The sequence below is a fragment of the Streptomyces sp. NPDC002868 genome, assembly GCF_055563295.1.
In genome coordinates this window covers 717,667-1,172,084 of the sequence record NZ_JBVHDR010000001.1, presented here as the reverse complement: position 1 = coordinate 1,172,084, position 454,418 = coordinate 717,667, and the positions used below count along the sequence as shown (strand labels likewise).

Annotated in this window: 393 protein-coding genes, 3 tRNA genes, 13 pseudogenes and 1 riboswitch (2 of these 410 only partly in view); of the genes and pseudogenes, 185 read left to right on the top strand and 224 right to left on the bottom strand. The window is 69.9% G+C overall.

From position 1 onward, the window contains the following. Positions 1-575 carry the 3' portion of a hydrogenase expression/formation protein HypE gene (gene hypE / locus ACZ3H8_RS05415; protein WP_467397637.1) on the top strand. Its footprint begins 493 nt before the window's first position, so only the last 575 of its 1,068 coding nucleotides appear in the window; its start codon lies beyond the left edge, outside the window; the stop codon is at positions 573-575. A 330-nt stretch (positions 576-905) separates the two neighbouring features. Here the strand turns inward: hypE and ACZ3H8_RS05410 are convergent, their stop codons facing one another. Then, a complete protein-coding gene (locus ACZ3H8_RS05410; protein ID WP_467397634.1) occupies positions 906-2,690 on the bottom strand; it encodes a sigma-54-dependent Fis family transcriptional regulator in 1,785 nt (594 codons plus the stop codon). Positions 2,691-2,869: 179 nt separating this feature from the next. On the opposite strand from ACZ3H8_RS05410, the gene ACZ3H8_RS05405 reads away from it, so the two are divergent. The 6 genes from ACZ3H8_RS05405 (at position 2,870) to ACZ3H8_RS05380 (ending at position 9,478) form a co-directional block, all read left to right on the top strand. Then, positions 2,870-3,895, top strand: coding sequence for an NAD(P)-dependent alcohol dehydrogenase (locus tag ACZ3H8_RS05405; RefSeq protein ID WP_467397632.1), 1,026 nt, complete (start codon positions 2,870-2,872; stop codon positions 3,893-3,895). Positions 3,896-3,912: 17 nt separating this feature from the next. After that, entirely contained in the window at positions 3,913-5,511 is a 1,599-nt protein-coding gene (locus ACZ3H8_RS05400) for an extracellular solute-binding protein (protein WP_467397629.1), read from the top strand. Between the two features lie 80 nt (positions 5,512-5,591). Continuing rightward, positions 5,592-6,470, top strand: coding sequence for a carbohydrate ABC transporter permease (locus ACZ3H8_RS05395; RefSeq protein WP_307659691.1), 879 nt, complete (start codon positions 5,592-5,594; stop codon positions 6,468-6,470). After that, positions 6,467-7,312 (top strand): carbohydrate ABC transporter permease, encoded by an 846-nt coding sequence (locus ACZ3H8_RS05390; RefSeq protein WP_467397626.1) that lies wholly within the window; start codon positions 6,467-6,469, stop codon positions 7,310-7,312. Before ACZ3H8_RS05395 ends, ACZ3H8_RS05390 begins: the two co-directional genes overlap by 4 nt. 2 nt (positions 7,313-7,314) lie before the next feature. Further along, a complete protein-coding gene (locus ACZ3H8_RS05385; protein ID WP_467397623.1) occupies positions 7,315-8,397 on the top strand; it encodes an ABC transporter ATP-binding protein in 1,083 nt (360 codons plus the stop codon). A 1-nt stretch (position 8,398) separates the two neighbouring features. Then, a complete protein-coding gene (locus tag ACZ3H8_RS05380; RefSeq protein ID WP_467397621.1) occupies positions 8,399-9,478 on the top strand; it encodes an ABC transporter ATP-binding protein in 1,080 nt (359 codons plus the stop codon). Positions 9,479-9,765: 287 nt separating this feature from the next. On the opposite strand, the gene ACZ3H8_RS05375 is transcribed toward ACZ3H8_RS05380, so the two are convergent. After that, positions 9,766-11,181: an amidohydrolase family protein gene (locus tag ACZ3H8_RS05375; protein WP_467397618.1), complete on the bottom strand. Its 1,416-nt coding sequence runs from the start codon at positions 11,179-11,181 to the stop codon at positions 9,766-9,768. Positions 11,182-11,322: 141 nt separating this feature from the next. Here ACZ3H8_RS05375 and ACZ3H8_RS05370 point away from each other — a divergent pair. After that, positions 11,323-11,523 (top strand): annotated as a pseudogene (locus ACZ3H8_RS05370) (alpha/beta hydrolase); the annotation flags it as partial. A 300-nt stretch (positions 11,524-11,823) separates the two neighbouring features. On the opposite strand, the gene ACZ3H8_RS05365 reads toward ACZ3H8_RS05370, so the two are convergent. Then, complete coding sequence (locus ACZ3H8_RS05365; protein WP_467397615.1) at positions 11,824-12,552, bottom strand: Atu4866 domain-containing protein; 729 nt, start codon at positions 12,550-12,552, stop codon at positions 11,824-11,826. 433 nt (positions 12,553-12,985) lie between these two features. On the opposite strand from ACZ3H8_RS05365, the gene ACZ3H8_RS05360 reads away from it, so the two are divergent. Further along, entirely contained in the window at positions 12,986-13,270 is a 285-nt protein-coding gene (locus ACZ3H8_RS05360) for an Atu4866 domain-containing protein (protein ID WP_467397613.1), read from the top strand. 283 nt (positions 13,271-13,553) lie between these two features. Here the strand turns inward: ACZ3H8_RS05360 and ACZ3H8_RS05355 are convergent, their stop codons facing one another. From ACZ3H8_RS05355 to ACZ3H8_RS05345, 3 genes are read right to left on the bottom strand one after another with little or no spacing between them, the layout of a single operon-like run. Next, entirely contained in the window at positions 13,554-14,426 is an 873-nt protein-coding gene (locus tag ACZ3H8_RS05355) for a helix-turn-helix transcriptional regulator (protein ID WP_467397611.1), read from the bottom strand. Positions 14,427-14,459: 33 nt separating this feature from the next. After that, complete coding sequence (locus ACZ3H8_RS05350; RefSeq protein ID WP_467397608.1) at positions 14,460-14,747, bottom strand: MmyB family transcriptional regulator; 288 nt, start codon at positions 14,745-14,747, stop codon at positions 14,460-14,462. Beyond that, positions 14,748-15,623: a helix-turn-helix transcriptional regulator gene (locus ACZ3H8_RS05345; protein WP_467397606.1), complete on the bottom strand. Its 876-nt coding sequence runs from the start codon at positions 15,621-15,623 to the stop codon at positions 14,748-14,750. A 679-nt stretch (positions 15,624-16,302) separates the two neighbouring features. On the opposite strand from ACZ3H8_RS05345, the gene ACZ3H8_RS05340 reads away from it, so the two are divergent. After that, a complete protein-coding gene (locus ACZ3H8_RS05340) occupies positions 16,303-16,956 on the top strand; it encodes a hypothetical protein (protein ID WP_467397603.1) in 654 nt (217 codons plus the stop codon). A 243-nt stretch (positions 16,957-17,199) separates the two neighbouring features. Here ACZ3H8_RS05340 and ACZ3H8_RS05335 read toward each other — a convergent pair whose 3' ends face one another. Next, a complete protein-coding gene (locus ACZ3H8_RS05335; RefSeq protein ID WP_467397601.1) occupies positions 17,200-17,784 on the bottom strand; it encodes a hypothetical protein in 585 nt (194 codons plus the stop codon). A gap of 398 nt (positions 17,785-18,182) precedes the next feature. On the opposite strand from ACZ3H8_RS05335, the gene ACZ3H8_RS05330 reads away from it, so the two are divergent. The 7 genes from ACZ3H8_RS05330 (at position 18,183) to ACZ3H8_RS05300 (ending at position 24,631) form a co-directional block, all read left to right on the top strand. Beyond that, on the top strand, positions 18,183-19,097 hold the full coding sequence (locus ACZ3H8_RS05330; RefSeq protein ID WP_467397598.1) for a sulfotransferase family protein: 915 nt from the start codon (positions 18,183-18,185) through the stop codon (positions 19,095-19,097). Positions 19,098-19,207: 110 nt separating this feature from the next. Next, on the top strand, positions 19,208-20,284 hold the full coding sequence (locus ACZ3H8_RS05325; protein WP_467397596.1) for a DegT/DnrJ/EryC1/StrS family aminotransferase: 1,077 nt from the start codon (positions 19,208-19,210) through the stop codon (positions 20,282-20,284). Continuing rightward, complete coding sequence (locus ACZ3H8_RS05320) at positions 20,281-21,246, top strand: hypothetical protein (protein WP_467397594.1); 966 nt, start codon at positions 20,281-20,283, stop codon at positions 21,244-21,246. Before ACZ3H8_RS05325 ends, ACZ3H8_RS05320 begins: the two co-directional genes overlap by 4 nt. Further along, positions 21,243-22,295: an ATP-binding protein gene (locus tag ACZ3H8_RS05315; RefSeq protein ID WP_467397591.1), complete on the top strand. Its 1,053-nt coding sequence runs from the start codon at positions 21,243-21,245 to the stop codon at positions 22,293-22,295. Before ACZ3H8_RS05320 ends, ACZ3H8_RS05315 begins: the two co-directional genes overlap by 4 nt. After that, positions 22,292-23,107 carry an NAD-dependent epimerase/dehydratase family protein gene (locus ACZ3H8_RS05310; protein WP_467397589.1) on the top strand — a complete coding sequence of 272 codons (816 nt, stop codon included), beginning with the start codon at positions 22,292-22,294 and terminating at the stop codon, positions 23,105-23,107. The genes ACZ3H8_RS05315 and ACZ3H8_RS05310 overlap by 4 nt, the downstream gene beginning before the upstream one ends. Positions 23,108-23,222: 115 nt before the next feature. Continuing rightward, on the top strand, positions 23,223-23,933 hold the full coding sequence (locus ACZ3H8_RS05305; RefSeq protein WP_467397587.1) for a hypothetical protein: 711 nt from the start codon (positions 23,223-23,225) through the stop codon (positions 23,931-23,933). Further along, complete coding sequence (locus ACZ3H8_RS05300; RefSeq protein ID WP_467397584.1) at positions 23,930-24,631, top strand: phytanoyl-CoA dioxygenase family protein; 702 nt, start codon at positions 23,930-23,932, stop codon at positions 24,629-24,631. The genes ACZ3H8_RS05305 and ACZ3H8_RS05300 overlap by 4 nt, the downstream gene beginning before the upstream one ends. 80 nt (positions 24,632-24,711) lie before the next feature. On the opposite strand, the gene ACZ3H8_RS05295 is transcribed toward ACZ3H8_RS05300, so the two are convergent. The 3 genes from ACZ3H8_RS05295 to ACZ3H8_RS05285 form a co-directional block, all read right to left on the bottom strand. Further along, entirely contained in the window at positions 24,712-25,527 is an 816-nt protein-coding gene (locus tag ACZ3H8_RS05295; protein WP_467397582.1) for a maleylpyruvate isomerase family mycothiol-dependent enzyme, read from the bottom strand. Positions 25,528-25,580: 53 nt separating this feature from the next. Continuing rightward, positions 25,581-26,450: a hypothetical protein gene (locus ACZ3H8_RS05290; protein ID WP_467397580.1), complete on the bottom strand. Its 870-nt coding sequence runs from the start codon at positions 26,448-26,450 to the stop codon at positions 25,581-25,583. Between the two features lie 84 nt (positions 26,451-26,534). Further along, positions 26,535-27,155 carry a TetR/AcrR family transcriptional regulator gene (locus ACZ3H8_RS05285; RefSeq protein WP_467397577.1) on the bottom strand — a complete coding sequence of 207 codons (621 nt, stop codon included), beginning with the start codon at positions 27,153-27,155 and terminating at the stop codon, positions 26,535-26,537. 529 nt (positions 27,156-27,684) lie between these two features. Between ACZ3H8_RS05285 and ACZ3H8_RS05280 the strand changes: the two genes are divergently transcribed. Then, the gene (locus ACZ3H8_RS05280) at positions 27,685-28,803 is read left to right on the top strand and encodes a PP2C family protein-serine/threonine phosphatase (RefSeq protein WP_467397575.1); all 1,119 of its coding nucleotides are present in this window, start codon (positions 27,685-27,687) and stop codon (positions 28,801-28,803) included. 147 nt (positions 28,804-28,950) lie between these two features. On the opposite strand, the gene ACZ3H8_RS05275 is transcribed toward ACZ3H8_RS05280, so the two are convergent. Continuing rightward, entirely contained in the window at positions 28,951-32,328 is a 3,378-nt protein-coding gene (locus tag ACZ3H8_RS05275; RefSeq protein WP_467397573.1) for a pyruvate carboxylase, read from the bottom strand. Between the two features lie 505 nt (positions 32,329-32,833). Further along, positions 32,834-33,244, bottom strand: a complete 411-nt coding sequence (locus ACZ3H8_RS05270) for a Fur family transcriptional regulator (RefSeq protein ID WP_467397570.1) — start codon at positions 33,242-33,244, stop codon at positions 32,834-32,836. 195 nt (positions 33,245-33,439) lie between these two features. Here ACZ3H8_RS05270 and ACZ3H8_RS05265 point away from each other — a divergent pair. Further along, positions 33,440-33,708, top strand: a pseudogene (locus tag ACZ3H8_RS05265) (hypothetical protein). A 54-nt stretch (positions 33,709-33,762) separates the two neighbouring features. Then, positions 33,763-35,994: a catalase/peroxidase HPI gene (katG, locus tag ACZ3H8_RS05260; RefSeq protein WP_467397567.1), complete on the top strand. Its 2,232-nt coding sequence runs from the start codon at positions 33,763-33,765 to the stop codon at positions 35,992-35,994. Between the two features lie 137 nt (positions 35,995-36,131). Here the strand turns inward: katG and ACZ3H8_RS05255 are convergent, their stop codons facing one another. Next, a complete protein-coding gene (locus ACZ3H8_RS05255) occupies positions 36,132-36,305 on the bottom strand; it encodes a hypothetical protein (RefSeq protein WP_467397563.1) in 174 nt (57 codons plus the stop codon). A 187-nt stretch (positions 36,306-36,492) separates the two neighbouring features. Next, positions 36,493-37,458 carry a pirin family protein gene (locus ACZ3H8_RS05250; protein ID WP_467397561.1) on the bottom strand — a complete coding sequence of 322 codons (966 nt, stop codon included), beginning with the start codon at positions 37,456-37,458 and terminating at the stop codon, positions 36,493-36,495. 131 nt (positions 37,459-37,589) lie between these two features. Here ACZ3H8_RS05250 and ACZ3H8_RS05245 point away from each other — a divergent pair. Beyond that, positions 37,590-37,922, top strand: a pseudogene (locus ACZ3H8_RS05245) (tetratricopeptide repeat protein); the annotation flags it as partial. Positions 37,923-38,001: 79 nt separating this feature from the next. On the opposite strand, the gene ACZ3H8_RS05240 reads toward ACZ3H8_RS05245, so the two are convergent. Then, a complete protein-coding gene (locus ACZ3H8_RS05240; RefSeq protein WP_467397558.1) occupies positions 38,002-38,352 on the bottom strand; it encodes an AEC family transporter in 351 nt (116 codons plus the stop codon). A 78-nt stretch (positions 38,353-38,430) separates the two neighbouring features. On the opposite strand from ACZ3H8_RS05240, the gene ACZ3H8_RS05235 reads away from it, so the two are divergent. The 3 genes from ACZ3H8_RS05235 (at position 38,431) to ACZ3H8_RS05225 (ending at position 41,930) form a co-directional block, all read left to right on the top strand. Next, positions 38,431-39,702: a Tm-1-like ATP-binding domain-containing protein gene (locus ACZ3H8_RS05235; RefSeq protein WP_467397556.1), complete on the top strand. Its 1,272-nt coding sequence runs from the start codon at positions 38,431-38,433 to the stop codon at positions 39,700-39,702. A 167-nt stretch (positions 39,703-39,869) separates the two neighbouring features. After that, complete coding sequence (locus ACZ3H8_RS05230) at positions 39,870-41,009, top strand: baeRF2 domain-containing protein (protein ID WP_467397552.1); 1,140 nt, start codon at positions 39,870-39,872, stop codon at positions 41,007-41,009. Positions 41,010-41,129: 120 nt separating this feature from the next. Next, positions 41,130-41,930 (top strand): VOC family protein, encoded by an 801-nt coding sequence (locus ACZ3H8_RS05225; protein WP_467397549.1) that lies wholly within the window; start codon positions 41,130-41,132, stop codon positions 41,928-41,930. A gap of 57 nt (positions 41,931-41,987) precedes the next feature. On the opposite strand, the gene ACZ3H8_RS05220 is transcribed toward ACZ3H8_RS05225, so the two are convergent. Further along, the gene (locus tag ACZ3H8_RS05220) at positions 41,988-43,418 is read right to left on the bottom strand and encodes a dihydrolipoyl dehydrogenase family protein (RefSeq protein ID WP_467397547.1); all 1,431 of its coding nucleotides are present in this window, start codon (positions 43,416-43,418) and stop codon (positions 41,988-41,990) included. Between the two features lie 118 nt (positions 43,419-43,536). Between ACZ3H8_RS05220 and trxA the strand changes: the two genes are divergently transcribed. Continuing rightward, on the top strand, positions 43,537-43,929 hold the full coding sequence (gene trxA, locus ACZ3H8_RS05215) for a thioredoxin (RefSeq protein WP_356230838.1): 393 nt from the start codon (positions 43,537-43,539) through the stop codon (positions 43,927-43,929). A 63-nt stretch (positions 43,930-43,992) separates the two neighbouring features. On the opposite strand, the gene ACZ3H8_RS05210 is transcribed toward trxA, so the two are convergent. The 3 genes from ACZ3H8_RS05210 to ACZ3H8_RS05200 all read right to left on the bottom strand — a co-directional run bounded on the left by ACZ3H8_RS05210 (position 43,993) and on the right by ACZ3H8_RS05200 (position 46,682). Then, entirely contained in the window at positions 43,993-45,177 is a 1,185-nt protein-coding gene (locus ACZ3H8_RS05210; protein WP_467397543.1) for a thiolase family protein, read from the bottom strand. A gap of 153 nt (positions 45,178-45,330) precedes the next feature. Beyond that, a complete protein-coding gene (locus ACZ3H8_RS05205) occupies positions 45,331-45,600 on the bottom strand; it encodes a hypothetical protein (RefSeq protein WP_467397540.1) in 270 nt (89 codons plus the stop codon). A gap of 59 nt (positions 45,601-45,659) precedes the next feature. Further along, the gene (locus ACZ3H8_RS05200; protein WP_467397537.1) at positions 45,660-46,682 is read right to left on the bottom strand and encodes a LacI family DNA-binding transcriptional regulator; all 1,023 of its coding nucleotides are present in this window, start codon (positions 46,680-46,682) and stop codon (positions 45,660-45,662) included. A gap of 87 nt (positions 46,683-46,769) precedes the next feature. On the opposite strand from ACZ3H8_RS05200, the gene ACZ3H8_RS05195 reads away from it, so the two are divergent. Further along, positions 46,770-47,249 (top strand): type II toxin-antitoxin system PemK/MazF family toxin, encoded by a 480-nt coding sequence (locus ACZ3H8_RS05195; protein WP_467397534.1) that lies wholly within the window; start codon positions 46,770-46,772, stop codon positions 47,247-47,249. Here the strand turns inward: ACZ3H8_RS05195 and ACZ3H8_RS05190 are convergent. Further along, positions 47,234-48,085: a TIGR02452 family protein gene (locus ACZ3H8_RS05190; RefSeq protein ID WP_467397532.1), complete on the bottom strand. Its 852-nt coding sequence runs from the start codon at positions 48,083-48,085 to the stop codon at positions 47,234-47,236. The genes ACZ3H8_RS05195 and ACZ3H8_RS05190 overlap by 16 nt on opposite strands. Before the next feature lie 137 nt (positions 48,086-48,222). On the opposite strand from ACZ3H8_RS05190, the gene egtA reads away from it, so the two are divergent. Genes egtA through egtD form a run of 4 tightly spaced genes read left to right on the top strand, consistent with a single transcriptional unit; the run spans position 48,223 to position 52,565 of the window. Continuing rightward, positions 48,223-49,497, top strand: coding sequence for an ergothioneine biosynthesis glutamate--cysteine ligase EgtA (gene egtA / locus ACZ3H8_RS05185; RefSeq protein ID WP_467397530.1), 1,275 nt, complete (start codon positions 48,223-48,225; stop codon positions 49,495-49,497). Beyond that, positions 49,494-50,804, top strand: coding sequence for an ergothioneine biosynthesis protein EgtB (gene egtB, locus ACZ3H8_RS05180; protein WP_467397527.1), 1,311 nt, complete (start codon positions 49,494-49,496; stop codon positions 50,802-50,804). The genes egtA and egtB overlap by 4 nt, the downstream gene beginning before the upstream one ends. Positions 50,805-50,850: 46 nt before the next feature. Beyond that, positions 50,851-51,606 carry an ergothioneine biosynthesis protein EgtC gene (gene egtC, locus ACZ3H8_RS05175; protein WP_467397525.1) on the top strand — a complete coding sequence of 252 codons (756 nt, stop codon included), beginning with the start codon at positions 50,851-50,853 and terminating at the stop codon, positions 51,604-51,606. Then, positions 51,603-52,565, top strand: coding sequence for an L-histidine N(alpha)-methyltransferase (gene egtD, locus ACZ3H8_RS05170; protein WP_467397522.1), 963 nt, complete (start codon positions 51,603-51,605; stop codon positions 52,563-52,565). The genes egtC and egtD overlap by 4 nt, the downstream gene beginning before the upstream one ends. Here the strand turns inward: egtD and ACZ3H8_RS05165 are convergent. The 4 genes from ACZ3H8_RS05165 to ACZ3H8_RS05150 form a co-directional block, all read right to left on the bottom strand. After that, complete coding sequence (locus ACZ3H8_RS05165) at positions 52,460-53,329, bottom strand: lysophospholipid acyltransferase family protein (RefSeq protein ID WP_467397520.1); 870 nt, start codon at positions 53,327-53,329, stop codon at positions 52,460-52,462. The two genes, egtD and ACZ3H8_RS05165, sit on opposite strands and share 106 nt — an antisense overlap. Continuing rightward, a complete protein-coding gene (locus ACZ3H8_RS05160) occupies positions 53,326-54,159 on the bottom strand; it encodes a GNAT family N-acetyltransferase (RefSeq protein WP_467397517.1) in 834 nt (277 codons plus the stop codon). The genes ACZ3H8_RS05165 and ACZ3H8_RS05160 overlap by 4 nt, the downstream gene beginning before the upstream one ends. Positions 54,160-54,339: 180 nt before the next feature. After that, the gene (locus tag ACZ3H8_RS05155) at positions 54,340-55,608 is read right to left on the bottom strand and encodes an extracellular solute-binding protein (protein WP_467397973.1); all 1,269 of its coding nucleotides are present in this window, start codon (positions 55,606-55,608) and stop codon (positions 54,340-54,342) included. Positions 55,609-55,708: 100 nt separating this feature from the next. Next, positions 55,709-56,218 carry an extracellular solute-binding protein gene (locus ACZ3H8_RS05150; protein WP_467397515.1) on the bottom strand — a complete coding sequence of 170 codons (510 nt, stop codon included), beginning with the start codon at positions 56,216-56,218 and terminating at the stop codon, positions 55,709-55,711. Positions 56,219-56,419: 201 nt separating this feature from the next. On the opposite strand from ACZ3H8_RS05150, the gene ACZ3H8_RS05145 reads away from it, so the two are divergent. Next, a complete protein-coding gene (locus ACZ3H8_RS05145) occupies positions 56,420-57,247 on the top strand; it encodes a GntR family transcriptional regulator (RefSeq protein ID WP_467397513.1) in 828 nt (275 codons plus the stop codon). A 37-nt stretch (positions 57,248-57,284) separates the two neighbouring features. Then, positions 57,285-57,560 (top strand): hypothetical protein, encoded by a 276-nt coding sequence (locus tag ACZ3H8_RS05140; RefSeq protein WP_467397511.1) that lies wholly within the window; start codon positions 57,285-57,287, stop codon positions 57,558-57,560. Here ACZ3H8_RS05140 and ACZ3H8_RS05135 read toward each other — a convergent pair. Next, complete coding sequence (locus tag ACZ3H8_RS05135; RefSeq protein WP_467397508.1) at positions 57,557-58,147, bottom strand: LysR family transcriptional regulator; 591 nt, start codon at positions 58,145-58,147, stop codon at positions 57,557-57,559. The two genes, ACZ3H8_RS05140 and ACZ3H8_RS05135, sit on opposite strands and share 4 nt — an antisense overlap. A 261-nt stretch (positions 58,148-58,408) precedes the next feature. Here ACZ3H8_RS05135 and hemC point away from each other — a divergent pair, with 261 nt between their 5' ends. Next, positions 58,409-59,344 (top strand): hydroxymethylbilane synthase, encoded by a 936-nt coding sequence (gene hemC / locus ACZ3H8_RS05130; protein ID WP_467397506.1) that lies wholly within the window; start codon positions 58,409-58,411, stop codon positions 59,342-59,344. 26 nt (positions 59,345-59,370) lie between these two features. Here hemC and clpX read toward each other — a convergent pair whose 3' ends face one another. Further along, positions 59,371-60,669: an ATP-dependent Clp protease ATP-binding subunit ClpX gene (gene clpX, locus ACZ3H8_RS05125; RefSeq protein ID WP_467397503.1), complete on the bottom strand. Its 1,299-nt coding sequence runs from the start codon at positions 60,667-60,669 to the stop codon at positions 59,371-59,373. A gap of 119 nt (positions 60,670-60,788) precedes the next feature. Between clpX and ACZ3H8_RS05120 the strand changes: the two genes are divergently transcribed. Genes ACZ3H8_RS05120 through ACZ3H8_RS05110 form a run of 3 tightly spaced genes read left to right on the top strand, consistent with a single transcriptional unit; the run spans position 60,789 to position 63,007 of the window. Beyond that, complete coding sequence (locus ACZ3H8_RS05120; RefSeq protein ID WP_467397501.1) at positions 60,789-62,000, top strand: TetR/AcrR family transcriptional regulator; 1,212 nt, start codon at positions 60,789-60,791, stop codon at positions 61,998-62,000. Next, positions 61,978-62,766: a GntR family transcriptional regulator gene (locus ACZ3H8_RS05115; protein WP_467397499.1), complete on the top strand. Its 789-nt coding sequence runs from the start codon at positions 61,978-61,980 to the stop codon at positions 62,764-62,766. Before ACZ3H8_RS05120 ends, ACZ3H8_RS05115 begins: the two co-directional genes overlap by 23 nt. 25 nt (positions 62,767-62,791) lie before the next feature. Beyond that, on the top strand, positions 62,792-63,007 hold the full coding sequence (locus ACZ3H8_RS05110) for a dodecin (RefSeq protein ID WP_307659746.1): 216 nt from the start codon (positions 62,792-62,794) through the stop codon (positions 63,005-63,007). Between the two features lie 30 nt (positions 63,008-63,037). On the opposite strand, the gene ACZ3H8_RS05105 is transcribed toward ACZ3H8_RS05110, so the two are convergent. Continuing rightward, positions 63,038-63,529: a phosphatase domain-containing protein gene (locus ACZ3H8_RS05105; RefSeq protein WP_467397496.1), complete on the bottom strand. Its 492-nt coding sequence runs from the start codon at positions 63,527-63,529 to the stop codon at positions 63,038-63,040. 59 nt (positions 63,530-63,588) lie between these two features. Between ACZ3H8_RS05105 and ACZ3H8_RS05100 the strand changes: the two genes are divergently transcribed. After that, positions 63,589-64,608 (top strand): LLM class flavin-dependent oxidoreductase, encoded by a 1,020-nt coding sequence (locus ACZ3H8_RS05100; RefSeq protein WP_467397494.1) that lies wholly within the window; start codon positions 63,589-63,591, stop codon positions 64,606-64,608. Between the two features lie 11 nt (positions 64,609-64,619). Next, positions 64,620-66,967: pseudogene (locus ACZ3H8_RS05095) on the top strand (ATP-binding cassette domain-containing protein). Here the strand turns inward: ACZ3H8_RS05095 and melC2 are convergent. The 5 genes from melC2 to ACZ3H8_RS05070 all read right to left on the bottom strand — a co-directional run bounded on the left by melC2 (position 66,964) and on the right by ACZ3H8_RS05070 (position 71,968). Then, positions 66,964-67,791: a tyrosinase MelC2 gene (gene melC2, locus ACZ3H8_RS05090; protein WP_467397491.1), complete on the bottom strand. Its 828-nt coding sequence runs from the start codon at positions 67,789-67,791 to the stop codon at positions 66,964-66,966. The pseudogene ACZ3H8_RS05095 and the gene melC2 overlap by 4 nt on opposite strands. A gap of 15 nt (positions 67,792-67,806) precedes the next feature. Then, entirely contained in the window at positions 67,807-68,196 is a 390-nt protein-coding gene (gene melC1 / locus ACZ3H8_RS05085; protein WP_467397489.1) for an apotyrosinase chaperone MelC1, read from the bottom strand. 301 nt (positions 68,197-68,497) lie between these two features. Next, positions 68,498-69,244, bottom strand: a complete 747-nt coding sequence (locus tag ACZ3H8_RS05080; RefSeq protein WP_467397486.1) for a succinate dehydrogenase/fumarate reductase iron-sulfur subunit — start codon at positions 69,242-69,244, stop codon at positions 68,498-68,500. Next, entirely contained in the window at positions 69,241-71,262 is a 2,022-nt protein-coding gene (locus tag ACZ3H8_RS05075) for a fumarate reductase/succinate dehydrogenase flavoprotein subunit (RefSeq protein WP_467397484.1), read from the bottom strand. Before ACZ3H8_RS05075 ends, ACZ3H8_RS05080 begins: the two co-directional genes overlap by 4 nt. A 1-nt stretch (position 71,263) precedes the next feature. Further along, positions 71,264-71,968: a succinate dehydrogenase gene (locus ACZ3H8_RS05070; protein ID WP_467397481.1), complete on the bottom strand. Its 705-nt coding sequence runs from the start codon at positions 71,966-71,968 to the stop codon at positions 71,264-71,266. 84 nt (positions 71,969-72,052) lie between these two features. On the opposite strand from ACZ3H8_RS05070, the gene ACZ3H8_RS05065 reads away from it, so the two are divergent. Next, on the top strand, positions 72,053-72,943 hold the full coding sequence (locus ACZ3H8_RS05065; protein WP_467397478.1) for a LysR family transcriptional regulator: 891 nt from the start codon (positions 72,053-72,055) through the stop codon (positions 72,941-72,943). Positions 72,944-73,028: 85 nt separating this feature from the next. On the opposite strand, the gene ACZ3H8_RS05060 is transcribed toward ACZ3H8_RS05065, so the two are convergent. The 4 genes from ACZ3H8_RS05060 to pip all read right to left on the bottom strand — a co-directional run bounded on the left by ACZ3H8_RS05060 (position 73,029) and on the right by pip (position 78,386). Beyond that, positions 73,029-75,194 carry a putative bifunctional diguanylate cyclase/phosphodiesterase gene (locus tag ACZ3H8_RS05060; protein ID WP_467397476.1) on the bottom strand — a complete coding sequence of 722 codons (2,166 nt, stop codon included), beginning with the start codon at positions 75,192-75,194 and terminating at the stop codon, positions 73,029-73,031. Beyond that, positions 75,194-76,006, bottom strand: a complete 813-nt coding sequence (locus ACZ3H8_RS05055; RefSeq protein WP_467397971.1) for an SAM-dependent methyltransferase — start codon at positions 76,004-76,006, stop codon at positions 75,194-75,196. Before ACZ3H8_RS05055 ends, ACZ3H8_RS05060 begins: the two co-directional genes overlap by 1 nt. 211 nt (positions 76,007-76,217) lie before the next feature. Continuing rightward, positions 76,218-77,216 (bottom strand): SCO0930 family lipoprotein, encoded by a 999-nt coding sequence (locus ACZ3H8_RS05050; protein WP_467397474.1) that lies wholly within the window; start codon positions 77,214-77,216, stop codon positions 76,218-76,220. Positions 77,217-77,420: 204 nt separating this feature from the next. After that, a complete protein-coding gene (pip, locus tag ACZ3H8_RS05045) occupies positions 77,421-78,386 on the bottom strand; it encodes a prolyl aminopeptidase (RefSeq protein ID WP_467397472.1) in 966 nt (321 codons plus the stop codon). Positions 78,387-78,658: 272 nt separating this feature from the next. Between pip and ACZ3H8_RS05040 the strand changes: the two genes are divergently transcribed. Then, a complete protein-coding gene (locus ACZ3H8_RS05040; protein ID WP_467397469.1) occupies positions 78,659-79,183 on the top strand; it encodes a hypothetical protein in 525 nt (174 codons plus the stop codon). Positions 79,184-79,286: 103 nt separating this feature from the next. Here ACZ3H8_RS05040 and ACZ3H8_RS05035 read toward each other — a convergent pair whose 3' ends face one another. Further along, positions 79,287-79,712, bottom strand: coding sequence for a hypothetical protein (locus ACZ3H8_RS05035; RefSeq protein ID WP_467397968.1), 426 nt, complete (start codon positions 79,710-79,712; stop codon positions 79,287-79,289). Positions 79,713-80,826: 1,114 nt separating this feature from the next. Here ACZ3H8_RS05035 and ACZ3H8_RS05030 point away from each other — a divergent pair. Continuing rightward, the gene (locus ACZ3H8_RS05030; RefSeq protein WP_307659762.1) at positions 80,827-81,480 is read left to right on the top strand and encodes a class F sortase; all 654 of its coding nucleotides are present in this window, start codon (positions 80,827-80,829) and stop codon (positions 81,478-81,480) included. Between the two features lie 53 nt (positions 81,481-81,533). On the opposite strand, the gene ACZ3H8_RS05025 is transcribed toward ACZ3H8_RS05030, so the two are convergent. Together ACZ3H8_RS05025 and lysX are read right to left on the bottom strand one after the other, a co-directional pair. Beyond that, positions 81,534-82,373 carry a polysaccharide deacetylase family protein gene (locus ACZ3H8_RS05025; protein ID WP_467397467.1) on the bottom strand — a complete coding sequence of 280 codons (840 nt, stop codon included), beginning with the start codon at positions 82,371-82,373 and terminating at the stop codon, positions 81,534-81,536. A 96-nt stretch (positions 82,374-82,469) separates the two neighbouring features. Then, positions 82,470-85,775, bottom strand: coding sequence for a bifunctional lysylphosphatidylglycerol synthetase/lysine--tRNA ligase LysX (gene lysX, locus ACZ3H8_RS05020; protein WP_467397464.1), 3,306 nt, complete (start codon positions 85,773-85,775; stop codon positions 82,470-82,472). Positions 85,776-85,836: 61 nt separating this feature from the next. Here lysX and ACZ3H8_RS05015 point away from each other — a divergent pair, with 61 nt between their 5' ends. The 3 genes from ACZ3H8_RS05015 to ACZ3H8_RS05005 all read left to right on the top strand — a co-directional run bounded on the left by ACZ3H8_RS05015 (position 85,837) and on the right by ACZ3H8_RS05005 (position 87,862). Then, on the top strand, positions 85,837-86,307 hold the full coding sequence (locus ACZ3H8_RS05015; protein ID WP_467397462.1) for a universal stress protein: 471 nt from the start codon (positions 85,837-85,839) through the stop codon (positions 86,305-86,307). A gap of 226 nt (positions 86,308-86,533) precedes the next feature. After that, positions 86,534-87,091, top strand: coding sequence for a sigma-70 family RNA polymerase sigma factor (locus ACZ3H8_RS05010; protein ID WP_398982729.1), 558 nt, complete (start codon positions 86,534-86,536; stop codon positions 87,089-87,091). A gap of 210 nt (positions 87,092-87,301) precedes the next feature. Next, entirely contained in the window at positions 87,302-87,862 is a 561-nt protein-coding gene (locus ACZ3H8_RS05005) for a sigma-70 family RNA polymerase sigma factor (RefSeq protein ID WP_467397459.1), read from the top strand. A 6-nt stretch (positions 87,863-87,868) separates the two neighbouring features. On the opposite strand, the gene ACZ3H8_RS05000 is transcribed toward ACZ3H8_RS05005, so the two are convergent. Then, complete coding sequence (locus ACZ3H8_RS05000; protein ID WP_467397457.1) at positions 87,869-90,715, bottom strand: ATP-binding protein; 2,847 nt, start codon at positions 90,713-90,715, stop codon at positions 87,869-87,871. Between the two features lie 308 nt (positions 90,716-91,023). Between ACZ3H8_RS05000 and ACZ3H8_RS04995 the strand changes: the two genes are divergently transcribed. Next, a complete protein-coding gene (locus ACZ3H8_RS04995) occupies positions 91,024-91,551 on the top strand; it encodes a hypothetical protein (protein ID WP_467397454.1) in 528 nt (175 codons plus the stop codon). Positions 91,552-91,623: 72 nt separating this feature from the next. Here the strand turns inward: ACZ3H8_RS04995 and ACZ3H8_RS04990 are convergent, their stop codons facing one another. From ACZ3H8_RS04990 to ACZ3H8_RS04960, 7 genes are all read right to left on the bottom strand, one after another. Then, the gene (locus ACZ3H8_RS04990; protein ID WP_467397453.1) at positions 91,624-91,851 is read right to left on the bottom strand and encodes a hypothetical protein; all 228 of its coding nucleotides are present in this window, start codon (positions 91,849-91,851) and stop codon (positions 91,624-91,626) included. An 84-nt stretch (positions 91,852-91,935) separates the two neighbouring features. Beyond that, complete coding sequence (locus ACZ3H8_RS04985) at positions 91,936-93,156, bottom strand: sensor histidine kinase (RefSeq protein WP_467397451.1); 1,221 nt, start codon at positions 93,154-93,156, stop codon at positions 91,936-91,938. Further along, complete coding sequence (locus ACZ3H8_RS04980; protein ID WP_467397448.1) at positions 93,153-94,886, bottom strand: sodium/solute symporter; 1,734 nt, start codon at positions 94,884-94,886, stop codon at positions 93,153-93,155. The genes ACZ3H8_RS04985 and ACZ3H8_RS04980 overlap by 4 nt, the downstream gene beginning before the upstream one ends. Positions 94,887-94,890: 4 nt before the next feature. Continuing rightward, a complete protein-coding gene (locus tag ACZ3H8_RS04975; RefSeq protein WP_398982717.1) occupies positions 94,891-95,271 on the bottom strand; it encodes a hypothetical protein in 381 nt (126 codons plus the stop codon). Between the two features lie 116 nt (positions 95,272-95,387). Next, complete coding sequence (locus ACZ3H8_RS04970; RefSeq protein ID WP_467397445.1) at positions 95,388-95,660, bottom strand: hypothetical protein; 273 nt, start codon at positions 95,658-95,660, stop codon at positions 95,388-95,390. A gap of 177 nt (positions 95,661-95,837) precedes the next feature. Continuing rightward, the gene (locus ACZ3H8_RS04965) at positions 95,838-96,665 is read right to left on the bottom strand and encodes a LytR/AlgR family response regulator transcription factor (RefSeq protein ID WP_467397442.1); all 828 of its coding nucleotides are present in this window, start codon (positions 96,663-96,665) and stop codon (positions 95,838-95,840) included. A 33-nt stretch (positions 96,666-96,698) separates the two neighbouring features. After that, entirely contained in the window at positions 96,699-96,956 is a 258-nt protein-coding gene (locus ACZ3H8_RS04960) for a zf-HC2 domain-containing protein (RefSeq protein ID WP_467397440.1), read from the bottom strand. Between the two features lie 227 nt (positions 96,957-97,183). Here ACZ3H8_RS04960 and ACZ3H8_RS04955 point away from each other — a divergent pair, with 227 nt between their 5' ends. Beyond that, on the top strand, positions 97,184-97,858 hold the full coding sequence (locus ACZ3H8_RS04955; RefSeq protein WP_467397437.1) for a hypothetical protein: 675 nt from the start codon (positions 97,184-97,186) through the stop codon (positions 97,856-97,858). A gap of 13 nt (positions 97,859-97,871) precedes the next feature. On the opposite strand, the gene ACZ3H8_RS04950 is transcribed toward ACZ3H8_RS04955, so the two are convergent. From ACZ3H8_RS04950 to ACZ3H8_RS04920, 7 genes are all read right to left on the bottom strand, one after another. Beyond that, entirely contained in the window at positions 97,872-98,732 is an 861-nt protein-coding gene (locus ACZ3H8_RS04950) for an Fpg/Nei family DNA glycosylase (RefSeq protein ID WP_467397435.1), read from the bottom strand. 37 nt (positions 98,733-98,769) lie between these two features. Further along, complete coding sequence (locus tag ACZ3H8_RS04945; RefSeq protein WP_467397432.1) at positions 98,770-99,633, bottom strand: amidohydrolase family protein; 864 nt, start codon at positions 99,631-99,633, stop codon at positions 98,770-98,772. Between the two features lie 4 nt (positions 99,634-99,637). Further along, positions 99,638-99,949 (bottom strand): L-rhamnose mutarotase, encoded by a 312-nt coding sequence (locus tag ACZ3H8_RS04940; protein ID WP_467397430.1) that lies wholly within the window; start codon positions 99,947-99,949, stop codon positions 99,638-99,640. Further along, positions 99,949-100,941 (bottom strand): aldo/keto reductase, encoded by a 993-nt coding sequence (locus tag ACZ3H8_RS04935; RefSeq protein WP_467397426.1) that lies wholly within the window; start codon positions 100,939-100,941, stop codon positions 99,949-99,951. The genes ACZ3H8_RS04940 and ACZ3H8_RS04935 overlap by 1 nt, the downstream gene beginning before the upstream one ends. 119 nt (positions 100,942-101,060) lie before the next feature. Then, positions 101,061-102,428: a wax ester/triacylglycerol synthase family O-acyltransferase gene (locus ACZ3H8_RS04930; protein WP_467397424.1), complete on the bottom strand. Its 1,368-nt coding sequence runs from the start codon at positions 102,426-102,428 to the stop codon at positions 101,061-101,063. A 127-nt stretch (positions 102,429-102,555) separates the two neighbouring features. Beyond that, positions 102,556-104,628, bottom strand: coding sequence for a SpoIIE family protein phosphatase (locus tag ACZ3H8_RS04925; protein WP_467397421.1), 2,073 nt, complete (start codon positions 104,626-104,628; stop codon positions 102,556-102,558). Positions 104,629-104,681: 53 nt separating this feature from the next. Beyond that, the gene (locus tag ACZ3H8_RS04920) at positions 104,682-105,734 is read right to left on the bottom strand and encodes a DUF6777 domain-containing protein (protein ID WP_467397419.1); all 1,053 of its coding nucleotides are present in this window, start codon (positions 105,732-105,734) and stop codon (positions 104,682-104,684) included. A gap of 143 nt (positions 105,735-105,877) precedes the next feature. Here ACZ3H8_RS04920 and ACZ3H8_RS04915 point away from each other — a divergent pair, with 143 nt between their 5' ends. Genes ACZ3H8_RS04915 through ACZ3H8_RS04905 form a run of 3 tightly spaced genes read left to right on the top strand, consistent with a single transcriptional unit; the run spans position 105,878 to position 108,625 of the window. After that, on the top strand, positions 105,878-106,696 hold the full coding sequence (locus tag ACZ3H8_RS04915; protein WP_467397967.1) for a YndJ family protein: 819 nt from the start codon (positions 105,878-105,880) through the stop codon (positions 106,694-106,696). Then, positions 106,693-107,241 (top strand): DUF1990 family protein, encoded by a 549-nt coding sequence (locus tag ACZ3H8_RS04910; protein WP_467397416.1) that lies wholly within the window; start codon positions 106,693-106,695, stop codon positions 107,239-107,241. Before ACZ3H8_RS04915 ends, ACZ3H8_RS04910 begins: the two co-directional genes overlap by 4 nt. Then, positions 107,219-108,625, top strand: a complete 1,407-nt coding sequence (locus ACZ3H8_RS04905) for a lipase maturation factor family protein (RefSeq protein WP_467397414.1) — start codon at positions 107,219-107,221, stop codon at positions 108,623-108,625. The genes ACZ3H8_RS04910 and ACZ3H8_RS04905 overlap by 23 nt, the downstream gene beginning before the upstream one ends. Here ACZ3H8_RS04905 and ACZ3H8_RS04900 read toward each other — a convergent pair. After that, complete coding sequence (locus ACZ3H8_RS04900; protein ID WP_467397411.1) at positions 108,603-110,960, bottom strand: alpha-L-fucosidase; 2,358 nt, start codon at positions 110,958-110,960, stop codon at positions 108,603-108,605. The genes ACZ3H8_RS04905 and ACZ3H8_RS04900 overlap by 23 nt on opposite strands. 183 nt (positions 110,961-111,143) lie before the next feature. After that, positions 111,144-111,317, bottom strand: coding sequence for a hypothetical protein (locus ACZ3H8_RS04895; RefSeq protein WP_307659785.1), 174 nt, complete (start codon positions 111,315-111,317; stop codon positions 111,144-111,146). 261 nt (positions 111,318-111,578) lie between these two features. Here ACZ3H8_RS04895 and ACZ3H8_RS04890 point away from each other — a divergent pair, with 261 nt between their 5' ends. Further along, positions 111,579-112,415 carry an SDR family oxidoreductase gene (locus ACZ3H8_RS04890; protein WP_467397408.1) on the top strand — a complete coding sequence of 279 codons (837 nt, stop codon included), beginning with the start codon at positions 111,579-111,581 and terminating at the stop codon, positions 112,413-112,415. Here the strand turns inward: ACZ3H8_RS04890 and ACZ3H8_RS04885 are convergent. The 3 genes from ACZ3H8_RS04885 to ACZ3H8_RS04875 form a co-directional block, all read right to left on the bottom strand. After that, a complete protein-coding gene (locus ACZ3H8_RS04885) occupies positions 112,387-113,850 on the bottom strand; it encodes an SDR family NAD(P)-dependent oxidoreductase (RefSeq protein ID WP_467397405.1) in 1,464 nt (487 codons plus the stop codon). The two genes, ACZ3H8_RS04890 and ACZ3H8_RS04885, sit on opposite strands and share 29 nt — an antisense overlap. A gap of 157 nt (positions 113,851-114,007) precedes the next feature. Beyond that, positions 114,008-114,736, bottom strand: coding sequence for an SRPBCC family protein (locus tag ACZ3H8_RS04880; protein WP_467397403.1), 729 nt, complete (start codon positions 114,734-114,736; stop codon positions 114,008-114,010). 68 nt (positions 114,737-114,804) lie between these two features. Further along, positions 114,805-115,413 carry an ArsR/SmtB family transcription factor gene (locus ACZ3H8_RS04875; RefSeq protein WP_467397400.1) on the bottom strand — a complete coding sequence of 203 codons (609 nt, stop codon included), beginning with the start codon at positions 115,411-115,413 and terminating at the stop codon, positions 114,805-114,807. A gap of 423 nt (positions 115,414-115,836) precedes the next feature. Between ACZ3H8_RS04875 and ACZ3H8_RS04870 the strand changes: the two genes are divergently transcribed. The 8 genes from ACZ3H8_RS04870 (at position 115,837) to ACZ3H8_RS04835 (ending at position 125,196) form a co-directional block, all read left to right on the top strand. Continuing rightward, entirely contained in the window at positions 115,837-117,978 is a 2,142-nt protein-coding gene (locus ACZ3H8_RS04870) for a hypothetical protein (RefSeq protein WP_467397398.1), read from the top strand. A 118-nt stretch (positions 117,979-118,096) separates the two neighbouring features. After that, the gene (gene pelF, locus ACZ3H8_RS04865; protein WP_467397395.1) at positions 118,097-119,584 is read left to right on the top strand and encodes a GT4 family glycosyltransferase PelF; all 1,488 of its coding nucleotides are present in this window, start codon (positions 118,097-118,099) and stop codon (positions 119,582-119,584) included. 47 nt (positions 119,585-119,631) lie between these two features. Next, positions 119,632-120,942, top strand: a complete 1,311-nt coding sequence (locus ACZ3H8_RS04860) for a hypothetical protein (RefSeq protein WP_467397393.1) — start codon at positions 119,632-119,634, stop codon at positions 120,940-120,942. 97 nt (positions 120,943-121,039) lie between these two features. Further along, positions 121,040-122,041, top strand: a complete 1,002-nt coding sequence (locus tag ACZ3H8_RS04855; protein WP_467397390.1) for an SDR family NAD(P)-dependent oxidoreductase — start codon at positions 121,040-121,042, stop codon at positions 122,039-122,041. 27 nt (positions 122,042-122,068) lie between these two features. Beyond that, a complete protein-coding gene (locus tag ACZ3H8_RS04850) occupies positions 122,069-122,782 on the top strand; it encodes a nucleotidyltransferase family protein (RefSeq protein ID WP_467397388.1) in 714 nt (237 codons plus the stop codon). Positions 122,783-122,788: 6 nt separating this feature from the next. Then, a complete protein-coding gene (locus ACZ3H8_RS04845) occupies positions 122,789-123,688 on the top strand; it encodes an NAD-dependent epimerase/dehydratase family protein (RefSeq protein ID WP_467397385.1) in 900 nt (299 codons plus the stop codon). A gap of 54 nt (positions 123,689-123,742) precedes the next feature. After that, positions 123,743-124,402, top strand: a complete 660-nt coding sequence (locus ACZ3H8_RS04840; RefSeq protein WP_467397383.1) for a spherulation-specific family 4 protein — start codon at positions 123,743-123,745, stop codon at positions 124,400-124,402. After that, on the top strand, positions 124,399-125,196 hold the full coding sequence (locus ACZ3H8_RS04835; protein WP_467397380.1) for an endo alpha-1,4 polygalactosaminidase: 798 nt from the start codon (positions 124,399-124,401) through the stop codon (positions 125,194-125,196). The genes ACZ3H8_RS04840 and ACZ3H8_RS04835 overlap by 4 nt, the downstream gene beginning before the upstream one ends. A 15-nt stretch (positions 125,197-125,211) precedes the next feature. On the opposite strand, the gene ACZ3H8_RS04830 is transcribed toward ACZ3H8_RS04835, so the two are convergent. Both ACZ3H8_RS04830 and ACZ3H8_RS04825 read right to left on the bottom strand, forming a co-directional pair. Continuing rightward, on the bottom strand, positions 125,212-125,628 hold the full coding sequence (locus ACZ3H8_RS04830; RefSeq protein WP_467397378.1) for an ATP-binding protein: 417 nt from the start codon (positions 125,626-125,628) through the stop codon (positions 125,212-125,214). 195 nt (positions 125,629-125,823) lie between these two features. Further along, positions 125,824-128,523 (bottom strand): PA14 domain-containing protein, encoded by a 2,700-nt coding sequence (locus ACZ3H8_RS04825; RefSeq protein WP_467397374.1) that lies wholly within the window; start codon positions 128,521-128,523, stop codon positions 125,824-125,826. Positions 128,524-128,624: 101 nt separating this feature from the next. On the opposite strand from ACZ3H8_RS04825, the gene ACZ3H8_RS04820 reads away from it, so the two are divergent. Further along, the gene (locus tag ACZ3H8_RS04820) at positions 128,625-129,650 is read left to right on the top strand and encodes a LacI family DNA-binding transcriptional regulator (RefSeq protein WP_467397372.1); all 1,026 of its coding nucleotides are present in this window, start codon (positions 128,625-128,627) and stop codon (positions 129,648-129,650) included. 109 nt (positions 129,651-129,759) lie between these two features. On the opposite strand, the gene glgC is transcribed toward ACZ3H8_RS04820, so the two are convergent. The 3 genes from glgC to ACZ3H8_RS04805 are packed head-to-tail and all read right to left on the bottom strand — an operon-like array spanning position 129,760 to position 132,952. Then, on the bottom strand, positions 129,760-130,977 hold the full coding sequence (gene glgC, locus ACZ3H8_RS04815) for a glucose-1-phosphate adenylyltransferase (RefSeq protein WP_467397369.1): 1,218 nt from the start codon (positions 130,975-130,977) through the stop codon (positions 129,760-129,762). Positions 130,978-131,013: 36 nt separating this feature from the next. Next, positions 131,014-132,177 carry a glycogen synthase gene (glgA, locus tag ACZ3H8_RS04810; RefSeq protein ID WP_467397367.1) on the bottom strand — a complete coding sequence of 388 codons (1,164 nt, stop codon included), beginning with the start codon at positions 132,175-132,177 and terminating at the stop codon, positions 131,014-131,016. Between the two features lie 49 nt (positions 132,178-132,226). Further along, positions 132,227-132,952 (bottom strand): (2Fe-2S)-binding protein, encoded by a 726-nt coding sequence (locus ACZ3H8_RS04805; protein ID WP_467397364.1) that lies wholly within the window; start codon positions 132,950-132,952, stop codon positions 132,227-132,229. A gap of 161 nt (positions 132,953-133,113) precedes the next feature. On the opposite strand from ACZ3H8_RS04805, the gene ACZ3H8_RS04800 reads away from it, so the two are divergent. Continuing rightward, positions 133,114-134,163: a DMT family transporter gene (locus ACZ3H8_RS04800; RefSeq protein WP_467397362.1), complete on the top strand. Its 1,050-nt coding sequence runs from the start codon at positions 133,114-133,116 to the stop codon at positions 134,161-134,163. Here ACZ3H8_RS04800 and ACZ3H8_RS04795 read toward each other — a convergent pair. Both ACZ3H8_RS04795 and ACZ3H8_RS04790 read right to left on the bottom strand, forming a co-directional pair. Continuing rightward, positions 134,065-135,303, bottom strand: a complete 1,239-nt coding sequence (locus tag ACZ3H8_RS04795) for a transglycosylase family protein (RefSeq protein WP_467397360.1) — start codon at positions 135,301-135,303, stop codon at positions 134,065-134,067. The two genes, ACZ3H8_RS04800 and ACZ3H8_RS04795, sit on opposite strands and share 99 nt — an antisense overlap. Before the next feature lie 76 nt (positions 135,304-135,379). Then, positions 135,380-136,666, bottom strand: a complete 1,287-nt coding sequence (locus ACZ3H8_RS04790) for an ROK family transcriptional regulator (protein WP_467397357.1) — start codon at positions 136,664-136,666, stop codon at positions 135,380-135,382. A 142-nt stretch (positions 136,667-136,808) separates the two neighbouring features. Between ACZ3H8_RS04790 and ACZ3H8_RS04785 the strand changes: the two genes are divergently transcribed. From ACZ3H8_RS04785 to ACZ3H8_RS04765, 5 genes are all read left to right on the top strand, one after another. Next, positions 136,809-138,119 (top strand): extracellular solute-binding protein, encoded by a 1,311-nt coding sequence (locus ACZ3H8_RS04785; RefSeq protein WP_467397355.1) that lies wholly within the window; start codon positions 136,809-136,811, stop codon positions 138,117-138,119. Positions 138,120-138,129: 10 nt separating this feature from the next. After that, positions 138,130-139,134: a carbohydrate ABC transporter permease gene (locus tag ACZ3H8_RS04780; protein WP_467397352.1), complete on the top strand. Its 1,005-nt coding sequence runs from the start codon at positions 138,130-138,132 to the stop codon at positions 139,132-139,134. Then, on the top strand, positions 139,127-139,990 hold the full coding sequence (locus ACZ3H8_RS04775) for a carbohydrate ABC transporter permease (RefSeq protein WP_398982643.1): 864 nt from the start codon (positions 139,127-139,129) through the stop codon (positions 139,988-139,990). Before ACZ3H8_RS04780 ends, ACZ3H8_RS04775 begins: the two co-directional genes overlap by 8 nt. Before the next feature lie 29 nt (positions 139,991-140,019). After that, the gene (locus tag ACZ3H8_RS04770; protein WP_467397350.1) at positions 140,020-141,375 is read left to right on the top strand and encodes a GH1 family beta-glucosidase; all 1,356 of its coding nucleotides are present in this window, start codon (positions 140,020-140,022) and stop codon (positions 141,373-141,375) included. Between the two features lie 526 nt (positions 141,376-141,901). Then, positions 141,902-142,366: a peptidoglycan-binding domain-containing protein gene (locus ACZ3H8_RS04765; protein WP_467397347.1), complete on the top strand. Its 465-nt coding sequence runs from the start codon at positions 141,902-141,904 to the stop codon at positions 142,364-142,366. Between the two features lie 300 nt (positions 142,367-142,666). On the opposite strand, the gene ACZ3H8_RS04760 is transcribed toward ACZ3H8_RS04765, so the two are convergent. Further along, complete coding sequence (locus ACZ3H8_RS04760; RefSeq protein WP_467397345.1) at positions 142,667-143,677, bottom strand: GlxA family transcriptional regulator; 1,011 nt, start codon at positions 143,675-143,677, stop codon at positions 142,667-142,669. A gap of 74 nt (positions 143,678-143,751) precedes the next feature. Here ACZ3H8_RS04760 and ACZ3H8_RS04755 point away from each other — a divergent pair, with 74 nt between their 5' ends. Then, the gene (locus tag ACZ3H8_RS04755) at positions 143,752-144,336 is read left to right on the top strand and encodes a cysteine hydrolase family protein (protein ID WP_467397342.1); all 585 of its coding nucleotides are present in this window, start codon (positions 143,752-143,754) and stop codon (positions 144,334-144,336) included. Between the two features lie 84 nt (positions 144,337-144,420). Here ACZ3H8_RS04755 and ACZ3H8_RS04750 read toward each other — a convergent pair whose 3' ends face one another. The 6 genes from ACZ3H8_RS04750 to ACZ3H8_RS04725 all read right to left on the bottom strand — a co-directional run bounded on the left by ACZ3H8_RS04750 (position 144,421) and on the right by ACZ3H8_RS04725 (position 150,439). Further along, entirely contained in the window at positions 144,421-145,311 is an 891-nt protein-coding gene (locus ACZ3H8_RS04750) for a PfkB family carbohydrate kinase (RefSeq protein WP_467397965.1), read from the bottom strand. 17 nt (positions 145,312-145,328) lie between these two features. Further along, complete coding sequence (locus ACZ3H8_RS04745) at positions 145,329-146,321, bottom strand: zinc-dependent alcohol dehydrogenase family protein (RefSeq protein ID WP_467397340.1); 993 nt, start codon at positions 146,319-146,321, stop codon at positions 145,329-145,331. Further along, positions 146,318-147,226 carry a carbohydrate ABC transporter permease gene (locus ACZ3H8_RS04740; RefSeq protein WP_467397337.1) on the bottom strand — a complete coding sequence of 303 codons (909 nt, stop codon included), beginning with the start codon at positions 147,224-147,226 and terminating at the stop codon, positions 146,318-146,320. The genes ACZ3H8_RS04745 and ACZ3H8_RS04740 overlap by 4 nt, the downstream gene beginning before the upstream one ends. Then, positions 147,223-148,197: a carbohydrate ABC transporter permease gene (locus ACZ3H8_RS04735; protein WP_467397335.1), complete on the bottom strand. Its 975-nt coding sequence runs from the start codon at positions 148,195-148,197 to the stop codon at positions 147,223-147,225. Before ACZ3H8_RS04735 ends, ACZ3H8_RS04740 begins: the two co-directional genes overlap by 4 nt. Then, complete coding sequence (locus tag ACZ3H8_RS04730; protein WP_467397332.1) at positions 148,194-149,552, bottom strand: ABC transporter substrate-binding protein; 1,359 nt, start codon at positions 149,550-149,552, stop codon at positions 148,194-148,196. Before ACZ3H8_RS04730 ends, ACZ3H8_RS04735 begins: the two co-directional genes overlap by 4 nt. Positions 149,553-149,677: 125 nt before the next feature. Beyond that, a complete protein-coding gene (locus ACZ3H8_RS04725) occupies positions 149,678-150,439 on the bottom strand; it encodes a DeoR/GlpR family DNA-binding transcription regulator (RefSeq protein ID WP_398982621.1) in 762 nt (253 codons plus the stop codon). Between the two features lie 436 nt (positions 150,440-150,875). Between ACZ3H8_RS04725 and gndA the strand changes: the two genes are divergently transcribed. Then, entirely contained in the window at positions 150,876-152,318 is a 1,443-nt protein-coding gene (gene gndA, locus ACZ3H8_RS04720) for an NADP-dependent phosphogluconate dehydrogenase (RefSeq protein ID WP_467397329.1), read from the top strand. Positions 152,319-152,615: 297 nt separating this feature from the next. Here the strand turns inward: gndA and ACZ3H8_RS04715 are convergent, their stop codons facing one another. The 3 genes and pseudogenes from ACZ3H8_RS04715 to ACZ3H8_RS04705 form a co-directional block, all read right to left on the bottom strand. Beyond that, positions 152,616-153,248 carry an aspartate/glutamate racemase family protein gene (locus tag ACZ3H8_RS04715; RefSeq protein ID WP_467397326.1) on the bottom strand — a complete coding sequence of 211 codons (633 nt, stop codon included), beginning with the start codon at positions 153,246-153,248 and terminating at the stop codon, positions 152,616-152,618. Between the two features lie 45 nt (positions 153,249-153,293). Beyond that, positions 153,294-153,638, bottom strand: a complete 345-nt coding sequence (locus tag ACZ3H8_RS04710; RefSeq protein WP_467397324.1) for a GNAT family N-acetyltransferase — start codon at positions 153,636-153,638, stop codon at positions 153,294-153,296. An 88-nt stretch (positions 153,639-153,726) separates the two neighbouring features. Continuing rightward, a pseudogene (locus ACZ3H8_RS04705) lies at positions 153,727-153,864 on the bottom strand (RpiR family transcriptional regulator); the annotation flags it as partial. Positions 153,865-154,074: 210 nt separating this feature from the next. On the opposite strand from ACZ3H8_RS04705, the gene ACZ3H8_RS04700 reads away from it, so the two are divergent. The 5 genes and pseudogenes from ACZ3H8_RS04700 (at position 154,075) to ACZ3H8_RS04680 (ending at position 163,487) form a co-directional block, all read left to right on the top strand. After that, on the top strand, positions 154,075-154,497 hold the full coding sequence (locus ACZ3H8_RS04700) for a DUF350 domain-containing protein (protein ID WP_467397321.1): 423 nt from the start codon (positions 154,075-154,077) through the stop codon (positions 154,495-154,497). Positions 154,498-154,595: 98 nt separating this feature from the next. Further along, the gene (locus ACZ3H8_RS04695) at positions 154,596-155,555 is read left to right on the top strand and encodes an alpha/beta hydrolase (RefSeq protein WP_467397319.1); all 960 of its coding nucleotides are present in this window, start codon (positions 154,596-154,598) and stop codon (positions 155,553-155,555) included. After that, the gene (locus tag ACZ3H8_RS04690) at positions 155,552-157,621 is read left to right on the top strand and encodes a vWA-MoxR associated conflict system protein (RefSeq protein ID WP_467397316.1); all 2,070 of its coding nucleotides are present in this window, start codon (positions 155,552-155,554) and stop codon (positions 157,619-157,621) included. Before ACZ3H8_RS04695 ends, ACZ3H8_RS04690 begins: the two co-directional genes overlap by 4 nt. Further along, a pseudogene (locus tag ACZ3H8_RS04685) lies at positions 157,618-158,554 on the top strand (AAA family ATPase). Before ACZ3H8_RS04690 ends, ACZ3H8_RS04685 begins: the two are co-directional and overlap by 4 nt. Beyond that, complete coding sequence (locus tag ACZ3H8_RS04680; RefSeq protein ID WP_467397314.1) at positions 158,547-163,487, top strand: NaeI family type II restriction endonuclease; 4,941 nt, start codon at positions 158,547-158,549, stop codon at positions 163,485-163,487. The pseudogene ACZ3H8_RS04685 and the gene ACZ3H8_RS04680 overlap by 8 nt, the downstream one beginning before the upstream one ends. 17 nt (positions 163,488-163,504) lie before the next feature. Here ACZ3H8_RS04680 and ACZ3H8_RS04675 read toward each other — a convergent pair whose 3' ends face one another. Further along, positions 163,505-164,971 (bottom strand): AlkA N-terminal domain-containing protein, encoded by a 1,467-nt coding sequence (locus tag ACZ3H8_RS04675; RefSeq protein ID WP_467397312.1) that lies wholly within the window; start codon positions 164,969-164,971, stop codon positions 163,505-163,507. 256 nt (positions 164,972-165,227) lie between these two features. Here ACZ3H8_RS04675 and ACZ3H8_RS04670 point away from each other — a divergent pair, with 256 nt between their 5' ends. Both ACZ3H8_RS04670 and ACZ3H8_RS04665 read left to right on the top strand, forming a co-directional pair. Further along, positions 165,228-165,977, top strand: coding sequence for an SDR family NAD(P)-dependent oxidoreductase (locus ACZ3H8_RS04670; RefSeq protein WP_467397310.1), 750 nt, complete (start codon positions 165,228-165,230; stop codon positions 165,975-165,977). Positions 165,978-166,078: 101 nt separating this feature from the next. Continuing rightward, positions 166,079-166,525 (top strand): SRPBCC family protein, encoded by a 447-nt coding sequence (locus ACZ3H8_RS04665; RefSeq protein ID WP_467397308.1) that lies wholly within the window; start codon positions 166,079-166,081, stop codon positions 166,523-166,525. Between the two features lie 171 nt (positions 166,526-166,696). On the opposite strand, the gene ACZ3H8_RS04660 is transcribed toward ACZ3H8_RS04665, so the two are convergent. Further along, positions 166,697-167,479 carry a VOC family protein gene (locus ACZ3H8_RS04660; RefSeq protein WP_467397305.1) on the bottom strand — a complete coding sequence of 261 codons (783 nt, stop codon included), beginning with the start codon at positions 167,477-167,479 and terminating at the stop codon, positions 166,697-166,699. A gap of 530 nt (positions 167,480-168,009) precedes the next feature. Between ACZ3H8_RS04660 and ACZ3H8_RS04655 the strand changes: the two genes are divergently transcribed. From ACZ3H8_RS04655 to ACZ3H8_RS04630, 6 genes are all read left to right on the top strand, one after another. Beyond that, positions 168,010-169,806, top strand: coding sequence for a S8 family peptidase (locus tag ACZ3H8_RS04655; RefSeq protein WP_467397303.1), 1,797 nt, complete (start codon positions 168,010-168,012; stop codon positions 169,804-169,806). A gap of 193 nt (positions 169,807-169,999) precedes the next feature. Further along, positions 170,000-172,933 (top strand): helix-turn-helix transcriptional regulator, encoded by a 2,934-nt coding sequence (locus ACZ3H8_RS04650; RefSeq protein WP_467397300.1) that lies wholly within the window; start codon positions 170,000-170,002, stop codon positions 172,931-172,933. A 63-nt stretch (positions 172,934-172,996) separates the two neighbouring features. Next, entirely contained in the window at positions 172,997-173,767 is a 771-nt protein-coding gene (locus ACZ3H8_RS04645) for a DUF427 domain-containing protein (RefSeq protein ID WP_467397298.1), read from the top strand. A 399-nt stretch (positions 173,768-174,166) separates the two neighbouring features. Beyond that, positions 174,167-174,574: a YciI family protein gene (locus tag ACZ3H8_RS04640; protein WP_467397296.1), complete on the top strand. Its 408-nt coding sequence runs from the start codon at positions 174,167-174,169 to the stop codon at positions 174,572-174,574. An 8-nt stretch (positions 174,575-174,582) separates the two neighbouring features. Continuing rightward, positions 174,583-175,758: an RNA polymerase sigma factor gene (locus tag ACZ3H8_RS04635; protein ID WP_467397962.1), complete on the top strand. Its 1,176-nt coding sequence runs from the start codon at positions 174,583-174,585 to the stop codon at positions 175,756-175,758. Between the two features lie 137 nt (positions 175,759-175,895). Beyond that, positions 175,896-176,087, top strand: a complete 192-nt coding sequence (locus tag ACZ3H8_RS04630; protein WP_467397293.1) for a tyrosine-type recombinase/integrase — start codon at positions 175,896-175,898, stop codon at positions 176,085-176,087. 118 nt (positions 176,088-176,205) lie between these two features. Here ACZ3H8_RS04630 and ACZ3H8_RS04625 read toward each other — a convergent pair. From ACZ3H8_RS04625 to ACZ3H8_RS04610, 4 genes are all read right to left on the bottom strand, one after another. Continuing rightward, a tRNA-Pro gene (locus tag ACZ3H8_RS04625) sits at positions 176,206-176,279 on the bottom strand. Positions 176,280-176,422: 143 nt separating this feature from the next. Next, positions 176,423-177,325 (bottom strand): alpha/beta hydrolase, encoded by a 903-nt coding sequence (locus tag ACZ3H8_RS04620; RefSeq protein WP_467397291.1) that lies wholly within the window; start codon positions 177,323-177,325, stop codon positions 176,423-176,425. Next, positions 177,307-177,843 (bottom strand): thioesterase family protein, encoded by a 537-nt coding sequence (locus ACZ3H8_RS04615; RefSeq protein ID WP_467397289.1) that lies wholly within the window; start codon positions 177,841-177,843, stop codon positions 177,307-177,309. Before ACZ3H8_RS04615 ends, ACZ3H8_RS04620 begins: the two co-directional genes overlap by 19 nt. 367 nt (positions 177,844-178,210) lie before the next feature. Then, positions 178,211-178,735: a winged helix-turn-helix transcriptional regulator gene (locus tag ACZ3H8_RS04610; RefSeq protein WP_467397286.1), complete on the bottom strand. Its 525-nt coding sequence runs from the start codon at positions 178,733-178,735 to the stop codon at positions 178,211-178,213. Positions 178,736-178,906: 171 nt separating this feature from the next. On the opposite strand from ACZ3H8_RS04610, the gene ACZ3H8_RS04605 reads away from it, so the two are divergent. Both ACZ3H8_RS04605 and ACZ3H8_RS04600 read left to right on the top strand, forming a co-directional pair. After that, positions 178,907-180,325 (top strand): MFS transporter, encoded by a 1,419-nt coding sequence (locus tag ACZ3H8_RS04605; RefSeq protein WP_467397283.1) that lies wholly within the window; start codon positions 178,907-178,909, stop codon positions 180,323-180,325. 59 nt (positions 180,326-180,384) lie between these two features. Further along, positions 180,385-180,873 (top strand): DUF309 domain-containing protein, encoded by a 489-nt coding sequence (locus ACZ3H8_RS04600; RefSeq protein ID WP_467397281.1) that lies wholly within the window; start codon positions 180,385-180,387, stop codon positions 180,871-180,873. Here the strand turns inward: ACZ3H8_RS04600 and ACZ3H8_RS04595 are convergent. Genes ACZ3H8_RS04595 through ACZ3H8_RS04585 form a run of 3 tightly spaced genes read right to left on the bottom strand, consistent with a single transcriptional unit; the run spans position 180,862 to position 183,625 of the window. Next, positions 180,862-181,503: a LutC/YkgG family protein gene (locus tag ACZ3H8_RS04595; protein ID WP_467397278.1), complete on the bottom strand. Its 642-nt coding sequence runs from the start codon at positions 181,501-181,503 to the stop codon at positions 180,862-180,864. The genes ACZ3H8_RS04600 and ACZ3H8_RS04595 overlap by 12 nt on opposite strands. Beyond that, on the bottom strand, positions 181,500-182,918 hold the full coding sequence (locus tag ACZ3H8_RS04590; RefSeq protein WP_467397276.1) for a LutB/LldF family L-lactate oxidation iron-sulfur protein: 1,419 nt from the start codon (positions 182,916-182,918) through the stop codon (positions 181,500-181,502). The genes ACZ3H8_RS04595 and ACZ3H8_RS04590 overlap by 4 nt, the downstream gene beginning before the upstream one ends. Continuing rightward, a complete protein-coding gene (locus tag ACZ3H8_RS04585) occupies positions 182,915-183,625 on the bottom strand; it encodes a (Fe-S)-binding protein (protein ID WP_467397273.1) in 711 nt (236 codons plus the stop codon). The genes ACZ3H8_RS04590 and ACZ3H8_RS04585 overlap by 4 nt, the downstream gene beginning before the upstream one ends. A gap of 72 nt (positions 183,626-183,697) precedes the next feature. Here ACZ3H8_RS04585 and cobF point away from each other — a divergent pair, with 72 nt between their 5' ends. Beyond that, entirely contained in the window at positions 183,698-184,453 is a 756-nt protein-coding gene (gene cobF / locus ACZ3H8_RS04580; RefSeq protein WP_467397271.1) for a precorrin-6A synthase (deacetylating), read from the top strand. A 165-nt stretch (positions 184,454-184,618) separates the two neighbouring features. On the opposite strand, the gene ACZ3H8_RS04575 is transcribed toward cobF, so the two are convergent. Then, positions 184,619-185,842, bottom strand: a complete 1,224-nt coding sequence (locus ACZ3H8_RS04575; protein WP_467397268.1) for a cytochrome P450 — start codon at positions 185,840-185,842, stop codon at positions 184,619-184,621. Between the two features lie 100 nt (positions 185,843-185,942). Next, positions 185,943-186,698, bottom strand: coding sequence for a sulfite exporter TauE/SafE family protein (locus ACZ3H8_RS04570; protein ID WP_467397266.1), 756 nt, complete (start codon positions 186,696-186,698; stop codon positions 185,943-185,945). A 95-nt stretch (positions 186,699-186,793) separates the two neighbouring features. Here ACZ3H8_RS04570 and ACZ3H8_RS04565 point away from each other — a divergent pair, with 95 nt between their 5' ends. Further along, positions 186,794-187,612, top strand: coding sequence for a rhomboid family intramembrane serine protease (locus ACZ3H8_RS04565; RefSeq protein ID WP_467397263.1), 819 nt, complete (start codon positions 186,794-186,796; stop codon positions 187,610-187,612). A gap of 109 nt (positions 187,613-187,721) precedes the next feature. Here ACZ3H8_RS04565 and ACZ3H8_RS04560 read toward each other — a convergent pair. Continuing rightward, a tRNA-Pro gene (locus ACZ3H8_RS04560) sits at positions 187,722-187,795 on the bottom strand. Positions 187,796-188,086: 291 nt separating this feature from the next. On the opposite strand from ACZ3H8_RS04560, the pseudogene ACZ3H8_RS04555 reads away from it, so the two are divergent. Beyond that, positions 188,087-188,296 (top strand): annotated as a pseudogene (locus tag ACZ3H8_RS04555) (transketolase); the annotation flags it as partial. A 52-nt stretch (positions 188,297-188,348) separates the two neighbouring features. Here the strand turns inward: ACZ3H8_RS04555 and ACZ3H8_RS04550 are convergent. Further along, a complete protein-coding gene (locus ACZ3H8_RS04550) occupies positions 188,349-188,714 on the bottom strand; it encodes an MmcQ/YjbR family DNA-binding protein (protein ID WP_398982535.1) in 366 nt (121 codons plus the stop codon). Positions 188,715-188,891: 177 nt separating this feature from the next. Here ACZ3H8_RS04550 and ACZ3H8_RS04545 point away from each other — a divergent pair, with 177 nt between their 5' ends. Then, positions 188,892-192,383, top strand: a complete 3,492-nt coding sequence (locus ACZ3H8_RS04545; RefSeq protein WP_467397259.1) for a ThuA domain-containing protein — start codon at positions 188,892-188,894, stop codon at positions 192,381-192,383. A gap of 12 nt (positions 192,384-192,395) precedes the next feature. Further along, positions 192,396-193,253 (top strand): sugar phosphate isomerase/epimerase family protein, encoded by an 858-nt coding sequence (locus tag ACZ3H8_RS04540; RefSeq protein ID WP_467397257.1) that lies wholly within the window; start codon positions 192,396-192,398, stop codon positions 193,251-193,253. 238 nt (positions 193,254-193,491) lie between these two features. Here the strand turns inward: ACZ3H8_RS04540 and ACZ3H8_RS04535 are convergent, their stop codons facing one another. From ACZ3H8_RS04535 to ACZ3H8_RS04525, 3 genes are all read right to left on the bottom strand, one after another. After that, positions 193,492-194,331: an ABC transporter ATP-binding protein gene (locus tag ACZ3H8_RS04535; RefSeq protein WP_467397254.1), complete on the bottom strand. Its 840-nt coding sequence runs from the start codon at positions 194,329-194,331 to the stop codon at positions 193,492-193,494. Beyond that, positions 194,328-195,347, bottom strand: coding sequence for an ABC transporter substrate-binding protein (locus ACZ3H8_RS04530; protein WP_467397252.1), 1,020 nt, complete (start codon positions 195,345-195,347; stop codon positions 194,328-194,330). Before ACZ3H8_RS04530 ends, ACZ3H8_RS04535 begins: the two co-directional genes overlap by 4 nt. A 75-nt stretch (positions 195,348-195,422) precedes the next feature. Next, complete coding sequence (locus tag ACZ3H8_RS04525; protein WP_467397249.1) at positions 195,423-196,286, bottom strand: ABC transporter permease; 864 nt, start codon at positions 196,284-196,286, stop codon at positions 195,423-195,425. 144 nt (positions 196,287-196,430) lie between these two features. Here ACZ3H8_RS04525 and ACZ3H8_RS04520 point away from each other — a divergent pair, with 144 nt between their 5' ends. Then, a complete protein-coding gene (locus tag ACZ3H8_RS04520; RefSeq protein WP_467397960.1) occupies positions 196,431-197,468 on the top strand; it encodes a LacI family DNA-binding transcriptional regulator in 1,038 nt (345 codons plus the stop codon). Continuing rightward, on the top strand, positions 197,468-198,607 hold the full coding sequence (locus ACZ3H8_RS04515) for a mandelate racemase/muconate lactonizing enzyme family protein (RefSeq protein ID WP_467397247.1): 1,140 nt from the start codon (positions 197,468-197,470) through the stop codon (positions 198,605-198,607). The genes ACZ3H8_RS04520 and ACZ3H8_RS04515 overlap by 1 nt, the downstream gene beginning before the upstream one ends. A gap of 336 nt (positions 198,608-198,943) precedes the next feature. Here ACZ3H8_RS04515 and ACZ3H8_RS04510 read toward each other — a convergent pair whose 3' ends face one another. Next, positions 198,944-199,135: a hypothetical protein gene (locus ACZ3H8_RS04510; protein ID WP_467397985.1), complete on the bottom strand. Its 192-nt coding sequence runs from the start codon at positions 199,133-199,135 to the stop codon at positions 198,944-198,946. Between ACZ3H8_RS04510 and ACZ3H8_RS04505 the strand changes: the two genes are divergently transcribed. Next, the gene (locus ACZ3H8_RS04505) at positions 199,103-200,299 is read left to right on the top strand and encodes an acyl-CoA dehydrogenase family protein (protein WP_398982521.1); all 1,197 of its coding nucleotides are present in this window, start codon (positions 199,103-199,105) and stop codon (positions 200,297-200,299) included. The two genes, ACZ3H8_RS04510 and ACZ3H8_RS04505, sit on opposite strands and share 33 nt — an antisense overlap. Before the next feature lie 73 nt (positions 200,300-200,372). Here ACZ3H8_RS04505 and ACZ3H8_RS04500 read toward each other — a convergent pair whose 3' ends face one another. The 7 genes from ACZ3H8_RS04500 to ACZ3H8_RS04470 form a co-directional block, all read right to left on the bottom strand. Beyond that, positions 200,373-200,948, bottom strand: coding sequence for a GAF domain-containing protein (locus ACZ3H8_RS04500; protein ID WP_467397244.1), 576 nt, complete (start codon positions 200,946-200,948; stop codon positions 200,373-200,375). Then, positions 200,945-201,559, bottom strand: coding sequence for a GTP-binding protein (locus tag ACZ3H8_RS04495; protein ID WP_467397241.1), 615 nt, complete (start codon positions 201,557-201,559; stop codon positions 200,945-200,947). The genes ACZ3H8_RS04500 and ACZ3H8_RS04495 overlap by 4 nt, the downstream gene beginning before the upstream one ends. Further along, a complete protein-coding gene (locus ACZ3H8_RS04490; protein WP_307659921.1) occupies positions 201,537-201,908 on the bottom strand; it encodes a DUF742 domain-containing protein in 372 nt (123 codons plus the stop codon). The genes ACZ3H8_RS04495 and ACZ3H8_RS04490 overlap by 23 nt, the downstream gene beginning before the upstream one ends. 2 nt (positions 201,909-201,910) lie before the next feature. Beyond that, positions 201,911-202,345 (bottom strand): roadblock/LC7 domain-containing protein, encoded by a 435-nt coding sequence (locus ACZ3H8_RS04485; RefSeq protein WP_398982514.1) that lies wholly within the window; start codon positions 202,343-202,345, stop codon positions 201,911-201,913. A gap of 7 nt (positions 202,346-202,352) precedes the next feature. Continuing rightward, positions 202,353-204,089, bottom strand: a complete 1,737-nt coding sequence (locus tag ACZ3H8_RS04480) for a sensor histidine kinase (protein WP_467397237.1) — start codon at positions 204,087-204,089, stop codon at positions 202,353-202,355. A gap of 403 nt (positions 204,090-204,492) precedes the next feature. After that, entirely contained in the window at positions 204,493-205,677 is a 1,185-nt protein-coding gene (locus ACZ3H8_RS04475; RefSeq protein WP_467397234.1) for an MBL fold metallo-hydrolase, read from the bottom strand. Positions 205,678-205,819: 142 nt separating this feature from the next. After that, positions 205,820-206,281 carry a PPOX class F420-dependent oxidoreductase gene (locus ACZ3H8_RS04470; RefSeq protein ID WP_467397232.1) on the bottom strand — a complete coding sequence of 154 codons (462 nt, stop codon included), beginning with the start codon at positions 206,279-206,281 and terminating at the stop codon, positions 205,820-205,822. A gap of 138 nt (positions 206,282-206,419) precedes the next feature. Here ACZ3H8_RS04470 and ACZ3H8_RS04465 point away from each other — a divergent pair, with 138 nt between their 5' ends. The 5 genes from ACZ3H8_RS04465 (at position 206,420) to ACZ3H8_RS04445 (ending at position 211,984) form a co-directional block, all read left to right on the top strand. Next, positions 206,420-206,989, top strand: a complete 570-nt coding sequence (locus tag ACZ3H8_RS04465) for a carboxymuconolactone decarboxylase family protein (protein ID WP_467397229.1) — start codon at positions 206,420-206,422, stop codon at positions 206,987-206,989. Positions 206,990-207,305: 316 nt separating this feature from the next. Further along, positions 207,306-209,093, top strand: coding sequence for a thiamine pyrophosphate-dependent enzyme (locus ACZ3H8_RS04460; RefSeq protein WP_467397226.1), 1,788 nt, complete (start codon positions 207,306-207,308; stop codon positions 209,091-209,093). Then, positions 209,090-210,268: a glutamate dehydrogenase gene (locus ACZ3H8_RS04455; protein ID WP_467397223.1), complete on the top strand. Its 1,179-nt coding sequence runs from the start codon at positions 209,090-209,092 to the stop codon at positions 210,266-210,268. Before ACZ3H8_RS04460 ends, ACZ3H8_RS04455 begins: the two co-directional genes overlap by 4 nt. A 111-nt stretch (positions 210,269-210,379) precedes the next feature. Beyond that, positions 210,380-211,000, top strand: a complete 621-nt coding sequence (locus ACZ3H8_RS04450; RefSeq protein ID WP_467397222.1) for a TetR/AcrR family transcriptional regulator — start codon at positions 210,380-210,382, stop codon at positions 210,998-211,000. Between the two features lie 105 nt (positions 211,001-211,105). After that, the gene (locus ACZ3H8_RS04445) at positions 211,106-211,984 is read left to right on the top strand and encodes a carbohydrate kinase family protein (RefSeq protein WP_467397957.1); all 879 of its coding nucleotides are present in this window, start codon (positions 211,106-211,108) and stop codon (positions 211,982-211,984) included. On the opposite strand, the pseudogene ACZ3H8_RS04440 reads toward ACZ3H8_RS04445, so the two are convergent. The 4 genes and pseudogenes from ACZ3H8_RS04440 to ACZ3H8_RS04425 all read right to left on the bottom strand — a co-directional run. Beyond that, positions 211,975-212,108: pseudogene (locus ACZ3H8_RS04440) on the bottom strand (DUF6745 domain-containing protein); the annotation flags it as partial. The gene ACZ3H8_RS04445 and the pseudogene ACZ3H8_RS04440 sit on opposite strands and share 10 nt — an antisense overlap. A gap of 45 nt (positions 212,109-212,153) precedes the next feature. Next, positions 212,154-212,945, bottom strand: coding sequence for an SGNH/GDSL hydrolase family protein (locus ACZ3H8_RS04435; protein WP_467397220.1), 792 nt, complete (start codon positions 212,943-212,945; stop codon positions 212,154-212,156). A 160-nt stretch (positions 212,946-213,105) separates the two neighbouring features. Further along, positions 213,106-214,068: a M23 family metallopeptidase gene (locus tag ACZ3H8_RS04430; protein WP_467397218.1), complete on the bottom strand. Its 963-nt coding sequence runs from the start codon at positions 214,066-214,068 to the stop codon at positions 213,106-213,108. Positions 214,069-214,070: 2 nt separating this feature from the next. Next, positions 214,071-214,225, bottom strand: a riboswitch (cyclic di-AMP (ydaO/yuaA leader). Positions 214,226-214,746: 521 nt separating this feature from the next. Further along, complete coding sequence (locus ACZ3H8_RS04425; RefSeq protein WP_467397216.1) at positions 214,747-216,852, bottom strand: alpha-galactosidase; 2,106 nt, start codon at positions 216,850-216,852, stop codon at positions 214,747-214,749. Between the two features lie 181 nt (positions 216,853-217,033). On the opposite strand from ACZ3H8_RS04425, the gene ACZ3H8_RS04420 reads away from it, so the two are divergent. After that, positions 217,034-217,846 (top strand): tyrosine-protein phosphatase, encoded by an 813-nt coding sequence (locus ACZ3H8_RS04420; RefSeq protein WP_467397213.1) that lies wholly within the window; start codon positions 217,034-217,036, stop codon positions 217,844-217,846. A 21-nt stretch (positions 217,847-217,867) separates the two neighbouring features. Here ACZ3H8_RS04420 and ACZ3H8_RS04415 read toward each other — a convergent pair whose 3' ends face one another. The 19 genes from ACZ3H8_RS04415 to ACZ3H8_RS04325 form a co-directional block, all read right to left on the bottom strand. Beyond that, positions 217,868-217,999 (bottom strand): DUF6126 family protein, encoded by a 132-nt coding sequence (locus ACZ3H8_RS04415; RefSeq protein ID WP_307659941.1) that lies wholly within the window; start codon positions 217,997-217,999, stop codon positions 217,868-217,870. Positions 218,000-218,018: 19 nt separating this feature from the next. Continuing rightward, positions 218,019-218,609, bottom strand: a complete 591-nt coding sequence (locus ACZ3H8_RS04410; RefSeq protein ID WP_467397210.1) for an XRE family transcriptional regulator — start codon at positions 218,607-218,609, stop codon at positions 218,019-218,021. Between the two features lie 67 nt (positions 218,610-218,676). Next, the gene (locus tag ACZ3H8_RS04405) at positions 218,677-220,089 is read right to left on the bottom strand and encodes an aspartate aminotransferase family protein (protein WP_467397208.1); all 1,413 of its coding nucleotides are present in this window, start codon (positions 220,087-220,089) and stop codon (positions 218,677-218,679) included. Continuing rightward, positions 220,086-221,972 (bottom strand): 1-deoxy-D-xylulose-5-phosphate synthase, encoded by a 1,887-nt coding sequence (gene dxs, locus ACZ3H8_RS04400; protein ID WP_467397205.1) that lies wholly within the window; start codon positions 221,970-221,972, stop codon positions 220,086-220,088. The genes ACZ3H8_RS04405 and dxs overlap by 4 nt, the downstream gene beginning before the upstream one ends. A gap of 24 nt (positions 221,973-221,996) precedes the next feature. Continuing rightward, positions 221,997-223,163 carry a flavodoxin-dependent (E)-4-hydroxy-3-methylbut-2-enyl-diphosphate synthase gene (gene ispG, locus ACZ3H8_RS04395; protein ID WP_467397202.1) on the bottom strand — a complete coding sequence of 389 codons (1,167 nt, stop codon included), beginning with the start codon at positions 223,161-223,163 and terminating at the stop codon, positions 221,997-221,999. A gap of 4 nt (positions 223,164-223,167) precedes the next feature. Then, positions 223,168-224,190, bottom strand: a complete 1,023-nt coding sequence (hpnH, locus tag ACZ3H8_RS04390; RefSeq protein WP_398982469.1) for an adenosyl-hopene transferase HpnH — start codon at positions 224,188-224,190, stop codon at positions 223,168-223,170. Between the two features lie 5 nt (positions 224,191-224,195). Then, on the bottom strand, positions 224,196-224,855 hold the full coding sequence (locus ACZ3H8_RS04385; RefSeq protein ID WP_467397199.1) for a phosphorylase family protein: 660 nt from the start codon (positions 224,853-224,855) through the stop codon (positions 224,196-224,198). Beyond that, on the bottom strand, positions 224,855-226,867 hold the full coding sequence (shc, locus tag ACZ3H8_RS04380) for a squalene--hopene cyclase (protein ID WP_467397196.1): 2,013 nt from the start codon (positions 226,865-226,867) through the stop codon (positions 224,855-224,857). Before shc ends, ACZ3H8_RS04385 begins: the two co-directional genes overlap by 1 nt. 141 nt (positions 226,868-227,008) lie before the next feature. Next, positions 227,009-228,076: a polyprenyl synthetase family protein gene (locus ACZ3H8_RS04375; RefSeq protein ID WP_467397955.1), complete on the bottom strand. Its 1,068-nt coding sequence runs from the start codon at positions 228,074-228,076 to the stop codon at positions 227,009-227,011. 38 nt (positions 228,077-228,114) lie between these two features. Next, positions 228,115-229,500: a hydroxysqualene dehydroxylase HpnE gene (gene hpnE, locus ACZ3H8_RS04370; RefSeq protein ID WP_467397194.1), complete on the bottom strand. Its 1,386-nt coding sequence runs from the start codon at positions 229,498-229,500 to the stop codon at positions 228,115-228,117. An 82-nt stretch (positions 229,501-229,582) separates the two neighbouring features. Further along, positions 229,583-230,521 carry a presqualene diphosphate synthase HpnD gene (hpnD, locus tag ACZ3H8_RS04365; RefSeq protein WP_467397191.1) on the bottom strand — a complete coding sequence of 313 codons (939 nt, stop codon included), beginning with the start codon at positions 230,519-230,521 and terminating at the stop codon, positions 229,583-229,585. Between the two features lie 8 nt (positions 230,522-230,529). Next, complete coding sequence (hpnC, locus tag ACZ3H8_RS04360; RefSeq protein ID WP_467397189.1) at positions 230,530-231,447, bottom strand: squalene synthase HpnC; 918 nt, start codon at positions 231,445-231,447, stop codon at positions 230,530-230,532. Positions 231,448-231,871: 424 nt separating this feature from the next. Next, the gene (locus ACZ3H8_RS04355; RefSeq protein ID WP_467397187.1) at positions 231,872-232,678 is read right to left on the bottom strand and encodes an ABC transporter ATP-binding protein; all 807 of its coding nucleotides are present in this window, start codon (positions 232,676-232,678) and stop codon (positions 231,872-231,874) included. Beyond that, a complete protein-coding gene (locus ACZ3H8_RS04350; protein WP_307659953.1) occupies positions 232,671-233,600 on the bottom strand; it encodes an ABC transporter permease in 930 nt (309 codons plus the stop codon). Before ACZ3H8_RS04350 ends, ACZ3H8_RS04355 begins: the two co-directional genes overlap by 8 nt. A gap of 96 nt (positions 233,601-233,696) precedes the next feature. Continuing rightward, entirely contained in the window at positions 233,697-234,551 is an 855-nt protein-coding gene (locus ACZ3H8_RS04345) for a glycosyltransferase family 2 protein (RefSeq protein WP_467397952.1), read from the bottom strand. A 35-nt stretch (positions 234,552-234,586) separates the two neighbouring features. Next, positions 234,587-235,369 (bottom strand): CDP-alcohol phosphatidyltransferase family protein, encoded by a 783-nt coding sequence (locus tag ACZ3H8_RS04340; protein WP_467397183.1) that lies wholly within the window; start codon positions 235,367-235,369, stop codon positions 234,587-234,589. Beyond that, on the bottom strand, positions 235,347-236,408 hold the full coding sequence (locus ACZ3H8_RS04335; RefSeq protein ID WP_467397179.1) for an iron-containing alcohol dehydrogenase family protein: 1,062 nt from the start codon (positions 236,406-236,408) through the stop codon (positions 235,347-235,349). The genes ACZ3H8_RS04340 and ACZ3H8_RS04335 overlap by 23 nt, the downstream gene beginning before the upstream one ends. Beyond that, on the bottom strand, positions 236,396-237,133 hold the full coding sequence (locus ACZ3H8_RS04330) for a phosphocholine cytidylyltransferase family protein (protein ID WP_467397177.1): 738 nt from the start codon (positions 237,131-237,133) through the stop codon (positions 236,396-236,398). The genes ACZ3H8_RS04335 and ACZ3H8_RS04330 overlap by 13 nt, the downstream gene beginning before the upstream one ends. Continuing rightward, the gene (locus ACZ3H8_RS04325) at positions 237,130-239,082 is read right to left on the bottom strand and encodes a DUF5941 domain-containing protein (RefSeq protein WP_467397950.1); all 1,953 of its coding nucleotides are present in this window, start codon (positions 239,080-239,082) and stop codon (positions 237,130-237,132) included. The genes ACZ3H8_RS04330 and ACZ3H8_RS04325 overlap by 4 nt, the downstream gene beginning before the upstream one ends. Positions 239,083-239,307: 225 nt before the next feature. On the opposite strand from ACZ3H8_RS04325, the gene galE reads away from it, so the two are divergent. The 4 genes from galE (at position 239,308) to idi (ending at position 243,555) form a co-directional block, all read left to right on the top strand. Further along, a complete protein-coding gene (gene galE, locus ACZ3H8_RS04320; protein ID WP_467397175.1) occupies positions 239,308-240,291 on the top strand; it encodes a UDP-glucose 4-epimerase GalE in 984 nt (327 codons plus the stop codon). Between the two features lie 142 nt (positions 240,292-240,433). Then, positions 240,434-241,375 (top strand): cation diffusion facilitator family transporter, encoded by a 942-nt coding sequence (locus ACZ3H8_RS04315; RefSeq protein ID WP_467397172.1) that lies wholly within the window; start codon positions 240,434-240,436, stop codon positions 241,373-241,375. Between the two features lie 194 nt (positions 241,376-241,569). Then, positions 241,570-242,817, top strand: coding sequence for a GNAT family N-acetyltransferase (locus ACZ3H8_RS04310; protein WP_467397170.1), 1,248 nt, complete (start codon positions 241,570-241,572; stop codon positions 242,815-242,817). 144 nt (positions 242,818-242,961) lie between these two features. Beyond that, positions 242,962-243,555 (top strand): isopentenyl-diphosphate Delta-isomerase, encoded by a 594-nt coding sequence (gene idi / locus ACZ3H8_RS04305; RefSeq protein ID WP_307659961.1) that lies wholly within the window; start codon positions 242,962-242,964, stop codon positions 243,553-243,555. Positions 243,556-243,592: 37 nt separating this feature from the next. Here idi and ACZ3H8_RS04300 read toward each other — a convergent pair whose 3' ends face one another. Further along, positions 243,593-244,063: an ATP-binding protein gene (locus ACZ3H8_RS04300; protein ID WP_467397166.1), complete on the bottom strand. Its 471-nt coding sequence runs from the start codon at positions 244,061-244,063 to the stop codon at positions 243,593-243,595. 236 nt (positions 244,064-244,299) lie between these two features. Between ACZ3H8_RS04300 and ACZ3H8_RS04295 the strand changes: the two genes are divergently transcribed. Further along, on the top strand, positions 244,300-245,061 hold the full coding sequence (locus ACZ3H8_RS04295; protein ID WP_467397164.1) for an enoyl-CoA hydratase/isomerase family protein: 762 nt from the start codon (positions 244,300-244,302) through the stop codon (positions 245,059-245,061). Here the strand turns inward: ACZ3H8_RS04295 and ACZ3H8_RS04290 are convergent. Beyond that, positions 245,045-245,686 (bottom strand): DJ-1/PfpI family protein, encoded by a 642-nt coding sequence (locus tag ACZ3H8_RS04290; RefSeq protein WP_467397161.1) that lies wholly within the window; start codon positions 245,684-245,686, stop codon positions 245,045-245,047. The two genes, ACZ3H8_RS04295 and ACZ3H8_RS04290, sit on opposite strands and share 17 nt — an antisense overlap. 10 nt (positions 245,687-245,696) lie before the next feature. After that, positions 245,697-246,692 carry a GlxA family transcriptional regulator gene (locus tag ACZ3H8_RS04285; RefSeq protein ID WP_467397159.1) on the bottom strand — a complete coding sequence of 332 codons (996 nt, stop codon included), beginning with the start codon at positions 246,690-246,692 and terminating at the stop codon, positions 245,697-245,699. A 115-nt stretch (positions 246,693-246,807) separates the two neighbouring features. Here ACZ3H8_RS04285 and ACZ3H8_RS04280 point away from each other — a divergent pair, with 115 nt between their 5' ends. The 3 genes from ACZ3H8_RS04280 (at position 246,808) to ACZ3H8_RS04270 (ending at position 250,355) form a co-directional block, all read left to right on the top strand. Continuing rightward, a complete protein-coding gene (locus ACZ3H8_RS04280; RefSeq protein ID WP_467397157.1) occupies positions 246,808-247,671 on the top strand; it encodes an SCO6745 family protein in 864 nt (287 codons plus the stop codon). Positions 247,672-247,732: 61 nt separating this feature from the next. Then, positions 247,733-247,867: an LPFR motif small protein gene (locus tag ACZ3H8_RS04275; RefSeq protein WP_398982433.1), complete on the top strand. Its 135-nt coding sequence runs from the start codon at positions 247,733-247,735 to the stop codon at positions 247,865-247,867. Between the two features lie 91 nt (positions 247,868-247,958). Next, positions 247,959-250,355 carry a Tex family protein gene (locus ACZ3H8_RS04270; RefSeq protein WP_467397153.1) on the top strand — a complete coding sequence of 799 codons (2,397 nt, stop codon included), beginning with the start codon at positions 247,959-247,961 and terminating at the stop codon, positions 250,353-250,355. A gap of 99 nt (positions 250,356-250,454) precedes the next feature. Here the strand turns inward: ACZ3H8_RS04270 and ACZ3H8_RS04265 are convergent, their stop codons facing one another. Further along, positions 250,455-252,092: an ABC-F family ATP-binding cassette domain-containing protein gene (locus ACZ3H8_RS04265; RefSeq protein ID WP_467397150.1), complete on the bottom strand. Its 1,638-nt coding sequence runs from the start codon at positions 252,090-252,092 to the stop codon at positions 250,455-250,457. Between the two features lie 554 nt (positions 252,093-252,646). Beyond that, entirely contained in the window at positions 252,647-253,690 is a 1,044-nt protein-coding gene (locus ACZ3H8_RS04260) for an oxidoreductase (protein ID WP_467397148.1), read from the bottom strand. Positions 253,691-253,766: 76 nt separating this feature from the next. Here ACZ3H8_RS04260 and ACZ3H8_RS04255 point away from each other — a divergent pair, with 76 nt between their 5' ends. Continuing rightward, on the top strand, positions 253,767-254,720 hold the full coding sequence (locus ACZ3H8_RS04255; protein WP_467397145.1) for an FAD-dependent oxidoreductase: 954 nt from the start codon (positions 253,767-253,769) through the stop codon (positions 254,718-254,720). Positions 254,721-254,795: 75 nt separating this feature from the next. Here ACZ3H8_RS04255 and ACZ3H8_RS04250 read toward each other — a convergent pair whose 3' ends face one another. The 4 genes from ACZ3H8_RS04250 to ACZ3H8_RS04235 all read right to left on the bottom strand — a co-directional run bounded on the left by ACZ3H8_RS04250 (position 254,796) and on the right by ACZ3H8_RS04235 (position 260,246). Beyond that, positions 254,796-255,074, bottom strand: coding sequence for a hypothetical protein (locus ACZ3H8_RS04250; RefSeq protein WP_467397143.1), 279 nt, complete (start codon positions 255,072-255,074; stop codon positions 254,796-254,798). Positions 255,075-255,183: 109 nt separating this feature from the next. Next, a complete protein-coding gene (locus ACZ3H8_RS04245; protein ID WP_467397140.1) occupies positions 255,184-256,911 on the bottom strand; it encodes a BCCT family transporter in 1,728 nt (575 codons plus the stop codon). Positions 256,912-256,992: 81 nt separating this feature from the next. Continuing rightward, on the bottom strand, positions 256,993-258,273 hold the full coding sequence (locus ACZ3H8_RS04240) for a M14 family metallopeptidase (RefSeq protein ID WP_467397139.1): 1,281 nt from the start codon (positions 258,271-258,273) through the stop codon (positions 256,993-256,995). Then, complete coding sequence (locus ACZ3H8_RS04235) at positions 258,270-260,246, bottom strand: Xaa-Pro dipeptidyl-peptidase (RefSeq protein ID WP_467397136.1); 1,977 nt, start codon at positions 260,244-260,246, stop codon at positions 258,270-258,272. The genes ACZ3H8_RS04240 and ACZ3H8_RS04235 overlap by 4 nt, the downstream gene beginning before the upstream one ends. A gap of 181 nt (positions 260,247-260,427) precedes the next feature. Here ACZ3H8_RS04235 and ACZ3H8_RS04230 point away from each other — a divergent pair, with 181 nt between their 5' ends. Beyond that, positions 260,428-260,637, top strand: coding sequence for a hypothetical protein (locus ACZ3H8_RS04230; protein ID WP_467397134.1), 210 nt, complete (start codon positions 260,428-260,430; stop codon positions 260,635-260,637). Positions 260,638-260,696: 59 nt separating this feature from the next. Here the strand turns inward: ACZ3H8_RS04230 and ACZ3H8_RS04225 are convergent, their stop codons facing one another. Next, a complete protein-coding gene (locus ACZ3H8_RS04225) occupies positions 260,697-261,920 on the bottom strand; it encodes a sporulation protein (RefSeq protein WP_467397132.1) in 1,224 nt (407 codons plus the stop codon). 30 nt (positions 261,921-261,950) lie between these two features. Between ACZ3H8_RS04225 and ACZ3H8_RS04220 the strand changes: the two genes are divergently transcribed. The 3 genes from ACZ3H8_RS04220 (at position 261,951) to ACZ3H8_RS04210 (ending at position 265,174) form a co-directional block, all read left to right on the top strand. After that, complete coding sequence (locus tag ACZ3H8_RS04220) at positions 261,951-262,184, top strand: hypothetical protein (RefSeq protein WP_467397129.1); 234 nt, start codon at positions 261,951-261,953, stop codon at positions 262,182-262,184. A 204-nt stretch (positions 262,185-262,388) separates the two neighbouring features. Then, positions 262,389-263,888: a M1 family metallopeptidase gene (locus ACZ3H8_RS04215; protein WP_467397127.1), complete on the top strand. Its 1,500-nt coding sequence runs from the start codon at positions 262,389-262,391 to the stop codon at positions 263,886-263,888. Positions 263,889-264,133: 245 nt separating this feature from the next. Then, entirely contained in the window at positions 264,134-265,174 is a 1,041-nt protein-coding gene (locus ACZ3H8_RS04210; RefSeq protein WP_467397124.1) for a LacI family DNA-binding transcriptional regulator, read from the top strand. Positions 265,175-265,218: 44 nt separating this feature from the next. On the opposite strand, the gene ACZ3H8_RS04205 is transcribed toward ACZ3H8_RS04210, so the two are convergent. Beyond that, a complete protein-coding gene (locus tag ACZ3H8_RS04205; protein ID WP_467397122.1) occupies positions 265,219-268,002 on the bottom strand; it encodes a glycosyl hydrolase in 2,784 nt (927 codons plus the stop codon). Positions 268,003-268,246: 244 nt separating this feature from the next. Here ACZ3H8_RS04205 and ACZ3H8_RS04200 point away from each other — a divergent pair, with 244 nt between their 5' ends. From ACZ3H8_RS04200 to ACZ3H8_RS04185, 4 genes are all read left to right on the top strand, one after another. After that, positions 268,247-269,551 (top strand): ABC transporter substrate-binding protein, encoded by a 1,305-nt coding sequence (locus ACZ3H8_RS04200; RefSeq protein WP_467397119.1) that lies wholly within the window; start codon positions 268,247-268,249, stop codon positions 269,549-269,551. A 108-nt stretch (positions 269,552-269,659) separates the two neighbouring features. Next, a complete protein-coding gene (locus ACZ3H8_RS04195) occupies positions 269,660-270,616 on the top strand; it encodes a carbohydrate ABC transporter permease (RefSeq protein WP_467397117.1) in 957 nt (318 codons plus the stop codon). Beyond that, positions 270,613-271,518 carry a carbohydrate ABC transporter permease gene (locus tag ACZ3H8_RS04190; RefSeq protein WP_467397115.1) on the top strand — a complete coding sequence of 302 codons (906 nt, stop codon included), beginning with the start codon at positions 270,613-270,615 and terminating at the stop codon, positions 271,516-271,518. Before ACZ3H8_RS04195 ends, ACZ3H8_RS04190 begins: the two co-directional genes overlap by 4 nt. Positions 271,519-271,564: 46 nt before the next feature. Beyond that, on the top strand, positions 271,565-272,965 hold the full coding sequence (locus ACZ3H8_RS04185) for a GH1 family beta-glucosidase (RefSeq protein ID WP_467397112.1): 1,401 nt from the start codon (positions 271,565-271,567) through the stop codon (positions 272,963-272,965). Here the strand turns inward: ACZ3H8_RS04185 and ACZ3H8_RS04180 are convergent. Then, a complete protein-coding gene (locus ACZ3H8_RS04180) occupies positions 272,937-273,812 on the bottom strand; it encodes an oxygenase MpaB family protein (RefSeq protein ID WP_467397110.1) in 876 nt (291 codons plus the stop codon). The two genes, ACZ3H8_RS04185 and ACZ3H8_RS04180, sit on opposite strands and share 29 nt — an antisense overlap. A 199-nt stretch (positions 273,813-274,011) precedes the next feature. On the opposite strand from ACZ3H8_RS04180, the gene sph reads away from it, so the two are divergent. The 4 genes from sph (at position 274,012) to ACZ3H8_RS04160 (ending at position 278,105) form a co-directional block, all read left to right on the top strand. Further along, a complete protein-coding gene (sph, locus tag ACZ3H8_RS04175; RefSeq protein WP_467397108.1) occupies positions 274,012-275,001 on the top strand; it encodes a sphingomyelin phosphodiesterase in 990 nt (329 codons plus the stop codon). A 78-nt stretch (positions 275,002-275,079) separates the two neighbouring features. After that, positions 275,080-276,000 (top strand): cation diffusion facilitator family transporter, encoded by a 921-nt coding sequence (locus ACZ3H8_RS04170; protein ID WP_467397105.1) that lies wholly within the window; start codon positions 275,080-275,082, stop codon positions 275,998-276,000. Positions 276,001-276,161: 161 nt separating this feature from the next. Further along, the gene (locus ACZ3H8_RS04165; protein ID WP_467397103.1) at positions 276,162-277,223 is read left to right on the top strand and encodes a S1 family peptidase; all 1,062 of its coding nucleotides are present in this window, start codon (positions 276,162-276,164) and stop codon (positions 277,221-277,223) included. Between the two features lie 153 nt (positions 277,224-277,376). After that, entirely contained in the window at positions 277,377-278,105 is a 729-nt protein-coding gene (locus ACZ3H8_RS04160) for a MerR family transcriptional regulator (protein WP_467397101.1), read from the top strand. A 93-nt stretch (positions 278,106-278,198) separates the two neighbouring features. On the opposite strand, the gene ACZ3H8_RS04155 is transcribed toward ACZ3H8_RS04160, so the two are convergent. The 4 genes from ACZ3H8_RS04155 to ACZ3H8_RS04140 all read right to left on the bottom strand — a co-directional run bounded on the left by ACZ3H8_RS04155 (position 278,199) and on the right by ACZ3H8_RS04140 (position 283,996). Continuing rightward, positions 278,199-280,376, bottom strand: a complete 2,178-nt coding sequence (locus ACZ3H8_RS04155) for a 3-hydroxyacyl-CoA dehydrogenase NAD-binding domain-containing protein (RefSeq protein ID WP_467397098.1) — start codon at positions 280,374-280,376, stop codon at positions 278,199-278,201. A 101-nt stretch (positions 280,377-280,477) separates the two neighbouring features. Then, positions 280,478-281,692 (bottom strand): acetyl-CoA C-acetyltransferase, encoded by a 1,215-nt coding sequence (locus tag ACZ3H8_RS04150; protein WP_467397096.1) that lies wholly within the window; start codon positions 281,690-281,692, stop codon positions 280,478-280,480. Positions 281,693-281,714: 22 nt separating this feature from the next. Further along, entirely contained in the window at positions 281,715-282,857 is a 1,143-nt protein-coding gene (locus ACZ3H8_RS04145) for an acyl-CoA dehydrogenase family protein (protein WP_467397093.1), read from the bottom strand. Continuing rightward, positions 282,854-283,996: a CaiB/BaiF CoA transferase family protein gene (locus ACZ3H8_RS04140; protein ID WP_467397091.1), complete on the bottom strand. Its 1,143-nt coding sequence runs from the start codon at positions 283,994-283,996 to the stop codon at positions 282,854-282,856. Before ACZ3H8_RS04140 ends, ACZ3H8_RS04145 begins: the two co-directional genes overlap by 4 nt. A gap of 278 nt (positions 283,997-284,274) precedes the next feature. Between ACZ3H8_RS04140 and ACZ3H8_RS04135 the strand changes: the two genes are divergently transcribed. After that, entirely contained in the window at positions 284,275-285,474 is a 1,200-nt protein-coding gene (locus ACZ3H8_RS04135) for a saccharopine dehydrogenase family protein (RefSeq protein WP_467397088.1), read from the top strand. Positions 285,475-285,510: 36 nt separating this feature from the next. On the opposite strand, the gene mmpA is transcribed toward ACZ3H8_RS04135, so the two are convergent. Beyond that, entirely contained in the window at positions 285,511-285,651 is a 141-nt protein-coding gene (gene mmpA, locus ACZ3H8_RS04130; RefSeq protein ID WP_467397086.1) for a morphogenic membrane protein MmpA, read from the bottom strand. Between the two features lie 98 nt (positions 285,652-285,749). Continuing rightward, on the bottom strand, positions 285,750-286,442 hold the full coding sequence (locus ACZ3H8_RS04125) for an endonuclease V (protein WP_467397084.1): 693 nt from the start codon (positions 286,440-286,442) through the stop codon (positions 285,750-285,752). 56 nt (positions 286,443-286,498) lie between these two features. Between ACZ3H8_RS04125 and ACZ3H8_RS04120 the strand changes: the two genes are divergently transcribed. Beyond that, positions 286,499-286,798: a YciI family protein gene (locus ACZ3H8_RS04120; RefSeq protein WP_389189952.1), complete on the top strand. Its 300-nt coding sequence runs from the start codon at positions 286,499-286,501 to the stop codon at positions 286,796-286,798. A 3-nt stretch (positions 286,799-286,801) separates the two neighbouring features. On the opposite strand, the gene ACZ3H8_RS04115 is transcribed toward ACZ3H8_RS04120, so the two are convergent. Beyond that, positions 286,802-287,899 carry a WD40/YVTN/BNR-like repeat-containing protein gene (locus tag ACZ3H8_RS04115; RefSeq protein ID WP_467397080.1) on the bottom strand — a complete coding sequence of 366 codons (1,098 nt, stop codon included), beginning with the start codon at positions 287,897-287,899 and terminating at the stop codon, positions 286,802-286,804. Positions 287,900-287,973: 74 nt separating this feature from the next. On the opposite strand from ACZ3H8_RS04115, the gene ACZ3H8_RS04110 reads away from it, so the two are divergent. The 5 genes from ACZ3H8_RS04110 to ACZ3H8_RS04090 all read left to right on the top strand — a co-directional run bounded on the left by ACZ3H8_RS04110 (position 287,974) and on the right by ACZ3H8_RS04090 (position 292,804). Then, positions 287,974-288,378 (top strand): (4Fe-4S)-binding protein, encoded by a 405-nt coding sequence (locus ACZ3H8_RS04110; protein WP_467397078.1) that lies wholly within the window; start codon positions 287,974-287,976, stop codon positions 288,376-288,378. 98 nt (positions 288,379-288,476) lie between these two features. Beyond that, the gene (gene ssgD, locus ACZ3H8_RS04105) at positions 288,477-288,893 is read left to right on the top strand and encodes a spore wall synthesis regulator SsgD (RefSeq protein WP_467397075.1); all 417 of its coding nucleotides are present in this window, start codon (positions 288,477-288,479) and stop codon (positions 288,891-288,893) included. Positions 288,894-289,205: 312 nt separating this feature from the next. Then, the gene (locus ACZ3H8_RS04100; RefSeq protein ID WP_467397073.1) at positions 289,206-290,849 is read left to right on the top strand and encodes an ABC-F family ATP-binding cassette domain-containing protein; all 1,644 of its coding nucleotides are present in this window, start codon (positions 289,206-289,208) and stop codon (positions 290,847-290,849) included. Positions 290,850-290,937: 88 nt separating this feature from the next. Next, complete coding sequence (gene ddaH, locus ACZ3H8_RS04095) at positions 290,938-291,714, top strand: dimethylargininase (RefSeq protein WP_467397071.1); 777 nt, start codon at positions 290,938-290,940, stop codon at positions 291,712-291,714. Between the two features lie 115 nt (positions 291,715-291,829). Continuing rightward, positions 291,830-292,804 carry an acyl-ACP desaturase gene (locus ACZ3H8_RS04090; protein WP_467397068.1) on the top strand — a complete coding sequence of 325 codons (975 nt, stop codon included), beginning with the start codon at positions 291,830-291,832 and terminating at the stop codon, positions 292,802-292,804. Between the two features lie 30 nt (positions 292,805-292,834). On the opposite strand, the gene ACZ3H8_RS04085 is transcribed toward ACZ3H8_RS04090, so the two are convergent. Further along, a complete protein-coding gene (locus tag ACZ3H8_RS04085; RefSeq protein WP_467397066.1) occupies positions 292,835-296,227 on the bottom strand; it encodes a hypothetical protein in 3,393 nt (1,130 codons plus the stop codon). 37 nt (positions 296,228-296,264) lie between these two features. Next, positions 296,265-296,609, bottom strand: coding sequence for a DoxX family protein (locus tag ACZ3H8_RS04080; RefSeq protein WP_467397063.1), 345 nt, complete (start codon positions 296,607-296,609; stop codon positions 296,265-296,267). Positions 296,610-296,774: 165 nt separating this feature from the next. On the opposite strand from ACZ3H8_RS04080, the gene ACZ3H8_RS04075 reads away from it, so the two are divergent. Further along, complete coding sequence (locus ACZ3H8_RS04075; protein ID WP_467397060.1) at positions 296,775-297,389, top strand: TetR/AcrR family transcriptional regulator; 615 nt, start codon at positions 296,775-296,777, stop codon at positions 297,387-297,389. A gap of 321 nt (positions 297,390-297,710) precedes the next feature. Here the strand turns inward: ACZ3H8_RS04075 and ACZ3H8_RS04070 are convergent, their stop codons facing one another. Next, positions 297,711-297,956 (bottom strand): WhiB family transcriptional regulator, encoded by a 246-nt coding sequence (locus tag ACZ3H8_RS04070; protein WP_467397058.1) that lies wholly within the window; start codon positions 297,954-297,956, stop codon positions 297,711-297,713. Positions 297,957-298,049: 93 nt separating this feature from the next. Further along, entirely contained in the window at positions 298,050-298,844 is a 795-nt protein-coding gene (locus ACZ3H8_RS04065; RefSeq protein ID WP_467397056.1) for a VOC family protein, read from the bottom strand. A 218-nt stretch (positions 298,845-299,062) separates the two neighbouring features. Between ACZ3H8_RS04065 and ACZ3H8_RS04060 the strand changes: the two genes are divergently transcribed. After that, positions 299,063-299,833 (top strand): 4'-phosphopantetheinyl transferase family protein, encoded by a 771-nt coding sequence (locus tag ACZ3H8_RS04060; protein ID WP_467397054.1) that lies wholly within the window; start codon positions 299,063-299,065, stop codon positions 299,831-299,833. 34 nt (positions 299,834-299,867) lie between these two features. Here ACZ3H8_RS04060 and ACZ3H8_RS04055 read toward each other — a convergent pair whose 3' ends face one another. The 5 genes from ACZ3H8_RS04055 to ACZ3H8_RS04035 form a co-directional block, all read right to left on the bottom strand. Continuing rightward, positions 299,868-302,132: an ATP-binding cassette domain-containing protein gene (locus ACZ3H8_RS04055; RefSeq protein WP_467397051.1), complete on the bottom strand. Its 2,265-nt coding sequence runs from the start codon at positions 302,130-302,132 to the stop codon at positions 299,868-299,870. Positions 302,133-302,246: 114 nt separating this feature from the next. Further along, positions 302,247-303,569 (bottom strand): crotonyl-CoA carboxylase/reductase, encoded by a 1,323-nt coding sequence (ccrA, locus tag ACZ3H8_RS04050; RefSeq protein ID WP_467397049.1) that lies wholly within the window; start codon positions 303,567-303,569, stop codon positions 302,247-302,249. A 58-nt stretch (positions 303,570-303,627) separates the two neighbouring features. Continuing rightward, positions 303,628-303,963, bottom strand: a complete 336-nt coding sequence (locus tag ACZ3H8_RS04045) for an antibiotic biosynthesis monooxygenase family protein (RefSeq protein ID WP_467397046.1) — start codon at positions 303,961-303,963, stop codon at positions 303,628-303,630. A 32-nt stretch (positions 303,964-303,995) separates the two neighbouring features. Then, a complete protein-coding gene (locus tag ACZ3H8_RS04040; protein ID WP_467397044.1) occupies positions 303,996-305,486 on the bottom strand; it encodes an NDP-hexose 2,3-dehydratase family protein in 1,491 nt (496 codons plus the stop codon). A gap of 203 nt (positions 305,487-305,689) precedes the next feature. After that, complete coding sequence (locus ACZ3H8_RS04035; protein WP_467397042.1) at positions 305,690-306,514, bottom strand: NmrA family NAD(P)-binding protein; 825 nt, start codon at positions 306,512-306,514, stop codon at positions 305,690-305,692. A gap of 81 nt (positions 306,515-306,595) precedes the next feature. On the opposite strand from ACZ3H8_RS04035, the gene ACZ3H8_RS04030 reads away from it, so the two are divergent. Beyond that, positions 306,596-307,570: a helix-turn-helix transcriptional regulator gene (locus tag ACZ3H8_RS04030; protein ID WP_467397039.1), complete on the top strand. Its 975-nt coding sequence runs from the start codon at positions 306,596-306,598 to the stop codon at positions 307,568-307,570. Positions 307,571-307,587: 17 nt separating this feature from the next. On the opposite strand, the gene ACZ3H8_RS04025 is transcribed toward ACZ3H8_RS04030, so the two are convergent. Together ACZ3H8_RS04025 and ACZ3H8_RS04020 are read right to left on the bottom strand one after the other, a co-directional pair. Then, positions 307,588-308,238: an FMN-dependent NADH-azoreductase gene (locus tag ACZ3H8_RS04025; RefSeq protein ID WP_467397037.1), complete on the bottom strand. Its 651-nt coding sequence runs from the start codon at positions 308,236-308,238 to the stop codon at positions 307,588-307,590. Between the two features lie 112 nt (positions 308,239-308,350). Further along, on the bottom strand, positions 308,351-309,064 hold the full coding sequence (locus ACZ3H8_RS04020) for a class I SAM-dependent DNA methyltransferase (protein WP_467397034.1): 714 nt from the start codon (positions 309,062-309,064) through the stop codon (positions 308,351-308,353). A 172-nt stretch (positions 309,065-309,236) separates the two neighbouring features. On the opposite strand from ACZ3H8_RS04020, the gene ACZ3H8_RS04015 reads away from it, so the two are divergent. Together ACZ3H8_RS04015 and ACZ3H8_RS04010 are read left to right on the top strand one after the other, a co-directional pair. Then, the gene (locus ACZ3H8_RS04015; protein ID WP_467397032.1) at positions 309,237-310,202 is read left to right on the top strand and encodes an NAD-dependent epimerase/dehydratase family protein; all 966 of its coding nucleotides are present in this window, start codon (positions 309,237-309,239) and stop codon (positions 310,200-310,202) included. Then, positions 310,199-311,317 carry a DegT/DnrJ/EryC1/StrS family aminotransferase gene (locus ACZ3H8_RS04010; protein ID WP_467397029.1) on the top strand — a complete coding sequence of 373 codons (1,119 nt, stop codon included), beginning with the start codon at positions 310,199-310,201 and terminating at the stop codon, positions 311,315-311,317. Before ACZ3H8_RS04015 ends, ACZ3H8_RS04010 begins: the two co-directional genes overlap by 4 nt. Before the next feature lie 58 nt (positions 311,318-311,375). Here ACZ3H8_RS04010 and ACZ3H8_RS04005 read toward each other — a convergent pair whose 3' ends face one another. Both ACZ3H8_RS04005 and ACZ3H8_RS04000 read right to left on the bottom strand, forming a co-directional pair. After that, the gene (locus ACZ3H8_RS04005) at positions 311,376-312,518 is read right to left on the bottom strand and encodes a glycosyltransferase (RefSeq protein ID WP_467397027.1); all 1,143 of its coding nucleotides are present in this window, start codon (positions 312,516-312,518) and stop codon (positions 311,376-311,378) included. A gap of 64 nt (positions 312,519-312,582) precedes the next feature. Further along, positions 312,583-312,864, bottom strand: coding sequence for a hypothetical protein (locus ACZ3H8_RS04000; RefSeq protein ID WP_467397024.1), 282 nt, complete (start codon positions 312,862-312,864; stop codon positions 312,583-312,585). A 571-nt stretch (positions 312,865-313,435) separates the two neighbouring features. Between ACZ3H8_RS04000 and ACZ3H8_RS03995 the strand changes: the two genes are divergently transcribed. Further along, the gene (locus tag ACZ3H8_RS03995) at positions 313,436-313,936 is read left to right on the top strand and encodes a hypothetical protein (RefSeq protein WP_467397022.1); all 501 of its coding nucleotides are present in this window, start codon (positions 313,436-313,438) and stop codon (positions 313,934-313,936) included. A gap of 18 nt (positions 313,937-313,954) precedes the next feature. Here the strand turns inward: ACZ3H8_RS03995 and ACZ3H8_RS03990 are convergent, their stop codons facing one another. From ACZ3H8_RS03990 to ACZ3H8_RS03970, 5 genes are all read right to left on the bottom strand, one after another. Further along, positions 313,955-314,377, bottom strand: coding sequence for a nuclear transport factor 2 family protein (locus ACZ3H8_RS03990; protein WP_467397020.1), 423 nt, complete (start codon positions 314,375-314,377; stop codon positions 313,955-313,957). Then, the gene (locus ACZ3H8_RS03985) at positions 314,365-315,204 is read right to left on the bottom strand and encodes an AfsR/SARP family transcriptional regulator (protein WP_467397017.1); all 840 of its coding nucleotides are present in this window, start codon (positions 315,202-315,204) and stop codon (positions 314,365-314,367) included. Before ACZ3H8_RS03985 ends, ACZ3H8_RS03990 begins: the two co-directional genes overlap by 13 nt. A gap of 502 nt (positions 315,205-315,706) precedes the next feature. Next, positions 315,707-316,486: an SDR family NAD(P)-dependent oxidoreductase gene (locus tag ACZ3H8_RS03980; protein ID WP_467397015.1), complete on the bottom strand. Its 780-nt coding sequence runs from the start codon at positions 316,484-316,486 to the stop codon at positions 315,707-315,709. A 45-nt stretch (positions 316,487-316,531) separates the two neighbouring features. Next, on the bottom strand, positions 316,532-317,476 hold the full coding sequence (locus ACZ3H8_RS03975; RefSeq protein ID WP_467397013.1) for an MBL fold metallo-hydrolase: 945 nt from the start codon (positions 317,474-317,476) through the stop codon (positions 316,532-316,534). Then, a complete protein-coding gene (locus ACZ3H8_RS03970) occupies positions 317,476-317,943 on the bottom strand; it encodes an SRPBCC family protein (protein WP_467397010.1) in 468 nt (155 codons plus the stop codon). Before ACZ3H8_RS03970 ends, ACZ3H8_RS03975 begins: the two co-directional genes overlap by 1 nt. 236 nt (positions 317,944-318,179) lie before the next feature. On the opposite strand from ACZ3H8_RS03970, the gene ACZ3H8_RS03965 reads away from it, so the two are divergent. Both ACZ3H8_RS03965 and ACZ3H8_RS03960 read left to right on the top strand, forming a co-directional pair. Further along, positions 318,180-319,448: a beta-ketoacyl-[acyl-carrier-protein] synthase family protein gene (locus ACZ3H8_RS03965; protein ID WP_467397008.1), complete on the top strand. Its 1,269-nt coding sequence runs from the start codon at positions 318,180-318,182 to the stop codon at positions 319,446-319,448. Next, positions 319,445-320,662 carry a beta-ketoacyl synthase N-terminal-like domain-containing protein gene (locus ACZ3H8_RS03960; RefSeq protein WP_467397005.1) on the top strand — a complete coding sequence of 406 codons (1,218 nt, stop codon included), beginning with the start codon at positions 319,445-319,447 and terminating at the stop codon, positions 320,660-320,662. The genes ACZ3H8_RS03965 and ACZ3H8_RS03960 overlap by 4 nt, the downstream gene beginning before the upstream one ends. Before the next feature lie 88 nt (positions 320,663-320,750). Here the strand turns inward: ACZ3H8_RS03960 and ACZ3H8_RS03955 are convergent, their stop codons facing one another. From ACZ3H8_RS03955 to ACZ3H8_RS03930, 6 genes and pseudogenes are all read right to left on the bottom strand, one after another. Next, positions 320,751-321,941, bottom strand: a complete 1,191-nt coding sequence (locus tag ACZ3H8_RS03955) for an acyl-CoA dehydrogenase family protein (RefSeq protein WP_467397002.1) — start codon at positions 321,939-321,941, stop codon at positions 320,751-320,753. Beyond that, positions 321,938-322,195, bottom strand: coding sequence for an acyl carrier protein (locus ACZ3H8_RS03950; RefSeq protein WP_398982306.1), 258 nt, complete (start codon positions 322,193-322,195; stop codon positions 321,938-321,940). Before ACZ3H8_RS03950 ends, ACZ3H8_RS03955 begins: the two co-directional genes overlap by 4 nt. A gap of 30 nt (positions 322,196-322,225) precedes the next feature. Beyond that, the gene (locus ACZ3H8_RS03945) at positions 322,226-323,161 is read right to left on the bottom strand and encodes an aromatase/cyclase (RefSeq protein ID WP_467397000.1); all 936 of its coding nucleotides are present in this window, start codon (positions 323,159-323,161) and stop codon (positions 322,226-322,228) included. Between the two features lie 88 nt (positions 323,162-323,249). Further along, a pseudogene (locus tag ACZ3H8_RS03940) lies at positions 323,250-329,405 on the bottom strand (type I polyketide synthase); the annotation flags it as partial. Positions 329,406-329,527: 122 nt separating this feature from the next. Further along, positions 329,528-332,443, bottom strand: coding sequence for a type I polyketide synthase (locus ACZ3H8_RS03935; RefSeq protein ID WP_467396997.1), 2,916 nt, complete (start codon positions 332,441-332,443; stop codon positions 329,528-329,530). Next, positions 332,440-333,498: an acyltransferase domain-containing protein gene (locus tag ACZ3H8_RS03930; RefSeq protein ID WP_467396995.1), complete on the bottom strand. Its 1,059-nt coding sequence runs from the start codon at positions 333,496-333,498 to the stop codon at positions 332,440-332,442. The genes ACZ3H8_RS03935 and ACZ3H8_RS03930 overlap by 4 nt, the downstream gene beginning before the upstream one ends. A 197-nt stretch (positions 333,499-333,695) precedes the next feature. Here ACZ3H8_RS03930 and ACZ3H8_RS03925 point away from each other — a divergent pair, with 197 nt between their 5' ends. The 4 genes from ACZ3H8_RS03925 (at position 333,696) to ACZ3H8_RS03910 (ending at position 339,584) form a co-directional block, all read left to right on the top strand. Next, on the top strand, positions 333,696-334,736 hold the full coding sequence (locus ACZ3H8_RS03925) for a ketoacyl-ACP synthase III family protein (protein ID WP_467396992.1): 1,041 nt from the start codon (positions 333,696-333,698) through the stop codon (positions 334,734-334,736). Between the two features lie 114 nt (positions 334,737-334,850). Then, on the top strand, positions 334,851-336,320 hold the full coding sequence (locus ACZ3H8_RS03920) for an alpha/beta fold hydrolase (protein ID WP_467396990.1): 1,470 nt from the start codon (positions 334,851-334,853) through the stop codon (positions 336,318-336,320). 22 nt (positions 336,321-336,342) lie between these two features. Then, positions 336,343-338,853, top strand: a complete 2,511-nt coding sequence (locus ACZ3H8_RS03915; protein WP_467396988.1) for a cytochrome P450 — start codon at positions 336,343-336,345, stop codon at positions 338,851-338,853. Further along, positions 338,853-339,584 carry a class I SAM-dependent methyltransferase gene (locus ACZ3H8_RS03910; protein WP_467396985.1) on the top strand — a complete coding sequence of 244 codons (732 nt, stop codon included), beginning with the start codon at positions 338,853-338,855 and terminating at the stop codon, positions 339,582-339,584. The genes ACZ3H8_RS03915 and ACZ3H8_RS03910 overlap by 1 nt, the downstream gene beginning before the upstream one ends. Before the next feature lie 86 nt (positions 339,585-339,670). Here the strand turns inward: ACZ3H8_RS03910 and ACZ3H8_RS03905 are convergent, their stop codons facing one another. The 3 genes from ACZ3H8_RS03905 to ACZ3H8_RS03895 form a co-directional block, all read right to left on the bottom strand. Further along, positions 339,671-340,648 (bottom strand): NAD-dependent epimerase/dehydratase family protein, encoded by a 978-nt coding sequence (locus ACZ3H8_RS03905; RefSeq protein ID WP_467396983.1) that lies wholly within the window; start codon positions 340,646-340,648, stop codon positions 339,671-339,673. A gap of 61 nt (positions 340,649-340,709) precedes the next feature. Further along, positions 340,710-341,861 carry a nucleotide disphospho-sugar-binding domain-containing protein gene (locus ACZ3H8_RS03900; protein ID WP_467396980.1) on the bottom strand — a complete coding sequence of 384 codons (1,152 nt, stop codon included), beginning with the start codon at positions 341,859-341,861 and terminating at the stop codon, positions 340,710-340,712. Between the two features lie 74 nt (positions 341,862-341,935). Next, positions 341,936-342,553, bottom strand: coding sequence for a dTDP-4-dehydrorhamnose 3,5-epimerase family protein (locus tag ACZ3H8_RS03895; RefSeq protein WP_467396978.1), 618 nt, complete (start codon positions 342,551-342,553; stop codon positions 341,936-341,938). Between the two features lie 280 nt (positions 342,554-342,833). On the opposite strand from ACZ3H8_RS03895, the gene ACZ3H8_RS03890 reads away from it, so the two are divergent. Beyond that, positions 342,834-343,931, top strand: coding sequence for a winged helix DNA-binding domain-containing protein (locus ACZ3H8_RS03890; RefSeq protein ID WP_467396975.1), 1,098 nt, complete (start codon positions 342,834-342,836; stop codon positions 343,929-343,931). A 115-nt stretch (positions 343,932-344,046) separates the two neighbouring features. On the opposite strand, the gene rfbA is transcribed toward ACZ3H8_RS03890, so the two are convergent. After that, complete coding sequence (rfbA, locus tag ACZ3H8_RS03885; protein ID WP_398982279.1) at positions 344,047-344,925, bottom strand: glucose-1-phosphate thymidylyltransferase RfbA; 879 nt, start codon at positions 344,923-344,925, stop codon at positions 344,047-344,049. Positions 344,926-345,090: 165 nt separating this feature from the next. Here rfbA and ACZ3H8_RS03880 point away from each other — a divergent pair, with 165 nt between their 5' ends. The 3 genes from ACZ3H8_RS03880 to ACZ3H8_RS03870 all read left to right on the top strand — a co-directional run bounded on the left by ACZ3H8_RS03880 (position 345,091) and on the right by ACZ3H8_RS03870 (position 348,717). After that, a complete protein-coding gene (locus ACZ3H8_RS03880) occupies positions 345,091-346,308 on the top strand; it encodes a methyltransferase domain-containing protein (protein ID WP_467396972.1) in 1,218 nt (405 codons plus the stop codon). Positions 346,309-346,407: 99 nt separating this feature from the next. Further along, positions 346,408-347,391, top strand: coding sequence for a dTDP-glucose 4,6-dehydratase (gene rfbB / locus ACZ3H8_RS03875; protein ID WP_467396969.1), 984 nt, complete (start codon positions 346,408-346,410; stop codon positions 347,389-347,391). A gap of 144 nt (positions 347,392-347,535) precedes the next feature. Beyond that, positions 347,536-348,717, top strand: coding sequence for an acyltransferase family protein (locus ACZ3H8_RS03870; protein ID WP_467396967.1), 1,182 nt, complete (start codon positions 347,536-347,538; stop codon positions 348,715-348,717). 64 nt (positions 348,718-348,781) lie between these two features. On the opposite strand, the gene ACZ3H8_RS03865 is transcribed toward ACZ3H8_RS03870, so the two are convergent. Further along, complete coding sequence (locus tag ACZ3H8_RS03865; RefSeq protein ID WP_467396964.1) at positions 348,782-349,777, bottom strand: multicopper oxidase domain-containing protein; 996 nt, start codon at positions 349,775-349,777, stop codon at positions 348,782-348,784. 197 nt (positions 349,778-349,974) lie between these two features. On the opposite strand from ACZ3H8_RS03865, the gene ACZ3H8_RS03860 reads away from it, so the two are divergent. Continuing rightward, positions 349,975-352,458, top strand: a complete 2,484-nt coding sequence (locus ACZ3H8_RS03860) for a ThuA domain-containing protein (protein WP_467396962.1) — start codon at positions 349,975-349,977, stop codon at positions 352,456-352,458. Positions 352,459-352,514: 56 nt separating this feature from the next. After that, positions 352,515-354,659: an OmpL47-type beta-barrel domain-containing protein gene (locus ACZ3H8_RS03855; protein WP_467397948.1), complete on the top strand. Its 2,145-nt coding sequence runs from the start codon at positions 352,515-352,517 to the stop codon at positions 354,657-354,659. Between the two features lie 66 nt (positions 354,660-354,725). On the opposite strand, the gene ligD is transcribed toward ACZ3H8_RS03855, so the two are convergent. After that, positions 354,726-355,739, bottom strand: a complete 1,014-nt coding sequence (gene ligD / locus ACZ3H8_RS03850; protein WP_467396960.1) for a non-homologous end-joining DNA ligase — start codon at positions 355,737-355,739, stop codon at positions 354,726-354,728. A 55-nt stretch (positions 355,740-355,794) separates the two neighbouring features. On the opposite strand from ligD, the gene ACZ3H8_RS03845 reads away from it, so the two are divergent. Both ACZ3H8_RS03845 and ACZ3H8_RS03840 read left to right on the top strand, forming a co-directional pair. Continuing rightward, positions 355,795-356,856, top strand: coding sequence for an ATP-dependent DNA ligase (locus tag ACZ3H8_RS03845; protein WP_467396957.1), 1,062 nt, complete (start codon positions 355,795-355,797; stop codon positions 356,854-356,856). 419 nt (positions 356,857-357,275) lie between these two features. Further along, complete coding sequence (locus tag ACZ3H8_RS03840) at positions 357,276-357,533, top strand: hypothetical protein (protein WP_467396955.1); 258 nt, start codon at positions 357,276-357,278, stop codon at positions 357,531-357,533. Between the two features lie 6 nt (positions 357,534-357,539). Here the strand turns inward: ACZ3H8_RS03840 and ACZ3H8_RS03835 are convergent, their stop codons facing one another. Next, complete coding sequence (locus tag ACZ3H8_RS03835; protein WP_467396953.1) at positions 357,540-358,493, bottom strand: GlxA family transcriptional regulator; 954 nt, start codon at positions 358,491-358,493, stop codon at positions 357,540-357,542. 201 nt (positions 358,494-358,694) lie between these two features. On the opposite strand from ACZ3H8_RS03835, the gene ACZ3H8_RS03830 reads away from it, so the two are divergent. Next, a complete protein-coding gene (locus ACZ3H8_RS03830) occupies positions 358,695-358,868 on the top strand; it encodes a hypothetical protein (protein WP_467396950.1) in 174 nt (57 codons plus the stop codon). Then, positions 358,865-359,311: a hypothetical protein gene (locus ACZ3H8_RS03825; protein ID WP_467396948.1), complete on the top strand. Its 447-nt coding sequence runs from the start codon at positions 358,865-358,867 to the stop codon at positions 359,309-359,311. Before ACZ3H8_RS03830 ends, ACZ3H8_RS03825 begins: the two co-directional genes overlap by 4 nt. 56 nt (positions 359,312-359,367) lie before the next feature. Here the strand turns inward: ACZ3H8_RS03825 and ACZ3H8_RS03820 are convergent, their stop codons facing one another. After that, the gene (locus ACZ3H8_RS03820; protein WP_467396945.1) at positions 359,368-359,802 is read right to left on the bottom strand and encodes a YchJ family protein; all 435 of its coding nucleotides are present in this window, start codon (positions 359,800-359,802) and stop codon (positions 359,368-359,370) included. Between the two features lie 113 nt (positions 359,803-359,915). On the opposite strand from ACZ3H8_RS03820, the gene ACZ3H8_RS03815 reads away from it, so the two are divergent. Further along, on the top strand, positions 359,916-361,721 hold the full coding sequence (locus tag ACZ3H8_RS03815; protein ID WP_467396943.1) for a hydroxysqualene dehydroxylase: 1,806 nt from the start codon (positions 359,916-359,918) through the stop codon (positions 361,719-361,721). A 106-nt stretch (positions 361,722-361,827) separates the two neighbouring features. Here the strand turns inward: ACZ3H8_RS03815 and ACZ3H8_RS03810 are convergent, their stop codons facing one another. The 9 genes from ACZ3H8_RS03810 to ACZ3H8_RS03770 all read right to left on the bottom strand — a co-directional run bounded on the left by ACZ3H8_RS03810 (position 361,828) and on the right by ACZ3H8_RS03770 (position 373,944). Further along, on the bottom strand, positions 361,828-363,645 hold the full coding sequence (locus ACZ3H8_RS03810; RefSeq protein WP_467396941.1) for an alpha-L-fucosidase: 1,818 nt from the start codon (positions 363,643-363,645) through the stop codon (positions 361,828-361,830). Next, on the bottom strand, positions 363,642-365,084 hold the full coding sequence (locus ACZ3H8_RS03805; protein ID WP_467396938.1) for a glycoside hydrolase family 28 protein: 1,443 nt from the start codon (positions 365,082-365,084) through the stop codon (positions 363,642-363,644). The genes ACZ3H8_RS03810 and ACZ3H8_RS03805 overlap by 4 nt, the downstream gene beginning before the upstream one ends. 12 nt (positions 365,085-365,096) lie before the next feature. Then, entirely contained in the window at positions 365,097-366,908 is a 1,812-nt protein-coding gene (locus tag ACZ3H8_RS03800) for a hypothetical protein (protein ID WP_467396936.1), read from the bottom strand. A gap of 2 nt (positions 366,909-366,910) precedes the next feature. After that, on the bottom strand, positions 366,911-368,383 hold the full coding sequence (locus ACZ3H8_RS03795) for a glycoside hydrolase family 28 protein (protein ID WP_467396933.1): 1,473 nt from the start codon (positions 368,381-368,383) through the stop codon (positions 366,911-366,913). Positions 368,384-368,430: 47 nt separating this feature from the next. After that, positions 368,431-369,324, bottom strand: coding sequence for an ABC transporter permease (locus tag ACZ3H8_RS03790; RefSeq protein WP_467396931.1), 894 nt, complete (start codon positions 369,322-369,324; stop codon positions 368,431-368,433). Continuing rightward, entirely contained in the window at positions 369,324-370,244 is a 921-nt protein-coding gene (locus ACZ3H8_RS03785) for an ABC transporter permease (RefSeq protein ID WP_467396929.1), read from the bottom strand. Before ACZ3H8_RS03785 ends, ACZ3H8_RS03790 begins: the two co-directional genes overlap by 1 nt. 289 nt (positions 370,245-370,533) lie before the next feature. Beyond that, positions 370,534-371,652, bottom strand: coding sequence for an ABC transporter ATP-binding protein (locus ACZ3H8_RS03780; RefSeq protein ID WP_467396926.1), 1,119 nt, complete (start codon positions 371,650-371,652; stop codon positions 370,534-370,536). Then, on the bottom strand, positions 371,652-372,863 hold the full coding sequence (locus tag ACZ3H8_RS03775; RefSeq protein ID WP_467396924.1) for an ABC transporter substrate-binding protein: 1,212 nt from the start codon (positions 372,861-372,863) through the stop codon (positions 371,652-371,654). Before ACZ3H8_RS03775 ends, ACZ3H8_RS03780 begins: the two co-directional genes overlap by 1 nt. 79 nt (positions 372,864-372,942) lie before the next feature. After that, positions 372,943-373,944: a LacI family DNA-binding transcriptional regulator gene (locus ACZ3H8_RS03770; protein ID WP_467396921.1), complete on the bottom strand. Its 1,002-nt coding sequence runs from the start codon at positions 373,942-373,944 to the stop codon at positions 372,943-372,945. A 204-nt stretch (positions 373,945-374,148) separates the two neighbouring features. Between ACZ3H8_RS03770 and ACZ3H8_RS03765 the strand changes: the two genes are divergently transcribed. The 7 genes from ACZ3H8_RS03765 to ACZ3H8_RS03735 all read left to right on the top strand — a co-directional run bounded on the left by ACZ3H8_RS03765 (position 374,149) and on the right by ACZ3H8_RS03735 (position 381,134). Beyond that, positions 374,149-375,204 carry an NAD-dependent epimerase/dehydratase family protein gene (locus tag ACZ3H8_RS03765; protein WP_467396919.1) on the top strand — a complete coding sequence of 352 codons (1,056 nt, stop codon included), beginning with the start codon at positions 374,149-374,151 and terminating at the stop codon, positions 375,202-375,204. Next, a complete protein-coding gene (locus tag ACZ3H8_RS03760; protein WP_467396916.1) occupies positions 375,201-375,881 on the top strand; it encodes a glycosyltransferase family 2 protein in 681 nt (226 codons plus the stop codon). The genes ACZ3H8_RS03765 and ACZ3H8_RS03760 overlap by 4 nt, the downstream gene beginning before the upstream one ends. Beyond that, positions 375,878-376,570, top strand: coding sequence for a TIGR04282 family arsenosugar biosynthesis glycosyltransferase (locus ACZ3H8_RS03755; RefSeq protein WP_467396914.1), 693 nt, complete (start codon positions 375,878-375,880; stop codon positions 376,568-376,570). Before ACZ3H8_RS03760 ends, ACZ3H8_RS03755 begins: the two co-directional genes overlap by 4 nt. Next, a complete protein-coding gene (locus tag ACZ3H8_RS03750; protein ID WP_467396911.1) occupies positions 376,567-377,214 on the top strand; it encodes a methyltransferase domain-containing protein in 648 nt (215 codons plus the stop codon). Before ACZ3H8_RS03755 ends, ACZ3H8_RS03750 begins: the two co-directional genes overlap by 4 nt. 364 nt (positions 377,215-377,578) lie before the next feature. Next, the gene (locus ACZ3H8_RS03745) at positions 377,579-379,774 is read left to right on the top strand and encodes a carbon starvation CstA family protein (protein WP_467396909.1); all 2,196 of its coding nucleotides are present in this window, start codon (positions 377,579-377,581) and stop codon (positions 379,772-379,774) included. A 14-nt stretch (positions 379,775-379,788) separates the two neighbouring features. Then, complete coding sequence (locus ACZ3H8_RS03740) at positions 379,789-379,995, top strand: YbdD/YjiX family protein (protein ID WP_467396906.1); 207 nt, start codon at positions 379,789-379,791, stop codon at positions 379,993-379,995. A gap of 299 nt (positions 379,996-380,294) precedes the next feature. Beyond that, positions 380,295-381,134: an alpha/beta fold hydrolase gene (locus tag ACZ3H8_RS03735; protein WP_467396904.1), complete on the top strand. Its 840-nt coding sequence runs from the start codon at positions 380,295-380,297 to the stop codon at positions 381,132-381,134. A 243-nt stretch (positions 381,135-381,377) separates the two neighbouring features. On the opposite strand, the gene ACZ3H8_RS03730 is transcribed toward ACZ3H8_RS03735, so the two are convergent. From ACZ3H8_RS03730 to ACZ3H8_RS03720, 3 genes are all read right to left on the bottom strand, one after another. Then, positions 381,378-382,412: an FG-GAP repeat domain-containing protein gene (locus ACZ3H8_RS03730; protein ID WP_467396902.1), complete on the bottom strand. Its 1,035-nt coding sequence runs from the start codon at positions 382,410-382,412 to the stop codon at positions 381,378-381,380. A 67-nt stretch (positions 382,413-382,479) separates the two neighbouring features. Then, positions 382,480-382,869, bottom strand: coding sequence for a hypothetical protein (locus ACZ3H8_RS03725; RefSeq protein ID WP_467396900.1), 390 nt, complete (start codon positions 382,867-382,869; stop codon positions 382,480-382,482). Beyond that, positions 382,869-384,008, bottom strand: a complete 1,140-nt coding sequence (locus ACZ3H8_RS03720) for a molybdopterin-dependent oxidoreductase (RefSeq protein ID WP_467397945.1) — start codon at positions 384,006-384,008, stop codon at positions 382,869-382,871. Before ACZ3H8_RS03720 ends, ACZ3H8_RS03725 begins: the two co-directional genes overlap by 1 nt. 186 nt (positions 384,009-384,194) lie before the next feature. On the opposite strand from ACZ3H8_RS03720, the gene ACZ3H8_RS03715 reads away from it, so the two are divergent. Next, on the top strand, positions 384,195-385,601 hold the full coding sequence (locus ACZ3H8_RS03715) for a glycosyltransferase family 87 protein (protein ID WP_467396897.1): 1,407 nt from the start codon (positions 384,195-384,197) through the stop codon (positions 385,599-385,601). On the opposite strand, the gene ACZ3H8_RS03710 is transcribed toward ACZ3H8_RS03715, so the two are convergent. Both ACZ3H8_RS03710 and ACZ3H8_RS03705 read right to left on the bottom strand, forming a co-directional pair. Continuing rightward, complete coding sequence (locus tag ACZ3H8_RS03710; protein WP_467396895.1) at positions 385,573-386,523, bottom strand: LamG-like jellyroll fold domain-containing protein; 951 nt, start codon at positions 386,521-386,523, stop codon at positions 385,573-385,575. The two genes, ACZ3H8_RS03715 and ACZ3H8_RS03710, sit on opposite strands and share 29 nt — an antisense overlap. After that, complete coding sequence (locus ACZ3H8_RS03705; protein WP_467396892.1) at positions 386,513-387,913, bottom strand: PQQ-dependent sugar dehydrogenase; 1,401 nt, start codon at positions 387,911-387,913, stop codon at positions 386,513-386,515. The genes ACZ3H8_RS03710 and ACZ3H8_RS03705 overlap by 11 nt, the downstream gene beginning before the upstream one ends. 355 nt (positions 387,914-388,268) lie before the next feature. On the opposite strand from ACZ3H8_RS03705, the gene ACZ3H8_RS03700 reads away from it, so the two are divergent. After that, positions 388,269-390,152, top strand: coding sequence for a M64 family metallopeptidase (locus tag ACZ3H8_RS03700; protein WP_467396890.1), 1,884 nt, complete (start codon positions 388,269-388,271; stop codon positions 390,150-390,152). Between the two features lie 10 nt (positions 390,153-390,162). On the opposite strand, the gene ACZ3H8_RS03695 is transcribed toward ACZ3H8_RS03700, so the two are convergent. Beyond that, positions 390,163-391,164 carry a GlxA family transcriptional regulator gene (locus ACZ3H8_RS03695; protein WP_467396887.1) on the bottom strand — a complete coding sequence of 334 codons (1,002 nt, stop codon included), beginning with the start codon at positions 391,162-391,164 and terminating at the stop codon, positions 390,163-390,165. 53 nt (positions 391,165-391,217) lie between these two features. Between ACZ3H8_RS03695 and ACZ3H8_RS03690 the strand changes: the two genes are divergently transcribed. Beyond that, positions 391,218-391,613: a cupin domain-containing protein gene (locus tag ACZ3H8_RS03690; RefSeq protein WP_467396885.1), complete on the top strand. Its 396-nt coding sequence runs from the start codon at positions 391,218-391,220 to the stop codon at positions 391,611-391,613. Between the two features lie 131 nt (positions 391,614-391,744). On the opposite strand, the gene ACZ3H8_RS03685 is transcribed toward ACZ3H8_RS03690, so the two are convergent. Continuing rightward, a complete protein-coding gene (locus ACZ3H8_RS03685; RefSeq protein WP_307660047.1) occupies positions 391,745-391,981 on the bottom strand; it encodes a DUF397 domain-containing protein in 237 nt (78 codons plus the stop codon). After that, a complete protein-coding gene (locus ACZ3H8_RS03680; RefSeq protein WP_467396882.1) occupies positions 391,982-392,842 on the bottom strand; it encodes a helix-turn-helix domain-containing protein in 861 nt (286 codons plus the stop codon). Positions 392,843-392,966: 124 nt separating this feature from the next. Here ACZ3H8_RS03680 and ACZ3H8_RS03675 point away from each other — a divergent pair, with 124 nt between their 5' ends. The 3 genes from ACZ3H8_RS03675 (at position 392,967) to ACZ3H8_RS03665 (ending at position 394,377) form a co-directional block, all read left to right on the top strand. Further along, on the top strand, positions 392,967-393,560 hold the full coding sequence (locus tag ACZ3H8_RS03675; RefSeq protein WP_467396880.1) for an ATP-binding protein: 594 nt from the start codon (positions 392,967-392,969) through the stop codon (positions 393,558-393,560). Between the two features lie 62 nt (positions 393,561-393,622). Next, on the top strand, positions 393,623-393,982 hold the full coding sequence (locus tag ACZ3H8_RS03670; protein ID WP_467397943.1) for a hypothetical protein: 360 nt from the start codon (positions 393,623-393,625) through the stop codon (positions 393,980-393,982). A 101-nt stretch (positions 393,983-394,083) separates the two neighbouring features. Beyond that, on the top strand, positions 394,084-394,377 hold the full coding sequence (locus ACZ3H8_RS03665) for a hypothetical protein (RefSeq protein WP_307660050.1): 294 nt from the start codon (positions 394,084-394,086) through the stop codon (positions 394,375-394,377). A 160-nt stretch (positions 394,378-394,537) separates the two neighbouring features. On the opposite strand, the gene ACZ3H8_RS03660 is transcribed toward ACZ3H8_RS03665, so the two are convergent. From ACZ3H8_RS03660 to ACZ3H8_RS03640, 5 genes are all read right to left on the bottom strand, one after another. Continuing rightward, on the bottom strand, positions 394,538-395,521 hold the full coding sequence (locus ACZ3H8_RS03660) for a carbohydrate kinase family protein (RefSeq protein WP_467396877.1): 984 nt from the start codon (positions 395,519-395,521) through the stop codon (positions 394,538-394,540). A gap of 67 nt (positions 395,522-395,588) precedes the next feature. Further along, positions 395,589-396,815, bottom strand: coding sequence for a methionine adenosyltransferase (gene metK / locus ACZ3H8_RS03655; protein ID WP_467396875.1), 1,227 nt, complete (start codon positions 396,813-396,815; stop codon positions 395,589-395,591). Positions 396,816-397,026: 211 nt separating this feature from the next. Next, the gene (locus ACZ3H8_RS03650) at positions 397,027-397,227 is read right to left on the bottom strand and encodes a hypothetical protein (protein WP_467396871.1); all 201 of its coding nucleotides are present in this window, start codon (positions 397,225-397,227) and stop codon (positions 397,027-397,029) included. A 142-nt stretch (positions 397,228-397,369) separates the two neighbouring features. Then, entirely contained in the window at positions 397,370-398,845 is a 1,476-nt protein-coding gene (locus ACZ3H8_RS03645; protein WP_467396869.1) for a M20/M25/M40 family metallo-hydrolase, read from the bottom strand. A 90-nt stretch (positions 398,846-398,935) separates the two neighbouring features. After that, complete coding sequence (locus ACZ3H8_RS03640; RefSeq protein ID WP_467396867.1) at positions 398,936-399,955, bottom strand: helix-turn-helix domain-containing protein; 1,020 nt, start codon at positions 399,953-399,955, stop codon at positions 398,936-398,938. A gap of 309 nt (positions 399,956-400,264) precedes the next feature. Between ACZ3H8_RS03640 and ACZ3H8_RS03635 the strand changes: the two genes are divergently transcribed. The 5 genes from ACZ3H8_RS03635 to ACZ3H8_RS03615 all read left to right on the top strand — a co-directional run bounded on the left by ACZ3H8_RS03635 (position 400,265) and on the right by ACZ3H8_RS03615 (position 405,409). Further along, a complete protein-coding gene (locus ACZ3H8_RS03635; protein WP_467396864.1) occupies positions 400,265-400,897 on the top strand; it encodes a helix-turn-helix domain-containing protein in 633 nt (210 codons plus the stop codon). Positions 400,898-400,998: 101 nt separating this feature from the next. Further along, positions 400,999-401,529 (top strand): toxin-antitoxin system, toxin component, encoded by a 531-nt coding sequence (locus tag ACZ3H8_RS03630; RefSeq protein ID WP_398983285.1) that lies wholly within the window; start codon positions 400,999-401,001, stop codon positions 401,527-401,529. A 3-nt stretch (positions 401,530-401,532) separates the two neighbouring features. Beyond that, positions 401,533-402,720 carry an MAB_1171c family putative transporter gene (locus tag ACZ3H8_RS03625; RefSeq protein ID WP_467396862.1) on the top strand — a complete coding sequence of 396 codons (1,188 nt, stop codon included), beginning with the start codon at positions 401,533-401,535 and terminating at the stop codon, positions 402,718-402,720. Then, positions 402,717-404,162: an FAD-dependent oxidoreductase gene (locus tag ACZ3H8_RS03620; protein WP_467396859.1), complete on the top strand. Its 1,446-nt coding sequence runs from the start codon at positions 402,717-402,719 to the stop codon at positions 404,160-404,162. Before ACZ3H8_RS03625 ends, ACZ3H8_RS03620 begins: the two co-directional genes overlap by 4 nt. Next, entirely contained in the window at positions 404,159-405,409 is a 1,251-nt protein-coding gene (locus ACZ3H8_RS03615; RefSeq protein ID WP_467396857.1) for an ROK family protein, read from the top strand. The genes ACZ3H8_RS03620 and ACZ3H8_RS03615 overlap by 4 nt, the downstream gene beginning before the upstream one ends. A gap of 190 nt (positions 405,410-405,599) precedes the next feature. Here ACZ3H8_RS03615 and xylA read toward each other — a convergent pair whose 3' ends face one another. After that, positions 405,600-406,769: a xylose isomerase gene (xylA, locus tag ACZ3H8_RS03610; RefSeq protein ID WP_467396855.1), complete on the bottom strand. Its 1,170-nt coding sequence runs from the start codon at positions 406,767-406,769 to the stop codon at positions 405,600-405,602. Between the two features lie 161 nt (positions 406,770-406,930). Between xylA and xylB the strand changes: the two genes are divergently transcribed. Then, positions 406,931-408,406, top strand: a complete 1,476-nt coding sequence (gene xylB, locus ACZ3H8_RS03605; protein WP_467396852.1) for a xylulokinase — start codon at positions 406,931-406,933, stop codon at positions 408,404-408,406. A gap of 25 nt (positions 408,407-408,431) precedes the next feature. Here the strand turns inward: xylB and ACZ3H8_RS03600 are convergent, their stop codons facing one another. The 5 genes from ACZ3H8_RS03600 to ACZ3H8_RS03580 form a co-directional block, all read right to left on the bottom strand. Next, the gene (locus ACZ3H8_RS03600; protein ID WP_467396850.1) at positions 408,432-409,487 is read right to left on the bottom strand and encodes a YeiH family protein; all 1,056 of its coding nucleotides are present in this window, start codon (positions 409,485-409,487) and stop codon (positions 408,432-408,434) included. After that, positions 409,487-410,074, bottom strand: coding sequence for a cysteine dioxygenase family protein (locus ACZ3H8_RS03595; RefSeq protein ID WP_467396848.1), 588 nt, complete (start codon positions 410,072-410,074; stop codon positions 409,487-409,489). The genes ACZ3H8_RS03600 and ACZ3H8_RS03595 overlap by 1 nt, the downstream gene beginning before the upstream one ends. Before the next feature lie 90 nt (positions 410,075-410,164). Beyond that, positions 410,165-411,070, bottom strand: coding sequence for a LysR family transcriptional regulator (locus tag ACZ3H8_RS03590; protein ID WP_467396846.1), 906 nt, complete (start codon positions 411,068-411,070; stop codon positions 410,165-410,167). A gap of 69 nt (positions 411,071-411,139) precedes the next feature. Continuing rightward, entirely contained in the window at positions 411,140-411,952 is an 813-nt protein-coding gene (locus tag ACZ3H8_RS03585) for an SAM-dependent methyltransferase (protein WP_467396844.1), read from the bottom strand. 232 nt (positions 411,953-412,184) lie between these two features. Next, positions 412,185-412,799, bottom strand: a complete 615-nt coding sequence (locus tag ACZ3H8_RS03580; protein ID WP_467396842.1) for a TetR/AcrR family transcriptional regulator — start codon at positions 412,797-412,799, stop codon at positions 412,185-412,187. A 41-nt stretch (positions 412,800-412,840) separates the two neighbouring features. Between ACZ3H8_RS03580 and ACZ3H8_RS03575 the strand changes: the two are divergent. Then, a pseudogene (locus tag ACZ3H8_RS03575) lies at positions 412,841-413,545 on the top strand (alpha/beta fold hydrolase); the annotation flags it as partial. Between the two features lie 129 nt (positions 413,546-413,674). Here the strand turns inward: ACZ3H8_RS03575 and ACZ3H8_RS03570 are convergent. Together ACZ3H8_RS03570 and ACZ3H8_RS03565 are read right to left on the bottom strand one after the other, a co-directional pair. Then, complete coding sequence (locus tag ACZ3H8_RS03570) at positions 413,675-414,100, bottom strand: ATP-binding protein (RefSeq protein ID WP_467397939.1); 426 nt, start codon at positions 414,098-414,100, stop codon at positions 413,675-413,677. Between the two features lie 293 nt (positions 414,101-414,393). After that, positions 414,394-415,540: pseudogene (locus ACZ3H8_RS03565) on the bottom strand (transcriptional regulator). Here ACZ3H8_RS03565 and ACZ3H8_RS03560 point away from each other — a divergent pair. The 6 genes from ACZ3H8_RS03560 (at position 415,466) to ACZ3H8_RS03535 (ending at position 419,163) form a co-directional block, all read left to right on the top strand. Then, a complete protein-coding gene (locus ACZ3H8_RS03560; RefSeq protein WP_467397983.1) occupies positions 415,466-415,642 on the top strand; it encodes a hypothetical protein in 177 nt (58 codons plus the stop codon). The pseudogene ACZ3H8_RS03565 and the gene ACZ3H8_RS03560 sit on opposite strands and share 75 nt — an antisense overlap. A gap of 223 nt (positions 415,643-415,865) precedes the next feature. Next, positions 415,866-416,306 carry a glycine-rich domain-containing protein gene (locus tag ACZ3H8_RS03555; RefSeq protein WP_467396840.1) on the top strand — a complete coding sequence of 147 codons (441 nt, stop codon included), beginning with the start codon at positions 415,866-415,868 and terminating at the stop codon, positions 416,304-416,306. A 153-nt stretch (positions 416,307-416,459) separates the two neighbouring features. Then, the gene (locus ACZ3H8_RS03550; protein ID WP_467396838.1) at positions 416,460-417,134 is read left to right on the top strand and encodes a class I SAM-dependent methyltransferase; all 675 of its coding nucleotides are present in this window, start codon (positions 416,460-416,462) and stop codon (positions 417,132-417,134) included. Positions 417,135-417,277: 143 nt separating this feature from the next. Beyond that, positions 417,278-418,135: a helix-turn-helix domain-containing protein gene (locus ACZ3H8_RS03545; protein WP_467396836.1), complete on the top strand. Its 858-nt coding sequence runs from the start codon at positions 417,278-417,280 to the stop codon at positions 418,133-418,135. After that, positions 418,132-418,338: a DUF397 domain-containing protein gene (locus tag ACZ3H8_RS03540; RefSeq protein ID WP_467396834.1), complete on the top strand. Its 207-nt coding sequence runs from the start codon at positions 418,132-418,134 to the stop codon at positions 418,336-418,338. The genes ACZ3H8_RS03545 and ACZ3H8_RS03540 overlap by 4 nt, the downstream gene beginning before the upstream one ends. Before the next feature lie 9 nt (positions 418,339-418,347). Continuing rightward, a complete protein-coding gene (locus ACZ3H8_RS03535; protein ID WP_467396832.1) occupies positions 418,348-419,163 on the top strand; it encodes an N-formylglutamate amidohydrolase in 816 nt (271 codons plus the stop codon). 1 nt (position 419,164) lies between these two features. On the opposite strand, the gene ACZ3H8_RS03530 is transcribed toward ACZ3H8_RS03535, so the two are convergent. Beyond that, the gene (locus ACZ3H8_RS03530) at positions 419,165-421,033 is read right to left on the bottom strand and encodes a cellulase family glycosylhydrolase (RefSeq protein WP_467397937.1); all 1,869 of its coding nucleotides are present in this window, start codon (positions 421,031-421,033) and stop codon (positions 419,165-419,167) included. A gap of 644 nt (positions 421,034-421,677) precedes the next feature. On the opposite strand from ACZ3H8_RS03530, the gene ACZ3H8_RS03525 reads away from it, so the two are divergent. The 4 genes from ACZ3H8_RS03525 (at position 421,678) to ACZ3H8_RS03510 (ending at position 428,170) form a co-directional block, all read left to right on the top strand. After that, on the top strand, positions 421,678-421,914 hold the full coding sequence (locus tag ACZ3H8_RS03525) for a type A2 lantipeptide (RefSeq protein WP_398982165.1): 237 nt from the start codon (positions 421,678-421,680) through the stop codon (positions 421,912-421,914). 196 nt (positions 421,915-422,110) lie between these two features. After that, positions 422,111-422,917 (top strand): hypothetical protein, encoded by an 807-nt coding sequence (locus tag ACZ3H8_RS03520; protein ID WP_467396830.1) that lies wholly within the window; start codon positions 422,111-422,113, stop codon positions 422,915-422,917. Further along, positions 422,914-425,208 (top strand): NHLP family bacteriocin export ABC transporter peptidase/permease/ATPase subunit, encoded by a 2,295-nt coding sequence (locus ACZ3H8_RS03515; RefSeq protein WP_467396828.1) that lies wholly within the window; start codon positions 422,914-422,916, stop codon positions 425,206-425,208. The genes ACZ3H8_RS03520 and ACZ3H8_RS03515 overlap by 4 nt, the downstream gene beginning before the upstream one ends. 1 nt (position 425,209) lies before the next feature. Next, positions 425,210-428,170 (top strand): NHLP bacteriocin export ABC transporter permease/ATPase subunit, encoded by a 2,961-nt coding sequence (locus ACZ3H8_RS03510; protein ID WP_467396826.1) that lies wholly within the window; start codon positions 425,210-425,212, stop codon positions 428,168-428,170. Between the two features lie 25 nt (positions 428,171-428,195). Here ACZ3H8_RS03510 and ribA read toward each other — a convergent pair whose 3' ends face one another. After that, positions 428,196-428,849, bottom strand: a complete 654-nt coding sequence (gene ribA, locus ACZ3H8_RS03505) for a GTP cyclohydrolase II (RefSeq protein ID WP_467396824.1) — start codon at positions 428,847-428,849, stop codon at positions 428,196-428,198. 127 nt (positions 428,850-428,976) lie between these two features. On the opposite strand from ribA, the gene ACZ3H8_RS03500 reads away from it, so the two are divergent. Continuing rightward, positions 428,977-429,723 (top strand): creatininase family protein, encoded by a 747-nt coding sequence (locus ACZ3H8_RS03500; protein WP_467397934.1) that lies wholly within the window; start codon positions 428,977-428,979, stop codon positions 429,721-429,723. Further along, positions 429,720-430,367, top strand: a pseudogene (locus tag ACZ3H8_RS03495) (RibD family protein); the annotation flags it as partial. The gene ACZ3H8_RS03500 and the pseudogene ACZ3H8_RS03495, both read left to right, overlap by 4 nt. Here the strand turns inward: ACZ3H8_RS03495 and ACZ3H8_RS03490 are convergent. From ACZ3H8_RS03490 to ACZ3H8_RS03470, 5 genes are all read right to left on the bottom strand, one after another. Continuing rightward, on the bottom strand, positions 430,356-431,471 hold the full coding sequence (locus ACZ3H8_RS03490; protein WP_467396822.1) for a lysylphosphatidylglycerol synthase transmembrane domain-containing protein: 1,116 nt from the start codon (positions 431,469-431,471) through the stop codon (positions 430,356-430,358). The pseudogene ACZ3H8_RS03495 and the gene ACZ3H8_RS03490 overlap by 12 nt on opposite strands. After that, complete coding sequence (locus tag ACZ3H8_RS03485; RefSeq protein WP_467396820.1) at positions 431,468-432,304, bottom strand: class I SAM-dependent methyltransferase; 837 nt, start codon at positions 432,302-432,304, stop codon at positions 431,468-431,470. The genes ACZ3H8_RS03490 and ACZ3H8_RS03485 overlap by 4 nt, the downstream gene beginning before the upstream one ends. Beyond that, a complete protein-coding gene (locus ACZ3H8_RS03480) occupies positions 432,301-433,371 on the bottom strand; it encodes a glycosyltransferase family 4 protein (protein WP_467397932.1) in 1,071 nt (356 codons plus the stop codon). Before ACZ3H8_RS03480 ends, ACZ3H8_RS03485 begins: the two co-directional genes overlap by 4 nt. 53 nt (positions 433,372-433,424) lie before the next feature. After that, a complete protein-coding gene (locus tag ACZ3H8_RS03475; protein WP_467396818.1) occupies positions 433,425-433,823 on the bottom strand; it encodes a 6-pyruvoyl trahydropterin synthase family protein in 399 nt (132 codons plus the stop codon). A gap of 76 nt (positions 433,824-433,899) precedes the next feature. Beyond that, complete coding sequence (locus ACZ3H8_RS03470) at positions 433,900-434,892, bottom strand: zinc-dependent alcohol dehydrogenase (RefSeq protein WP_467396816.1); 993 nt, start codon at positions 434,890-434,892, stop codon at positions 433,900-433,902. A gap of 141 nt (positions 434,893-435,033) precedes the next feature. Between ACZ3H8_RS03470 and ACZ3H8_RS03465 the strand changes: the two genes are divergently transcribed. The 4 genes from ACZ3H8_RS03465 (at position 435,034) to ACZ3H8_RS03450 (ending at position 439,472) form a co-directional block, all read left to right on the top strand. After that, positions 435,034-435,765: a CDP-alcohol phosphatidyltransferase family protein gene (locus ACZ3H8_RS03465; RefSeq protein WP_398982149.1), complete on the top strand. Its 732-nt coding sequence runs from the start codon at positions 435,034-435,036 to the stop codon at positions 435,763-435,765. A gap of 80 nt (positions 435,766-435,845) precedes the next feature. Next, positions 435,846-437,711 carry an AMP-dependent synthetase/ligase gene (locus tag ACZ3H8_RS03460; RefSeq protein ID WP_467396813.1) on the top strand — a complete coding sequence of 622 codons (1,866 nt, stop codon included), beginning with the start codon at positions 435,846-435,848 and terminating at the stop codon, positions 437,709-437,711. 554 nt (positions 437,712-438,265) lie between these two features. Further along, positions 438,266-439,222, top strand: coding sequence for a trypsin-like serine peptidase (locus ACZ3H8_RS03455; RefSeq protein ID WP_467396811.1), 957 nt, complete (start codon positions 438,266-438,268; stop codon positions 439,220-439,222). Positions 439,223-439,244: 22 nt separating this feature from the next. Next, positions 439,245-439,472, top strand: a complete 228-nt coding sequence (locus tag ACZ3H8_RS03450; protein WP_356220609.1) for a hypothetical protein — start codon at positions 439,245-439,247, stop codon at positions 439,470-439,472. Between the two features lie 241 nt (positions 439,473-439,713). Here the strand turns inward: ACZ3H8_RS03450 and ACZ3H8_RS03445 are convergent, their stop codons facing one another. Both ACZ3H8_RS03445 and ACZ3H8_RS03440 read right to left on the bottom strand, forming a co-directional pair. After that, positions 439,714-440,709: a zinc-binding alcohol dehydrogenase family protein gene (locus ACZ3H8_RS03445; RefSeq protein ID WP_467397929.1), complete on the bottom strand. Its 996-nt coding sequence runs from the start codon at positions 440,707-440,709 to the stop codon at positions 439,714-439,716. Between the two features lie 512 nt (positions 440,710-441,221). After that, positions 441,222-441,306, bottom strand: a tRNA-Leu gene (locus tag ACZ3H8_RS03440). 188 nt (positions 441,307-441,494) lie between these two features. On the opposite strand from ACZ3H8_RS03440, the gene ACZ3H8_RS03435 reads away from it, so the two are divergent. Then, positions 441,495-442,805, top strand: a complete 1,311-nt coding sequence (locus ACZ3H8_RS03435) for a DUF2254 domain-containing protein (RefSeq protein ID WP_467396809.1) — start codon at positions 441,495-441,497, stop codon at positions 442,803-442,805. Between the two features lie 6 nt (positions 442,806-442,811). Here the strand turns inward: ACZ3H8_RS03435 and ACZ3H8_RS03430 are convergent, their stop codons facing one another. The 3 genes and pseudogenes from ACZ3H8_RS03430 to ACZ3H8_RS03420 all read right to left on the bottom strand — a co-directional run. Beyond that, the gene (locus tag ACZ3H8_RS03430) at positions 442,812-444,365 is read right to left on the bottom strand and encodes an aldehyde dehydrogenase family protein (RefSeq protein ID WP_467396807.1); all 1,554 of its coding nucleotides are present in this window, start codon (positions 444,363-444,365) and stop codon (positions 442,812-442,814) included. 219 nt (positions 444,366-444,584) lie between these two features. After that, positions 444,585-445,475, bottom strand: a complete 891-nt coding sequence (sucD, locus tag ACZ3H8_RS03425) for a succinate--CoA ligase subunit alpha (protein WP_467396805.1) — start codon at positions 445,473-445,475, stop codon at positions 444,585-444,587. Positions 445,476-445,489: 14 nt separating this feature from the next. After that, positions 445,490-446,086: pseudogene (locus ACZ3H8_RS03420) on the bottom strand (ADP-forming succinate--CoA ligase subunit beta); the annotation flags it as partial. A gap of 64 nt (positions 446,087-446,150) precedes the next feature. On the opposite strand from ACZ3H8_RS03420, the gene ACZ3H8_RS03415 reads away from it, so the two are divergent. Continuing rightward, positions 446,151-446,426, top strand: a complete 276-nt coding sequence (locus ACZ3H8_RS03415) for a hypothetical protein (RefSeq protein ID WP_467396803.1) — start codon at positions 446,151-446,153, stop codon at positions 446,424-446,426. Between the two features lie 40 nt (positions 446,427-446,466). Here ACZ3H8_RS03415 and ACZ3H8_RS03410 read toward each other — a convergent pair whose 3' ends face one another. The 8 genes from ACZ3H8_RS03410 to ACZ3H8_RS03375 form a co-directional block, all read right to left on the bottom strand. Beyond that, positions 446,467-447,129, bottom strand: coding sequence for an HAD family acid phosphatase (locus ACZ3H8_RS03410; RefSeq protein WP_467396801.1), 663 nt, complete (start codon positions 447,127-447,129; stop codon positions 446,467-446,469). A 143-nt stretch (positions 447,130-447,272) separates the two neighbouring features. Beyond that, complete coding sequence (locus ACZ3H8_RS03405) at positions 447,273-448,316, bottom strand: sugar phosphate isomerase/epimerase family protein (RefSeq protein WP_467396799.1); 1,044 nt, start codon at positions 448,314-448,316, stop codon at positions 447,273-447,275. Positions 448,317-448,349: 33 nt separating this feature from the next. Beyond that, entirely contained in the window at positions 448,350-449,750 is a 1,401-nt protein-coding gene (locus ACZ3H8_RS03400) for a nucleotide pyrophosphatase/phosphodiesterase family protein (RefSeq protein ID WP_467396797.1), read from the bottom strand. After that, positions 449,747-450,964 carry a metabolite traffic protein EboE gene (eboE, locus tag ACZ3H8_RS03395; protein ID WP_467396795.1) on the bottom strand — a complete coding sequence of 406 codons (1,218 nt, stop codon included), beginning with the start codon at positions 450,962-450,964 and terminating at the stop codon, positions 449,747-449,749. The genes ACZ3H8_RS03400 and eboE overlap by 4 nt, the downstream gene beginning before the upstream one ends. A 12-nt stretch (positions 450,965-450,976) precedes the next feature. After that, positions 450,977-451,825, bottom strand: coding sequence for a TatD family hydrolase (locus tag ACZ3H8_RS03390; RefSeq protein ID WP_467396793.1), 849 nt, complete (start codon positions 451,823-451,825; stop codon positions 450,977-450,979). Then, positions 451,825-452,451 carry an EboA domain-containing protein gene (locus ACZ3H8_RS03385; protein WP_467396791.1) on the bottom strand — a complete coding sequence of 209 codons (627 nt, stop codon included), beginning with the start codon at positions 452,449-452,451 and terminating at the stop codon, positions 451,825-451,827. The genes ACZ3H8_RS03390 and ACZ3H8_RS03385 overlap by 1 nt, the downstream gene beginning before the upstream one ends. Further along, positions 452,445-453,317, bottom strand: coding sequence for a sugar phosphate isomerase/epimerase family protein (locus ACZ3H8_RS03380; protein ID WP_467396789.1), 873 nt, complete (start codon positions 453,315-453,317; stop codon positions 452,445-452,447). The genes ACZ3H8_RS03385 and ACZ3H8_RS03380 overlap by 7 nt, the downstream gene beginning before the upstream one ends. Next, positions 453,314-454,418: the 3' portion of an SCO3242 family prenyltransferase gene (locus tag ACZ3H8_RS03375; protein ID WP_467396787.1), read on the bottom strand. The gene runs 35 nt beyond the window's last position; only the last 1,105 of its 1,140 coding nucleotides appear in the window; the start codon falls outside the window, past its right edge — the gene reads right to left on this strand; its stop codon occupies positions 453,314-453,316. The genes ACZ3H8_RS03380 and ACZ3H8_RS03375 overlap by 4 nt, the downstream gene beginning before the upstream one ends.

Sequence of the window (454,418 nt, the reverse complement as noted above, 5' to 3'; positions counted from 1 at the left end):
GGATCGGCTTCGTCCCGGACGGCGTGGACATCCGCCCCCAGCGGGCCGCTCCTGGGGACGTCGTCATCGTCAGCGGCCCCATCGGCATGCACGGCATCGCCATCATGAGCGTGCGTGAGGGCCTGGAGTTCGGGGTGGAGGTGGTGAGCGACACCGCGCCGCTGGGCGGCCTGGTCGAGGCGATGCTGGCCGTCACCCATGAACTGCACGTCCTGCGCGACCCCACCCGCGGCGGTCTCGGCACGGCGCTCAACGAAATCGCCACCGCCTCGGGCACCGGCGTCGTCCTCACCGAGCGGGACATCCCGGTACCGGATGCCGTGGCCAACGCCTGTGGGTTCCTGGGGCTGGATCCTCTGTACGTCGCCAACGAGGGCCGTCTGGTGGCCTTCGTGCCGCGCACGGACGCGGACGCCGTCCTCGCCGCCATGCGCGCGCACCCCCGGGGAGCGGGCTCCGCCGTGATCGGCGAGTGCGTGGCCGAGCATCCGGGCATGGTGGTGGCCCGCACCGGGCTGGGCGGTACACGCGTCGTCGACCTGCCCCTCGGGGAACAGCTGCCGAGGATCTGCTGACCTCACCGTCCGACGCCGACCGAAGCAAGCGATCGTTTCCCGGTAGACCAGGTAGACCCTGTAGACCCGGAAGACCGGGTACACCCGGAACCTTGGCGACCCGGACGCCGGCACAGCGGTCACCGTGACCGGCGCGCAGTGCTCTGCACACCGGCGGTCCAGGCAGCCCGACTGCCCGATGTCCCGGCCACCGGCCGGAGAGACCCCCCTCGGCCGGTCCGACCGAGGGGGGAAGGGAGAGGCCTGTCCCGCGCACGGCACGCGCGACTGCCTGCACCGTCACATCGAGGCCCTCCGCGTGCAGCAGCCGGCGGTGGTCGGACGACACTTCTAGGTGAGGCTCGATGGGACGATCCCGTAACGGCGCATCTTGCGGTACATGGTGGCGCGGGAGATGCCGAGATCCTGTGCGGTGCGCTGGACGTTGGAGCTGCGGTCCATCAGCCCACGCAGAATGGCATCCCGTTCCAGCGCTTCGATGGTGGTCAGAACCTTGTGCGACGATACCCGGCATTCCGGCGGGAGATCCTCTACTCGGATGATCCGGCCAGAAGGTCGCCGCGCGAGGCCACGGATCACCGACTCGAGCTGCCGGACATTCTCCGGCCAGGGGCAGCGCTGCAGCATCGCAAGCGCATCCGGGGAGCAGCCGCTCTCTCCGCTCGGCCGGTATTTGAGCAGGAAGAACCGGACCAGGTGCTCGATGTCTCCATAGCGATGACGCAGCGGCGGCACCTCCACCGAGGCTTCGCACAGACGGTCGAGCTCGTCGTCCGTCGTCACCATGGACGGCTGGCTGGTCATGACCAGTTTCCCGATGGCGGTCCCGTCGACGTGCGCCAGGAGGCTTCTCAGCTGCCGGCGCAGGTGGTCGCCCAGCAGGTGGACATCGCGCAGGACGACCACGATCGACGGTTGGGCCAGCAGCTCGCGGACGTTGCGCAGCCAGGGCTCGGTGGTGTGCGGTGACTCCGACAGCGGCGCTTCCACCATCTCGAGCCGGCGCCCGGCACCGTGGGCTCGATGGATGGCATCGACCAGCGTCCTCTTTCCGACACCGGCTTCGCCCACGAGATGAAGCCACGACCCGGCGACGAACGCCGCTTCGGTTTCGGCGACCGCGCGCAGCCATTGCGGTGAGGAGCCCACCAACCCCAGGCCCGATCGTCTGGGTCCATCGGAAATGACCGGTCCGGACTGGGGACGTCCGATGACCCGGACTCGGAAGATGGCGCCCGAGTCGCTGTCCTCGCGCCGGCTACGGCTGACCCGGAGTTCGGCGACTCGTCCGGAGGGGAGGGCGATGCTCCGCGTCCCTTCGAACCGGGAATCGTCGGCGACCTCACGTGCGTGGTCGAGCAGAGCGTACTGATCCGGCCCTGTCACGGCCGTTCTCAGCTGCTCGTTCATCATGACGACATCACGATTGAGAGCCAGGACGGGTCCCGGGCGCACCGAGGAGCACGCGTCCATGTAGTCCTGGAACAGGGCCCGCTCCCGTCGCGAGCTGATCGCGGCAATCTCACTTTCGATCTGGCCGGCGACAGAGCGGGCCAAGGCCATGAGCATGCCGGCAGAACCCTGACGGACCGTGGTCAGGTTGAACGCTCCCAACAGCGTGCGCCGGACGGGATGCAGGATCGGCACGGCCGCGCAGTGGAAGTCCCGCAGCGCCTCGACGTAGTGCTCGCTGCCGGCGATCATGACCGGGCGGCCGCTGGCCAACGCGGTCCCGATGCCGTTGGTGCCCACATAGCGCTCGGCGAACACGTGGCCCGGGGCCAGTTGCACTCGGTTCAGCCGCGTCGTCAGAGCCTCGTGGGAGACCTTGCGGGACAGCACCACGCCGTTCCGGTCTGTGACCATCGTGGACACCGGGTCGTCGGCAAGCTGCTCGTGCAGCCTGTTCAGGATCGGTAGCGCCGCTCTGGCGAGCGGGCTGTCCAGATTGGGGTTCTCGAAGTAGGGAGCGTCGATACAGCCCGACTTCACTTGGTACTCCATCGAGCGTTGCCACGAGGCGACCACGAGCGGGCGGGCGTTCGGATCCTTGGTGGCTTCCTGGTAAAGCTCTCTGGCTGCTGTCAGCGAGCTGCCAGGTTGACGTCGGGGCATTTAACACTCCCGTATCGCACGCGTCATCCATCGGTGGAGTGATTGGAGCAGCTCGATGACGCCGCGCCTATGGCCTGTATCACATTGATACATCCGCGGACCGCTTCTGAGACATCGGCCTGCGCGCGGCGGGCTGTGTAATCGGCGCACCATCCACCCGCCGATTCGCAGGGAGCGCCATGAAAGCCGTGCAGGTCATCGAGTACGACGAGCCGCCAGTGCTCGTGGATGTGCCGGACCCGCAGATCACCGGTCCGCTGGATGTGATCGTGAAGGTCGGAGGCGCCGGGGTCTGCCGCACCGATCTGCACATTCTCGAAGGACAGTGGAGCGACAAGAGCGGGGTTGTCCTCCCCTACACCATCGGTCATGAGAACGCCGGCTGGGTAGCGGAGGTGGGGCAGGCCGTCACACACGTCAAGGTCGGCGACCCGGTCATCCTGCACCCGCTCATGACGTGCGGTCTGTGCCGTGCCTGCAGGGCCGGCGACGACGTGCACTGTATGAACTCGGCCTTCCCGGGGATCGATACCGACGGGGGCTATGCCGAGTACCTGAAGACCACCGCCCGCTCGGTCGTGGCACTCGACCCGTCGCTTGAGCCGGCCTCGGTTGCGGCCCTGGCCGACGCCGGGCTCACGGCGTACCACGCCGTCGCCAAGGCGGCCCGGGTCCTGCGCCCCGGTGACAAGGCCGTGGTCATCGGCGCCGGTGGACTCGGGCACATCGGGATCCAGGTGCTCCGGGCCCTGTCGCCGGTCGAGATGATCGTCATCGACCGTAGCCCGGAGGCCCTCGCCCTGGCCAAGGAACTGGGTGCCGAACACACGCTTCTCGCGGACGGGAGCGAGGCCGAGCGCGTACGGGAACTGACCGGGGGCCATGGGGCGGAAGCGGTCCTGGACTTCGTCGGCGAGGGGGGTGCCGTCGAGACGGGCGTCGCCTGCCTGCGCCGTAACGGCAACTACTACGTCATCGGCTACGGCGGCCACCTCGACGTTCCGACGATCGACGTCATCTCCACCGAGATCAACTTCATAGGCAATCTCGTCGGGTCCTACAACGACCTGTCCGAGCTGATGGTCCTGGCAGCCCAGGGCAAGGTCAGCCTGCACACCCAGCGGTACCCCCTCGCGTCCTTCCGGGACGCCCTCGACGACTTGTTCACCGGTGCCGTACGCGGCCGAGCGATCTTGATCCCGTGAGCCGAAGGAGCAGTCCCATGCGCAACCGTTCATACAAGGTCGTGGTCGCCGCCGCTGCCCTCGTGGCCCTCACCGCCACGGGATGTACCTCTCAGGGTCCCATGGAGAGCAAGCCCGACAAGCCGGCGCTGTTCAAGCCGGGGTCGGAGATCAGCTACAAGAAGTACGGCAAGGACTACCCGGCCACGAAGGTCAAGGACGTCCCGGGACCCTGCAGCTACGAGTCGATAAGCCGCAAGGACTACTCCGGACAGACGCTGAAGATCATCAGCCACGCCGTCCCCGTCATCGGCGAGCCGACCCGGCTGCACGCCAGGCAGTTCGAGGAGATCACCGGGGCCAAGGTCGAGGTGATCAACGTCCCGTTCGGGGAGCTGCACCAGAAGATCCTCACGCCCCTCCAGGCAGGCCAGCCGGCGTACGACGTCATGTTCTACCCGTCCCTGTGGATCGGTGACATGGCCCCGTATCTGTCCCCGGTGCCGAACAAGTATCTGAACACTCCCGGCATGATGGACGTCACCAAGGCCTATATGGACGTGGCGACCTGGAACGGGAGGGTCGTGCAGTACCCCGTGGACGGCGACCGGCACTACCTCAAGGTCCGGACGGATGTCCTTGAGGACCCGAAGAGGCAGGCGGCGTACAAGGCGGCCACGGGCAAGGACCTGCGCACGCCCAAGACCTGGGGCGAATACCAGGAGGTCGCGGCGTTCTTCAGCGGCAAGGACGTCGACGGTGACGGCAAGCCCAACTTCGGCAGTGCCGAGGTGACCAAGCGTGACGACCTGACCTTCTCCGCGTTCATCAGTCGCGCGGCGCCGTATGTGAAGCACCCCGACCACAAGGGTGGGCTCTTCTTCGATCTGGAGACCATGAAGCCGCAGATCAACACGCCCGGCTTCGTACGAGCCCTGGACGACATGGTCAAGGCCAAGTCGACCTGGGCGCCCGGTGGCGCCAACTACGGTCTGGGTGACGAGATCTTCTCGTTCGGAGGCGGCCAGGCGCTGATGTCCTACTCGTGGGACGACGCCTTCATCCAGGCCCAGTCGCCGGACAGCAGGATCCGCAACAAGGTCCAGGCGGCGGAGTTGCCGGGATCCGACGAGGTCTACAACCTCACCAAGAAGGCGTGGGACAAGAAGCCGAACCAGGCCCCCTACTTCACCTGGGGGTGGACCTCGGCGGTGGCCAAGGCCGCGCGCAACCAGAATATGGCCTTCGACTATCTGTGTTTCTTCAGCAACGAGGCCAACACCGCTCTCGACCTGACCATCGGCCGCTTCGGCGTCAATCCCTACCGCAACGCCCACTTCGACGCGGCGTTCTGGGAGAAGCAGGGCTGGGACAAGGCCGTGGCCCAGTCGTACGTCAAGACGCTCTCCGGCATGGAGAAGAGCCCCAACCGCGTCTTCGACCTGCGCGTACCGGGTGTCAACGGATATATGTCCGCGCTGGCCAACGGCGTCGCCGCGGCGCTGGCGGGACAGAAGGCTCCGCAGCAGGCGCTGGACGAAGTGGCCAAGGAATGGGCCAAGATCACCAAGCAGATCGGCGAGGACAAGGTCCGCAGCGCCTACCGAAACGTAGCCGCACTCGAGGACAACTCCTGACCCGATAGCAGGACGCCCCGGGTGGCCGCCCAAGCCGGCCGGCCACCCGGGGGCGCCCGCCCACTTCCGCAAGGAGAACCATGGACGGCCTGCGCCGGCACAAGAGCATGTTCCTCCTACCAGGACTGCTCACGCTCGCACTCATCATCATCTTTCCGCTTCTGTTCACCATTCGTGTCAGCTTCTCCGGCTGGAACGTCAGCAACCCTCAGATGGACTTCATCGGTGGGGCCAACTACGCCACGATGCTGCACGACAGTCGTTTCTGGGCCTCGATCATGCGCCTGATCCTGCTGGCGGGCGGCACCGTCCTCCTCCAGTACGTCATCGGATTCGGGATGGCCCTGCTCGTCTGGCGTGAGGTACGCGGCCGTCGTTTCTGGCGGGTGCTGTTCCTCGTCCCCATGATGACCACTCCCGTAGTGATGGCCGCCATCTGGCAGATGATCTTCCACGAGTCCCTGGGCCCGGTGAACGATCTCCTCAGGATGCTGGGCTTGACCGAGGTTCCCTGGCTCACCGAGTCCGGGCCGGCGCTGGTCGCGCTGATGACCGTCGAGGTCTGGCAGTGGACGCCGTTCATGTTCCTGCTGCTGCTGGCCGGCCTCTTGAGCCTTCCCAAGGAACCGTTCATGGCCGCCGCGATCGACGGCGCCGACGTTTGGCGCACCTTCCGGAAGGTGACCTTCCCGCTCATGGCGCCGGTGTCGGTCGCGGCGGTCATCATCCGGCTGATCGAGGCGTCCAAGCTCTCCGACAGCGTCTACGTGCTGACCTCCGGGGGACCGGGCTCCTCCACGGAGACTCCCGGCTACTACCTCTACATCCAGGGGCTCCGGGATCAGCAGACCGGGTACAGCGGGGCGATGTCCCTGACCTATCTGGTCCTGATGATCGTCACGCTCACGGTTGTCGCCGCCTTGCTCACCAGGGCCTTCAAGCTGAAGGGGGACTCATGAGGTCGCGCCTTTATCCCGTATTCAAGTACACCGTGATCGCACTCTGGGCCTGCTTCGTCGCGGGACCGTTCTTCTGGGCCATGACGACCAGTTTCAAGGACGCCAACGCGGTCCAGGGTGGCGCCACCTACCTTCCATGGGTCCAGTACGAACCCACCGCCGCCGGGTGGCGCAACATCTTCGGTGGAGCCGGTGGTGTCGATGTGATGCAGCCTTTCCTCAACAGCGCCATCGTCACCGTCGCCGCCTCGGCCATCAGCCTCGTCCTCGGGTCCCTGGCCGCCTACGCGTTGTCCCGCTACCGGTTCAAGCTCGGCTTCATCAAGAACAGCGACATCGTCTTCTTCTTCGTGTCACAACGAATCATGCCGCCTGTCGTCCTGGTGATCCCCTTCTTCTACCTTCTGCAGTGGGTCAACCTCCTGGACAGCATCGCGGGCCTGGTCATCGTGACGGTTGCCCTGCTGCTGCCTATCGCGGTGTGGGTAATGGTGGACTTCTTCAACGGCATCCCGCGTGAGATCGACGAGATGGCCATGCTCGACGGATGCGGCCCGTTCCAGACCTTCGTGCGTGCGATCCTGCCGAACTCCCTGCCCGGGCTGACCGTGGCTGCGATGTTCTGTGCGGTGTTCGGCTGGAACGACTTCTTCTTCGCCTTCAGGCTGACGTTCACCGAGGTGCAGACCCTGCCCCAGGCGGTCGTCGCCCTCAACTCGTCGATCCCGCCGTGGTGGACCCTGTCCGCCGCTGCCCTCTTCGGCGTAGCGCCGTTGATCCTGCTCGCGCTCTGGGTGGAGCGCTATCTGTCAAAAGGCAACCTGTCGGGAGCGGTCCGATGAACATGAGTACCACTGATCTGTGCCTGACCGTCGACGGCGTGAACCATCTCAAGGATGTGACCGCGACCTTTGTGCCGGGACGGCTCCATACCGTCATCGGCCGGACGATGGCGGGAAAGACGACGCTGCTGCGGGTGCTGGCCGGTCTGCAGGGGGTGGACTCCGGCTCTCTGACCAGAGATGGAGCCGACTTCCTGAAGACGCCGGTCTGGCGGCGCGACACTGCCATGGTCTACCAGCAGTTCATCAACTACCCGCATCTCAACGTGTTCGACAACGTGGCCTTTCCGCTCAGGCGGGCGGGACTGTCACGAGCCGAGATCCAGCTACGTGTCAGGAAGAGCCTGGCGAGTGTCGGCCTGGCCGACCTGGAGCGGCGTAAACCATCTCAGCTCTCCGGCGGACAGCAGCAGCGAGTCGCGGTGGCTCGCGCCCTTGCACGCGGCACGGGCATTCTTCTGCTCGACGAGCCGCTGGCGAACCTGGACTACAAGTTGCGTGAGCAGTTGCGCGACGAGTTCAAGACCCTCTTCTCGGACCAAGGCGACACGATAGTGGTCTACACGACCACCGAACCCGCCGAGGCGATGATTCTGGGTGACGTGGTGCTGGTCATGCATGAGGGTCAGATCCTCCAGATCGGCCCTCCGCAGGAGGTCTTCGAGCGCCCGGCGACGACCACGGTGGCGTCCATCATCAACGACCCTCCCATGAACATCTTCACGGGCCGTATCGAGGGCGGTCAGGTCACCGTGGCCGGCTTCCAGGCCACGCACGTATCCCCGCATCTCGCCGACCTGCCCGACGGCGCCTACCAGTTCGGTCTGCGGGCAACGGACGTCAGTCTGGCCTCCGCCGGTGTCGAGGGCGAGGTCACCTTCGTCGAGATCTCCGGGTCCGAGACCTTCGTTCACGCGGTCGTCGGCGAGACTCCGTTCGTCGTGCAGATCGAGGGCATCCATGACGTCGCTCTCGGTGATCTGGTGAAACTGCGGCTGCGTCCGGAGCGGCTGTTCGCCTTCGACGAGAAGGGCACGCTCGTGCAGACACCTTCATACGATCTTGCTTCAGTGGAAGGGCGTTGATATGGCGCAGTTGGACATCATCGACGTCGGGCACAGCTACGCGCCGGGTGTCGAAGAGGAGCAGTGGGCTCTCAAGCCACTGCAGCTGACATTCGAAGCCGGCAGGACCTACGCATTGGTCGGACCGTCGGGTTGCGGCAAGACCACGCTGCTGAACATCCTGTCCGGACTGGTCAGACCGTCACAGGGCCAGGTCCTGTTCGACGGCGTGGACGTCACGGCGCTGCCCACGAAGGCGCGCAACATAGCCCAGGTGTTCCAGTTTCCCGTCATCTACCAGTCCATGACGGTGTACGAGAACCTCGCCTTCCCTCTGCAGTGCCGCCGCTGGGACAAAGCGAGGATCGACGCCAAGGTCCACCAGGTCGCCGAGGCGCTGGACCTGGATGATCGGCTCAAGCAGCCCGCCCGGCGGCTCACCGCCGACGACAAGCAGCTGATCTCGCTCGGCCGTGGTCTCGTCCGCGACGACGTGGCGGCCGTGCTGATGGACGAGCCGCTGACCGTCATCGATCCGCAGCTGAAGCACTCGCTGCGGCGCAAAATCCGTGAAATCACCGAGCACTTCCAGCCCACAGTGATCTACGTTACCCACGACCAGTACGAAGCAATGAGCATTGCGCAGGAAGTACTGGTCATGAAGGACGGCCTAGCCATGCAGCAGGGCACCCCGGAGCAGCTTTTCGAGGCACCCTCGTCAGCGTACGTCGGCTACTTCATCGGCTCCCCGGCGATGAACTTCCTGACGGTGGACGGGCCACGCGGGAACTTCACCCTTGGCGGCCGGGCCCTGGCCGTGGCGTGGGACATCCCGGATGGCACCACCGAGGTCCAGGTGGGAATCCGGCCCGAGTACGTCAAAATCGTCACGGAGCCCGGGCCCAATACGTTTCCCGCCAGGCTTCGGGGCGTCCGGGACCACGGGCCGCAGCGCGTGCTCGAGATCGAGGTGGCCGGCCGGCTCATCAAGGCGAAGGTGCCTCGGGAGGACGGAGTTCCGGCGATCGAGGCATTCCTGGTGCATCTGCCGCGCGCCAAGGCCCTCCCCTATGCGGACGGTCGCCTGGTACTCCAGTCGTAGAATGTGTTGTTGCCGACGGCAGGTCAGTTGCCGTTGGGCAGGAGAGGCGCCCTACCCTCGACGGCTCTGACGTCGGCGTGTACACCGTTCACCGCAGCGGACGGCCATGCCGATCTCGGCTTCGATGCCTTGCGAGTACGTCATCTGCCGATCGAGGGGAGGGCGCTTCCCACACCGCCCGGCCAGGCAGCCGATCGGCCACGTCGTTCTGGAGGTTGCGCGACGCTGCCACCGTGGACACCCGGGGGCGCCTGTCGCGGCGGCAGCGAACGAGCGGGGAGGGTGGATCAGGGAGCGGTCGCGTTGGCGGCCTGGGCGGCGGCAAGGACATGGTCGCGGGAGGCCGTGACTTCGGCGCGCAGCGCGGGAATGTCGACGTCGAGTACATGGCCGTTGAACTTGCGGACCTGGCCGGCGATCAGGACGGCGTCGATGTTGCGGGCATCGGAGCCCAGGACGACGGTGCCGATCGGGTCGTTGAGCGGCATGTTGTTGATCTCCTCAGCGGTGATCACCAACAGGTCGGCCTGCTTGCCCGGTGTCAGCGAACCGACCACGTCGGCCAGGCCATTGGTCCGGGCGCCCTGCAGGGTGGCGAAGTCCAGCACATCGGCGGTGCTGACGCGGACCGGCTCACGCTCGGTGCCGTAGACGCCGTTGACGGCGCGCATCCGCTGGATGGCGTGCAGGGCCCGCATCTGGGTGAACATGTCGCTGGCCAGCGCGACTTCGACATCGATGCTGAGGCCGGGGCGGACGCCGACGGACAGGGCCTCGTCCACGGCGGGGATCGCGGTCTCCAGGCCGATCTGGGCGTCGGAGGTGGGGGCCAGCGCGACGGTGGTACCGCTGGCGCCGATGGCGCGCCAGGCCTCGGCGGTCAGGCCCGTGGAGTGGATCAGGGTGAGGTCCGGGCCCAACAGGCCCTGCCGCTCCCAGGCCAGGATGGCCTGCGAGGAGGAGGTGCCGAAGACCGCGTCGACGCTGACGCCGATGCCCAGCTCCTTGGCGAACCGGGCGAGCTCGGGGCCGTACGCGATCTCGGGTCCGGCGATCTCGTCGGTGGCCAGGGTGGCCAGGCGGAAGGTCAGCAGCTCGCTGCCGTACTCCTTCTGGAGGCGGGCGACATCGGCCGGCCACTGATGGTCCCACGCGCCGAAGTGCGGGCCCATGGCGGCGTGGACGCCGCGGATGCCGGTGTCCAGCAGGGCGCGGACCGCAGCGTCGGAGTGGGCGGCGGTACGGGAGTTGTGGGAGAAGTCCAGCATGGTGGTGATGCCGGAGTCGATGGCGGTGAGCGCCGCCAGCTTCGTCCCCGTGTACATGTCCTGAGGCCGGTAGACCGGGGCGTAGCCGAGGAGAGTGGTCGTGACGTAGGCGCCGAGGTCGTCGACGTCCGGCATGATCCGGCGCAGCTGGGCCTCCCACGCGTGGCGGTGGGTATCGACGAATCCGGGTGTGACGACGGTGCCGGCGGCGTCGACGACGACGGCGCCCTCGGCGGCCCCCTGGGCGCGCAGGTCGCCGCCGACGGCGGCGATGGTGGTGCCCTGGACGAGCACGTCGCCGAGCGGGAGGGTGCCGAGGGCGGGGTCCATGGTGACCACCGTGGCGCCGGTGAACAGGATGCGGCGGTCGGGGTCGGTTGCGGTGCGGCGCAGCTGGTCGAGGACGGTCTGGCGCGGGGTGTGGTCGAGGTTCATGGTCGCGTCCGTTCACGTATCGGGGGGGCGGGGCGCCTCCGGTGGGCGTCGGTATGAGCAGCCTCCGACGGCGCGCGGGCGAGAGCCAGGCCGCCGTTCACCTGGGTGTACGACACCCCCTGCCGGCCCGGCGCCGGCACGCCGGCGGGCCGCCACCGGCCGATCGTTTCGGCGACATACATCAAGTGCCTGCTGGACGGCGCCGAGCCGAGCGACGACGTGGCCGAGCTGCTCACCAGCGAGGACTGGCGGCTGGTCGAGAGGAACACCGGCCACTGGCCGATGTTCTCCCAGCCACTCGAGCTGGCACGGATCCTGCACCAGTCAGCCGTGGAATCCTGAGCCACGGTCAGCGCGTGGCGCCACTTCAGTGCCCTGCGCTCCAGGCAGAGGCTCCTGACGGAGTCCACGCTGACGTCCCAGGTGATCGGACACTTCGCGTCGGCCCCGCTCTGGAGCTGGGTCAGGATGAGCGGCTGATTGCGGGGTGGTTACTCGGAGGGCCGGTTGCGCAGGGCCGGCCGGGCCAGGGCGATGCCCAGGACCAGGGCCACGGCCACGATGCGGAGGATGCCGCCGAAGCCTTGCCCGGCGAGGGCGCCGGTCAGCTGCGGGCCCAGGCTGGCGCCGAGGCGAGGGCCGTCAGCGCTTGGAGAAGCGGTATCCGGCGTGGTGCAGGTGGTCGTCCTGGAACTCGCCGAAGGCCCAGAAACCCAGGTCGTCCAGGTAGTCGATGCGGGTGCCGTTGATCCAGTAGCGGCCCTGGTAGGCGCTGGGGCGATCGCCGCGTGCCTCGTCGTAGCGCCCGTCGGGCAGCAGTTCCTGGCGTACGAAGTCGTTCTCGTCGACCCACATGCCCACGTAGGCGTGTGCCGGGTCGTAGACGGGTGCCTCGTCGGTGGCGGGGGTGGCGGTCTCCGCCTCGTCCAGGGGTCGGCCGTTCCAGAGGCGGACTTCTCCGCCGGCGACCAGGACGTCCAGGTGAGTGCCGCGGGCCGGTACCGCGCCGGGCGGGTTGCCGGGGGCGTCGGCGAGCCGGAGGACGGCGATGTCGGCGGTTTCCCCCGGGGTGAGAGCGCCGCTCTTGTGGGGCTCGCTGAAGTCGGTGGCGGCCGGCAGGACGAGGGTGCCCGCGCAGTCGATGACGATCATGTTGTCGTCGCCCGCTGCGGTCAGCAGGCCCGGGCCGACTCCCACGATCACGGAGCCGCCGATGAGGACGTCGGCCTCCTGCCAGTCGCCCATCAGCGGGTTGCCGGTGACGACCGTTCCGCCGGTCAGCAGCAGCGGTCGCCCCTGGGGGTTTCGGAGTTCGTGCAGGGCAGCGTCGTCACGGCGCGGGCTCGTAGTAGTGGTGGCGGTGTTCGTCATGGCAATACCTGTCTCAATCGCCGGTGGGTGGGCCCGGGGTCTCTATGCGTCCCAAAGGCCCTGATGTCAGATTCACGGTTGGTGCGGTGCGCATCCAGGCCGTGCATTTCCTGGGTGTGTGCCACCCCCTCTGCGGAGCGTGGGGCTGCCTGCGGAGCGTGGATCGCCGGCTCGGCGGGCGGACACCGCACCGGGGGCGGCGCTCAGTAGGTGGTGAGGTTCAGCACGTGCTCGCGCGAGGCCCGCATCTGCGCGAACATGTCGCCGGCCAGGGCGACTTCGGCAGGAAGCCTGCCCATGTGAGGCCGGGCGCGCAGACCCGCGGCGAGGAGCGGGGGCCGTCCACAACGCTGGGTGCGCGGCACCCAGGAAGCCCTCACCTGGGGAGACGGCGGTCTGGTTGCTCCACGCCGCGAGGGCCGACTGTAGAGCCATGACCAGCAACGAAATGCCCCTCGATCCGCATCCGTACGTCGGGATGTGGGTGACCGCGGACGGGTTCATCCGCCAGGAACTGCTGCCGAACGGCCGCTACGACGAGGCGCGCGGCAACCGCCGGAGCGCCTACACCGGCGGCTATACCGTCACCGACAGCCACATCGACTACGTCGACGACACCGGCTTCACCGCCACCGGTGACGTCCGCGACGGGATTCTCTTCCACGAGCACCTGGTGCTCTACCGCGAAGGTGACCGGCGCGCCCGCGAGGGAGCCTGACCATGGCCGAGATCCGGACTGGACCCTCAAGCAGTAATCGGCTGCGGCCTTGCCCCCTGATCAGCCGCCGACGCGGTTGACGCACCGACTCGTCGCGTCGGCTGCTTCCTATGACAGGGGATTCTGTTCATGGCCACGTTGTCGTCGATGCCGCGTTGGTTGCGCAGGTCGCTCAGCGCGGTGCGCTTGATGTCCAGGGGCCGCCTCCAGCGCGTACACGGCGCTCAACTGCCGCCGCACGCAGCAGACTTCCTCTGAATATCTGGCCACACGGGCAAGGGAACTATGTGTCGCTGGGGACCCGGTCGGTTTCGGTCTGCTGCTCCGCGGGTTCGCGGTGGTCGGCCCGGGAGCGGAGTTCGGCGAAGGCGGCGGCGGTGGTGCCGGCGGGTTCGGCCTGGTAGACGACCAGCTGCTGGTGCGGGGCTTCGTTGACGGTGAAGGCGGAGAACTGGATTTCCAGGTCGCCGACCTGGGGGTGCTTGAGGTTCTTCGCCTGCCGGGTCTTGCCCTTCACATCGTGCCGCGCCCACAACTCGGTGAATTCCGCGCTCTTCGCGCAAAGCGTCTCGACGACTTCGGTGATACGCGGGGAGTCCGGGTCATGCCCGTAGGCCGCGCGGATTTCGGCGACGCACGCGTGCGCGGCCTTCTCCCAGTCCTGGTAGAAGTCACGTCCCGCCGGGTCCAGGAACACCATGCGGGCCAGGTTGTCGAACCGCTCGAATCCGCTGTGCAGAGCCGCGGCGAGGGCGTTTTGCGCCAGCACGTCCAGGGCCGGGCCCAGGACGAATGCGGGGGTGTCGGGCCAGCTGTCGAGCAACTGGAGCAGCTGCGGGCTGATCCGGTCGTGGCCGACGGGAAGGCTCCGGCGTTCCTGGCGTGCCCGGGTGAGTCTGCGCAGGTGGTCGGTGGCCTCCTCATCAAGGTGGAGGGCGGCGGCGACGGCGTCGACGACCTGGGGCGAGGGGCTGGTCTCCCGGCCCTGTTCCAGACGCATGTAGTAGTCGGAGCTCACACCGGCCAGCATGGCGACTTCCTCGCGTCGCAGCCCGGGCACCCGCCTGCGACCATGCTCGGGCAGGCCCACATCCTGTGGCTTGAGGGCTTCGCGCCGTGCTCTGAGGAACTCTCCCAGAGGAGTGCTGTCGCTCATGGTCCCAGGCTAGTCGAGGAAGGGGTGCCGGGCTCAGGCGGTGGGGCCCGGTTCGCTGTGCACGGTGGTACGGGCATCGTCGGCGAGTGGCTCGATCGCCCAGGTCGCCAGGAGCCTCAGGGCGGTTTCGGAGGGAGAGTCCGGCTCGGTGGTGTAGATGAACAAGATCTGGTCGGTGTCGCCGGGCAGGGCGAGGGCCTGGTAGGTGACGGTGAGGTCGCCGACGACCGGGTGGTGGTAGCCCTTGGTCCCCTCGGTGCGCTCGTGCACGCGGCGCTCGGCCCAGCACTCCCGGAAGTAGGTGGAGCCGCGAGCGCGCACTCAGTCGGTGCCCATCGCGGTGTCCTGCGCGCGCACGGGGATGGCGCTCAGAGAGCCGAGCAGGGCAAGGGCGTCGGCGGAAGTGCTTCCCAGTTCGGCTTGGTAGACGATGAGTTGCTGACCGGGAGCACTGTTCACGGTGAAGGCCTCGTAATGCAGCTCCAGGTCGCCGACTTCGGCGTGATGGAAGCGCTTGGCCTCGCGAGTCTTGCCCCGCACGTCGTGCCGAGCCCACAGGGCGCGGAAGTCGGCACTCTTCATGGACAGTTCGCCGACGAGTTCGATCAGTCGCGGGTCCTCGGGGTCGATGCCGGCCGCACGCCGCAGTGTGGCCACGCATGATTCGGCGGCACGGTCCCACTCGCGATAGAAGTCGTGCGCGGCCGGGTCCAGGAACGTCATGCGCAGCAGGTTGTCGGAGTAGGTGAAGCCTGCGTACAGGGCGCCTGCGAGCTGGTTGCGCACCAGGATGTCCAGGGCGTGGCCCAGGACGAAGGCGGGCGTGTCGCTCCAGGTGTCGACGAGCCGCCGCAGGTGCGGGGGGACGCGTTCGACGCGGGGCGCGCGGCGCGTACGGCGCGTGGTCGTGGTGGCCACGCGGTACAAGTGAGCCACCGCTTCGTCGTCCAGCCGCAGAGCTCGCGCGACGGCTTCGAGTACCTGCTGGGACGGGTGCCGTTCGCGGCCTTGTTCCAGGCGCATGTAGTAGTCGGCGCTCACCCCGGCGAGCGCGGCGACCTCTTCGCGGCGCAGACCGGGCACCCTGCGGCGGCCGGATGTGGGAAGCCCCGTGTCTTCGGGGCGCAGTTGGGCACGCCGTGCGCGGAGGAAACCTCCCAGCGCGTTCTCGGCGGCGGGGCGCTTGTCTGTCTCCATGGTGTCGAGGCTAGGGCGGCCCGACGCCGTGTGGTGAGGGCGAAGGGGGGCGTGCTGCACCCAGGAGACGCACCCCCCGGATATCCACGGGGCGGTCGCCTGCCGGTGGTGGCACGGGGGCTTCGTCCCTCATCCCACGTGAGCCGTACGGGCGGTGGCGGGCAGGTTCGGTGACGTTCGGCCCCTCGGACCGGGTGCCGGGCCCGAGGAAGATCGCCGAGGCACTGTGCCTCTGGGCACCACCCCACTCCGGCGGCCACGTCGCCAGGATCCGCTCTGCCCGGCGGCGACACGGCGGCAAACTGCCGGCGCAGTGGAAAGGGGGCATCCGCAGCCTGCGAGTGCTACTCCCAGGAAACTCTCGGCCTTCTCGCCTCTTGCGCGTCCGGTCCAGCTCGAATTCGTCGGCGGAACCCGCGGTCGAGATCCCGGTGGGCGCGGAGGTCGAGGTGCATGTGCCGACGGCTCGACGGTCGGACGCGGCCGCGCCGCAGGGGGCCCGCTCGCCCGCTCGGCCGTCGCTCGACGCCACCGGGGACGACGTGCGGCTTCACCACGCGTGTGATGCGCTTGATGGAGTGGACGACCCGCGGTACTACCCGGGCCCGACCCTTGGCGGGCCTTTCTCCACAGGCGGTCTCCGCGCAGGAGCGGAGACGGGCTGTGACAAGGAGGAGCCATGTCCGACACGACGAAAGCGGCCCGTCACCTGAGCGGCCTGCGGAACGCTCGCTACGGCGAGGTCCTTCTCATCTCGCCGGGCGAGGACGGTCGTCTCAAGGCAGCCGTCTATAACACCTTCGGTCTCAACGACTGTCCGCCGGAGCGGTGGAACGCGCTCGACCCCCGTGCGCTGGCGGAGCAGTTCAAGGTGCCGATGGTGTTCCTGAACGGACCCCGCTTCTGGACGATCGACGAGGTCACGGCGTTCGAGTGGGGGGACACCGCGATGTTCGACGGCCTGGAGGCCCGCTGCGTGGCCGAACTCCGTATCCCCGCGGAGATCGACCTCACCGGGGCGACGGCCAAGAAGTTCTACGTCGATTCCACGGTGAAACGGGACACCGAGTACGTCCTGTCCAGCGGCAAACCGGTGCATGCGCTGCTCGCCCCGGGCGACCGCACATACGTCCTGCAGGCGTACTCCCACACCGTGGACGACAGCCAGACGATGGACTCCCTGGCCACACTCGGCCAACGGCTGCGACCCCCGCAAGGCTGGCAGTATCGGGTCCATACCCCGGAAGACGACCTTGTCGTGCGGACTGTCGCGGGAGATGCCCACGTCGTGCAGGACGAACTGGAGAACACCTACATGCTCCTCGCCCACTGAGCCGTGGCCCGGCGGCAGGCGCTGCGATCCTTGAGGTCAGGCGCGTAGGCGGGCAGTTGGTGCCGCAGGTCAGCGCACCCGTCCCCGTGGCTTGAGGCCACCGGCGGCAGTGACGAAACCCAGTCCAATTCCAAGCCGCCCGCCACCACCACCACTTCGCCCCCGCCGACCACGGCCGAGCGGGTCGGCACCCGGGGGTGCCGACCCGTCGGCTCAGGCATCTCGTGGCGGTTGCGTCGCGCCTTACGTGGCGTAGCTCCGTGCGCACTCCAGCACACGTGGCTCCAGCAACTGGCCGAGGCCTAGAGCCTGCTGGGCGCAGGCCACGAGGGTCGTCTCTGCTGTCATCACACCCTCGGGGCGATTGACAATGACGGTGTCGGGGTCCAGCCCGGGCAATGCCTCGAGCGCCAACGAGTAGATGTCCGCGAGCAGCTCTGAGGACGGGTCGTCCATCTTCATGTCCATACGGTCCGCAAACCCCGCCTTGGGCTGGATGTTCATGACCCAAAGGAGGGTGAACAGCGCAATCTGCGCGACTAGTTCACCGTTGCCCTGACGGTGCGCTGCGCGCCCGACTGCCGTCAGCCACTTCCAGGGCCGGTCGATGCCACTGTCGCCGGTCCGTATCTGCGCCAGACCTGCTTCCTGCAGGCTCAGAGCTCCGGCGGCCTCGGCGATCGCGAGCGCCCCCATCCGCACCCCCCGGTCGTCCATGGCCACTAGAAAACGCGGCAGCAGATGTGCCGCGTTGGCAAGATCCTCGTCGTCGACCGTCAGCGGCCTTGGAACGGCCTGCGGCTGTGTCTTTTTGCTGAACAGTCCCATGTGGGTGAATCCCCCCCCATCCGGGAACGAGCCAGGCGCAGTTCAGCACCGGCGCGTGCCCTCCTTGCCCGGCTCCGGAATACACGCGAAAGTTGCGAGATCCGGCCAGGGTCCAACAATGTCCCGTGGCCGGAAGGGGACGTCAAGGGAAGTCACGAATGATTGCGAACCCTTACACTCCTGCTCGAATCTGACCGCAGCGCAGGTATCGCGTGATCACCCCACATTCACTCCGGCGTGCGCCCCTTGGATCGCTCGGCGGCACTACATGGGCGCCCCGCCTCCCCGTCGCGGCCATCACGCTCTAGAAACCGCGAGGGAGCAATGGCAGACTGTTCACTCCACGAGGTCATGCATATGCGAAAAGTGAACTGCGGCACGGCGGACTACCGGATCGTGTGGAGGTCACCAGCGTGCAGGAAGCACCACCTTCGTCGCCGGTGTCCCCAAGCCTGATCTTTGTAGGAGGAGTACACGGCCGCACAGGCACGAGCGTGGTGAAGCGTCTGCTGTGTACTCATCCCGAGGTGAGCGCCGTCGGCGGCGGTGAGACGCGCATGCTGGAGGCGGTAAACGATCTGTGGCCGATGCTGCTCGCGGATCTCGGCTATACGCCCGGCGGGGCAAGTACCGCGTTGGCCGCGTTCGCGCGTCACGTGCGGGAGACCCTGGGCGAGGCGAATGATCTGCAGGAGGCGCTGGAGCATCTTTTTGATGGGGTGCGGGCTCACGACTTGCGTCTCGTAGGGCGCGCGCGGTCTCCGATGCCGGCGCCGATGCAAGAACCCGATCTGGCACGGGCGTTGGGTAGATTCATTGCTGAGGCGTTCCGCCTGGTGGCCTTGGACCCTTTACGGCCTGTGCTGTGTGAGAAGACGCCGAGCAACGCGCAGTACGTTCGTCGCCTGCAGCTCCTTCTGCCTGAGTCGCGGGTGGTGGTCATGGTGCGTGATCCGATGGCCGTTGCTCTTTCCCATACGCAGCGCGACTGGGGCCCGACCGATCCTGTCGAGGCGGCCGCATACACGGCCGCTTACTTCCGGTGCTGGCGGGAGTTCGCGCCTCACGCCCAGAACTGTTTCGTGGTGCGACACGAGGACTTGGTCGCCGAGCCGGCTCGGACTCTGAGTGCCGTCATCCGCTTCCTGGGCCTACGTCAGGATGCTGCCTGGTTGCGGTGCGCCAGTGATGAGATCCGCCCCAGCACAGACCGGGTCGGCGCGCTGCCGGACGTGGTGGCCGCGCAGATGCGCGCCCGGCTCGCCGAGGAGGCACGGGAGTTCGGTTACCCCGTAGTCAGCGGTGCGCGATGAGCAGCGGCAACGCGCATGTGTCTGTTCCGGGGGCCAGCGGACCGCCGACTCAGCCGTGCTGGTCGGGGAGCGAGCCCGAGTGTGGCTCGGGTTCGCCGGAACATGTTCCCTTGACCCGTCCCTTCATGCCGTCGCTGCCTGAGCTGATTCCCTTGTTGGAAGGGATCTGGGAGCGCGGCTGGGTGACCAATGACGGGCCGGTGCTAGGCCGGTTCGAGGCGGCGCTCCAACAGATCTTGGGCTGGCACAACGTGGCCGCAACGGCTAACGGGACCCTGGCCCTGCAGTTGGCGTGCCGTGCGCTTCGGCTTGAGGGAGAGGTGGTCACTGCGGCGTTCACCTTTCCGGCCACGACGCAGGCGCTGCGGTGGAACGGACTGGTGCCCGTGATGGCGGATGTGGAGCCTGCCCATCTGACCCTTGACCCAGCGGCTGTCTCGGCGGCCGTCACTTCCCGCACGAGTGCCGTCCTGGCCGTCCATACTTTCGGGCATCCGGCCGATGTGGAAGGGCTCCAGAAGGTAGCGGATCGCCATGGTCTCGCTCTCCTCTACGATGCCGCGCCTGCGGTGGGTGTGCGGGTGGCTGATGTTCCTGTCACGGCGTTCGGCGATGCGAGTGCCGTCAGTTTCCACGCCACCAAAGTGATGCATACGCTCGAGGGCGGTGCGGTCTGTACCCGGCATCCTGAGGTGGCCGGGGCTGTGCGCCGGCTGCGTAATTTCGGGTTGGCCTGGGCTGGAGGCGCTCTCGAGTACGGCACGAATGCCAAGTTGAACGAATTGCAGTCTGCGGTGGGCTTGTTGGTCCTCAATGCGCTGGGCGGGGAGATCAGTCGGCGCGCCGTTGCGATGGAGGTGTACGGCGGGCTCCTTGCCGGCATGCCCGAGGTGCATCTCATGCGGCCTGCCCACGGCGTGCACAGCAATCATGCGTATGCGGTAGTTCGTCTACGTTCCGGTGGACGCCCACTCGCGGATCGGGTTCATACGCATCTGCTGAGAAACGGGGTCAACAGCAAGCGGTATTTCGGTCCTGGTTATCGGGCAGGAGGAACTGTCATGCGCGAGGCGACACCGGTGGCAGACAGTGCGGCCGAGGACGTGCTGTGTCTGCCGCTGTGGGGGGCTATTCACCGCTCTACCCTCGGGCGGATCGCTGAACTCGTCGGCGAGGCTGTGGCATGAAGGGTCAGCGCCGCTTATGGGTCCGCAACCCGCCGTGTGAAGAGCTCCTCGGGCGTGTTGCGAGCGGCGGTGGCGTGGCTTTCGCCAAACGCACCCACGGCGTGTGGGATCACCTCGCCCTGCTCAATACCGGGGGCTGGCGGGCCGATGGCTGGCGACGGTGCGATCAGATGATCTTCAAGCGGCCCATGGAGTCCACGGAGCGGGTTCGCGGGGAGCGGCGGGCGTATCTGGACTACCTGGACGAACTTCTGCGAGATGTGGTGGACCCTCCGGCCGACCCGCGTTGGATACAGACGATCAGCCTCGATCTGGAGTATCTGACCAGGAAACTGCAGCGGCCTGCTTTCGACCTGAGGATCGGCGTAGATCCACGGCTGCTGCGCTATTGGGAATGGGACTACTCCTATGCCGACCTGGTAGATCGGTTCGCCCTGACCGACCGGCCTTTCCAGTTCGCTCAGACGCTCACCGCCGGCCTCGTCTCGTGTTCCCTCCTGGAACTCCCGCAGATCGCTCGGGACCGTCACGTCATCCTCGTGGCACCGGAAAAGATGCGTGACCTGGCCGAACGCTGGCGTCTCGATCCTGCTCACTTCACCTTTTGCCCTTCCCCAGCGTGGCCGCACGCACGCCCCAACGGCTCTCTCTTCACCGATCCCGTCCTACCGGCGCTGCAGACCCATCGCATCCGGCGCGATCTGTTGGTGCAGCTTCGCTCTGTTCGCTCCACCCGCCCTCGCCTCTATCTGTTTGAGCTGGGAACGTGCGCGCAATGGCTCATCGCACGCCTGTTCCGTACGCAACCCTCTGATTCCTACCTGGACATGGGCCGCTGTCTTGAGGCGTGGTATCCCGACACACCGTGGCCGTTGAAGGCCCCGGTGGCGGCTGTCTACCGGCGTGCTGCGCGGGCCTACTACGGGGACCGCCGCTATCTGCTCCTACGGGCACGAGCATGACCCGCCCTCTCGTCCTGACGAGCTCGACCAGCGGCGTCGGCATCGCTGCGCAGCAGGCCGCCGCGGTGAGCTCTCACACCTACGCGATCACCGGTATCAGTTCTTGGCCTGCTCGACTCCTGTCTGGTCTTCGTGCGCTTCCCAGTCCGGCGACCCAGGACCGTGAAGCCTTCCAGGAACGGGTGCTGACGCTCGTCGAGGAAGTCGGGCCGTGCTTGGTGGTGGCCGGCAGAGATGAGGATGCGACTGTGCTCGGCCAGGTCGCCGATGACCTTGCCGCCCGCGGTGGGGTACTGGGAAATGGGCCGCCTCACACTGTTCAGGCCGCCTACGACAAGGCGGTGACCAGTTCTCTGTTCGCTGGCTCAGCACTCTCGATCGCCATGACCGCGGCCACTGTGCGCGACGCGCTCCGCCTGGCCGGCACGGTGGGCTGGCCCATCCTGGTCAAACCCCGGTGCGGGAACGCCTCGCGCGGTGTGCGCCTTGCAGACAACGCTGAGGCGCTGCGGGCCTGTTTCCGCCCCGGTATCGATATTGCGCAGGAACTGCTGCCTCTTGACTCCCAGGACCGTCGGCCTTGGGACCGACGCGCTCACCTCTTGAGGCAGGACGGCGAGTACTCGGTGCAGGTCCTGATCGGGCCTCGCGGGCGAGACCTTGGATGCTTTGTCAGCCGCAACAACCTGGTCGGCGGTGTCCCCCACCTCGTTGAGATCGTCGATGACGCGTTGAGCAGGCTCGTGTCCCGGCATGCTCGGGAGGCGCTCAGTCATCACGGAGCATGGGGCGCGTGGAACTTCCAGGGTCGGCGAACGCCGGACGGTGACATCCGTATCTTCGAAGTCAACGCCCGGTTCACTGGGCTTACCGGAATGCGGTCATGGCTGGGCTTCAACGAGTTGGACCTGCTGTATGAAGCTCTCGTTCTCCAGCAGGAGACGTTCCCCCCACCCTCTCCTCCGGCGGGGCTGCTGATCGAGCTGTCCACTGCGGCAGGTGGCCGTCCAGCGAAGGAAGCCGCACCGTACGCAGAAGCCGCAAGGTGATCACCGCAGTGAGCGGCGCTTCGGGCTATCTCGGCAGCGCCGTGGCCAGAACGTTGGGAGAGACGGGCAGGGAGAGCCGTCTCGATCTTGGGCGGCTGGAGCGTCTGGCTCCCGGAACGCTCGACTGCCGGGCAGTGGTTCACTGCGCCGGATCCTTGCGCGGCCAACCAGCTACACGGATTTGGGCCGACAACGTCACCGCGACCGCCGCGTTGCTCGCCGCCGTGCGCGCCGACACTGTGATCGTGTTTTCCTCCTCGCGTGCGGCCGCCGATCCCGCGCAGGACCTCTATGCCCGCAGCAAGTCTGCTGCCGAGATGCTGACCAGTGCGCATCCAGGCCCTGCATGGCTGATCCGCCTCACGGTCCTCGCCGGTCCCTCACCGCGCGGGACTGGCGGATCATTCCTGACGCGCATGGCAGGTGCCGCACTGCGCACCAGCACAATCACCATCCCGCCCCACGACCGCTGTGTGGATCTTCTCGATGTCCGCGAGGCAGCTGCTGTGATGTCTGCGCTCACAGAGCTGCCTGTCGCATGGCCCGGTCCCGTCGCGGCCACCACCGGGCCGTTGACTCTTGGCGCACTCGCCGAGCTGACGGCTGCCGCAGTCCGGGACCTGACGGGTCGCAGAGTCCGGATTGCGCAGACCCCTTTGTCGGCGAGCCGCCGTCAGCCACCCGCATGCCCCACCGGATGGAATGAACTGCGCTCCCTGGTGCGGATCCCGCCGGTCCCGGTGGAAAGCACCGTGCACGACACCGTAGCTGCCCTCGCCACCCCAACGGAGCATGCCGATGACCGGCGCTGAGAATCCCAGAATAGTCTTCGTTGCCGCGGGGCCCGGTCGCTCAGGCGCCGATGCAACAGTGCGAGCAGTCAGTGCCCATCCCGCGACAACCGCTCCCCAGAACTGCGGACTACCCGTGATCGCAGATCTCACCCAACTCCTCGCCCACGCACCATGCGACGGGCAGACATGGCTTCCCCGCCGCGCGGCGCAAGCCCTGACCGATTTCACGAACCGTCTGGCCGCCACATCGGATGCGGGACGTCACGCCGCGGCCAGCCTCAAGGAGGCCACGGGGGCTCAGTCGGTCACCATCCCGGTCTACGGTCACCTACTCATGCCGCGCCCCCTGCCCCGCCCCCGGTGGCAATCACTGGTCCGGCAGTCACTTCTCATGCTGGCGGGCGACGCTTCCCATCTCATTGTCAAAGTCGGACCCCACACAGCCCGACTCATTACGGATATCCTCCAGCCTGAGGATTGCCTGCTCTACGCCATGCGCCATCCGGTCGAAACTGTCATCGGCCTCGCCACGTCCCAGGTAGACGGAATGCGGCCTGCCGAGGCAGTCCATTTTGTCGAAACATCCCTCATCCACGCTCGTACCGTCCTTGCCGCTGTCAGCGCCTCAACTCACGTGGTCCAGCTGGAACAGCTCGTTTCCACGCCGGAAGCCGTTCTGGAGGATGTCGCACGCACGGCCCAACTCCCGGGCGCCGACTGGCAGGGACACGCGCGAGACACGCTCCCCCAAGACGTCGAATGCATCCCCCGCTGGGAACACCCGCACTGCCGCGGCTATCAGGACCGACTAGCGGTGCTCGCCTCGGCGTGGAACTACGCATGAACGTCCTGCCGACCCTCACGGCCCGCGAACAAGCGACCGCGGAGAGCTGGCTTTCGCTCCTGCGCCAGTACGGCATAGCGGTCGCGCCCGCTTGGGTAGCGGGCAGTCGGCTCAACGGTCTGCTGGACGAACACGAACGCGCCTTCAATGAGGTGACCGTCGGAGTGCGCGAAGTCGACTACCGTCCAGGGATCTCCTCGCGGGCCTTACGGCTCAATGCAGCCAAAGCGCACTCCTTTCCAGGAATCCGATCCTTTCTGTCCGACAGCACACTGACTGCCGTAGCGGCCGACTACCTCGGAGCCGGCGCCACGGTGCACAAGTTTGCGTACCTGACACAAGATGTTCCCGACCTCACTCCGGTCACAGCGCTGCACTATGACCGCAAGCACGCGCTCAAGGCATATCTTTGCCTGACCACCGCGCGCCAGGATTGGGGTGCTCCCTCATTCGTACCGGCAAGCCACCGCCGCAGTCGAATGATTCGCGAGGCACATCTCGCAGTCGGCACCCCGCAGGCACGGCTCCCCATCACTCAGGGACACGAAACAGAAGTTCCGATTCCACTGGCAGGGCCGGCAGGGACGCTGGTGCTCTTCGACACGGATTGCCTGCATCAAGGCGGCGTTGTCGAGCCGGGGAACGTACGGAGAGTGGTGCGCGGCCATTCTCACTCCTCCGCCAAGGACAACAACTGAGATGAGCGCCGATGCGCCGGAGGGCCCTGCCTGACGACGCAGGCCGACGCCTTGCGACGGCAGGTGACCGACTGCGGGCATCAGAACGCGGAGTGGCTGAACCAGCGGGTGAGTAGGCGCTCGTCGCCCGATACCTCGAAGGCCCTGCTGTCGTGGGTAAGCCTTCCGTACATGAGCAGAAGCATGTCAGCGGCCCGACCCCTGACCTTGGCGTGCTCGAGTGTCTGCCCTGCCGGGGCCTCCTCCGCTCGTTCCGGCTCGATCCCGAACGTGTCGGGCCGCAGCCGGACGACCCAGCTGTCACCGTCGCTCTCACGGTCGGTGCACTCGAAACGGATGGCCTCGCCGTTCCCGCGCAAGTTCGCCACGTCTGGTGCGAAGGAGCTGGCGTAGGGCAGATTGACCAGGAACTCGTCCACGCCGTCTGCGGCCAGTGTGGCGTCGATGTCCGATGTCCGACCCACGGTCCGTTCCGCGTCGACCCGGTGTACCAGTGTTTCGAAGGCCATCCGCCGGACCCAGAATCGCGCGTGCTGGTCGGCACCCCAGGCCCACATCGGGGCGTCGGGATCGGTGGTGCGCACGAGGGCGAGGACCTCGGAGACCCCAGTTGAGAGCCATTCGGCAAGAGCGTCCTCGCGCTCCGGCAGCCCCAGTTCCACCGTGCGGTCGCGTGGCGGCTCCTGGACGACTCGGGTCAGCAGAACGCTGAACCAGCGCTGCACCGCTCCGAGGTGTCTGGTCAGATCAGCCAGCGTCCAGTCGGGGCATGTGGGGACGGCTGCGGTGGGATCTTTGGCCGTGACGGCGGCTGCGAATCGGGCGGTCTCCCGCTTGATCGCCTCGAGGTAGCGGTCGTATGGCAGCGGGTGCCCGGGGAAATGTGCGATGGTCACTCGTCCTCGCTCTAATGGCGCGTGCGGGTTGGCCTGACGGCCGCTCGCCAGTCTCACTCTTGGAGTGCACTCGAAGGCAAGCCGATCCGCCGGTCGGGGAGGCCGAGCAGCAGAAAGACGCGGTGCGCCGCACCCGTTTCGGGGCGTACGACGAACAGGAGGGTGACGGCCGCGGCCACCGGTACGCCGAGCCACCAGCCCAGCAGGTGAACCAGCACACTGGCGGCCACAGCCGTGCCCAGCGCCACCCCGAAGACGGCGCCCAGCACGGCAGCGACGATACGGAGCCGCCCGGCCACCACGCCGCCCTCGCCGCCGCCCGCCGCGAGCTGCCCCGACCTGACCCAGGAGACCATCAGCGCCAGCATCGCCGGGACGATCACCGCCCCCATCCCGTACAGCGTCAACGCGACAGGCGAGGCCAGCCAGTCGCCCGCGCGCGACAGTGCCTGCCCGAGGCCCGGATGCTTGGGCCAGGCCGCGAAGGTATCCCGGTCGGCGGAGAAGAACCGCTGGTAGCCCCGGCCGTCCCAGCCGTGGACAAGAATGAAGAACATGCCCGCGTACCCCAGTCCTGCCTGGAGGAAGGCTGCGTACACCCGGCCGCGCGCGATCAGCCGCGCCGCGACCCAGTAGCCGAGGACGCCCTGGCTCACATTCGTCGCGGCGAACAGCGCGACCAGCCATGGCGGCAGCGAGCCGTGGCCGCTGGCCGTCTGCATCGTCTCCCAGTCCGGAAAGCCCCACAGCAGCCACGCTCCGCTCGGCGCGAACAGCACGGCGCAATACAGCGTGGTGCCCAGCAGATACGGATCCGACCATCGGCCGGCACGGCCGGCGTCGGCGCTCCTGAGCTGGTACGCGGCGGCAGTGGCGAAGCTCGCCCCTATGCCGTACGACCAGAAGACATCAACCTGGACCATCGTTCTCCCCTTTCCGGAATGACATGTCATTCCGTTCGGAAGGCAAAAGAAATGAGCGGTCCTTGCACCTCTTGCAACCGCGGCTCAGGCGGAGCCGAGGCCGTCGAACATGAGCGTCTCCACGGTGTGGATCCACGGCTCGCGCATGGCTTCGGGATCCGGCGCGTGCAGCAGCCGTAGCGCCCCGGTCGTGATCATCCCGTTCACGGCCAGTCCGACCACCGTGGCGTCCACATCGCGGCGCAGGAAGCCCCGGTCCTGCCCGTTGTGGATGAACGCGGCCGTGAAGGCGGCCGCCGACTCCATCACCCTCCCGGCGAAGTCCGCATCGGCCCGGTCGATTGCTATGGCGTCGTAGAACAGGATGCGGCACAACTCCGGCTCTGCGGCGACGAGGTCGAACAGCTTGTTGCCGATCCGCCCGACCTGCTCCCGGTACTGCGGCAGGGTCTGCGAGGAACGCGGGTCCTCGTCGGCCAGTGCCTCGCTCACCTGCTGCAGAGCGCGCGACACCACGCTGCGCGCGATGTCTTCCTTGTTCTTGAAATACCGGTAGAACGTGCCGTGCCCGGCACCGAGTTCGCGGGCGATGTCGGAGATGCCGGTCGCGTGGTAGCCGCGCTCGGCGAACACCCTCCTCGCCGCGCGAAGGATCGCCTCCCGCTTGTCGACCGCGCCGCCCGTGCCAACGGCGCCTGTAGCCACGGGCGTTCCCCTCCTGCCGACGGAATGACATGTCATTCTCAAACCGGCGGCCGACCCCCGTCAACCATGCGGACGCGGGATGGCCGAAAACCTTCGCGAGTGGCACACGCCGCCGGCTCGGCAACACCTGATGGAGTGTGCTCCGCGCCGCATATCCGCCGCACCGCACGTTCTCGACGGCGCGTTGCAGTAGGAGAACCACCGCGTCGCCTGCGGCCGGGACGTGCCGCGCCCGCCGACGCCGGTCTCGCCCTACGACGAGCATCCGCTCATACAGACGTACGAGGATGCAATCCGGAGACCGGGGATGCGGCGAGGGATGGCCCTTGAGCAGCTTCGGGTGCATCCCCATGAAGAGGGCCGGCAGAGGGTGGTCGTACACGCTCCTGTGGCCTGACGGGACCGTGGACGAGGAGCCGGACGGCTCCTACGGGCCGACTCGCTGAGAAACGCAACGCCGCCGTCGAAGCCCAGCTGCTCGGACCTCGGAGTGGATAAAGGTCTTCTTCGCACCGATATGATGCATTTTGTGATCACGCCCGGGCGGCTGCGGCGCCGTCGTCCTCCCTACGGCGGCCGGTGGGAAGCTGCCCTGCTGTCACCGGTGATCCTTACCGTCCTCATCGCCGGCCTGGCGTTCTCCACACCGAGGGAGATCGCCTTCAGCCGCCTCCTGCCCGCCGCACCCGCCCTCGCCGCCGCGATGTGGCCCGTGCTCCCCACGATCCTGCTGGGGACGTTCTGCCTGCTGGTCATGATCAGCCTCAGCTTCTTCTACACCGACCTGGGGACGCCATACACGGCGGCTGCGATCGTCGCGGTCACCCTGGCGGCCGCATATGCAAGCCGTGTCCGACTCCAGCGGGAGGAGACACTCTTCCACGTCCGGCTCGTCGCCGACGCAGCCCAGAAGGTGCTGCTGCGCCCCCTGCCGCGCCGCATCGCGGACGTCGAGATCGAGTCGCTGTATCTGGCGGCCCAGGAGCAGGCCCGGATCGGCGGGGACTTCTATGAGGCAGCCGACACACCGTACGGGGTCCGGCTGCTCATCGGCGACGTACGAGGCAAGGGCCTGCCCGCGGTGGGGGCGGCCGCGGCGGTGATCAGCTGCTTCAGGGAGGCCGCGTACGACGAGCCCGATCTGAGGGGCATCATCCATCGCCTGGAGACCAGCATCACCCGTTACAGCGCTGCGTTCCCCGGCCAGGACCTGCCGGAGCGCTTTGCTACCGCGCTTATCGCCGAGATTCCGCACGGCGGCGGCCACGTCAGACTTCTCAACTGCGGGCACCCCCCGCCCCTGCTCGTGCACCGCGGGGAGATCCGCGTCCTGGAGCCCACCGCCCCCTCGCCGCCCCTCAACCTCGCGACGCTCATCGGAGACCGCTACTGCGTCGACGCCGCCGCCTTCGCTCCGGGCGACCAGCTGCTGCTCTACACCGATGGCGTAACGGAGACCCGGGACCGCACCGGCGAGTTCTTCCCGCTGCCGGACTGGATCCGGCAGCAAGGCCCGGCGCCGCCCCGCGAGCTGCTCGACCGGCTTCACCGGGACCTGCTCCACTACAGCGGCGGAAGGCTCAACGACGACATCGCGGCCATCGCCGTGCGGTGCCTGAACACCCGGGCCCAGGAGCACCCCGCGTAGTCAGCGACACGTCCGCCTGAACAACCGCGTCCAGATCGCGATGCTCATCCAGGATGCCGAAGTCTGACGGCCGACCGACTCCCCTACGGGGGCGGCGGCCCGGGAACCTCACCCGGGCCGGCCGCGTACGCCCGCACGAAGCAGGCGTCAGCCGATCTCGATGAGCAGATCGCCCGCCTCGACCTGCTGGATCTTTCCGATCGCCAGCCGCGCGACCGTGCCCGCGCACTGGGCGGTGATGGAGGCCTCCATCTTCATCGCCTCGATGGTGGCCACCGTCTGACCCGCCGACACCGAAGAGCCCTCCTCCACCTGGAGCGTCACGACGCCCGCGAACGGCGCGGGGACATGCCGGTCGTTGCCGCGCTCGGCCTTCTCCGCGGCCTTGACCTCGGTGGCGACGGACTTGTCCCTCACCGGCACCGGGCGCAGCTGGCCGTTGAGCGTGGCCAGCACCGTACGGAAGCCCCGCTCGTCGGCCTCGGAGATCGCCTCCAGCTCGATCAGCAGCGTGACACCGGCCCCCAGGGTGACCGTGTGCTCGGTGTCCGGCTCCAAGCCGTAGAAGAAGTCCTGCGTGGGCAGTACGGAGGTATCGCCGTAGGCCTCGCGGTGGGCGTCGAACTCCTTGGTCGGGCCGGGGAACAGCAACCGGTTCAGCGTCGCCCGCCGGTCCCGGCCCAGTCCCTGGCGGTCCTCGTCCGACAAGGTCGGGGCCTCGGCCTGCGCGGGGCGGCCCTGGAGTGCGCGCGTACGGAACGGCTCGGGCCAGCCTCCGGGCGGGTCGCCCAGCTCGCCGCGCAGGAATCCGACCACCGAGTCCGGTACGTCGAACTTTCCGGGGTCGGACTCGAAGTCGGCCGCTTGGACCCCGGCTCCGACCAGGTGCAGGGCGAGGTCTCCCACCACCTTCGAGGAGGGGGTCACCTTGACCAGCCGGCCCAGCATCCGGTCGGCGGCCGCGTAGCAGTCCTCGATCAGCTCGAAGCGGTCGCCGAGGCCGAGCGCGATGGCCTGCTGGCGCAGGTTCGAAAGCTGTCCGCCGGGGATCTCGTGGTGGTAGACACGCCCGGTGGGCGAGGCGAGCCCCGACTCGAAGGGCGCGTAGACCTTGCGCATGGCTTCCCAGTACGGCTCGAGTCCCCCGACCGCGTCGAGTGAGAGCCCGGTCGCGCGCTCGGTGTGGTCGGTAGCCGCGACGAGCGCCGACAGGGACGGCTGGCTGGTGGTGCCCGCCATCGAGGCGACGGCGGCGTCGACGGCGTCGACGCCCGCGTCGATCGCGGCGATCAGCGTCGCGAGCTGGCCGCCCGCCGTGTCATGGGTGTGCAGATGCACCGGAAGGTCGAAGCGCTCGCGCAGCGCGGTCACCAGGGTGCGGGCGGCGGGCGGGCGCAGCAGTCCGGCCATGTCCTTGATGGCCAGTACGTGCGCACCGGCCTCGACGATCTGCTCCGCGAGACGCAGGTAGTAGTCGAGCGTGTACAGCTGCTCGGCCGGGTCCGACAGGTCCGCGGTGTAGCACAGGGCGACCTCGGCCAGCGCGGTGCCGGTGGACCGTACGGCATCGATGGCGGGCCGCATCTGCGAGACGTCGTTGAGCGCGTCGAAGATCCGGAAGATGTCCATGCCGGTCGCCGCTGCCTCGGCGACGAAGGCCTCGGTCACCTCGACGGGGTAGGGCGTGTAGCCGACGGTGTTGCGCCCACGCAGCAGCATCTGCGTACAGATGTTGGGCACCGCCTCCCGCAGGGCCGCGAGCCGCTCCCAGGGATCCTCGGCGAGGAAGCGCAGGGCCACGTCGTAGGTGGCGCCGCCCCAGCACTCCAGGCTCAGCAGCTCCGGTGCGGTGCGGGCGACATACGGGGCGACGGCCAGCAGATCGCGCGTCCTCACCCGGGTGGCCAGCAGGGACTGGTGCGCGTCGCGGAAGGTCGTGTCCGTCACCGCGACGGCCCGCTGCGCGCGCAGCTCCGCTGCGAACGCCTCCGGCCCGAGTGCCGCGAGGCGCTGCCGGGAGCCTTCGGCGGGCGGACTGCCCAGTGAGGCGGGAGGGAGCTTGGCGGCCGGGTCGATGACCTGGGGACGCGGGCCATGGGGACGGTTGACGGTCGTCTCGGCGAGATAGGTGAGCATGCGGCTTCCGCGGTCGGCCGAGGGGCGCGCCCGGATCAGCTCCGGATGCTCGGCGATGAAGCTCGTCGTGACATGGCCCTCGCGGAAGCCGGGGTGGTCGAGCACGGCGCCGAGGAAGGGCAGGTTGGTGGCGACTCCGCGGATACGGAACTCGGCGATCGCACGCCGTGCGCGGCGGGCGGCGTTGGCGAAGTCGTGGCCGTGGCAGGTCAGTTTGACCAGCATCGAGTCGAAGTGGGCAGACACTTCGGCGCCGGTGTGGACGGTGCCGCCGTCGAGCCGTACACCGGGGCCGCCCGGGGAGCGGTACGCGGAGATGGTGCCGGTGTCGGGTCGGAAACCGTTGGCGGGATCCTCAGTGGTGATACGGCACTGCAGGGCCGTGCCCGTGAGGACGATGTCGTCCTGCGTCAGGTTCAGTTCCGGAAGCGTCCTTCCCGCGGCGATCCGCAGCTGCCCGATCACCAGGTCCCGTCCGGTGACCTGCTCGGTGACCGTGTGCTCCACCTGGATACGGGGGTTCATCTCGATGAAGACATGGTTGCCACGCTCGTCGACCAGGAACTCCACGGTGCCCGCGTTGACGTACCCGATGTGCCTGGCGAACGCGACGGCGTCGGCGCAGATGCGCGCGCGCAGCTCCGGGTCGAGATTCGGCGCGGGCGCGATCTCGACCACCTTCTGGTGGCGCCGCTGCACCGAACAGTCCCGCTCGTACAGGTGGACGACGTTCCCCTGGGCGTCGGCGAGGATCTGCACTTCGATATGGCGCGGGTTGACGACGGCCTGCTCCAGGAAGACGGTGGCGTCTCCGAACGCCGACTCTGCCTCGCGCATCGCCGCGTCGATCGCCTCCCGCAGCTCGGCGGGCTCGGCGACGCGCCGCATTCCTCGCCCGCCGCCGCCGGCGACAGCCTTGACGAACACCGGGAACCCGATGGAGTCGGCCGCGCCGACCAGCGTGTCCACGTCCGTGGACGGCTCCGACGACTTCAGTACGGGAACCCCGGCCTCGCGGGCGGCCGCCACCGCGCGGGACTTGTTGCCGGTGAGGTGCAGTACGGAAGCGGGGGGCCCGACAAAGGTGATCCCGGCCTCGGCGCACGCGGCGGCGAGGTCGGGGTTCTCCGACAGGAAGCCGTATCCCGGATAGATGGCGTCGGCACCGGCCTTGCGCGCGGCCTTGATCACCTCGTCGACCGAGAGATAGGCCCGCACCGGGTGGCCCTTTTCACCGATCTGGTAGGCCTCGTCGGCTTTGGCCCGGTGGAGCGAGTTGCGGTCCTCGTAGGGGAACACGGCCACGGTGGAGATGCCGAGCTCGAACGCCGCGCGGAAGGCGCGGATCGCGATCTCGCCGCGGTTGGCGACCAATACCTTGCGGAACATCAATGTCCCCTGTCGTGTTGCGGGCGCGCGGCCTCAAGGTGGCGACGTCATTCCGGCTGCCGGGATCGGCATCCGCTGTTCCCGTGGACGGTACCGATCAGTAGCGCTGGCGTCGATCTCCGACCGGCGGGAGCTACGTCACGCCGGTCGGAGCAGACGTCGGCACAGTCCAAGGCGGTGGCCCCGGGGCGGGAGCTTCTTGCGCGGCTCCGGCAAGGGCGAGTCCACCGCCTTCCGCACCGTCCGACACATCACGCCCATCGAGCCTGCTACTGCTCGCGCTGCACGAGGGCATCAACCGCCACACCCAGCTTCCGATCGAGGCGACGGTCACGCAGTTCAAGGCCATCAGCACCTTCTCCCAGCGGGAGAGCCCGCGCGTCCTGTTCGCTGTCGTCCGGACCTACCTGGCGTTCATCCAGGACACCGGGACGCCGCATCCAGCCCCGCGTCGAGCCTGGCGAACTCGCCCCGCTCCCGCTGCCGTTGATCCTGCGGACACGACCTAGGCGCAGGATGGGCACAGCCCGCGGTAGGTGACCTCGACCTCGGACACCATGAAGCCGAACCGTTCCTCGGCCGGGAGGTCAGCCAGCGGATTGCCGGTCGGGTGGACATCGCGGACGGTGCCGCAGTTGGAGCACACCAGGTGCTGGTGCGGGTGGTGTGCGTTGGGGTCGTAGCGCTTGGCACGGCCGTCGGTGGAGACCTCTATGACCTCACCGAGGGAGACCAGCTCGCCCAGGGCGTTGTAGACGGTCGCGCGGGAGATCTCGGGCAGCCGCTGTGCCGCGCGGGCGTGCACCTCGTCGGCCGTGAGATGCACGTGGTCGCCGTCGAGGACCTCCGCAACGACACGCCGCTGGGAGGTCATCCGCCAGCCACGCCCTCGCAGTCGCTCCAGCAGGTCACTCATATCGGTTCACCTATTCAAGTTCGGTGGGATACCCGAAGTTTACCGGTGGACGTCCGGGTTCCGATTGAATACGAGTTTGGCACGCTTGTTGACCTGGACTCTGTCCATCGTAGGATCGGTTCCGGCGATAGCCAAGAGACAGGAAGACTCCAGTACGGCAGGAGACAGAGACGTGACGGGACCACCACCGAGGAGCTGCGCGGTGCAGGCTTGCGGGTGACAGCCGCCCGCGTGGGCCATATCTCCCTTCAAGTCTTGGGTGAGGCCCTTCACGCGCTCACCGCGGCGGGACTCGTACGCCGCCTCGAACCGGTCAGCAGCCAGGCCCGGTTCGGGGGACGCGCCGTGTCGTCGCTGACGTCGACTGAGCGGTCGGCGAGGCCCCCTGCCTGACCGCGCCCGACGACCACGGCTTCTCGATCGACGAGGCCGAGGTCACCTACTGGGGCCTGTGCCCCGACTGATCCACCGCCCGCAGTTCCTGAGCAACATGATCCGCCCAGTCCGGAAGGATTCCAATGTCTGAGAACCATGATGCAATCGTCGTAGACGCGAAGGCGGAGGGCGGAGGTGGCTGCCCGGTCGCGCACGGACGCGCCCCGCACCCGACTCAGGGCGGCGGAAACCGCCAGTGGTGGCCGGAGCGGCTCAATCTGAAGATCCTCGCCAAGAACCCCGCCGTGGCCAACCCCCTCGGCGAGGAGTTCGACTACGCCGAGGCGTTCAAGACCCTCGACCTCCCGGCCGTGAAGCAGGACATCGCGGGGGTGCTGACGACCTCGCAGGACTGGTGGCCGGCCGACTTCGGCCACTACGGCCCGTTCATGATCCGGATGGCGTGGCACAGCGCGGGCACCTACCGGATCAGCGACGGCCGCGGCGGTGGCGGGGCCGGCCAGCAGCGCTTCGCCCCCCTCAACAGCTGGCCGGACAACGGGAACCTCGACAAGGCCCGCCGCCTGCTGTGGCCGGTCAAGAAGAAGTACGGCCAGAGTCTCTCGTGGGCCGACCTCATGATCCTCGCGGGTAACGTCGCCCTGGAGTCGATGGGCTTCGAGACCTTCGGCTTCGGCGGCGGTCGTGCGGACGTCTGGGAGCCCGACGAGGACGTCTACTGGGGTCCCGAGAGCACCTGGCTCGGCGACGAGCGCTACACCGGCGACCGGGAGCTGGAGAACCCCCTCGGCGCGGTCCAGATGGGCCTCATCTACGTCAACCCGGAGGGCCCGAACGGCAACCCGGACCCGCTCGCCGCGGCCCGCGACATCCGTGAGACGTTCCGCCGGATGGCGATGAACGACGAGGAGACGGTCGCCCTGATCGCGGGCGGTCACACCTTCGGCAAGACCCACGGTGCGGGCCCTGCGGACAACGTGGGCGCCGACCCCGAGGCCGCCTCGATCGAGGAGCAGGGCCTCGGCTGGAAGAACGCCTACGGCACCGGCAAGGGTGGCGACACGATCACCAGCGGTCTCGAGGGTATCTGGACGAACACCCCGATCACCTGGGACAACAGCTTCTTCGAGATCCTGTTCGGCCACGAATGGGAGCTGTTCCAGAGCCCCGCCGGTGCGAACCAGTGGCGCCCGAAGGAGGGCGCCGGGGCGGGCACCGTGCCCGACGCCCACGACGCGTCGAAGACCCACGCCCCGACGATGCTCACGACCGACCTCTCGCTCCGGTTCGACCCGGCCTACGAGCAGATCTCGCGGCGCTTCCTGGAGAATCCCGCCGAGTTCGCGGACGCCTTCGCCCGCGCGTGGTTCAAGCTGACCCACCGTGACATGGGCCCGGTCGTGCGCTACCTCGGCCCCGAGGTCCCGTCCGAGACGCTGCTGTGGCAGGACCCCCTGCCCGCGGTGACGCACGAGCTCGTCGACGCGGCGGACATCGCCTCCCTCAAGGGCCAGATCCTGGCCTCGGGTCTGTCGGTGTCCCAGCTCGTGTCCACCGCGTGGGCGTCGGCTTCGTCCTTCCGCGGCAGCGACAAGCGCGGCGGCGCCAACGGCGCGCGCATCCGCCTCCAGCCGCAGAGCGGGTGGGAGGTCAACGAGCCCGACCAGCTGGCGACGGTGCTGCGCACGCTGGAGGGCGTCCAGGAGTCCTTCAACGCGGCCCAGACCGGCGGCAAGCAGATCTCGCTGGCCGACGTGGTCGTCCTCGCCGGTGCTGCCGGCGTCGAGAAGGCCGCCAAGGACGCCGGCTTCGACGTCGAGGTCCCCTTCACGCCGGGCCGCGTGGACGCGTCGCAGGAGCAGACGGACGTGGAGTCGTTCGCCGCGCTCGAGCCGACCGCCGACGGGTTCCGCAACTACCTCGGGAAGGGCAACCGGCTGCCGGCCGAGTACCTGCTGACCGACCGGGCGAACCTGCTGAACCTGAGCGCCCCCGAGCTGACGGTCCTCGTCGGTGGCCTCCGTGTCCTGGGCGCGAACTACCAGGACTCGTCGCTCGGCGTCTTCACCACGACCCCCGGGTCGCTGACCAACGACTTCTTCGCCAACCTGCTCGACCTGGGTACGACGTGGAAGGCGACGTCCGGGGACGCGAGCACGTTCGAGGGTCGCGACGCCGCCACGGGCGAGGTCAAGTGGACCGGCAGCCGTGCCGACCTCGTCTTCGGGTCGAACTCCGAGCTGCGCGCGCTTGCGGAGGTCTACGCGAGCGATGACGCGAAGGAGAAGTTCGTGAACGACTTCGTCGCGGCGTGGGACAAGGTGATGAACCTCGACCGGTTCGACCTCGTCTGATCATGACGTCCAGGTCGGCCCGCGCCGGCCGACCTGGACGTCCTCAGCCCGAAGGATCTCGGCACCGTCCGCATCCAGCGCGACGTCGGGAGGGTCGCGGTCGGTGCAGGGGCGAGCCGGTGAGCGTGCCCGCGCGGTCAGCCGGCCTCCGGACGGCACCGCGGGCACAGTCCCCAGTACGTGACATCGGCCTTGTCGACCGGGCCACCGTCGTCGTCCACCGGATCCAGGCAGGTCGGCTGCCCCACGACGCAGTCGACGTCATCGGTCTCGCGTACGCGTACAGGCCCTGGAGACAGCACGTCGCCCACTCGTCAGCAGGGTCGGCAAAGGGTCAGCAGGAGTCTGATCAGACCTGGTCACAGGCGCCAACACCGGCAACTCGTTCCCCGCGACAGAGTGGATCACTTCGAGGCGCGGGCACCTCGTGCCGCATGGCAGGCGAAGGAGCCCGGCACTCGCACCTTCAACACCGAGGCCAGTGCCTGTAGCGCCAGGTCAACGTACTCGTCCGCGCGGCTTCAGAGGCACCGGCGGGAGTTCGGGAGCCGTCAGCGGAGTTCCGTCGTAACCCTTCACCTCACCGAACCGGGCCCCCTCTACCCATGCCTTCCGAGCCTCATCGATTTCCTGATGCGAGCGTCCGACGAAGTTCCACCACATGACGATCTCCTCCTCGAACGGCTCGCCGCCGAGGAGCATCAGCCCGGCGTCGGATTCGGCCCGCAGCGGGAGTTCCGTACGGCCGCAGCCGAGGTAGAGCATCGCGCCCGGCAGTACGGGCACGCCGTCGACATGGGCCTCGCCGGACATGGCGAGCACGGCGTACTCGAAGTCGGGGTCGAGCGGCAGGCTCGTCTCGGTCCCCCTGGCGAGCGCCAGATCGGCGCCGACGATCGGGGTGTACGTCGTGCCGGGCGAGGCGGCGCCGTCGAGGGCCCCGAGGATGACCGTGGCGGTCAGGCCGGGCGCGGTGACGGTCGGCAGCTCCGTGTGGTGCTGGAACTGCGGCTCGACGCTGCGGTGCGCGTCGGGGAGCGCGACCCAGAGCTGGGCTCCGTGGAGGAAACGCGCGTGCGGCTTGGGGCTCTCCTCGGAGTGGCTGATCGCGCGCCCGGAGGTCATCAGGCCTAGTTCCCGGGGGCGGATGGTCGCCAGGCTGCCGGTGCTGTCGCGGTGCAGCACCTCGCCGTCGTGCAGCCAGCTGACGGTCTGGAGGCCCATGTGCGGGTGGGGTGGGACCTGCATTCCGGGCTCGTCGGCGATGTCGTCAGGCCCGTAGTGATCGACAAAGGCCCAGGCGCCGACCATACGGCGGCCGAGGTTGGGCAGCAGTCGGCGGACCTCGGTGGACTCGCCGAGCTGGACTCGGCGGGGATGGAGAAGTTCACGGACGGGCTCGGCGACGACGAAGCCACGACCGCCGCAGACGGAGAGGGCGGCCTGACGATCGAGATTGCTCATGGCGCTCAACCTATTCCTGTACGGGTGCGAGCCGGCAGCCCCCACGCCCCAAAGGATAGTGGAATGTTCAACCATCATTCTGTGTTGACGTGGGTGCACGCAGCAGGACGAGTCCTTGAGGAGGAGGGCAAGTGAACGACACCTACTACGAGTTCGGCACCGCCGCCGATCGGTGGGACCGGGCACAGATGTTCTTCGACGCCAAGGAGTACATGACGGCAGCCCGCATTCTGGGTGGTCTCGTCGAGGAGGCGCCGGAGCAGATCGCGCCGCGTCTGCTGCTGGCCCGCGCCTACTACCACTCGGCGCGGCTGAGCAAGGCCGAGGCCGAACTGCGCGCCGTGCTGGAACTCAGCCCGGTGGAGCACTACGCGCGGCTGATGCTGGGCCGCACGCTGGAGCGGCAGGGGCGGCCCGAGGACGCCGCGCCGCATCTGCGGATGGCCGCGGCGATGTCCGGGGATCCGGTCCCGGAAGGAGTCCCGGAAGCGGAAGGCGTCCCGGAAGGAGTCGCGGAAGGCGGTGCTCGCCAGTCGCTGCCCGTCAGGTGAGCAGCAGGCCTACGGCGAACACAATGAGGAGGCTGGCCGCGAACACCGCGATGCCCGGGGTGGCCAGATCGGGCACCTGTGACCTGGACAGCGTCAGGAACAGCAGCGCGGGCATGGCGAACGCGAAGGCGAACCGCCCCAGCACGGTCTGCGCCTGACCGCCGAGCACATTGAACCGCCCGGCCGCCCAACCGACAGCGGTGATCGCCCAGATGGGCAGGAAGCCGGAGAGCACGGTCACGCGGCCGGCATGCCCGACGGCGATCATCGCGCCGCAACTGCCTCCGGCGGCCCGTGACCAGGTGCGGAACCGGCGTACCCCCCACTGCTCGTCCCGCGGCAAGTGCACACCCTCGGCCGAAAAGTGCTCATCCCAAATCAGGCCTTGTCACGCTCGGAATTGGCGCGAACATTAAGAGACATGGCGATCGTTGTGCTGGTGGGGACTCTGGACACCAAGGGCGAGGAGTACGGCTGGCTCCGGGACCGGCTGCTGCGGTTGGGTGTTGAGGTGGTGCTCATCGATGCGGGCGTCATCGGGGAGCCCCTCGTGCGGCCCGACATCCCACGCGACGCGGTGGCCGAGGCGGCGGGCGCCGACCTGGGACTGCTCCGCGAGGAAGGGGACCGCGGCGCTGCCGTGACCACCATGGCCCGCGGGGCCGCCGAGACAGTCCTTCGCCTGTACGCCGAGAACCGGCTGCACGGTGTGCTGGCCATCGGCGGCAGCGGTGGCACCTCGATCGCGACCAGGGCGATGCGGTCGCTCCCGCTGGGTGTGCCGAAGCTGATGGTGTCCTCGATGGCCTCGGGCGATGTCTCGCCGTACGTCGGCTCCACCGACATCACGATGATGTACAGCATCGTCGACATCGCCGGGATCAACACCGTCTCGGCACCGATCCTCGCCAACGCGGTGGACGCGATCACCGCGATGGCCAAGTCATTCGCGGCGGCGTCACGGGCTGTACGGCCGGCCGATCTCGGGGCCGGCGGCAGGCCACTGGTGGCCGCGACGATGGCCGGCGTGACGACACCGGGCGTCGACGCCGCCCGGGAGCGGCTCACCGAACTCGGATATGAGGTCCTGGTCTTCCACACCAGCGGCTCCGGCGGACGGACCCTGGAGTCACTCGCCGAACAGGGACTGTTCGCCGGCATCCTGGACCTGACACTCAGTGAGCTCGCCGACGACCTGGTGGGCGGCATCCTGACCGCCGGACCCGACCGACTCCGGGCCGCCGGGCGCAAGGGCATACCGCAGGTGGTGAGCCTGGGCGCCCTGGACATGGTCAAGTTCGGGCCGCTCGACACCCTCCCGGAGCGCTTCCGGGACCGCCAAGTCCGCGTGCACAACCCGTCCATCACCGTCATCCGCACCACCGCGGCGGAGTGCGCCGAGCTGGGCCGCGGCGTCGCCGCGAAACTGCGGGCCGCCACCGGGCCGACGGCGGTGTGCCTGCCCCGGCGCGGGCTCTCCACGCTCGGCGGCCCTGGAGGCCCGTATCACGATCCGCACGCAGACGACGCGTTGTTCACCTCGCTCCGTGACGGGCTACGGGGCAGCACGACCGAACTGCTCGAATTCGATACCCACATCAACGATCCGGCCTTCGGCCGGGCGGCGTCCGAAGAGCTGCACAGGATGATCACCGCGCACCGGCCCACCGCGAGCGAGGACCGGGTGGCGTAACCAGGTACCGGGGCCCGGGCGCGGCCGACGGATCGCACAGGCCGGATCCGTCACTGCCGCGATTGCCTTGATTTCTCCACAAAAGCTCGATTCCTCCATAAAGAGGGCTCTACCGGCACATCGTCGTAATCTGGTAGTACTCACCCTCCACGAGCCTGGGGGAGATCATGGAACTTGGTTTTCTCAAGCCGCTCTTCGACCGTCCAGGCCCCTGGGCCTCTGTGTACATCGACACCACGCGTGCGACCGAGGAGGCCCAGAAGCTGCAGAAGCTCCGTGAGCGCTCCGTCGCGTCGCAGCTCATCGACGCGGGCGCCGACGCCTACACCATCAGGGCGCTGATGGACAGGCTCACCCACGAGCCGGTCTCCGGGGCACCACCCGGCCGGGCGCTGTTCGCAGCGGGCGCCGAGGTAGTGCTCGACATACCGCTCAGCGTGACCCCGACCGTCATCGAGGCGACCTGGTCGGTCCTGCCGCACGTCGCGCCGCTGGCCGGCCTGCGGGGCGACGAGCCGTCGTGCCTGGTGGCGTACATCGACCGCACCGGCGCCGATCTGGAGCTGCGCGACGCGCACCGCCGCGAGGCCGTGGGGCAGGCGAACGGCAAGGAGCGGGGCCGAGGACAGCGCAGCGTCCCCACGGGCGAGTGGCACTTCCGGAACAAGGTCGAGAACAACTGGAACGAGACCGCCGACACCATCGCGGGCGAGCTCGCCAGGCAGTGGCCCGGCAGCGGCGCACAGTTGCTGATTCTGACCGGCGACTCCCGCGAGCGCAGGGCGGTGTACAACCGGCTGCCCGAGCGCATCCGGGCCGTCACCGTCGAGGCCGAGAACGGCAGCAGGTCCCCCGGTGCCTCGAAGAGCGTGCTCGACCGGCAGATCGCCCAGGCCTGCGAGGAGTACACGCGCGACCGGCTCCAGAGCGCCCTCGAGCGCTTCCGCATCGGACGCGGCAGGCCGGGCGAGCACCGCGCGGCCTCCGTCGACACCGGTCGCGGAGAAGCCGCTGAAGGGGTACCCGCCGTCGTGGACGCTGCCCGCAGCCACCAGGTGGCCACGCTGCTGCTCGCGCAGGACGCGTCCGACGCGGGCCGCGATGTGTGGATCGGACCCGGCGTCGACGAGGTCGCCGTGCAGCGCGGCCAGGCGCAGGCGATAGGCGTCGCCAAGCCCGTACAGGCACGTGCGGACGACGCCCTGCTGCGGTCCGCCGCGGCCGCCGACGCCGAGGTGCTGCTGGTTCCCGAGGGCATGCAGGGCCCGGCGGGCGGGCTGGGGGCAGTGCTGCGCTGGAGCCTCTGAATTGACCGGCCGCATGAGGTCCCGCATCGAGGGGCCTGCGCCACGCGCTCGGCGGGCGGGTTGGCCGTCAGCTGGCTAGCGTGGCAAAAGGGGACCACGCACCGAGCGGGAGGCAGAGCTATGGCCGTACATCCTGAGGGCACGCCGTGCTGGGCTGATGCGATGTTCACCGACGTGGAGGGCGCGAAGAGCTTCTACGGTGACGTGCTGGGCTGGACCTTCGGCGAAGCTTCGTCGGAGTACGGCAATTACACACAGGCGTACGCGAACGGCAAGGCGGTCGCCGCCGTTGTGCCCCCGATGCCGGGCCAGGAAGGCCAGTCGGCGTGGTGTCTGTATCTGGCCTCGCCGGACGTCGCCGCCACCGCCGCGAAGATCCGTGACAACGGTGGCGAGCTGCTGATGGAGCCGATGCAGGTCGGCGAATTCGGGTCGATGCTGCTCGCCCGCGATCCGAGCGGTGTCGTCTTCGGGGCGTGGCAGGCGGGTACGCACGAGGGCTTCGAGGCGAAGGCCGTGCCGGGCGCGTACGTCTGGGGTGAGGTGTTCACCCGGGAGCCCGAGAAGTCGGACGCCTTCTTCCCCGCCGTCTTCCCGTACAGCGTGCAGCGGGTGGAGGACGACGCGATCGACTTCAAGCTCTACAACCTCGGCGACTCCACGGTCCTCGGGCGCATGAAGATGGAAGACGCCGACTTCCCGCCCGAGGTGCCGCCGTACCTCAACGTGTACTTCACCGTCGTGAACTGCGACGCGGCGGTGGCGACGGCGACCGAGCGGGGCGGGGCGCTGCGGTTCGGGCCGATGGACAGCCCGTTCGGCCGGTTTGCGGCGCTGAGCGATCCGCAGGGTGCGGCGTTCTCCGTCATCGACATCAACACGACCAAGGGCGACATGCCCAAGACGTCCAACGCGTCCTGAGCCGATCGGAAGCGAGCCGGTCTGCACGTCATGCACGTGCAGACCGCGGTCGCTGCCTCAGCCTCGATACGACTCCAACAGACGCAACCACACCTCGCTGATGGTGGGATACGCGGGCACCGCATGCCACAGCCTGTCGACCGGCACCTCACCCGCCACCGCCACCGTGGCCGAGTGCAGCAGTTCGCCGACGCCCGGGCCCACGAAGGTGACGCCCAGCAGGATTTCGCGGTCGAGGTCGACGACCATGCGCGCGCGGCCTCGGTAGCCGTCGCCGTACAGGCTGGCTCCCGCGACCGAGGACAGGTCCTGGTCGACGGCGCGGACGCGGTGGCCCGCCGCCTCGGCCTCCGCGAGGGAGAGGCCCACGGCCGCCGCCTCGGGGTCGGTGAAGACGACTTGTGGGACGGCCGAACGGTCGGCGGTCGCCGTATGGGCGCCCCAGCGGTCGGTCTCCAGCAGCGGGACGCGCTGCGCCCTCGCCGCGATGGCGGCTCCGGCAATACGGGCCTGGTACTTGCCCTGGTGTGTGAGCAGCGCGCGATGGTTCACGTCGCCGACTGCGTAGAGCCAGTCGCTGCCCTCGACGCGGCAGCTGTCGTCGACGGGCAGCCAGGAGCCCGGTTCCAGCCCCACCGTCTCCAGGCCGATGTCGTCGGTCCGGGGGGCGCGGCCGGTGGCGAAGAGGACCTCGTCGGCCTCGATACGCTCGCCGTCTTCCAGTACGAGAGTGACGGGGCCGGCGCCGTTGGAGCGCTCGACGGACTTCACGGACGTGTTCGTACGGATCTGTGCGCCGCCCTCGGTCAGGGCCTCGGCGACGTGCTCGCCGACGAAGGATTCCATCCGGGGCAGCAGTCCCCCGCCGCGGACCAGCAGGGTGACCTGGGAGCCGAGGGCCTGCCAGGCGGTCGCCATCTCCGTGCCGACCACACCGCCGCCGACGACCGCGAGCCGCCCTGGCACGCGAGAGGAGCTGGTGGCCTCGCGGCTGGTCCAGGCCCTCGCGCCGACGAGGCCCGGGATGTCGGGCAGGACGGCGCGGCTGCCGGTGCACACGACCACGGCGTGCCGGGCGGTCAGGACGTGGTGCTCCCCCTCGGGGCCGTCGACGACGGCCTTCTTCGGGCCGTGCAGCCTGCCCTGTCCGCGGTAGAGGCGGGCGCCGATCGAGTCCAGCCAGGCGACTTGGCCGTCGTCCTTCCAATGGGAGGCGTATTCGTCTCGATGGGCAAGGACGGCATCGGCGTCGAGCGGCCCTTGTACCAACTGGCTCAGGCCCGGCGTGCGGCGGGCGTCGGCACGGGCGATCGCCGGGCGCAGCAGGGCCTTGCTGGGCATGCACGCCCAGTACGAACACTCGCCCCCGACCAGTTCGCTCTCCACGACCGCCGTGCTCAGACACGCCGCCCTCGCACGGTCCGCCACGTTCTCGCCGACAGGGCCCGCGCCCACCACCACGACGTCGTACTCCACAGGTTCTGTCATAGAGCCAGTCTGGTCCCGGGTGTGCGTCCTGGCCACATGGGCAGGGGCAGGAATAGCACGGCCCCAGGCACCGTTGTCGGGGGCGAGTCCGCCGGACATCAGGAAGAGGTAGCACGTCATGAGCACTGTTGAGCTCACCAAGGAAAACTTCGATCAGGTTGTCACCGACAACGACTTCATCCTGATCGACTTCTGGGCTTCCTGGTGCGGTCCGTGCCGGCAGTTCGCCCCGGTCTACGAGGGTGCCGCGGAGCGCCACCCCGACCTGGTCTTCGCGAAGGTCGACACGGAGGCTCAGCAGGAACTCGCTGCCGCGTTCGAGATCCGGTCCATCCCCACGCTGATGATCGTCCGTGACAATGTCGCGGTCTTCGCCCAGCCCGGCGCGCTGCCCGAGGCCGCCCTGGAGGACGTGATCGGTCAGGCGCGCGCGCTGGACATGGACGAGGTCCGCAAGTCGATCGAGGACGCGCAGGGCGCCGCCCAGGCGGAGACGGCGACGGAGGCCTGACGCGCACGATCAAGGCCTGACGCGCACGACCGAGGCCTGACGCAGGCTCGAAGGCTGTCCGGCTCAGCGCTCCAGGACCAGGGCGATGCCTTGGCCCACACCGATACAGAGGGCGGCGACGCCGGTTCCCGAACCGGCCGCCGCCAGCTGGTGAGCGACCGAGCCGGCCAGCCTGGCCCCTGACGCGCCGAGCGGATGGCCGATCGCGATGGCGCCGCCGCGCGGGTTGACCAGGGACGGGTCCAGATCCGGCCATTCGGCGAGACAGCCGAGCGACTGGGCGGCAAAGGCCTCGTTCAGCTCAAAGGTGGTCAGGTCCTCGAAGGTCCTGCCCGCCTTGGTGAGCGCCCGCCGTACCGCCTCCACCGGGCCGAGGCCGAAGAGCTGCGGCTCGATGCCGGTGACGGCGGAGGCACGGATCCGGGCGAGGGGCGCGCGGCCCGTCGCCCGCAGCCCTTCCTCGTCGACGAGAAGGAGCGCCGCCGCCCCGTCATTGAGCGGTGAGGAGCTGCCCGCCGTCACCGTGCCGTCCTTGCGGAACGACGGCTTCAGCTTGGCGAGCGCCTCCATGGACGTCGAGTCGCGGATGCATTCGTCGCGCGGCAGCTCCACTCCCTCGTACGCGACGACCTCACCGTCGTACAGCCCTTTGCCCCAGGCCTCGGCGGCCTTCTGATGGCTGGCGAGGGCGAAGGCGTCCTGCTGCTCGCGGGTGATGTCGTGCTTCTCGGCGATGAGTTCGGCGCTCTCGCCCAGTTGGACGGTCCACTGTGCGGGCATGCGCGGGTTCGTCATACGCCAGCCCAGCGTCGTCGAGTAGAGCTGCTGGTGGCCCGCGGGGAAGGCCCGTTCGGGCTTCTGCAGCACCCAGGGTGCGCGGGACATCGACTCGACGCCGCCCGCGATCACGATCGACGCGTCGCCCAGTGCGATGGCGCGGGCCGCCTGGATGACTGCCTCAAGTCCCGAGCCGCACAGGCGGTTGACGGTGACGCCGGGGACGGTGACGGGCAGGCCGGCGAGAAGGACAGCCATGCGGGCGACGTCGCGGTTGTCCTCACCCGCGCCGTTGGCGTCACCGAGCACGACGTCGTCGATACGGGCCGGGTCGAGCTCCGGGGCACGGTCCACGAGCGCCTTGACGACATGCGCCGCGAGGTCGTCGGGCCGTACGGAGGAGAGCGCGCCCCCGAACTTGCCGATCGGGGTGCGGACGGCATCGACAATGTAGACGTCGCGGATGCTCATCAAAACTCTCCCAGGCTTGGCCGTGCGTACAGCGTTGTTCACTTGGTGAACCAACGTTCACCATTGGCCCAGCCCGAGTCTCTGCCGGGTGTCGGCCCATGTCAACGGCCACTGTCGACGGCCCGGAGAGGCACCCATGCGGAGAAGTCGCCGTCAGCGGTCTGCCACGTCGAGGACCCGCACGGAGAGTCCGTAGTCCAGCTCCGACCCGTCGACGAGCAGCGCCTCGACCGTACGCGTCGCAGGGTCGATGTCGGCCACCACACCCTCGCCCTCATAGCGCGGATAGCCGGAGGACCCGCGCCGGCCCGTGGCCTCCACGACGGCGGAGCGGATGGCGCTCTTGGCCAGGGAAGCGGCATCGCGGCCCTCGACATGCTCGGGCACCACCAGGATCTCGAAGCGCTGCGGGTCAGTACTCATGCAAGTGACGCTAGACACGCACCGCCCGGCCCGCATGTCGTCAGAGCGGCGCCCCCGGGTCAACTGGACTCGCGGTGGAGGGCCCGCGCCCCCATCAGGCCGTGCCGCTCCGGCTCGGCGCCCGGCTCGCGTACGACGCGGTCGACGAGTTCGGCCAGCCGCTGACCGGTCGCCATGTCGATCCGCACGGTGCTGAGCCGGGGCCGCAGCAGTCTGCCGAGCAGCAGATTGTCGGCGCCCACCACTGCGGTCTCGCCCGGGACTTGGATGCCCGCGTCCTGGAGAGCGCGCATGAGCAACATGGCGTGCTCGTCGTTGTACGCGTAGACCGCGTCGAGGCCGAACTCGCGCCAGCGGGCGGCGAGCTGGGCCGCCGACTCCTCGTCGTACGACAGGGGAAGCGGCTCGATCCGGGCGCCGGTGCCCGCCGCGGCCCGCCGGGCGCCCACCAGACGGGGGTCGGAGAAGAGCTCCAGGCCCGGCTCCTGCGGCATGACCACGCCGATGGCGCGCCGGCCGCGCCCGACCAGGTGGGTCACCGCGCAGCTGCCGATCTCGCTCTGGTCCATGACGAGGGAGTGCGCGCCCTGGACGCGGTGCGGGCCGAGGGTTATGACGGCTTTCGCGCCGGAGCGCTTGAGGACGTCGACACCGTGCGGGGTGAGCGCCACCTCGCCGAGCGAGACGACCGCGACGGGACGCAGCTCGGCCCAGGCGCGGGCGGCCTCGTCGCCGTCGAGGCCGAGGCTGCCGTACTGCACGACGGTGTAGTCCAGGCGGCGCAACGCCCGCTGGAGCTCGTTGAAGAAGCGGCTGTAGAGCGGGCCGACCGGGACATGGGCGGTGGGCAGCAGCACCATCCGGGTGTGCCCGGCGCGCAGACTGCGGGCCGCGGCGTGTGGCACATAGGCGAGCTCCTCGGCGGCCTCGCGGACGCGCCGGCGGGTGGGCTCGCTGATCCGTACGGCCGAGGTGTTGTTGAGCACGTACGAGACGGTGGCTCGGGAGACTCCGGCCAGCCGGGCGACGTCGGCGCTGGTCGGAACGGGGCGTTCTGCGGATTGCTTGGGTGTCTGGCTCATCGCCCTGGGCATCTTTCCAGACCAGTTCCGCACGGGGTCTTGAGGATGGCCTGAAACGAGTGCTGGACGGTGTCCTACCGTGAGGCGGTGACATTCTTCCCCCGTGCATCCGGTGCACCAGACGCCTACGACGGCCCCTTCGACCTGCCCGGCAGTAGCGGCCCCGCGGCCACCACCGAGGCCGATCCTGTCGAGGTGGGCCCGGTCCGCACCTCGTACGCCCCGGACCGCGACGGCGATCCCGACCCCGGCGAGATCGTCTGGACGTGGGTGCCGTTCGAGGAGAACGACGGGCGGGGCAAGGACCGTCCGGTCCTGGTGGTGGCCCGCGAGGAGGCCGGCACGCTGCTCGCCGTGCAGCTCTCCAGCAAGCGTCACGACCGGGACCACGAGTGGGTGCCGATCGGCGTCGGGCCGTGGGACCGGGCCGGACGCGAGTCATGGGTCGACCTCGACCGGGTGCTGCGGGTACACGAGGACGGCATGCGCCGCGAGGCCTGCGCGCTCGACCGGCCCCGCTTCGACGTGGTCGTGCGGCGGCTTCAGGAACGCTACGGCTGGAGCTGACCGAACGGCTGGAGCTGACCCGCGAAGGTCCGCCGGAAGGCCCCCAGCGTGGTCGCCCCGGCCGTGCGGTCGAGGACCGCGAAGACGATCTGCTCGAAGTGGCCGGCGAACCGGCCACCGTCGGTGAGCAGTGTGTGGAAGGCGCCCGCTACCGCCGCGGGGTCGTTGCGGAAGACCCCGCAGCCCCAGGCTCCCAGCACGAGGCGCCGGTAGCCGCGCTCGGCCGCCGTCTCCAGGACGCGCTCGGCGCGGGTGGCGATGGCGGCCGGGATGCGGTGCGCCTGGTCGGGGGTGCGGCTGGTGATCACCCCGGCGTTCGGCGCGGGCGAGGTCAGGAATCCCACGGTGTACGGAGCGTCCAGGAGCCGTCCGCGGTCGTCGCGGAAGACCGGGACGCCGGGAGAGTGAATGACCCGATCGGTGTAGAACGGGCTGCGGTCTGCGCGGTGGTGGTCGTAGAACTCGGGGGCGCGCAGCAGCGTGGCGTACAGCGCCGAGGCCCGGCAGAGCGCCTCCTCCTGGGCCTGTGCGCCGTTCAGATAGCCGCCGCCGGGGTTGCGTGCGGAGGCGAAATTCAGGACAACGACGGGTGCCGCGTCCGCGGAGGTGAGCCGGCGGGCGGCTTCCGTGCTGCTCTCGCCCGTGACCTCGAAGGACGTCGTACGGTCCGTGTCCGCGGTGACCTCCACGGCCTCGGGTCCGTACATCGTCGTGCCCGCCAGCGCGGCGGCCAGCTCCCGCCCGATCTCCACCTTCCGACCGTCGAATGCCAGGTAGTGGCCCTTTTCAACGATGTCTTCGGTCTGCTTCGCGATCCCCCGCAGTCGTGCACTCATGCCGGACATCGTCCTCACCGGCCGCAGCCACGGCAATCGATTTTCTTACGTCCCGCGGACATCATGAGCACTCTTGTGCGAACCAGCGGGCGTGGCTTTAGGTTGGCAGAGTGCCTTCGCGACTGGAGGAGCAGAACATGCACCCACCCGATACCGGCGACTTCGGCCGGCCGATCGACCTGGATGAAGCGGAGGACCTGCTTCGATGTATTTGCTTCAAGAACGGCCCGCCCCGCACCGTCGGCGTGGAGGTCGAATGGCTCATTCATGAGCTGGAGCGGCCCGAGCGCCCCGTCCCCGCCGACCGCATCGCCGCGGCCCACGACCAGGTACGTTCGCTACAACTGAAATCGGCCCTCACTTTCGAGCCAGGCGGCCAGCTGGAGCTCAGCTCTCCCCCCGCCGCCTCCTTGATGGAGTGCATCGACTCCACCGCCGCCGATCTGGACGCCGTACGCGCCGCGCTCCGCCCGGCAGACCTCACTCTCACCGGACTCGGCCTCGACCCCTGGCATCCGCCGCGCCGGCTGCTCCACGAACCCCGCTACGACGCCATGGAGGCGTATCTGGACCGAACGGGTCCGGCCGGCCGCGCCATGATGTGCACCTCAGCCTCCATCCAGGTGTGCCTGGACGCGGGCGACGAGGAGCCGGGACCCCTCGGGTACGGCAGACGCTGGCAGCTCGCGCATCTGCTGGGCGCGGTGCTGATGGCGGCGTTCGCCAACTCGCCTGCACAGCAAGGGCGTTACACCGGCTGGCGGTCGACCCGGCAGGCCGTGTGGGCCGCGCTCGACGACGTACGGCCCCTGGCGCCGCCGCTGGACCAGGAGCCGCGCTCGGCCTGGACCGCACATGCGCTGGACGCCCCGGTGATGTGCGTCCGGACGGCCGAGGGGCCGTGGGAGCTGCCCGACGGCCTCACCTTCCGCCAGTGGCTGCGCTCGGGGAATCTGCGTCGGCCGACCCGGGAGGACCTCGACTACCACCTGACCACCCTCTTTCCGCCCGTAAGGCCGCGTGGCCATCTCGAGCTGCGCATGATCGACGCCCAGTCCGGCGAGGACGGCTGGCTGGTGCCGCTCGCCGTCACCACCGCCCTGTTCGACGACGCCGAGGCGGCGGAGACGGTCTATCGCGCCGTCAAACCGCTCGCGGAGTACGCCGGTTCGCAGCCGGCGCCGCGCAATCCGCTCTGGGTCAACGCCGCCCGGCACGGGCTGGCCGATCCCGAGCTGCACGCCTCGGCCGTGACCTGTTTCGCCGTCGCCCTGGAAGCACTCCCCCGCATCGGCGCGTCCGACGCCGTGCTGGGGGCCGTCGCCGCATTCAATGAGCGCCATGTCCTGCGGGGCCGATGTCCCGCCGACGATCTGCGCATCTCCTCCCTCGGGAAGGAACTGAGCACATGACCGAAGACCTCCGGCGCCGCGCCCTCGATGCGCTGACCGCCGCCAGAGCCCGTACGGCCACGCTCACCTCGTGCGTCGACGACCATGAACTGACCGCCCAGCACTCTCCGCTGATGTCCCCGCTGGTCTGGGACCTCGCCCACATAGGCAACCAGGAGGAGCAGTGGCTGTGGCGCACCGTCGCCGGGCGTGAGGCGCTGCGGCCCGAGATCGACTCCGTCTACGACGCCTTCGAGCATCCACGTGCCCTGCGGCCCACCCTGCCGCTGCTCGCCCCTGCCGAGGCACGCGTGTACGCATCCGACGTACGGGGCCGGGTCCTCGACGTCCTGGACCGCACCCCGTTGGAGGGCGGGCCGCTGGTCGACGCCGCCTTCGCCTTCGGGATGATCGCCCAGCACGAGCAGCAGCACGACGAGACCATGCTCATCACCCACCAGCTGCGCAAGGGCCCGGCCGCGCTCACCGCGCCCGAGCCGCCGGCCGGCAGCGCGCGCGGCCTGCCTGCCGAGGTCCTGGTCCCGGGCGGCCCGTTCACCATGGGCACATCGACCGAGCCGTGGGCGCTGGACAACGAACGGCCCGCACACCAGCGCGTCGTGCCGCCGTTCTTCATCGACACAGTGGCGGTGACCTGCGGCGCGTACCAGGCCTTCATCGAGGACGGCGGCTATAGCGACCCCCGCTGGTGGGCGGCCGATGGCTGGGACCAGATCCGACAGCACGACATCGGCGCACCGCTGTTCTGGCGGCGCGAGGGCGGGCAGTGGCTGCGCCGCCGCTTCGGGGTGAGTGAGCCGGTGCCCGACGACGAGCCGGTGCTGCATGTGAGCTGGTACGAAGCCGATGCGTACGCCCGCTGGGCGGGGCGGCGACTGCCCACAGAGGCCGAGTGGGAGAAGGCCGCCCGCCACGATCCGGACTCGGGCCGCTCCCGCCGCTTCCCGTGGGGCGACGAGGATCCGACGCCGGCGCACGCCAACCTCGGCCAGCGCCATCTGCGGCCCGCCCCGGTGGGCAGCTATCCGGAGGGTGAATCGGCGCTCGGCGTACGGCAGTTGATCGGCGATGTGTGGGAGTGGACGTCGAGCGACTTCCTGCCCTACCCGGGCTTCGCCGCCTTCCCCTACCGGGAGTACTCCGAGGTGTTCTTCGGCAGTGCGCACAAAGTGCTGCGCGGCGGTTCGTTCGCCGTCGACGCGGTGGCCTGCCGCGGCACGTTCCGCAACTGGGACCTGCCGGTGCGCCGGCAGATCTTCGCCGGGTTCCGCACGGCGCGGGACGCGGCGCCCGGGGAGGCGTCGTGAGCGCGCCGCTGCCGGGCCGCCGGCTCCGCCGAGGGGGCGAGTGCTGATGTGCCGCCATATCGCCTTCCTCGGACCCGAACTGCCGCTCGGGCAGCTGCTGGTCGAGCCCGCCCACGGCCTGTTCCGGCAGTCCTGGGCGCCTCGTCACCAGCGGTACGGAACCGTCAACGCCGACGGATTCGGCGTCGGCTGGTACGCCGACGGCGATCCGGTGCCGGCCAGATACCGGCGGCCGGGCCCCATCTGGGCGGATCTCTCCTTCGCCGATCTCGTCCGGGTGGTCCGCAGCGGGGCCGTGCTCGCTGCCGTCCGCGACGCCACCGTGGCCGGCGCGGACGGTGAGGCGGCGGCCGCGCCGTACACCGCCGGGCCCTGGCTGTTCAGCCACAACGGCGCGGTCAGGGGCTGGCCCGGCACGCTGGCTCCGCTCGCGCGGTCGCTGCCCGCCGCCGAACTGCTGTCGCTGGAGGCGCGCTGCGACTCCGCGCTGTTGTGGGCGCTGGTGCTGCACCGGCTGCGCGACGGCGACGAGCTGGGCCAGGCGCTGGCCGACACGGTCCGCGAGGCCGCCGAGGCGGCGCCGGGATCGCGGCTCAATCTGCTCCTCACCGACGGCGAGACGATCGCGGCGACGGCGTGGGGCGACACCCTCTGGTATCTCGCCGAGCCCGGCCGCCGCACGGTCGTGGCCTCCGAGCCGTACGACGACGATCCCCACTGGCGCGAGGTTCCCGACCACACCCTGCTGGCCGCGACCCGCACCGATGTCCTGCTGACCCCGCTCAAGGAGCCCACTGCGTGAGCCCGTTCCTGCTGACCCGCACCCTGCCCGAGGACGCCACGGACGCCGCTCTGCGCGCCGATGTGCTGCACGGGCTGACCCGTACCCCCAAGGAACTGCCGCCCAAGTGGTTCTACGACGCCCGTGGCAGCGAGCTCTTCGAGGAGATCACCCGGCTGCCCGAGTACTACCCGACCCGTGCCGAGCGGGAGATCCTTGTCGCCCGCGCTTCCGAGATCGCCGCCGCGAGCGGTGCGCGCACCCTGGTGGAGCTGGGCTCGGGATCCTCCGAGAAGACCCGGCATCTGCTGGACGCACTGCCCGCGCTGCACAGTTATGTGCCGGTCGATGTGAGCGAGAGCGCGCTGACCGGTGCGGCCGAGGGGCTGCTGGCCGAGCGTCCCGGGCTCAATGTCCACGCTCTGATCGCCGACTTCACCCGCGGTCTCGCGCTGCCCGGCACGCCGGGACCGCGGCTGGTCGCGTTCCTCGGCGGCACCATCGGCAATCTGCTGCCCGCCGAGCGCGCGGTGTTCCTGCGTTCCGTGCGGTCGCTGCTGGACCCCGGCGACGCGCTGCTGCTGGGGACGGATCTGGTGAAGGACGAGGAGGTCCTGGTCAGGGCGTACGACGACGCGTCGGGGGTGACGGCCGCGTTCAACAAGAACGTGCTGTCCGTCATCGCCCGGGAGCTGGGCGCGGACGTCGACCCCGGCGACTTCGATCATGTGGCTGTGTGGGACCGGGAGCAGGAGTGGATCGAGATGCGGCTGCGGGCGCGCTCCGCGCTGACCGTGAAGATCCCCGAGCTGGATCTGGCGGTGTCCTTCGAAGCGGGCGAGGAGATGCGTACGGAGGTGTCGGCGAAGTTCCGTCAGGAGGGCGTGCGCAGGGAACTGGCGGCTGCTGAACTCGAGTTGACGAAGTGGTGGACGGACACGGAGGGCAGATTCGCGCTGTCCCTCTCGACGGCCAGCTGAGCGGCGCGGGCCAGTGAGCGGCGGTCGGGGTGGCTCCCCGCGGGGATGGGCGACAGCAGCCGGATCTCCGCGGTGAGCCCGCCGGCCGCCACGACCCGCCACAGGGACGCGGCCAGCGGGTCCTCCCCGACGAACGCGGCAGCTCCGGTGGGCAGATAGTTGATGCGTACGGGCTGGACGGCGGCGTCGGCGTCCAGCGCGGCCTGGAAGACGGCGTGCCGGAAGCGGCCCTGGGCGCGGCCGCACCAGGTGGAGCCCTCGGGGAAGGCGATGACGCGGGCGCCGCTGCCCAGCGCGGACGCCATCTCGCGGACGGTGGCGGGCAGTGTACGGAGCCGGTCGCGCTCCAGGAAGAGGGTGCCGCCCCGGGCGGCGAGCGGCCCGAGCACCGGCCAGCGCCGGACCTCGCTCTTGGCCAGCATCCGACCGGGCAGGGCCGCCGCGATCAGCGGTATGTCCAGCCAGGAGATGTGGTTGGCGACGACGAGGGACCCCCGGGGGCCGTACGGCCGGCCGACGACCCGTATGCGTACGCCGAAGGCGCGTACCACCGCACGCGCCCAGCAGCGGGTCATGGCGTCCCGCACCCGGGTGCCGAGGAGGGCGCCGAGCAGTACGGCCACCGGCACGAGGAGCAGACCGGCGAGCACGGCCAGCGTCCCGGCCAGCAGCCGGGCGGCGGCCGTGAACGAGCCGGCCGCCGGTCCGTGGTGTGTCGCGCAGCCCCCCGGGGTGCAGGGCGCGCTGGGCAGCCAGACGCTCATCGCGCGGGGGCGAGGGAGAGGAAGTGCCGCAGGTAGCGGGGGTTGGTGCGGCGCAGTGAGAGCAGCACGTACAGGTCCGCGACGCCGAAGTCGGGGTCGTGGGCGGGCGCGCCGCACACCCAGGCACCGAGCCGCAGATAGCCGCGGAGCAGGGCGGGCAGCTCGGTGCGTCCTTCGGGGCGGGTGACGGAGTCGGGGTTCCAGAGCTTGTGGGGGGTGACCCAGTACTCCTCGGGGGCGAGGTTCTTGGCCTTCACGGTGTCCCAGGTGGCGGCCGCGAGTGTGCCGCCGTCCGCGAGCGGGATGGAGCAGCAGCCGGCCAGCCAGGTGTGGCCGGTGCGGGTCATGTAGCGGGCGAGCCCGGCCCAGATGAGGGCGATGACGGCCCCGTTGCGGTGCAGCGGGTGGACGCAGGAACGGCCGACCTCGACGAGGTCGTCGCGGATCGGTGCCAGACGGGTGAGGTCGAACTCGGTCTCGGAGTAGAGCCGGCCCGCCACCTTGGCGCGCTCGGGCGGCAGCACCCGGTAGGTGCCGACGACCTCGCCGGTCTCCGCCTCGCGCACAAGGATGTGGTCGCAGTACGCATCGAAGGCGTCGATGTCCAGACCCGGCTCCGGGCCCTCGAGCCTGGCGCCCATCTCACCGGCGAACACCTGGTGGCGCAGACGCTGCGCGGCCCGTACGTCGTCCTGGTCCCGGGCGAGGGAGACGACGTAGCGGGGCTGGTCGCCCTCGGCGAGCGGCGTGGGGGCGGGCGCGGGCGCCGAGAACTGCGCGGGGAGGGAAGCGGTGACTGGGGCGGGGACGACAGTTGGCGATGCGGGCATGACGCTCTCCTGTGCCGGACGGTAGGGGGCGGACCGCGGGTGCGGCGGCCCGGCTCCTTACTTCTTCCGTGGTCGGCTGGATTCGACATGACAGCCCGGCGGAGAGTGGATGTGCGAAGGCTGAATGCCGGGGAATGCGGTGCCATGAAGGGAGCACGGAGGGTAGCGGGGGCGGACGGCTCAGTGAGGCGCGAGGGCCTCGGTGATGCGCACGGATGCGATCCGCGCCGCGCGCCTGGGCTCCTTGCCCTGCAGAACGTCCGTCATATAGGGCTTGATCGGGTTGTCGGCCTCGACATCGGCCCACTGCGGCGAGTTGGGCGTCGCCCTGCCCCGCGCGGCGCCGGCGGCCATCGCCGCGGTGCTCTCCTCGCCCTCGATGACGCCCGCGAGGGTCGTCTTGTTGGGTACGTAGTGCATGGTGCGGGCGAGGTCGGTCTGCCATTTCTCGCCCGCGAGCGCCTTGACGACCTCGATCGCGGCGGCCCGCTCGCGCGCCATCTCGGGCACGATCAGATCGGAGCCACCGGTGAAGACGGCGCCGGGCGCGGCGGCCGTCTTGCCCGGTACGGGGAAGAAGCCGAGCTTGCCCTGGAGATCGGGGTTGTTCTTCTCGATGAGGGTCGCGGCGCTGGGCACCGCGATCATCTGGGCGACATTGCCCCTGGCGAAGACTTCGGCCTGCGGCGGGGTCTCCTCGTCCGCGTTCTTGGGCCCGCTGCCGTGCGCCTGGAGCTTCTTGTAGAACGCCATGCCGCGCAGCGCCGCCGGGGTGCCCAGCGTCCCCTGCCATTCGCCGCCCTGGTCGACGGCGAGTTCCCCGCCCTCGTCCCAGATGAAGCCGGCGAGGGTGTACCAGTCCTGGCCGGAGAGGTAGATGCCCTGTGTGCCGCCGCGGTTGAGTCTTTCGCAGTCTTTGAGCCACTGGGCGCGGGTTCTGGGCGGCTGTGTGATCCCGGCGTCGGCGAAGAGGTCCTTGTTGTAGATGACGACGCGGTTGGCCGCGTACCAGGGAATGCCGTACTGCGAGCCGTTGATGCTGCCCGGTTCGGCGAGTCCTGGCAGCCATTCCTCGTTGCCGAGGTCCCGCACGGATTCGAGGGTGAGGTCCCGCAGTGCGTCGCTCTCGGCGTACTGGGCGACCTGAGTGTTGCCCACCTCGATGACGTCCGGCGCCTTCTCGCTCTCCAGCGCGGCGGTGACCTTTTTGCCGATGCCGGTCCACTCCTGGAAGGTGAACTCCAGCCGTACGGAGGGATTGTCCTTCTCGTAGGCGGTGGTGAAGCGCTTCAGGAAGTCGTCGGAGACGCTGTCCTTCATCAGCCAGATCCGGACAGTGCGGGTCTCGGTCCCGCCCAGGACGCCGCAGCCGCTGAGGGTGAGCGCGGACACGAGTACGACGGACACGATGACGGACAGGTTGTGGGAGCGCTTCTTCACGGAGGTCACCTTCAGCGTGGGAGCACGGGAGTGTGAACCCGACATGGGGGGAAGCGCGCTCCGCGCTCGCACGGGTGTGACCGGAGTTTGGTCTGTACCAAAGGACCGGTCAAGCCCCGGAAGGTGTGACGGGGTCCGGCCGCGGGGCGGACGCACACCTGGCGCCCGCCCCTCGAAGCGTGATCACTGGCCGGGGACGGTGTCCTCGAAGGCCGTTCCGCCCGCCCGGTTCGGCGAGGCCGGGCAGCCAGTCGGCGCCCTTGAGCTCCTCGACCTTGCCGACGAGGTCGGTGACTCCGCCGCTCGCCGCGTACCGCGCGACCTGGGTGTTGCCGACCTCGATGACGTCCGGGGCGTCCTTGCTGGCCAGGGCGGCGGTGACCTTCTCGCCGATGCCGTCCCACTCCTGGATCTGGATGTCCAGGGCGGTGCCCTTGTGCTGCTGCTCGAACTCCTTCTTGAACCGCTGGAGATAGGCGTCGGAGACGCTGTCCTTCATGATCCATACGGTGAGCCGGCTGCCGCCGTCCGCCGAGTCGGAGCTGGACGGGGAGGTGCTGCAGGCGGTGAGCGCGGTGGCGGCCGCGAGTGCCGCGGCAGCGGCGATGAAGCTCCTCACTCAAGTCACCTCGGGAGATAGCTAACCAATTGGTCAACTGGCAAACGAGGTGGCTAGAAGGTGGCATGGACCAATGTCATCGTCAAGTGCCCTGAAAACATGGGCCGTTCAAGGAGAGGATGATGAGCCACTGGTCAGGTTGTCGTTTACCATCTGACCAGTTGTCGATGGTGTGGAGCAGAGAGGCCAGGTGCCAGGTCCATGGGGAGCAGCTCTTCAGGTGCCGTACTGAAGCGGGAGCGGGTCAGGGAGTTCCTTCTCGCCCTGGTGGAGGACCGCCGGCCCGGCGACGCCATCCCCTCCGAACGCACCCTCAGCGCCGAACTCGGCGTCTCCCGGCCCACCTTGCGCGCCGCCGTCGACGAACTCGTCGCCACCGGACAGCTCGTACGCGAACACGGCCGCGGCATGTTCGTCGCCCCCGCCAAAATCACCCAGGAACTCGTGTCCGACGACGCCGCGTTCGCCGTGCCGCGGGCGTCGGGCGCCTGGTCGAGCACCGTGCTGAAGCTCGCCACCATCCGGGCGGGGGCCCGCATCGGCCGCAAGCTGCGCGTCTCCCCCGCCGCCGAGCTGGTCTACATCGCCCGGCTGCGGCTGGTCGACGGTGCGCCGATGGCCATCGAGCATCTGCACATCCCGGCCGAGCTGGTCCCCTCGCTCACCCCGCAGGAGCTGGAGGCCGGTGATCTCTACGACCATCTGCGGGAGCACCATCGGGTGTACGTCGACGAGGCGGTGCAGTCCATCGAGCCGACCGTCGTCAACGAGGCCGAGGCCGCCGTGCTCGACGTGCCGGTCCTCTCCCCCGCCTTGCTGGTGGAGCGGCTGACCACCGACACCGCCGGCCACCCCGTCGAGTACGTCCACTCCGTCTACCGCGGCGACCGCTACCGCATCGTGTCCCGGCTCGCGCTCGGTACGTCAGTGCCGCATCCACGCCCGGAGGGGCACCACCCCGGCATCCCGCCGGGCGACTTCGCGCACGGCGACATCATCAACTCGTCGACGACGGGCGACGCGTACTGAGACGTCTGCGCCCGGCATCTTCGGGCACCACGCGGGCGTGGCGGGCAATGGTGTCGAGGAAGGCGGTGATGAGCGGATCGGGGTGGGGGCGGGTGTAGGCGGTCAGCAGGCGGCGCACCGGCGGGTCCGGGCGCAGCAGGTGCCCGCCGAAGCCCGGCGGGACGAGGTTCGCCGGGACCAGGGCGGGGCCGAGTCGGCGGCGAGCAAGGGGGCGGCCGCGGTCTGCTCGGTGCGTACGGCCGTACGAGGCTGGAATCCAGCGGCGGCGCAGGCCTGGTCGAGGACTTCTGCGAGGCCGTTGCCAGGGGCCTAGTGCACCCAGTCGCGGTCCGAGAGCGCCGCGAGCGCCACCCGGCCAGGCTCGTCGGTGGCGGCCAGGTCGTCGTCGGCGACGACGACCACGAACTCCTCCGTTCCCAGCTCCCGTACGGGACCGCCCCACGAGCCCGGCGCGGGCCCGACAGCGAGGTCGGCACGGCCCGCGGTCATCGCGTCGACGAGGGCGTCGGTGTGGGCGAACTCCAGCAGCCGGATACGGACGTCGGGGTGCTGCTCACGCCAGGCGCGCAGGACCGGCGGCAGCACGCCGAGCGTGACCGAGTACACCGCGGCCACCTGGATCTCACCGCCGTCGAGGCCGACGGCACGGCGGGCAGCGGTACGGGCCCGCTCGGCGTCGGCGAGTGCGGCGCGGGCGTGCGGCAGCATGGCACGGCCCGTCGGCGTCAGCCGGACGGCGCGTGGCAGGCGTTCGAGCAGGGGGCCGCCCGCATCCCGTTCCAGTGCGCGGACCTGGTGGGACAGGGCGGGCTGGGAGACGTGCAGAAGCTCGGCCGCGCGGGTGAAGGAGCCGGTGTCGATGACAGTGACCAGGTATTCGAGCTGCCGGAGTGTTGCCATGACCAAGGGCTATGGCAGCGATGGAAGACAAGCCCTGGACGTATGGGTGGCGGGCGCGGAGCACCTGGCCGACGAGGACGCCAATCGCCGTGGCCGCACCGCGCGGCCAGGCGTCTTCGACCACCTGGTCCCACGGCCGTGTCCGACCCGCACGGCATCCCGCACACCCGCCCGAATGGCCCAACCTCCTTGCCGCACCGCCGAGATGGACGTTGGGCCTGGTGGAGGGAGTTGCGAGTCCGAGCCTCTATGGTGGATGCCATGTCCACCCCTGAGCTGATCCGCATCGTCTCCCGTGACTCGCCCATGGCGCTCGCCCAAGTGGAGCGTGTGCGCGCCGAACTGGCCGCGCTCCACCCCGGCATCCGCACCGAGGTCGTCCCGGTCAAGACGACCGGGGACAAGTGGATGGGCGACCTCTCCCTGGTCGAGGGAAAGGGCGCGTTCACCAAGGAGGTGGACGCCGCCCTGATCGCCGGGGAGGCGGACCTCGCCGTGCACTGCGTCAAGGACGTGCCCGCCGACCGGCCGCTGCCCGCCGGGACGGTCTTTGCCGCCTTCCTCAAGCGCGACGACATCCGCGACGCCCTCATCCATCCCGCGGGGCTCACTCTCGACGAGCTCCCGGCAGGGACGCGAATCGGCACATCCTCCGTACGCCGCAGGGCCCAGCTCGCCGCCTCCCACCCGCAGCTCGAGTGCGTGCCGATGCGCGGCAACGCCAACCGCCGTCTGGACAAGCTCGCCCACGGCGAGGCGGACGCGCTGCTGCTGGCCGTCTCCGGCCTGGAGCGCATCGGCCGCACGGATGTGATCGCCGAGGTCCTCACGCCCGAGGTGATGTGCCCTCCGATCGGCGCGGGCATCCTGGCCCTCCAGTGCCGCGAGGGCGACACCGACGTGATCGACATCGTCAGCGGCCTCGGTGACCCCGACGCCCACCGCGAGGCCACGGCGGAACGTATGTTCCTCCACGTTCTCCAGGGTCACTGCAACAGCCCGATCGCCGGTTACGCCAAGTCCGAGCGCAGCGGCGATCTCTCCCTGCGCGCCTGCGTGTTCACGCCCGACGGCAAGACGGTCCTCAACGCGCACGAATGGGCCGGCCCTCTCGACCCGGCCACCCTCGGCACCTCCGTCGCCGTCACTCTCCTCCGCCAGGGCGCACGAGCGTTGATCGACTCCATCGCGCACTGAACACCGGGGCCGGGCACGGCCCGGCCTCAGGCGGACTTCTCCCTGCGCTCCCCCGCCTCGCCCGGCTGCTCGCGCGGCACCAGGGTCGGGTTGACGTTGTCGAGCACGGTGTCGCGATCGACCACGACGCGGGCCACGTCGTCCCGGCTCGGCACCTCGTACATCACATTGAGCAGAACCTCTTCGAGGATCGCCCGGGCCGCCCGGGCTCCAGTACGTCGGAGCAGGGCCTGTTCGGCGATCGCGCCGACGGCCTCATCGGTGAACTCCAGCTCGACGCCGTCGAGTTCGAGGAGTTTCTGGTACTGCTTGATCAGCGCGTTGCGCGGCTCGGTCAGGATCCGCGTCAGCGCCGTACGGTCGAGCGGCCGGACACTCGTCACCATCGGAAGCCGGCCGACGAACTCCGGGATCAGCCCGAACTTCAGCAGGTCCTCGGGCATCACCTCGGCGAAGGCGTCCCGGTCCGCCCGCTCCTGGGCGGTGGGGATCGCGGCCGCGAACCCGATGCCCTTGCGCGCGGTCCGCTGCTCGATGATCCGCTCAAGACCGGCGAACGCTCCGCCGACGATGAACAGCACATTGCCCGTGTCGATCTGGATGAACTCCTGCTGCAGGTGCTTGCGTCCGCCCTGCGGCGGGACTGAGGCCGTCGTGCCCTCCAGCATCTTCAGCAGCGCCTGCTGGACGCCTTCGCCGGAGACGTCCCGGGTGACCGAGGGGTTCTCGCTCTTGCGGGCGACCTTGTCGATCTCGTCGATGTAGATGATGCCGGTCTCGGCCTTCGCGACGTCGTAGTCGGCCGCCTGGATCAGCTTCAGCAGGATGGTCTCGACGTCCTCGCCGACGTAGCCGGCCTCGGTGAGCGCGGTTGCGTCGACGATCGCGAACGGTACGTCGAGCATCCGGGCGAGCGTCTGAACGAGGTAGGTCTTGCCGCAGCCGGTCGGGCCGATCAGCAGGATGTTGGACTTGCCGAGTTCGACCGGCTCTTCCTGCGCGAGGTGCCGCGACTTGGCGCCGCCTTCGGACCGGATGCGTTTGTAGTGGTTGTAGACCGCCACCGAGAGCGTCTTCTTGGCGCTCTCCTGCCCGATGACGTACTGCTCGAGGAACTCGAAGATCGCGCGCGGCTTGGGCAGTTCCTCCCACCCCACCTGAGAGAGCTCGCTCGGCTCGTCGTCGATGAGCTCGTTGCAGAGCCCGACGCACTCGTCGCAGATGCACAGCCGGTCCGGGCCCGCAATGAGTCTGTTGACCTGCTTCTGGCTCTTCCCGCAGAACGTACATGCCAGTAAGGAGCCGCCGTCACCGATGCGTGTCACTCGGAAGCGTCCCCTCGCTGGTTACGAGTTGCAATGTCAAGACCATATGACGTCACCATCTGAATGGCGACGGTATCTTGAACCGCGACAGACGGCAACACGGCGATGAGTGAGGGGCAATGGGCCGGCTCAGCAGAGCGGAGCTGCAGCAGCTCAACCGCGCCAAGGTGCTCGCCGCCGCCAGGGCCGAGTTCGCCGGGCGCGGCTTCCGCGACGCCAAGGTGGACGGCATCGCCGAGCGCGCCGGGCTGACTCGCGGTGCCGTCTACTCCAACTTCCCAGGGAAGCGGGCCCTTTACTTCGCGGTTCTGGCCGACCTCGCCGATCGCGCGCCCGGGCCGCCGGCTCCGGATGCAGCGGCTCCGGATGCGGCGCACGAGCCGCCGCATCCGGAGCCGGACAGCACCGTCTTCGAGGCGCTCGGCGCGTTCGCCCGCGCCTGGGTCGCCCGGCTGCCACTCGCTGGGGCCGGCGCCGACACCGACGAGAAGCAGGGCTCGGCCCGGCTCGGCATGCACCTGATGCCCGAGATCCTCGCCGACGAATCGATTCGGCGCCCGTTCGGGCAGCTGCTGAAGCTGGACGCGATCCTCCTCGGGCTGGCCCTGGAGCGGCTGAGACCGGCCGACGCGACACAAGGCCGCTTGGTGCGCGTTGCCGAGGCCGCCCTCACGACCCTGTACGGCGCGACCCAACTGGCCGACGCCGCACCCGGGTTCATCGAGCCCTTCAACGTCGTCAGGGCCTGCGAGCAACTGGCGGGCCTCGATCTCAACGACGCGTGGCCCCCGCCGTACCTCCCCTACATCCCGCAAGCGCGCCCGGCCGACGAGCCGTGGGACCCGCCGCGGGCGATGGACGCGGTGCGCGGCGCGCCCGCGCGCCTCGCGGACGACGGCGTGGTGGGCATCCTCGGGCTGCACCGCCTGGAAGCAGCCGAGGAGTTGGTACGGGCCGCACCGCCCGGCGCAACAGTCACCGCCGTCCTGGTCACTGCCAACCCCGGCGAGCTGGCACCACTGGCACTGCTGAGCGTCGTCGGCCTCCGCGACTGCCTGCGTCAGGCCTTCCCGCCGTCGGCCTGGCCGCGCCTTCAGGTGGTGTGCGACGAGTCGGGCGCCCTCGCCGCGGCCGCCGGCGTGCCCGCCGTGAGCGACGCGACCGAGGCCGCCGTCCGTATCGAAGCCGGCCGGATCGTCGCCCGCGCGGACGGCCGCGGCGCGTGCCACGCGGCGGCGTCGGCCGGTGCCGCCGTCCAGGCCCGGACGGAGCGGGCCGGCGGCCGGAGGGGCCGAGAGGGGTACATCAATGAACGACAACCACTCTCCTAAGGCGGTGCTCAAACGCGAACGGGTGCGCGCGTATCTGCTCGCCCTCGTCGAGGACCGCCGGCCCGGTGACGCCATCCCCTCCGAGCGCACGCTCTGCGCCCAACTGGGCGTCTCCCGGCCCACCTTGCGCGCCGCCGTCGACGAACTCGTCGCCACCGGACAGCTCGTACGCGAACACGGCCGCGGCATGTTCGTCGCCCCCGCCAAAATCACTCAGGAGCTGGTCGCGGAGAGCGGCCCGGCCGCAGCCCCGCAGGCTCCGGGTGCCTGGGCGAGCCGGGTTCTCGAATTCCGTACCGTCACCGCCGGTGCGCGCATCGGGCGCAAGCTGCGGGTCTCCCCCGCAACTGAGCTGGTGTACGTGGCCCGGCTGCGGCTGGTAAACGGTGCGCCCATCGCGCTGGAGTATCTGCACATCCCCGCCGTTCTGGTGCCCGGGCTCACCCCTGAGCAGATGGAGGCCGGCTTCTACGCGCATCTGCGCGAGGAGCGCAAGGTCGTGACCGCCCGGGCCGTGCAGTCGATCGAGCCGACCGTTCTCAGCGAGGACGAGGCCGAGCTGCTCGGCGTCCCGGTCCTCTCCCCCGCTCTGCTGTTCGACCGCGTCACCTCGGACAGCGCGGGCAGGCCGGTGGAGTACGTGCGGTCCCTCTACCGCGGCGACCGGTACCGCATCGTCTCGCGGCTGGCGCTCGGCCCGGCCGCGGAAGACCGTCCGGCTCCCGACGCCTCGCGGACTGCCTCCTGGTGGGGCACGGTGGAGTGAACGCATCGAGAGGAGTGCGACACACATGTCACATCACACCTACCGGGTCACCGAGATCGTCGGCACCTCCCACGAGGGCGTCGACGACGCCATCCGCAACGGCATCAGCCGTGCGTCCCAGACCCTGCGGGGACTCGACTGGTTCGAGGTGACGCAGGTCCGCGGAAATATCGTCGACGGGCAGATCGAGCACTACCAGGTCGGTCTCAAGGTCGGCTTCCGGCTCGACGACGGCGACTGACCGCCGGGCCCGTACGGCCACCGGACCGGATCAGGTGCGGCCCTCCCGTTCCTGCGCGTCCTTCATCGCCTCGGACCTGTCGGCCGCCCATCCGGCCCGTACGACCCGGAAACCAGCCCGCTCCGCGTCGTCGCACACCAACTCGTCGTCGTCCACCAGCATCCGGATCTCCCGGTCGCGGCCCAGCCGCCGCAGGATCTCCAGCTTGGTCGTGCGGGCGGGCCGGCGGTCGTCGTTGCGCCGCATGAACACCCTGCCCTCGGGCAGTGTCTGCTCGGCCAGCCAGGCCAGGGTGTCCCTGCGGCACCTCTCCGGCCTGCCCGTGAGGTACATGACCTCGCACTCCTCGGCCGCCTGCAGGCACATCTCGATGCCCTTCGCCAGCGGCGGGTCGTCGGGGGCCGCCGCGAAGAAGGCGTCCCAGTCGCGCGGTTTGCGCTCCAGGAAGCGCTGCCGGTGCCCCGAGTCGGCGAGCGTCCCGTCCAGGTCGAATATGGCCAGTGGCCTGCTGTTTCGCGTCACGGCCCCCACCCTAGGCAAGGCCGGGGGAATCCCGCTGCGGTGAGCGCGTTGAACTGGGTGTGAGCTCAGTGATCGCGTCCACCCGGCTGTCCGTACTCGACCGTTCCCGCACCCGCGAGGGATACGACGGGCCCGCCGCCCTGCGCGACACGGTTCGTCTCGCGCAGGAGCTGGAGGCGCTCGGCTATCACCGTTTCTGGGTGTCCGAGCACCACAGCGTGCCGGGGGTGGCCGGTTCGGCGCCGACCGTCCTCGCGGCGGCCGTCGCGGCCGCGACCTCCACAATCCGCGTCGGCACGGGCGGCGTGATGCTGCCGAACCATCAACCACTGTTCGTCGCCGAGCAGTTCGGGGTGCTCGAATCGCTCTTCCCCGGCCGGATCGACATGGGGCTCGGCCGTTCCGTGGGCTTCACGGACGGGATACGCAGGGCGCTGGGCCGGGACAAGAAGGACGCCGAGGACTTCGCCGGGCAGCTGGAGGAGCTGCTGGGCTGGTTCACGGGTGAGCAGACGGCGCATCCGCAGGTGCACGCCCGCCCTGCGGAGGGTCTGCGCGTGCCGCCGTTCCTTCTGGCGACCGGTGAGGGCGCCCAGATCGCGGCCGCGGCCGGGCTGCCGCTGGTCATCGGCGACATTCGGGGCCGCGAGCGGATGCTGGCGGCCATCGACCGCTACCGGCGGGACTTCCGGCCGTCCCCCTGGTCCGAGGAGCCGTATGTGGTCGTCTCGGGCACGGTCGTGATCGCCGCCACGGAGGCGGAGGCCCGCCGGCTGCTGATGCCGGAGGCGTGGGCGCTGGCGTACTCCCGTACGCACGGTGCCTTCCCACCGCTGGCGCCGCCGGAGCAGATCGAGGAGCTGACGATGACGGAGAAGGAGCGCGGGTTCTACGAGTCCGGGCTGCGCGGCCATATCGCCGGGACCCCGGAGCAGGTGGCGGATGCGCTGGAGGCGATTGTGAAAGACAGCGGCGCGGACGAGGTGCTGGTCACGACCAGTACGTATGACCGTGCGGCGCTGCTGGACTCCTTCCGCCGGCTCGCCGGGATCGCGGGGCTGACCAGCTGCGACGCCTAGAATCGTCCGCTATGCACAGCCCCCACGACCCATACGTCCGCGTCCGCGGCGCCCAGGAGCACAATCTGCGCGGCGTCGACGTCGACATTCCGCGCGACGCCCTCGTCGTCTTCACCGGCGTCTCAGGGTCCGGGAAGTCCTCGCTCGCTTTCGGCACGATCTACGCCGAGGCGCAGCGGCGTTACTTCGAGTCCGTCGCCCCCTACGCCCGTCGGCTGATCCACCAGGTCGGCGCGCCGAAGGTCGGTGAGATCACCGGGCTGCCGCCCGCGGTCTCGCTGGAGCAGCGCCGGTCGTCGCCCACCTCCCGCTCCTCGGTCGGCACGGTCACCACGCTCTCCAATTCGCTGCGCATGCTGTTCTCGCGGGCGGGCGACTATCCCGCGGGGGCCGACCATCTCGACTCCGACGCGTTCTCGCCGAACACCGCGGCCGGCGCGTGCCCCGAGTGCCACGGCCTGGGCCGGCCCACCGCACCAGCGAGGAGCTGCTCGTCCCCGATCCCTCGCTGTCGATCCGGGAGGGCGCCATCGCGGCCTGGCCGGGCGCGTGGCAGGGCAAGAACCTGCGCGATGTGCTGGACACGCTGGGGTACGACGTCGACCGGCCATGGCGCGATCTTGAGCAGAAGGACCGGGACTGGATCCTGTTCACCGACGAGCAGCCGGTCGTCACGGTGCATCCGGTGAGGGAGGCGGGCCGGATCCAACGCCCGTACCAGGGCACGTACATGAGCGCCCAGCGCTATGTTCTGCACACCTTCGCGGACTCCAAGAGCCAGACGCTGCGCACCAAGGCCGAGCGGTTCCTGGCGAGTGCGCCGTGCCCGTCGTGCGGGGGCAGCAGGCTGCGCCCGGAGGCGCTCGCGGTGACCTTCGCGGGCCGTACGATCGCCGAGCTGGCGGCGCTGCCACTGACCGCGCTGGCCGAGGTACTGGCAGCCGGCGGCGACGGCGGCGAGACCGCACGGGTGCTGACCGCGGATCTGCTCGCCCGGATCGCGACGGTCACCGAGCTGGGGCTCGGCTATCTGAGCCCGGACCGCAGCACACCGACCCTGTCCAGCGGTGAGTTGCAGCGGCTGCGGCTGGCCACCCAGCTGCGCTCGGGGCTGTTCGGCGTCGTCTACGTACTGGACGAGCCGTCGGCCGGGCTGCACCCGGCCGACACCGAGTCGCTGCTGGTGGACCTGGAGCGGCTGAAGGCGGCGGGCAATTCGGTCTTCGTGGTGGAGCACCATCTCGATGTGGTGCGCAACGCGGACTGGCTCGTGGATGTGGGTCCGCACGCGGGCGAGCACGGCGGTCTGGTGCTGCACAGCGGGCCGGTCGCGGAGCTGGCCCGCATCGAGGAGTCGGCGACACGGCGCTACCTCTTCGACGGGCGGGCCGCGCCGGTGCGTGCGGTTCGCGAACCGTCCGGGTGGCTGAAGCTCGGTCCGGTCACCCGGCACAATCTGCGTGGCCTCGAAGCGGACGTGCCGCTCGGGGCGCTGACCGCGGTCACCGGCGTGTCCGGATCCGGAAAGTCCACCCTGGCCGGTGAGGTCACTGCCGAACTTGTGGGCGTAGGACGTCTGGTGACGGTAGATCAGAGGCCCATCGGCCGCACTCCCCGCTCCAACCTCGCCACGTACACAGGACTGTTCGACGTCGTACGCAAGCTCTTCACCGCGACCGCCGAGGCGAAGGCCCTCGGCTACAGGGCGGGCAGGTTCTCGTTCAACGTGGCCGGTGGCCGCTGTGAGACCTGCCAGGGCGAGGGCTTCGTCTCGGTGGAGCTGCTTTTTCTGCCCAGTACGTACGCCCCATGCCCGGACTGTCACGGCGAGCGCTACAACCCGGCGACGCTGGAAGTCCGTTACGAAGGGCTGAACATCGCCGAGGTCCTCGACCTGACGGTGGAGGCTGCCGCGGACTTCTTCGCAGGTGTCCCCGCGGCAGAACGCAGCCTGCGTGCTCTGCTCGACGTCGGGCTCGGCTATCTGCGGCTGGGCCAGCCCGCCACCGAGCTGTCGGGCGGCGAGGCACAGCGCATCAAGCTGGCCTCCGAGCTCCAGCGCGTCCGCCGCGATCACACGCTGTACGTCCTCGACGAGCCGACAACGGGGCTGCATCCCGCCGATGTCGAGGTGCTGATGAGGCAGTTGAACGGTCTGGTCGACGCGGGGCACTCAGTGGTGGTCGTCGAGCACGACATGGATGTGGTCGCGGCTGCGGACTGGGTCATCGACCTCGGGCCCGGCGGGGGCGACGAGGGCGGGCGCATTGTCGCGGCGGGGACCCCGGCGGAGGTGGCGCGGGCGGCCGGCAGCCGCACCGCGCCGTATCTGCTGAGGTGCCTCCCTGACGTCTGCTAGGCCGCCGTGTCGAAGGTGTAGTAGCGGGTGTGGTCCAGCATGTCCGCGGGGGTCACGTTGTTCCACGGGCGCATCGTGTCGTTGAGGTCCACCACATTGGCCGTGCCGGCGGCCGGGAGGTAGGCAGAGCCGGGGTGGCGGGCCCGCCAGTCGGCCCAGAGTTTGTCGAGGAAGGCGTGGTGGAGCCAGAAGACCGGATCGTTCGGCGAGGCGCCGGTGACCATCTGACCACCGACCCAGACATGCACCCGGTTGTGCAGATTCGGGCCGCGCCAGCCTTCCAGGTGGTTGCGGAAGCTGTTCGACGCGCTGTTCCACGGCGCGGCGTCATAGGTGGTCATGGCGAGTACGGAGTCGACCTCGGCCCTGGTCGGCAGCTGCTGTCCGCCGGCGCCGAGGTCCCGGCGAAGATATCCGCGGCCGTCCACGCGGACGCTGACCGGCCACCTGCCGGCGGCGAAGGCGAACGGTCCGTCCATCACCTGGCCGTCCCTGGTGCGTCCGGTGCCGCCGAGGAAGTCCGCCGCCCAGAGCGAGGAGGCGGCGGTGCGGTCCGCGGTCCAGTCCCAGTACGGCAGCGCCACCGAGGGGTCGACGGCCTGGAGCGCCTGCTCGAACTGGATGAGGAATCGGCGGTGCCAGGGCAGGAAGGAGGGCGAACGGTGCCCGACGCGGTCTCCGTTGTCGGTGTCGCTCATGATGAAGGCGTTGTGGGTGGTGACGAAGGTGTCGTACTGGCCATTGCGCTTGAGCGCGAGCAGCGCGTCGGCGAAGCGGCGCTTCTCGGTGGCGGTGAGCTGGGCCTGGTTCTTGCGTACGGTCATGGCGGTGCTCCCGGATCAGGCGACGGCGAGGGGAACGAGCTGGGCGCCCTGGAGTTCCTCCACGGCGGCGCGGGCCACCGCGCGGGGCGTGGCGAACGTCTCGTAGTGGTTGACGACGCTGATCCAGGTGCCGTCGGCGTTGCGCATGACGTGCAGTTCCTCGCCGTCTATGCGCACCGCATAGCCGCTCCCGTGTCCCTCGCCTCCCCCGTGTCCGCCGTGGTGTCCGCCGCCGTGCGACGGCGCGCCCTGTATTCGGCGGCCCCGGTAGACCTCGTCGAAGGACGCGGGATCGGCCGCGGTCGACACCTTCCGCGCGGCAGCGGCGGCGGTGCCTCCCACGGCGAGCGCGGCGGCCGCTCCTGCTGCCGCGCCCAGGGCGCGTCGGCGGGTGATTTCAGGCATGGCAAAACCCCCAGGAATTGCAGTGGTTCGGTCGGTCACGGCGTGGTCGGTTGCCGTGACCCGGCCATGCCTACCGGCTGACCCGAGTCCCACTGAAATCCCTGAGGACTGATTGGCTGCTAAGCGGACATGTCGAGATATCCAGTGCAGAATTGAACAAAGCTGATCTTGTTGTCCGCGCGCCCAGTCGCCGCCAGAAGCGCAAATCCTGCGGCCAATACGGCAGTTGTGTGAATATCTTGTTGCGGGAGGCGTGGCGACGTGTTCGGCTTCACACGGGAAAGCTGACCGGATCCCCGCCTCAGCGGCGCACCTTCCGGGTGGCCCGCAGCCACTCCTTGTTCATGGCCGAGATCGACGGCAGCGGGATGCCCTTCGGACAGGCCGTCGCGCATTCGCCGGTCAGCGTGCAGCCGCCGAAGCCCTCCTCGTCCATCGTCGCGACCATGTCGAGCACCCGCGTCTCGCGCTCGGGCGCGCCCTGCGGCAGCACATTGAGGTGGTTGACCTTCGCCGAAGTGAAAAGCATCGCCGAGCCGTTGGGGCAGGCCGCGACGCAGGCTCCGCAGCCGATGCACTCGGCGTGCTCGAAGGCGAAGTCGGCGTCCGGCTTGGCCACGGCCGTCGCGTGCGCCTCGGGAGCCGCGCCGGTGGGGGCGGTGATGTAGCCGCCGGCCTGGATGATCCGGTCGAAGGCGCTGCGGTCGACTACCAGGTCCTTCACCACGGGGAAGGCGGAGGCACGCCACGGCTCGACGTCGATGATGTCGCCGTCCTTGAAGGACCGCATATGGAGCTGGCAGGTGGTGGTGCGCTCCGGGCCGTGGGCGTCGCCGTTGATGACCAGACTGCACGCTCCGCAGATGCCCTCGCGGCAGTCGTGGTCGAAGGCGACGGGGTCCTCTCCGCGCAGGATGAGTTCCTCGTTGAGGGTGTCGAGCATCTCGAGGAACGACATGTCCTTCGAGATGTCGTCGATGTCGTACGTGGCCATGGCGCCGGGGGCTTCGGTGTTCTGCTGACGCCAGACGCGCAGGGTGAGCTTCATGCGTAGCTCCGCTGAGTGGGGTGGACGTATGCGAAGACGAGGTCTTCCTTGTGCAGGACGGGCGCCGCGCCGGTGCCGGAGCTGTGCTGTCCCGGGGGGCGACCCCCGGACCCCCGAAATTCCCAGGCCGCGGCGTAGCCGAACTCCTCGTCCTTTCGGGCGGCTTCGCCGTCCGGCGTCTGGGACTCCTCACGGAAGTGGCCGCCGCAGGACTCGGCGCGGTGCAGTGCGTCGAGGCACATCAGCTCGGCGAGCTCCAGATAGTCGACGATGCGGTTGGCCTTCTCCAGCGACTGGTTGAACTCTCCCCCTCGCTTCGCTGGGGGGACCCCCACGCCGGTGCCCGGCACCTTGATGCGGCGCCAGAACTCCTCACGGATCTGCGGGATGCGGTCGAGGGCCTTTCGGAGGCCCTCGTCCGTGCGGGCCATTCCGCAGAACTCCCACATGAGTTCGCCCAGTTCGCGGTGGAAGGAGTCGGGGGTACGGTCGCCGTCGACCGAGAGCAGCAGATTCAGCCGGTCCTCGGTCTCGGCCAGCACCTCTGCCACCGCCGGGTGCGAGGCGTCGACGCTCTCCGGGTGCGGATTGCGGGCGAGGTAGTCGTTGATCGTGGACGGCAGGACGAAGTACCCGTCGGCGAGGCCCTGCATCAGCGCGGACGCGCCCAGCCGGTTCGCGCCGTGGTCCGAGAAGTTGGCCTCGCCGATCGCGAAGAGACCCGGGACGGTGGTCTGGAGGTCGTAGTCGACCCACAGCCCGCCCATCGTGTAGTGCACGGCGGGGTAGATCCGCATCGGGACTTCGTACGGATTCTCGGCGGTGATCCGCTCGTACATGTCGAAGAGGTTGCCGTACTTCTCCTCGACCTCCTTCCGGCCCATCCGCCGGATCGCGTCGGCGAAGTCCAGGTAGACGCCCTGCCCGCCGGGGCCGACACCGCGGCCCTCGTCGCAGACGTTCTTCGCGGCCCGCGATGCGATGTCGCGCGGGACGAGGTTGCCGAAGGAGGGGTAGATCCGCTCCAGGTAGTAGTCGCGCTCGCCCTCGGGGATCTCGTTGGGCGGACGCTGGTCGCCACGCGCCTTCGGCACCCAGATACGGCCGTCGTTGCGAAGCGACTCGCTCATCAGGGTCAGTTTGGACTGGTGGTCGCCGGTGCGCGGGATGCAGGTGGGGTGGATCTGGGTGAAGCAGGGGTTGGCGAAGTACGCGCCGCGCCGGTGTGCGCGCCAGATGGCGGTGGCGTTGGAGTTCATGGCGTTCGTCGACAGATAGAAGACGTTGCCGTATCCGCCGGATGCCAGCACCACGGCGTCCGCGAAGTGGCTGGAGATCTCCCCGGTGATCAGATCGCGGGCCACGATGCCGCGCGCCCGCCCGTCGACGACGATCAGATCGAGCATTTCGGTGCGGGCGTGCAGGGTCACAGAGCCGGCCGCGATCTGCCTCGACAGCGCCTGGTAGGCCCCGAGCAGGAGCTGCTGTCCGGTCTGGCCGCGGGCGTAGAAGGTACGGGAGACCTGGACGCCGCCGAAGGAGCGGGTGTCGAGCAGGCCGCCGTACTCGCGGGCGAAGGGCACGCCCTGCGCGACGCACTGGTCGATGATCTCCACCGAGATCTGGGCGAGCCGGTGGACGTTCGACTCGCGGGCGCGGAAGTCGCCGCCCTTGACGGTGTCGTAGAAGAGGCGGTGGATCGAGTCGCCGTCGTTGCGGTAGTTCTTCGCGGCGTTGATGCCGCCCTGGGCGGCGATGGAGTGTGCGCGGCGCGGCGAGTCCTGGTAGCAGAACTGCTCGACGTGGTAGCCCTGTTCGGCGAGTGTCGCGCCGGCCGCGCCGCCCGCGAGGCCGGTGCCGACGACGATGACGGTGTGCTTGCGGCGGTTGGCCGGGTTGACCAGCCTGGCCTCGAAGCGCCGGCGGTCCCAGCGCTCGGCGATGGGTCCTTCCGGGGCCTTGGTGTCGGCGATCGGTGCGCCGGTCTCGTAGGCCGTGTAGTCGGCGTAGTCCTTCATGTCAGCTCACCACTCCGGTCATGACGGCGACTGGTACGGAGACGAAGCCCGCGGTCAGCACCAGCGCGAGGACGCCTGCGAGCGCCTTGAGCGCGCGGTCGCGGGTGGCGTTGCCGGCGCCGAGGGTCTGGGCGGCGCTGAAGAATCCGTGCCGGATGTGCAGACCGACGGCAAGCATCGCGACGATGTAGATGATGTTGCCGTACCAGGTGGAGAAGGTCGCGACGACGTTCTCGTACGGATGGCCGGGCTGGGCGTTCTCGTTGACGGTGAGCGTTGTCAGGTCGAGCAGATGCCAGACGATGAACAGAGCGATGATGATGCCGCCCCACCGCATGGTGCGGGTGGCGTAGCTCGCGCGCCGGCGCTTGTGCGCGTACGGAGTGGGCCGGGCTTTGAGATCCCGGCGGCTGAGCTGGTACGCAGAAACCGCGTGCCCCACGACGGCCGCGAGCAGCACCACACGGACGATCCAGAGCCCCCACTCGTCATGCAGGACGGGCTCGCCCATGGTGCGCAGCCAGTGGCCGTAGGCGTTGAACTCCCCCGGCCCGAAGAAGACCTTGAGGTTGCCCATCACATGCGCGACCAGATAGCCGAGCATGATCAGGCCGCTCACGGCCATGACCGCCTTCTTGCCGACCGTCGACCCCCAGAAGGTGCGCGTGGGTGGCGGTTTTCGATCCGTCCGCGTTGCCAGAGCCATGTGAGGAACGCTAGGGCCGAAGGGCTCCAGAGGTCCAAGACATGATTCGGCTCATCTCCATAGCCATGCCCTATCGTGAATCCCATGCAGTTCCAGCAGCTCCTCTACTTCGTGGCGGTGGCCGAGACCCGGCACTTCACGCATGCCGCCGAGCGTGTCCATGTTTCCCAGCCGTCGCTCTCCCAGCAGGTCAGGGCGCTGGAGAAGGAGCTCGGCGCCGAGCTGTTCAGCCGGGCGCGGGGCAATATCGCGCTCACGGACGCGGGCGAGGCGCTGCTGCCGCTGGCCCGGCGCATCCTCGCCGACGCCGACACCGCCCGGCACGAGGTGCAGGAGCTGGTCCAGCTGCGCCGCGGCCGGGTCAGGCTCGGCGCGACGCCCAGTCTCTGCACCGGCCTGCTCCCGGATGTGCTGCGCGTCTTCCACGATCTGCATCCCGGCATCCAGCTGCTGATCGAGGAGAGCGGTTCGCACGATCTCGTACGGGAGCTGGCGCGCGGCTCCCTCGACCTGGCCCTGATCGTGCTGCCGCTGCCGCACGCATCGCCGGCGCTGACGACCGTGGAGCTGCTGCGGGAGGATCTGGTCGTGGTCTCATCGGCCGCGGCTGCGGCGCCGCGCCGGCCGGTGCGGATCGCCGATCTGCGCGACCAGCCGCTGGTGATGTTCCGGCACGGCTATGACCTGCGGGAGCTGACGGTCTCCGCGTGCCGCGCGGAGGGCTTCGAGCCGAGCTTCACCGTGGAGGGCGGCGAGATGGACGCGGTGCTCGGTTTCGTACGGGCGGGGCTCGGCGTAGCCGTGGTGCCGAGCATGGTGGCCGAGCGGGCGGGCCGCGACCTCAGGGTCACGCGGCTGGCCCGGCCGGGGCTGCGGCGTACGATCGCGCTCGCGCACCGCAGCGACGTGGCCCCGCCGCGCGCCGCGCGTGAGCTGCAGCGGGTGCTGCTGAACTCGCACGCCGCGGTGCTCTAGCTCCGGGGCTCCGCCCCGGACCCCGCGCCTCAAACGCCGGCGAGGCTGAATTTCAGCCCGACCGGCGGAAATCAAGCCCGAACCGCTACACCGCGTCCGCCAGCGACAGGGCGTGCAGTTTGTCCGGCGGGCCCGGCCGGGCGTAGTACCAGCCCTGCGCGGTGTCGCAGCCGAGCTCCCGCAGCTGTTCCGCCTGGGCGCCCGTCTCCACCCCCTCGACGGTGACGGCCAGCTGAAGGCTGTGCGCCAGCGAGACGATCCCTTCGACGATCTTCAGGTCGACGGGGTCGGCCGGGTGGCGCTGCATTCCCTGGGTGAAGGACCGGTCCAGCTTGAGCACGCTGACCGGCAGCCGGCGCAGATTGGCGAGGTTGGAGTAGCCCGTGCCGAAGTCGTCCAGCGCTATGTCCACGCCCATCTCTGCGAGTTGCCGCAGCGGCTTGAGCAGATCCTCGTCGGCACCGATCAGCGCGGACTCGGTGACCTCCAGGCAGAGCGCGCCCGGTTCGAGGCCGGAGCGCTCCAGGACGTCGACCGTGTCGGCGACCAGACCCGGGTGGTGCAGCTGGGTGGGCGAGAGGTTCACATTGATCCGCAGCGGGCCGCCGTCGGAGTGGCGCTCCTGCCAGTACCTGGCCTGGCGTACGGCCTCCTGGAGCACCCAGCGGCCCAGCGGCACGATCAGCCCGGTGTGCTCGGCGAGCGGTATGAACTGGTCCGGCCCGAGCACGCCGTGCTGCGGATGGCACCAGCGCACCAGTGCCTCCGCGCCGTGCACGCTCCCGTCGCCCAGGTGCACCAGGGGCTGGTACTCGATGAAGAACTCACCGCGCTCCAGCGCAGCGGGCAGCGCGGTGGTCAGACCGTGCCGGGTGATGGCGCGGGCGTCCGCCTCCGGGTCGGCGAGCTCGAAGCGGTTGCCGCCCGCGGACTTGGCCCGGTACATGGTGATGTCTGCGCTGCGCAGCACTTCGGCTGAGGTGCGCTCGCCGGCCGGACCCTCGACGATGCCGATGCTCCCGCGGACGGTGAATTCCCGGCCGTCTACGCAGATGGGCGAGGCGAGCACGGCGAGGATACGGGTGGCCAGCTCGTCGACCTCGCGCTGGGTGTCGGGGCCGGTCGTCAGCGCCACGAACTCGTCGCCGCCGAGGCGGGCGACCATCTCGCCCGGCGCGGTGGCGCAGCTCTGCAGCCGGTCCGCGACCTCCACCAGGAGCCGGTCCCCCGCCGCATGGCCGAGGCTGTCGTTGATCGCCTTGAACCCGTCGAGGTCGAGGTAGCACAGGCCGAAGCGGGCGCCGTCGCCGGCGGAGAGCGCCTTCTCCAGCCGTTCGAAGAACAGCGTGCGGTTGGGCAGTCCGGTCAACGCGTCGTGCGTGGCCTCGTAGCGCAGCCGCAGATTGAGCAGCCGGCGCTCGGTGGTGTCCTCCATCAGCGCCAGCTGGTACTCCGGCTGACCCTCGGCGTCTCGCAGCAGAGAGACCGTCAGATTGGTCCAGAGCACGGTTCCGTCGTTGCGGTAGAACGGCTTCTCCACCCGGAAGTGTTCGCGCTCGCCGCGCACCAGCTCCCCGTACAACTCCCAGACGTGCGGCCGGTCTTCGGGATGCGCCCAGTCGGTCACCCTCCTGCCGCGCACATGGTGCTCAAGGCCGCCGAACATTCGCGTCAGGGTGTCGTTGACCTCGAGCACATTGCCGTCGAGGTCGGCGATCCCGATGCCGATCGCGGCCCCCTCGAACACCGCGCTGAAGCGCGCCTCCGTGGCGTGCAGCGCCTGCATCGCGTCGCTGCGGGCCAGCAACGAGGAGCGGGCGATGGCCTCCTGCTCGGCCAGCGTACGCTCGCGCAGTCCCTGGGCGAAGCCGGCGGCCAGCGCGTGCTGCAGCTTCGCGCAGCGGGCCCGGCTCTCCTCGGCCGACTGCTCGGGATCACCACTGCCGCAGTACAGCACCAGGTACGCGTCGATGACGCCGAGCGTGCGGCTGAGCGCCTCGGGGTCCGTGCAGTGTGCCTCGACGAGGGCGGCTCCGACCCGCTGCGCGACCTGTGGGTCGAAGGGGCGCGCGTGCAGGGAGAGGCACAACTCCCGGGCCAGCGGCAGCAGATGCTCTTCGACCTCGGGCCGGGTCAGCGATGTGGCCGTCACCGGGAAGATGGCACGGCTCCAGATCGTGGCGAATCTGCGGAGTCTGTCCTCCAGGCCGTCCGGGTCCGCCGCTGAACCCGCCGCCTGCGACGGCGCCATCACGCCTTGCGCCCCACCCCGGCGAAGCCAGCGAAGGCATATGGGTCCTCCTGCTCGGCGGGAGTGTCGGGCCGCCAGAGCGGCATGGACACCAGCCCGGGCTCGATCATCTCGTACCCCTCGAAGAACCGCGCGATCTCCTCGCGCGAGCGCATGACCAGCGGGTTGCGTATGTTCTGGTAGACGTCGACGGCGCCGCCCGCCTGTTCCTTGGGCACCGGGATTCCTTCGTACGAGGCGTGGGTGACGATGACGAGGCTGCCGGGCGCGAGCGCGTCCCGCAGCTCCGCGACGGCGCTCTGCGGGTCGTCCTCGTCCTCGAGGAAGTGCAGTACGGCGACGAGGAGCAGCGCCACGGGCCGCTCCAGGTCGAGCAGTCCGGTCGTCTCGGGGCTGTCGAGTATCTGCTGCGGCTTGCGCAGGTCGGCGGAGACGACGACGGCCTGCTCGTTGCCGTCCAGCACGGCCCGGCTGTGTGAGACGGCGACCGGGTCGTGGTCGACGTACACGACCCGGGATTCGGCGCTGGCCTTCTGTGCCACTTCATGGACATTGCCGAAGGTCGGAATGCCGGAGCCGATGTCGAGGAACTGGGTGACGCCCTCGCTCACCGCGTAATTCACGGTCCGTCGCATGAACGCGCGGTTCGCCTGCATGATCTTGGGGAGGCCCGGCATGAACTCCATGGCCTTGCGGGCAGCTTCCCGGTCGACTTCGAAATTGTGCGAGCCGCCCAGGTAGTAGTCATAAATGCGGGACACGCTCGGCACCGATATGTCGATGCCCTGCGGGGCCCAGGCGGGACGCTCCATCGATGTCTCCAACAAGTCGCCACGGGGGAGTTCGGCCATGTCCATGGCCAGTGTTCGAGCCGAGGCTACTGATCGCCCGCCAAGAGAGCGAGCCCAAACGGAAATTAGCGGTCCGTTCTTGGTCACACGCCGACGTTACACAGCAACCGGCCCGTCATCACGCGGGGGGCGTGAGACGGGCCGGCTCCGGGCCGGACGCGCGGCGTGGGGACTACTTGGGCGCTCCGACCAGCTTGCCCTGGGGAGATACCGCGTACCAGGTGCCGCCAACGCCCTGACCGTTGGTGTCACCGGGCTTGGCGTCGCCCGAGAAGGTGTAGATCGGCCAGCAGTCGATGGTCTGCTGCTTGATTCCGTCGGGACGGTTGAAGGTGACGAAGCCCTTCTTGAGGATTCCCTCGGTGTCGTTCTTGTCTACGGGGTCGACAACCGGCCACTTCTTGAGGCAATCGCCGGTGCAGGCCGTCTTCATGGGCCAGGCGGAGTCCTTCTCGAACCGGTAGACCGTCATTCCGTTCTTGTCGACGACGATCTCGCCGAGCTTGGGGTCCTTGCGGACCGAGAGCCCGGCCAGGTCGGCGGCGTCGCCGCCCGCCTCCTCACCGGCGCCCGCGCCGTCGCCGTAGTCTCCGGAGCCCGCCCCGGCACCCGCGCCACCGCCGGCCTTCTTGCCGTCGGGGGCGGCGGCGTACCAAGTGCCGCCCACGCCCTGGCCCTTGGCGTCGCCGGGCTTGGCGTCCTTGGCATAGCGGTACATCGGCCAGCCGCCGATGGTGAGCTGCTTGGAGCCGTCGGCCCTGGTGACCTCGCCGATCAGTGAGGCGTCGGTGCCGGGAGCGGCAGAGGCGCCGCCGGCAGCCACCACGGGCCATGCCTTCGCGCACTCGCCTTCGCAATTGGACTTCGGCGGGCTGGCGGTGTCCTTGTCGAAGCGGTAGAGCGTGAAGCCGGCGCTGTCGGTAACGACCTTGCCGAGCTCCTTGCTGTCCCAGACTGCAAGTTGGCCGGCCGGCTTCGCGGCCGCCTGGTCCGCGGCGGCGCCGCCGTAGTCCGAGCCGTAGCCGCCGGCGCCGGGCTGCGCCGCCGGGTTGGCCGCGCCTACCGCCTGACCATTGGGGTTCTCCGTGCCTTTGTCCTGACCGCACGCCGTCGTCAGCGCGAGTACGGCCGCCGCAGTCACCGCGAGCGAGGCGTTCCGCCAGGTGTTCATGTCCACTCCCGTAGTCCATCGATCTTGCCTCGGCGCCAAGGTGCGCCGTTCATGGCCCTAGGTACGGACAGCGGGGCGCGATGTGTTCAACACGTTTGAAAAAATCTTCTTCAGTCGCAGTCGCGAATCGTCGAAATCCCCCTTCCACCAGGGGAATTCGCCCCAAGACGGAATGGCTTGATCTCAACCGCACCACTGACTCCGTCAGTCACTCAGGGAACTGAACCGGTCGAGTGCGCCGCGTATCTGTGCCCGCATCGAAGCGCTGCCTTTGTGCCCCGAGTCGTCGACCACGACGAGTTCGGCGTCGGGCCAGACGCGGGTCAGTTCCCAGGGGGTGTCGAGCGGGCTGCTCAGATCCAGTCGGCCGTGGAAGAGGACGCCGGGAATTCCTTTGAGCCGATCCGCCTCGCGCAGCAGGGAGCCCTCTTCCAGCCAAGCGCCGTGCGCGAAGTAATGGGAGGCGATCCGTACGAGCGCCAGCCGCGCGGCAGAGGGGCGGCCGCTGTAGGGACTCGGCCCGCCCTGGGGTTCCAGGGACAGTACGGCGTCCTCCCAGCGGCACCATTCGGCGGCGGCACGCTCCCGTACGCCGACGTCGGGGTCCGCCATCAGGCGCGCGTAGGCAGCGACGATGTCGCCCTCTCGGTCAGCCTCGGGAACGCCGGACCTGAAGCGTTCGTGCTCCTCGGGGAAGAACCGTCCGACGCCACCGTAGAGCCAGTCGATCTCCGACCGCCGGGTCGTGGTGACCCCATTGACGACGATCTGCGACACCCGCCGCGGATGCCGCTCGGCGTACGCGAGAAGCAGCGTCGAACCCCAGGATCCGCCGAAAAGCAGCCAGCGCTCGATGCCGAGGTGCTCCCGCAGCCGTTCCATGTCGGCGAGGAGATGGCCGGTGGTGTTGTGGGTCAGGTCGGCCGCCGGATCGGCGGCGTGCGGAGTACTGCGGCCGCAGCCCCGCTGGTCGAAGAGGACGACGCGGTAGCGGTCCGGGTCGAAGTAGCTGCGTACGCCCGTGGAGCACCCGGAGCCCGGACCGCCGTGGACGACCAGGGCAGGCTTACCGTCAGGGTTGCCGCAGACCTCCCAGTGGACGAGGTGTCCGTCGCCGACATCGAGCATGCCTTGTGCGTGCGGCTGGATCGGCGGATACAGCTCGGACATGCCTGCGCTCCTTGTCTGCCCGGACGGCTTGCGTCCCCAGTACACCCCGGTCGTACGCTCGCGGCACGCGGTCGCTCCCTCAGCCGGCAGCGGAAATGACGCCGTGACACGCCCGGGCGGTGCGCCGCACGGGGGACATCGTTACCCCATTCGCGCGACAGCGATCGCGGTGGGTAACCGCCCCTTTTAGCGTTTCGGTCATCGAGGTGCATTCTCTGCATTTTGTGGAAATCCGTTCCGCAGCTGCTCCTCGGAGACCCGGAGGAATGTCCATGCGTGCGATACGTGTCGCATCCGCCGCTCTGCTGGGAGTGGCCTCATTCACGCTGACCGCCCCCACCGCGGCGGCAGCCGACAACCAGGTGACGTCGCCCGTTTTCAGCGTCAGCCCCTCGACCGTCGCGCCGGGCGGGCGCGTCACTCTGTCCGCCAGCGGATGCAACACGACGGCCACCGCCACTTCCGGGGTCTTCGACACCGTCACCATCCGCCCGGGCTCCTCCACCACTGCCGTTGTCGACTCGGACGCCAGAGTCGGCGCGCAGTACTCGGTCCAGTTCAACTGCCCCGGGCAGGGAACCGGATCGTTCAACCTCATGATCTCGGGCGGAAGGTCCACTCCGACCATCGGCAGCACCGCCACCGCCACCGCACCCGGGCCCGCCAGGGGCGGGATCGGCGGCAGCATCGGGGGGCTCAACGCCGGGCAGCTCGCGGCCGGCACCGCACTGGTCGTGGCCGCGGCCACCGCCACCATCTTCGTCGTCCGCAGGCGGAGGGAGGGCCGCCAGCACTGAGGGCTGCGCCCGTAACACCCCCCTGATACGCCCGTCGCCCCGAGTCCTGGCCCAGGACTCGGGGCGACGGGCGTATCGACGTCTGACGAGGATGTTCAGTCGGTCAGGCGTCTGTGCTGACCATACGGCGGCGACGGGCGACGAAGAGACTGCCGCCGACGGCCGCGGTGAGCACCAGCCCGCCGCCGATCGCCATCTCGGTGGAGCTGGGGCCGACGGAGCCGCCGAGACCGCCGAGCGCGCCCCGGCCTGCGAGCACGGTGAACTGATCGGTCGCGACCCTTGAGTTGTCATTGCACCTGACCGCCAGGTTGTACTGACCCGGCGCCGCGTCGTTGTGGATCCGCGCGACGGCGGTCGAAATACCGTTGGAGTTCGCGGAGAGATTGGTCTGCGGGAAGGCGTTGGACGTGACCGTGCCACCGCGCTTGCAGCCCTGGACCGAGATCGTCAGGGTGCCGCCCTGGTGTACGGATCGCGGGTTGACGTTGATGGCGATGGCACCGTTGCCCCCCTGACCGCCGCCCAGACCGTTGACTCCCTGGTGGCCGTTCCCGCCTAGGCCGTTGCCGCCTTGGCCGTTGTCTCCCCGACCGTTGTCTCCCTGGCCGTTGCCGCCTTGGCCGTTGTCTCCCCGACCGTTGTCTCCCTGGCCGTTGCCGCCTTGGCCGTTGTCTCCCCGACCGTTATTCCCCTGGCCATTGCCGTTGCCGCCCTGGCCATTGCCGTTGCCGCCCTGGCCGTTGCCGTTGCCGCCCTGGCCGTTGCCGCCCTGGCCGTTGTCTCCCCGGCCGTTGTTCCCCTGGCCGTTGCCGTTGCCGCCCTGGCCATTGCCGTTGCCGCCCTGGCCATTGCCGTTGCCGCCCTGGCCGTTGCCGTTGCCGCCCTGGCCGTTGCCGTTGCCGCCCTGGCCGTTGCCGCCCTGGCCGTTGTTCCCCTGGCCGTTGCCGTTGCCGCCCTGGCCGTTGCCGTTGCCTCCCTGGCCGTTGTCTCCCCGGCCGTTGTTCCCCTGGCCGTTGCCGTTGCCTCCCTGGCCGTTGTCTCCCCGACCGTTATCTCCCTGGCCGTTCCCGCCCCGACCGTTATCTCCCCGGCCGTTGTCTCCCTGGCCGTTCCCGCCCCGACCGTTGTCTCCCCGACCGTTATTTCCCTGACCATTGCCGCCCTGACCGTTATCTCCCAGGAAGTAGTCTCCCGGGCCGATCCCCCCTTGAACTTGACCTTGACCGATTCCCCCTGGATCGACGTCGCCGCCCGCGGCGGCCAGCGGGGCAGTGAGCGCGACGGCCGCGACGGCGGCCGCGGCCACTGCGAGAGAGCGTGTTGAACGCATCGTAGAACCTCCTGTGGAAGACGCCCCAAAGCGGGCGCTCCGGGAAAATCGACGAGTACGCCTTCCATGACGAACACTCACTGGGGCGAACAAACCCCGCATTTCGACACTGGTCCACCCCAGTGAGGCGACACGCCGACGACGCGCCGGGGGACCTGACTGAGCCGCAGGTCACAGACCGTCAGAAATTTTTTAATGACTGATTGCTCGGATGGGGCATCGTCCAGGCCCACCACCCGTTCGCCCCTCCCTCCTCGCCGCGTGGACAGAGCGCGCTTAGCGTGCTTACAGACGCCACGAAGGGAGAACCATGGGCCTGCACTACGGCGGCTCGGAGAAGAAGAGGCGCTCACCTTGGGGCGTGCTGGCCCTCGCCCTGCTCAGCGGAATCGCCCTTATAAGGAATGGCTCGGATGTCTCCCTCGGACCGCCCCAGCCTGCGGCGGCCGCCTCGCTGACCGGCCGCGCCCAGGGCGAGACGTTCATCCCTGTCGACCTCGAGCCGCTCGCGTACGCGGCCGCGGAACGCGTGCGGATTCCGGCGATCAACGTGGACGCTCCCGTCGTGAATGTAGGCCTGGACCAGGAAGGCTGGATCGCCGCGCCGCCCGCGCACGACCCCAATCTGGCGGGCTGGTACCAGAACGGCATCGCCCCCGGCCAGCGCGGCACGGCGGTCGTCGTAGGCCATGTCGACAACCTTTCCGGGCCTGCCGTCTTCTACGGCCTCGGCTCCATCCAGAAGGGCCAGCATGTCGAGGTGAGCCGCTTCGACGGCAAGACCGTGGTCTTCGAGGTGTACGGCGTCGAGGTGTTCTCCAAGGAGGACTTCCCCGGCTCCCAGGTGTACGGCGACACAGGGCAGGCGGAGCTGCGGGTGATCACCTGCGGCGGCGGCTACTCCAAGGCGAACGGCTACGACGGGAACGTCGTCGTGTTCGCACGGATGGTCAGGATCCGCTGATCGCGGCCCTTGCGTGCAAGCTGACGCGTGGCGTCGAGCAGCCGCCGCGCGGCTCAGCGGCGCGGAACGGTGATGCGGTACCCGGCGTCAAGCAGCTCGGGCAGATAGCTGCGCAGCGCGGCGACGCTCTGCGAGCGGTCGCCGCCCGCGTCGTGCGACAGTACGACGACGCCGGGTCCCGCACCGTCCAGCACGCGGCGGACGATTGTCTTCGTGCCGGGCTCGGTCCAGTCGAGGGTGTCGACGGTCCACGCCAGCGGCTCCATGCCGAGCTGCGCGCCGATCTCGAAGGAGTGCTTGTTCCAGGCTCCGAACGGAGCCCGGTACCAGAGCGGCGGTGTGCCCAGCGTCTCTTCGATCACTTCGCTGGTACGGCCCAGCTCGTCGCGGATCCTGGACGGCGGGAGCTTCGGGATCAGAGGGTGCGACCAGGTGTGGTTGCCGACGACATGCCCGTCGTCGGCCATCTCACGGAGCAGATCGCGGTGGTCCGAGGCCAACTCGCCGCAGACAAAGAACATCGCGGGCACCTCGTACTTGCGCAGGGTGCTCAGGATGTCCGGCGTGTAGCGGGGATCGGGGCCGTCGTCGAAGGTGAGCACCATGGTGCGCCCGGCCTCCGACACTTTCAGAAAGGGCCGCTGGCGCACGGGTGGCATCGCCCGCCGGAATCTCGGCGGAGAGTACGCCGTCATGGGCTGCAGCCGGTAGGCCGATGCCTTGGCCGGCGGGCGCGCGACGGCCCGGGCACCCGCTGCCGGGCGTGGGACCAAGGTCCTGGCGGGGGCCGACCCCCGCTCGGTGAAGAGCAGCCCGGCGGTGGCGGCTGCGCCGAGGCAGGCGGCGATGCGCAGCACCGACCGACGCCCCGGGAGCATCTGATCCGTTTTCATGACCAACTGCTCGCACGGCTGCCGCCCCGGGCACCTCATCAACACCGGTAATACAAGCGAAAGCACCCGATGGGAGCAGCGGGAGGGTTCAGGCCGTCAGCTGCGGCGCACCAGCGGGAAGGGCAGCGTCTCGCGGATGGTCAGCCCGGTGAGGAACATGACGAGCCGGTCGACTCCGATGCCGAGACCGCCGGTCGGCGGCATGGCGTACTCCAGCGCGTCCAGGAAGTCCTCGTCGATCTCCATGGCCTCCGGGTCGCCGCCGGCGGCGAGCAGCGACTGGGCGGTGAGCCTGCGCCGCTGCTCCACGGGGTCGGTCAACTCCGAGTAGGCGGTGCCCAGTTCCGTACCGAAGGCCACCAGGTCCCAGCGTTCGGCGAGCCGTGGGTCGCGACGGTGCTGACGGGTGAGCGGGGAGACGTCGGTCGGGAAGTCCTTGTAGAAGGTGGGCATCTTGGTCCGCTCCTCGACGAGGCGCTCGTACATTTCGAGCACCACATCGCCGCGGGTGTCGTCCGGGATGTGCGGGACGCCGGCCCGGTCGCACAGTCGGCGCAGCACGGCCTCGTCGGTGTCGGCGTCGACCTCCTCGCCGAGCGCCTCGGACACCGCTCCGTACAGCGTCTTGACCGGCCAGGGGCCGGAGATGTCGTGGGCGACGAGTCTGCCGTCCGGGCCGGCCTTGTGCGCGATCGGGGCGCCGAAGGCCGCGGTGGCCGCGCCCTGGATCAGCTCACGGGTCAGATCGAGCATCACGTCGTAGTCGGCGAAGGCCTGATAGGCCTCCAGCATCGTGAACTCGGGGTTGTGCTTGTAGGAGACGCCTTCGTTGCGGAAGGTGCGGCCCATCTCGAAGACCTTCTCCAGACCGCCCACGCACAGCCGCTTCAGATACAGCTCGGGCGCGATGCGCAGATACAGGTCGAGGTCGTAGGCGTTGATGTGCGTCGTGAAGGGGCGGGCGTTGGCGCCGCCGTGGATCTGCTGGAGCATCGGCGTCTCGACCTCGAGATAGCCGCGGTCCAGCAGGCCCTGGCGCAGTGCCTGGACGGCGGTGGATCGGTGGCGTACGACATCGCGGGCCTCGGGGCTCGCCACCAGGTCGAGATAGCGGCGGCGGACCCGGGCCTCGGGGTCGGCCAGGCCGTGCCGCTTGTCGGGCAGCGGGCGCAGGCATTTGCCGGTCAGCTGCCACTCGGTGACGAAGACGGAGAGCTCGCCCTTGTCGCTGGCGCCGATCTCGCCGTCGGCGGTGATGTGGTCGCCGAGGTCGACGACGGAGGTGAAGTCGTTCAGCACTCCCTCTCCGCAGTCCTCGCGGGTGAGGGCGAGCTGGAGGTCGCCGGACCAGTCGCGCAGTACGGCGAAGACGACGCCGCCGAGGTCGCGTACGGCCATCACGCGCCCGGCGACGGTGGTCTTGCGGCCGGTGCGGGTGCCGGGTTCGGGCGCGGGGGTCGCGGCCCGGATCTCGGCGAGGGTGTCGGTCCGCTGGGCGATTCCGACCGGGTAGGGGTCGGTACCGTTGGCGCGCAGCCGCTCCAGCTTGCGGTGGCGGATCCGCACCTGCTCGGGCAGTCGCTGCTCCCCTGCCGAGGCGGGCGAGTCCGGACCCACCAGGCCGAGCGAGTCGATGGACGGCAGCCCCTCGGTGGTGACGGGGGTGACCACTCCCTTCGGCCGTCCCTTTCCCTTCCCCCAGAGCTTGCGCAGGCTCGGTACGGAGACGAAGCCCTCGGCGATCCCGGAGGCGAGGCCCACTCGGGCGAGGGAGCCGCCGTCGCCGTAGCAGAGGAAGCGCGGATACCACTCGGGCTGGTACTTGACGTTGGAGCGGTACAGGGCTTCCAGCTGCCACCACTTGGAGAAGAAGAGGAGCAGCTTGCGCCAGATCCGCAGGACGGGGCCCGCGCCGATGCGAGCGCCCTCCTCGAACGCGGAGCGGAAGACGGCGAAGTTGAGGGAGATCCGGCGGATGCCGACTCGGTGCACATGGGCGCACAGCTCGGCGACCATGAACTCCATGACGCCGTTGGGCGCGGTGCGGTCACGGCGCATCAGGTCGAGGGAGATGCCGTCCCTGCCCCATGGCACGAAGGAGAGCAGGGCCATCAGATGGCCGTCCCCGTCGAGGGCCTCGACGAGCAGGCAGTCGCCGTCGGCCGGGTCGCCGAGGCGGTCGAGCGCCATGGAGAAGCCGCGTTCGGTCTCGGTGTCCCGCCAGGCGTCGGCCTTGTCGACGATGCGCCGCATCTCCTCGTCACTCAGGGCGGAGTGACGGCGGATCCGGGTGGTGGCGCCGGTTCGCTGCACACGGTTCACGGCCTGCCGGGTGACCCGCATGTCACGGCCGTTCAGGTCGAAGCGTCCGACATTCAAGATCGCCTCGTCGCCGAGCTGGATCGCCCCGAGCCCGGAGCGGGCGAAGACCTTGGCGCCCTCCTCGGACGCGCCCATCACGGCGGGGGCCCAGGCGTAGCGTCTGGCGACGTCCAGCCAGGCCTCGATGGCGGGGGTCCATGCCGCCCGGTCACCGACCGGATCGCCGCTGCCGAGGCAGACGCCTGCCTCGACGCGGTAGGTGACGGCGCCCTTGCCGTTGGGTGAGAAGACGACCGCCTTGTCGCGGCGGGTGGCGAAGTAGCCGAGTGAGTCCTGGGCGCCGTAGGCGCCGAGCAGGGCACGGATTCGGGGCTCCTCGTCACCGTGCAGGGCGGCTTCCATGCGCTGCGAGCGAAACAGCGTCGCAGCGGCGCTGAGCAGGGCGATCGCACCGAAGAGGCCGAGCAGGAAGAAGAGCAGGCGCGGCGGGCGGCCGTCGAATTCGTCGCCCGAGACAAGTCCGCCGAGCACCCGGTTGGCGGCCCACAGCAGCCGCTGGCCCTGGGGCAGCCCGCCCGGGAACAGCTCGACAAGACCCCAGCCGACAAGGATTCCGGCGGCGAGCCCGAGGACCAGGACGAGGAGCGCGCGCCGCAGGGCGCCACGCCGGGTCTCGGCGTAGAACTCCCCGCGGGCCATGACGAGCACCGCCAGGGCGATCGCGCACAGCACCAGACTGGGGATCCAGGCCCAGTCCCTGTCGAAGATCAGCACCAGTACGTCGGTGATCAGCAGCAGGGTCAGATAGCCGACGACCAGCCACCAGGCGGCCTTCTTGCGGGCGCCGATGGCCGCGGCGAGCAGCAGCAGGAACGCGGCGTAGGCGAGGTTCGCGCTGACGGGGACGGTGACCCGGTCCAGGAAGAGGGCGACCGGTCGCAGCACATGCCGCAGCGGAGGGATGAGTGAGAGAACGACGCAGAACACGCCGAGTGCGCCGAAGAACATCGCGAATGCGCCGGGCACCCTGCTCAGCAAGCTGCCACGGGCGGGAGTCGGCTCCTGCACGGTGACACTCATGATCTGCACTCTAAGGAGGCCATCGGCGGGCCGCCTGTCGGGAGCGACTAGCCTCGTTGGTGTGACAGAGCAGCCCCGGCAGCAACCGCACCAATTCGAACGCGGCACTGACGGCCCGAAGGTCATCGTGGTCGGCGTGGACGGTTCCGATTCCTCGCTGCGGGCGGCGGCGTACGCGGGCGGTCTCGCCCGTCGGCAGAACGCTCTGCTCGCCATCGTGTACGTCCAGCCGGTGATGCCGGCGGGCGCGGCGTTCGGCGTCCCGGTCGGGGACACGACCGGGGAGATCGCCGAGGAGCTGGTGGCCGAAATCCGTTCCGCCGCCGAGCGGGTCAAGGGGATCTGGGACGTCCGCTGGGAGTTCCACACCGTCCGCGGTGACCCGTACAGCGGACTGGTCACAGCGGCCGACGAGCTGAAGGCGGACGCCGTGGTGGTCGGGGCTTCGGAGTCGGCGGGACACCGGATCATCGGGTCGGTGGCGGTCCGTCTGGTGAAGGCCGGGCGCTGGCCGGTGACTGTCGTTCCGTAGCCGGTAACCCATGCGGGTGGGGGACTGTCCGGCGCAGCCTGCCGCGGCGGTGAGCAATACGACGGTGGCGGCCACCGGTCCCTGACGTGTGCGCCGACCGTTCACCGCACCATTCGCCGCTCCGTGCGACCGCTCGCCGAAGACAACCGTGCGTCATCTGTCCCTCCGCGCCCGGATGCGTTCGTATACGCCACGTAGCAGCGACTCTGCACGAAAGGTGTTGGCAATGGCGACCGCGACCGCTTCCGCGACAACCGACGAGCGGGCCTTGGCGGAGCTGCAGCGTGATCACGGCCCCGCTCTGTTCAGCTTTCTGCTCGGCCTGACCTACGGGGACCAGCAGCGCGCCGAGGATCTGCTGCAGGAGACGCTCGTACGGGCCTGGCAACACCCCGAGGCGTTCGACGGCCCTTATGAGTCGATGCGGCCGTGGCTCTTCACGGTCGGCCGCCGCCTCGCGATCGACGCCCGCCGCTCCCGGCTGGCCCGTCCCACCGAGATCGGCGACGGGGTCCTGGCCACCACGCCGGACCCGGCGGACGTCACAGAGGCGGCCGTCGCCGCGCTCGACGTCCGGGCCGCCGTGGAGTCACTGAGCCCCGAGCACCGTGCGGTGCTGGTGCAGATCTACTTCCACGGGCTGAGCGTCAACGAGGCCGCCGAGGCGCTCGGGATACCGGCGGGGACGGTCAAGTCGCGTTCGTACTACGCACTGCGTGCGCTCGCCCGCTGCCTGCCGGGCTACGCGCGCCCGCGTGCGACGGCGAGCGCGGGCCGTCCCTGACGCCGCGCACCGGCCCGCCGTACCGCTCGTCGCGCCCGTTCGACCGTTCGTCGCCGCCCTCGTCGTCCCATTCTGCCGCTGAGCGCCCAGCAGGCCCGTATACGCCAGGTGGCGGATAACTCCGAGGGCACGTCCCGCCACGCTCTGAGGGTCGGTGCGGCCCGGCCGACGGGGTCTTCACCCCACCCGGCCCTCAGAAGGAGAGTTACGGTGACAACCACCCTGGACCAGCAGACCGGCGCCACCGCGACCGCGCCCCGTACCGACGAGCGGGTGCTCGCCGAGCTGCAGCGTGAGCACGGCAGGGCCCTCTTCGGCTTCCTCCTCGGACTCACCTACGGGGACCGGCAGCGGGCGGAGGATCTGGTGCAGGAGACCTTGGTGCGTGCCTGGAAACACCCCGAGGCGCTGGAGACCGACCACGAGTCGATGCGCCCCTGGCTGTTCACCGTGGGCCGCCGGCTCGCGATCGACGCGCGCCGGGCCCGGCAGGCCCGCCCGGCCGAGGTGGCCGCCGAGAGCCTGGAGCACTCCCGGGTGGCCGACGACCACACCGAGTCGTCGTCGACCGCGCTCGATGTGCGCGACGCCGTCAGGATGCTGAGCCGGGAGCACCGCGAGGTGCTGGTGCACATCTACTTCCGGGGGCTGTCGGTGGCCGAGGCCTCCGAGGCGCTCGGCATCCCCGCGGGCACGGTCAAGTCCCGTACGTATTACGCGCTGCGCGCCCTGCGCAAGGTGCTGCCCGGCTACGGCGCGGTGACCGCCTGACCCCTCTCACTCCCCCGCGGCCTGCAGTGCGGCCTCCCTCGCCACCTCGGTGCGCGACCGCATCTGCAGCTTGCCCAGGATGTGCGACACATGGGTCTGGACGGTCCGCCGGGACAGGAACAGCTCGGTGGCGATCTCCGGGTTGGACCGCCCCTGTGCGACCAGCAGCGCGACCTTCAGCTCGGCGGGGGTGAGCGACTCCCAGCCGCTGGTGGCCCTGCGGCGTGTCGCACGGCTGCCCCGGCGCACCCCCAGCGTGCGCAGCCGCGCGTCGGCCCTGGCGATGTCCCACTGGGCGCCGAGACCGCCGTACGCCTCCACGGCCCGGTCCAGACTGACCCGCGATGCCGCGAGGTCGCCGTGCCAGGCCTGCGCCACCGCGAGATCCTCCAGCGTCTGGCCCAGCAGCAGCGGCCACGAGCCGCCCTCGTAGTACGAGAGCGCCTGCGCGAGAGGCGCGGGATCCTGGGCGAACATGCCCCGGCAGCGGATCGCCGCGGTCCTCGGGCCGGGGTATTCGGGGGCCTTCGCCGCCTCCGCCTCGCAGGCCGCAACCGCGGCCTCGGCGCTCCCGGCGTCCCCCGACTCCAGGGCGAGTCGGACCACTTCGGGCAGCAGCCAGTGGCGTTCATGGACCATGCCGGCCGTGTACTCGTCGGACAGCACGGGCAGCAGCACCCGCAACGCGTCCCGCGGGCGGCCGTCGCGCTCCGCCAGCAGTGCCCGGGCCAGCAACAGGTGGCCTGCGTCGCGGAGCACCGCCGTGCCGGCGGCCAGAGCGTCCGGCTCGACCCGCTCCAGATGGCGCAGGGCGCCGGCGCGCTGATCGCGGTGGCCGAGGATCAGCGCGTGCATGCCGTGGACCAGCACTGGAACCCACCCGTCCAAGACCTTGAGTTCGGCGGCCCGCTCCAGATGTCCGGCCGCGCAGTCCCAGCGTCCACGCCGGAAGTGGAATTCGGCGGAGCGCGCCTCCATGCCGACGAGCCGGCCCGTGGAGCCCACGCGCCGGGCCAGTGTCCGCGCCTCGTCGAGAGCCTGCTCCGTGTCCTCCGGCTCGTCGAGCCTGTCGTGTCCCTCCGCGACATTGGCGAGCATCAACAGGCGGATGTCCGCGGCGGCCGGGATCTGCCGCGCCCGGGCGATGCCTTGCGCGCCGTGGCGGAGGGCCTCCCGCTCCCGGCCGAGCCGGTAGTACACGTACGCCATCGCATGGCGCGCCTCGGCCTCGGCGAGCGGGTCCCCGAGCCGCTCCGCCGCCGCGACCGCCTCCTCACCCTCGGCGCGCGCCGCGTCGAGCCGGTCCAGGTCCGCGTGGCAGAGCACCCGGCAGGCCACGAGTCTGATGTGCCAGGCGACGGAGAGACCGGGCTCCGCCAGAGCCTCCTCGGTGGCCTTCAGCGCCTGGGCCATGTCTCCCTGCACCATCAGCGCCGAGGTCAGCATGAAGCCGAGGACCGCCCGGCGCGCCGGGTCCTGCGCACGGTCGCGCATGGTGCGTACGAGACCCGCCGACTGGGGGCGGCGCAGCAGCGTCGCCGCCTCGGCGAGGCGCTCTTCGAGGACGGGGCGGTCGGCGTCGGTGGGCCAGCCCTGCTCGATGGCCCGCTCGATCAACTCGGCCGCGAGAACCGGCGACTGGGCGTTGAGGGTTCCGGCGTGCTCCACGAGCCAGCGCACCGCCCACCCCGTCATCGGGCCCGACACTCCCCGCAGCTGCCCGGCGACGACGGGCGGGGACGCTCCGGCGTCGGCCAGGGCCCGCGCGGTGTCGTGATGCAGCGCCGACCGCACCGAGCCGGGAATGTCGGCGTACAGCGCCTCCCGGATCACCTCGTGGCGAAAGCGCAGCCGGTCACCGGTGTCGCTCAGCAGCCCGGCGGCAATGGATTCGCCCAAGGCGTCCAGGAGCTGGCGGGTGGTCCGGCCGAGTACGACAGCGAGCTGGCCGGCCTCGAACTCCACTCCGAGGAGCGAGGCCTGACGGAGTGTTTCGTACGAGGACGGCGTAAGGAAGCCGATCCTGTCCGCCAGGGAGCACAGATGGCCACGTCCCCCGTCGGGGGTGGTGAGCTCGGCCCGCCCGCCCACGATGTCGATGGCTCCCTCGGCCAGCAGGCCGGTCACCAACTCCTTGATGTAGCGCGGGTTTCCGCCCGCGAGCCCCACGCGGCCGCGCAGTCTGGGCCCCGGCGGTGCGCCGGCCAGGCTCGCCACGAACCGCTCCGACTCCTCAGGCGTGAGGGGTCCGAGGCGGACGGGCAGAGTGCCGCGCTCGACCAACCCGGCGCGCAGCCGGTCGAGTTCGCGGCGCCTGGGCACCGGCCGGCAGGAGGCCACCAGGAGCAACGGCAGCCGCGGTGCGGCCTTGGTCAGGCGCTGCCACATCAGCAGGCTGGCGTCGTCGGCCCACTGCAGATCGTCGAGTGCGACGACGAGCGGACGCTCGGCGCAGATCTCGTCGACCTGGGCGAGCAGCCGGTCCATGGCCGCCATCAGTGATGTCTCTGAGGCCGGTGTGCCGGCGCCGTCGCCGTTCAGCAGTCCGACGATCTCGCCGCGGCCGCGGTCCCCGGCGGCGCCGTCACCGTAGAGACAGTCGAGCACCGCCCGGAGAGGGTAGCCCTGCCACAGCTCGTCGCCGCTGCCGTGCCGGATGCGACAGCCGAGCCCTTCCGCCGCTGAGAGCGCTTCCTCCAGGAGCCGGGTCTTGCCGGCGCCCGGCTCGCCCTCCACCAGCGCCGAGCCGCCGCGCCCTGCCACAGCCTCGTCGAGCAGTGTGCGCACCATGCCGACGTGCTCTTCCCGACCGACCCACACGGCGGCCACCACCTCGTCCCCCCGACGCGCCACGGAGGCGGAATCTCTCCGCCCAGCGATCGTCGACGCGCGCTGTCCCGCATTATCGGTGCGCCGCGGCTCGCTGGTCCACCGGTGGGAGTGTCGCCCTTCCGGAGCGGGTGGCCCAGTCACGCGCGCCCCGGATGTCCCGCCGGTTACCTCGTCCCCCTGGGATCACGGCCAAGGGGCGACCGTATGCGAAACCTCACGCTCAAGTTGAGTAAATACGGGCTCCCAGCCGTGTCTCTCGGTGGAGGCTCTTCGTCAGGGTCGGCGCACGAAGCCGCCCAACGAAGTCGTCCGGGAGGAAGGTGGGAAGCGTGCGGCCCGAGAGTTCGAACGGCACCAGCGGAGGCGGGCTGGCAGTCCCCATGGCGTGGCTCTGCGCCGAGTACATCGCCGAAGAGATGCTCCGTACGAGCGCTCTCGTCGAGGGCGGCTCGCTCGAGTTCCGGGCGGGCCGGGAGACGCTGGCGCTCACCATCTATCTGTGTGACAGCGCGGAAGAGCTCGCGGGCGTCCGGGTGGTCTCCCGCATCGACGAGTGGCTGTCGCTGACCTCGTACGGCCATCCCTGGCGGGAGTGGGTGGAGGAGCGGCTGGCCGTACGGCGGCAGCGGGAGAGCGAACTGGGCGACGGCGCCGACCCGGATCTGTCCCTCGGGCTGGGCACCTGGAGCTGGCTGCGGCAGACCGAGCTGCTCGCCGCCGACCTCGGCGAGGGCGGCGATCCGTGGCACGCGCCGAACCCGATGGACGCGGCCGTGGACGAGTACGCGCAGATATGGACGCCGGCCTGGCAGTTGGGACTTCCGCTGAGCCATCTGGCCATCCACCTCTACTGCTGAGCCACCTTGCAATCCACCTCTACTGGTCATCCGCCTGCTCCGAGGAACCTGGAGGAAGGCCACCGGGACTGGCTAGGCGGCGCCGAGCTGCCTCGCCCCGCGGCTGAGCTGCCGCACGGCGCGGGTGGCCCGCAGATGCACCTCGGTCACCGGAAGCCCGAGCGCGGTGGCCGCCTCGAAGGGGCTGCTGCGCAGCACATGGAGCTGATGGACCACCGCGCGGTCGCCCGGGTCGAGCGCGCCGAGCAGGCTGCACAACTCGTCACGGGCGGATCTCACCGTCGGCTGTACAGTGCACATGTCGCTTACTCCCCCACGTAGGTGTCTATTGCCACCGGTTGATACGAACCGGGCAGGGGGCCGACTCAACGCCGCGCCGAAATCTCAGTCCGTGGACGGGCGGCCCGCCGAGGAGTGCACACCCGCCCGGTACTTGGGGATCCGGATCGTGATCTTCATGCCCGCGCCTGCGCCCGTTTCGATGACGAGCCCGTGATCGTCCCCGTACACCTGGCGCAGCCGTTCGTCGACGTTGGACAGGCCGATGCCCGACGACGGCGTCCGCTCCCCCGCGAGGATCCCGCGCAGCACGTCCGGGTCCATCCCCACACCGTCGTCCTCGATGGTCACCATCGCCTCGGCGCCGGCATCCCGCGCCGCGATCGTGACGCGGCATTCGCTCTTCGAGTCCTCCAGGCCGTGCTTGACGGCGTTCTCGACGAGCGGCTGCAGACACAGGAACGGCAGCGTCACCGGCAGCACCTCCGGCGCGACCTGGAGTGTCACCTTGAGCCGGTCTCCGAAGCGGGCCCCGGCCAGCGCCAGGTACTGCTCGATGGAACGCAGCTCGTCGGCGAGGTTGGTGAACTCACCGTGTCTGCGGAAGGAGTAGCGGGTGAAGTCGGCGAATTCCAGGAGAAGTTCACGCGCCCGCTCGGGGTCGGTGCGGACGAAGGAGGCGATCGCGGCGAGCGAGTTGAAGATGAAGTGCGGCGATATCTGGGCGCGCAGCGCACGGATCTCCGCCTCGATGAGCCGGGTGCGGGACCGGTCGAGCTCGGCCAGTTCCAGCTGTACGGAGACCCAGCGGGCCACTTCGGTCGCGGCCCGCACCAGGACGGCCGACTCCCGCGAGCCATAGGCGACGAGCGCGCCGAGCACACCCTCCTCGCCGGTCAGCGGGGCGATCACGGCCCAGCGCAGCGGGCACTCCAGCTCCTCGCACTCGGTGTGCACGCTCTGGCTGCGCCCGGAGTCCAGCATTTCCGCGACGCGCACCATCACGCGCTGCTCGTGGTGGTCGGCGCCGGGACCGTCCCAGGCGAGGACTGATTCGCGGTCGGTGAGGCAGAGCGCCTCGGTGCCCAGCAGCGAGCGCAGCCGCCGGGCGGCCTTGCGCGCGGTGTCCTCGGTGAGGCCGGCGCGCAGTGGGGGCGCGGCGAGCGATGCGGTGTGCAGGGTGAGGAAGGTGGCCCGTTCGACGGGCGTGCCCAGGTCGAGGTCGGACTTGACGACGCGCCGTGCCGTCAGCCTGCCGAGCGCGATTCCGGCCGTGAGCAGTACCGCTCCGGCCGCTGCCAGTGCGGCCATTCCCATCCCGGTCATCGTTCCGCTCCTTCGGGCTGCGGCCTGCCGACGAGATCTTCCGGCAGGTGCAGCCGCGCGAGGATGGCGGTGGCGCCGGGAGGTATGTGGCTGGGCGTGGCCAGCGAGACCAGCACCATGGTCAGAAAGCCGACGGGCACCGACCACACTGCGGGCCAGGCCATCAGGGTGTGCGCCCAGCCCTCTGGCGCGAGGCCGGCGCGGGTGGCCATCACCGCGGTGAGCGCCGCCCCGCCGCCGACGACGAGCCCGGCGGCGGCACCCGGCGGGGTGAGTCTTCGCCACCAGATGCCGAGCACCAGCAGCGGGCAGAAGGAGGACGCCGAGACGGCGAAGGCCAGCCCCACCGCGTCGGCGACCGGCACGTTGGTGGCTACGATGCTGACGGCAAGCGGCACCGCCATGGCGAGGAGGGTCGCGAGTCGGAAGTGCCGTACGCCGCGCGAGGGCAGCACGTCCTGCGTGATGACGCCGGCGACGGACATGGCCAGTCCGGACGCGGTGGACAAAAACGCGGCGAACGCGCCGCCCGCCAGCAGCGCCCCGAGCAGGTCCCCCGCTATCCCGCCGACCATCCGCTCCGGAAGCACGAGCACGGCCGCGTCCGCGTCCCCGGTCAGGGAGAGTTCGGGCGCGTAGATCCGCCCGAGCGCGCCGTAGACGGGCGGCAGCAGATAGAACGCGCCGATCAGCCCCAGGACGACGAGGGTGGTGCGCCGCGCGGCACGTCCGTTGGGGCTGGTGTAGAAGCGGACGGCGACATGCGGAAGCCCCATCGTGCCGAGGAAGGTGGCGAGGATGAGTCCGTACGTCGCGTACAGGTGGTAGCCGTCCCGGCCGCCGGAGAGCGGCTGGGACCAGCTGGCCGGATCGGTGCCCGACGAGGCCCGTTCGGGCACTGCGGCACCCTGCGGAAAGCCAAGTTTCGTCCCGGCCTCGATGCGGTGGGTGCCCTTGTCGAGAGTGATCTTCCGGTCCTCGTACCGTGTGTCGTCGACGTCGCCGGTGACGGTGAGGGTCAGCGGCTCGTCGAGATCGACGCGGACGGTGTCGTCGATGCGTACGGCGGTGTGCTCGCGGAAGACCGCGGGCGCGTCGAAGCGTGCCCGGGGTGTGTCGTCGCCGGCCCAGGCCGCGACGAGGAACAGCGCGGGCACCAGCAGAGCGGTGAGCTTGAGCCAGTACTGGAATGCCTGCACGAAGGTGATGCTGCGCATGCCGCCCGCCGCGACGGCCCCGGTGACGACAAAGGCGACGACGAGGCCGCCCACCCAGTCGGGTGCGCCGGTGAGGATCTCCAGGGTGAGGCCCGCGCCCTGTAGTTGGGGCAGCAGATAGAGCCAGCCGATGCCGACGACGAAGAGGCTGGCGAGCCGGCGCACGGCGGCGGACTCCAGCCGGGCCTCGGCGAAGTCGGAGAGGGTGTACGCGCCCGAGCGGCGCAGCGGGGCGGCGACCAGCACCAGCAGGACGAGATAGCCGGCGGTGTAACCGACCGGGTACCAGAGCATGTCCGGGCCCTGCAGGAGGACCAGCCCGGCTATGCCGAGGAACGAGGCGGCGGAGAGGTACTCGCCGCTGATGGCGGCGGCATTGAGGCCGGGCTTCACGGTGCGGGAGGCGACGTAGAAGTCGGAGGTGGTGCGCGATATGCGCAGGCCGAGCGCGCCGATGAGCACGGTGGCGAGCACCACGACGGTGACAGCCGTCACCGCGTAGGTCTGGTTCACGAGGTCAGCGTCCTTCGACGAGCCTGGTGAAGTCCTCTTCGTTGCGCTCGGCCCGGCGCACGTACCAGCGGGCGGTCAGCCACATCACGGGGTAGACCGCCACGCCGAGCGCCGCCCAGACGAAGGGCTCGGGCGAGGAGAGGGTTCCGTCGAAGACGGCCGGGAGCGCGAAGAGCAGCGGCAGCGAGCCGACGAGCAGGGCGAGGGTGCCGAGCGCGTAAAGCGCGGCCCGCAGCTGGCTGCGCATGAGCGAGCGCACATACGTGGCGCCGAGTGTCGTCTGCTCGCTGATCTCGGACCGGGCGGGGGCGTGCCCGGGCGCGCGCCTGGCGCTGCGCGGCACGCCGGTGACCACCTCACGGCGGGGTTGTTGCTCTGCAGACATCGTCGTCCGCTCCAGCGTCTGTCGGCGAACTCTCCGGAGCTGTGGAGTCTACGCAGGGACGATTACCTACGGTAGACACCAGCCGTTCCTCGAGACGGAGGGTACGGCGACGCCTCTCAGTGGCCGCCCGTGCGCTGTGCGCAGTCACTCAGCGCGATCTCCAGCTCGACGTAGGACTCCTCGGCCCTGCGGAACGCGACTTCGAGGGCGGCTTCGGTGCGCGGGCCCGCCAGCCCGTGTGCCGATTCCTGGATCTCGTACAGCACATCCGCCCAGCGCCCGGCCGCGCTCTTCACCGTGGTGAGCAGTGCCTCGAGGTCACGAGCGCTGGACGCCCGGGTCTTCGGCAGGCTCCGGAGTTCCTCCAGCAGTGCTTCGATGTCGGACATCAGGCCCCTTCTCCCCGTACCCGATCAAGGCTAGGCGGCGGGCGGGGGCGGTTACCGCCGAATCCTGCGACGGCTCGGTCAGCGGATGACGCCCGTCGCCGTACGGCTGTGGTGCGGCGACGAGCGGCTCCGTCCGCCCGTCCAACGGTCGGCCGGGTCCAGGCAGGGTCCACCCGCTCAGCCCCGGGCGTGCCGCATCAGCAGTTCGCGCAGCTGGCGCGCATGACGGCGGCTGACAGCGAGCTCGGCGGAGCCGACCCGGACGGTGGTCGTCCCGGCGTCCAGGCGCAGTTCGTCGATACGGGCGAGGGCGACGAGATGGCTGCGGTGTATGCGTACGAACCCGCGCGACGCCCAGCGCTCCTCAAGGGTGGACAGCGGGATGCGCACCAGGTGGCTGCCGTCCTCGGTGTGCAGCCTGGCGTAGTCCCCCTGGGCCTCCACATAGGCGATGTCGTCGATGGGTACGAACCGTGTGACACCGCCAAGTTCGACCGGTATCTGCTCGGCGGCGGTCCCCCCTCGGGCATGCTGTGCGACGGCCGGTGGGGTGCTGGGTACGGGGGTGTGCAGCGCGGGGCCCGCCGGGTCGGGCTGCCGTGGCTCGCGCGCCGAGACAACCAGGTCGCGGACCCGGCGTACGGCTTCGGCCAGCCGCTCCCTGCGCACCGGCTTGAGGACGTAGTCGACGGCCTTGAGGTCGAAGGCCTGGACGGCGAAGCCCTCGTGGGCGGTGACGAACACGATCAGCGGCGGCCGGGCGAATCCGGCGAGCAGTTTGGCGACGTCGAGACCGGTGAGACCGGCCATGTGGATGTCGAGGAAGACGACGTCGATGCCGTCGTCCCCGTCCGGGCCCGCGTCCAGCGCGCGGCCGATGCGGCGCAGTGCCTCGGTCGCGTCCGTGGCTCCTTCGGCGCTCTTGATGCGGGAGTCGGAGCGCAGGAGGTAGAGCAGCTCTTCGAGTGCCGGTTTCTCGTCGTCGACAGCCAGTACACGCAGCATGCTACGGAGTGTAGGCGCGCCTCGACGGCCGGACTACGGCGTCTGGTCGCCGTCGGGCCTGTCGGGCCTGTCGAGCAGATCGTCCTCGGAGAACATCGCCAGCAGCGCGGGGGCGTCGGCCATGTCGAGGTACGCGATCCGGCACGGGTCGCAGACCTGCAGGTGGCCAGCAACCCGGGTGTCCTCGGCCGGGCCGAGCGCACCGAGGACATACGCGCCGAGCAGCAGTTCCACATGGGCGCTGTCGGGGTGCGGCACGATCATGCTGGTCCCCGTCTCTCCACCTGTCACGCACACATCATGCGGGCAGTACTCGCCCGGTCTCAAGACGGTTCCGCAAGCGGGCCGTTCATACTGCGGCACGGTCCGGGCGGCCCGGCGGTTGCGCTCGACGCGCACGGAGTTGAGCACGGCGCGCACCTGGTCCGTACTTCAGGTCGACAGACCCACTACAGACCCGCGACAGACCCGCTACAGACGCAGTACGGCAACGGGGCGAGAGACGAATCGAGGACGCCATGAGCTTGCAGCAGCGGCACCGGGACGTGGCCGCCTATGCGCTGGGCGTCCTGGAGCCCGCGGACGCGTTCCGGTTCGAGGAGCATCTGGCGGACTGTGTGATGTGCACGGTACAGCTCTCCGACTTCGCCTCGGCCGCCACGTCCCTGGCCGAGCTCGCTGGACCCGACCGGATCGAGGTCCGTCCCAGCAGGCGACTGCTCGACCGGCTGACAGACGAGGTCGACGCGGTCCGGCGGCGCGGCCGCAGGCGTCGGCTGAAGCTGGTCGCGGCGGCCGCGGCTCTGATCGTCGCCCTGCCCGCCGCGGCGGTGGCGCTCGAGGAGGCCGGGAGCGGGAACCCCGCCCTTCAGCAGATCGTGGCGAAGGATGCCACGACGGGCGTCACTGCGGCCGCCGCGACGCAGGACCGGGCCTGGGGCACGGCGGTCGCTCTGCGTCTGTCGGGTCTCAAGGGGCCTGGCGCCTGCCGTCTTGTCGCCATCGGCAAGGACGGCATCGAACACCCGGTCCTCACCTGGGCGGTGCCCGCCGGTGGCTACGGGATACCGGGTTCTCCGGGGCACGAGGACCCGCTGGACATCGAGGGGGGTACGGACCTGCCGAGCGGCGATATCGGCCGCTGGGAGGTTCGCACCCTCGACGGACAGCCTCTGATCTCCCTCAAGGGGTAGCTCAGGTCCTGTGCTACTTCAGCAGGCGGGAGAGTCTGCGGTCTGCGAGCGGCTTGCCGCCGGTCTGGCAGGTAGGGCAATACTGCAGCGAGGAGTCGCTGAAGGAGACCTCGCGGATGGTGTCGCCGCAGACGGGGCACGGCTGACCGGTGCGGCCGTGGACGCGCAGACCGCTCTTCTTCTCGGCCTTGAGCCGGCCGGCGGCGACTCCGCGCGTGCGCTCGACGGCATCCCGCAGCGTGGAACGCAGGGCCTCGTACAGGACGGTGATTTCGTCCTCGCTCAGGTTCTGCACGGGCTTGAAGGGCGACATCTTCGCGGCATGCAGGATCTCGTCGCTGTACGCGTTGCCGATGCCGGCGATCAGGCCCTGGTCGCGCAGCGCGCCTTTGATCTGCCGGCGTTCCCCGGCGAGCAGCGCGGCGAAGGTGTCCCGGTCGAAGCCGTCGGCGAGCGGATCGGGGCCGAGTCGGGCGATGCCGGGGACCTCGGCCGGGTCGTGTACGAGATGGACCGCGAGCCGTTTGGTGGTGCCCGCTTCGGTGAGGTCGAAGCCGCCGCCTGAGGCGAGGACGGTACGCAGAGCAAGCGGGCCTTTGCCGGGGCGTGGTGGCGCCGCCGGGAACTCGTCCTTCCACTGGAGCCAGCCCGCCCGGGCGAGATGGGTGACCAGATGCAGTGGGCCGACGCTGATGTCGAGCCACTTCCCGTGCCGGTCCACGGCGGTGACCTCGGCGCCCTCTACGGCGGTCAGCGGCGGGTCGTACGTCTTCAGGACGCTGATCGCCAGCGGCAGGACGCGGACGATCTCCTGCCCCACCAGGTGGGTGTCGAGGAACTCTCTCAGCGCTTCGACTTCGGGCAGCTCCGGCATGCATCCAGGATGCCAAAGGGGCGGGGCGGGCGCAGGTTTACCGGGATTCACCGCGCGGGGGCAGTCCGTAGACGCGGCTCGCGGTGGTCTCGAAAACGGCGCGGCGTTCGTCGTCGGCCAGCCCGTGGGTGAGCGCGCGGGCGGCGGCGACCACCTCGGCGTAGCTCGCGGCGAGCCGGCAGACCGGCCAGTCGGAGCCGAACATCAGCCGGCCGGGGCCGAAGGCGTCGAGGACCGTATCGGCGTACGGGGCCAGATCGGGCGTGGTCCAGGTGGACCAGGCCGCCTCGGTGACCATTCCGGAGAGCTTGCAGACGGTATTGGGCTTGGCCGCGAGTGCGCACACTGCGGTCGCCCAGGGCTCCAGTTCCTCGGAGGCGATGGGCGGCTTGCCGAGATGGTCGAGTACGAAGGTGAGCTCGGGCAGCCTGGCCGCCGCCTCGGTCGCCGCGGGCAGCTGGTGCGGCAGCACCACGAGGTCGTAGACGAGTCCCGCCGAGGCGACGGCGGCCAGGCCGCGCAGTACATCGGGGCGGAGCAGCCAGGCGGGGTCGGGCTCGCCCTGGACCTGGTGGCGGATGCCGACGAGGCGGTCCCCGCCCGGGACTTCACGCAGGGCCGCGAGGGTGTCGGCGATGCCGGAGGCGGTGAGGTCGGTCCAGCCGACGACGCCCGCGACGAGGTCGCTGCCGTCGGCGATGGCGAGGAATTCCGGGGTCTCTTCGGCGACGGTGACCGTCTGGACGAGGACGGTGGCGCGTACGCCCGCGGCACGGGCCTCGGGGGCGAGATCGTCGAGGGAGAAAGTGCGCCGGATGGGGGCCAGGTCGGGGCCGGTGATCCAGCCCTGGTCCCGTACGGAGAGGTCCCACACATGGTGGTGGGCGTCGATGATCGCCATCGGCTCACAGCTCCCAGACGACGGGCAGTCCGGCTTCGGCGCCGTCCGCGGAGTAGTCGTGCACCACATCGAGGAGTTCGGCCATCCGGGCCTGCCAGGCGATGTTGACGGGCAGTTTCTCGAGTGCGGCGAGCAACTGGGCGTAGTCGGCACAGTCGAGGAGGTGGAAGAGGTCGGTACCGCTGCGCCAGATGGTCCAGGAGGTGACGCCGGCGGCGCGGATCGCGGCGGTGAGCTCCTTGGGGACTTCGCGGTGCGCCGCTTCGTACTCGTCGATGCGGTCGGCGCGCACCGTGGTGTGCAGGGCGACTCTCATCAGGCGTCCCCGTCCTTTCGGGCATACCTGTCCATCGGGAGCAGTCCTTCGGCGCGCAGTTCGTCCCAGAGCGCGGGCGGGACGGCCAGGGCCAGCATGTCGGCCGCGTCCCGTACTTCATCGGCCGAGCGGGCGCCGACCAGGGCGCCCGCGACGGCCGGATGAGCGAGCGGATAGTGGAGGGCGGCGGCGCGCAGCGGTACACCGTGGCGTTCGGCGACGGCCTTGAGCCGCAGAGCCCGCTGCAGGATGTCGTCGGGCGCGGCGGTGTAGTCGTACGTGGCCCCCGGGCGCGGATCGGCGAGCAACCCGGAGTTGAAGATTCCTCCGACGACAACGCTCTTGCCGCGGGCGGCGGCTTCGGGCAGCAGCTCGGCGAGCGCGCTCTGGTCCAGGAGGGTGTAGCGGCCGGCGCACAGGACGGCGTCGACGTCGGTGTCGCGGAGGAAGCGGGTGAGCATCGGTGCCTGGTTCATGCCGGCGCCGATCGCGCCGACGACGCCTTCGGCCCGCAGCCGCTCCAGCGCCGGGTAGCCGTGGCGGAAGGCGGCTTCCTCGTGCTCGTCCGGGTCGTGCAGATAGACGACGTCGATCCGGTCGAGGCCGAGCCGCAGCAGGCTCTCCTCGATGCTGCGGAGTACGCCGTCGGCGCTGAAGTCCCATACGCGGCGGTGGTCGGCGGGTACGGCGAAGCCGCCTGCGAGGTCGTCTCCGCCGGGCGGGCAGGGTTCGAGCAGCCGCCCGGCCTTGGTGGAGAGGGTGTACGCGTCGCGGGGACGGGTGCGCAGGGCCTCGCCCAGTCTGCGTTCGGACAGGCCGAGCCCGTAGTGCGGCGCGGTGTCGAAGGTCCGGATGCCCGCGTCCCAGGCGGCGTCGACCGCCGCCGCGGCGGCGGCGGGCTCCACGGGGGTGTAGAGATTGCCGATTCCGGCGGCCCCGAAGGACAGTTCGGTGATCTCGACCGTGCTGCGTCCGAGCGTGCTCCGTCGCATTCCGCTGCTGCCCCTCGCTGTGGCGTTCACCGATCACGACGAATATTCATCGGATCACTTGGGGGCGTCAACACCCTTGAGGGGGCGAGATCTTGCGCCGGACCTCTGAGCTGTCCGATCTATCGGACCGGCATATCGAGCGAGGCCTCTCCAATCAGGTGGAGGAGTTCCACGAGCTCCTCCCCCAGGCTCCGCGCCAGCCGGTCGAGATCGGGCAAGGCCTTGCCATCGGCGACCAGGCCGACATGCACCCGCCCGTCATAGGTGGACATGGCAATGGCCAGGGACTGTCCGCGGGCGAGCGGTGCCATCGGATAGACCTCGCGCAGCGGGCAGCCGCCCAGCGACAGGGCCGAGCGCGGCAGCGGCACGTTGGTCACCAGGACGTCGAAGAGCATCCGGGCCGCGCCGCCCGCCAGCGGCGCGCCGAACCGGTGTGCGAGCGGCGGCAGTTGATCGGCAAGCACGGCCAGCGCCCCGGCGCCACGCGAAGGACCAGCCGCCTTGTTGCGGTCCATGGCGGTACGTACGGCGTCGAGCCGTGAACGCGGATCGGGGTCGGAGACCGGAAGTTCCAGCAGATACGCGGAGAACTTGTTGCCCGAGCCGGGCGGGCTGCCTGGCCTGCGCTGGGAGACGGGCACCAGGGCGCGCGGGTCGGCGGCCGGCAGCCGCTCGCCGCGCTCGTCCAGCCAGCGCCGCAGCCCGCCCGCGACGATGGCGAGCAGCACATCGTTGGCGGTGCCGCCCACCGCCCTGCGTACGCGCTGTACGTCTTCCAGGTCGAGTACCGCGGTGCCGAGTCGCCGTGTGCCGCTCGAACCGGCAGTGAGTGCGGCCATGCCGCGCGGGTCGAGCCTGCTGGCACGTACGACCGAGGCCCCAACTCCGACGGCCCGGCCCAGCTCCTCGATCCGGCCGCGGGCGAAGCCGGCCACCTGCGAGGGACCCGCGAACCAGGACCGGGGCGGCACGGTGCGCGCCCGCCGTACGCCGACCGTGCGGGCGTCGGCGATCTGGTCGAAGATGCCGGCCCCGATGGCGACCGCGCGCATGCCGTCCGCCAGCGCGTGATGCAGCTTCACCAGCACCGCGAACGGGCCGCCCGGCTCACCCGTCAGGAGGTACATCTCCCACGGCGGCAGACCTCGTTCGAGAGGCCGTTCCATCAGCTCGCCGGCAATCCCGGCGGCCTCGGTGGCGAAGTCGCCTGCCGGGAGGCGGACATGGTGCACATGCCGTCGTACGTCGAAGTCCTTGGCCACGGTCCAGCGGGCGCCGCCGACGGGCAGCAGGACATCCCTCACCCGCATCCGCAGCCGGCGGATTGCGGCGGCGCGCGTGGCGAGCAGTTCGAGGACGCTGTCGCCGCTCCGCGTCCCGGGGGCGGGCGCGAAGAAGGCGAGGGCACCGAGGTGCATCGGATGACCGGCGGACTCGAGGTGCCAGAACGCCAGGTCGAGGGGGGCAAGAAGCTCGCTGCTCAAGGGGACCTCTTGTCCTAGAAGGTGTCCTAAAGGATGTCCTGAAGGGCCACAGAGTACGAAGTCAAACGCCTGCGGTCGGTTACGGTCAAGTACGATCACTTCACGCACAGTTAACAACAGGTTTCCATCAGTTGGGCGGCCTGTCGGGGACTATGAACTCGCACCAGACGCATTTGCCGCTGCCCCTGGACTCCACGCCCCAGGCCTCCGCCAGTCGGTCCACCAGCATCAGCCCGCGGCCGGACACGCCCGACTCGCCCGCATCACGCCGACGCGGCAGCGCACTGGAGCGGTCCTCGACCTCCACCCGCAGCCGCCGCTCCGGGCCGGACAGCACCCGGATGGTCACGATCGCGCCGCCGTCCGTGTGCATCAGCGCGTTGGTGATCATCTCGTCGGCAGCCAGCTCTATCTCGTCCGACCGCTGGCGCGCGCCCCAGGCCCGTACGGCCGCCCGGATCATGTGCCGGGCCGAGCGAAGCGCCTCCGGGTCGTTCTGCCCGACATGCTGCCGCAGCCGGCCGCCCGCCTGCGGGGTGTACGCGCCCTTGCGGCGCAGCAGCAGGATCGCCACGTCGTCGTCGCCACCCCGCTCGCCCGCCACCTCGCACAGATGGTCGGCGAGCAGCTGCAGATCGCGCGGGCCGCCGCGCACCTGCGCGGTCAGCAGCTGCATCCCGTCGTCGAGATCGGCGCCGGGCTGCTCGACCAGTCCGTCGGTGTAGAGGAGCAAGGTCTGGCCGGGGTCCAACTCGACGGTGCTGACGGGGTATTCGAGCTGCCCGAACTCCGCCGAGAGCCCCAGCGGCAGCCCACCCTCCACCGGCAGCCGTCGGCAGCTTCCGTCGATGTCCCGGATCAGCGGGTCGACATGCCCCGCCCGCACCAGCTGCACCACACCGGTGGACAGATCGGCCTCCGCGTACGTGCAGGTGGCGAACCGGTCGGTGTCGAGCTCATCGAGGAAGATGGAGGCGCGCGCCATCACGGTGGCCGGGGTGTGCCCCTCGGCCGCGTACGCCCGCAGCACGATGCGCAGCTGCCCCATCACCGCGGCCGCGTCCACGTCATGCCCCTGCACGTCGCCGATGACCGCGCCCACCCGCCCGCCGGGCAGCGCGATGATGTCGTACCAGTCGCCTCCGATGTCCCGGCCCATACGGGCAGAGCGGTAGCGCACCGCGATCTGCGCCCCGGGCACAGCGGGGATCCGGCGCGGCAGCATCGCCTGCTGGAGGCCTTCGGCGAGATCGTGCTCCTGTTCGTAGAGCATGGCGCGCTGGAGGCTCTGGGCGATGCTGCTGCCGAGGGCGACCAGCAGATTGCGCTCCTCGGAGCTGAAGCCGGTCTTGTCGCCGTACAGCAGGCCGAGCGCCCCTATGGGGCGGGCCTGGGCGATCAGCGGCAGATAGGCGGCCGAGGTGATCTTGAGATCTTTGATGTGCGGCCAGAGCAGCGGATATGACTCGGCGAAGTCCCGTTCGGACTCGATGAAGCGGGGCGTGAGGGTACGCACCACCTCGCTCATCGGGTACCCCTCGTCGACGCGCGTGTAGCGGGTGCCCGGCACGAACGAGCCTTCCGGCCCCTCGGCGACCAGATGGATCCGGCCCGATTCCAGCAGCCCCATGACCAGGCTGGTCGCGCCGAAGTGCTCCAGGCCGTGCGAGTCCCTCAGTACGTCGATGACGTCCTGGACGGTCCTGGCGTGGGCGAGGGCCGCGGTGGTGCTCTCGACGACGCTGGTCTGCCGACGGCGCTCGACTTCGACTTCGAGGCGCTCCCTGGACTCGGCAAGCTCTTCGGTGGCGTCGCGGACGATGCCGATGATGCGCAGCGGGCGGCCCGTCTCGTCGCGGCGGACGGAGGCCTGCGTGTGGGCCCAGCTCAGGCTGCCGTCGCGGCGGCGGATGCGGAAGTACGCCCCGTAGCGGTCACTGCCGTTCTTGAGCGCCTGCGCCACCAGGGTGTCCAGCCGGGCGGCCTCGTCCGACGGCACCCGGGAGGCCAGACTCTCCGGGCGGCCGTCGTACTCGCCGGGGCGCAGATCGAACACCTCGTGACCGGGCTGGTCCAGGTGCATCAGCCCGCTGACCAGGTCCCAGTCGAAGCTGCCCATGCCGTTGAGGGTCAGGCTCAGATCCGGGTCGGCCGGCCAGTCGTCGGGAAGCGACAGGGCACCCGCTGCCCGATCAACCATGGGGCCACTCTGCCATCATTTGTCGGATTCTTCGACCGGTTCGGAGGGCATGCTCAGCCCTGGAAGGTGTCCGGCGACGCCGGCTCCTCGTTGGGGATGAGCAGGTCCGGCTGGGACGGTGTGACCCCCTCGTCGGAGGGCACATCGGGGTTGACCGGCGGGGGCAGTGCCTCGCTCGGTGTGTCCAAAGGCGGTTCGGCAGGCGGCTCCACGGGCGGGCTGACCGGCTGCTCCGGTGTCGTCGGCGTGAGACTGCCGTCGCTCGGCACGTTGGAGACACCGGGCTCGGGCGTCACCGGCGGATAGACGAAGACGTCGTCCGGGGTCACCGGCGGGAGCACGTCGGGCCGCTTGTCCAGCTCGCCGTCGGTCCCGGCCTGCCGGTCGATCCAGGTGTTGGTGACGATGTTGACGATGACGAAATTGTTGATGACCTGGGTGGTCGGCTTGATGACGACGACCCGGTCCGGCTGGTAGCCCGCCCAGGACTGGCCGTTGTGGACCACGGCGCCCTTGACGGCGACCGGCGGCTTCAGCGGGTTTCCGCAGGCACACCGGACGCGCGGCGTGCCGTACTGGTCCACCAGCACGGCGGTCCCGGCCTGCAGCACGGACTGATAGGTGGTGGCGGTGCCGTCGCGGAAGCCGTGGCTGGTGACGCGGGTGTCGGCGCGCAGCACGACGGGCGTCAGTCCACGCAGATAGTCCGGGACCTCAGTCTGGGAGACGTCGGCGGCCCGGGCAAAGGCGCGCTCCTTGGCCTGGTCGGCGACGAGGAGGTTCACCTGCTGCTCGACGTCGCAACTGCCCAGCGATTGCGTGCCGCCGTACAGGCCTGGCGTCGAGCCGGAGAGAGTGCGCAGCGTCTGCCCCCCTGGGGGGCTGCTCGGTACACCGGACGGGACGGACGGCGGAGGCCCGATGTCGTTCCTCACCGTGGAGGCGGTGTACGGGTCCGGGCCCCGCGCCGCGGCAGGCTCGAGGTAGACCTCCGAGTCCGTGGCCGCCCTGCTGCTGCCGCCGCATCCGGCGACCAGGAGCATGCAGGACAGCGCCGCGAACAGCCCGGCGACCGCCGCGTACCGACGGCGAATGGGTGGACGCACAAAAGTCTCCCGCCTCTTCACCCCAACTGGTTCCTCAAGTTCTGCCGGATACCCGCCACCCCCGCGACTTGAACGCGTTCAAGTAAGCGCATAGTCTCGACCGCAAGGAATTGAACGCGTTCAAGCCTGGGGTGGGGTGCGTGGTGTCCGTACTGGTCAGCCTGATCGTGATGCTCGGCATGCTGGTGGTCGTGCCTGCGGGACTCCGCCTCATCGACGCCGCCGGCCTCGCGCCCATTCGGCGGACATGGCCGCTGTTCGCGGTCCCGGGAGTCATCTCCCTCTGGCTGCCGCGCTCGACCACGGCGACCGTGCTCGCGGCTGTATACGCGCTCGGCACGCTGGCTCTCGCCGCGCATGCCCCACGCAGGCTGGTCCGGACCCGATCGCTCGCGCCCGCAGAAATCGCGGTGCTCACAGCGCTCGTGACCCCGTCGGTCGCCGGTGTCGCACTCGTCGCGGAACGCTCCGGGCACGAGCTCTTCGGCTTCAGCCTGCCGATCCTGGCGCTGACCGTGCCGCACTTCCACTTCGCCGGGTTCGCGGCCGCGCTGGTGGCGGGCCTGGTCTGTCGCACATCGGCCGGTCCTGCCGGGCGCTTCGCAGCGCTGAGCGTGCCGCTCGGCACCCTTCTCGTCCTGGCCGGCTACTTCCTGGACGACTGGGCCGAGCTGCTCGGTGCACTCGTACTGACCGCGGGCATGTGGGCCGTCGCGCTGCTGACCTGGCGCGACGTCCGGGCCGACGGCCGCGACCGGTTCACCCGCGGCCTGCTCGCCGTCTCGGCCGCCGTGCTGGTGGCGACGATGCTGCTCGCCCTGAGCTGGGCGCTCGGCGAGGCTACCGGTCTGCCCCACCCGACCCTGACCTGGATGGCCGCCACCCACGGCCTCGGCAACGCCCTCGGTTTCGCACTCTGCTCGGTGCTGGCCTGGCAACGACTCAAGGAGACGGCCGCATGAATCGCGTACACGCCCTCAACTATCCCGAGACCGGCGCCACCCGGCTCGGCCCGCTGCCCGACGGCTACCACCATCTCCACCACACCACCCGGATCGGCCGCGGCCACGCCGTCTTCGAGGCGGCGGGCGCGGCGGTCACCAGCTGGCGGATGCACCGCGGGTCGGGCGCCCGGGTGCGCACCACGGCGGCGCGGGCCGAGCCCGGCGCCCGGCTCGAGGTCTCGCTCGGGGTCGGCCGGCTGCGGTTCACCGCGCCGTGCGAGGTGATCTGGACGGCGTACGAGAAGGACCGGACGGGGTTCGCATACGGCACTTTGGCGGGGCATCCCGAGCGCGGTGAGGAGTCGTTCATCGTCGACATCCGCGACGACGGCTCGGTGTGGTTCACCGTCATGGCCTTCAGCCGTCCGGCGAGCTGGTACACCCGGCTCGCGGGTCCGCTCGTACCCGTGGTGCAGAAGTGGTACGCCAAGCGGCTCGGTCGTACGGTGCGACGGCTTGCCACGGCCGATACTGGAGGTGATGGAGTGGTTCAGCGACGGTGACTACTGGCTCAGCCGACTGGTCTTCCAGCGGGCTCTGGCCGCCGTGTATCTGGTCGCCTTTCTCACCGCCGCCCTGCAATTCCGGGCGCTGATCGGCGAGCGGGGCATGCTGCCGGTGCCCGCGTACGTACGCCGGGTGCCGATGCGCCGTGCACCGAGCCTGTTCCAACTGCGCTACTCCGACCGCCTGTTCGCCCTCTGCGCCTGGGCCGGCTGCCTGCTCTCGGCGGCGCTGGTGGCGGGCGCGGCCGACCATGTCCCGCTCGCGGCCGCGATGGCGTGGTGGGCGGCGCTGTGGGTGCTGTATCTGTCGATCGTCAATGTAGGCCAGACGTGGTACGGCTTCGGCTGGGAGTCACTGCTCCTGGAGACGGGCTTTCTCGCGGTCTTCCTCGGCAATGAGCGCACGGCCCCGCCCGTGCTGGTCCTGTGGCTGCTGCGCTGGGTGCTGTTCCGGGTGGAGTTCGGCGCGGGGCTGATCAAAATCCGCGGCGACGAGTGCTGGCGCAAGCTGACCTGCCTGGACTTCCACCACGAGTCCCAGCCGATGCCGGGACCGCTGAGCTGGTTCTTCCACCATCTGCCGAAACCCCTCCACCGGGTCGAGGTGGCTGCCAACCATGTGACCCAGCTCCTCGTCCCCGTGTTGCTGTTCACCCCTCAGCCGATCGCGAGCGCGGCCGCCGGGACGATCGTGCTGACCCAGCTGTGGCTGGTGCTGTCCGGCAACTTCGCCTGGCTGAACTGGCTGACCATCGTGCTCGCCCTCTCCGCCGTGGACGGCTCGCTGATCGCGGATCCGCCCGCGCTGCCCGCGCCCCCGCTCTGGTACGAGATCGTGGTGATCGCCCTCACCGCCCTGGTCGTCGGCCTCAGTTACCGTCCGGCGCGCAATCTCTTCTCGCGGCGGCAGCAGATGAACCGGTCCTACGATCCGCTCCATCTGGTCAACGCCTACGGCGCGTTCGGCTCGGTCGGACGGGTGCGGCACGAGGTAGTGGTCGAGGGCACGGACGAGAAGGTGCTCCATCAGGGCACGGTGTGGCGGGAGTACGAATTCAAGGGCAAGCCGGGTGATGTACGCAGGCTGCCCCGCCAGTTCGCGCCCTACCATCTGCGGCTCGACTGGATGATGTGGTTCGCCGCGCTGTCCCCCGGCTACGCGGCCTCCTGGTTCGGCCCGTTCATGGAGCGGCTGCTGGACGGCGACCGGGACACGCTGCGGCTGCTGGGCCGCAACCCGTTCCCGGACGCCCCGCCCGCGTACGTCCGCGCCAGGGTGTACCGCTACCGGTACACGACCTGGCGCGAACTGCGGGCCACCGGCGCCTGGTGGCACCGCACCTATGTGCGCGAGTTCCTCAGGCCGACCAGGCTACTTTGAACACCCAGACGTGCTTGCCCGCCCGGCGGGCCGCGGCAGGCACGTCGATCGCCAGCTTGCCGCCGGTCGTACGCCAGGCCAGCGGCCGTCCATGACCGAGCATGGTCACCTTGTCGCCGGGCCGGACGGGCACCGGGGCCTCGACGGTGAGCGGGCTGCCCGGCGCGGCGAGCGAGTGGATGTAGAAGGCCTTGTCCGGGCGGACGGTGAAGCGCAGATCCTCGCCGAGCTGCGGCATCCGCGCCCAGTACGTACTGCCGTAGATCGCCTCGCCGTTGACCTTCAGCCACTCGCCCGTCTCACGCAGCCGGCGCTGCATGATCTCGGGGATGGTGCCGTCGGCGCGCGGCCCGATGTCGAGGAGGAAGTTGCCGTTCTTGGAGACGATGTCGACGAGTGAGTGCACCACCTCCTCGGTCGTCATATAGCGGTCGTCGGGCGTGGCCGCGTTGTAGCCGTAGCTGAACGGGTCCAGGCCGCGGCTGGACTCCCACTTGTCGGTGACGATCGAGTCGTACGTCGTGTACTCGGGCGTCGTGAAGTCGTGCGGACCGATTCCGGAACGGTTGTTGACGGTCACCTCGATGGGCCGGGCCCGGTTCTTGGCGTGGTTGAAGTACTCCGCGAGCACCCGGTGGCTGTCGTTGGCGCCGCCGATGTCGCACCACAGGACCTCGGGGTCGTATCCGTGGATCAGCTCCAGCATCTGCGGGGCCTGCAGGTCCTTGATGTAGTCCCCGGGCCGGTGTCCGGTGTACGGAACGGGCTCCAGCGTGTACGGATTGCGCGGCGCGTGCCCCGTCCAGGGGTTGTCGGGGTTGAACCACTCGGGCATCGAGAAGTACAGACCGCGATGGAGTTCGGGGGCGTAGCGGCGGGAGGCGTCGAAGAGCTCCTTGATGAGGTCCCGCTTGGGGCCCATCTTCACGGAGTTGCGGTCGCTGACCTTGGTGTCCCAGAGGGCGAATCCCTCGTGGTGCTTGGAGGTCAGGACGTGGTACTGCGCGCCGGCGTCGCGGAACAACTCGACCCAGGAGCGCGGATCGAAGCGTTCGGCCCGGAAGCGCGGTATGAAGTCGTCGTACGCGAAGGACTCTCCGTACGTCTGGCGGTGATAGGCGTACGTCGGGTTGTTCGGGTCCTGCATGTGACTCCAGTACCACTCGGCGTACTGCTTGCCGACGGGCGCCCATGCGGGCACGGAGTAGACGCCCCAGTGGATGAAGATCCCGAACTTCACGTCCTGGAACCAGTACGGCGCCTGATGGGTGTTGAGCGATGCGTCGGTGGGCTGATAGTCGGGGACGCCGAGGGTGAGCGCCCGCCGGGCGGCAGCCGCCTGCTGGCCGCGGCCGCGGGCGACCACCGTGCCGTCCTGGGTGGTGCCGGGTTCGGTGCCCGGACTGCGGCGGATGCCGATGCGGACCCTGGCCTGGTCGCCGGGGGCGAGCCGGGTGACGGGGGCGGGCGCGACGGTGCGGGCGCCGGGCACGTCCACGGAGAGGGTGAGCCGGTCGGAGGCGAGGATGCCGACCGTGCCGACGTTGATCACGGTGGCCTCGACGCTCTGCGCGCCCGAGTCGAGCAGGGAGGTCGTGGAGTGCGCGTCCCGCAGCGCCAACGCCCGTCCCTGGGCGGCCGGTTGCAGGGTGAGCGCGAAGATGTGGAGGGAGCTCCTGTTCGGCTGCGCCGGATTGGTGACCGGCAGCGTGAGTGCCACAGCCTGTCTGGTGGAGTCCATGGCGAGCTCGGCGGTGGCGATGACGACCTGGTGCGGGTCCTTCTGTCCGGCCGGGTTGTAGCGGTAGGGGGCAGTGAGGGGACCGCTGCCGGAGTACCAGTCGGGGCCGCCGAGCGCCGCCTCCTGGGTGGTGCCGTCCGCGTAGTGGACGGTCGCCTTGCCGGATGCCGCACCGTAGCTGCCGGCGACGAGGAACAGGCCGGAAAGATAGCGGCCCTTGGGGAGTTCGATGCGCTGTCCGAGGGCGACGATGTTGTTCTTGGCGCCCGCCGTGGCGGCGGGGAAGAGGTACGCGATGCCGTCGATGTCCAGCTGTCCGGAGGGGAGTTCCTCGCCGGGGAAGGTGTAGCCGGAGCCGTCGAAGTTACCGCCACGGGCTTCCGCGGTGTCGATGCCGTCGTTGTCGAACCAGCGCTCCAGCGGTACGGGCACGGCGGCGGGGACGGTGCCCCAGTCGCCGTCTCTCGCTTCCTCGTTCCCGTGTGCTGCCGCTGTCCGAGGGGTCGCATCGGCCGTGGCCGGGTGGATGAGGGCGGCGCCGACTGCCGCCCCCGCCGTCATTCCAAGTACATGGCGCCTGGGAAGTTCGGTCATGAGGTCCGATGATTGAAGCGTGACAGTGACCTGTCAATGCTCTCCGGACACAAGTGAAACTGCTTCTCCCACCCATCGGATGAATCAGCGTGACCTGCGGAATCGGCGACGGTGCGCGAGCGGCCCCCGAACGCCCCGTACCCCCTGCCGGTGCGGCAGGGGGTACGGGGCGAAGCGATCCGCTCAGTCGATGCCGGGCAGGATGTGCGGCTCGGCCAGGTCGTCCTCGTAGCCGGCCAGCCGGATCGGAGCCGATCGGGCCCAGACTTCCAGGCTGCCGAGTTCTTCGGGCCGGCCGGCCCGTTCGCCGCCGCGTTCCGGCGGTCGCTTCTCGTGCTTCTTCACATCTGATGTCACCGCGCACTCCTCTGTGTCGCGTAACTGGGACAGGGCAGTTCGGTCGCGGTGGCGCCGGTACTCGGGCGGGACCGCAGCCTGGTTGCAGACCTGTCCCAGGACGGCCAAGGGGGTTTCGTGGGCCCTTTGGTGGCGTCCGTTCACCCCAGAGTAACCAAATGAGCAGAGGTCCGCTCGATGGGGCCTGTAAATCTCCTGTAAACCAGCTCAATTCCGGCCAACGATCTGTTCCTGTGCGGAGCTTCGTGGGATCGTACGCGGATGATTTCCGGGCCTGCGCAGAACTGCCTCGAAGGCAGGACAGCCCTGGTGACAGGGGCTTCCCGTGGCATCGGCTTCGCCATCGCCGGCGCACTGGCCGGGGCGGGGGCCGATGTGGTGGTCACCGCACGGGACCCGGATGGAGTAACGGCGGCTGTGGCCAAGCTGCGGGACGCGGGAGCGCGGGCGGCGGGCTGTGCCGGCAGCGTGGCCGACCCGGCCCATCTCGATCGCTGCACCGCCCTCGCCGTGCGGGAGTTCGGGCGGCTCGACATCCTGGTCAACAACGCCGCTACGAACGCGCCCTACGGTCCGCTGATGGAGGCCGATCTTGATCAGTGGCGCCACGCGTTCGCGGTGAATGTGGAGGCGGCGCTGCGGCTGGTGCAACTCGCCTGGCGGGCCTGGATGCGTGAGCACGGCGGCGCGGTGGTCAACATCTGCACCGAGGGCACACACGGGGTGGGCCCGCGGGTGGGCGCGTACGGCACGAGCAAGGTGGCGCTGCGGCACCTCACCCAGCAGCTTGCCGGCGAACTCGCCCCGGCGGTACGGGTGAACGCGGTCTCACCGGGTCTCGTACGCACCGAAATGGCACGCTTCGTCTGGGAGGGCGCCGAGCGGCGGATCGCCGACGGGCTGCCGCTGGGCCGGATCGGCGAGCCCGACGATGTGGCGCGGGCGGTGCTGTGGCTGGTCTCGGACGAGTCCGCGTGGGTGACCGGGGCCGATCTGCTGGTGGACGGCGGTACGAGGGTGCGCGCGGCGGCGGGCACGGGCTCGTACGCCGTCCATGACCAGCTGCGGGCTACCAGTTCGCCGGAGCGTAGTCCTTGAGGAAGCAGCCGTAGAGGTCCTCGCCGCCCTCGCCGCGCACGATCGGGTCGTAGACACGGGCGGCGCCGTCGACCAGGTCGAGCGGGGCGTGGAAGCCCTCGTCGGCGAGGCGCATCTTGTCGGGGTGCGGGCGCTCGTCGGTGATCCAGCCGGTGTCGACGGCGGTCATCAAAATGCCGTCGGACTCGAACATCTCCTGGGCGCTGGTGCGGGTGAGCATGTTCAGCGCGGCCTTGGCCATGTTGGTGTGCGGGTGGCCCGCGCCCTTGTAGCCGCGGCTGAAGACGCCCTCCATGGCGGAGACGTTCACCACGTAGGTGCGCTTGGCCTCGGCCCCGGCCATGGCCGGGCGGAGCCGGCTGATCAGGATGAACGGCGCGGTGGAGTTGCACAGCTGCACTTCGAGCAGCTCGACCGGGTCGACCTCGGAGACGGTCTGGATCCAGCTGTTGGTGTCGTGCAGATCGGGGACCAGGCCGCCGGCGTCGATCGCGGTGCCCGCCGCGATGCGCTCCAGGGATGCCGAGCCGGAGACCAGCGCGAGGTCGGTCACGTCCTGGGCGGTCAGGCCCTCCCCGGCGGCGGACGGCAGCGCGGCGACGGAGTCCACGGCGCCGCTGCCGAAGGTGCCTATGACCTGGGCGGGCGGCAGCTCGCCCGCGGGCAGCGGGGCGGACTCGGCGGCGACCAGTTCGCTGTACGCCTGCGGGGAGCGGCGTACGGTCTGCGCGGCGTTGTTGATCAGGATGTCCAGCGGGCCCGCGGCGGCCACCGAGTCGGCGAGGGCGACGACCTGCGCGGGGTCGCGCAGATCGATGCCGACGATCTTGAGGCGGTGGATCCACTCGTCGCTGTCCGGCATCGCCTTGAAGCGGCGGATCGCGTCGTTCGGGAAGCGGGTGGTGATGGTGGTGTGGGCGCCGTCGCGCAGCAGTCGCAGCGCGATGTACATCCCGATCTTGGCCCGGCCGCCGGTGAGCAGGGCGCGCTTGCCGGTCAGGTCCGTGCGGGCGTCGCGGCGGGCCCGGTTCTCGGCGGCGCACCCCTGGCAGAGCTGGTGGTAGAAGGCGTCGACCTCGATATAGCGGGTCTTGCAGATGTAGCAGGACCGGGGGCGCTGGAGTATCCCCGCGATCTCTCCGGTGACGGACGAGGACGGCAGCAGGCCCTCCGTCTCGTCGTCGATCCGCTCGGCGGAGCCGGTGGCGGTGGCCTCGGTGACCGACTTGTCGTGAGCGGTCTTGGCGGCCCGGCGCTCCTGGCGGCGGCGCTGCTTCACGGTGCGGTAGATGCCGGCGGTGGCGCGCCGTACCGTGATCGCGTCGGGGTGGTCGACGTCCAGCTTGTCGAGTTCGTCGAGCACGCTGAGGCAGACGGCCAGGCGCTCCGGGTCGATGCCCGGGCCGTACACCGGGCTGTCCTCTGTCACCGTCATTGCCTTGCCGTTCCTCGATCACTCGCGCGCTGTGGGTTTCAAAAGCGCAACTTTACTGAGCAAAAGGGTGACGACAAAATCCCGTGACCGGGAGCTTCGCCCCCGGACCCCCAGGGAGGGTCCTGGGGCGAAGTCCCCGTCTGCTCCCACACCGGCCTCACGCAAACAGACCGGTCAGCCACTTCTGCCAGGCGTCCTCGTTCTTCCCCGCGTCCGCGTCACCCGCGAAGTCGTGCACGCTGACGCCGACCGGCGCACCGAAGTGGTTACGGCCGAAGATCCGGTACATCGCCTCGTCGGTGCGCAGCCCGATGAAATACGCGTTGCGGTAGTCCAGGACCGCGTCCACCGGTCCGGCGCCCGGCACCTCGACCCGTACCGTCGCGCCCTGGGCGGCGTCGTCCGCCAGCCCGAGTCCGCGGCTGACGACTTCGAGGCCGCCCGGGACGTTGGAGGCGGCGGGGGCGTCCAGCGTCGCGAACGTGGCGGCCCGGCCTGTGAAGTGCTTGAGGTACTGCCGCAGGGTGTGCAGATAGAAGTCGGTGTGCTTGTTGGCGCCGTCGTACTGGTTGTCCCAGTCCTCGACGAGGATGCCGCTGTGCACATAGCGCACCCATGAGCCGCCGCCCTCGCGCGGCTCGATGACATGCTCGAGCTGGTTGAAGGTCTGCTGGGGCACGCCCTCCGCGTCCTCGGTACGGCCGATGAGGCGGTGCGGCGGGTCCCAAGCGGTGACGGTGCCGCCGAAGGGGGCCGCACCGCCCTCCTTGGGCTCGTACTCCATGGGCCACAGCCAGCCCGCCGTGCCGGTGGTGATCGCGTCCCAGACCTGCTCGGGGCTCGCGTCGACCTCGAACTCGCGGACGATCTCGAATTCCTTGGACATGGTGACTCCTGATACTCAGGCGCTCTGCGGCGCGTAGACGATGTTCATGACGTCCTGCTGCTTCACCCTCATGACGCCTCCTCGATGGCGGGCGGGGTTTTCACGGTGGGGTGGAGGGCCACGACGATGCGGTGCTCGCGGCCACCCGGGGCACTCTCGTCGTGGTACTTGGCGATCAGGGCGCCGACGCCCTGGGTCAGCTCCTCCACGAACGCGGCCCGGTCGGCGGCGGAGGCGAAACGCACCTCGCCGTCGAGCGCGTACGTCGCAAGGCGCTTGCGGGCCTTGGCGGCGCCGGTGATCAGGGTGCCGACGTCGCGCACCAGCCGCGCGGCGACGGCGAGCAGCCAGCGCGCGGAGAGCTGGTCGCGGAAGCGGGCCGGGTCGGGCTGCACCGCGGCCAGAGCGAGCGGGGAGATGACGTACGAGGCCGCGGTGGCCCGCATCAGCCGCTCGGTGACATTGCCCTTCCTGCGCTCGCCGGCCAGCTCGACCAGGCCGTGCCGCTCCAGCGCCTTGAGGTGGTAGTTCACCTTCTGGCGGGGCAGCCCGACCCGGCCGGCCAGCATGGCGGCCGACGCCGGTCCGCCGGCGAGCTCGGCGAGCAGCCGGGAACGCATGGGGTCCAGCGAGACGGCGGCAGCCGCCGAGTCCTCGATCACGGTCACGTCCAACATGTCTCCACCGTCCCACCGAAAACTTTTTTTGTCCAGACTCATTTCATTGTCGGAGAGCGCGTCTGGCCGAATCCTGCGAGTAACGCGGAAGAATTTTCTTTGGTCCAGACCCTTGACGGTCGCGTCCCGTCCGGGAGTCTCTTCGCGCCCCCTTGACCTGTGCGTCCGGCGTCGGGGAGAGGCGGGACTGACGCCCCACGGCGTGTCAGAGACGGTGATCGGTGATGCACTCGGTCAGAGACATTGCATCCGTTTCGCGCCAGGTTTCACAATGCCCACACAGATTCCCCAAATTACGCCCCACTATGTGATCCGACAGAGAGCGGGACACGCGGGGCGTCCTAGACGCGCCGACCACCGCTGGGGGGGCAAGGGCATGCCGGACTTCGGTCCGGCATGCCCTTCCGGGGAGGAACCGAACACATGAGGCGCAGCGTCCGCACGGCTGCCTTGTCCACTACGAGCGCACTTCTGCTCGCATTCGCCGCACCGGCTGCCCAAGCGGCAGCGGCACCGGCGCCACGTATCGATCTGAGAGTCCTGGTGGTGGACGACGGGGGCCCTGCCACCGCCGCCATCACCGCCGAACTCGACGGCTCGGGAACGCCGTACACCCTGCTCGAACTGCATCGGGCGGACCGTCCCGTGATCGACGCGGGCTTCCTCGCCGACACCGTGGGCGGGCGGCCGCGAGCCAAGTACCAGGCCGTGGTGCTGCCCAACGACAACCCCTTCGGGGCCGGCTCGGCGGAGATGGCCGCTCTCGCCTCGTACGAGAAGAGCTTCGCGATCCCGCAGGTCGACGCCTACACCTACGCCCGCCCCGAAGTGGGCCTGGACTACCCCGTCAACGGCGGCTACAGCGGCTCGCTCGACGGCGCGCGGGCCGAGGTGACGGCCGCCGGCAAGACGGGCCCCTTCGGCTATCTCGACGGGTCCGTCCCCTTCGAGGACAACTCACCTTCCGTGGGCGAGAGTTACGCGCATGTTGCCAGGCCCGCCGCGGGCGCCGACTTCACCAGCTACGTGGACGCGCCACTGCCCGGCTCGCAGCAGCGCGGTTCGATCGTCGGCGAGTACCGCCACGACGGCCGCCGCGAGCTCGTCGTCACCTTTGTCTACAACCAGTACCAGCAGCAGTTCCGGCTGCTCGCGCGCGGCATTGTGAACTGGCTGACGCAGGGCGTCCAGATCGGCGCGGCCCGCAACTACTTCGCCGTCCATGTCGACGATGTCTTCGGCGCCGACGACCGCTGGGACAGCGTCCTCAACTGCACCCCGGGCGACGTGGACTGCGCGCCGGGACAGGGCGAGCCGGACCCGATCCGGATGACGGCCGCCGACGCGCAGTACGCGGCGCAGTGGTCCGCCTCCAAGGGCTTCACCCTCGACATGGTCTACAACGGCGGGGGCAGCGAGCTGTTCAAGGAGGAGCATGGCGGCAGCGACCCGCTCGCGCAGCAGCTGACCGCCGACAAGAACGCCTACCGGTGGGTGAACCACACCTACAACCACCCCTTCCTCGGCTGCGTCCAGGACGTCACCGTCGTCCCCTGGGTGTGCGCCAAGAACGCGGACGGGAGTACGAAGTACGTCAGCCGCTCCGCGATCTCCGCCCAGATCGGGGACAACCGCTCCTGGGCCCAGCGGGCCGGACTTCCGCTGCAGAGCGACGAGTTGGTCACCGGTGAGCACTCCGGGCTGCGGATCCTGCCGCAGCAGCCGGACGACAATCCGAACCTCGCGCCCGCGCTCGCCGACAACGCCGTCGCCTGGCTCGGCTCCGACAACTCGCGCGACCGGGCCCAGCGCCGGGTCGGCTCCGCCCTGACCGTCCCCCGCTTCCCGATGAACGTCTTCTACAACGCGGGCCGCACCGCCGAGCAGATCGACGAGTACAACTGGATCTACACCCGCTCGGCAGACGGCGGCAGCGGCATCTGCGAGACCGCGGCCAACTCCACCTGCCTGGCAGAGCCGCTGGACACCGCGACCGGGTACGCGGACTACGTGGTGCCGCTCGAGGCCCGCATCGGACTCGGCCACGCCCTCGCCAACGACCCTCGGCCGCACTTCATCCACCAGTCCAACCTGGCCGAGGACCGTATCGCCTACCCCGTGCTGAACCGCGTCCTCGACGACTACGCGGCCCTGTACGCGGACAGCACCCCGCTGGTGAATCTGCGCCAGCGCGACATCGGCGCCGAACTGCGCGACCGGGCCGCCTGGAACACCGCCGTCAAGGCGGGCCAGGTGACCGCCTACCGCATCGGCGACGCCGTCACCGTGCAGGCCCCCAGCGGCGTCCGGGTCACCGCGACCATGCCTTCCGGCACCCGGCAGAACCTGCTCCTCGGCACCGCCGACTTCGGCAGCGCATACGCCGGCGCGGTCTCCGGATGGGCCGGCCCGGGGCTGCTCCAGGACCGGGTCACGCTCACCCTGCCCGCCGCGACGCCGACGGCGGCCCGCACCGCGAAGGCCGCGCCGGTCCAGGCGTCCGCGCCGCGGCTGCCGCTGCCTGTGGGCGTGCGCCAGCGGGTCCCGTACGGCGTGACCGGCTGACGCCTCGCCACACGCGGTCCCGGGGCCAGTCCCCCGGGACCGCGCGCTCGACGCGCCGCCGCCCGCCCTTCGGGCGAGGCGCCCCCTTCCCTTCTCGCATCCAGGGGAGCAGTTCCACATGGCCGAGTCCTTATGCGCGCCGCGGTCCGGCGCGCCTCTGGTCACCCTCCTCACCGAAGGCACCTATCCGCACAGCCATGGCGGCGTGAGTGTGTGGTGCGACCAACTCGTCGGCGGAATGCCTGACTTCGACTTCCACCTCATCGCGGTGACCGGCACCGGCCGGGAGTCCCTCGCCTGGGAGCTGCCCGCCCATGTCGCCGAGCCCGTCAGCGTTCCCATGTGGGGGCCCGACCCGGCCGGAGCCGCGCCGCGCGGACGCCGACTGCGGCGGCTGACTGAGACGTACGAAAGGTTTCTGACCTCGCTCCTCGACCCGGCGGCCGAGGCGCACTTCGGTCCCGCGCTGTACGAACTGGCCGGGGCGGCCCGGGACGGCGTACTCGCGCCCGCGCTGCGCACCGACCGGGCCGTGCGCATCCTGGCCGCCGTCTGGAACCGCCGCGACCTGCCGGTGTACGCGGCCCGGCCCACCCTGCACGACGCGCTCACCGCCACCGATCTGCTGGAACACGCGCTGCGGCCGCTCGCGGCCGCGCCGCCGGAGCGGGGCGTCGCGCACGCGGTCAGCGGCGGCATAGCGGTCCTGCCCGGTCTGGTCGGCCGACAACTCCACGGCGTACCGCTGCTGCTCACCGAGCACGGGGTGTATCTGCGCGAGCGCTATCTCGGCTACCGCACGGGCCCCTACCGCTGGCCGGTGAAAGCGCTGCTGCTCGGCTTCTTCCGGCTGCTCGCCGAGGAGACATACCGCACGGCCGACCTGATCACTCCCGGCAATCGCTACAACCGGCTGTGGGAGGAACGCGGCGGTGCGGACCCGGGGCTCATACGCACGGTCTACAACGGCGTCGACCCGGCGGCGTTCCCGCCCGCCGGGCCCGAACCGGACGTGCCCACGCTGAGCTGGGCGGGCCGCGTCGACCCGATAAAGGACCTGGAAACCCTGATCCGGGCCTTCGCGATCGTACGGAAGGACCTGCCGGACGCGCGGCTGCGGCTCTTCGGCGGCACCCCGCGCGGCGGCGAGGCCTACCGCGAGCGCTGCGAGGCGATCGCCGCCGAGCTCGGGCACGCGGACGCCGTCACTTTCGAGGGGCGGGTCGACGACATACGGGACGCGTACGCGGCCGGCAATGTCGTGATGCTGTCCAGCATCAGCGAGGGCTTTCCGTTCACGCTGATCGAGGCCATGTCCTGTGGGCGCGCCACCGTTTCCACCGACGTCGGAGGGGTACGCGAGGCCGTCGGCGACAGCGGTCTCGTGGTGCCGCCGCGGGAGCCGGAGGCGATGGCGCGCGCCGCGCTGGAGCTGCTGCGTGATCCGCGGCGGCGGGCCGCGATGGGCGAGGCGGCGCGGCTGCGGGTGATCGAGCAGTTCACGCTCCGGCAGACCGTCGACACCTTCCGCTCGATCTATCTCGAACTCGCCCTGGGCGCCCATGAGCCGGCGGCCTCGGCATGGCCCGCGGAGGTCCTCGCATGAGCGGCCCGTTTCGCCTTCTGCCGGGCGACGGCGACACCCTGCCTGTCATGCCCAGGCCACGCCTCCGGACGCGCTCACGGCCCAGCTGGGCCGAGGACCCGATCGACGAGCTCGCCGAGCGTCTGGTCGAGCAGGTCGCGACCGCCGTCCATCCGTACGAGGTGGCCGCGCTGCTGGAGTCGGACGGTCTGACGGGTGAGCAGATCACCGAACGCTACGCGCGTCCGGACCTCTTCACGCTCGCCGAGGATCTGTACGCCCGCGTGCCGCGCCACTACCCGGAGCCGCCGCCCGCGCCCGACCCCTGGCGGCCCGACCATCTGCGCTGTGCCCTGCGCGGTCTGGTCTTCGCCCTGCCTGGCCTTGCCTATGTGCTGGGCGCCGGGCTGTGGCACGGCACGGCGGACGTCTCCGGGCTCATCGTCTCCGCGCTCGCGGCCTGGGCGTGGAACCAGGCGCTCAGCCATCGCGCGTATCTGCGGCTTGCGGCCGAGGGGAAGGCCGCAGCCGGGCGGACCCTGCGCATCGGCGCGCCCGCCGGTGCGCTGGGGGCGGCGGTCACGGGGCTGCTCGTATCGGGTCCCGGTACGGGCGCGGCCTTCGCCGCCGGTCAGTCCTGCTATCTCGCGGCGGCGAGCGTCCTGCTGGTCCTCGGCCGCGAACGGGCCCTGCTGCTCACCCTGTTGCCCGTGGCCGCCGGTGCGGGAGGCGTGCTGATACGGCAGCCCCCGGCACCACTCGCACTCGGGCTGCTGCTGGCGACGGTGACGCTCGCAATCCTGGCCGCCGGTCATGCCGTACGCGATGCCGTGCGATCCGAGACCACGGCCGCGGGGGCCACGCCCAGGGTGCTGCGCTCCCTTCCGTACGGGCTGTTCGGCCTCGCCGCGGGCCTGCTCGCGGCGCTGGCCGGGGCCGACGACCCGCGCTCGGTCGTCGTCCTCACGCTCAGCATGGGCTTCGCCGAGTGGCTGCTGTACCGCTACCGCTCGCTCGCGCTGGCCGCGCTGCGGGCGAGCACCACCAGTCGCGGCTTCACGCTGCGCGCCGGGCGGGCCCTGGCGTACTGCCTCGGCGCCTATCTGGCGGTGCTCGGTCTCGGCTCGCTGGTCGCGGGGACCTGGCCCGCTCCCCTGCTCGGCCTCGGTGCCGTGCTCTGGACCGCGCTGCTGCTGCAGGCGTTCTCGCTGGCCTGGACGCCCGCCGCCGTCACGCTCGCCGCCGCGGCCGCGGAAGCCACGGCCCACTTCGCCGGGCTGCCGCCCGGCCCCGCCCAACTGATCTGTCGCACCGTGGCGGCGGCCGTCCTGGTCGCCGCGGCCTGCCGGCTGCTCGGCCGGCCCACCGCACACCGCTGACCACATCCCACCTCAACGCACCGCCCACGGACCACTCACCACCGTCCACGGACCGCTCACCACCGACCACCCACCACCGACAACAGGAGCAACTGTCGTGACATCCAACGCGCTTGTCGCCGTCACCGGAGCCGAGGGCTTCATCGGATCGCATCTGACCGAGGCCCTCGTCGCCGCCGGCTACCGGGTCCGCGCCATGGCCCAGTACAACTCCTTCTCCTCCTACGGATGGCTGGAGACGCTCTCCCCCGACACCCTCGACCAGGTCGAGATCGTCCTCGGCGACGTCCGTGACGCCGGCTCCGTGCATCAGCTCGCCGAGGGCGCCGAGGCCGTCTACCACCTCGCCGCACTGATCGCGATCCCGTACTCGTACCGGGCCCCGCACAGCTACGTGGACACCAATGTCACGGGCACCCTCAATGTGCTGGAGGTGGTGCGCAAACTGGGGATCCCGCGCATGGTGCACACCTCGACCAGCGAGACGTACGGCACCGCGCAGACGGTGCCGATCACCGAGGACCACCCCATCAACACCCAGTCCCCGTACGCCGCTTCGAAGGCGGGCGGGGACCGGCTCGCCGACAGCTACCACGCCAGCTTCGGCACTCCGGTCGTCACCCTGCGCCCGTTCAACACCTTCGGGCCGCGCCAGTCGATGCGGGCGGTCATCCCGACCGTCATCGGCCAGGTCGCGGCGGGCGAGCGGGTCATCACCCTCGGGGATCTGCGCCCCACCCGCGACTTCCTGTACGTGAAGGACACCGCCCGCGCCTTCCTCTCCGTCGGCACCGCGCCCGCCGACGCCGTCGTCGGCCGCACCTTCAACGCCGGTACCGGCGGTGAGATCTCAGTGGGCGAACTCACCAGGCTGATCGGCAAGTTGATGGAGGCCGACCTCGATGTGCGCGAGGACGAGGAGCGCATCCGGCCGGCGGGGTCGGAGGTGATGCGGCTGGTCGCCGACGCGACTCGGCTGCGCGACGCCACCGGCTGGCAGCCCGGACACGACCTGGAGAACGGGCTCGTACGCACCATCGAGTTCTTCCGCAACCCGGCGAATCTCGCCCGCTACAAGACCGGCATCTACAACATCTGAGCCACCGGACCTGACAGGGGAGTCCCCATGCACGCAGTGATACTCGCAGGAGGCAAGGGCGTCCGGCTGCGGCCGTACACCACCGCTTTACCCAAACCGCTGGTGCCGATCGGCGACCAGCACGCGATCCTGGAGATCGTGCTGCGCCAGCTGGCCGCCGCCGGCTTCGTCAGCTGCACCATCGCGATCGGCCATCTCGGCCACATCATCCGCGCCTACGTCGGCAACGGCTCGCAGTGGGGGCTGCGCGTCGGCTACTCCACCGAGGAGAGTCCGCTCGGCACCATGGGTCCGCTGCTCACCATGATGGACCGGCTGCCCGACGAGTTCCTCGTCATGAACGGGGACATCCTCACCGACCTCGACTACGGCGACGTCCTCAAGCACCACCGGAATTCCGGCGCGCCGCTCACCGTCGCCACATACGCGCGCACGGTCTCCATCGACTTCGGCGTGCTCACCACCGAGTCCGGCCGGGTCGTCGGCTTCGCCGAGAAGCCGAGCATGGACTACCGCGTCTCCATGGGCGTATACGGACTCACCCGCGAGACACTCGCCGGCTATACGCCCGGTCTGCCGCTCGGCTTCGACGAGCTGGTGCTCGATCTGCTCAAGGAGCAGAACCCGCCGCACGCCTACGAGTTCGACGGCTACTGGCTCGACATCGGCCGGCCCGACGACTACGACCGGGCGAACGCGGAATTCACCACGCACCGCGGCCTGCTGCTCAAAGGAGCGTGACGGTCCGTGCGCATCCTCCTCCTGGGCTCCACCGGATTCCTGGGCGGGCACACCGCCGAGCAGCTGCGCGCCCTGCCGGGCGTGCGGCTGCTCGTCGGCGGCCGGTCCGCGGACGCCGACGTACGGCTCGACCTCACCGCCACTCCCGGCGCCCTCGCGGACGCGCTGCTGGCGGCCCGGCCGTCCGTCGTCGTCAACTGCGCGGGCCTGGTGGCCGACAGCGCCGTCCACCTCACCGACGTCAACGCACGCGGCCCGGCCGCGCTGTGCGAGGCCCTGGGCGACGCGGCACCCGACGCCCGGCTCATCCACCTCGGCTCCGCCGCGGAGTACGGGCCGACCGCGCCCGGCGAGCCGGTCACCGAGGCTGCCGCGACCAGGCCGCTGGGCCCGTACGGCGCCACCAAGCTGGCCGGCACGGTCGCCGTCGGCGCCTCGGGGCTCGACGCGGTCGTGCTGCGCGTCTTCAACCCGGTGGGCCCGGGAGCGCCTGCCGCGGGCCTGCCCGGGCGGCTCGCCGCCGAGCTGCGGCGGACCGCCGACGCCGACGACACAGTGCGGGTCGGCGACCTGTCAGCGCACCGCGACTTCGTCGACGTACGGGACGTGGCGGACGCGGTGGTGCGCGCCGCGACTGCCGAGGGTCCCCTGCCGCCGGTGCTCAACATCGGCAGCGGTGTGGCGACTTCGGTACGCGACCTGGCCCACGGTCTGGTCCGGACGGCCGGATTCCGCGGCCGCCTGGAGGAGACCGGCACGGGGTCGGCGCGCTCGACGGCGGTCTCCTGGCAGTGCGCGGACATCACGTCGGCCGCCCGGGCTCTCGACTGGCGGCCGAGGCGCTCTTTGGTCGACTCGCTGTACGACCTTTGGGCGTGGCCGACGCCGACGGGGGCGCCGCGATGAGGGGGCGGGTCGGCTCCGGCGAACCCGTGGCCTCCCCGTGAGCGGCGGACCGGCATGAGCATGCTCGTGCCCATGTACGTACACCCCGCCGTCGACCCCGCCGCCTGGCAGGCCCTCGTCGCGTCCGCTCCGCTCCTCTACGGCGTGGTGCTCAACGTCGACGACGGTCCCGGCGCCGCCCCGGACCCCGCGTTCGTCGCCGCCGCCCGCGAACTGCGGGCGGCCGGCGTGCCGGTGCTCGGGTACGCGGACACCGACTACGGGCGGCGGCCGGCCCGCGAGGTCGCACGGGACTTCGAGCGGCATCGCGACTGGTACGGCACGGACGGGTTCTTCCTCGATCAGGTCGCCCCCGACGCGGCCGGGCTGCGTCACTACCGGCGGCTCACCCGGGCCGCCCGGTCGCACGGCGGGCGGACCGTCGTCCTCAATCCGGGCGCCCACCCCACCCCCGGCTATGCCGCGCTCGGGGATCTGCTGATCACCTTCGAGGGCGACTGGGACAGCTACCGCGCCGCCCCGGTCGCCCCGACGTGGACCAACCGCCTTCCGCCGAGCCGGTTCTGCCATCTCGTGTACGGGGTTCCCCGCGGGCTCTGCCGGCTCGCGGCCCGTACCGCGGAACTGCGCGGCGCCGCGGTGCACTGTGCCGTAACCGGTCACGGCCCCAATCCCTGGTCGGCTCTGCCACCCGCCCTCCGGAAGGACTCATGAACCGCACGCCGTGTCTGCGGACCGCGATCCTCGCTCTTGCCCTCGCGATCCTCGCCGCGTGCTCGGGCCCGCCGCCGGACCCGTCGCCCCACCCGCGGCGCTGGCAGCCGAGGCCCGGAACCGCCTGGCAGTGGCAGCTCGACGGCCGGGTCGACGCCCGCGTCGACGTGCCCGTCTACGACATCGACGGGTTCGAGAACGACGCCGCGACCGTCCGCCGGCTCCACCGGGACGGCCGCAAGGTCATCTGCTATCTCAACGCGGGCGCGTGGGAATCCTTCCGCCCCGACCACGGGAACTTCCCCGCCTTGGTACTCGGCAGGGCCAACGGGTGGGAGGGCGAGCGCTGGCTGGACATCCGGCGTCTCGACATCCTCCGCCCGCTGATGGCGAAACGCATGGACCTCTGCCGCGACCGTGGCTTCGACGCGGTGGAGCCCGATCTGCTGGACGGCTATCTCAACGACACCGGGTTCCGGCTGACCGCCGCCCACCAGCTCGCGTACAACCGCATGATCGCGCGTCTCGCCCATGACCGCGGCCTGTCGGTGGGACTGAAGAACGATCTGCCCCAAGTCAGGCAGCTGGTACGGGACTTCGACTTCGCCGTGAACGAGGAGTGCGCGGAGTTCGGGGAATGCGCGGCGCTGAAACCGTTCGTGCAGGCCGGGAAGGCGGTCTTCCATGTCGAATACGCGCTTGAGGTCGACAAGTTCTGCAAGCCGGCGCGGGCACTGGGGCTCAGTTCCATGCGCAAGAAGCTCAACCTGGGGGTGTGGCGGCAACCGTGCTGAGCCGGGACGGCTCCCTCAGGACGCGGCGAGAACCGCCTGTACGGTCTTGCCGCCGCCGGGTCCGCCCCGTACGGCGAGGGTCTGCGCGAGCTCACGCACCATCACCATGCCCCGCCCGCACTCGTCCGTTTCCACCGGCGCGCACAGCCGCGGCGGAATCGGGCTGAGGTCCTCCACCTCGACGGTCACCAGCCCAGGATCGACGTGCAACCGCAGCCGGCAGCTGCTGCGGCCGTGCCGGGTGGCATTGGTGACCAGCTCGGAGACGACCAGGGTGGCATCCTCGACCTGGTCGCCGGAGAGCTTCTCGCCGCAGCCCCGGGTGAGGAAGGTCGTCGTCAGGTGCCGTGCCCAGCGGGCGGATGTCTCCGCCTGCGGCAGGACATACGTCGCGCGTGCGGCACGCCGACGCGAGCGCCTGTGCGCACGCATGTGCATCACTCCGTCCGGTAGAGCGGCCCAAATCAGCCAGAAATCGGCCGGGAAAGCCGACTGGGGCGGGCCGTCGGCGGTCCAGGCACAATGACAGGCCCCTAACCCCCCTGTGATGCCCGCAGGCAGTGATCGGCAATCAGCCACGGGGGCTCCGGTCCGCCTGCGCAGCGGCGGACCGGAGCGGCCGGCCGGTCAGAAGCTCGCGCACTCCGTCGAAGCCGGGTCCGAGGCGTCACGGATCAGGGCGTCGTGCGCCGCCTTGAGCCGCTTGACATCGGGCTTCATGATCTTGCGGTCGTAGGTGAGCAGGCCGTTCAGCTCACCTTCCACATCGGTGATCTGGGTGTAGACGGCGCCGTTGCTCCCCTGGCAGGCCAGTCTGCGTACGTTGCCGAGCTGGGCCAGGTACTCGTCCGTGTACTTGGCCTGGTCGACGCCGACGTAGGTGTGCTGGACCGGCCAGGCGTGGCCCGGCACGGCGAGTCCGAGCCCGCCGTACTCACCGCTGACCAGCGCCCGTTTTCCGTCCGCCGCGGGGATCTGCGGGCTCGGATAGCCGTGCGCGTCGGCGATGTCGCCATTGCCTCCGTCGACGGCTCCGCAGCAGTTGACGCCGCTCATGTTGTTGACCAGCCGGGTCGGGTCCCATGCCTTGGCCTGATCGGCGATCCTCGCCTGGTCGTACTGGCCCCAGCCCTCGTTGAAGGTGACCCACATGACCACCGACGGGCTGCTCGAATGCTGGTCGATCATCTCCTTCAGCTCGCGTTCGTACTGGGCGCGCGAGGCGGCGTTCGGGTTGATGGTGTTCATCGCCGGCATGTCCTGCCAGACCAGCAGTCCGAGCCGGTCGGCCCAGTAGAACCAGCGGTCGGGCTCGACCTTGATGTGCTTGCGCACGGAGTTGAAGCCGAGCTTCTTGTGCATCTTGAGGTCGTACGCCAGCGCCTCGTCGGTCGGCGCCGTGTGCAGCCCGTCCGGCCAGAAGCCCTGGTCAAGGGTGGCCATCAGGAAGATCGGCTTGCCGTTGAGCACCGTGCGCGGCACGCCGTTCACCTTCTCGACGGCGATGGTGCGCATGCCGAAGTAGCTGCTGACCCGGTCGGAGCCGGTCTTCACCTCGAGGCGGTACAGATGCGGATCACCGGCGGACCACAGATGCGGCTCCGGGACGGGTACCGACAGCGGTGAGCCGGTGGTGCCGGTGGCGGTCCCGACCTTGCGATTGCCGTCGTACGCGGTGGCCGTGACTGGTACCCCGGCGCGCACCCCGCGCACCTCCACCGCCAGCTTCTCGCCCGCGACGTCGGGGGTGAGCTTCAGTGAGTCGGCGTGATCGGCCGCGACCGGCTCCATCCAGACGGTCTGCCAGATGCCGGACGAGGGGGTGTACCAAATGCCGCTCGGGTCGAGGCGCTGCTTGCCGATGGGCGGGTTCTCGCCGTCCTTGGAGTCCGTCGGGTCGTACACGCCGACGATCAGCTCCTGGGTGCGGCCGGGCTTCAGCGCGTGGGTGACATCCACGCTGAACCGGTCGTAGCCGCCCTTGTGCTCGGTGACCTTGACGCCGTTGACGTACACCTCGGACTGCCAGTCGACGGCGTCGAAGTTGAGCTTGAGGCGCCTGCCGTCGCCGACGCGCCAGCTGTCCGGGACGGTGAAGGTACGGCGGTACCACATGCGGTCCTCGTGCCGTTCGATGCCGGAGAGCTGCGACTCCACCGGGTAGGGGACGAGGATCCGGTCGCCCAGGGTCTTGCCGACCGGCGGCCGCTCCCCCGCTTCGGCGGCGGCGAACTGCCACTGCCCGTTGAGATTGCGCCAGGCGTCACGGGTCAGCAGCGGGCGCGGGTATTCGGGGTGGGCGTTGCCCGGACCGACGTCCTTGGCCCAGGGGGTACGCAGCTGGTACTCGGACTTGTTGGGCCCGCTGCTCCAGAACGCGCCGACCGCTGTGCCGTTCTCGGCGCTCAGGCCGCCCTTTCCGTCGTAGCGCAGGTCGGCGATGCCGCCGCCGTTGCCGTCCTTCTTGCCGACGACGGGCTCTTCGAGTGCGACGAGGAGGCGACGCGGGTCGGCCGGGTCGCGTGTGACGGCGCCGAGCGGCCACTTCGCGCCGCCGATGACCGCCTCGAAGTGCGCGGCGAGGCCGGCGGGCGGCGCGGCGAGCTTCTGTACGAAGTCCAGCCGCAGGCTGCGGCCGTCGGCGAGGACGGTGGCGCCGATCGCTCCGTCGTACGCGTAACCGTCGGGCAGGCGGAAGGCCGAGGAGGGCACGGGCACCTTGGCGCCGCCGGGCTCGGTCCAGTTGAGGTGCAGGTTCGAGCCGCCGTAGTGCTCGAAGTACTCCACCTTGATGTCGTACGCGCGTCCCGCGGTGAGGTCGACGGGCGGCGCGGTCTGTTCCCTGTCCCAGTCGTCGACCCAGTGGTCGATGGTGAGCCGGCCGTCGACCCACAGCCTGAATCCGTTGTCGCCGATCATCGAGAAGGTGTGGGCGCCGGTGCGGGTGGGAACGACCTTCCCGGTCCAGCGGACGCTGACGTCGTCGGCGCGTCCGGTGGCGGCGCTGAGGCGGGGTTCGAGGTTGCCGAAGTCTATGGACGGATCGAAGCCGGTGGCCTTGAGCTCGGCGAAGTCGAAGGCCCCGGGGGCGGACTGGGTGTAGTACTCACCCTTCAGGCCATGTGCTTCGACCGGGTCGTCCGCGGTGCCGGACGCCGGCGCCGACGGGGCGGACACGGCCGGTACGACGGTGAGTCCGGCAATCCCCAAGGCGGCTGCGAGAAGCAGGGCCAGCTTTCTTTGAATGCGCACAAATCCTCCTTGCCAGTGAAGGTGGCGGCTCGCTGCGACGCTCTGTACAACGTTGGAAGGAACGGCAGTTGGCATAAGAGCACAGGGTTCCGCTTGGCGTCCAGGGTCATGACAAGACGGGGGTGGAGGGCTTATACATCGTTGTACAAGCGGGCCAGGGCCGGAGGGAAACAGGCGTGAAGGTGAGTCTCAAGGACGTCGCGGAGCATGCGGGAGTCTCGATCAAGACCGTCTCGAACGTGGTGAACAACTATCAGCACGTCACTCCGGCCATGCGCGCCCGGGTCCAGCAGGCCATCGACGAACTCGGCTACCGGCCCAACCTGACGGCCCGCCACCTGCGCAAGGGGCGCACCGGAATCATCGCGCTCGCCGTGCCCGAGCTGGGCAATCCGTACTTCGCCGAGCTGGCAGGCGCGGTGATCGACGTGGCCGCCGAGCACGAGTACACCGTGCTGCTCGACCACACCGGAGGCCGCCGCGAACAGGAGGTGCTGGTCAGCCAGGGCTTCAGGGCGCGGGTCATCGACGGCCTGATTCTCAGCCCCATCGAGCTGGAGCCGGAGGACCTGCGCCGGCGCAGCGACGACGCCCCGCTGGTGCTGCTCGGAGAGCGAGAATACGACCTGCCGTACGACCACATCGCGATCGACAACGTGGCCGCGGCCCGGACGGCGGTGCGGCATCTGCTGGACCTTGGCCGCACCCGGATCGCCTTCCTCGGCGCGCGCACCGACCGGGTCAACCAGCCCGCCCAACTGAGGCTGCGCGGCTGGCGCGAGGAGCTTACGGAGGCGGGGCTACCGGCCCCGGACTCGCTGGTCGCACCGACTACCGGCTGGGACCACGCGGACGGGGCGGCGGCGATGACCGGGCTGCTGGAGTCCGGGGAGCGGCCCGACGCGGTCTTCGCGTACAACGACCTCATCGCCATCGGCGCGATGCGGGTGCTGTCCGAGCAGGGGCTGCGGGTGCCCGAGGACGTCGCGGTGGTGGGCTTCGACGACATCACCGAGGGGCGGTACGGAGCCGTCACCCTGACCACGATCTCGCCGGACAAGCAGACGATCGCGCGGCTCGCCGTGCAGTCGGTCGTGGGTCGGCTGCTGGGCACGACGGATTCGGCCCAGGCACGTGAAGCACGCGAAATCCGCCCTGATTTCAGCCTGGTTGAACGTGAGAGCACGCGGGGCAGGGTCTGACGCGAAGGGTTTACGGGCGCGGTCGTGGTGATCGCCCAGACCTGGCTCGGGAGGCGTCGGCGCATGCTGTGAGCTCCGGCCACCCTCCGTCGCGCCAGGTCCCGGTGGGTCACAGCACCGGCTGTCCCTTGCCCAGCGCGATGACGCCGTTCTTGGAGACGGTGTAGAGCTCCTGGTCCCGCCCGGGGTTGACGCCGATCGTCGCGCCGGGCGGGACGTCCACGTTCTTGTCGAGGATCGAGCCGCGCACCACCGCGCCGCGGCCTATGCGCACGTTGTCGTGGAGGACCGAACCCTGCACGACGGCGCCCTCCGCCACGGTCACGCCCGGCGAGAGGACTGACCGGGTGACCTGGCCGCGGACGACGCAGCCGGGGCTGATGATGGACTCGCTCGCGATGCCCGCGCCGATGAAGCGAGCCGGCGGCAGCTGGCCGGAGTGGGTGTAGAGGGGCCAGCGGCGGTTGTCGAGGTCGAAGACCGGCCGGTCCGGGATCAGATCCATATGGGCTTCGTAGTACGTGTCGATCGTGCCCACATCACGCCAGTAACCGTGCTCCCGCGCACTCTCGCCGGGCACATGGTTCTCATTGAAGTCATAGAGCTGCGCCACACCCTGTTCGGTGAGCATCGGCAGGATCGAGCCACCCATGTCATGGACGGAGTGCTCGTCCTCCGCGTCCCGGTGGAGTGCGTCGACGAGGACCTTGGTGGTGAAGAGGTAGTTGCCCATGGAGGCGAAGACCCGGTCGGGGTCGCCGGGCAGTCCGGGCGGGTCGGTGGGCTTCTCCAGGAACCGCTCGACCCGGGTGCCGTCGGAGGCGGGGGTGATGATCCCGAACGACGACGCCTCGGCACGCGGCACCTTGATCCCCGCCACGGTGACGCCCGCGTCGTTCTCGACATGGCGCCGCAGCATCTGCCGCGGGTCCATCCGGTACACATGGTCGGCGCCGAACACCGCGATGTAGTCGGGCTGTTCGTCGTTCACGAGGTTGAGGGACTGCAGGATCGCGTCCGCGCTGCCCAGATACCAGCGCCGGCCCAGCCGCTGTTGGGCCGGGACGGGGGTGACGTAGTTGCCGAGCAGGCTCGACATCCGCCAGGTGGTGGTGACATGGCGGTCCAGCGAGTGCGACTTGTACTGCGTGAGCACACAGATACGCAGGATGTCGCCGTTGACCAGGCTGGAGAGCACGAAGTCGACAAGGCGATACATGCCGCCGAAGGTCACCGCAGGTTTGGCGCGGTCGGCGGTGAGCGGCATCAGCCGCTTGCCCTCCCCGCCGGCCAGTACGATCCCCAGCACCGAAGGTCCACCGCGCATCGCCGCCCCTTCCACGCCCATGCCTGCCCTGCCGTGCTACGCCTGCTTGAGCAAGTCCTCGTACACCTCGTACGTCCGCCGGGCCACCTGGTCCCAGCCGAACTCACGCACCGCGCGCTCCCGGCCGGCGGCGCCCATCCTGGCGGCCTCCACGGCGTCGTCGACGACCCGGTTCACCGACTGGGTCAGGCCCGACTCGAAGGCCTCCGGGTGATGAGCGTCGTAGGGCACGAGCAGTCCGGTGCGTCCGTCGTCCACGACTTCGGGGATGCCACCGACCGCGGACGCCACGACGGCCGTGCCGCAGGCCATGGCCTCCAGATTGACGATGCCCAGCGGCTCGTACACCGAAGGGCAGACGAACACCGTGGCGTGGCTCAGCAGTTGAATGACCTGGGGTCTGGGCAGCATCTCGGGGATCCAGTGCACCCCGTCCCGAACCCGCTCCAACTCCTCGACCAGTTCGCGGAATTCACGGTCGATCTCGGGCGTGTCCGGGGCTCCCGCACAAAGCACCAGCTGCATGTCCGGGTCGAAGGAGCGGGCCGCGCGCAGCAGATGCGGGACGCCCTTCTGGCGGGTGATGCGGCCGACGAACAGCGCGAGGGGGCGGTGCGGGTCGATGCCGATCCGCTCAAGGGTGTCCGTCTCGTGGTCGGGGCGGTACATGCGGGTGTCGATGCCGTTGTGGACGACGCGCACCCTGTCCGGGTCGAGGGCGGGATAGCAGGCCAGGATGTCGGCGCGCATACCGTGGGAGACGGCGATCACGGCGTCCGCGGCCTCGATCGCGGTGCGCTCGGCCCAGCTGGACAGGGCGTAGCCGCCGCCCAGCTGTTCGGCCTTCCAGGGGCGCAGCGGCTCCAGGGAGTGTGCGGTCATCACATGCGGGACGCCGTAGAGCAGTTTGGCGAGATGGCCGGCGAGGCCGGCGTACCAGGTGTGGGAGTGGACCAGCTCGCGGCCTTGAAGCTCGGCGGCCATCGCCAGATCGACGGAGAAGGTGCGCAGCGCTTCGTTGGCACTCTCGAGTCCGGCGAGCGCCTGGTGGCGCAGGACCCCTTCGGCCGCACCCTCACCCCAGCAGTGCACTTCGAGGTCGGTCAGGGCTCGTAACTCCCGGGCGAGGAACTCCACATGGACCCCGGCGCCCCCGTAGACGTCCGGCGGATACTCGCGCGTGAGCAGTCCGACCTTCACCCCATGATGGTCACGCAGATACCGCGTACGGGGAAGAGCGCGGTCAGGATCACTCGCCACCAGTCGGTGCCCGGTCGAAGACGCAGTCGCCGCAGAGCCCGCCGCCCGGACAGCGGTAGAAGAGACAGCAACTGCGCCGCCGCATCGCACGTCCGTGGACGGTGCCGGACAGATCGGGGTGGGCGAAGAGCTCGGCGGCGAGCGCCGAGGCCCGCTCGGCCACCTCGGGCCGGCCGGCGCGCCGGGCCCAGGTGTGCAGTTCGCGTACGGCTCCGGCGAGCGCGGAGCCCGCGTTGCCCCACAGCAGCTGCGGCGAGATCCGAGTGTCGGTCCGCAGCGCGGCTGCGAGCGGGACGAGATGGCCGTACTGCACCGTCTCGCGGATCGTGGACGCGTCGGCCGCCAGCGGACGGGGGCCGGTCAGGCACAGGTCGTCGGGCGAGCTGCGGTCCGGATCCCAGTGCAGCCGCGCGGGGTCGAGGTCGGGAACCTTGCCGTGCAGCGCTGCACAGCCGAGCGCGACCGACCAGAGCCGGGCGGCGAGCCCCAGATGCGCGATGGAAGCGGCGACCCGGCGCTCGGGGGCGCGCAGCCGGGCGGCGACCGTGTCGACGCGGGCCACCAGCGGGGCAGTGTCGCCCGCGTACAGCCGCGCGAGCGGGGCATGCCCGTCGCCGGGCGTCCCGGTACGCAGGGCGAAGAAACCGCCCACGGACACCGTCTCGTCGAGGTCCACGCCCACGCTCCCGTCCCCTGTCACCGTCCGGATACGCACCCGGTCACCGTATCGATGACGTGGGGCCCTCTCATCCCCGCTGACCTGCTCACCCGCCGTAAGGGGGACTTTTGGCCTAGGCTCGTACTACGTCGGCAGTACGTCCAAGTGCCTGCTCAAGGACGACGACGTATTCGCTCAAGAGGGAGATCGTGGTCTCTATGAGTTCCCTCGCGCTGGCCGTGGTGCTGTCCCTGGTCTCTGCGGTCGCGTATGCGGCCGGGGCGATCATGCAGGAGCATGTCGCCGCCTCCACCTCGGCCCGGCCGTACGCCCCGCTGCACCACGCCGCGTGGTGGGTTGCCGTCGCTCTCAACAGCCTCGGCGCAGTCCTTCATGTGATGGCGCTCGCGTACGGGCCGCTCAGCCTGGTCCAGCCGCTCGGCGCGCTGACGATCGTCTTCGCCCTGCCGATGGCCGCCCTCTTCGTACGGCGCAGGGCGGGCGCCACCGCCTGGCGCGGCGCGATCATGGCGACGGCAGGTCTCGCGGGGCTGCTGGCGCTGACCGGCGAGGCCGACGCCCACTCACTGGGCGGCGGGCAGCGCGGGGTGCTGGCCGGCGTGACCTTGGGCGGCGTGGCGTTGATCTTCCTGGTCGCCCAGACCGTGCACCGGCCCATCCTCCGCAGCGTGGGGCTTGCCGCGGCAGCGGGCGTGGCCTTCGGCATCGCCTCGGTATTCACCAAGACCGTCGCGGTGGACTGGACATGGTCCGCACCTCTCTCCCAGTGGCCGAGCCTGCTGGTGATCTCAATCCTCGCGATCGGCGGTCTGCTGCTCTCCCAGGCGTCCTACCGCGGCGCGGGCCTCGCGGCCCCGCTGGCCACGGTCACGGTCGTCAACCCGGTGGTGGCGGCGGCGGTCGGCATAACGATGTTCGGCGAGACCTTCCGGTACGGCCTGCCGGGCACCGTGCTCGCGCTGGGCTTCGGCGTCGTGGCGGCCGGCGGGCTGATCCTGCTGACGACCGAGCGGCTGAAGGCGGCGCGCACGGAGGCGGAGGCGGAGGCACAGACGCAGGCCGAGGCGTCGGTGCGCCCCGCGCAGCAGCCGGTGTGCCGCTCAGAACCTCGCATGCTCCACGCGGATGCCCAGGCCCAGGTGCTCCCCTCAGACCGAGACGCCGCCCGATCTGAGGTAGGCGAGGGGATCGATGTCGGACCCGTATCCCGGCCCTGTACGCACCTCGAAATGGAGATGCGGCCCTGAGCTGTTGCCGGTGGAACCCGACCGTGCGATCCGCTGACCGCTGCTGACCTGCTGGCCGGAGCGCACGGTGAGCGCCGACAGATGGGCGTACTGGCTGTATTTGCCGTCGGCGTGGCGGATGACGACCTGATAGCCGTACGCGCCGCCCCAGCCGGCCGAGACGACGCGTCCGGATGCGACGGCCTTCACGGAGGTGCCGGTGGGGACCGGGAAGTCCACGCCGGTGTGGTAGCCGCTGGACCAGGCGGAACCGGCCTTGCGGTAGGGGGTGCCGGTGCTCGCGTCGACGGGGGCGCTGAGTCCGGTCCGGTGCGCGGGCTTGGTGGCGTGTACAGGCTTCGCCTGCTTCTTGGGACCCTGCTGTTTCGGAGCCTGCTGTTTCGGTGCCTGCTGTTTCGGTGCCTGCTGCTTCGGCGCAGGCCGCTTCGGAGCCTGCTGTTTCGGCGGGGTCTTGGGCCGCGGCTGGGCCTTCGGCTTCTGCGGGGCCGGTGCGTCCGGAGTCTCGACTCGCAGGATCAGTTTCTGCCCGGGGTGGATCAGGTTGGGGTCGCTGCCGACGACCGCGCGGTTCTGTGCGTACAGCCGCTGCCAGCCACCGCTGACCTCCTCGGCCTCCGCGATCTTGGAGAGTGAGTCGCCGCGGGCCACGGTATAGCCCTCGCGGTGCGTCGGCACGGTGGTCGGCGTCACCTTCTTCAGCGCGGCCTTCCGCTCGCTCTTCGGTTCTAATCGCCTGGCGGGCGCGATCTCTGGGGCGTCACCGCCGCGGGTGAGGCCCGCCCGGGTGGAGCAGGTGGGCCAGGCCTTCGGCCCCTGCCCCTCGAGGACCTTCTCGGCGATGGCAATCTGCTGGTCCTTGTCGGCCAGATCCGCGCGCGCGGCGAATCGTCTGCCGCCATAGGCCTCCCAGGTGGACTGGCTGAACTGGAGCCCGCCGTAGTAGCCGTTACCGGTGTTGATCTTCCAGTTACTGGTGGACTCGCAGGCCGCGACCTTCTCCCAGACGTCCACGGAAGCCGCATGGGACGTGCCCGCGCCGATGAGCGGCAGAGCCATGCCCGCCCCGCCCGCGGTGACGGTGAGAGAAGCCCGGTTGATGCGGCTCGGCTGGTATCGGCGGTGCCGACCGGTTGCGGCCATGGTTGGACTCCCCCACTGACATAGGTCACGTCGCAAGCGGTCAACTTAGGTGCTTGGCCCGGACCATGACAAGGGTTCAGGCGTGGCGCACAGAGGCGGCAGGGCGCACCGGGTCGGCAGCCGGGGGCCGGCTGCCGCCGCGGGCCAGGAAGTCGGCCAGCGGCAGGGTCGCCGCGCCGACGGTGACCGCGTCCGGGCCGAGCTTTCCCAGCTCGATGGTGGTGCGGGCGGCGGCGTGACGCAGGGCGTACTCCCCTGCGTACCGGCGTACTTCGGGGAGCAGATGGGGGCCGATGAGCAGTCCGGCCCAGCCGCCGATGAGGATACGTTCGGGGTGGAAGAGATTGATCAGGTCGGCGACGGCCGCGCCCAGGTACTCGGCGGTGTCGTCGAGGAGGGAGAGCGCGACGGGGTCGGGCTCGGGTCCTCCCGGGCCGGGAAAGGCCGCCGCCAGCAGCGCGGCCAGCGCGGTTTCGTCGTCGGCGTCGGCGGGAAGCGGTCCGCCCGCCTCCTGCCAGCGTTCGCGCAGCGCTTCCGCGCCGGCGTACGCCTCAAGACAGCCCGGCGAGCCGCAACGGCAGCGCCGGCCCCGGATACGTACCGTCGTATGTCCCCATTCGAGGGCGCTGCTGCGGGCGTTCTCGTCGGGGGTGGCGGCGTGCACGACACAGGCGCCGACTCCTGAGCCGATCAGGGCGACGGCGGCCTCGCGGGCGCCGCGGCCGCCCCCGAACCACATCTCGGCCTGGCCGAGTGTCTTGGCGCCGTTGTCGATGAACAGCGGGACTTGTGGGGGCAGTTCGATGGAGTCGCGGACCAGTGTCTCGAACGGCACGGCGCTCCAGCCGATCGTCTGGCCGTGCACGATCGCGCCGTCCGACGGGTCCTGCTCGATGATGCCGGGGACGCCGATCCCGATGCCGAGCAGGCTCGCGGCGTCGGCGTTCGCGTCCCGCAGGACGTCGGCGACGCCGGTGCGGACATGGGCGACGACGTGTTCGACGTCGTAGCCGTGCTGGGCCAAGAGGTGTTCGGTGCGGCCGAGTTCGGTGAGCGAGAGGTCGAAGAGCTCGACGCGTACCCGGGTCTCGCCGATGTCGATGCCGATCAGCAGGCCGCTGGTGGGTTTGACGCGCAGCAGGGTGCGTGGGCGGCCGCCCTCGGAGTCGACCATTCCGGCTTCTTCCAGTACGCCCTCGGTGACGAGTTCCGAGACGACGTTGCTGATAGAGCCTGAACTCAGCCCGGTGGCCGGTCCGAGCTCCTGGCGGCTCAACGGGCCGTCGAAATACAACCGTTGCAGAACCCTGGCGCGGTTCCCGCGCCGCAGGTCACGCACTGTCCGTCTGTTGCGCTCCGCCATGGTGCTCCTTTCCTGGACGCAACATACCCCGGTCGCAGACCTTGACGCGACCTTCTTTCACCTCTTAAATCACGGCATAAATTAAGTCATGGAGGCCGTTCGGGAACCGAACGCAGCCACCCCGGGAAAGGGGCCACCTCTCATGCGCACCAGAGCCGCACTCGCTGTCACCGTCGTCACCGCGCTCGCCGCCGTCACCGGCTGTGGCGGCGGCACCTCCACCGATGGGGGCGGCAGCAACGAGTCGCCCAGGACGCTCACGTACTGGGCCTCCAATCAGGGCCCCAGCGTCGAGGCCGACAAGAAGATCCTCACACCCGAGCTCAAGAAGTTCGAGGAGCAGACGGGCATCAAGGTCAAGCTCGAGGTGATCCCATGGTCCGATCTGCTCAACCGGATCCTGGCCGCCACGACGTCCGGGCAGGGCCCCGACGTCCTCAACATAGGCAACACCTGGTCCGCCTCGCTCCAGGCGACCGGTGCGCTGCTGCCCTGGGACCAGAAGAACTTCGACGCGATCGGCGGTCGGGACCGCTTCGTCGCGTCGGCTGTGGCATCGGCCGGGGCCGAGGGCAAGGACCCCGCGGCCGTGCCGCTGTACTCGCTGGCGTACGCGCTCTACTACAACAAGAAGATGTTCGCCGATGCGGGGATCTCCCAGCCGCCTGCCACCTGGGACCAGCTGGTCGCCGACGGTAAGAAGATCTCCAAGGACGGGAAGTGGGCGCTGGGCGCCGAGGGCGGCAACCTCGCCAACAACATCCACCAGGTCTTCGTCCTCGGCAAGCAGCACGGCGCGGACTTCTTCGACTCCTCCGGCAAGCCCACCTTCACCTCGGACGGCGCGGTCGCCGCGGTGAAGCAGTACGTCGACTTCATGGCCAAGGACAAGATCGTCGCGCCGGGCAACGCGGAGTACGCCCAGAACCAGTCCCTCCAGGACTTCGCGCGCGGCAAGACTGCCATGGTGCTGTGGCAGGCCGCCGCCTCGACCTTCGCCGCCCAGGGCATGAAGCCCGCGGACTGGGGGGTCGCGCCCGTGCCGGTCCCGGCCGGCGCTCCCGGCACCGGACAGAACACCAACTCCATGGTGGCCGGCATCAATATGGCCGTGTTCAAGAACACCAAGAACATCGACGGCGCGAAGAAGTTCGTGAAGTTCATGACGAGCGACGCGGAACAGAAGCTGCTCAACAAGACGTACGGATCGATCCCGCCGGTCACGGCCGCGCAGCAGGACCCGGCGTTCTCCGCACCCGATCTGAAGGTCCTGCGCGACACGCTGGCCACCAGCGCGGCGCCCCTCCCCCAGGTGCCCACCGAATCGCAGTTCGAGACGGCCGTCGGCACCGCGGTCAAGGAGCTGTGGGCCGATGCCGCGGCAGGACGCCCGGTGACGACCGAGTCCGTCAAGGACCGGCTGGCCAAGGCCCAGCAGCAGATGCAGCAGTGAGGCCGGCGCGATGACCACCACCGTGACTCCGGGCCGCACGGACCGGGCGGGCAGCGGTGAGAGCGTGGGCAGGGATGCGCGCAGAAGGCTGCCGCGCATCCCGGACCGGATCCGCCACGGCGGCCTGCCCTATCTCCTGCTGCTGCCCGCCATCGTGCTCGAACTGCTCGTCCATCTGATCCCGATGGTCATCGGCATCACGATGAGCTTCCGTCAGCTCACCCAGTTCTACATCCGCAACTGGGGCGAGGCGCCGTGGGCGGCGTTCGACAACTACCGGGTCGCCGTCGACTTCGACGCCCCGATCGGCCAGGCGCTGCTCCACTCCTTCTATGTCACCTGCCTGTTCACGGTGCTCGCCGTCGGCCTGTGCTGGCTGTTCGGCGTCGCCGCGGCGATCATGATGCAGGAGAACTTCCGCGGCCGAGGCTTCCTGCGGGCCGTCTTCCTCACTCCGTACGCACTGCCGGTGTACGCCGCCGTCATCACCTGGGCCTTCATGTTCCAGCGCGACAACGGCCTGATCAATCACGTCCTGCACGACCAGCTCGGCCTCACCGACGAGCCGTCATTCTGGCTGATCGGCGACAACAGCTTCATCGCGCTGGTCGTGGTGGCGGTCTGGAAGTCCTGGCCGTTCGCCTTCCTCATCATCATGGCGGGGCTGCAGAACATCCCGCGCGAGCTGTACGAAGCGGCGGCCATCGACGGTGCGGGCATCTGGCAACAGATCCGCAAGATCGCCCTGCCGTCGCTGCGCCCGGTCAACCAAGTGCTGGTGCTGGTCCTGTTCCTGTGGACGTTCAACGACTTCAACACGCCGTATGTGCTGTTCGGGAGGGCGGCGCCGGAGGCCGCCGACCTGATCTCGATCCATATCTACCAGTCGTCGTTCGTCACCTGGAACTTCGGTTCGGGCTCAGCGATGTCCGTCCTGCTGCTGCTCTTCCTGCTGCTGGTCACGGCCGTCTATCTGCTGCTCACGTCCCGGGGAAGGAAGGCCGCCGATGCCTAGGCCGCCGAGCTCGCCGACCGCACCGCCGCGGTCCTTCCGCTGGACGCGCCGTATCGTCCTCACTTTCCTTACGGCCTTCGCCCTGCTGCCCGTCTATGTGATGCTCAGCAGCTCGCTCAAGCCGCTCCAGGACGTGTCGGGGAAGTTCCAGTGGATCCCGTCCGGGCTCACCGTCCGGCCATACATCGACATCTGGGACACCGTGCCGCTGGCCCGCTACTTCCTCAACTCGCTGATCGTGGCGGGCGCGGCGACCGTGCTGTCCGTGGTGATCGCGGTGTTCGCCGCGTACGCCGTGAGCCGCTACCGGTTCCGCGGAAGGCGGGTCTTCACCGTCACGGTGCTCTCCACACAGATGTTCCCCGGCATCCTTTTCCTCCTCCCGCTGTTCCTGATCTTTGTCAATATCGGCAACAGCACCGGCATCGCCCTGTACGGCTCGCGCGGCGGGCTGATCCTCACCTATCTGACGTTCTCGCTCCCCTTCTCCATCTGGATGCTGATCGGCTACTTCGACTCCATCCCGCGGGACCTGGACGAGGCCGCCATGGTGGACGGCTGCGGGGCGCTCGGCGCGCTCTTCCGGGTCGTCGTGCCGGCCGCCGTCCCCGGCATCGTCGCCGTGGCCGTCTACGCGTTCATGACGGCCTGGGGGGAGGTCCTGTTCGCCTCCGTGATGACGAACGACACCACCCGCACGCTCTCCGTCGGGCTCCAGGGCTACGCCACCCAGAACGACGTCTACTGGAACCAGGTCATGGCCGCCTCGCTGGTCGTCAGCGTGCCTGTGGTCGCCGGGTTCCTGCTTCTCCAGCGCTATCTCGTCGCGGGCCTCACCGCGGGCGCCGTCAAGTGACGCACGTGTCCCCATCAGAAAGGATGTCCGTGAACGACCTCAACGCCCTCCCGGCCGACTTCACTTGGGGTGTCGCCACCGCCGCCTACCAGATCGAGGGAGCCGTGGCCGAGGACGGCCGCTCCCCGTCGATCTGGGACACCTTCTCCCACACGTCGGGCGCCGTCGCGGGCGGCGACAACGGCGATGTGGCCTGCGACCACTACCACCGCTGGCCCGAGGACATCGGGCTGATGAAGCAACTCGGCGTCGACGCCTACCGGTTCTCGATCGCCTGGCCGCGGGTCGCGCCGGGCGGCGACGGACCGGTGAACAAGGCCGGACTCTCCTTCTACGACCGGCTGGTGGACGGCCTGCTCGAAGCGGGCATCACTCCGTTCGCCACTCTCTACCACTGGGACCTCCCGCAGGCGCTCCAGGACCGGGGCGGCTGGACGTCCCGCGAGACTGCGGAGCACTTCGCCGCGTACGCCTCGGTCGTCACCGAGCGGCTCGGCGACCGGGTCAAGGACTGGGCGACCCTCAACGAGCCGCTGTGCTCCGCGTGGATCGGCCATCTGGAAGGGAAGATGGCTCCGGGGCTGACCGATCTCGGGGCGGCCGTGCACGCCTCGTACCATCTGCACCTCGGCCACGGTCTCGCCGTGCAGGCGATCCGCGCGGCATCGTCGGACGCCCGCGTCGGGATCGTCAACAACCTGAGCCCGATCGAGCCGGCGAGCGAACGCGAGGAGGACGTCGACGCCGCGCTAAGGGCCGACGGCCACACCAACCGCTGGTGGCTCGACCCGATCCACGGGCGGGGCTATCCGCAGGACATGCTGGAGCTGTACGGCGTCCAACTGCCCGAGTACGCCGGGGACTTGGCGACGATCGCGGCCCCGCTGGACTGGCTGGGGCTGAACTACTACTTCCGCCAGATCGTCACGGCCGACCCGACCGGCTCTGTCCCGTACGCCCAGCAGATCTATCTGCCGGGGGCCCGGCACACGGCCATGGACTGGGAGGTGTACGCGGACGGCCTGGAGCAGCTACTGCTGCGGCTGACCGAGGAGTACGGCACCCAGCGCATCTACGTCACCGAGAACGGCTCGGCCTATCCGGACGTCGTACGTGCTGACGGCACCGTCGACGACCCTGAGCGGGTGCGGTACCTGGAGGAGCATCTGGCTGCGTGCGGGCGGGCAGCCCGCCGGGGCGCACCGGTCGCCGGGTACTTCGCCTGGTCGCTGATGGACAACTTCGAGTGGGCGTACGGCTATGACAAGCGGTTCGGCCTGGTGCATGTCGACTACGCGACGCAGCGGCGGACCATCAAGGGCAGCGGGCACAGGTACGCGGACATCATCCGCGCGGCGACGCGCAGGGCACGCAGGGCGGCTTGATCGGGCGTCGACATACTCGTAATCCCCAGCCCAAGTCCTGATCCGCGTTCACCGCCCCGACCGCGACGCCGCCGAAGCTGAGACCGGACGCGGCCCGTCCCTCCAGAGGCGGGGGGGGACGGGCCGCGTCGTGCGCGGATCGGTATCGGATTGGTGGAAGTGCGGCTGCCGCCGATGAATTCCTACTCGGGCGTTGATCGTTTCCCGGTGCCTCGCTCCATGTCGCGGCCTTTATTGGCCAGTTCTCACTGCCGACTGAGCTGAATACCGCAGAAGTTGTACATCCGTTGCCACTACTGCGGTTGATGGAGACGGATGTCAACTCCTGGATGAGTGAACGTCAGCGCCGGGGGCGACGACAGCCAATTCGCCGAGAGGTAGCTTCTGTCCGTACCGCGTTGACGCGGTCGGGTCTGCCACGACCATGGTCGCTTCTGCGCGCACCAAGAAAGGGTGACACCGACGCGACCGACAATTAGCGCGCCAGCCTCGTCAGGTGTCGCCCTTCGACCCGAAGGGGGAACGAATGCGACCGAATGTTTTGACGAGGACACTCGTCAGTGTCATTGCCGTCGTCGGGATTGCCGCCGGGAGCCTGACGAGTGCGGGCGCCAGCTTCGCGGCGTCCGCGCCGACCTCGAAGCCGGCGGCGAGCTCCGAGGCTGTCGCCCCGCTCGCGGTGGTCAACCTCGGCCTGAGTACTACGCAGGCCAGGTACGTCCAGTGCTGGCTGAAGGCGAACTGGGGCTACACCGGCGCGCTCGACGGTCAGCTGGGCACCAATAGCTGGAAGGCGTTCCAGCGCAACCTCAGGGCGTACTGGGGCTACACCGGCGCGATCGACGGAATCGTCGGAAGCGGCACGGTCAAGGCGTTGCAACGCCTGCTGAAGGACAGCTGGGGCTACACCGGCGCGATCGACGGAATCGCCGGATCGGGGACCCAGGCCGCGTTCAAGCGGTTCGCCAATGCCTGCAGCGGCTGGTGTTGAGCGGCTCTCTGTATGAGCACGTAGGCTTGTTCTTTACGGTCTGACCTCGAACAACGTCCCGAACGGTGTCACTCGGCCGGGAGTTCGGTGTGCGGAGACGGCGGTCTTGGCGTGATCCTTCGTGCTGATCCAGAGCGCGAGTATCGCTCCCCCAAGACCGCCGTCGGAGGTGAGTCTGCTGCAATCCGATGTCCAGCAGGAATCGTTCGCTTTCGCCGCACATTTCCGCGACTTCTTTGCGTGTCTGCACGCGCATCGGGACAAGCTGTTCGAGCTCACCGACGCGCGGCCCGGACTTGCTCAGCGGTTCCGGGTCATTCCTGACTCGGAAGATCCGGACGCATGAGCGGCGAACGAGGCGCGGTAGGCGCGGGGATTGGTGGCGAGGCGTGAGGCGAAGTGCTGGCGCATCGTGATCTCGCTGCCGAAGCCCGTACGGCGGGCGACCTCGGGCATGGGCAGGTCGGTGTGTTCGAGGAGCTTCTGGGCGGCTGCGATGCGCTGGTCCAGGAGCCATCGCAGGGGCGTCGTGCCGGTGGCCGCGGCGAAGTGACGGGCGAAGGAACGTGCCGACATGCCCGCGTGGGCTGCGAGGTCAGCGACGGCGAGCGGTTCGTGCAGGTGGTGGAGGGCGTACTCGCGCACGGAGGCGAGGGCGTCGGCGTCGCGGTCGGTGCGCGGGGTGGGGTGCTCGATGAACTGAGCCTGGGTTCCGGTGCGGAAGGGGGCCGTGACCATCGAGCGGGCGATCGCCGCCGCCGCCTCCGCGCCGTGAGCCGTGCGTACCAGGTGCAGGCACAGGTCGATGCCGGCGGCCGTACCGGCGGCGGTCCAGATGTTGCTGTCCTCGATGAAGAGGGCGTCGGGTTCGACGGTGACGCGGGGGTGATGGGCGCGGAGCAGATCGGCGAGGTTCCAGTGTGTGACCGCGCGGCGGCCGTCGAGGAGGCCGGCCTGGGCGAGGGTGAAGGCGCCGCCGCACAGGGCGGCGATGGTGGTGCCTCGGATGTGTGCGCGGCGTAGGGCCTCGAGTACCGGTTCCGGTGCGGAGGTGAGGTGGTCGTCCAGGCCGGGGACCAGGATCAGGTCGGCACGGGACAGCCAGGCGAGGGAGCGGTCGGGGGCGAGGCTGAGACCGCCGCGCATGGGGACGGGCGTGGTGTCGGCGGCGACGCGGCGCAGGTCGAAGGCGGGGACGCCGCGGTCGGTGCGATCCGTGCCCCAGACCTCGGTGATGACGGAGACGTCGAAGGCTCGGACGCCCGGGAAGCTGACAAGGGCTACACGGTACGGGACGGGGTCGGCTGCCACGATGGCAGTAAACCATCGATCGCTGACTTGAGCCCCTCTGGGGCCGGGTCGACCGGGGCGGCAGCATCGTAGGTATGGAGATCGCAGAGAACGCAGCACTGGTCGTGGTGGACGTACAGAAGGGCTTCGATGAGCTGGACTTCTGGGGCGGGCGGAACAATCCCGAGGCTGACGAGAACATCGCCTCGCTCATCGACGCATGGCAGGCCACGGGGCGGCCGGTCGTCTTCGTCCGGCACGACTCGTCGAAGCCGGACTCGCCGCTGCGACAGGGGCACGAGGGGAACGGTTTCAAGGAGTACGTCGAGCAGCGGCGAGGAAAGGGGGCCGCGGCGGAGCTGTTCGTGACGAAGACCGTGAACTCGGCCTTCTACGGGACACCGGACCTGGACGCGTGGTTCAGGGCTGAGGGCATCTCGCAGTTCGTGGTGGCCGGGATCCAGACCAATATGTGCGCGGAGACGACGGCACGGATGGGTGGAAACCTTGGGTACGAGGTGCTCTTCGCGCTGGACGCGACGTACACATTCGATCTCGAGGGGCCGTTCGGCTGGCGGCGGTCCGCGGACGAATTGGCGCAGGCGTCGGCCGTGTCACTGCACGGCGGAGGCTTCGCGACGGTGGTGAGGACCAAGGAGGTCGTGGCCGCAGCCGTCTGAACGCGGCCCACCCACACGCGGCGCACCGGCGAGACCGGGACCACACCCGCCCCGCCGGACGGGATCCGGCGGGGGCAGGCCCGGTCAGGCGTGGGCAGGCGCCGAGGGCTCCGTGCCGGTCTGCGTGACCACGGACGCAGCGACCCTCGAGGCGTACTCCAGCATGGTCCCGGCACGCTCCGGGGACAGCGCGCGCTCCCAGCCTCCCGTGGTGCCGAGCCAGGCGAGGACGCCCGCCATGAACGCGTCCCCGGCGCCGATCGTGTTGACCACCTCGACCGGTACGGCCGGTACGGACACGGGCGGGCCGTCAGGGGTGTACGCGGCCGCGCCCCGCGCGCCGCGCGTCAGCACCACCAGCCGTCCCTCCGCGGCCAGCCGGCGGCAGCTCTGGTCCGGGTCGGTGTCCGGCCAGAGCCGCGCCAGGTCCTCGTCGCTGGCCTTGACGACATGGGCCAGCGCGCACAGCTCGCGTAGCAGCGCGAGGCCCCGGCGGGGGTCGAGCGTGCGGTCCTCGCGCACATTGGGGTCCACCACCAGCAGCGAGTGCCGGGCAGCCGCCTGCGCGGTCGAGGCGACGGCCTCCGCGGCCGGTTCGACGACCGCGGCCAGGCCTCCTGCGTACACCGCGCCGAAGCGGCCGACGTCGGCCGCCCGGTCCGGGAAGCGGAAGGTCGCGGTGGACTGGAGGTGGAAGTGGTAGCCGGTTCCCGCCTCCCCCGGGTCGGCGACGGCCAGCGTCGTGGGGAGGTCGGAGCGGGCGCAGAGGCTGAGATCCACGCCCGCGTCCACCAGCCGCCGCTCGATGGCCCGCGCGAAACCGTCGCCGCCGAGGGCTCCGGCGAACGCGACCGGCCTGCCGAGGCGGGCCAGGCCGACCGCGACATTGGCGGGGGCGCCGCCCGGCTGTGCGCGCCGGACCTCCGGGTCACCTGCCACGGGGACGAGATCGATGAGCGCCTCGCCGAGCACCATTACGGCATCGGACCCGCTCACGGCTCCACCACGATCTTGCGGCCCTGTCCCGCCTTGAACCGGTCGATGGCCTGCGGGTACTGCTCCAGCGGCAGCCGGTCGCTGATGAAGACGGACGGATCGAGCACCCCGGTGGCGAAGAGCGCGGCGGCCCGCTCGTAGCTGTGCAGCACCGCCATGGAGCCGGTGATGGTGATCTCCTGGTTGTAGATCCGGTACGGCTCGATGACCGCGGTCGTCGCATAGTCGGCGACCCCGAACTGCAGGAAGGTGCCTCCCTTGGCGACCCGTCCGAGACCGTCCTGGATGGCACCGGCGTTGCCGGTCGCGTCGATGACGAAATCCCAGCCGCCCGGCTGGTCCAGCTCCTCGGCGGTGGCTGCCGAGCGGGAGCAGCCGAGCAGAGAGGCCGTGGCGAGGCGGTCCGGATTGATGTCGAGTACGTCCACGCCCGTAGCGCCGGTGCGCTTGGCAAGCTCCAGCATCATCAGGCCCATGGTCCCCGAGCCGTAGATCAGCACGTTGGACCCGAGGGTGCTGCTGCTCAGGACGTCGTATCCGCGGACCGCGCAGGACAGCGGCTCGATCAGCGCCGCGTCCTTGACGTCGATGTGGTCGGGCAGCCGTATGCAGTTCGCGACGGGCGCGACGGCGAACTCGGCCGCGCCGCCGGGCACGGTGACGCCGATGGCGGCCCAGCGGTCGCAGAGGTTGCCGCGTCCCGCCCGGCAGTAGCGGCATTCGTGGCAGTGCAGGGACGGGTCGACGGCGACACGGTCACCGACGGCCAGTTCGGTGACGTCCCTTCCGATGCCCACGACCTCGCCGGCGAACTCATGGCCGGGCAGGATCGGCAGGGTCGGCGCGAACTCGCCCTGGAGAATGTGCAGATCAGTGCCGCACAGACCGCACGAGGCCACGGAGACGACGACCTCCCGCGGTCCCGGTGTGGGGTCGGGAACCGTCGTGACGGAGACCTTGCCAGGGGCTTCGACGATCGCTGCCCTCATTTAACAGCTCCAAGAGAGAGGCCCTGGACAAGCTTGTCCTGGGCGGCGTAGCCGGCGGCGAGGACCGGCAGGGACACAACGACGGACGCGGCGCACAGCTGGGCGAGGAAGAGCCCCTGGCTGGTGACGAATCCGGTCAGATAGACGGGTGCGGTCTGGGCGACGACGCCGGTGAGCACCCGGGCGAAGAGCAGCTCGTTCCAGCTGAAGATGAAGCAGATCAGCGCGGTTGCGGCGATCCCCGGAGCGGCCACCGGCGCGACCACCCGGGCCAGGACCGTGGGCAGCCGCGCGCCGTCCACCTGAGCGGCCTCGATGATCGAGACCGGCACGTCCGCGAGGAAGGACTGCATCATCCACACCGCGATCGGCAGATTCATCGAGGTGTAGAGGAGGACGAGGAGCCAGATGTTGTCCAGCATCCCGGCGTTCTTCGCGAAGAGGTAGATGGGCAGCAGACCGGCGACCACCGGCAGCATCTTGGTGGAGAGGAAGAAGAACATCACGTCCGTCCACTTGCGTACGCGCCGGATGGAGAGCGCGTAGGCCGCGGGGAGGGCGAGGACGAGTACCAGCAGGGTGGAGAACGCGGACGCGGTGAGGGAGTTGATCAGGGACGGCCAGGGGCTCGGTCCGCCGCCCGCGCCGAAGAACTCCCGGTAGCCGGCCAGGGTCAGCGGCGCGGCGAGGGAGGGCGGATTGGTGGCCGCGTCCGCTTCCGAGTGCAGTGAGGTCAGCAGCATCCACACGGCCGGCAGACAGAACCCGATGCCTGCCACCCAGGCCAGCAGGCCCAGCGCCGTGGAGCGGCGCCTGGCCCGGCGCGCGGCGGGCGGCAGGGGCTCCGGGCGGGCTGCCTTCGTCGTGGGTTCGGGTGCCGGAGCGGGCGCGGTGTGAGCGGTCATGCGCGGTTCGCCTCCTCACGGAAGAGGGACGAGACCACCCGGAGCGCGAACGTCGCGATGATCATCGTGCCGATCACGACGACGACTCCCGCGGCGGACGCCAGTCCGTACTCGTGGGCTTGGTAGAAGGTCTGGTAGATCGTGTAGGGGAGGTTGGCGGTGCCGAGGCCTCCGGAGGTGATCGTGAACACCGCGTCGAAGTTCTGGACGATGTACACGGAGCCGAGCAGGACGCCCAGTTCGAGGTAGCGGCGCAGATGCGGCAGGGTGAGGTAGCGGAAGGACTGCCAGCTGCTCGCTCCGTCGAGGTGCGCGGCCTCCATCATGTCGGCGGGCCGGCTCTGCAGTCCCGCGAGCAGGATCAGCATCATGAACGGCGTCCACTGCCACACGAGGGCGGCCTCGACCGCGATCAGCGGCATGCCGGATATCCAGTCCGGCTGGGCGGGGGTGTCGTCGCCGAAGAGCCCGGCGATCCAGGTCCAGGCGCCGTTGAGGAGCCCGTACTCCGGGTTGTAGAGCGCGTGCTTCCACAGCAGCGCGGCCGAGACCGGGACGATCAGGAAGGGCGTGATGAGCAGGGTGCGCACCATGCCGCGTCCGAAGAAGGTGCGGTCGAGGAGCAGGGCGAGCCCCAGACCGAGCACCACGGTCGCGATGACGACGCTCGCGGTGAGCAGGACGGTGGTGAAGACCGAGTCGCGCAGCTCCGCGTCGGTGAACACGGAGGTGTAGTTGGACAGTCCGGCGAAGCTGCGCTCGTCGGGGCTCAGTGAGTTCCAGTCGAAGAGCGAGATCACCAGCGTCGCGATGAACGGCAGTTGGGTGACCGCGATCAGGAAGACCAGGGCCGGCAGGAGCGGCGCCCGGGTGGCCCAGGCCCGCACTCCCCCCTTTCTCCGCTTCGTCTGCCGCGTCTGCTTCGACCGGACCGTGGGGGACGGCGGCTGTGTGGTGACGGAGGCACTCACTGCTGCTCCTTGCCGACCTTCTCGGCCAGCTTCTGCGACTTGGCCAGGGCCTGGTCGACGGACTGGCGGCCGGCGATGGCCGCGCTGATCTCCTGCGAGACCTTGGTGCCCAGATCGGTGAACTCGGGGATGCCGACGAACTGGATTCCGGCCGCCGGGCGGGGCTGAGTGCCGGGGTTCTCCGGATTGGCGCTTGCGATGGCCTTCTCGGTGATGTCCGCGAAGGCGCCCGCGGCCTTGCGGTACTCCGGGTTGGCGTAGGTGGAGGCCCGCTTGCCCGCGGGCACATTGGCCCAGCCGCTCTTCTCGCCGACCAGCGCCTCGTACTTCTTGCTGGACGCCCAGGAGATGAACTTCCAGGCGCTGTCGGACTTCTTGGATGCCTTCTGCATGCCCCAGGCCCAGGTGTAGAGCCAGCCGGAGCTCTCCGTCTTCTCCACCGGCGCCGGTACGTAGCCGATCTTGCCCTTCACCGGGGACCCGGACGCCTCCAGGGAGCCCGCTCCGGCCGTGGCGTCGTACCACATAGCGGTCTTGCCCTGTGTCATGTTGTTGAGGCACTCGGCGTATCCGGACTGGGCCGCGCCCGCTTCACCGTGCTCCCGCACCAGGTCGACGTAGAACTGGGTGGCCTTCTTGAACTCCGGGGAGGTGAGCTTCGCCTCCCAGTCCTCGGTGAACCAGGTGCCGCCCATGGTGTTGACGACAGTGGTGAGCGGGGCGATAACCTCGCCCCAGCCGGGGAGTCCGCGCAGGCAGATGCCCTTCATCCCGCTCTCGGCGCCGTCCGCCTTCGCAGCGAGGTCGGCAACCTGCTGCCAGGTGGGCTGCGCCGGCATCTTCAGCCCCTTGTCGGCGAAGACGTCCTTGCGGTACATGAGGAAGGACGACTCGCCGTAGAAGGGCTCGGCGTAGAGCTTTCCGTCCTTCGCGGTGAGCGATTTCCGCAGCGGCTCGAGGATGTCGTCCTGGTCGAAGGCGGTGTCCTTCTTCGCGTACTCGTCGAGCCCGTGCAGCCAGCCGTTCTTGGCATAGAACGGCACCTCGAAGTTGCTGATGGTGGCGACGTCGTACTGGCCCGCCTGGTTGGAGAAGTCCTGACTGATCTTGTCTCGGACGTCGTTCTCCGGGAGCACCGTGAAGTTGACCTTGATGCCGGTCTCTTTGGTGAAGTTGTCCGCGGTCAGCTTCTGCAGTTCGACCATCTGCGGGTTGTTCACCATGAGTACGTTCACTGCCTCGTCCCCCGCGGAAGAGGAGGCGCCTGCTCCGCTGCACCCCGCGAGAAGTGCCATGGCGGCCGTGCCGGCGCCCGCGCTCAGGCGGATTCCACGTCGTCGTCGCTGGAGGTGCATGATTTCTCCTGATCATTCGTAACGGCTCGGTGATCGGTGGTTCAGGACATGACGGCTTTGCCCTCGGCCGGGCGGCCGGGGATCAAAGGCCTATGGGGTAAGGCAGTTGTGCGGCATAGGCGTGCTCAGACGCGGATGACCTGCGGGCCGAGGAGGGAGTAGCGCTGCGCCTCGGCCGAGGGCAGGCCCGCGTCGGTGACGATGGCCTCGAAGTCGCCGACGTCGGCGAAGCGGCAAAAGCTCACCGCCCCGAACTTCGAATGGATTCCGGCGAACACGCGGCGGCGTGCGCTGCGCATGGCCTGTGCCTTGACCTCGCTCACCGCGGGGTCCGGTGTGGTCAGTCCGTACTCACGGGAGATGCCGTTCGCGCCGACGTACGCCAGATCGATGACGAAGTCGGCGAGCATCCGGGTGGCCCAGTGGTCGACCGTGGCCATGGTGCCGCCGCGGACGCGCCCGCCGAGCAGCAGCACGGAGATCTTCTCTGCGTCCGCGAGGACGGTCGCCACCGCCAGGGACGCGGTGACGACGGTCAGCGGCCGGTCCCGCGGCAGCGCTTCGGCGACGAGCTGCGGGGTGAAGCCCTCGTCGACGAAGACCGTCTCGGCGTCACCGAGCAGATCGGCGGCGGCCGTCGCGATCCGTGACTTCTGCGGCACATGACGGGTGGTCCGCACAGCGAGCGTCGTCTCGAAACCGGCGGACTCGACGGGGTAGGCGCCGCCGTGCGTACGCCGCACCAGACCGTGTTCCTCCAGGGCGTGCAGATCCCGCCTGATGGTCTCCTTGGCCACCTGGAACTGGCCGGCCAGCCGGTTGACATCGACCGACCCGTCCCGCCGGGCCGTCTCGAGAATTCCCCGTCGGCGTTCCTCGGTGTCCACGGCACACCTCCCTGCTTCTGTCCTGTAGCGCGATCCATGCGCGGTCCATGCGCTGTCCGTGCGCTGGCGGTGCGCTGTCGGTACTTCCGGGCCCGGCGTCCGTTCGGGCTCATGCGTCGTTTGTACAAGCAGGCACGCCCGCTCGACCAGGCTCTTCGCTGGATTTGCTGTGCCCGTTCTTGCCCGTTTCGGCGAAGCCGTCGGCGCTGGTAGTGCGGGCCGGGGCACGCATCGCGGCGCAGCGCGCTGCCCGCTTGGCACCATTTGGGCGTCCGAACGGTGCCCGCGGGCGGACACTGGAGCGACGGCGCGATTCAGCCGTCCCGGAATGCGGAAGCGTCCGGAGGGCTTGAGGATCGATGAATGGCCGGCTCCGCCTGTACGTATGCGTAGGGGCGGGACATGGATTTTCCGACGGACATCCAGGAGCACACTGATGAGTGGAACAGCCCAGATCGGCGTCACGGGGCTCGCGGTGATGGGCCGCAATCTCGCCCGCAACTTCGCGCGCAACGGCTTCACGACCGCCGTGCACAACCGCACTGCGGCCAGGACGCGCGAGCTGGTCGAGGAGTTCGGCGCCGAGGGCACGTTCGTGGCCGCCGAGTCGGCCGAGGAGTTCGTCGCGGCCCTGGAGCGCCCGCGCCGCCTGGTGATCATGGTCAAGGCGGGCGATCCGACGGATGCCGTGATCCAGGAGTTCGCGCCGCTGCTGGAGGAGGGCGACGTCATCATCGACGGCGGCAACGCCCACTTCGCCGACACCCGGCGCCGAGAGAAGGAACTGCGGGAGCGCGGCATCCACTTCGTGGGCACGGGTATCTCGGGCGGCGAGGAGGGTGCGCTGCACGGGCCGAGCATCATGCCGGGCGGCTCGGCCGAGTCGTACGCCTCGCTCGGCCCGCTGCTCGAGAAGATCGCCGCGAAGGCTCCCGACGGCACCCCGACCGTCGCGCACATCGGCCCGGACGGCGCCGGCCACTTCGTGAAGATGGTGCACAACGGCATCGAGTACGCCGATATGCAGCTGATCGCCGAGGCGTACCACCTGCTGCGCGCGGTCGCGGGCTACTCCCCCGCGCAGATCGCCGAGACCTTCCGCACCTGGAACACCGGGCGGCTCGACTCGTATCTGATCGAGATCACGGCGGAGGTGCTGGCGCACACGGACGCGGCGACCGGAAAGCCCTTCGTCGACATCGTCACCGACCAGGCGGAGCAGAAGGGCACTGGCCGCTGGACGGTGCAGATCGCCCTCGATCTGGGGGTACCGGTCTCCGGCATCGCTGAGGCGGTCTTCGCCCGCTCGCTCTCCGGGCACGCGGACCTGCGCGAGGCCTCACACTCCCTGCCCGGGCCGACGGCCCGGCCGCTGGGCGAGGCGGATGCCGCGCGCTTCGCCGACCAGGTCGAGCAGGCGCTGTACGCGTCCAAGATCGTGTCGTACACGCAGGGCTTCCACCAGATCCAGGCGGGCAGCGACGCCTACGACTGGGACATCGACCTCGGTTCGGTGGCCGCGATCTGGCGGGCCGGCTGCATCATCAGGGCGGCGTTCCTCGACCGCATTCGCGAGGCGTACGACACCCGCCACGACCTGCCGAGTCTGCTGTCGGACAAGCAGTTCGCGGAGGAGATCGGAGCGGCGCAGGACGACTGGCGCGAGGTGGTCTCTGCGGCCGCCCGCCACGGCGTCCCGACGCCGGGCTTCTCGGCGGCCCTCTCGTACTACGACGCCCTGCGCGCCGAGCGGCTGCCCGCGGCGCTCACCCAGGGCCAGCGTGACTTCTTCGGTGCGCACACCTACCGGCGGACCGACCGCGAGGGTTCGTTCCACACCCTGTGGGGCGGCGACCGCTCGGAGGTGCACACCGACTGATCAGCGCTGCGGGCCGATTCAGCTCGCCGGACCAGGCTGGGGTTCGGGCTCCGGCGGCGGTACGGGTTCGGGGCCGGGGCCCGGCGGCTGCGGAATGGGGTCGGGCGCGGGTCCCGGCGGAGGCGTCGGCACCGGCCCCGGTCCCGGCAGCGGTCCGGGATCAGGTCCGGGCGGTCCCGGCGACGGGATCGGCGAAGGCGGGACAGGTGGGTGGGTCATGCCAGACCTCCAACGGTTCAAAGTCGTGCGTTCCCAATGTCTCCCGGTGCGCGTGCCCACGCGCGCCGGGTCCAGTCATCATGATCCGTACCTGGCGGCCAGGGCGGCGGCCCGCAGCCCGGACCGCGGGCTGGACAGGACGGGGACGTCGGTCGTCGTACGGTCTGCCGCGTCCGCCATCGACGCCTGGGCCAGCACGATGACATCCGTGGCGGGCACCCCGTCGACCGCGGCGGCCACGGCGTCCAGATAGCCGTCGCGGTCGCCCGCCTCGAGGCGCTCCCAGGCGCCTGCGACGAGCAGCGTGCGGACGTCGACCGCGCGGCCCGCGGCCTCTTCGCGGATCAGTGCGACTGTCGGCTGCAGGGTGCTGCGCAGGGCGGCGACCACCACGATCCGGTTCGCCGCGGCGGCCGCGGCTGCCATCGGGCGGTCCACCCGCAGCACCACAACGCCGAGGTCGGCGGCGCACGCCTCGGCGACGCCGCCGATCGTGGAGCAGGTGACGAGGACGGCGGCCGCACCCTCGGCGACGGCCCCGGCGAGCACGGCGGCGACGGCCGGCGCGACCGCCTCGGGGCCCTCCGCCCGGGCCCGGGCGAGGAGATCCTCGTCAACGAGATGACGCAGCGCGAGACCCGGATGGTCCTCGTCCCGCAGGGCGTCGAAGACCGTGACATGGACCGGGGAGGTGTGCAGCAGCGCCAGCATGGACCGGATGCTAGAGCGTGTCTGGAAGTAGCGCCGTCCGCCCGGTCACCAGAGCTGCGGCTGGTCCTTCAGCTGCTCCTCCGCCGTGCGCACCAGCTCGGCCGGCGGCTTGGGGGCCTCGTCGGGGTGGCTGTGGGCCCACTTGGCCGCGTACGGGCACAGTGGCACGACGGGCACGCCCTCGCGCGCCGCCATCGCGTAGAACTCGCGCACCAGTGCGCTCGCGATGCCCTTGCCCTCGTACTCCGGTTCCACCACGGTGTGCACGGCGACCAGGGCGGCCGGCGTGGCGTCGAGAGTGAAGTAGGCTATATGGCCGGTGACTTGACCGTCCTCGTACGCCTCCAGGAGCCCCCTCTGCCGGTTGTCGCGGATGTCGGGTTCTGCCATGGCGGCTGTCTCCTTCGGGCTGTCGGAACAGGTCGGACGACGGCACCGACAGCGTACGGGGCGACTCCCCGGCAGCGTCCGTGAGCTGCTCATCGGGCTGATCCTGCGCCCTCCTGCCGACCACCGCGGCCGCGGCGAGCGCACTGCCGAGGAAGGCGACGGCCACCACCCACGGCTGGTCGAAGCGGTGCCTGGTCGCGTGATCGAGGGAGTAGCGGCCGCCGCCCCCGAACCAGCTGGTCATGGATGTCTCCCTGTGCTGACGCGGTCAGGTGGTGCGTACGGGATCCACTCTCGTACGAGTCCGGCCGCCGTCCGCTGCGCTGCTGCGCCATACGGGTGACACGGACCAGGTGATCCACTGGCCGGAACCGTGCGGTAGATTTTGCGCGCCCTTGACCAGCATCAACTTATCGACACGGAGACCGTCCCCTCAATGAGCGACATCCTCAACGGACTTGGCCGCGCGAGCGCGTACGGCGCCCTCGGTGTGGTCCTCCTGATCCTCGGCATAGTCCTGGTCGACCTGCTGACGCCCGGAAAGCTGGGCCGGCAGATATGGGAGGACCGCAACCGCAATGCCGCGCTGCTGCTGAGCTCCGCGCTCCTGGGCATCGGCGGCATCGTCTTCACCTCGATCTGGACGACGTACGACAACTTCGGCAAGGGCCTCGCCTCCACCGCCGCGTTCGGTCTGCTGGGCCTGGTGATGATGGGGGTGGCGTTCCTGGTGGTGGACCTGGTCACGCCGGGCAAGCTGGGCGCGACGCTGGTCGAGCCGGAGCCGCATCCGGCGGTGTGGGTGACCGCGTCCTGCAACCTGGCGGTCGCGGCCATCGTCTCGGCGTCCATCGCCTGAGGTCGGCCAACAGCGCAGACACGCACAGCGACCAGCAGGGCAGTTGATATTCTCGGAGCTCGCCCGGAGCCCCCGGGCGGGGGCTTTAGGGGGGAACCATGAAGCCGCGTCTGGTGTTCGTGCATGGCATCGGCGGTCCGCGGGACGCCGATGCCGAACTCGACGCCTGGCTGCACGCGTTGGCCGACGGCGCCCGCGCCGCGGGCCATTCGCGCCGGGTCCTGGATCTGGTGCAGGAGTGGGCGGCGGATGCTCGATTCGCGTACTACGGCGATCTGTTCGACACGCGCGGCGCCCAGGGCGCGACGGGCTGCCCCGGCTCGGACGAGGAGACGCAGCTGGTCGGTGAGTGGCTGCTGGAAGCCCTCGACGAGCGGCTGGCCGAGACCGGCACCGACGAAGAGGTCCGTCTGCTGCGCCACGCCCGGGCCCAACTCGTCCCCGAGGGCGTGTCGCAGGGCCTCGGGGAGGTCGGCCGGCATGTGCTCAACGCCGCGAACACCCTGCTGTCGCTGCCCGGGCTGCGGACCTTCGGCGGCTGGGCCGGCGCCGGACTGATGGTCCTCCAGCTCCGCCAGGTGGCCCGCTATCTGCGCCGCGCCGAACCGGACGAGGCGGGCCTGACCCTCGACGCCCGGATCCGCCGCCGCGTCGAGGAGGCACTGGACCCCGCCGGACCCACCCTCGTCGTCGCCCACTCCCTGGGCACCGTCGTATCGCTGGAGACGCTGCACGCGCACCGGGGACGCGTACCGCTGCTGGTCACCCTCGGTTCGCCGATGGGGATGCGTACGGTGGTGCAGCCCAGGGTGCGCCCGCAGCCGTTGCGGGTGCCCGGCTCGGTCGACCGGTGGCTCAACTTCTGGGACCGGGACGATTTCATCGCGGGACGGCCGCGGCTGGAGAAGTTCGTACGCCCCAACGACCGGTCCGTACTGCCCGTCAGCAGGCGCGTCGACTCGGACGGCGTGTGGGTGCACCCCGCCGCCAAATATCTCGCGCAGCCGGCCGTCGCCGGACCGGTCGTCGAGGCGATCGAGGCAGCCGCGATCGCATGACAGCGCCGACTCCCCGCCGCCACACCCTGGTCATTGCCCCGCAGTGCGCAGAGTTGGGGCTGCTCGACGGCCTGGAGGAGGTGGCACGGTCTCTGCACGGCTCGTTCACGGACCGCTGGACCGGCGCGTGCACTCCGGCCACCGCATCGTCGCTGCTGTACGGCCCGTCCGTCGGCCAGGCGCAGATCGAGGCCGCGGTCCGCGCCGCTGCCCAGCAGGCGGGCGAAGCGGGAGCAGTGCTCGTCCTCGCCCTGATCGGCCACGGCATCACGCCCGGCCAGAACCCCACGCTGTATCTGATGGCGGGCGACTCGCGGGCCGGTGTGATCGGCTCCGCTGTGAACGTCGGGGAACTGCTGGCCCAGGCCCTTGAGACACCGGGACTGCCAGGCGTGATCGCACTCGTCGACACCTGCCACGCCGGGGGCGCCACGCCGGACCTCAAGGCGCTGGACGCCGGGGTGCGCCAGGGCGCGACCCGGCTCTCGCTGCTGATGTCCGTTGGTGCCGCGCAGAATGCGTACCGGCTCGCCTTCACCCGGGGCCTCGTCCGGGTGCTCGCCGAAGGCATCGGCGGCGCGGGCGAGTTCCTGCGGCCCGCGACGGTGCTCGATGCCGTACGGGACGCCGTGCCGGGTCAGGACGCCCGCCTCGTGGAGTACGACGGCGCGCAGTTCGGCGAACGGCCCTGGCTCGCGCGCAACGCCGGCCACCTTCTGCGGTCCGGGTCGGTGCTCGGGCCACTGGCGACCGATGAGCTCGACCAGGCGCTGGAACCTCTGGGCGGCGCTGCCCTGCTGACCGCGCCCGTCACCGGCGCCGATGTGCTGGAGCGGCTGCGCGTCACCCTGCGCGAGCGTCCGCCGGGGAGCGCCGCCGAGCTGGCCTGGGCGCTGCGTGTCCTCGACGGTCTGCTGGACGGCCTGCGCACCATCGACCTGCTCACCTCGTGGCCGGGCCGGCCGCTGACGTCCGAGCGGCTGCGGCGCGCGATGTCGGCCGCGGCGGGCCGGTCCGGTGCGGGGCTGCCGGACGCCTCGGGGAGCGAACTGCTGCGGGACGCCGTGGAGTACCTGCGGCTGCGCGCTCCACGTGTCGACGAGACGCGCACCACTCGCCTGGCGGTCTTCGTCGCGGCGCTCGCCACCGAGGACCAGCCGGTCCCTGACAGTCCCCGGCTCACCGCCTGGGCGCACTCCATCGGCGCCGAAGTCGAACTCAACGACGCCTTCGAGGCGTTGCGGCAGCAGGGCACCAGATCGCGACTGCGACTGGTCGTCAGCCTGCATGCAGCCGTCGCCGACGAATGGCCCGAGACGCTTGACGCCTGGCTCCTTGACCGCGGCGATGTGCACGCACACAAGGAGTTCGACTGCGCCCCCGACCAGAGGGGGGTCGAGCAGCGGCTGGCCGGCGTGCTGAAGTGGGCGTCCCTGCAGGCCAGAACGATGGGCGTACGGCTGCAGCGGGTCGAGGTCGCCGCCTCTGCCGCGCTGCTGCTGCGCTGGCGGCCCGAGGAGACGGACTTCGGCGAGCGGCTCGGTGTCGCCTACGACGTGGTGCTGCGCTGGAGCGAGCGTCTGTGCCCGCCGGACCATCTGTGGTGGATCAATGCGCGGGCCAGGGAGAAGCTCGAGGCGATGAGCGCGTGCGGAACGGGCGGCGCGCCCGTGGACTGGCTCGGCGAGCAGGAGACAGGACAGGCCCAGGAGCTCAGGACGCGGCTCGGGCACGGCGCGTACGCGCGAGCGGTCGCTCTGGAGCACCGGCCGGCGCGGTTCGAGCAGGTGATGGAGGTACTCCTGGCGTACGCCCCGATCGTGCTGTGGCCGGGCGGCGAAGGCAGCGTGCCTGACAGGTCCCGGGACAGCCTCGACAGGTTCTGGCATCTGCTGCCCACGGAATTCAGCGAGGCCTACCGCCGCAGCTGGGGACAGAACACATCGGCGGAGTCGGACGGCCGGGAACATCTCGCGCAGTGGCGCTCGGTGTGGCACGACTCCGAATGGCTCGACTTCTGCGACTGGTTCGAGCAGTTCACTACCGAGGGGGAGAACTCCGCATGACCTGGCAGCCTTTCTACGTCGGGGACGGCACGCCGCGCGATGTCGACCTCGGCGAGCCGCCTCCGTGGCGGAGCTTCCCCCGGCAGGCCCTGCACAAGCAGTTCCAGCCGCCGCCGGGTCTGGTCAAGGCGGTCAACGCCGCGCTGGCGCTGCGCCGGCCGCTGCTGGTGACGGGCGCGGCGGGTTCCGGCAAGTCCACGGTGATCGAGCAGGTCGCGGCGGAGCTGAAACTCGGCGACGTACTGCGCTGGCACATCACCTCGCGCAGCACCCTGACGGAGGCGCTGTACCGGTACGACGCCTTGGGCCGCATCCACGCCCAGCGACTCGACGGGCCCGGTGGCAGCGACGACATCGCGCCCTTTTCTGCAGATGGGCCCGCTGGGCACGGCGCTACTCCCGGCGCAACGCCCGCGGGCGCTGCTGATCGACGAGATCGACAAGAGCGATCTGGATCTGCCGAGTGATCTGCTCGATGTGCTGGAGCGCGGGGAGTTCGAGATCCCCGAACTCGCGCGGTACAAGAGCGAGATCGTCGAGGTGCGGGAGTGGGACGGCGACACGCGCCGCCCGGTGGAGCGCGGGCTCGTCCAGTGCGACAGCTTCCCGTTCATCGTGATGACCAGCAATGGCGAACGGGACTTCCCCGCGGCCTTTCTGCGGCGCTGCATCCGCTACACCATGCCGCAGCCGACGGTCGATGCGCTGCGCCGGGTCGTCGAGGCGCATCTGCAGGTCGGTGCGGATACGGATCGGTCCGGGGCGGCCGACCTGTTGATCGAGGCCTTCGCCGAGCGCATCGCGGCGGGCGAGAGCCTGGCGATCGACCAGCTCCTCAATGCCGTGCACCTGCTGACCGGCGGCAGTGCTCCTGCCGGAGAGGACCAGCGGGAGGTCATGGACCTCGTCCTGCGCGAGCTGTCGCGTGCCTGAGGAGGCGTCGCTGGCGCGGGCGGTGGCGGCGCTGCGCGCCGCGGCGCCGGAGCTGGACGGGACTGCGTTGGCCGATGCGCTGTGGCTCGCGGCGCAGGACGGACCGGCGAAGGCGGTGTCCGGTGCGCCTTCGCCGGAACAGTCCGCCGAGGCGGCAGACGCACCGGAGCCGGTGGCGGAGGCTGCCGTGCCGCCGCCCTCGGGTGCGGGAGCGGCCGCCTCCGAGCGTGCCCTGCACGAGCGGCTCGCCGGCGCGAGCTCGCGGGTCCGGGGCGACGCGGTTGCCGCGTCACGGGCCGCGGGCCTGCCGCAGGCGCTGGAGGTGACCCGCGCCCTGCGGCCGTGGAAGCGGCCGTGGCGTCAGGGCCGCCGGCCCGCCCTCGACATCGACGCCACGGTGGACGGCTATGCCCGCAGCGGGGAGCTGATCCCGGCGTTCAGGGCGGCGCCGGAGCGGTGGTTCGACCTCGTACTCGTGGTGGACAGCTCCCCCGCCATGCAGGTGTGGCACGAGACGATCGCCGACTTCACCGCCGTACTGGACCGGCTCGGCGCGTTCCGTACGCTTCAGGTGCGCGATCTGACTTTCGGGGACGAAGGCCCCGAACTCCGCGACGGCCAGGGCCGGTTGACGGGGACGGGCCAGCTACGGTCGCCCTACGGCCGTCGGCTGGTGGTGGCCGTTTCCGACTGCGCGGCACCGGGGTGGCGGGAGCCGAACGTGTGGCGGCAGCTGCGGGAGTGGTCCCTGACGACGCCGGTCGCCCTGCTCAATCCGCTGCCGCCGAAGCTGTGGCGCCGGACGGGTCTTGATCTGCCGACGGTGCGGGTCGCGCCCGGGGCACCGGGCTCGGTCAACTCCCATCTGGTCTTCGATCCGCCGCCGTTGCTGCCCGACGGTGATGACGGCCCGTGGCTGCCGATCCCCGTGCTGTCGCTGTCTCCCCACTCCCTGGACCGCTGGTCGCGCACTCTGATGCGCACGGCCCCTGAGGGGTGCGGCGCGGTACTCGTCCCGCCGGGTGGCCGCACGGCGACTCGTCGCCGAGCTTCTCGTTCATCGGCTGCCGACGCGCGCGCTGATGGCTTCCTGCGTACGGCTTCGCCCGCGGCGGCGCGCCTGGCTGTGCTCTGCTCCGCCTTCGACCGGCTGAGCATGCGCCTGCTGCATCTCATCCGCCAGGAGCTGGTGCCCGAGGCAACGACAGCGGATGTCGCCGAGCTGCTCACCAGCGGGCTCTTCCCGCTCGGCACGGATACGGCAGGAACGGTCGAGCTGGCCCTGCCCGAAGAGGTGCAACAGCGGCTGAGACGGGAGCTCGCGGAGCACGAGGTGTGGCGGATCAACCGGGCGCTGAGCCGACATGTGTCGTCCCAGGGGGCCGGGGTTGGGCAGCTTCCGTCGGTGGCGCACAACCCGGAGGGGACGTCGGAACTCCCGGCGGAACTGCAGCCGTTCGGGCAGGCGTCACGGCGGACGCTGGAGCTGCTGGGGCTGTCGGCGGAGGTGGGCGAGCCGCTTCGGGCGGGATCCGGGAGACCGGTGCCGGCTCAACTCCCGGCGGAAACTGTGGAGTTCTTCGTGGGTCGCGAAAGGCCCCTTGAGGAGCTGCTGCGCTTCCTCACCTCGCCGGGATCACCAGTCGTGTGTCTGGCGGCACGTGGAGGTACGGCGGGCGCGGGCAAGACCACACTGGCCCTGCGCGCCGCCCACATGGCGAAGAGCCATTTCCCGGATGGCCAGCTCTTCGTGGACCTGCGAGGTTCCAGTTCGCGCCCACTGGATCCCACCCCGGTGCTGGTCGGCTTCCTTCAGGCGCTGGGCGTACCGCTCGAGTCCATTCCCGGCACCATCGATGAGCTTGCAGAGTTGTACCGCGAGACCCTGGCCGGGCGCCGGGTGCTGCTCGTACTGGACAACGCCCACAATGCGTCGCAGGTGGCGCCGCTGCTTCCTGGCGCGGACTCTCCCGGCTGTGCGGTCGTCGTCACCAGCAGGCAGGCGATGCCACGCCTCCGTGCCAATGTGATCCAGATCGCCCCGCTGGACGAAACGCACGGGCTGACCCTGTTGAGCCTGCTCACAGGACGGCGGGGGCTCAGCAGTGCGGAACGCATGGAGCTCGTTACGGGCTGTGGCGGATGGCCGCTGCCGATTGCCTTGATCGCCAAGTGGATCGCCACACGAGAGACGCCTGCCACGCACCGGATTGCGCTGGGGCTGAAGAGCACCGACCCCACCGATTCGGCTTTGGATGCCGCCCTCAAGCTGCGCTTCAACCATTTGGACTCCGGGCTCGCGCGGGCTTTGCTGCAGCTCGCCCTGATGGACACCGCGCAGCTGACGATTCATGAGGTCGCCGCCGTGCTCGACCTGCCCCTCCGATCGGCGCTCGAGATCGTCAACGTACTTGTCCATCACGGTCTGCTGGAGCGCTCCGGACTTCCTGATCGGTACCCGTACCAATTCCACGACGAAGTACAGCGCTTCGCCCGGCAGCGAGCCTGGGGCGAGTCGGACGCCATGGAACGGCTCCTCAGCCACTACAGCAGGGAGGCAGTGCGCGCCTGCAAGGCGGATCGCCCGGGTGACCTGCTCGCCGACCGCCTGGGGCTCATCGACTCCGACGAAGCCGCCGTCGCGAGGGGCAGTGGCCTTGAGCGGCTTCTTGATGAGTTCCCCCATGTGCTGACTGTGCTGTCTGCCGACGACGTCGGCCGTAGCGTCGCCCCGCGCATCCGTGCAAATCTGCTGCTGCTGCTCAGAGATCTGGCAATGTCTCCCTTCCACGCGGCGCGGTACCGCAGCGCCGCGCTCACCATCTCCGACGACACCATCACGGCCGGGGACAGCCTGAGCCATGCGAGAGCTCAAGTAGCCTTGGCTCACAGCCTTTTCTCGGCGGGGTTGGAGTCGGAGGCGCGGGTCGCCCTGGAGACGGCCGCCACGGAAGAAGACCCCGCGACAGCAGGGATCGTCGCTCACCTCTTCGGGACCATCGCGCAGCGCGAGGGCGACTACGCGCGCGCGGCGGACCACTTCACACGGTCGTGTGCCATTGCCCATGCCGACCGTGACCGCTTCGCAGAGGCAGCGGCGCTCGACGGCCTTGCCCGGCTCCACCTGGAGCGCGGGGCGGCCGATCGTGCGGTCGATGCGGCCACTCGCGGGCTGGGGCTCCTGCGAGCACTGGGCATCTCGCTGCGGGTCGCCGAGCTGCTGCGCGTACTCGCCGATGCGCACTCCCAACTCGGCCACCACACCGAGGAGCTGGAATGTCTCTCCGAGACCGTGGCGCTGTTCCGGGAACAACGTCATCACCAGGAAGTGGGCCTGACACTCCTGCGCGTGGCCCAAACCCATCTGGCCACCGGCGACCTTCAGTCGGCGCACAGCGCCGCCCAGGCGTCGGCCGTGACGCTCGTCCAGACGGGCAACGCCTCCTATGAGGCAGAGGCCTTGATCGTACTCGGCCTTGCCCTCCATCACTCGGGTGACAGGGACACCGCCCGGCAGCGCTGGCAGGAGGCGCTGGCAGTCTCTCTGACGGCCGATGACAGCAGCCGGGTGGCCGAACTGCAGGAGCTCCTGCGGACCGAAGAAACCAGTCCGCCAGTCACCGGCCGCGCGAGCCGGCGGCCCCTACCGACCGTCGTCGCGGTCCACATCCAGGACTTCGCCGCTCAGCGGCTCGCCGACCAGCGAGTTCTGCTCAACAGCCTTGACGAGGCCCTGACCGCTGCTGGGGTGGACCGGAGCGTTCGCCGGATCCCGTTCGGGGGCGGCACCGTGCTCTATGCCTTCCCTTCGGACGTGCCGATCGCGCAGATCCTGGCCGGGCTGATGGACGACCTGCCGGGAGCGCTCGACACCGTCAATCGGCTGCAGGGCTCCCCCCGGCTCGTTGTGCGGGTGGTCCTCGACACCGGGCCGACGGAGAGCGATGTGCCGGACCTTGCCGTGGACACCGCGCTCAAGCTGCTCGACTGCCCCGACCTCGACTCGGCCGCATGGGCCTCGGGCGCTTCCCGTACGGTGTGCGTCTCCGCGGCAGCCATGGAGGCCGCGCTGCGACACCCCGATACGACGTTGTCGACGGAGCGTTTCGCACGGTTTCGCATCGTCGAAGAGGACGAGACGCTGGACGCGTGGCTCCAGTTCCCGGACCCGACACCGCTGGTGGACGACCAACTCCAGTACATGCGCGAAGCGTTCCTGACCGAGGACCCCGACGGGCACCGCATGGGGAAGTTGCTCAGAGACTGCCTCGACAAGGTCATCGACGGCTCTCGGACCGGTCGCTTCGACCCGGGTGAGCTGACGCCCACCGAGCGCAGCTACCTTTCCGAGAATGTGGAGCTGGCAGTGCGGGCGGAATTCGCGCTGCCGGACATCGAGTTCGACGTCCGCTTCTCACTCAACGGTCCGCGCTGGATGTTCCCGCCCGCGGCGGAGAACGAGCTCTCCCTCGTGCTGCACGCCGACGACGAGCGGTCCCGGTGGTCGGCCGGACTGATTCGTGTCCGGCCCGAGCTGCTGGTGGACGCCGCAAACCAGGACGGAAAGAGAGCCCTCCGCAGGCATGCCCTGCTGCGGGCCGTGGAATGGCTCCACCAGGACGCCGAGCTGCCGGAGAATCTTCTCCTCCAACTCTCCGAGGAAGACCGCACCGCAATCCTCACCCAGGCATCGGGTGCCGCCCGCGGGGCCGAGCTCTTCCGGCGTGTGACAGGGCGCCGGGTCTCGACGGAGACACTGCGCACGGTGACGGCGCACCTCGACTTCTCGCGCCGGATCCGGGACGCACAACGCGTTCTGGCCGATGAGGGCATCGAGGTCCTCAGTCATCTGCCGCAAGACCGTGAGCGAGCGCGACTGATGGGGCTTCCCGTCCCGGAGCCGGGCGAGTGGGTGAGCTTCCGCACGCCGTAGACCGATATGCCCTCACGTCACGGCGTGATCCAGAAGTGGTGCATCGCGTACGAACTCCAGGGCCGCCACCCCTCCGCATCCTCCGCCTCCGCCCCGGCGCGCCGCATCCCCGCCCGGATCGCCGCGTCCCCCGTCAGCAGCACGTCCGGGTCGCCGAGAGCGCGCATCCGGATGTAGCCCGCCGTCCAGGGGCCGATGCCTGGCAGTGCGAGCAACTGCCGCTCCGTCTCGTCCCGGTCGGCGCCCGGGTCCAGGGCCACCGCGCCCTCCGCGAGCGCGGCCGTCAGCGTACGCAGCGTGGCGCGCCGCGCGTCGGGCATCTCGAGTTCGTTCAGCGCGGCCGCCGCAAGCTCGTCCACGCGCGGGAACAGATGCGTGAGCCCGCCGCTCGGCTCGCACAACCGCTCTCCGTACACAGCCACCAGCGCGTCACCGAGTCGCCGACCCGCCGCCACGGAGACCCCCTCACCCAGCACTGCCCGTACGGCGAGTTCGTGCGGGTCGGCCGTGCCGGGGGCGCGCAGGCCTGGGCGTGCGGCGACCAGCGGGGCGAGCGCCGGGTCCGTGCCCAGTCGTTCGGCGACGGCGCACGGGTCGGCGTCCAGGTCGAACAGGCGGCGCATGCGCTGCGTGGCCGTCGTCAGGTCGCGCAGGTCCGCGAGGTGCAGCCGGCATTCCAACCAGCCTCCCGGGCCCGGCTGTTCGCCGACTTCGGCGACGCCGGGGCCGCCGGGCAGCCGCAGGGTGCGCCGGTAGACGCGGGAGCCGCGCTCGCCGACGAGTTCCTCGATTCCGGTGACGGCGCGGCGGCCCAGGTAGTCGAAGACCTCAACGGCGGCGTAGGGACCGCGGTGCGCGAGCCGCAGCGGCACTCCGGCAGCGGCACCGTTCTCGGGGGCGACCGGGCCGAAGCGTGAGCTGTGGCCGGGCCGGGCGGAGCGGAGTTCGCTGGGGGTGGCCGCGTAGATCTCCCGGATGGTGTCGTTGAACTGCCGTACGCTCGCGAACCCTGCCGCGAACGCGATCTCCGCCGCCTGCATGGTGGTCGTCTGCAGCAGCACGCGCGCGGTGTGGCCGCGCTGGGCCCGGGCCAGGGCGATGGGGCCCGCGCCGAGTTCCGCGTTCAGCTGGCGCTGCACCTGGCGGGCGCTGTAGCCCAGGCGGCTGGCGAGGCCCGCGACACCCTCGCGGTCCACGATGCCGTCGCCGATCAGCCGCATGGCGCGGCCGACGACGTCGGCGCGGGTGTTCCACTCGGCGGAGCCGGGCACGGCGTCGGGGCGGCAGCGGCGGCAGGCCCGGTAGCCGGCGCCCTGGGCCGCCGCGGCCGTCCGGTAGAACGACACGTTCCGGCGCTTGGGCGTGATCGCGGGACAGCTCGGACGGCAGTAGATCCCGGTGGTGGAGACGGCGAAGAAGAACACGCCGTCGAACCGGGCGTCCCTGCTGCTCACCGCCTCGTACCTGCTGTCCTCGATCGTCATACGGCCAGTATGGACACTGCGCCGGGCGCTCGGCTGGCGGAAATCGGACGTGACGTTCGACCTGGGACGGTCACCCGGCAGTCCTGGGTGACGGCTCAATCATGCAGTCGACGTCTCAGTGACTGAACAACCGTCGTGCACATCCCAGTTGAGAGCGCACGCACGCAACGCGCTGTTCCTTGACACGACTTCATGCGATCCGTAGCGTCCCGTACACGGATAAGATTATTGGTCACATACAAGAACGGATGGGGCTGTGGGTCCAAGGCAGATCGTGGTGTCGGGAGGCGGTACGGGCATCGGACTCGCGGTGGCCGAGGCGTTCGCCGCGGACGGTGACAGGGTCACGCTGCTCGGCCGGCGCGAAGAGGTGCTGCGCGCGGCGGCCGAGAAACTCAACGCCACCCACGGGGACGGCACGGCGAGCTGGTGCCCGGCCGATCTGTCCGAGCCGGAGCAGGTCCGCCGCGCGGAGCGGTTCATCACCGAGCGCAGCGACGCGGTCGACGTCCTGGTGACCAACGCGGGCGGCAATGCCGCACCCTCGCACGACGGAACGCTCGAAGGCATCGCGGACGGCTACCGCCGCAACTTCGCCGCGAACGTCCTCACCTCGGTCCTGCTCACGGAGGCGCTGCTCCCCCATGTCCGGCGGCCCGGCGGCCGGATCATCCATCTGTCGTCGATCGCGGCACTGCGGGGCCCGGGTTCGTACGGCGGATCGAAGGCCGCGGTCAATACGTACACCTTCGACCTGGCCCAGAAGCTCGGCCCGGAGGGCATCACGGTCAACGCCGTCGCGCCCGGATTCGTGGCCGGCACCGAGTTCTTCGGCGACCGGGCCACGCCGGAGTTCATCGCCTCGCGGGTGGCCCAGTCCCTGACGGGCAGGCCCGGCCTCCCCGCGGAGATCGCTGCGTCGGTGCGGCATGTCGCGTCGCCCGAGGCGGCGTATCTGACGGGCCAGATCCTGCACATCAACGGCGGCGCGGCGCTGGGCCGCTAGGACGGCCCCTGACCAGTTCGCGCGTCTGCCCGGACTCTCCTGACATGTCTGGGATGATGCCCGCACGCCGCCCCCGGGCGCGAGCGATCACTGGAGGAGTCATGGCCGGTCAGTTCGAGGCAACGGTCGAGATCGACCGCCCCATCGAGGAGGTCTTCGCCTTCCTCGCCGACGGAAAGAACGATCCCAAGTTCAGCCCCAGGGTGCAGGAGATCGCGAAGTCGCCGGAGGGCCCGACCGCGGTGGGCACCGTCTTCGAGAGCACGGTCAAGGACGCCGGGATGAAGACCAAGCGGCAGTTCCGGATCAGCGAGTTCGTGCCGCCCACCAAGATCCGCTGGACGGAGATCTCGAAGAACCTCGTGACGGCCGACGAGGGCGGATACGACCTGGAGTCGACCCGCGACGGCAAGACCCGCGTCCGCATCTTCAACAGGCTCGAAGGCCATGGCATCGGCAAGCTGCTCGTGGGCCTCGCCCTGAGCGCGGCACGCAAGGACGCCGACGCGTTCGGCCGGCGGATCAAGGCGGCCGTCGAGGCGTCCTGAGCGGACCCGCGGCAGCTGTGACCGTACGGTCCGTGGGGCCGAAGCATCCTCCGCACCCGCACGGCACCCGCACCGCACCCGTACCCGCTCTGGCTCGCCGAGCGCTTCGCGTGACCGGAGCAGAAAAAATCCTGGCGCAGGACCGGCAGGTCAGCGGGCGCGGCCGGCCCGTCAGCGGGCGCTGTGCACGATGGCCAGGGGTGCGCCGAAGGGGTCCAGGAACATCGCAATGCGGCCCACGCCCTCCGCGTCCATCGGCGGGATGAGCGTGGTGGCACCGCGCTCGGTGGCCTTGGCGAAGGTGGCGTCGACGTCGGCCGCTTCGAAGTACGGATGCCACTCCGAGCGGGAGCCCGCGTCCAGGTTCTCCTGCGGGAGCTGCATGATGCCGCCGTGCATGGCGTCCTGGCCTCCGCCCGCCGGGGAGACGACGGTGTAGTCGACGCCGGCGAACGGCATGTCCTGGAAGTCCCACGAGAACACGGAGCGGTAGAAGTCCTTCGCGACGGCTGCGTCCGTGGTGTAAAGCTCGACCCAGCTCAGCGTATTCACATCGGTGACCGCGCCCAGGCCCTTGGTGTCGCCGGGCTGCCAGACGGCGAATTCGGCACCGGTCGGGTCGGTGTACGCCGCCATCCGGCCTTCGGTGAAGACGTCCATCGGCTGGAGGCGGACCGTGCCGCCGGCCTGCTCGACAGCTTTGGTGGTGGCGTCGGCGTCGGCGGTCAGGAAGTACGGCGTCCACGCGGAGGTCGCGCCCTCCTCGGTGAGCGGCCCGATCGCGCCGACGGTCTTCCCCTCCAGCTGGAAGAAGCCGTACCCCCCGGCCTCCGGCCCCATGGTCCGCAGCTCCCAGCCGAACAGGTCCCCGTAGAAGGCTGCGGCCGCGTCCAGGTCGGGGCTTCCCAGGTCGAGCCAGTTCGGCGCGCCCGGGACGTATGTGGTGGTCAGCATCGCAATTCTCCTCCCGCGAGTGCGCGGTGGATGACGTATGTGGTCAGTCGCCTTCAGCATGCCAGCCCCCACTGACACCTGCCGTTCCGCGCGCCGCGACACCCTGCCGCACACGAGAGCGCACCAAGTGCGCCCGTTTCAACCCAATTGGCCCGACGGTCCGTCAGCTCCCCGGCCCCGCGCCGCCTCCCGCGGCTCGCGCACCCCGGCCCCTACCGGGAGCCCGCACGGGGGTGACAAGGGTTTTCCCCGTATCGGGTTCATCTCGGCGTTCCCTACTGTCTGCCGCACCGGCGGATCCCATCCTCTGACTCTTTAATGTCAGGTGCATGTAAATCATGGGTTCCCTCGGTGACGGCCCTTGACCAGGGGCCGTCGCGCCGGCGGCGGCGCGCGGGCAGACCCGGCCCAGGGAGCCGCGGATCGCACCCCCACAGCGAACCGCGGTTCCCGCGCCGCCCGTCGGCGCTCCGCACCGTCAGTGGAAAGGGAACACCTTGAACGGTTCCAGACGGAGACTCATATCCGTCGTGGCCGCGAGCGCCACGATCGCCGCAGTCGCCGCCACGTCATCCGTGGCACTCGCCGCCACCCCGCAGAACCCCTCGCCGAAGCCCGCTCCGGCTTCGCAGTCGATGACCGCACTCCCGACCGCGCCGGTCGAGAAGGTCATCGTCACCTACAAGTCCAAGGCGGCCGAGGCCAGTTCCAACAAGGCCGCCGCCGGCGACGCGACGGCCAAGGGCGCCGAGACCGGCGAGAGCCTGTCGTTCGAACGCCGGCTCGCCGGTGGCGCCGCCCTGGTCGACCTGGGTGACGACGCGTCCAAGAAGGACCTCACCGAGGTCATGGACGCCTTCCGGGCCGACCCCTCCGTCGCGTCCGTGGAGCCCGACATCCGCGCCTACGCGATGGCGGTCACCCCGAACGACACCGAGTACGCCAAGCAGTGGGACCTGTTCGAGGCCACCGGCGGCATGAACGTGCCCGGCGCCTGGGACAAGACCACCGGCAGCGGCGTCACCGTCGCCGTCATCGACACCGGCTACGCCGCCCACACGGACCTGGCCGCAGGCGTCGTCTCCGGCTACGACTTCATCTCCACCTCCGCGGACGCCCGCGACGGCAACGGCCGCGACAGCGACGCCAAGGACGAGGGCGACTGGAACGCCACCGACGGCGAGTGCGGCACCGGTTCCAAGGCGAGCAACTCCTCCTGGCACGGCACGCATGTCGCGGGCACCATCGCGGCAACGTCCAACAACAGCAAGGGCGTTGCGGGCATCGCGTACAACGCGAAGATCCAGCCGGTCCGGGTGCTCGGTAAATGCGGCGGCTCATCGGCCGACATCGCCGACGCCATCACCTGGGCGTCCGGCGGCACCGTCCCGGGCATCCCGGCGAACCCGAACCCGGCCAAGGTCATCAACATGAGCCTCGGCGGCGCCAGTTCCACCTGCCCGAGCGTCTACCAGAACGCCATCAACGGCGCGGTGTCGCGTGGCACCACCGTCGTCGTCGCGGCCGGCAACAGCAACGCGAACGCTTCCGGCTTCACGCCCGCCAACTGCGCGGGCATCATCAACGTGGCGTCCACCAGCCGTGAGGGCAACCGTTCGTTCTACTCGAACTTCGGCAGCATCGTCGACGTCGCCGCGCCCGGCGGTGAGACCCGCCGCGCCACCGACACGCCCGGCACCATCACCACCCCCGAGAACGGCATCCTCTCCACACTGAACTCCGGCGCCACCACCCAGTCGACGGAGAACTACAAGCCCTACCAGGGCACTTCGATGGCCGCTCCGCACATCGCCGGGCTCGCCGCGCTGCTCAAGTCGGCCAAGAGCACTCTGACCCCGGCCGAAATCGAGGCCGCGATCAAGAGCAACGCCAGGCCGCTGCCGGGCACCTGCACCGGCGGCTGCGGCGCCGGCATCGCCGACGCCACGAAGACCGTGAACGCCGTCACCGGCACCCCCGGCGGCACGGCGTTCAGCAACGCGACGAACGTGACGATCTCGGACCTCTCGACCGTGACCTCCTCGATCGCCGTCACCGGCCGCACCGGCAACGCCCCCGCCGCCCTCAAGGTCGACGTGGACATCAAGCACACCTGGCGCGGCGACCTGGTCATCGATCTGATCGCCCCGGACGGGACGGTGCGCAACCTCAAGGCCTCATCCGGCTCGGACAGCGCGGACAACGTCCTCGCGACGTACACCGTCGACGCGTCCAGCGAGGTCGCCAACGGCACCTGGAAGCTCCAGGTGCGCGATGTGGCATCGGGTGACACCGGCTACATCGACAACTGGAGCCTCACCTTCTAATAGCACCTCGCACAACTGCGTAATCGCTGGTCAGGGGCGCGTCCGCGGCATATTGCCGGGGGCGCGCCCTGCCGCCTGTCCGGCCTCGTGCGTCCGCATGCCGGACTCAAGGCCTGGACTGCGGCGGCCGGATTCGTATGCTCTGCTCCCAGGGCAGGGGGCCCGGGCGTGTCCGGAAGGGGGTGGTGGGCACGTGACAACGGCGGCGTACCGCCCCGCGACGGTCGGGCGAGGGGAACTCCTCGCGCGGCTGGAAAGCGTCCTGCACACCCGTGGGCGCGCCCTGCTCACCGGCCATGCCGGGGTCGGCAAGACGGAGGTCGCGCTGGCCGTCGCCGCGCGCGCCGAGTCCCGCGGCGAGAGGGTGCTCTGGCTCGCCACGCTCCCCACCGACCGGGACATACCCGGCGCTGCCGCCGCGGCCCTGGTCGCGTCCGTGTCGGCGAGCGTGTCCTGGGCCCTGCCGGGGGGCCACGGTGGCCCGGGAACTCCCGCCGGTGCAGGCGGTGGCGCAGCTCCGGGCGGGTTCGACATTCTCGAAGGGCTGCCCGGTCCGCAGCGGACCGCCGTCGCCATGCTGTGCCGTGAGGCGCCGATCCCCGAGGACGGCTGGGACCCGATCGCGCTGCGGCTGGCCCTCGCCCAGATCCTGCGGACCCTCGCCGCGCGCGGTCCCGTCCTGCTCGTCGTCGACGGCGTCCAGCGCATCGACGCCGACAGCGCCGACCTGCTGCGTTTCGCTCTGCATCTGGCCCCCTCCGCGCTGCGGGCCGTTGCCGTCGAGACACCGGCGGCGTACGCCCCCGACACGCCCCGTACCGGAGAGCCGCAGCCGGACGCGGCCGGCCCCGAGCCGCTGTGGGTGCCGTCCGAGGCCGATGTCCTGTTCGTGCCGCCGCTGCACGCCGACGAGATCGCCGAACTCCTCATCCACCACCGGTTGCCGTCCCGGATGGCCGGCCGGATCCACAAAGCGAGCGGCGGCAATCCGCGGCTCGCGCTCGCCGTCGGCCGGTCCCTCGCCGACGCGCGGACGCCCGTGCATCATGCCGAGGCGCTGTCCCTCTCCGGGCGCGCCCGCGATCTCGCCCGCCAGTTGCTCGGCGCCGCGTCCCCCGCCGTCCGCGGCACGCTCCTGCTGGCCGCCCTGGCGCTGCGCCCGACGGCGTCGCTGATCCGCCGCGCGGGCCGCCGCACCGCCGAGGCCGACCTCGCCGCCGCCGAGCGGGCGAATCTGATTTCCCTCACGGACGACGGGACAGTCGCGTTCACCGCCGGTGTGCTGCCCTCCACGCTGGTGCACGACGCCTGCTGGACGGAGCGAAGCGACGGTCACGCGGCGCTCGCCCGGGTCGTGGACGATCCCGTCGAGGCCGTACGGCACCGGGCGCTGTCCACGGACGTTCCCGATGAGCTGCTGGCCGCGGAGGTCGCCGTGGCCGCCGACACCGCGCGGCGCCGCGGCAACAGCGCGCTGGCCGCCGAACTCGCCCTGCTCGCCGCCGAGTCCACGCCCGTGCAGCACAGCGCGCAGCGCCTCACCCGCCTCGTCGACGCCGCCGAGGAAGCCGCCCGCGCCGCCCGCGCGGACCTGGCGATACGCGCCGCGACCGATCTCCTCGCCCGCGACGCCGCACCGGCCGACCGGGTCCGCGCGCGGCTCGCGGTGCTGGACACGGCCGGGCAGGGGCTGAGCGACCTCGACGAGATCTACGTACACGCGATGGAGGACTCGGAGGGCGACACGGCGCTGCGGGCTGCCGTCCAGCTCCGGCTGGCGGTGAAGTACGTGCTGGCCGACGGCGATCCCGCACGGTCCCGGGCCGCCGCCGTCGAATCCGCCGCGCTCGCCGGCTCGGTGGGCGACCGGAAGACGGCGGCCAGGGCACTGACCGTACAGGCGCGCATGGATCGGGTCCTCGGCTCGCCGGACGCGGAGCGGATCCTCGCCGAGGCGCGGGCACTCGAAGTGGTCGACCGCCCGCTCGGCATCCGTAACGCAGCCCAGATACTGACGATCCGTCATGCCCTGTTCGACGACCGGCTCACCGACGCCCGCGACCAGTTGAACGCCCTGCTGCCGCTGGTCGAGCGGCGAGGCCCGGTCGAGGACGCCATCGAGCTGTTCCGTACGCTCGCGGAGGTGGAGGCCAGGCACGGGCAGTGCGCGGCGGCGCTCTCGCACGCCGGACGGTCGCTCGCCCTGACCCTGGAGGCCGGCCTCTCGCCGGGGCCCGCCTGGTACGCGCTGGCTCTCGCCGAGACCGCGGGCGGCAGCTTCGCACGCGCCGCGAGCTACGCCCGGCGCAGCGCCCAGGCATCCGAGGAGGAGGGCGACCATGTCTTTCTCTCGCGCAGTCTGTACGCACTCGGCCGGGTCCAGCTCGTCGCCGGTGATGTGGCCAACGCCCTGGACACCCTGCGCCGGGTGCAGGCCGGCGAACGCGCCCAGTCAACGGTCGACCCGTCCATGCTGCGCTGGCACGAGGAGCTGGCCGAGGCGCTGCTGGCGAACGACGCCCCGGAGGAGGCCGCGGCCCTGCTCGCCGATGTGCGGCCGGTCGCCGAACGTCTCGGCCGCGCCACGGTGCTGCTCGGCTGCGACCGGGCGTACGCGCTGTATCTGGCGGCGAACGGGCAGGTCGAGGAGGCGACGCGGCTGCTGACAGAGACGGCCGAGCGCTTCGCCGTGGCCGGTCTGCCGCTGGATCGCGGCCGGACACTGATCGCGCTCGCCCGGGTCGAGCGCCGCCGCCGCAGACGGTCGGCCGCGCAGAACGCGCTGCAGGCCGCGGCCGCGGTCTTCGAACGAGCGGGGGCGTCCCCGTGGCTGGCACTGGCGACGGAGACGCCGTCCCGCACGACCGAACCGGCCCCGGACCGCGGCGGCGCTCCGTCCTCCCTCACGGACGCGGAGCTGCGCCTCGCGCTGCTGGTCCGCCAGGGGGCCAGCAACCAGGAGGCGGCGGCGAAGCTGTATCTCAGTGTGAAGACGGTCGAGGCCCGACTCACCCGCATCTACCAGAAGCTGGATGTCCGTTCGCGCGCACAGTTGGCGACCGCGCTGAACGCATGGCCCGGCCACCGGCCGACGGCGCAGACGACGGACAGCCCGGCGGCGGGCTGACCGCCCGGCCCCGAGGGATCATTGATCTCACATCGGTCCGAAACGACCATACGGAGGCCAACGATGGGTACGCAGTCCGAGGGCGTCATCTGGGAGCCCAGCGAGCGCTGGGTACGCGGGACGAAGGGCGATGTGACCGTCGTCGACAGCCGCCGCCCGATCCTGGTCTGGGAGCCCGGCCGCCCCGTGCCGCTCTACGCCTTCCCCGAGCAGGACGTCCGCACGGATCTGCTGCGGAAGGCCGCGGAGCCCGCGACCGGACGTCACGCGGGATCGACGGTCTTCTACGACCTGGAGATCGACGGCGAGGCGACCAGGAACGCGGCGTGGTCCTACCCCGGCGACGAGCTCGCCGGGTACATCTCCTTCGAGTGGTTCGGGCGGGACGTCCTCGACCACTGGTACGAGGAGGAGGCGGAGATCTTCGTACACCCGCGTGACCCGCACAAGCGAGTCGACGCCATCCCCAGCAGCCGGCACGTCCAGGTCGAGATCAACGGCACGGTCGTCGCCGACACCCGCGCACCGGTGCTCCTCTTCGAGACGCAGCTGCCGACCCGCTACTACATCCCTCGCGAGGACATCCGGTTCGGCCTGCTGACCGCCACCGGCCTGCGCACCCAGTGCCCGTACAAGGGCACGGCGACGGAGTACTGGTCCTGGGCGGGCCCCGGCGACGCCTCGGCGAACGTGGCCTGGAGCTACCCCGATCCGCTCCCCGCCGTCCGCGAGATCAAGGGCCTGATCGCCTTCTACAACGAAGCGGTCGACATCATCGTCGACGGCGAGCGGCGGGAGCGCCCGGTCTCCCCCTTCAGCGAGCTGTTCGCGTGAGAGCGGCCCGGCCAACTTGCGATACCCGCGGAACGGGTCCAGCGCGGCGCATTCGACCGACACGGTGACCTCGACCCCTTGCTCCTTGAGCCAGTCGGCGTAGCCCGTGCCGGACCTGCCCTGCACGGCATCGAGCAGCCGCGCACAGAGACGCCGGTCGGGGCCGTGGTGTCGTCGAGCCGCAGCAGGCTGACCGCCCACTCCACCGCCCGACGACACGAGGAGGCCTCGTCTCACCCTCGCGCCACGCCGTGGACCCGGACACCGCGAGACGTCTCACCCGGGCTCATCAACGAGAGCCAAAAAAATTCGGACGGCGATGTCGAGAACCCGTGACTGGCTCCGTCCCCGCAATGAACGCGACCACAATGGGTCGCACCAGTACCGAGGAGAAACACGATGGCCAAGTACCTGCTGCTCAAGCACTACCGCGGCGCCCCGGCTTCGGTCAACGACGTACCCATGGACCAGTGGACGCCGGAGGAGATCTCGGCCCACGTGCAGTACATGCACGACTTCGCGGCCCGGCTGGAGGGGACCGGCGAGTTCGTCGACGGTCAGGCGCTCGCCCCCGAGGGGACGTGGGTCCGGTACGACGGCGAGGGTCGCCCGCCGGTCACCGACGGCCCATTCGCCGAGACCAAGGACCTCATCGCCGGCTGGATGGTGATCGACGTCGACAGCTACGAGCGCGCCATCGAGCTGGCCGGGGACCTGTCGGCCGCCCCTGGGGCGGGCGGGAAGCCGATCCACGAGTGGCTCGAGGTGCGCCCGTTCCTGGCCGCGCCGCCCACCATCACGGAGTGACCTCTGAGGTGAACGACGCCCTGCTCCGGAGCCTCACGCCGAGCGTGCTCGGGATCCTCGTCCGCCGCGGAGCCGACTTCGCGGCGGCCGAGGACGCCGTGCAGGACGCGCTGGTCGAGGCGGTCCGCGTCTGGCCGGCCGACCCTTCCCCAAGCTCTTCGAGCAGGGGAGACCCCATGCGGGACCCGAAGGGCTGGCTGGTCACCGTGGCCTGGCGCCGGTTCCTCGACGCGACCCGGGCGGACGCCGCCCGCCGCCGGCGTGAGGACCTCGTCGACGAGGAGCCGGCGCCCGGGCCCGCGCCCGCGGTGGACGACACGCTCCAGCTCTACTTCCTGTGCGCCCACCCGTCGCTGACGCCGTCGTCCGCGGTCGCGCTCACGCTGCGCGCCGTCGGCGGGCTGACCACCCGCCAGATCGCCCAGGCCTACCTGGTGCCCGAGGCGACCATGGCGCAGCGCATCAGCCGGGCCAAGCGCACCGTCTCCGGCGTGCGGTTCGACCAGCCCGGCGACGTCGCCACCGTGCTGCGCGTCCTCTACTTGGTCTTCAACGAGGGCTACTCCGGCGACGTCGACCTCGCCGCCGAGGCCATCCGGCTCACCCGGCAGCTCGCGGCCGCGATCGACCACCCCGAGGTGGCGGGGCTGCTCGCCCTCATGCTGCTCCACCACGCCCGGCGCGCCGCCCGGACCGCGCCCGACGGCAGCCTGGTGCCGCTCGCCGAGCAGGACCGCGGCCGGTGGGACACCGAGTCGATCGCCGAGGGCGTCGAGATCCTGCAGGCGGCCCTCGCCCGCGACCGGCTGGGCGAGTTCCAGGCCCAGGCCGCCATCGCGGCACTCCACGCTGACGCGCCCACCGCCGAGGAGACTGACTGGGTGCAGATCGTCGAGTGGTACGACGAGCTCGCGCGCCTGACCGACAGCCCGGTCGTCCGGCTCAACCGCGCGGTGGCCGTCGGCGAGGCCGACGGACCGCGCGCCGGCCTGGCGGCGCTCGTGGCGCTGGACGACTCACTGCCCCGCCACGCCGCGGTGGCGGCCTACCTCCACGAGCGCGACGGCGACCTGGCGACGGCGGCACGGCTGTACGCCGAGGCGGCCCAAAAGGCACCCAACCTCGCCGAGCGCGACCACCTGACGCGCCAGGCCGCCCGGCTCAACGCCCGCCGGTGTCGCTGACGGGTCGCGCTCGGATTTTCCCGCAGCACTGGGAGCGGCCCCGTGGCCAGAGCGGTCGCCTCAAAGTGAGTAGGCGGGTCGAGACCAGCTGCACGACGCGTTGTCGGCGGGGAAGCTTTGCGGCGACGACAGGCGGCGTGCGGAAGGTGCGGCTGTACGACGCGCGGCACGCCTGCCTCTCGTGGATGGCGAACAACGGCGTGCCCGACACGGTGGTCTCCGCGTGGGCCGGGCACAGCGACCTGTCGTTCACGAAGCGGGTCTACGTGCACCCCGACCCGCAGTCGTTGAAGGCGGGTTCGGAGAAGCTGGCCGAACTGCTCGGCTGACCTTGAACAACGGCGCCTGTGAGAAATTGTGAGACGACGGCCCCTCAAAACGATCAAGGGCCCTGCCTCACCGAAGTGAAACAAGGCCCTGACCTGGGCTCGAAGCCCTCTTGCACCGTCGGGACGACAGGATTTGAACCTGCGACCCCTTGACCCCCAGTCAAGTGCGCTACCAAGCTGCGCCACGTCCCGATGCGCCGGTCCTCCGGGTTTCCCGGCCGAGGGCGCAAGAGAACATTACCCCACTCCCCGGGGGCGGCCGGACGTCCGGCCTGCGGCCATGTGGCGGCCGTCGGTTTGGTCGGCGGCGGCGAAGGTCCATGAGCACTGGTCGTTCATGAGATCCCTTCTCTGTTCCTCTTCCAGTCCATGTTCCGGGAGACGAACGCGGACACCAGCGCTGTGACCTCCCTGTCCATGAGGATCCCGGCGTGGCCGGTCCCCGGCGCCTCTTCGAGGGTCACATGGCGCAGGCCGGCGGCGACGGCCTTGGCGTCGGAGTACGGCACCATCGGGTCGCCCGGGTCGTGGACGGCGAGGACGGGGGTGTCGAGCCCCATGCCGAGCGCGACGGCGTCCCAGTGGCTGACGGGCACGCCGTTGCGGAGGTGGAGTTCGCGGTAGATGCCGTCGACCGTGGTGCGGGTCAGCCGCAGTCCCGCGCCGTCCCATCTGTCCAGCACGCCGCCCAGGGTGCAGGCGGGGGCGATCGCGACAAGGCAGTCGAGCGGCGGCGCGGTCCGCCGCACGGTCCGCTGCATGGCCGCGCCGATCGAGGCGATCGTGCCCAGCGAGTGCGCGACGATCACACGTACGTCCCCGAGGGTGTCGAGGACCGCCCGGACCGCCCGCGTGTACTGACTCATGGTGGCCTGCGAGCCCTTGCGCACCCCGTGGGCGGGAGCGTCGAACGTGGCGACGGACAAACCGAGTTCACGCATCGGCGCGACGAGCGAGTGCATGCTGCTGCTGTCGGACGCCCAGCCGTGGACGAGCAGCGCGGTGCCTTCCGTACCGCCCTGTTCGCCCCACAGGTATCCGTTGGGCGCGTCCGGGCTGTCGTGCACGGTGAAGTGCCGTGCGCCCGGCGGCAGTACGTTGTCGGGGCGCAGCCCGAGGGTGCGCGTGCTGCTGAAGACATCGGTCGCCCAGCGCGCACCCGCCCCGGGCGCGACCGCGCCCAGGGCGTTGTGGGCGAATCTGCGCAGGGCCCGCGCCGTCACGAGACGCCCTTCCATGGCGACGAGGTCTGGGCGAGCGCGACGCCGGGCCTGACCGTCAGCTCGACCGTCGGCACAAATGCGAGCGTCGACAGGATCGCCGTGTATGAGTCCGCAAGGGCGTCCGTGAGAAAGACGAAGCGCAGAGCGTCCGGCGGATCGTCGTTCTCGACGATCCTTATCCACGCCGTCAGCTCGGGTCCCTTTCCGCCCGCATACGGACGTGAAACACCCACCGGCCTGATTTCCATGCTGGTGGCGATGGGCATGAATTCCTTGGGAATGGAGAATACTTCAAGATCCTCGGGCACCGGTGATTCGGGAGCCGCGGGGGCGACGAGCGGCCAGTCCGCATCGCTTCCCGCACCGAAAATCGCGGACGCCTCGACATGCACGCCCTTGCCGGTCCCCGCGGACGCCGCCACCGTTGACGTATTAGGCCCGGCCCGCACCAGCGAACTCGTCATACGGAATCCGGAATCAGTCGGCCTGCCGAATCTTCCGGTGATGCTCCGCAGTTCGAGGGCATTTGGCATGCACACGACGATAGGTCGCACCGGATCCGGTCAACAAGAAAAAGCTTTGTGATGCGCGCCACACCCTGTGCTGCGTACGCGGGAATTAATTGGTCCGCCCCCCTGAACGTAACGTCAGGAAATAATTCGGAAACCCGCGAGCAGGTGGTACGGAAATGAGTATCCGGAACATGATCGTGCACTCTGCACTCTGCGGCGGACCAGGTCGGACGTGCCATGAAAGCCTCGACGTCATATGACCGAGGGTGCTGACCTGAACCAAGGTACCCATAGGCAATGAACGACACACGGTCGATATTCAGCCGAACTCGGCGAGCGTTGCGACGGCCAGAACGGGCCGCGGGCGACGAACAGCGGAATGCTGCCCTCAGGCCTCGGCGGAGCCGTCCTCGGGCTCGACCGGCCCGCTCCAGTCCCAGCCGGGTGTGCGCACCTGCAGCCGCAATTCTTCGGGAGCGACCTCCCCGCCGCAGTGGCGACAGCTGTGGACCATGTCCAGCTCCTCGCCGCAGGAGTGGCTGAACACCGCGGGTGGCTCGTCGACGAGCCATCGGTCACCCCACGCGCGCAGCGTGGTCAGCACGGTCAGCAGGTCCCGCCCCGCTTCGGTGAGGTGGTACTCGAAGCGAGGGGGGTGCTCGCTGTACCGCCGCCGGGCGAGGACGCCCACTGACTCCAGATGGCGCAGACGCGCCGTGAGGACATCGCGGGGAGCGCCGGTGTTACGGGCGATCGCGGCGAAGCGGTGATTGCCGAAGCTGATCTCCCGGACGGCCAGCAGCGACCATTTCTCGCCGACGGCCTGAAGCGACACCGCGATCGAGCACGGCCTGCCGCGCGAGTCCACGGCAAGCGGGGGGAGTGCGCCGTCCTCCGTGGTGCGTGCCTTCATACCCCCTAGGTTGCCACAGCCAACTCACTCCCTCTAGCATCCCGTGCGAGCAGTCAGTTTGATATCCAAACCACGGTGCCAGATCCGCACCCCTGAAGGACGAGCGAACCCCTATCGCGCAGCTGCCGGTTCCGGTCGGCCAGCCGCACCCTCCTGAAGAGAGTGAAGAACATGGTCCAACAGGCCTCAACCGTCGAGGACAAGGCAGCGATCTCCCGCTTCCGCCTCGTCTTCGCCGTCGTCGCCGCAGGAGTGGCGATGTCGAACCTCGACCTCTTCGTCGTGAATGTGGCGATCCCCAACATCAGCAGCCGTTTCGACGAGGCGTCGCTGTCCTCGCTGTCGTGGGTGCTCAACGCGTACGCCGTGGTCTTCGCCGCGCTACTCGTTCCCGCGGGCAGCTTCGCCGACCGCACCGGGGCGCGGCGCGCGTATCTGCTGGGCATCTCCGTCTTCACCGTGGCCTCGGTGCTGTGCGCGGTCGCGCCCAGCGTGTGGTTCCTGGTGGCGGCACGGGTCGTCCAGTCGGCCGGAGCGGCGCTGCTGATCCCCGCCTCGCTCGGCATTCTGCTGGCCGCCGCGCCGCCGGAGCAGCGCGGCTCGGCCGTACGCAACTGGGCGGCCCTGAGCGGACTGGCCGCAGCTCTCGGCCCGGTCATCGGCGGCGCGCTCGCCCAGGCCGACTGGCGCTGGATCTTCCTGATCAACCTGCCGGTCGGCATCGCCACCGTCGTCGTCGGCCGGCGTGCGATCGCGCCCTCCCCCCGCCGTACCGACACAGGCCGCGGCGATCTGATCGGCGCGGCGCTCCTGACCGCCGGGATCGGCGCGGTCGCCCTCGGGCTGGTCAAAGCCCCTGACTGGGGCTGGTCTTCGGGCTCCGTGGCGATCACGCCGGCGGCCGCGGTCGTTCTGCTCGCCCTCTTCGTCTGGCGCTCGGCGAAGCATCCGGCGCCGGTTCTCCCGCTGGATCTGCTGCGGATTCCGGCGATGGGCCCTGCCATGCTGGCGAATCTGCTGTTCGCGGTGGCGTTCGGCGCGATGCTGCTCTCCGCCGCCCTGTGGTGCCAGGACGTATGGCACTGGTCCGCGCTGCAGACCGGTCTGGCGATCAGCCCCGGGCCGCTGATGGTGCCGCTGCTGTCCAAGTACGCGGGCATGCTCGTGCAGCGCTTCGGCGCGGCCGTGGTGTCCACCGCCGGCTGTGCGCTCTTCGCGATCGGCCTCGTCTGGTGGATCGCGGCCCTGAGCGTCGATGACCACGACTACGTACTGGGGCTGCTGCCCGGCATGGTGCTGACCGGCATCGGCGTGTGCTTCACGCTGCCCACCCTGGTGGGCGCGGCGGTCACCCGGGTCCCGCCGACGAACTTCTCCACCGGCTCGGGCGTGGTGACCATGGCGCGTCAGGCCGGCAGCGTGGTGGGCGTCGCGGGTCTGGTCGCCGTGCTCGGCAAGCCGCACGGCGCGGCCGTGATGGACGCCTTCCGCCACGGCTGGATCTTCACGCTGGTGGCGACGGTCGCCGCGGCGGCGGCCTGCTGCCTGCTCCTGCCCCACACCAAGCCCGCGGCCCGCGCCGACGCCTGAGAACGACGCCGCGCCCCCGGGGGACAAACGGCCGCCGCGCCCCGGGGGACAATCGAGGCGTGGACAAGGCATCAGGCAGGGACCGCGACGCCGAGGGGCGCGCACGCAACGCACGCCCTCGTGACGGGCTGGGACGCCCCCTTCCGTACGGAAGTCCGGGAGTGGATCGGCAGGCCGAGGGGGTGGTGCGCGCGCCGGGTCAGACGCTGGCCGAGGCACAGCGGCTGCTCGACGCGGGCATGCCCTTCCATGCCCACGAGGTCCTCGAGGACGCGTGGAAGTCAGGGCCCGCGGCGGAGCGTGAGCTGTGGCGCGGGCTCGCGCAGCTGGCGGTGGGGCTCACGCACGCCGCCCGCGGCAACAGGGCGGGCGGCGCGCGGCTGCTGCTCCGGGGCGCGGACCGGATCTCCGGGTACCGGGATCCGTACGCCATCGATGTGGCCGGTCTGACGGCCTGGGCGCGGGAGCTCGCGGCCCGGCTCGAAGGCCCGGTGGACACAGCGGTGGACGCGGGCGCCGAGGCTCCCCGGCTGATCTCAGTCCTGTAGCAGCACGACCTCGAGGGTGCGGGGGCCGTGCACGCCCTCGACCCGGTCGAGCTCGATGTCGCTGGTGGCGGAGGGGCCGGAGATCCAGGTCAGCGGGCGGGTCGGGTCGAGTCGGGGCATCGCCTGCGGTACGGACGCGACGACCTGGTCCGGGGCCCGTACGACGCAGATGTGCAGATCCGGGACGAGGGTGAGCGCCCGGCGGCCCTGTCCCGGGCCCGCGTCGAGGACGATCGTGCCCGTCTCGGCGATCGCGAGGGCGCAGCCGGTCACCACGGCGTCGACGGCGTCGAGTTCGTACGCAGTGAGGGGGCCGTCGTCCGTGCGCTGACCGGCATCGGCGGCGGCGAGCCAGGCGGCGGGCAGCCCGTCCGGCACGGCGACCGACCGCGCGCCGCGATCGGCGAGCAACTGCGCGACCAGGGCGGGCAGTTCGGCCTCGCTCGCGCGGTGCACGATCGCCCGGTAGTCGGCGAGGTTCTCGTGCAGCAGGTCGAGGACCGCGGTGGGGTCGTCGGGGGTGTGGCTGTCCAGGTAGTCGCGGGCGGCCTCTGGGGCGTCGGGCGCGTCGGCGACGGCGGCGCGGATCCGGGCGAGGATACGGTCGCGGGAGCCGGTTTCGGTGCTCATGTGCGGTTCTTCTTCCACCAGTCACGGAAGGATTGGGCGGGCAGTTCGGGCAGTTCGCGGTCGGCGGTCCAGGCGCCCGCGCCCGGCGGCTTCCTCGGATGCAGCCTGCGGGTCCTGGATGCTGCCTTCTCACCGGCGGCCAGCGCGGCCGGATGGTCGAGGATCCAGCCCGCCGCTTTGATCGCGGCCTTCTCGAGACGGTGGCCCTTGCCGCCCTGGTCGGCGACCTTCTCGCGGAGGTGGACGAGGACTTCGGGGATGTCGATGGCGACCGGGCACACCTCGTAGCAGGCCCCGCACAACGAGGAGGCGTACGGCAGCGAGGCGTCGATCTCGCTCTGGATACCGCGCAGTTGGGGGCTGAGGATGGCGCCGATCGGACCGGGGTAGACGGAGCCGTACGCATGCCCGCCGGCCCGTTCGTACACCGGGCAGACATTGAGGCAGGCGGAGCAGCGGATGCAGCGCAGCGCCTGGCGGCCGACCTCGTCGGCCAGCGCGTCGGTCCTGCCGTTGTCGAGCAGGACGAGGTGGAAGGTCCGCGGTCCGTCGGCGTCGGCGGTGCCGGTCCACATCGAGGTGTACGGGTTCATGCGCTCGGCGGTCGAGGAGCGCGGCAGCGTCTGCAGGAAGACCTCCAGATCGCGCCAGGTGGGGACCGTTTTCTCGATACCGACGACCGAGATGAGGGTCTCGGGGAGGGTCAGGCACATCCGGCCGTTGCCCTCGGACTCGAAGACGACGAGGGTACCGGTCTCGGCGACCATGAAGTTGGCGCCGGAGATACCGACCTTGGCCCGCAGGAACTTCTCGCGGAGGTGGAGGCGGGCCGCCTCGGCGAGTTCGGCAGGGGAGTCGGAGAGCCCGTCGGGCGCGGGACGGCCCCAGCTCTCCATCTTCTGCTCGAAGATGTCGCGGATCTCGCCGCGGTTGCGGTGGATGGCGGGAACCAGGATGTGGCTCGGCCGGTCCTCCCCCAACTGCACGATCAGTTCGGCGAGATCGGTCTCGTACGCCGAGATGCCCTCGGCCTCCAGGGCTTCGTTGAGGCCGATCTCCTGGGTCGCCATCGACTTGACCTTGACGACCTCGCTCTCGCCGGTCGCCTTCACCAGATCCGCGACGATCCGGTTGGCCTCCCCGGCGTCGGCCGCCCAGTGGACGGTGCCGCCTGCCGCCGTGACCGCGGACTCCAACTGCTCCAGATAGCGGTCGAGATGACGGAGCGTATGGTCCTTGATCTGCTTTCCGGCCTCGCGCAGCAGCGCCCAGTCGTCGAGTTCCGCCACGGCCTTGGCACGCTTGTCACGGATGGTGTGGGTGGCGTGCCGCAGATTGGCGCGCAGCGTCACATTGTGCACGGCGTCCTTGGCGGCCTTCGGGAAGGACGGCATGCCGAGATACGTACCGCTCACAGCAGGGGCTCCTCTTCGGTGCTCGCGAGGATGTCGGCGATGTGCAGGGCGCGCTGCGGAGCGTCCTGGCGGCGCAGGATGCCGCCGATGTGCATCAGACAGGAGTTGTCGGCGCCGCACAGCACATCGGCTCCGGTGGAGGCGGCGTTGCGGACCTTGTCCTGGCCCATGGCGGCGGAGACATCGGAGTTCTTGACGGCGAAGGTACCGCCGAAGCCGCAGCACTCGTCGGCGCCGGGCAGTTCGCGCAGCTCGAGCCCCTTCACCGCCTCCAGGAGCCTGCGCGGCCGCTCCCCCAGCCCCAGCAGGCGCAGGCCGTGGCAGGAGGGGTGGTAGGTGACGGTGTGCGGGAAGTACGCGCCGACGTCGGTGACGCCGAGGACGTCGACGAGAAACTCGGTGAGTTCGTACGTACGGGCCGGGAGCGCCGTCTCCCCGAACTTCGGGTAGTGCTCGCGCACCATCGCCGCGCACGATCCGGACGGGGTCACGACGTATTCGTACCCCTCGAAGGCTCGCGCCGTGCGGCGGACCAGCGGCTCGGTCTCACGCCGGTAGCCGGTGTTGAACTGCGGCTGTCCGCAACAGGTCTGCGCGGCGGGAAAGTCCACCGCCACCCCGAGCCGCTCCAGGAGTCTCACGGTCGCGATGCCCGTGGCCGGATACACCGCGTCGTTGACGCAGGTGACGAAGAGTGCGACACGCATGGTCGGAGGATATGCCGCCACCGGTGACCCCGGTAGGTCCCGCGATCAGCCGGATGGGGCAGACTCGTCAGCGTGAGAAGGATCTATGTGATCGGCATCGGGGCGGGCGACCCCGACCAGCTGACCCTGCAGGCGGTCAAGGCGCTGAACAAGGCGGATGCGTTCTTCATCCTCGACAAGGGCGAGGAGAAGTCGGATCTGACGCAGCTGCGCCGGGACATTCTCGACGCACATGTCGAGGACCCTTCGTACCGTCTGGTCGTGGCGAGCGATCCGGAGCGGGACCGGAAAACATCGGACTACTCCCCCGCGGTCGACGACTGGCGCCACCGCCGGGCCGACCTGTACGAGCGGTTCATCGCCGAGGAACTGGGCGATGACGAGTGCGGGGCGTTCCTGGTGTGGGGCGATCCGGCGCTGTACGACTCCACCCTCGGCATTCTTGAGGAGATCCTCGAACGCGGCACGGTCGCTTTCAGCCATGAGGTGGTACCCGGCATCAGCAGCGTCTCGGCGCTGCTGGCCAAGCACCGCACCGGTCTGAACCGGGTGGGCCGCCCGGTTCAGATCACCACGGGCCGGCGGCTCGCCGACGGCTGGCCGGAGGGCGTGGACGACGTGGTCGTGATGCTCGACGCGCGGCAGGCGTTCACCCGCCATCTCGACCAGGATCTGTTCATCTACTGGGGCGCGTACGTGGGCACCGAGGACGAGATCCTTGTGTCGGGGCGGCTTTCGGAGGTGTCCGACCGCATCGAGGAGCTGCGTGCCGAGGCGCGCACACGCAAGGGCTGGATCATGGACACCTATCTGCTGCGGCGGGGCTGAGGGCACAGCCTGAGGTCTTCGCCCATAGGCCGAGGCGCGCACACGCAAGGGCTGGATCATGGACACCTATCTGCTGCGGCGGGGCTGAGGGCACAGCCTGAGGTCTTCGCCCATAGGTCGCGTACGTGCCCGAGATGGCGGGTCATCACCTCCCGTTGGATCAGTTCACCAGGCGAGATGGAGCGCTTCGGGCGAGCGGTGGATCAAGGTGGGCCGCATCACGACCGGCGGCTTGTTCTCGTCCAGCCGCAGGCCGGGCAGCCTGCGGGCGAACAGCTCAATGGTCAGGCGGAGTTGTTCGCGCGCGAGCTGCGAGCCGGGGCAGCCGTGCGCCCCGTGGCCGAAGGCCACATGCTGCCGGGAGACCGGCCGGGTGATGTCGAAGACGTCGGGCCGGTCGTAGCGGCCCTCGTCGCGATTGGCCGATCCGTACGCCACGAAGACGGTTGCCCCGGCGGGGAGTTCGGTCCCGGAGATCGTGACGGGCAGGGTGGTGGTCCGCCGGAAGCCCTGGACCGCGGTGTCGTACCGGGCGGCTTCCTCGACGGCGGCCGGTATCAACTCCGGGTCGGCGCATATCAGTTCCCACTGCCGCCGGTCGCTCAGCAGATGGAGCAGCGTTGTGCCGATGAGAGCGGTGGTGGTGAGATGCCCGGCGATCAGGAAGTTCTGGAGGTTCGACACGAGTTCATGGCGCTGGTCCAGCGTGAGTTCGCCGTCACCGGGCGCGAGCGCGGCGACCATCCCCGAACAGAGGTCGTCACGCGGGCTCTCCCGACGCTCGCGTATGTACGTATCAAGCAGTTTCTGCAGCGCGACGACGTCCTCGGCCGCGCGGACCTGCGCGTCCGGGTCGAGCGGCCGGAACAGCAGCTGTTCGGCGCGGTAGCCGCCGTGCACCGCCGCCGCGACGTCCGCCGGATCCAGTCCGATCAGCCGCCCTGTCACCTGGCCGGGCAGCTTCTTCGCGTACGCCTCCATCAGCTCGACGCCGCCGTCCGCCGCAAAGCCGTCCATGAGCGCCTCGGCGCGCTCCGCGGCGTACGGAACAAGTGCGGCGATCCGTCCGGCGGACAGGCCGCGATTGAGCGGGGCCCGGTGGCGCTGATGTGCCGGGCCGTCGGTGGAGACGACGGTGGGCCGCTTGCCGTACCCCTTGGCCAGCACCTCCAGGGCGGCGGGCGAGGGCATGACGTCGGGGAGCAGGGCGCGTACGGACGAGAACTCCTCGGGCCGCCGCAGGACTTCCCGTACATCCGCGTCCCGCGCGACGAGCCAGGCGTCCAGCTCGGGAACGAAGGTCAGGCCTTCGGACCCGCGCGCCCGCGCGTAGAGCGGATAGGGATCGCGTTGCAGCTCGTCGAGCCTGGCGTGATCTTTGCTCGCCACGCGGCGCCTCCAGGTCGGAAGGATTCTGCACGGTGGTCTCGCGGTACGTCCGGCCATCGTGCCCCAGCCCCGCCGCGCCGGGAAGGGGCCCTCGGCCCGCTCAGAACAGCAGCAGCTGCAGACCGCCGAGCACGGTCGCCGCGATGACCAGCCGCTCGAAGAGCACCTGGTCGATCCGGTCCACACACGCCTTCCCGATGAACGCTCCGGGCAGCACGAACAGCGCGAGCACCGCGTCCAGCAGGAGAGAACGCCGGTCGATCAGACCGAGGCCCACGCTGAAGGGCACCTTCGAGGTGTTGACGATCAGGAAGAACCACGCCGAGGTCCCCAGAAAGCCGAGCTTCCGGAAGCCCGCGGAAATCAGATACAGCGACAGGACGGGCCCGCCCGCGTTGGCGACCATCGTGGTGAATCCGCCGAGTACGCCGTACGAGCGTGCCTTCAGCCGGCCTCTTCGACCTTCCTGCGATGCGAGCGCCTCGTCCGCGCCCGGCCGTCTGCGCCACACGGTGGCCCCGGCCATCAGCAGCAGGATCGCCCCGATCGATGTGCGTACGGCGTCGTCGTCGGCCCAGAACATGAACAGCGTGCCGGCCACCACACCGGCGGCGACCGCCGGAAACAGTCGCAGCAGGGTCGGCCAGTGGGCGTGCCTGCGATAGATGAGTACGGCGACCACATCGCCGACGATGAGTACGGGCAGCAGCACCCCTGTCGACTCGCGCGCCGGCAGCACCGCCGCGAAGATCGCGAGGCTGACCGTGTTCGCACCGCTCACGGCGGTCTTCGAGAAGCCGACGAGTACGGCTGCCGCGGCGAGCGCAACCAGTTCCCAGCTGATGATGACGTCCATGCCAGGAGCTGATGCTATGCGCCCGGACCCCGGCATCTCGTCGGAGCCGGGGGCCGGGCCGTATTCTCCGTGCCAATCAGGGCAGGCTCCGTAATGTGGTCATTCCCGTCCATGACTCGAATCCGGTACGGCGCACCCCCTGGGTCACCTACGCGCTGATCGTGGCCAACGTGGTGGTGTTCCTGCGCACGCCCGTGGCCGTGTCCTCGATCGCGGGCGACAGCAGCCTGGCGCAACTGTGCCATCTGCAGGCTTTCCTCGAGCAGTGGGGCGCCGTCCCGCGGGAGCTGATCCACAACCGGGTGCCGGACCTGGTCCCGACCGGAACCCCCGCGGTGGGTCCCCAGGGGCAGGGTTGCCTGCTCGGACCGCCCAGTTACGACAAGGCGCCTCCGCTGTCTGTGCTGACCTCGATGTTCCTGCACGGCAGCTGGCTGCACCTGCTGGGCAACATGCTCTTCTTGTGGATCTTCGGCGACAACATCGAGGACCGGTTGGGCCGGGTGCGGTACCTGCTGTTCTACCTGTTCTGCGGGTACGTGGCCGGGTACGGCTTCGCGCTGGCCAACCCCGACTCCGCCGAACCGCTGATCGGGGCATCCGGGGCAATCGCCGGCGTGCTGGGCGCCTACCTGGTGCTCTACCCGCGGGCTCGGGTGTGGGGCCTGGTGCCCTTCTTGTTCTTCATCCCTCTGCGGCTCCCCGCCTGGGCGGTGCTGGGACTGTGGTTCGTCCTGCAGGCGTTCTACTCGGCCGGCTACGGCGTCTCGGAGGCCGGCACCGTTGCCTATCTCGCCCATGTGGCCGGTTTCGTGGCCGGGGTGTTGCTGGCGCTTCCGTTGCGGGCCAATACCCCTCCCCCGCCCGAACCGCGGCGGCTGCGGAAAGCGCCGCAGGTACCACCGCATTGGTGAGCTCATTGCCAGTCGCGCAGGAAGCCCTCCCAGGACTTCGGGGGCCCTGAACCGGAGCACGAGAAGAGGGCCTCCGCAGGCTCTGAACCTGTGAAGACCCTCAACACCGTCGGGACGACAGGATTTGAACCTGCGACCCCTTGACCCCCAGTCAAGTGCGCTACCAAGCTGCGCCACGTCCCGGTGCCCGTCTGACCTGGGGTTTCCCCTGGCCGAACGCGCATGAGAACAATACCGCACTTCGACCGGTGGTCACGAACCGCTTTCCGTCGGCCCGCCGACCAGGCGCGACGCACCGCAGACCTTCCACGACAGTGTGATGCGCGTCACGACCGAGACCGTCGACGCGCCCGACCGTGATCGTTTCATGCTCCCCAAGGGGGCACGGGCTGCCGTTGGCCGTCGGCACCGCGCTCGGGCCGCGGGCCCCGCCGCGACCCACGGCCGGCCCGGCGGGATCACGTCCGGACCACGGACCCGCGACTCGCGGTCGTACTGGCCGAGACCAGCAGAGACGGCTTCGCCCTGGCCGGACGGCGGCACCCGGAGCGGGTGATCAATGCGGGGATCCCGGAGCAGCTGATGCTCGGCGCGGGCGGCGGCATCGCACTCACCGGGATGCGGCCGATCATGCACACCTTCGCCGGCCTCCTGGTGGAGCGGCCCTTCGAGCAGGTGAGGCTGCCCGGGGCCTGGCTGACGCGGTCCCGCCGCACACCGCGGTCCCGCCGCGCGGTCACCCCGTCCGCTCGGCCAACTCCGGGTGCGCGTCCAGCAGTTTGCGTGGTGCCGCCTGGCGCCAGGAGTCGAGCAGGATCGCGTACAGCTCCTCCTCGTCCTCCAGCGCCGCCAGCCGCACCCGCAGCCAGGCGTAGTTGTCGTCGTGCCCTACGCGGATGAAGAACTTCTCCGGCTCGGAGGCGATCAGCTCCTCCCGGTCCTCCTTGGGGCACTTCACACCCATCACCTTGTCGTCGTCATCGAGCGAGGCGAAGATCTTGCCCCCGCTCTCCAGGCGAAACGTGGGCATGCCCCAGGCGAGCTTCTCCATCGCACCGGGAAGCGAGAGCGCAAGTCTGCGTACGTCGTCGGCGGTGGCCATGTGAAGACCGTACGACGCAGCACTGACACTCGCCCCGCTCCGTGCAACCCCGGGCTCACACCGGGCTCTTCCGACCCATTGACCCCCTGTAAGGCGGGAACCTACGCTGTGCAACGAATTCAGAAAGCGCTTTCTAAATGCCCGAGCCGCGGTCCGCCCACCAGCACCGGGAGCGCAATGAGTAGTCGAAGAGCACGGCTCAGCCCAGGAGCACCGCTCAGCCGCAGGTCCCTCTCCCCCTTAACCGTCATCACGGCACTGCTGGCGCTCGTCGTCGCCCTCGGGATCGCCTCGCCGCCCCGCGCCGACGCCGCGCCCTATCGCGTACTGGTCTTCTCCAAAGTCACGAACTTCTACCACGACTCCATCCCCGCCGGGATCGATGCGATCAAGAAGCTCGGCAGCGAGAACGGCTTCGAGGTCGAAGTCACCGACGACGCCGCCGCCTTCAGCGACACGAACCTCGCGCGCTTCCAGGCGATCGTCTTCAACAACACCAACTCCACGCCGGAGAAGGGCGATCTGCTGGGCGCCGAGCAGCGCGCCGCGCTCCAGAAGTACATCCGGGGCGGCGGCGGCTGGGTAGGACTGCACGCCGCGTCCGCGAGCGAGCGCGACTGGGACTGGTACGAGGGACTGGTCGGCGCGATCTTCGACAAGCACCCGGCCGTGCAGACCGGGCGGATCAAGGTGCTCGACCATGCCCACCCCTCCACCAAGGGGCTTCCCGAGCTCTGGGAGCGTACGGAGGAGTGGTACAACTGGCGCACCAATCCGACCGGGAAGGTTCACACCCTCGCCCAGATCAAGGTGCGGGACGGCATCACCGGGCTCGACGAGGGTGTCGATCACCCCTGGTCCTGGTGCCAGAACTACGACGGCGGGCGCTCCTGGGTCACCGCGGGCGGCCACGCCAAGTCCGCGTTCGAGGAAGAGGGTTTCCTCAAGCACATCCTCGGCGGGATCCAGTGGGCCGCAGGCAACAAGCCCGGCGACTGCACCGCCACGAAGACCGGTGCCTTCCAGCGCACACCGCTGGTCACCAGCGATCTCGCCGATCCCTTCGAGCTCGCCGTCGCGCCCGACCGCCGGGTGTTCTTCATCCAGCGCACCGGCAAGGTCAAGGTGATCGACCAGCAGACGCTCAAGGTCACCACCGCGCTGGACTTCGCGTACACGCCCGACATGACCAGCCAGTCCGACGGTCTCCTCGGACTCGCGCTCGATCCGGACTTCGGGAAGAACAACTGGCTCTATCTGCTGAACTCCGACAAGACCGAGAAACGGCTCAACCTCTCGCGGTTCACGGTGACCGGCAACACGATCGACCCCGCCTCCGAGAAGCGGCTCCTCACCATTCCCACCTGGCGGGGCGAGGGACGGGCCAACTCCCATATGGCCGGCTCGATCGCCTTCGACAAGAAGGGCGAGCTGTACATCGCGACCGGCGACAACACCGACCCGTTCGCCTCCGAGGGCTTCGCTCCGATCGACGAGGGCGAGGGGCGCCGTGCCTGGGACGCGCAAGGCACCGCGGGCAACACCAATGACCTGCGCGGCAAGATCCTGCGCATCACGCCGAAGGACGACGGTACGTACACCGTCCCCGAGGGCAACCTCTTCGCCCCCGGCGCCGACAAGACGCGTGCCGAGATCTACGCGATGGGGATGCGCAACCCGTTCCGGATCACGACCGATCCGCTGAGCGGCGCGCTGCTGGTCGCGGACTACGGACCCGACGCGCGCGCCGCCAAGCCGGACCGCGGTCCTGAAGGCACCGTCGAGTTCACCCGTATCACCAAGGCGGGCAACTTCGGCTGGCCGTACTGCATCGGCGACAACACCCCGTTCAACGACTACGACTTCACGACCAAGACCCCGGGCCCGAAGTTCGACTGCGCGAAGCTGGTCAATAATTCGCCCAACAACACGGGCCTGGCCGAGCTGCCGCCGGCTCGGCCCGCCACGGTCTGGTACGCGTACTCGGCCTCCGCTCAGTTCCCCGAGCTCGGCACTGGCGGCGGCGGGCCGATGAGCGGACCGGTGTACGACTACGACGCGGCGAACACGTACCGCACCAAGTTCCCCGAGTACTTCGAGGGGAAGTGGCTGAACTACGAGCTGACCCGCAAGTGGTTCAAGTCCTTCTCAATCCAGCAGCAGGACCAGACCTTCACCGATCCGCGTTTCGCACCGGCGAAGGCGGGCGATCTTCAGTCGATCAACCCCGTCTTCGGCGACATGACGTGGAACCAGCCCTTCGAAGCCGACTTCGGACCCGACGGAGCGTTGTACGTCATCGACTTCGGCCTCGGCAGCGGCACGGGACGGGGCGGCAGCAACGAAGGGTCGGGCATCTACCGCATCGACTACGTCGGCGACGGCCGGCTGCCCGACGCCAAGGCCACAGCCTCTCCCGACACCGGCTCGGTGCCGCTGACCGTGAAGTTCTCCAGTGCGGGCTCCGGACTGCCGGGCGGCAAGCCGGTGACGTACGTGTGGGACTTCGACGGGAACGGCACGACCGACTCGACCGAGGCGAACCCGACCCACGTCTACCGGACCAAGGGACGCTTCACCGCGCGACTGACGGTCACCGGACCGGGAGATCTGACGGGACTCGCCGTCCAGGACATCACCGTCGGCAACACCCGGCCCGTGGTGACCATCCAACAGCCGCCGAACGGAGGGATGTCCAGCTTCGGCGACACCATCCCCTTCACGGTGAAGGTCAAGGACAAGGAGGACGGTCGCCGGATCGACTGCTCGCGGGTGGTCGTCCAGTCGCAGCTCGGCCATGACACCCATCTGCATCCGCTGGACAACTACACCGGCTGCACGGGAGAGATCGCGACCGACGCGGGCGAGAGCCACGGTCCCGGCCAGAATCTGTACTACGGGATCACCGCGCAGTACGAGGACAAGGGAGCACCGGGCGTGCCCGCGCTCACCGGCTCCAGCTCGCTGACGCTGCGTACGACGTTCCGTGAGGCCGAGCACATGACCACCACCGGCGGCGCGCACGCCGGGGCGGTGGTGGCGAGCCGCGTCGACGCCTCGGGCGGGAGGCGGCTGGCCGACATCGAGGACGGCGACTGGATCAGCTTCGACCCCGTGCACCTGAAGGGGATTGAGTCGGTGACGGTCGGGGCGGCCTCGGGCGGCCTCGGTGGGGACGTGGAGTTCCGTGCCGGATCGCCGACAGGTCCGCTGCTCGGCAAGGTGACCGTCCCGAACACCGGGGACTGGGGCAATGTCGTCTCGCCCACGACCGCCCTCAGGAACCCGGGCGGCACTGTGAAGCTGTACGCGGTCTTCACCAATCCGCAATGGTCGGCCGAGAAGCCGGATCTGCTCGCCCTCGACTGGCTGCACTTCAACGGGCGTGGCGTCGAGAAGCACCCGGCGACCAAGGTCTCGCTGACGGCGACGCCCGCGACCGGCGCCGCGCCGCTCGCGGTGCGGCTCGCGAGCAAGGTCGAGCCGCTGCCCGGCCGCACCATCGCCTCGTACCACTGGGACTTCGGCGACAACGCCAGGCCCACCGCTCCTGAGGGAGCGACGGCGACGCACAGCTACGCCCGCCCCGGTGCGTACACCGCGCATCTCACCGTCACCGACGACAAGGGCGACACGACAGTCAACTACGTCCGAATCACCGTGAGTTGAGAGGGAGCAGACATGAACGGCACACGACGTGCGTTCCTCGGTACGGCTCTGGGCGCCGCCGCGGCGACGGCCTTGAGCCGGCCGGCGTACGCCGCCGAGGGCGGCCGCCGCCGACGGCGAATTCCGCCCTCCGGCATCGGCATGCACCTCTACACGATGCGCACGCCCCTGGCGAAGGACTTCAAGGGGACCCTCGCGCGGCTGGCCGACATGGGGTACGCGACGGTCGGGGTCAGCGGCCGGCACGGCAACAGCGCGGGCGCGATCCGGGGCATGCTGGACGAGACCCGTCTCAAGGCGGTGCTCGAGCATGTCGGCTACACCGTCGTCACCGGCGACGGTCTGCCGCAGGCACTCGATGACATCCACACCCTCGGCGCGCGATGGCTCGTGGTGCCGAGCCTGCCCGGCTCGATGCACACTCCGGCCGGATTCCGGGAAGCGGCACAGCAGTTCAACAAGGCCGGGCTCGCCGCCCGCGAGTCCGGTCTCGGTCCGCTGCTCTTCCACAACCACGGCCTCGACCACGAGGTCGTCGACGGCGAGAATCTGTACGACATCCTCCTCAACGAAACCGATCCGGAGCTGGTGGCCTTCGAGCTGGATGTCTACTGGGCGGCGAAGGGCGGGGCGGATCCGCGTTCGCTGTTCGTGCGCCACCGGCGGCGCTTCCCGGTGCTGCACGTCAAGGACATGGCTCCGGACGGCGGCTTCGCCGATGTCGGCTCCGGAACCCTGGACTTCCCGTCGATGTTCGACACGGCGCGCAGCGGCGGTGTGAAGCAGTGGCTGGTCGAGCACGACTCGCCGGCCGACCCGTTCGCGACCGCGCAGAACAGCTACACGTACCTGGCGAATCTCAGGTACTGACGGCGTCCCGAACCGGGGCTCCGCCCGCGCCTCAATCTCCCCCAGACGTCGTCCGGGGGGACCCCCACGAAGCTTGTTTTCGGGGCTCCGCCCCGAACCCCGCTCCTCAAACGCCGGAGGGGCTGAATTTCAGCCCGTCCGGCGTTTGAGGACATGCGGCCGAAGGTCGCATTCGGGGTCCGGGGCTTGCCCCAGTTCGGGAAGGGGCGGGTAGGGGAACAGCCCCGCCGGGCATCGGCTAGTCCTGCGCGGACGCCGCGCCGAGCAGACCCCGGATATGCGTGGTGGCCTCGCGGAATTCGGGCCGCCCCATCGTCTCGGTGTAGTCGCGCTCGGCGGGCAGCCCGACCTCGATGATCTCGGTGATGGTGCCGGGCCGCGGGCTCATCACCACCACCCGGTCGGCGAGGTAGCACGCCTCCGAGATGGAGTGGGTGACCAGCAGCACTGTGGTGCCGGTCTCGCGCCAGATGCGGTTGAGCTCCATATTCATCTGCTCGCGGGTCAGCGCGTCGAGCGCGCCGAACGGCTCGTCCATCAGCAGCACCGGCGGCTCGTGCAGCAGCGCGCGGCACAGCGCCACCCGCTGCTGCATACCGCCGGACAGCTCGTGCGGATAGGCGTCCTCGAAGCCGTCGAGTCCGGTCATGGCGATCAGTTGGTCCGCGCGCCCGTGGGCCACGGCGCCCGGCATCCTCCGCATCTCGGCCTGCAGCAGGATGTTGCGCCGCGCCGACCGCCACTCCAGCAGGGCCGCGCGCTGGAATACGTATCCGATGTCGTGCCGTGGACCCAGCACCCGCTCGCCGTGCAGCCGGACGTCGCCTGTCGACGGCTTGAGCAGGCCGGCGACGAGTTTGAGCAGCGTGGACTTGCCGCAGCCCGAGGGTCCTACGATGGCGACGAACTCCCCCATCGCGACATCGAGGGAGACGTCGGTGAGCGCGGTGACGTCCCGGTTCTTCGTACGGAACCGTACGGCGACGTCCTCGATGCCGACCGCCGCGGTGGGTCCCTGGTGGCTGTCCTTGACCGTCACTGCCGGCTCCCGCACCGTCGTGTCTTCGCCCATCGTCATCCCTTCAGTGCGGCGGCGCTGTCCCAGTAGTCCGTCACGGCCTTGGGGCTCTTGACCAGACCCGCCTCGGCGAAGACGTCGATGGTCTGCTGCCAGTCGGCGTCGGTGTTGACACCGGGTGCCTTGCCCTCGGTCGCCTGGGTGTGCAGCAGCGTCAGGGTCGTCTTGAACTGCTCGGACAGGACTTCCTTGGGCGGGAGTTGCTCGCTGGCGCCCTGCATCGCGGCGACGGCGGGCTCGGGCGCCTTCTCGGCGGCGGCGAAGGACTCGCTGACCGCCTTCACCATGCGCGCCGCGACATCCTTATTGCCGGTCAGGAACTTCTGGCCGGTGATGAGGCCGTTGGAGTAGAAGTTGAGCCCGTTCTCCGAGAAGCGCAGATAACCGACCGGTTTCTTGGCCTTGTTCTGCATGGTCGGGCCCTGGTCGCTGGCGTAGCCGAGCAGTCCGTCCGTCTTGCCGGAGATCACCGCGGCGATCTTTCCAGCGGGGTCGGTGTTCTGCACCGTGACGTCGGACTCCGCGAGATTGTTCTTCTTCAGGAAGATCGGGAACGTCTTGGAGAGCGCGTCGCCCGCGGTGCCCGCGATGGTCTTGCCCTTGAGGTCGGCGGGCGTCTTGATGCCCTTCGACTCGAAGAACTGCACGGAGGAGGGCGTCGTCTGCAGGAAGACGCCGAGGCTCTTCACCCTGACGCCGGAGTCGACACCGGAGAGCAGCGCGGGGGTGTCGGCCCAGCCGAAGTCGGTCTGTCCGGCACCGGTCGCCTGGACCGTCTTCTGGGAGCCCTGCCCGGCCTGGATGTTGAGGTCGATGCCGTGCTTCTCGAATATCTTCTGCCGCTTGCCGTAGTAGAACGGCGCGTGTTCGCCGTACGGGTACCAGTTGAGCGTCAGGGTGACCTTGTCGAGTTCCTTGCCGGAGTCGCTGGTGGTCTTGTCCGAGCCGTCCTCACCACAGGCCGTGGCGACCAGGAGCAGCGGAACGAGGCCGATCAGAAGTCTGCGCGCAGTCATTGCTGGTCCTTCTCGTCAGCGTGGATCGTGCCGGTCAGTAGGTGGGCCGGTCGGTAGGGCGGTCAGTAGGGCCGGTCAGTAGCTGGTGGTGACGCCTGCCTCGCGGCGGCTGGCGTGCCACGGGAGCAGAAGCTTCTCGGTGATCTCGACGAGGACGAAGAGGATCACGCCGATCAGTGACATCACGAGCAGTCCCGCGAAGAGCATGGGGGTGTCGAGGTTCCCGTTGGCCTGGAGGATCACATAGCCGAGCCCCTCGTTCGCCCCGACGAACTCGCCGACGACGGCGCCGGTCACTGCCAGCGTGACGGCGACCTTGAGGCCGGAGAAGAGGTGCGGCAGCGAGGCGGGGAAGCGGATCTTGACGAAGGTCTGCCGGGGGCTCGCGCCCATGGTCGACGACAGCTGGAGCATCTCCGGGTCGACGGCCTTGAGTCCGGTCACCATCGAAATGACGACGGGGAAGAAGGCGATGAGGACAGCGATGAGGATCTTCGGCGCGATGCCGAAGCCGAGCCAGACGACAAACAGCGGCGCTATGGCGATCTTTGGGACGACCTGAGCGAAGAGCAGGATCGGGTAGAGCGTTTTCTCGGCGGTCGACGAGTAGACCATGATCACCGCGGCGAGCACGCCGACTGCGACGGCGATCAGGAAACCGAGGAGCGTCTCGTAGGTGGTCACCCAGGTGTGCTGCCAGATGTAGTCGGTCTTCCCGGTCAGCACATCCAGAGTCGCGCCGGGTGAGGGAACGAGGTAGGGCTCGACCAGTTCGGCCGCGGCAATCACCCACCACACGCCGAAGCAGACCAGCAGCAGCGCAACGGGCCGCCAGCTCTGCTCGATCGCACGGACGGCACGCTCCCCCGCGCCTGGCCTGTTCCGCGTAGCAACTCCCGCCACTTTTCCGGGTGCCGCCTTGATGGCGCTCTGGCTCACTGTCGACTCCTCTGGGAAAACGCTTTCAGAAAGCGCTTTCTGATAAGGTGTCGCCACGCTAATGACTGCCTGTACGCACGGTCAATAGGTCGTCCCGAAGTTTCGGGGGGTGCAGTGAGTGAACGGCAAGCAACACCTGTCCATGTGACGCTGGACGTCGTCGCCCGCAGAGCGGGCGTCTCCCTGGCCACCGCGTCCCGGGCCCTCAACGGCACCACCCGGGTCCGGGAGGATCTGCGCCGGCGCGTGCGCGCGGCGGCCGATCTGCTCGGCTATATCCCCAACGCCCATGCCCAGGCGCTCGCCAGCGCCTCCAACAACACCGTGGGCCTCATCTGCCACGATGTCGGCGATCCCTACTTCGCCGCCATCGCGGACGGTGTGATGCGGGCGGCCGCCGAGCAGGATCTGCTCGTCATGCTCGCCAGCACCTTCCGGGAACCGGCCCGGGAGATCGCGTACGTCTCCACCCTGCGCGCCCAGCGGGCCCGGGCCATCCTGCTGATCGGCTCGGGGTTCCAGGACCGGGTCTGGGAGCGGGCGCTGGCGGCCGAGCTGGAACCGTATGTCCGCGCGGGCGGCCGGGTCGCGGTCGTCAGCCGGCACCGCAGCCTGCGAGTGGATGCCGTACTGCCGGAGAACCGGGCCGGAGCCGCCGCACTCGCCGGTGCCCTACTGGCCCTGGGACACCGGGAGTTCGCGGTGCTCAGCGGGCCGCCCGAGCTCACCACCGTCACCGACCGGCTCGCCGGGTTCCGGGAAGGCCTGGCACAGGCCGGGATCACGCTCGGGCCCGACAGGGTGGTGCGCGGAGCCTTCACCCGCGAGGGCGGTCATACGGCCGCCCGTGAACTCCTCGCCCGCTCCACCCGGCCAACGTGCGTCTTCGCGGTCACCGATGTGATGGCGGTGGGCGCGCTGGCCGCCTTCCGGGAAGCGGGCGTCCGGGTGCCGCAGGACATCTCGCTCGCGGGCTTCGACGACATCCCCCTCGTACGGGAGCTGACTCCCCCGCTCACCACGGTGGCGCTGCCGCTGACCGCCATGGGGCAGGAGGTGATCGCCCTCGCGCTGCGCGAGCCGCGCGGCCCGCGTTCGCGGGTGCTGCGCGTCGGCGGCGAGGTCGTCCTGCGCGCCAGCACCGCCCCACCGTCCACCCCGCTTGCTGGAAGGACCAGTTGATGAACATCGAGCGCGTCGAGACCTTCGCGGTCGCCCTGCCCACCCGCCGCTCCTTCGGCGTTTCCGGTGGCGCGGTCGCCGTCGCCGGACAGCCGTCGCTGCGGGTGCTGGTGAAGGTGAGCGCGGACGGGGTGCACGGCTGGGGCGAGGCGACGCCCATCCCTGCCTGGACGTACGAGACCGCCGAGTCCATCGTCACCACGATCGACCGCTATCTCGCCCCGGCCATCGTCGGCAGGCCCGCCTGGAACCTGGACGCCGTCGACAGCACCTTCGACCGGGCCATCAACCGCGGCTTCACCATCGGCGCGCCGCTGGCCAAGAGCGCGGTGGATGTGGCGTTGCACGATCTGCTGGGGCGGGCCGCCGGGGTGCCGCTCGGCGTGCTGTGGGGTCAGCGCAGATCGGAGTCGATCGAGCTGGGGTGGATCGTGTCCGGGCAGTCCCCCGTCGAGGCCGGCGACAGCGTGGCGGAGGGCTCGGACGCCGGATACCGGGCGTTCAAGGTCAAGATCGGGCTGCACGACGAGGACACCGACGCGGCCGTCGTGGCGGCGGTGCGCGAACACGCGCCGGGTGCGCCGGTCTGGGTGGACGCCAACCAGGCGTACACCGTGGACGCCGCGCTGCGCATGGCGCGGCGGCTGGACGGGATCGGGATCACCGCCTTCGAGCAGCCGCTGCCCGCCAATGACATCGCGGGGCTGCGGCGGCTGCGCGAGCACTCCCCCGTGCCGGTGGCGCTCGACGAGAGTCTGCGGCACCCCACCGATCTCGCGACCTTCGTCCGTCTTGAGGCGGTCGACGTGGCGATAGCCAAGGTGCAGCGCAGCGGCGGGCTCACGCTGTCACGGCGGCTGTGTGCGCTCGCCGAGGACTGCCGGGTGCGGCTGATGGGGTCCGGGCTGACCGACTCCGATCTGGGGCTTGCCGCATCGCTGCATCTCTTCGCGGCATACGGGATCGACACCCCGGTCGACCTGAATGGCCGTCAGTTCATTGAATCTCCGTACGCGAGGCAGACGGTGCGGGTGGAGCAGGGAGTGGCTCAGGTGCCCGACTCCCCAGGGCTGGGGGTCGAGGTGGACGAGGCGGTGGTGCGTGAGCTGGCCGTCGACGTGCTGGAGCATCGCGCCTGACAGCGCCCGGCGCGCGAGTACACCTAGTCGCGCGCCCCTGGCACCCCTTGTGCGCTTCGCGCGCCGGGCAGCACTCCCGTACGCCGGTACGGTCGGCCTCCAAATCCGTCGCCCCTGCCCGCAAGCGTTCTTTTCCGTCTGAGTCTGTGCCGGATCGGTTCTTCCGGTGTTCCGGGATGTCACCGTTGTGTACGTCTGAGGCTTCCTCTTGTCCCTCAGTGCCATATGCCCACGAAACCTTTGCCGATGGCATGTGGCAGAAACAAGCACAGGGGGAATGCCGTACGGCAGGACCGGACGGGCGTGTACCACACGGGACACACCCTCAATCAAACGTCAACGGTCTGCTTTTTGGACAAAGTTGGCGTCGATCTTGTGCCACTTGGAAGCGATCAACACCATAATGTGGTCGGCCTGTTCGGGACGGGACCACTGCCGATGCACCACCTGCTCGAACAACAGCCCGAGCAGGCGTTTCGCAGAGGAGGGCTCGCGATGGACGGATACTTCGCCAGTCGACTGCATCATCAATTACGTGACCATGTCCGCGACTTCGCGGAGAGGGAGGTACGTCCGAGGATTCCTGCGATGGAGGCCGCCCGCTCGGTCCACCGCGATCTGTCCCGGCTGATAGCCCGGCAGGGCTGGCTCGGCGCCACCATCAGCAAGGAGCACGGCGGGATGGGTGTCGGCCACCTCGCCAAAACCATCATCATCGAGGAACTGTCCCGGGTCAGCGGGGCCATGGGCGCGATGATCCAGGCCTCCCAGCTGGGCGTTGCCAAGATTGTCCATTTCGGCAGCGACCAGCAGAAGAAGACCTGGCTGCCATCCATCGCCGCCGGCGAATGCCTGCCGACAATCGCGGTCACGGAACCCGAGTCGGGCGGCCATGTGCTGGGCATGAGAGCCACCGCGGTGCGGGACGGCGACGACTACATCCTGAATGGCCGAAAGGTATTCGTCGGCAACAGCCATGTCGGCGATCTGCACGGCGTGGTGGTCAGGACCGCTCCAGGATCGAAAGGGCTGACGGCCTTCCTGGTCGAGTCGGACCGCCCGGGGTTCGGCGTCGGCGAGCAGCGGCCGACGATGGGACTGCACGGCTTCAGCTTCGGTGAGCTGCACTTCCACAACTGCCGTGTCCCGGCTCCGAACCGGCTCGGCGAGGAGGGCGACGGACTGTCCGTGGCGTACTCCTCCAGCGTGCTGTACGGCCGCGCCAACCTCACCGCCGTGTCGCTCGGCATCCACCAGGCAATCCTGGAGGAGACCACCCGCTTCTGCGCGGAACGGCACCGGTATGGCAAGCCGCTCCATGAACTTCCGTCCATCAAGCTGAAGTTGGGAAAACTGCAGTCGCGGCTGATGACCGCCCGGCTCGCCGCGTACCACGCCGTGCACCTGCTCGACCAGGGCCTGCCGTGCGATGCGGAGCTGATGAACGCCAAGCTGGTCAATGTCGAGTCGGCGATCGACTCCGCGCGCAACGCCATGGAGATCCATGCCGCAGCCGGGCTCTTCACCGACCGCCCCATCGAACGGTATCTGCGGGACGCGCTCCATATGTTCGCCCCCGCCGGGACCTCCGACATTCAGCTGCTGCGCCTGGCGGAGGTCGCGCTGGGCACGGCGAAGGGGCAGTGGTCGCAGCGGCTGGCCGACGAGATCAGGCTGGAGCCCGCTCTTTGACCCGTGGCTCCGCCCCGGACCCCGACTGAAGACACTCCCCCCACGCCCTGCGGGCGTGGGGGGAGTGGGCGCCTCAGATGCGGCTGTCCTCGCGCCGGTGGATCTGCTCGATCAGCTCCGCGGCCAGCGACTTGATGGTCTCCAGACCTGCCCGCCCCCACGGCCGCGGCTCGGTGTCGACGACACAGATCGTGCCCAGTGCGATCCCCGTACGGTCGATCAACGGCGCCCCTAGATAGGAACGGATGCCGATCTCGTCGACGACCGGGTTCCCCGCGAACCTCGGATAGTCACAGACGTCCTCCAGCACGAGCGCCTTGCGCCGTACGACCACATGCGGGCAGTAGCCGTGGTCGCGCGCCATGAAACGGCTGACGTCACCGCCGCCCGCCGCGGCCGCCGCGCCCAGATCGTTGCCGCTGTGTGTACCGGCCGGGGTGTGCAGCCCGGCGAAGAACTGCCGGTTCTCATCGATGAAGTTGACCATCGAGTACGGCGCGCCGGTCACCTCCGCGAGCCTGTGCGCGAATTCGTCGAACGCGGGATCGGGCCGGTCCCCGAAGCCGAGCTGACGCAGCCGCCGCACACGGACGGGCGCTTCGCGGTCGACGGGGGTCAGCAGCAGATGACCGGTCGGGTCATACGTCATATTGGTGCTCCGTAGCTCGGTGCCGGAGCCGGCACCGCGGTGGTGGTGAGCAGATGCTGGACGAGGGTGACCAGCGTCCCTGTCGCCGAGCTGGCGATCCGCGCGTCGCACAGCACGACCGGCACCTCCGGCTTGAGGTCGATCGCGGCCCGCACTTCCTCCGGTTCGTAGCGGTACGCGCCGTCGAACTCATTGACGGCGACGACGAATCCGATGCCGCGCCGCTCGAAGAAGTCAACGGCGGAGAAGGAGTCCTCGAGCCGGCGGGTGTCGGCGAGGACGACCGCGCCGAGCGCGCCTTCGGAGAGTTCGTCCCACATGAACCAGAAGCGCTCCTGGCCGGGGGTGCCGAAGAGATAGAGCACATGGCTCTTGTCCAGTGTGATCCGGCCGAAGTCCATGGCGACCGTCGTGGTGGTCTTGGACTCGATGCCGTCCAGGCTGTCGGTGGCCACGCTGACCTGCGTCAGCAGCTCCTCCGTGCTCAGCGGTGCGATCTCGCTGACCGCTCCCACGAAGGTCGTCTTGCCCACCCCGAATCCCCCCGCTATGAGGATCTTCAGCGCGGTGGGGAAGAGCCCGTCGAGTTCAGAGCCGTCGTCGTAGGCCATCGAGCACCGCCTCCAGCAAAGAACGGTCTGTGGGTGTGTTGCCGCAGCGGGGCGCCCGCGCGGTGACCGCGCCGCAGTCCACGAGATCGGAGAGCAGCACCTTGGTGACGACCGCCGGCAGCCTGAGGTGCGCCGAGATCTCGGCGACCGAGGTAGGCCCGTCGCACAGGCCGAGCGCCAGGGCGTGCTCGGGGCCCAAGTGCTTCTGTGGCACGGTCCCGGTGGCCATCACCAGCGAGAGCAGGTCCAGCGCGGTTGTCGGACGGGTGCGGCCGCCGCTCACCGTGTACGGGCGGATGAGCCGGCCGGCCGCGTCGTCGAGCAACGGCCCGTCCTTGGGGGACGGCACTCTCATTGTCCCGCGGCGCTCGGCGTCACCGCCGACTGTCTGGCCGGCGTGGTCAGGTAGGGCCGTACGCTCTTGACCAGCATCGCCATCTCGTAGCCGAGGACCGCGGCGTCCGCCTCGCGCCCGGCGAGTACGGCGAGGCAGGTGCCGGAGCCGGCGGTGGAGACGAACAGCAGCGTGGAGTCGAGCTCCACGACCACCTGGCGTACCTCTCCGCCGTCGCCGAAGCGCGCTCCGGCGCTGCGGCCCAGGGAGTAGAGGCCGGAGGCGAGTGCCGCCATGTGGTCGGCGCTGTCGGGGTCCAGGCCGTGCACGGATTTCACCAGCCCGTCGGAGGAGAGCAGTACCGCATTACGGGTGTACGGCACGCGCTGGACCAGGCCGCTGAGCAGCCAGTCGAGGTCCGAGACATGACCGTTCGGCACATCGCTCGCCATGGTGCATCTACTCCTTGGAGGTGTTGTCGTGGCGCTGCGGTCCGGGCTGTGGGCCGGGGTCCGCGGGGGAATGGGACTCGGCCAGTCCGATGCCCCGCTGGAAGGCCGCCATCAAGCCCGGGTCGTGGAGGGCGTGGTCGTCGTCCTTGCGGAGCGACGGGGCGTCCCTGAGCTGGGGGACGAGGTGTTCCTGACTGCGGCGTCGGGGCAGTTGGGGGCGGCCCATGGTGCCGCGGACCACCCCGCCTGCGGGCGGCTCAGGGGTGGTGTGGGCGGACTCGGCGGGCGAACTCCCCTGCGGCGCCGAGTGGTCGGCGCCCGGGAGGGCGGCAGCCGGGTTGGGCCTGTCGGCGTGCTCTCCACGTACAGGAAGGGGGCCCGCGCCAAGTGTGGCGTGCACCGTCTCGCGCTGCGGCTGTGACTGTGGTTGTAGCTGCGTCTGCGGCTGCGATTGCTGCCGGTGCTGCGGCTGGAGCTGATCCAGGTACGGCGGGGAGTGCGGCTGCTGCGGGATCGAGGGGAACTGCGCCGCGGCCGCCCGGGGGACGGCCGTCCGGCCGCTTGGGTCGTGCCCGGCTTCGGACACGGCGTCGGCCGCCTGAGCAAGTCGTTCCGGCTCGGAGCCGAGCAGCCCCTGCGGCAGTACGAGGATGGCCTGGACGCCGCCGTAGATATTGGACTGGAGCCGGACCGCGATGCCGTGTCTGCGGGCCAGCGCCGAGACGACGAAGAGGCCGATCCGCCCGTCCTGCAGCAGATGGGCGACATTCACCTGGTCGGGGTCGGCGAGCAGGGCGTTCATCTTGTTCTGCTCGCCGACCGGCATGCCGAGGCCACGGTCCTCGACCTCGACGGCGAGTCCGGCCGTGACGTGCGAGGCGCGCAGCAGCACCTGGGTGTGCGGGGCGGAGAACAGCGTGGCGTTCTCGACCAGTTCGGCCAGCAGGTGGATCACGTCGGCGACGGCGTGGCCGCGCAGTGTGCCGTCGATCGGCGGCACCAGCTTGACCCTGGGGTACTGCTCCACCTCGGCGATCGCGGAGCGGAGCACCTCCGTCATGGTGACCGGGTTGGACCACTGCCGCCGGGAGATCGCGCCGCCGAGGACGGCGAGGTTCTCCGCGTGCCTGCGGATGCGGGTGGCGAGGTGATCGACATGGAAGAGGCCCTTGAGCAGCTCGGGGTCCTCGACCTCGTTCTCCAGCTCGTCGAGTAGCTGGATCTCCCGGTGGACCAGCGACTGGAGCCGCCGGGCCAGATTGACGAAGACTTCGACCTTCTGTTCGTTGCCGACGCTGCTGGAGAGCCGGGACGCCTGCACCACCGCCGCCACCGCGGCTTCGTGCGAACGGCTCAACTCCTGGGTCAGCAGGTCGAATTCGTCCCCGCCGGGCGGGGCGGGCGAAGGCGTACCGCGGGCAGGCGGCGCCTCCCCCCGTCTGAGCTGCTCGACGACGGTGCGCAGGTCCGCCTGCCCGCGCGCGCTGGAGCTGCGCAGGTCGGCGCACCGGTCGAGTACGGACTTGGCCATGCGGTCCGCACCCATCGCCGCCGCCGCCACGGCGGCCATGGCGACCACGGCGGAGGCGGTGAGCACCGCCCACAGACTGGCGGATGGCTGAGGGGTGGCGATGCGGATCGTGAATATCACCGCGGCTGCGCCGCTGAGCGCGGCGACGACCGCCGGCAGGGCTGCGGTCCGCAGGAGTTGAGGGCGTATACGGGCTTCCGGCGACGACGGCACGGGATGCGACCTTCCCGCTGACGACAGGGAGCGGGCGCCTGGCCGGCCGTGGCGCCCGCCCTCACGGCGGTCCGGCCGCGCGGCGGGTGCGCGTAGTTGAGACATCAGCGTCCTTGGTACGTGGGGCCCCAGGAATCGGCGTACTGGTCTGCTTCGGCTCAGCGGACGGCTCCGCTTACGCGATATCGAACGAAATATCGGTACGCAATATGAGCCGCCCGTTGATCACCGGCCACACACGGTAGTCGCCAAACGGGCACGTGCGACGGGCAGTTGACAAACTTGCCCGACATTCGTCCCGCTCTGGTATGAGGCCCCGCACTGTTGCCCGAAAACGCTCGGCCGGCCCCCGTCGCCGCTTCGGCGGCGGGGGCCGGACCGGCAGGGGCCGGACGCTCGCGGATCAGGCGGTCGGCGCCACCTCGGGGCTGCCCGTGCCGCCGGAGGTGGCCCAGCCTTCGACGGGCACGGTCGCCACCGCACGCCACCACAGCTCGGACGGAACGCCCTCGGCGGTCGGCTCGAACGGCTCGCCCGGTCGCGGCAGCGCTATGGGCGCGCCCGCGGCGGCCGCGGCCGCGACCGTACCCTCGCCGGGCTCGGCCCACGGGTGCGGCGCGAGGTTGAACGTCCCCCAGTGGATCGGCAGCATCACGCCGGACGGCTGCCCGCCCTGGAGGTCGAGGTGGGCGCGCATGCCCTCGGCGGGCGTCATATGGATGTCCGGCCAGTACTCGCTGTACGCGCCGATCTGGATCATGGTGGCGTCGAAGGGGCCGTGCTCGGCGCCGATGTCCTTGAAGCCGGGGAAGTATCCGGTGTCGCCGCTGTGGTAGATCCGGTGCTCCGGGCCGGTGACGGCCCATGACGCCCAGAGTGTGTGCTGCTGGTTGCGCAGCCCGCGGCCGCAGAAGTGGCGGGCCGGGGTGGCGGTCAGCCGGATACCGGCGACTTCCGTCGACTCGTTCCAGTCCAGCTCACGCAGCCGGTCGGCGGGCACTCCCCAGCGCTCGAGGTGCGCGCCGACGCCCAGCGGCACCGCGAAGACCGTGTCCGTGGAGGCCAGGGCGCGGATGCTGGGCAGATCGAGGTGGTCGTAGTGGTCATGGGAGATGACGACGACATCGACCGGGCCCAGATCCGCAAGCGGCACGGGAACAGGGTGCAGCCGCTTGGGGCCGGCAAAGGAGAAGGGTGAGCAGCGCTCGCCCCAGACCGGGTCGAAGAGAACTCGCCGACCGTCGATCTCGGCGAGGACGCTGGAGTGACCGATCCAGGTGAGCCGCAGCCCGGAGGCCGGCGGTTTCGCCAGGTCGGCGAGGGTCGTGGGGTGCACAGGCACCACACCGACGGGGGACCGGCGCGCCCGCGTCTCCTTGCGGAAGTAGATCTTGGCAAACTCGATCATGGAGCCGCCGGACGGCCTGGTCCTGGCTCCCACCGGGTTCTGGAAGGACCCGTCGGAGAAGTTCGGCGAGCGGCGGATCCGCTCCCACCGCTCTCCGGCCGGGTCGGCACCGAACGCGGCGGGTCGCAGCGAGCGCAGCCGGGAGCTGAGAGGGGGGTGGGGGGAGTCAGCGCCGGTCACGGCACCTCCAGGTTTCGGGGTCTTTTTATTATGTGCGGGGGGTACGACAGTGCGAACGCGCGGGGACCGCACACCGTGCTCGTGCTGGTCGGCGTCACCCTGGGTGTGCCGGCGGTGACGGTCACCGGCACCGGTGAAGGGCTCAGCGGCGCGGCTGGCCATAGGCCCGTTCGACGTGCAGCCGCAGCACCAGGCGCTTGTCGCGGACCATCGCGTGCCGGTAGTCGTCCCAGTCCGGGTGCTCGCCCTGCACGTCGCGGTAGAGGGTGATCAGCTCTTCGACGGTGGCGTCGTGCGGGTCGGCAGCGACCGGGGAGAGCTCGGCCGTGCCCTCGACGACGGTCCAGGCCCAGCGGTCGGGGCTGGTGACGTGGTAGCCGGCGCGCGGGTCGCGGCGCAGGTTCCTGGCCTTGGCCCGGTCGTCGGTGATGGACACCCGGATGATCCGCTCGTGCGGGTAGTAGGCGTGGTTCACATTGGACAGCTGTGGCCTGCCATCCCGCTTGATGGTGGCCAGCACGCCTCCGTCGTACTCCGCGATCAGCTCGAGGAGGGCGGCCTCCGCGTCCCGCTGCGCGTCCTGCTGTGCGTCGATGTCCGTCATGACCACAGGAACGCCTGCCTCCGTGCGGGTGTTCCTGAAATTCCTTACGCCTGCGATGTCACATCCGGGCCGAGCCGTCCGTCATAGGCGTGAAAGGCCGTCGCCAAAAGGCGTCGACCACACGTCAGGAGGCTCGTCATGGCCCGTATCTCGCTCACCCCGCGCCGCTCGCTCCTCTTCCGTGCCACGGAGTGGTACTCCAGGCGCGTGTACGGAAAGGTCCTCGACCCCGCCCGGGCGCTGGCTCACAACCCGCGGGTGCTGTGGTCGGATCTCCGTTTCGAGCAGTCGGTGGCGAAGTGGAAGAACCTCGACCCCACCCTCAAGACGCTGGCGGTGATGGCGTCGGCCGCCTCGATCGGGTGCAGCTGGTGCATGGACTTCGGCCACTGGGAGAGCCGGCGGCACGGCATGGACGTGCGCAAGCTCCAGGATGTACCGATGTGGCGCGACAGTGATGTCTACGCTCCGCTGGAGCGCGATGTCATGGAGTACGCGGAGGCGATGACGGCCAATCCGCCGCGGGTCGAGGACGAGCTGGCGCAGCGGCTGCTCACGGCTCTCGGCGAGGCCGCGTTCGTCGAGCTGACCGCGATGGTGGCGGTGGAGAACCTGCGCTCGCGGATGAACTCCGCACTGGGGCTGACCAGTCAGGGCTTCAAGGACAACTGCGAGATTCCGGCCCGTCGGCGCTCCACGGCCGCCTGACCGCGACGACCGTGCGGTCCGCCCGGCGAGTTTGTTGACGATCATGTTGACAGGAGAGCTCGCTCCTCCAGATACTGACTGACGGTTCAGTTACTGCGTCCGTCGTGCCTGGAGGCACCATGTCCGAGCTCCCTCCCCGAGCTGGTCCCGCTCAGGGCCGGACGCTGGGCGTACACGCTCAGGACCAGACGCTGGGCGTATGGGGGTATTCGCGCGAGTTCCCCGTGGAGCCGTGGATGCGGGGACGCCAAGCTGGAGGAGATCGAGGAAGGCACCTCGGACATCAAGCGGCTGATCATCTCGAGGAGCATGTGACATGGCGTCGACGACTCTGACGGGCGGCGAAGCCGTCGTACGGGCGCTGGCGGCGCACGGCGTCACCCAGGCCTTCGGGATTCCGGGCACGCACAACCTGGAGATCTACCGGCATCTCGCCGCCTACGGGGTCGCGCATGTGACGCCGCGCCATGAGCAGGGCGCGGGGTACGCGGCCGATGCGTACGCCCGGGTCAGCGGGCGGCCAGGGGTCGCGATCACCACCACGGGGCCCGCCCTGCTGAACATCGCGGCGGCGGTCGGCCAGGCTTACTCGGACAGCGTGCCGCTGCTCGTCGTCTCTCCCGGGATGCCGCTGCGCCACCCGCGCCAGTCGACCGGGCTGCTGCACGAGATGCGCAGCCAGAGCGAGGCGCTGCGGGGTGTCGCGGCGTTCAGCCACCGGGTGTCGACGGTCGACGAGATCGGCGTGGCGGTCGCCCGGGCGTTCACGCTCTTCGGCACGGCGCGGCCGCGACCCGTGCACATCGAGATTCCGCTGGATCTGCTCGAGGCCGCGGAGAAGGCCGGAGCGGTACGGACCGCCCCGCCGGCCGCGTTCGCCGCACCCACTTCGGGCGAGATCCGGCGGGCCGTCGACGCCCTGCGCGCGGCGCGGCGTCCCGCGCTCGTACTGGGCGGTGGCGCGCGTGGGGCCGCAGCTGAACTGCTCGTCCTGGCAGATGAGTTGGCCGCGCCGGTGATCACCACCGCCAATGGCAAGGGCGTCGTGGACGAGTCCCATCCGCTGTCGCTCGGTGTCTCGCTGCACAGCCAGGTCGTCCAGAAGTGGCTGGCGAGGCGTGACGTGGTGCTGGCCGTGGGGACCGAGCTGGCCGAGTCCGATCTGTGGTCGGCGCCACCGACGTTGAACGGCACGCTGGTACGCGTCGACCTGGACCCCGCACAGATGTACGCGGCGATCCCGGCGGACGTGGCGCTGGTGGGCGACGCACAGCGGGTGGTGGGCACGCTGCTGTCCGTGTACCGGAGAGCGGGTGGCGGCGAGCCGGGCGGGCGCGGCGTCAGCGCGCAGCGTCCGGCGCGGGATGCCGGGGCGATGATGCCGCGCGGTGCGGAACTGCGGCTCGTACGCGACACCGGGAGCGGCGACCGGGACGCGGAAAGCGGAACGGCCGGCGCCGCCGAGCTGCGGCTCGCCCCCGACGCCCGCGCAGAAGAAACCGCCGCCCCGAGCGCCGCCGAGCAGGTCGCCGAGCTGCGTCTCGCGCGGGACGCCGAGACCCGGGACCGGGACGCCCGCTGGCTGCCGTATCTACGGGCGATCCGTACCGTCCTCGCAGCCGATGCCGTCATCACCTCCGACAGCGCTCAGTGCTGCTACTACGGCGCGCTCCCGCATCTGCCCGTCGGTCCCGACGCCCGCTATCTGCACCCCACCGGGTTCGGCACCCTCGGCTACGCGCTGCCCGCAGCGATCGGCGCCAAGACCGCAGACCCGGACCGGCAGGTGGTCGCGCTCAGCGGCGACGGCGGGCTGCAGTTCTCCGTGCAGGAGCTCGCCACCGCCGCCCAGCTCCGGCTCCCGCTGCCCGTCGTCGTGTTCGACAACGGCGGCTACGGCGAGATCCGCGACGAGATGGCCGCGCGCGGCGACGCCCCGGCCGCCGTCGACCTCGCGCCCGTCGACCTGCCCGCCCTCGCCCGCGCCTACGGCGGACACGGCGAGCACGCCGCGACCCCCGAAGCGCTCGCCGCCGCCCTCACCCGGGCCCTCGGCAACCCCGGCCCCACCGTGATCACCGTTCCCGAGGAGACCGCCCGATGACCACTCCCCTGCTGTCGCTCACCTGGACCGACCATGTCACCGGCCGCCAGGGCCACTTGGTCGTCGACCGGCTCGTGCGCGGGGTCTCCAGCGGCGGTCTGCGGATGCGCGAGGGCTGCACGCTGGATGAGGTGGCCGGGCTGGCCCGCGGGATGACGATGAAGGAGGCCCTGCACTACAACCCCGACGGCCGCTACATCCCGCTCGGCGGTGCGAAGGGCGGCATCGACTGCGACCCGCAGGACCCGCAGGCGTACGGCATCCTGGTCCGCTATCTGCGCGCCGTGCGCCCGTACGTCGAGACGATGTGGACCACCGGCGAAGACCTCGGCCTCACCCAGGACACCGTCGACCGCGCAGCCGCCGAGGCGGGGCTCGTCTCCTCCATCCAGGCCGTCTACCCGCTGCTCGACGAAGAGGCCACCGCGCGCCGACGGCTCGCGGACGCCTTCGCCGTCGAGGTGGACGGCATCGGGCTCGACGAACTCGTAGGCGGCTGCGGCGTCGCCGAGTCCGTGCTGGTCGCGCTCGACCGGGCGGGTGTCGCGTACGAAGGAACGCGCGTCAGCATCCAGGGACTTGGCACGATGGGCGGGGCCAGTGCCCGCTTCCTCGCTCGCGCCGGGCTGAAGATCGTCGCTGTCGCCGACGTCAAGGGGACCGTCGCCAACCCGGCCGGCCTGGACGTCGATGCGCTGCTGGCGGCCCGCGACTCGTACGGCACGGTCGACCGGACGGCCCTGCGGCCGGACGACCTCGAGCTGCCGGGCGACGCGTGGCTGTCGATCGACGCGGAGGTACTGGTGCCGGCTGCCGTCTCGTACGCCGTCGACACCGCCAACCAGACGCAGATCACGGCCCGTTGGATTGTCGAGGCGGCGAACATGCCGGTGCTGCCGGACGCGGAGGAGCTGCTCGCGCGGCGCGGCATCACCGTACTGCCGGACGTCGTCGTCAACTCCGGTACGAACGCGTGGTGGTGGTGGACGCTGTTCGGTGACATCGCCGCCGACGCGGACGAGGCGTTCGCGTACACGCGTCGCTCGATGCGCGCCCTGATCGACCAGATGCTGGCGCGCGCGGAGGCGGACGGGACGACTCCGCGGGCCGCGGCGCACGCGATCGTCGCCGACCGGCTGCCGGTGATCGCCGAGCGCTTCGGCTGGTACAGATGACGGCGCGCCGGGGGGCTTCGCTCGAACTCGACGCGCACGGAGTGCGGGCACCGGCGGACGGGCGCAGTCGCCGCACAACGCCACCCAAGATCAGCTGTGTAGGGTGATGTCGTGTCGAGAGTCCGGTTGAGCGTGGCGGAGCGGCGTGAGGAGCTGCTCGGTGCTGCTGTCGAGCAGATTGAGGAACGTGGTGTGGCGGCCGTGCGCATCGCCGATGTCGCCTCCGCCCTCGGCGTGAGCAATGCCCTGGTCCTCTACCACTTCTCGACCAAGGAGAAGCTCGTCGCGGCCGCCTTCACCCACGCGGCCGACGGTGACCTTGCCCATCTGCGCAAACTGCTGGGCCGCCGCACATCCGCGCTGCGCCGACTGCGGGCCGCGGTCCGCTGGTACGCGCCGACGGGGACGGCCAAGGGCTGGCGGCTGTGGATCGAGGGCTGGGCGGCCGCGCTGCGGGAGCCGACGCTGCGGGAGGTCGCCCGCGATCTCGACCAACAGTGGAAGGCCGCCCTGACCGAGGTCATCGCGGAAGGCGCGGCGGCGGGCGAGTTCCCGTGCGAGGACCCGGCGGCAACGGCCTGGCGGCTGACGGCGTTTCTGGACGGGCTCGCCGTGCAGATGACCTCGTACGCGGGATCGCTGTCGCGCGCGGCGATGCTGGAATGGACCGACGAGGCGCTCGCCCGTGAGCTTGGCGTGGATCGCGCCGAGCTCACTGCCGCCGCTCGCTGAACGGCCATGCGCGCACAGCCTCTTCCCCCATACTTGGCAACTGTGTCTCAGCAGCCGCAGTCTCAGTCTCAGTCTCAGCAGACAGATCCTCTCCCTCACGATGTGCTGGTCGTCGGCGGCAGCGGCGTGGACACGGTCGTCCGCGTCGACTCCCTGCCGGTCCCGCTCTCGGACTCCGTCGGAGTCGGCCCGATCCGCGAATCGCCGGGCCACACCGGCGGCAATGTGGCCTTGGGCTGCCGGGCCCTCGGGCTGAATGTCACCCTCCTCGACTACATCGGCGACGACTGGCCGGGCCGGCAGGTCCGCGCACGGCTCGCCGAGGGCGGGGTGGCCTTCGAGCCGCTCCTCTCCCCCACCGGGACCCGCCGCGCGGTCAACCTCGTCGACCCCGCGGGCCGCCGCATGTCCTTCTATGACGCCCGCGATCCGGGCGAGTTGCGGATGCCGCGCGACTTCTACCTCCCACATCTGCGGCGGGCCCGCCACGTCCATCTCTCGATCGTGAACTTCGCGCGGTTCCTCTACGACGACATCGAGGCGCTCGGCGTACCGGTCTCCACAGACCTGCACGACTGGGACGGACTGGCCGACCACCACCGGGAGTTCGCGCTCCGCTCGGACCTGGTCTTCCTGAGCACGGTGGGCGCGCGCGAGCGGATAGCCTCGGTGATGCGGGAGATCCTGCGCGACGGACGGGCCCAGGCGGTGGTCGCGACGGCGGGCGCAGGCGGCTCGTACCTCCTCACCCGCGACGGCAGCAGCACCCCACGCCCGATCCCCGCGGTGGTTCCGCCAGCACCGGTGGTGGACTCCAACGGCGCGGGGGACGCGTATGTCTGCGGCTTCCTGTACGGGCGGCTGTCCGGCCGCGACCTGGAGGAGAGCGCGAGGCTGGGCTCACTGGCGGGCGCCCACGCCTGCACGGCCGAGGGCAGCGGGGCACTGATCGGCCCCGCCGGACTCGTCCCGCCTCAGGTCTGACGCACCGGTTCGTACGCGTCCGCCTGCAGCCCGAAGGTCCAGGCGACCCCTCCTTCGCGGTCCGGGTCGTGGGCGGCACCCGCAGCCAGTAGGTGCGGTGGCTGCCGTCCGGCTCGGGAGCCGCGCCGCGGGCGGGGTCGCGGGTGCCGAGCACCCCACCCCGCCGCCGTCACAGGGGCAGCAGGTTCGGGCGCTTGGCCTCGACATGGTCGCCGGAGCTCTCGCCGCGCAGCCGTCGGCCGATCCACGGCACCAGGTGCTCGCGCGCCCAGTGGATGTCGTCACGGCGCACTTCGAACGGGCCGCGCGGCGGCTGGGGCGGCCACGGCTGGTCGGGGTCGGCGGGCACATCGAGTCCGAGTACCTGGGCGGCGCGCAGCGCGACCCGGGTGTGTCCCTCGGGCGACAGATGCAGCCGGTCGGTGTCCCAGGCCCGCCTGTCCTGGACTGACTTGAGCGACCAGAGGTCGAGGACGGGGCAGTCGTAGCGGTCGGCGATGGCCCTTACATGCGCGGTGTACGTGGCGATCTTGCCGCGCAGATGGCGCAGCACCGGCACCCCGCGGGTGTCGAATCCGGTGGTCACCATGACCGTGCCGACCGCGCTCGTGAGGTCGGCGACGGCGCGCTCGAAGCGCTCGGCCACGTCGTCGGGGTCGGTGCCAGGCCGGATGATGTCGTTGCCGCCGGCGCAGAACGTCACCAGATCCGGGGCGAGTTCCTTCGCCCTCGGTACCTGCTCCTCGACGATCTGGTCAAGGAGACGCCCGCGTACGGCGAGGTTGGCGTACCTGAAGGTGTGCTCCGGCGTCCGGTCGTCGAGCAGGACCGCGAACCGGTCCGCCCAGCCGACGTACATCCCGTTCGGACCCGGGTCTCCGACGCCCTCGGTGAAGCTGTCACCGATAGCCGCGTACGACCCGAATGCACCCTTTTTCCCTGTTCTCGAATCGTCTGCCACGAGACCACATCTTTCCCTTACGGATGTGACCTACGCGACCGTAAGGAAGGGTTGACGAGGGGTGATCTTTGCCACCGGTCAAGTTTCGTCCAACCCGGAATACGCCGACTCCCCCACGCCGCCGGACGGGGGGAGTCGACAACGGTGTGCCGTCTGCGCCTCAGATGGAGACGCCGTACTGGCGCAGGTACGCCAGCGGGTCGACATCCGAGCCGTAGCTCGGGCCGGTGCGGATCTCGAAGTGCAGGTGCGGGCCGCTGGAGTTGCCGGTGGAGCCGGAGAGGCCGATCTGCTGCCCACCGCTCACGCTCTGGCCGGCGGAGACGGCGAGCGAGGAGAGGTGGGCGTACTGCGAGTAGTTGCCGTCGCTGTGCTGGATGACGACCTCGTTGCCGTACGCGCCGCCCCAGCCGGCGGAGACGACGGTGCCCGCGCCGACGGCCTTGACAGTGGTGCCGGAGGAGGCCGCGAAGTCGACACCGGTGTGGTAGCCGCTGGACCACATGGCGCCGGTCATGCGGTAGGAGGTGGTGACGGTCGCGCCGTCGACGGGGGCGGTGAAGCCGGAGCTGCCGGCCTGCGAGGCGCTCGCGGAGTCGCCGGAGGAGGACTGTGCGGAGGAGTCCGAGACGGAGTCGGAGGCGGCCTTGGACTTCGACGCAGCCTTCGACTCAGCCTTGGACTCGGCCCTGGACTTGGACCGGTCCTGGCTCTCCTGGCGCGGCTGCGCCTTCTCCGGAGCCTTCGCCTTCGACTTCGCGCCGAGGGTCAGCTTGAGGCCCGGGTGGATCAGCGACGGGTTGTCGCCGACCTGCTCACGGTTGTCCTCGTACAGCTTCTTCCAGCCGCCGCGTACATCGTGCTCCTTGGCGATCTTGGCCAGGTAGTCACCGGAGACGACGGAGTACGTGGTGGGGACGGTGGCCGGCTTGGCTGCCACCGGGGCCGCGGCGGCGGTCACTGCCGTAGCGGGCGCCACGGCGGGAGCGGTCTTGCCCGCCGCGTGGGCGCCGGTGGCACCCATCAGCGGAAGCGCGATGGCGGCGCCACCCGTGCCGGCGGCGACGAAGCCGCGCGTGATCGGGCTGGTCTTGGGACGGCGGTGCTTACCCTTTGCGGGCATGGCGCATTCCTCTCCGGCGCCTACGAGGTGAGCTGTCGGGTTCGGGCTGGAGATGCCCGGCCGCGCAATGCGCGACTAAACCCCGAGCCATCCGGAACTCCGGAATGGCGAACTACCTGGGTCCCCCGCTCCTGCCACGCGTGGGTGGATTTTTCGAATTCCGGTCGGCGGCAGGATTAGGCGGTCCGTCCGGATTGACGGGAACGTAAGCGAGAGGGACGGGCGGGTACAAGCCATCACTTTCCCGGGCCAATGATCCGTGCGATATCGCCCCAGAATTCCGGTTACCCTCCGTAAAATGTGGATCTCGACCGGATCTCAACTGTCCCTCCGGCAACGGAGTTCGGCTCCGCCGTACCACCACGCACCGTCACGGATATGATCCTGCTCACGGGCCGGACCCCATCTCCCCTGTAGATGGGGCACGTTATGCCGAACCGGCCAATTCGGACAGAAGTGTCATTTAATGACTATCGACCGATCGGTCGCACTTACCTCCCAATTCCTGCCAACGTCGCAGGAATTCCACCGGGTCCCGCCGCCTTCCTCGACGACCATTTCCCATCCTTGACCGCAAAATAGGACAAAGTGCCGCAGGTGCCGGGGGTGGTCGCAGCGGGGTACCGAGGCCGGCCGAGTCCGGGTCAGAGTCGGAGCCGGGTCAGCGGCGGAGCCGGGTCAGCGGCGGCGCAGCCGGATCACGGTGGCGTCCATGTCGCCCTTGAGCCCGGTGTGCAATCCGTGGTGCACGAGTACGGCCCCCCGGTGTACGGCGCCGGTGTCCAGGCACTCGTAGGCGGCTGCCGGGTCGAGGCAGCGCAGCCTGAGCCTGGGCGGCTGCTCGCCGTAGTGCTGCGCCTGCAGCCAGGCGAGGACAACGCTCTCGTCGCCGCGTACGTACTGCACGGCGCTCAGCCCGCCCTCCGGCGCCCGCAGCCGGTGCAGCTCGCCGTGCTGCACCAGCGGCCTGATCTTCTTGTACAGGTCCACCCAGCCGCGTGCCTCTGCGAGCTCCTCGTCGGTCCACTCGGTGAGGTCGCCGCCGACCCCGAGAACACCGGCCATCGCGCTGACGAAGCGGAAGCGGAGCGTGCTGAACCGGCAGTTGAGCTGGACATTGGGGCTGTCGGTGACCCAGGCCGCCATGACCCGCGCCGGGTGCAGCTGGGTGAAGCCCTGCTGGATGGCGAGCCGGTCCAGCGGATCAGTGTTGTCGGAGGTCCACACCTGGTCGGTACGGGAGAGGATGCCGAGGTCGATCCGGCCGCCGCCGCCCGAGCAGGACTCGAAGGCGACGGACGGATGCGCGGCCCGCAACCGGTCGAGGAGTGCGTACAGCGCGTGCACATGCTCGACCCACAGCTTCTGCGGGTACTCCTCGCCGGGCCATCCGGCGTCCGTGAAGCAGCGGTTGAAGTCCCACTTCACATAGTCGATGGGTGCACTGCTGAGCAGCGTGTCCAACTGCTCCCAGAGATAGTCCTGTACGTCCTTGCGCGCGAGGTTCAGCACGAGCTGGTTGCGGAATTCGGTTCTGGCGCGGCCCGGGTGGTGCTGCACCCAGTCGGGGTGCGCGCGGTAGAGGTCGCTGTCGGCGTTGACCATCTCCGGCTCGACCCAGATGCCGAACTGCATCCCCAGCGCCTGCACTTCGTCGGCGAGCGGCCCCAGTCCCTTTGGGAAGCGCTCGGCGTTGGGCGTCCAGTCGCCGAGCCCGGCGCGGTCGCTGGTGCGCTGCCCGAACCACGCGTCGTCCACCACGAACAGCTCGACGCCCATCGCCGCGGCCCGCTGCGCGAGGGCCCGCTGCTGCTCCTCGGAGATGTCGAAACCGGTGGCTTCCCAGGAGTTGTAGAGGACGGGCCGCTCGGTCGCCGCGTCGGGGATGACATGCGCCAGCTGCCAGGCGTGCCAGGCCCGGCTGGCCCCGCCGAATCCGCCGTCGGTCCACAGTCCGGCGAAGACGGGCGAGGTGTACGACTGGCCGGGCGCGAGCCGCAGCAGTCCCGATTCGTCGTAGCCCGCGCCGCCGGTGATCTGCACGAGTCCGTCGGGCAGCTGCTGTACGGAGATCCGCCAGGACCCGGACCAGCCGAGGGCGCAGGCGTACACCTCGCCGCGCTCCTCCGTGGCCCCCTCCGCGTCCAGCGCGACCCATGGCAGATGCTGGTGCCCGGTGTGGCCGCGACGGCTGCCGATCACCTTCTCGCCGTACGTCAGCTCCGACCGTACGAGCAGCGACTCGGCGGCCCAGCGGCCGTGCAGCTGGCTGAGCCGCCAGCGCTCGCGCTGCGGCAGCGTCCAGGCGGCAGAGTCGGCCCGCAGCAGCTCCAGGTCGGGGCCGTCCCCGTCGTGGGCGACGGTTTCGTGGGCGACGGTGACCCAGCGCTCGATGACGTCCGCGTCATCGCGCATCCGGTGGTGCAGGGTGAGGCCGAGGCCATGTACGGCGTCGGCGAAGCGGAGCCGCAGTTCGTCGCCGTCCACCGCGTGACCGGCGAAGGTCCACTCCGTGCCGCGTACTTGTGGCGTACGGACGGAGAGCGCCGGGCGTACGAAGCGGGGTCCGCCCTCGACCGGGTACTCCTCGTGCCCGTCGAGCTGCGACTCGAAGGGCCAGTAGGGCGGCAGTACCCGGTCCGCGAGTGCCTCCGCGTCGGCGCCGGAGATCCGGGGCCCCCAATGGAGATGCAGCAGTTCGTCGTCGTCCGTGAGGTGCAGCGCATAACTGCTCGTGGGTCCGGAGAGAACCCACGTACGCCCCTTGCCAACGCTCTCGATCATCCCGACCCCTCAGATACTCACAGGTCCGCACAGGCCCGAACATCATCCGACGGGGACCGCTGCCGGTGCAACGGCCTTGCGGGAGACGGTCGAGATGATTGCCTGATGAAGCGGTGTCGTATCGTCGGGAACGCGCCATCGTCGGCGAGCAGCGCCGACGGCAGTCACTTCAGGAGTCCCCGTGACGCAGCAGCTGCCGCAGGTCCCGTCGACAGAGCCAGAGCTGGCCGGAGTGCGCAACTTCCGGGACGTGGGCGGCCTGCCGACAGTGGACGGCAGGAAGGTGCGGCACGGCCGGCTCTTCCGCAGCGGCCATCTCGCGCACGCGACCGAGTCCGACGCCTCGTTCCTCGGCACGCTGGGCCTGCACACGATCTTCGACTTCCGTAACGCGGCGGACATGCGGCTGGAGGGCCCCGACGTCGAGCTGCCCGGCGTACGCAATGTGAATCTGCCGCTGACCGACCCGGCCGACGGCGCCGAGTTCTGGAAGATGGTCCGGGACGGCGACCTCGACCAGCTGCGGTCGATCCTCTCGGACGGCAAGGCGGCGGGGCGGATGTCGGCCTCGTACCGGACGATCATCAAGCAGCGCACCGACGAGCACAGCAAGGTCCTGCACGCGCTCGCGGAGGACAGCGTCCCGGCCCTGATGCACTGCGCGGCGGGCAAGGACCGCGCCGGTCTGTCGGTAGCCGTCTCGCTGCTGGCGGTCGGCGTCGAGCGGGAGGCCATCGAGGCGGACTACCTCAAGTCCAATGACCCGCACCGCCGTTACCTGGTCCGGCGCAGCGACAAGTCCCCGGCCGCGATGTCCCCGGAGGTGATGGAGCTGCTGTCCCCGCTCTTCGACGCGCGGGCCGAGTACCTGAGCGCGGCCTTCGAAACGATCGAGCAGACCTGGGGCACCACCGAGCGCTACCTCACCGAGGGCCTGAAGGTGAGCCCGCAGACGCGCGAGCGGCTCCGCGACCGGCTCCTCGACGAGGCCTGAGCCGGGCTCACCGGTTCCGCGCTACTGGTTCTGGCCGCCCAGCAGGAAGAGCAGATAGAGGAAGGCGGCGAAGAGATGACCCGCCACCAGGTAGGCGAAGAGCCGGATCACCAGCCCTCGGGGGAACTTCCCCTCTTCGTTGTGCTTGGACATGGCAGACCTCTCACGTGTGTCAGGCATGCGGATGGAAGTCGGGGCTCTGCAGCAGCGTGTGCACGAAGAGCAGCTGGACCCCGTCGCGTGTGGCCGCCGCGATGCGGTGCGGGGTCATTGAGTCGAAGTGCGCGCTGTCCCCGGGGCTCAGCTCGTGCACCGCTTCGCCCAGGCCCAGCCGCAGCCGCCCGTCGAGGACATACAGCCACTCCTCGCCGGGATGCACCCGGACCACATCGCCCTGGCTGCCGTACGGGACCACCAGCCGCAGGGCCTGCATCGCCCGGCCGGGACCGCCTGCCCGGTGGTACGTCCAGCCGTCGGCCGCCGCGGTCTCCCCGCGACCGGTGCGGATGATGGGCTCGTGTTCCGGCGCCGACTCGCCGAGCAGCTCGGCGACCGTCGTACCGTAGATGCGGGCGAGCCCCAGCAGCATCGGCAGCGACGGCTGGCGGTGGCCCGTCTCCAGACGCGAGAGGTGGGCGGGCGAGAGGCCCGCACGCTGGGCGGCCGCTTCCAGGGTGAGACCGCGACGGCGGCGCAGATCACGCAGCCGTGGTGCGACATCGGGCAGCGAGGTGTCCGCCGCCCCTCCGGCAGGGGTGCTCATATGCCCATTGGGCCAGGAACCTGCCTCTGAGGCAAATTTCTTGCCTCAGAGGCAAAAGTGCCGAAAGTCAGCGGTTGGCGACCGCCTGCTTGACCAGCGTCCTGCCGAAGTCCCACATCAGCCCGCCGCCGCCGTGGGCGTCGTCCATCACGGCCGTGAAGGCCGCCACGAACCGATCGACCTCCCGCTCACCGATGGTCAGCGGCGGAATCAGCTTGATCACTTCCAGATGGTCGCCGGAGACCTGAGTGAGGATCCGGTGCTTCTGCAGCAGCGGCACCACGACCATCTGTGCGAAGAGACCCTTGCGGGCCGCCTGCAGCATGGTCCAGCGGCTGCGCAGCTTGATCGAGTCCGGCCGGCCGAACTCGATGCCGATCATCAGGCCGCGCCCCCGCACCTCGTGCAACAGCTCATAGCGGTCGACGAGCGCCGCCAGCCGGGAGCGCAGCAGTTCGCCGGTCATCCGTGCATTGGCGACGACCTGCTCGTCCTCGATCACCGAGAGGACGGCGAGCCCGGCGGCCATCGCCTGGGCGTTGGATCCGAAACTCGCCGAGTGCACCAGCACCCGGTCCATCGACGAGTAGACCTTCTTGAAGATCCAGTCCTTGCCGAGGGTCGCTCCGACCGGTACGTAACCGCCCGAGAGCGCCTTCGCCACACAGACCAGATCCGGCTCGACCCCTTCCTCGTACTGGTACGCGTAGAAGTCGCCGGTCCTGCCCAGGCCGGTCTGCACCTCGTCCGCGATCAGCAGCGCCTTGTGCTTGTGCAGCAGTTCCTGGGCCGCGTGCAGGAACCCGGGGGGCGTCGCGTGCACGCCCTTGCCCTGGATCGGCTCCACGACGAAGCCCGCCACATCGCCGCGCTTCAACTCCCGCTCCAGCGCGGCCAGATCGCCGAGCCCGATCGCGGTGTCGGGCAGCAGCGGCGCGAATCCGTCCCGGAACCCCGCCTCCCCGTTGACCGACAGAGATCCGGTGGTCAGCCCGTGGAAGGCGTGCGAGCAGTACAGGATCCTCGGCTTCCCGGTGGCGTACCGGGCGAACTTCAGCGCGGTCTCCACCGCCTCCGTACCGCTGTTGCCGAAGAACACCCGGTCCAGGTGAGGACTGTGCGCCAGCAGCTTCTCCGCGAGCAGCCCGGGCAGCGGCTGGCAGTCGAAGCGCGTGAGGTCCGCGAGCGAGGCGTCCAGGACGTCGTGCAGCGCCTTGCGTACGACCGGGTGGTGCCGGCCGAGCCCCATCACCCCGAAGCCCGCGAGCATGTCGAGATAGTCGTTGCCGTCGGCGTCCCAGAAGTACGCGCCCTCGGCCCGTTCGTAGACCTTGTCGAAGCCGATGGTGTGCAGCATGCGCGGCAACTGGTGGTTGAGATGTCGCGCATGAAGCTCATACCGGTCGGCCCCGCGCTCCGCGAGGAGTCGGGCCAGATCGAAACCCTTGAGCGGCTCCGTGCCCGTCGGCGGCTCGGTCATTCCTCGGCTCTCCTCTCCTTGACCGCCATGGCGGCACTGATCCGTCCCGCGATCTCCACCGGGGTGAGCCCGATGTCGGCGAGTACCTCGCCGCGTTTGGCGTGCGCGAGGAACTGCTCGGGGATGCCGAAGGTACGCAGCGGCACATCCACGCCGGCGTCCCGCAGTGCCTGCCCGACGGCCGAACCGACCCCGCCGTTGCGGCTGTTGTCCTCCACGACGGCCACCAGACGGTGCTGCGCGGCGAGCGGCGCGAGCTGTTCGTCGACGGGCTTGACCCAGCGCGGGTCCACGACGGTGCAGGCGATGCCGCGGCCCTTGAGCAGCTCGACACTCTGCAGGCAGACGGGCGCGAGCGCGCCCACCGACACCAGCAGCACATCGGCGTCGTCCGCCCGGTGCAGTACGTCCATCCCGCCGATCCGCCCGATCGCCTCGACGGGCTCGCCCACCGACTCCTTCGGGAAGCGCAGCACGGTCGGCGCGTCGTCCACATCGACGGCCTCGCGCAGCTCCGCACGCAGCCGGTCGGCGTCGCGCGGCGCGGCGATCCGCAGCCCGGGCACGACCTGCAGGATCGACATGTCCCACATGCCGTTGTGGGACGGACCGTCGACGCCGGTGACGCCCGCCCGGTCGAGTACGAATGTCACCCCGCACTTGTGCAGGGCGACGTCCATCAGCAGCTGGTCGAAGGCGCGGTTGAGGAAGGTGGCGTATACAGCGACGACGGGATGCAGCCCGCCGGTGGCGAGCCCGGCCGCGGAGACCGCGGCGTGCTGCTCGGCGATCCCGACGTCCCACACCCGGTCGGGGAACCGCTCGGCGAACTTCGTCAGGCCGACGGGGTGCAGCATCGCGGCCGTGATCGCCACGACGTCCGGCCGCTCGGCCCCGATCGCGGCGATCTCGTCCCCGAACACCGAAGTCCAGGACGGCCCGTTGGACGGCGCGAGCGGCTCGCAGGTCAGCGGGTCCATCACCCCGACGGTGTGGAAGCGGTCAGCCTCGTCCTCCAGGGCCGGCTGGTAGCCACGGCCCTTCTCGGTCAGGCAGTGCACCAGTACGGGCCCGTGGAAGCGCTTGGCCCGGCGCAGCGCGGATTCGACGGCCGCGATGTCGTGCCCGTCTATCGGCCCCAGGTACTTCAGGCCGAGATCCTCGAACATCCCCTGTGGCGCGAAGGCGTCCTTGAACCCCTTCTTCGCGCCGTGCAGCGATTCGTACAGCGGCTTCCCGACGACCGGGGTGTGCTGCAGAACGTCCTTGCCCCAGGCCAGCACCCGTTCGTAGCCGTCGGTCGTACGGAGTGTGGCCAGGTGGTTGGCGAGGCCGCCGATCGTCGGGGCGTACGAGCGCTCGTTGTCGTTGACGACGATGATCAGCGGCCGGTCCTTCGCCGCGGCGATGTTGTTGAGCGCCTCCCAGGCCATGCCGCCGGTGAGCGCGCCGTCGCCGATGACCGCGACGACATGATCACTGCTGCCCAGCACCTGATGCGCCTTGGCAAGACCGTCCGCCCAGCCCAGGACCGTCGACGCGTGGGAGTTCTCTATGACGTCGTGCTCGGACTCCTCGCGGGAGGGGTAGCCGGAGAGCCCGCCCTTGCCGCGCAGCTTGGAGAAGTCCTGTCGGCCGGTCAGCAGTTTGTGTACGTAGCTCTGGTGCCCGGTGTCCCACAGAATGCGGTCGACGGGCGAGTCGAAGACCCGGTGCAGGGCGACGGTCAGCTCCACCACCCCGAGGTTGGGGCCCAGATGCCCCCCTGTCCTGGCCACCGCATGCACCAGGAACTCTCTGATCTCCTCGGCGAGTTCCTCGAGTTCCGCATCGGTCAGCGCCTTGAGATCGCGCGGCCCCCGGATGCTCTCAAGAATCGTCACGGTCGGACCCCCTTCGCATGCTGTTCAGCTCACGGTGACGGCGGGCGGCCCCGAGGCCGCCCCTGCGTCCTCCATGGATTCGGCGATCTTCATCGCCTCTTCGATGAGGGTCTCGACGATCTTCGACTCGGGCACGGTCTTGATGACCTCACCCTTGACGAAGATCTGACCCTTCCCATTGCCCGACGCCACTCCGAGGTCCGCTTCCCTCGCCTCGCCCGGGCCGTTGACGACACATCCCATGACGGCGACGCGCAGCGGCACCTCCATGCCTTCAAGGCCCGCCGTGACCTGGTCGGCGAGCTTGTAGACATCGACCTGGGCACGGCCGCAGGAGGGGCAGGAGACGATCTCGAGGCGGCGCTGCTTGAGGTTGAGGGACTCCAGGATCTGGATGCCGACCTTGACCTCTTCGGCGGGCGGGGCGGACAGCGAGACCCGGATCGTGTCGCCGATGCCCTCGCTGAGCAGCGCGCCGAAGGCGACGGCCGACTTGATCGTGCCCTGGAAGGCGGGTCCGGCCTCCGTCACGCCGAGATGCAGCGGATAGTCGCAGGCGGCGGCCAGCTGCCGGTAGGCGTTGACCATCACGACCGGGTCGTTGTGCTTGACCGAGATCTTGATGTCGCGGAAGCCGTGCTCCTCGAAGAGCGACGCCTCCCACAGCGCGGACTCGACGAGCGCCTCGGGGGTCGCCTTGCCGTACTTGGCGAGCAGCCGGGCATCGAGCGAACCGGCGTTGACGCCGATCCGGATCGGGGTGCCGGTCTCGCCGGCGGCGCGGGCGATCTCCTTGACCTTGTCGTCGAACTGCTTGATGTTGCCCGGGTTCACCCGCACCGCCGCGCACCCGGCGTCGATCGCCGCGAACACGTACTTCGGCTGGAAGTGGATGTCCGCGATGACGGGGATCTGCGACTTCCTCGCGATGGTGGCGAGCGCGTCCGCGTCGTCCTGGGTCGGACAGGCCACTCGTACGATCTGGCAGCCGGACGCGGTCAGTTCCGCGATCTGCTGCAGCGTCGCGCCGATGTCCGAGGTGCGCGTGGTCGTCATCGACTGCACCGATACGGGGGCGTCCCCGCCGACGGCCACGGAACCGACCTGGATACGCCGCGAGGTGCGGCGCATCGCGATCGGCCGGGCCGGCAGCTCCGGGAGCCCCAGTGCGACTGGCTCTCCAGCGGACATCACGTCACCCGCGGTTTCCCGAGACGGTTTCGCGCGCCGCCCTGAGGGACTCCTTGAGGGAGCCCATGGTGGCGAGGACGGCGGTGGGCTCGTAGCCGCAGTGCGCCATGCAGTTGGCGCAGCGCGGGTCCTTGCCGCGGCCGTACTTGCTCCAGTCGGTCTCCTCGATGAGCTCCCGGTAGGTGGGGACGTATCCGTCGCTCATCAGATAGCAGGGGCGCTGCCAGCCGAAGAGCGAGTAGTTGGGGATCGCCCACGCCGTGCACGGGAAGTCCGCCTTGCCCTCGAGGAAGTCGAGGAAGAGCGGCGAGTGGTTGAGCCGCCAGCGCCGCCGGTTGCCGCCCGCGAAGGACTTCTTGAAGAGCTCGCGGGTCTGCTCCACGCCGAGGAAGTGCTCCTGGTCGGGCGCCTTCTCGTAGGCGTACGCGGGCGAGATCATCATCTCGTCCACCTTCAGGTCGTCATTGAGGTAGTTGAGCACCTCGATGACGGTCTGCGGGGTGTCGGTGTTGAAGAAGGTGGAGTTGGTGGTGACCCGGAAGCCGCGCTTCTTGGCCTCCTTGATCGCCTCCACCGCCTCGTCGAACACGCCTTCCTTGGCGACCGACTCGTCGTGCCGCTCGCGCAGCCCGTCGATGTGCACGGCAAAGGCGAAGTAGGGAGAAGGGGTGAACTCCTCGATCTTCTTGCGCAGCAGCATGGCATTGGTGCAGAGGAATACGTACTTCTTCTTGGCCACCAATTGCCGCACGATTTCATCGATCTGAGGGTGCATCAGCGGCTCACCGCCCGCGATCGAGACCATTGGGGCCCCGGACTCGAGCACCGCCCCGACTGCCTGCGCAACCGGCATGCGCTGCTTCAGAATCCCGGCCGGGTGCTGGATCTTCCCGCAGCCCTCACACTTCAGATTGCAGGCGAAGAGCGGCTCCAGCTCGACGATGAGCGGAAACTTCTCACGCTTGCGGAGCTTCTGTTCAAAGAGATACGTCCCGACCCTGATGGTCTGACGGAGCGGCATGGCCATCTAGCTCACCTCCTGGGGAGCAGAAAAGAACGGTGCCATTCAAAGAAAGCAGGAAGGACGGCACGAAGAACACGGAAAGCTGATATTCCACCGTGGACCGTGCTAATCCGGACGAGTTCATGCTCTGGAGCGTCCACGACCACCCGGACGGCCGCAACCGGACGGGACCCGGTACTCAGGGCACCGTGGAGCGTGGCCGCGGACTCCATGTCCACGGCGATCGCCCCGGTGGCGCGCAGGTCGGCCCGCTCGTGACCCCGCACGACATGGTCGGACCCGATCAGCGGGCCGGTGTGCACGGTGCGTCCGGGTACGGCCCTGGCCACCGCCTTGACCAGCCGTTCCGTATCCGTACAGGCCGTGGCGCCGACGGCGTGCCGGGTCTCGTCGGCGACGACCAGGTCCCCGGGGTGCATCCCGGGGGCGAGCCCGGCACAGAAGCCGGAGGCGACGACCGCCGCGTTCCGCAGCGGCCCGTCACCGCCCAGTGCGCCCAGCACGGCACGCTCCGCGTTGTGCGGCCCCATGCCGGTACGGAGCACCGTCACCGGGCCGAGTGCGCCGCTGCGGTCGCCGCTGCGCAGGGCAAGCTTCTCGATGCCGAGCGCACAGGCGATCAGCAGCGGCGCGGCGGCACCGGACGACGGCTCCGGGGATCCTTCCATCAGCCCCCCTCGCGGCTGTCTGCGCGGTCGGCGAAGGGCTCGCCGTGCACATAGCGGCCCAGTGCCGTGAGCGGGAAGACCTGCCGGTAGAGGTGGTAGTTGATGGAGAAGTCCCAGGGGAAGCCGGTGCCGGTGAAGTGCGGCTCGTCCCAGGACCCGTCCGCCTGCTGGGTCTCGGCGAGCCAGGCCACGCCCCGCTCGACCGACTTGCTCTCCCGCTCCCCCGCCGCGAGCAGCGCGAGCAGGGCCCAGGCGGTCTGGGAGGCGGTGGAGGCGCCGTGACCGATCCACTGCTGCTCGCGATAGGAGCGCAGGTCCTCGCCCCAGCCTCCGTCGTCGTTCTGGACGGATTCGAGCCAGCGGACGGCCCGGCGGATCGCGGGGTGCGAGACAGGCAGCCCGGCCGCGGTCAGCGCGGGAACCACCGACCCTGTTCCGTATACGTAGTTGACGCCCCAGCGCCCGAACCAGGCGCCGCTGAGCTCCTGTTCGGCAAGCAGCCACTCGATGCCACGCCGGGTACGGGGGTGTTGGGCCTTGCCCTCGTAGGCCAGCATCTCGACGACATGCGCGGTGACGTCCGCCGACGGCGGGTCGATGACCTCGCCGAAGTCGCAGAACGGCAGCCGGTTGGGGAAAGCGCTGGTGTTGTCTGCGTCGAACGCGGCCCAGGCGCCATTCCTGGACTGCATCCCGAGGGTCCAGGCGCCGGCCCGCGCGACCGCCGCGTCGACCGACTGCCGATCGGGGTGCTTGACCCGTCGCAGGGCGAGGATCACCTCGGCCGTGTCGTCGATGTCCGGGTAGTTGTCGTTGTGGAACTCGAACGCCCAGCCGCTGGGCGCGAGTTGAGGTCTGCGTACGGCCCAGTCGCCGGGCCGTACGATCTCCTCGGCCAGCATCCAGTCGGCGGCCTTGACCAGCGCGGGGTGATCCGCCGGAAGCCCGGCGTCGGCGAGGGCGATCGTGGCCAGGCAGGTGTCCCAGACGGGCGACTGACAGGCCTCGATCATCCGCGCGCCGTCCTCGCGCCATAAGGCGAACCGGTCGAGCGACTCAAGACCGGCCCGCATCACGGGGTGCTGAAGGTCGTAGCCGAGCAGATGCAGGGCGATCACGGAGTAGACGGCGGGCGGCTGGATGCCACCCCAGCAGCCGTCGTTCTCCTGGCGCTCGATGATCCAGCGCGCTGCGGCGTTCATGGCCGCTCCGCGCAGCCGGCGCGGTGCGACCTTGTGGTACACGTGCAGCGCCTTGTCGGCACGCTGGAAGAATCCGTCCCAACTCGCCGCGGAAGCAAGGGGCTTGGGCGGGTTCGGCACCCGGGCGTCGGTGTGCAGCTCGTCGAGCGCGAAGGGCGCGGGCCGCACCGGCCGCTTCGCCGAGACGACGGTGAGCGGCACGATGGTCTGGCGCGCCCAGCAGCCGAAGTCGTAGATGTTCAGCGGGAACCACTTGGGCAGGAAGATCAGTTCGGGCGGCAGTTCGGGAAGGTCGTCCCACTTCCACCAGCCGAACAGGGCCAGCCAGATCCGGGTGAAGACCCGGCTCGCCGCAATGCCGCCCCGTTGCCTGATCCAGGCGGAGGCGCGCGCCATGTGCGGATCGTCCGGCCGGTGGCCGGCCAGCCGGAGCGCGACGTATGCCTCGATGGTGGCGGAGAGTTCGCCGGGCCCGCCGTAGAAGGTTGCCCAGGTGCCGTCGTCGCGCTGCTCGCCCCGGATGAAGCGGGCGGCCGCCTCGGTGGTCCGCGCGTCCTGGATGCCGAGAAACTGACGGAGCAGCAGATCCTCGGCGTCCATGGTCACATTGGTCTCGAGGTCGCCCTTCCACCAGCCCTCGGCGTCCTGGCGACCGAGCAGATGCTCGACGGAACGTTGTGCGGCCAGTCCGGCGGCTTCGAGGACGTCACTCGGGGCGGGGCGCTCGGCAGGATGAGTGTCGGTTGTTCTGCTGGCCGCGGCTGCGCCGGCCCCCGCGGGCCCGCTGCTTCCGTCGGTCGTCGCTGTCATGGCTTCCCCTTCGTTGCAGTGGTTCTCTGCTGTGCTGGGGTCTGACGTCGGCCGGCGCCCGGTTTCCCGTGCACCGGCCGGCGACTGCTTGGGGGCCTGGGGGCTAGCCCCCAGAAGACACGCGTATACGGGCGATGGCGATCATCTCTTTCGTACGACGACGAAGTCCGCGAGCGCGATGAGCTGCGCCCGCACCCGTTCCGGCATGTCGACGCGGCCCAGCGCCTCGATCGCGACGGCGTGCTGCCTGCGGGCCTCCTGGGAGGTCCAGTCGCGGCCGCCCGCTTCTTCGATCAGGGCCGCCCTGGTAGCGAATTCTTCCTCGGAGAAGCTGTCGAAGTCATTGCTCTTGGCGTCGGCCGCGAGCAGCTCTCCGAGGCGCTGTGAGGCCGGTCCGCCCGCGGCGAGCGCGGCGACGACCGGAAGGGACTTCTTACGCTGGCGCAGATCGCTCCAGGTCTGCTTGCCGGTGGACTCCGGGTCGCCCCAGATGCCCAGCAGATCGTCGACGGCCTGGAAAGCGAGTCCGAGGTGGTAGCCGTACGCCTCCAGCGTGTCGGCCGTCCGGTCGTCCGCCCCGCCGAGCACCGCGCCGATGGAGACGGCGCAGGCCAGCAGCGCGCCCGTCTTGTTGCCCTCCATCTCCAGGCACTCCTCGACGGTGACCCGCTCGCGGTGCTCGTAGGAGATGTCCTGGGCCTGGCCGTCGATGAGCTTGCGCGTGGCAGTGGTCAGCCGGCGCGTGGCGCGGCCCGCCTCGACGGTGCCGAGCTCCAGCAGGACCTCGCCCGCGAGCGCGAACAGCGCGTCGCCGACGAGGATCGCCTGGGCCGGTCCGTGCACCTTCCAGACGGTGTCGCGGTGGCGGCGCTGCTCGTCGCCGTCCATCAGGTCGTCGTGCAGCAGCGAGAAGTTGTGCACCAGCTCCACCGCCACGGCGCCGGGGATGCCGACCTCGGGGGCTGCGCCGGCCGCCTCGGCGGACAGCAGCGCCAGCGCGGGGCGTACGGCCTTGCCGCCGTCCCCGTCGGCGGGCCGTCCTTGCGCGTCGATCCAGCCGAAGTGGTAGGCGGCGACGGTGTCCATGGGCGGCGCGAGCCGGTCCACGGCTGCGCGCAGCACGGGGGTGGACATGGTCCGCCCGCGCTCCAGCAAAGCGACGATGTCGACTCCCGCTGCGGTGTCATCAGCAGGGCTCGCCGAGGGCACAGTCGGCACGGTCTCTCCTCTTGTTCCAGTACTGAAGCTCACGCCGCCTCCTTGAGCGGATGTTCATGGTGGCGGCCGAGCGCGGAGAGTGCGGCGCCCGCGGCGCTGAAGCCGCTGCGTACGGCGCTCTCCATGGTCGCGGGCCACCCGGTGGCGGTCCACGAGCCCGCAAGGTACAGGCCGGGGGCCCGGGTGCGCGCACCCGGTCGCAGCCGGCCGACGCCCGGGGCAGGGGCGAAGGTCGCCGTCCGCTCCCGGGTGACGAAGAAGTCGCTCACCCCGGCGCCTCGCGCGGCGGGCAGCAGCCGCTCCAGCTCGGGCAGATACCGCTCACGCAGTACGGCGACGGGCGCATCGATCTCGTCCTCGGCGGCGGACTGGGACAGCGCCAGATACTGGCCTTCCCGCAGTCCGGAGGCCTCGGTGCGGTCGAAGACCCACTGGACCGGGGTGCCGAGCGCGGCGAAGAAGGGACGGCGCAGCACCTTGCGGTCGTACAGGACATGGATGTTGAGGATCGGCGCGGTGCCGATGTCGAGCAGCCGGTCGGGGTCGTCGAGGGCCCCTTCGGGCAGCAGCGCATGGGCCTCGCGCTGCGGCACGGCGAGGACGACGGTGTCCGCGTCCAGTTGCTCGCCCTCCACGTTGACCTGCCAACGCCCAAGGCCCGCACGGGAGATGCTCCGTACCCGGGTCGAGAGCTCGGTGCGTACACCGGCCGAGTCGAGTGCCTTGCGGGCCAGCGTGTCATGCAGGTCCCCGAGCGGCACGCGGGCCCAGCCGATGTCGGCGGCGCCGGGCTCGGAGAGCAGTCCGGTCTTGAAGACCATGGCGGCGAGGCCCATCGAGGCGTTCGGCGCGGTGGCGTTCAGCGTCGCCACGCCGACCAGGTCCCAGAGGGCTTCGACGGTGCGCTGCGACTGGCCGTGGCGGCCCAGCCAGGTGGCGAAGTCGATGCCGTCCAGCGCCGGGTCGGCCGGGTCCAGCTTGCCGAGCGCGAGTGCGGCGCGCCCGACGGACGCGCGCTCGGCGAGCGAGAGGTGCGGATAGGTGGCGAGTCCGGCGGCGAGGTGCAGCGGTACGGGCAGCGCGGTGCGGCGCAGCCGTCCGAGACGCGGTCCGCGCGCCGGTGCGACGTCCAGTACGGGTACGTCCAACCGGTCCTGGAGCGGGGCGAGATGAGCGCCGTCCACCCGGTCGAGGAACCAGCGGTACGCGGTGCAGCAGCGCAGGTACACATGCTGGCCGTTGTCGACGGTGAGGTCCCCGCGGCGGAAGGAGAAGGCGAGACCGCCCAGACGCGGGCGGCCTTCGAGGAGGGTGACACCGACTCCCGCGTCGGCGAGTTGCAGCGCCGCGGTGACCCCGGCGAGTCCTCCGCCGATCACCACCGCGTGCCGGGACCGCATGTCGTCGTCCGTCATGCGACCTCCCCTCGGGCCGTTGCAGTCTGGGACGTCGCGCCGCACCGGAGGGTTGCGCGCCGCTTGTCCGCGTTCGCCCGCATCAGGCACGCCCCCTGAGCTTCTGCCGGGTGACATGCCGGGCGTCGAGTCCGGAAAGCCCGCGCACGGCGACGTACGCCTTCTCGCGCCCGGGCAGGGACACGCGGCCGCGCAGCACCGCCTCGGGGTCCCGCTCGATGCGGTCGAGGAGGCGGCGGTAGATGCCGGCCATCGCGGCGACGCAGGCGCCGCTGCGCCGGTCGAGCATCGGCAGCAGCCGGTAGCCCTCGGCGAACAGGGCGCGGGCGCGCCGTACTTCGAAGTGCACAAGGCCCGCGAAGTCGGAGCCGGGCGGCGGGGTGGCGCTGTGGAAGCCCGCGGAACAGCCGAACTTGGCGAGGTCGTCGGCGGGCAGATAGGTGCGGCCGTTGCCCGCGTCCTCGCGAACGTCCCTGAGGATGTTGGTGAGTTGGAGGGCGAGTCCAAGCGTGTCGGCGTACTCGGGGGCGCGTTCGGCGCCGCGCGCGCCGGGCTGGGTGCCGAACACGCCGAGCGAGAGCCGCCCGATCGCGCCCGCGACACACCGACAGTACGTCTTGAGGTCGTCCCAGGTCTCGTAGGTCTCGCCACGTACGTCCATCAGCACGCCGTCGATGAGCTCGTCGAGCCCGCCGAGCGGAAGGGGAAACCGGCGCGCCGCGTCCGCGAGGGCGACCGCGACCGGGTCGATGTCGTCCTCGCCGACCGCGTCCTGACGGATCCGCTTCAGGAGTTCCCGCGTCCCTTCGAGCCGGTCCCGCTTGGCCTCCGGAGCGAGCGTGCCGTCGCCGATGTCGTCGACCCGCCGCGAGAACGAGTACAGCGCCGACATGGCCTGCCGCTTGTCGGTCGGCAGGAGCCTGATCCCGTAGGCGAAATTGCGCGCCTGCTGCCCGGTGACGGCCTCGCAGTAGCTGTACGCAGCCTGCACCGGCGCGGGTACCTCCGTCGGTCCCTGCATCGTCCGGCTCACCCCTCTCTACGCGCTTTTCGCAAGACAGCTCCCACTTCACGCAGCAGATGTGCCTTGGTGGGCTTGGGCGGTCCGGGCAGGACGTCGTTTCCGGCAGCCTCGATCGCGGTGAGGGCCGCGCGCCCCCCGGCAACGAACCCGGCCAGCAGCAGCCGCAGTCTGCCGTGGACGCTACCCACCAGCGGTGTGCCTTCATTCAGCAGTTGCAGGGCGCGTTCCGCTTCGTACGCGACCAGTGAGCGCACCGACGCGCTCCCCGTTCTCGCGGCCAGGTCGGCCTCGGTGACATGGAAGCGGTGCATGTCTTCTGCGGGCAGATAGATCCGGTCGCGCCCCAGGTCCTCGGCCACGTCCTGGAGGTGCTCGACGATCTGGAGGGCGGTACAGACGGCGTCGGAGCGGCGGACGCGTTCGGGACTGGCGGTCCCGGTGATCTGCAGCACCAGGCGACCGACGGGGTTGGCGGACAGTTCGCAGTACGCGAGGAGTTCGTCGTACGTCTTGTAGCGCCGCACCAACTGGTCCTGGCGGTTGGCTTCGATCAGGCCGAGGAAGGGCTCGGGGGTGAGCGAGCGACGGCGCACGGTCGACTGGAGGGCGTGCAGCAGGGGGTGACTCGGTTCGGTATCGGCGGCGAAGACGCGGCGCAGATCGGCCTCGAAGGCGTCGAGCATCGCGAGCGGGTCGTCGGCCTGCGCCGGGTCGACGCCGAGGTGGCGGGCGTCGGCGCCGCCGGGCGCGAGGTCACCGTCGCCGATGTCGTCGACGAGGCGGGCGTAGCCGTACACCGCCATCAGGTCGTCGCGCCAGGCGCGCGGCAGGAAGAAGGGGGCCACCGGGAAGTTCTCGTCGGATGCCTTGTCGAGGGTGGCGCGCGCGGATGCCTCGCGGCGCGCCTGCCGGGTGCCCGTCATACGGGACTGCCCGGCGCGGGGACGGCGAAAGCCTCGCGGACCTGGAGATTTTCCGTCATTGCCGTCACATCTCCCGTTCTACACTGCCGACCCAATACATCCTATTTCGGACACGCCGCCGGTCCTCCCGACTGAGGGGGCACCGCCTGGCGGACGGGATGCCTAGGGTGTATCGCCCCACTTGCCGCGATTCAGCACCGGTACAGCTTACGTTGTACAACGCCCAGTGATACGCCGGGGTGTTGCGCGCATTACAAGAACACTCCAATCGTCGCCAACCTTCCCCCGGGCCCCGGGAATTGACCTTCACTTGACGATCCGGGCCCGATCGCCGCGCCCCGGCGAGGGAGCCGCTGTCTCTCCAGAGACGCAGAAAGCCCCCGCCCGGATGCCACGGCGGGGGCCTTTTGGGACCGGCGGCGGACTACCTGCCGCTCTCCTTCTCGTACGCCTTGATGACCTCGTCGGTCGGCCCGTCCATCAGCAGCTCGCCCTTCTCCAGCCACAGGACGCGGTCGCAGGTGTCCCTGATCGAGCTGTTGCTGTGGCTGACCAGGAAGACCGTGCCGGCCTCCTTGCGCAGCTCACGGATACGCTCCTCGGAGCGCCGCTGGAACTTCCGGTCACCGGTGGCCAGCGCCTCGTCGATCATCAGGACGTCGTGGTCCTTGGCCGCGGCGATGGAGAAGCGGAGCCTGGCCCCCATGCCGGAGGAGTACGTGCGCATCGGAAGGGTGATGAAGTCGCCCTTCTCGTTGATCCCGGAGAAGTCCACGATCCCCTCGTAGCGCTCGCGGATCTCCTCACGCGTCATGCCCATGGCCAGGCCACCGAGGATGACATTGCGCTCACCGGTCAGATCGCCCATCAGCGCGGCGTTGACGCCGAGCAGGGAGGGCTGGCCGTCGGTGTAGACCTTGCCGCTCTCCGTCGGCAGCAGACCCGCTATGGCGCGCAGCAGGGTCGACTTGCCGGAACCGTTGGTGCCGATCAGGCCGATCGCCTCGCCGCGGTACGCGGTGAAGGAGACGCCGCGCACAGCGTGCACCTTGCGCACTCCCCGCGACTCGCCCTTGTCCCGCCGCACGATCCGGCTCAGCGCGGCGGTGGCGCTGCCCCTTCCGCCGCTGCCGCCGTGCACGCGGTACACGATGTGCACATCGTCGGCGATGACGGTGGGAACGCGGGAGTCGTCGACGGTTCTCTTGTCGTTCTTTTCGAGATCAGCCACGGCCGTACCGTTCCTCAGCCTTCCAGAAGTACACGAACCCGGCGATGCCGAACAGGATCGCCCAGCCGAGCGCGAAGGCCCAGATGTGCGGAGGCAGATTCTCGGAGCCGTAACCGTCGATCAGTGCGAACCGGACGAGGTCCATGTAGACGGCGGCCGGATTCCACTGCAGGACATCGGCGATCCAGGCCGGCTTGTCCTTGAGCATCATCGGGATGGAGAACATGACGCCGGACGCATACATCCAGGTGCGCATGATGAACGGCATCAGCTGGGCGAGATCGGGCGTCTTACTGCCAAGACGGGCCATGATCATCGCCATGCCGGTGTTGAACACGAACTGCATTGCCAGCGCGGGAATGATCAGCAGCCAGGAGAGCTTCGGGTAGCTGCCGAAGCCGATCGCGATCAGGAACAGCACCAGCATCGAGAACAGCAGCTGCTGGAGCTGCTGGAGCGCGAAGGAGATGGGCAGGGCGGCGCGCGGGAAGTGCAGGGCCCGCACAAGACCGAGGTTGCCCGAGATCGCCCGGACGCCCGCCATCACCGAGCTCTGGGTGAAGGTGAAGACGAAGACGCCGGTCACCAGGAACGGGACGAAAACCTCGTTGGGAATCCCTTCCCGGGTCCCCAGGATGAGCCCGAAGATCAAGTAGTAGACGAGCGCGTTGAGCAGCGGCGTCGCCACCTGCCACAGCTGGCCGAGCTTCGCCTGGCTGTACTGGGCCGTCAGCTTGGCCTGCGAGAAGGCCAGGATGAAGTGGCGCCTGCCCCACAGCTGCCGGATGTACTCGGCGAGCCCCGGCCGGGCACCGCTCACCGACAGGCCGTACTTGGCGGCCAGCTCCGCCGGGGTCAGACCGTCGTCGGGCGACGGGCGAACGCTGGTCGCGATCGCGCCGTCTTGGGTCGTGTCACTCACAAGTTGAAACTTTCGTGTTCAAGATGCGCGGCAGTAGGGCTCTCAGGTGGCGGCCAGGTCCCGGAGGTACGCCCGATTTTCTCAGAACCGAGCTTGTCAGATGACGGGAGGTCGGCCCAGTCGGGTGAGCCGCCATACCGTACGCCATTTCATCGGACGGCGCGGACCACAGGGCGTCCGCCAGCCCTCCTTGAAGCCGCCGAACCATGCCTTCAGGGCGGGCAGCGAGGGGCGCCGGGCCAGTGTGAGGAGCACCCAGACACCGATGTAGACGGGGACCAGGGGCGCGGGCAGATTGCGGCGGGCGAGCCAGACCCGGTTGCGGGCCACCATCCGGTGGTAGACCGCGTGCCGGGACGGCGGCATCGTCGGGTGGAACAGCACCATGTCCGCGCGGTAGTCGATCGCCCAGCCGGCGTCCAGCGCCCGCCAGGCGAGGTCCGTCTCCTCATGGGCGTAGAAAAACTCGTCGGGCAGTGCCCCGACCTCGGCGAGCACCTTCGTACGCACGGCATTGGCGCCGCCGAGGAAGGTCGTCACCCGCGAGGAGCGCAGCGGGTCGGAGGCGCGCAGCCGCGGGACGTGGCGGCGCTGGGTGAGCCCGGTCTCCGGGTCGGCGATCCGGAAGCTGATGATGCCCAGCTTCGGGTCGGCCTCGAAGGCCTGGCGCACCAGCTCACCGGTGTCGCTGTTCGGCAGCAGACCGTCGTCGTCGAGGAAGAGCAGCGCGTCGACTCCGGAGCCGGACGGGCCGAAGGCCTCGATGCCCACGTTGCGGCCGCCGGGGATGCCCAGGTTGTCGGGCAGGTTCACGGTGCGTACAACCGACGGGAAATCTGCGACGTCCATCACCGGGGCGCCGTTGCCGACCACGACCACCTCGATCGGGTCGCCGTCCTGCTTGGCGACCGAGTCGAGGAGGGCGCGCAGGTCGTCCGGCCGGTTGCCCATCGTGATGATGACCGCGCCGAGCCTCAGCGGCGCCGTCACTTGAGCCTGCTGGACGCGAGGATCGACACGAGGTGCAGCAGCGTCTGGACGACCGCGATACCGGCGAGGAACGCGATGCCGAGACGGGTGAAGAACAGATCGCCCTGGATCATGTCGAGGATGGCCACGACCAGGATGAAGAGGCTGGCCTCGATGCCGCCGACGAGCCGGTGGAACTTCAGCGCGGCCGCGGCACGCCGGGCCAGCGCCAGACCGGAGGAACGGGGCACGGACGCCTCGTCCTTGACGGCGGGCAGACCGCTGCGCTGGCGGGCCACGTCGACCAGGTCGGTCTCGGCCTTGATCAGGATCGCGCCGAGGGCGGCGACCGTACCGAGGAAGGCCCACAGCCAGTTCGTGGAGCCCTCCTGGTGGAAGACGTCCGCGCCGCGCACGCCGAAGCCGACCAGCAGGGCCGCCTCACAGAGGTAGTGGCCGATCCGGTCGAGGTAGACGCCGGTGATCGACGTCTGCTTGCGCCAGCGGGCGACCTCGCCGTCCACGCAGTCGAGCAGCAGATAGATCTGGAAGAGCACCACCGCGAGGATCGCGCCGGGCAGTCCCGGGATCAGCAGGGCAGCGCCGCCCAGCACACCCACCACGACCATGAGGTAGGTGAGCTGGTTCGGCGTGATCTTGGTGTTCACCAGGTACGGGTCTATGTGCAGCGAGATCTCTCGCATGTACAGGCGCCCGGCCCAGTGCTCGCCGCTTCGCCGGTCCTTCACTCCCTCCGGGTGAACGACCGGACGGAGTTCAGCTACTGATGGTCTTGGCATAGTCGGCGTACGCGTCCCTGATCTGGTCGGTTGAGAGGTCGAGGTGCTCAAGGATGGTGAAGCGGCCCGGACGGGTCTGCGGCGCGTATTCGACGGCTCTGACGAATTCGTCCACGCTGAAGCCGATCTCCTCTGGCAGCACCGGCAGGCCGTGCCTGCGCAGCACCTCGGCGAAGAGTCCGGACTTCTCGTGCGCACCACGCAGGTGCATCGCGAAGGCGGCTCCGATGCCGACCTGCTCGCCGTGACTGGCGGCCCGCTTGGGGTGGAGCAGATCGAAGGCGTGGCTGATCTCGTGACAGGCGCCGGACGCGGGCCGGGTGTCCCCGCTGATCGAGATCGCGATGCCGGTCAGCACCAGGGACTCGGCGAGCACGGTGAGGAAATCGTCGTCACCGACACCTCCGGGGTGGCGCAGGACGGCTTCGCCGGCGGTACGGGCCATCGCGGCGGCGAGGCCGTCCACCGGTTCCTGGTTGACCTGGTGGGACAGCTCCCAGTCCGCGATCGACGAGAGGTTGGAGATCGCCTCGCCGATGCCGGAGCGTACGAAACGGACCGGGGCCTCGCGGATGACGTCGAGGTCGATGACGATCGCGATCGGACCGGGGACACCGTAGGAGCCGCGGCCGTTGTCATTGTCCAGCGTCGCGACCGGGGAGCACAGGCCGTCGTGCGAGAGGTTCGTCGCGACGGAAACCATGGGCAGGCCGACTCGCGCCGCGGCGTACTTCGCCACGTCGATGATCTTGCCCCCGCCGAGGCCGACCACGGCGTCGTACCGCTTGCCCTTGATGTCGTCGGCGAGCTTGACGGCGGAGTCGATGGTGCCGCCGACGACCTCGAACCAGGTGGCGCCCGGAAGCACCGGCGAGAGCTTCTCGCGCAGCGCCTGGCCGGAGCCGCCGCTGATCGCGATCGCGAGCTTGCCGGAGGAGGAGATCCGCTGGTCGGCAAGGAGGCCGGCCAGATCGTCCAGGGCGCCGCGGGCGATGTCGACGACGACCGGGGACGGGATCAGTCGGGTCAGTACAGGCACGCGATCTCACGGCCCTTCGCGAGGTCGTCGTGGTTGTCGATCTCGACCCACTTGACGTCGCCGATGGGGGCCACGTCCACGGTGAAGCCGCGGTTCACGAGCTCCTGGTAGCCGTCCTCGTAGTAGAGGTCGGGGTCGCGCTCGAAGGTGGTCTTCAGCGCGTCGGCGAGCTCGTCGGCGGCCTCGGGCTCGATGAGGGTGACGCCGATGTACTCACCGGTGGCGGTGGCCGGGTCCATCAGCTTGGTGATGCGCTGCACACCCTTGTCGCCGTCCGTGATGACCTTCATCTCCTCGTCGGCGAGATGCTTCACCGTGTCGAGGGCGAGAATGATCTTCTGGCCGTTGCCGCGGGCGGCGAGCAGGGTCTGCTCGACGGAGACGGGGTGCACGGTGTCGCCGTTGGCGAGGATGACGCCCTGCCTTATGACGTCACGGGCGCACCAAAGGGAGTAGGCATTGTTCCACTCCTCGGCCTTGTCGTTGTCGACGAGGGTGAGCTTCAGGCCGTACTTCGCCTCCAGGACTGCCTTGCGCTCGTATACGGCCTCCTTGCGGTAGCCGACGACAATGGCGGCTTCGGTGAGCCCGATGTGAGCGAAGTTCCCCAGGGTGAGGTCGAGGACGGTGGTGTCGCCGTCGACGGGCACGAGGGCCTTCGGGAGCGTGTCGGTGTAGGGGCGAAGACGCCGTCCGGCACCGGCTGCCAGTACGAGGCCGATCATGCGGGTTCTCCTTCGTCATGTACGGCGGGTGCTCCGGAGGACACCCAGAAGCGGATGCTCTCCACAAGCACCACGAGTGCGACGGCCACAGCGAGGGCCGTCAGCGCGATGGTGAAGTCTGCGGCGGCGACCACCGCGGCCAGCAGCGCGACTGCCAGGACCCGCCCCTCGTGCCCGCCGGTCGCCCGCACCAGCCAGTGCGGCGGCGCGCCCGTACCGCCGCGGATGCGGTACACCGTGTCGTAGTGATGGTAGGCGACCGCCGCCACCAGTCCGAAGGCCGCGGGCAACGCTCCGTTCACCTCTGCCCGGGCGGCGAGCGCCAGGACGGTGCAGTATTCGGCGGCCCGGAACACCGGCGGGACGAGCCAGTCGAGGGCGCCCTTGAGGGGGCGGGCGACGGCTGTGCCCGAGGTGATGACATACGCCACAGCCGCGACGACCGGCCAGAGTGAGCCGTAGTCGGTGAACGTGGCACTTGCCACAAGAGCGGCGCCGCCGGCCAGCGCGATCGCGAGCGGCCCGAACGCGGGAAGCTTTCTGGCGGCCGTCGTGAAGGCGCGCGCGGCGCTCGCGGCGAGCGGGCCCGAGTCGGCGAGGTCGGCGAGCGCCTGGGCGGCCCGGTCGGTCCTGCGTGCCTTGCGGGTCAGCGAGCGCAGGACGCGGCCCGCCGTGGTGTAGCAGGCGGCGAAGGCGCAGCCGATGAGCAGGGCGTAGAAGACGATCCGGGGCGTGGCCACGGCCGTCAGCACGGCGATCATGGCCCAGCGCTCGCCGATCGGCAGCACGATCATGCGGCGCAGCCAGACCGTCCACCCGACGCTGTCGAGCTTCTCGGAGAGCGCGGCGGTGGGGCTGCCAGTCACAGACTTACCAACGGCCGTCGCGTCGTGGTTCGCCTCGTTGAAGGAGAAGTCCACGACATGGCGGCAGGTCTGCAGCACCATCGCGCCGAGTGCCAGTGCCCATACGTCGTCGCCGCCGCGGGCGGCACCGAGGGCGAGACCGGCGTAGTACGCGTACTCCTTGGCGCGGTCGAACGTCGCGTCCAGCCAGGCGCCCATCGTCGAGTACTGCAGCGAGTAACGGGCCAGCTGCCCGTCGGTGCAGTCCAGGACGAAGGAGAAGAGCAGCAGCACACCCGCCGCGATGTAGCCGCCGCGAGTGCCGGTGGCCGCGCTGCCGGCCGCGATCAGCGCGGTGAGCAGCGAGGCGGTGGTGACCTGGTTGGGGGTCAGTCCGCGCCGCGCGCACCAGCGGGCGAGATAGCGGGAGTACGGGCTGATGCAGAAGGTGGTGAAGAAGCCGTCGCGGGCCTTCACGGCGGAGCGCAGCCGTACGGCCTCGTCGTCGACCGCGGTGACGGCCTGCCGGGCCTCGTTACGGGTCTGGGGGTCAGTGGGCACGGTCGCCACGAGCGACCCCAGCTCGGGCCGGTGCACGGCGGTGCCCTCGGCGTCGAGCGCGTCGGCGAGCGCGTCGGGCACTACCGGCGCTCCCGCGCCCGTGCTGCCGGTGGCGGGCCGCACCGCGGCCCGGACAGCCGACAGGGAGTCACTGTCGTCGGCCGCGTCGCCGGCCTGTGCGGCGGTCGCCAACTCGGCGGCACCGGACGGTGCGGCTCCGGCCACGCCGGACGGGGTCCCTGTGCCCGCCGCGACCGACAGAGCCCGGGTCAGAGCAGTCCGTGCCTGAGGCTGCACCGTCAGTGCGCCCGGGACCGCGGCGGCCGGGAAGCGGGGGTCCGTCAGCGCCAGCCGCAGGGCGTGAACGTGCCCCACGAAGCGGGGGTCGACGACGGCGACGCGATCGGTGCCCGGCACCGCTGCGACCAGCGCTGCGGTGTCCTGGGCGCCCGAGGCGACCCGGACGTCGAAGCCCAGCGACCGCAGATCGCCCTCGAGCGACGATCCGGGTACCGGCGGACCGGTGAGGATGGCGGTCGACAGACGAACTCACTCCTTGGCGCTGACGGTGCTGGTGCGCGGCGGCTCGGCCCGTATACGGGCGGCGGCACGTCGGCAGAGGCTATCGGATGCACGGAGGCGGGAGTTCACTGGCCGTTTACGTCCCGCTCGACATGGCCGGGCCCCAGGAGGGCCCGCCGAGATCATCATCGTCGATCGGCGCCTCGGCCCACAAACCGCGGGTCCGCAGGGCCTAGGCTGACCGGCATGACTTGGCTGATCACAGGTGGAGCGGGGTACATCGGCGCGCATGTGGCGCGGGCCATGACAGCAGCGGGCGAGCGGGTCGTCGTCCTCGACGATGTCTCCTCGGGCATACCCGAGCGACTGCCCGAGGAGATTCCGCTGGTCCGCGGCGCGGTCCTGGACCGGGAGCTGCTCGACCGCACCCTCGCCGAGCACGCCGTCACCGGTGTCGTACATCTCGCGGCGAAGAAGCAGGTCGGGGAGTCCGTCGAGCAGCCGCTGCGCTACTACCGGGAGAATGTGCACGGTCTCACAGTGCTCCTCGAGGCGGTCGTCGCGGCAGGTGTGCGGCGCTTCCTGTTCTCCTCCTCGGCCGCCGTATACGGCGTGCCCGAGATGGACCTGATCCCCGAGTCCGCTCCGTGCGAGCCGATCAATCCGTATGGCGAGACCAAGCTGGCGGGCGAGTGGCTGGTACGGGCGACAGGCCACGCGCACTCCATGTCCACGGCCTGTCTGCGCTACTTCAATGTGGCGGGCTCGGCCCGGCCGGAGCTGGCCGATACCGGAGTGTTCAACATCATCCCGATGTTCTTCGACCGGATCACCCGTGGTGAGGCCCCGCGGATCTTCGGCGCCGACTACCCGACGCCGGACGGCACCTGCATCCGTGACTACATCCATGTCGCGGACCTGGCCGACGCCCATCTCGCGGTGGCCCGCCGGCTGGCCGAGCAGGACGGGGCCGGGGATCTGACGGTCAACATCGGCCGGGGCGTCGGCGTCTCGGTGCGCGAACTCGCCGATCTGGTGGGCGAGGTCACGGGGTACGGCGAGGCGCCGGTGATCGAGCAGCGCCGTCCGGGCGATGCCGCCAAGGCCGTCGCCTCGGTAGATCTGATCGCCAAGGAGCTGGGCTGGACGGCGTCGCGCGGGGTACGCGAGATGGTGGAGTCGGCCTGGGATGGCTGGTGCCTGCGGCACCCCGAAGCCCGCATCAAGTGATCTTGTCAGCGCCCTGACCTGCAGGTCGTTTCCGCAGGTCAGGCGTTACGACAACGGTGTTCAGTGCCGTGTTGCCTGATACCCCCCACCCGTAGTTGACTGAGGTCTCGGCAGATCATCCGACGACCTGGAGGCGTCTCGCATGGGGGCTGGGCACGACCACGGGCATTCGCACGGCGGGCCGCCGCCGACCGGCACCGCGGCCTCGGCCTACAAGGGACGGCTGCGCATCGCGCTCGCCATCACGCTGAGCGTGATGGTCCTGGAGATCGTCGGCGGCATCCTCTCCGACTCCCTTGCCCTCATCGCCGACGCCGCCCATATGGCGACGGACGCGGTCGGTCTCGCGATGGCGCTGCTGGCGATCCACTTCGCCAACCGGCCCGCCGGACTGAACCGCACCTTCGGCTTCGCCCGGGCCGAGATCCTGGCCGCGCTCGCCAACTGCCTGCTGCTGCTCGGCGTCGGCGCCTATCTGCTCTTCGAGGCGGTGGAGCGCTTCATCACCCCGGCCGAGACCAAGGGCTGGCTGACGATCGCGTTCGCCGTGGTCGGTCTGCTGGCCAACATGGTCTCGCTCTCGATCCTGGTGCGGGGTCAGAAGGAGAGCCTCAATGTGCGCGGGGCGTATCTGGAGGTGCTTGCGGACACGCTCGGTTCGCTGACGGTGCTGGTCTCGGCCGCCATCATCCTCGCGACCGGCTGGCTGCCCGCCGACCCCATCGCATCACTGGTCATCGGCCTGATGATCGTGCCACGCACCTGGAAGCTGCTGCGGGAGACCCTCAACGTCCTGCTGGAGGCGGCGCCGAAGGGCGTCGACATGGGCGAGGTCCGGGCGCACATAGTGGGGCTCCCCGGCGTGGAGGACGTCCACGATCTGCACGCCTGGACGATCACTTCCGGGATGCCGGTGCTCTCCGCGCATGTGGTGGTGAGCCAGCACATCCTGGACGCGGTCGGGCACGAGAAGATGCTGCACGATCTGCAGGGGTGCATCGGGGGCCACTTCGACGTGGAGCACTGCACCTTCCAGCTGGAGCCGGTCGGCCATGCGGAGCACGAGGCGAGGCTCTGTCACTGAGGGCAGCGGCTGCTAGCCTTACCGGCCAGTGTTACCAGCACGCTTGAGAGGAGCTGAGGTTGATGACCGTCGCGGCGAACGCTGCCCTGCGCAGCGCCCGGTCCATCTTCGGCTTCCGGGCTGCCGGCTGACCCTTTTCTCGTACGCCTTCTCGTACGTCGGCCGGAGCCCGCACACACTCAAGGGTTCCCACGTTGTCCGACAACGCTCTTCATGACGCCTTCTTCGCCCTGCACCACGGCCTTCCGCGGCAGGGTCCCGGCTCCGACCGCACCTCCCGCCGGCTGCTCGCCCTCGCCGGGCCGCTGCCGGCGCGTCCCCGCGTGCTCGATCTGGGCTGCGGCCCCGGCCGCAGCGCGCTGCTGCTGGCCGACGAAGCCGGTGCACAGGTGACGGCCGTCGATCTGCACGAGCCGTTCCTGGACGAACTGCGCCACACCGCCGAGGCCCGCGGGCTCGGCAACGCGATCCGCACCGTCAAGGCCGATATGGCCGAACTCCCCTGCCCCGACGGCTCGTTCGACCTCGTCTGTGCGGAGAGCTCCGCGTACAACATCGGCTTCGACACCGCTCTACGGCAGTGGCGGCGGCTGCTCGCCCCAGGCGGCGCGCTCGTCCTGACCGAATGCGAGTGGACGGCCGGGCAACCCTCGGCCGAAGCCCGCGCCTTCTGGGACCAGCACTATGCGCTGCGTACGAGCGCCGAGAACATCTCGGCGGCCGTCGCGGCGGGCTACACCGTCCTCGGGGTGCACCGGCAGCCCGAGAGCGACTGGGAGGAGTACTACGGCCCGCTCGGCGAGCGGGCCGACGCAGCGGACGCATCGGCCCCGGGCATGGCGCAGGCGCTTGCCGCCACCCGGGCGGAGATCGCGATGCGCCGTGACCACGGCACGGAGTACGGCTACACGGGCTATGTCCTGCGGCCGGCCGACCCGCGCTGGCGCACCAGGCCGGAGACGGCGGCCGACATTCCGGCCGTACGCGCCGTCAATGCCGCGGCCTTCCCGACCGCCGAGGAGGCGGGCCTTGTCGACCAGCTGCGCCAGGACGGCGATGCGTGGCTGCCCGGGATGTCGTACGTCGCCGAGGCGGCGGACGGCTCGGTCGCAGCGTACGCACTGCTCACCCGCTGCCATGTCGGGGACGTCCCCGCGGTGGCGCTGGCTCCGGTCGCGGTGGCTCCCGAGCACCAGCGGGGCGGCGCGGGGCAGGCGGTCGTCCGGGCCGTGCTCGATGTGGCGAGAATCCGCCAGGAGCGGCTCGTCCTGGTCCTCGGGCATCCCGGGTACTACCCGAGGTTCGGCTTCGAGCCGGCGTCACGGTACGGAATCAGGCCAGCCTTCCACGTGCCCGACGAGGCCATGCTGGCCCTTGTGCTGGACGGTTCCCTGGGCGTGCCGCGGGGCACGATCCGCTATCCGGTGGCCTTCGGTGTGTGATGAGTTCTGGTGAGTAATGTCGCCCCCGCCGCGAGCCGCCGCGGCGGGGGGACATGCCCAGGCTGCCGAAGTGCGGACAAGCCGCTTTTGTACGGCACACTGGGCAGGCCCCCGATGGGCCGAGGACCGATGCGAAGGATGGTTATGCCGATCTCACCAGCCACCGCGGCGAACAGCTCGTCGAACGGCGCCCCCCAAGCGATCCTGCTCGAGCTGGTCGACGAGCACGGCAATACCATCGGCACCGCGGAGAAGCTCTCCGCCCATCAGGCGCCCGGGCAGCTGCACCGGGCGTTCTCCGTCTTCCTCTTCGACGAGCACGGGCGGCTGCTGCTGCAGCGCCGCGCGCTGGGCAAGTACCACTCCCCCGGCGTCTGGTCGAACACCTGCTGCGGGCATCCGTTCCCGGGTGAGGCCCCCTTCGCGGCGGCCGCCCGGCGTACGCACGAGGAGCTCGGGGTCTCGCCCTCACTGCTCGCCGAGGCGGGCACGGTCCGCTACAACCACCCGGACCCGGACTCGGGGCTGGTGGAGCAGGAGTACAACCACCTCTTCGTGGGTCTGGTGCAGGCTCCACTGCGGCCGGACCCGGACGAGGTCGGTGAGACGGCCTTCGTGACGCCGAAGGAACTGACGGACCGGCATGCCGAGGCGCCGTTCTCGGCGTGGTTCATGACGGTGCTGGACGCGGCCCGTCCGGCGATCAAGGAGCTCACGGGCCCCTCCGGCGGCTGGTGACACGGACCGGCACGGCGCCCAACAGCGGCTGGAGCGGCTAGAGCGGCGTGGTGCCGGCGGTCGGTCTCAGCGGCAGCGCGGCCCAGATGATCTTGCCGCCGCTCGCGGTGTGCTCGACGTCGCAGGATCCGCCGGCTTCCAGGGTGATCTCGCGCACGAGCAGCAGACCACGGCCGCCGGTCTGCCCGTAATCGGTCTCCAGCGCCTTGGGCCGGTAGGGGTGGTTGTCCTCCACGGACACCCGGATCCACTCCGCGCCGATGGCGACCTCGACGGCGATCTCGGGCGAGAGCAGGGCCGCGTGCCGTACGGCATTGGTGACCAGCTCGGAGACGATCAGCAGCAGCCCCTGGACGAGATCGTCCTCGACGGGCACGCCTTGGCGGTTCAGCAGATCCCGTACGGCGTGCCGGGCCTGCGGGACGGACACGTCGAGGGCAGGAGCGGTGAAACGCCAGACGCCCTCGTACGACAGTGGCCGGGCCGGGACGCTCCCGCGGCTCTCCATAGTCCGGCACCCACCCTCGGCTCGACTGCCCTGACCATCGAGTAATAAGTGTTGGGAGTCGGTTGGTCCGGACCGGGCCGCTGAACAGAAGTCAGCACCTATCGACGCTTTCTGACCGTGTGCGTATGACAGCGTCAGTGGTTCGACTGTTCCTGATCTTCTTCTGCCCGGTTCTCCGGCTCTGTGACCATACTGCCGATCCGTCGGCCGCCGATCCGGTGGATAGCATCCGGCGCATGGAACAGAAGGAGCGTTCGCAGCCGCAGTTGACCCACACCGTTGCGGACGGGGTCGCCACCGTCGTCATCAGCAATCCCGCCAAGCGCAATGCCATGACCGCGGGGATGTGGCGGGCGCTTCCCGAGCTGCTCGCGCGGCTGGCGGCGGATACGGCGGTACGCGCGCTGGTGCTGACCGGCGAGGGCGCGACCTTCTGCGCCGGCGCCGACATCTCCTCGCTGCGGGAGCCCGGCGAGACCCCGCAGACCCTTGCCGTACGCGCCGAGGAGGCGCTCGCCGCGTTCCCTAAGCCGACGCTCGCCGCCGTCCGCGGCTACTGCGTGGGCGGCGGCTGCCAGCTCGCCGCGGCCTGCGATCTGCGGTTCGCGGAACAGGACTCGCTGTTCGGGGTGACTCCGGCGAAGCTCGGGATCGTCTATCCGGCCTCGACGACCCGGCGGCTGGTCTCGCTGGTGGGTCCCGCCGCCGCGAAGTATCTGCTCTTCTCGGGCGAGTTGATCGACACGGAACGGGCGCTGCGCACCGGTCTGGTGGACGAGGTGCTGCCGCGGGGCGAACTGGGCAAGCGCACCGCGGAGTTCACCAGGGTCGTCACGTCGCGCTCGCAGCTCACCCAGGCCGCGGCGAAGGAGTTCGCGACGGGCCGTACCGACCGGGACGCCCACTGGGCGGAGCAGGCGCGCGCGAGCGGCGACCCCGCGGAGGGGGTCGCCGCCTTCCTGGAGCGCAGGGCGCCCCGTTTCACCTGGACTGTGTGATCTTCTCCGCCTGGCCGCGCCAGTGCGCGACGATCTCGGCCGGCGCCTTCTCCGGCGAGCCCGCGTCGTACGGCGGCTGCGGGTCGTACTCCGTGAGCAGCTGCACGGTCTGGGCGACTTCGTCGCCCGCGATCCGGCCGAGCAGATGCAGGGCCATGTCGATGCCGGAGGACACACCCGCCGCCGTGACGTACTTACCGTCGAAGACGACCCGTTCGCCGGTGGGCTCGGCGCCGAGGGGCGCCAGATCGTCCAGCGCCAGCCAGTGCGTGGTGGCGCGGCGCCCCCTCAGCAGACCGGCGCCGGCGAGCACCAGCGAGCCGGTGCACACCGAGGTGGTCCAGGTGCTGGTGGCATCCGCCGTACGCAGCCAGTTGAGGATCGTCTCGTCGTGCATGGCCTCGCGGGAGCCGGGGCCGCCGGGCACGAGGACGATGTCGGGGCTCGGCACCTCTGCCAGGGTGCGGTCGGCGACCAGGGCGAGGCTGCCCTGGTCGCCCCGGACCGGACCGGTCTCCTTCGCCACGAACACGGTCTCGGCCCCGGGCAACCGGGCGAGCAGCTCGTAGGGGCCGACGGCGTCGAGCGAGGTGAAACGGTCGTAGAGCAGGACGGCGATCTGCATCGGGTTCCTCTCAGTGGGCGCTCTGTACGGGAGCGTGGGGTACGGGGGCGTGGGATACGGGAGCGTGGAAGCGGCGGCGGTACTCCGCCGGGGCGGTGCCGAGGGTTTTGACGAAGGCGCGGCGCATGGCCTCGGGCGTGCCGTAGCCGGCCGCACGCGAGACCTCCTCGACCCCGTAGGCGGTCTCCTCCAGCAGCCGCCGCGCGTGTTCCAGCCGGACCCGGTCGACGTAGCGGCCCGGTGTCATGCCCGTCTCCTCCCGGAAGGCGCGGGCGAAGTGGCGTGGCGAGAGCCTGGCGCGGGCGGCGAGCGCCTCGATGGAGAGATCCCCTTCCGGGTGCTCGGTGATGTGCTGCTGCACGTCGCGCAGCGGCTCTCGGCGCGCGGTCTGGGCGGCGAGCTGGGCGCTGAACTGCGCCTGGTTTCCCGGGCGTCGGAGGAAGACGACCAGGTGGCGGGCGACGGTCAATGCGATGTCCTGGTCGTGGTCCTCCTCGACCAGTGCGAGGGCGAGGTCGATGCCCGCGGTGACGCCGGCCGATGTGGCCAGCTTTCCGTCGCGTACGTAGATCGGGTCCGGGTCGACGTCGACGGCCGGGTAGTCGCGGGCCAGCCAGTCGCAGACCCCCCAGTGGCTGGTCACCCGGTGGCCGTCGAGCAGACCCGCCGCGGCGAGCAGCAGGGCGCCGCTGCAGATCGAGACCAGGCGCTCGGCGCGCGACGCGTGGGTGCGCAGCCAGTCGGTCAGGCGGGCGTCGGGGGTACGGGTGCCGGGGCCGCCGGGCACGATCAGCGTGTGGGGGACTGCGGCCTCGGCGAGGCTGCTGTCCGGGACGAGGGTGAGGCCGCTGGAGGTGCGGACCGGGGCGCCGTCCAGCGACGCGGTGCGGATCTCGTACGCGCGGCCGGCGGCCCTGTCGGCGCCCGCGAAGACCTCGACCGGGCCGGTCACGTCGAGGCTCTGCAGGTCGTCGAAGAGGACGACGAGTACGGATCGCTGGGTCATGGCTTCCATCCTTGGCGGCGGACGAGATGGCCGCAATGACAAGTAGCCCACCTTTCCTGCCATCCGGGCACCCCCGGTCTTCACTACGTACCGACCAGTCGGTAACGTGCCGGGTATGACCTCTCTGCCTCCGCGCGCGGGACGCCGCTGCCACAACGCCCTCAACCCGCTGCACTCGACGGTCTACTTCTCGCCGGACTTCACCGACGAGCTCGCGCAGCTCGGCATCGAGGACGCGAGGGCCGCCTACTTCGCCGGGCGCGGCGCCGCGATGGGCGCCGTCGGGCCGGGTGCGGTCACCGCGGCCTTCTACAACTTCAACCACGAACTGGTCGCCCGGCATCTGCCCGCCGTGTGGGACATCGCGTCCCCCGAGGCCGTCCTGGAGGCCCGGCTGCGCGCCGCCGACAGCACGCTGCGACGGCTGCTGGGCGACGAGGTCATCGCATCGAAGGAGCTGGCGGAAGCGGCGCGGCTCGCGCTGCGCGCCGCCGAGGCGTGCACGCGGCACGCCCGGCCGCTGTACGCCGCGCATGCCGACCTGCCGGTGCCCGAGGAGCCGCATCTCGCCTACTGGCATGCCGCGACCCTGCTGCGCGAGCACCGCGGCGACGGCCACCTCACGGCGCTGCTCTCCGCAGAGCTCGACCCCATCGAGGCGCTGGTGAGCCACACGGCCACCGGCAAGGGCATGGCGCCGCGCTGGATTCTGGCCACGCGCGGCTGGCGGCGCGCCGACTGGGAGGCCGCCCAGGGGCGGCTGCGGGAGCGTGGAATCCTGGACGCCGAGGGCGAGTTGACCGAGGATGGCGTACGGCTGCGGACGGAGCTGGAGGAGCACACGGACCGCATCGACCTCGCCCCGTACGAGCATCTGGGGGCCGAGGACGTCGAGCGGCTGACCGAGCTGGCGCGCGGCTTCCTGACGACCGCGGTGGCCTCCGGCGCCTTCCCCGCGGACCTCAGCGGCAAGGGCTGACGTTTACCACGGCCCTCCAGGGCAACTCGGGAGACATCAGTCACCGGCCCTGGAGGTGCCCTTGTTCCGCGCAGTCGCAGACGCACTCCGAATGATCGGCTCGGCGATCGCCACCGTGGTGACGCTGCCCTTCCGGATGCTCGCCCGGCTCTTCGGCGGAGCCTCGCGCGGCGGGCGCCGAACTCGCCGCGTCTGAAGCGGCAGGCGACACGGCCCCCGGCCACCCGGCACAATGCACTCTCAAGCACAGCCAGCACAGCCAGCATGAGAAGGCGAGTCGGGGAACCGTGACGACGTCCATCGAAGGCAGGATCGCCGAGGAGCTCGGCGTACGGGAGCGGCAGGTGAAGGCGGCCGTCGAGCTGCTCGACGGCGGGTCGACCGTGCCGTTCATCGCGCGCTACCGCAAAGAAGCGACCGAGATGCTCGACGACGCGCAACTGCGCACGCTCGAGGAGCGGCTGCGTTATCTGCGGGAGCTGGAGGAACGGCGGACCGCGATCCTGGAGTCCGTGCGCGAGCAGGGCAAGCTGGACGAGGCGCTGGAGGCGCAGATCCGGGCCGCCGACACCAAGGCGCGCCTTGAGGACATCTACCTGCCGTTCAAGCCGAAGCGGCGCACCAAGGCGCAGATCGCACGCGAGGCGGGTCTTGAGCCGCTGGCCGACGGGCTGCTCGGCGACCCGTCGGTGGAGCCGCTCGCGGCCGCCGCGGCCTTCGTGGACGAAGCCTTGGGCGTCGCGGACGCCGCCGCGGCGCTGGAGGGCGCGCGGGCGATCTTGACAGAGCGTTTCTCCGAGGATGCCGACCTGATCGGCGAGCTGCGTGAGCGGATGTGGACGCGCGGCCGGCTGGCGGCGAAGGTGCGCGACGGCAAGGAGGAGGCGGGCGCGAAGTTCGCCGACTACTTCGACTTCGCGGAGCCGTTCAAGGAGCTTCCTTCGCACCGGGTACTCGCCATGTTCCGGGGCGAGAAGGAGGACATCCTCGACCTGGTGCTCGAGCCGGAGGAGCCGGGCGAGCAGCCGGGCCCTTCGATGTACGAGGCGATGATCGCCCGGCGCTTCGACGTCGCCGACCGCGGGCGCCTTGGCGACAAGTGGCTCGCGGACACCGTGCGTTGGGCGTGGCGGACGCGGATCCTGGTGCATCTGGGGATCGACCTGCGGCTTCGGCTGCGTACGGCGGCGGAGGACGAGGCGGTCCGGGTCTTCGCGGCGAACCTGCGGGATCTGCTGCTGGCCGCGCCGGCGGGCACGCGGGCGACGCTGGGGCTCGACCCCGGTTTCCGTACGGGCGTGAAGGTCGCCGTCGTCGACTCGACCGGCAAGGTCGTCGCCACGGACGTCATCTACCCGCACGTCCCGGCGAACAAGTGGGACGAGTCGCTGGCGAAACTGGCGCGGCTCGCCAAGGAGCACTCCGTCGATCTGATCGCGATCGGCAACGGCACTGCATCGCGGGAGACCGACAAGCTCGCCGGTGAACTGTGCGCGAAGCACCCGGAGTTGAGCCTCACCAAGGTGATGGTCTCGGAGGCGGGCGCGTCGGTGTACTCCGCGTCCGCGTTCGCCTCGCAGGAGCTGCCCGGCCTCGATGTGTCCCTGCGCGGCGCCGTCTCCATCGCTCGACGCCTCCAGGACCCGCTGGCCGAACTCGTCAAGATCGACCCGAAGTCGATCGGTGTCGGCCAGTACCAGCACGACCTGTCCGAGGTGAAGCTGTCGCGGTCGCTCGACGCGGTCGTGGAGGACTGTGTGAACGGCGTCGGCGTCGACGTCAACACCGCGTCCGCGCCGCTGCTTTCACGGGTGTCGGGCATCGGCACCGGGCTCGCCGAGAACATCGTCGCGCATCGCGACTCGAACGGTCCGTTCCGCTCCCGCAGGGCGCTCAAGGATGTGGCGCGGCTCGGCCCGAAGGCGTACGAGCAGTGCGCGGGCTTCCTGCGGATCCGTGGCGGGGACGACCCGCTGGACGCGTCCAGCGTGCACCCGGAGGCGTATCCGGTGGTGCGGCGCATGGTGAAGACGGCGGGCGAGGCGGTCGCTTCACTGATCGGGAACGCGCCGGTACTGCGGTCGCTGAAGCCGGCGGACTATGTGGACGAGATGTTCGGCCTGCCGACGGTGACGGACATTCTGCGGGAGCTGGAGAAGCCGGGACGGGACCCACGGCCGGCGTTCAAGACGGCCACCTTCAAGGAGGGCGTGGAGAAGATCGGCGACCTGGCGCCGGGGATGGTGCTGGAGGGCGTGGTGACCAATGTCGCGGCGTTCGGGGCTTTCGTGGACGTCGGCGTCCACCAGGACGGTCTGGTCCATGTGTCGGCGATGTCGAAGACCTTCGTCAAGGACCCGCGGGACGTGGTGAAGCCGGGCGACGTGGTGAAGGTGAAGGTTCTCGACGTCGACATTCCGCGCAAGCGGATCTCGCTGACGCTGCGGCTGGAGGACGAGGCCGCGCCCAAGCAGGAGGGCGGCGGCCCGAGGCAGCGGGAGCGGGGTGAGCGCGGCGGCCGTCCGCCGCAGCAGCGCCGTCAGCAGGGCGGGCGCGGGGGCGATCGCGGTGGGGACCGCGGCGGGAGCCGTGGCGGCGACCGCCAGGCTCCGCCGCCGGCGAACAGCGCGATGGCGGACGCGCTGCGGCGGGCCGGTCTCGCGGATCCCGACCGGCGCCGCTGAGGAAGCGCAGATGGGCCCCGTTGCCGGTCGGCGACGGGGCCCCGCGCATGGGTGCGTACGCATGACTGCCTACGCATGCGGCGTGCTCGGCGTCGGACCTCAGGCCTCGGTCACCTTGCCCGCGGACACCTCGATACGGCGCGTGGTGTGGACCGCGTCGAGCATCCGGCGGTCGTGCGTGACCAGCAGCAGCGTGCCGGTGTACGAGTCCAGCGCGGACTCCAGCTGCTCGATCGCCGGCAGGTCGAGGTGGTTCGTCGGTTCGTCGAGTACGAGGAGATTGACGCCACGGCCCTGGAGCAGCGCCAGCGCAGCGCGGGTGCGTTCGCCCGGGGAGAGCGTGGTCGCCGGGCGCAGCACATGGTCCGCCTTGAGGCCGAACTTGGCCAGCAGGGTGCGGACTTCGGCCGGTTCTGTGTCGGGGACGGCCGCGCAGAAGGCGTCGAGCAGTCTCTCGGTGCCGTAGAACAGCCCGCGGGCCTGGTCCACCTCGCCGACCACCACGCCGGAGCCGAGCGTGGCGTGGCCCGCGTCGAGGGGGAGGCGGCCGAGGAGGGCGGCGAGCAGTGTGGACTTGCCCGCACCGTTGGCGCCGGTGATGGCCATCCGGTCGGCCCAGTCGATCTGGAGTGAGGCCGGGCCGAAGGTGAAGTCGCCACGGCGGACCTCTGCGCCGCGGAGGGTCGCGACGACCGAGCCGGAGCGCGGCGCGGACGCGATCTCCATTCGGAGCTCCCACTCCTTGCGGGGCTCCTCCACGGTGTCGAGGCGTTCGATCATGCGCTGCGTCTGGCGGGCCTTCGCGGCCTGCTTTTCGCTCGCTTCGCTGCGGAACTTGCGGCCGAGCTTGTCGCTGTCGGTCGCCTTGCGGCGGGCGTTCTTGACGCCCTTGTCCATCCAGGAGCGCTGCATCTGGGCGCGGCCTTCGAGCGCCGACTTCTTGTCTGCGTACTCCTCGAAGTCCTCACGGGCGTGCCGGCGTGCGGTGTCCCGCTCCTCGAGATACGCGGTGTATCCGCCGCCGAACAGGGTGATCTGCTGCTGCGCGAGATCGAGTTCGAGGACCTTGGTGACCGTGCGGGTCAGGAACTCGCGGTCGTGGCTGACGACGACCGTGCCGGCGCGCAGGCCCTGGACGAAGGTCTCCAGCCGGTCCAGGCCGTCCAGGTCGAGGTCGTTGGTCGGCTCGTCGAGCAGGAAGACGTCGTAGCGCGAAAGGAGCAGCGAGGCGAGGCCGGCGCGGGCGGCCTGGCCGCCGGAGAGCGCGGTCATCGCCAGGTCGAGCCCGATGGTCAGGCCGAGCGAGTCGGCGACCTCGTCGGCCCGCTCGTCGAGGTCCGCGCCGCCGAGGGCGAGCCAGCGCTCCAGGCTGTCGGCGTAGGCGTCGTCGGCGCCGGGCGCGCCGTCGACGAGCGCCTGGGTCGCCTCGTCCATGGCGCGCTGGGCAGCGGCGACGCCGGTCCGGCGGGCGAGGAAGTCCCGTACGGTCTCGCCCGCCCGGCGCTCGGGCTCCTGCGGGAGATGGCCGACGGTGGCGGCGGGCGGCGAGAGCTTGAGCTCGCCCTGCTCGGGCCGGTCGAGTCCGGCGAGGAGGCGCAGCAGGGTCGACTTGCCGGCGCCGTTGACACCGACGAGGCCGATCACATCGCCGGGGGCGACGACGAGGTCGAGCCCGGAGAAGAGCGGGCGGTCGCCGTGCCCGGCGGCGAGATCTTTGGCGACGAGGGTTGCAGTCATGAGGGGGCTGATCCTAATCGCGGGTGGGGTGGGGGGTGTTTCGGGGGACGATGTGCGGGGCGGGGCTGGGGGGACGGTGCGGCGGGGTGGGCCGCTGCGCGGGTCTTTTCCCCACCCCGCCCCTTCCCGAACTGGGGGCAAGCCCCCAGACCCCCGGGGGCCGCCGGCTTCGCGGCGCGTAGGGCTGCACCCCGGTACGGAACAGCAGGCGTGGGCCGAGCCCGCGGACCCCGGGGCGCCGGCTTCGCGGCGAGGGGGGCGTCGGGATGATTCCGCTCCCGAACCAGGGCACCCCCGGGGGCGCCCGCATCGCGCCGCAGAGGGGCCACACCCCCGTGCGGGAACAGCGGGCGGGGCAAGCCCCAGACCCCGGGCCGCCGGCTTCGCGGCGCAGAGGGCCGCACCCCGGTGCAGGGACGGAGCGCGGGAATCCCCCTCCCGACCCCGGTGCGCCGGCTTCGCGCCGCAGAGGGTCGTACCCCGGCGGGAACGCGAAGGCCGTGCGCTCGCCGCGGCACAGCGGGCGCGGGCCGCGCCCCCCGACGCGGGGCGCGTCAGTGGGGCACCTGTGTCACCAGCACCGTCCCCGTCGTCCGCGCCACCAGAAACGCCTCGCCCTTCACTGCCCGCCCGTCCACCGCGATTCGGTGTTCGCCCGGCTCCAGCGTCCCGTCGAACACCTCCCGCGTATGCGTCCGGTGCAGCCGGTCCAGGCGGTACGCCACCAGTCGCAGTCGGCACGTCGAGGTCACCTCCACGTCCGCCGTGCCGGCCGTCGATGTCAGTCGGGTCAGCCTGCGGCACTCCAACGGGGCGCGGTCCAGGGCGTGTTCGATCTGGGCGACCAGCACTGGGATTATCGGGGCGAGACCGTCCACGTACGCCACCTCCACGCCCGCCGTCTCGAACGCCGCGCGCACACCCGCGCGCTCCTGCGCGGTGACCGCGCGGCCGAAGGCGACCGCGCCATAGGTGCGCAGTTCCTCCGCCGGAACCCCCGTGGCGCCGTCGGTGATGTCCGCGCCGATGCCGATGGCCCGCAGGGCCGCGGCCAGCCTGGCCAGTACAGCGACCCGCGCGCCGATCAGCAGGACCCGGCGGCGGACGGGCACCGCGTCGTCGTGGCCGTCGCCGTCGCCGTCCGGCAGCAGGCGTTCCAGCTCGGCGCGGTAGGCGTCGCCGCGGAAGCGGAACGGCCCTATCCCGTGGTAGCCGTTGAGTTCCAGGTCCGCCGTCTCGGACGTCTGCCAGGCGAAGTCCCGCCACACGAAGTCGTCCTCGTCGCGCTCGATGACGGCCGTCACCGCTCCGCACTGGATGTCCTCGCACTCGGGGCAGCCGTAGATCACACAGCGGCCGCCCTCCAGCGGTGCCGCCGCGTCCAGCAGCAGCGTGCGCACCTGCGCGGTGAAGATCGCCGGGGGCACGTCGGATGCCAGCGGCGAGACGGCGTCGAGGTCGGAGAGCTGGAACAGCAGCGGCCGCCCGTCGACGATGAAGTCCATGAAGTCCCGGTGCACTTGGTAGCCACCATCCGCGAGGACTCCCCCGGCGCGCATCGCCGGCGCCAGCCCGAAGGTCGCGTACACGGCAGACATATCCTGAGTATCCCCACCTGTGCCGTGTTCTGAGCACGGCTGAGCGCGGCAACGGCCATTCCGCTACCGTCCCGGCATGAGCGGCGATGTGTTGGTGGTGGGCGGCGGGGTCATCGGGCTGACGACCGCGATCGTGCTTGCGGAGAGTGGCCTTCGCGTACGCGTGTGGACGCGGGAGCCGGCGGAGGAGACGACGTCGGCGGTGGCGGGTGCGCTGTGGTGGCCGTATCGCATCGAGCCGCAGGAGCTGGTCGGCGACTGGTCGCTCGCTTCGCTGCGGGTGTACGAGAAGCTCGCCGCCCGCCCCGAGCAGACCGGTGTCCGGCTGGCCGCGGGCATACACGCCGATGTACGCCTGTCGGATCTCGGGCCGTGGGCCGCGCAGGTCGAGGGGTTGCGCGAGGCGGAGGCCGACGAACTGCCCGATGGGTACGCCCACGGGCTGTGGGCCAGGATCCCGCTGATCGACATGCCCGTTCATCTGGGCTGGCTGCGGCGGCGGTTCGAAGCCGCGGGCGGCACGGTGGAGCTGCGTACGGTCAGCTCCTTCGCCCAGGCGGCGGACCGGGCGCGGGTCGTGGTCAACTGCACCGGGCTCGGCGCGCGCGAGCTCACTTCGGACGATCAACTGCGGCCGGTGCGCGGGCAGTTGGTACTGGTGGAGAACCCCGGGATCGAGGAGTGGTTCACCGCGGCCGACCATGCGTCGGCCACAACGACATACTTCTTTCCGCAGCCAGGGCGGCTGATTCTGGGCGGCACCGCGGAGGACGACGACTGGCGCCTCGCGCCCGATCCGGCGACGGCCGAGGAGATCGTGGCGCGCTGTGCGCGGATCCGTCCGGAGATCGCCGGGGCACGGATCCTCGGGCACCGGGCGGCGCTGCGCCCGGCGAGGCCCCAGGGAGTACGCATCGAGGCCGAGCCGCTGCCGGACGGCGGTCTGCTGGTCCACAACTACGGCCATGGCGGCGCCGGGGTGACGGTCGCCTGGGGCTGCGCGGAGGCTGCGGCGGCCCTTGCCTCGTAGCTCGGGGGCGCCGTCACGAACCTGACGAGCTCCGCCCCGGCCCCCGAGGAGGCGGGGGCCGGGGCGGAGACCGGGTCAGGCGTTGTTCTCGGCGTCCTGGCAGTTCTTGATCTTGCGCTGGATCGCGGCGGCCTGCGCACGCGCCTTCTTGGCCTCGTCGTGCGCGCCGAGGCGGTCAAGCTTCGCCGCCTTCGACTTGAGCTCATCGACCTGGTGGCGCATCTTGTTGATCTCACAGATCACGATGCCGCCGGCGCGGACATCCGCCGTGGCGGCGGCCTGCGCGGGGGCGGCGGTGAACAGCAGACCGCCGGCCAGGGCGGCGGTGATGGCGAGTGTGGTCGTACGGCGCATGGTTCCTCTTCCTTCCCGTTCCTTCCCGTGCACCACGTTCCAAGTGCACGGCTGTGCAGCCTCGTTGAGGGGCTTGATCAATACCAGTCGGTAACCTTAGTCGACGTGATCACGGGGTCTCGACCGGGTTGCGCTGGTCGTCGGGGCCCGCCCCCCGCGGCCCGATCCGGATCTCGAAGTCGCCGTCGTACTTCTTGTGGCCCGCGATCACCGCCGACTCCACGGCCTCGGCCCCGATCTCGCCGCGCACGATCAGCGGGTCGTGACGCAGATCGCGCATCAGCGCCACGCACATGCCCACCATGACGATCACGAACGGTGCGGCCACCAGGATCGTCAGATTCTGCAGTCCCGCCAGTGCGTCGCCCTTTCCGTTCCCGATGAGCAGCATGATCGCCGCGACGGCACCTGTCACCACGCCCCAGAAGACGACCACCAGCCTGGACGGTTCGAACGAGCCCTTCTGCGACAGCGTCCCCATCACGATGGACGCGGCGTCCGCGCCCGACACGAAGAAGATGCCGACCAGGATCATCACCAGCAGGCTCATCGCCGTGGGGATCGGATACTGCTGCAGCACCGCGAAGAGCTGGCCCTCCGGCGTCGTCTCGTCGCCGAGCTGCTTGCGCTCCTGCAGCTTCATCGCCGTACCGCCGAAGACCGCGAACCACACCAGGCTGACGGTGCTCGGCACCAGGATGACCCCGCCGACGAACTGACGGATCGTGCGCCCCCGGCTGATCCTGGCAATGAACATCCCGACGAACGGCGTCCAGGAGATCCACCAGGCCCAGTAGAAGACCGTCCAGCTGCCCAGCCAGTCGGCGACGCCCTCGCCGCCGGTGGCCTCGGTGCGGCCGGCGAGCTGTGGCAGATCGCCCATGTAGGAGAAGATCGACGTCGGCAGCAGATCGAGGACGATGATCGTCGGCCCCGCGACGAAGACGAAGACGACGAGCAGCAGCGCCAGCACCATATTGGTGTTGGACAGCCACTGGATGCCCTTCTCGACGCCGGAGACCGCGGACGCGACGAAGGCAACGGTCAGCACCGCGATGATGCCGACGAGCAGACCGGTGCTGACCTTCTCCATCCAGCCCAGCTCCTGGACGCCGCTGCCGATCTGCAGCGTGCCGAGGCCGAGCGAGGCCGCGGAGCCGAAGAGCGTCGCGAAGATCGCGAGGATGTCGATGACCCGGCCGGGTGCGCCGAGGGCATTCTTCTCACCGATGAGCGGCACGAAGACCGCGCTGATGGTCTGTCGCCTGCGGCGGCGGAAGGTGCTGTAGGCGATGGCGAGTCCGACGACGGCGTAGATCGCCCAGGGATGCAGGGTCCAGTGGAAGAGCGTGGTGGCCATGGCCGTCTGCATGGCGTCCGCCGAGTCGGCGGGGTCGGTGCCGGGCGGCGGCGTGATGTAGTGGGCGAGCGGCTCGGCCACTCCGTAGAACATCAGGCCGATGCCCATGCCCGCGCTGAACATCATGGCGACCCAGGACACCGTCCGGAACTCCGGGCCCTCGCTCTCCTGCCCGAGCGGGATCTTGCCGTAGCGGCTGATGGCGAGCCAGAGAGCGAAGACCACAAAGCCGGAGGCGGCCAGCACGAACGCCCAACCGCCGTTGTGGATCAGCCCGCTCAGCATCTTGCTGGAGACGCTCTCGAGGGAGTCGGTGGCGACGGCGCCCCACACCACGAAGGCGAGGGTGAGGACGGCAGTGACGCCGAAGACCACCCGGTCCGTCCTGGCGCGCTCGGTCTCCTGAGGATGGCCGGGGAGATCCGCCGTCACCGGCCGCTCTCCCCGGCTTCCCGGTTGCTGTTCGTCGTGCGACACGAGTGGCACCTTTCAAGGTTTGGCGGAACCTGCCTTCGCTCCTCCGCTACCCCCTACCACAAGTGATGCACGCCACCCTCCTCAACAGGCGGCGACCGGTTGTCCCGCTGTGAGGTGGTATGCGGCACGGGAATCGAGAAGCAGCGGGATCAGTTCGCGCTGGGACTGGCGCAGCGGTACGAACGCCCCGTCCCCCTCCGGCCTCGACGCGACACCGTGCAGCGCCAGTTCGTCCCGCACGTCCGCGTACTGCGCCGCGTCGAGGCGGTAGCCGCAGGGCGGATCCTCCAGGGTCTCCTCCGCCGTCGCCGGGTCATTGTCGGCGCCGCCCAGATAGACCGGGCCGCGGTCCCTGAAACCGGCCAGTCTCGCGGCTCCGGTCGCCGCCTCGATCCGGCCGCGCCGTTCGTCGACGAAGGCCAACAGACCGTCCAGGGCGGTCAGTTGACTGTCGACCCGGCGACGGTTGTTCAGCGCTGGGTCGGCCTTCTCCTCCTCGGTGAGGGGGTCGACGCGGCTCTCGATCAGCAGGCCCAGGGCGTTCTTGACGCCCGAGGCATTGCGCAGGATGCGCTCCTGGCCGTCGCCCGCCACCTGCTTGATGGGGTCGCCGGTGACCGGGTCGGTCCATATGCCGTAGGTGCCGGTGCTGAAGCCGCTGTCGTGTGCGGCCGGGCGGACGTAGTGCTCGGAGAGGGTCTGCGACTCCTGGTGAACCTTGGCGTCGGTGTTGAGGTTGCGCGGCCAGAGGTCGAAGAGGTCCTTGTCGTAGTACGGCGGGGTGGCGCCGTACTCGTGCAAGTCGTAGACGATGTCCGGGCGCTGGTCCCGGATGACGGCGGCCAGCGCCCGCGCCTCGGCGGTCTTCAGGGCGATGTGGTCGCGGTTGATGTCGACCCCGTCGGAGTTGCCGCGGGTGTCCGCGGCCCGTCCGTCCGGGTTGGCGGTGGGGACGACGAGGATTCTCGTACGGGACAGCAGCCGGCGGGTTTCGCCGTCCCTGGCGTACGCGAGATCGCGGATCGTGGTGAGACAGGCGTCGCGGCCCGAGGGCTCGTCGCCGTGCTGAGTACAGATCAGCAGGACGGTGTTCGCGGCGTGCTGAGCGCCGATGTGTACGAGCTGAAGCGGCCGGCCCTGCTTCGTGGTGCCGATCCGGCCGACCGAGACCCGGTCGCTGCCGCGGTCGACGGCGGCGAGGAACATCTGCTCCTCGGGCTGGCTGGTCCAGCGCGCGCCTTGGCTGGTCTCGAAGCCGGTGCGGGGCAGGCTGTGCGCCGCCTCGGCCGGCGCCGTGGCCAGCGGCACGGCAAGCGCTGCCGCTGTGACCGTCAGGGCGAGGGTGCGGATACGGGACGTCATCGGCTGTCGCCTCCCGGGATCGGGCGGATGGGCCGCGGCTCGGCCACACCGCTGAGCCGGGCTTCGCGCGGGGTGAGGGACGCGGTGGACCCCGCGGTGGCGCGTACGAAGGCGGCGGCGCCACCGACGATCGGCAGCTTCGCCGATGTACGGGCCAGATCGAGGGTGAGCGCCGGAGTGCTCGCGGGCGGGTCGATGAGGTCCCTGTCCGTGCCGCCGACTATCAGGGCGAGCCGGTGCCCGGCCGGGACGACATGGTCACTTGCGTGCAGATCGAGGGTGATGGTGTATGCCGTGCCGGGCGTCAGCGGGCGGCCCTTTGCGTCGGAGGCAAAGTTGCCGAGGTCCGCCCACCCGCGGCTGAAGACGGTGTAGTCGACGGCTGCCGTGCGGGCCTTGGTCGTCTTGAAGCAGGGGCTGTCGCCCGGGGTGCTCGCGCCCCAGCAGCTGCGTTCGGCAAGGGTGGTGATGCCTTCGCCGGCTGCCGCGTAGTCGCGGATCGTGTCGGGGCCGAGGTCGACGAGGACCGCGGAGAGATGGGCGCTGGTGGTGGACGGCGTGGCGGTGATCGTCACCCTGGAGGAGCCGGACAGCCGAAGGTCACGGCCGAGGGGCTTGGTGATGAACCCGGCCTTGGAGGAGGTCGACCGGTCGATCTGGGCGGCCCAGTCGGTCTCGTCGAGCGTCGGGTCGTCGGTGAAGGTCTCGGAAGCGCCGGGGCGTGCGGGCCGCAGACTCAGTGTGCCGACGCCCGCCGCCGCACCCTTGTCCGGACGGAGGCTGGTGGTGTCGGTGGACCGGGGCGGCCAGACGCGGTCGGTGGACCACTGGTCGGGGGCGCGCTCGATGTCGGCCATCGGCTCGCGGTCGATGCCGTTGTCGTAGCCGAGGAGGTAATGGTCGAACCAGCGGTGCAGGGTGCTGACCCACTCGGCGCGGCGGAAGTCGAACGGGTCGACGTGCCCGGTCTGCGAGAGCCAGACCTTGCGCTCCACGCCCTCGTCGGCGAGGGCGTCCCACCACTGGCCGAAGTGCTTGGAGCGGACGTTGAGGTCCTGCATGCCGTGCACGGCGAAGACGCTGGCCTCGACGTTGTCCGCGTCGGGAACGTAGTCACGCTCGCTCCACAGCCGGGTCAGATCACCGTTGCGGGGCGCCTCGTCGACCAGCCGCTGCTGGACGGCCTGGCAGCGGGCGCGGGCGTCGGGGCTCTCGACATAGTTGGAGAGCCAGTCGGGGCCCGAGTTGTAGAGCGGGGCGCCCTTGGCGAAGTAGTAGTCGTACCAGGAGGAGATGGCGCCGATCGGGACGATCGTCTTGAGCCCCTCGACTCCGGTGGCGGCGACGCCGTTGGCGATGGTGCCGTCGTAACTCTTGCCGATCATGCCGGTGCTGCCGGTGCTCCACCCGGCCCGGGCGCGCTCGCCGCCGGTGCGGGTGGTGTAGCCGCGGCCGCGGCCGTTCAGCCAGTCGACGACGGCCTTGGCGGACTGGATGTCCGAGCGGCCGCCGACGTCGACACAGCCGTCGGAGCGGTTGGTGCCCGCCAGGTCGACCGCGACGAAGGCGTACCCGCGCGGGACGAAGAAGTTGTCGTAGTAGAGCGGGAACTGGACGGGGTTGCCATGCGCGTCGTATGTCTTCTTCTGGCCCTCGTTGCCGCGTCCGCAACAAGAGTAGTACGGACTGGCGTCCATGATCACGGGGATCTTCCGGCCCTGCTGCACGGGCTCACGCGGCCGGACGATGTCGACGGCGACGCGATCGGTCCGCCCGTCTCCGTCGCCGTCGAACCGGGTGTCCACCCATACGGACTCACGGATGGCGTTCTCGTACGAGTAGACGGGTCTGCTCTCCCGTACGGGCGCGCTGTGTGCGCCTGTCGGGGCCAGGGTCATGGCCATCAGGGCGGCCGAGGCCGCCGCCACCAGCGATCTGCACGTCAAGCGGGCGCCCCGCGCGTGTGTCGGCATGGGCGGAAGGTACTCCGGTCAACTCCTGTGCAACAGAGGGCATTCGGCTGCCTAGTCGATCTCGGCAGGTACGACTCGACCGCCACTCTCGTCAGCGCAGCGCCTGCATGACGCGGCTGCGCAAGATCTCGTCCGCGATAGTGTCGGCGTATCGCCAGGCCGCGGCGGTGACTTCTTCAGTTTGCAGCTCGACGATCTCGGCCGAGGTGCGGAGGAGGAACCGGAAGTCGAAATGCCGGTGGTCGGGTTCGCCCCTGGTTGGGCTGGCCGGTATGTGGTGGGCGTCGATGTGTACGGGCCGGCCGGGATAACGACCGCGGCCGTGATGCCGGTCTCCTCAGTCAGGGAATTCGCGCTAGAAGCGAAGCGACGGCAGGAGGAGGATATATAGGTTCGCTACTTTCATCACAAAGTCGGGAATCTGCTGCGGGGTAGTTGCGCCTCATTCTGTTAGGCGACGACGCCGAGTTCGGCGCGGGTGCGGTGGATGAACTCGCGGACGGCCGGCTCGCGCCGCCAGGGAGCCAGGGCCGCGTTGAACTCGCGGACGTAGTCCTTGGCGCGGGTGGACTGGACGCGGGCGAGGATGTCGACGCTGCGATTGCCGAGTTCGAGGCCGTGGTCGAGGTCGCGGGCCTGTAGATGGGCGGTCCCCACGATCGCGAGCCGCATCCCGACGGAGCGGGTGAACACCCCGGTCGGCATGGCGGCAGCCTGCTTGTTCCAGGCGAGGGCGGCCTTGGGGTTCTTCAGGTCGCGGAAGACCTCGGCGGCGTCCGCCGAGAGGCGGGCGTGGTGATAGAAGTCGATCCATCCGGGCTCGTCGCCGTTGTCAGCCTTGGACTGGCCCAGCAGATCCTCGGAGGCCGCGAGGGCCCGTGAGGCGGACCTGGGGTCGTTCTCTCGGGCGTGAGCGCGGGCCTCGATCAGCTTGGTGAACGCCAGCACCCTGGGTGCCGCCTGGCCCTTGGCCCGTTCGAAGGCGCCCTGGGCCATGTCCACGGCCTGGGACGCGAAGCCCCGCATCAGGGACTGCATGGCCATCGTGGTCAGGACATAGCAGCCCAACGGCACATCTCCGCCCGCGCGGGCCAGGCGGAGAGCCTGGATGAAGTGCCGCTGGGCGGCGTTGTGCTGCCCGACGTCGAACGCCGTCCACCCCGCCAGCCGCGACAACTCGGCCGTCACGCTGAAGAGTTCACTGCCGACATCGTCGGAGAAGGCGCCCTGCAGGAGCGGGGCCGCCCGGTGCTCAAGACAGTCGGTGACGGAACTGGACTTCCAGTTCCCGCCGCCATACTTCGAGTCCCAGTGACGGGCGTGGTCGGCTGCCTCGCGCAGTTCGTCCAGGTCCGAGCGGCCGACTTGCTGGCCGCCCTGGTGGTTGGCGGTCTCATCGGCGGGACTGACGAGCCAGCGGGTGACGGGGACGGTGAACGCGGAGACGGCGAAGCCGGACCCGGTGTCCTTGAGGAAGTCGCGGCGGTTCACGGAGCTCCAGAACGAAGTGGCGACGCGGACGGCGTCGGCGGGATCTCGCGAGAAATCCAACCCCACCGAAGCATCGATTGTCTCCGCCTCGCCCATACCGATTTCCGCGAGATTGACTGGCCGCCCCAGCCGTTCCCCCAGAGCTTGGGCCAGCAGCCGGGGCACCGGGGGCTTCGGGGTCATCCCGCGCCGACACCAGTTCGCCACGGAGGTATGCGAGTAGTCCGTCTCTATCCCGGCCTGGTGGGCGAGCGGCGCGGGATGCGGCCGGGTCTTGGCTTCGGCGGCGGCTGCCTGCCCAAGGACATCCGCGGCTTCATCGCCCAGGCCGCAGTGCTCGGCGCCGAGGCAGCCACCGGCATCCTCCGGGAGGCCGACGCGGTCAACCACCGCCGCCGCGAGGCAATGGTGCCACTGTTCCGAGTCGTCCTGCGTCCGCACCGGTGATGAGCCGTCTGAGCGGGTGTATTCAAGGACGCTCTTTGAGCGGAGCATCCCACGCGGCCGGGTACGTATGGGCCGGATCGGTGAGGCTGCAGCCGCGCTCGGCCGAATGGCGATCACATGAAAGGCCGAACGGCGCTCCTGACTGCGGGCGCCAGGTCTGAATAGGGTTCAAGAGATCACCGGTCCCCACGACTTGGAGCATCCGTGCACCGCAGACTCATCGTCCCGAGCGCGATCGCGGCCTCGCTGCTGCTGGCGATCCCGGCATCGGCCGCCGACTCCTCGCCGGGCGCCCCGGGCATTGGCGACACCTACTACCCGGCCAGCGGAAACGGCGGATACGACGTATCCCACTACGACCTGAGGCTGAAGTACCAGCCCGCCACCGATCTGCTCGAGGGCACGGCGACGATCCTGGCCACCGCCACGCAGAACCTGAGCCGTTTCAACCTCGACTTCGGTCTTGACGTCAGCGAGGTGCGGGTCAACAACGAGAAGGCGCAGTTCAAGAAGGAGGGTGACCAGGAGCTGGTCATCACTCCGGCCGCGCCGCTGGAGAAGGGCAAGCCCGTCTCAGTGGTCGTCCGCTACGCGGGCAAGCCCTCCGAGCTGAACATCGGCGGGTACACGGCCTGGCACCGTACTCCGGACGGCGGAGTCGCCGCCCAGGAGCCGGACTCGGCCGTGTGGTGGTTCCCGAGCAACGACCACCCGCTGGACAAGGCGACGTACGACATCTCGGTCCTGGTGCCCGACGGGACCCAGGCGATCAGCAACGGTGTCCTGCAGTCCCAGAGTTCGCGGCTGGGCTGGACGCGCTACAACTGGCGCTCCAACAAACCGCAGGCGTCGTATCTCGCCACGCTCGCCGTCGGGAAGTTCGACATCACCACCGACAAGACGGCCGACGGGCTGCCGATCCTCAATGCGTACAGCAAGGACCTCGGCGACAACGCGGGGGCGGCGCGGGCGAGCGTCGAGCGGACCGGTGAGGTCGCCGAGTGGCTGACCGAGGTCTTCGGCCCGTACCCCTTCAATGCTCTGGGCGGCTATGTCCCCAATGTGACGAGCGGCTACGCGCTGGAGACGCAGACCCGTCCGTTCTACAGCCCGCGGCAGTTCGCCAACGGCGCGAATGTCTCCGTGGTCGTCCATGAACTGGCCCACCAGTGGTACGGCGACAGTGTCTCCGTCGACGGCTGGAAGGACATCTGGGTCAACGAAGGCTTTGCCCGCTACAGCCAGTGGCTCTGGTCGGAGAAGGAGGGCGAGGGCACCGCGCAGGAACTCGCGGACTGGGTCTATGCCCAGCACCCGGCCGATGACGCCTTCTGGACGGTCAAGCCCGGTGACCCGGGCCCGGACAAGCAGTTCGACATCGCCATCTACGACCGGGGCGCGCTGGCGCTCCAGGCGCTGCGGGGCGAGGTCGGCGACAAGGACTTCTTCGCGATCCTCAAGGGCTGGCCGACCGAGCACGCCTACGGCAACGCCAAGGTCGGCGACTTTGTGAAGTACGCCGAGAAGGTCTCCGGCAAGCCGCTGGCCGGTCTGTTCGACACCTGGCTCTACCAGCCGTCGAAGCCCGGCGCTCCGGCCGCGGCGGGTGCCCGGATCGCTGAGGCCGATGGCAAGCACACCCAGCCGAAGTCGTGGAAGAAGATCGCCGCCACGAACACGGTTCACGAGCACGACGACCACTGAGCCGCAGTCGCGAGGCGTAGTCGCGAGGCGCCGCCGTCCCCGGCCGGGAGGACGGCGGCGCTCCCGGTCCCGGGACGGCTCCGGGCGGCCCGGGCAGGCCGCTGGTGGACCCGGGGCAGGCCCCTGGTCAGCCCGGGGTGGGAGCGCTCTCAGGAGATCGCCGGGACCGGATATCCTGTACTTGGCAGCGTCCTCCCCCGCTGTCGTCCGACGCAGCCGACTGAAGCCGACGAGGAGCGCCCGCCTTGCCCGAGCAGACCACGGGGTCCCGCCCCACCCTGGAAGCCGTCGCCGCCCGCGCCGGTGTCTCCCGGGCCACGGCATCGCGGGTCGTCAACGGCGGCGCTGGGGTTCGCCCCCCGCTGGTCGACAAGGTGCGCCAGGCGGTCGAGGAGCTCGGATACGTACCGAATCACGCGGCCCGCACCCTGGTCACCCGGCGCAACGGCGCGGTCGCCGTGATCATCGCCGAGCCGGAGTTCCGGATCTTCTCGGACCCCTTCTTCGAGCAGCAGGTGCGCGGCATCAGCCGCGAGCTGACGGCGTACGACTCCCAGCTGGTGCTGCTGTGGGTGGAGGGGCCCGGCGACTACGACCGGATCGCCCGCTATCTCGGCGGCGGCCATGTCGACGGCGCACTGGCCTTCTCGCTGCACAACGACGACGAACTGCCCGCCATAACCCGCCGGGTGCAGGTGCCCACCGTCTTCGGCGGCCGTCCGGGCTGGCCCGGCGCCGCCTCCGAGCTCGCCGTCCCCTATGTCGACTGCGACAACCGCGGCGGCGCCCGGGAAGCCGTACGTCATCTGGTCTCCCTGGGCCGCCGGCACATCGCGCACATCGCCGGCCCCCGCGACCAGACCTCCGCGCTGGACCGGATCGACGGCTACCGCGACGTCCTGCTGGACGCCGACCCGGAGCTCGTCTGCCAGGGCGACTTCACCGCGGACAGCGGCGCCCGCGCGATGGCCGAACTGCTGGACCGCCGCCCGGAACTGGACGCCGTGTTCGCCGCCAACGACCTGATGGCGTCGGGAGCGCTGCGGACGCTGCGCGAGCGGGGGCGGCGGGTGCCGCAGGATGTGGCGCTGGTCGGCTTCGACGACATGGCGTCGGTGGTGGAGACGACCGATCCGGCGCTGACGACGATCCGTCAGGACATCGAGGGGATGGGCCGGTTGATGGTCCGGCTGCTGATGCGCGTACTGAACGAGAGCGAGCCCGGGGCCGGAGCTCCCGCCTCCGTGATCACTCCGACCACGCTGGTGCGACGGGCCTCGGCCTGAGAGGGCCGTTGCCCGCCGCACACCGCGCGGTCAGCTGAAGAGGATCAGCTGAAGGGGATCACGACCACCGACTTGTCCGTGCCGGTCTGGAGCTTCGCGGTGCCATTGCCGATGGCGCTCCACACCTCCAGTCGTACGGTGCCGCCCTTGAGATCGCCGACGGTTCCGGTCGACGTCTTCAGGCCGCGTGACTGGGCGTACTCCTCCCAGCCCGCCACCGGGTCGGTCGCGAAGTAGTGGTAGGTCTCGGTCCGGTCGAAGGTGCCGTCCCCCGTGAAGTCGTAGCTGATACGGGCCTGCTGGCCGAGGCCGACGGTGGTGCCGGCGTCCAGCTGAAGGCGGAACGCGGTCGCGGCGCCCGGGGTGGGTGTGCCGTTGACGTGTCTGATCTCGTAGACGAGGGGCTGGTGCGGGGTGCCGTCGTAGTTGCCGCCGGCCGCGGACGCGATCGTGTCACTGCCGGCCGTGCCGTCCGACGCGGTGGTGAGCACCCCTCCCGTACGGAGCTGGAAGGTGTTGCCCGTGGGCGGCTCCGGATCGGGATCCGGGTCCGGGTCGCCTCCCCCGGTCCCCGTGCCGGTCGCCGTCGAGCGCGCCGGGACGGTGAGAGTCTTGCCGTCGGAGAAGTTCACCGTACGGGCCGTGGCGCCGTAGTTGTGCGCGGCGTAGGTCCGTACCGTGCCCTTGGTGAAGACCGCGGAACTCGGAATGTCGCCGGTCACCGTCGCGTCGGGGGCGCCGAGCGCGTCGAGCGTGCTGATCCAGTGGTAGGTGTGCGCCTTGGACTCGCCCTGCTCGGGGGTGTAGCCCGCGTTGCCCGCGTCCCACTTGGCCTTCGCCGCCGCCGGGTCGGCGAGCGACTGGAACTCCCAGAGGATGTCGCGCCATTCGACGGCCGGGCCGCCGTTCTCCCGTTCCATCTCGGCGATGTTGCGCCGGATCGCGGCCTTCTCACCGCCCAGGTGGAGTGAACCACCCGTTACGGGAAGGACGTTGATGCCGTGGATCTCCTCCGGGTTGGCGGTCCACCAGGTGGCGTACGCCGCGCCGCTGCCCCAGACCATGCCGGCCGTGTCATGGCCGAAGGAGGACGGGAAGACCTGCTCGTCGGCGTCGAACCAGTACTGGGCGATCGCCTCCGACTCGGTGGTCAGCAGATACGTCCCGAGGTCGCGCAGCGCGGTGTCGCCGGTGGCCGAGCCCCACAGTACGAGGCCCGCGCTGAGGTTGGTGGACTCCGACGACGACTCCTGGTTGTTGCCCGCGGCGAATCCCTGGTGCCCGGAGGCCCAGCTGTGACCCGCGTACACGTCGAAGCCACGCAGGAAGGGGAAGGCGGTGTCGGTCCGGCTGGGGTTGGCCGCGTCCCGTACCAGGGTCTTGACCATGCCGCCCCAGGCGGAGTCGGCGGCCCAGGCCTGGTCGTACTGGGCGACGACCGCGGCCGCGTAGACGTAGTAGCTGTAGTGGAAGTGGTGGTCGTTGAGTTCGGTGTCGCTGCCGTAAGAGGCGGGGTAGCCGGTGAGCGTCTTCCATGCCTTGTCGTACGAGAACTCGTTCGCGCCACCCGCCGTGAACCAGTCCTGCAGACGGCCCTTGATCAGACCGAGAAGCTTGTCGCGGGTGGCCGTCTCGCCGATCTGGTCGGCGGCGGGCACCAGTTGGGCGAGCTGCCCCAGCACCTTGCCGGTCCAGTAGGTGTCCGTGTAGCCCTTGAAGGGGTCCGGGTCGTTCGCGACCTGGTCGAGATAGCCCTTCAGCCGGGCCGGGTCGACGCCGTTCGACTTCGGCAGCCCGGGCAGCACCGCGGACGCCTTCTGGCTGGTGGTGAACGAGGCCGCCTCGCGGACCTTCATGGTGCCGCGCGGTGAGACGTATGTGTAGGCGGTGAGCGGGTCGGTGCTGTGCAGCCACTGATGGCGGTAGAGGGCCTGGAGCGTTCCGCGTTCGGTGCCCTCCTTGGCCTCGGTGGTCAGGCTGTAGGTGGTCCGCACGGTGCCGCCGGTGTAGTTCCAGGTCGCCTTGGAGCCGGTGACGAAGCTGTACGCGTACTTCTTGTACGTCGCGAGCGCGTCGGCGGAGGGCAGTACGGCGAGCGAGAAATAGTCCTTGGCGCCGAGGCCCGCGGTGATGGTCGAGCCGGAGACCGTCCAGTCGCTGCCGGTGGGTGCGAAGAGGGCGTAGTGGTGGCCCGCGACGGTGATGCCGAGGACATTGCCCTGGTCGGCGAAGACGGCGGGCGCGGCGGCGGTGGTGATCTGGGCGTTGCCGCCGGAGCCCTTGGCGTATACGAACGGCAGGCCGTGGCCGATGGTGGTGCGCAGTGTGCGTGCGCCGTCCGACCAGTAGGGGGTCACGGTCCAGTCGGACCAGTCGTCGGCCTTGGTGTCCGGCGAGTTGAGACCGGTGAGGCCGAGGGTGAGGTCGCGCTTGTGGGCGTACTCGTACTGGCGGCCCTCGCCGACGACCGCGGGCGTTGTGGGGTAGCCGACTTCGAGACCGCCGGCCGTGGCCTGGTAGGTGATCGGGTGGCCGTACATGGGGGTGGAGTACGGGTTGTCGCCGTACCGCTGGAAGGCGAGGGACGACCACCAGTCGTTGGTGGGGACGGGCTTGTCCTTCGCGGCGGGGGTGACCTTGGGAGTGACCGGCGCGCCGGTGTTGGTGGTCGGGCCCGACGTCCCTGCGGGGCGGGTGTCGGAGTAGCTGCCAGAGCCTACGGGGACGGTGGCGGCCGCCGCCGGAGTGGCGGCCGGGCCCAGGCCGAAGGCGGCCAGGGCTGAGACCAGAGCCAGCGCGGCAGCTGGTCTGGTGCGGGTGGCTGGCATGGACGGCACCTCGAAGTCATCACGGGAAAGGGCGTCCGAGAGCGCTCTCAGATGCCAAGGAACGTAAAACTCCTGAAACAGAGGTGTCAATAGTTGAGACGCAGGCGGCAGTTCAGGCCGAGTCCAAGCCGTTACGCCTTCGGGACTTGACGGGGCGAGCGCCTCCGGGGCACTCTCCAGACGCATCTTTGAGAGCGCTCTCAATCGGGCGGTCTCGCTCCACCGAAGCCAAGGGAGGCTTCTCATGCCCATCGCCCGAGCCGCCAAAAGGGCCACCGTCCGCCTGGGTGCGGTCGCGCTCGCCGGGGCACTGCTCGCCGCCTGTGGATCCGGATCGCCGGACGGCGCATCCGACAGCGCGGGCGGCAAGGTCACGCTCACCGTCGATCTCTTCGGATCCTTCGGCTACAAGGAGGCCGGGCTCTACGCGGAGTACGAGAAGCTCCACCCAAACATCAAGATCAAGCAGAGCGACACCGAGGACGAGCAGGACTACTGGAAGTCGCTGCAGACCCGGCTCGCGGGTGGTGGTGGCCTCGCCGATGTGCAGGGCATCGAGGTGGGCCGGATCGCCTCCGTCACCCAGCAGCAGGCCGACAAGTTCGAGGACCTGAAGAAGTACGGCGCCGACAAGCTCAAGGACCAGTTCGCCGAGGCCAAGTGGTCGGCGGCCACCGGCAAGGACGGCCAGATCCTGGGCCTGGGCACGGATGTCGGCCCGGAGGCCATGTGCTATCGCACCGACCTCTTCAAGCAGGCCGGTCTGCCCACCGACCGCACTCAGCTGGCCGCCAAGTGGTCCACCTGGGACGGCTATCTGTCGCTCGGCAAGGAGTACAAGAAGAAGGCCCCCGCCAAGAGCGCCTGGGTGGACAGCGTCGGCAGCCTCTACGCGATCATGGTCGGCCAGCAGAAGGAGCGGTACTACGACGCCTCCGGAAAGCTGATCTACGAGGACAACCCGGCGATCAAGGCGGCCTGGGACGCCTCCACCGAGGCGGCGCAGTCAGGTCTGAGCGCCAAGCTCGACCAGTGGTCGCCGCAGTGGAACCAGGCGTTCTCGGCCGGCTCCTTCGCCACCATGCCCTGCCCCGCCTGGATGCTCGGCTACATCAAGGGCCAGGCCGGTGACGCGGGCAAGGGCAAGTGGGACATTGCCAAGCTGCCCGAAGGCGCCGGCAACTGGGGCGGCTCGTATCTCTCGATCCCGCGGGCAGCCAAGCACAAGAAGGAGGCGTACGAGCTGATCCAGTGGCTCACCGCCCCGGAGCAGCAGGCCAAGCTCTTCACCAAGCAGGGCAACTTCCCCTCCTCGACCGGCGCCATCGCCAAGGTCGCGGCGGCCAAGGACCCGTACTTCTCCGACGCCCCGATCGGCCAGATCTTCGGTGACGCCGCCAAGGCCGCGCCGGTCCAGGTGCTCGGCGTCCACGACAAGAGCGTGGCCGACCAGATCACCAACGCGCTGAGCGAGGTGGAGCGCAAGGGCACCTCGCCCGACAAGGCCTGGTCGACCGCGAAGAAGAACGTGGAGAACGCGACCGGCTGACCCGCGGTCGGCACAGCTCCTTCAGGCCGGTCCCAGGTTCCCGGCCGGACCGGCCTGAAGGCTCCTGGTCTTTCAGCTTCCCGTAACGACTCCTCGAAGGGCCGCACCGTGACCCTCACCGCCACCGCGAAACCGGTCTCCCCGCCGCCAGGGGCCCGGCCGTCGGCCGCGTACCGGACCTGGCGCACGCTCTCGCCGTACGCCTATATCGCCCCGTTCTTCACCCTGTTCGCCGCCTTCGGGCTCTTCCCGCTGATCTACACAGCCTTTGTCTCGCTCTACCGGGTCGAGCTGCAGACGCCGGGCGAGATGGAGTGGCGGGGCCTTGGCAACTACACCGCGCTCTTCGGCGACGAGATCTTCTGGACCGCGCTGGGCAACACCTTCACGATCGGGGTGCTGTCCACCGTCCCGCAGCTGGTGATGGCGCTCGGGCTGGCCCATCTGCTCAACTACCGGCTGCGCGGCCGGACTTTCCTGCGTACGGCGATGCTGCTGCCTTACGCGACCTCGGTCGCCGCCGCGACGCTGGTCTTCGCGCAGCTCTTCGGCCGGGACTTCGGGCTGATCAACTATGTGCTGGGGCTTGTCGGTTTCGGTCCGGTGGACTGGCAGGCCGGCACGGTCTCCTCGCAGATCGCCGTATCGACCATCGTCATCTGGCGCTGGACCGGCTACAACGCGCTGATCTATCTGGCGGGCATGCAGTCCATTCCGAGCGAGCTGTACGAGGCCGCCGAGATGGACGGGGCCTCGCGCTGGCGGCAGTTCATCCATGTCACGCTGCCGGGACTGCGTCCCACGATCCTGTTCACCGTCGTCGTCTCGACGATCGGCGCCACCCAGCTCTTCGGTGAACCGCTGCTGTTCGAGGGCTCCATCTCCGGCGGCATCTCGCACCAGTACCAGACGCTCGGCCTCTATATGTACGAACAGGGCTGGGGCTTCTTCCATCTGGGCCGGGCCGCCGCCATCGCCTGGGTGATGTTCCTGCTGATCCTGGTGCTGGTCGGGGTCAACGCCCTGATCGCGCACCGCCGTTCCCGCAAGGAGGCCGGCCGATGACCGCGCTCGCCGACCCGCCTACGAAACCGCCTGCCGCGGGCCCACGACCGCAGTCCACGCGTCGGCGGAAAAGCCGGGCGGGCCGCACGATGCAGGGCGGCAAGCTCGCGTACGCGATCCTGATCGTCGCCGTCCTGATCTCGGCGTTCCCCTTCTACTGGACCATCGTCGCCGCCAGCCGCTCCAACGCCGATCTGGCGAAGGTGCCGCCGACGCTGCTGCCCGGGTCGAATCTGATCCGCAACTTCGAGGCGGTGATGGAGGAGGCCGATATCGGCAAGGCACTCCTCAACTCCTTCATCGTCTCCGGCTCGATCACGATCGGCACAGTGCTGTGCTGCACCCTCGCCGGTTTCGCCTTCGCCAAGCTGCGCTTCCGTGGCCGCGGCGCGCTGCTGGCCATCACGGTGGGGACGATGATGATCCCGCCGCAGCTCGGTGTGATCCCGCTGTTCATGCTGATCGCCGAATTGCAGTGGGTGAATCAGCTGCAGGCCGTGATCCTGCCCGGCCTTGTCTCCGCCTTCGGCGTGTTCTTCATGCGGCAGTACCTGGTGCAGTCGCTGCCGGACGAGCTGATCGAGGCGGCCCGGGTCGACGGTGCGTCCACCGCGCGGATCTTCTGGTCGATCGTGGTACCCATCGCCCGGCCCGGTATGGCCGTGCTCGGCATGCTGACCTTCATGGCCGCGTGGAACGACTTCTTCTGGCCGATCGTCGCGCTCTCCTCGCAGGAGCCGACCGTGCAGGTGGCGCTGCGCCAGCTGGGCGGCGGCTATGTCCACGACCAGTCCGTGATCATGGCCGGCACGCTGCTCGGCACTCTTCCCGTGCTGCTGGTCTTCGGGCTGCTCGGCCGGCAGATCGTCGGCGGCATCATGCAGGGCGCCGTCAAGGGCTGACCACGTCCCCCACCGCCTCATCTCTATTTCCTGGGAGTCCCACCTCATGACCGCTGTCGACGCACGCCCCGAGACGACGACGGAGCTCCGGTTCCCGGCCGGTTTCCGCTGGGGCACCGCCACCGCCGCGTACCAGATCGAGGGTGCCGCCACCGAGGACGGCCGTACGCCGTCCATCTGGGACACCTTCTGCCGCACGCCTGGCAAGGTCCGCAACGGTGACTCCGGCGACATCGCCGCCGACCACTACCACCGGATGCGCGAGGACGTCGCGCTGATGAAGCAACTGGGCGTCACCGACTACCGGTTCTCCATCGCCTGGCCACGGGTGCAGCCGACCGGGCGCGGTCCCGCCGTACAGAAGGGCCTGGACTTCTACCGCCGGCTCACCGACGAACTCCTCGAGGCGGGTATCCGGCCGGTCGCCACGCTCTACCACTGGGATCTGCCGCAGGAGTTGGAGGACGCGGGTGGCTGGCCGCAGCGCGAGACCGCCCGGCGGTTCGGCGACTACGCCGGGATCATGGCGGACGCGCTCGGTGACCGGGTGGCGACCTGGACCACCCTGAACGAGCCGTGGTGTGCGGCGTTTCTCGGGTACGGCTCCGGGGTGCACGCGCCGGGGCGGACCAGCGCGAGTGCCTCGCTGCGCGCAGCCCACCACTTCAACCTGGCGCACGGCCTGGCGGCTCAAGTGCTGCACACCGCCCTGCCATCGACGTCCGAGATCTCGCTGACGCTCAATCTGCACGCGGTGCGTCCGCTCACCGACTCCGCAGCCGACCTCGATGCCGCGCGCCGGATCGACGCCGTCGGGAACCGGATCTTCCTCGATCCGGTGTTCCACGGCCGGATTCCGGAGGATCTGGTCCGTGACACGGCCGCGGTGACCGACTGGGCCTTCGTCCAGGACGGCGATCTGGAGGTCGTCTCCACGCCGATCGACTCGCTGGGCATCAACTACTACTCCCCCACCGTCGTCGGCGCCGGCTCGTCGGACTCGCCGTCGCCGTGGGCCGGTGCGGAGGAGCATGTGCGCTTCCTGCCCGCGCCGGGCCCGCGCACCGCGATGGACTGGCCGGTCGACGCCGACGGTCTGTACGAGCTGCTGACCCGGCTGCGCGACGACCTGCCGGGCGTGCCGCTGGTGATCACCGAGAACGGGGCCGCGTACGACGACTACGCCGACCCGTCCGGCGAGGTCCACGACCCGGAGCGGGTGGAGTATCTGCGGGCTCATCTCTCGGCGGTGCACCGGGCGATCGGGGCGGGCGCGGATGTGCGTGGCTACTTCCTGTGGTCGCTGCTCGACAACTTCGAGTGGGCGTACGGCTACAGCAAGCGGTTCGGCATCGTCCATGTCGACTTCGCGACCCAGCGCCGTACCTTCAAGGACAGCGCCCGCTGGTACGGGGACGTCATCGCACGGGGCGGTCTGACCGGCTGATCCGGGCGGCCCGCCGCGCCTCGCGCGCCAGCGGGAGGTACCGCAGTCGCTCGGGGAGTACGGGAACCACGGCCCGTACGACCCGGGCGAATCTGCGCAGTCTGCGCTCCTGCTCGTCCGTCCACTCCAGGCCGATCGCCTCGCGCGCGTCGGGCGGCATCAGCCCGATGGTCATGAAGCGGCGGAAGCGGGCGAACGCGGGCAGCAGCACCGGCCACACCGTCCTGAGCAGCACTCTGAGCGCCAGCGGCCCGCGGTCGGGCGGCGGCAGCGCCGGGTCGGTGGCGATCAGTTCGCGTACGACGACGGTCGCCTCCAGTTCGTCGGCGAGGACCTTGCGGTAGTACGGCCAGAACTCCTCGATCGTCTGGGGCATGTCCCGGTCGTGGATGCCGAGGACCCGTCCGACCTGGAGCCACTCGGCGTAGAGCTTGCGCTCCTGCGCCTCGGTGAGCGGGCGCGCCAGATAGCGCAGCGCGTGCCGGTAGACCGGGAAGCCGGTGGCGTGGACCCAGGAGTAGTAGGCCGGATCGAGCGCGTGGTACCTGCGGCCGTGTGCATCCGTGCCCTGGATGGTCTTGTGCAGCTCCCGGAGCCTGCGCCCCTCCTCTGCCGCTGCATCGCCCCCGTACACCCACAGCTGGAGCGAGCGCAGCGAACGCTCGCCGCGACCCCACGGGTCGGTGCGGAAGACGGAGTGCTCGTCGACGCCGGCGCCGACGGCGGGGTGAGCGACCTGCAGGGTGAGAGCGGCGGGCAGCATCAGCAGACCGCGGATGTCACCGGCGAGGGTCCAGAGCACTCCGCCGGGCGGTGGTGGTACGGGATCAGCCGCGGGCCCGGTCATTTGACCATCGTAACTTTCATGGGGCCGGGCAGGCCTTCCGCCGCCCCTGCCGGGCAGCAGCGCGAAGGCGGCGGCACCAGTGTTGGTGAGATCGTACGGCTGCGGAAAGAAAGTGGGCCCCTGGCCATTACCAGGTGGTAACTCTGGCTGATTTGATGTGCGTCGCCGGTCGTACCCCCCACCACATCCGGGAGTCTTTGTGCCGCACTCCGCGCTCCGCCGCATCCCTGGCGCAGCTCTTTCCACCGCGCTCGCCGCGGCCGCCCTCACCGGGACGGCTCCGACAGCTTCCGCAGCCCCGGCGGCCGCGACGCCGTCCCTGAAGGTGCTGACGTACAACGCCTTCCTGTTCAGCAAGACGCTGTACCCCAACTGGGGCCAGGACCACCGGGCCGCGGCGATCCCCGCGACCTCGTTCTTCCAGGGCAACGACGTCGTCGTGATCCAGGAGGCCTTCGACAACTCCTCTTCGGGCCCGCTGATGCAGCAGGCCGCCGCCCAGTACCCGTACCAGACCCCGGTGATGGGGCGGAGCAAGGACGGCTGGGACGCGACCGGCGGGTCGTACTCGGCCACCACGCCCGAGGACGGCGGGGTCACGGTGCTCAGCAAGTGGCCGATCGTCCGCAAGGAGCAGTTCGTCTACAAGGACGCCTGCGGGGCGGACTGGTGGTCCAACAAGGGCTTCGTCTATGCCGTGTTGAACGTCAACGGCGCGAAGGTGCATGTGGTGGGTACGCACGCGCAGTCCACCGATCCCGGCTGTGGCGCGGGCGAGGCGGCGCAGATGCGCAGCCGCCAGTTCAAGGCGATCGACGCCTTCCTGGACGGCAGGAACATCCCGGCCGCTGAACAGGTCCTGGTCGCGGGCGACTTCAATGTCGACTCGCGGACGCCGGAGTACGCCACGATGCTCGCCGACGCGGGTCTCGCGGGCGCGGACGCCCGCACCGGACACCCGTACTCCTTCGACACCGAGCAGAACTCGATCGCGTCCGAGCGCTATCCGGACGACCCGCGCGAGGACCTCGACTACGTCCTGCACCGCACCGGGCACGCGAAGCCGGCCGGCTGGACCAATGAGGTGATCAAGGAGCAGAGCGCGCCCTGGACGGTCTCCAGCTGGGGCACGAGCTACACGTACACCAACCTCTCCGACCATTACCCGGTCGTCGCGTCCGGACAGTAGTCGCAAGCCCTTCGCAGCTGGTCAGAGGCCGCTTTTCGGCAGTGGCTGCAAGGGAGTTGGTATGTCACGGTGGTGACCATGACCGGTCACGGGCACGTTCATGGTCACCACCATCACCACGCTCATGAGCGCGTCGACGCCGCCCTCGAAGGGTCGGCGCAGGGGCTGCGGACGCTGTGGTTCTCCTTCGGCGTGCTCGCCGCCACGACAGCCGTCCAGGCGGTGATCGCGGCCGCGTCGGGGTCGGTGGCGCTGCTCGGCGACACCGTCCACAACGCCGCCGACGCGCTCACCGCCCTGCCGCTCGCCCTCGCCTTCGTCCTCGGCCGACGGGCGGCCACCCGCCGCTACACCTACGGCTTCGGGCGGGCGGAGGATCTGGCAGGCGTCTTCGTGGTGCTGGTGATCGCCGCGTCCGCGGTCTTTGCCGGCTACGAGGCGCTGCGGCGGCTGTTCGAGCCGCAGGAGGTCAGCCATCTGGCTGCAGTGGCCGCGGCCGGTCTGGTGGGATTCGCCGGCAACGAGTGGGTGGCAGTGGCCCGGATCCGCACTGGCCGCAGGATCGGATCGGCCGCGCTGGTCGCTGACGGACTGCACGCTCGCAGTGACGGATTCACCTCTCTGGCCGTATTGCTGGGCGCGGGCGGAGCTGCACTCGGATGGCGGTGGGCCGATCCGCTGATCGGGCTCGCGATCACGGGGGCGATCGCGCTGGTGCTGCGCGGTGCGGCGCGCGAGATCTGGCACCGGCTGATGGACGCGGTGGACCCTGCGCTGGTCGACCAGGCCGAGCACGCGCTCTGTCATGTCGAGGGCGTACGGGCCGTGGGGGACGTACGAATGCGCTGGCTCGGGCACGATCTGCGGGCCGAGACGTCGATCGCGGTCGACCCCGCGCTGACGGTGGCGCAGGCGCACGCCGTGGCGCTTGCCGCGGAGCACGCGCTGCTGCACACGGTCCGCCGGCTCACCGCGGCCACCGTCCAGATCCATCCCTGACATGCCCTCGACCCCTTCCGCCGAACGGGTGGTCCGGCGTTCTCACGGGGCTGCCTGCATGGCAGGGCCATGGCGGATTTAATCCGGCACACCGGACTGGTCCAGTCCAAACTGCTTCTCGGCACCCCCACTACGGACTCGTACGAAGGAGAAGCCCCCCCATGAGACGCACGCTCCGCGCGCGCATCGGCCTTTCCGCCCTCCTCGCCCTGCCTGCCGCCGGTCTGGGCCCAGGCACCGCCGCGGCCGCCCCGGAACCACATCCGGGCGTCACGCCCTCGGCGATGCAGTACCAACTGCACAGCACTCTCGAACGTGCGCTCGGCGAGCGCACCGCCGGGTCGTATCTCGACGCCGACACGGGCGAACTGGTCGTCACCGTCACCGATGAGGCCGCGGCCGACCAGGTCCGGGCCGCCGGCGCACGCGCGAAGCGCGTCGAGCGCAGCACGGCCGAGCTCGAATCCGCCATGGCCGTCCTGGATGCCCGGGCGAAGATCACCGGCACCTCCTGGGGTATCGACCCCTCGACGAACCGGATCGCGATCGAGGCCGACCGGACCGTCTCCACGGGCTCAATGACGCTGCTGAAGACGGTGGCCGCGAGTCTCGGCGACGCCGTGCGGATCAAGCGTGTCCCCGGAGTCCTCAAGAAGGAGGTGGTCGGCGGAGACGCGATCCACGGCGGCGGCTACCGCTGCTCGGCAGCCTTCAACGTCTCGAAGGGCACGGCCCATTACTTCGTGACGGCGGGCCACTGCACCAACACGGCCACAAGCTGGTCGACGACGTCCCACGGCGCGGCCATCGGGACCAGCGAGGGCACCAGTTTCCCGACCAACGACTACGGCCTCGTCCGGTACACGGACGGCTCGCAGCCCGCCGGGGACGTCAACCTCTACAACGGCAGGTACCAGGACATCACGTCCGCGGCGGACGCCATCGTCGGCCAGGCCATCAGGAAGAGCGGCTCGACGTCCAAGGTGACCAGCGGCAAGGTCACCGCGGTGAACGTCACCGTCAACTACGGCGAGGGGCCGGTCTACAACTTGGTCCGCACCACCGCCTGCTCGGCGGGCGGCGACAGCGGCGGCGCGCACTTCGCAGGTGCCACCGCGCTGGGCATCCACTCGGGCAGCGCCGGCTGCTCCGGCACCAGGGGCTCTGCGATCCACCAGCCGGTGAAGGAAGTGCTCAGCGCGTACGGCGTGAACGTGGACTGAGGACCGACACGCGGCGGGCGTGCCCACCAAGTGGGCACGCCCGCCGTGCTGTGCAGCCACTTCGACTGCGCGCCCAGATCCGCAGGGCACTTTCACAACACTGGTGAGACAGCAATACTGTTGCACCGCGTGAGGAGAAAGTGAGGCGCACCCATGGCGACCGAGACCGAGGAGCCGACGCTCACCGTCGACGAGCTGGCCGCGCGGGCCGGGGTCACCGTGCGGACCGTTCGCTTCTACAGCACGCGCGGGCTGCTGCCTCCCCCGGCGATCGGGCCGCGGCGGGTCGGGCACTACGGCCCGGGCCATCTGTCCCGGCTGGCCCTCATCGAGGAGCTTCAGCACCAGGGCATGACCCTCGCCGCGATCGAGCGCTATGTGGAGCAACTGCCGGAGGACCTGAGCGCGCACGATCTAGCCGTCCACCGTGCGCTGGTGGCTTCCTGGGCGCCGGATTCGGCCGAGGAGGCGTCCCATGCCGACTTGGAGCGCCGTGCGGGGCGGTCGCTGAGCGAGGAGGACATCGACCGGCTCGCGGCGATGGGCGTCCTGGAGCACGCGGGCGACGCCGACGGCTACCGGCTCGACCCGGGGCTGCTGCGGCTCGGTGTGCAGCTGCTGGACGTGCCGATCGCGCACGAGACGATCCTCGCCGCCCGTACCGTCCTGCTGAAGCACACCCGCTCCGCCGCGCACGAACTCACCCAGCTGTTCCGGGACGAGGTGTGGAGCCCGTACCGGGAACGGGAGTCGGACCCCGAGCATGTCGCGGCGATGAAGTCGCTGTCCGCCCATATGCAGCCGATGGTGGTCCAGGCGCTGGTGACCGCGTTCCAGCGGTCGCTGAAGGAGGAGCTGCGGGCCGCGTTCGCCACGGAGTAGTACCACCGAGTGGTACGGCGCAGTCGTACCACTCGGCGTTGCTGCCACTCGGCGGTGGACGCGGCCCCGGCCGCGACGGTCAGGCCACGACGGTCAGGCCTCGTCGCTGAACTTCTCGCCCCGCTCCGCCTTCTCGACCAGCAGCGCCGGCGGGTCGAAGCGGTCGCCGTACCGCTCGGCGAGCTCCCGGGCGCGCGCAACGAAGCCGGTCAGTCCGCCCTCGTAGCCATTGATGTACTGCAGCACGCCGCCCGTCCAGGCCGGGAAGCCGATGCCCATGATGGAGCCGATGTTGGCGTCGGCGACCGACGTCAGCACGTTCTCCTCCAGGCAGCGGACCGAGTCCAGCGCCTCCGAGAAGAGCATCCGCTCCTTCATGTCCTCGAAGGGCACGTCCACCTCGGAACGCGTGAAGTGCTCGCGCAGGCCCGGCCACAGCCCGGTCCGCTTGCCGTCCTCGCCGTACTCGTAGAAGCCCGCCCCGCCGCTGCGGCCCGTACGCCCGAACTCGTCGACCATCCGGTCGATCACGGCGTCCGCCGGGTGCCCGGACCAGGTGCCGCCGGCCTCCTCGACCGCGCGCTTGGTCTCGTTGCGGATCTTGCGCGGCAGGGTGAGCGTCAGCTCGTCCATCAGGGAGAGCACCTTCGCCGGGTATCCGGCCTGCGCGGCGGCCTGCTCGACCGATGCCGGGTCGACGCCCTCGCCGACCATCGCCACGCCCTCGTTGATGAACTGGCCGATCACGCGCGAGGTGAAGAACCCGCGCGAATCATTGACGACGATCGGGGTCTTGTTGATCTGGCGGACCAGGTCGAAGGCGCGGGCCAGCGCCTCGTCGCCGGTGCGCTCGCCCTTGATGATCTCGACGAGCGGCATCTTGTCGACGGGCGAGAAGAAGTGCAGCCCGATGAAGTCGACGGGCCGGGACACGCCTTCGGCGAGCACGGTGATGGGCAGGGTCGAGGTGTTGGAGCAGAGCAGCGCGTCCGGCTCGATGACGTCCTGGATCTCCTGGAACACCTTGTGCTTGAGCGCGGTGTCCTCGAACACCGCCTCGATCACGGCGTCGCAGCCCGCGAGATCCGCGGGTTCCGCGGCCGGCGTGATGCGGGCGAGCAGCGCGTCCCGCTTGGCCTCGGTCGTACGGCCCCGGGAGAGCGCCTTCGCCAGCAGTTGCTCGGAGTAGCCCTTGCCCTTCTCTGCGGCATCCAGAGACACGTCCTTGAGGACGACTTCGATGCCCGCCCGGGCGCAGGAGTACGCGATGCCCGCGCCCATCATCCCCGCGCCGAGGACGGCGACCTTGCGGACCGGGCGCGGCTCGATGCCCCCGGGGCGGTTGGCGCCGGAGTTGACCGCCTGCAGGTCGAAGAAGAACGCCTGGATCATGTTCTTGGCGATCCGGCCGGTGACCAGCTCGGTGAAGTACCGCGCCTCGATGGTCTGCGCGGTCTCGAAGTCGACCTGGGAGCCCTCGACGGCCGCCGCGAGGATATTGCGCGGGGCGGGGTAGGGGGCGCCGGCGGTCTGCTTCTTCAGATTCGCGGGGAAGGCGGGGAGGTTGGCGGCGAACCGCGGGTTGGACGGGGTGCCGCCGGGGATCTTGTAGCCCTTGACGTCCCAGGGCTGCTGGGACTCGGGGTTGGCATCGATGAAGGCGCGCGCCTTGGCGAGCATATCGTCGGTGGTGGCGGCCACTTCGTGGATCAGGCCGTTCTCCCGGGCCCGCTGCGGGGAGTACTGCGTACCCTGCAGCAGCACCTTCAGCAGCGCGTCCGCGATGCCCATCAGCCGTACGGTACGGGTGACGCCGCCGCCCGCAGGCAGCAGGCCGAGGGTGACCTCGGGCAGGCCGATCTTGGAGCCGGGCGCGTCGAGTGCGATGCGGTGGTGGCAGGCCAGGGCGATCTCGTAACCGCCGCCCAGCGCCGCGCCGTTGATCGCCGCGACGACGGGCTTGCCGAGGGTCTCGATCTTCCGCAGGGCGTGCTTGATGGCCATGCCGGTGTCGAAGACCTGCTCGGCGTTCTCCGGACCGACCTTGATCATGTCCTTGAGGTCGCCACCCGCGAAGAAGGTCTTCTTGGCGGAGGTGAAGATGATGCCGCGGATGGAGTCCTTCTCGGCCTCCGCGCGCTCTGCGATCGCCGCGATGGAGTCCTTGAAGGCCTGGTTCATCGTGTTGGCGGACTGATTGGGATCGTCGAGGACGAGGGTGACGACGCCGTCGTCGCTCCGCTCCCAGCGGATGGTGGTGCTCTCGGTCATTGCGAAGTCTCCATGAGGTCTGGTCGGGCCGGGGCCCGGAAGGTCGCGAGGCGGCCGCCGCGCACGCGCGTCCCTGTGGACGGTGCGCCGGGGCCGTAGGGCTACAGGCGCTCGACCACCGTCGCGATGCCCATGCCGCCGCCGACGCAGAGCGTGACGAGGCCGTACCGCTTGCCCTGGCGCTCCAGTTCGTCGATGACGGTGCCGAGGATCATCGCGCCGGTGGCGCCGAGCGGGTGGCCCAGGGCGATCGCACCGCCATTGACGTTGATCTTGTCCAGCGGGAGGTCCAGGTCGCGGGCGAAGCGCAGGACGACACCGGCGAACGCCTCGTTGATCTCCACGAGGTCGATGTCGTCGATCGTGAGCCCGGCCCTGGCGAGCGCCTTGCGGGTGGCGGGCGCCGGGCCGGTGAGCATGATGGTCGGCTCGGAGCCGGAGACCGCGGCGGAGACGATCCGGGCGCGCGGGGTCAGTCCGTACCGCTCGCCGACCTCCTTCGTGCCGATCGCGACGAGCGCCGCGCCGTCGACGATGCCGGAGGAGTTGCCCGCGTGGTGTACGTGGTCGATCTTCTCCACCCAGTGGTACTTCTGCAGCGCCACCGCGTCGAAGCCGCCCATCTCGCCGATGCTGGCGAACGAAGGCTTGAGCGCGGCGAGGCTGTCCGCGGTGGTGCCGGGGCGCAGGTGCTCGTCGTGGTCGAGGACGACCAGGCCGTTGCGGTCGCGGACGGGGACGACGGAGCGGTCGAAGCGGCCGTCCTTCCAGGCGTCGGCGGCCCGCTCCTGGGAGAGCGCAGCGTACTCGTCGACGTCGCGGCGGGAGAAGCCCTCGACGGTGGCGATGAGGTCGGCGCCGATGCCCTGCGGGACGAAGCCCGTCTCGTAGTTGGTCATCGGGTCGGCGAACCAGGCGCCGCCGTCGGAGGCCATCGGCACCCGCGACATCGACTCGACGCCGCCCGCGAGCACCAGGTCCTCCCAGCCCGAACGGACCTTCATCGCGGCCATGTTGACGGCCTCGAGGCCCGAGGCACAGAAGCGGTTCTCCTGTACGCCCGCGACCGTGTCGGGCAGCCCGGCGGCGATGGCCGAGATACGGGCGATGTCGGAGCCCTGGTCCCCGACGGGGCCTACGACGCCGAGCACGATGTCGTCGATCGCCGCCGGGTCGAGGCCGGGGAAACGGTTGCGGATTTCGTGGATCAGACCGACCACGAGGTCGATCGGCTTGGTGCCGTGCAGGGCGCCATTGGCCTTGCCGCGCCCGCGCGGGGTGCGGATCGCGTCGTACACATACGCTTCGGTACTCAAGACAGCAGCCTTTCAATGAGGGTCAGGCGAGAAGAGAACGGCCGATGATTTCCTTCATGATCTCGGTCGTGCCACCGTAGATCGTCTGGATACGGCCATCCGTGAAAGCCCTGGCGACGCGGTATTCCGTCATATAGCCGTAGCCGCCGTGCAATTGCAGGCAGCGGTCGGCGACGCGCTTCTGCAGCTCGGTGGCCCACCATTTGGCCATCGACGCGTGTACGGCGTCGAGTTCCCCGTTCGAGTGATCCACAATGCAGCGGTCGAGGAACGTACGGGTGACAGCGCATTCGGTGGCCATTTCGGCGATCTCGAACCGGATGTGCTGAAGCTTGGAGAGCGGCCGCCCGAAGGCCTCGTGCTCCTTCACATACTGGGTGGTGATCTCGAGCAGATACTCTGCGGCGGCGATTCCGGCGACCGCTATGCCCATCCGCTCCTGCGCGAGATTGGTCATCAGATGGATGAAGGCGCCGTTCAGCTCGCCGAGCAGATTCTCCTTGGGGACGCGCACGTCATTGAAGAACAGCTCGGCCGTGTCCTGGGACTTCTGGCCGATCTTGTCGAGGTTGCGGCCGCGCTCGAAGCCGTCCATGCCGCGTTCGACGACCAGCAGTGAGAGGCCCTTGGCCCCGCCCTCGGGGGTGGTCTTGGCGACGACGACCACCAGGTCGGCGAGGATGCCGTTGGAGATGAAGGTCTTGGAGCCGTTGAGGATCCAGTGGTCGCCACCGTCCTCGGCGGCGGTGCGGATGCCCTGGAGGTCGGAACCCGCGCCCGGCTCGGTCATCGCGATGGCGGTGATGATCTCGCCGCTGCAGAAGCCGGGCAGCCAGCGCCGCTTCTGCTCCTCGGTCGCGAGGCCGGTGAGGTAGGGGCCGATGATGTCGTTGTGCAGTCCGAGCGCGAGCCCGGCCGCGCCAGCCCGGGTGAACTCCTCGGCCAGGACGGCGCTGTAGCGGAAATCGGCGTTCCCGCCGCCTCCGTACTCCTCGGGCACGGCGAGTCCGAGCAGTCCCTGCTTCCCCGCGGCCAGCCAGGCGTCCCGGCTGACGATGCCGTCCTTCTCCCACTGCTCGTAGTGCGGCAGGACCTCCTTGGTGAGGAAGGTCCGGACGGTCTCGCGGAACGCGTCGTGCTCGGCGGTGAAGATCTGACGCTTCAACTCTCGCCCTCCTTGGCGGGCTCAGCGAGGCCGGGCAGCTCCCAGTCGCGGGCCACTTCTGCGGTGTCGGCGCCCGGCTGGGCGGGGCCCCGGTACACGGAGCCGGGTGTGGCGGAGAAGCGGGGCGCGGGCGCGGGCTGGGTGAGTCCGCCGTGGTCGACGAAGGTTCCGCGGGCCGCGAGATGCGGGTGCGAGGGGGCTTCCCGCAATGAGAGCACCGGGGCGACACAGGCGTCCGAGCCCTCGAAGACGGCGGTCCACTCCTCGCGCGTCCTGGTCTTGAAGCGGGCGGCGACGGCGGCGCGCAGCTCGCCCCAGCGGGCGAAGTCCTTACGCGCCGGAGCCTCGTCCTTGATGCCGAGCAGCTCGATGAACTCGTTGTAGAACTGCTGCTCCAGTGCGCCGACCGCCATGTACTCGCCGTCGGCGGTCTCGTAGTTTCCGTAGAAGGGGCAGCCGCCGTCGAGCAGGTTCGCCCCGCGCCGGTCCTGCCAGCCGCCTGCCGCCATCATCCCGTGGATCATCGTGGCGAGATGGGCGGCTCCGTCGACGATCGCCGCGTCCACGACCTGGCCCGCCCCGCCCTCACTGCGGGCGTGTTGCAGGGCCGCGAGCACTCCGACGACAAGATAGAGCGAGCCGCCGGCGTAGTCGCCGACGAGGTTGGCCGGGACGGCCGGCGGCTCGTCGGGCTTGCCGATCATGCCGAGGGTGCCGGTGACGGCGATATACGCGATGTCGTGTCCGGCGCGCTGGGCGAGCGGTCCCTCCTGGCCCCAGCCGGTCATCCGCCCGTACACCAGGCGCGGATTGCGGGCGAGGCACTGCTGCGGCCCCACGCCGAGCCGTTCGGCGACGCCGGGCCGGTAGCCCTCGATCAGCACGTCGGCCCGCTCGACCAGGTCGAGGACTTGGCCGGGGCCGTCCGCCGCCTTGAGGTCGATCAGCACGGAGCGCTTGTTGCGGTTGGTGAGGTCGTACGCCGGATCGATGCTCAGCCCCGAGCCGCCGGGCCGGTCGACCCGTACGACATCGGCGCCGAGGTCGGCCAGGAGCATGGCGGCGAACGGACCGGGCCCGATGCCCGCCAGTTCGACCACTCGCACTCCGGCCAGCGGGCCGGTGCCCATCGCTGCCATCAAGCCCCCAGCACTGTGACACAACTGATGTAACACCAGTGATGGTAAGAACGCGTTCCACTCGGCACAAGGCCCCGGGCCGAGCAAGCGCTTAGAATTGTCCGCAGCCTACTCCCGTACGGCGGCACCCTCAGATCGTCGAGGCGCCCCGGCGCGGCGGACGATCCGGGCCGCGCGGCCCGGCATGTTACTGATGGGAAACGCATCTTCTTCCCGACCCCGTTCGCACGCTAGCCTCAGCCACCGACACGACCGCGGGGGCAACGGCGGAGGGGCCATTGAACAGGCAGAACGGGACCGGTCGCGCGCAGCGCCCGTACGACATCGTGCTCTTCGGAGCGACGGGCTTCGTCGGCGTGCTCACCGCGGAGTACCTCGCGGCGCACGCGCCCGACGGATGCCGCTGGGCCGTCGCGGGCCGCAGCCGGCAGAAGCTGGAGCGGCTGCGTGAGCGCCTTGCCGCCAAGCATCCCGGCTGCGCCGAGCTGCCGCTGATCGAGGCGGACGCGGACGACCCCGACGCGCTGCGCGAACTCGCCGAGTCCACTCATGTGGTGGCCACGACGGTCGGCCCCTACATCTGGTACGGCGAGCCGCTGGTCGCCGCCTGCGCGGAAGCCGGGACCGACTACGTCGATCTGACCGGCGAGCCCGAGTTCGTGGACCTGATGTACGTACGCCATGACGCGCGGGCCCGGGAGACCGGGGCGCGGCTCGTCCACGCCTGCGGCTTCGACTCCGTCCCGCACGACCTGGGGGCGTACTTCACCGTCCAGCACCTTCCCGAGGACGTGCCGCTGCGCGTCGACGGGTTCGTACGCTCCAACGCCACCTTCTCCGGCGGGACGTTCGCCTCCGCGCTCACCGCGATGGGCCGCGGCCGGCAGATGCTGCGCGCCGCGCACGACCGGCGGCTGCACGAGCCGCGGCTGGTGGGACGACGGGCGCGGGCCCCGCTCGCCGGGCCGCGGTTCAGCCGGGAGACCGGCGCGTGGGCGCTGCCGCTGCCGACGGTGGACCGGCAGATCGTGGCGCGCTCGGCGCGGGCATTGCCGCGGTACGGTCCGGACTTCCGCTACCGGCACTACGCGGCGGTCCGCACGCTTCCCATGGCGGCGGGTGGTACGGCGGCCGTGGGAGCGCTCTTCGGTCTGGCCCAACTACCCCCTGCCCGGCGCTGGTTGTCGGACCGGATCAAGCCGGGCGAGGGTCCGGACGAGCGGCGCAGGGCGAAGAGCTGGTTCTCGGTGCGTTTCGTGGGCGAGGGCGGCGGCCGCACGGTGTTCACGGAGGTCTCGGGCGGCGATCCGGGCTACGACGAGACGGCGAAAATGCTCGCCGAGTCGGCGCTGTGCCTGGCCTTCGACCAACTGCCTGGCGCCGCGGGGCAGGTCACGACCGCGGTCGCGATGGGTGATGCGCTGCTGGAGCGGCTGCAGGCGGCCGGCATCCGGTTCCGGGTGGCCGCCACGCGCTGAGGAGCCCGGGAGCCGGCCGCGGACATGTGCGGCAGGTCAGCCGGTCAGCGCCGTATAGACCATCGATCCCACCCAGCCGAAGCCCGCGAGGGCGGCCAGGATGAGCACAGCCGTCACGATGCGCTCGACGGGGTGGGTGGTGATCTCGGTTGCGCTGTGCGTCGTCTGAGTCGTCATGCCAGGGAGGATGCCGATCGCGCCCGGCTCCTGACATCCGCTCAGATACTCAGTTCGCAGCCGCTGGTACCTAGGTACTCGCTTCGCTGCCTGGGCAGTTACGCAGTCGCCTCCGCGAGGGCGCGCCGGCACAGCCGGTCCGCCAGCCGCGTGCTCTCGGGGAGCCGGTAGCCGGGCGCGAGGCGGAGGGTGTGTGCGCAGGCGTTGTCGAGCGTTGTGCGGTGGCCGACGGAGACGAACACCGGCTTGACGCCGCCCTGGGTGCGCAGCGCGCGGCCGACCTCCTCGCCGTCGTCCGCGCGCAGTGGCGCGAAGTCGCCCCGCAGCGGCCCGAGTTCGCCGTAGCTGAAGGCGAAGGGGTTCTTGGCGACACCGATCACCGGCAGCCCGGTCAGTACGCCGAGATGGCTGGCGAGCCCGAACCGGCGGGGGTGCGCCCGGCCGTAGCCGTCGCAGACGACGAGGCCGGGGTCCCGGGTGAGGGACTCCAGGGCAGCGAGCACGGCCGGGATCTCCCGGAAGGCCAGCAGCCCGGGCACGTAGGGGAAGGCGACCCGGCCCACCGCGGTGGCCTCCTCGACGACCGTGAGCGTCGCGGCGTCCAGGACGACGGCCGCCGCGGCGACGACATCGCGCTCGTCGTCGTACGCCACATCGACGCCGGTCACCAGGCCCGTACCCGGCTCCGGTCCCGGCTCGTCCAGGACGACGCGCGTGCGCAGCTCGTCCTGGACCGCCAGGGCCGTACTCTCGTCGGCGGGCCAGTCGGCGGGCGTCTCGATGATCTTCATGATGCCGTCCACCCTACGACCGCCGCTCGATATCGACGTGCCGTAGCCTGGCGATCATGTTCGTACTGGAATTGACCTACACCGCACCGGTCGAGCGCGTCGACGAGCTCCTCGAGGCACATGTGGCCTGGCTGGACGCACTGTACGAGGAAGGCGTGTTCATCGCGTCGGGACGCAAGAACCCGCGCGACGGCGGGGTGATCCTGGCCGTCGGGGACGACCGCGCGCGGATCGAGAAGATCGCGGCGGCCGACCCCTTCACGGTCGGCGGTGTGTGCGAGTACCGGATCACGGAGTTCATCGCCACGAAGACCGCGCCCGAACTCGCCCCGTACAAGCAGCAGTTGCCCTCGTAGCGACTAGAACTCCAGCCGCGCGACGCGGCCCTTCTCGCCCGATGCCCAGCACCCGAAGTCGGGCGTGCAGTCCACCGTGTCGTACGAACCGGTGTCGACCGTGCGCCAGCTGCGGCCGCCGTCCAGCGTCAGATCGGTTCCGGTCGGTCCGACGGCGAGCGCGGCCGACCTGCTGTGCGGCAGCCAGGCCACGCCGGAACGGTAGGCCGGCGGCGGTGTCTTCGACTGCTGCCAGCTGCGGCCGCCGTCCCCGCTGACCGCTCCGGCGTTCGGGGACGCCTGGCCGGCGCGGTAGTCGCCGCCCACGGCGATGCCATGGGCACGGTCACGGAAGGCGAGCCCGAAGACCCCACGCGCCGGGTCCCCGGCCGGGACGGTCGATTCGGCGACGGTCCAGTTCAGGCCGCGGTCGGCGGAGTGCAGCACGCGCGCCGTGGCGCCGCCGCCGGTCGCCAGCCAGACGTCCTTCGGCCCGGAGCTGACCAGACACTGGCCGCTGGCGGCGAAGGCCGCCTCGCCCGGCAGCGCCGTCGGCATACCGGCATTCGGCAGCACCTTCCACGACTTTCCGCCGTCGCCGGTGGACAGGATGCGGTACTTGCCGTCCACCGGGTCGCTCATGGCGAGGCCGTGCCGGCTGTCGAAAAAGGTGACGCAGTCGTAGAACGCCTTCGGGTCGGTATTGCGGAAGGACTCCGTCCAGCTCGCCCCGCCGTCCTCGGTGCGAAAGACCCGGGACGCCTCGCCCTCCCCGATGGCCAGCACCACCGCGCGCCGGCTGTCGAATGCCTCGATGTCGCGGAACTCCAGCTCGCCCGCCCCCGGCGGGGAGACGTTCCGCCAGCTGCCGCCGCCGTCCGCGGTGCGCAGCACGGTGCCCTTCGAGCCCGCGACCCAGGCGGCGTTGCGGCTGACGGCCGCGAGGCCCCTGAACCGTACGTCGGCGCCGGTGTCCTTCAGGCTCCAGCTCGGCCCTTTCGCGCTGCCCACACCGCTACCGGTCTGCTCGGCCGCCTGCGCCGGTGCGGCCAGCGCCGCGGCCACCGCCGCCGCGCACAGTCCCACCGACACCGTTCGTCTCGTCTTCCCCATGGACGTCATGGCGCTGGAAGCTAGCCCACGGGCCGGACCCCGTCCAGGGTGCGGCCGGTGGCCCGCGTTCATACGCTGGGCTCATGTCCCAACCCAAGGAGTACGAGGGCCGGGAGGCCACCGTCACCTTCGAGCCGCGACGCTGTCTGCACGCGGCCGAATGCGTACGAGGTCTCCCGCAGGTCTTCGACCTCGACCGGCGGCCGTGGGTGCAGCCCGACGGCGCCGCCGCCGACCGCGTCGCCGAGGTGGTGCGCCGCTGCCCGTCCGGCGCCCTGCAGTACCGGCTGTCCGACGGCGCCGCGGAGGAGCCCGACCGGCCGACCACCGTCGGCCGGACCGTCGCCGGGCAGCTCGTCATGCGCGGCGATCTCGACATCCGCACCGCGCACGGCGACCGGCACGAGACGCGAGTGACACTGTGCGGCTGCGGCGCGAGCGGCAATGAGCCGTATTGCGACCATTCGGGGCCCTGCGCCGAGCGGTGACGCAGGTCACCCTCCCTCCCGATGCACGGAATCCGTCTGTCTGTCGTCTCTCCCGGTGCAAGGGAGACGTCAGCGAGCCGCGCAAGAAGGAGCAGGCCTTGTCCACCGTCATCGAGCAGGCCGTGCGGGCCCGCCTGGTCGCCTCCGCGCCCCAGATGGAGTCTGTTCCGATAACGCTGCGTTACGACCGCGAGGATCCCTTCGCCGTACGCATGGCCTTCCCGCCCCCGGCGACGCTGGAGGGCAACGAAGTGTCCTGGGCGTTCTCGCGGGAGCTGCTCGCGGCGGGCATCGACGCCCCGGCCGGCGTCGGCGACGTACGCGTCAGGCCCTACGGCTACGACCGTACGGTGGTGGAGTTCCACGCCCCGGAGGGTGTGGCGATGGTGCATGTCCGCACCAGCGACCTGCGCCGCTTCCTCAGGCGCGTCCATGGCATGGTCCCCACCGGCCGTGAGCATCTCTACCTGGATCTCGACCACAATCTGGCCGAGCTGCTGCGCGACGCCTGCTGACTTCTGCCGGTTCGGCCGTCGGACGATAATGCGTTGACGCAGCCAGAGCCCCCTCGTACGGTGTACAGCGGTCCTGTTGTCGTCGATTGGAGTAGGACGTTGCTCGTCTGAGGTCCTGAGACACCGTGCGTCACAGCTTCTTCAACCATGCTGTGCGCTTCGCGTGCGACCTCGGCGTTCGAGCCGTCCTCGGCATTCGAGCCGTCCTCCCCGACCGGGCCCTTTTCCCCTCTTTGTCCCGGCGGCCGTCGCCCGCGCCGCGGTGTCTCCACCCGTTGCTCATGCCCTTTTCCACGCAACCGGGAGACCCGTATGTCTACTGTCCCCACGCACATCACCTGCTCCTCCCTCACCTTCGCCTGGCCGGACGGCACCGGGGTACTCGACGACTTCCAACTGGCGGTCGGCCCGGGCAGAACCGGCCTTACCGGACTCAACGGATCAGGAAAATCAACGCTGTTGAGGCTGATCGCCGGTGATCTGACGCCGACGGGCGGAACGGTCCACACCACGGGCGAGGTCGGCCACCTGCCGCAGAACCTGGTGCTCGACACCGCACTGCGGGTCGACCAAGTGCTGGACATCGCCGGGACGCGCGCCGCGCTGCACGCCATCGAAGCGGGCGATCCGAGCGAGGAGCACTTCACGGCGGTCGGCGACGACTGGGACGTCGAGGAGCGGGCGCGCGCCACCCTCGACCAGCTCGGGCTCGGCCACGTCGGCCTGGACCGGACCATCGGCGAGGTGTCGGGCGGCGAGGGCGTCCTGCTGCGGCTGGCCGCTCTGTTGCTGGCCAGGCCGGATGTGCTGCTGCTCGACGAGCCGACCAACAATCTCGATCTGTACGCGCGCCGAAGGCTGTACGAGGCGGTCGCCGCCTGGTCCGGCGTGATGGTCGTGGTCAGCCACGACCGTGAACTGCTCGAGCTGGTCGACCAGATCGCCGATCTGCGCGACGGGGAGGTCACGTGGTACGGCGGCAACTTCTCCGCGTACGAGGAGGCGCTCGCCGTCGAACAGGGGGCCGCGGAGCGCATGGTGCGCGTCGCCGAGGCCGACGTACAGCGGCAGAAGCGTGAACTGGCAGACGCCCAGATCAAGTTGGCCCGCCGCAAGCGGTACGGACAGAAGATGTGGGACTCCAAGCGTGAGCCGAAGATCGTCATGGGTGCGCGCAAACGCGCGGCCCAGGAGTCGGCGGGCAAGCACCGCATCATGCACACGGAGAAGCTCACCGAGGCGAAGGAGCGGCTCGACGAGGCCGTGGACGCGGTCCGGGACGACGACGAGATCCGTATCGAGCTGCCGTACACCAAGGTCCATCCGGGCCGGGGCGTGCTGCGGCTGAGCGAGCTGCGGCTGCGCTACGGAGCCGAGGTGAAGGGAGAGTTCGAGGTCCGCGGCCCCGAGCGGATCGCGCTGGTCGGCCGCAATGGAGCGGGCAAGACGACTCTGTTGCGCACGATCACCGGCGAGCTGGCGCCGGTCGCCGGTGAGGCGGTGGCCGAGGTCCCGCTGCGCTTTCTGCCGCAGCGGCTCGATGTGCTGGACGACGGGCTGAGCGTGGTGGAGAACGTGGCGCGGTTCGCGCCGGACGCCACCAACAACCGGATCAGGGCGCGGCTCGCGCGCTTCTTGTTCCGGGGCGCGCGCGCCGACCAGCTCGCCGGAACGCTGTCGGGCGGGGAGCGGTTCCGCGCGGCGCTCGCCGCACTGCTGCTCGCCGAGCCGGCGCCGCAGCTGCTGATGCTCGACGAGCCGACGAACAATCTGGACATGGCGAGTGTGCGGAAGCTGACGGCGGCACTGGAGTCGTACGAGGGGGCGCTGATCGTGGTGAGTCACGATGTGCCGTTCCTGGAGTCGATCGGCATCACGCGCTGGCTGCTGCTGGACGGTGAACTCCGTGACATCACCGCGGACGAGGTACGGGAGGGTGAGCTGCCGATGGCGTGACCACGCGCCTCGCTCCGGGGATTCCATCGCCCCGGGGCGGCGGGTCATGATGGGCCGACCGGACCGTATACCCCCTGGAGAACCCCCCGTGCCCAGCAGGAAAGCCCTGATCCGCCGCCCCAGCCCGCGCCTCGCCGAGGGCCTGGTCACCCATATCGAGCGCTCCCCGGTCGACGTCGATCTGGCGCTCCAGCAGTGGGAGACGTACGCCGAGACCCTGCGTGAGCACGGTTGGCGGACCGTCGAGACGGAGCCGGCCGACGACTGCCCGGACAGCGTCTTCATCGAGGACACCGTGGTGGTGTTCCGTAATGTCGCGCTGATCGCCCGCCCGGGCGCCGAGTCCCGCAGGCCGGAGACGACGGCCGTCGAGGAGACCCTCGCCCGTCTCGGCTGCTCGGTGAACTGGGTGTGGGAGCCGGGCACCCTCGACGGCGGCGACGTCCTCAAGATCGGCGACACGATCTATGTGGGCCGCGGCGGCCGGACGAACGCGGCGGGGGTGCAGCAGCTGCGCGCCGCCTTCGAACCGCTCGGCGCCCGCGTCGTGGCCGTGCCCGTGAGCAAGGTGCTGCACCTGAAGTCGGCCGTGACCGCCCTGCCGGACTCCACCGTCATCGGCTACCCGCCGCTGGTCGACACCCCGTCCGTCTTCCCCCGCCACCTCCCGGTGCCCGAGGAGTCCGGCGCGCATGTGGTGCTGCTCGGCGGCGGGAAGCTGCTGATGGCGGCGAGCGCGCCGAAGACGGCGGAGCTGTTCACGGATCTCGGCTACCAGCCCGTGCCGGTGGACATCAGTGAGTTCGAGAAGCTCGAAGGCTGCGTGACCTGCCTCTCCGTACGTCTCCGTGACCTGTACGCATAACAGAACGTAACCGGACATCCGTCCGGCGGGCTTGGCCCATGGCTTACTGCGGCTTTAACCTACGGTTTCGTAACCTACGAATCCGTAAGTAACTCTCCCGTCCCCAGGAGCACCCGTGACGATCGCCTCTCCCCACCTCGGCAGTTCGGAAGCGTGGACAGACGCCCGACTGCTGTTCGCGCTGGAAGAGGTGGTGGAGAAGGAACTCAACCGCCATCTCAAGGTCGCCAAGGACTGGATGCCGCACGAGTACGTCCCGTTCAGCGACGGCCGCAACTTCCCCGGCTTCTTCGAGGACGGCCAGGCCTGGGAGCCCGAGCAGTCCAAGGTCACCGACATCGGCAAGATCGCGCTGGTCGTGAACCTGCTGACCGAGGACAACCTCCCCAGCTACCACCACGAGATCGCCAGCCTCTTCGGCCGCGACGGCGCCTGGGGCACCTGGGTGCACCGCTGGACGGCGGAGGAGGGCCGGCACGGCATCGTGATGCGCGACTACCTGCTCACCTCGCGCGCTGTCGACCCGGACAAGCTGGAAGAGTTCCGGATGGCGCACATGGCGGAGGGCTTCGAGTCCGACAACCGTCACTCGATGCTGCACTCGGTGGCGTACGTCGCCTTCCAGGAGCTCGCCACGCGCGTCTCGCACCGCAACACCGGCCACCAGTCGGGCGACCCGGTCTGCGACCGGATGCTGGCGCGGATCGCGACCGACGAGAACCTGCACATGGTCTTCTACCGGAATCTGCTGGGCGCGGCCTTCGAGATCGCCCCTGATCTGACGATGCAGGCCGTGCGTGACGTGGTGGTCAACTTCCGGATGCCGGGACACGGCATGCCGGGCTTCGAGCGGGCCGCCGCGCAGATGGCGATCGGCGAGATCTACAACATGCGGATCCACCACGACGACGTGCTCCAGCCGGTGCTGCGCTTCCTCAAGGTGCTGGACATCGACGGTCTCGGCCCGGAGGGCCTGAAGGCGCAGGAGGAGCTCGGCCTGTACATGGGCGGGCTGGACTCCGAGGCGAGCAAGTTCGACGAGAAGCTCGCGGCGCGCAAGGCGCGGATGGCGGCGCGGGCGGCGGGCTGACCGTCCCGGCCGCTCCCCCGGCCGCTCGGGTCATTCGTACGCCGTCACCCTGCCCAGGGCCGCATCGCGCACGTCCGCGTCCGCATGGCGGCGCAGCTTCCGCAGCTGTACCCGCCACGGCTCGGTCCAGGAGGTGCGGGAGCCGGCGGCCGAGACGAGCGTGACGGCGAGAAGACCCTCCGTGTGGCCGCCGGCATCGGCGAGCTGCCTGGCGGCGGCGAGCAGCGTCCCGGTGTCGCCGGGCCTCTGCCTGCCGCCGATCCGCTTCTCCAGCACGTCGGCGGTGCGCACGACGAGTGCGGGGCGGCCCTCATGGAGGCTGACCAGCCGGTCGAAGGCGGCGTGCAGCTCTGCCGCTCCCGCGTTCAGATCGAGGGATTCCACCAGCAGGGCCGCGGCCTGCGGGACGAAGGCGTCGTGGCGCGCCAGCAGCTCCGCGGCAGCCGTCAGTACCGGGCGCAGCGCGCCGGGCCGCGACACGGTCTCCCGGGAGAGCCTCGCCACGAGGTATTCGACACGGCGGCGGGCGGGCCGGTCACGGTCCGTCCCCGCGTCGTCCAGGTCGTACGCGTCGTCCGCGGCCGCCGTATCGGCCGTGACCAGCGTCTGGAGCGCGCGCTCCACGGCACGGCATGCTTCCGGGCCGGAAGGCGCGGCGGAGGCGAGCCCGTCCGCGGCGGCGTGCCAGGACTGCCGCTTGTCCAGCCGGGTGACCGCGGCCACCAGGACGGCCGAGGCATCGGGCGACCAGGGCACCCAGCGCGCGACCGCCTCGTACGCGAGCGCGGCGAGCTCCGCGTCCTCGGTGTCGCACACCTGCCGGACCAGGCGGGCGTAGCGGGGCCGGTCCGGCTCCGGCAGATCCATCGGCAGCACCCGGAGCACGGCGGTACGCAGCACCGTGTCGCCGGCCGCCGCTTCCTTCAGCAGCTGCCAGGTCCGTTCGTCGCCGAGCAGCGGGGCGGAGAAGGCCACACACGCGGCGCGCACATCCCGGTGCTGGTCCCGCATGGCGTACGCGTCGGCCAGCACACCGGCCGCCTCGGGCAGCGGAAGCCGGGTGGCAGCCAGCCGTACGGCCTCCTTTCGGCTGGTCACCCTGGCGGTGCCGGGCGCCAGTACGCCGCTCAGCAGCGCGCCGAGCCGTGACGGCCTTGCGTACCGGGAGGCGCGGGTGGCCGCGTGCACGGCGACGCGCGCCCGGTCGCCGCCCGCATGGGCGAGCAGTTCGGACAGCACGTCGGCGGGCCGGTCGGTCCACGCCAGTGCGGCGATGGCAGCCTCCGCGAGCACCACATCCTGCGACCCTGTCCAGCGGCGCGCCACGTCGGCGCCCACGTCCGGGATCCGCGCGGCGGACATGAGAGCGGACGCACGCGCGTACAGCGGAAGCGATTCGTCGTACGCCGCGCACTCCAACTGGCGTGCGGCTGCACGCTGTTGACGTGCGGTCCAGCGCCGGACATCGACGCCCACCGGCACGGTCCAGTGGGTGCCCTTGGTCAGGAATCGCCCGTACGGCGGGGTGTCACCCAGCAGCCGGTAGAGCAGATCGGTACGGCGCGTGCTCAACACCCCTACGACAGCGGGGAGTACGGCGGCCGAGGGCTCGTGGATGACAAGCCGCTCCACACGCTGGTCACGTCCGCCATGCGGTTCGAGCCAGAGCCCGACTGCGGTCTGTGCGGTGGAGTTGTCGCCGAACCGGACGGCCTGCCAGAGCAGATCCTGCAACTCCGGCATTCCGGCCGCGCGCCGGCCGACCGCACGGGCGAGAGCGAAGGCGAGGCTGAAGTCGGCCTTCTCCGCGCCCGCCTCGATCCAGGGGCGCAGCGCCTCGAAGACCGCGTGCTCCTGGCCGCGGCGCAGGGTGCGGTCCAGCCGGCCGAGATCGGCGCCGCCGGTGCTTCCCGAGATGCGTACGAGGGTGCGCAGCGCCCAGTTCACCAACTGCCGTCGGCCGGTTGCGGCATGCTCGCGCAGCACGGCGATGGCGAGGCGGCTCAGCGCCTGGCGGGTGTCCGGGGAGGAGTCGCGGGCTGCCACGGCGTCGGTGGCCACGCGATCGAGGTGCGGCTCCGCGTCCTCGGTGAAGAGTGCGGGCGGGGTGGCGGCGAGCGCGTCCATCGCGGCCGAACGCACCGGGTCCTGCTCATTGCACAGCCGAGACATCTCCTGCAGTACGGCGGTGACGGCGTTGGGGTCGCCGGAGCGCCCGGCGTTGCGGATCAGCAGCGGCCAGGCCTCGGCACGATCCTCCGCCGACGCACGGTGCGTGGCCGCGACGAGCTGCTCGCGCGCCTGCGCGACGGGCAGATAGGACTCGGCGAGCAGCACCGAACTCCAGCCCGCTCCACGCTCCTTGGCCCGGCCCGCCGTCCGGCGCGCCTCGCCCGCCACGTAACTGCGCGGCAGTACGTCGAGAAGCTCGGCGTTCACCGTGCACGCCTCGGGCCCGCGCTCCGCGAACACGGCCTCGTGGAAGGCTCCGCGGCGGGCCGGCGGGTGGGCTTTGACGAGCCGGGCGTACTCGTCGTAGTGGGCTGCCATGACCTGGCCCAGCTCGACGAGCAGATCCTGCGGTGCGTGACGTGCCAGGTGCCGCAGGACGGCCGGACGCAGCGATGTGCCGCGGCGGATGGCGTGGCCTTCGGGGGCGAGCAGCATGCGGACCACGCGCGCCGGGTCGGCCCTGGTCAGCGCTGGGATGCTCGGGCGCAGCCGGACGGGCAGGGCCGCGGGTCCATGCCGTACGAGCAGATCGAGGACGCGCAGCGGGTCGGCAGTGGTGACGGAGGCGACGGCATCGGCGTACCGCTGCCACCAGTCGTCGCGCAGCGACTCGGGGAGCGCGGACAGTTCACGCTCCGCGGTGTCGAGGAGAGCGCCGGGATGGCGGGTGCCGAGCCCCGTCCAGCCGCGTACGGCATGGAACAGGGCGGGCAGCAGCCGCGCGACGGTTCCGGCCCCGCACCCCGGCAGCAGCCGCGCCGCCTCGACGTCGCCCCAGGTCTCCCGGATCCCGTCGATGACGCGGTCGGCGAGCGCGGAGCGGCGCGCGGCGACTATCGCGTGCAGCAGCTGCCTGCGTACGGCGGCGGGGGCGTCGTCGAGAGCGGCGACGAAGGCGTCGTCGGGCACGCCGACGCCCGTGGCCACGCGCAGGGCCTGGCCGCGGACGAACGAGTCCGGGTCCGCGAGCCGGGCTCCGACCCACTCGGCGTCCCCGCCCACGGCGGCCGCGACGACGGCGAGACCACGCTCATAGGGGCCGCGCTCATCGAGCTCGGCCACCAGCGGTCGCAGCTCCGCCGGGTTCATCTCCCTTGCCTTCGCGGCGAGTTCACTCATACGCAGCGGGTACGGAAGGGGGTCGAGCGCGTCCAGCAGGCGGTCCGCCTGGTGCAGGGGAGTGTGAGCCATGGAGGGATTCTGCCTGCTGAGTCGTCACGGCGGGCGGTCAGGTGGTCGCCAGGCGCAGCGTGAGCGCGGCGATGGCGAGGACGAGGGGGATGGCCGCGTTCGTGGCAGGGTCCCGGACGCGCAGGTGGGAGCCGACCGCGCCGATGAAGTAGAGGATGACGCCGCTGGCGGCGGCGACGCCGAGCGGCCACCAGAACAGGCCGATGAGGAGGCCGACGGCGCCGGCGATCTCGGCGGTGGCCAGGAGCCAAAGTTTGTCGACGGGGAACCCGACGGTCTGCATGACCTTGAGCTGGGCGGGGTCCTTGCGGAGTTTGCCGGTGGCCGAGAGCACCAGGAGCGCGGCCAGCAGGGCAGAGACGACGATGGTGGCGATGAACATGTGAGGGTCCTTAGAGCTGGTCTGGAGCGGTGGTGATGTTGAAGCCGGGCAGCACGTAACGCCCTGCGAACCGGGGCGGTCCCGGTGGCGTGTCGGCGGTGTCGCCGCACGCAAGCATAAGCGGACTTTACCCCGCTTGCATTCCGGGCCGGTAGAGTGAGCCCTGTGGATCAACCCGTCCTGCCCTTGGGAGCACCCCGCGTCGAGCGTGCCGACGCCGTACGCAACCGGCTGCATCTGCTTGCCACGGCCCGCGAGATGCTCGCCGAGCAAGGCGCGGACAGACTGACCATGGACGCGCTGGCCGAACGGGCGGGTCTGGGCAAGGGGACGGTTTTCCGCCGCTTCGGCACCCGCGCGGGCATCTTCCAGGCGCTGCTGGACGACGACGAGCGGGCCTTCCAGGAGCAGGTACTGTCCGGGCCGCCGCCACTGGGCCCCGGCGCTGCGCCGCTGGACCGCCTGATCGCCTATGGCCGGGCCCGCATCGGCTTCCTGATCGGGCACCGCGAGATCGCCCGCGCCGCCCTGGACGGCAGCCAGCCCGTACCAGCCGGACCAGAAACAAGCATCTCCCGCATCCACATCCGCATGCTGCTGGGGCAGATACGTCTCGGCGCCGCCGACCTCGACGTCCTGGCCGTCCAGCTCACCGCCGCACTGGACGGCCCTCTCCTGCTCTACCTGTCGGCGTCCGACCTCACCGAAGCCGCCCACCAGACCGAGGAGCGGCTCGGCAAGGGCTGGCAGGACCTCGTACAGCGCATCTGCCGATCTTGATCAACAAAGCCCGACCCGACCGGTCGCGATGCCCTGCCCGGCACATAGCGGGTGGGGGTCGCGGCGCGGGGTGCGGCATCGGGGAGGAGGCCGGGCAACCGACCGTACGGTGCGCGGTGCAGGGCGTCGACGAGCAGCAGCGCGCCTCGGTCGCTCAACTGGGCTGCGGATGCGTAGAGTTCGCCGACCATACCGGGTGCGATCAGCAGCGCCTGAGCGAGCACCGGGAGACCGGCCGGGTCGAGTCCGGCATTTACGAGATCGGGGGTGCGCAACGAGGCCGCGGGACGGGGCGGGAGGTGGCCGCCGCCTCGGCCGGGATCAGTTCTGCGCCTGCTTGAGGCGGTACCGCTCCTTCTCCGACAGCCCGCCCCACACCCCGAACCTCTCGTCATGAGCCAGCGCGTACTCCAGGCACGCCACTCGCCCCTCGCACGCCCCGCACAGCTGCTTCGCCTCGCGCGTCGACGAGCCAGGGGCCGGGAAGAAGAATTCCGGGCCCGTCTGGGCGCACAGCGCGGTCTCCTGCCAGGAGAGTTCTTGGTCAGTGGTGGTGTTGATCGGCATGCGGGACACATTCCCCCGTGGCGATAAACGCCGGGTCAATGAAGCATCAACGACCCCCTGGTTTTCGGCCACCCCCTGGCATCAGCCCCCGCATCAGCCCTCCGTCTGCACCCCCTGCATCATCGCGAAGCGCGCGCCCGCCGGGTCCGCCAGCTTGGCGAAGCGGCCCACGCCCTCCATGTCGACCGGGGCCAGCCTGACCTTGCCGCCCAGCTGCTGCGCCTTGGCCACCGACGCGTCGCAGTCCTCGACCTCGAAGTACGGCAGCCAGTAGGGACCGTCCGTCTCCACCGGGTCCGCGGCCAGTGGGACGATGCCGCCGAACATCGCCTCCGCACCCGCGCCCGCCGGGTTGACCATCGTGTACGAGCCAGTACCGTCCGGCAGCGGCATCGTCGATGTCTCCCAGCCGAAGATTCCGCTGTAGAAGTTGAGGCCCGCGCCCGGGTCGTCGGTGTACAGCTCCGCCCAGCACAGCGTGTTCGGGTCGTTGACGACGTCGAGGCCCTTGATCTGGCCCGGCTGCCATGTCGCGAAGCCCGCGCCCGCCGGGTCGGTGAAGACCGCCATGCGGCCCATGTCGAAGACGTCCATCGGCTCGAACAGCACCGCGCCACCGCCCTGCTCGACCGCCTTGGCCGTGGCGTCGGCGTCCGGCGACTGGAAGTAGATGGTCCAGCCCGGACCACCCTGCTCGGGGCTCACCGTCATGCCGCCCGCGACGGTCTTGCCGTCCAGCTGGTACATGCCGTAGCCGCCGGCCTCAGGGCCCGCCGACTGGAAAGTCCAGCTGAACAGGCCGCCGTAGAAGGCGTTCGCCGCCTCGATGTCGGGCGTGCCGAGGTCGAGCCAGTTCGGGGTGCCTGTGACAAAACGGGTGGTGAGCATGGTGCGCTCCTTTGGGGGATCCCGCTGTCTGACGTCCCCGAGTCTGCTACCGATCCCGCACCGGCGCATCCAGAGTCGGCCCGGTACACGAAATCCCGCTGGGTCCAGCAGCGACTCCAACTCCGAAGTCCACACGTCTACCTCGTCCAGTACCTCATCCAGCGGTCGTCGAGGCGGGTGCGAGGCGGGCGGCCTGGGATGGAGCGGTGAAGTCAGTCATGACGCCCTCTTCGGTAGAAGCGGGAGGGGCAGATCTGCTCCTGCGCCCCGCGATGCTGCGGCCTGGGCCATTCGACGGACAGGTGCCGTCGCCCTCGGCGTTCGCCGGACCTCAGCTCTGGGCCGTGGATGTCATGGACTGCCGTGCGGCCGCGTGGCGGGCAGCGCCGGGTGTGCTGGATGGTCAGGAGGAGGTGCGGCTCGCGAGGTTCCGGCAGGCCGCCGACCGGGATCGGTACGTCTGCGCCCATGTCGCGCTGAGGCTTCTGCTGGGCGCGTATCTGCGGGTGGCACCCGCGGACGTGGAGCTTGTACGCAAACCCTGCCCGGGGTGTGGGGGGCCGCACGGCAGGCCGGCCGTGCCCGGCGACCCGGTGCACTTCTCGCTGTCGCACAGCGGGCAGTTCGCGCTGCTCGCGTTCGCTCGTACGCCTGTCGGCGCGGACGTGGAGCGGGTGGTGACCGCGCGGGCGACCGTCGACAGCGTGCTCGGCACCCTGCATCCCGAGGAGATCCGCGAGCTGCACGCACTTCCCGAGGATGCCAGAGGCGCCGCGTTCACTCGGCTATGGGCTCGCAAGGAGGCATTTCTGAAGGCCCTGGGCACGGGGCTGAGCCGCGGTCTCGCGACGGACCACATCGGTTCGGCGGCACGGCACCCCGCCGGCTGGTGGCTGGCGGACGTGGCCGTGCCGGCTGCCGATTACGCGGCCGCAGTGGCCCTGCACACCGGAGCGGAGGCGGGTCACGCCGCTCCTCGTTCTTGGTGAGCCGGGAACGAGGAGCGGCGTGACCCGTGCGGGATCAGGCGGTGCAGTAGCGGCGCAGGTACTCGCCGGTCGCGGAACCGTCCGCCTTCAGCAGTTCCGTCGGTGTGCCGGTGAAGACCACCTCGCCGCCGTGCTTTCCGCCGTCCGGGCCGAGGTCGATGACCCAGTCGGCCTGCCGGACGATGTCGAGGTTGTGCTCGATGACGATGACCGTATTGCCCCGGTCCACCAGCCGGTTCAACAGCGCGACGATGGTGTCGACGTCCGACATGTGCAGCCCGGTCGTCGGCTCGTCGAGTACGTAGACACTGCCGGAGCGGTGCAACTGGCCGACGAGCTTCAGACGCTGCCGTTCACCGCCCGACAGTGTGCTCAGCGACTGGCCCAGGGTGAGGTAGTCCAGGCCCACGTCGAGGAGTCCGGCCAGCTTCTGGTGCACCTCGCGCTCGGTGAAGAACTCGACGGCCTGTTCCGCGGGCAGTTCGAGTACGTCCGCGATGGACTTGCCGCGCAGCTGGTACGCCAGCACGTTCTCTTTGAACCTGCGGCCGTCGCACGAATCGCAGTGCGTGCGCACGGGATCCATGTACGCCAGCTCGGTGACGATCTCACCGCGGCCCTTGCACTCGTCACACGCGCCCGCGGAGTTGAAGCTGAACAGGCCGGCCTGCGCCCCGCTCGCCTTGGCGAAGAGCTTGCGGATGGAGTCCATCACGTCGAGGTGACTTGCCGGCGTGGACCGGGAGGACGCCTTGATGGCCGACTGGTCGACGTAGATCGTCTCCGGGTAGGCGCTCATGAAGGCTCCGGCGACCAGCGAGCTCTTGCCCGAGCCGGCGACGCCGGTGACGGCCGTCAGCACGCCGGTGGGAAGACTCACCGAGATGTTCTTCAGATTGTGCAGACCGGCGCCCTCGATCAGCAGGTTTCCGGTCGCCGCGCGCACGGGGTCCTTGACCGAACCAGCCCGGCGCAGGCCGGCACCGGTGAGCGTATCTGCCTCCTTGAGCTCCGTGAACGGGCCTTCGAAAACGATCTCGCCGCCGTGCACACCGGCGCGCGGACCGACATCGACGACATGGTCGGCGATCTCGATGACGTCGGGGTCGTGTTCGACGACCAGGACCGTGTTGCCCTTGTCCCGCAGCTCCCGCAGCAAGTCGTTGAGCCGGCCCACGTCCCGGGGATGCAGACCGGTGCTCGGCTCGTCGAAGATGAACGTCATGCCGACGAGGCTGCTGCTCAGGTGGCGCACCATCTTCAGCCGCTGCGCCTCGCCGCCGGAGAGCGAGGTGGTCTGCCGGTCCAGGGACAGATATCCGAGGCCGATCGCCGAGATCCGCTGAAGGGCCGTGCTGATGCCGTCGGCGATCGGTGTCGCCACCGGATCGTCGATGGTGGCGAGGACATCGATCAGGTCGCTGACTTCCATGCGGGACCAGTCGGCGATGGTGTGAGGGCCGATCTTCGTGGCGAGTGCCTTCGGGTTCAGCCGTGCACCCTCGCAGGCCGTGCAGTCGCCCAGGGTGATGAATCGTTCGACGTTGGCCCGGCCCCGCTCGCTCAGCGAGCTCAGATCGCGCTTGAGATTGGTGCGGGCGAAGCGGGCCACGACGCCTTCGTAGTTCAGTGCCGCGGTGCTGTTCGCCGTGCTCACCGTGACCTTGTCGCCGCTGCCGTGGGTCAGCATGTCCCACTCGTCATCGGTGTAGTCGCTGAGCCGCTTCGCGTTGTCGAAGTGGCCGGAATTGCCGTACAGCTGCCAGTCCATGCTTCCCACCTTGTGAGTGGGAAGCTGGATCGCGCCTTCGTCGAGCGACTTCGTACGATCGAGCATGCGCTCCACGTCGACGCGGCGTGCCTGTCCGAGGCCGTCGCATTCGAGGCACATGCCCTGGGGGTCGTTGAAGGAGTAGACGGAAGGCGGGTTGTACGGCGTGCCATGGCGGGAGAAAAGCACCCGTATGCTCGAGTAGATGTCGGTCATCGTGCCCACCGTCGAGCGGGCGTTGCCGCCGACCGGCTTCTGGTCCACGACGACCGGAGCCGTGAGGTTGCTGATCATGTCCGCGTGTGGCCGCTGGTACTTGGGCAGCTGGTTGCGGATGAACCAGCTGAAAGTACCGTTCAGTTGCCGCTGTGCCTCCACGGCAACGGTGTCGAATACGATGGAGGACTTTCCCGATCCGGATACCCCGGTGAAAACAGTGATTTGATTCTTCGGTAACCGCAGTGTCACGTCTTTGAGGTTGTTCTCACGCGCACCGACAATGAGGATACAGTCTTCATTCTCTCCCATACCGGAACGGTACCGAAAACTAGTCGAGTCGCGCTGCTGGAACGGGCAATTCCGCCATATGAGTTGGGCCGGCGGCGGGTGGGAGAATCGGTCCCGCCGCACCGCCCTTCCTCATTATCGCCTCAGCGGATTGAGCGCGGCCTCGCCGATCTTCGAGCGGAGTTCGGGGTCGGTCACTCCAAGTCCCTCCCCCGGAGCCAGACACAGGACCCCGACCTTGCCGATGTGCTGGTTCAGCTGCACCAGCCGGGCCGCTTCACCCACGTCGTCCAGCGGGTGGACCTCGGAGAGCACCGGTACGAGCTTGCCCAGTCCGAACAGACGGTTGCACTCCGCCTGTTCCATGAGATTGGCCGCGTGGCTGCCGACGATGCGCTTCGAGTGCATCCACAGATAGCGGTTGTCGTACTCGTGTTGGTACCCGGTGGTGGAGCCGCAGGTGACCACGGTTCCTCCGCGACGTACGACGAACACCGAAATGCCGAATGTGGCCCGGCCGACGTAGTCGAACACCACGCTGGGGTCTTCGCCGACCGCCTGGCGAATGGCGCGTCCCAAGCGCTTGCCCTGCTCGATGATCTCGTCCCCTGTGACGGCGGTGCCCACTCCGAGTTCCGACCGGTCGAGGACCACGTCGCAGCCGAGCGCGCGCAATGCACGGGCCTTCTCCTGCGAACCGACCACGCCGATAGGAATGCCGCCTGCCTGCTTGACCAGTTGCACGGCAAAGGCGCCGAGGCCCCCGGTCGCGCCCCAGATCAGCACCACGTCACCCAGCTTGATCCGGGCGCCCTTGTCGCTGATCAGCATCCGGTAGGAGGTGGCTGCCGTGAGCAACGTGCCGGCCGCCTCCTCCCACGTCAGATGGCCCGGCTTGGACAGCAGCTGGCTCGCTTTCACGACGGCGAAGTGGGCGAGTCCGCCGAAGTTGGTCTCGTAGCCCCAGATCCGCTGTTCCGAGCCCAGCATGGCGTCGGCATGCGTCGCCGGCTCGTGGTCATCCACCTGCACGCAGCTGACCACGACGTGGTCGCCGACGCCCCAGCGGCTGACGGCGGCACCGGTACGCACCACGACGCCCGCCCCGTCGGATCCGACGACGTGGTACGGAAGGTCGTGCCGTGCGGCGAAGCCGCCCTGCCGCCCGAGACGGGTGAGGAAGCCGAAGGTCGGCAGCGGTTCGAAGGTCGCCGACCAGACGGTGTTGTAGTTGATGGCACTCGCCATCACCGCCACCAGCACCTCGTCGGGAGCCAGTTCGGGCATGGGTACTTCGCCGACGTGCAGCGACTTGCGTACGTCCTTGTCGGCGACGCCGTCGAAGATGCCGACGTCCTCCATCCGCAGATGTGCCGCTGTGTACGCCGCGGGCAGGGGCGTGTTCGCCAGGTCCTGGGCCGGCGCCCCTGCCAGCACCGCTTCGCTCAAGGCGTCCATGGCTGTCGCTCCTCTCGGGCGGTCCGCTCGGTGCCCGCGCACGGCACGACGCCGGCGGTCACGACGCGGGGGTGTTCTCGTCGAGGTAGCGCTGCCGCTCGGCGTACAGCTCGGATTCGCTCTCGGCCAGCTGCCGCAGCTCCCGGACGTGCTCCTGGAAGTCCGGCTCGGCAACCGCGGCCCGCAGCGCCTGGACGTTCTCCCAGCGGGCGATGTTCACGTAACGCTTCGGGTCGTCGACGTGCCGGGACAGGGTGTAGCCCAGAATGCCCGGCTGCGCCGTCATGAACTCGGCGATGCGGGCGAAGACCTTCTCGAAGTCGTCCGGTTCGCCGGCGACCGTGAACCTGTTGACGAAGGTGACATTGCCCGCGCGGTCGCCCTGGTTGGCCATGGTGGTCTCCTTGTGCGGTGTGAGGATGGCGATCAGTCTTCGGCGGCGCTCTTGAAGGCCGGTCGAGGTCGGGCGGACAGCGCGTGCAGGCAGGCGACCAGGCTGCGGGCCTCCACATTGAGGTAGTGGCTGTGGCGCAGCAGGGCGGACAGCTGGGCCAACGTCACCCACCGGTAGCCAGGACGACCGGCGTCGAAGTCCTCCGCGACCTCCACCACTTGGTAGCGGTTGCGCGCGTGGAAGAACCGGCCGCCCTCCTCCGAGTGCACGGCGTCGAACCGGATCTGCTCCGGGCGCGCGTCCAGCACCTCGGTCAGATACGGCGGGCGTTCGCCGCCCGGCAGCGCGTCGTAGTTCGACGGGGTGCACTGCACAGTGGGAGCGAGTTCGACGACGTCGACGAATCCCGGCTCGGCCTTCGCCTGTACGAGCACCTGCAGCACCCCGTCGGCCTCCTTCACGAGGAAGGCGCACACGCCCTCGTCGCAGGGCTGGATCATGGGCTGGGACCAGGTGCGAACCTCCCGGCCGACGGCCGACACCCGGACCCCGACGACGCTGAAGAACGCGCCGTCGGCACGGGCGATCCTGCCGTCCGCGCGCCGCCAGCCCCCTACGTCCCGCATCGGTATGCGCTCTGCGTGGCTGTCGAGCCCCGAGCGGACCTCGGTGATCCAGCCGAGCAGGGCGCTCATGGTGTGCGGTTCGGCTGCCTCGGGCTCGCAGGACCGGACGAGAGAGGAGGTGAACGGGCTCGCGACCGTGCTGCCGTAGGCACCTGACAGCCCGGTGCCGGCGAAGGGCAGGCAGGACAGCGCGGTGCGGGCGTCCATGTTCACCAGGTCGTCGGCAGCGAGGAGCCGGTGCAGCTGACCGAGGGTCAGCCAGCAGAAGCCGTCCCGCAGTTCGACGTCCCCTTCCACGCGCACCACCATGTTGCGGTTGCGCTTGCGATGGAACCAGGAACCCTGCTCGGACTGCCGGACATCCGCGAGCACATGGTGGCGCGAGGTGTCGCGGAAGTAGTCGAGATAGGGCACCCGCGCGCCGCGGTGCACGCGGGTGAAGTTGCTGCGGGTGGCCTGCACGGTCGGCGACAACTGGAGTCCGTTGTGGTTTCCCGGCTCGATCTTGGCCTGCATCAGGAAGTGCAGGACTCCGTCGAACTCCTTGGCCAGGATGCCGAGTATGCCCACCTCGGGCTGATTGAGGATCGGCTGCTGCCACCTGCTGACAGGGGCCTCCGGGATCCGTACGTCCAGGCCCTCCACGGAGAAGAAACGCCCGGACTCATGCGCGATGTTGCCGGTCACCGGATCGGTGTGCCAGCCGGCGAGCTCGTCCAGCGGGACGACCCGTACCTCCATGGACGAATGCCGTTTCTGGTCGGCGAGCCACTGGTCGAAGCGGCCGAAATCGGGGAAGAGTCCGGACGTCGCCGTTGCGGATCTCGCGATCTGCAGGGGCACGGTGTCCCCGTGATCCTGCCCTCGCAGTCCGGCCGTCGGGAAAAATGTCGTCAAGGCGGGGCTCCCAGGAGTGCCTGATCGCTCGGCAGGGTTTCCCGCCACGGTCGTCCCGGGGGCTCGACGTAGCCTCCAGCCGTGCTCGAACAGTCAGGGCCGGCCGTACCGGCGCCCGCACCGCGGTGCCAGGGCAGGAACCGGGGAGCCGGGCGGGTGGGGACCCGCCCGGATCCGGTCCGGTGGCCTGACGCGGCCTGCGGTCAGGCGCTGAACGCCGCGGCGTTCTCACGCACCCACTGGGCGAAGGTGCGCGCGGGCTTGCCCGTCACCTTCTCCACCGTGGGCAGCACGGTGTAACCGGCCTCGGGCGGGTTCATCCGCATCATCAGGAAGAACTCGATGTCCTCGTCCGAGTAGCCGGTCTGGCGCCACTGCTCGACGATCTCGTCCCTGGACAGCTCGATGTACCGCACCTCGCGGCCGAGGGCCTCGGCAATAGTGCGCACCTTCTCCGGGGGCGTCAGCGCCTGGGGGCCGGTAATCCAGTACTCCTGCTCCGCGTGGCCGTCGGCGGTCAGCGCGACCGCGGCGACGGCGGCGATGTCCGCCTCGTGCACCATGGCGCTCTTGGCCTCGGCGAACGCCTCACGGATGACACCCTCGGTCTTCACGGACTCCGCCCACTCCAGGGCGTTGGACATGAACTCCACCGGCGAGAGGTGCGTCCACTCCAGGCCGCTGGCCTCGATGGCCTGCTCCAGCGGGCTCTTCTCCGTGTCGCCCTTGAGCACGGTCACCTTGCGCACGCCGGCCTTCTGCGCCAGGCCGACGATCTCCGCGCCATTGGTCAGCGGCGAGAAGTCCTCGCCGTTGAAGCTGATCAGGTGCGCGGCGGTTACTCCGTCGAAGGCCTTGGCCAGGCTGGCGGTATCCGCCAGATTGCCGGCCACCGCCTCGGCCCCGGCCGGGAGATTCGCCTTCTGCGGATTGCGAGTGAGTGCACGAACCTGCTGCCCGGAGGCGAGCAGCTGCTCGACGAGGGGGCGGCCGACGTTACCTGTGGCGCCGGCGACAAGAATGGTCATGGAAATCTCCTTCCGTCCTGAGGCAGACGCTAGGAGCATTCGCGGTCAACGCCTGACCGCGTTGAGTGCGAAACTCTCGCCATGTTGGAAACCTCGGCCCGGCTGCTCCGTCTACTCGGCCTGCTGCAGACACATCGGGACTGGTCGGGTACGGAGCTGTCCGACCGTCTCGGCGTGAGCCCGCGGACCGTACGCCGCGATGTCGAGAAGCTGCGGACGCTGGGTTATCCGATCAATGCGATCGGTGGCGTCGGAGGCGGCTACCAACTGGGCGCCGGCGCGTCACTGCCCCCGCTGCTACTCGACGACGAGGAGGCGATCGCCGTGGCGGTCGGGCTGCGCACGGCGGCCGGAGGCGCGGTCACAGGCATCGCCGAGACTTCCGTACGGGCCCTGGCGAAGCTGGACCAGGTGCTGCCGTCGCGGCTGCGCCACCAGGTCAACACGCTCAGCGCGGCGCTGGTGACCATGCCGATGCCCGGCCGTAAGGTCGATCCGTCGACGCTGAGCGCGATCGCCTCGGCGGTGCGCGACCGCGAACGGCTGCGGTTCGACTACGAGTCGTACGACGGGGCGCGGACCGTGCGTGACGTGGAGCCATACCGGATGGTCCTTGACGCGCGGCGGTGGTACCTCTTCGCCTGGGACACACAGAGGTCGGACTGGCGGAGGTTCCGGGTCGACCGGCTGACGATTCGCATTCCCATGGGACCGAGGTTCAGCCCGAGGCCGCTTCCCACCGAGGATCTGGCGAGCTACTTCGCCACGGGCCGGAACACCGCCCAGTTCCGCTACCGGGCGGTGCTCACCATGCATGGATCGGCGGTGGAGGTGGCCGATGAGGTTCCATCCACGCTCGGGTCGGTGGAACCCATCGACGACGAGACATGCCTTCTGCGGATCGGCTCGGACAGCCTGGACCATCTGGCGGTGTGGGTGGCCGCGTTCGGTTTCGATTTTGTGGTGCACGAACCGCCCGAGCTGGTGGAGCACCTCCGGACGCTGACCACACGCCTTCGGCGGGCGGCCTGGCCGGAGGGTGACGACTGCCCCTGAGGCCTGTCCCGGGCCGGTCAGGCCCGGGCGGGCAGAGCGGCGACGGACTTGGCGCGCTCCAGCACTGCGGCCTCCGCCATCTGGAGGGAGGTGGCTGCCTTCTCCAGCTCCTGCGGGTCCTCGGAGGTGTACGGCGTCACGGTGTAGGACGCGGTGATGATCTCCAGCTGGTAACCGAGGACCTTCTCCAGGACCGTCCGCAGATACGGCCCGCAGTGGTCCATCGCATGATCGGGCGAGCCGGGGCTGTAGTCGCCGCCGTAGGCCAGCACCACCGTGGCAGGGCGTCCCGCGAGGGGGTTGGCACTCGGGTCGTAGGGCAGCGTACGGCCCATCAGCAACGACTGGTCCAGCCACGCCTTGAGGTGCGAGGGGATGGTCCAGTTGTGCATCGGCGCGCTGATCAGCAGCGCGTCCGCGGACAGGATCTCCTCCACGAGTTCGTCGTGCAGCGCGGCTGCCGCGCGCTGGCTGTCGGTCTCCGGCTCGTTGAGAAGGGTGACGACCGCGTCGGTGTCCAAGTGGGGTACCGGGGCCGCGGCGAGGTCGCGGTGGGCGACCGTCGCGTGGGGCTGTTCCTTGCCCCACACCTCGCGGAAGGAACCGGCGAGCTTGCGCGACACGGAGTACAGCGAGGGCGAAGAGTCGATGTGCAGCAGCTGGGCCACGGGATACCTCTCATGAAGGGCGATGAACGCCGTGCGGTGGCGCTCGTGGTCGACGCATGGTGCGGTACCGCGCTCGAACCTGGTCAGAGTGCGGCTTGCGTGCGGGGAGGGGTCACATGCGGACGCCGACGAAAAGACCGCGCCCGGACAGCACGCCAGGGACGTACTCGGGCCGCAGACCGGCCTGTTCGAAGGCCGTCTCGTACTGCTTGCGGGTGAAGAGCATGGCGCGGTGCACTTCGCACACGTGCCGGACGCCGTCGCTCGACGAGGCCAGCAGGTAGTGGACCTGCATCTGCGACGTATCGCCCTCGCGAACGGTGTGGGCGACCCTGGCGATGGTGGTGCCCTCCCACTCAACGACATCGCTGGACACCCAGCGGTCGACATAGGTCTCGGGGAACCACCACGGCTCGACCGCCACCACTCCCCCGGGCACGACGTGCTGGGCGAAGCAGCTGAGTGCTTGGTTCAGCTCGTCGACGGACTCCACATAGCCGATCGAGGCGAACAGGCAGGTCAGGGAATCGAAGGTGCGGCCGAGGCTGAACGAGCGCATGTCGCCGATGTGCAGCGGGATGTCCGGCACATCGGCTCGTGCGATCTCCAGCATCGGCTCGGAGAGATCGACGCCCTCCGTCGGACCGATGAGTTCGGTGAACGGTTTGAGATGTCCGCCAGTCCCACAGGCCACGTCCAGCACGGAGGAGGCCCCCGGGAAACGCTGGCGGATCTGTTCGGCGACCACCTCGGCCTCCGCGAGATAGTCCTTGCCCCGCGCGGTGTGCTGCGCGTAGTAAATCTTCGCCGACTCGGCGCCGTACATACCAACTCCTCCGTTGCGGCGGTGGTGGTGCCCAGGTCCCTGCAGACTCCCCCTCCGCCGTCGAGCGCCGCTGGAACCCGGCCGGGGCTTGAGCGAGTCCCGATCGAGGCGGTCCACGATGCCGTCACGCAGTGCTTGGTTCTTGAGCGAAGGAAGCGAAGGAAAGGACACCATGTCCGCAAACGGCAGGGTCGTCGTCCTGGGCGGTACGGGTTTCCTCGGGCGGCATGTGTGCGTGGCCCTCGGCGAACGCGGCTTCGACGTCGTCGTCGTGGCCCGCAGGCCGCCGGTCGACGCCATTCCCGGGCGGTTCCTCGCACGCGACCTCGTCCAGCTGTCGCCACAGGAGTTGGCGAAGGAACTGGACGAAATCCGGCCCACGGTGGTCGTCAACACCGTCGGCAGTATCTGGGGGCGCACCGATGAGCAGATGTGGAAGGCCGCCGCCGTCCCGACGCTGCGTCTGCTGGACGCGCTGGCGCTGCTGTCCGAGCGGCCCCGGATGGTCCATCTCGGCTCGGTGCTGGAGTACGGCCGGATGAGGGCCGGCAGTACCGCGGGAGCCGCCACTGTGGCGCGGCCGACCAGTGCGTACGGCCGGGCGAAGCTGGCGGCGACGCAGGCGGTGCTGGAGCGGATACACGCGGGCGAGCTGGAGGGCATGGTGCTGCGGGTCAGCAATCTCGCGGGCCCGGGCAGCCCGGACGTGAGCCTGCTCGGCCAGGTCGCCGGCCAGCTCCTGGCGGCGGGCGGGCGCCCGGCGGTGGTCATGCTCGACCCCCTGCTGGCCCACCGCGACTACGTGGACGTCCGCGACGTCGCAGACGCCGTGGTGGCCGCCACGGCGTCGAAGGTGTCCGGCGAGCTGGTCGACATCGGCAGCGGCGAGAGTACGCCGGTGCGGGCCATGGTCGACCTGCTGATCGAGCGCAGCCGGCTGCCCGCCGCCGTCGTGGAGCGCAAGGGGTCGGGCAAGCAGCACTCCACCGAGACCTGGTCGCGGGTGGACATCGGACCGGCCGAGCGGCTGCTCGGCTGGCGGCCACGCAGGCCGCTCGCCGATGCGGTGGAGGCGTACTGGCGCGAGTTCATCGAGCGACAACACATCACGACGCAAAAGGGAGAGCCGTCGGCATGACCACTTATGTCTGGGACTATCTGCCGGAGTACGAGGCGGAGCGCGAAGATCTGCTCGACGCCGTCGACACGGTGTTCCGCTCCGGCAATCTGGTGCTCGGGCCCAGTGTCGGCGGCTTCGAGCGCGAGTTCGCCGATTACCACGGGGTGGCTCACTGCATCGGAGTGGACAACGGCACCAACGCGGTCAAACTCGGCCTGCAGGCCCTGGGCGTCGGCCCCGGGGACGAGGTGATCACCGTCTCGAACACCGCGGCGCCCACGGTAGTGGCCATCGACGGCACCGGGGCCACACCGGTGTTCGTCGACATCCGTGAGCAGGACTTCCTCATGGACACCGAGCAGGTGGCCGCGGCCATCACACCGCGCACCAAGGCCCTGCTGCCCGTACATCTCTACGGGCAGTGCGTCGACATGGCGCCGCTGCGCGAACTCGCCGACCGGCACGGGCTGGTGATCCTGGAGGACTGCGCCCAGGCGCACGGCGCACGTCACCACGGCAAACCCGCGGGCACCATGGGCGACGCGGCCGCGTTCTCCTTCTACCCGACCAAGGTGCTGGGCGCCTACGGCGACGGCGGAGCGGTGATCACCTCGGACGACGAGATCGAAGCCGACATGCGGCGGCTGCGCTACTACGGCATGGAGAAGACCTACTACGTGGTGCGGACCCCCGGGCACAACAGCCGTCTGGACGAGGTGCAGGCGGAGATCCTGCGCCGGAAGCTGCGCAGACTTGACGGCTACATCGCCGGCCGCCGCACCGTGGCGGAGCGCTACGAACAGGGTCTGGGCGATCTCGCCGACCGGGGTCTGCTGCTGCCTGCCACGAACGAAGGCAACGACCATGTGTACTACGTCTATGTGGTGCGGCATCCTCGGCGGGACGAGATCATCGAGGCGCTCAAGCGCCACGACATCTCACTGAACATCAGCTATCCCTGGCCAGTGCACACCAATTCCGGCTTCGCACACCTCGGGTACGGCACGGGATCGCTGCCGGTCACCGAACGGCTGGCCGGCGAGATCTTCTCGCTTCCCATGTATCCCTCTCTGTCAGCCGGCCTCCAGGACAAGGTGATCTCAGCCGTACGGGAGGCCGTACTCGCCCTCTGAGTCACACATGACGGCAGGGCCCACCCCGTGCGGGGTGGGCCCTGCCGTCCTGAGGGCTTCAGACGAGCGCCTCGATCGCCTTGATCACCTCCGCCGGGGCGGGCAGACCGGCGATCTCGTCGGCGAGCCCGCGTGCACGCTCCCGGTAGGAGGTGTCGGACAGCAGCTTCGAGATCTCGGCCGCGACGTCCTCCGGCGGCTCGTGGTGCGACGCCATGGTGACCGAGGCCCCGTATTCGTCCACCCGGCGCATCGGGATCGCCGAGTACTGGATCTCCGGGAGGACCAGCTGCGGGACCCCGGCGCTCAGCAGGGTCATCACCGTGACGCCACCGCCGTGATGCACCGCCACGTCCGTGGTCGGCGCGATCACGTCGAGGGGTACGAATCCGGCCTTGACGTCCGGGTATTCGGCACGGATCTGCGAGGCGAGCGGTTCCGACGTCGCCACGACGACCTCCACGTCGCCCTTGCCCAGCAGCGGGTTGTCCAGCAGGGGCCGGAAGAAGTCCATACCCAGCGCCGGGATGAACACGCTCCGCGAGCCGGACGTGATCAGCACCCGGGGACGGTCGCCCTTGGCGTACATCCACGGCTGCAGCGGGATCTGCGGGTTGCCGGCGGTCCAGCGCATGGGCTGCGCGGGTTCGGCGTGGTCCGGCCGCACGCTGGGCGGAGTGATGTCGACGAACATGTTCGGGTCGGGGATGGCGTCCAGACCGAACCGGGAGAGTTCCGGGCGCAGTTCATCTGTGGCGCCCTGCCAGTCGACGTCGGTACGGTCGTAGATGGCCCAGGTGTGGCGGACCATCGGAAGACCGAACCGGTGGGCGACCAGCGGGCCGGCGAAGTTGTACTCCCCGCCGATCACCACATCAGGCTTCCACCGCTCGGCCAGCTCCTCCGTACCCTGGAGGCTCGCAGCCGAGAGACGGGCGAAGCCCCGCCCCGCGAAGTCCATCTCCTTGTCCTCGGAGGTGGGCATCGCCAGCCAGTTGCCCTCCCTGTCCTTGAGTATTGCGTCCGCCATGCCCAGCTGGGTCACCCCACAGGCGGGCAGGCCGAGGCCGTTGATGAGGTCGAGGTTCTCCTCCGGCGCGGCCACGATGACGTCGTGGCCGGCCGTCCTCGCCGCCGACGCGAGCGGCGCGCTGGCGTGTACAGGCGCGGCACCGCCCCCGGCGATGAACAGGAATCGCATGGTTTCTCCTTAGCTCATCAAGGACCGGGGGCCACGGCGGGCGCCGTGCCCGGCGGCCCACGGATTACTGACTCACGGCCTTCTGGTACCGGTGGATGGCCATAGGTACGAAGATCGCGAGAATGAGGGCCACCCACAGGAACGACGCCAGGACCGGGTTCTGCAGCGGCCATACGTCCGGGTCGGGCCGGCGCATGGCGTTGCCCAGACCGGTCAGCGACATGAGGACGATCACCAGGAGGTTGTTGACCGCGTCGCCGTTGGTCCGGCCGAGGTCCAGACCGTCCAGCGCGGTATTGGTGCCGGAATTCCCTTTCAGCCCCTCGGCGACGATCGCATTCGGCACTACTCCTCCATCACCCTCAGGCGAGTTCGCGGTGGAACCCCCATGGCTTCGGTCGGGGCGCTCGACACGGTAGGCCCGTTCGCGGCCAGCTTTTGTCCCCGATTGCTCGGCAGCCGCAGATAAATCGCCGTCGTCCCCGGGATCGGGCCGGTTCCCATTCTCCGGTCGGCGCACTGGACAACAGGTCGAATACCGCCGGACCGGTAGCCGAAGTACGACCCCTGGCGGTGGCCGTAAGTCGCGCTTCTCCCCCCGGAGCGCATACGGGTGCATGCAAAGCACAGGCAATGAACGGCCCATGCCTCGGCTGCCGAATCGCATCCGATCGATCATCCGGAAAGCGGCGAAAAGCAGCCATCGAGCAGCTGGGAAAGCGGGCATCCGCAGGGCCGACGTCCACGTCACGGCACCGGTCGAGGCGGAATCCAGGCCACCCATAGCGCCGGCCCTCAGCGTATCGGCACGGCGCATCCCTGCAGCGTGGGCGAGAGAACTGGCCACCGCGGGACCGCCCCCACCCACGTGTTGCTGTCTAAGCGGTCCGCCATGGACCGGGAACGGATACCTGACGATGACGAGTCGGAAACTTGGCGTTCTCACCCTCGCCGGCGTGCTCGGCCTCACTCTCCTGATGCCGCAGGCCGCCGGAGCCGTCACCACGCCCGCCGCTTCGCGGGATGCGGCCGTCGGCACGCACCGTGCCGCTCCGATCGGCGTGTGGACCGGCACGGTGACCTTCCCAACTGGTCAGGTCGAGGCCACGATGTCGTTCCACGCGAACGGGAAGGTGTGCCTGCTGACCCCACCCCCCGGACCCGATGGCGGCGTCGAGGGGCAGGGCACCTGGCAGAGCACCGGCACGAACACCTTCACCTTCAAGGTGACGGAACGATTCTTCGACGGCGCGGGCACAACTACGGGCTATCTCCGGGCCACTCACAACGCCACCCTGCGGAACAATGTGTTCACCACGGTGGGTGACGGGGCCTTTTACGACGCCGACTGGAACGAGCAGAACACCTTCACCGCCACTTCCAAGATGCGCCGGAAGAGCAGGACGGTGTCCTGCTGACCCATCGGGCCTGGCCCGTCAGCCTGCGGTCGGCTGGTCCCGGACGATCGTCCGGGATTCCGCCCGCAGGCGGCCGTCCACGCGCACCAAGACATCGGTGACGGCGTAGGTCGACTCGAACCGGACTCGGCCTTCCGCCTCGGTGAGCGTCACCAGAGACCCGTAGGCCACGGTGATGGAGCCGTCGTCGGCCTCGTTCATCAGATAGTTGTCGTTCCAGTGACGGACGACGACGTCGCGGTAGCGGGGCAGCGCCTGGCGGGCATGGGCGAGCATCGCGGCCCTGCCTTCCAGCTTCTGCCCGCGGTGGACATGGTGAGTCACGCCCTGCTCGGTGAACGTGCCGACGTACGCCTCGATGTCCTGCGCGTCCAGCAGACTCATCTGCTGTGCGTAGTACCGCAGGACCTCCACATACAGGTCAGCGCCTACCTCCGCCATCCGCCGTCCCCATTCCTCGTCACGATGTGTGCCGGCATGCCCGGGTCGTCGACCGTCAGGTCGTCCCGGGGTGTTCCCCATCCGGATCCGGATGTCACGACAGCCGGGACTTGCGGCGTCCGGTACTGCCGTACCAGCGGCGATGCGTCCAGGTCGAGTTCGGAACGCAGCACCGCCTGCTGCAGGTTCTGCAGCCGGTTCGAGGGCTCGACTCCGAGCTCCGCGTTCAGGGTCTCGCGCAGGGTCCTGAACACCTCCAGGGCCTGAGACTGCCGGCCGGCCCGGTAGAGGGAGACCATGTGGTGGGCGCAGAGGTTCTCATGCATCGGGTGTTTGGCGGTCAACACCGTGAGCTCGCTGAGCACGGCGTAGTGCCGACCGAGCCGTATGTCCACCCCTATACGGCTTTCCAGCACGTTGAGCCTGCTCTCATCGAGCCTGGCCACCTCGATGCTGAGCGGCATACCGACCCGTACGTCGGCCAGCGCGTGCCCCTGCCACTGGGCCAGCGCCATGCCGAGGTACCTGGACGCCGCCTCGTATTCGGCGTCCTCGATGGCCCGGTTGCCGGCGTCCACGAGCTGTTCGTAGACGCGTACGTCGACATCCTCAGGTGCTATGTCGAGCAGGTAGCCGTCGAAGCGGGTGACAAGGACATCCTTGGCCCTGACCCGTGAGCCGACGGGCAGTGCGGAGTCGATCAGCCTGCGCAGCTGGAGGATGTAGGTCTGCAGTGTCGTCCGTACGCTCATCGGGGGGCGGTCACCCCACAGTTCCTCGATGAGCGTCGGTACGGAAACGATGCGCCCGGCGCTCAGAGCGAGCAAGGCCAGGACTTGACGAGGCTTAGCGGCGGTGGGCGTCACCGACCGTCCGTTTAAAGTGGCGTTCAACTCTCCCAGAAGACGTATACTCACGAAACTCCCCCACGAAATGGAGTGCATCTTCCATACGGTCACCGTCAGACAGTGGCGAACTTTCCACAGGTAACATCATCGCTCGGCTCAAGCGACGAGTGCCCTGTATTACGCACCCCCTGATCTGTGCCCTGCGGTCAACAGGACCAGTTGCGTCAGCCTATGTACGCTTTGACTGCCTGGTCAACCAATCTGCTCGAACAGCCAATCAAGCCGCTCGAATAATCAACTAAACGCTCCGCATATTCAGCCACACAACTTGAATCTGACTAGACCCGTCTGGTTATGGGCACCTTGAGCAGCGCCGCAGGTGGTGGCCCGGTGAGCGCAGACAGCCCTACGGAAGCACGGAGTCCCTGGGCCCGCGCCCGACCGGACCGGGTGCGGGCCCAGCCGCGGGGGTCGCCGCGCGTCAGTAGTTGCCCAGCCCTCCGCAGACGTTGAGCGCCTGGGCAGTGATGGAGGCGGCGGAGTCCGTCACCAGGTAGCCGACCAGGCCGGCGACCTCCTCAGGTGTCGAGTAACGGCCCAGCGGTATCTTGGCGTTGAACTTCTCCAGCACCTCTTGCTCGCTGATCTCCCAGTGGGCGGCGTAGCCCTGCCGTACCCGCACAGCCATGGGCGTCTCCACGTAACCGGGGCACACCGCGTTCACCGTGATGCCCCGCGCGGCCAGCTCGAAGCCCACCGACTTGGTGAAGCCCACGACCCCGTGCTTCGAGGCTGTATATGGTGCGGCGAACATCACACCCTGCTTCCCGGCAGTCGAGGCGATGTTGACGATCCGCCCCCAACCGGAGTCGAGCATGCCGCCGGCCCGCAGCACCTCTTTGGTCACCCGGAAGACGCTGTTCAGGTTGGTGTTGAGCACCTCGAGCCACAAGTCCTCGTCGAGGTCGGCGGTTTCCCCGCCGCCACCGCGGCCGGCGTTGTTGACGAGGATGTCTATCCGGCCGAACCGGTCGGCCGCGGCGGCCACCGCGGCACGGATCTGCTGGGTGGAGGTGACGTCGCAGGAAATGCCGTCCGCCTCGAAGCCGCCGTCGCGCAGCTCGTCCACCACGGCGGCGACGTTCTTCTCGTCGCGTGCGCAACCGAAGACGGTGATGCCCTGGCGGGCGAGGGTGCGGGCCGTCGCGAGGCCGATCCCGCTGCTGACTCCGGTGATGAAGGCAGTTTTCTGGCTGGTCATGATTCCTCTCTCTGGTCGCGGCACCGTGGGTGCCCGGGTACCGGGTCAGGCGGCGCAGTGCGGCAGACGGCCGTGGAACTCGACCATCTCCCGGAACGAGGAGGCCACGTCGATCCGCTCGCCGGGCGCGAGGCCGTCGAGTTCGGCGTAGGCGCGGTGCAGATTGCCGACAAGACGCTCCGGGTCGACAAGGGCGGCGTAGGGTCCGAGGTCTGCCGCCCTGGCCGACTCCAGCGCGGACCGGCCCGCCCGCCTGCCGTCCTCGGCCAGTTGGCGGATCCAGCGCAGATACGACTCGGTGGCTTCCAGCATCTCCGCGTTCCCGGCGGGACCGTGGCCCGGCACAACGATGTCCGGGCCCAGCTTCCGCAGTTCGGCGAGGGCCCGCAGCGATCCCTCGATGGACCCCATCAGGACGTACGGTGTGACACCCGACCACACGACGTCCCCGGTGAACAGCACCTTTCGCCGCGGCACCCAGGCGACGACATCGCTCGCTGTGTGCGCAGGGCCGACCTGTGCCAGTTCGACGGTCAGCTCCCCGAGCCGCAGGGTGAGGCGGTCCTGGAACGTCACGTCGGGCAGGGTGAGTTCGGGTTCGCCCCAGTCGACGTCGGGCCACAGATGGCACAGTGCGAGGCCCGCCTCCGCCATGTCGGAACGGGTGAGTTCGTGGGCGATCACACTCGCCCGGGGCACGAACTGGGTGTTGCCGAACACATGGTCGCCGTGAAAGTGGGTGTTGACCACAGCATCCGGTCCCCCGGGCGCGATGCGCTCCACCTCCTCCCGGAGGCGACGCGCGCGCGCCTGGGTCGCCACGGTGTCGACGAGCACGGCCTTGCCGCCCGAGGCGATCAGCCCGGCGTTGTTGAGACACCACCCGCCGGGAGACTGCTCGTACGCGTACACGCCCTCGGCCAGCTCGCGCAGTTGAGGCAACGCCCCTGTTGTACCGCTCTCGCTCCCTCTGCTCGGAGCCACAGCCATCACACGGCCTCCGAGAAACGCTGGAGTGTCTCGCCGGGGCTCGGCCCGTCCAGCGCCTTGAAGATGCGTTCCGCGTCCGCGCCGTGCTTGTCCAGGCGGACATGGGCCAACTCCACACGGGTGGTGCCGGGCCCGGCGGGGGTGAAGACGACCTCTATCTCGCTGGCGCGCTCGTCGTCCGGAATGGACTGCCAGCGGCCGTCGATCCGCCACGTCAGCCGCAGCCGGAACGGGGGCTCCCACACGAGTACCCGGCCCCAGTCGATCTCGAGGCCGTCGACATCCCACTCGTAGTACCGGCCGCCGGCCCGCGGCTCCATGGCCAGACCGGCGCGGGGCCGGGTGACCAGTACGTGCGACGGCGGCCACCAGTCGGCCATCCGCTCGGTGAACACCTCGAAGCAACGCCGGGCATCGGCCTTGACCTCGATCGACTTGCGTACATCGGGAATTGGACTCTCCGGCATGGCCATCCTTCCGCACGGATGCTGAGTGAGTGCGGCCACCGTCATCAGTGCAGCTCGATCTCGTGTGGAGCACGGCTCGAACCCCGCTCCCCCGCATTCCAACTTGCCTGGACCACGAATCGAGGGGCAGCACGCACGCTGGCGGGCACGCACGGTCCGTCCCGAGTGGTGCCGCAGCGGCACGTCCCCGATGCCGGCCGGCAGAACCTGATCCACCGTCACCGCGAAGGAGACTCATGGCCCGCAGGGCAGTCATCACCGGAATCGGCGTCGTCGCGCCCGGAGGCATCGGAAGGGCGCCCTTCTGGCAGCTTCTCGCCGATGGCAGGACAGCGACACGCACGATCACACAGTTCGACGCGAGTAAGCACCGGTGCCGGGTCGCGGCCGAATGCGACTTCGACCCGCTCGCGCTCGGGCTGACCCCCCAGGAGGTCCGCCGTACCGACAGGGTCTCCCAACTGGCCATGGTCGCGGCCGGGGAGGCTCTCGCGGACAGTGGCCTGGAGCTCGACGGCGCGCTCGCGGAGCGCACAGGCGTGGCCGTCGGCAGTGCCGTCGGCGGCACCACAACCATGGAGCGGGAGTACTCCGTTCTGTCCAACGGCGGCCAGGACTGGGTCGTCGACCCGTCGTTCGCCGTGCCGCATCTGTACGACTACTTCCTGCCGAGTTCCATCGCCGCCGAAGTCGCCCGGACCAGCGGCGCCCTGGGGCCCGCGACGGTCGTCTCGACCGGCTGCACCTCAGGCATCGACTCGGTCGGGTACGCCGCTGAGCTGATCCGGGACGGTGAGGCCGATGTCATGGTCACCGGGGCGACCGACGCGCCGATCTCCCCGATCACCGTGACCTGCTTCGACGTCATCAGGGCCACGTCCGCCCGCAACGACGACCCGGCCACCGCCTGTCGGCCGTTCGACCGGACGAGAACGGGCCTGATCCTCGGCGAAGGCGCGGCGGTGCTGATTCTGGAGGAGTACGAGCACGCCAGGCGCCGCGGCGCGACCATCTACGCACAGGTGTCCGGCTACGCCTCGCGCTGCAACGCCTTCCACATGACCGGGCTGAAGGCGGACGGCCGGGAGATGTCAGAGGCCATCGACCTGGCGATGAACGAAGCCCGGGTGAATCCCGATGACATCGACTACGTCAACGCCCACGGTTCCGGCACCAAGCAGAACGACCGCCACGAGACGGCCGCGGTCAAGAAGAGCCTCGGAGAGCACGCCTACCGCACACCGATGAGCGGGATCAAGGCCATGATCGGCCACTCGCTCGGTGCGATCGGCTCGCTGGAGATCGCGGCCTGCGCCCTGTCGATGCGCAACGGCGTCGTCGTACCCACGGCCAATCTGCACGAACCGGACCCCGAGTGCGACCTGGACTACGTGCCGAACACGGCCCGCGAGAAGCAACTCGACGCAGTGCTCACCGTCGGCAGCGGCTTCGGGGGTTTCCAGAGCGCGATGGTACTGACCAGTTTGGAGCGGACCGCATCATGAATCAGGACGTCGTTGTCACCGGTGTCGACGTGGTCGCACCGAACGGAGTGGGGATCGAGACCTACTGGGCTGCCACCCTGAAGGGCGTCTCGGCGATCCGGCCCATCAGCCGGTTCGACGCGGCTCGCTATCCGGTACGGCTGGCTGCCGAGATACCCCAGTTCGATGCCGAGCGCACCTTCCCGAAGAAGCTGGTCCCGCAGACGGACCGGCTGACACAGCTCGCCATGATGTGCGCCGACACGGCGCTGGCCGACGCGGAGGTCGACCCCGCAGCGCTGCCGGAGTTCGCGGCCGGTGTCGCCGTCTCCAGTGCCACCGGCGGCCTGGAGTTCGGTCAGCAGCAGCTCCAGCAGCTGTGGGGCACCGGCTGGGAGTCAGTGAGCCCCTATATGTCGTTCGCCTGGTATTACGCGGTCAACACCGGCCAGATCTCGATCAGGAACGGAATGCGGGGCCCCGGCGGAGTGGTCGTCTCGGAGCAGGCCGGCGGTCTCGACTCGATCGCGTTCGCCCGCAGGCGCGTGCACAAGGGGACTCCTGTCATGGTCACCGGCGGATTCGACAGCATGCTGTGCCCCTATGGCGTCTCAACCGTCTCAGCTGCCACCGGAGTGAGCCGGAGCGACGATCCCGAGCGCGCGTATCTGCCGTTCCACTCCTCGTCCTCGGGTTTCGTACCGGGCGAGGGCGGGGCCGTGCTCGTCCTGGAGTCCAGGGAGGGTGCGGCCGAGCGGGGCGCCCGCACCGTCCACGGTGTGGTGGCGGGCCATGCGGCGACCTTCGACCCGGACGCGGCGGGTTCCTCCGGTGACGGCCTGCTGCGGGCCGCGCGGGCGGCGCTGGCCGATTCCGGAACGGCGGCGGAGGACATCGACGTGGTATTCGCCGATGCCGCCGGCAGCGTACCCCTCGACCGGGCCGAAGCCGACGCGCTGACCACGCTGTTCGGCACCCGGCGGGTTCCGGTGAGCGCGCCGAAGGCACTGGTGGGCCGGATGATGTCCGGCGGTGCTGCCCTCGATGTCGTGACCGCGCTGCTCAGCATGCGCGACGGCGTCGTTCCCCCGGTGCCCGAGCTGGATCGTACGGCGGTCGACCCCAGGATCGACCTCGTCGTCGGCGAGCCGCGCACACAGGAGGTGCGCTCGGCACTGGTGCTGGCCCGGGGCCACGGCGGGTTCGCGTCGGCCATGGTGCTCACCAAGCCGTGACGGTCACACGCCCGGGGGCCCGGCTCGATCGAGCCGGGCCCCCGGGCCTTTGTGGATCCGCCGCTGCGCGACCGTCCGGTCCTGCGGCTCAGCGCCGCTTTCCGGTCGGTACGACGTACCGGGTGAAGAGCAGATCCCGGACGACGTCGTCGCCGCCCTCGACCAGGCCGACGTACCGCAGATCGCGCACCAGTTTCCCGATGGGGTGGTCATGGGTGTAGCCCAGACCGCCGAACATCTCCGAACCCATGGTCGCCACCTGCCAGGCGGCCTGGCCGCAGTACATCTTCGCCGCCAGAGCCGAACGCAGCGTGCCGATCCGGTACATGGCGGACGCCGGGTCGGCCTGCGCCATATAGCTGTCGAACTCCGCCGCGGCCGCGCGGCACTGGTTGCGCATGACGTCGATCAGCATCTCGATCTGGCCGAGCTTGCCGGCGAAGACCGCGTTGCGGACGAGCGGAGCGCCGTGCACCTGCTTCACCGACGCGTACTCCATCGACAGGTCCCGGACCCGGCGGGCCAGGCCGATGGCGGTTGAGGCGATGAGGATCCGGCTGGCGTTCAGCCCGATCTCCAGGTTCCTCAGACCGTTTCCGCGCAGGCAGTACTCGGCCGGCACTACGCAGTCGCGCAGTCGGACCTGATAAGTGGCCGAGCCCCGCATCCCGATCATGTCCCAGCGTTTGACGATCTCCACGCCGGCGGTCTCACGGGGCACCAGGATCACGCTGAACACCGCGTCGTCGTCGGCGTCCCGGGCGACCACCAGCAGCAGCTCGGCGGCATCGGTGTTGGTGGAGAAGTACTTGTCCCCGCTGATGACCACCTTCCCGCCGTCGCGGCTGTATCCGGTGGTTATCCGGCCGAGTTCGCTTCCCGCCTCCTCCTCGCTGGCGAGAATCCCGAGCACGCCGCCCTCACTCGCCATGCGCTCCAGATGGGGGCGCACAAGGGACTCCTCGCCGCAAAGCTGGAGCATGGTGGTGCCCAGGATCGACAGGAAGGAGCCGAAGGCGAATCCGGCGTCGCCGTACGACAGCTCCGAGACGATGTCCACACTGTCCCGCAGGGACACTCCGGCACCGCCGTACTCGGCGGGGATCCACCAGTTCGCCAGCCCGGCTTCGGCCAGCCGGGCGGACTCGGGAGTGGGCGCTGTGGGCAGCTGGTCGAAGTGGTCCGGCTTCGGCAGGATCTCCGCGTGCACGAACGACCGTACGCGGCCGAGCAGTTCGGCTGCTCGTGACGCGGCGTCGGGTGAAGCCGCGCCGGTCACGCGGCCTGAGCCAGCTGGCGGTTGAAGATGTCGAGGAAGTCCCTGGGCGTCTCGATGTCCGAGGCGTCCGAGTCCTCGAGCTTGATCTGGAAGTGCTGCTCCAGACTGCTCGTCGTCGCGATGACGGCGAGCGAGTCGAAGCCCAGATCGACCAGCTGGGTGTCCAGGATGTCACCGGACAGGTCGATGCTCTCGTCCTCGCCCACCGCGCGCAGCAGGAAACCCTTGAGGTCGTCGATCGTCAACTCGGCCATGGAAGCAACCTTTCTTCGTGGTGTGGGAAATCAGCGGGCTTCGATGAACGCGCGGGCCCTGGCCAGCGTCGCCCGGCTGTTGGAGCCCAGGGAGTTGCGCACGGCCGCCCGCGCGGCCTCCAATGACTCGGGAGGTTCGGGGAGCGCGGCAATGGCCTCCGGGTCGAGGATCACCTGATGGCGCGAGGTCACCTTGACCGTGCCGTCCGGGGCATCCTCGAACAGCCACTCGCCGTTGTGCGCCTGGAGCACGGGCGGCAGCTTGGTCTGCTTGTAGACGATCCGCCGCTGCGGAGTGCAGACCCGCCCGGAGACCGTCGTATGCACCGACCCGTCCGGCGCCCGCGTGTCCATCTCCATGTACTGCAGCCCACTCACGTCCTCGCGCAGGTCCATGCGCACGACGTGCGGGATGCGGTCCGGCCACTTCGCCGCGTCGTAGATGAAGTCGTAGGTGTCCTCGAGCGATCCGGCGATCACATCGGTGTCCGAGAAGTCCAGCAGCAGTTCTTTCTCGGCCTCGCCGCGCTCGGCCGCGCGCCTGAGATGGCTCAGCTCAGAGACACTGTTGGTCTCCACGGCCTGCGCGATACGGGCGAGGGCGGCCGGGTCGTCGGCGGTGGCCCGGTAGTGGTGGTCGAGGACCACCGTGCAGGTACCGTCACCGCGTTCCTGGACCGACCACTCGCCTCCCATCGCGGCGACCGGGGAGGCGGGCCGGGTCTGCTCGAACCGCACGCGGTGTCCGGCCGGGTCCAGCCGGCGCCTCGACTCCCAGGTGCGCAGATCGCCATGGGCCACTGCCCAGATCCGTATCCGTTCGTCGCTGTCGTCCCCGGCCACCCGTTCGGCCCGTACGGTGGGCGGAAAGTACAGCGGCCACAGGCTCACATCGGCGACGACGCGGTAGACGACGTCCGCCGACGCCGCCACGTCGATCCGGTGGGTCACCTCGGTGTTGCTCATGACGAGCCCTCTCTCCTCTCCAGCGTGCGCGGTACGGGAAATGTGGCAGTACCGCGTCGAGCGGCCCTACAGCTGCGGTGCAGTGAGCTCATTCGGCGACCGGCTCGGCGAGGATGTACTCCACCAGCGCCTTGGGGGTCGGGTTGCGCAGCACTGCCTCGGCCGGCAGCCGCAGCCCGGTGGCCGCGTTGAGCCGGTTGCGCAGATCCACGCTCAGCAGTGAGTCGAACCCGAGCTCCTTGAAGGAGTCCGTCGGGCCGACCGTCACGGTGTCGGTGTAGCCGAGCACCTCGGCGGCGTGGGCACACACCATCTCCACCAGCGTCTGGTCCGTGTGTCCGGACAGCGGCTGCGGGGACTCGTCCGCACTCGCGGCCCTCTGGTCGGCGCGACCGGGCGCGGGGATGATGACCGGCGCGGTCGGGGTGCCTCGGCCGGCCGCCCTTTGCTCGTGCAGGGCCTGGAACAGCCCGGCGGCCCGGCCTCCGGACCGGGGTCCGTCGTTGGCAGGCCGCAGGGCCACCAGGAACGGCCGTGCGGACGCCATTCCCTCGTCGAGGAGCCGAAGCGCGGGTTGGGTTGCCATCGGCGCGATACCGATGGCGGCCAGCGCGGCCACATCGGGGTCGGTCAGATGCGAGGTCATGCCGGTCTGCTGCTCCCACAGCCCCCATGCCAGCGAGGTCGCCTCCAGGCCCCGGGTCCGCCGGTACTGGGCGAGGGCGTCGAGGAAGGTGTTGGCTGCCGCGTAGTTGCTCTGGCCCGGCCCGCCAACTACCCCCGCCGCGGAGGAGAACAGCACGAACGCCGAGAGGTCGAGGTCCTGGGTGAGCTCGTGCAGGTACCAGGCAGCGTGTGCTTTTGGACCCACCACTGCACGCAGTCTGGCCGGTGTCATCTGGGTGATCAGACCGTCGTCGAGCACCCCGGCCGTGTGAAAGACACTTCCCGGCGAGTGTTCCGCGACCACCTTGGCGAGCGCGGCCCGGTCGGTGACGTCGCACGCCAGGATCTGTGCCTCGGCACCCAGCCCCGCCAGTTCCGCCGCCAGTTCGCTCGCCCCCGGCGCGGCAGGGCCCCGGCGGCTCAGCAGCAGCAGTCGGCGGGCGCCGTGAACGGTGACCAGATGGCGGGCCAGCACCGCGCCCAGGCCGCCGACACCGCCGGTGACGAGCACCGGGCGCGCCACGTCGAGGCCGCGTCGCATGGTCAGCGCGAGCTTGCCGCGCTGCTTGGCACGGCTGAGCATGCGCAGCGGTACATGCCCGTGGTGGATGTCCCAGGTGCGCAGGGGCAGATGGGCCAGCGCGCCGCTCTCGAACAGGGCGATCAGCTCGCCCAGCACCTCGCCGATCCGCTCGGGACCGACGCCCAGGATGTTGTAGGCACGGTAGGTGATGCCGGGGTACTGCTCCTCGGTCCTTGCCACGTCCCTGATGTCGGTCTTGCCCATCTCGGCGAACCGCCCACCGGGCGCCAGCAGCCGTAGCGAGGCGTCGATGGCTTCATTGGCCAGCGAGTTGAGTACGACGTCGATGCCCCGCCCGCCGGTGGCCGCGCGGAAGTCGTCCTCGAAGGACAGCGAACGGGACGAGGCGATGTGGTCACCGGGGATTCCCCAGTCCCGCAGCGTCCCGTGCTTGCTCGGCCCCGCGGTGGTGAAGACCTCCGCGCCCAGATGCCTGACCAGCTGGATAGCCGCAAGGCCCACACCGCCGGTCGCCGTGTGGATCAGCACCGACTCGCCCGGCTGTACGTCGGCGACCTCCACCAGGCACTGGTAGGCGGTGATGAACACGATCGGGACGCTCGCGGCCTGCGCGTGGGTCCAGCCGGCGGGGATGCCCTTGATCATCCGCTCGTCGGCGACCGCGACGGGTCCCAGGGAGCGCTCGAAGACGCCGAACACCTGGTCCCCCACCGCGACCTGGGTGACGTCGGCCCCGACCTCGGTGACCACTCCGGCGCCCTCGCTGCCCATGGTCTTCTCCGTGGCGACCAGGCCCATCCCGACCGCGATGTCCCGGAAGTTGAGGCCTGCGGCCCGTACTTCGATACGGACCTCCCGGGGCCCGAGAGGCTGGGCGGCCTCCGGGTGCGGCACCAGCGCCAGGTTGTCCAGCGTGCCCCTGCTTGTGACGTCGAGGCGCCATGCGCCGTGCCCGTCCGGTGCCGGCAGACCCTCACCGCCCGGTGCGCGCAGCCGGGGCTGATAGACCTTGCCCTCGCGGATGGCCGTCTCGGGCGCGCCGCAGTTGAGCGCCGCCCCCAGGACGTCGGCAGATGCCGGATCGTCGTCGATGTCGACCAGCAGGAAGGTGTCCGGATGCTCCGCCTGCGCGGCCCGGACCAGTCCGGTGACCACGGATGACGCCAGGCCCTGGACGGGTTCGCGACCTGTCACGTCCAGGGCCCGGCGGGTCAGCACCGCCAAGCGCGCCGAGGAAAACCGCCGGTCGGCCAGCCATCCCTGCAGCAGGTCCGTGACCTCACCGGTCAGCCGGTCCATGGCGGCAGGCAGCGACCCGGTGTCGTCGGCCGTGTCGCCCCCTTCGACGGGTGCGACGAGGATGTGCGGAACAGGGCTGGGGACCGACTCGAGGTCGGGGAAGTCACGGGCAGCGCCCAGCGCAGGCGCCGACAGTGTCGACCAGTCCTCTGCAGGCAGGGTGTCCCCAGGTACAGGTTCCCAGGTCAGCTCGAAGTTGGCGGCCCGGTCACCGAAGGCGTCGCCGGCGCCCGCCAAGGGGCGCAGCACGAGGGAGTCGACCGATGCGACGGTGCGGCCGTGCTCGTCCACGCACTCCATTGACAGTCCGCCCTCGTCCTCCACCATGCGAACCCGCAGTGTCCGCGCGGCGGAGCGAGGCAGGGTGACGCCGCGCCAGGCGAACGGCACGACCAGTTCCCGACCGGCCTGGAGCACCGCGGCGTGCAGGGCCGCGTCGAGCAGCGCGGGATGCGCGGTCGCGTACGGGAAGGTGGTCGCCGCTTCCTGCGGCAGAGTCACCTCGGCGAAGGTCTCTTCACCGCGTACCCACATCCGGCGCAGGCCGGTGAACGCCGGGCCGTAGCGGTAGCCGCGCTCGGCCAGCCGGTCGTACGCGCCGGTCAGGTCGACGGGCGAGGCGTCGGCCGGGGGCCACTGCGCGGTCGCGTGCGGCGCCGCCGCGTCCATGCCGTCTCCTGCGGGAGCCAGCACACCGGACGCGTGCTCGACCCAGTCCGGTCCGTCCGGGCGGCGCGCATGCACGGTCAGCGTCCGGCGGCCCGAGGCGTCGGCGGGCTCCAGGACAACCCGGACGTCGACCGTTCCCTCCCCGGGGACGGGCAGGGGGACGCCGACGGTGAACTCGGCGACCTTCGTGCAGCCCACCGCGGCGCCGGCCTCGGCGGCGAGGGACAGGAAGGCGGTCGCCGGGACCAGCGTGGACTCCCGTACGACGTGGGCGGCCAGCCACTTGTGCCGCGACGGGTCGATCGTCGCGGTGAAGACGGACTGGCCGGACGGCATGGGGATGTGCGCGGTGTCGAAGGCGCCCGTCCCGGAGCCGCTGGCGCCGGCTGGAGCGGTGACCCAGTACCGGCTGCGGGTGAAGGCGAACGACGGCAGGTCGATCCTGCGGCCCTGCGGCTGGACGGAGGAGAGGTCCACGGCCACGCCGGATGCCTGGGCGGCGGCCGCGGACGCGACGAACTGGCTCAGGCCGGTGCCCCGGCGGATGGACCCGATGACGGTGCCCTGCACACCGGCGCCATCGAGGATGTCCAGCAGGCCCATGGTGAGCACGGGATGAGGACTGATCTCGATGAAGGCCCGGTGCCTCCTGGCGATGAGCCGCTCGACGGCCGGCTGGAACCGCACGGTGCCGCGAAGGTTGTCGTACCAGTAGGAGGCGTCCAGGACCGTGGTGTCGATGGCCTCGCCGGTCAGGGTCGAGTACATCGGTACGGCGGCCTGGCGCGGCAGCACACCCGTCAACTGCTGGGCCAGAGGCTCCCGGAGCACTTCCATGGCGGCGGTGTGCGAGGCATAGTCGACTTCGATCCGCTTGGCGTCGACGCCCTGCCGCTCACAGGCCGTCAACAGCTCGGTCAGCGCCTCCTCGCCGCCTGCGACGACGGTGACATGGGGACCGTTCAGGGCGGCGATGCCGACGCCACGCGCCGGGCCGCCCACGGAATCCAGCAGGCTCTGTGTGTCAGCCGCGCCCAGCGGGACGGAGACCATCCCGCCGCTCCCGGCCAGTGTGTGCAGCGCCTTGCTGCGCAGCGCGACGACCCTGCAGGCGTCGCCGAGGCTCAGCGCGCCCGCCACGTGCGCGGCGGCGATCTCGCCCTGCGAGTGACCGATGACCGCCGCCGGCCGGACACCCACGCTCTCCCACAGCCGTGCCAGGGACACCATCACGGCGAACAGGGCCGGCTGTACGACATCGACCCTGTCCAGCGCTTCGCCTCGCAGGGCATCGATGAGCTGTCGGCCGCTGTACGGGGCCAGGGCCTCTCCGCAGGCCCGCATGCTGTCGCGGAAGACCTCGGACTCCTCGGACAGAGCGAGCCCCATCTCGCGCCACTGCGATCCCTGCCCGGGAAAGACGAAGACCGGGCCGACGGAGCCCTGCCGGGCCTCGCCGCGCAGCACGGTGGGCGACCGGTACTGGCCGGGAACGGCCGGAACGGCCTCCTTCGAGGCGAGCCTGCGCAGTCCGGCAGCCAGGTCCTCCTTCGTATCGGCGATCACCGCTCCGCGGTGGGCGAACCGGGCCCGGGAGCGCAGGACATGCCCGACGTCCTCGGGGGTGGCCTCCGGCGCGCCGATCACGAAGTCACCGAGCACCTCGGCCTGGGTACGCAGCGAGTCACCGCTTGGTGCGGAGAGGGACCAGACGAACGGGCCGCCGGCGGAGCGGGCCGGCTCGTCCGTGGCGGCCTCGCCGTCCGCGGGCGCCGGGCTCCCCTCCTCCAGTACGAGGTGCGCGTTGGTGCCGCTGATCCCGAAGGAGGACACCGCGGCGCGCCGGGGCCGCTCCTCGCGCGGCCAGGGCCGGGCCTCGGTCAGCAGAGAGAGCCCGCTGTCCTCCCACTCCACGTGCCGGCTCGGCCGCCCTACGTGGAGGGTGGCCGGGAGGACACCGGCCCGCATCGCCTGGACCATCTTGATCACTCCGCCGACCCCGGCGGCGGCTTGTGTGTGCCCCAGGTTCGACTTCAGCGAACCCAGCCACAGCGGACGGCCCGGTGCGCGGTTGCGGCCGTACGTCGCCGCCAGCGCCCGTGCCTCGATGGGGTCGCCGAGCTCCGTTCCGGTGCCGTGTGCCTCTACCGCGTCGATGTCCCGGGGGTCGGTCCCCGCCCTTCTCATGGCGAGGGTGATGACCTCCTCCTGAGCCGACTTGTTCGGTGCGGTCAGACCGTTGCTCGCGCCGTCCTGGTTGGTGGCGCTGCCGCGGATCAGGGCGAGGATTCGGTGCCCCCGCGCGAGGGCGTCCGACTCGCGCTCCAGCAGCAGCAGACCCGCGCCCTCCGACCAGGCAGTGCCGTCCGCGTCGTCGGAGAAGGACTTGCAGCGCCCGTCCGGCGAAAGGCCGCCCTGCCGACTGAAGTCGATGAACAGGCCCGGAGTGGGCATCACCGCGACACCGCCGGCCAGCGCCATGTCGCAGTCGCCCATCCGCAGGGCCTGGGCGGCGATGTGCAGGGCGACCAGCGAGGACGAGCAGGCCGTGTCCACGGTGAGCGCGGGGCCGCGCAGCCCGAAGTAGTACGCGACGCGGCCCGAAGCGACGCTGGTGGTGCTGCCGGTGATGCGGTATCCGCCCGATCCCTGGCTGTCCTCGTGCAGCCGCGGCCCGTACTCCTGCGCCATCGCCCCCACGAAGACACCGACGTTGGCGCCGGCCAGTTCGGCCCGGTCCAGTCCGGCTCTCTCGAAGGTGTCCCAGGCCACTTCGAGGAGCAGCCGCTGCTGCGGGTCCATGCCCGCCGCCTCGCGAGGCGAAATGCCGAAGAACTTCGCGTCGAACATGTCCGCGTCGTGGAGGAATCCGCCGTGCCGGGTGCTGGATTTGCCTTCGGCGTCCGGAGACGGGTCGTATATGTCCGCAAGGTCCCAGCCGCGGTTGTCAGGGAATTCGGTGATCGCGTCGCCCCCCGCCGCGACGAGCTGCCAGAGGTCCTCCGGGGTCCTGACACCACCGGGGTAGCGGCAGCCCATGGACACGATGGCGATCGCGTCCTGCTCGCCGTGCGGAGAAGCCGATTCGCGGATCATGTGCAACAGCCCTTTCATGAAGTGGGCGCAGACCGGTCAGGCTGAGCCGTACGGGCGGTGCCGGGCCCTGTGGCTGCGGCGCCGGACCCGTGCTAGAGCGGTGCGTCCGACTCGAACGCCTCGATCAGGGACGCGGGAGTGGGCCGGTCGAAGAGCAGCGTGGTGGGCAGGGGACGTCCGGTGATCCTGGCCAGCATGGTGCGCAACGCCACGGCCATCCGGGAGTCCATCCCGAGGTCGCTGAAGGACCGGCTCACATCGAGATCGGCCTCCGGTCCCAGCCCGAGGACTTCGAGTGTGGAGGTCACGACCAGGTCGAACGGGTCTCGGCTCCACTGGACGGCGGGGCTCCCGGCTTGCGGCGCCGCCACCTCCTCCGTGGTGTCCAGCCAATGGCGCCCCCGCTGGAACGGATACAGCGGGAGGTCCGTGGCCCGCGCGTGCCGCCCGAAGACGGCCGGCCACCGGACCGGCGCGCCGAACACATGGGCAGCGGCCACGGATTCGGCCACACCGCCGGTCTCGTCCTCCGTGGCCATGGGCGCGGTGAAGCGTTCCACGCCGTGGTCCACGGTCTCCGCGGCCATGGTCGACAGTCCCTGGCCAGGGCCCAGTTCGACGAAGAAGCGGGCGCCCAGTTCGTGAGCCGTCCTGAGCGCAGGCCCGAAGCGTACGGTGGCGCACACATGATGGGCCCAGTAGTCGGGGGTGGCGATGTGCTCGGCCAGTGCCGGGCTGCCGGTCACCGTCGAGACAATCACCGGGCCGCTGGGCGGGTTCCAGCTCAGCCCCTCGGCGACGCTTCGCAACTCGTCCCGGATGGGCGCCATCAGCGGGGAGTGCCCGGCCACCGCGATCCGCAGTCGGCGGATTCGGCGCCCCAGCGACTCGAAGTGGGCGGCCACCCTGCTGGTGGCCTGCTCCTCACCGGACACCACCAGGGAGCGCGGGCTGTTGACCGCGGCGATGCCGACGAGCCCCGGCTCCCGGTCGACCGCCCTTTGCACCTCGTCCTCCTCCGCCTGGACGGCGATCATCGCGCCGCCGGGCGGCAGAGTGTTGATCAGCCGTCCCCGGTGGGCGACCAGGGCGGCCGCGTCCTCCAGGGAGAGCACACCCGTCACGTGTGCGGCGGTGATCTCGCCCTGGGAGTGGCCGACCAGCAGGTCCGGCACCAGACCGAAGGACTCCAGCAGCCGGTACAGGCCGACTTCGAGCGCGAACAGGGCGGGCTGCGCGTAACTCAGTTTGTCGACCAGGTCCTGACGGCCCCACATGGCGTCGGCGAGGCTCGCGCCGAGAACCGGCTCCAGCGCGGCACACGCGTCGTCGAACGCCCGGGCGAAGGCTCCGAATTCCTTGTGCAGCTGCTCGCCCATGCCGGCGCGCTGCATGCCCTGGCCTGGGAAGAGGAACGCGGTGAGACCGCTGCCGCGGGTGCCCTGGACTATGCGGTTCGCCCCGTCGGCCGGGGAGCCGTCGGCGAGGGCACGCAGACTCGTCAGCAACTGGTCGGTACCGGAGGCAACCACGGCGGCGCGCCGGTCGAACGCCGTCCTGGTCGTCGCTGACGCCAGGCCGAGGTCGGCGAGCACGGCCGGCCGGGTGGTGCCGTCGAGTACGTCGGCGAGATTCTTCGCCTGCTGCCGCATCGCCGCTTCGGTCCGGCCGGACACCACGACGGGTACCACCGAGACCTGGGCGGCCGGCTCTTCCACGTCGGTGACGGCCCGGGACGGAGCCTCGCCCAGCACCACATGGCAGTTGGTACCACCGAGGCCGAAGGAGGAGACACCGGCGACCTGCGGCGCTCCCCTCTCCGGCCATGCCCGGCGGCCGTCGCAGACCCGCAGGCGCAGCGCGCTCATGTCGATCGCCGGGTTCGGCTCACGGTAGTTGAGGCTGGGCGGCAGTTCGCGGTGGAACAGGGCGAGTGCAGTCTTGATGACCCCGGCGATTCCCGCCGCCGCCTCCAGATGCCCGATGTTGGTCTTCACCGACCCCACCAGAAGCGGCCCGTCCGACGGCCGCCCGCTGCCCAGCGCACCGCCCAGTGCCACGGCCTCCACCGGATCCCCCAGCGCGGTCCCGGTGCCGTGCAGCTCCACATAGCTCACATCGGCGGGAGACACCCCGGCCTGCCGGCAGGCGGCGGTCAGGACCTCTCGCTGGGCGTCCTCGCTGGGCGCGGTCAGCCCGGTGCGGGCGCCGTCGCTGTTCATCGCACCGCCCAGTACGGTGCAGTAGATCCGGTCGGCGTCCGCCACGGCCTTGCTGAGCGGCTTGAGGACCAGCACCCCGGCTCCTTCACCGCGGACGATCCCGTCCGCCCTGGCGTCGAAGGTGTGGCAGCGCCCGCTGGGTGAGAGGGCGCCGAGCGCCTCCACCACCTCGTCGCCCTTGGCGGTGAGGTTGAGCTGGACGCCCGCGACAATCGCCGTCGAGCATTCCCCTCGGCGAAGCCCCTGCACGGCTTGGTGCAGCGCGGACAGCGACGAGGACTGTCCGGTGTCGACGACGAGACTCGGGCCGGTGAAGCCGAAGAAGTGGGAGAGCCGGTTGGCGAGGAAGGTCCTGCCCGTTCCGGTCATGGTGTAGGTGGACGGCGGCCCGTCCGCGGCGCGGCTGAGGAACGCGTACTCGTCCGAACCGGCGCCGACGAAGACCCCGGTGGGACCGGCGGACAGCGTTACCGGGGTGGTGCGGGCGTCTTCCAGCGCGTGCCAGCACAGTTCGAGGAGCAGCCGCTGCTGCGGGTCGGCCGCGGCCGCCTCCCGGGCCGGCATGCCGAAGAACTCCGCGTCGAACCGGTCGACGTCCTCCAGATACCCGCCGGGACGGCGGCCCTCCCGCAGACCGCTCCCGGGCCCGATCGCCTGGCCGCCGGACACCAGAAGCCGCCAGAAGGCGGCCGGGCCGTCCGCTCCGGGGAAGCGGCAGGCCATGCCCACCACGGCGACGGGTTCATCCGCGCCCGGTGCGGGTGCTCGTGTGAAGTCTTCGCTCATGGCCTTCCCCCAGTTTTCGCCGGTACGGCGAGAGGTGCGCTCCCGGCGGTCCCGGTCTGTGTCGGTACGGGCCGGGTGAACAGCCGCCGTTCGGCAGCCTCGACGGCCTGGATGTCGGCTTCGTCGCCCCGGCAGCGGTCCGGCAGCAGTGCCAGGACGGCGCTGCGACCGGTGGCGACCGCCGGATGCCGGCGTGCGAGTGTGCTCAGGCTCCGGCCCGGCCCGGCCTCGACGAGCAGACAGTCCGGGTGGTCGGTGAGCAGAGTGGTCAGGGTCGGCGCGAAGTAGACGGTCGCGGAGGCCTGTCCGGCCCAGAACTCGGGGTCCCGCGCCTCTCGTTCGCCGAGCACGCCCTGGGTGTAGGCGGAGTACACGGTGAGCCGCGGCGGCGACAGCCGCACCGAGCGCCAGTCGGGCAGGGAGGCGGCCACGGCGCCGGCGACCACCGGACTGTGGAACGCCTGGCGGGCCATGACGTCCCGGCAGACCAGCCCTCTGCCGCTGAGGATCCGAGCGGCGTCGTCCAGCGGCTCGCGCTCACCGGCCAGCAGCAACTGACGGCCCGCGTTCACCGCCGCCAGATGCACCTCCGAGCCCAGGACGTCGGCGACTTCCTCGACCGAGGCGGCGACCGCGAGCATCCCGCCGGGCGGAGTGTCCGCGAACTGGGCCATCCGGCCGCGCATCAACCGGATTCCTTCGGCAAATTCGAGTACGCCGGCCAGAGTGGCGGCCGCGAGCTCTCCCACGCTGTGCCCGAGCATGGCGACCGGACTCAGGCCTCGGTGGAGCAGCATCCGTCCGAGGGCGTGATTGACCGCGTACAGCAGGGGCTGGGCCACGGACACGTCATCGAACATCGGCGACGGAGCCGGCGCGAGCCACTCCGACCGCAGTCGCGCACCGTCGTCCCCGAACAGCCGGAATGCTTCGTCCATCCAGGTGCTGAACGTGTCTTCGCGCCCGTACAGACCTGCCGCCATCCTTGGGTGCTGCGCACCCTGTCCGGCGAACATCAGGACGACAGGCTGGGCGGGCTGCGTCATGTCCGACATCCACATACCTTTCGTCAGCTCGGGCACACGGTGCTGCCCTGTGTTCGAGGCTCGCCTGAGGATGGTTCGAACTTCCCTGATCCATCCGGGCTCGAGCCGGTTTCGAACTTCCCGTCCCACACTCCGGGCCTCAGGGGTGCGGCCGGTTCCCGGGAACCGGCCGCCGCTTGGCCACGTGGGCGTACGGGGGAGACTCGGTGGAAGTCGCAGACGTATACGTATCGGGTGTCGGGCTCCATCTGCCAAGGCGTATGCCGGTCGCCGAGGTGGCCGAACGAGGTCTGGCCGACTGGCGGACCATCCGGCGCACGGGCATGCGGTCGGTGTGTGTCGGAGACCAGTCGGGACCCGAGATGGCAGTCGAGGCGGCGAAAGAGGCCCTGCGGGCGGCTGGTGCGGCTCCGGCCGACATCGGGCTGGTGCTGCATGCCAGCACCTGGTTCCAGGGCCACGACCTGTGGGCACCGGCGTCCTATGTACAGCGCGAGGCCGTCGGCAACACCTGCCTCTCCATGCAGGTAGGGCAGTTGTCCAACGGCGGTATGGCGGCGATGGAGCTCGCTGTGACCCAGCTGCGGGCCGACTCCGGCCCGCACAGTGTGCTGATCACCACGGGGGACCGCTTCTGCCTACCGGGTTTCGACCGGTGGCACACCGACCCCGGAACGGTCTGCGGGGACGGCGGGACGGCGATCGTCCTGTCCCGGGCGGGCGGTTTCGCGCGGCTGCGCAGCCTGGTCACGGTGTCCGATCCGGCGCTCGAGGGGATGGGCCGGGGCGATGACGATTTCGCGCCGGCGCCACTGGGCGCCCGCTCGCCGATCAGTGTGGCGGCGTCCCGGGACCACCTGGTGCACGAGGTCGGACTGACGAACCTGCTCGAGCGGCTGCAGTCGGGCCAACGCGCCGCGTTCAACCAGGCGCTGGACGAATCCGGCACCAAGGCCGCCCATGTCAACTGGTTCGTGCTGCCGAACCTCGGGCGTCCGAAGATGGATGCCCAGTTCTTCCAGGTCCTGGACATCGAGCCCGAGCGGAGCACCTGGTCCTGGGGCTCGGAAGTGGGCCACCTCGGCGCCGGAGACCCCTTCGCCGGGCTCGCCTCTCTGGTACGTGCCCGGGCGCTGAGTCCCGGTCAGTTCTGTGTCCTGGTCAGCGCGGGCGGTGGATTCGCCTGGTCGGTGGCCGTACTGGAGATCGTCGACGAGCCGCCGGTTTCACGGCATATCGGGGACTGACCTCGATGCCTGTACATCGAGCATGTTTCCACGCGGAATCTAGGCGCCCACCCGACGCTGTCAGCCGGACCATTCACTGCTTTTGCCGTCGATACGGAGGTTGAGTCCCCAGCCATGAGGACCAGTGAAAGCTCAGCGGATGTGCTGCGGGAATTCCGCCGCCAGAAACCCCAATGGTCGCCGTCACCTTCCGGCGACGGCAGCGAACAGTGCCTCGTGGAGGTTCCACTCGACCACTCCCGGCCCGACGGCCCGCGTCTGTCCATCGCTGTCAACCGGATACGGGCCAAGGATCCGGGCCGACGGCGTGGAATTCTCCTGGCGCTGAACGGCGGGCCCGGCGGGTACTTCGGGCTGGGCCGCCGGTTTCCCGCGATGCTGTCCCGCACACGGCTCGGCGAATGCTACGACCTCATCGGGTTCGATCCGCGTGGGACGGGTGGTTCCACGCCCCTGACCGGCGAGATCACCTCGACGGAGGCGCCCTTCGACTCGCGGCCCGCGGACGTCGATTTCCCGCTCATCGCCGAGGACTTCCGCAGGCGCGAGGAGGGCAACCAGCGCGCGGGAGGGGAGCCACGCCGGCACCACAGCACCCGGAATGTCGCCAGGGACATGGAGGTGATCCGGGAGGTGCTGGGCGAGGAAAGGCTCAGCTTCATCGGATACACCTACGGCACCTATGTCGGAGCTGTGTACGGCAGTATGTTCCCTTCCCGGCTGGACCGCTGCGTGCTCGATTCCTGCGTACATCCGGACTGGTCCTGGCGAGAACAGTTCATGGCGCAGGGGCGGGCCAACCGGGCGAATGTCGAGAAGTGGGCGGAATGGGCGGCGGAGCGTGCCGGACTCTTCGGTCTCGGCACCTCGCCGGATGCGGTGGTGTCGGCAGTCCAGGAAGCCGCACACAACACCGCGACGCAGGCCGGGAATTATCTCCGTACCCTTTTCGACGGCGCGATGGGGTCGCGCTCCGCGAACCGGGCCAGGTGGGCTGAGCTCGGCCATCTTGTCGCGGACCTGCGCACCGGCGACAAAGCGACGATCGAGAAATGGCTCGCCGACGAAAAGGTGTGGCCTCCGGCAGAAACGGAAGGGACCACGCGCTGCGGCGTGCTCGACGCCGTCACGCTGGAGAAGGACTGGCCCGAGGACCTCGACGTCTACTTCGAGGACATGCGCCACTTCCGTGAGCACTACCCGTACGGATACGGAGTGATGCGCGCCCAGCCGTGGGTGGGGGCCTTCCGGGCCTTCACCCCGCCGGAGGAGCCGGCCAGGCTGACCGGTGAGGGCCTTGCGACCGGTCTCGTCGTCCACGCCGACGGCGACCCGACGGATCACTACGAGGGCGGGGCCGCGATGGCAGCGCGGCTGGGCTACCGGCTCATCACCGTCGCGGACTCCGGTCAGCACGAGATCTACGCGTTGAACGGCAACCCCGAAGTCGACGCGCTGGTCGAGGCGTTCCTCGTCGACGGCATCGTCCCCGAGGACACCGTCTGCACCAGCACAGTGCACCGCCCGGACATCCCTGCGGACCGGGCCGGCGGCACCGAGCGCCCGGCCGACCACAGCGCCTGATCTCACCAGTGAAGGAAGGAACATGGCACGCGCACTCGTCATCGGCGGTGGCATCGCCGGCACAGTCGTCGCGATCGCACTGCAGAAGGCCGGCCTGGAGCCGACCGTCTACGAAGCCTTCGACCGGACGGCGGACGGCATCGGCAACTTCGTCAATATCGCGCCGAACGGCATCGACGCCCTCGACAGCATCGGACTGGGCCACCTCGTACGGAGCAATGGATTCGACACCCCCGCGATAGCGTTCTACAGCCACACGGGCAGGCCACTGACCGGTGACGTGCCCACCGACCGGCTCTCCGCCGGCGGCATCATCATTCAGACGATCCGGCGTTCGGACCTCTACATCGCGCTGCGCGACGAAGCGGCTCGGCGCAAGATTCCCATCGAGTACGGAAAGCGGATCGTCGACGCCACGAGCAGCGGCGGCAAAGTCCACGCCGTGTTCGCTGACGAGACACACGCCGTGGGCGACCTGCTCGTCGGCGCGGACGGTCTGCGCTCGCAGGTACGCGGCATCATCGACCCGGCCGCCCCCGTACCGCGCTACCTCGGGGTGCTGAACGCCTTCGGCTGCGCACGCGGATTCCCCACCGAGGGACCGCCCGGGGTCATCCGGATGTTCTTCGGAAAGAACAGCTTCTTCAGCTACACCAAGCACCCCAACGGCGATCTGTGGTGGTTCGCCAATCCGCCGCGCGCGACCGAGCCCGACGCCGCGGAGCTCCGCAAGGCGAAGTTGTCCTGGCGCGAGGATCTGCTGAGTCTGTTCGCCTCCGACGGGACACCGGCAGCGCGGATCATCTCGGCCACACCCGATCTGGCGCCGCCCTCCCCCACATACGACCTGCCGAAGGTGCCACGCTGGCACCGGGATCACATGATCGTGATCGGCGACGCCGCGCACGCGGTGTCCCCGACCGCCGGGCAGGGCTGCTCCGTGGCCATGGAGGACGCCGTCGTCCTGGCCAAGTGCCTGCGTGACGCGTCGAGCGTCAAACAGGCCTTCATCACCTACGAGTCGGTGCGCCGCAAGCGCGTGGAAGACATCGTGGCGCAGGGCAAGTACAACAACGAGGGCAATATGCGCCGCGGTCCGGCGGGCCGGTTCGTGCGCAACTACTTCATCTCACGGGCCTTCAAAAACGCGGCCGCCAAGGCCGACCCGACGTGGATGAGCAGCCATCACATCGACTGGCACACACCGGAACTGACCGGACGACGGGCGCGGTCTGCGAGCTCCGTCATGACCGGCTCCCGGTCCGCCGCGCCCACGGATCCGACTCGCACAGCCGAGGAGACAGCGACGATGACCACTACCGCGGACGGCTCCGGAACGCAGGAGACGTTTCCCTACGTCCGTCCGGGCCCCTTCACCCCGCCCCCGCAGTACGCGGCGATGGTCGAGAACGGTGTCACTCAGGTGACGCTCGCCAACACGGGCCTGCGTGTCTGGACGGTCACCGGACACGAGTCCGTCCGCCGCATCCTGACCGACCCGCGGGCCAGCGCCTCCCGCAAGCACGCCAACTTCCCCTTCTACTTCGTCGCGCCGCCCGAGGCCCGTACCGAGACCTCCTTCATCGGCTACGACCCTCCGGAGCACACCATCTCCCGGCAGAAGGCCGCCGCCGCCTTCACCTATCAGCGGGTCCAGAAGCTGCGCGGACGCATTCAGGAGATCGTCGACGAGCACATCGACCGGCTGCTGGCCCTGCCGCCGCCGGTGGACTTCCACCGCTTGTTCTCGCTGTCCCTGCCGACGACCGTGATCTGCGACATGCTCGGCATCCCGCAGAACGATCACGACTTCATCATCGAGCACAGCAACAACATGTTCGGCATCCTCAGCACCCCGGAGCAGAGGGTGGCGGCGATCGTCGAGGTCAACGCCTATGTGGAGAAGCTGGTCGCGCTCAAGGAGACCGAGCCGGGCGAGGATCTGATCAGCACCATCATCGCGGAGTACCGCAAGTCGGACGAGGACTACACCCGGCGGGACCTGGTCAACATGGTCCGGATGCTGATGAACGGCGGACACGAGACCACGGGGAGCATGCTCTCCTTCGGCACCGCCTGTCTGCTCGACAACCCCGACCAGCTGGCGGAGCTGCTGGCCGATCCGGAGACGATGATCGGGCCGGCGACCGAGGAACTGCTGCGCGTGGTGACCATCGGGGACATCGGTGTACCGCGCGTCGCACTCGAGGACATCGAGATCGACGGCACGGTCATCCCGGCCGGCGACGGCATCCTGTGCCTGCTGCTCACTGCAAACCGGGACCCGGAGGTCTTTCCCGAGCCGGAGAAGCTCATCCTGAGCCGGGGCAGCCGAAAGCAGGTCGGATTCGGTCACGGGGCGCACCACTGCATCGGCGCCGAGCTGGCGAGGCTGGAGATGCAGATCGCCTGGACGACGCTGTTCCGCCGCATTCCCACACTCAGGCTCGCCAAGCCGCTCGAGGACATTCCCCGTAAGGAGGGCGCCATCGTCTACGGGGTACGCGAACTGCCCGTCACCTGGGACGAGTGATGGGCGGCGAAATGGAGGCGTACGGATCCGGCCTGGCCGAGCTCTACGAACTCATCTACGCCGGCCGTGGCAAGGACTACGCCGCCGAGTCGGCCGATGTGACCGCGCTCGTCCAGGCCCGGAAGCCGGATGCCTCATCCCTCCTCGACGTCGCCTGCGGGACCGGCGGTCATCTGGTGTTCTTCAAGCAGCACTTCGGCACCGTGGAGGGGCTGGAGCTCTCGGAGCACATGATCGCCAAGGCCGGGCAGAGCATGCCCGATGTCCCGGTGCACCAGGGTGACATGCAGAACTTCACGCTCGACCGCAGCTACGACGCCATCTCCTGCATGTTCAGCTCGATCGGTTACGTGGGATCGGCGGTCGAGCTGGACAACACTCTCTCGAGCCTGGCGCGCCACCTGAATCCCGGTGGCGTGATCGTGATCGAGCCCTGGTACTTCCCGGAGGCATTCCTGCCGGGTTACATCGCGGACGATCTCGTCCGGACGGACGACCGGGTCACGGTGCGCGTCTCCCACTCGGAGCGGCACGGCGACCAGGTGCCGATCATCGTCCACTACATCGACGCCCGCAAGGACGCCGGGATACGGCACTTCACCGATGTCCACCGGATGCATCTCTTCACCAGGGAGCAGTACGAGACCGCCTTCGAGCGCGCCGGCTGCTCGGTCGAGTACATCGACGGAGGCCGCTTCGGCTGCGGTCTGTTCGTCGGCGTACTGAAGTAACGAAAACCTCTGTCGGGCCCGGTCCTGTGGACCGGGCCCGACAGAGGTTTCTTGCATCTGCGTATGGCCGCGGGCGCTGTGCTGTCTCAGGCTTCCAGACGGTCCCCGGCAGCCGCTGTTGACCACATGGTGCCGAGCGACTCTTCGAGACCGATGCGGGGCTGCCAGTCGAGCAGTTGCCCGGCGAGCCGGATGTCGGCCCGGGTCCAGGTGCCCCCGAGGCTCGGGACGTGCCGGATCTCCTCGTCGATCATGTCGGCGGTATGTCCGGCGGCGGTGACGAACAGCCGCACCAGCGTGCGCATGTCCACGGCCACGCCGCTGCCGATGTTGAGCACCCTGCCGCTCACCGACGTCTCGACGGCCTTGACGACCGCCTCCGCGACATCGCGGACGTCCACGAAGTCCCGCCTGGCTTGGGTGATGACCACCGGCATGCGCTGCCCGGAGGCGACAGCCTGACGCAGCATTCCGACGAGCTTTCCGGGGAAGCTTGCCGGCGAAGGATGCGGTCCGCTGACGTTCGCCGCCCGCAGGACCAAGCCGTCGACCAGGCCGCTCCGGACGGCGTCCAGCACGGCCTGCGATCCGGCCAGCTTGGTCTTGGTGTACGGAGTGGCGGGACGCGGGGTGATGGTCTCGTCCATGGCGGTGCCCTCGGCCACCTCCCCGTACTCGTGCATCGTTCCGATGTGCACGATGCGGGAGCGCCAGGGCAGCGCGGACATGCCCGCGAGCAGTCGGCGTACCAGGCCGACATTGACGGTGGCCATGTCCCGTTCCGACTTGGCCCAGCCGTCGGTCGCGTTCGCCGCGTCGGTCGAGTTGACCACCACACCGATCCGCTCGGCCCGCAGCAGGGCCGTGATCTCCTCCGTGGTGGCGTGCGCAAGATCGAGAGGAACGAAGGTATGGGCCGAGACGTGCGGAGCGGGGTGGCGGGCCACTACGACGATGTCATGGCCCCGGGCGGAGGCGGCGGCACAGATGTGCCGCCCGACCCACCCGGTGCCGCCGAGAACCGCCACCCGCTGCCGACCGCTCGGCCCGTCCTGTGTGCTCATCCTGCCTCTCCACGTCGTCGGGGCCAGGGGCCCGGTGCCTGCCCGGCCGTCGGTTCTCCGGCTAGGCGGCCGACTGGCGCTTTGTCACCAGGTCCACGAGCACCGACACCGTCTCACCGGGCGACGGCTGTCGCGCGATGTGGTCAGCAACGCCCTGTGCCTGCTTGCGGTAGCCGGGGTCGTCCAGCAGAGCGCCGACGGCTTCCAGCATCGACTCGGGGCTCAGCTCCGCGGGCGGAAGATGGCGCACCGCACCCAGATCGGCAAGGCGCCGGATCGCGTCGAGCGGCTTGCCGCGTCCCGGGACCACCACCTGGGGCAGCCCCTGGGAGAGGCAGGCCATCATGGTCCCCGGCCCGCCGTGGTGGACGGCCGCGTCGCAGCCCGGAAGCACGGAGGTCAGCGACAGCCAGCCGGTGGCGACAACCGAATCCGGCAGGGTCCCGAGCTGTTCGACGAGGTGGTCCGCCACCGCGACGACCAGTTCCGCGTCCAGCGACCCCAGCGAGCGCACGATCTGCCCCAGCATCGGGGCGCCGCCGATCTGCGGCTGGACGGAGCCCAGCGTGATCAGCAGCCTGGGCCGGGTGCGGGGCCGCAGGGCCCACTCGGGTACGGTGCCCGGCTCGCCGTACGACACGTACCTGATCGGCTGGGCGCCGGGTGTGGGATCACCCAGCATGGGCGGACAGTTGTCGAGGATCAGGTCCGGTGCCGGCAGCTCGGCGAGCCCCAGCTCCTTCAGCTCCGGCTCCAGCTCGGCGGCGACCCAGGGCACGACCGGCAGATCACCGGGGCCCACAACGTGCTTCACCCAGGGGATGTCGTGGAGCGCCGCTGCCGCCGCGGCGGCAGCGTACGAGTAGGACTCGGCGACGATCAGGTCGGGGCGCCACCCCGCCACGAGGTCGCTCATGCCCTGGAGGGTGCGCGCGGCCAGCCGGCCGAATCCGCGGCCGATGCCCTCGGCCATCTCCTCGTCGGTGTCGGGCACCTGGACCCGTCCGCCCGTCCGGTCCTTCGACATCACCTCGCCCATGTCGAGGGGCCCGCAAATGGGCGCCATGGGCAGGCCGGAACCGCGGACGGGTCCCTCGAAGCTCTCGGGAGCCGCAACGAGCACCTCGTGGCCTGCCGCGCGCAGCGCCCAGGCGAGGGGGACGATCGGGTAGTACAGCGGGTGGGCAGGACCCGTGGCCACCAGTATCTTCATGCCGCGAAGCTATGAAGACGGGCCGGAATATCGCTCGAATCCGGCTGGGTCCGACGCCTGTTGCGGCCTGGCGGTCAGGGAGTGGTGCGGCGCGGTGCGAGTGCCCGCTCGATCTCCATGCACTGGGCGTGGTCCGGCAGCAGTCCGCTCGCCCGGGCCTGCGCGAGCGAGGGGGCCACTCGGTCGCGATCGGAAACGAGGGGGCGGATGCCGTCGGGCAGTGGCAGATCGAGCTCGGGGTCGAAAACGGACAGCGCCAGCTCGTTCTCCGCAACGTAGCTTCGGGAGAGCGTGTAGGACATGACGGTGTCGTCCGTCAAAGCGACGAAGGCGTGCCCCACCCCGACCGGGAAGTACAGTGCGCGGAAATCCACCGGATCGAGAATGACGGCATCCCACTGCCCGAAGGTGGGTGAGCCCACCCTGATGTCCACCACGATGTCGAGGGCCTGCCCCTGTGCGCAGTACACATATTTCGCCATGCCGGGCGGGGTACGCGTGAAATGCACACCGCGCACGACGCCGCGCCTCGATCTGCTGTAGCTGGTCTGGGACACTGCGAAGAGCGGCCGCCCGGTCGCTTCGACGAACGCCTCCTCCTGGAACGGCGACACGAACAGGCCACGGGAGTCCTGGAACACCTGCGGGGTGAAGGCCAGGGCACCGGCGACCTTGAGTTCTCGCGACTCCAACTCTCTTCCCTCCTTTGCCGAGCATCGATGATCGTGCGCCGATCGTCGTGCTTCCGGCCCGGCGGCGGGCCGGCGGCCGGGTCGTCCGACTGGACTTTGCGGCGGGTACCTCGAACCTGGCTACAGGTCCGCTGCAAGCTGCCGCGGTGTGCGGGGGCTCGGCGCTGCGCCGGCGATCGCGGTCAGTATCTGACCGGGATGGGGACTAACTTGGGCCACTTACGGGGCGTTGTTCACCCCCGTCGATGTCATGCCCAGGAAGTCCAGGTGAAGGGACACCATGGCAGAACTACTCACCCGCCGGAGCCTCAACCGGGCGACGCTGGAACGTCAACTGCTGTTGCGGCGTACGGACTTGTCAGCTCCAGCCGTGATCGAGCGCGTGGCCGGACTGCAGGCACAAGACCCAGACCCGCCATACATCGGGCTGTGGAGCAGGATCACGGACTTCCGCATCGACGATCTGACGAAGCTGCTGCACGAGCGGATGGTGGTACGGGCGACACTGTTCCGCGGCACCCAGCACCTGGTCACGGCGGAGGACTATCTGTGGCTGCGGCCTCTGCTGCAGCCGATGCTGGACCGCTGGCAGAAGGGCGGCTTCGGCAGCTTCACCACCGGGCTGGACCTCACCGAACTCGCCGACGCCGCACGGACGGTGCTCGGCGACTCCACAGTCACCAGGCCCGAGCTGGGCCGGGCCCTGGTGGAGCGGTGGCCGGGACGAGACCCGGTCGCGCTGGCCAGGTCGGTGCAGGGACTGCTGCCGGTGGTGCATCCGCCGCCGGACGGTACGTGGGGGCGACGCGGTACGACGCCGTTCCTGCTTGCCGACCAGTGGCTCGGCCGCCCGCTGGCCGCCGAGCCCTCGCCGCGCGACCTGGTCCTGCGCTACCTCGCGGGGTTCGGTCCTGCCACGGTGAAGGACGTCCAGGCGTGGAGCGGCATGACCCGGCTGCGCGAAGTGGTCGAGGCGCTGCGGCCGGAGTTGCGCGTGTTCCAGGGTGAGGCGGGCGAGGAGCTGTTCGACCTCCCGGAGGCTCCGCGCCCCGACCCGGACACGACCGCGCCCGTCCGTTTCCTCGCCGCGCTGGACAATGTGGTGCTCGGCCATGCCGACCGGACGCGGATGATGACCGACTCCCAGCGCAGGCACATCATCGTCGAGGCAGCGGTGATCGTGGACGGCTTCGTCAGCGCTCTGTGGGGAATCAAGCGGGACAAGGGCACGGCGGTCCTGACCGTGAAGCTCTTCTCGCCCCTGAGCGCGAACGAGGAGGAGGCGGTGACCGATGAGGGCGCCCGCCTGCTGCGGTTCGCCGCCGAGGACGCCGACCACTACGACATCCGGTACCGCCCGGTCAACGACACGCCCTGACCGGGCTGCGGGGACAGCGACAGATGCGCGGCCCCGTGCAGCCGGTGGTCGTACGGCCGCCACGTCACACTCAGGATCCGCCCGGTGGGCGACCGGGGGCGTGGCGGCCCGCGCCTCAGACCGCGGCGAGTTCCTGTGCGATGGCCATGACGTACTCACCGTAGCCCGACTTGCCGAGCTGGGCTCCGAGCCGGTAGCAGTCCTCGGTGTCGATGTAGCCCATGCGCAGGGCGACCTCTTCGACGCAGGCGATGCGTACGCCCTGCCGCTCCTCCAGCGTGCCGACGTACTGTCCGGCCTGCAGCAGGGAAGCGGGGGTGCCGGTGTCCAGCCATGCGAAGCCCCGGCCGAGGTTCACGAGCCGGGCCGTGCCCCGCTCCACATACCAGCGGTTCACATCGGTGATCTCGAGCTCACCGCGGGCAGAGGGCTTCAGGTTCTTGGCCACGTCCACCACGGCGTTGTCGTAGAAGTAGAGCCCGGTGATCGCGGTGTTGGAGCGCGGCTTCGCCGGCTTCTCCTCGATGGACACCAGCTTCCCGTCGGGACCGACCTCTCCCACGCCGTATCGTTCCGGATCCTGCACCGGATAGCCGAAGAGGACACATCCGTTCACGTCCCGGCTGTACTCCGAGAGGACGGAATAGAAGTGATGGCCGTGAAAGATGTTGTCGCCAAGGATGAGGGCGACCGAGTCGTCACCGATGTGATCGGCACCGATGATGAAGGCTTCCGGCAGCCCGTTGGGCTGGGCCTGTGCGCTGTACTCGATCCGCAGCCCCAACTGGGAACCGTCGCCCAGCAGTCGCTCGAACTGCGGAAGGTCGACCGGCGTGGAAATGATCAATATGTCTCTGATGCCGGTGAGCATGAGCACACTGAGCGGATAGTAGATCATGGGCTTGTCGCCGACGGGCAGCAACTGTTTGGAGACTGCAAGTGTCAGCGGCCGGAGCCGAGTTCCGGATCCACCCGCCAGTATGATCCCCTTCACCGGGTCACTCCCACTCTCCGAATCCAATGGACCTGCGCGTTGGCAACTAAGCCAGGCGGTATTCGAGCCCTTCTCAACACCGGCTCGAATACGCGGAGGTGCCGCCCGCCGCTATCTCAAGTGCCCGTCTAGCTCCGTTCGAGGAGGCGTCCATAGCGTGTGAACATGACGACTTGCCGTGCCTGCCGGGGCCCAGTCACAGAGTTCTTCGACTTCGGCCGCCAACCGCTGTCCGACGCATTCCGCTGGCCTCAGGACAATTCTGAGGAATTCTTCTACCGCCTCGCGGTCGGCGTCTGCAACGAATGCACCATGGTGCAGCTCATGGAGGAAGTACCGCGGGAGCGCATGTTCCGCGAGGACTATCCGTACCACTCGTCGATGTCCTCGGTGATGCGCGAGCATTTCACCACGACCGCCCGCCGGCTGATGGAGACGGAATGCCGCGGCAGCGATCCCTTCGTGGTCGAAATCGGTTGCAACGACGGCGTCATGCTCAAGACCATCGCCGACAGCGGCATCCGCCACCTGGGCGTCGACCCCTCTCGTGACGTCGTCGAACTGGCCGCCGCCAAGGGCATCTGCGTACGCTTCGACTTCTTCCAGGAGTCCACGGCAACCGAGATCAAGGCCGCAGAAGGGCCGGCCGACGTCATCTACGCGGCGAACACGATCTGCCACATTCCCTATGTGGACTCGGTGTTCCGCGGAATCGACGCGCTTCTCGCGCCCGACGGTGTTTTCGTGTTCGAGGACCCGTACCTCGGCGACATCGTGGAACGCGCCAGCTTCGACCAGATCTACGACGAGCATTTCTATCTGTTCTCCGCGTCGTCGGTACGGGCGACGGCCCGACGGTTCGGATTCGATCTCGTCGATGTCGAGCGTCTCCCGGTCCACGGCGGTGAAGTGCGCTACACCATCGCCCGTCAGGGACGCCGCGAGCCGAGCGCCGCCGTCGCGGAACTGATCGCCGATGAGCAAAATCGCCAGCTCACCGACACCACAATCCTCGAACGGTTCGGCATGCAGGTGAAGCGGAACTGCGAGGACCTGACGACGCTTCTGCACCAGCTGCGCGACGCCGGGCACACCGTCGCCGCCTACGGGGCGACGGCGAAGAGCGCGACCGTCACGAACTACTGCGGTATCGGCCCCGATCTCGTACCTGCGATCTTCGACTCGACCGCCGCGAAGCAGGGGCGGCTCTCACCGGGTACGCACATTCCCATCAGGCCGCTCGAGGAGTTCTCCGCCCCGTATCCCGAATACGTCCTCCTCTTCGCGTGGAACCACGCGGAGGAGATCATCGCGCGGGAGAAGGCTTTCCGTGAGCAAGGCGGCAAGTGGATTCTCTATGTCCCGGACGTACGTGCCATCTGATCAGCAGCCCGGTGTTCAGTCGCGGCCGTCGGCCGCGGCGGAACACGATCCGGCACAGCCCGCCCACCGCGGGACACCTCACGAAAGCGTGATGCTGCCATGACCAGAGTGCTCGTCACGGGCGGAGCGGGCTTCATCGGCTCCCATTACGTGCGCACCCTGCTGGGCCCCGGCGGACCGGGGGATGTGACCGTCACCGTCCTGGACGCCCTGACGTACGCGGGCAACCGGGCCAATCTCGCCCCGGTCGCGGGCCATCCCAGCCTCACGTTCGTACACGGAGACATCTGTGATGTGAAGCTGGTCGACGCGCTGATGGCCGATCACGACCAGGTGGTGCACTTCGCGGCCGAGTCCCACGTCGACCGGTCCATCCGCGACGCGGCCGGCTTCGTACGGACCAACGTGGTGGGGACGCAGAATCTGCTCGACGCCGCCCTGCGCCATGAAGTCGGTCCTTTCCTGTACATCTCCACCGACGAGGTCTACGGCTCCATCGAGAGCGGATCCTGGACCGAGAGCTCCCCACTTCAGCCGAACACCCCCTACGCGGCCTCCAAGGCGGCCGGGGACATGCTCGCCCTGTCCCAGCACCGGACCCATGGCCTGGATGTCCGTGTCACCCGGTGCTCCAACAACTACGGCCCGTACCAGTTCCCGGAAAAACTGATCCCGCTGTTCGCCACCCGGCTGCTGGACGGCCAGGAGGCCCCGCTGTACGGCGACGGCGGCAACATAAGGGACTGGCTGCATGTGGAGGACCACGTCCGCGCCGTCGAGCTGGTCAGAACGCGGGGCCGCGCCGGCGAGGCCTACAACATCGGCGGCGGCACCCTGATGTCCAACCGGGACCTGGTCGACCTGATCGTGCGCGCCTGCGACGCGGACTGGGACCAGATCCGGTACGTCGAGGACCGCAAAGGCCACGACCGCCGCTACTGCGTGGACCACACCCGCATCACCGAGGAACTCGGCTACCACCCCACGGTCGACCTCACGACCGGCCTGGCCGAGACGGTGACCTGGTACAGGACCAACCGGTTCTGGTGGGAACCGCTGCTCGCAGACGCGGTACTGACCTGACCCGGAGCGCCGGGGCCCAGGTTTCAGCCACCCGCACCTCAGGCGCCCGCGAGATTTTCTCAAGCGGGCCGCTCCATTTTCACGATATGCCGGGTCCGGCCCGGTGCATGGTCATTCTCTCGACGCAAAACCCATGGAGGCGCCATGTCGGCACCGTCCGTTCCCGTAGTGCCCGACACATCGTCATCCAGGCTGCGCTCGCTCACCGGGATGCGATTCATAGCCGCCTTCATGGTGCTGATCTGCCATATAGGGATCGTCCTGGTACCTCGCGTGCAGAAGCCCTGGCTCAGCTGGACCGAGCCCTACTTCTACGCGTTGGGGCCCACCGGAGTGGTCTTCTTCTTCGTCCTCAGCGGATTTGTGCTGACCTGGGCGGCGCGGCCCGGTGACACCGGCAGACTCTTCTGGCGCCGCCGCCTGGTGAAGATCTATCCGAACCACCTGGTCACCCTGGGCGCTGCCCTGGCTTTGATGCTCATCGGCGGCCACGCGGTGACGACGGCCAACACCGTCCCCACCCTGTTCCTCGTGCAGAGCTGGATTCCCGACCAGGAGGTCGTGCTCAACTACGCCTCCAACGCCCCCACCTGGTCGCTCGCTTGCGAGCTGTTGTTCTACCTGGCTTTCCCCGCGCTGCTCCCGCTGCTGAAGAAGATCCGTGCCGAGCGGCTGTGGCTGTGGATGGGCGGTGTCGCACTACTGATCTGCGCGCTGCCGTTCGCCGCGCTGTTGCTGCCTCAAGCGCCGATGATGACGAACACCGACGTGCCATGGTGGCCATTGTGGTTCACCTACTATTTCCCCATCAGCAGGATGCTGGAATTCATGCTGGGGATGCTGACGGCGCGGATCGTGCTCAGTGGGCGCTGGATCGGACTACCGCTCGTCCCGGCCATACTGCTGGCAGGGGCGAGCTTCGTCGTCACCGCCGGGCTGCTGCCGGAGATGTACAGCCAGACATCCGCGATTGCGTTCTTCATCGCCCTGCTCATCGCCGCCGGCGCCACCGCCGATGTGCGAGGCCACCGTACGCTCTTCCGCAACCGGACCATGATTTTCCTCGGCGAAATCTCCTTCGCCCTGTACATGGTGCACTGGCTGGTCATTCTGTACGGCCCGATGAACATGGCCGGAGCCGGCGGCTGGATGGCCCAGTCGACGGTCTCCCGGGCCTTGGTCGACGCGGGCCTGACCGTGGGGATCACCTTGCTCCTGGCGTGGTTGCTCTATCGGCTCGTCGAGCGCCCCGCGGTGCGCCGCTGGTCCCGACCCGCCGCGTCTGCAAGGTCCTCGCCGCGCGCGGACGTGGGGATCGGCCGGTGACCGGAGCTGCGCGGCGGCCGATCCGGAAGAGCCGAGAGTAGGCAGACGTTTTCCGGCTGGAGTACTAGTGGTCGTGGGCGGCCGCCGCGCGATCCGGATGATGCGGCTCGTACCCCGGGATCGTCCCGTCCGGCTTCGCCACCAGAAACAGCCCCGCCATCCCCATGTCCGAGTGACTCTGGACGTGGCAGTGATACATCCACGCCCCCGCACCCACGTGCTCGCCCGCGATGATCTGGAAGCCGAACGAGTCCGCCGGGCCCGTGATCTTGTTGTCGATCACGCGGCTGACGTCGGCCGGGCCGTCCAGCAGGCCCGTCCTGTTGTCCGCCCAGCGGTGACCGTGCATATGGAACGTGTGGTAGTACTCGCCGTGCGTGATCATGATGATCTCGACTCGATCCCCCACCGTGGCCCGGAAGTTGGGGCTGGCGTTCGCCGGCTTGTTGTTGATCGTCATGTCGTTGAAGACGATGGTGAACTGCTTGTCCGGGAGGATGTCACCCTTCCTGCGGACCACCACCGGGCCGTAGAGGCCCTTACGGATGCCTCCCGTGCCGTGGTCCGTGCCCACCACGTGGTCGTGGTAGTGCCAGTAGCCCGCGCTGCCCGCTCGCCAGGTGCCGTCCGCGCGCTTGCCCGGAGTGTGGGTGCGCCAGGTGTACGTGCGGGTGGCGCCGGGTTCGACATGGCTCTTGCTCAGCTTGGTGCCGTCGTTGGCGATGTCGTAGTCCACGCCGTGGGCGTGCAGGCTCACCGGCATGTCCATCGCGTTCTCGAAGTCGATGTGCAGGGTGTCGCCTTCGATCAGTTCGATCAGCGGGCCGGGGATCGACGCCTTGCCCTTCTCCAGGCCGTAGCCCATCTGACCATCCGGCAACTTCTCCGCGTACAGCTTGAGATGGCGTATCCGGCCGCCGGCCGGGGCAGTCTTCGGTGCGCCCGCCGCCGACACGGCGCCGGTCGCGCTCGGGGCCGAAGCCAGCGACAACGATGTCACACCCGTCGCCGCGACCGCGCTCCCCGCGAGCAGTCGCCGGTTGAAGCTCCGTCTGTCCATGCCGAACTCCCCAGTTCTGTACGGAGATTGACGGGGCGCAAGTGACCCCGGGGACGAGCACACGGTAGCCGGGGGATCTTCGTTTATCCACACCCAGGACAAAGTTCGTGCCATTGCGGTCTTACCTATTGGCGAACCGCGAAAAGGGGTCTAGTTTCCAAGGCTGTTGTTGTGACCAAAGAGGGGTACGTGACCACATGCAGCGCGCACCACATCACAGGTCGAGATCCCGAAGAAGCGGACTGGCGGCGGCCCTTGGGGTCGGCGCACTGACCGTGTCCCTGCTCGGCGGCGGCGATGTCGCCGCGGCCAGGCCCTATCCGGAACCGCCTTCGACAACGTTGTCCCTGCCGTCGCCTCCCGGCGGCCAGAATGTACGGGTCCTCGTCTTCCACGCCTCCGCCACCGAGGAGTCGCCGACCGTCAACGCGGGTATCGCGGCGATCGAGACCATCGGGCAGACCGGTCCGGCCGCAGGCCGGTTCAAGACCGAAGCCACCGACGACGCCTCCATGTTCACCAATGCCACCAAGCTCGGCAGGTACAACGCGATCGTCTTCCTGACGGGCGGCGGCGATGTGCTCGACCCGGAGCAGGAAGCCGGGCTCGAGACGTATCTGGAGGCCGGTGGAGGTTTCCTGGGCATCCATGACGCGGCGCGCACCGAGCCGTACTCCGACTGGTTCACCGGGCTGATCGGCGCCCGGCCGGCCGGCGCCCCGAGCGCGGTCCAGCGCGCGACGGTCGAGGTCGGCGACCGTCAGCATCCGGCCACCAAGTCGCTTCCGCTGCAGTGGAAGCGACCCGACAAGTGGTTCAACTGGGCGGCCAACCCGTCCGGCAGCGTGCACACCGTGGCCCGCGTCAAGGAGAACTCGTACAAGCCCGGCGTCGGCGCCAACGGCTGGGACCATCCCGTCTCCTGGTGCCGTGACTACGACGGCGGCCGCTCCTTCTACACCGGCATGGGCGGTACGGTCGACAGCTTTGCCGAGACCGACTTCCGCGACCATCTGCGCGGCGCCATCGCCTGGACCACCCGCCTCTCGCGCGCCGACTGCAAGGCCACCATCAACGCCAACTACACCGCCGAGCGCGTCACCCAGCCCAACCAGCCGGGGCAGAACGACCAGATCGGCGAGCCGCACGGCCTGGTCACCGCTCCCGACGGCCGGGTGCTCTACATCGGGCGCGGCGGCGCCGACTCCAGCAAGCCCGTCGTGACCGACTGGAACAACCCCGACATGGGCAAGGGCCAGGGCGAGATCCACGTCTACGACCCGAAGACCAAGAAGGTCACCCTCGCCGGAGCCCTCACGATCTTCGGCAACAAGGGCGGCGGCGATGAGCTGATCAAGGTCGAGGAGGGCCTGCTCGGCATCGAGCTGGATCCCGGCTTCATGACCAACGGCTGGGTGTATCTGCACTACACGCCGCACTCCCGGATCAACCGTGACACGCATATGGCCGAGCGCCACGTCTCCCGCTTCACGCTCGACCTGGCCACCGACAAGCTGGACCTGGCGAGCGAGAAGGTACTGCTCAAGTGGCCGGTGCAGATACACAGTTGCTGCCACGCGGGCGGCGGTATGGCCTGGGACTCGCAGCAGAATCTCTACATCGCCACCGGTGACAACAACTCCTCCGGTTTCAGCGGCGGCTACTCCGGCAACAACCCGGAGCCGAACTTCAAGGGCGTGTCCTTCGCGGACGCCCGCCGCACCGCGGGCAACACCAACAACCTCAACGGCAAGATCCTGCGGATCCACCCCGAGGACGACGGAACGTACACGCTCCCGGCAGGCAACCTCTTCACGGGCCGGGAACCGGACGAGGGCGGCGGCAAGACCCGCGGCGAGATCTATGTGATGGGCGTGCGCAACCCGGCACGTATCTTCATCGACAAGTCGACGGACATCCTCTACGCGGGCTGGGTCGGCCCGGACGCCGGCGCGCCGTCGACGACCTGGGGTCCGGCGAAGTACGACACCTTCGCCGCCATCACCAAGCCGGGCAACCACGGCTGGCCGTACTGCATGGGCAACAAGCAGCCCTACCGCGACCGCAATCTGCCCGATCCGAGCAAGCCGCTCGGCTGGTACAACTGCGACGCCCCGAAGAACGAGTCGCCCAACAACGACGGCCTGGTGAATCTCCCGCCGATCACCTCCAACACCATCTGGTACTCGCCGCAGGGCGGCGGCGTGGACTATCCGCGCGACGCCAACGGCATCCCGAGCTACAAGGTGGAGGAGCAGAAGATCCTGATGCCGTGGCTCAGGGGCGGCGGCCAGGCGACCATGAACGGTCCGGTCTACCGCTACGACGCGGCCGGCACCAGCAAGGACAAGTGGCCTTCGTACTGGGACGGCAAGTGGTTCGTCGGTGACTTCTACGACGGCGACCAGCCGCGGCACGCGGTGCTGACCGACCCGAAGACCGTGGGCAAGGGCGGCATCCCGGTGCACGCCGAATCGCTGAAGAAGATCATCCCGGTGGGCGCAAGCGGCATTCGCAACCTCATGGACTGGAAGTTCGCGCCGGACGGCTCGCTCTACGTCCTGGACTACGGGCGCGGATTCTTCACCTCCGACTCCAGGTCGGCGCTGTGGCATGTGACGTACAAGGGCGGCGAGCCCACGCCGTCGGCCGACAAGCTGGCACGGAAGGCAGCGCAGTGAGACACCTGAGACACAGAACGGCGAGCTTCTGGACGGCCCTGCTGGCCGCCGTGACCATGGTCCTGGGGCTGACGTCCGCGGTCGCGTACGGCCAGAGCGACGACCGGGTCGCCGACCAGGTCCTCACCTGGACGGCCGGCGATCCGACCGAGCGCTATCTCTCCTTCCCCACCACCGCGGTGGCGGGCAGGACGACGATCGTGTTCGAGAACAGCAAGGCGACCGGTAACACCACCGGTATGCCGCACACGCTGACCTTCGACGTCTCCGATCCCGAGTACAACAACGACGTACCGCTGAACATCCTCGCCAATCCCGGTGACGACCAGGGCGGCAGGCACACCGCCGAGGTCACGCTGGCCCCCGGCCGGTACCGCTTCCACTGCACCATCCCCGGCCACGGCTCCATGCAGGGGATCCTGAACGTCACCGAAGGCGGCGGCGAGGACACCACCGCGCCCGACACGACCGCGAAGGTCGACGGCGACAAGAACGCCGAGGGCGCATACGTCGGCCAGGCCACAGTGACCGTGTCGGCGACCGATGCGGGATCGGGCGTGGACAAGATCGAGTACGCGGTCGGGGCTGACGGCCCCTGGCAGCCGTACACCGCGCCGGTGGTGGTCAACGAGGTCGGCACGCACAAGATCCGCTACCGGGCCGGTGACAAGGCGGGGAACGTCGCCGCGGAGAAGTCGGTCGACTTCACGGTCGTCGCCCCGCCGACCGACGACAAGACACCGCCGGAGACCTCGGCTACGGTCAGCGGCGAGAAGAACGAGCAGGGCCAGTATCTGGGGATGGCCACGGTCACCGTGACCGCATCCGACACCGGCTCGGGCGTCAACAGCATTGAGTACGCAATCGGTGCGGCCGGCGCCTGGCAGCCGTACACCGCACCGGTGATGGTGCACGAGGCGGGCACGCACAAGGTCCGCTACAAGGCGACCGACAAGGCCGGGAACGCGGCCGCGGAGAAGGCCGTGGACTTCACGGTCGTCACGCCGCCCGCCGAGGACAAGACCCCGCCGGTGACCTCGGCCGCGGTGAGCGGTGAGAAGAACTCCGACGGCGCGTTCATCACCAGCGCCAAAGTGACGCTCACCGCGACCGACGCGGACTCGGGGGTCGACAAGGTCGAGTACTCCCTCGACGGCGGCCCGTACCTCGCGTACACCTCTCCCGTCATCGTCGACCGGGTGGGCTTCCACACCGTGCTGCACCGGGCGACCGACAAGGCGGGTAACACTTCCGAGGCTCAGAAGGTGTCGTTCACGATCGCGGAGGGCGGCGGGGTGCCGGCGCCCAACTGCCCGGAGTTCGACGAACGGTTGACGGTGATCGTCGGCACGGTCGACACGGGTGTGCCCAACCGCATCACGCGCAGCCGCTGCACCATCAACGAGCTGATCGAGGACGAGAAGGACTGGTCCTCGCACGCGCTGTTCCTCAAGCACGTGGACAAGGTGCTCGACAAGCTCCTCGCGGACGGCGTCATCGACCAGCGCGAGCACAAGAAGATCTACCGGGCGGCCAAGCAGTCGGGCATCGGCAAGCCGGGCCAGAACAACGGCTACCGCCATCTGTTCGACGGTACGCAGGCGTCCTTCGGCAAGTGGCAGCATGTGGGCGGCGGGTCGTTCGGACTGGGCGCCGACGGTTCGATTACCAGCGGCACCACCAAGGGTGGCCTGGGCATGCTGTGGTTCCCGCAGCGGCAGTACGGGGACTTCTCGCTGAAGCTCCAGTGGCGGGACGACGCGCCGGGCTCCGGCAACGCCAACAGCGGCGTCTTTGTGCGCTTCCCGTACGTCCACAACAACCCGGAGGAGCCGCGTCCGGAGTGGGTCGCCATCAAGTACGGCCACGAGGTGCAGGTTCTGGATCGGCCGGACGGCGACATGTACAAGACCGGCTCGATCTACGGTTTCGACCGGGTGGGGCTGGGCGGTGCGGGCGTGACGCCCAAGGGCACCTGGAACGACTACGAGATCCGGGTGGTCGACCAGCACTACTCGGTCTACCGAAACGGCGTCCTGATCAATGAGTTCGACAACACCGGCGGCCAGGAGTTCATCCCGCCGCGCGGCGACGATCCGGGCACGGACGGCCGGCGGTACGCCTCCGGCTACATCGGACTCCAGGTCCACGGCACGACGGATGTGATCTCGTACCGCGACATCCGGGTCAAGGAGCTCTAGCACCGGACCTTGCCGGTCGTTGCCGGACCTGCCGGACCTTGACCGACGAAGGCCCCCTTCCCGCGCCTAGGAGGGGGGCTTCTTCGCGCGGCTCGGCTGCACCCGCTTCGGCTCGCCCGGCATCTTGGGATAGTCCGGCGGGTACGGCAGGTCGCCCAGACCGTGGTCGCGCTCGTCTTTCGTGGCCAGCTCCAGGAGGCTGCCCAGGGAGAAGGCGTGGTCGTCCATGTCCGCGTGCACATCGCCCAGTTCGGCATAGCGCACGGGCATGGTGGCGATGTCGAAGTCGAGCGGCGAGACGTCGTCGATCTCGTCCCAGCGCAGTGGCGCCGAGACGGGCGCGTGCGGGCGGGGGCGTACGGAGTAGGCGGAGGCGATGGTGCGGTCGCGGGCGGTCTGGTTGTAGTCGACGAAGATCCGCGCGCCGCGCTCCTCCTTCCACCAGGCGGTGGTCACCCTGCCCTCCATGCGCCGTTCCAGTTCGCGGCCGACGGCGATGGCCGCGCGCCGTACCCGGGTGAAATCCCAACGCGGTTCGATCGGCACGAACACATGGAGACCACGGCCGCCCGAGGTCTTGGGCCAGCCGCGCAGTCCATGCTCGTCGAGGATGACGCGCAGCTCGTGCGCGGCCCTGACCGCGTCGGCGAAGTCGGTGCCGGGCTGCGGGTCCAGGTCGATGCGCAGTTCGTCGGGGTGGTCGACGCCGTCCCTCCGTACCGGCCAGGGGTGGAAGGTCAGACAGCCGAGGTTCGCCGCCCAGATCACGGCGGCGACCTCGGTGGGGCAGATCTCGTCGGCCGAGCGTCCGCTGGGGAAGGAGATATGGGCCGTGGGGATCCAGTCGGGGAGGTTCTTGGGGGCGCGCTTCTGGAAGAAGGACTCGCCGCCGACGCCGTCGGGGTAGCGCTCGAGGGTGGTGGGACGGTTGCGCAGGGCGCGGATGATCCCCTCCCCCACGACCAGGTAGTAGCGGGCCACGTCCAGCTTGGTGAAACCACGCTCGGGAAAGTAGACCTTGTCCGGACTGGACAGCCTTACGACACGTCCGCCGGCTTCCAGTTCAACCGCTGCACCCATGTGCGCCACGGTAGGCCGAGCGCGGATATGCCGCATATCGTGCAGAATCTGGAGCATGGATCTGCCCGTGATGCCACCCGTGAAGCCGATGCTGGCCAAGCCCGTGAAGAAGATCCCGCCGGGCATGCAGTACGAGGCGAAATGGGACGGCTTCCGGGCGATCGTCCACCGGGACGGCGACGAGGTGGTCATCGGCTCCAGGACCGGCAAACCGCTCACCCGCTACTTCCCCGAGCTGGCCGCCGATCTGCTGGCCAACCTTCCCGACCGCTGTGTCGTCGACGGCGAGATCGTCATCGCCCACGAGGGACGCCTCGACTTCGACCGGCTCACCGAACGCATCCACCCGGCCGAGTCCCGGGTGAAGCTGCTCGCCGAGCAGACCCCCGCCAGCTTCGTCGCCTTCGACCTGCTCGCCCTCGGTGACGAGTCCCTGCTCGACACCCCGCTCGCCGAGCGCCGTGCCCTGCTCGCCGACGCGGTCGCGGGCGCGCGGGCGCCCGTGCATCTCGCGCCCGCCACCACCGACGCCGCGCTGGCGCAGGAGTGGTTCGAGCGGTACGAGGGCGCGGGACTCGACGGGATCATCGCCAAGCCACTGGACCTGCCGTACCGGCCCGATGCCCGTCTGATGTTCAAGATCAAGCACGAACGCACGGCGGACGCCGTCGTCGCCGGCTACCGCTTCCACAAGAGCGGACCCGTCGTCGGCTCGCTGCTCCTCGGCCTGTACGACGGCTCGGGCGCGCTCCAGCACGTCGGCGTCTGCGCCGCCTTCTCCATGAAGCGGCGCAAGGAGCTGCTCGAGGAGCTGGAACCGCTGCGGATGGATCCCCCCGCCGGACATCCCTGGGCGGCGTGGACGGACGAGACCGCCCATGAGAGCGCCCGGCTGCCCGGCGCGCAGAGCCGCTGGACGGGCAAGAAGGATCTGTCGTGGGTGGCGTTGCGGCCCGAGCGGGTGGTCGAGGTGGCATACGACCACATGGAGGGCGACCGGTTCCGGCACACCGCCCAGTTCCGCCGCTGGCGTCCGGACCGCGAGCCCGCCGACTGCACCTATGCGCAGCTGGAGGAGCCGGTGCGGTACGACCTCTCAGAGGTACTGGCTCCCTGAGGTGACCAGGGTCCGTCGTCGGGGGCAACTCACCGCCCAGCGTGGAAGTTCGTCGACCGGAGTCACGTCGGCCGCGCATGCGGCAGCAGTGACGGGCCGCCACCGTCCGTCACCGTCCTTGCGCATCGGGACGGCCGATTCGGGGGCCTGGCCCGCGTTCGCGTAAGGTATGTCGGCGGTGCTGCCGGAGGCGGCCGGCGCCGCTGTCCCTGACGATGTCGACCGGGACGCGGTCGGCGAGATCGCCGCGCTGTTTCGCCCTCTTCAGATCCTTGCGTACCCGCATGGTCGGCTCCCGTTCGCGGCTCGTGGACGGTGAGTTGACGGGACCTCAGCACTTACCCGACCTCGTCCGGTACGTATGGAGGGGTGGCCGCCGACCGCCGGCGCCCGACACAGAAGCAGAGAAGGAACTACACGTGACCGCGTCGCCCCTGATCCCCGTACCGATCCCTGATCGCGTCGCCGCGCTGATCGGGTCCTGCATGCCGATGCACGTCCTGCAGGCGGAGATCGACGCCGAGTGCGCCGCACGTGAGGTGTACCAGTTCCGCGGCCCGCTGTGCGCCGAGGACCGGACGGACCGCGAGCACGCGCTGTCCGCGCTGGCCCTGGCCAACAAGGTGCTGGCCGCCTACAACCCGCTGCTGATCCTCAAGCCGGGGCGCGTCCACTGACCGGGCTCACCCCACGGACGAACCCTGGAAGGCGCGGCGGTAGGCGTGCGGGCTGGTGCCGACCTGGCGTTTGAAGCGGTCACGGAAGGCGGTCGGTGAGCCGAAGCCGACCTGGGTCGCGATGCGGTCCACGGAGTGCGCCGTCGTCTCCAGCAGATACTGCGCCTGGCGGATACGGGCGCGGTGCAGCCACTGCAGGGGCGTGGTCGCCGTCTGTTCACGGAACCGGCGGTTGAGGGTGCGGGTGCTCATGCCCGCCCGCGCGGCGATCTCGCCGAGGGTGAGTTCGCGCCGGGCGTTCTCCTCCATCCAGTGCAGCAGGGGTTCCAGGGTCGCGCCCTCCGGGCTCGGCGGCTGTTCATGGACGATGAACTGCGCCTGACCACCCTCGCGTTCCAGCGGCATCACCGAGAGCCGCGCCGCGTCCGCGGCCACCGCCGAGCCATGGTCCCTGCGGATCATGTGCAGACAGAGATCGAGTCCGGCGGCGGCGCCCGCCGAGGTCAGGAACTGGCCGTTGTCCACATAGAGCACATCCGGGTCCACCTCGACCTCGGGGTGCAGGGCCGCGAGCGCGCCCGCGCCGAGCCAGTGAGTGGTGGCCCGCAGCCCGTCCAGCAGGCCGGTGGCGGCGAAGACGAAGGCCCCGGCGCAGATCGAGGCGATACGAGTGCCGCGGGCTGCCGCGGCCCGCAGGGCGTCGAGCGCCTCGGGCGGTACCGGCACGGTCGGGTCCGCGCAGCCGGGCAGGATGATCGTGTCGGCCTCGGCCAGCGCGTCCAGGCCCCACGGCGCGCGCAGCGTGAACGCGCCCGCGTCGATCTCGTCCGATGGGGCGCAGACGCGGACCCGGTAGGCGGGCCTGCCGTCCGGCAGCCGGGTGCGGGCGAACACTTCGAGCGGGGTGGACAGGTCGAAGGCGATGACGCCGTCCAGGGCGAGTACGGCCACGGTGTGCATGGCCATAACGTAACCGCTGACCGGTTTCCGGCCAAGGGTCCTCCGACTGCGTGGCCCTGCCGTCTGCCCTGGTCGATCCGGGTGGCGAGAATCCGTTGGAAAGTGGCATTCATGCCACTGTCCCGCCCCCTGCGGCGCTCATTAGCGTCGGACCGGCGCCCCAGTCGGGGCTGCCCCTCCCCAGGCAAGGACTGGTGCCGGATGCTCGTCCAGATCGTTCTGTTCGACGGCTTCGACCCGTTGGACGTCGTCGCATCATACGAAGTGCTCGGCGTCGGCGGCATGGCCGCCGGCCGCGGCACGGTCCGGAGTGCCCGCGGCACGGTCCGGAGTGCCCGCGGCACCGTCCCCGTCCTCGAAGGCCGGCCGGCGTGACCAAGTTCCTGCTCATCGTTCACGTATTGGCCGCGATCATCGCGATCGGCCCGGTCACGGTCGCGGCCAGCGCGTTCCCCGCCGCCGTCCGCCGGGCCCAGGCCGAGCCCGACAGCGAGGGGGCGCTCGCTGTCGTGCGTAATCTGCACCGCATCTGCCGGGTGTACGCCGTCGTCGGTGTCGTCGTGCCCGTCTTCGGTCTGGCGACCGCCAACAGCCTGCATGTCCTCGGCGACACCTGGCTGATCGTCTCGATCGTGCTCACCGCGCTGGCCGCCGGCATCCTCGGACTGCTGGTGCTGCCTGGTCAGAGTGCGGTCCTGGAGGATCTCGGGGCCGTCGCGCCCGCCAGGCTCGCCATGTCCACGGGGGCGTTCAATCTGTTGTGGGCGACGGTCACGATCCTGATGATCGTGCGGCCCGGATCCACCACCGGGGCGTAGCCCGCCCTGACCGCCCTCCGCATACCTCCGGCCCGGGGCGGTGGGCCCGCCCGCGCTCACTCCAGGAAGACACCGTCGACGTACACCCAGGCGCCGCCGTGCCGTTCGAAGCTGCTGCGCTCGTGCAGTTCGCCACGCTTGCCGTGGTGCCGGTAGCGGACGCGGAAGGTGACCGTTCCGGAGGAGTGGAAGGGGCTGCCGTCCGTGGTCTGAAGGATCTCCAGCCCCTTCCAGTGCATACCGGGGTCGAGTTCGAGCTGCGGCGGCCGAGTCGCCGGGTGCCAGGTGCGCAGCAGATACGCGGCGTCCTGGGCGACGAAGGCGCTGTAGCGGGAGCGCATCAGCAGCTCGGCGGTGGGGGCTGCGTGCTCGCCCGAGTGGAAGCGGCCGCAGCACTCGCCGTAGGCCACGGGCAGCCCGCAGGGGCAGGGCGAGGTGTCGGTGAGGGCGGGCGCGTGGCCGCGCCCGGGGCGGGAGCTGCGTCGGGACATGGGTCCATTTTCCAGCCATTGAACGAATAGGCCCACGCGTGGCTTCCGGGTCGTGGGGGATCTCCGTATGCTCCTGCGCCGGACGCGACAGTTACCGTCGGTAAGGGGTGGGGATGGACCGGGTCGGCAGCACACGACGCACCTTCATGGCGGGGGCCGCCGCGGCCGGCGGCACGGCAGCGCTGGCCACGGCGGGCGCAGCGGCCGCAGCCGCAACCGCAGCCGCAGCCGCCGGTTCAGCGGCGGACGGCGGCTCCCGCGCCGCGCAGTCGGTCGCCGTACTCGGCGGCGGGGTCGCCGGACTCACCGCCGCGCACGAACTGGCAGAACGCGGCTTCAAGGTCACGGTCTACGAGCGCAGGGCGCTCGGCGGGAAGGCCCGCAGCATGGACGTCCCGGGCAGCGCGAGGGGCGGCCGCCGACCGCTGCCCGCCGAGCACGGCTTCCGCTTCATCCCCGGCATCTACCACAACCTGCCGGACACGATGCGGCGCATCCCGTTCCCGGGAAATGCCAACGGCGTCTGGGACAACCTGGTGGCGCCGTCCGAGATGTCCTTCTCCCGCACCGGGCGCGAGGACTTACGGATCCCGCTGCCCTGGCCGGGGCACAAGCCGGCCGAGCTCACCCTCGACGAGATCCGCCGCGCGCTGACCGCCGCGCTCGACACGGCCCTGGGCATTCCGGCCCTTGAGACGGCGTACTTCGCGAACCGGGGTCTGGTCTTCCTCACCAGCTGCGACGAGCGGCGCGACGAGACATGGGAGCGCACGCCCTGGTGGGAGTTCATCAGGGCCGAGCGGATGAGTTACGACTACCAGCGCATCCTCGCCGTCGGCCTCACCCGGAACATCGTCGCGACCAAGGCCGAGGAGGCCAGCACCCGTACGGTCGCCACCCTCCTCGAAGCCTTCGTCTTCAACGCGCTCGGCCGGGGCGCCGACGGACCGCTCGACCGGATTCTCAACGCCCCCACCAACGAGGCATGGATCGACCCCTGGGTCGACCATCTGGAGACACTGGGCGTCCAGTTCCGAATCGGCTGGACGGTACGGGAAGTGAAGTACGGCACCGGCCGGGTCACCGCGGCGATGATCGAGGACCCGCAGGGCGTACGCCGGTCGGTGACCGCCGACCACTACGTCTCCGCGATGCCGGTGGAGCATGCCCGGCGGACCTGGAGCGCCGAGCTGCGCGCGGCGGACCCGCAGCTGGGGCGGTGCGACAACCTTCAGACGGACTGGATGACGGGCATTCAGTTCTATCTGACCGAGCGCGCGCCGCTGCTGCACGGGCACCTCAACTGCATCGACTCACCCTGGTCCCTGACTGCCATTCAGCAGGCCGGGCACTGGCCCGCCCGCAACTTCCCTGCCGACTACGGCGACGGCGTCGCGGTGGACTGCCTGTCGGTCGACATCTCCGAGTGGGACAAGACCGGCATCCTGTACGGGAAGACCGCCAAGCAGTGCACCCGTACAGAGGTCGCGCGGGAGGTGTGGGCCCAGCTCAAGGCGGCCGTCAACGACACGGGCCGCACGGTCCTCAAGGACAGCGCACTGCACTCCTGGTTCCTCGACCCGGGCGTGGACGGCCTCGGCACCCCGCATCCGACCAATGACGACGAGCTCCTCATCCACCCGGTCGGCACCTTCCACAACCGCCCCGAGGCCGCCACCCGGATCCCCAACTTCTTTCTGGCCGGGGACTATGTGGCCGTCGACATCGACCTGGCGACGATGGAGGGCGCCAATGCCTCGGCCCGCGCGGCCGTCAACGCCCTGCTGGACCGGACCGGTTCACCGGCGGCCCGCTGCACGGTGAAGCCGCTCTTCCGCGCCCCCGAGGTCGAGCTGATGAAGCGTCACGACCGCACCCGCTACCGGCTGGGGCTGCGCAACGCCTTCGACCTGGGCTGATCCACTTCCCTATGTACGCCCACACCGAGGACGTTCATCGAGCGGGAGAAATCCAGACGGCCGGTGTGCCCGGGACCCACCCCCGGGCACACCGGCACCCACCCCCTCAGTGGTGGCCGTGGCTGCGCGGGTACGCGTACCCGACCTGGATCTCGTCGATCTGCAGCTGCTTGTAGAACCGCGGCACGGTCTCCTTCGCCCAGGTGCTGTCGATCTCCAGCTTTATGTAGCGCGCACGGACGCCGAGGTCGAGGAAGCGGGTCCCGCGGGCGCTCTCCAGGACGCCTGCCTTCACCTGACGCCAGGTCGCGCCGTCGTTGCTCACCGAGACCGTGTAGTCCTTGATGCGGGCGGAGTCCTCGGCCCTGCCGAAGGTCTCCCGGTTGTAGGTGGGCGACCATTCGCGCTGGTTGACGGCGAGGTACTGGGCCTTGCGCACCGTGCGGAGATCGAGGGTGAGCGAGGCGGGCAGAGCGCCTGCGTTGTCGTAGTACGTCGTGAAGTCACCGTCGGTGAGGGCCGGGACGCTTGCCCTGACCGAGCCCGTCGGGTAGATGCCCTGGCGGTGCCGACCGGTGTCGACGGTGAAGACCGTGTCGTACGCGTCCCAGGCGCTGATGCCCTTGATGGTGAGGCTGCCGCCCTGCTGGTCGAAGGCCATGCGCTTGCCGGTGCGCAGGTCCGTGACGCGCTTGACGCGATAGCCGTTGTCACGGATCTTGACCTCGTCACCGCTCGTCGGCCGGGTGGTGACATGCACGTACTGCCGGGTGCGGTCGGTCTTGCTGATCGTGAGGTAGCCGTACGCGCCGCTGTTCCACGCGCCCGGCTGCATCCCGCCGTACATATAGCCACCGCCCTCGACGCCGGAGAGGGATTTCCAGACCGGCGGGAGGTAGCCCTGCATGAAGTCGGTGAACTTCTGCTGCTGGGGCGGGAGTTTGCCGTTCACCATGGCGGTGAGGTTCATCAGGGACTTGATGGAGGTGCCGGCGTTGGCGACATAGCGGCCGACATTGAGTGAGGTGGTGACCGGCCGGTCCTGGCCGTCGTACCACCAGGAGCCGGTGTCCGGGACCTTGTAGCAGGACTCGGTCAGCCGCGGCATCGGGGTCCAGATCGCCGACGGCTGGTCGTAGGGCGGCGTCATCCCGGTCTTCTGCTCATGGGACACCATGTCCATGATCGGGGTGTCCTCATTGTTGTTGCTGAGCGTCATGTCCGGGCGCTGCTCCCGGATCTGCTCGTAGAGCTTGTGCTCCTCCCAGTACGCGTTGTCGTTGTCGATCCAGAACCCGGAGAGCTTCGGGTAGTTGGCCATGACCTCGAAGAAGTTGTCGTAGCTGAACTCGCCGAAGCCCGGGCGCTGCGTGAGGTCGACGTCCTTGCCCTTGTGCGCGGAGTAGGCCTGGGAGTCGAGCGTCTCGAAACCCTGCTCCTTGTGCCACTGCGGGTCGTCGGTCATATAGAGGATGACCTTGAGGCCTTTGGCATTGGCGGCCTTGATGAGCTCACCGAGGATGTCGCGCTCGGTGGAGCAGCTGCCGGGGATCTTGGACGGCCAGGGGCGGGCGTAACCGAGGCGTGAGTGGAAGGTCGCGAGGACGATGTAGCTCGCCTTGAGCTTCCTGGCCTCGTCGACCCAGTAGTCGGCGCTCCAGCCGCCGTCGGTGACGGCCTTCTCCCACTCTCGGCAGTCCTTGTGGATGGGGCGGGTGAACATGCCCCAGTGCAGGAAGAGTCCGGCGGTGGCATTGCGCAGCTTCGCCTCGCGCGGCGGGCTGGAGGCGGAGGTCGCGGCAGCATCGACGGCGGCCGGCTCGGGCCGGGGCTGGGGCTGCGCGGCGGACGGGGCCGACAGCAGCAGCCCGCACAGGAGCGAAAGGACCGCTGCAAAGACCGCCCAGACGGTGCGGCGTCTCATGGGTACGTCACCTCGGTTCCGTTGACGAAGACCTTGCGGATGGTCAAGTCCCGTGCGGGACCGATGATGTTGGGGCTCGCCATATTGGTGAATTCGCAGCGCTCGATATGGACGCCGACGAAGGGATCGGACTCCAGGCCCTCGAGGTTGATGGCGCGGCGGGCCCCGTCGTGGACCATGTCCTCGACCTTGATGTTGCGGATGACCGCCGGCCTGCTGCCTTCCTGGTTGCTGTAGCGCGTGGTGAGGTAGACGCAGTCCCGGTCGATGGCGCGGCCGGTGAATCTCCGTACGTACACGCCGTCGATATAGCCGCCGCGTTTCTTGTTGGTCTTGATGAAGACCGGGTGGCGGGGGTTGAACCGGCCGGGGAAGTCGAGCGGGTTGATCCGGCAGTCCTCCGCGAAGACATTGCGTACGCCGCCCGACATCTCGCTGCCGACCGCGATGCCGCCCCACCGGCCCGAGAAGACACAGTCGCGTACGACGATGTTCTCGCTGGGCACGCCGACCCGCAGTCCGTCCTCGTCACGGCCGGACTTGACGGCGATGGAGTCGTCCTCGGTGTGGAAGCGGCAGCCGGTGATCAGGACGTCCGAGCAGCATTCGGGGTCGACGCCGTCGCTGTTGTTGATCCGGCCGATGACGTCGACGTCCTTGAGCGTCACATTGCGGCACAGGACGGGGTGGATGGTCCACATGGGCGGTTCGAGGACGGTGATGTCGCGCAGCAGGATGTTGCGGCACTTGTAGAACTGGATCATGTTGGGCCGCAGATGGTGCCCCGCGCCGAAGAGGCGTTCCTTGACGGGGACGCCCTCGGTGCCCATCCGGCGCAGCTCCGCCTGGTCGACCAGGGCGTGGCCGCCGGGGTCGCGCCAGCTCTTCCAGGGCCCGGCCATGCCCTGGCCGTCGAGGGTGCCCTTGCCGGTGACGGCGAGGTTCTTCTGCCCGTAGGCGTAGACGAAGGACGAGTAGTTGTAGCACTCGGTGCCTTCCCAGCGGGTGAGGACGACCGGCAGATAGTCCGCCGGATCCATGGAGAACGGGACCGTGGCCCCCTCCTCGACATGCAGGTCCACATTGCTGCGCAGCTGTATCGCGCCGGTGAGGAAGCGGCCGGGCGGCACGATCACATGGCCGCCGCCCGCCCGGTTGCAGGCCTTGATCGCGGCGCGGAATGCCTCGGTGTTCTTGGTGACGCCGTCGCCGACCGCGCCGTAGGCGGTGATGTCGAAGCGCCGCTCGGGGAAGGCCGGCGGGCGGATCCGGGCGAGGATCTGCGGGACCTTGTCCCACGGGTCGCGGGCGAGACGGGAGACGGTGGCCTCGGCCGCCGCGACCGTGTCGGCCGAGATCGCCGACGGGAGGAGCGCGGCCGCGGCCACAGTGCCCGCGTAGGTGAGGAAGGAGCGTCTGTTGGTGGGGAACGGCTGCACGGATGTCACCTCTCAGGCCTTCGGGCGGGGTACGGCGATCAGGTCGTAGCGGTCCCAGCCCTGCGAAATGCGGGTGTAGTACTTGTCCGCCTCGGCCGCGTCGCGGATCCAGTCCCATTCGCCGGTCGCCGCCTTGTCCGGGTAGGCGCGCATCTCGTCCGCGATCTTCCTGGACTCGTCGAGTCCGCTCCAGATCAGCCGTTTCATCGGCTCGGTCTGCTGCTCGGGTCCCTGGACGTAGACGCGGTAGCCGAAGTAGGCGGAGGTGATGGCGAGATGGAGGCGGGCGGTGAGCAGGGTCCGCTCGAAGTAGGCGTTCAACTGCCGGTAGTGGCCGGCGGACAGCTGGGGCTCGGCCCGCTGGATGTCGCGCAGCGCGGCGCGCGCCAGCTGCACTCCGTACGCCTTCTCCTTCAGCACATACCGGAGGTACTCCTGGTTCATCGTGTTCTTGTCGGTGAGCCAGCCGTTCTCCAAGACGTACGGGTTCTCCCGCTTCATCGTGGCTGACGTCTTGCAGTAGGCCGGCGCGAGATGCTCGACAACCCCGGTCCAGAAGTGGAACTTCTTGTTCACCGTGTGGCGCACATAGGTCACGGGCGGGTCGATCCACTTGCCGGAGATGCTCCGGTCATAGCTGGAGCAGTACGGGTCGTAGTCCAGGCGCGAGTGGTTGGCGTTGTTGGTGCCGAGCGTGTAGAGCGTCGAGGTGACGATGTCGTACGACTTCGAGAGCGCGGAGGCGACCTTGGGCGCCGCCCTCCTGCCGTAGGTGCGCGCGGCGAATTCGCGGTACATGTCCTCGGGGCGCGCCCGGCGGTCCTTGTCGGCCCGCGCCAGCGCGTAGAGGTTGATCTCGGTGGGGGTGCCGACGATCCTCGACTCCTTGTAGCGGTCGGTGCGCGCCACATAGCCGATGACGTTCGGCTGTTTCTGGAAGTACCGCATCCGGTCTACGTGTTCCTCGGTGAACGCGTTCGCGATCTTGCCCTGGCCGTTGTACTCACCGGTGGTGTCGTACTCGACGAGCACCGGGCGCTTGATGCGGGTGACGGTGGTGTCGACGGGGTGGGTGAGGAAGAAGTCGTGCGGCTGGGCCTTGATCATGACCCGGGCAGCCTTGTTGGTGACCAGGTCGATGGCCTTGATGGTGCGTTCCATCTCCTGCGGGAAGTAGCCGAAGGTCCGCAGATAGAGGCCCAGGCCGCGCTCCTCGCCCACCACGTCGGCGACCTGGTCGACGAGGTAGGCGAGTTTGGCCTCCTCGGTCTTGAGCCTGGTGGAGTGCTGCCGCTCGACGCGCGCCCCGGTCTCGATGAAGGTCAGGACGACGGCGTCGACGTCCGGGACCATGTCGAGCATCTGCCGGTAGTCGTCTTTGAACCACTCCCAGAAGGCGGGGTTGTCCAGATCGATGGTGCCGTCGGGGCCGGTGCGGAATTGGGCCGGGTAGTAGTCCAGTTTGTAGAGCGCGTGGTCCCAGATGGCCACTTCGCCGATGCCCGCCCGGTGTGCGGCGGCGGTGATGCGGTTGGCCTGGACGCGCTTCTTCTCCTCTCGCACCTCCCTCAGGTCGTGCACGATCTCATGGCTGATCTGGAGGTGGTTGATGTCGTACTTCGGGGCGGCGGCAATGACTTCGTCGGCGCCCTTGTCGCTGTCGGAGAGGATCGTCCAGCCGCGGACCGGGGAGATGCCGTGGTCCTGCGGATCGGGCGGGCCCTTCGCGCCCACGGGCTGGACGGCGCCGGCCAGGGCGAGACAGAGGACGGCGAGCAGGGTCACCCAGCGCCGAACCGTCGCCCGCCCTGTCGGAGTAGTCATGATCATGACATCTCAATCCCGTTCACGGAGACCTTGTGGAAGGTCAGGTCGTCGGTGAAGGCGATGGAATCGGGACCGCGGACCCCGGTGAAGGTGCAGTGGGAGAGATGGACTCCGCGGAGCCGGTCCGTCTCGAGGCCCACCAGATTGAGGACCGCGCGTGCGCCGTCGATCTCCATCTCGGAGAGATGGATGTTCCGTACGGAGACGGGCAGCGTGCCTCCCTCGCCGTTGTTGTAGTTCATATTGACGAAGGCAACTTCCCGCTCCACCGCGCGCCCGGTGAACTGACGCACGTAGACGCCGTCGATGAAGCTGCCGCGCTTCTTGCTCGCCTTGACGTAGAGCGGGTACTTCACCGGGTAATGGCCGGGGAAATCAAGGGGGTTGACCCGGCACCGCTCGGCGAAGACGTTCCGTACGCCGCCGGACATCTCGCTGCCGACCGTGATGCCGCCCCACCGGCCGGAGAAGGCGCAGTCCTGGACGACGATGTTCTCGCTCGGCACACCGACCCGATGGCCGTCCTCGTCCCGCCCGGACTTCACCGCGACGCAGTCGTCATTGGTGTTGAAACGGCAGCCGGTGATGTGGACGTAACTGGACGCCTCCGGGTCGCAGCCGTCGGTGTTGTAGAGGATGCTCTCGACGGTGATATCACGCACCGTCACATTGGTGGAGAGGACCGGATGCACGGTCCACATCGGCGGGTCGACGATCGTCAGATCGCTGACGAGCACATTGCGGCAGCGGTTGAACTGCACCATTTTCGGCCGCAGATAGTGGCCCGCGCCGAAGACCCGGTCCTTGACCGGTACGCCGGTGGAGCCCATCTGGCGCAGCAGCTTCTGATCCGGGCCCTGCAGGCCACTGGTGCGGTACCAGCTCTCCCACGGTCCGAGTCGGGCCTGGCCGTCGAGAGTGCCGCGGCCGGAGACGCCGACGTCGTGCTGTCCGTAGGCGTAGATGAAGGGCGAGTAGTTGTAGCACTCGGTGCCCTCCCAGCGGGTCAGCACGGCGGGCAGGAAGTCGGCCGGGTCGGGGCTGAAGGCGAGGGTGGCGCCCTCGCCGACGTGCAGGTCGACATTGCTGCGCAGATGGATCGCGCCGGTGAGGAAGGTGCCCGGGGGGACCACGACATGGCCGCCGCCCGCCCGGTGACAGGCGGCGATGGCGGCGCGTAGGGCGGCGGTGTTCTTCGTCAGCCCGTCTCCCACCGCGCCGAAGTCGGTGATGTCGAAACACCGTCGGCGGAACCTCGGCGGGCGGATACGGGCGAGGATGCGCGGGACCTGTCTCCAGCCGTCGGGGGCGGCTTGTGCCGCCCCGGCGGAACCGGCGGCGGCGGTGGGCAGCAGCGTGCCCGCTGCCAGCACTCCGCCGGCCTGGAGGACCGAGCGGCGCGATTGGCGCGAATCGTGCGAGTCGTGCGCGTGTTGCGAGTGGCGCGAGTGGTCTGCATTGTGCGAATGCATGGCACATCACCTCTCCATAGAGGGTGGGGAAAGGGGCGCGGGCGAGGTCAGCGGGCGTTCCGGTCCTCCTTCACGCGGGTCACCAACTGCGTCGGGTTCACAAAACGCAGCGCGATCACCAGCAGCACCAGCATCGACAGCGTGTACATCACGGCCATCGCGTCGATCGACTGCTGGGTGCGGATCCCGGCGGAGAACACCGCGTAGTACAGCGCCACGATGAGGGTCTGGCTGTCGGGGCCCGCGGTGAGGAAGGTCAGCTCGAACATGCCGACCGTCCTGACCAGGACGAGGACGGAGGCTGCGAGGATTCCCGGCACCAGCAGCGGGGCCAGGATGCGCAGCAGGACCGCGCTGGTCCCGGCCCCGCACATCCGGGCCGCCGCCTCGATCCGCGGGTCGATCTGCTCGATGAACGGCGTCATCGTGAGCACCACGAAGGGCACCGACGGCACCAGGTTGGCGAGCACCACGCCGGTCAGTGTGCCGGCCAGCTGGAACTTGTAGAGGACGGTCGCGAGCGGAATGCCGTACGTGATCGGCGGGACCAGGATCGGCAGCAGGAACAGCAGCAGCACCAGCCGCTTTCCGGGGAAGTCGCGCCGGGCGAGTGCGTACGCGGCGGGTACGCCGACGACCACCGAGACGGCGACGACGAGTACGGAGGCGAGGGCCGTGGTCCAGAAGACCTGGCCGAGGGAGAACTCCCGCCAGGCCGATCCGTACCACTTCGTCGTCCAGCCGTCCGGCAGCCAGCTGGTGAACCAGCGGGTGCCGAAGGAGTCGACCAGCGGTACGCCGATGACCCCGGCGAGGTTGATGAAGAAGAAGCCGAAGACGAGGGCTGTCACCCAGGTGACGGGCCGTCCGAAGCGGTGCTTCGTGCGCTCGGGGTCTTCAGGTGCGGTGCGTTGGTCGCGCGTGTCCATGACGTCGGCCATCAGCCCTTGCCTCCCGTGGAGCCGCGGTAGAGCATCGAGCGCCAGGCCAGCACCAGGATCACGACCGCCATCATCACCGCGGCCATCACCATCGCGATCGCGGAGCCGAGGGAGTAGTCGAACTTCTGGAAGGCCGCCTGGTAGGCCTCGATCGAGATCACGTGCGTACTCCCCCGCGGGTCGCCGACGAGCTGCGCCGACGGGAAGACCGCGAAGGCCAGGACGAACGAGAGGCAGAAGGTAATCGCAAGCCCCGGGGCGAGCAGCGGCAGCATCACATGGCGAAAACGCTGCCGCCGGTTCGCCCCGAGCGTCGCCGCCGCGTGCTCGAGGCTCGGGTCGATGCCGGTGAGGTAGGAGAGCGTGAGCAGATACGAGAAGGGGAAGCCGGTGATCACCAGCGAGGCGAACACGCCCCAGTAGTTGTGCACAAGATTCAGCGGCTGGTCGATGAGGCCGAGGCCCAACAGAGCTTTGTTGAGCCAGCCGTTGGGGCCGAGGTAACCGAGCAGGCCCTGTGCGGTGAGGACCGTGCCGAGGGTGATCGGCATGACGAGCAGGGTGGTGATCAGCCGCCGGCCGCGGAAGGGGCCGCGGGTGCGGAAGGCGACGGGGACGGCGGCGAGGCAGTTCACCAGGGCGACGGGCACGGCGAGTTCGAGGGTGATCCAGATCGTCTCGCGCAGATACGGGTCGGAGAAGAACTCCCGGTAGTTGGCGAGCGCGCCACCGCCCTCCTGGGGCTGGAAGGAGAGCTGGAGCCCGTAGAGAAAGGGGTAGCAGAAGAGCAGTACGAGAAAGAGCGCGCCGGGAGTGAGGAGTAGCAGCGTCCGGTCAACTCCACGCTCGGCAAGGCGGTGCCGCAGCGCGGGCCGGGCGCCTCGGCCGACGGGCGGCGCGGGTGCGCGGGTGGTGGTCATGGGGTCCCCCGTGCGGGGCCGCCCGCCGCGACGGCGCTGGGCCGCAGGGCCCACTGAGCCGGCGTCACGATGCCTCGTCGGGGCCGAACGCGCCGACGGGCAGCGGCGGGCGTCGACCGGGCTGCGCCCGATGTGGCTGGGCCCGATGCAGCTGGGCCCGGCCCGCACGGACCGGCACTCGGGACTCGTCGGTGGGTCGACGCCAGTCGCGACCGGGCGTTGAAGCGTCCGGTGGCGAGACGGATACCTCGCCCCCACCTGCGGGCCGGGTCCCGCAGAACCCACGCGGTCACGACGTCACCGCCTTCTGGCGCGGTACGTCCATCACCGGCTCCGCCGGTTGCGCGCCCTCCGGCGCGAAGACCAGCACCCTCTCCGGCGCTGCCGCGAGCTCCACCCGGTCGCCCGGGGCCGGCCTGCCCGCCGTGCGGAAGTGGACCTGCTGGCCGTCCGACAGCCTTGCCTGGACCGCGAGTTCACGACCGTGGTACTCGACGACCTCGATGTCCGCCGGGATGCGCCCGGTGGCGTTCTCACCCGCGACGTCCAGGTCCTCCGGACGTATCGCCGCGATGCCGGTGCCGCCCGCCGCGAGCGAATCGCGGTCCAGGCCCGTCAGCCGCGCGTCCGCGAGCCGGAGCGAGAGCTCGCCGCCGGCCGTCGCCGTGACCGTGACGTCGAGCATGTTGCGGTAGCCCATGAAGCCCGCGACATAGCGGTTCGCGGGCCTGCCGTACACCTCTTCGGGCGTGCCGACCTGCTGCATGAGCCCGTCGCGGAGCACGACCAGGCGGTCGGCGAGCGACAGCGCCTCCTCCTGGTCGTGGGTGACGTACACCGTGGTCAGCCCGAGACTCTGGTGCAGCCGCCGGATCTCGGTGCGCATCTCGAGGCGGAGCGCGGCGTCCAGGTTGGACAGCGGCTCGTCCATCAGGACCAGCCGCGGCTCCAGGACGATCGCGCGGGCGATGGCGACGCGCTGCTGCTGCCCGCCGGAGAGCTGGCCGGGCCGCTTGTGGGCGTGTTCGGTCAACTGGACCATCTCCAGCGCGCGGTCCGTCCGGCGGGCGATGTCCGCCCTCGGCACCTTGGCCATCTTCAGGCCGAAGGCCACGTTCCCGCGCACGGTGAGGTGCGGGAAGAGCGCGTAGTTCTGGAAGACCATGCCGAAGCCGCGGCGCTCCGGCGCGACATGGTCGATGCGTTCGTCATCGAGCCTGATCGCGCCGCCGGTGAGCGGCAGGAGCCCGGCCAGGCAGTTCAGGGCGGTGGACTTGCCGCAGCCTGAGGGCCCTAGGAGGGCGACGAACTCGCCGCCCCTGACCTCGAGTTCGAGATCCCGCAGCGCCGCGTGGCGTCCGAAGCTACGGGAGACCTTGTCCAGCCTGAGCGTCGAGAACCGGGACATCAGCGACCCGCCACCTCGCGGTTCCACATGTCGAACGCCTTGACCTGTTGCTCCGCCCGCAGCGAGGGCTTCTTCGGGAACTGGTCGATCCACTGGTCGAACTCCGGGACGCCGAACTCCTTCAGCACCTTCTGCGATTTCTCCGGCGCCATCGTCAGCGGCACGTTCTTGATCGCGGGACCGGGGTAGAAGTACCCGTCGTCGTACGCCTTGGCCTGCTGCTCGGGTGTGAGCATCCATTTGATCAGCGCGAGCGTCGCGGACATGGTGTCGGCGTCGACGCCCTTGGGGACCACCGCGTACTGCGCGTCGGTCACCCACGTCATCTTGTCGAAGTGCCCGGCCTTCATCTTCTTCGGAACGGTGCCGAGTGCCCGCGGGTTGATGTACCAGCCGGTCGTCGACATCACCATGTCGTGCTGGCCGGACGCCAGGTTCTTCATGGTCTCGGTGGTGCCGGAGCCGTAGACGCCGACGTACTTGTCGAGCTCCTTGAGGTACGCCCAGGTCTTGTCCCAGCCCTTGACCGGGTCGCCGGGGTCCTTGTCGCCGAGCAGATACGGCAGGCCCATCAGGAAGGTGCGCCCCGGGCCGGAGTTGGCCGGGTCGGCGTACTGGAACTTCTTGGGGTGCTCCTTGGCCCAGGCGAGCAGCTCCTGGGGGGACTTCGGCGGGTTCTTGACCTTGTCCGGGTTGAACTCGATGAGCGGGCCTGAGGGGTAGTAGACGATCGCGGTGCCCTGGCCCTGCGCGAGCTTCTGCATCTCGGCGGCGGGCTCCAGATAGTCCGGCGTGCCGATGAGCGACTGGTGCTTCGCCATGGAGCTCCACAGCTTCTGCGAGAGTCCGGCGGCCAGACCGTCCGTCCCGGTGAGTACGAGGTCGATCTGGACGCGGCCGGCCTGCTGCTGCGCCTTGATCTTGCCGGCCAGGTCGGGCGCCGGGGCCTTGGAGTAGGTGACCTTGCCGATGATGTCCGGGTGCTGCTCGACGAATTCGTCGATCATGCCCTGGGTCAGCTGGAGGTTCCCGGCGACATCCAGGATGTCGAGCGTCACCGGCTTGCCCGGCTTCGCCGGGACCTTCTGCGGGGTCTTGTCCTTGGACTCCGTACTCCCGGAGTCGGGGGCGCCGCAGCCGGCGGCTGCCACCGCGAGCAGCAGTCCCGCGAGCGCGATCCTTGCTGAACGGTGGCGCAGTTGACGGGACATGGCGACTCGCACCCCTCTTGGTGAGATAGCGCTTACTCGGCCCTGTGCCCGAACAAGGTCCACCCCGCCAGGAGCCGTGTCAAGAGAGTGCGCCGGTGGAACCGCGAACGCGCAGTTCAACGGGGACAGTTGCGGGCTCGATGTCCTCGTCGCCGCCCATGATGCGGCCGAGCGCCTCACCCGCGATCTGCCCCAGCCGGTCCCGCGGTACCGCTACCGTGGTCAGCGGGGGCGCAGAGAAGCGGGCCATGTCGATCTCGTCGAAGCCGGTCAGCGACATGTCGTCGGGCACCTTCACGCCCAGCTCGGAGAAGCGGGCGAGGACGCCGAGCGCGACGAAGTCGTTGTACGCGATCACGGCCGTGGCGCCGCTCTCCAGGGCCGCGGGGGCTGCCGCGTACCCCTCGTCGGTGGTGGACCCGCAGGGCACCGCGTGCACTTCGAGGCCGAAGGCCTCCGCGCCCGAAAGAGCGCGCAGCCGCTCGCCGTTCGCCCAGGCGTGCTCCGGGCCTTCGAGATAGACGACCTTGCGGTGTCCGAGCTGGGCGAGATGGCCGCACACGGCCATGATCCCGCGGAAGAAGTCCACCGTGATCGAGTGCAGCGCCAGCCCCGCGACCTGGCGGTTGGTGACCAGCATGGGGGTGCCGCGGCCCGCGAGCGCGGCGAGGTCGGCGCGCGGCATCCGGGGCGAGCAGAGCAGCAGGCCGTCCGCGTAACGGATCAGGTCCTCGGTCAGCTCCCGTTCCACGTCCGGGTCTTCGTTGGAATCCATCACCAGGACGCGGCTGCCGGCCTCGCGGGCCACGATGGAGACCGACTTGATGATGTCGTGGAAGTAGGGGTTCGCGAGATCGGGGACGAGCACGCCGATGGTGCCGGAGCGGCCGCGCGCCAGGCCCTGCGCGGCGGCGCTCGGCCGGTAGCCGAGGTCGCCGATGGCCGCCCTGACCCGCTCGGCGAGGACGGGGGCGACGGTGTCCACGCCGTTCAGGACGCGGGAGACGGTGGCGACGGAGGCCCCGGCTTCCCGTGCGACATCGGCGATCGTGACCCTTTTCGCACGCTTCGAGGCAACCATCAGGACGCTCTCCTTTGGCACGCACGGCTGAGAAACCGGTTTCTCGCCCCAGGAAAGTAGCAGAGTACGAGGCCGGCCGGACCATGGCCGACGAGCGGCCCACGCCTCCGTACGACGACTCCGTGTGGCTGAAGTCCTTACGTACCTGTGACGGCACGGCGCGCGACGACGATCAGTGGGGTTTGCGGCCGTAGCGTCGCCAGTATGCGTGTACTCGTTACAGGAGGCGCGGGCTTCATCGGCTCGCAGGTCGTCGCGGCCCTCGCCGCGCGCGGCCATGACCCGGTCGTACTCGACGCCCTGCTCCCGGCGGCACATCCGGAACCGCCGCCGCTGCCCGACGCCGAGTGGATCCTGGCGGACGTACGGGACCGGGTGGTGACGGCACGGGCGCTGCGCGGCGTGGACGCGGTCTGCCACCAGGCGGCGATGGTCGGGCTCGGCAAGGACTTTGCGGACGCACCCGAGTACGTCGGCTGCAATGATCTCGGTACGGCCGTGCTGCTCGCGGCGATGGCCGAGGCGGGGGTCGCGAACCTCGTGCTGGCCGGCTCGATGGTCGTCTACGGCGAGGGCCGCTACGACTGCCCGCGCCACGGCCGGGTGCGGCCGGGCCCACGCGCCGCCACGGATCTCGCGGCCGGGCGCTTCGAGCCGCTGTGCCCCGAGTGTGGGGCAGAGCCGGCCCCGGGGCTGGTGGGCGAGGACGCGCCGACGGACCCGCGCAATGTGTACGCGACGACGAAGCTGGCGCAGGAGCATCTGGCCGCGGCCTGGGCCAGGGCGAGCGGTGGACGGGCCGTCGCCCTGCGCTACCACAATGTGTACGGGCCGGGGATGCCCCGGGACACCCCGTACGCGGGCGTGGCCTCGTTCTTCCGGTCCGCGCTCGAACGGGGCGAGGCGCCGCGGGTCTTCGAAGACGGGCGGCAGCGGCGGGACTTCGTGCATGTACGGGACGTCGCGGACGCGAATGCCATCGCGCTTGAGGCGGTGCGCGGCCGGGAGCCGGGCGTGCTCACCGCGTACAACACGGGCAGCGGCACGCCGCACACGGTCGGCGATATGGCGGCCGCACTGGCTTCGGCGCACGGCGGTCCCGCGCCGGTGGTCACCGGGGAGTTCCGGCTGGGCGATGTACGGCACATCACCGCCGACTCGCGGCGGCTGAGGGCCGAGCTCGGCTGGAAGGCGCAGGTCGGATTCGTGGAGGGGATGGCGGAGTTCGCCGCGAGCGGGCTGCGGGGTGCGGCGTCATGACCGCGGACGTGGACGTCGTCCTTCCGTGTCTGGACGAGGCCGAGGCGCTGCCGTGGGTGCTGGAGCGGATCCCGCTTGGTTGGCGCGCGATCGTCGTGGACAACGGTTCGACGGACGGCTCGGACCGGATCGCCCGCGGGCTGGGCGCGACGGTCGTGCACGAGGGGGGGCGCGGCTTCGGCGCCGCGTGCCATGCGGGACTGCTGGCTGCCGAGGCGGAGTATGTGTGCTTCTGCGACTGCGACGCCTCGCTGGATCCGGGGCAGCTGACCGGTTTCGTACGCCAAGTCGCGGAGGGGAACAGCGACTTGGTGCTGGGCCGCCGACGTCCGCAGGGCCGGGGTGCGTGGCCGCCGCACGCCCGGGCCGGGAATCTGGCCCTGTCCCGGATACTGCGCCGTCGCACCGGCCTGCGGCTGCGCGACCTTGGCCCGATGCGGGCGGCACGCCGCGACGACCTGCTGGCCCTGGATCTGACCGACCGCCGCAGCGGCTACCCGCTCCAGATGGTGGTCCGCGCGGCGGACGCGGGCTGGCGGGTGACGGAGGTGGACGTCCCGTACCTGCCGCGGTCGGGAAAGTCGAAGGTGACGGGCACATGGCGGGGCACCTGGGAGGCGGTCCGGGACATGCGATCGGTGCTGTCGGAGCGGCCCGTGGGGAGCGGTGTTCGATGAGCACGACGGGTGCGACGGGTGCGACGGGTGCGCGGCAGCGGGCAATCGCCGGGGCGGCGCAGAGCCGCGGCACGCTGCTCGTCATTGCCAAGGCGCCTGTGCCCGGGCGGGTCAAGACGCGGCTCTGTCCCGCGTACTCCCCCGAAGAGGCCGCTCGGCTCGCCGAGGCCGCGCTCCGCGACACCTTGGACGTCGTGCTGGCCACTCCCGTACGCCGCCGGGTCCTCGTGCTCGACGGTGTACCCGGCGATTGGCTGCCGGACGGCTTCGAGGTCGTGCCGCAGTGTGCGGGTGGGCTCGACGCGCGGCTGGCGCATGCCTTCGGGCTGTGCGAGGGGCCCGCGCTGCTGGTCGGGATGGACACACCACAGATCACGGCCGAACTCCTCCTCACCGGGCTGGCGTTGGGTGACGGCGAGGCCTCCTTCGGGCCCGCCGCCGACGGTGGGTTCTGGGCGCTCGGGATGGCCGAGCCGGACCCCGCGCTGCTGCGGGGCGTGCCGATGTCCGTACCGGAGACCGGAGCCGTGCAGCGGCACCGGCTCGTCCGGGCCGGGCTGACGGTGCGTGAGCTGCCAGTGCTGCGGGACGTCGACACCGCGGCCGACGCGCGTCATGTCGCGGCCGAGGCGCCGGGCACCCGGTTCGCCGCGGCCCTTGCCGCGCTCGCCGGGACAGGGGCGCGATGACCGCGCCCGCCTGGCAGGCCGATCCGTACACCGACGCACTGCGCACCGGTCGCGGCCCGCTCTTCCTGCGCCGACCCGACGGCTGGCTGCTGCCGCTGGAGGTCGAGCGCTGGTGCGCGGCGCCGGACTCCGCGGATCTGACGGTGCTGGAGCGCTGCCGCGGCACGGTGCTGGACATCGGCTGTGGCCCCGGCCGCCTCGTCGCGGCGCTCGCCGCGCTGGGGCGGCCGACGCTCGGCATCGATGTGAGCCCGGAGGCGGTGGCCCGCACGGTGCGGACGGGCGGCAGCGCACTGCACCGTTCCGTCTTCGACCCGCTTCCCCGCGAGGGGAGTTGGGGCACCGCCCTGCTCATCGACGGCAACATCGGCATCGGCGGGGATCCGGGCGCGCTGCTCGGCCGCGTGACACACCTGGTCGCCGACGACGGCGTGCTGCTGGCCGAGACCTCTCCGCTCGATGTGGACGAGCGCGTACAGGTACGCGTCTTCGACGGCGACAGCGCCCAGGGCTCGGCCTTCCCCTGGGCCCGCGTCGGCACCCCCGCGCTGCTCGACTACGCGCGCTCCGCGGGCTGGGAGACGGAGGAGGCGGACCACTGGATGGTGGCGGGCCGCACGTTCGTGGCGCTGCGCCGCGCGTAACCCGCGGCAGCCAGGTTCTGTCCGGTCGATCACGAGCGGAGCCATATGGCGATGGTGCCCGGCCGGCGCTCCCGCTAAGGCGCCGGGAGAGTCCCCTGGCATGCACCCGGTCAGCCGCTGCAGTCAGCGCCTCGAGCTCCGCGAGCGGTCGGGCAGCACAGGTCCGTCCCGCAGCACCGTCAGGCGACGGCCCGAATCCGGCTCAGGTAGGCCATGCCGGTGGTCCAGTCGACCGTGCCCACGCGCCCGGGGAAGAGATCTCGTCGCCGGCAAGAGCTTCGCCGGGCGCGCGGGTACGCTGGTGACACGGTCCCCACAATCTCCTGCGCGACACAGGTGATCACGACGGGACGGGAGCCACACCATGGCCGAGCCGGCACCACCCACCACCTCCCGGCGGAGGATGAGTCCGCAATCGATCGTCGTCTGGGTGATCGTCGCCCTGGTGGGCGCGGCCGGCTGGGGCGTGCTCGCCCTCGCCCGCGGCGAGCAGGTCTCCGCCGTCTGGATGCTCGCGGCCGCTCTCGGCTCGTACGCCATCGCGTACCGCTTCTACTCCCGCTTCATCGCCAACCGCGTACTGAAGGTCGACAGAACGCGGGCCACCCCCGCCGAGCGGCTGAACAACGGCATCGACTTCCACCCGACCGACCGCCGGGTGCTCTTCGGCCACCACTTCGCGGCGATCGCCGGGGCCGGTCCGCTGGTCGGCCCGATCCTCGCCGCGCAGATGGGGTACCTGCCGGGCACGATCTGGATCATCGTCGGTGTCATCGTCGCCGGTGCCGTACAGGACATGATCACGCTGTTCTTCTCCACACGCCGTGACGGCCGTTCGCTCGGTCAGATGGCGCGGGACGAGATCGGCCCCTTCGGTGGCGCCGCGGCCCTGATCGCGGTCTTCGTCATCATGATCATCCTGCTGGCCGTGCTGGCGCTGGTGATCGTCAATGCGCTGGCCCACTCGCCGTGGGGCGTCTTCTCCATCGGCATGACAATCCCGATCGCGTTCTTCATGGGCTTCTACCTGCGGGTGCTGCGGCCGGGCAAGGTCCCGGAGGTGTCGCTCATCGGTGTCGCGCTGCTGCTGCTCGCCATCATCGCGGGCGGCTGGGTCGCCGAGTCCTCACTCGCCGACTTCTTCACCCTGGAGCCGAGCACCCTGGTCATCTGGATGGTGGTGTACGGGTTCTTCGCCTCCGTACTCCCGGTCTGGATGCTGCTGGCGCCGCGCGACTACCTCTCCACCTTCATGAAGGTCGGCACCATCGTGCTGCTCGCAGTGGGCGTGGTGATCGCGGCGCCGACCCTGAAGATGCCGGCGGTCACCGAGTTCGCGGGCAACGGCCAGGGGCCGGTCTTCGCGGGATCCCTCTTCCCGTTCGTCTTCATCACCATCGCCTGTGGCGCGCTGTCCGGCTTCCACTCCCTGATCGCCTCGGGCACCACCCCGAAGATGATCCAGAAGGAGACCCAGATCCGGATGATCGGCTACGGGGCGATGCTGACCGAGTCCTTCGTCGCGGTCATGGCGATGATCTGCGCCTGCATCCTCGACCCCGGCCTGTACTTCGCGATCAACTCCCCCGCCGGCGTCCTCGGCACCACGGTGGAGTCCGCCTCGCAGGCGGTCGCCAACCTGGGCTTCACCATCACCCCGGATCAGCTGACACAGGCCGCCAGGGACGTCGAGGAGGCAACTCTGCTCTCGCGCACGGGCGGTGCGCCGACCTTCGCCCTGGGTATGTCGGACATCTTCTCGGCGGTCGTGGGCGGCGCCGGTCTGAAGGCGTTCTGGTACCACTTCGCCATCATGTTCGAGGCGCTCTTCATCCTCACCACGGTCGACGCGGGAACCCGGGTCGGGCGCTTCATGCTCCAGGACATGCTGGGCAACGTCTACAAGCCGATGAAGCAGGTCAGCTGGAGGCCGGGTGTCTGGTTCGCGAGCGCTGTCGTGGTCGGCTGCTGGGGCTACTTCCTCTGGGTCGGTGTGCACGACCCGCTCGGCGGCATCAACCAGCTCTTCCCGCTCTTCGGCATCGCCAACCAGCTGCTGGCCGCCGTCGCGCTCGCCGTCTGCACCACGCTGCTGATCAAGTCCGGGCGTCTCAAGTGGGCCTGGGTGACGGCCGTTCCGCTCGCCTGGGACGCCGCGGTCACCCTCACCGCGAGCTGGCAGAAGATCTTCTCGGGCGATCCCAAGGTGGGCTTCTTCACCCAGCGCGACAAGTACCAGGCGGGCATCGACGCCGACCAGGTACTGCCGCCGGCGAAGACGATGGAAGAGATGCAGACCATCGTGACCAACTCGACCGTCGACGGCATTCTCTCGGCCCTCTTCGCCGTCCTCATCGTGGTGGTTCTCGCGGATGCGGCCAGGGTCTGCGTGAAGTCGATCCGCGCCCCGGAGGGCATCCGTCTCGCCGAGGTCCCGTACGTCGAGTCGAAGCTGGTCGCACCGGCCGGGCTGATTCCCACCAAGGAGGAGAAGGCCGAGCTGGCGGCGGCCGGACCCGGTGGTGCGGACCGCGCGGCTGCGGGAAGCGGGAAGGCGTGAGTACCGTGACGGGTATGACAGCGGTGAGTGGCGTGCGACGCGCGGTGGACTGGATCCGCTGGTACGTAGGCGAGGTTTCGGGCGAGTCGGGGTATGACCGCTACGTCGCGCACGCCAGGTCCCACGACCCGGGCGCGAAGGTGATGTCGCGCCGAGAGTTCGAGCGCAGCCGCATGGACGCCAGGGAAGCCGATCCGCGCGAGGGGTTCCGTTGTTGCTGAGCGATACGGCGGCGGGCCACCGCGCCGGCGCCGGGCCCCCGCCGCGAGGCCGGATCCGGGGCCGGCAGCGGAGACGTTGGCCTGCCGACGATGAACCCTCGTGACGCAGCGGCCGTCGGTCAGCTGCTGCACCGGCGGGGCCGTCCACGTTCGCGGCCGGCCCCGGTCAGGGCCTGGCTCCGGACATGAGTGACTGCTCCAGAAGGTGGCACGTCTAGGTTGCCTCGCACGGACGGGTCCTTTGAGCATGCCGGCGAACCCAGTTGCTCTGTCCGAACGCCCGCTGACAGGGTTTGGCCATGCCTACCTTCTCCGCGTATGACGGAACCAAGCTTGCGTACCACGTGTTCGGAGGCGGCCCTCCTGTGGTCTGCCTGCCCGGGGGGCCGATGCAGGCTTCCGTGTACCTCGGCGACCTTGGCGGCCTTTCCGCGCACCGACAGTTGGTCATGCTGGATCTTCGGGGCACCGGCCGGTCAGCGATACCGGAGGACGTCGCCTCGTACCGCTGCGACCAACTTGTCGATGACGTTGACGCCCTGCGCGAGCACCTTGGCCTGGAAAGGATGGACCTGCTCGCGCATTCCGCAGGCGCGAATCTGGCGGCGCTGTATGTGGGCCGCCACCCGGAACACGTCAGCAAGCTCGCGCTGATCACGCCGAGCGTCATGGCCGCCGGGATCGCGATCACTGAAGACGTCCGGCGCGAGACTGCGCAGCTCCGCCACGACGAGCCGTGGTTCCCGGCGGCGTTCGCGGCCTTGGAAGCGATCACTGCCGGCAAGGCGACGGACGACTGCTGGCAGGCCATCGCGCCGTTCTTCTACGGCCGCTGGGACGAGGTGTCTCAAGCCCATCAGGCTGCCGAGGACGGGCAGAAGAACAAGGAGGCCGCGACTGCCTTCGGCGCCGAGGGTGCTTTCGACCCGGACGCCACCCGTGCGGCGCTCGCACGGTTCGGGGCGCCGGTGCTCCTGCTCGCTGGGGAGGTCGATCTGAATTCTCCTCCTCGCGCGATGCCCGAGTTCGCCGGGCTGTTTCCGAACGCCAGGCTGGTCATTCAGCCAGGAGCCGGACACTTCCCGTGGCTCGACGATCCCGACCGGTTCGTGGCGACCACCGCGGCGTTCCTGGGATAGGCGACCACGCCCTAGTGCTGGGTTCCTCTTTCGCTGGGTATGCGCCTGGTGGCGGGGTGGTTTCGGGTGCTCGGGTGCGGGTGCTGGACGGTGGTTTTACGGGCACGGCCGGGCCGTGATGAAGACGAAGGGGCAGCTCAGCACCCGCGCACGACCATGGGTATGGGGCAGACCCACGCCACCAACCCGCCGTCTACGCCGCCGATATGTGTACACCGTTTGAGGAATCCAGCACTGACTTAGCTAGGCGCCGGTGTTTCCACCTCTGTTGAGCCAGGCGCGGACGGCTCCGCCGTCATAGACCACCAGGTAGTCGGCCTTGCCGTCGCCGCTGATGTCGGCGAACGCGGACTTCGAGCCGGGATACCCCGTTTCCTTGACGAAGTTGAGCCGCTCGGTGAAACCGCCGTTTCCTCCGCCGCCGTCGTTGATGTAGGCGTGGACGGCTCCGGTGTTGCCGACCATCAGGTAGTCGGCCTTGTCGTCGCCGTTGACGTCGGCCAGCCTGAGCTTGTCCCGGGAGCCGTACCTGACTCCGGGGGCCCAGTTCTTCCGTTCCTCCCAGCTGTACGTGCCGCCGACTCCGCGGTGGTTCAGGTAGGCGTGGACGGCTCCGCCCTCGCCGACCCGCACGAAGTCGTCGCGACCATCACCGTTGACGTCGGCGAAGCGGATCGCGTCCGGGGCGGCGCCGAATCCGCGGCGGAGGATGATGCCCTTGTTGACCCAGTGCGGCTTGCCGTTGGCTCCGGGCTTGTTGAGATAGGCCGTCACGGATCCATTGATGCCGAGAGTCAGGTAGTCGTCGCGGCCATCGTTGTCCATGTCGGCGAACCGCACCGCGTTGCCGGGCTTGCCGACCCCGGGGGCAATGATGCCCTGGTCGACCCAGTGCGGTTTGCCGGGCGTTCGGCTGCTGGTGTTCAGGGCCGCCCGCACGGATCCATTGGGGAAGATCTTCACGTAGTCGCCCCGGTCGTCGCCGTTGATCTCGTGGATCTCGACCTTGCCGGCGGGCCCGCCCATCCCGGGCGCGATCACGCCCAGAGCGCGCCAGCCATTCCCGGCCTTACTGGGTTTATCGCCGCCGCCGTCGCCGTTGCCGGTACATGGCTTCCCGTTGCCGTATTTGACGGCGTCCTTGAGCCAGCCGTCCTCCGCCGCGGCCTCGATCTCTTCGAGGAAGGCGTCTGCCATCTTCTCGTAGCCGGTGTCGTTGGGATGCGCTGGCTGCGCAAGGTCGGCGGTGGTCACCGCGCTCATGTCGACCAGCCGCACGTGCTTGCCCTCATCCCACAAGTGCTTGGCCACCCTGACCGGCCCGCCGGACGCGTTCGTCAGATGTTCAACGCCGCGGCACTTTGCGGAGCAGCCACCGCACCGCCAGCACTACCCCCGTCACCACCGCGACCGACGCCAGCACGAGCAGCCAGTTGCGCAGGTAGTCCAGTGGCAGCGCCGACGGATTGGTCGGCGCCCCCGGCCGCAGCAGCGGCGGCAGCGCGATCATCGTCAGACAGCCGGCCACCACCAGCGCCCCGCGGACCGTGCCGCGGGCCGGGACGGCCGCCAGCAGCAGGCCGACGCCGAGCACCAGCGGCGCGATGATCCCGTCGTGCAGGACGATCGCGCCCGCCAGCCACAGCGCCACGTCCTTCAGCTGGCCGCCGGTCAGCAACAGCGTCGCGCCGACGGCCATCAGGGCGAGACCCAGTGCGCCCGCCACGATCCGCATCACAGGACCTCCATCCTGGTGACCCACTTGGTCTGCAGCACACCGGGGCGGTTCGGCGCGATGATGCGCGCCGGGAAGCCGTGGTCCAGCGAGAGCACCTGGCCGTTGAGGCGCAGGGCGAGCAGGGTGAGCGGATCGCGGGTGTAGCCGCTGCCCATCTCCATCACTCGGTATGTGCCGCGCCGCTCCAGCGACACCACCCGTACCGCCGCGTCGGGGCGCGCTCCGGCACGTTCCAGCAGGTCCTGTACGCGTACGCCGGTCCACTGGGCCGACTTGCTCCAGCCCTCCACGCAGGCGATGGGCAGGGTCACGGTGTGCTGGGGCATGGCCGCGAGCTCGTCGAGGGTGAGTTGATACGAGTCCCGGCCGAGCACGGTCAGCCGCCAGTGGGCGGTGCTCACTCCCGCCAGTCCGGCCGCGGCGGCCGTGCGGTTGACCGGCAGGCCCTGCGGGCCGTGGTCCGGATGGCGCGGCGCGAGCAGGTCGAAGCGTTTCAGCGGGGTGAGGGACTGGCCCACGGTGGTGAGCGTGACCGCGCCGACCGCGGCTGCGATGCCGGTCAGCAGGGAGCGCCGGTCGGGTCCGTCCGCCGCCGGGAGTTCCAGTGTGCCGGGCGAGCGTCTGCTCCAATGCGCCCTGATCTCCGGGTACTTGACCGCCACATGCAGGACCACCGCGCCGAGCAGCAGCCAGGCGACGGCGAAATGCACGGGTACGAAGGAGAACGGCCACGGGTACCACTGCACGATGTTGAGCAGCCCGGTGAAGAGCTGGAAGACGGCCGCAGCGACGAGCACCGCCACGGAGAGCCGCTCCAGCGCGTGCCGCACCGACCGCAGCGCGGGCCACACGAACAGCCGCGGGTAGACCGCCCACAGCTTGGCGAGCAGCAGCGGGATGGCGGCGATGCCGCTCGCCACATGCAGGCCCTGGGTCAGCCGGTAGCCCCAGGTCGGCCGGCTCGGCAGTACGTTCGCGAGCCACTCCGGCGGGTGCTGAAGATAGTGACTGGTCACCCCGGTCACGAAGCAGACGGCGATCGCCCCGCCCAGCCAGCGGCCGATGGAGGTGGCCGTACGGGCGTCGTGCAGCTTCCCCGAGAACTTCGGCAGAATCGGTGCCGGCAGCCGGGGCATCCTGGGCGGTCGCGGCAGGGTCATCCTGGGCAGCCGGTGCGGTCGCGGCAGCCGTGGCGGTCGGAGCTTCATGTCTTCCATGAGACCTCCCAGGCGGCCCGCGCGGAGGGTTGCGACACCTTACGGAATGCGGACGTTCGGGGGCGGCGCACGGCCCGCGCCGCCTCCGACTGCGACGCTGAGCCTGTGATCAACCCCCGTACTCTCGCCGCCGGCGCCCTGCTGGTGGCCCTGACAGCCGTGCTCGCCGTGACGATCCGCAAGGACGGCTACTTCACCGATGCCCTCGGGCTCTCCTGGTGGTACGCCGCCTGCTGGGCGCTGTTCGCCGCCGCGGTCGTCGCCGTACGCAAGGCCCCGGTGCTGCACGCCGTGGTCCTCGTCGTCGCGGGCGGTGTCGCGGTGGCGGCGACCGGCCTCCTCGCTCCGCCGCGCACCAGCACCGACTCGTACCGCTACGCCTGGGACGGCAGGGTGCAGACGGCCGGGATCTCGCCGTACGACCACGCCCCCGCCGATCCCGCGCTCGCCGGGCTGCGCGACGGCTGGCTGTTCCCCACCGGGGCGCAGTGCGTGGGCCCCGGCCGGGCACGGATTCCGGGCCCCGAGGGCGAGGTGCACTGCACGCGGATCAACCGGCCGCAGGTGCACACCATCTACCCGCCGGTGGCCGAGGGGTATTTCCTGCTCGTCCACGCGCTCTCGCCCGACGGGGCGCGGCACAAGGCCCTTCAGGCGGGCGGCGCGCTGCTGGCGCTGGGCACCACCGCCGCGCTGCTGCTGGTGCTGCGACGGCGCGGCGATCCGCGCCGTGCGGCGTACTGGGCCTGGTGTCCGATCGTGCCGGTCGAGGCGGTGAACAACGCGCATGCCGATGTGCTCGGGGCGCTCCTCGCGGTCGTGGGCCTCGGTGTGCTGGTACGGCGGCGCATCCTGGGTGGGGCGCTGCTCGGCGCGGCGGTCGCGACCAAGCTGCTGCCCGCCGTGGTGCTGCCCGGTGCGCTCTCGGGTGTGCGGCGGGTGCGGGACGCGGCGGCCGTACTGCTGCCGGCCGCCGCGGTCGTCGCGCTCAGCTATCTCCCCTACGTGCTCGTCTCCGACAGCTCGGTCTTCGGCTTTCTCGGCGGCTATACGCAGGAGGAGGGGTACGACGACCCCTCGGCCAGTAATCGCTATGCGCTGCTCCGGCTGGTGCTGCCGGACGACTGGGCGCTACCTGCCGTGATCGCCGGGATGCTGGTGGTCACCGTCCACGTCCTGTGGCGCGGCGATCCGGAACGCCCTTGGAGCGGCGCCCTGCTGGTCACCGGCACAGCGTTCCTGCTGCTGACTCCGGGCTACTCCTGGTACGCCCTGCTGCTGGTCGCACTGGTGGCCCTGGACGGGCGGTGGGAGTGGCTCGCGGTAGCGGTCGCGGGCGCGGCCAAGTACGTCACCGTCATGATGGACGCCGACCCGCAGAACGTGGGGACCGTCGTGTACGCGGTCGCAGCCGGCGCGGTGCTCGCCGGCTGCGTACTGCGTCGTCGTGCGCGGCGTCGTCGTTACGAACGGCAGACGCTCCCTACCTGGTCCGTCGGTACTGGGCCATGACCTCGCCGGGGGTCAGCGCCCGGTCGAGGAACATCAGGTCGTCCATCCTGCAGTTGCAGGGGTTGCCCTCCTTGGTGTTCTGCGGATAGCTGCCGCCGATCTTGATGCCGCGCGGGTCGCTCGGCGATGCGGCGTCCGGTTCGGGCGGCCCTTCGACGGCCCACGGGTCGCCGGTGAGCGTGTAGAAGCCGGGCACGGCTCGGCCGTTGCGGTAGAGCGCCATCGTGCCGACGTCGTAGTCGAAGGTCGCCGCGAGGAACACCCATGTGTCCTGCGGCAGCAGCGTCTTCCAGTCGGCGTCGGCGGCGAAGGTCTGCGAACTGGCGCCGTCGACGCGGCGGCCGAGCGCGACGACCTTCATCTCGCCGTTGACCGTGATGAGTTCGAGGAGGGCACGCACATCATGGCCCTGCGAGGTGCCGGAGAGGACTCCGGCCAGGCCGATCGCTCCATAGCGGTCGTCCGGTTTGGCGGAGCCCGAATTGGGGCTGGGGTTCTCGCCGGCCATCTTGAACCAGCCCATGACGGTCGTCTCGCGTACGCCGTTGAAGGCGTGCAGGGTGGGGATGCCGTCGGGGCCGTAGACGCCCGCCTTCCAGTCGTCGTTGCCCGGGGCGGTGGGCGTGTTCTGCCGGGTCTGCAGGACATGGCCGCGGTCCCTGTCCCATGCCCGCATCCGGGCGCCGCCGTTGACGAGCTGGATGTCGGTGCCGGACCGCCCGCGGTCGCGCTCCCAGCCGGGGTTGCCGCGTACCGGATGACCGAAGTCGTAGTACGCGACGAGATTCCGCTTCAGCGACGGCAGTACGGGGCCGTGCTGGGCGCTCGCGGCTGCCGGGGCGAGCGTCAGGGGCAGCAGGGCGACGGCGAGCACTGCCGCGAGAAGCCCTCTGCCGCGGTGGCCGACTGGACTATTTCGCATCGGACACCTTCCAGATCGTGCCGTTGGCTTTCGAGAGCACATACAGCTCGCCCGCGCGGTCGGTGCCGAACCGCAGGTCGACCCTCTTGTCGCCGGCCAGCGCCTGCATCGAGGTCGGTGCGCCGCCCGCGTCGAAGACATGGAGCTGGTGGACCGTGGCGAGCGGGCCGCCGCGGCGCATCTCCCGGACGTCGGAGTAGAAGATCCGTCCGCTCACGCCCTCGGAGTAGATGTACTTGCCGTACAGCGCGGGTACCTGCCGGCCGCGGTAGACGAAGCCGCCGATGAGGGCGTTGCCGCTGTCCGAACAGGGCTTGTCCGGGGGCGGGTTGTGGTCGAAGGCGGCGACCGGGTAGGTGTAGCCGTTCTTGGCGTCGTCGGCCGGGAGCGGGAACACTCCGCAGGTGGGGTTGTCGGCCTTGCGGTAGGCGAACGGCCCCTCACGGTTGCTCCAGCCGAAGTTGTCGCCCGCCTTCGCGTCGTACACCGACTCGACCCGGTGCTCACCGATGTGGCCGATGAACATCTGGTGGCGGCCGCCGGTGTCCCAGCTGAAGCGGTGCGGGTCGCGCAGCCCGTACGCGAAGATCTCACCGAGTCTGCCCTGCTGACCGGCGAAGGGGTTGGAGGCGGGGATTCCCCATTTGCCGCCGGGGCCGTTGTGGCCGAGCGGGTCGATCCGCAGGATCTTGCCCTGGGGCGCGGTCAGATCCTGCGGGACGGTGCCGCCGACGCCCGCCGCGCCGTCGCCGACCGCCACGTAGAGGAGGCCGTAGTCCCTGTCCCAGGGGCGGGCGTTCGGATTGAAGTTGATCTCTTGAATGTCGTGGTACGTGTCCTGGAAGCCGAGGCGCATCACTTCGCGCCGGGTGCCGCTGAAGGTGTTCGCGCGCGGGCTGTCGGCGGTCCACTCGGTGATCACGCTGTGGATGCGGGTGGTTGTGGGGGCGGTCAGATCCACGGGCTTGGTGGTGAGCGCGTCACGGGCCTCGGTGTGCACCGTGTAGAAGATGCCGTTGCGGGCGAAGCGCGGGTGGAAGGCCACGAATCCGAAGCCACTGCCGAGTCCCTTGTGCGACCAGAAGTCCGGTCCCATCGCGGCGCCGACATCGAGGTACTCGCGCGATCTGCCTTTGCGGTCCAGCAGATAGAGCTTGCCGTTGAGGTCGGGGACGTACAACCGGCGTGAGTGGTCGGGCAGTTCGCCGAGGTAGTTGATGCGGGCCCAGCGTTTGAGCCGGGCGTCGGTCGGCGGCGGCACCGACTCCGACTTGGGGAGGGTCGCGAACTCCTCGAGCACGAGACCGTGCCGGGAGACGGCCGGGTCAGGCAGTGGATCGGCTATCGGCCCTTCGTCCTGCGCGAGTGCCGGTGGCGCGATCAGCGCCATCAGCAGCACCCCCGCGGAAATCGCTAACCGGCCTCTTCCTGGCTGGGGCATCCCGCTCACCTCGTCGGCTCGGACGGCATAGAAAGCGCTTCCACGACAGCGCCTGCGCCAAGCTACAAAGCGGGGCCGGAGGCGGCAAGGGGTGCGGAACGAGCAATGTGGTGTGCACGCCAATCCACCCGTAGGCTCGGCCCGTCGGAGCGGGTCGACAGGCAAGCGGCCGAGCTGCCGCGCGTCGCACAGCGCCACGGCCGGCAGTCACCGTCCCACTGGCCAACTCTGCTGTCTTTACGTCACGTTGGGCCGGGTCGTACGCTCCCGCCTCATGACCTCACCCGGCATACGACCCCGAACAATGTCGCTGCTCGCCACCGCGGCCGCGCTGCTGGCCGGCTGCCTGCTGGGCACGGTCCCCTCCGCCACCGCCGAGGAGGGGGCGGCGCCGGTGACCGAAGCGGCCACCGTCGTGCCCGTGCAGACCACAGGCCCCGCCGACAAGCGGTTCAACATCATCGTCCTCGGCGACGGCTACACCGCCGAGGAAATGCCGGCCTTCCGCGCCGATGTCGACAAGCACCTCAACGTGCTGTGGTCCACGGAGCCGTTCGCCTCGTACCGCAGTTACGTCAATGTGTGGGCGGTGGAGGTCCCCTCCGCCGAGTCAGGTGTGGACTGCGACCCGGGACTTCAGTCGCCGCGCCGCGACACCGCGCTGGACATGGGCTTCTGGGGCGGCTGCAACGCGAACAGCGTGCAGCGCCTCCTCGGCGTCGACACGAGGTCGGCGACCGCGCTCGCCGACCTCGTGCCCGGATCCGCGAGCGCCAACCGGCAGATCGTGGCGCTCGCCAACAGCGATACGTACGGCGGCGCGGGCGGGACCTTCGCCACGGCGTCCGGCGGCAACGCGTTGTCCTCGCTGATCACCCCGCACGAGATCGGCCACTCGCTGGGCAACCTGCAGGACGAGTACGACTACTACGGGCGTGGCGTCCCGGGCGGCACGTACGAGGGCGGCGAACCCGACTCCGCCCACCACACCCTGCTGACCGAGGAGCAGATGAAGCGGCAGCGCGCCAAGTGGTGGCGCTGGCTGGGCGAGAAGAGCGAGTCGGGCGGGGTCATCGGCCGGTTCGAGGGCGGGATGTACAGCACCAAGGGCGTCTGGCGGCCCAGCAAGCACTCGATCATGAAGACCCTCGGCTACGCCTTCGACCAGGTCGGACGCGAGGTGATGGTGCAGAAGATCTCCGCCAAGGTGAGTCTCCTTCAGGACCACACCCCGAACGCCGCCCCGATCGGCGACGACCGGACGGTGTGGGTGGACACCCTGCATCCGGTGGGCGGCGAGCTCGATGTCGTATGGCGTCTCGACGGGCGTCCGCTGCGGCTCGCCGGTGATGCCCGCACGCTGGATCTGCGCCGGCTCCAACTCGCCCGCGGCACGCATGAGCTGACGGCCACGATCACCGATCCGACGCCGTTCGTACGCGACCCAGCGATCCGCGCGTCCGCAGCGCTGACCCGTACCGTCGCCTGGACCGTGGACACGGCTGTCAGCACCCGGCCGGAGCCGGTCGCGCCGGGCTTCACCGGCCACACCGACACCGAGACCCCGGTGGGCTCCGCGACGGTCGTGCACGCCGACACCACACACCCCGCCGACCGGACCCTGGCCGTCCGCTGGACGCTCGACGGCCGCCCGGTGGCCAACCCGGGCAACGACCGCGATCTCGATCTGGGCGCGCTGCGGCTGCGCCCCGGCGCCCACACCCTGAGCGCCCGGATCGCCGGCACGCAGACCACGCTGACCTGGACGGTGGACGCGGCCCCGGCGACGGCGGCGTACGCGCTCTCCAAGCCGCTGCGCACGGTGCACCGGCCGGGGAAGCCGGTGGAGTACGTCTACGACGGGCCGTTCACGATGAGGCTGACGGCCCGTGACGACCGGGCCGGCCATGTGGTGTCACAGTTCCGGGTCGACGGCGACGGCTGGCAGACGTATTACGGCTGGCCGACCGACGCGGACGCGCCGTACCGCTTCACCCCGGCCGGCACGGTCGTCGACGATCTCGTCTACGGCAAGCTCGGCAAGACCCGCGCGGTGCCGTGGGACGACACAACCCCCGACTACGGCACCCACACGATCGAGTACCGGACGATCGACTCGGCGGGGAATGTCTCGGCCCCGGAGAAGTTCCTGGCGACGCTGCTTGAGCCGGAGGCCGCGACGGGCTGACGAGGACTCATTAGAGCGTGTCGTCCGCCCCGGGCCCGAACCGGCGGCGGTATGCCGATGGGGTGAGCCCGGTCTCGCGACGCATCAGAGCGCGCAGATTGGCAGTGGTGCCCAGGCCGCTGCGTCGTGCGACCACGTCCAGAGGGGATACGCCCCGTTCGATCAGCCGACAGGCGAGGGCGAGGCGTTCCCCGGTGAGCCACGCGAGTGGAGTGGTGCCCAACTGGGCCTGGAAGCGGCGGTGCAACGTTGCGGGACTCAGTGCCGCACGCGCCGCGAGGTCGGGCACGGCAAGGGGTGCGTCCAGCCGTCCCTGTGCCCAGGCCAGTACCGGGGCCAGGGACTCGTCCGGCACGTCCGGCACCGGCCGTTCCACGAACTGCCGCTGGCCGCCGTCCCGGTGGGCGGCGAAGACGAGACGCCGGCTCACCGAGTTGGCGATCTCGGCTCCGTGGTCGCGGCGGACCAGGTGCAGCCCCAGGTCGAGCGCTGCCGCGCTGCCCGCGGCTGTGAAGATGTCGCCGTCGTCGACGAAGAGCACGTCCGGTTCGAGCTGGACGGTGGGGAAGCGTGCCCGGAAAGAGTCCGCCCACTGCCAGTGCGCGGTGGCCCGGCGCCCGTCGAGGACCCCGGCCTCGGCCAGGGTGAAGGCGCCGCTGCAGAAGCCGACCAGCCTTGCCCCTCGGGCGTGCGCCCGGCGGACGGCGTGGAGGACGGCGGGGCGGCGGGGCACCTCGACGTCGGGCCGGTTGGGCACGATCAAGGTGTCCGCCGAGTCGGCCGCCTCCAGATCGGCGACTCCCGTGAGCGTGAAGAATCCGTCCCGCATCGACGTGCGGGGCTCGGGCGAGCAGAGTGTGAAGTCGTAGAGGTCGCGGCCGATCTCAGGCCTGCGCAGGCCGAACACTTCGGTCGCGCAGCCGAGCTCGAAGGGGTTCGAGTTCTCGTCGACGATCACGACGACCCGGTGCGGACTCCCCTCACGACCTCGGTGCGAGGATTCTTGCGGCATTAGCCATTTCTACCACTCACACCGGCACTGCGGAACGTCGGATGGTTGAGCACATGAGCAACGAACCGATCGCCCTCAGCAAGGCCCTGGCCTCCTTCGACGCCCTGTGGAGTCCCCGCATCGTCACCCGGGTCAACGACTACGACGTACGCGTCGCCAAGGTCGAGGGCGAACACCTCTGGCACGTCCACGACGACACCGACGAGTTCTTCCTGGTGCTCGACGGTGAGCTGCACATCTCCCTGCGCGAGCCCGCCGGGGAGCGCACGGTCTCGCTCCCCAAGGGCTCGGTCTTCACGGTCCCGCGTGGTACGGAGCACAAGCCGTCCGCTCCGTCCGGCGCCGCGATCCTCCTCTTCGAGCCCACCGGGACACAGACGGTCGGTGACCGCCACGACGAGATCCCGGACAATGTCGACGTGACGACGGGGCACACACTCGACCTCTGAGCACGATGCGACTTGCTGGTGTCGATCCGGAGGCGGCGGCTTTGTGACCGGTCATCTCTCGCTCCACGTGTCTCGGTGGTGAGGGGCAGCTGAGCAGTCAGCTGCGGACCAGGTGCGGATCAGGTTCGCCGTCAGTTGAGCAGGAAGTCCGCCTGGCCGGACTTGGCTCCCTCGATGAACGCGGCGAACTCGCCGCAGGTGTAGATCAGCGCGGGGCCGTCCGGGTCCGCGGACTGGCGCACCGCGACCCGGCCGTCGGCCAGCTTCATGGTCTCGAAGCAGTTGCCCCCGTTGCCGCCGCTCCACGGCTTGTGCCAGCCCTCGCTGCCCAGTTCGGCGGCCGGCATGCCGTTGTATATGTAATCCATTCACAGCTCCTCGCGGAGATCCCTGAGGATCTCCTTCGTGCGTTGTGCAGTCGCGGCCTGAGCCGCCATGCGGTCCAGAACCTCCAGATGCGAAGCGACCTCGGGGCGCGCGTCGAGGTAGACGGCGCCGGTGAGGTACTCGCTGTAGACCATGTCCGGGAGCTCGGGGACAGCGAACCGGAAGAGGACGAACGGCCCGTAGGTGCCGGGGTGGTGTCCGGTCGCGAACTCCGCGATCTGCAGGGTGACATGGGGCAGCTGGGCGCCTTCGAGCAGCCGGTCGATCTGCGCTCTCATGACGCCGGGGCCGCCGACGGGCCGGCGGAACACCGTCTCGTCCATGATCACCCACAGCTTGGGTGCGTCGGGGCGGGTGAGCAGTGCCTGGCGTTCCATCCGCAGCGCCACATGGCGCTCGATGTCGGCCGGATCGGTCTGGCCGACGGCTCCGCCGAGCATGATCGCGCGGGCGTAGTCCTCCGTCTGCAGCAGACCGGGCACGAAATGTGGCTCATAGGCGCGGATCAGGCCGGCCGCGCCCTCCAGGCTGACGTACATGCTGAACCAGCCTGGCAGAACGTCGTGAAAGCGCTGCCACCAGCCGGGCTTATTGGCCTCCTCGGCCAGCTCGATGAAACCGCGCGCCTCCTCGTCGGTGATCCCGTACGCGTTCAGCAGCAGCTGGACATACGGGATTTTCAACGCAACCTCGGCGGTTTCCATCCGGCGGATGGTGCCCGCGGCAACGCGAAGAACCTTTGCGGCCTCTTCGCGCCTGAGCCCGGCTCGCTCCCGCAGATCCTGCAAGCGCTTGCCGAGAACGACCTGCCCCACAGTGGGGGCGGACCGCGGTTCACTCACTTCGAGACCTCCCCACGTGCTGTTGCGAGCAGTGTGCCACGGCCCCGCAGCGATGAATATGCCCACTCTGAATCTTTCAGAGTGGGCCTTGCCAAGGTGTCCACCTCGGCGGGAGAGTGGTCGGGTGAACCGTGACGCGCTCACTGCCCAGCGACGGGACCCGTGCGCGGGGGCCGACCACCACCGATACGGCTTCGAGCTGCCCGCGCGTGCCGAGTTCGTCAGCAGGGCGAGAAAGCTCACCCGCGAGCGGCTCCACTGCTGGGGCATAGGCGGAGATGTTCACGATACGGCGATGCTCGTCGTCTCCGAGCTGGTCACCAACGCGGTCGTGCACACTGACGGCCACCTGGTCGCCTGCGAACTCCTCAACGGCGCAGAGCGGCTGCGCATCACCGTGCAGGACCAGGGGTCCACGCCCACCGGCCCGCACGTCTGCCACACCGTCGAGGAGGAGCGCGGGCGCGGACTGCTGCTGGTCGAGGCCGTGAGCAGCGCCTGGGGCGCGTACGAGTCGAAGCACGGCCCCGGCCGCATCGTCTGGGCCGAGCTGGCGCGTGCTGAACTGCCGCAAGCGGACCTTCCGTTCGGAGCGGACGTTGCGCGCGGGGCAGACCTTCCGTTCGGAGCGGACGTTGCGCGCGGGGCAGACCTTCCGTTCGGAACGGACTTTCCGAACGGGGCGGGCTGGCTGCCGGGACCGGAGAGGCTGTGCTGAAGGGCCTGGCGACGCTCCTCTCGCGGAGCGGCCGCCACCACAGGGAGCCCGGCGAATCCCGGATGACCCGGCTCGCACTCCCACCCGCGCTTGTGGCCAATCTGGGCTGCGACGCCGTGGGCGTTCCCGCGCGGTACGGCTTCAGGCTGCTCGGGCGGCTGCCGCGGAACGGCTGTGTCTTCGCCGACAACGACTGGTGGTGGTGGATCGTGCCGGCCGGATCGGACCTGGAGCTGACCTGGCCGCTGCCGTCGCACTACGCCCGCGAGGCGTACATTCCGGCGACCAACCCCCGCCTCATCCGCTGGCCCGACGGCACCAGCCCCTACACCCCGCCGATCCCGCTCTATCTGATGGCCTGCCAGATCACCGGCACCACTCCGCTGTGGACGGCCGGCGTGGGCAGCGCCCGCGGCGCGTGAGCCCGAGCGGACAGATGAGCGCGAGCGGGCAGATGAGCGCGAGCGGGCAGAGGGTCGGCCCCGACAGTCTGCGCCCGGACGGGACGGCTAGTCTTCCGAGCATGTCAGAAGCCAATTCGAGCCCGGAGCGACAGGGGCTCACACCACGTCAGGCACGCGGCATACGGATAGCTCTCTCCGCGGTCATCATGATCGCCGTGGGCGTCACCCTCGTGCTGCGGCTCGGCAGCACGCACTCGGTGCTGACCATGGGCTTCTACGGCATCGCGCTGATCCTCTGCGGCAGTGCCCTGGTCCTCAGCCGACAAGGGCGTACGCGGGTGGCCACCGCGGTTCTGGGGGTCGGCGTCGCGGTGGCCGTCGTCGCCGAGTGGGCCGTCGCATCCATGCGCTGAATGGGTCAGGCCCCCGCCCGGGGGACAGGCGGGGGCCGGTACCACTGGTACCTGCTGCTGAGGGTGTGTCAGTACGGGCGACCATCTCGTCGAGGTGCATCACGAACGAGGAGTGACCGGTCGCGCAACGGCCTCGCGCAGGGTGTCGGCACGGGTCCCCTCATCCCAGTGCCGCCAGGTGCGGAGCCAGCTCGGCGGCGGCTTCTTCTCCGTATGTGCCACGGATGCGTCCCAGCAGCTCGCCGCCGTTCAGCTCGGACAGCTGCGGGCCCGTGGTCTCCAGCACGGTCGTGGCCAGTGCGCTGCCCAGATGGGCCGCGCTCTCCAGGCTCACGCCCCAGGCGGTCGCAGCGAGGAAGCCCGCCCGGAAGGCATCGCCGACGCCGGTCGGCTCGAGTGTCCCGTTCGGCGGCACCGCCGACACTTCGACCGGCAGCAGCCCGGCGCGGGCGATGTGGACGCCGTCCGCCCCTCGGGTGGTGACCCAGGTGCCGACCCGACCCAGGATCTGCTGTTCGGTCCAGCCGCTCTTCTCCTGGATGAGCACGCTCTCGTACTCATTGGTGAACAGATAGGCCGGGTGGGCGAGCAGTTCGCGCACATCGCCGCGTTGCAGGAACGCGAGCTGCTGGGACGGGTCGGCGGCGAACGCAAGTCCCAGGCCCTTGCATTCACGGGTGTGGCGGATCATTGCGCCGGGGTCATTGTGCGAAATCACCACCAGGTCCAGGCCGCCGGCCCGTTCTCGCACCGGCGCCAGGTCGATCGTGCGGGCTTCGCTCATGGCTCCGGGGTAGAAGGAGCTGATCCGGCCGTTGTCGGCGTCCGTCGTCCACACGAAGCGCGCGGTGTGCAGCAACTCGCTGACGTGCACCGAGTCGGTGTCAACGCCGTTCTGCTTCAGCCAGACCTGGTACTCGGCGAAGTCCGCGCCCACCGCTCCGACGAGGTAGGGGCCGATGCCCAGCCGTCCGAGGCCGAGGGCGATGTTCGCGGCGACGCCGCCGCACCGGATCTCCAGCTCTTCGACGAGGAAGGAGAGCGACACCTTGTCGAGGCTGCCGGCGATCAGCTGCTCGGTGAACCGGCCGGGGAAGACCATCAGGTGGTCCGTTGCGATCGAACCGGTTACGGCTATGCGCACGGTCACTGCTCCTTGGTCTACGGATGGTGCGTTGATCCGCCGCCGCTGAGTCGGCGCTGAGTGGGGCTCAGTCGGCGACGGCTGCCTGGCGCAGCTTCTCCGCGCGGTCGGTGGACTCCCAGGTGAAGTCGGGGAGGTCGCGGCCGAAGTGGCCGTAGGCCGCGGTCTGCGCGTAGATGGGGCGCAACAGGTCGAGGTCGCGGATGATGGCCGCCGGGCGCAGGTCGAAGATCTGGTCGATGGCGAACTGGATACGCGGCACGGGCACGGTCTCTGTGCCGAAGGTCTCGACGAACAGACCGACCGGGTCCGCCTTGCCGATCGCGTACGCGACCTGCACTTCGCAGCGGTGTGCGAGGCCCGCGGCGACCACGTTCTTGGCGACCCAGCGCATCGCGTACGCCGCCGAACGGTCCACCTTGGACGGGTCCTTGCCGGAGAACGCGCCGCCGCCGTGACGGGCCATGCCGCCGTACGTGTCGATGATGATCTTGCGGCCGGTGAGGCCGGCGTCGCCCATCGGGCCACCGATCTCGAACCGTCCGGTCGGGTTGACCAGCAGTCGGTAGCCCTCGGTGCGCAGTTGCACGCCGTCCTCGACGAGCTCTTGGAGCACCGGGCGTACGACGCAGTCGCGGATGTCCGGGATGAGCAGCGAGTCCAGGTCGATACCGGGCGCGTGCTGCGAGGAGACCACGACGGTGTCGAGGCGGACGGCCTTGTCGCCGTCGTACTCGATGGTGACCTGGGTCTTCCCGTCGGGCCGCAGGTAGGGGACGGTGCCGTTCTTGCGCACCTCGGTGAGGCGCTTGGCGAGGCGGTGGGCGAGCGTGATGGGCAGAGGCATCAGCTCGGGCGTCTCGTCGGAGGCGTAGCCGAACATCAGGCCCTGGTCGCCTGCGCCCTGCTCGCCCAGCGCGTCACCTTCTTCACCTGTGGCGGACCCCTCGACGCGCTTCTCGTAGGCGGTGTCGACGCCCTGTGCGATGTCGGGCGACTGTGCGCCGATGGAGACCGACACACCGCAGGAAGCACCGTCGAAGCCCTTCGCCGACGAGTCGTAGCCGATCTTCAGCACGGTCTCGCGGACCAGCTGCTGGATGTCGGCGTACGCAGTGGTGCTGACCTCTCCGGCCAGGTGGACCTGGCCGGTGGTGATCAGCGTCTCGACGGCGACCCGTGACTTCGGGTCCTGCGCCAACAGCGCGTCGAGGACCGCGTCGCTGATCTGGTCAGCGATCTTGTCGGGATGGCCCTCGGTCACTGATTCCGAGGTGAACAGGCGAAGGGACACGAATCCTCCAATTGGCCGGGCGTGGTAGCCGCGCTGTCCTGGTGCCGCAGTGCGGTCAGGCTGCGCTTCGGCCCTGCAAGGGGGCTCGAAGGCGGCTAGGGCGTGTCCGAGGGGTCGGGTGATCGCCCACACCCTGCACCGGCCCGATGAGGCCCTGTGCGCCGCTCCCGCGGCGGACTCACACGGCCCCGGCGTACAGACGAATTCCGGCTCAAGACCACCTTGAAGGCGCCTCGACCTCGCCGAAAAGGGTGCGGTATTCCTTGCTGTCTTCTCTGGGAAAACTGTCTGTCGGCAGGATTTCCTCATGGTCGACATCGGGGATGTACAACCAGCACATCCCATAGGCGATGAGTGCCCGGGCCGCCGGACGCAGCACTTTGACGAGCAGAAAGCTTCGCAACGACGACATGGCCGGTCTCCTCTGTACGGAACTGCCAGTGCCGTACGACCATGCGCCGTGCCGGTCGACTCCGACTCTAGGAGCGGACTCGAGAAGCGGACTCCATGAGCCGGCCGGGAGCCCCCGGGCCGCCGAAATCAACACTCCGGAATCAGCGCTGGGGAGCGGGGAACGCGACGGGGCTGCGCAGACCCGCCCGGTTCACCGCGCGGACGCCGAAGAAGACATTGTCCTTGGAGAGGTCCACGGTGTGCCGGGTGGTGTCACCGGCTCTGACGACATGGGTCCACTCCGGCTCCGTGGTCTCGCGCCAGACCACCTCGTACCCGGCGAGGTCGGGTTCCGTGCCGCGTTCCCACACCAGCTCGGTGGCGTTGGTGAGCGCGCTGGTGAGGATCTTCGCGCCCTTCGGGGTGCCGGGGGCCTGGGCGAGCGTCCACAGAGCGGCGCCGTTGACCTTGGCGACGCGGGCGATGTAGCCGAAGTCGCAGAACTCGGGCAGGTCTCCGTACTGCTTGCCGTCCAGCACCCTCACATCCTGGTGCTGGTGCGCGAAGTCCTCGGCGGGCTCGGTGAACCGGGCCGCGGGGAAACCCCGTTCGAGGAACGGGATGTGGTCGCCGCCGCGCAGATAGCGGTCGCGGCGGTAGACGACGCGGACATGCATTCCGGTGGCGTCGTTGTCGGCCACGTCTCGTACGAAGCGGGCGAGCTGGCGGGACGGCGAGTCGTTCTCGCCGCCCACCGAGCGGCGGGTCGCGGCCTGTTCAGGGGTTTCCGAGGTGGGGACACCCTCGGCGAACAGCCGGATGGTGTGGGGGTCTCTGGTGCCGTCGTCGGCCGTGGGGCTGCCGATGATGTCGTCGGTGAACATGCCCTGGAGGTCCACCCCGGCCTCCTTGAACTTCTGCGCCAGGTGGGCCGCGCCGAACAGGCCCTGCTCCTCGCCGGCGACGGCCGCGAAGACGAGGGTCGCCCCTGGACGCCGAGTGGCCATGACGCGGGCGAGTTCCATGGCGACGGCGACCCCGGAGGCGTCGTCGTCGGCGCCGGGCGCGTCGCTGACGGCGTCCATGACGTCGGTGGCGCGCGAGTCGTAGTGCCCGGAGACGACGTAGACCCGGTCGGGGGCCGTGGAGCCGCGCAGCGTCGCCACGACATTGGTGATACGGGTCGCCACGGGGATGCGCGGCGCCGGCTCCTGGATGTAACTCTGCAGCTCGACGGTCATCCGGCCGCCGCTGCGCGCCGCGTACCGCTTCAGCTCGGCGTGGATCCAGTCGCGGGCCGCGCCGATCCCCCGCTTCGGGTCGTCCTGGCTGGAGAGCGTGTGGCGGGTACCGAAGGAGGCGAGGGTGCGCACGGTCGCCTCGATGCGGTCGCGGTCGATCTCGGCCAGGAGCGCGCGCAGTTCACGGGTGGGGGCCTGGGCGGTGGCGGGGCGGTCACGGTCGGGGGTGTGCTCCCGGTCAGGGGTGTGCTCGGCGGCGGCCGCGGGCGGTGCGCCGACTGCGGTCGGCGCGGCACCGAGCGCCGCGGTTCCGGCCGCGGCCGTGAGGACCGTTCTGCGGCCGGTGCCCCGGGAGTTGGTGGGGCCGCCGGTGTTTCCGGGCGTCTGCTGCGACATGAGGTAATCGTCATGGACGCGCCAACCCCTGACAAGGGACCGTCCCCTCGGCAGCCGGCGATTCGCCGACAGCCGCCGCCCGGTTCCGGTTCAGCCGCTGGAGACCGCCCTCAGATGCGACTTGCCGCGCCGCACATCGGGCGGCACGGCCGCCCGGGTCTCCCGCAGCACCAGCGTCATCCGTGTGAATCCCCTGTCCTGAAGGGTCGCGGGGGTCTCGTCGACGATCCGGCACTCGGTGCGGCCCCACCGCGGATCCGGGTGGTTCAGCGGTCGTACGGCTCCGTCGTGGTGCACCGCCGCCGCTCCCATGGCCCGCATCCAGTGCGGCAGCCCGCACCGGTAGGCGACGTCCATGATCGGGTCATCGGCGATGTCGTCACGAATGGCCTGAAGGACTCGGTCCTCGGGGTACCACTCCAGGGCCGCGTCCAGCTGCGCCAGCAGGGGCAGGCACCAACTCGTCTCGCGGTCGCCGAGCACGGTGCCCGCGTCCGGGTGGAACAGCACGAACCGGAGGATGTTCTGGGCCGGCATGGCCGTGGGATGCGGTCCGACGCCGTGGAACAGCGCCTCGAAGGCGTGGTTGACGTGTGCCACGTCCCAGCGTCGGTCGAAGAGCACCGAGGGCAGCGGCACGGCGTCCATCATCGCGGCGTAGTCGCGCAGGTAGGCCTGCGTCTCAGGGTCCGAGTGGTCCGGGCCGGCGGGCTCCGACGGCTCGGCCGGCTCCACCGGCAGGGCGGGCGGCGCGGGCGCGGTTACGGGAGCGAACGGGCGCGCGGGACCGGACGGGAAGGCCGGTCCCGACGGGCGCGCGGGACCAAGCGGAGGCGCGGGCCGGGATGCCCCGACGGGCCTGTTCCAGGTCTGCGGCGGGTCCCGGTCGACGGCGAGGCGGAATAACCAGCCGCCCTGCTGGTCGCTCATCTCCAGGGCCTTGACCAGGGCACAGAGCTTCTCGTCGGTCCAGTCCTGGGCGGGCGTGCGCTCCCAGCTGCCGTACGCGACGGTGCTGATGTCGAGCCGCGCTGCCACGTCCTCGACGCTCAGGCCGAGCTCCTCCCGGCGCCTTCTGAGCACATCGGTGAGCCGCTTCGCCCGGAGCACGCCACGGGTCGTCCCCGCGCACCCTCGACGCCCGTGGACACCAGGCCGTTCAACGCCTGCCTCATGTGTCATCGAGAACGCCACCCTTCTCGAAGTCCCGCTGCGGCAGCGCCCTTTGGATCTTCTATACCGCGTGGCGATCCTGCTACCGCAAACGCGACCATGTCAACTATCGTGGCATTCCACGCCGCTGAGCGCTCAAATCGCGCCACAGCTGTGGCAAGACCTGGCTGTACTCCACCGAAACGGTTAATCTCCCCGCAGCCCACTGTGTGCGGAGCGACCTCGCGTGATCTAGGAGACCTACTGGTGACAGACGGCTTCTTGGTTCCGGGCCCGACGGCCACAGGCCCCCTGGCGGCGTCCGTCGCCCGCGTCGCCGAACTCGCCGGCAAGCTCGGACTGAATTACGGCGAGATCTTCGACGTACACCAGCTCTCCGAGGCGTCGGGCGTACCGGCGGACGTGGTCACCGCCCTGCTGGACGGGCGGCCCGCCGGTGAACCCGACCTCCAGGCGCGCTTTCTGCAGCGCTTCGACCTGCTGCGCAGGACCCGGCTGAAGCCCAACGGCCGCCGGTACACCCAGCAGGAGATCGCCGACGGCGCAGGCATGTCACGGCAGCAGGCGGGAGCTCTCATCAACGGCGACCGCCGGCCGACCATGGAGCACTGCGATGCCATTCAGAGGTTCTTCAAGGTGCACGCCGGGTTCCTCACCGCCGAGGACGCCGACGCGCTCAACGGCGCACTCCAGCGCACCGAGCAGCGACTGCTCCACGACTACGCGGGCGAGGGCGACCCGCTGGAGCGGCTGCTGCAGGACCACGGCGTACGGGGCATCGCCTGGCGGGCCGCTCAACTGCCCACGGACAAACACCGGGACAAGGTCACCGAGTGGCTCGACATGCTCCTGGAAAGCGTCAAGCCGACGGAACTTTGATGCTTTGATGCACGGAACCCTGATTTCAGGACAGGGTTGGATTCACGCGTGTGCGCGCAGCTGCTGACGGGGAGAGGAGAACGGTGAGCATAGGCAAGGAGATGCGTCGGCTGTGCGGCGAGCTGGTAGCCGGAATCGATCTGCCCGCACCGGCTGAGCCCGCCGATCTCTATGCCGCCCTGTGCAGCGGAATGAGCAAGCGCCGCGGCCGCCCCGTCCGGTACCGCATGGCGACCTTCCCGCCCGGCACGGCCAGCGGGCTCTGGCTCGACATGACGGACCAGGATCTGATCGTCATCGAGGAGCGCACCGCACCCGATCATCAACTGGTCATCCTCGGCCACGAGTTGTGGCACATGAAGGCCGGGCACTGCACCCACCATGTCGACGGCGCGGCCGTCGCGGCCCGGCTGCTCTCGGACGAGGCGGATCTGCAGGCGACGGTGCTGAAGGTGGCGGCCAGGACCCGTTTCGACCAGGCCGAGGAGAACGAAGCCGAGAGCTTCGGTCTGCTGCTCGGCAGCAAGTGCCGCTCCTGGCTGGCCGGTTCGACGGGCCGCGGGCACCTGCGGCGGGACGGACTCGCGGGCCGGATCGAGGCGTCCTTGGGATACCGCGGGCCACAGGGCTGATGCGTGGACGGTCAGGACTACTACATCCCAGCCGCCGCGCTGGGCTTCGCACTCGTGTTCAAGCTCCCCGGGATGCTGCGCGACTGGCGTGATCCGCTGCTGCGTTCCGTCTGCGCCCTGCTCGTGCTGGCGGCCTGCACCTTCTTCTTCGCAGCGCCGCCGACGATCGCCGAGGTCAACAGGCTCACCGGCGTCAGCAACGTCTCGGGGCCGCTGGTCTACTGCATCCTGACCGCCTTCAGCGCCTCCTGTCTGGTGCTGCTCGTCAACTGGCGGGGCGGGCCACCGGAGGAGACCCGGCAGATCTCCCGCCGCTGGGTGATCGGTTACGGCGTGGTGGTCGTGGCGCTGGTGGTGCTGTTCGTGCTCGGCGACGCCCCGGTGGAGCGGTTGCGCGATCTGGACACGTACTACGCCACGACGCCGTACATCCGCGAAATGATCGTGCTGTACCTGACGGCGCACAGCGTCGCCGCCGTCGGGATGACCGCCCTGTGCTGGCGCTGGTCACTGCAGGTGCACGGCTGGCTGCGGACCGGTCTGGTGACCATCGTGGTCGGCTCACTGTTCAATCTGGGCTACGGCGCCAGCAAGTTCGCCGCCGTGTTCGCCCGCTGGGCGGGCCACGACTGGGACGGTCTGAGCACGTTGGCCGCGCCGCCCCTGGCGTCGCTGGGTGCACTGTTCAGCGCCGTCGGCTTCATCCTGCCGCTGATCGCCCAGCGACTCTCGGACAACTGGCACACCTGGACCACGTACCGGCAGCTGGGCACGCTCTGGCGCGAACTGCGCACGGTCGTGCCCGACGGCACCCCTTCCGTGCGCATCTCCTGGTGGTCGTCCGCGGACCTGCGCGTCACCCAGCGCGAGTCCGACATCCACGACGGGATGCTCCATCTGGACCCCTACTTCGACCCCGCGCTACGCGCAGGCGCCCATGACGCGGCGATCGAGGCCGGCTCCGATCCGCGGCAGGCCCAGGCCATCGCCGACGCGGCGATGGTCGCGGCGGCGCTGCGGGCCCGGACGGCCGACCCGGACGGCAAGATCATAAGCTCGGCCCAGGCTTACACCCCCAAGGCAGCCGAAAGACCGCGCGATCTGGTGCGCATGTCCCTCGCGCTGCGCCATTCACCCGTCGTTGAAGCAGCCCGCCGGCGTGCGGCCAGGTCAGAGAGCGGCTCCCTATGAGCGATCCTGTGAGAACCCGCCGGAGCACGGCTGTGCGCCGGGCCGTCGTGATCGGCGGAGGGCTGGCCGGCATGCTGGCGACCGCCGTCCTCGCCGAGTACGCCGACGAGGTCACCCTCGTCGACCGCGACACCCTGCCGTCCGGACCCGAAGCGCGCAAGAGCCTCCCGCAGGCGCACCACGCTCATCTGCTGTGGTCGGGCGGCGCGCGGGCGATGGAGTCACTGCTGCCCGGTGTCACCGGCCGCTGGCTGGCGGCGGGCGCGCGCCGGATCCCGCTGCCGACGGGCCTGGTCTCCATGTCCGCGCAGGGCTGGTTCCGGCGCTGGCCCGAGATGCAGTTCCTGATCGCCTGCAGCCGCGATCTGCTCGACTGGGTGGTACGGGAGGAGGTCGTCGGCCGCCCCGGGGTCACCGTCCTGCCGGGCACCGAACTACTCGGCCTCGAAGGCAACGCCGGCCGGGTGACGGGGGTGCGGGTGCGCTCCGAGGACGGGAGCGAGCTCGTCCTTGACGCCGATCTGGTGGTCGACGCCAGTGGCCGTGGCTCGCGGGCGCCCGACTGGCTGCGTTCCCTGGGCGTCGCCGCCGTGCACGAGGCGAAGGTCGACTCGGGTCTCGCGTACGCCAGCAGGATCTTCCGGGCGCCGGAGGGCACCGAGGAGTATCCCGTCGTCAATGTGCAGGCCGACGCGCGCGAGCCGCGGCCCGGCCAGACGGCGACCATCGTGCCCATCGAGGGACGCCGCTGGCTGGTGACGCTGTCCGGCACCCGTGGCGGTCAGCCCACCAACTCCGCCGCCGAGTTCGAGGACTTCGCCCGCGGCGTCCGGCATCCGATTGTGGCCGAGCTGATCAGCAACACCGAACCGCTCACCGATGTCGTCGTCTCCCGCAGCACCGTCAACCGGCGGCGCTTCTACGAGAAGATCGCCGACTGGCCGGAGGGCTTCGTGGCCATCGGCGACGCCGTGGCCACGTACAACCCGGTCTACGGGCACGGCATGTCGGTCGCGGCCCAGGGCGTCCTTGCGCTGCGCAAGGAGCTCCGGGCGCACAGCCTCACCGCCCCCGGCCTCGCCCGGCGGGTGCAGCGCGCGGTGGCCGGACCGGTAGGCACGGCCTGGGACCTGGCCACCGGGCAGGACATCCTCTACCCCGGAGCCGTCGGCAAGAAGCCGGGCGCGTCCGCCACGGTGCTGCGCAGCTATGTGGACCGGCTGATGCTGACCGCCACCGGCCGCCCCATGATCACCCGCGCGCTCTTCGACGTGATGACCCTGTCGGCGCCGACCATTTCGCTGCTCAAGCCCGAGATCGTGCTGGCCGTGCTGCGCGGGCCCAAACTGCCGCAGCTGCCGGGCCCGCCGCTGACCGACGAGGAGCTGCGGGTCGCGAAGGAGCCGCGCAGCGCACTCGAGACCGATCCGGCAGACGCGTGAGGCTGCCCGGCGCGGGCGGCCAGAACCCGCTGGAGCCCAAGGCCGACCGGGAGACGGTGCGACGGCACAACCTCAGCCTGGTGCTGCGGGCGGTCCACGACGAGGGCGAGGTGACCCGAGCCGGGGTCTCGGCGCGGGTGGGGCTGACCCGGGCGGCCGTCTCCTCACTGGTGGAACAGTTGCTGGACAGCGGATTCCTCTCGGAGTCGGGCAAGACGTTCAGCGGTCTGGCGGGCCGGCCCGGCACGGTGCTGAAGGTGGCCCGTACGGGCGTGGCCGGCATCGGGGTCGAGATCAACGTCGACTATGTGTCGGTGTGCGTGGTGGATCTTGCGGGCACCGACCGGGTGCGGCTCGTCGAGCACCTGGACAACCGCGGTGCGCCGCCCGACCGGGTGCTCGGCCGGGCGGCCGGGATCGCCGCCCGGGCGCTGGCATCGGCTGCCGAGCAGGAACTGCGGCCGGTCGGCGCGGAGTTGGCGCTGCCCGGGCTGATCTCGGCGGGCACGGTCCGGCACGCGCCCAACCTCGGCTGGACCCGGGTCGCGGCAGAGGGCCCATTCGCCGAGGCGCTCGCGGCGCTGCGGCCCGGCCTGCCGCCGCTGCCGGTGCGTTCGGAGAACGAGGCGAATGTGGCGGCCCTGGCCGAGCTGTGGTTCGGCGGCCTCGGCGACGTACGCAGCTTTCTTTATCTGACCGGCGAGATCGGGGTCGGCGGTGCGCTGGTCCTGGACGGTGAACTGCTGCGCGGGGCGCACGGATTCGCCGGGGAGATCGGCCATGTCCTGGTGGACCCGGACGGCCCCGAGTGCCGCTGTGGCTCGCGGGGCTGCCTGGAGCAGTACGCGGGCCAGTCGGCGCTGTTGCGGACAGCGGGCATCGACGAGCGGACCGGCGCGGCGGGCGTGGCCGAGCTGGAACGGCGCGCCCGGGCGGGCGAGGACCGCGCGGTGGCGGCGCTCGGGCAGGCCGGGCTGATGCTGGGCCGGGTGCTGTCCGGGGCGGTGAACCTCTTCGACCCGGACGCGGTGGTGCTCGGCGGGATCTACCGGCCGCTGCTGCCGTGGCTTTCGCCGCCGGCCGGCGGCGAGCTGTCCGGCCGGGTGGTGTCGGGGCTGTGGCCGCTGGACGGCGGCCGGCTGCGCGCCTCGTCCCCGGCGGCGGACGCGGTGCGCGGCGCGGCGGCGCTGGTGGTCCAGGACGTGCTGGCGGACCCGGTGGCGTACGCGCAGCGCGCGGCGGGCTGAATCCCAGCCCGTCCGGCGCTTGAGGACGCTTTCCAACTGGCCCGGCGCTCGAGAACGCTCCTCAGCCCGTCGGGCGATTGAGGACCGCCTTTCAGCCCGTCCGGCGGTTGAGGACCGCCTTTTCAGCCCGTCCGGCGATTGAGGACCCGGGGGTCTGGGGGCAGCGCCCCCAGCAGGCGGCCCGAGCTGTTCAGCACACCCCGAGCAGGTGATCCATCGCCAGCTGGTCAAGCGCCTCGAACGCCATCCCCCGCTCCGCCGCCACCTCCACGTCGAACTCCTCGAACGCACCGCGGTCCGCCAGCAGCCCGGACAGCCCGTCCGCCGCGGTGGGCAGCATGAGCTGGTCGAGACGGGCCGCCCGCAGCGCCTCCCGGACCCGAGGATCGGCGCGGAAGGACGCTGCCCGCTCCTTGAGGATCAGATAGTTGCGCATACAGCCCGCGGCCGACGCCCACACCCCGTCGAAGTCCTCGGTCCGCGGCGGCTTGAAGTCGAAGTGCCGCGGCCCTTCGTAGCCCGCGGTCTCCAGCAGGTCGACCAGCCAGAAGGCGGACCGCAGATCGCCCGCGCCGAAGCGCAGGTCCTGGTCGTACTTGATGCCGTTCTGCCCGTTGAGGTCGATGTGGAAGAGCTTGTCCGCCCACAGCGCCTGGGCGATGGAGTGGGTGAAGTTCAGCCCGGCCATCTGCTCATGGCCGACCTCGGGGTTGACTCCGTACAGCTCGGGCCGCTCAAGCCGCTCGATGAAGGCGAGCGCGTGGCCGACGGTGGGCAGCAGGATGTCGCCGCGCGGCTCGTTGGGCTTGGGCTCGATGGCGAACCGCAGGTCGTACCCCTGCTCGGTGACGTACTCCCCCACCAGATCGAAGGCCTCCTTCATCCGGTCGAGGGCGGTGCGCACGTCCTTGGCCGCGCCCGATTCCGCGCCCTCGCGGCCGCCCCAGGCGACATAGGTACGCGCCCCGAGCTCGGCGGCCAGGTCGATGTTGCGGATCGTCTTGCGCAGCGCGTACCGGCGTACATCCCGGTCGTTGGCGGTGAAGCCGCCGTCCTTGAACACGGGGTGGGTGAAGAGATTGGTGGTGGCCATCGGCACGACGAGGCCGGTCGTGTCCAGCGCCTGCCGGAAGCGCTTGATGTGCGATTCGCGCTCGGACTCGGAGGCGCCGAAGGGGATCAGGTCGTCGTCGTGGAAGGTGACGCCGTACGCGCCGAGGGCGGCGAGCCGCTGTACTGACTCGACGGGGTCCAGGGGCGGCCGGGTCGCGTCCCCGAAGGGGTCCCTGCCCTGCCAGCCGACCGTCCAGAGACCGAAGCTGAACTTGTCCTCGGGGGTGGGGGTGAAGCGTTCCGTCATCGCCGTGACCGCCTTCGAACACAGTTTGTTTGCTGACCTTACTAATAATGCATGGGTCCGCGTCATCACAGAAGGCCCCGCCAACACCTGTTGGCGCCGGGCCGCTTGACGTAATTTGTTTTGCGGACGGCCAAATGGGCCGGGAGGGAGAGGTGGGGGCAATGCCCGTGCAGCCGGTCGTGATCGGCGTGGACAGCTCGACCCAGTCCGCGAAGGCGGCGTTCATCGACGCGGCCACCGGCCGTACGCTCGCGGTCGGCCGGGCCTCGCACCACGTCGGCGGCGAGGGCGGGGCGCGCGAGAGCGACCCGGAGGTGTGGTGGCACGCACTGCGCGAAGCCGTCGCCGCCGGGCTCAAGGAATCGGGCCTGCACCCGTCCGCCGTCATCGGCATCGCGGTCGCCGGGCAGCAGCACGGCCTCGTCGTCCTCGACCGGGCCGGGCTTCCGGTGCGGCCCGCGCTGCTGTGGAACGACACCCGCTCGGCACCGCAGGCCGCCGCACTCACCGAGGCACTGGGCGGCCCGGAGGCGTGGACGGCCCGTACGGGATCGGTGCCGGTCGCGTCGATGACGGCCGCGAAGTGGCAGTGGCTGCGCGAGAACGAGCCCCGGGCGGCCTCGGCCGCGGCCGCCGTACGCCTCCCCCACGACTTCCTCACCGAGCGCCTCGCGGGCACCGCGGCCACCGACCCGGGCGACGCCTCGGGCACCTGCTGGTACTCCACCGCCACCGGCGCGTACGATCCCGAACTCCTCGAACTCATCGGCCTGGACGCCGACTTGCTGCCGCCGGTGGCCGCCACCGGCGCCGCCCGCATCGGCTCGCTGACCGCCACGGCCGCGGACGACCTGGGCCTGCCCGCCGGCATCGCCGTCGCCGCGGGCACCGGCGACAACATGGCCGCCGCGGTCGGCCTCGGCCTCGGCGGCGCGGGCCTGCTCGACCACCCGGCCCTCAGCCTCGGCACCTCGGGCACGGTCTTCGCGGCCAGCCGCACCCGGCCCGCCTCCGCGGTCCTCGCCGGATTCGCCGCCGCGGACGGTACGTACCTGCCGCTGGCCTGCACCCTGAACTGCACACTCGCCGTCGACAAGGTCGCCGCCCTGCTGGGCCTGGGCCGTGACGCCGCCGAGGCGGGCGGGGAGGTGGTATTGCTGCCGTACCTCGACGGCGAGCGCACCCCCGATCTGCCCGCGGCCTCGGGCCTGCTCACGGGCCTGCGCCACACCACCACCCGGCAGCAACTCCTGGGTGCCGCCTACGAAGGCGCGGTCGTCACGGTCCTGCGCGCCCTCGACGAGGTCCTGCGCGCCTGCGGCGTCGACCCGTCCGACGAGGATGTGGCCGCCCGCCCGCTGCGCCTGGTGGGCGGCGGGGCCAGGGGCCGCCACTGGGTGGAGACGGTACGCCGCCTCTCCGGCCGCCCGCTGCTGATCCCCGAAAGCACCGAACTGGTCGCCCTGGGCGCGGCGGCCCTCGCGGCGAGCGCGGCGACGGGCGAGGACCCGGTGGCGCTGGCGGCCGGCTGGCAGGGCGGCGCGGCGGTGGAACTACCGCCTGTGGAGCGGGACTTGGAGGCGTGGGAGCGGGTCTCGGGGGTGCTTGAGCGGTCGGCGCCCACGCTGCTCAGCTGACGGGCGCAGGCGGCGCCCACGCTGCTCAGCCGACGGGGCCCGTCACCAGCAGCACCCCCGCGTACGACACCCCCGCCACCACCGCCCACGCGCACAGCCCCAGCGCCGCGACCCGGCCGCCCGTGCGGGTCAGGGCCGGCAGGTCGACCGCGCTGCCGAGGCCGAACAGCGCGGCCGCGAGCAGGAGTTCCTGGGCGTGCTGGGCCGCGTCGATCGCGGTGGTCGGAAGCAGGCCAGTGCTGCGCAGGGCCACCATGGCCAGGAAGCCGACCACGAAGAGCGGGACCATCGGCAGCCGCTTGTGGACCGTCGTCCCGGCCCGCCGACTGCGGCGGACCGACAGGGCCACGGCCGCGACGAGCGGGGCGAGCAACGCCACCCGCATCAGTTTGACCAGGACCGCCTCCCCGAGCGCTCCGGATCCGGCGGTCTGTGCGGTGGCCACGACCTGGCCCACGTCGTGGACGCTCGCGCCGACCCACCGGCCGAACTCCGCGTCGCTCAGCCCCAATGGCTGCTGGAGCAGCGGCAGTACGGCGATCGCGAGCGTCCCGCACAGAGTCACCAGCGCCACCGAGGCAGCCGCGTCGCGCTCGTCGCTGTCCGTCGCCTCGCTCACCGCGCCGATCGCGGACGCCCCGCAGATGGCGTACCCGGCGGCGATGAGCAGCGGCTGGTCGCCGGGCAGTCCCATCCGGCGGCCGAGCCACCAGGTGCCGAGGAAGGTCGCCGCGACGACGCCGAGAACCATGGCGACCGTCGCCCAGCCGAGGCCGAGCACATCGTCCAGGCTCAGTTTCAGGCCGAGCAGGACGATGCCGATGCGCATCAGCCGCTTTCCTGCGTACGAGAGTCCGGGGCGGGCCGCTCCCCGTACGATCGCGCGCACTCCCGGCAGATGGGCCGCGACGATGCCCAACACCACGGACGCGGTCAACATCGGTATGTCCGGCAGCAGTTGATGCACCGACCAGGCGACGGCCACGCCGACGACGGCCAGCGCGAGACCGGGCCTGATGCCTGGCGCGGACGGGCCGGACGACGGGGAGGCCGACGCCGCCCGTTCCCGCAGCAGCGCCATCAGCGGTCGGCCGGGAGTTCGTAGACGCGGCGGACGCTCGTGCCGAGGCGGGAGATGTCCGCTCCGTAGACATGGAGAGAGATCGCCCGGCCGGCACCCGCGTTCCAGACCCGGTGGATGTCGCCGGGCGGCGCGAAACCGCACACCGCGCCCTGGGCATTGACGACATCGCCGGTGGCGACGAGGCGCGCGGCCCGGCCCGTCGCCGGTGACGGGAGGAGGCGGTAGCGCCGCTCGTACTCCTCGCCCTCGTGCACGCCCGTCGTGCACCACGACACATGGTCGTGCACGGAGGTTCCCTGGCCGGGCAGCCAGACCAGTGCGACGACCGAGAAGCTCCCGTCGTGTTCGGCGTGGAGCAGGTGCTGGCGGTAGCGCGCGGGGTCGCTCCCGCACTGCTCATCGGTGAGCAGATCGGCCGCGCCGAGGTGCGGCGCGAGGCGCTCACCGACCAGATACGCCGTCAGATCGGGCGGCAGTCCGCGCCCGACGGCGTCGCGCACCTCGGCGACCAGACTGTCGAGGCGGTCGGTCGTACGCGCGGCCCTGAAGGCGGTCGATCCGGTCGATGTGGTCGATGTGGTCATACGGGCAGCGTCGAGCCGCCCGACCCATCACGTCCAACGACGAATTCTTCGCTACTCCCAAGCTCCGCTTATGGGTTGGGGACGCTTACCTCAGCAGCCGACCTTGTTCGCCGCGACCGCTTTCAGCTCGTCGAGCACCCGCGCCGTCGCCGGGATCCGCAGATGTTCCCGCAGCACGTACGCCGAGATCTGCCGCCGCGACGCGGGCTGAAGCGCCCGCCCCGTCACCTTCCGGTGGCAGAGGAAGTTCAGTACGAGCGCAGGCATCATCGCGACCCCAAGGCCCTCCGCGACCAGGCTCTGCACCACGAGATTGTCGTCCGTCGTAAAGGCGATGTCCGGAGCGAAGCCCTGCTCCGCGCATTCGTGCAGCAGATTGGCACGGCAGCGCAGGCACCCCGCTATCCAGCGTTCCTCCGCGAGATCCACCAGCTGCACCGCCCGCCGCCGCGCGAGTGGATGTCCGGTGGGCAGCAGCACCGTCAACTGGTCCTCGAGCAGCGGGATTTCCACCAGCTCCTCCGGCACCTCCTCGTGCAGGCCGGGGTAGGTGAAGGCGAGCGTGATGTCGCACTCCCCCCGCACCAGCCGCTGGAGCGAGGCGGGCGGCTCGCTCTCCAGCAGGTCGACCCGGACGCCGGGGTGGGCCGCGGCCAGCCGGGCCATCGCCTCCGGGATGAGCGTGGCATTGGCGCTGGGGAACGCGCAGACGCGGACCCGCCCCGCGCGCAGCCGGGTGAGGGCGCTCATCTGCTGCTGGGCCGCGGACATGCTGTCGAGGATGGCCGCGGCGTGCCGCGACAGTGCCTCCCCCGCCTCGGTGAGACGCATGCCGCGGCCGACGCGGATGAACAGCGGTGTGCCGACGTCCCGTTCGAGGGCCTTCATCTGCTGGGTGATCGCGGGCTGCGTATAGCCGAGCGCCCGGGCGGCCGCGGAGTACGAACCGGCCCTGACCACTTCGTGGAACGTCTTGATGTGCCGGGAGTCGAACACCCGTGCATCATAAGCAGAATTTGGGTATCCGGGGGGCTCCGGCCGAGCCCCACCACGATGTCCGGTGGGCTACGCCTTGCGCCCCACGCCCGCGTACAGCGACGCTGCCTCGTCCCCTTCCACGACCTCGTCGACGCCGAGCTCCGGGTGCCACTGCGTCAGCCGCACGATGCCGGGCTCCTCCACCTCGAGCCCCTCGAAGAAGCGGCCGACCTCCGCGTAGGAGCGCGGCATCAGGGTGACTCCCCCGGCCGCGTACATGTCGACGCCGCGCTGCACGGCCAGCGGGTCGAAGTCGGTGGTGAGCTGCGACAGCACGAGATAGCTCCCGGACGGCAACGCGTCCACGAGCCGGCGCACCAGGTCATGCGGCCGGTGCTCGTCGCCCACGAAGTGCAGCAGCGCCACCAGCGAGAGGGCGATCGGCTGCTTGAAGTCGAGGATCTTCCTGGCCTGTTCGAGGATCCGGTCAAGCTCACGCACATCCGCCTGGATGTAGTCGGTGACGCCTTCCGGGGTGCTGCGCAGCAGCGCTTCCGCGTGCGTCAGCACGATCGGGTCGTTGTCGGTGTAGACGACCCGGGACTCGGGGGCGATGCCCTGGGCTATCTGATGCAGATTGGGCTCGGTGGGGATGCCGGTGCCGATGTCGAGGTACTGGCGCACGCCCGCCTGTCCCGCCATCCACCGCGTCACTCGCTGCATGAACCACCGGTTGGTCTGGGCGACATGCTTGGCGCGATTGTCGATGCTCATGATGTGCCGGCCCAGCGCCTCGTCGACCGGGTAGTTGTCCTTGCCGCCGAGGAACCAGTCGTACACCCGGGCCGGATGCGGCTTGCTGGTGTCGATCCTGGGGACTGAGGGCTCACTCCCGGTCATACGAAGCTCCCTGGATGCTAAGGAATTGCTCAGGAATTCTCGGTCAGTCGATCATGTGATCCTCGCAGGAGGGCAGGCCTCCGGCAAGTAACTGCTGCTCGGGGAGGGGAAGTTCGGCCCGGGCCGGGGCGCAGCGCCGAGCCTGCGGCAGGAGGTCAACGCCTTCATCCGGGCTGGCGTCGCCTTCGACGAAGCAGTCTCTGAGTGACCGCCTTTCATTGCCGGGAGTCGGCTAGGGGCGCAGTCGGGCGGCCAGGCCCTCGAAGTAGCTGCAGTGCACCGCGACCAGGTCCACCTGCTCGGGGTCGAGCAGCCACAGCAGGTGCGCACCCTCGATGAACGCGGCGGTCTCGGCGGCCAGAGTCGCCGGGTCGAGGTCGGCACGCGCCGAGCCGTCGGCCGCGGCGCGTGTGAACAGGGAGACGAGATGGGTCCGCAGCGCGCGGCCGCGTTCCCGGAACCAGGTGTGGAGGACTGAACCGGGCTCCAGGTTCTCCGCGACGAGAGTGGTGTGCAGGGCGGCCAGCTCCCGCTCGGCTGCGGCGGTGTGCTCGGCGTCCCGTACGAACCAGTCGAAGGCCTGTTGCAGCGTGGGCTCGGCGTCCGGCGCGATGGACAACCGCTCCAGGGCACGCCGGTCAGCCTCCTGCAGGACGGCTCGTACGAGCCCGGCCTTGCTGCCGAAGTGGTGGATGAGGGCGGAGGGGGTGGCGCCGACGCGCTCGGCGATCGCGGCCACACCGGTACCGCGCACCCCTTGCCGTGCGAACAACTCGATCGCGGCGCCGACCATCGCGCGGCGCCGCTCCACACCCCGCTTCTGCACCTGCCCCTTGACTCCGGCCATGCGGATCAGAGTGCCCCGGACGGGTCCGCAGCGTCCAACTCGGGCATAGCGGGAAATCGATGGCGGTGACGGGGCCGCCACCATTATCTGACGCACTCGCCGTCCTGGACGCGTTCGGCGTCGAGCGGGCCCACCTGGTGGGCGCGTCCCTCGGCGGCATCATCGCCCAGCGCCTCGCCGTCACCCACCCGCACCGGGTCCTGACCCTGACCAGCCTCTCCTCCCAGCCCCTGGGCACGGACACGGCTGCGACGGTCCAACGCGCCCTCGCCGGGATGCCCCCGCTTCCCGGTGAACTCCCGCCACCCACATCCGAATTGCTGGCCACGCTCGCCGCGACCCTCCCAAAGCCGGAGGCGGCCCCGCAGGAATACCTCGCCACCAGGCTGCCGCTGTGGCGCGTGCTGCACGGCTCGGCGCTGCCGTTCGACGAGGACGAGTACCGCGCGATGGAGGAGCGGGTGTACGAGCGGGCGCGTGATCTGCAGGCCGCGCTCAACCACACGTTCGCCGGGACTGCCGGCGAGGACTCCACCACCGACGACCTGGGCTCCGTCACCGCACCCACGCTGGTGCTGCACGGCACGGAGGATCCGATGTTCCCGCCCGCGCACGCCGAGGCCACCGCCGCAGCGATCCCCGGCGCCCGCCTGGTCATGCTCGAGGGCATGGGCCACACCCTGCCCACGGCACAGGACCAGCGCCTGGCCGACGAGATCCTGCATCACACGGCGGCGCCTAGCTGACCGGTGGCGCAGACCGGCCGACCGGATGCGCCAGCAGGCGCCATTGGCTGTCCGTCAGGACCACGTACGCAGCGGGCTGTGATGCCGTACGCCTAGCACGGCGTCGCACGAAACGGCTGACGATCCCCGCTACGGGCCCTGGCGGGCGGAGCCGACCTCCGCCCAGACCGTCTTCCCGGACGGCGGGTACGGCAATACTCCCCAACCGTCGGCCAGTGCGTCCACGATGACCAGCCCGCGCCCTCCCTCATCGGCAACCCCGGAAACGACAGGAAGGCGATCGCCGCGCGGGTCTGTGACCTCGATCCGCAGCCTGGAGGCCAGAAGGAGGACCAGACTCAGCCGGAAGCCCCGGCCCGGCAGACGTCCATGCCTGACGGCGTTCGCGGCCAGCTCGGCCACGACGACCGCGGCGGCCTCCGCACGCTCACTGTCGGGCGGCCATCCCCATTCCGCGATCTGCTCGACGGTAAGCAGTCGTGCGAGGCGGGCACCGCGCCGGGTGGCACTCAGCAGTTGTGTGAACTGTGGTGCGGGTGTTGCCGATTGAGGCATGTCCATCTGTACGGATTCGCTCTTCACACCACTCAGCGTGGCCGTGTGCCCGTACGCTGACCAGGAACGACAGCGGTACGTAGTGGGCGCGTACCGGTACGCACGGCACCGGGTACCGGTACTGCCCCGTAACGAGCGCGGACGGACACTGCACGATTACGGAAGCGCGCTACGCGGTTGGGACCCGCGCCTACCCGGAGCGTGCGCCGGTCGGTCACGCGCAGGGCGTCCGGCCACTTGGCATGGTCGGACTGTGCTCAGTGCCCGGTGGGGTGCCGGGACGTCGAGCCGGATCAGGTGGTCATACCGGCCGCCGTCACCAGTTCCCTTACGCCCACGGCGTGGGGATGCTTCGACCGCAGCTCAGTGACGATCTTCCGGATAGCCGGGCGGTCACGGACCTCACTCTGGGATACCCGCGCGGCAGACAGCAGTTCTGCGGCTGTCTGCTCAGCTTTGCCCCACTGCCACCACGCCCGGCCGAGGTCGGTGTGCATCCGGCCCTTGCGCTCGGCCGTCTTGAACTGGCCAGCCTGCAGTCGACGGCCGGCTTCCAGCGCCGCGCCCGCGTCGCCCAGTGCCCAATGCACACTGACGGCATACAGGTCGACGGCGGCCGGAGTCACAGGGAAGAGGCGGCCGTTGGGCGCTTCCTGCGGCAGGTCGCGAGCGGCCCGGGCTGCTTCGCGGATCATGGCGAGTGCCTGGTCGCGATCACCAGCGCGCGCTTCGGTGTAGGCGGTCGTACAGAGCATCTGCGCATATGCGGAAGCCTGCGCTTCGTTGTTCAAGCCGGTGGCCTCGACCCGTGCAACAGCGAGGAGGATGTTGCGCTGGGCTGCGACGGGCTGGTCCTGGTGGCGAAGCACGATGCTGAGTTCGCGGGCGGCTGCGGCTGACACGAGCGGGGAGCCGGAGAGTTGCGCGTATACCGTTGCCCGGTCCGCGGTCAGTCTGGCCTGGCCGTAGCGTCCGATCTTGATCAGCCCCTGGGCAGCGAGGCTGTAGGTGGCCGACAGGCGGGCGAACGCGATCTCCTGCCGCCCGTCGGCGGCGGCGTGCGCGTCGGCGAGCAGGCAGCGTGGCGTTCTGGCCGGCGTCGAAGTAGCTGCGGGCGGCAGCGAGACGGGAGTCGAACGGGACCGGGGAACCGGTGGGGTCGGGCATGATCGCGAGCGCGTCGTCCAGGCTCGTAAGCAGAGAGACCGGGGCCGCGAGACCGGCGGCGGCAAGCAGCGTGCGGCGGCGCATCGGGTCCTCCTGGGCACAGCGTGGCCGTTCTGGCGCAACTCTAGTGGCTTGGGCACCGGTTAACCCGAGCGACGCAGCGAGGACATTGGTCGGTACGCCCACCTCTTTGGCAGCGTGCCGGACCAGGTCCAGGTCGGCTCGTCGCCCGCGCTGCTCCAGGCGACAGACGGTGGAGGCGGAGCAGCCGATCCGCGCGCCGAGGTCGGCCTGCCGCCAGCCACGGCTCCGGCGCCCAACCCGGATCAAGCCGCCAGGGTCGAGGTTCGCGACGAGGGCACGGACCGCGTCTGATTTCCAGAGCTGATCGGCGCTCATCTGGCCTCCCACGCGCCAGCACCCGACAGGGGCCGACTACCCACAGTATGCGGCGATCAGTGCTGCGTATACGGCGTGTGCGGGATGTGCAAACGGCTTGCACAGCGTGGCAGTCAATCACCAGGAGGCGTTGCGGAGCGGTTGCCTGGGAGTGCGCCCCGCTGCGAGTGGCGAGGGCAGAGAGAACGGGGAGGACAGCATGTCAACAGCAGTCGAGACCAAGCTGCGTGACCCGCGGGACTTCGTGGCGCCCGAGGTGTGGGACCGCGAGATCCAGCTCCTCATGCGCGACTATCCGTTCGACGAAGTGATGGCGACCCGGCTGTTCGGCGCGGCCGTCTCCTACCTGATCACGGCCATCGAGAAGTGGGGCCAGGGTCTGGAAATGTGCTGTGGCCGGACCGTTGACATCGCGGTCCACGTCTTCATCCTGGACACCAGGAACTACCGGGAATTCTGCCACCAGCACTTCGACGGCAGGTTCCTGGAGCACATCCCGGAGGTCGAGTTCAAGTACGACGGCTCCGTGGAGCGCACCGCGCAGATCATCGCCGCCAACGGCTTTGAGGTGGACTGGAAGCTGTGGGAGGCCGACTACGCCAAGTGCGGCCCGTGCCGACCGGGCGAGAATTGCCACTGACACTCAGGAACGGTCGGGCTCGGGGACGCTGTGAGCGTCCCCGAGCCCTCGTTCGTGCAGGGCGCGGAACCGTTGTGTCATTCCCCCGCGGGCACCCGTCGGCACCGGTACGGTGATCAGCTTCACCAGTGACCGCCGCCCCTTAGGAGCTTCATGCCCCGTGCGCCCCACACGCCGGCCGAATACTGGGACACCTACATGCCTCACCGTGGCGAAGGCGACCAGCCTGCCCCCGTAGTGGATCGCTTCGAGTGGACCCAGTACTCCGGCCACGGACCCGGCGTCGAAGTGCTCGGCCGTCCGCGCCGAGCCCTGGACCTCGGGCCTGCGGAGGGCAAAGAAGCCGTGTTCCTGGCCCGCCAGGGCGTCGTGGTGACCGGGGTCGACCTCTCCCCGGTGCAGGTGGAACGGGCCCGCCGGTGGTGGCGGGACGAGCCGAAGCTGTCCTTCGTCCAAGCGGACGCCTGCGACTACCTCGCCTCGGACGCCGAGCCGTTCGACGCCGTCTACTCGGTATGGGGCGCCGTGTGGTTCACCGACCCCGAGCAACTGTTGCCGCTGGTGGCCAAGCGCCTGGCGGCGGGTGGCGTCTTCGCCTTCAGCCAGGCCGAGGCGGCCCCCGGTTCGTACGGCCCCCAGCCAATGAGCGGGAAGTGGCTCGAAGGCCGTGAGCGCGAACTGACCGTGCTCCGCTGGCAGTACAAGCCTGGCGCTTGGGCGGATCTCCTCAAGCGTCACGGGTTCACGGACATTGACGCCTGCGTCCTCGAAGCGCCCGATGTCGGCAAGCTGGGCACGCTTATGGTGCGCGCCCGTAGCGCCGCGTAGAGGTTCTGACTGCCACACGAAGGGGTGTGGCTTCGCTCGTACACCGTGCGGCCTTGCCGCCGAGCCGTAGCCTGCCGGAAGGGACCGGTACACAGCGTATAGGTACCGGTACGGGCAGGCAGCGCGCAGAACGGGGGCGGGCGATGGAGCTCACGGGTCCGGTGGACGACAACGACGACGTGGAAAACGCTGCGGACCTCTTCCGTGTGATCGGCCGCCAGGTGAGGTTGCTGCGGGAGCGGGCTGGTCTCACGCAGCGGGAGCTGGGTGAGCAAGTCGGGTACAGCGAGGAGCTGATCCGGTCGCTGGAGCGGGGGCGCAGGACGCCTCAGCCGGAGTTCCTGGACGCGGCGGACGAGAGGCTGGGCGCGGGCGGGCTGCTGCGGGCGGCGAAGGAGGACGTGGCGAGGGCGAAGACCCGGGCGCGGGTGAAGCATCCGACGTGGTTCAGGAACTACGCCAAGTTGGAAGCCGACGCCGTCGAGCTCAGCTTCTTCAGCTCGCTGACCGTACCGGGCCTTCTCCAGACCGAGGAATACGCAAGGACAACCTTCATGGCACGGCAGCCCCTGCTGGACGAAGCCACGATCGAACAGCGCGTAACTGCCCGACTTGCACGTCAGGAGATCCTCACAAGGTGGCCATCCCCCATGGTCAGTGCGGTGATTGACGAGTCGGTGCTCCGCAGGGCCGTTGGCGGCTACCAAGTACGGCAAGGACAGCTGAAGCACCTCAAACATCTCAGCCATCTGCGCAGCACCACGATTCAGGTACTCCCTATGGCCTGCGAAGACCATGCAGCGCTGGAAGGTCCGTTCATCCTTCTCGCGCCCCGAGGTCGACCGCAACTCGCATACGTCGAGGTTCAAAGCGTGAACCGGCTGATCACCGACACCGAAGAGGTACGTATCCTGGCCGCACGGTACGGAAGCATCCGCGGCCAGGCGCTCAGCCCTCATGAGTCCCTGGCACTGATCGAGCAGTTGCTGGGAGAAGCATGAACATCGAGCTCAGCTCGGCCGCCAACTCCGGCCTCAACTGGTTCAAGAGCACTTACAGCGCGGGCGATGGTGGCGAGTGCGTAGAAGTCGCCACCACTGAGCAGGCCGTGAGTGTCCGCGACTCCAAGGACGTCACCCAGCCCCACCTGTCCGTCAGCCACCCCGGCTGGGCGCGGTTCGTTCGGTACGTGGCAGGAGCCTGACTCCGCTCCATGGCTAGCCGCACGTGGCCGCACGACACCCCGGCTTCCTTCCAGCTCCTTCCCGGCGCCGCCGACTCTCCGGTAATCCTTCACGTCCCGCACTCCTCGCGGGTCATTCCCGAGTCGGTGCGTGACGGCATCGTGCTGGACGACCGTGCGCTCGAGCTGGAGCTGGATCACATCACCGACTCCCACACGGCCGAGATCGCCGCCGCCGCAGTGGGAGCCGCGACCGTCACCCCCTGGCGTTTCGTCAACCAGCTCTCCCGTCTGGTCATCGATCCCGAGCGCTTCCCCGACGAGCGCGAGGAGATGCTGGCCGTCGGCATGGGCGCGGTCTATACCCACACCACGCACCGCGAGCGGATCCGCCCGCCGGGTGCGGATCCCCGGCCGCTGATCGAGCGCTACTTCCATCCCTATGCTGTGGCGATGACCGCGGCGGTCGGCGAGCGGCTGGCGGCGACGGGGCGTGCCGTCGTCATCGACGTCCACTCGTATCCGACCGAGCCGCTGCCCTACGAGCTGCACGGCGACGGGCGGCGGCCGCCGGTCTGCCTGGGTACGGACGACTTCCACACTCCGCCCGAGCTGATCGCCCTGGCCCAGACGGCGTTCGCCGGGTTCGGCGGCACGGGGATCAACAGCCCATTCGCAGGCACCTACGTACCGCTGGAGTACTACGGCAAGGACCCGCGCGTCAGCGCGCTGATGATCGAGATCCGCCGGGACACGTACATGCCGGAACCGGGCGGGACGGCGGGCCCCGGCCTCATCGCCCTCGCCGCCGCGCTGGCGGGTCTGGTCGACGCGCTGTCGGTCTGAGTCAGGACCACGCCCGCCCCACCGCCCACGCGGCGAGTTCGTCCTGGGCGCCCTTCAACATGGCGGCCGAGGGCGCCGTCGCTCCGTTCGTCACCAGGGCATAGTGGACGCCGCCCGCGTTCTGCGCGGTGAGCAGGAGGCGGCGGCTGCCTGTCCCGCCCGGCTCCGGGGCGGCAGCAATCGGTGTGCCTCCCGTGTACGCGGGAGGTCCGGCGAACGCGCCGAGGTCGGAGACCACCGTCGTGCGGGGGGTGTCGAAGGACGCAGGCAGGTGCAGTTCGGTCGGGGCAGCGGTGCCGTCCGAGCGCCACAGGAGGAGGCCGTACTGGCCCGAGCCGACGAGCTCGGCGACCCGCGGCAGCGACTTCGGTACGGGATTCCACGTCAGGGTCGTCGAGCCGTCGCGTGAGCGGTCCTCGTAGGTGAAGGCGAGGGCGTGGCCCGCGGTGGCGCTGGGGTACAGGCGGTCCAGCAGTCGGGCGTCCTGGCGCAGGACCGCCGTGCCCGAGTCGTCGAGGCGGACGGCTGACAGGTCCTCGTCGTTCCAGGCGTCGGCAGCGGTCAGGACCTTGTCGGGGTTGCCGTTCATCAGCTCGTGGTGGCGGCCGCTGTAGATGTCCCACTGCCATTGTGTGCCGGACAGTACCGGTCCCGAGTCCTGAGGGCGGGACCACCAAGCGGCACCTGGCAGGCGGGAGTCCAGGGCCTGGTACATCGCCTTGCCGACCGTCGGGGCCTTGTCGGAGACGCTCCCGGTCAGCGGATGGCCGAACTCGCTGACGACCGCCGCCGTGCCCGCGGCGGCCGCGCGGTCGCGGACGGCGCCGAAGTCTCCGGCGTACTGGCCGTCGGCGGCCTTGCCCCACATGAAGATGCCGGAGATGGCCTTGTGGTCGTAGAAGTGGGTGTTGAAGACATACCGCGGGCCGATGGTGCCGGCGTCGAGCAGCCCGCCCTCCTGCTTCTGGAAGGCGAGGTTGGAGTTCCAGAAGAGGTTCGGTTCGACGAAGGCGGGCTTGTTCTGCCAGCCGGCCGCGTCCATGCGGGCGCGGAACTTCTCGTAGAAGGGCCAGAGCAGCTCGCGCTCCCAGGCCCGGCTGGACTGGCCGGAGTCGTACGAGCCCGCGTGCGGTTCGTTGTACGGGTCGAAGCCCGCGACCGCCGCGAACTCCGCGGCGCTGAGGTGCTCTGCGAAGTACGCCATGGTGGTCTGGGCGGTCGCGAGGAAGGCGTCCTGGACGCCGCCCTTGTTGTGCCAGAAGTCGTACGTCGCCCGCTTCACGGCTTCGTTCTGCGTGATGTTCTGTCCCCAGAACAGGCAGATCCCGCACGACTCCCGCGGGTAGCCGCCGGCCTCGACCGCCCACTTGGGGGCACCGTCGCCGGTGTACCAGCTGCCTTGGTTGAACAGGTGCCGGGAGTAGAGGTCCTGGTGGAAGTCGGGATAGACGCGGATGCCCGCCTTGAGGAAGGCCCGCAGCTGTGCGGTGGCGGCGGCGAGATAAGCCCGGTCCACCTGCCCCCGCACGGGTTCGGCGCGAGCCCATGACAGCAGGAAACGGACGGCGTTGCCGCCGCCGAGCGCACGCAGCGCTGTCGCGGACTTCTCGGCGTCGGCGACGGATGCGAAGGGCAGTCCGCCGTTCTCCTCCAGCTTGGTCTCGCCGGAGACGTTGTACCCGCGCAGGACCACCTCACGGCCGAGTCCGTCCTTGAAGCGACCGCTCTGGACCGTGAAGGCGGACGCGGCCTGCTCGTCGAACCAGAGGGAGTCCGGGGCGGGCGCCGCGGCGGACTGCGCGCCCCCTGTGGTCAGGGACGCGGTCGTGAGGATGAGGAGACCGATCAGACGCGCGCGCATCTTCGCCATGCCCATCACAGTTCCTGACACACCGTCAGACTGCCAACGGTTGCATCGCGGGCGACGCAGGACGTGACAAGGGGAGCACCGACCCCGAGTGGCGCCAAAGACCGAGGTATCCGCAGGTAATCGACCATTCCCCTCGCATCCGGCGCATCTCCGTTATGCGGTTATCTTCGCTTCTCCGAGTCGCCGAGCCATTTCCCCCGCAATGCCACGCCCTTAGCGCCACCTAACACCTTCTGCACACGCCCCGGAAACACTCCCCACACATAGACGCGTGCGGTGCGTGCGACACCTGACACGAGGTTGCTTTCTTCGGTGAATCTGCACACCGAATGCGCACCCGTCACATCGCCTCCCGCGGACCTCTCCCGCCCTGACCAGCCCATCCTCCCTTTGATGCGGTAATGTCCAGTTCCTGGCCAAGTGGGTGCCAGCTCAAGGGAATTGCGATGGCTCACGGTGTGAAGAAGATGCCACCAAGCCATGGACACACCTGCACGTCAGGTAATTCAACGGCCGCCTTTCGACCGCATCAGCGGTTGGCCGATTGGCTGCGCAACACACCTGCGTGCTTTGATCCTTCGCACTGCGGGAGCCGAAAGACTCAGTCGCAGCATTCGAGATATCCATGCGAAGGGAACCCCCTCATGAACTCCACCCCCCAGGTTCAGACCCAGGAAATCTCCGACAGCGACCTGGACAACGTGTCCGGCGGCCTGGTGGGCCAGGCTGCCGGCGCCGCGCTCGGCACCGTCGACTCCGTCGTCCCGGTCTCCGGCGTCGTCGGCGCCGCGTCCGGCACCGTCGGCTCCGTGGTCGGTACCGCCGAGGGCCTCACCGGCCTGGACACCTCCGGCGTCACGGGCCTGGTCGCCGGTCTCTGAGCCGGTCGTGTGCCGCTCAGCGGCGCATCCCCAAGCGGTGACTACGGCTCGTCGGCTTCCCCTCCTTGCCGACCGGCCGGACCGTATGCCCCGGATCCACCCCAGGGTCCGGGGCATACGGCCGCCGCCCGGTGGGCCCGCCAAGCGAGCCGCGCCGAATACCCGTCAGCACCATCGCAGTTGAGGGAAGAGTGTCGTGCAGTTCCGCCAACAGGCCCTTTCCAAGCTGCAGTCGCCGGAAGAAATCGATCTGCCGGTGCGTTTTGCCCGCCCGCAGGGGTGGCTCGTCCTTGCCGTCACGGTCGTCGTCATGATTGCCGCATCCGCCTGGGCGGTCACCGGAACCCTGACCTCCACCATCGGCGCGCCCGGAATCCTCACCCACGCCCAGGGCAGCTACGTCCTGCAGAGCCCCGTCGCGGGCCAGGTCACGGAAGTGCTCGCCGAAGAGGGCGCGAGGGTTTCCGCCAACGCTCCCCTGGTGAAGCTCCGTACCGCCGAGGGCAGCACTGTCGTCCGTACGATCGCCGCAGGCCGGCTGACCGCACTCGTCGCCACGATCGGATCCGTGGTCACGACCGGAGCGGATGTGGCAGCCGTGGAGAGGATCGACAAGCCGGACGACCCCCTGATGGCCGTCCTGTATGTGCCCGCCGACAGCGGATCGACGGTGCCCGTGGGCGCTTCGGTCGATCTCACCGTCCAGTCGGTGCCCACCCAGCAGTACGGAGTACTGCGCGGCCGGGTGAAGGCCGTCGGCCGGACCGCCCAGACCCGCCAGCGGATCACCGGCTTCCTCGGCAGCAGTCAGCTGGGCGAGCAGTTCTCGCAGAAGGGGCAGCCCGTGGCGGTCCTGGTGCGTCTCGACCCGTCCTCGCGCACCGAGTCCGGCTATACCTGGTCGTCCGCGGACGGTCCGCCGTACGCCGTCGACTCCATGACCCTGACCACCGGCGCCATCCGGCTGTCCGAGCAGCACCCGATCGATTGGCTGCTGCCGTGACCGCGCAGAAGCAGCAGAAGCAGCTGCCGGCGGCGGGCGGCCGTGGACGCCATCGCCCGGAGGGGGCGCCGGCCCCCCGGCGCGGCTCGCGCCGCGCCGGACCGCCGCCCAAAGCCAGGAAGCTGAAAGCTGAGAAGCAGAAGGCCGTTCGCACCCCCACCATCCTCCAGATGGAGGCGCTGGAGTGCGGCGCCGCCTCGCTGGCCATGGTGCTCGCGCACTACGGGCGGCACGTGCCGCTCGAGGAGCTGCGTATCGCGTGCGGTGTCTCCCGCGACGGCTCGCGCGCCAGCAACCTGCTCAAAGCAGCCCGCAGTTACGGTCTGCAGGCCAAGGGCATGCAGATGGAGCCGGTGGCGCTGGCCGAGATGCGGGCACCGGCGATCCTGTTCTGGGAGTTCAACCACTATGTCGTCTACGACGGCATGGGACGCCGGTTCGGCCGCCGGGGCGTGCACATCAACGACCCCGACAAGGGCCGCCGCTTTGTGGCGATGGAAGACTTCGACACCAGCTTCACCGGCGTCGCGCTGATCTTCGAACCCTCCGACAGCTTCCGCCGGGGCGGCCGTAAGCCGGGGATCATGGGCGCCGTGCCCGCGCGGCTGCGCGGTACGACGGGCACTCTGCTGGCGGCTCTGCTCGCCAGCCTGCTGCTCGTCGCGGTCGGCGCCGCGGGGCCGGCGCTGAGCCGTACGTACATCGACATGTTCCTGATCGGCAATCAGACCTCGCTGCTGGGACCCCTGTTCGCGTCGATGGCCGTGATGGTGGCGCTCACCGCCGTGCTCACCGGCCTGCAACAGGCGAACCTGCTGCGCGGCCGCATCATCTCGTCCACGCTCAGCAGCGCCCGTTTCCTGCGGCATCTGCTGAGACTGCCCGTCACGTTCTTCGCCCAGCGCAGTCCGGCCGATCTGGTGCAGCGGCTGCAGTCAAACGACGCGGTCGCGGAGACTCTGGCGCGGGACCTCGCCGCCGCTGGCGTGGACGGCGTCGTCGTCATCCTCTACGCCGTTCTGCTGTGGACGTACGATCCGCAACTGACCGTCATCGGGGTGCTGATCGCGCTGCTCAATGTGGTCGCGATGCGCATCGTGATCAGGCTGCGGGCCACCAACACCCAGAAGCTGCGCGCGGACAGCGCCCGGCTCACCAACACCTCGTACACCGGTCTTCAGCTGATCGAGACCATGAAGGCCACCGGCGGTGAGAACGGGTACTTCCGCCGCTGGGCGGGGCAGCACGCGACCACGCTGGAGGTACAGCAGCGGCTCGGTGTGCCGAGCGCCGTCCTCGCCGTCGTCGCGCCCACCCTCGCGATGCTCAACAGCGCGCTGATCCTCTGGATCGGTGGACTGCGGGCGGTGGAGGGCCATATCTCGATCGGTCTGCTCGTCGCCTTCCAGGCGCTGGTGACGCGCTTCACCGCGCCGATCACCCGGCTGAACGGAGTGGCGGGCAGGATTCAGGACTTCGCCGCCGATGTGGCCCGGCTCAAGGATGTCGAGAATTTTCCCGTCGACGCGCTGTACTCACGCCGGGAGCAGGACGCGAGCACCCGCAGGCTCAAGGGCCATGTGACACTGGAGAACATCACCTTCGGCTACAGCCCGCTGGACAAGCCGCTGCTCAGTGGGTTCTCGCTGACGGTGGGACCTGGGCAGCAGGTGGCGCTCGTCGGCGGGTCGGGCAGCGGCAAGTCCACCGTCTCCCGGCTGATCTCCGGCCTCTACAGCCCGTGGGAGGGGACGATCCGTATCGACGGGCAGCGCCTGGAGGACATTCCGCGCAGCGCGCTGGCCGCCTCGGTCTCCTTCGTCGACCAGGACGTGTTCCTCTTCGAAGGCACCGTCCGGGACAACGTGGCGCTGTGGGACCCGTCGATACCGGACGAGGCCGTCGTCACCGCGCTGAAGGACGCAGCGCTCTACGACGACGTGATCGCCCGGCGGCCGGACGGCATCCACAGCCGGGTCGAGCAGGACGGCCGCAACTTCTCCGGCGGTCAGCGCCAGCGGCTGGAGATCGCCCGGGCCCTGGTCCGGCGGCCGAGCATCCTCGTTCTCGACGAGGTCACCAGCGCTCTGGACGCGCAGACCGAGCAGGTCATCATCGACAATCTGCGGCGGCGCGGCTGCGCGTGCGTCGTGATCGCCCACCGGCTGAGCACGGTGCGCGACAGCGACGAGATCGTGGTGCTCGACCATGGTTCGGTCGTCGAACGGGGCAGGCACGAGCAGCTGGTCGCCGCCGGGGGTCCGTACGCCGAGCTGGTCAAGGAGCACTGACGTGGCCTCCGTTCACCCGTCCGCGGTCGCGGGACCGGGGGAGATCGACGCGGTGACCCACGCGCTGGGCGGCCTCGGCGCGCCCGTCGACTGCACCGGCCTGCGCAGCCTGGCGCTGGAGGGGCCGCAGGTGCTGTGGCTCGTCGTCGGCGGGGCGCTGGATCTCTTCGCGGTCGACGCCGCCCAGCAGGGGCACTGGCACTTCCTCGGCCGTCTCGAAGCGGGCACGCTGCTGCTCGGCCCGGTGGACGGCCCGCGGCACACACTGCTCGGCAGGCCTTCGCAGGACTGTCAGCTGCGCCGGATCCCGCTGCGGGAGCTGTACCGGCCGGAGTACGAGACGTACGAGACCGAGTACGGGACGTACGACACCGCCTCCGGCACGTACAACACCGCCTCCGGCACGTACAACACCCTGTCCGGGACGTATGACACCGGGTCCGGCACGTACAACGCCGGCTACGCAACATCCAACACCGGCTACGAGGCTCCCAGTCCCCTGGAGTACGCCTTCGCTCTCGGCACCGGGCGGGGGCTCGGCGTCCTGTTCCAGGCTCCGCTCGACGGCCGGCCCGCGACCGACGGGGCCGTGGCCGACGACGACATCCTGTGGATGCCGGTCTCCCCCGGCAGCGTCCAGTACGGCGCCGCGTACAGCGCCGAGGCGGCCGGGGACCTGCTGGTCGACGCTGCGTTGTGGCAGCAGATGGTCAACCAGCAGTACCGGCTGCTGTCCGCGGTGGACCGCTGGATCGAAGAGCTGGAGCGCGCGCACGAGGACCGGACGGCCGCCGGTATCAAGGCGGGCGAGGCCGTCCGCGCCCGTGCCGACCAGGCGCTGCTGGCCTCCATCGGCAGGCCGGAACGGGCCGGCCGGGCATCCACCGGCGCTGACGTGGCGACCGACGACGCCACGTTCGCCGTCTGCCGACGGGTCGCGGAGGCCGCAGGGATCACGCTCTCCGAGCCGTCGAAGAGCGGTGCGGTGGGCGACCGCGTCAGTCCCGTCGAGCGGATAGCGGTCGGCTCGCGGATCCGTACCCGCGCGGTCAGACTCGACGGTCGCTGGTGGCGTACGAACACCGGCCCCCTGGTGGGCCATTGGGCCAAGTCGGGAGCCCCGGTCGCGCTGCTGTGGCGTCGCGGCCGGTACGAAGCGGTGAACCCGGCATCCGGACTGCGGATACGCATCGGCCGGAACAGCGCGGAGGAACTCGAACCGCGCGCCGTGATGTTCTACCGCCCGCTGCCGGAACGGCCCATGACTGCCTGGCAGCTGATGCGCTTCAGTCTGCGCGACACCCGCATGGATCTGCGCAATCTGGCGCTCGCCGGGCTGGTGGCGGTGGGGCTCGGCGCGCTGGTGCCGATCGCGACCGGACAGGTGCTCGGCGTGTACGTGCCGACGGCCGAGAAGAACCTCATCGTCCAGGTCTCACTCGCGGTCATGATCGCCGGCGTCGTCTCCGCCGCGTTCATGCTGCTGCAGAACCTCACCATTCTGCGGATGGAGGGACGTATCGAGAGCGCGCTGCAACCGGCCGTGTGGGACCGGCTGCTGCGGCTGCCGACCAGGTTCTTCACCGAGCGCTCGACCGGAGAGCTGGCCAGTGCGGCGATGGGCATCAGCGCCATTCGCCGGGTGCTGTCCGGCATCGGCCCGGTCGCCGTGCAGGCGAGCACGGTCGGCGCGATGAACCTCGTACTGCTGCTCTTCTACAGCGTTCCGCTGGCACTCGCCGCGATCGCCATGCTGATCCTCATCGGAGCCGTGTTTCTCGGGATGGGTCTGTGGCAGCTGCGGTGGCAGAGGCAGCTCGTCGAGCTCGGAAACAAGCTCAACAACCAGGCGTTCCAGACCCTGCGCGGGCTGCCCAAGCTGCGCGTCGCCGCGGCGGAGAGTTTCGCGTACGGCGCCTGGGCGCGGGAGTTCGCCCGCTCCCGTGAACTGCAGCAGCGCGCCGGCCGGATCAGGAACATCACCACGGTCCTCGACGCGGTCTATCTGCCGCTCTGTTCGCTCACCATGTTCATGCTGCTGGCCGGCCCTGCCCGTGGCAGCATGTCGGCCGGTGAGTTCCTGACCTTCAACACCTCCGTGACGATGCTGCTGACCTCCGTCACGCAGGTCTCCGGGGCGCTGGTCTCGGCCGCTGCCGTCCTGCCCATGTTCGAACAGATCAAGCCGGTCCTCGACGAGGCCCCTGAGGTCCGCGGCGCCAGTGCCCAGCCCGGCACCCTGACCGGCGCGATGGAGGCCAGGAAGCTCTCCTTCCGCTACTCCGACGACGGCCCCCTGGTCCTCGACGACGTGTCTCTCCAGGTGCTGCCGGGCGAGTTCGTGGCGATCGTCGGCCCCAGCGGATGCGGCAAGTCGACGCTTCTCCGCCTCCTCATCGGCTTCGACAAACCTGCCTCGGGCAGCGTGCTGTACGACGGCCAGGACCTGGCGGCCCTGGACCAGGCTGCCGTCCGCCGCCAGTGCGGTGTCGTCCTGCAGAACGCACAGCCGCTGACCGGCTCGATCCTGGACTGCATCTGCGGCGCCGAGTCCTTCTCCCAGGAAGAGGCGCGGGAGGCCGCCGAGATGGCGGGCCTGGCCGAGGACATCAAGCGCATGCCGATGGGCCTGCACACCATGATCTCGTCCGGCGGCGCGATCTCGGGCGGCCAGCGCCAGCGCCTGATGATCGCCCAGGCCCTGATCCGCCGCCCGCGCATCCTGTTCTTCGACGAGGCGACCAGCGCGCTGGACAACGAGACCCAGCGCATCGTGATCGAGTCCACCCGCCAACTGAGCGCCAGCCGTGTGGTGATCGCCCACCGGCTGTCGACGGTGATGGACGCCGATCGCGTGATCGTGATGTCGGACGGCCGGGTCGTCGAGCAGGGCCGCCCGGCTGACCTGCTGGCCAACGCGGGCGGCGCGCTTCACGAACTGGTGCGGCGGCAGATGACCTGAGCCGGCGGACCTGTGGAGGCGGTCGTCACTGGCCGGTCACGCCGTCCAGGTGCGGCAGGTAATGATCAAGGCGTTCCCGCTTGGTCAACAGATACGACATGTTCTCCTCGCGCGGCGGTATCAGCAGGGGAACCTGCTCGGTGATTTTGATGCCGTGCCGCAGCAGTGCTTCGCGCTTGAGCGGGTTGTTCGACAACAGTCGCACTGATTGCACACCGAGGTCGTGCAGCATCTCCGCCGCCACCCGGTAGTCGCGGGCGTCGGCCGGGAACCCGAGGGCGAGATTCGCCTCGACCGTGTCCAGCCCCTCCGCCTGGAGCTTCATGGCCCGCAGCTTGGCCAACAGGCCTATCCCTCGCCCCTCGTGACCCCGGAGGTAGACGAGAATGCCGCGCCCTTCCGTCACAATGGCGTGCAGTGCGGCGGACAGCTGATCGCCGCATTCACAGTGCTTGGACCCGAAGACATCTCCGGTCAGACACTCCGAATGCACACGGGTAAGTGCTCCCTCTTTCTCGGCATCGCCGTATACCAGCACCATTTGTTCGTCCCCGCTTTCGCGGTCCAGGTAGCCGATGGCGAGAAAATCGCCGTGCGTGGTGGACAGCCCGACATCCACCACTCGTTCGACACCTGAAGGACGAACACTGTCGCCGAACACGCCATCACTTTCTGTCATGACCCCGATCCTATCTGGCAATCTCTGGGCGGCGTAGGCCAAAATGACGAAGAAGCATCAACTGACTGCCCGTTTCATCACGTTCGACCATGGACGCGCGGAGCGAACAACGAAAGGCCCTAAAACAATGAGTGGTTCACAAACGCCACAGGCATCGGGCCTGTTGCCGTGGGACTCCACGGAGGACGTGCGGACCCGGCAGGCCGATGTCGCCGTCCTTCCCATAGGCAGTTTCGAGCAGCACGGCGCGTTCCTTCCCCTGGTGACCGACACGGTCGTCGCCTGCACCATCGCCCGGGAGATCGCCGCAGTCCATCCGGTTCACCACCTTCCTCCTCTCACGATCTCCTGCTCGCACGAGCATGCGGCCTGGCCGGGAACCGTCAGCATTTCCGCCGCGACCCTCCACGCCGTCGTACGGGACATCGCCGACTCGCTCCGCCGGTCCGGTGTCGGTTCCCTGATTCTGGTCAACGGACACGGCGGAAATTACGTACTGCGCAACGTAGTTCAGGAATCCGTCGGCAGCGGGATGCGTATGGCGCTATTCCCCGGCTCGGCAGACTGGGATGCGGCACGGTCCAGGGCCGGTGTACAGACCCCGTCACACAGCGATATGCACGCGGGTGAAGTGGAGACGTCCATCCTGCTGCACGCCCATCCCGAACTGGTCCGTCCCGGTTATGAAACCTCCGATTTCCTGGTCGACGACCGTAAGCATCTGCTCACTCTGGGTATGACGGCATACACCGAGTCCGGTGTCATCGGCCGTCCGTCAATGGCGTCCGCCGATAAGGGAAAAGAACTTCTGGCGGCACTGGTCGAATCCTTCGGTGAGTACGTCTCACTGCTCACCCGGCAGGCGACGCGATGACCGGCCGCAGCGACGTACTCGACGCGGCGGAAGCCTGGGAGCGGCTGCGCGGCATCAGGTCGGAGGCGGACGCCGAGACCGCCGGCCTTGTCCCGGGCGCGGACGGCGGCCGGCGCTGGAAGCGGGACGCCTCGCCCGGGGCGCAGATGCTCGCCGACCGCTATCTGCCGCTGTGCCTGGCCGGTCCGCACGTTACGTTCGCACAGCTCGGACAGAGCCTGGACGGTTTCATAGCGACGCGTACCGGCGACGCCGACTACGTCACGGGCGAGGAGGACCGCCTTCATCTGCACCGCCTGCGTGCGCTCGCCGACGCGGTGGTCGTCGGGGCGGGCACAGCGGTCGCGGACGATCCGCAACTCACGGTGCGTGCCTGCCCCGGGGCCAACCCGGTGCGCGTCGTGCTGGATCCGCACAGCCGCGTACCGCTGGGGCACCGGGTGTTCACCGACGGATCAGCGCCGACGCTGTGGGTGGTGGGCGAGGGCAGTGACCGCAGCAAGTCCGCCCCGGACGGCGTCGATGTACTGACGCTGCCGGACAGCGATGCGTTCGCCCCGGGCCGCCTGGTGCAGGCGCTCGCGCGGCGCGGTCTGGGCCGGGTACTGATCGAGGGCGGCGGCGTCACCGTGTCACGCTTCCTGCACGAGCAGGCGCTGCACCGGCTCTACGTCACGGTGGCGCCGGTCCTGCTCGGCGACGGTGTCCCAGGGCTCCGCTTCGCCGGTACGCCGGTGATGCGGGACGCGCTCCGCCCGCCGGTGCGACGCGCCACTCTTGGCGAGGACACGCTCTTCGAGCTGGAGTTGGGGACGCCGAATACGGGCGAGCCACTGGCCGGCGAGCACCCCGACGCCGGGCAGGCTCGCGGCGAAGGTGAGCACTCCGTAGATGACGGCGACGGTCAGCCCCTGGGCCGCACCCAGGCCGGCGGCGCCGAAGGCCCACGCGGTGACGCCTTCCCTGGGCCCCCAGCCACCGACGTTCAGCGGCAGCGCCATGGCGAGCAGCGCCAGCACCATCAGGGGCGCGAGTTCGGCGAACGGCGCCGTTGACCCGGCGGCCCGGGCGGCGAGAAGGAACGTGCCGAGGTGCCCAGCCAGCACCACGACGGACGAGATGACCACTCCCGGCCAGCTTCTGCGGGCGAGCAGTCCGAGCCGCGCTTCGGCCAGCGCGGCGCGGACCGCGCGGTGCCATCGCGATGCGCCTGGCTTCCCGCGGAGGCGGACGGCGGCCGCGATCGTCAGGGCGACCACCACGGCGAGAGCCAGAGCGGTCCCCGGCGACGTGGCCAGGTCGCGGGGCCCGGCCAGGGCCGGGGACGGCTGGGCGAGCAGGACCGTCACACCGACCGCGATCAGGACCACCTGGCCCGCGGTCCGTTCGAGGACGACCGCACGCACACCACGGCCGACGTCATGCGTGTCCTGCCCGTGCCGCACCGCGCGGTGTACATCGCCGAGTACGCCGCCGGGCAGCGCCGCGTTCAGGAACAGCGCGCGGTAGTAGTCGGCGACGGCACGGCCCAGCGGCAGCCGGATGTTCAGGCCGCGGGCCACCACGCACCAACGCCAGGCGCTGAACACAGTGGTGAGCAGGCCGAGGCCGAGAGCGGCCAGCAGGGTGGGGCCGTCAATCCTGCGCAGCCCGTCCAGGAAGGCACCGGTGCCCAGCCGCCACACCAGCACCACGAGGATGCCCGCTCCGGCGAGCGTGCCGAGACGGGCCCGTACTGTCTGGCTCATGAGGTCCCGCCCGCCGGCCGGGGCAGTGCCAGCAGATCGCTGTGGTGCACCACCACCTGCAACTGGCCCGCCTCACACGCGGCCAGGCGGCGCCGCAGATACGCTTCGGCGCGCGAGGCGAGGCCGGGGCGCTGCTCGCAGGCCGCGCCGACCCAGCCTCGTAGCCACTCCGCCGTCAGTGCCGACTCATCGGCGCCGAGCCGCCATGGGCTGGGGTGCGCCCGTACCGTCGCCCCCTGCCGTGCAAAGGCCTCGGAGGCCGCGGTGACGGCGTCGGGCCCGAGCAGGCCGTTACGGCGCTGGTGGGCGTTGAAAGCGGCGGCGAGCTCGGCATCCAGCGGTTCGGCCGGTGTCAGCTTGACCCGCCCGACCACGGAGAGCGCCAGCAGTGCCGGGCATCCGGCCGTCGCGCAGGCTTTGGCGAGCCCGTCCATCTCGTCGCGGGTGAGCACGTCCAGCAGAGCAGAGGCCGTCAACAGCGAGGTGTCGGCCAGGTCTTCAGCGGTCAGGCGGCCGATTTCACCGCGTTCGGCGGCGACCGTCACGCGGCTGCCGTCAGCTGTCGTACGGGGCATCCGTGCGGCGGCCAGTTCGAGCAGAGCGGGGTCACGATCGTGCAGGATCCAGTGCTGGGGGCCGTTCAGCCGGGGTGCCAGCCAGCGTCCCATGGAGCCGGTGCCGCAGCCGAGATCGCGGATCACCAGCCCCGCATCTCGTCGCTGCAGGTGCCTGAGCAGCGGTTCGAGGAGTCCGGATGCGCGGGCGGCGGCGTCGGCGCCTTCCCGCAGCTCCAGCCATTCGGGGGCATAACGAGGTACGTCGGTGGTACTCACGCGGCCCTCCGGGGTTCGAGTATGAGCTGTTCCAGCGCACCGGCCAGCTTCCGCGATGTCGTCTCCCACCCGTCCAGTGCGGTGCGCCGGTCGCCTGCGCCCGCCTTCAACCGACGGCGCAGGCCGGAGTCGCCGAACCAGCGGCGCAGCGCCGCGGGGAGTGCCGCCGGGTCTTCCGACGGTACGAGGATGCCCGGCACGCTGCCGTCGGGCGCGCGCCCGACGGCCTCAGGGAGACCGCCGACGGCCGTCGCCAGCACCGGAATGCCGCGCGCGAGCGCCTCGGTCGCGGCCATGCCGTACGTCTCGGCGTACGAGGTGAGCACCATGAGGTCGGCGGCGGCGTAGCTCGCGTCGAGCTCCGCACCGGCCTGGGGTCCCACGAGGCTCACTCGGTCGCCGAGGCCGTACTCCTCGATCAGCTCCCTCAGCCCGGCGACATAGCCGGGGTCCTGATCGAGGCCGCCGGCGCATACGCAGTCCCAGGGCAGGTCCGCGACGGCCGCGAGTGCCTTCACCAGCCGGTACTGTCCCTTGCGCGGGGTCACCGACGCGACGCACAGCAGCCGCGAGACACCGTCGGTGCCGGGCGCCGGGGGCTCGATGTCGACGCCGGGGGCGGCGACATGGACCCGGCCTGAGGCGAGGCCGTGGTGGGCCATGAGCCTGCGGGCCGCCCACTCGCTGGTCGCCACGACCGCCGGAACGGCGCGCAGAGTGTCGCGCTCCAAGGCGTCCAGGGCCGCCGCCCGGGCGGGGGCGAGTCCTGTCTCGTCGCCCAGCGGCAGGTGCACCAGCACTGCCAGGCGCAGCCGTTCGGCCTCGGGGACGACGATGTCGGGAACGGCGCAGGCGACGAGTCCGTCGAGGAGGACGACGGTGCCGTCCGCCGCCTCCGCCAGGACTCGGGCCAGTTCGGCGCGGGCGGCCGCTTCGGGCTCGGGCCAGCTGCCCGGGACTGCGTGCTCGTGGACCTGCCAGCCGATTCCGCGCAGTTCCTGGCAGACCCGGCGGTCGTAGACATTGCCGCCACTCGGCGCGGCCGGATCGTCGACGCCCCCGGGCATGACGATGTGCACCGAGCGCGAGTGCGGTGCGGCCGCATGAACATCGGCGCGGTTCACAGGGTGCGCTCGTAACTCGCCCAGGCGATATGTGATTCGTGCAGGGTGACCGTGATGCCGGCCAGGCCGCGGGCACCCTCGCCCAGAGCCCCTGCGTGCACCTGGTCGGCGAGACGGTCGGCGATGACCTTGGCCAGGAATTCCGTACTGGTATTGGTGCCCGCGAAGTCGGATTCGTCGTCGAGATTGCGGTAGTTCAACTCGCCGACCATGGCGCCGAGTTCCCGGGTGGCCAGTCCGATGTCGACAACGATGTTGTCGGCGTCCAGCTCGGCGCGGCGGAAGGTGGCGTCCACAAGGAACGTCGCTCCGTGCAGGCGCTGCGCGGGGCCGAAGACCTCTCCACGGAAGCTGTGAGCGATCATGAGGTGGTCGCGGACGGTGATGCTGAACAACGGATGACCCTCCAGGTGTGGCGGCACATCGGACCTGTACTGGGACCCTGTAGTACGGCTGGCTTGTTCTCGTTGTTCAGGCCGGGTCAGCAGCGGTTTTGTAGAGAACCCGGTGGCACAGCCCCGGGAGCTCCCCGGAGGTGAGTCTCGGCAGCACCTCCGGCAGCTCGTCGAAGGCGCACTCGCCGGTGATCAGCGCGTCGAAGGCGGGGTCGGCGAGCAGGTCGAGCGCGAGCGCGAGGCGGTCGGCGAAGGTCCGGCTGAAGCGCCGTGAGGGGGACACCATCCCCACCTGGCTGCTGCGCACGACCAGGCGGCGGGAGTGGAAGGCCTCCCCCAGCGGCAGGCTGATCCGACGATCGCCGTACCAGCTCAGTTCGACAACCGTCCCTTCCGGGGCGAGGAGTTCCAGTGAGCGCGCGAGCCCGTCCTCGGTGGCGCTGGCATGGACGACGAGATCGCAGTCGCCCGCGGCGTCCTCGGGGAGCGCGAAGTCGACGCCGAGCGCGCGGGCGATCCCGGCGCGCGTGGGATCCGCGTCGACGAGTTGCACGCGGACGGCGGGGTAGCGGGCGAGGACGGCGGCTACGCAGGCGCCGACCATGCCGGCCCCGACCACCGCGATCCGGTCGCCGATCAGCGGCGCGGCGTCCCACACGGCGTTCACCGCGGTCTCCACCGTTCCGGCCAGCACGGCCCGCGCGGCGGGGACGGTGTCCGGCACGGGGGTCACGGCGCTCGCGGGGACGACGTAGCGGGTCTGGTGCGGGTAGAGGCAGAAGACCGTACGGCCGAGCAGGTGCTGTGGTCCTTCTTCGACCAGGCCGACGTTGAGATAGCCGTACTTGACCGGCCCGGGGAACTCGCCGTCCTGGAACGGCGCCCGCATCGCGGTGTGCTGGCTCTCCGGTACTCCACCGCGGAAGACGAGGGTCTCCGTTCCGCGGCTCACGCCGGAACAGAGGGTGCGCACGAGAACCTCGTCGGCGGCGGGCTCGGGCAGGGAGACGTTCCGTATCTCGCCGTGGCCGGGAGAGCGGAGCCAGAAGGCACGGGCGGCGCGCTTCATCTGCGTACTCCTGAACAATCGGCGCGCTTCATCTGCGTGCTCCTGAACATTCGGGCGGCGTTTGACGTACTGATCTTTAACAAGCCGCGGCCACGGTACGCGGCACCATTGACTCTGTCACGCAGCCGGAGGGCGGCAAGGGTGGCCCTGAACAACACGTATGACAGGCGGCTGCTGCGCCAGGAGACAGCCGCTGGAGCGGGTGCGCAGCTACTTCTGCTGGCCCTTCTCGGCACGGCGATCGGCCTGGGGCCCGCGGGATGGCTGACAGGTCTGGCGTTCGCGCTCGTGACCTGGGCCGTGCTCACGCGCGCCGTGCACCGCTCGTGGCTCCGCTCCTTCGGGGCCGCCAACCGCGTCACCCTCGCGCGGGCGACACTCGTCGGGGGCGTGACCGCCCTGGTCGCGGACTCTTTCGAGAGTCCGCCGCCGGTCACGCTCCTGGTCGCGCTCACGACGGTGGCGCTGATCCTCGACGCGGTCGACGGCCAGGTCGCCCGCCGCACCGGCACGGCTTCCCCCCTGGGCGCGCGGTTCGACATGGAAGTCGATGCCTTCCTGATACTCGTACTCAGCATTTATGTCGCCACGTCGCTTGGCCCCTGGGTCCTGCTGATCGGCACGATGCGCTACGCCTTCGTCGCGGCGGCCCGGGTTCTGCCATGGCTGAACGGAGCCCTGCCGCCGAGCACGGCCCGCAAGACGGTGGCGGCGCTGCAGGGGATCGTGCTTCTGGTGGTCGGCGCCGGAGTCGTCCCGCGCCTGCCGGCGTTCGCGGCGGTCTTCTCGGCGCTGGCCCTGCTCATCTGGTCCTTCGGACGTGACATCAGGTGGCTGTGGGGCGTGAGGGACCGGCTTACCCACGGAAACTAGGCATCACTGCCTCCAACAGGTACCTTTCGCTCCCTGAGTTGCACAGTGCGGCGCCCCAACACGGGGAGGGGAGAGGCCCAATGCAAGGTTACGGTCCTCCATTCCGTGCCGAATCGCCGCGGTCGGGGGGTCTCGCCGACTCTGTGTACGAGACAGCTGAGCGCGATCCCTCCCTGGTGCAGCTCACCCGCCGGACGGGGACAGGGCCGGAGGACTGGGAGCCGATCAGCGCGGAGCAGTTCCGCGACGAAGTCATGGCCGTGGCCAGGGGGTTCCTGGCCAGCGGCATCCGGTTCGGCGACCGGGTCGCGCTGATGTCCCGTACTCGCTACGAGTGGACGGTTCTGGCGTACGCCTTGTGGTCCGTCGGCGCCGAGATCGTTCCGGTCTACCCCACGTCGTCCATCGAGCAGGTGCGCTGGATACTGAACGATGCCCAGGTCCGGGCCATCGTGGTCGAGCACGAGAACCATGCGATGACCGTGGCGGCGGCCTCCGACGCGGTGACCCGGCTGTCCGCGATCTGGCAAATGGACCTGGGATGTGTGGAGGCCCTGATCGACCAGGGCCTCGGCGTGGACGATGACCTGATCCACCGTCACCGCGCCGCTGTTCTGCCGGACCAGATCGCCGCGATCTGCTACACCTCCGGCACCACCGGAACACCCAAGGGCTGCCTCGTCACCCACGCCAATCTGGCCGCCGAGTGCGACATCCTGATCGAAGGCTGGGGCGGGATCCTCGCCGAGCCGGGTGTGCAGCCGTCGATCCTCAACTTCCTGCCCGTTGCCCATATTTACGGGCTGATGGTCGTGGTCGCCTGTCTGCGTGGCGGCGTCCGCCTCGGCCACCAGCCCGATCTCACCCCCGAGACGCTCCTCCCCGCTCTGGCGTCCTTCCAGCCCACCTTCCTCTTCGCCGTGCCGTACATCTTCGAGAGAATCTTCCACAGGGCCCGCCGCGTGGCCGAGGATGCAGGACATCTCGGCCTCTTCGACAAGGCCGCGGCCGTCGCGGTGCGCTACGCCGAGGCCGTGGAGCGACGCTCCATCGGCTCGGGCCATGGTCCGAGCCCGTCCCTGAAGGTCCTGCACGCTGTGTACGACCGCCTGGTGTACAGCAAGTTGCGCGCCGTACTGGGGGGCCAGGTGCGCAACGCGGTGTCCGGCGGCTCGACGCTGCGAAGGGAGCTGGGGCTGTTCTTCGCGGGCACGGGCGTCACCGTCTACGACGGGTACGGCCTCACCGAGACCGCGGGTGCGATCACGGCCCAGCCGCCGGGATCAGTCAGATTCGGCACGGTGGGCCGGCCGATCCCCGGCTGCGCGCTGCACATCGCGGATGACGGCGAGGTGTGGGTCCGCGGCGAAACGGTCTTCGCCGGCTACCTCAACAACCCCAAGGCCACCGAGGCGGTGCTGCGCGACGGGTGGTTCGCCACCGGCGACACGGGCCATCTCGACGGCGAGGGCTATCTCGTCATCACGGGGCGCAAGAAGGACGTCATCATCACCAGCGGCGGCAAGAGCGTGGCTCCGCTGCCCCTGGAAGAGCAGCTGCGCCACCATCCACTGATCTCGCAGTGCCTGGTCGTGGGCGACGACCAGCCGTACATCGCGGCGCTCATCACGGTGGACCCGGAGGCGCTGGCGCACTGGCAGAGCCTCAAGGGCAAGCAGCCGGCGGACGTGTCTGCGATGACGGACGACGAGGATCTGCGGGCACAGATCCAGCGGGCGGTCTCCCGGGCCAACACCCAGGTCTCCAGGGCCGAGTCCATCCGCGCGTTCCGCATCCTGCCGAACGAGTTCAGCGTGGCGGAGGGGCTGATGACGCCGACACTGAAACTGCGGCGCCGGGCGATCACGGGAGCGTACGCGGCGGACATCGATGCGCTGTACGCACTGAGGAGGCCCTACGCGCCGGGGACATGGCCCAGCATCTGAACTGTTTCGATCTGTTCTGGTCGCATGCTCTTACGAGAGACGACGCAACGCCCTTTCTGGAAGAGGCGGCGTTCAGGTTTACGCCTCAACGTAATTAGAAATCTTCAAGCGCCGGGGTCATGAATCACTCGCCCGCAATGTGTCTCGTTTTTTGGCGGAAAGAAAAACAAATCCTGCCACCGGCGGCGTATCACGAGCATGCCCACAGGTCTGCCGGATTTCACAAAGTGCCGCCAGAGCCGGAGAGTTGACCTGTCCCCCACCTGCTGACGCCGCGCCAAAACCTCGTAAGCGACCTGCGCTTGTCAGCATCGGGCACACAAGTATTCGGCAAGCTAGCGGTGGGCCGGACTGACCGAAATGCGACGCGGCACGGTGCGTGAATAGCGGAGGGACTCATTTCGGACTATCACGCGGGCACTTGCCAGACCTACGGTCGCTACTGCTCCGTACATTGACTGGCGAACTGCAGCAATGTGCGTCCGAATCGACCATTGGGGGTACCACTCGTGCGCAGTCTCAGACAGGCACTTCTACCGCTGGCCACTGCCGCAATGCTGGCATTGGTCGGGGCAACTCCCGCCATGGCGGGACCCGCGCCCAGCGGGCCCGGATCCGCCGCCGTCCCCGCCGGGGCCACCACCGCCGGCGCCACTCCGCGGCTCTCCAACGGCGCGCCGGTCGACTCGGCGTCCGCCGCCGCCGCGCTGGCCCGCTACTGGACGCCGGAGCGGATGAGGAAGGCCATCCCGCTCGACCGGACAGCCGGGTCGCAGCGCGCCGCCCAGAGCAAGGCAGGACCCACCGGGAAGCCGGGATCGACCCCGCCCGCCCAGGGGCGGGCGGACACGGTCAGGCCACTGGTCACCGAATCCGCCGCGGTGGGCAAGGTGTTCTTCACCAACCCCAGCAACGGACTCAACTACACCTGCTCGGCCAGTGCCATCAACAGTCCCTCCAAGCAGATGCTGATCACCGCCGGGCACTGCGTACACGGGGGCCGCGGCGGCACCTGGATGACAAACTGGACCTATGCGCCGCGCTTCCGCTCCGGCGTCCGCCCCTTCGGCACCTACGCCGCCAAGCAGTTCCGCACCTTCAACGCCTGGATCAACAACAGTGACCTCGGCCGGGACGTGGCGATGGTGACCACGTGGCCGCTCAACGGCAACAAGATCGTCAATGTCACCGGCGGTCACGGACTGAGCTGGAACTTCTCGCGCACCCAGGCCATGACCGTGATGGGCTACCCGGGCAACCGCGACAACGGCCAGCTCCAGTGGGCCTGTCAGGGCACCACGCGAGGGGTCAGCGACGGCCGCATAGAACTCCAGTGTGACTTCGGCGGCGGATCGAGCGGCGGGCCGTGGCTGCGGGAGTTCAACGACTCCAACGGCCTGGGGTCCGTCAACGGGGCGATGAGCACGCTCGCCACAGGCGGCTGGAACCGCAGCTCGTACTTCGATGACTCCGTCAAGGCGATGTTCGACGCCCAGGGCAGCGTCACCTGACAACCTGACAAGGAGCAGTCCAATGCGTCGCAGTAGCTTGAGCCGATGGGGAACCGCCGCCGTCCTGCTCGCCGCTGTCGTGGCGGTGGCCGCATGGCGTACGGCCGCGGCCGCCTCGGCCCCCAAGCCGCAGCCGGACTCAGGGACCACCAGCAGTGATGTGCGGCAGGGCCCCGACGAGGTGCGGGACTACTGGACGCCGGAACGGACGAAGGGGGCCCGGCCGGCACCCATGCCGGAAGACAACTGAGTACGGCAGGCCGGACCGGGTCACGCCCGGGTCAGAAAGCCGAAGAGACCCCACGCGAAGTGGGGTCTCTTCTGGTGTGCTGGTGTCCGACGGCGGAGTTGACCCAGAACCCCAACCGGTCGTGATGCGGGCTGACCTGGAGTGTTCAGCTCAGGTGGGTGTCCGGGCGCCAGGCCGCGAGCCCGACCACGAGCCCCGCCCCGGGTCCAATCGGGAGCCTGGCGACGCACCGCCCCCGCCGTCAGGCGGGCATGCGCAGCACCGCTGCCCCGGTGATCCGGTCCGCCGCGAGGTCGTCCAGGGCGGTGTCCGCGTCCTTGAAGTCGTACGGGGTCACCGTGGCGCGGAGCCGGTGGCCGGCCGCCGCGGCGAAGAAGTCCCTTCCGTCCTGGCGGGTGTTGGCGGTGACGCTGCGCACGCTGCGTTCGCGGAAGAGATGCCGTTCGTAGTGCAGCGGCGGGATGTCGGTGAGGTAGATACCCGCGATGCTCAGTGTCCCGCCGCTGTCGAGTGCCTCCAGGGCTACGGGGACGAGGTCACCCACCGGGGCGAAGAGGATCGCCGCGTCGAGCGGTTCGGGCGGCCGGGCGTAGGCGTCACCGGCCGAGGCGGCGCCGAGTTCCAGGGCGAGTGCCTGGGCGGCCGGGGACCGGGTGAGGACATGGACGACGGCGCCCTCGGCGATGGCGAGCTGCGCGGTGATATGGGCGGAGGCTCCGAAGCCGTAGATGCCGAGCCGGCCGCCGGGAGGGAGGTCGGCCCGGCGCAGCGCTCGGTAGCCGATGATCCCGGCGCACAGCAGCGGGGCCAGCTCTTCGTCGGAGTATCCGCCGGGCAGCTCGTACGCGTAGGTCGCGGGCACTGTGACGTACTGGGCATAGCCACCGTGCGCGTCCCAACCGGTGTAGACGGACGAGGGGCACAGGTTCTCCTGTCCTCGGGCGCAGTACCGGCACACCCCGCACGTCCGGCGCAGCCAAGGAATTCCCACCCGGGTACCGACCCTCGGCCCGGTGACCCGGGCGCCGACCGCGACGACGTCGCCGACGGCCTCGTGGCCCGGCACGACCCTCTCGCGATGCGGTGGCAGATCGCCGTCGCGGACATGGAGATCGGTGCGGCACACCCCGCATACGTGCACCCGGACCAGCACCTCGTCGGCCTCAGGCACCGGGACGGGCAACTCGACGCGCTCGATCACCCCACTGCGAGCGGCACAGGCCACCCACGCCTGCATCGTCGGAGGAGTTCCGCCACCCACCCGGGCCACCTCCCTCCACACCATCAGACCGCGGAGGGGCCGATCCGTCGAGGCGAAGTACCGCCGGGGGCTTGAGCCGATCTGCGATCGGTTCAGTCATGCCGTGTCGGCGACGCACCCCCTGCATCCCGATCAGCCTCGGCAGTCCCGCCTGATCGGAGCCGACCTTGCGGTAGATGTCTGACAGCAGCCGGTGATGGCGGGCAACCTCGCCGTCCCTCGCGACCTCCCGCTACGACGAGGCCGGGATCGCCGCCGTGAGCGGCGGACGGCAACGGCCCTGGGCATACCTCGCCGCGGCAGCCGAGTCCTTGACCGAACGCTTTACGCGGAACGCGCCGACAGAGAGTTGAGCAGCCTCTTCGGCTACGACGCAGCCTTCGCGGTCGCCCGAGACACCCCGGACACCGTCATGCCGAACAACGAGAAACGGGCCTCTACCAGGACTTTCGTCACTGGTAGAGACCCGTTTCCTCGGTTTCTCTCTGTGTCCGAGGGGGGACTTGAACCCCCACGCCCGATAAAGGGCACTAGCACCTCAAGCTAGCGCGTCTGCCATTCCGCCACCCGGACTAGGTGACCGCCCCGGTTTCCCGCGGCGACATGGACAACAATACCAGGGGATCGAGGCGCCCCTCACCTGCATATCCGGTGGTCAGTGGGGTGCAGCCACCCCGATCGAGGTGTACGGTCCACGTCGCACCGGCGCCGGTGCAGCGTGTATCCACACACAAACACACAGTGACGATACCTTCAGCTGTGTGAGTGATCGCAAGTATCGACGGCCCCGTGCGCTCTCCCCTCTGCGCGAGCATTTGCGGGACACCTTCTGGTTCGCGCCCACCATGGCGCTCTTCCTCGTGTGCGTGCTGTGGGGCGCAGCGGACGCGCTCGACACCGAGATCTTGGAGGGGCTTCAGAAGGCCGGGGAGTACGGCACCGTCCGGTCTCTCATCGGGGTCGCCGAGGACGCCAAGACCATCGTCACCACTGTCAGCGCGGCGATGATGACCTTCATCGGTGTGGTCTTCAGCATCTCGCTGGTGGCCGTCCAGATGGCCGCCGGGAACTTCAGTCCCCGCATCGTACGAATCTTCATCCGGAGCCGGATCAGCAAGCTCACCTTCTCCGTCTTCCTGGCGACGTTTCTGCTGTCGTTGCTGGTCCTGACGTCGTACGACAGCGAGACCAATCCGCGACAGGTGGCCTCGGTCCCGCTCGTGCAGAGCGCGCTGACCCTCCTCATGGTGGGGCTCAGCCTGCTGCTGTTCATCGCGTATGTGACACAGACGCTGCAGCTGATGAAGGTGGGGCCCGTGGCGGAGCGGGTGACCAAGGAGTCGTTCCATGTGCTGGCGAAGATGCCGGTGCAGGGGGCTGACGACACACCCCTGCCTCCCGAGGTCGCTCGCGTGCGTCATCAGGGGCGGTCCGGGACGCTGCGCGATGTGCATGCCGCCCGGCTGGTGCGGGTCGCGCGGCGCAAGGGGGTCGTACTGCGGCTGATTCCGCGGATCGGGGACTTCGTGGTGCCGGGCATGCCCATGCTCGCCGTACACGGGGAGCCCGATCGGGTGCCGTCGCGGTGGGCCTTGCAGTCCACGGTGTCGGTAGGGGTGGAGCGTACGTTCCACCAGGACCTCGGGTTCGGGCTGCGCCAGCTGTCCGACATCGCGCTGCGGGCGCTGTCACCGGCCGTGAACGACCCGACCACTGCCGTGCAGTGCCTGGACCGGATCGTGCAGTTCCTGGCGGCGCTCGCCGCACGCCCGCTGGGGGCCGTGCACCACCGCGACGGCAAGGGCGACGTGCGGCTGATCCAGGACGTGCCCGAGTGGGGGGATCTCGTCGATCTCGGGTTCGCCGAGATCCGCGGGTTCGCCCCGGGGAACCCGCAGGTTTCCCGGCGCATGCTCGCCGGGATCGACGATCTGCTGGGGCTCGTACCGCCGGAGCGCCGCGAGCCGCTCGAGCGGCATCGGGCGCTGCTGGTGCAGGCCGTGGAGAGGGCCCTGCCCGAGGCGGCCGAGCGCGCTTTCGCACTGGAACCCGACCGCCAGGGCATCGGATAGGGGCAGTTACGCGTTGAGCTGGTACTCCGGGAAGTTGCCGGGCAGCCGCTCCCCCGCCGGTCCTTCCGTCACCGCGCGGACCAGCAGTTCGCCGCCGACGAAGGCGCCCCGCCAGGACGCGCCGAAGCCGCCGAAGAGTTCGTCGCGGTCACCGCGGGAGCGGGGCTTTCCGTGGCCGGTCTTGAAGGCCCGGATCTGGGGGGCCAGCCGCTCGTACGTCTCGGGTTCGTCCGTCGAGAGGGTCGCGACGAGCGCGCCGTTGGAGGCGTTCATCGCGGCGAGCAGCTCCGCCTCCGTGTCGACCAGGACGATCGTGTCGACCGGGCCGAACGGTTCCGCGTGGTGGAGGGGGGAACTCGGCGGCGGGTTGAGGAGGGTGACGGGCGGGAGGTAGGCGGAGGTGTCCTGGCCGGGGAGGAAATGGCCTTCGGCCAGCGAGCCCCGGTGGAGCGGGACCGCGCCGCGGTCGATCGCCTCGGCCACCTGATCCCCCAGCTCCTTGGCCTTCGCCGCGTTGATCAGCGGGCCGAAGTCGAGGGTGGGCAGGGGGTCGGACGGGTTCTCGACGGCCAGCGGGTGGCCCGTACGGATGGAGCGTACGGCGGGGAGGTAGGCCGCCAGGAAGTCGGCGAACAGCTCACGCTGGACGACGAACCGCGGGTATGCCGTACAGCGCTGCTTGCCGTAGTCGAAGAGCTTGGGGATCACAGCGGTGAGCGAGTCCCAGTCGCTGTAGTTCCACAGGCCCCAGGTGTTCAGACCCTCCTGCTCCAGGATGTGGCGCTTGCCGAGGTCGGCGACCGCGGTGGCGATACGGGCCCCGGTGTCGCGGCCGCCGACGAAGGAGACGCAGCCGATCTCCGGGGAGCGGACGAGTGCCTCGGAGAGTTCGCCGCCGCTGCCGCTGACCAGGGTGATCGGGATGCCCTCACGGGCGGCGAGGGCACTGGCCAGGGTGAGGCAGGCGACGCCGCCGTCGGTCGGGGTCTTGGCGATCACCGCGTTGCCGGCCAGGGCCTGCACCAGCATGGCGTGCACCAGGACGGACATCGGGTAGTTCCAACTGGCGATGTTGGAGACCGGGCCGTCCAGCGGGGAGCGGTCGGTGAGCATGGGCTCGATGCCCTCGACGTACCAGCGCACTCCGTCGATCGCACGGTCGACGTCGGCCTGGGCGAGCCGCCAGGGCTTGCCGATCTCCCAGACGAGGAGGAGGGCAAGCAGCTCCCGGTGTTCGGTCAGGGCGTCGAGGGCGGCGCCGACGCGGGCGCGGCGCTCGGGCAGCGGGATGTGCCGCCAGGCACGGTGCTGGTCGAGCGAGGCGCGTACGGCCTGCTGCGCGGTGGCCGCGTCCAGACGGGGCGGTCCCGCGATGGGGCTGAGGTCGACGGGGCTGGTGGCGGGCAGGGCGCGGCCGTCGGGGTGCCACTGCGCGGCCCAGAGGTTGAGTACGCGGTCGTCCTGGAAGGACTCGGGTGCGGCAGCGATACAGCGCTGCCAGGCGTCGGACCAGGCGGTGCCCGGCTTGAGGGTGAGGTTGGGGGTGAGGGTGGGTGCCATGAGCTGGTCTCCGCTCGTCAGGGGCGGGAGGGTCAGGCCGTGTGGTGGGTGGGGCATCGGCCCGGAGTCATGGGCCGTGAGTCATGAGCGCTTGGTGGCAGTGAGTGCCATGAGCCCTTGGTCTCGAGCCGTACACCGCGGGCCATGCCTCGTGAGCATGCCCGTCGAAGGGTGGGCGGCCGGCTCGCACACGCCGGTCGCCCCCATAGATGGTCGGTGTCAGCCGCGTGTCTCCGCAAGACGAGCCAGTACCAGCCTGGATGTCTCGGTCGGCGTCGCTCCGACGCGTACACCCGCCGCTTCAAGGGCCTGTTTCTTGGCGTGCGCGGTTCCCGACGAGCCGGAGACGATGGCGCCGGCGTGGCCCATCGTCTTGCCCTCCGGAGCGGTGAAGCCTGCGATGTATCCGATGACAGGCTTGGTGATGTGGTCGGCGATGTACGCTGCGGCGCGCTCCTCTGCGTCACCTCCGATCTCCCCGATGAGCACTATGAGTTCGGTGTCCGGGTCCTCTTCGAAGGCGGCGAGACAGTCGATGTGGGTGGTGCCGACGACCGGGTCGCCGCCTATGCCGACCGCGGACGAGAACCCTGTCTCCCGTAGCTCGTACATGAGTTGATAGGTGAGCGTGCCGGACTTGGACACAAGTCCTACGCGGCCCGGCTTGGCTGCGATGTCGGCGGGGATGATGCCGGCATTGGCCTGTCCCGGACTGATGAGACCGGGGCAATTGGGGCCGATGACGCGGATGCCACGCGTCGCAGCGTATGCCAGGAAGGTCACGGCGTCATGAACGGGGATGCCCTCCGTGATGACGACGGCGAGACCGATGCCGGCGTCCGCGGCCTCGATCACCGCGGCCTTGGCGAACGGCTGCGGCACGAAGACGACGGTGACGTCGGCGCCGGTGACGTCGACGGCCTCGCGCACCGTGCCGAAGACGGGGACTGCACGGTCGTCGAAGTCGATGACCTTGCCGGCCTTGCGGGGGTTGACTCCGGCGACGATGTCGGTGCCGGACGCGAGCATCCGGCGGGTGTGCTTCATGCCCTGGGAGCCGGTCATGCCCTGGATGAGGACCTTGCTCTCCTTGGTGAGGAAGATGGCCATGGTTCCCGGTCCCTTCAGTTGGCGAGGTCTGCTGCCTGGCGGGCGGCGTCGTCCATCGTGGTGGCCTGCTGGACAAGTGGATGGGCGCGGCCGTCGAGAACGGCGCGGCCCCGGGCGGCGTTGTTGCCGTCGAGCCGTACGACCAGCGGCTTGGTGAGGCGTACGGATTCCAGCGCCTGGACGATGCCGTCGGCGACCGCGTCGCAGGCGGTGATTCCGCCGAAGACATTGACGAACACGGACTTCACGGCCGGGTCGGAGAGGATGACGGACAGCCCGTCGGCCATCACCTGGGCGGAGGCGCCTCCCCCGATGTCGAGGAAGTTGGCGGGGCGGGCCCCGCAGCCGGCGACCACATCGAGGGTGGACATGACCAGGCCCGCGCCGTTGCCGATGATGCCGACCTCGCCGTCGAGCCTGACGTAGTTGAGGCCCTTGGCGGCAGCCGCGGCCTCCAGCGGGTCGCCGTGCGGGTCCGCCTCATCCGATCCCCAACGGGCCTGCCGGAAGCGGGCGTTGTCGTCGAGGGTGACCTTGCCGTCGAGTGCGAAGATGTCGCCGTCCGCGGTCCGTACGAGCGGATTGACCTCGACGAGGAGCGCGTCCTCGCTGGCGCGGGCCCGCGATTCCCTGCGGGAGGCGTCCGAACGCGCCGAACGGCTGGGCGCTGTCCGCATGCGGTCCCTGGCCGAGGAGGCCCTGCGCAAGGGCGGCGCCCGCCGCTTCGCGACGGCGCTCACCGGGGCGGAGGCGCTCACCGGCAGTGAGCGGCGGATCGCCGCACTCGCCGCCGGCGGCCTGCCCTCGACGACCGGCCGGCCGACCCGGAGCCGACCGGCTGATGCCGGATTCCCCTTCGGGCGGGAACATGTGGATCCAGGTCCCGTGGGACGAAGTCGTCAGAGGATCCCGCGCCGACGATCTACAGGCCGGTCCCCCGACGGCTCGTGATCCTCAGTGCCGAAGGGGGCCGCTGTGCGCGAAGGAGAACCTACGAGAGGTCGCCGTTGTAGTCGGGCAGCTTGAACGTCTTCTCGGCGTGACCGCCCACCAGGTCGCTGGTGTTGTTCCCGATGTTGGCGATGATCGTGTAGCCCTTCGCCTCGATCTCGGCACGCTTGCCGGTCTTGTACTTGCTGACCTCGCTGAAGAGGTCGGGCAGGTCGCGCACGTACAGACCGTCGACCGGGTAGCCGACCTTCTCGAGGTTGTACTCGGTCAGCGAGTAGATGATGCCGGGGCGGGCGGTGACGAAGAAGATGTCCACGCCGCGGGACTCCGCGAACCGGGCGAGGTCGAGCACCGGCTTCACGGGCGGGGTAGGCAGCTCCCAGAAGTAGTGGAAGTCCGTCTCCAGCGACGTGTTGTCGATGTCGAGGACGATGGCCTGCTTCTTGCCGCCGGCGTTCGCGGTGCGCTGCTCGATGTAGGGGCGGGCGACATCGATGACGGCCGCGACATCGCGCTGCCAGGTCGCGTAGTCGACATCGCCAAGGAGCTCGGAACCGCTCGCCTGCTGCGCGGTGGAAGCGGCCTTGGCCGCCGGCCGGTCCGAAGTGGCCGGGTCCGCGGCGGTTGCCACCGGGGTGGCCATGGTGAACGCGAGTGCGGCGACACCCGCCACCGACCGGATTCTCCACTTGCCTGCATGCATGGGGGGTTCTCCTGGGTCTCGGGACAGCTCAGGGAAAGCCCTCCGTCCCGTACGGCCGGAGGGCCTTTGGCATGCTCGCGTCCCATGATGGACAGAACCTTACGTTCCCTCTACTGGCCGGTAGCAGGATTTTCGACGAGCTCCTAGCAGTCCTCCTCCCGGAGCGAGTGGAGGTGCGCGCTGGACTTGCGGGCGAAGGCGAACGACTCGACCGGGTTGTCGTGCTCGGCCTGCCAGTGGTGGTCGCGACGGCCGCCGTGAGTCTTGTTCACCGCCGAGATGAAGCGTTTGTAGTCGATGTCTCCGTCACCGACGTCCACCATGGTGTAGCCGTCGCGGGCCGCCTCGTTGTGCTCGCCGTCCTTGACGTGGAAGAGCGGGTAGCGGTGCGGCTGTTTGAGGACGTACTTCAGCGGGTCCAAGGGGGCGGGGGTGCCGTCGACCCGCTTGCCGAAGCGGAACTGGGCCACGTACGCCCAGTAGATGTCCATCTCCAGATACACGAGCTTGGGGTCGGTCTCGGCGAGCAGCACGTCGTAGAGACGGACCTCCGGCTTGTCCGTGGCGAAGGAGAACTCCTCGGCGTGGTTGTGCTGGTAGAACTTCATGCCGCGCTTCCTGGCGGCTGCTCCATAGGTGTTGAACTCCTCGGCAGCCCGCTTCCAGCCGTCCACGGTGGAGCCGTAGCGGAAGGGTCCGGACGCGGTGCCGATGTGCTTGAGGCCGAGCGCCTGGGCGTCGTCGAGGACCTTGTCGAGGTTCTGGGCGAAGGTGTAGGCGTTCGGGTCGCTGGAGTAGTAGCCGACGTGACTGCCGATGGCACGCAGTCCGTGGTCGCGGGTCAGCTGCCTGAGCTGGGCGAGGGTGATGGCGCCCGCGGAGCCCTGGGTGTAACCGGCGTACTCGACCTCGTCGTATCCGTAGCGCTCCAGCTCGGCGAAGACCTTGGCGAAGCCGAGGGTGGAGACCTTGTCTCGCAGCGAGTAGAGCTGGATGCCGAGGCGGCCGGGGGGAAGGACGGGGCGGCCGCGGCCCTTGGTCTGGGCGGCCTCCGCGGGGGCGGCGGAGGCGGGAGCGGCCGCGCCCAGGAGCGCGGCGGCGGTGGCACCGGCTGCGACGCCGAGCATGCCGCGTCTGCTGAGCCTGTGGGTGAGTTCGGGGTCGCTGTTCTTGCTCGTGCGGCTCATGTGGATAACTCCTCGTTGTCAGTGGCGTCTGGTTCAGTGGAGACCAGCGAGTTGAAGCAGCAGGGACTTCACATCGGTGGCCGCGACGCGGCCGCTTACAGCGCGGGGGGTGGAGCACAGGATGAGCGGTCCGTTCTCACAGTCGTCGCTCGCAGGGAGGCGGCCATGGCTGCCTCGAATAGGTGAGGGGTCGAGGGGCACGACCGCGAGGCGGTAGCGCATGCCGAGCTTCTTACGGGCGATCGCCTTTGCCGCCTTGATACGTACGTACGGATCGAGGGGATCCATGAAGAGCTCGACGGGGTCGTAGCCGGGCTTGCGGTGGATCTCGACGAGCTGGGCGAAGTCGGGGGCCCGGGCGTCGTCGAGCCAGTAGTAGTACGTGAACCAGGCGTCGGGTTCGGCGACGGCGACGAGTTCGCCGGAGCGCGGGTGGTCGAGGCCGTGGCTCTTCTTGCCCTCGTCGTCGAGAAGCTGCTCGACGCCGGGGAGGTCCGCCAGCGCTTCGCGGGTGGCTTCGAGATCCTCCGGTCGGCGTACGTAGACATGGGCGAGTTGGTGGTCGGCGACGGCGAAGGCGCGGGAGGCCATCGGGTCGAGGTACTCCATGCCGTCCTGGGTGTGCACCTCCAGGAGGCCGGCGCGGCGCAGGGCACGGTTGATGTCGACGGGGCGGCTGACGCGGGTGATGCCGTACTCGGAGAGGGCGACGACCGTGCGGCCCTCCTGCTTGGCGTCGTCGAGCAGCGGGGCCATGGCGGCGTCGAGCTCGGCGGCCGCCCGGTAGGAGCGGGGGTCGTCGGGGCCGTAGCGCTGCAGGTCGTAGTCGAGATGCGGGAGGTAGCACAGGGTCAGATCGGGGTTGCGGGTGCGCATGATGTGGCGGGTCGCGTGGACGATCCACTGGCTGGAGACGATGTCCGCGCCCGGGCCCCAGAAGTGGAACAGAGGGAAGGTGCCGAATTTCTCGGTGAGTTCGTCATGCAGAGCGGGGGGCCGGGTGTAGCAGTCGGGCTCCTTGCGGCCGTCGGCGTAGTAGACGGGACGGGGGGTGACGGTGATGTCGGTGTCCGCGCCCATGGCGTACCACCAGCAGATGTTGGCGACCGTGTAGCCGGGGTGGGCGCGGCGGGCGGCGTCCCAGATCTTGTCGCCGGAGACGAGGCCGTTGTGCTGGCGCCACAGCAGGACGTCGCCGAGCTCGCGGAAGTACCAGCCGTTGGCGACGATGCCGTGCTCGGCGGGCAGCGCGCCGGTGAGGAAGGTGGACTGGGCGGCGCAGGTCACGGCGGGCAGCACGGTGGACAGGGGGGCCTGGGAGCCGGACCGGGCCAGGGACTTGAGGTGCGGCATGTGGTCGAGGAGCCGGGGGGTGAGGCCGACGACGTCCAGGACCAGCAGGGGGGTGGGCGTGGGGTGCGTGGCGTCGGTCATGGCAGCTCCTTGAGACCGAGGTCGACCAGCAGGTCGCGGGCGAGGGTGAGTTCGGCGGCGATGCCGTCGGCGAGCTGGGTGCGGTTGCGGGGGCGCAGCTCGGGCGGCAGGGCCTGCCAGGTGTAGGTCTCGACCTCGAGGTGGCGGGTGTGGGGGGTGGGTCCGCCGACGAGCTGGGTCAGCGTCTCCTGGAGTACGGGGAGGGTGGAGGCGAGCGGCGGGGCGGGCGGGGAGTGAAGGGGGACGTGGAAGTGGGCGCGCCAGGGGGCGCCGTCGGGCAGCGCGTCCCCGGCGAGGGCTTCGCCGAGGTCGTCGGTGCCGCGCAGTCCCGCGGCGGATGGGGTCTCCCCAGCTCGGAGAGCTCGGGAAAGGGTGCGGGTCTGGTGGAGGAAGCGGGGCTCGGCGAAGGCGGCGAGTGCGGCACGTACCTCGGGGAGGTGGGGTTCTTCGGCGTGGAGTGCGGCGGACAGCTGCGCTTTGGGGATGGTGACGCCCGCCGCTGCGAGGGCGGCGAGGGCGGTGTGCGGGTCTTCGAAGGAGGTGGCGAGATGGCAGGTGTCGATGCAGATGCCGATGCGGTTTCCGGCAGTTGCCGTGGCAACGTCGGTGAGCGGGGCGATCGCGTCGGCGGTGGTCTCGACGGTGCAGCCGGGCTCGGGTTCGAGCGCGATCCGGATCGACTTGCCGGTGAGTTCCTCGAGGGCGTCGAGGCGCTCGGCGAGAGTGGTCAGCGCGGCGTGGGCGGTGGCGGCCGCGGCCGGGTCGCTGTCGAAGGGGGTGCGCCAGGCCAGCGGGAGGGTGGAGATGGTGCCCTCGGTGGCGTCGTCGGGCAGCAGGGCGGCGAGCAGGCGGGCCAGGTCCGTGGTGTGGGCGAGGCGTTCGGGGTCGGTCCAGTCCGGCTTGTAGACGCGGTATTTGACCTCTTCGGCGCCGAATCCCTCGTAGGGGAAGCCGTTGAGGGTGACGACCTCCAGCCCGCGGCGGTCGAGTTCGGCGCGCAGGCCGCGCAGCGCCGCCGGGTCGGTGACCAGCGCGTGGGCGGCGTCCTTGGCGAGCCAGAGACCGATGCCGAGGCGGTCGCGGCCGAGTCGTTTGCGTACCGGTTCGCAGTGGTCGCGCAGTTGGGCGAGGACACCGTCGAGTGTCTCCGCGGGGTGGACGTTGGTGCAGTAGGAGAGGTGGACGGTGGTGCCGTCGGGGTGGCGGAAGCGCATACGTCTGCCTCCTCATTCCCCGCCGCGGAGGATGGAGTTGCCCTCGTGCAGGGGCTCCGGTTCGGCGATGTCGAGCTGGAGGCGGCCGCTGAGGCCGTAGAAGGCGACGGGGTTGCGCCACAGGACCTGGTCGACGTCGTCCTCCGTGAATCCGGCGGCGAGCATCGCGTCAGCGACCTTGCGGGTCTTGAGGGGGTCGCTCTTTCCCCAGTCCGCGGCCGAGTTGACCAGTACCTTCTCGGTTCCGTACGTCTTCAGGATCGCGATCATGCGGTCCTCGTCCATCTTGGTGTCGGGGTAGATGGAGAAGCCGAGCCAGCAGCCGCTGTCAGTGGCGTGCTTTACGGTCGTCTCATTGAGGTGGTCGAGCAGGACGCGTTCCGTGGGGAGGGCGGATTCTCGGATGACGTCGACGGTGCGGTGCAGGCCGGCCAGCTTGTCGCGGTGCGGGGTGTGGACGAGGGCGGGCAGGCCGTGTTCGGCGGCGAGCTGGAGCTGGGCGGCGAGCGCGGCGTCCTCGGCAGGGGTCATCGAGTCGTAGCCGATCTCGCCGACGGCGACGACGGAGTCCTTTTCGAGATAGCGGGGCAGGGCAGCGAGGACGGGTGTGCAGCGGGGGTCGTTCGCCTCTTTGGGGTTGAGGGCGATCGTGCAGTGGTGAGCGATGCCGTACTGCGCGGCGCGGAAGGGCTCCCAGCCGAGCAGCGCGTCGAAGTAGTCGAAGAAGCTGGCGGGCGAGGTGCGCGGCTGGCCGAGCCAGAAGGACGGTTCGACCAGGGCGCGGACGCCCGCGGCATACATCGCCTGATAGTCGTCGGTGGTGCGGGAGGTCATGTGGATGTGGGGGTCGAAGATGCGCATCAGGACTCCTCGGACTGCTCGCCGGTCAGGGTCAACACGCGATTGAGATCTGGGGGGACGTCGCGGCCGGCGGCGGTGCGCTCGGCGGCGTAGTCGGCGAGCATCCTGGCCAGCTCGCTGTCGCCCGCGGCGCGGCTGCGCAGTCCGGCGACGGCGTCGACGGGCACACCGGTGAACAGGCACTTGAGGACGGCGTGCCGCCAGGAGTGCGGGTCGAGGTGGGCCGCGGCGTACGGTCCGACGGCCGCGGTGACGAGTCGGGTGTCGTTGGTGCGCAGGGCGTCCTCGACGAGGGGCAGGGCTGCGGGGCTCTCGACGAGGGGGTGCAGGGCGAGGAGCACGGCGCGGCGTTCGGCGGCGGTGCCCTGGTGGTAGAGGCGGGTGAGGGTGGCGTTGTCGGCCCGGGCCTCGGCGAGGAGCAGGGTGCGTACGACGTCGGCGTGGTCCTGGCCGCAGTGGCGGCCCGCGGCCGCGAACCGGAGCTCCCAGGCGGATGCGGCATACGGCGACCGGGCGGCCTGGGGTGCGTCGGCGGCGTGCGCGGCTTCGGCGAGGGCCTCGTCGAGCCAGGCGCGGGCGGCGTCGGGGAGCTGTGCGTCGAGTTCTTTGCGGGTCGGCGTCACCATGCCGGTGCTCCCTTCAGCGGCGTCTGCGAGCGGAGGAACTCGATGGAGGCGCGGGCGAGTTCGGGGCCCGCGTGTGAGTGGCGGGGCAGTTCCACGACGGTCAGGCCCTGGTAGCCGGTGGCGGCGAGGGCTTCGAGTACGGGCGGGAAGTCCATCTCCCCGTCTCCGAACGGGAGGTGTTCATGGACGCCGCGGCGCATGTCCTCGATCTGGACATGGCGCAGCCAGGGTGCGGCGTCGCGTACGCATTCGGCGGGCGGCGCCGGTTCCAGGCACTGGCAGTGGCCGATGTCGAGGGTGAGCCCGAGGGGTCTGGGGTCGCCGAGGACGGCGCGGAGGTGGTGGAAGTCGGCGAGGGTGGCGAGGAGGTGGCCGGGCTCGGGTTCGATGGCGAGAGGGACGCGGGCGTCGGCGGCGACGTCCAGGACGGGGGTGAGTGACTCTTCGAGCCGCTCCCAGGCGGTGTCCCGGGCGGTGTCCGCGGGGGTGATGCCACTGAAGCAGTGCACGGCGTGGGCGCCGAGGTCGGCGGCGACCTGGACGGCCGTAATCAGCAGGGCGGTGCGGGCGGCGCGGCCGTCGGGGTCCGGATCGAGGAGGGAGGGGCCGTGTTTGCGGCGGGGGTCGAGGACGTAGCGCGCGCCGGTCTCGATGGTGACGTCGAGGTTCAACTCGAGGAGTCGCTCGGCCACTTGGCGGGTGCGGGCGGGGAGGCCGGGGGCGAGCGGGTCGAGGTGCATATGGTCGAGGGTCAGTCCGACACCGTCGTAACCGAGGTCGGCGAGGAGGGCGAGCGCATCGGTGAGGCGGAGGTCGGTGAGGCCGTTGGTGCCGTAGCCGAGGCGGAGGGGGGTGGCGGGGCTCATGTCGGGCTCACCTTCCGTGCGAGCTTGCGGGCGAGCGGGACGAGTCCCATCACCGCGAGGGCGGTGGCGTCGGCGCCCGCGCGGGCGGCGAGGGCGGCCTGGAGCGGGATCATGGCCCGGATGCCGCCGCCGACGGCGCGCTGCGTGAGCGGCGGGGAGGGGTTGAGGGCGGCGTGGAGGAGGGGGGTGGCGGCGGTACGGATGTAGGTGGCGGCGAGGAGACGGGCGGGGGTGAGCGCGAGCCCGGGTGCGGCTGCGGGCGCGGATCCGGCTGCGGGCGCGGATCCGGCTGCGGGTGCTCCGGGAGGCCGTTGGGGGTTCTCCCCTGCCCCGTCCCTTCCCGAAGCCCGCCGCTCGCGGGCCGCGAGTGCGCCGAGCCCGAGGGTCGCTGCGAGGGCGGCGAGCGGTGCGATGGTCGAGCCGCCCTGCGCCTCGCGTCGCGAGACGGTGGTGACGGCGTAGGTATGCGCTGCGAGCACGGCGGCGGACGGCAACGCGACAAGCACTGCCCCGCGCTCGCCCGCGCCGCTCGCCGGCTCCTGCAAGGGCCCGCGCCCCAGGCCCCCGCGCCGGTGCGCCGTGCCCGTCGCCACCGCTCCCAGGACCAGGTCAAGGCCCCGCGCCGTAGCCATCGCCGCTGGGCCACCGGGCGTGTGTTTGAAGTGGAGGTCGTACGACCAGACCGTCGCTGACAACGCTGTCGCCACCGCCAAAGCCGGGCGGCCCGCGCGGGACGCGAGGGCCAGGCCCGCCGCCGTCAGCGCGCCGGCCGCCGTGAGCGCGGCCGCCGGGGTGATGCGGCCCGAGGGGATCGGGCGGTGCGGGCGGTCCACCGCGTCCTCCTCACGGTCCGCCCAGTCGTTGAGGGCCATGCCCGCCTCGTACAGGCACAGGGATGCGCCCACCGCGAGCGCCGTGCCGCGGTTGGGGCGGGTGCCCAGGGTGGCCGCGCCGGCCATGGCGTCGCCCGGGACGGTGAACAGGGCAGAGACGCGCAACAGTTCCGCCCAGGCCCGCAGCACCCCGCCCCCGCCCCCGCCCCCGCCCCCGCCCCCGTCCCCGCCGGCGGACGGAGTCCGTCGCAGTGGCTCGAAGCCGGGA

Excerpts from the sequence above, each read along its gene's own strand:
- ACZ3H8_RS04550 (WP_398982535.1), bottom strand. The coding sequence starts at position 188,714 with ATGGCCACCGCCGACGACGTACGCAGACTTGCGCTCTCGCTTCCCGGT.
- ACZ3H8_RS03545 (WP_467396836.1), top strand. The coding sequence starts at position 417,278 with ATGGAGCTCACGGGTCCGGTGGACGACAACGACGACGTGGAAAACGCT.
- ACZ3H8_RS05320 (WP_467397594.1), top strand. The coding sequence starts at position 20,281 with ATGAAGGGTCAGCGCCGCTTATGGGTCCGCAACCCGCCGTGTGAAGAG.
- ACZ3H8_RS04460 (WP_467397226.1), top strand. The coding sequence starts at position 207,306 with ATGGCGTCGACGACTCTGACGGGCGGCGAAGCCGTCGTACGGGCGCTG.
- ACZ3H8_RS04940 (WP_467397430.1), bottom strand. The coding sequence starts at position 99,949 with ATGAGAGTCGCCCTGCACACCACGGTGCGCGCCGACCGCATCGACGAG.
- ACZ3H8_RS04785 (WP_467397355.1), top strand. The coding sequence starts at position 136,809 with ATGCGCACCAGAGCCGCACTCGCTGTCACCGTCGTCACCGCGCTCGCC.
- ACZ3H8_RS03685 (WP_307660047.1), bottom strand. The coding sequence starts at position 391,981 with ATGGATTACATATACAACGGCATGCCGGCCGCCGAACTGGGCAGCGAG.
- ACZ3H8_RS03645 (WP_467396869.1), bottom strand. The coding sequence starts at position 398,845 with ATGTCGCAGCAGACGCCCGGAAACACCGGCGGCCCCACCAACTCCCGG.
- ACZ3H8_RS04415 (WP_307659941.1), bottom strand. The coding sequence starts at position 217,999 with ATGTCCAAGCACAACGAAGAGGGGAAGTTCCCCCGAGGGCTGGTGATC.
- ACZ3H8_RS04510 (WP_467397985.1), bottom strand. The coding sequence starts at position 199,135 with ATGATGCAGTCGACTGGCGAAGTATCCGTCCATCGCGAGCCCTCCTCT.
- ACZ3H8_RS04990 (WP_467397453.1), bottom strand. The coding sequence starts at position 91,851 with ATGTGCACTGTACAGCCGACGGTGAGATCCGCCCGTGACGAGTTGTGC.
- ACZ3H8_RS03785 (WP_467396929.1), bottom strand. The coding sequence starts at position 370,244 with ATGACCACCACCCGCGCACCCGCGCCGCCCGTCGGCCGAGGCGCCCGG.
- ACZ3H8_RS04180 (WP_467397110.1), bottom strand. The coding sequence starts at position 273,812 with ATGACCGGGCCCGCGGCTGATCCCGTACCACCACCGCCCGGCGGAGTG.
- ACZ3H8_RS04120 (WP_389189952.1), top strand. The coding sequence starts at position 286,499 with ATGTTCGTACTGGAATTGACCTACACCGCACCGGTCGAGCGCGTCGAC.
- ACZ3H8_RS03620 (WP_467396859.1), top strand. The coding sequence starts at position 402,717 with ATGAGCGATCCTGTGAGAACCCGCCGGAGCACGGCTGTGCGCCGGGCC.
- ACZ3H8_RS04875 (WP_467397400.1), bottom strand. The coding sequence starts at position 115,413 with ATGTTGGACGTGACCGTGATCGAGGACTCGGCGGCTGCCGCCGTCTCG.
- ACZ3H8_RS05250 (WP_467397561.1), bottom strand. The coding sequence starts at position 37,458 with ATGAGCAATCTCGATCGTCAGGCCGCCCTCTCCGTCTGCGGCGGTCGT.
- ACZ3H8_RS03890 (WP_467396975.1), top strand. The coding sequence starts at position 342,834 with ATGGCAGAACTACTCACCCGCCGGAGCCTCAACCGGGCGACGCTGGAA.
- ACZ3H8_RS04185 (WP_467397112.1), top strand. The coding sequence starts at position 271,565 with ATGACCGCTGTCGACGCACGCCCCGAGACGACGACGGAGCTCCGGTTC.
- ACZ3H8_RS03415 (WP_467396803.1), top strand. The coding sequence starts at position 446,151 with ATGCGGTCCCTGGCCGAGGAGGCCCTGCGCAAGGGCGGCGCCCGCCGC.
- ACZ3H8_RS05380 (WP_467397621.1), top strand. The coding sequence starts at position 8,399 with ATGGCGCAGTTGGACATCATCGACGTCGGGCACAGCTACGCGCCGGGT.
- ACZ3H8_RS05335 (WP_467397601.1), bottom strand. The coding sequence starts at position 17,784 with ATGGGACTGTTCAGCAAAAAGACACAGCCGCAGGCCGTTCCAAGGCCG.
- ACZ3H8_RS04835 (WP_467397380.1), top strand. The coding sequence starts at position 124,399 with ATGAACCGCACGCCGTGTCTGCGGACCGCGATCCTCGCTCTTGCCCTC.
- ACZ3H8_RS04775 (WP_398982643.1), top strand. The coding sequence starts at position 139,127 with ATGCCTAGGCCGCCGAGCTCGCCGACCGCACCGCCGCGGTCCTTCCGC.
- ACZ3H8_RS04255 (WP_467397145.1), top strand. The coding sequence starts at position 253,767 with ATGAGCGGCGATGTGTTGGTGGTGGGCGGCGGGGTCATCGGGCTGACG.
- ACZ3H8_RS03735 (WP_467396904.1), top strand. The coding sequence starts at position 380,295 with ATGCCTACCTTCTCCGCGTATGACGGAACCAAGCTTGCGTACCACGTG.
- ACZ3H8_RS03770 (WP_467396921.1), bottom strand. The coding sequence starts at position 373,944 with ATGGTTGCCTCGAAGCGTGCGAAAAGGGTCACGATCGCCGATGTCGCA.
- ACZ3H8_RS03430 (WP_467396807.1), bottom strand. The coding sequence starts at position 444,365 with ATGGCACCCACCCTCACCCCCAACCTCACCCTCAAGCCGGGCACCGCC.
- ACZ3H8_RS04300 (WP_467397166.1), bottom strand. The coding sequence starts at position 244,063 with ATGGAGAGCCGCGGGAGCGTCCCGGCCCGGCCACTGTCGTACGAGGGC.
- ACZ3H8_RS04035 (WP_467397042.1), bottom strand. The coding sequence starts at position 306,514 with ATGACCATTCTTGTCGCCGGCGCCACAGGTAACGTCGGCCGCCCCCTC.
- hpnE (WP_467397194.1), bottom strand. The coding sequence starts at position 229,500 with ATGACGGACGACGACATGCGGTCCCGGCACGCGGTGGTGATCGGCGGA.
- ACZ3H8_RS04240 (WP_467397139.1), bottom strand. The coding sequence starts at position 258,273 with ATGACGTCCCGTATCCGCACCCTCGCCCTGACGGTCACAGCGGCAGCG.
- ACZ3H8_RS05300 (WP_467397584.1), top strand. The coding sequence starts at position 23,930 with ATGAACGTCCTGCCGACCCTCACGGCCCGCGAACAAGCGACCGCGGAG.
- ACZ3H8_RS04830 (WP_467397378.1), bottom strand. The coding sequence starts at position 125,628 with ATGCGTGCGCACAGGCGCTCGCGTCGGCGTGCCGCACGCGCGACGTAT.
- ACZ3H8_RS04005 (WP_467397027.1), bottom strand. The coding sequence starts at position 312,518 with ATGCGATTCCTGTTCATCGCCGGGGGCGGTGCCGCGCCTGTACACGCC.
- ACZ3H8_RS04160 (WP_467397101.1), top strand. The coding sequence starts at position 277,377 with ATGGCGACCGAGACCGAGGAGCCGACGCTCACCGTCGACGAGCTGGCC.
- hpnH (WP_398982469.1), bottom strand. The coding sequence starts at position 224,190 with ATGGCCATGCCGCTCCGTCAGACCATCAGGGTCGGGACGTATCTCTTT.
- ACZ3H8_RS03665 (WP_307660050.1), top strand. The coding sequence starts at position 394,084 with ATGTCAGAAGCCAATTCGAGCCCGGAGCGACAGGGGCTCACACCACGT.
- ACZ3H8_RS05080 (WP_467397486.1), bottom strand. The coding sequence starts at position 69,244 with ATGAAGCTCACCCTGCGCGTCTGGCGTCAGCAGAACACCGAAGCCCCC.
- ACZ3H8_RS03865 (WP_467396964.1), bottom strand. The coding sequence starts at position 349,777 with ATGGACAGACGGAGCTTCAACCGGCGACTGCTCGCGGGGAGCGCGGTC.
- ACZ3H8_RS04015 (WP_467397032.1), top strand. The coding sequence starts at position 309,237 with ATGTCCGCAAACGGCAGGGTCGTCGTCCTGGGCGGTACGGGTTTCCTC.
- eboE (WP_467396795.1), bottom strand. The coding sequence starts at position 450,964 with ATGCGCTTCCGCCACCCCGACGGCACCACCGTCCACCTCTCCTACTGC.
- ACZ3H8_RS03915 (WP_467396988.1), top strand. The coding sequence starts at position 336,343 with ATGGCACGCGCACTCGTCATCGGCGGTGGCATCGCCGGCACAGTCGTC.
- ACZ3H8_RS04030 (WP_467397039.1), top strand. The coding sequence starts at position 306,596 with ATGTTGGAAACCTCGGCCCGGCTGCTCCGTCTACTCGGCCTGCTGCAG.
- ACZ3H8_RS03695 (WP_467396887.1), bottom strand. The coding sequence starts at position 391,164 with ATGCCGCAAGAATCCTCGCACCGAGGTCGTGAGGGGAGTCCGCACCGG.
- ACZ3H8_RS03970 (WP_467397010.1), bottom strand. The coding sequence starts at position 317,943 with ATGCCGGAGAGTCCAATTCCCGATGTACGCAAGTCGATCGAGGTCAAG.
- ACZ3H8_RS04750 (WP_467397965.1), bottom strand. The coding sequence starts at position 145,311 with ATGGTGCTCGGCGAGGCGCTCATCGATCTCGTCCCCGTGGCAGGTGAC.
- rfbB (WP_467396969.1), top strand. The coding sequence starts at position 346,408 with ATGACCAGAGTGCTCGTCACGGGCGGAGCGGGCTTCATCGGCTCCCAT.
- ACZ3H8_RS03500 (WP_467397934.1), top strand. The coding sequence starts at position 428,977 with ATGAGTGGTTCACAAACGCCACAGGCATCGGGCCTGTTGCCGTGGGAC.
- ACZ3H8_RS05200 (WP_467397537.1), bottom strand. The coding sequence starts at position 46,682 with ATGAGCCAGACACCCAAGCAATCCGCAGAACGCCCCGTTCCGACCAGC.
- ACZ3H8_RS04205 (WP_467397122.1), bottom strand. The coding sequence starts at position 268,002 with ATGCCAGCCACCCGCACCAGACCAGCTGCCGCGCTGGCTCTGGTCTCA.
- hpnC (WP_467397189.1), bottom strand. The coding sequence starts at position 231,447 with ATGACGGGCACCCGGCAGGCGCGCCGCGAGGCATCCGCGCGCGCCACC.
- ACZ3H8_RS03780 (WP_467396926.1), bottom strand. The coding sequence starts at position 371,652 with ATGTCCCGGTTCTCGACGCTCAGGCTGGACAAGGTCTCCCGTAGCTTC.
- ACZ3H8_RS03705 (WP_467396892.1), bottom strand. The coding sequence starts at position 387,913 with ATGGCGCTGATCGCGCCACCGGCACTCGCGCAGGACGAAGGGCCGATA.
- ACZ3H8_RS03570 (WP_467397939.1), bottom strand. The coding sequence starts at position 414,100 with ATGCCTCAATCGGCAACACCCGCACCACAGTTCACACAACTGCTGAGT.
- ACZ3H8_RS03980 (WP_467397015.1), bottom strand. The coding sequence starts at position 316,486 with ATGACCAGCCAGAAAACTGCCTTCATCACCGGAGTCAGCAGCGGGATC.
- ACZ3H8_RS04860 (WP_467397393.1), top strand. The coding sequence starts at position 119,632 with ATGCCCAGGCCACGCCTCCGGACGCGCTCACGGCCCAGCTGGGCCGAG.
- ACZ3H8_RS04405 (WP_467397208.1), bottom strand. The coding sequence starts at position 220,089 with ATGACCGAGCCGCCGACGGGCACGGAGCCGCTCAAGGGTTTCGATCTG.
- ACZ3H8_RS04235 (WP_467397136.1), bottom strand. The coding sequence starts at position 260,246 with ATGCCGACACACGCGCGGGGCGCCCGCTTGACGTGCAGATCGCTGGTG.
- ACZ3H8_RS04985 (WP_467397451.1), bottom strand. The coding sequence starts at position 93,156 with ATGACCGGGATGGGAATGGCCGCACTGGCAGCGGCCGGAGCGGTACTG.
- ACZ3H8_RS04890 (WP_467397408.1), top strand. The coding sequence starts at position 111,579 with ATGATTTCCGGGCCTGCGCAGAACTGCCTCGAAGGCAGGACAGCCCTG.
- ACZ3H8_RS04965 (WP_467397442.1), bottom strand. The coding sequence starts at position 96,665 with ATGCTGCGTGTACTGGCTGTCGACGACGAGAAACCGGCACTCGAAGAG.
- ACZ3H8_RS05385 (WP_467397623.1), top strand. The coding sequence starts at position 7,315 with ATGAGTACCACTGATCTGTGCCTGACCGTCGACGGCGTGAACCATCTC.
- ACZ3H8_RS03450 (WP_356220609.1), top strand. The coding sequence starts at position 439,245 with ATGCGTCGCAGTAGCTTGAGCCGATGGGGAACCGCCGCCGTCCTGCTC.
- ACZ3H8_RS04110 (WP_467397078.1), top strand. The coding sequence starts at position 287,974 with ATGTCCCAACCCAAGGAGTACGAGGGCCGGGAGGCCACCGTCACCTTC.
- ACZ3H8_RS04340 (WP_467397183.1), bottom strand. The coding sequence starts at position 235,369 with ATGCCAAGACCATCAGTAGCTGAACTCCGTCCGGTCGTTCACCCGGAG.
- ACZ3H8_RS05160 (WP_467397517.1), bottom strand. The coding sequence starts at position 54,159 with ATGCCCGCATCGCCAACTGTCGTCCCCGCCCCAGTCACCGCTTCCCTC.
- ACZ3H8_RS05225 (WP_467397549.1), top strand. The coding sequence starts at position 41,130 with ATGGCCGTACATCCTGAGGGCACGCCGTGCTGGGCTGATGCGATGTTC.
- ACZ3H8_RS05210 (WP_467397543.1), bottom strand. The coding sequence starts at position 45,177 with ATGAGCATCCGCGACGTCTACATTGTCGATGCCGTCCGCACCCCGATC.
- ACZ3H8_RS04070 (WP_467397058.1), bottom strand. The coding sequence starts at position 297,956 with ATGCCGATCAACACCACCACTGACCAAGAACTCTCCTGGCAGGAGACC.
- ACZ3H8_RS05230 (WP_467397552.1), top strand. The coding sequence starts at position 39,870 with ATGGAACTTGGTTTTCTCAAGCCGCTCTTCGACCGTCCAGGCCCCTGG.
- ACZ3H8_RS05405 (WP_467397632.1), top strand. The coding sequence starts at position 2,870 with ATGAAAGCCGTGCAGGTCATCGAGTACGACGAGCCGCCAGTGCTCGTG.
- ACZ3H8_RS03390 (WP_467396793.1), bottom strand. The coding sequence starts at position 451,825 with ATGCGCATCTTCGACCCCCACATCCACATGACCTCCCGCACCACCGAC.
- ACZ3H8_RS04345 (WP_467397952.1), bottom strand. The coding sequence starts at position 234,551 with ATGGGCAACCGGCCGGACGACCTGCGCGCCCTCCTCGACTCGGTCGCC.
- ACZ3H8_RS03385 (WP_467396791.1), bottom strand. The coding sequence starts at position 452,451 with ATGGTGACGCCGACCCGCAAAGAACTCGACGCACAGCTCCCCGACGCC.
- ACZ3H8_RS04790 (WP_467397357.1), bottom strand. The coding sequence starts at position 136,666 with ATGGCGGAGCGCAACAGACGGACAGTGCGTGACCTGCGGCGCGGGAAC.
- egtA (WP_467397530.1), top strand. The coding sequence starts at position 48,223 with ATGCACCCACCCGATACCGGCGACTTCGGCCGGCCGATCGACCTGGAT.
- ACZ3H8_RS03790 (WP_467396931.1), bottom strand. The coding sequence starts at position 369,324 with ATGGCCGACGTCATGGACACGCGCGACCAACGCACCGCACCTGAAGAC.
- ACZ3H8_RS03740 (WP_467396906.1), top strand. The coding sequence starts at position 379,789 with ATGACAGCGGTGAGTGGCGTGCGACGCGCGGTGGACTGGATCCGCTGG.
- ACZ3H8_RS04100 (WP_467397073.1), top strand. The coding sequence starts at position 289,206 with ATGTCTACTGTCCCCACGCACATCACCTGCTCCTCCCTCACCTTCGCC.
- ACZ3H8_RS05040 (WP_467397469.1), top strand. The coding sequence starts at position 78,659 with ATGCGTGCGATACGTGTCGCATCCGCCGCTCTGCTGGGAGTGGCCTCA.
- ACZ3H8_RS04315 (WP_467397172.1), top strand. The coding sequence starts at position 240,434 with ATGGGGGCTGGGCACGACCACGGGCATTCGCACGGCGGGCCGCCGCCG.
- ACZ3H8_RS04495 (WP_467397241.1), bottom strand. The coding sequence starts at position 201,559 with ATGGCCTACGACGACGGCTCTGAACTCGACGGGCTCTTCCCCACCGCG.
- ACZ3H8_RS03810 (WP_467396941.1), bottom strand. The coding sequence starts at position 363,645 with ATGAGACGCCGCACCGTCTGGGCGGTCTTTGCAGCGGTCCTTTCGCTC.
- ACZ3H8_RS03725 (WP_467396900.1), bottom strand. The coding sequence starts at position 382,869 with ATGCGGATCGTGGCGGGCGCACTGGGTCTCGCCCTGATGGCCGTCGGC.
- ACZ3H8_RS04955 (WP_467397437.1), top strand. The coding sequence starts at position 97,184 with ATGAGCTTGCAGCAGCGGCACCGGGACGTGGCCGCCTATGCGCTGGGC.
- ACZ3H8_RS03700 (WP_467396890.1), top strand. The coding sequence starts at position 388,269 with ATGTCGCTGCTCGCCACCGCGGCCGCGCTGCTGGCCGGCTGCCTGCTG.
- ACZ3H8_RS04535 (WP_467397254.1), bottom strand. The coding sequence starts at position 194,331 with ATGACGATGGGCGAAGACACGACGGTGCGGGAGCCGGCAGTGACGGTC.
- ACZ3H8_RS03455 (WP_467396811.1), top strand. The coding sequence starts at position 438,266 with ATGCTGGCATTGGTCGGGGCAACTCCCGCCATGGCGGGACCCGCGCCC.
- ACZ3H8_RS05270 (WP_467397570.1), bottom strand. The coding sequence starts at position 33,244 with ATGAGTGACCTGCTGGAGCGACTGCGAGGGCGTGGCTGGCGGATGACC.
- ACZ3H8_RS04220 (WP_467397129.1), top strand. The coding sequence starts at position 261,951 with ATGCGAGTAGTCCGTCTCTATCCCGGCCTGGTGGGCGAGCGGCGCGGG.
- ACZ3H8_RS03445 (WP_467397929.1), bottom strand. The coding sequence starts at position 440,709 with ATGCAGGCGTGGGTGGCCTGTGCCGCTCGCAGTGGGGTGATCGAGCGC.
- ACZ3H8_RS03400 (WP_467396797.1), bottom strand. The coding sequence starts at position 449,750 with ATGACCGACGCCACGCACCCCACGCCCACCCCCCTGCTGGTCCTGGAC.
- ACZ3H8_RS04585 (WP_467397273.1), bottom strand. The coding sequence starts at position 183,625 with ATGCGTGTCGCACTCTTCGTCACCTGCGTCAACGACGCGGTGTATCCG.
- ACZ3H8_RS04755 (WP_467397342.1), top strand. The coding sequence starts at position 143,752 with ATGGAGATCGCAGAGAACGCAGCACTGGTCGTGGTGGACGTACAGAAG.
- ACZ3H8_RS04280 (WP_467397157.1), top strand. The coding sequence starts at position 246,808 with ATGACCTCTCTGCCTCCGCGCGCGGGACGCCGCTGCCACAACGCCCTC.
- ACZ3H8_RS04800 (WP_467397362.1), top strand. The coding sequence starts at position 133,114 with ATGAGTTCCCTCGCGCTGGCCGTGGTGCTGTCCCTGGTCTCTGCGGTC.
- ACZ3H8_RS04485 (WP_398982514.1), bottom strand. The coding sequence starts at position 202,345 with ATGGCGAGCGATGTGCCGAACGGTCATGTCTCGGACCTCGACTGGCTG.
- ACZ3H8_RS03405 (WP_467396799.1), bottom strand. The coding sequence starts at position 448,316 with ATGAGCCGCACGAGCAAGAACAGCGACCCCGAACTCACCCACAGGCTC.
- ACZ3H8_RS03870 (WP_467396967.1), top strand. The coding sequence starts at position 347,536 with ATGTCGGCACCGTCCGTTCCCGTAGTGCCCGACACATCGTCATCCAGG.
- ACZ3H8_RS04290 (WP_467397161.1), bottom strand. The coding sequence starts at position 245,686 with ATGCAGATCGCCGTCCTGCTCTACGACCGTTTCACCTCGCTCGACGCC.
- ACZ3H8_RS04945 (WP_467397432.1), bottom strand. The coding sequence starts at position 99,633 with ATGGCGATCATCGACGCCCACCACCATGTGTGGGACCTCTCCGTACGG.
- ACZ3H8_RS04515 (WP_467397247.1), top strand. The coding sequence starts at position 197,468 with ATGAACATCGAGCGCGTCGAGACCTTCGCGGTCGCCCTGCCCACCCGC.
- ACZ3H8_RS03760 (WP_467396916.1), top strand. The coding sequence starts at position 375,201 with ATGACCGCGGACGTGGACGTCGTCCTTCCGTGTCTGGACGAGGCCGAG.
- ispG (WP_467397202.1), bottom strand. The coding sequence starts at position 223,163 with ATGTCCGCTGGAGAGCCAGTCGCACTGGGGCTCCCGGAGCTGCCGGCC.
- ACZ3H8_RS04740 (WP_467397337.1), bottom strand. The coding sequence starts at position 147,226 with ATGACCGCTCACACCGCGCCCGCTCCGGCACCCGAACCCACGACGAAG.
- ACZ3H8_RS03595 (WP_467396848.1), bottom strand. The coding sequence starts at position 410,074 with ATGACCACATCGACCACATCGACCGGATCGACCGCCTTCAGGGCCGCG.
- ACZ3H8_RS04190 (WP_467397115.1), top strand. The coding sequence starts at position 270,613 with ATGACCGCGCTCGCCGACCCGCCTACGAAACCGCCTGCCGCGGGCCCA.
- ACZ3H8_RS04675 (WP_467397312.1), bottom strand. The coding sequence starts at position 164,971 with ATGACGATCGAGGACAGCAGGTACGAGGCGGTGAGCAGCAGGGACGCC.
- ACZ3H8_RS05395 (WP_307659691.1), top strand. The coding sequence starts at position 5,592 with ATGGACGGCCTGCGCCGGCACAAGAGCATGTTCCTCCTACCAGGACTG.
- ACZ3H8_RS04260 (WP_467397148.1), bottom strand. The coding sequence starts at position 253,690 with ATGTCTGCCGTGTACGCGACCTTCGGGCTGGCGCCGGCGATGCGCGCC.
- ACZ3H8_RS04010 (WP_467397029.1), top strand. The coding sequence starts at position 310,199 with ATGACCACTTATGTCTGGGACTATCTGCCGGAGTACGAGGCGGAGCGC.
- ACZ3H8_RS04045 (WP_467397046.1), bottom strand. The coding sequence starts at position 303,963 with ATGGCCAACCAGGGCGACCGCGCGGGCAATGTCACCTTCGTCAACAGG.
- ACZ3H8_RS03530 (WP_467397937.1), bottom strand. The coding sequence starts at position 421,033 with ATGGCGAAGATGCGCGCGCGTCTGATCGGTCTCCTCATCCTCACGACC.
- ACZ3H8_RS05070 (WP_467397481.1), bottom strand. The coding sequence starts at position 71,968 with ATGGCTCTGGCAACGCGGACGGATCGAAAACCGCCACCCACGCGCACC.
- ACZ3H8_RS05030 (WP_307659762.1), top strand. The coding sequence starts at position 80,827 with ATGGGCCTGCACTACGGCGGCTCGGAGAAGAAGAGGCGCTCACCTTGG.
- ACZ3H8_RS05065 (WP_467397478.1), top strand. The coding sequence starts at position 72,053 with ATGCAGTTCCAGCAGCTCCTCTACTTCGTGGCGGTGGCCGAGACCCGG.
- gndA (WP_467397329.1), top strand. The coding sequence starts at position 150,876 with ATGAGTGGAACAGCCCAGATCGGCGTCACGGGGCTCGCGGTGATGGGC.
- sucD (WP_467396805.1), bottom strand. The coding sequence starts at position 445,475 with ATGGCCATCTTCCTCACCAAGGAGAGCAAGGTCCTCATCCAGGGCATG.
- ACZ3H8_RS04540 (WP_467397257.1), top strand. The coding sequence starts at position 192,396 with ATGAACGGCACACGACGTGCGTTCCTCGGTACGGCTCTGGGCGCCGCC.
- ACZ3H8_RS03745 (WP_467396909.1), top strand. The coding sequence starts at position 377,579 with ATGGCCGAGCCGGCACCACCCACCACCTCCCGGCGGAGGATGAGTCCG.
- ACZ3H8_RS03900 (WP_467396980.1), bottom strand. The coding sequence starts at position 341,861 with ATGAAGATACTGGTGGCCACGGGTCCTGCCCACCCGCTGTACTACCCG.
- ACZ3H8_RS03880 (WP_467396972.1), top strand. The coding sequence starts at position 345,091 with ATGACGACTTGCCGTGCCTGCCGGGGCCCAGTCACAGAGTTCTTCGAC.
- ACZ3H8_RS04430 (WP_467397218.1), bottom strand. The coding sequence starts at position 214,068 with ATGCCCGCAAAGGGTAAGCACCGCCGTCCCAAGACCAGCCCGATCACG.
- ACZ3H8_RS04465 (WP_467397229.1), top strand. The coding sequence starts at position 206,420 with ATGGCCCGTATCTCGCTCACCCCGCGCCGCTCGCTCCTCTTCCGTGCC.
- ACZ3H8_RS03795 (WP_467396933.1), bottom strand. The coding sequence starts at position 368,383 with ATGCATTCGCACAATGCAGACCACTCGCGCCACTCGCAACACGCGCAC.
- ACZ3H8_RS03410 (WP_467396801.1), bottom strand. The coding sequence starts at position 447,129 with ATGCATGCAGGCAAGTGGAGAATCCGGTCGGTGGCGGGTGTCGCCGCA.
- xylA (WP_467396855.1), bottom strand. The coding sequence starts at position 406,769 with ATGACGGAACGCTTCACCCCCACCCCCGAGGACAAGTTCAGCTTCGGT.
- ACZ3H8_RS04645 (WP_467397298.1), top strand. The coding sequence starts at position 172,997 with ATGGGTACGCAGTCCGAGGGCGTCATCTGGGAGCCCAGCGAGCGCTGG.
- ACZ3H8_RS03585 (WP_467396844.1), bottom strand. The coding sequence starts at position 411,952 with ATGACCGGGAGTGAGCCCTCAGTCCCCAGGATCGACACCAGCAAGCCG.
- ACZ3H8_RS03975 (WP_467397013.1), bottom strand. The coding sequence starts at position 317,476 with ATGGCTGTGGCTCCGAGCAGAGGGAGCGAGAGCGGTACAACAGGGGCG.
- ACZ3H8_RS04060 (WP_467397054.1), top strand. The coding sequence starts at position 299,063 with ATGACGCCCTCTTCGGTAGAAGCGGGAGGGGCAGATCTGCTCCTGCGC.
- ACZ3H8_RS04605 (WP_467397283.1), top strand. The coding sequence starts at position 178,907 with ATGGTCCAACAGGCCTCAACCGTCGAGGACAAGGCAGCGATCTCCCGC.
- ACZ3H8_RS05340 (WP_467397603.1), top strand. The coding sequence starts at position 16,303 with ATGTCCGACACGACGAAAGCGGCCCGTCACCTGAGCGGCCTGCGGAAC.
- ACZ3H8_RS03945 (WP_467397000.1), bottom strand. The coding sequence starts at position 323,161 with ATGAGCAACACCGAGGTGACCCACCGGATCGACGTGGCGGCGTCGGCG.
- ACZ3H8_RS04170 (WP_467397105.1), top strand. The coding sequence starts at position 275,080 with ATGACCGGTCACGGGCACGTTCATGGTCACCACCATCACCACGCTCAT.
- ACZ3H8_RS04695 (WP_467397319.1), top strand. The coding sequence starts at position 154,596 with ATGAAGCCGCGTCTGGTGTTCGTGCATGGCATCGGCGGTCCGCGGGAC.
- ACZ3H8_RS04765 (WP_467397347.1), top strand. The coding sequence starts at position 141,902 with ATGCGACCGAATGTTTTGACGAGGACACTCGTCAGTGTCATTGCCGTC.
- egtC (WP_467397525.1), top strand. The coding sequence starts at position 50,851 with ATGTGCCGCCATATCGCCTTCCTCGGACCCGAACTGCCGCTCGGGCAG.
- ACZ3H8_RS05120 (WP_467397501.1), top strand. The coding sequence starts at position 60,789 with ATGGGCCGGCTCAGCAGAGCGGAGCTGCAGCAGCTCAACCGCGCCAAG.
- ACZ3H8_RS04295 (WP_467397164.1), top strand. The coding sequence starts at position 244,300 with ATGGAACAGAAGGAGCGTTCGCAGCCGCAGTTGACCCACACCGTTGCG.
- ACZ3H8_RS04595 (WP_467397278.1), bottom strand. The coding sequence starts at position 181,503 with ATGAGCACCGAAACCGGCTCCCGCGACCGTATCCTCGCCCGGATCCGC.
- ACZ3H8_RS04620 (WP_467397291.1), bottom strand. The coding sequence starts at position 177,325 with ATGGAAGGGCGTCTCGTGACGGCGCGGGCCCTGCGCAGATTCGCCCAC.
- ACZ3H8_RS03630 (WP_398983285.1), top strand. The coding sequence starts at position 400,999 with ATGCGTCGGCTGTGCGGCGAGCTGGTAGCCGGAATCGATCTGCCCGCA.
- ACZ3H8_RS03910 (WP_467396985.1), top strand. The coding sequence starts at position 338,853 with ATGGGCGGCGAAATGGAGGCGTACGGATCCGGCCTGGCCGAGCTCTAC.
- ACZ3H8_RS04870 (WP_467397398.1), top strand. The coding sequence starts at position 115,837 with ATGAGGCGCAGCGTCCGCACGGCTGCCTTGTCCACTACGAGCGCACTT.
- ACZ3H8_RS05235 (WP_467397556.1), top strand. The coding sequence starts at position 38,431 with ATGGCGATCGTTGTGCTGGTGGGGACTCTGGACACCAAGGGCGAGGAG.
- ACZ3H8_RS03555 (WP_467396840.1), top strand. The coding sequence starts at position 415,866 with ATGTCAACAGCAGTCGAGACCAAGCTGCGTGACCCGCGGGACTTCGTG.
- ACZ3H8_RS03965 (WP_467397008.1), top strand. The coding sequence starts at position 318,180 with ATGGCCCGCAGGGCAGTCATCACCGGAATCGGCGTCGTCGCGCCCGGA.
- ACZ3H8_RS04730 (WP_467397332.1), bottom strand. The coding sequence starts at position 149,552 with ATGCACCTCCAGCGACGACGACGTGGAATCCGCCTGAGCGCGGGCGCC.
- ACZ3H8_RS03550 (WP_467396838.1), top strand. The coding sequence starts at position 416,460 with ATGCCCCGTGCGCCCCACACGCCGGCCGAATACTGGGACACCTACATG.
- ACZ3H8_RS04850 (WP_467397388.1), top strand. The coding sequence starts at position 122,069 with ATGCACGCAGTGATACTCGCAGGAGGCAAGGGCGTCCGGCTGCGGCCG.
- ACZ3H8_RS05390 (WP_467397626.1), top strand. The coding sequence starts at position 6,467 with ATGAGGTCGCGCCTTTATCCCGTATTCAAGTACACCGTGATCGCACTC.
- ACZ3H8_RS03995 (WP_467397022.1), top strand. The coding sequence starts at position 313,436 with ATGACGAGTCGGAAACTTGGCGTTCTCACCCTCGCCGGCGTGCTCGGC.
- ACZ3H8_RS04115 (WP_467397080.1), bottom strand. The coding sequence starts at position 287,899 with ATGACGTCCATGGGGAAGACGAGACGAACGGTGTCGGTGGGACTGTGC.
- ACZ3H8_RS03470 (WP_467396816.1), bottom strand. The coding sequence starts at position 434,892 with ATGAAGCGCGCCGCCCGTGCCTTCTGGCTCCGCTCTCCCGGCCACGGC.
- ACZ3H8_RS05290 (WP_467397580.1), bottom strand. The coding sequence starts at position 26,450 with ATGGTCCAGGTTGATGTCTTCTGGTCGTACGGCATAGGGGCGAGCTTC.
- ACZ3H8_RS03930 (WP_467396995.1), bottom strand. The coding sequence starts at position 333,498 with ATGTCGGACATGACGCAGCCCGCCCAGCCTGTCGTCCTGATGTTCGCC.
- ACZ3H8_RS03490 (WP_467396822.1), bottom strand. The coding sequence starts at position 431,471 with ATGAGCCAGACAGTACGGGCCCGTCTCGGCACGCTCGCCGGAGCGGGC.
- ACZ3H8_RS03600 (WP_467396850.1), bottom strand. The coding sequence starts at position 409,487 with ATGGCGCTGCTGCGGGAACGGGCGGCGTCGGCCTCCCCGTCGTCCGGC.
- ACZ3H8_RS04710 (WP_467397324.1), bottom strand. The coding sequence starts at position 153,638 with ATGGCAGAACCCGACATCCGCGACAACCGGCAGAGGGGGCTCCTGGAG.
- ACZ3H8_RS04905 (WP_467397414.1), top strand. The coding sequence starts at position 107,219 with ATGGAGTGGTTCAGCGACGGTGACTACTGGCTCAGCCGACTGGTCTTC.
- ACZ3H8_RS04975 (WP_398982717.1), bottom strand. The coding sequence starts at position 95,271 with ATGTCTGCAGAGCAACAACCCCGCCGTGAGGTGGTCACCGGCGTGCCG.
- ACZ3H8_RS04285 (WP_467397159.1), bottom strand. The coding sequence starts at position 246,692 with ATGACCCAGCGATCCGTACTCGTCGTCCTCTTCGACGACCTGCAGAGC.
- ACZ3H8_RS03905 (WP_467396983.1), bottom strand. The coding sequence starts at position 340,648 with ATGAGCACACAGGACGGGCCGAGCGGTCGGCAGCGGGTGGCGGTTCTC.
- ACZ3H8_RS03670 (WP_467397943.1), top strand. The coding sequence starts at position 393,623 with ATGACCCGGCTCGCACTCCCACCCGCGCTTGTGGCCAATCTGGGCTGC.
- ACZ3H8_RS04900 (WP_467397411.1), bottom strand. The coding sequence starts at position 110,960 with ATGACCGAACTTCCCAGGCGCCATGTACTTGGAATGACGGCGGGGGCG.
- ACZ3H8_RS03775 (WP_467396924.1), bottom strand. The coding sequence starts at position 372,863 with ATGTCCCGTCAACTGCGCCACCGTTCAGCAAGGATCGCGCTCGCGGGA.
- ACZ3H8_RS05410 (WP_467397634.1), bottom strand. The coding sequence starts at position 2,690 with ATGCCCCGACGTCAACCTGGCAGCTCGCTGACAGCAGCCAGAGAGCTT.
- ACZ3H8_RS04425 (WP_467397216.1), bottom strand. The coding sequence starts at position 216,852 with ATGATCGAGAGCGTTGGCAAGGGGCGTACGTGGGTTCTCTCCGGACCC.
- ACZ3H8_RS04265 (WP_467397150.1), bottom strand. The coding sequence starts at position 252,092 with ATGACTGCAACCCTCGTCGCCAAAGATCTCGCCGCCGGGCACGGCGAC.
- ACZ3H8_RS04840 (WP_467397383.1), top strand. The coding sequence starts at position 123,743 with ATGAGCATGCTCGTGCCCATGTACGTACACCCCGCCGTCGACCCCGCC.
- ACZ3H8_RS05025 (WP_467397467.1), bottom strand. The coding sequence starts at position 82,373 with ATGAAAACGGATCAGATGCTCCCGGGGCGTCGGTCGGTGCTGCGCATC.
- ACZ3H8_RS04715 (WP_467397326.1), bottom strand. The coding sequence starts at position 153,248 with ATGCTGGCGCTGCTGCACACCTCCCCGGTCCATGTCACGGTCTTCGAC.
- melC2 (WP_467397491.1), bottom strand. The coding sequence starts at position 67,791 with ATGACCGTACGCAAGAACCAGGCCCAGCTCACCGCCACCGAGAAGCGC.
- ACZ3H8_RS05075 (WP_467397484.1), bottom strand. The coding sequence starts at position 71,262 with ATGAAGGACTACGCCGACTACACGGCCTACGAGACCGGCGCACCGATC.
- ACZ3H8_RS03950 (WP_398982306.1), bottom strand. The coding sequence starts at position 322,195 with ATGGCCGAGTTGACGATCGACGACCTCAAGGGTTTCCTGCTGCGCGCG.
- katG (WP_467397567.1), top strand. The coding sequence starts at position 33,763 with ATGTCTGAGAACCATGATGCAATCGTCGTAGACGCGAAGGCGGAGGGC.
- ACZ3H8_RS03860 (WP_467396962.1), top strand. The coding sequence starts at position 349,975 with ATGCAGCGCGCACCACATCACAGGTCGAGATCCCGAAGAAGCGGACTG.
- ACZ3H8_RS04250 (WP_467397143.1), bottom strand. The coding sequence starts at position 255,074 with ATGCGCCGTACGACCACACTCGCCATCACCGCCGCCCTGGCCGGCGGT.
- ACZ3H8_RS03830 (WP_467396950.1), top strand. The coding sequence starts at position 358,695 with ATGCTCGTCCAGATCGTTCTGTTCGACGGCTTCGACCCGTTGGACGTC.
- ACZ3H8_RS04660 (WP_467397305.1), bottom strand. The coding sequence starts at position 167,479 with ATGCTGACCACCACATACGTCCCGGGCGCGCCGAACTGGCTCGACCTG.
- ACZ3H8_RS04950 (WP_467397435.1), bottom strand. The coding sequence starts at position 98,732 with ATGCCGGAGCTGCCCGAAGTCGAAGCGCTGAGAGAGTTCCTCGACACC.
- ACZ3H8_RS04700 (WP_467397321.1), top strand. The coding sequence starts at position 154,075 with ATGAGCGACATCCTCAACGGACTTGGCCGCGCGAGCGCGTACGGCGCC.
- melC1 (WP_467397489.1), bottom strand. The coding sequence starts at position 68,196 with ATGCCTGAAATCACCCGCCGACGCGCCCTGGGCGCGGCAGCAGGAGCG.
- ACZ3H8_RS03855 (WP_467397948.1), top strand. The coding sequence starts at position 352,515 with ATGGTCCTGGGGCTGACGTCCGCGGTCGCGTACGGCCAGAGCGACGAC.
- ACZ3H8_RS03835 (WP_467396953.1), bottom strand. The coding sequence starts at position 358,493 with ATGCACACCGTGGCCGTACTCGCCCTGGACGGCGTCATCGCCTTCGAC.
- ACZ3H8_RS05365 (WP_467397615.1), bottom strand. The coding sequence starts at position 12,552 with ATGACGAACACCGCCACCACTACTACGAGCCCGCGCCGTGACGACGCT.
- ACZ3H8_RS03800 (WP_467396936.1), bottom strand. The coding sequence starts at position 366,908 with ATGACTACTCCGACAGGGCGGGCGACGGTTCGGCGCTGGGTGACCCTG.
- ACZ3H8_RS05145 (WP_467397513.1), top strand. The coding sequence starts at position 56,420 with ATGGGGAGCAGCTCTTCAGGTGCCGTACTGAAGCGGGAGCGGGTCAGG.
- ACZ3H8_RS04385 (WP_467397199.1), bottom strand. The coding sequence starts at position 224,855 with ATGGAAGGATCCCCGGAGCCGTCGTCCGGTGCCGCCGCGCCGCTGCTG.
- ACZ3H8_RS04505 (WP_398982521.1), top strand. The coding sequence starts at position 199,103 with ATGGACGGATACTTCGCCAGTCGACTGCATCATCAATTACGTGACCAT.
- shc (WP_467397196.1), bottom strand. The coding sequence starts at position 226,867 with ATGACAGCGACGACCGACGGAAGCAGCGGGCCCGCGGGGGCCGGCGCA.
- ACZ3H8_RS04530 (WP_467397252.1), bottom strand. The coding sequence starts at position 195,347 with ATGACTGCGCGCAGACTTCTGATCGGCCTCGTTCCGCTGCTCCTGGTC.
- pip (WP_467397472.1), bottom strand. The coding sequence starts at position 78,386 with ATGTCCGAGCTGTATCCGCCGATCCAGCCGCACGCACAAGGCATGCTC.
- ACZ3H8_RS05400 (WP_467397629.1), top strand. The coding sequence starts at position 3,913 with ATGCGCAACCGTTCATACAAGGTCGTGGTCGCCGCCGCTGCCCTCGTG.
- ACZ3H8_RS03460 (WP_467396813.1), top strand. The coding sequence starts at position 435,846 with ATGCAAGGTTACGGTCCTCCATTCCGTGCCGAATCGCCGCGGTCGGGG.
- idi (WP_307659961.1), top strand. The coding sequence starts at position 242,962 with ATGCCGATCTCACCAGCCACCGCGGCGAACAGCTCGTCGAACGGCGCC.
- ACZ3H8_RS04615 (WP_467397289.1), bottom strand. The coding sequence starts at position 177,843 with ATGCCAAATGCCCTCGAACTGCGGAGCATCACCGGAAGATTCGGCAGG.
- ACZ3H8_RS05375 (WP_467397618.1), bottom strand. The coding sequence starts at position 11,181 with ATGAACCTCGACCACACCCCGCGCCAGACCGTCCTCGACCAGCTGCGC.
- ACZ3H8_RS04410 (WP_467397210.1), bottom strand. The coding sequence starts at position 218,609 with ATGAGCACCCCTGCCGGAGGGGCGGCGGACACCTCGCTGCCCGATGTC.
- lysX (WP_467397464.1), bottom strand. The coding sequence starts at position 85,775 with ATGAGTGTCACCGTGCAGGAGCCGACTCCCGCCCGTGGCAGCTTGCTG.
- ACZ3H8_RS03580 (WP_467396842.1), bottom strand. The coding sequence starts at position 412,799 with ATGGCCGGAGTCAAGGGGCAGGTGCAGAAGCGGGGTGTGGAGCGGCGC.
- trxA (WP_356230838.1), top strand. The coding sequence starts at position 43,537 with ATGAGCACTGTTGAGCTCACCAAGGAAAACTTCGATCAGGTTGTCACC.
- galE (WP_467397175.1), top strand. The coding sequence starts at position 239,308 with ATGACTTGGCTGATCACAGGTGGAGCGGGGTACATCGGCGCGCATGTG.
- ACZ3H8_RS04925 (WP_467397421.1), bottom strand. The coding sequence starts at position 104,628 with ATGGTTGATCGGGCAGCGGGTGCCCTGTCGCTTCCCGACGACTGGCCG.
- ACZ3H8_RS03650 (WP_467396871.1), bottom strand. The coding sequence starts at position 397,227 with ATGTCGTCGTTGCGAAGCTTTCTGCTCGTCAAAGTGCTGCGTCCGGCG.
- ACZ3H8_RS05360 (WP_467397613.1), top strand. The coding sequence starts at position 12,986 with ATGACCAGCAACGAAATGCCCCTCGATCCGCATCCGTACGTCGGGATG.
- ACZ3H8_RS03935 (WP_467396997.1), bottom strand. The coding sequence starts at position 332,443 with ATGAGCGAAGACTTCACACGAGCACCCGCACCGGGCGCGGATGAACCC.
- ACZ3H8_RS05060 (WP_467397476.1), bottom strand. The coding sequence starts at position 75,194 with ATGGCGCCGTCGCAGGCGGCGGGTTCAGCGGCGGACCCGGACGGCCTG.
- ACZ3H8_RS05050 (WP_467397474.1), bottom strand. The coding sequence starts at position 77,216 with ATGAACACCTGGCGGAACGCCTCGCTCGCGGTGACTGCGGCGGCCGTA.
- ACZ3H8_RS03845 (WP_467396957.1), top strand. The coding sequence starts at position 355,795 with ATGGATCTGCCCGTGATGCCACCCGTGAAGCCGATGCTGGCCAAGCCC.
- ACZ3H8_RS05275 (WP_467397573.1), bottom strand. The coding sequence starts at position 32,328 with ATGTTCCGCAAGGTATTGGTCGCCAACCGCGGCGAGATCGCGATCCGC.
- ACZ3H8_RS03755 (WP_467396914.1), top strand. The coding sequence starts at position 375,878 with ATGAGCACGACGGGTGCGACGGGTGCGACGGGTGCGCGGCAGCGGGCA.
- ACZ3H8_RS04610 (WP_467397286.1), bottom strand. The coding sequence starts at position 178,735 with ATGAAGGCACGCACCACGGAGGACGGCGCACTCCCCCCGCTTGCCGTG.
- ACZ3H8_RS04970 (WP_467397445.1), bottom strand. The coding sequence starts at position 95,660 with ATGTCCGACATCGAAGCACTGCTGGAGGAACTCCGGAGCCTGCCGAAG.
- ACZ3H8_RS03525 (WP_398982165.1), top strand. The coding sequence starts at position 421,678 with ATGAACTCCACCCCCCAGGTTCAGACCCAGGAAATCTCCGACAGCGAC.
- ACZ3H8_RS05165 (WP_467397520.1), bottom strand. The coding sequence starts at position 53,329 with ATGAGCGTCTGGCTGCCCAGCGCGCCCTGCACCCCGGGGGGCTGCGCG.
- ACZ3H8_RS04910 (WP_467397416.1), top strand. The coding sequence starts at position 106,693 with ATGAATCGCGTACACGCCCTCAACTATCCCGAGACCGGCGCCACCCGG.
- ACZ3H8_RS05110 (WP_307659746.1), top strand. The coding sequence starts at position 62,792 with ATGTCACATCACACCTACCGGGTCACCGAGATCGTCGGCACCTCCCAC.
- ACZ3H8_RS05190 (WP_467397532.1), bottom strand. The coding sequence starts at position 48,085 with ATGAGTGCACGACTGCGGGGGATCGCGAAGCAGACCGAAGACATCGTT.
- ACZ3H8_RS05345 (WP_467397606.1), bottom strand. The coding sequence starts at position 15,623 with ATGGAGACAGACAAGCGCCCCGCCGCCGAGAACGCGCTGGGAGGTTTC.
- ACZ3H8_RS04200 (WP_467397119.1), top strand. The coding sequence starts at position 268,247 with ATGCCCATCGCCCGAGCCGCCAAAAGGGCCACCGTCCGCCTGGGTGCG.
- ACZ3H8_RS03815 (WP_467396943.1), top strand. The coding sequence starts at position 359,916 with ATGGACCGGGTCGGCAGCACACGACGCACCTTCATGGCGGGGGCCGCC.
- ligD (WP_467396960.1), bottom strand. The coding sequence starts at position 355,739 with ATGGGTGCAGCGGTTGAACTGGAAGCCGGCGGACGTGTCGTAAGGCTG.
- hemC (WP_467397506.1), top strand. The coding sequence starts at position 58,409 with ATGTCCACCCCTGAGCTGATCCGCATCGTCTCCCGTGACTCGCCCATG.
- ACZ3H8_RS05135 (WP_467397508.1), bottom strand. The coding sequence starts at position 58,147 with ATGGCAACACTCCGGCAGCTCGAATACCTGGTCACTGTCATCGACACC.
- glgC (WP_467397369.1), bottom strand. The coding sequence starts at position 130,977 with ATGCGCGGTGGACCTTCGGTGCTGGGGATCGTACTGGCCGGCGGGGAG.
- ACZ3H8_RS04085 (WP_467397066.1), bottom strand. The coding sequence starts at position 296,227 with ATGGCTCACACTCCCCTGCACCAGGCGGACCGCCTGCTGGACGCGCTC.
- ACZ3H8_RS04745 (WP_467397340.1), bottom strand. The coding sequence starts at position 146,321 with ATGAGGGCAGCGATCGTCGAAGCCCCTGGCAAGGTCTCCGTCACGACG.
- ACZ3H8_RS05220 (WP_467397547.1), bottom strand. The coding sequence starts at position 43,418 with ATGACAGAACCTGTGGAGTACGACGTCGTGGTGGTGGGCGCGGGCCCT.
- ACZ3H8_RS05010 (WP_398982729.1), top strand. The coding sequence starts at position 86,534 with ATGGCGACCGCGACCGCTTCCGCGACAACCGACGAGCGGGCCTTGGCG.
- ACZ3H8_RS04825 (WP_467397374.1), bottom strand. The coding sequence starts at position 128,523 with ATGCCAACTGCCGTTCCTTCCAACGTTGTACAGAGCGTCGCAGCGAGC.
- ACZ3H8_RS03990 (WP_467397020.1), bottom strand. The coding sequence starts at position 314,377 with ATGGCGGAGGTAGGCGCTGACCTGTATGTGGAGGTCCTGCGGTACTAC.
- ACZ3H8_RS04935 (WP_467397426.1), bottom strand. The coding sequence starts at position 100,941 with ATGCGACGGAGCACGCTCGGACGCAGCACGGTCGAGATCACCGAACTG.
- ACZ3H8_RS05115 (WP_467397499.1), top strand. The coding sequence starts at position 61,978 with ATGAACGACAACCACTCTCCTAAGGCGGTGCTCAAACGCGAACGGGTG.
- ACZ3H8_RS04080 (WP_467397063.1), bottom strand. The coding sequence starts at position 296,609 with ATGTTCATCGCCACCATCGTCGTCTCTGCCCTGCTGGCCGCGCTCCTG.
- ccrA (WP_467397049.1), bottom strand. The coding sequence starts at position 303,569 with ATGGACGCCTTGAGCGAAGCGGTGCTGGCAGGGGCGCCGGCCCAGGAC.
- ACZ3H8_RS03720 (WP_467397945.1), bottom strand. The coding sequence starts at position 384,008 with ATGCCCCGGCTGCCGGCACCGATTCTGCCGAAGTTCTCGGGGAAGCTG.
- ACZ3H8_RS04780 (WP_467397352.1), top strand. The coding sequence starts at position 138,130 with ATGACCACCACCGTGACTCCGGGCCGCACGGACCGGGCGGGCAGCGGT.
- ACZ3H8_RS05355 (WP_467397611.1), bottom strand. The coding sequence starts at position 14,426 with ATGAGCGACAGCACTCCTCTGGGAGAGTTCCTCAGAGCACGGCGCGAA.
- ACZ3H8_RS04020 (WP_467397034.1), bottom strand. The coding sequence starts at position 309,064 with ATGTACGGCGCCGAGTCGGCGAAGATTTACTACGCGCAGCACACCGCG.
- ACZ3H8_RS04330 (WP_467397177.1), bottom strand. The coding sequence starts at position 237,133 with ATGATCGGCCTCGTACTGGCAGCCGGTGCCGGACGGCGTCTTCGCCCC.
- ACZ3H8_RS05315 (WP_467397591.1), top strand. The coding sequence starts at position 21,243 with ATGACCCGCCCTCTCGTCCTGACGAGCTCGACCAGCGGCGTCGGCATC.
- ACZ3H8_RS03380 (WP_467396789.1), bottom strand. The coding sequence starts at position 453,317 with ATGAGCCCCGCCACCCCCCTCCGCCTCGGCTACGGCACCAACGGCCTC.
- egtB (WP_467397527.1), top strand. The coding sequence starts at position 49,494 with ATGACCGAAGACCTCCGGCGCCGCGCCCTCGATGCGCTGACCGCCGCC.
- ACZ3H8_RS03820 (WP_467396945.1), bottom strand. The coding sequence starts at position 359,802 with ATGTCCCGACGCAGCTCCCGCCCCGGGCGCGGCCACGCGCCCGCCCTC.
- ACZ3H8_RS05205 (WP_467397540.1), bottom strand. The coding sequence starts at position 45,600 with ATGAGTACTGACCCGCAGCGCTTCGAGATCCTGGTGGTGCCCGAGCAT.
- ACZ3H8_RS03710 (WP_467396895.1), bottom strand. The coding sequence starts at position 386,523 with ATGCGAAATAGTCCAGTCGGCCACCGCGGCAGAGGGCTTCTCGCGGCA.
- ACZ3H8_RS04225 (WP_467397132.1), bottom strand. The coding sequence starts at position 261,920 with ATGACCCCGAAGCCCCCGGTGCCCCGGCTGCTGGCCCAAGCTCTGGGG.
- ACZ3H8_RS04140 (WP_467397091.1), bottom strand. The coding sequence starts at position 283,996 with ATGGCAGCGATGGGCACCGGCCCGCTGGCCGGAGTGCGAGTGGTCGAA.
- ACZ3H8_RS04795 (WP_467397360.1), bottom strand. The coding sequence starts at position 135,303 with ATGGCCGCAACCGGTCGGCACCGCCGATACCAGCCGAGCCGCATCAAC.
- ACZ3H8_RS04065 (WP_467397056.1), bottom strand. The coding sequence starts at position 298,844 with ATGCTCACCACCCGTTTTGTCACAGGCACCCCGAACTGGCTCGACCTC.
- ACZ3H8_RS03920 (WP_467396990.1), top strand. The coding sequence starts at position 334,851 with ATGAGGACCAGTGAAAGCTCAGCGGATGTGCTGCGGGAATTCCGCCGC.
- ACZ3H8_RS04570 (WP_467397266.1), bottom strand. The coding sequence starts at position 186,698 with ATGGACGTCATCATCAGCTGGGAACTGGTTGCGCTCGCCGCGGCAGCC.
- ribA (WP_467396824.1), bottom strand. The coding sequence starts at position 428,849 with ATGACAGAAAGTGATGGCGTGTTCGGCGACAGTGTTCGTCCTTCAGGT.
- ACZ3H8_RS04055 (WP_467397051.1), bottom strand. The coding sequence starts at position 302,132 with ATGGGAGAGAATGAAGACTGTATCCTCATTGTCGGTGCGCGTGAGAAC.
- ACZ3H8_RS04640 (WP_467397296.1), top strand. The coding sequence starts at position 174,167 with ATGGCCAAGTACCTGCTGCTCAAGCACTACCGCGGCGCCCCGGCTTCG.
- ACZ3H8_RS03690 (WP_467396885.1), top strand. The coding sequence starts at position 391,218 with ATGAGCAACGAACCGATCGCCCTCAGCAAGGCCCTGGCCTCCTTCGAC.
- ACZ3H8_RS05055 (WP_467397971.1), bottom strand. The coding sequence starts at position 76,006 with ATGGAGCGTCCCGCCTGGGCCCCGCAGGGCATCGACATATCGGTGCCG.
- ACZ3H8_RS04545 (WP_467397259.1), top strand. The coding sequence starts at position 188,892 with ATGAGTAGTCGAAGAGCACGGCTCAGCCCAGGAGCACCGCTCAGCCGC.
- ACZ3H8_RS04690 (WP_467397316.1), top strand. The coding sequence starts at position 155,552 with ATGACAGCGCCGACTCCCCGCCGCCACACCCTGGTCATTGCCCCGCAG.
- ACZ3H8_RS03535 (WP_467396832.1), top strand. The coding sequence starts at position 418,348 with ATGGCTAGCCGCACGTGGCCGCACGACACCCCGGCTTCCTTCCAGCTC.
- ACZ3H8_RS04165 (WP_467397103.1), top strand. The coding sequence starts at position 276,162 with ATGAGACGCACGCTCCGCGCGCGCATCGGCCTTTCCGCCCTCCTCGCC.
- ACZ3H8_RS04885 (WP_467397405.1), bottom strand. The coding sequence starts at position 113,850 with ATGACGGTGACAGAGGACAGCCCGGTGTACGGCCCGGGCATCGACCCG.
- ACZ3H8_RS04155 (WP_467397098.1), bottom strand. The coding sequence starts at position 280,376 with ATGACCGAGAGCACCACCATCCGCTGGGAGCGGAGCGACGACGGCGTC.
- ACZ3H8_RS03765 (WP_467396919.1), top strand. The coding sequence starts at position 374,149 with ATGCGTGTACTCGTTACAGGAGGCGCGGGCTTCATCGGCTCGCAGGTC.
- mmpA (WP_467397086.1), bottom strand. The coding sequence starts at position 285,651 with ATGACGACTCAGACGACGCACAGCGCAACCGAGATCACCACCCACCCC.
- ACZ3H8_RS04880 (WP_467397403.1), bottom strand. The coding sequence starts at position 114,736 with ATGTCCAAGGAATTCGAGATCGTCCGCGAGTTCGAGGTCGACGCGAGC.
- hpnD (WP_467397191.1), bottom strand. The coding sequence starts at position 230,521 with ATGCAGGGACCGACGGAGGTACCCGCGCCGGTGCAGGCTGCGTACAGC.
- ACZ3H8_RS03540 (WP_467396834.1), top strand. The coding sequence starts at position 418,132 with ATGAACATCGAGCTCAGCTCGGCCGCCAACTCCGGCCTCAACTGGTTC.
- ACZ3H8_RS04665 (WP_467397308.1), top strand. The coding sequence starts at position 166,079 with ATGGCCGGTCAGTTCGAGGCAACGGTCGAGATCGACCGCCCCATCGAG.
- pelF (WP_467397395.1), top strand. The coding sequence starts at position 118,097 with ATGGCCGAGTCCTTATGCGCGCCGCGGTCCGGCGCGCCTCTGGTCACC.
- ACZ3H8_RS04500 (WP_467397244.1), bottom strand. The coding sequence starts at position 200,948 with ATGACGTATGACCCGACCGGTCATCTGCTGCTGACCCCCGTCGACCGC.
- ACZ3H8_RS04455 (WP_467397223.1), top strand. The coding sequence starts at position 209,090 with ATGACCACTCCCCTGCTGTCGCTCACCTGGACCGACCATGTCACCGGC.
- ACZ3H8_RS04470 (WP_467397232.1), bottom strand. The coding sequence starts at position 206,281 with ATGACGGACATCGACGCACAGCAGGACGCGCAGCGGGACGCGGAGGCC.
- ACZ3H8_RS04125 (WP_467397084.1), bottom strand. The coding sequence starts at position 286,442 with ATGAAGATCATCGAGACGCCCGCCGACTGGCCCGCCGACGAGAGTACG.
- xylB (WP_467396852.1), top strand. The coding sequence starts at position 406,931 with ATGCCCGTGCAGCCGGTCGTGATCGGCGTGGACAGCTCGACCCAGTCC.
- ACZ3H8_RS03750 (WP_467396911.1), top strand. The coding sequence starts at position 376,567 with ATGACCGCGCCCGCCTGGCAGGCCGATCCGTACACCGACGCACTGCGC.
- ACZ3H8_RS03480 (WP_467397932.1), bottom strand. The coding sequence starts at position 433,371 with ATGCCCGGGGGCGTCGACGATCCGGCCGCGCCGAGTGGCGGCAATGTC.
- ACZ3H8_RS03960 (WP_467397005.1), top strand. The coding sequence starts at position 319,445 with ATGAATCAGGACGTCGTTGTCACCGGTGTCGACGTGGTCGCACCGAAC.